The sequence below is a fragment of the Mycobacteroides sp. CBMA 271 genome (assembly GCF_009729205.1).
In the GTDB taxonomy this organism is placed as follows: Bacteria; Actinomycetota; Actinomycetes; order Mycobacteriales; family Mycobacteriaceae; genus Mycobacterium.
In genome coordinates this window covers 57,672-510,269 of sequence record NZ_VTHB01000001.1, presented here as the reverse complement: position 1 = coordinate 510,269, position 452,598 = coordinate 57,672, and the positions used below count along the sequence as shown (strand labels likewise).

452 protein-coding genes, 4 tRNA genes, 1 other RNA gene and 2 pseudogenes (1 of these 459 cut by a window edge) are annotated in these 452,598 nt (G+C 64.1%); 273 read left to right on the top strand and 186 right to left on the bottom strand.

All coding sequences use genetic code 11. The features are described 5' to 3' along the window. Positions 1-185: 185 nt before the first annotated feature. The 6 genes from FZI91_RS02530 to FZI91_RS02505 all read left to right on the top strand — a co-directional run bounded on the left by FZI91_RS02530 (position 186) and on the right by FZI91_RS02505 (position 4,795). Positions 186-1,418 (top strand): alkane 1-monooxygenase, encoded by a 1,233-nt coding sequence (locus FZI91_RS02530; protein ID WP_155937077.1) that lies wholly within the window; start codon positions 186-188, stop codon positions 1,416-1,418. Position 1,419: 1 nt separating this feature from the next. After that, positions 1,420-1,596: a rubredoxin gene (locus FZI91_RS02525; protein ID WP_155937076.1), complete on the top strand. Its 177-nt coding sequence runs from the start codon at positions 1,420-1,422 to the stop codon at positions 1,594-1,596. Next, positions 1,593-1,778 carry a rubredoxin gene (locus FZI91_RS02520; RefSeq protein ID WP_155937075.1) on the top strand — a complete coding sequence of 62 codons (186 nt, stop codon included), beginning with the start codon at positions 1,593-1,595 and terminating at the stop codon, positions 1,776-1,778. The genes FZI91_RS02525 and FZI91_RS02520 overlap by 4 nt, the downstream gene beginning before the upstream one ends. Before the next feature lie 122 nt (positions 1,779-1,900). Continuing rightward, positions 1,901-2,494: a TetR family transcriptional regulator gene (locus FZI91_RS02515; RefSeq protein ID WP_162525770.1), complete on the top strand. Its 594-nt coding sequence runs from the start codon at positions 1,901-1,903 to the stop codon at positions 2,492-2,494. Between the two features lie 136 nt (positions 2,495-2,630). Continuing rightward, positions 2,631-4,091: an adenosylhomocysteinase gene (ahcY, locus tag FZI91_RS02510; protein ID WP_155937074.1), complete on the top strand. Its 1,461-nt coding sequence runs from the start codon at positions 2,631-2,633 to the stop codon at positions 4,089-4,091. 65 nt (positions 4,092-4,156) lie between these two features. Beyond that, positions 4,157-4,795, top strand: a complete 639-nt coding sequence (locus FZI91_RS02505) for a dTMP kinase (protein ID WP_162525735.1) — start codon at positions 4,157-4,159, stop codon at positions 4,793-4,795. A 57-nt stretch (positions 4,796-4,852) separates the two neighbouring features. Here FZI91_RS02505 and FZI91_RS02500 read toward each other — a convergent pair whose 3' ends face one another. Together FZI91_RS02500 and FZI91_RS02495 are read right to left on the bottom strand one after the other, a co-directional pair. Further along, complete coding sequence (locus tag FZI91_RS02500) at positions 4,853-5,929, bottom strand: magnesium and cobalt transport protein CorA (RefSeq protein ID WP_239001677.1); 1,077 nt, start codon at positions 5,927-5,929, stop codon at positions 4,853-4,855. A 72-nt stretch (positions 5,930-6,001) separates the two neighbouring features. Continuing rightward, a complete protein-coding gene (locus FZI91_RS02495; RefSeq protein WP_155937072.1) occupies positions 6,002-6,724 on the bottom strand; it encodes an MgtC/SapB family protein in 723 nt (240 codons plus the stop codon). A gap of 281 nt (positions 6,725-7,005) precedes the next feature. Between FZI91_RS02495 and FZI91_RS02490 the strand changes: the two genes are divergently transcribed. The 4 genes from FZI91_RS02490 (at position 7,006) to lpqB (ending at position 12,805) form a co-directional block, all read left to right on the top strand. Continuing rightward, positions 7,006-8,523, top strand: coding sequence for an AMP-binding protein (locus FZI91_RS02490; protein WP_162525736.1), 1,518 nt, complete (start codon positions 7,006-7,008; stop codon positions 8,521-8,523). Positions 8,524-8,652: 129 nt separating this feature from the next. Beyond that, positions 8,653-9,342 (top strand): two-component system response regulator MtrA, encoded by a 690-nt coding sequence (gene mtrA, locus FZI91_RS02485; RefSeq protein WP_155937070.1) that lies wholly within the window; start codon positions 8,653-8,655, stop codon positions 9,340-9,342. Next, positions 9,339-11,054, top strand: coding sequence for an MtrAB system histidine kinase MtrB (gene mtrB / locus FZI91_RS02480; RefSeq protein WP_162525737.1), 1,716 nt, complete (start codon positions 9,339-9,341; stop codon positions 11,052-11,054). The genes mtrA and mtrB overlap by 4 nt, the downstream gene beginning before the upstream one ends. Then, positions 11,051-12,805 (top strand): MtrAB system accessory lipoprotein LpqB, encoded by a 1,755-nt coding sequence (gene lpqB / locus FZI91_RS02475; protein WP_155937069.1) that lies wholly within the window; start codon positions 11,051-11,053, stop codon positions 12,803-12,805. Before mtrB ends, lpqB begins: the two co-directional genes overlap by 4 nt. A gap of 61 nt (positions 12,806-12,866) precedes the next feature. Here lpqB and FZI91_RS02470 read toward each other — a convergent pair whose 3' ends face one another. Then, the gene (locus FZI91_RS02470) at positions 12,867-14,831 is read right to left on the bottom strand and encodes an acyl-CoA dehydrogenase (RefSeq protein WP_155937068.1); all 1,965 of its coding nucleotides are present in this window, start codon (positions 14,829-14,831) and stop codon (positions 12,867-12,869) included. A gap of 127 nt (positions 14,832-14,958) precedes the next feature. Between FZI91_RS02470 and FZI91_RS02465 the strand changes: the two genes are divergently transcribed. From FZI91_RS02465 to secA, 6 genes are all read left to right on the top strand, one after another. Beyond that, positions 14,959-15,393 carry a hypothetical protein gene (locus FZI91_RS02465; RefSeq protein WP_155937067.1) on the top strand — a complete coding sequence of 145 codons (435 nt, stop codon included), beginning with the start codon at positions 14,959-14,961 and terminating at the stop codon, positions 15,391-15,393. After that, positions 15,393-16,097 carry a TetR/AcrR family transcriptional regulator gene (locus FZI91_RS02460; protein ID WP_162525738.1) on the top strand — a complete coding sequence of 235 codons (705 nt, stop codon included), beginning with the start codon at positions 15,393-15,395 and terminating at the stop codon, positions 16,095-16,097. Before FZI91_RS02465 ends, FZI91_RS02460 begins: the two co-directional genes overlap by 1 nt. A 31-nt stretch (positions 16,098-16,128) precedes the next feature. Further along, positions 16,129-16,479, top strand: a complete 351-nt coding sequence (locus FZI91_RS02455; protein ID WP_155937066.1) for a hypothetical protein — start codon at positions 16,129-16,131, stop codon at positions 16,477-16,479. A 170-nt stretch (positions 16,480-16,649) separates the two neighbouring features. Beyond that, positions 16,650-17,273 carry a ComF family protein gene (locus tag FZI91_RS02450; RefSeq protein WP_155937065.1) on the top strand — a complete coding sequence of 208 codons (624 nt, stop codon included), beginning with the start codon at positions 16,650-16,652 and terminating at the stop codon, positions 17,271-17,273. Positions 17,274-17,587: 314 nt separating this feature from the next. Continuing rightward, a complete protein-coding gene (hpf, locus tag FZI91_RS02445; protein WP_155937064.1) occupies positions 17,588-18,268 on the top strand; it encodes a ribosome hibernation-promoting factor, HPF/YfiA family in 681 nt (226 codons plus the stop codon). Between the two features lie 154 nt (positions 18,269-18,422). Continuing rightward, positions 18,423-21,224, top strand: coding sequence for a preprotein translocase subunit SecA (secA, locus tag FZI91_RS02440; RefSeq protein ID WP_162525739.1), 2,802 nt, complete (start codon positions 18,423-18,425; stop codon positions 21,222-21,224). Between the two features lie 15 nt (positions 21,225-21,239). On the opposite strand, the gene FZI91_RS02435 is transcribed toward secA, so the two are convergent. After that, positions 21,240-21,710, bottom strand: coding sequence for an Rv3235 family protein (locus FZI91_RS02435; protein ID WP_155937063.1), 471 nt, complete (start codon positions 21,708-21,710; stop codon positions 21,240-21,242). Positions 21,711-21,873: 163 nt separating this feature from the next. Here FZI91_RS02435 and FZI91_RS02430 point away from each other — a divergent pair, with 163 nt between their 5' ends. From FZI91_RS02430 to FZI91_RS02390, 9 genes are all read left to right on the top strand, one after another. Next, positions 21,874-23,283 (top strand): wax ester/triacylglycerol synthase family O-acyltransferase, encoded by a 1,410-nt coding sequence (locus FZI91_RS02430; protein WP_162525740.1) that lies wholly within the window; start codon positions 21,874-21,876, stop codon positions 23,281-23,283. Continuing rightward, complete coding sequence (locus tag FZI91_RS02425) at positions 23,283-23,780, top strand: DUF6912 family protein (RefSeq protein ID WP_155937062.1); 498 nt, start codon at positions 23,283-23,285, stop codon at positions 23,778-23,780. Before FZI91_RS02430 ends, FZI91_RS02425 begins: the two co-directional genes overlap by 1 nt. A gap of 13 nt (positions 23,781-23,793) precedes the next feature. Beyond that, complete coding sequence (locus tag FZI91_RS02420; protein WP_155937061.1) at positions 23,794-24,012, top strand: hypothetical protein; 219 nt, start codon at positions 23,794-23,796, stop codon at positions 24,010-24,012. 60 nt (positions 24,013-24,072) lie between these two features. After that, entirely contained in the window at positions 24,073-24,387 is a 315-nt protein-coding gene (locus FZI91_RS02415; protein WP_155937060.1) for a hypothetical protein, read from the top strand. 9 nt (positions 24,388-24,396) lie between these two features. After that, a complete protein-coding gene (locus tag FZI91_RS23885) occupies positions 24,397-25,764 on the top strand; it encodes a hypothetical protein (RefSeq protein ID WP_239001664.1) in 1,368 nt (455 codons plus the stop codon). A gap of 347 nt (positions 25,765-26,111) precedes the next feature. Then, on the top strand, positions 26,112-26,321 hold the full coding sequence (locus tag FZI91_RS02405) for a hypothetical protein (RefSeq protein WP_155937059.1): 210 nt from the start codon (positions 26,112-26,114) through the stop codon (positions 26,319-26,321). 122 nt (positions 26,322-26,443) lie between these two features. Continuing rightward, positions 26,444-26,860: a hypothetical protein gene (locus FZI91_RS02400; protein WP_155937058.1), complete on the top strand. Its 417-nt coding sequence runs from the start codon at positions 26,444-26,446 to the stop codon at positions 26,858-26,860. A 167-nt stretch (positions 26,861-27,027) separates the two neighbouring features. After that, on the top strand, positions 27,028-28,167 hold the full coding sequence (locus FZI91_RS02395; protein ID WP_162525741.1) for a ferredoxin reductase: 1,140 nt from the start codon (positions 27,028-27,030) through the stop codon (positions 28,165-28,167). Between the two features lie 74 nt (positions 28,168-28,241). After that, entirely contained in the window at positions 28,242-29,471 is a 1,230-nt protein-coding gene (locus FZI91_RS02390) for a fatty acid desaturase (RefSeq protein ID WP_155937057.1), read from the top strand. A 280-nt stretch (positions 29,472-29,751) separates the two neighbouring features. Here the strand turns inward: FZI91_RS02390 and rsgA are convergent, their stop codons facing one another. Next, positions 29,752-30,732 (bottom strand): ribosome small subunit-dependent GTPase A, encoded by a 981-nt coding sequence (gene rsgA, locus FZI91_RS02385; protein ID WP_155937056.1) that lies wholly within the window; start codon positions 30,730-30,732, stop codon positions 29,752-29,754. Further along, positions 30,729-32,024: a 3-phosphoshikimate 1-carboxyvinyltransferase gene (gene aroA / locus FZI91_RS02380; protein WP_162525742.1), complete on the bottom strand. Its 1,296-nt coding sequence runs from the start codon at positions 32,022-32,024 to the stop codon at positions 30,729-30,731. The genes rsgA and aroA overlap by 4 nt, the downstream gene beginning before the upstream one ends. Before the next feature lie 58 nt (positions 32,025-32,082). On the opposite strand from aroA, the gene FZI91_RS02375 reads away from it, so the two are divergent. Further along, complete coding sequence (locus FZI91_RS02375; protein WP_155937055.1) at positions 32,083-32,853, top strand: SOS response-associated peptidase; 771 nt, start codon at positions 32,083-32,085, stop codon at positions 32,851-32,853. On the opposite strand, the gene ybaK is transcribed toward FZI91_RS02375, so the two are convergent. Further along, a complete protein-coding gene (ybaK, locus tag FZI91_RS02370; RefSeq protein WP_162525743.1) occupies positions 32,840-33,346 on the bottom strand; it encodes a Cys-tRNA(Pro) deacylase in 507 nt (168 codons plus the stop codon). The genes FZI91_RS02375 and ybaK overlap by 14 nt on opposite strands. 186 nt (positions 33,347-33,532) lie before the next feature. On the opposite strand from ybaK, the gene FZI91_RS02365 reads away from it, so the two are divergent. Together FZI91_RS02365 and rsrA are read left to right on the top strand one after the other, a co-directional pair. Beyond that, entirely contained in the window at positions 33,533-34,240 is a 708-nt protein-coding gene (locus FZI91_RS02365) for a sigma-70 family RNA polymerase sigma factor (RefSeq protein ID WP_155937724.1), read from the top strand. After that, a complete protein-coding gene (gene rsrA / locus FZI91_RS02360) occupies positions 34,237-34,545 on the top strand; it encodes a mycothiol system anti-sigma-R factor (RefSeq protein WP_155937053.1) in 309 nt (102 codons plus the stop codon). The genes FZI91_RS02365 and rsrA overlap by 4 nt, the downstream gene beginning before the upstream one ends. Before the next feature lie 2 nt (positions 34,546-34,547). On the opposite strand, the gene FZI91_RS24285 is transcribed toward rsrA, so the two are convergent. Then, positions 34,548-34,622 carry a 50S ribosomal protein bL37 gene (locus tag FZI91_RS24285; RefSeq protein WP_085988129.1) on the bottom strand — a complete coding sequence of 25 codons (75 nt, stop codon included), beginning with the start codon at positions 34,620-34,622 and terminating at the stop codon, positions 34,548-34,550. 192 nt (positions 34,623-34,814) lie between these two features. On the opposite strand from FZI91_RS24285, the gene FZI91_RS02350 reads away from it, so the two are divergent. Both FZI91_RS02350 and FZI91_RS02345 read left to right on the top strand, forming a co-directional pair. Beyond that, complete coding sequence (locus FZI91_RS02350; protein WP_162525744.1) at positions 34,815-35,033, top strand: biotin/lipoyl-binding carrier protein; 219 nt, start codon at positions 34,815-34,817, stop codon at positions 35,031-35,033. Positions 35,034-35,099: 66 nt separating this feature from the next. Beyond that, positions 35,100-36,590 (top strand): sensor histidine kinase, encoded by a 1,491-nt coding sequence (locus FZI91_RS02345; protein ID WP_155937052.1) that lies wholly within the window; start codon positions 35,100-35,102, stop codon positions 36,588-36,590. Between the two features lie 86 nt (positions 36,591-36,676). On the opposite strand, the gene FZI91_RS02340 is transcribed toward FZI91_RS02345, so the two are convergent. Next, positions 36,677-36,931, bottom strand: a complete 255-nt coding sequence (locus tag FZI91_RS02340) for a WhiB family transcriptional regulator (protein ID WP_155937051.1) — start codon at positions 36,929-36,931, stop codon at positions 36,677-36,679. Positions 36,932-37,347: 416 nt separating this feature from the next. Then, positions 37,348-38,325 carry a diacylglycerol kinase family protein gene (locus tag FZI91_RS02335; RefSeq protein ID WP_162525745.1) on the bottom strand — a complete coding sequence of 326 codons (978 nt, stop codon included), beginning with the start codon at positions 38,323-38,325 and terminating at the stop codon, positions 37,348-37,350. Between the two features lie 43 nt (positions 38,326-38,368). Here FZI91_RS02335 and FZI91_RS02330 point away from each other — a divergent pair, with 43 nt between their 5' ends. Next, entirely contained in the window at positions 38,369-38,776 is a 408-nt protein-coding gene (locus FZI91_RS02330; protein WP_162525746.1) for a hypothetical protein, read from the top strand. Here the strand turns inward: FZI91_RS02330 and FZI91_RS02325 are convergent. The 3 genes from FZI91_RS02325 to FZI91_RS02310 form a co-directional block, all read right to left on the bottom strand. After that, positions 38,773-39,258, bottom strand: a complete 486-nt coding sequence (locus FZI91_RS02325) for a GNAT family N-acetyltransferase (protein WP_162525747.1) — start codon at positions 39,256-39,258, stop codon at positions 38,773-38,775. The two genes, FZI91_RS02330 and FZI91_RS02325, sit on opposite strands and share 4 nt — an antisense overlap. A 70-nt stretch (positions 39,259-39,328) precedes the next feature. Further along, positions 39,329-40,462, bottom strand: coding sequence for an isochorismate synthase MenF (locus FZI91_RS02315; protein WP_155937050.1), 1,134 nt, complete (start codon positions 40,460-40,462; stop codon positions 39,329-39,331). A 1-nt stretch (position 40,463) separates the two neighbouring features. Then, complete coding sequence (locus FZI91_RS02310) at positions 40,464-41,075, bottom strand: acid phosphatase (RefSeq protein WP_162525748.1); 612 nt, start codon at positions 41,073-41,075, stop codon at positions 40,464-40,466. 61 nt (positions 41,076-41,136) lie between these two features. On the opposite strand from FZI91_RS02310, the gene FZI91_RS02305 reads away from it, so the two are divergent. Then, complete coding sequence (locus tag FZI91_RS02305; protein ID WP_162525749.1) at positions 41,137-41,934, top strand: ParA family protein; 798 nt, start codon at positions 41,137-41,139, stop codon at positions 41,932-41,934. A gap of 21 nt (positions 41,935-41,955) precedes the next feature. Here FZI91_RS02305 and FZI91_RS02300 read toward each other — a convergent pair whose 3' ends face one another. From FZI91_RS02300 to FZI91_RS02290, 3 genes are read right to left on the bottom strand one after another with little or no spacing between them, the layout of a single operon-like run. Next, positions 41,956-42,723 (bottom strand): SseB family protein, encoded by a 768-nt coding sequence (locus FZI91_RS02300; RefSeq protein WP_162525750.1) that lies wholly within the window; start codon positions 42,721-42,723, stop codon positions 41,956-41,958. A 27-nt stretch (positions 42,724-42,750) separates the two neighbouring features. Beyond that, positions 42,751-43,971, bottom strand: a complete 1,221-nt coding sequence (locus FZI91_RS02295) for a hypothetical protein (RefSeq protein WP_162525751.1) — start codon at positions 43,969-43,971, stop codon at positions 42,751-42,753. Then, on the bottom strand, positions 43,968-45,428 hold the full coding sequence (locus FZI91_RS02290; RefSeq protein WP_155937049.1) for a DEAD/DEAH box helicase: 1,461 nt from the start codon (positions 45,426-45,428) through the stop codon (positions 43,968-43,970). The genes FZI91_RS02295 and FZI91_RS02290 overlap by 4 nt, the downstream gene beginning before the upstream one ends. 231 nt (positions 45,429-45,659) lie before the next feature. On the opposite strand from FZI91_RS02290, the gene FZI91_RS02285 reads away from it, so the two are divergent. Beyond that, entirely contained in the window at positions 45,660-46,343 is a 684-nt protein-coding gene (locus FZI91_RS02285) for a ferritin-like fold-containing protein (RefSeq protein ID WP_155937717.1), read from the top strand. A gap of 17 nt (positions 46,344-46,360) precedes the next feature. On the opposite strand, the gene FZI91_RS02280 is transcribed toward FZI91_RS02285, so the two are convergent. From FZI91_RS02280 to FZI91_RS02225, 12 genes are all read right to left on the bottom strand, one after another. After that, on the bottom strand, positions 46,361-47,401 hold the full coding sequence (locus tag FZI91_RS02280) for a hypothetical protein (RefSeq protein ID WP_155937048.1): 1,041 nt from the start codon (positions 47,399-47,401) through the stop codon (positions 46,361-46,363). Beyond that, a complete protein-coding gene (locus FZI91_RS02275; RefSeq protein WP_155937047.1) occupies positions 47,401-48,480 on the bottom strand; it encodes a hypothetical protein in 1,080 nt (359 codons plus the stop codon). The genes FZI91_RS02280 and FZI91_RS02275 overlap by 1 nt, the downstream gene beginning before the upstream one ends. A 102-nt stretch (positions 48,481-48,582) precedes the next feature. Further along, the gene (locus FZI91_RS02270; RefSeq protein ID WP_155937046.1) at positions 48,583-49,206 is read right to left on the bottom strand and encodes a DUF3558 family protein; all 624 of its coding nucleotides are present in this window, start codon (positions 49,204-49,206) and stop codon (positions 48,583-48,585) included. 15 nt (positions 49,207-49,221) lie between these two features. Continuing rightward, positions 49,222-49,836: a DUF3558 family protein gene (locus FZI91_RS02265; RefSeq protein ID WP_155937045.1), complete on the bottom strand. Its 615-nt coding sequence runs from the start codon at positions 49,834-49,836 to the stop codon at positions 49,222-49,224. A gap of 10 nt (positions 49,837-49,846) precedes the next feature. Continuing rightward, a complete protein-coding gene (locus FZI91_RS02260) occupies positions 49,847-51,073 on the bottom strand; it encodes a hypothetical protein (protein ID WP_155937044.1) in 1,227 nt (408 codons plus the stop codon). A 29-nt stretch (positions 51,074-51,102) separates the two neighbouring features. Next, positions 51,103-51,726 (bottom strand): DUF3558 domain-containing protein, encoded by a 624-nt coding sequence (locus tag FZI91_RS02255; RefSeq protein WP_155937716.1) that lies wholly within the window; start codon positions 51,724-51,726, stop codon positions 51,103-51,105. Next, on the bottom strand, positions 51,726-52,160 hold the full coding sequence (locus FZI91_RS02250) for a hypothetical protein (protein WP_155937043.1): 435 nt from the start codon (positions 52,158-52,160) through the stop codon (positions 51,726-51,728). Before FZI91_RS02250 ends, FZI91_RS02255 begins: the two co-directional genes overlap by 1 nt. 144 nt (positions 52,161-52,304) lie before the next feature. After that, complete coding sequence (locus FZI91_RS02245; RefSeq protein WP_155937042.1) at positions 52,305-53,273, bottom strand: hypothetical protein; 969 nt, start codon at positions 53,271-53,273, stop codon at positions 52,305-52,307. A gap of 8 nt (positions 53,274-53,281) precedes the next feature. Further along, positions 53,282-55,393, bottom strand: a complete 2,112-nt coding sequence (locus FZI91_RS02240) for a WXG100 family type VII secretion target (protein WP_155942075.1) — start codon at positions 55,391-55,393, stop codon at positions 53,282-53,284. A gap of 22 nt (positions 55,394-55,415) precedes the next feature. Then, on the bottom strand, positions 55,416-55,745 hold the full coding sequence (locus FZI91_RS02235) for a WXG100 family type VII secretion target (protein ID WP_243733934.1): 330 nt from the start codon (positions 55,743-55,745) through the stop codon (positions 55,416-55,418). 178 nt (positions 55,746-55,923) lie between these two features. After that, positions 55,924-56,580: a DUF3558 domain-containing protein gene (locus tag FZI91_RS02230; protein ID WP_155937039.1), complete on the bottom strand. Its 657-nt coding sequence runs from the start codon at positions 56,578-56,580 to the stop codon at positions 55,924-55,926. 168 nt (positions 56,581-56,748) lie between these two features. Further along, on the bottom strand, positions 56,749-57,477 hold the full coding sequence (locus tag FZI91_RS02225) for an MmpS family transport accessory protein (RefSeq protein WP_155937038.1): 729 nt from the start codon (positions 57,475-57,477) through the stop codon (positions 56,749-56,751). Between the two features lie 143 nt (positions 57,478-57,620). On the opposite strand from FZI91_RS02225, the gene FZI91_RS02220 reads away from it, so the two are divergent. After that, the gene (locus FZI91_RS02220; RefSeq protein ID WP_162525752.1) at positions 57,621-57,845 is read left to right on the top strand and encodes a DUF3107 domain-containing protein; all 225 of its coding nucleotides are present in this window, start codon (positions 57,621-57,623) and stop codon (positions 57,843-57,845) included. A gap of 33 nt (positions 57,846-57,878) precedes the next feature. Here FZI91_RS02220 and FZI91_RS02215 read toward each other — a convergent pair whose 3' ends face one another. After that, on the bottom strand, positions 57,879-58,565 hold the full coding sequence (locus FZI91_RS02215) for a TetR/AcrR family transcriptional regulator (protein WP_155937037.1): 687 nt from the start codon (positions 58,563-58,565) through the stop codon (positions 57,879-57,881). Positions 58,566-58,775: 210 nt separating this feature from the next. On the opposite strand from FZI91_RS02215, the gene FZI91_RS02210 reads away from it, so the two are divergent. The 9 genes from FZI91_RS02210 to FZI91_RS02170 all read left to right on the top strand — a co-directional run bounded on the left by FZI91_RS02210 (position 58,776) and on the right by FZI91_RS02170 (position 69,533). Beyond that, the gene (locus FZI91_RS02210) at positions 58,776-59,822 is read left to right on the top strand and encodes a DUF3152 domain-containing protein (RefSeq protein ID WP_162525772.1); all 1,047 of its coding nucleotides are present in this window, start codon (positions 58,776-58,778) and stop codon (positions 59,820-59,822) included. Between the two features lie 30 nt (positions 59,823-59,852). Then, positions 59,853-60,905 carry a hypothetical protein gene (locus tag FZI91_RS02205; RefSeq protein WP_155937036.1) on the top strand — a complete coding sequence of 351 codons (1,053 nt, stop codon included), beginning with the start codon at positions 59,853-59,855 and terminating at the stop codon, positions 60,903-60,905. 69 nt (positions 60,906-60,974) lie between these two features. Continuing rightward, positions 60,975-62,147 carry an adenylyltransferase/sulfurtransferase MoeZ gene (gene moeZ, locus FZI91_RS02200; RefSeq protein WP_162525753.1) on the top strand — a complete coding sequence of 391 codons (1,173 nt, stop codon included), beginning with the start codon at positions 60,975-60,977 and terminating at the stop codon, positions 62,145-62,147. Positions 62,148-62,256: 109 nt separating this feature from the next. After that, a complete protein-coding gene (locus tag FZI91_RS02195; protein WP_162525754.1) occupies positions 62,257-63,111 on the top strand; it encodes a TIGR02569 family protein in 855 nt (284 codons plus the stop codon). A gap of 147 nt (positions 63,112-63,258) precedes the next feature. Continuing rightward, a complete protein-coding gene (locus FZI91_RS02190) occupies positions 63,259-64,704 on the top strand; it encodes a NarK/NasA family nitrate transporter (RefSeq protein WP_155937035.1) in 1,446 nt (481 codons plus the stop codon). A gap of 5 nt (positions 64,705-64,709) precedes the next feature. Next, a complete protein-coding gene (gene nirB, locus FZI91_RS02185; RefSeq protein WP_155937034.1) occupies positions 64,710-67,223 on the top strand; it encodes a nitrite reductase large subunit NirB in 2,514 nt (837 codons plus the stop codon). Positions 67,224-67,344: 121 nt separating this feature from the next. Continuing rightward, entirely contained in the window at positions 67,345-67,698 is a 354-nt protein-coding gene (gene nirD, locus FZI91_RS02180) for a nitrite reductase small subunit NirD (protein ID WP_162525773.1), read from the top strand. Continuing rightward, complete coding sequence (locus FZI91_RS02175) at positions 67,688-68,842, top strand: uroporphyrinogen-III synthase (protein ID WP_155937033.1); 1,155 nt, start codon at positions 67,688-67,690, stop codon at positions 68,840-68,842. The genes nirD and FZI91_RS02175 overlap by 11 nt, the downstream gene beginning before the upstream one ends. Continuing rightward, positions 68,835-69,533, top strand: a complete 699-nt coding sequence (locus FZI91_RS02170; protein ID WP_155937032.1) for a sirohydrochlorin chelatase — start codon at positions 68,835-68,837, stop codon at positions 69,531-69,533. The genes FZI91_RS02175 and FZI91_RS02170 overlap by 8 nt, the downstream gene beginning before the upstream one ends. Here the strand turns inward: FZI91_RS02170 and FZI91_RS02165 are convergent. Beyond that, positions 69,507-69,803 carry an MGMT family protein gene (locus FZI91_RS02165; RefSeq protein WP_155937031.1) on the bottom strand — a complete coding sequence of 99 codons (297 nt, stop codon included), beginning with the start codon at positions 69,801-69,803 and terminating at the stop codon, positions 69,507-69,509. The genes FZI91_RS02170 and FZI91_RS02165 overlap by 27 nt on opposite strands. 2 nt (positions 69,804-69,805) lie before the next feature. Beyond that, entirely contained in the window at positions 69,806-70,588 is a 783-nt protein-coding gene (locus tag FZI91_RS02160) for an alpha/beta fold hydrolase (protein WP_162525755.1), read from the bottom strand. A gap of 85 nt (positions 70,589-70,673) precedes the next feature. Between FZI91_RS02160 and FZI91_RS02155 the strand changes: the two genes are divergently transcribed. The 4 genes from FZI91_RS02155 (at position 70,674) to nudC (ending at position 79,264) form a co-directional block, all read left to right on the top strand. Continuing rightward, complete coding sequence (locus tag FZI91_RS02155) at positions 70,674-73,844, top strand: ATP-dependent DNA helicase (RefSeq protein ID WP_162525756.1); 3,171 nt, start codon at positions 70,674-70,676, stop codon at positions 73,842-73,844. Further along, entirely contained in the window at positions 73,841-77,071 is a 3,231-nt protein-coding gene (locus FZI91_RS02150; RefSeq protein ID WP_162525757.1) for an ATP-dependent DNA helicase, read from the top strand. The genes FZI91_RS02155 and FZI91_RS02150 overlap by 4 nt, the downstream gene beginning before the upstream one ends. A 170-nt stretch (positions 77,072-77,241) precedes the next feature. Continuing rightward, positions 77,242-78,327, top strand: coding sequence for a TrkA family potassium uptake protein (locus FZI91_RS02145; RefSeq protein WP_155937029.1), 1,086 nt, complete (start codon positions 77,242-77,244; stop codon positions 78,325-78,327). 1 nt (position 78,328) lies between these two features. Continuing rightward, the gene (nudC, locus tag FZI91_RS02140) at positions 78,329-79,264 is read left to right on the top strand and encodes an NAD(+) diphosphatase (RefSeq protein ID WP_155937028.1); all 936 of its coding nucleotides are present in this window, start codon (positions 78,329-78,331) and stop codon (positions 79,262-79,264) included. Positions 79,265-79,279: 15 nt separating this feature from the next. On the opposite strand, the gene FZI91_RS02135 is transcribed toward nudC, so the two are convergent. Further along, entirely contained in the window at positions 79,280-79,552 is a 273-nt protein-coding gene (locus tag FZI91_RS02135) for a mycoredoxin (protein WP_155937027.1), read from the bottom strand. A gap of 146 nt (positions 79,553-79,698) precedes the next feature. On the opposite strand from FZI91_RS02135, the gene FZI91_RS02130 reads away from it, so the two are divergent. From FZI91_RS02130 to FZI91_RS02115, 4 genes are all read left to right on the top strand, one after another. Further along, the gene (locus FZI91_RS02130; RefSeq protein ID WP_162526133.1) at positions 79,699-81,768 is read left to right on the top strand and encodes an ATP-dependent DNA helicase UvrD2; all 2,070 of its coding nucleotides are present in this window, start codon (positions 79,699-79,701) and stop codon (positions 81,766-81,768) included. A 55-nt stretch (positions 81,769-81,823) separates the two neighbouring features. Next, entirely contained in the window at positions 81,824-82,648 is an 825-nt protein-coding gene (locus FZI91_RS02125) for a dienelactone hydrolase family protein (protein WP_155937026.1), read from the top strand. Between the two features lie 256 nt (positions 82,649-82,904). Beyond that, complete coding sequence (locus FZI91_RS02120; RefSeq protein ID WP_155937025.1) at positions 82,905-83,114, top strand: hypothetical protein; 210 nt, start codon at positions 82,905-82,907, stop codon at positions 83,112-83,114. A gap of 170 nt (positions 83,115-83,284) precedes the next feature. Continuing rightward, a complete protein-coding gene (locus tag FZI91_RS02115; RefSeq protein ID WP_155937708.1) occupies positions 83,285-83,569 on the top strand; it encodes a WhiB family transcriptional regulator in 285 nt (94 codons plus the stop codon). Positions 83,570-83,644: 75 nt separating this feature from the next. On the opposite strand, the gene FZI91_RS02110 is transcribed toward FZI91_RS02115, so the two are convergent. The 6 genes from FZI91_RS02110 to FZI91_RS02085 all read right to left on the bottom strand — a co-directional run bounded on the left by FZI91_RS02110 (position 83,645) and on the right by FZI91_RS02085 (position 90,647). Beyond that, the gene (locus FZI91_RS02110; protein ID WP_155937024.1) at positions 83,645-84,994 is read right to left on the bottom strand and encodes an AarF/ABC1/UbiB kinase family protein; all 1,350 of its coding nucleotides are present in this window, start codon (positions 84,992-84,994) and stop codon (positions 83,645-83,647) included. A gap of 44 nt (positions 84,995-85,038) precedes the next feature. Then, on the bottom strand, positions 85,039-86,376 hold the full coding sequence (locus FZI91_RS02105) for an AarF/ABC1/UbiB kinase family protein (RefSeq protein ID WP_155937023.1): 1,338 nt from the start codon (positions 86,374-86,376) through the stop codon (positions 85,039-85,041). Between the two features lie 48 nt (positions 86,377-86,424). After that, the gene (locus FZI91_RS02100; RefSeq protein ID WP_155937022.1) at positions 86,425-87,768 is read right to left on the bottom strand and encodes an AarF/ABC1/UbiB kinase family protein; all 1,344 of its coding nucleotides are present in this window, start codon (positions 87,766-87,768) and stop codon (positions 86,425-86,427) included. 50 nt (positions 87,769-87,818) lie between these two features. After that, complete coding sequence (locus FZI91_RS02095) at positions 87,819-88,697, bottom strand: hypothetical protein (protein WP_155937021.1); 879 nt, start codon at positions 88,695-88,697, stop codon at positions 87,819-87,821. 89 nt (positions 88,698-88,786) lie between these two features. After that, the gene (locus tag FZI91_RS02090; protein ID WP_155937020.1) at positions 88,787-90,163 is read right to left on the bottom strand and encodes a zinc-dependent metalloprotease; all 1,377 of its coding nucleotides are present in this window, start codon (positions 90,161-90,163) and stop codon (positions 88,787-88,789) included. A gap of 67 nt (positions 90,164-90,230) precedes the next feature. Beyond that, the gene (locus FZI91_RS02085) at positions 90,231-90,647 is read right to left on the bottom strand and encodes a thiol-disulfide oxidoreductase DCC family protein (protein WP_155937707.1); all 417 of its coding nucleotides are present in this window, start codon (positions 90,645-90,647) and stop codon (positions 90,231-90,233) included. 49 nt (positions 90,648-90,696) lie between these two features. On the opposite strand from FZI91_RS02085, the gene FZI91_RS02080 reads away from it, so the two are divergent. The 3 genes from FZI91_RS02080 to FZI91_RS02070 all read left to right on the top strand — a co-directional run bounded on the left by FZI91_RS02080 (position 90,697) and on the right by FZI91_RS02070 (position 95,014). Further along, complete coding sequence (locus FZI91_RS02080; protein ID WP_155937019.1) at positions 90,697-91,719, top strand: PDZ domain-containing protein; 1,023 nt, start codon at positions 90,697-90,699, stop codon at positions 91,717-91,719. Positions 91,720-91,845: 126 nt separating this feature from the next. Further along, on the top strand, positions 91,846-94,791 hold the full coding sequence (locus FZI91_RS02075) for a UPF0182 family protein (RefSeq protein ID WP_162526132.1): 2,946 nt from the start codon (positions 91,846-91,848) through the stop codon (positions 94,789-94,791). Positions 94,792-94,940: 149 nt separating this feature from the next. Next, positions 94,941-95,014 (top strand) — tRNA-Met (locus FZI91_RS02070). A 99-nt stretch (positions 95,015-95,113) separates the two neighbouring features. Here FZI91_RS02070 and FZI91_RS02065 read toward each other — a convergent pair. Next, on the bottom strand, positions 95,114-95,476 hold the full coding sequence (locus tag FZI91_RS02065; protein WP_155937018.1) for an MmpS family transport accessory protein: 363 nt from the start codon (positions 95,474-95,476) through the stop codon (positions 95,114-95,116). Between the two features lie 210 nt (positions 95,477-95,686). Between FZI91_RS02065 and FZI91_RS02060 the strand changes: the two genes are divergently transcribed. From FZI91_RS02060 to FZI91_RS02050, 3 genes and pseudogenes are all read left to right on the top strand, one after another. Further along, complete coding sequence (locus FZI91_RS02060) at positions 95,687-96,226, top strand: hypothetical protein (RefSeq protein ID WP_162526131.1); 540 nt, start codon at positions 95,687-95,689, stop codon at positions 96,224-96,226. A gap of 56 nt (positions 96,227-96,282) precedes the next feature. Beyond that, positions 96,283-96,609 carry a cupin domain-containing protein gene (locus FZI91_RS02055; RefSeq protein WP_155937704.1) on the top strand — a complete coding sequence of 109 codons (327 nt, stop codon included), beginning with the start codon at positions 96,283-96,285 and terminating at the stop codon, positions 96,607-96,609. 35 nt (positions 96,610-96,644) lie between these two features. After that, positions 96,645-97,412: pseudogene (locus tag FZI91_RS02050) on the top strand (hypothetical protein); the annotation flags it as partial. Here FZI91_RS02050 and FZI91_RS02045 read toward each other — a convergent pair. Next, positions 97,409-97,885 carry a Clp protease N-terminal domain-containing protein gene (locus FZI91_RS02045; RefSeq protein WP_162526144.1) on the bottom strand — a complete coding sequence of 159 codons (477 nt, stop codon included), beginning with the start codon at positions 97,883-97,885 and terminating at the stop codon, positions 97,409-97,411. The pseudogene FZI91_RS02050 and the gene FZI91_RS02045 sit on opposite strands and share 4 nt — an antisense overlap. A gap of 21 nt (positions 97,886-97,906) precedes the next feature. Between FZI91_RS02045 and FZI91_RS02040 the strand changes: the two genes are divergently transcribed. Further along, positions 97,907-98,203 (top strand): hypothetical protein, encoded by a 297-nt coding sequence (locus FZI91_RS02040; protein WP_162526130.1) that lies wholly within the window; start codon positions 97,907-97,909, stop codon positions 98,201-98,203. Positions 98,204-98,618: 415 nt separating this feature from the next. After that, complete coding sequence (locus FZI91_RS02035) at positions 98,619-100,691, top strand: AMP-binding protein (protein WP_162526129.1); 2,073 nt, start codon at positions 98,619-98,621, stop codon at positions 100,689-100,691. Here FZI91_RS02035 and FZI91_RS02030 read toward each other — a convergent pair. Together FZI91_RS02030 and FZI91_RS02025 are read right to left on the bottom strand one after the other, a co-directional pair. After that, the gene (locus FZI91_RS02030) at positions 100,678-101,100 is read right to left on the bottom strand and encodes a TIGR03668 family PPOX class F420-dependent oxidoreductase (RefSeq protein ID WP_162526128.1); all 423 of its coding nucleotides are present in this window, start codon (positions 101,098-101,100) and stop codon (positions 100,678-100,680) included. The genes FZI91_RS02035 and FZI91_RS02030 overlap by 14 nt on opposite strands. 2 nt (positions 101,101-101,102) lie before the next feature. Then, entirely contained in the window at positions 101,103-101,615 is a 513-nt protein-coding gene (locus FZI91_RS02025; RefSeq protein ID WP_155937013.1) for a hypothetical protein, read from the bottom strand. A 117-nt stretch (positions 101,616-101,732) separates the two neighbouring features. On the opposite strand from FZI91_RS02025, the gene FZI91_RS02020 reads away from it, so the two are divergent. Both FZI91_RS02020 and FZI91_RS02015 read left to right on the top strand, forming a co-directional pair. Further along, positions 101,733-102,572: an ABC transporter ATP-binding protein gene (locus FZI91_RS02020; RefSeq protein ID WP_155937012.1), complete on the top strand. Its 840-nt coding sequence runs from the start codon at positions 101,733-101,735 to the stop codon at positions 102,570-102,572. Next, positions 102,569-103,654, top strand: coding sequence for an ABC transporter permease (locus FZI91_RS02015; RefSeq protein WP_155937011.1), 1,086 nt, complete (start codon positions 102,569-102,571; stop codon positions 103,652-103,654). Before FZI91_RS02020 ends, FZI91_RS02015 begins: the two co-directional genes overlap by 4 nt. A gap of 66 nt (positions 103,655-103,720) precedes the next feature. Here FZI91_RS02015 and FZI91_RS02010 read toward each other — a convergent pair whose 3' ends face one another. From FZI91_RS02010 to hisN, 3 genes are all read right to left on the bottom strand, one after another. Beyond that, complete coding sequence (locus tag FZI91_RS02010) at positions 103,721-104,932, bottom strand: acyl-CoA dehydrogenase family protein (protein ID WP_155937010.1); 1,212 nt, start codon at positions 104,930-104,932, stop codon at positions 103,721-103,723. Between the two features lie 45 nt (positions 104,933-104,977). Continuing rightward, the gene (locus tag FZI91_RS02005; protein ID WP_155937009.1) at positions 104,978-106,378 is read right to left on the bottom strand and encodes an acyl-CoA dehydrogenase family protein; all 1,401 of its coding nucleotides are present in this window, start codon (positions 106,376-106,378) and stop codon (positions 104,978-104,980) included. Positions 106,379-106,598: 220 nt separating this feature from the next. Next, entirely contained in the window at positions 106,599-107,399 is an 801-nt protein-coding gene (hisN, locus tag FZI91_RS02000; RefSeq protein WP_155937008.1) for a histidinol-phosphatase, read from the bottom strand. Between the two features lie 23 nt (positions 107,400-107,422). On the opposite strand from hisN, the gene FZI91_RS01995 reads away from it, so the two are divergent. Further along, the gene (locus tag FZI91_RS01995) at positions 107,423-107,941 is read left to right on the top strand and encodes a hypothetical protein (RefSeq protein WP_166548225.1); all 519 of its coding nucleotides are present in this window, start codon (positions 107,423-107,425) and stop codon (positions 107,939-107,941) included. A 92-nt stretch (positions 107,942-108,033) separates the two neighbouring features. Here FZI91_RS01995 and FZI91_RS01990 read toward each other — a convergent pair whose 3' ends face one another. The 4 genes from FZI91_RS01990 to FZI91_RS01975 all read right to left on the bottom strand — a co-directional run bounded on the left by FZI91_RS01990 (position 108,034) and on the right by FZI91_RS01975 (position 112,486). Beyond that, complete coding sequence (locus FZI91_RS01990) at positions 108,034-108,513, bottom strand: SRPBCC family protein (protein ID WP_155937007.1); 480 nt, start codon at positions 108,511-108,513, stop codon at positions 108,034-108,036. Then, the gene (locus tag FZI91_RS01985) at positions 108,510-109,859 is read right to left on the bottom strand and encodes an FAD-dependent oxidoreductase (RefSeq protein WP_162526126.1); all 1,350 of its coding nucleotides are present in this window, start codon (positions 109,857-109,859) and stop codon (positions 108,510-108,512) included. Before FZI91_RS01985 ends, FZI91_RS01990 begins: the two co-directional genes overlap by 4 nt. Before the next feature lie 145 nt (positions 109,860-110,004). After that, positions 110,005-111,744 carry an acyl-CoA dehydrogenase gene (locus tag FZI91_RS01980; RefSeq protein WP_162526125.1) on the bottom strand — a complete coding sequence of 580 codons (1,740 nt, stop codon included), beginning with the start codon at positions 111,742-111,744 and terminating at the stop codon, positions 110,005-110,007. 76 nt (positions 111,745-111,820) lie between these two features. After that, entirely contained in the window at positions 111,821-112,486 is a 666-nt protein-coding gene (locus tag FZI91_RS01975) for a short-chain dehydrogenase (RefSeq protein ID WP_155937005.1), read from the bottom strand. A gap of 112 nt (positions 112,487-112,598) precedes the next feature. Here FZI91_RS01975 and FZI91_RS01970 point away from each other — a divergent pair, with 112 nt between their 5' ends. The 3 genes from FZI91_RS01970 to FZI91_RS01960 are packed head-to-tail and all read left to right on the top strand — an operon-like array spanning position 112,599 to position 115,669. Then, complete coding sequence (locus FZI91_RS01970; RefSeq protein WP_155937004.1) at positions 112,599-113,489, top strand: IclR family transcriptional regulator; 891 nt, start codon at positions 112,599-112,601, stop codon at positions 113,487-113,489. Positions 113,490-113,538: 49 nt separating this feature from the next. After that, positions 113,539-114,642 carry a peptide chain release factor 2 gene (gene prfB / locus FZI91_RS01965; RefSeq protein WP_162526124.1) on the top strand — a complete coding sequence of 368 codons (1,104 nt, stop codon included), beginning with the start codon at positions 113,539-113,541 and terminating at the stop codon, positions 114,640-114,642. Next, positions 114,635-115,669, top strand: coding sequence for a mechanosensitive ion channel family protein (locus FZI91_RS01960; protein WP_155937701.1), 1,035 nt, complete (start codon positions 114,635-114,637; stop codon positions 115,667-115,669). Before prfB ends, FZI91_RS01960 begins: the two co-directional genes overlap by 8 nt. A 124-nt stretch (positions 115,670-115,793) precedes the next feature. Here FZI91_RS01960 and FZI91_RS23620 read toward each other — a convergent pair whose 3' ends face one another. Beyond that, complete coding sequence (locus tag FZI91_RS23620) at positions 115,794-115,973, bottom strand: hypothetical protein (RefSeq protein WP_203448828.1); 180 nt, start codon at positions 115,971-115,973, stop codon at positions 115,794-115,796. Positions 115,974-116,174: 201 nt separating this feature from the next. Between FZI91_RS23620 and ftsE the strand changes: the two genes are divergently transcribed. From ftsE to smpB, 3 genes are read left to right on the top strand one after another with little or no spacing between them, the layout of a single operon-like run. Next, positions 116,175-116,864: a cell division ATP-binding protein FtsE gene (ftsE, locus tag FZI91_RS01950; protein WP_162526123.1), complete on the top strand. Its 690-nt coding sequence runs from the start codon at positions 116,175-116,177 to the stop codon at positions 116,862-116,864. Continuing rightward, positions 116,865-117,767 carry a permease-like cell division protein FtsX gene (gene ftsX, locus FZI91_RS01945; protein ID WP_155937002.1) on the top strand — a complete coding sequence of 301 codons (903 nt, stop codon included), beginning with the start codon at positions 116,865-116,867 and terminating at the stop codon, positions 117,765-117,767. Then, entirely contained in the window at positions 117,764-118,243 is a 480-nt protein-coding gene (gene smpB, locus FZI91_RS01940; RefSeq protein WP_155937001.1) for an SsrA-binding protein SmpB, read from the top strand. Before ftsX ends, smpB begins: the two co-directional genes overlap by 4 nt. Positions 118,244-118,261: 18 nt before the next feature. On the opposite strand, the gene FZI91_RS01935 is transcribed toward smpB, so the two are convergent. Next, positions 118,262-119,899, bottom strand: coding sequence for an FAD-dependent oxidoreductase (locus FZI91_RS01935; protein ID WP_155937000.1), 1,638 nt, complete (start codon positions 119,897-119,899; stop codon positions 118,262-118,264). Between the two features lie 44 nt (positions 119,900-119,943). Next, a complete protein-coding gene (locus tag FZI91_RS01930; protein WP_155936999.1) occupies positions 119,944-120,513 on the bottom strand; it encodes a hypothetical protein in 570 nt (189 codons plus the stop codon). Between the two features lie 123 nt (positions 120,514-120,636). Between FZI91_RS01930 and ssrA the strand changes: the two genes are divergently transcribed. Then, positions 120,637-121,005: a transfer-messenger RNA gene (gene ssrA / locus FZI91_RS01925) on the top strand. A gap of 184 nt (positions 121,006-121,189) precedes the next feature. Here the strand turns inward: ssrA and FZI91_RS01920 are convergent. The 3 genes from FZI91_RS01920 to FZI91_RS01910 all read right to left on the bottom strand — a co-directional run bounded on the left by FZI91_RS01920 (position 121,190) and on the right by FZI91_RS01910 (position 123,221). Then, positions 121,190-121,504 (bottom strand): hypothetical protein, encoded by a 315-nt coding sequence (locus tag FZI91_RS01920; protein WP_155936998.1) that lies wholly within the window; start codon positions 121,502-121,504, stop codon positions 121,190-121,192. A 74-nt stretch (positions 121,505-121,578) separates the two neighbouring features. Beyond that, the gene (locus tag FZI91_RS01915) at positions 121,579-122,736 is read right to left on the bottom strand and encodes a hypothetical protein (RefSeq protein WP_155936997.1); all 1,158 of its coding nucleotides are present in this window, start codon (positions 122,734-122,736) and stop codon (positions 121,579-121,581) included. After that, positions 122,733-123,221 (bottom strand): DUF4365 domain-containing protein, encoded by a 489-nt coding sequence (locus tag FZI91_RS01910; RefSeq protein ID WP_162526122.1) that lies wholly within the window; start codon positions 123,219-123,221, stop codon positions 122,733-122,735. The genes FZI91_RS01915 and FZI91_RS01910 overlap by 4 nt, the downstream gene beginning before the upstream one ends. Before the next feature lie 349 nt (positions 123,222-123,570). Between FZI91_RS01910 and FZI91_RS01905 the strand changes: the two genes are divergently transcribed. Both FZI91_RS01905 and FZI91_RS01900 read left to right on the top strand, forming a co-directional pair. Next, the gene (locus FZI91_RS01905; protein ID WP_162526121.1) at positions 123,571-124,818 is read left to right on the top strand and encodes a helix-turn-helix domain-containing protein; all 1,248 of its coding nucleotides are present in this window, start codon (positions 123,571-123,573) and stop codon (positions 124,816-124,818) included. Positions 124,819-124,901: 83 nt separating this feature from the next. Further along, positions 124,902-125,846 carry a hypothetical protein gene (locus FZI91_RS01900; protein WP_155936994.1) on the top strand — a complete coding sequence of 315 codons (945 nt, stop codon included), beginning with the start codon at positions 124,902-124,904 and terminating at the stop codon, positions 125,844-125,846. A 251-nt stretch (positions 125,847-126,097) separates the two neighbouring features. On the opposite strand, the gene FZI91_RS01895 is transcribed toward FZI91_RS01900, so the two are convergent. Then, positions 126,098-127,201, bottom strand: a complete 1,104-nt coding sequence (locus FZI91_RS01895; protein ID WP_155936993.1) for an alkene reductase — start codon at positions 127,199-127,201, stop codon at positions 126,098-126,100. Positions 127,202-127,369: 168 nt separating this feature from the next. Then, positions 127,370-128,107, bottom strand: coding sequence for an SDR family NAD(P)-dependent oxidoreductase (locus FZI91_RS01890; protein ID WP_155936992.1), 738 nt, complete (start codon positions 128,105-128,107; stop codon positions 127,370-127,372). A gap of 452 nt (positions 128,108-128,559) precedes the next feature. Here FZI91_RS01890 and FZI91_RS01885 point away from each other — a divergent pair, with 452 nt between their 5' ends. After that, entirely contained in the window at positions 128,560-129,084 is a 525-nt protein-coding gene (locus FZI91_RS01885) for a MarR family winged helix-turn-helix transcriptional regulator (RefSeq protein WP_155936991.1), read from the top strand. 94 nt (positions 129,085-129,178) lie between these two features. On the opposite strand, the gene FZI91_RS01880 is transcribed toward FZI91_RS01885, so the two are convergent. From FZI91_RS01880 to FZI91_RS01870, 3 genes are all read right to left on the bottom strand, one after another. Further along, complete coding sequence (locus FZI91_RS01880) at positions 129,179-129,583, bottom strand: NUDIX domain-containing protein (RefSeq protein WP_155936990.1); 405 nt, start codon at positions 129,581-129,583, stop codon at positions 129,179-129,181. Positions 129,584-129,595: 12 nt separating this feature from the next. After that, positions 129,596-129,781, bottom strand: coding sequence for a hypothetical protein (locus tag FZI91_RS23615; RefSeq protein WP_162526143.1), 186 nt, complete (start codon positions 129,779-129,781; stop codon positions 129,596-129,598). A gap of 395 nt (positions 129,782-130,176) precedes the next feature. Continuing rightward, positions 130,177-130,818 carry an O-methyltransferase gene (locus FZI91_RS01870; protein WP_155936988.1) on the bottom strand — a complete coding sequence of 214 codons (642 nt, stop codon included), beginning with the start codon at positions 130,816-130,818 and terminating at the stop codon, positions 130,177-130,179. A gap of 49 nt (positions 130,819-130,867) precedes the next feature. Between FZI91_RS01870 and FZI91_RS01865 the strand changes: the two genes are divergently transcribed. From FZI91_RS01865 to FZI91_RS01855, 3 genes are all read left to right on the top strand, one after another. Then, a complete protein-coding gene (locus tag FZI91_RS01865) occupies positions 130,868-131,506 on the top strand; it encodes a TetR/AcrR family transcriptional regulator (RefSeq protein ID WP_155936987.1) in 639 nt (212 codons plus the stop codon). A 17-nt stretch (positions 131,507-131,523) separates the two neighbouring features. Next, positions 131,524-131,952, top strand: coding sequence for a nitroreductase family deazaflavin-dependent oxidoreductase (locus FZI91_RS01860; RefSeq protein WP_155936986.1), 429 nt, complete (start codon positions 131,524-131,526; stop codon positions 131,950-131,952). Positions 131,953-132,063: 111 nt separating this feature from the next. Continuing rightward, positions 132,064-133,644: an LCP family protein gene (locus tag FZI91_RS01855; protein ID WP_162526120.1), complete on the top strand. Its 1,581-nt coding sequence runs from the start codon at positions 132,064-132,066 to the stop codon at positions 133,642-133,644. 12 nt (positions 133,645-133,656) lie between these two features. On the opposite strand, the gene FZI91_RS01850 is transcribed toward FZI91_RS01855, so the two are convergent. Continuing rightward, positions 133,657-134,133: a nucleoside deaminase gene (locus FZI91_RS01850; RefSeq protein WP_155936985.1), complete on the bottom strand. Its 477-nt coding sequence runs from the start codon at positions 134,131-134,133 to the stop codon at positions 133,657-133,659. A 63-nt stretch (positions 134,134-134,196) separates the two neighbouring features. Here FZI91_RS01850 and FZI91_RS01845 point away from each other — a divergent pair, with 63 nt between their 5' ends. After that, the gene (locus FZI91_RS01845) at positions 134,197-135,105 is read left to right on the top strand and encodes a LysR family transcriptional regulator (RefSeq protein ID WP_155936984.1); all 909 of its coding nucleotides are present in this window, start codon (positions 134,197-134,199) and stop codon (positions 135,103-135,105) included. Here FZI91_RS01845 and FZI91_RS01840 read toward each other — a convergent pair. Together FZI91_RS01840 and FZI91_RS01835 are read right to left on the bottom strand one after the other, a co-directional pair. Further along, entirely contained in the window at positions 135,102-135,617 is a 516-nt protein-coding gene (locus tag FZI91_RS01840) for a DUF1990 family protein (protein WP_155936983.1), read from the bottom strand. The two genes, FZI91_RS01845 and FZI91_RS01840, sit on opposite strands and share 4 nt — an antisense overlap. A gap of 61 nt (positions 135,618-135,678) precedes the next feature. Further along, positions 135,679-137,148 (bottom strand): DUF4185 domain-containing protein, encoded by a 1,470-nt coding sequence (locus tag FZI91_RS01835; RefSeq protein ID WP_155936982.1) that lies wholly within the window; start codon positions 137,146-137,148, stop codon positions 135,679-135,681. A gap of 261 nt (positions 137,149-137,409) precedes the next feature. Here FZI91_RS01835 and FZI91_RS01830 point away from each other — a divergent pair, with 261 nt between their 5' ends. The 5 genes from FZI91_RS01830 (at position 137,410) to FZI91_RS01810 (ending at position 143,726) form a co-directional block, all read left to right on the top strand. Beyond that, entirely contained in the window at positions 137,410-138,930 is a 1,521-nt protein-coding gene (locus FZI91_RS01830) for a carboxylesterase/lipase family protein (protein ID WP_155936981.1), read from the top strand. 44 nt (positions 138,931-138,974) lie between these two features. Further along, the gene (locus tag FZI91_RS01825; RefSeq protein ID WP_155936980.1) at positions 138,975-140,513 is read left to right on the top strand and encodes a carboxylesterase/lipase family protein; all 1,539 of its coding nucleotides are present in this window, start codon (positions 138,975-138,977) and stop codon (positions 140,511-140,513) included. Between the two features lie 159 nt (positions 140,514-140,672). Then, positions 140,673-142,307: a phosphoglucomutase (alpha-D-glucose-1,6-bisphosphate-dependent) gene (pgm, locus tag FZI91_RS01820; RefSeq protein WP_162526119.1), complete on the top strand. Its 1,635-nt coding sequence runs from the start codon at positions 140,673-140,675 to the stop codon at positions 142,305-142,307. Between the two features lie 67 nt (positions 142,308-142,374). After that, positions 142,375-143,598 carry an MFS transporter gene (locus tag FZI91_RS01815; protein ID WP_162526142.1) on the top strand — a complete coding sequence of 408 codons (1,224 nt, stop codon included), beginning with the start codon at positions 142,375-142,377 and terminating at the stop codon, positions 143,596-143,598. 55 nt (positions 143,599-143,653) lie between these two features. Beyond that, positions 143,654-143,726: transfer RNA gene (locus FZI91_RS01810), tRNA-Ala, on the top strand. Between the two features lie 66 nt (positions 143,727-143,792). On the opposite strand, the gene FZI91_RS01805 is transcribed toward FZI91_RS01810, so the two are convergent. Next, on the bottom strand, positions 143,793-144,059 hold the full coding sequence (locus tag FZI91_RS01805) for a GIY-YIG nuclease family protein (RefSeq protein WP_155936978.1): 267 nt from the start codon (positions 144,057-144,059) through the stop codon (positions 143,793-143,795). Positions 144,060-144,238: 179 nt separating this feature from the next. Here FZI91_RS01805 and FZI91_RS01800 point away from each other — a divergent pair, with 179 nt between their 5' ends. Next, the gene (locus tag FZI91_RS01800) at positions 144,239-144,493 is read left to right on the top strand and encodes a hypothetical protein (protein WP_155936977.1); all 255 of its coding nucleotides are present in this window, start codon (positions 144,239-144,241) and stop codon (positions 144,491-144,493) included. A 124-nt stretch (positions 144,494-144,617) separates the two neighbouring features. Next, a complete protein-coding gene (locus FZI91_RS01795) occupies positions 144,618-145,538 on the top strand; it encodes a DUF4436 family protein (RefSeq protein ID WP_239001776.1) in 921 nt (306 codons plus the stop codon). An 85-nt stretch (positions 145,539-145,623) separates the two neighbouring features. Here FZI91_RS01795 and FZI91_RS01790 read toward each other — a convergent pair whose 3' ends face one another. From FZI91_RS01790 to FZI91_RS01780, 3 genes are all read right to left on the bottom strand, one after another. Beyond that, entirely contained in the window at positions 145,624-146,754 is a 1,131-nt protein-coding gene (locus FZI91_RS01790) for a PDR/VanB family oxidoreductase (protein ID WP_155936976.1), read from the bottom strand. Beyond that, entirely contained in the window at positions 146,751-147,641 is an 891-nt protein-coding gene (locus FZI91_RS01785; RefSeq protein WP_162526118.1) for a metal-dependent hydrolase, read from the bottom strand. Before FZI91_RS01785 ends, FZI91_RS01790 begins: the two co-directional genes overlap by 4 nt. A gap of 67 nt (positions 147,642-147,708) precedes the next feature. Beyond that, on the bottom strand, positions 147,709-148,290 hold the full coding sequence (locus FZI91_RS01780; RefSeq protein ID WP_155936974.1) for a nitroreductase family deazaflavin-dependent oxidoreductase: 582 nt from the start codon (positions 148,288-148,290) through the stop codon (positions 147,709-147,711). A 513-nt stretch (positions 148,291-148,803) separates the two neighbouring features. On the opposite strand from FZI91_RS01780, the gene FZI91_RS01775 reads away from it, so the two are divergent. The 3 genes from FZI91_RS01775 to FZI91_RS01765 all read left to right on the top strand — a co-directional run bounded on the left by FZI91_RS01775 (position 148,804) and on the right by FZI91_RS01765 (position 151,446). Next, positions 148,804-149,172 (top strand): DUF2834 domain-containing protein, encoded by a 369-nt coding sequence (locus tag FZI91_RS01775; protein ID WP_155936973.1) that lies wholly within the window; start codon positions 148,804-148,806, stop codon positions 149,170-149,172. Positions 149,173-149,302: 130 nt separating this feature from the next. Beyond that, positions 149,303-150,583 (top strand): trans-acting enoyl reductase family protein, encoded by a 1,281-nt coding sequence (locus tag FZI91_RS01770; RefSeq protein ID WP_155936972.1) that lies wholly within the window; start codon positions 149,303-149,305, stop codon positions 150,581-150,583. A 161-nt stretch (positions 150,584-150,744) separates the two neighbouring features. After that, positions 150,745-151,446: an alpha/beta hydrolase gene (locus FZI91_RS01765; RefSeq protein ID WP_155936971.1), complete on the top strand. Its 702-nt coding sequence runs from the start codon at positions 150,745-150,747 to the stop codon at positions 151,444-151,446. 690 nt (positions 151,447-152,136) lie between these two features. Here FZI91_RS01765 and FZI91_RS01760 read toward each other — a convergent pair. Continuing rightward, the gene (locus tag FZI91_RS01760) at positions 152,137-152,592 is read right to left on the bottom strand and encodes a nitroreductase/quinone reductase family protein (protein WP_155936970.1); all 456 of its coding nucleotides are present in this window, start codon (positions 152,590-152,592) and stop codon (positions 152,137-152,139) included. Further along, complete coding sequence (locus FZI91_RS01755; protein WP_155936969.1) at positions 152,585-153,634, bottom strand: diiron oxygenase; 1,050 nt, start codon at positions 153,632-153,634, stop codon at positions 152,585-152,587. The genes FZI91_RS01760 and FZI91_RS01755 overlap by 8 nt, the downstream gene beginning before the upstream one ends. A gap of 159 nt (positions 153,635-153,793) precedes the next feature. Between FZI91_RS01755 and FZI91_RS01750 the strand changes: the two genes are divergently transcribed. The 5 genes from FZI91_RS01750 (at position 153,794) to FZI91_RS01730 (ending at position 158,620) form a co-directional block, all read left to right on the top strand. Then, positions 153,794-154,123, top strand: a complete 330-nt coding sequence (locus tag FZI91_RS01750) for a DUF4873 domain-containing protein (RefSeq protein WP_155936968.1) — start codon at positions 153,794-153,796, stop codon at positions 154,121-154,123. 434 nt (positions 154,124-154,557) lie between these two features. Continuing rightward, a complete protein-coding gene (locus FZI91_RS01745; RefSeq protein WP_155936967.1) occupies positions 154,558-155,472 on the top strand; it encodes a metal-dependent hydrolase in 915 nt (304 codons plus the stop codon). Positions 155,473-155,794: 322 nt separating this feature from the next. Further along, positions 155,795-156,544 carry an SDR family NAD(P)-dependent oxidoreductase gene (locus tag FZI91_RS01740; RefSeq protein ID WP_155936966.1) on the top strand — a complete coding sequence of 250 codons (750 nt, stop codon included), beginning with the start codon at positions 155,795-155,797 and terminating at the stop codon, positions 156,542-156,544. 20 nt (positions 156,545-156,564) lie between these two features. Further along, positions 156,565-157,575, top strand: a complete 1,011-nt coding sequence (locus tag FZI91_RS01735; protein WP_155936965.1) for an alcohol dehydrogenase catalytic domain-containing protein — start codon at positions 156,565-156,567, stop codon at positions 157,573-157,575. Between the two features lie 22 nt (positions 157,576-157,597). Continuing rightward, positions 157,598-158,620 carry a cyclopropane mycolic acid synthase family methyltransferase gene (locus FZI91_RS01730; RefSeq protein WP_155936964.1) on the top strand — a complete coding sequence of 341 codons (1,023 nt, stop codon included), beginning with the start codon at positions 157,598-157,600 and terminating at the stop codon, positions 158,618-158,620. A 108-nt stretch (positions 158,621-158,728) separates the two neighbouring features. Here the strand turns inward: FZI91_RS01730 and FZI91_RS01725 are convergent, their stop codons facing one another. The 3 genes from FZI91_RS01725 to FZI91_RS01715 form a co-directional block, all read right to left on the bottom strand. Continuing rightward, positions 158,729-159,523: an RsiV family protein gene (locus FZI91_RS01725; RefSeq protein WP_166548223.1), complete on the bottom strand. Its 795-nt coding sequence runs from the start codon at positions 159,521-159,523 to the stop codon at positions 158,729-158,731. A gap of 112 nt (positions 159,524-159,635) precedes the next feature. After that, positions 159,636-160,706, bottom strand: coding sequence for an acyltransferase (locus FZI91_RS01720; protein WP_155936962.1), 1,071 nt, complete (start codon positions 160,704-160,706; stop codon positions 159,636-159,638). 312 nt (positions 160,707-161,018) lie between these two features. Next, positions 161,019-161,615 (bottom strand): TetR/AcrR family transcriptional regulator, encoded by a 597-nt coding sequence (locus FZI91_RS01715; RefSeq protein WP_155936961.1) that lies wholly within the window; start codon positions 161,613-161,615, stop codon positions 161,019-161,021. Positions 161,616-161,684: 69 nt separating this feature from the next. Between FZI91_RS01715 and FZI91_RS01710 the strand changes: the two genes are divergently transcribed. Beyond that, a complete protein-coding gene (locus FZI91_RS01710) occupies positions 161,685-162,839 on the top strand; it encodes a serine hydrolase (protein WP_155936960.1) in 1,155 nt (384 codons plus the stop codon). Between the two features lie 39 nt (positions 162,840-162,878). Here FZI91_RS01710 and FZI91_RS01705 read toward each other — a convergent pair whose 3' ends face one another. Then, entirely contained in the window at positions 162,879-163,403 is a 525-nt protein-coding gene (locus FZI91_RS01705; protein ID WP_155936959.1) for a hypothetical protein, read from the bottom strand. Between the two features lie 146 nt (positions 163,404-163,549). After that, a pseudogene (locus FZI91_RS01700) lies at positions 163,550-163,639 on the bottom strand (STAS/SEC14 domain-containing protein); the annotation flags it as partial. Between the two features lie 144 nt (positions 163,640-163,783). Between FZI91_RS01700 and FZI91_RS01695 the strand changes: the two are divergent. The 5 genes from FZI91_RS01695 (at position 163,784) to FZI91_RS01675 (ending at position 167,984) form a co-directional block, all read left to right on the top strand. Then, entirely contained in the window at positions 163,784-164,530 is a 747-nt protein-coding gene (locus FZI91_RS01695; RefSeq protein ID WP_162526117.1) for an NAD-dependent deacylase, read from the top strand. 94 nt (positions 164,531-164,624) lie between these two features. Then, positions 164,625-164,801: a hypothetical protein gene (locus FZI91_RS01690; RefSeq protein WP_203448827.1), complete on the top strand. Its 177-nt coding sequence runs from the start codon at positions 164,625-164,627 to the stop codon at positions 164,799-164,801. A 228-nt stretch (positions 164,802-165,029) separates the two neighbouring features. After that, the gene (locus tag FZI91_RS01685) at positions 165,030-166,163 is read left to right on the top strand and encodes a phosphotransferase (protein WP_162526116.1); all 1,134 of its coding nucleotides are present in this window, start codon (positions 165,030-165,032) and stop codon (positions 166,161-166,163) included. An 11-nt stretch (positions 166,164-166,174) separates the two neighbouring features. Further along, the gene (locus FZI91_RS01680) at positions 166,175-167,074 is read left to right on the top strand and encodes a TIGR03619 family F420-dependent LLM class oxidoreductase (RefSeq protein ID WP_155936956.1); all 900 of its coding nucleotides are present in this window, start codon (positions 166,175-166,177) and stop codon (positions 167,072-167,074) included. Continuing rightward, positions 167,067-167,984 (top strand): SDR family NAD(P)-dependent oxidoreductase, encoded by a 918-nt coding sequence (locus FZI91_RS01675; RefSeq protein WP_155936955.1) that lies wholly within the window; start codon positions 167,067-167,069, stop codon positions 167,982-167,984. The genes FZI91_RS01680 and FZI91_RS01675 overlap by 8 nt, the downstream gene beginning before the upstream one ends. Positions 167,985-167,993: 9 nt before the next feature. On the opposite strand, the gene FZI91_RS01670 is transcribed toward FZI91_RS01675, so the two are convergent. The 4 genes from FZI91_RS01670 to FZI91_RS01655 form a co-directional block, all read right to left on the bottom strand. Next, positions 167,994-168,440, bottom strand: a complete 447-nt coding sequence (locus tag FZI91_RS01670) for a pyrimidine dimer DNA glycosylase/endonuclease V (RefSeq protein ID WP_155936954.1) — start codon at positions 168,438-168,440, stop codon at positions 167,994-167,996. A gap of 10 nt (positions 168,441-168,450) precedes the next feature. Continuing rightward, on the bottom strand, positions 168,451-168,642 hold the full coding sequence (locus FZI91_RS01665) for a PASTA domain-containing protein (RefSeq protein WP_155937697.1): 192 nt from the start codon (positions 168,640-168,642) through the stop codon (positions 168,451-168,453). A gap of 110 nt (positions 168,643-168,752) precedes the next feature. After that, positions 168,753-170,291, bottom strand: coding sequence for an acyl-CoA synthetase (locus FZI91_RS01660; protein ID WP_162526115.1), 1,539 nt, complete (start codon positions 170,289-170,291; stop codon positions 168,753-168,755). Between the two features lie 90 nt (positions 170,292-170,381). Then, positions 170,382-171,254, bottom strand: a complete 873-nt coding sequence (locus FZI91_RS01655; RefSeq protein ID WP_155936953.1) for an SPFH domain-containing protein — start codon at positions 171,252-171,254, stop codon at positions 170,382-170,384. Between the two features lie 130 nt (positions 171,255-171,384). On the opposite strand from FZI91_RS01655, the gene FZI91_RS01650 reads away from it, so the two are divergent. From FZI91_RS01650 to FZI91_RS01640, 3 genes are read left to right on the top strand one after another with little or no spacing between them, the layout of a single operon-like run. Then, on the top strand, positions 171,385-171,531 hold the full coding sequence (locus FZI91_RS01650) for a hypothetical protein (RefSeq protein ID WP_162526102.1): 147 nt from the start codon (positions 171,385-171,387) through the stop codon (positions 171,529-171,531). A 4-nt stretch (positions 171,532-171,535) separates the two neighbouring features. Further along, positions 171,536-172,651 (top strand): YeiH family protein, encoded by a 1,116-nt coding sequence (locus tag FZI91_RS01645; protein ID WP_155936952.1) that lies wholly within the window; start codon positions 171,536-171,538, stop codon positions 172,649-172,651. Between the two features lie 27 nt (positions 172,652-172,678). Continuing rightward, entirely contained in the window at positions 172,679-173,398 is a 720-nt protein-coding gene (locus FZI91_RS01640) for a DUF2275 domain-containing protein (RefSeq protein WP_162526114.1), read from the top strand. Here FZI91_RS01640 and FZI91_RS01635 read toward each other — a convergent pair. Beyond that, positions 173,387-174,784: a PepSY domain-containing protein gene (locus FZI91_RS01635; protein ID WP_162526113.1), complete on the bottom strand. Its 1,398-nt coding sequence runs from the start codon at positions 174,782-174,784 to the stop codon at positions 173,387-173,389. The genes FZI91_RS01640 and FZI91_RS01635 overlap by 12 nt on opposite strands. Before the next feature lie 76 nt (positions 174,785-174,860). Here FZI91_RS01635 and sigC point away from each other — a divergent pair, with 76 nt between their 5' ends. After that, a complete protein-coding gene (gene sigC, locus FZI91_RS01630) occupies positions 174,861-175,412 on the top strand; it encodes an RNA polymerase sigma factor SigC (RefSeq protein ID WP_162526112.1) in 552 nt (183 codons plus the stop codon). Here the strand turns inward: sigC and FZI91_RS01625 are convergent. Next, on the bottom strand, positions 175,409-175,900 hold the full coding sequence (locus FZI91_RS01625; RefSeq protein WP_155936951.1) for an SRPBCC family protein: 492 nt from the start codon (positions 175,898-175,900) through the stop codon (positions 175,409-175,411). The genes sigC and FZI91_RS01625 overlap by 4 nt on opposite strands. Before the next feature lie 32 nt (positions 175,901-175,932). Here FZI91_RS01625 and FZI91_RS01620 point away from each other — a divergent pair, with 32 nt between their 5' ends. Continuing rightward, a complete protein-coding gene (locus FZI91_RS01620; protein WP_155936950.1) occupies positions 175,933-176,949 on the top strand; it encodes an LLM class flavin-dependent oxidoreductase in 1,017 nt (338 codons plus the stop codon). Here the strand turns inward: FZI91_RS01620 and FZI91_RS01615 are convergent. Further along, on the bottom strand, positions 176,946-177,608 hold the full coding sequence (locus tag FZI91_RS01615) for an NAD(P)H-binding protein (protein WP_155936949.1): 663 nt from the start codon (positions 177,606-177,608) through the stop codon (positions 176,946-176,948). The two genes, FZI91_RS01620 and FZI91_RS01615, sit on opposite strands and share 4 nt — an antisense overlap. Before the next feature lie 85 nt (positions 177,609-177,693). Here FZI91_RS01615 and FZI91_RS24080 point away from each other — a divergent pair, with 85 nt between their 5' ends. The 3 genes from FZI91_RS24080 to FZI91_RS01605 all read left to right on the top strand — a co-directional run bounded on the left by FZI91_RS24080 (position 177,694) and on the right by FZI91_RS01605 (position 179,485). Continuing rightward, positions 177,694-177,822, top strand: coding sequence for a hypothetical protein (locus tag FZI91_RS24080; RefSeq protein WP_279538381.1), 129 nt, complete (start codon positions 177,694-177,696; stop codon positions 177,820-177,822). A gap of 76 nt (positions 177,823-177,898) precedes the next feature. Then, on the top strand, positions 177,899-178,891 hold the full coding sequence (locus FZI91_RS01610) for a GTP-binding protein (RefSeq protein WP_155936948.1): 993 nt from the start codon (positions 177,899-177,901) through the stop codon (positions 178,889-178,891). 144 nt (positions 178,892-179,035) lie between these two features. Beyond that, the gene (locus tag FZI91_RS01605; RefSeq protein WP_155936947.1) at positions 179,036-179,485 is read left to right on the top strand and encodes a hypothetical protein; all 450 of its coding nucleotides are present in this window, start codon (positions 179,036-179,038) and stop codon (positions 179,483-179,485) included. 3 nt (positions 179,486-179,488) lie between these two features. Here the strand turns inward: FZI91_RS01605 and FZI91_RS01600 are convergent, their stop codons facing one another. Then, the gene (locus tag FZI91_RS01600) at positions 179,489-180,967 is read right to left on the bottom strand and encodes a cytochrome P450 (protein ID WP_155936946.1); all 1,479 of its coding nucleotides are present in this window, start codon (positions 180,965-180,967) and stop codon (positions 179,489-179,491) included. Positions 180,968-181,083: 116 nt separating this feature from the next. On the opposite strand from FZI91_RS01600, the gene FZI91_RS01595 reads away from it, so the two are divergent. After that, the gene (locus FZI91_RS01595) at positions 181,084-181,704 is read left to right on the top strand and encodes a TetR/AcrR family transcriptional regulator (protein ID WP_162526138.1); all 621 of its coding nucleotides are present in this window, start codon (positions 181,084-181,086) and stop codon (positions 181,702-181,704) included. Here the strand turns inward: FZI91_RS01595 and FZI91_RS01590 are convergent. Next, positions 181,675-182,547, bottom strand: a complete 873-nt coding sequence (locus FZI91_RS01590) for a DUF4349 domain-containing protein (RefSeq protein WP_162526139.1) — start codon at positions 182,545-182,547, stop codon at positions 181,675-181,677. The genes FZI91_RS01595 and FZI91_RS01590 overlap by 30 nt on opposite strands. A 137-nt stretch (positions 182,548-182,684) precedes the next feature. On the opposite strand from FZI91_RS01590, the gene FZI91_RS01585 reads away from it, so the two are divergent. Next, positions 182,685-183,557 carry an SDR family oxidoreductase gene (locus tag FZI91_RS01585; protein WP_155936945.1) on the top strand — a complete coding sequence of 291 codons (873 nt, stop codon included), beginning with the start codon at positions 182,685-182,687 and terminating at the stop codon, positions 183,555-183,557. Here FZI91_RS01585 and nadE read toward each other — a convergent pair. Further along, a complete protein-coding gene (gene nadE / locus FZI91_RS01580; protein WP_155936944.1) occupies positions 183,554-184,375 on the bottom strand; it encodes an ammonia-dependent NAD(+) synthetase in 822 nt (273 codons plus the stop codon). The two genes, FZI91_RS01585 and nadE, sit on opposite strands and share 4 nt — an antisense overlap. 22 nt (positions 184,376-184,397) lie before the next feature. Further along, positions 184,398-185,012 carry a TetR/AcrR family transcriptional regulator gene (locus FZI91_RS01575; protein WP_155936943.1) on the bottom strand — a complete coding sequence of 205 codons (615 nt, stop codon included), beginning with the start codon at positions 185,010-185,012 and terminating at the stop codon, positions 184,398-184,400. A 132-nt stretch (positions 185,013-185,144) separates the two neighbouring features. Here FZI91_RS01575 and FZI91_RS01570 point away from each other — a divergent pair, with 132 nt between their 5' ends. Continuing rightward, on the top strand, positions 185,145-185,675 hold the full coding sequence (locus FZI91_RS01570; RefSeq protein WP_162526137.1) for an NAD(P)H-dependent oxidoreductase: 531 nt from the start codon (positions 185,145-185,147) through the stop codon (positions 185,673-185,675). Here FZI91_RS01570 and FZI91_RS01565 read toward each other — a convergent pair. Continuing rightward, complete coding sequence (locus FZI91_RS01565) at positions 185,672-187,000, bottom strand: MFS transporter (protein ID WP_155936941.1); 1,329 nt, start codon at positions 186,998-187,000, stop codon at positions 185,672-185,674. The two genes, FZI91_RS01570 and FZI91_RS01565, sit on opposite strands and share 4 nt — an antisense overlap. 592 nt (positions 187,001-187,592) lie before the next feature. Between FZI91_RS01565 and FZI91_RS01560 the strand changes: the two genes are divergently transcribed. The 3 genes from FZI91_RS01560 (at position 187,593) to nrdE (ending at position 190,463) form a co-directional block, all read left to right on the top strand. Beyond that, positions 187,593-187,835, top strand: a complete 243-nt coding sequence (locus FZI91_RS01560; RefSeq protein WP_155936940.1) for a redoxin NrdH — start codon at positions 187,593-187,595, stop codon at positions 187,833-187,835. Between the two features lie 31 nt (positions 187,836-187,866). Next, positions 187,867-188,316, top strand: a complete 450-nt coding sequence (gene nrdI / locus FZI91_RS01555; protein ID WP_155936939.1) for a class Ib ribonucleoside-diphosphate reductase assembly flavoprotein NrdI — start codon at positions 187,867-187,869, stop codon at positions 188,314-188,316. A 65-nt stretch (positions 188,317-188,381) separates the two neighbouring features. Further along, a complete protein-coding gene (gene nrdE, locus FZI91_RS01550) occupies positions 188,382-190,463 on the top strand; it encodes a class 1b ribonucleoside-diphosphate reductase subunit alpha (protein ID WP_239001780.1) in 2,082 nt (693 codons plus the stop codon). Positions 190,464-190,768: 305 nt separating this feature from the next. On the opposite strand, the gene FZI91_RS01545 is transcribed toward nrdE, so the two are convergent. Together FZI91_RS01545 and FZI91_RS01540 are read right to left on the bottom strand one after the other, a co-directional pair. Next, complete coding sequence (locus FZI91_RS01545; RefSeq protein ID WP_078296271.1) at positions 190,769-190,972, bottom strand: cold-shock protein; 204 nt, start codon at positions 190,970-190,972, stop codon at positions 190,769-190,771. Positions 190,973-191,160: 188 nt separating this feature from the next. Beyond that, on the bottom strand, positions 191,161-191,553 hold the full coding sequence (locus FZI91_RS01540) for a DUF5997 family protein (RefSeq protein WP_155936937.1): 393 nt from the start codon (positions 191,551-191,553) through the stop codon (positions 191,161-191,163). Positions 191,554-191,581: 28 nt separating this feature from the next. On the opposite strand from FZI91_RS01540, the gene FZI91_RS01535 reads away from it, so the two are divergent. After that, positions 191,582-192,295 carry a LysR family substrate-binding domain-containing protein gene (locus FZI91_RS01535; protein WP_162526110.1) on the top strand — a complete coding sequence of 238 codons (714 nt, stop codon included), beginning with the start codon at positions 191,582-191,584 and terminating at the stop codon, positions 192,293-192,295. 171 nt (positions 192,296-192,466) lie between these two features. Continuing rightward, on the top strand, positions 192,467-193,444 hold the full coding sequence (locus FZI91_RS01530; RefSeq protein WP_155936936.1) for an oxygenase MpaB family protein: 978 nt from the start codon (positions 192,467-192,469) through the stop codon (positions 193,442-193,444). Positions 193,445-193,547: 103 nt separating this feature from the next. On the opposite strand, the gene FZI91_RS01525 is transcribed toward FZI91_RS01530, so the two are convergent. Then, complete coding sequence (locus FZI91_RS01525; RefSeq protein ID WP_162526109.1) at positions 193,548-194,492, bottom strand: alpha/beta fold hydrolase; 945 nt, start codon at positions 194,490-194,492, stop codon at positions 193,548-193,550. A gap of 256 nt (positions 194,493-194,748) precedes the next feature. On the opposite strand from FZI91_RS01525, the gene FZI91_RS01520 reads away from it, so the two are divergent. Continuing rightward, the gene (locus FZI91_RS01520) at positions 194,749-195,477 is read left to right on the top strand and encodes a maleylpyruvate isomerase family mycothiol-dependent enzyme (protein ID WP_162526108.1); all 729 of its coding nucleotides are present in this window, start codon (positions 194,749-194,751) and stop codon (positions 195,475-195,477) included. Here the strand turns inward: FZI91_RS01520 and FZI91_RS01515 are convergent. From FZI91_RS01515 to FZI91_RS01505, 3 genes are all read right to left on the bottom strand, one after another. Beyond that, a complete protein-coding gene (locus FZI91_RS01515; protein ID WP_309224134.1) occupies positions 195,474-196,112 on the bottom strand; it encodes a YoaK family protein in 639 nt (212 codons plus the stop codon). The two genes, FZI91_RS01520 and FZI91_RS01515, sit on opposite strands and share 4 nt — an antisense overlap. Before the next feature lie 88 nt (positions 196,113-196,200). Next, entirely contained in the window at positions 196,201-197,394 is a 1,194-nt protein-coding gene (locus tag FZI91_RS01510) for an NAD(P)/FAD-dependent oxidoreductase (RefSeq protein WP_162526107.1), read from the bottom strand. 28 nt (positions 197,395-197,422) lie between these two features. Then, a complete protein-coding gene (locus FZI91_RS01505; RefSeq protein ID WP_155936934.1) occupies positions 197,423-198,289 on the bottom strand; it encodes an SDR family oxidoreductase in 867 nt (288 codons plus the stop codon). Positions 198,290-198,463: 174 nt separating this feature from the next. Here FZI91_RS01505 and nrdF point away from each other — a divergent pair, with 174 nt between their 5' ends. Next, positions 198,464-199,438, top strand: coding sequence for a class 1b ribonucleoside-diphosphate reductase subunit beta (nrdF, locus tag FZI91_RS01500; RefSeq protein ID WP_162526106.1), 975 nt, complete (start codon positions 198,464-198,466; stop codon positions 199,436-199,438). A gap of 81 nt (positions 199,439-199,519) precedes the next feature. Continuing rightward, positions 199,520-199,849 (top strand): DUF3349 domain-containing protein, encoded by a 330-nt coding sequence (locus FZI91_RS01495; protein WP_162526105.1) that lies wholly within the window; start codon positions 199,520-199,522, stop codon positions 199,847-199,849. On the opposite strand, the gene FZI91_RS01490 is transcribed toward FZI91_RS01495, so the two are convergent. From FZI91_RS01490 to FZI91_RS01460, 7 genes are all read right to left on the bottom strand, one after another. Further along, positions 199,850-200,389: a hypothetical protein gene (locus FZI91_RS01490; RefSeq protein ID WP_155936931.1), complete on the bottom strand. Its 540-nt coding sequence runs from the start codon at positions 200,387-200,389 to the stop codon at positions 199,850-199,852. Positions 200,390-200,398: 9 nt separating this feature from the next. Further along, the gene (locus FZI91_RS01485; RefSeq protein ID WP_155936930.1) at positions 200,399-201,850 is read right to left on the bottom strand and encodes an LLM class flavin-dependent oxidoreductase; all 1,452 of its coding nucleotides are present in this window, start codon (positions 201,848-201,850) and stop codon (positions 200,399-200,401) included. Positions 201,851-201,989: 139 nt separating this feature from the next. Then, positions 201,990-203,033 carry an NAD(P)-dependent alcohol dehydrogenase gene (locus FZI91_RS01480; RefSeq protein WP_155936929.1) on the bottom strand — a complete coding sequence of 348 codons (1,044 nt, stop codon included), beginning with the start codon at positions 203,031-203,033 and terminating at the stop codon, positions 201,990-201,992. 71 nt (positions 203,034-203,104) lie between these two features. Next, positions 203,105-204,976 carry an ABC transporter ATP-binding protein/permease gene (locus FZI91_RS01475; protein ID WP_162526136.1) on the bottom strand — a complete coding sequence of 624 codons (1,872 nt, stop codon included), beginning with the start codon at positions 204,974-204,976 and terminating at the stop codon, positions 203,105-203,107. An 81-nt stretch (positions 204,977-205,057) separates the two neighbouring features. After that, positions 205,058-205,531, bottom strand: a complete 474-nt coding sequence (locus FZI91_RS01470) for a nitroreductase family deazaflavin-dependent oxidoreductase (protein ID WP_155936928.1) — start codon at positions 205,529-205,531, stop codon at positions 205,058-205,060. Next, positions 205,528-206,394 (bottom strand): DMT family transporter, encoded by an 867-nt coding sequence (locus tag FZI91_RS01465; protein WP_155936927.1) that lies wholly within the window; start codon positions 206,392-206,394, stop codon positions 205,528-205,530. The genes FZI91_RS01470 and FZI91_RS01465 overlap by 4 nt, the downstream gene beginning before the upstream one ends. Beyond that, entirely contained in the window at positions 206,391-206,960 is a 570-nt protein-coding gene (locus tag FZI91_RS01460; protein ID WP_155936926.1) for a TetR/AcrR family transcriptional regulator, read from the bottom strand. The genes FZI91_RS01465 and FZI91_RS01460 overlap by 4 nt, the downstream gene beginning before the upstream one ends. A gap of 37 nt (positions 206,961-206,997) precedes the next feature. Between FZI91_RS01460 and FZI91_RS01455 the strand changes: the two genes are divergently transcribed. Next, positions 206,998-207,408: a hypothetical protein gene (locus tag FZI91_RS01455; protein WP_155936925.1), complete on the top strand. Its 411-nt coding sequence runs from the start codon at positions 206,998-207,000 to the stop codon at positions 207,406-207,408. A 36-nt stretch (positions 207,409-207,444) separates the two neighbouring features. Here the strand turns inward: FZI91_RS01455 and FZI91_RS01450 are convergent, their stop codons facing one another. The 3 genes from FZI91_RS01450 to FZI91_RS01440 are packed head-to-tail and all read right to left on the bottom strand — an operon-like array spanning position 207,445 to position 209,229. Beyond that, the gene (locus tag FZI91_RS01450; protein WP_162526104.1) at positions 207,445-207,957 is read right to left on the bottom strand and encodes a nitroreductase/quinone reductase family protein; all 513 of its coding nucleotides are present in this window, start codon (positions 207,955-207,957) and stop codon (positions 207,445-207,447) included. Next, positions 207,954-208,232: a YciI family protein gene (locus FZI91_RS01445; RefSeq protein ID WP_155936924.1), complete on the bottom strand. Its 279-nt coding sequence runs from the start codon at positions 208,230-208,232 to the stop codon at positions 207,954-207,956. Before FZI91_RS01445 ends, FZI91_RS01450 begins: the two co-directional genes overlap by 4 nt. Before the next feature lie 16 nt (positions 208,233-208,248). Continuing rightward, entirely contained in the window at positions 208,249-209,229 is a 981-nt protein-coding gene (locus FZI91_RS01440) for an ABC transporter substrate-binding protein (protein WP_155937685.1), read from the bottom strand. Between the two features lie 251 nt (positions 209,230-209,480). On the opposite strand from FZI91_RS01440, the gene ctaD reads away from it, so the two are divergent. Together ctaD and serB are read left to right on the top strand one after the other, a co-directional pair. Beyond that, the gene (gene ctaD, locus FZI91_RS01435; protein ID WP_162526103.1) at positions 209,481-211,178 is read left to right on the top strand and encodes a cytochrome c oxidase subunit I; all 1,698 of its coding nucleotides are present in this window, start codon (positions 209,481-209,483) and stop codon (positions 211,176-211,178) included. Between the two features lie 3 nt (positions 211,179-211,181). Then, entirely contained in the window at positions 211,182-212,420 is a 1,239-nt protein-coding gene (gene serB / locus FZI91_RS01430) for a phosphoserine phosphatase SerB (protein ID WP_166548222.1), read from the top strand. Positions 212,421-212,422: 2 nt separating this feature from the next. Here serB and FZI91_RS01425 read toward each other — a convergent pair whose 3' ends face one another. Beyond that, complete coding sequence (locus tag FZI91_RS01425; RefSeq protein WP_155936923.1) at positions 212,423-213,904, bottom strand: PLP-dependent aminotransferase family protein; 1,482 nt, start codon at positions 213,902-213,904, stop codon at positions 212,423-212,425. 62 nt (positions 213,905-213,966) lie between these two features. On the opposite strand from FZI91_RS01425, the gene FZI91_RS01420 reads away from it, so the two are divergent. Further along, positions 213,967-214,656, top strand: coding sequence for a YitT family protein (locus FZI91_RS01420; protein WP_162526595.1), 690 nt, complete (start codon positions 213,967-213,969; stop codon positions 214,654-214,656). Here the strand turns inward: FZI91_RS01420 and FZI91_RS01415 are convergent. Continuing rightward, positions 214,638-215,384: an XRE family transcriptional regulator gene (locus tag FZI91_RS01415; protein ID WP_155936922.1), complete on the bottom strand. Its 747-nt coding sequence runs from the start codon at positions 215,382-215,384 to the stop codon at positions 214,638-214,640. The two genes, FZI91_RS01420 and FZI91_RS01415, sit on opposite strands and share 19 nt — an antisense overlap. Before the next feature lie 132 nt (positions 215,385-215,516). Between FZI91_RS01415 and FZI91_RS01410 the strand changes: the two genes are divergently transcribed. The 5 genes from FZI91_RS01410 to FZI91_RS01390 are packed head-to-tail and all read left to right on the top strand — an operon-like array spanning position 215,517 to position 220,225. Beyond that, a complete protein-coding gene (locus FZI91_RS01410) occupies positions 215,517-216,392 on the top strand; it encodes an ABC transporter ATP-binding protein (protein WP_155937681.1) in 876 nt (291 codons plus the stop codon). Beyond that, positions 216,392-217,225 (top strand): NUDIX hydrolase, encoded by an 834-nt coding sequence (locus FZI91_RS01405; protein WP_162526596.1) that lies wholly within the window; start codon positions 216,392-216,394, stop codon positions 217,223-217,225. The genes FZI91_RS01410 and FZI91_RS01405 overlap by 1 nt, the downstream gene beginning before the upstream one ends. Continuing rightward, entirely contained in the window at positions 217,222-218,016 is a 795-nt protein-coding gene (locus FZI91_RS01400; protein ID WP_155936921.1) for an enoyl-CoA hydratase, read from the top strand. Before FZI91_RS01405 ends, FZI91_RS01400 begins: the two co-directional genes overlap by 4 nt. Before the next feature lie 21 nt (positions 218,017-218,037). Beyond that, complete coding sequence (locus FZI91_RS01395) at positions 218,038-219,015, top strand: class I SAM-dependent methyltransferase (RefSeq protein WP_155936920.1); 978 nt, start codon at positions 218,038-218,040, stop codon at positions 219,013-219,015. 16 nt (positions 219,016-219,031) lie between these two features. Beyond that, a complete protein-coding gene (locus FZI91_RS01390) occupies positions 219,032-220,225 on the top strand; it encodes a THUMP-like domain-containing protein (protein WP_162526597.1) in 1,194 nt (397 codons plus the stop codon). Here the strand turns inward: FZI91_RS01390 and FZI91_RS01385 are convergent. After that, complete coding sequence (locus tag FZI91_RS01385; protein WP_162526598.1) at positions 220,179-221,471, bottom strand: PQQ-binding-like beta-propeller repeat protein; 1,293 nt, start codon at positions 221,469-221,471, stop codon at positions 220,179-220,181. The two genes, FZI91_RS01390 and FZI91_RS01385, sit on opposite strands and share 47 nt — an antisense overlap. 86 nt (positions 221,472-221,557) lie before the next feature. Here FZI91_RS01385 and FZI91_RS01380 point away from each other — a divergent pair, with 86 nt between their 5' ends. Then, on the top strand, positions 221,558-222,307 hold the full coding sequence (locus FZI91_RS01380) for an acyltransferase (RefSeq protein WP_155936918.1): 750 nt from the start codon (positions 221,558-221,560) through the stop codon (positions 222,305-222,307). On the opposite strand, the gene FZI91_RS01375 is transcribed toward FZI91_RS01380, so the two are convergent. The 3 genes from FZI91_RS01375 to FZI91_RS01365 form a co-directional block, all read right to left on the bottom strand. Further along, positions 222,291-222,737 (bottom strand): nitroreductase family deazaflavin-dependent oxidoreductase, encoded by a 447-nt coding sequence (locus FZI91_RS01375; protein ID WP_155936917.1) that lies wholly within the window; start codon positions 222,735-222,737, stop codon positions 222,291-222,293. The two genes, FZI91_RS01380 and FZI91_RS01375, sit on opposite strands and share 17 nt — an antisense overlap. Before the next feature lie 116 nt (positions 222,738-222,853). Next, complete coding sequence (locus FZI91_RS01370) at positions 222,854-223,333, bottom strand: SRPBCC family protein (protein WP_162526612.1); 480 nt, start codon at positions 223,331-223,333, stop codon at positions 222,854-222,856. A 5-nt stretch (positions 223,334-223,338) separates the two neighbouring features. Beyond that, complete coding sequence (locus FZI91_RS01365; protein WP_155936915.1) at positions 223,339-223,674, bottom strand: helix-turn-helix transcriptional regulator; 336 nt, start codon at positions 223,672-223,674, stop codon at positions 223,339-223,341. A 154-nt stretch (positions 223,675-223,828) separates the two neighbouring features. Here FZI91_RS01365 and FZI91_RS01360 point away from each other — a divergent pair, with 154 nt between their 5' ends. Together FZI91_RS01360 and FZI91_RS01355 are read left to right on the top strand one after the other, a co-directional pair. Beyond that, on the top strand, positions 223,829-224,665 hold the full coding sequence (locus tag FZI91_RS01360; RefSeq protein ID WP_155936914.1) for a metal-dependent hydrolase: 837 nt from the start codon (positions 223,829-223,831) through the stop codon (positions 224,663-224,665). A gap of 18 nt (positions 224,666-224,683) precedes the next feature. Further along, positions 224,684-225,520 (top strand): metal-dependent hydrolase, encoded by an 837-nt coding sequence (locus FZI91_RS01355; protein ID WP_155937679.1) that lies wholly within the window; start codon positions 224,684-224,686, stop codon positions 225,518-225,520. Positions 225,521-225,523: 3 nt separating this feature from the next. Here the strand turns inward: FZI91_RS01355 and FZI91_RS01350 are convergent, their stop codons facing one another. Next, positions 225,524-226,135, bottom strand: coding sequence for a TetR family transcriptional regulator (locus FZI91_RS01350; RefSeq protein WP_162526599.1), 612 nt, complete (start codon positions 226,133-226,135; stop codon positions 225,524-225,526). Positions 226,136-226,197: 62 nt separating this feature from the next. On the opposite strand from FZI91_RS01350, the gene FZI91_RS01345 reads away from it, so the two are divergent. Together FZI91_RS01345 and FZI91_RS01340 are read left to right on the top strand one after the other, a co-directional pair. Continuing rightward, positions 226,198-226,674 (top strand): hypothetical protein, encoded by a 477-nt coding sequence (locus FZI91_RS01345; protein ID WP_155936912.1) that lies wholly within the window; start codon positions 226,198-226,200, stop codon positions 226,672-226,674. A 119-nt stretch (positions 226,675-226,793) separates the two neighbouring features. Next, a complete protein-coding gene (locus FZI91_RS01340) occupies positions 226,794-227,699 on the top strand; it encodes an NAD(P)-binding domain-containing protein (RefSeq protein ID WP_162526600.1) in 906 nt (301 codons plus the stop codon). Here the strand turns inward: FZI91_RS01340 and car are convergent. From car to FZI91_RS01320, 4 genes are all read right to left on the bottom strand, one after another. After that, complete coding sequence (gene car / locus FZI91_RS01335) at positions 227,676-231,098, bottom strand: carboxylic acid reductase (RefSeq protein ID WP_155937677.1); 3,423 nt, start codon at positions 231,096-231,098, stop codon at positions 227,676-227,678. The two genes, FZI91_RS01340 and car, sit on opposite strands and share 24 nt — an antisense overlap. Positions 231,099-231,173: 75 nt before the next feature. Continuing rightward, on the bottom strand, positions 231,174-232,418 hold the full coding sequence (locus FZI91_RS01330; protein ID WP_155937676.1) for a glycosyltransferase family 4 protein: 1,245 nt from the start codon (positions 232,416-232,418) through the stop codon (positions 231,174-231,176). A 97-nt stretch (positions 232,419-232,515) separates the two neighbouring features. Further along, a complete protein-coding gene (locus FZI91_RS01325; RefSeq protein ID WP_155937675.1) occupies positions 232,516-234,039 on the bottom strand; it encodes a glycoside hydrolase family 57 protein in 1,524 nt (507 codons plus the stop codon). A 32-nt stretch (positions 234,040-234,071) separates the two neighbouring features. Continuing rightward, entirely contained in the window at positions 234,072-234,893 is an 822-nt protein-coding gene (locus tag FZI91_RS01320; protein ID WP_155936911.1) for a bifunctional 2-polyprenyl-6-hydroxyphenol methylase/3-demethylubiquinol 3-O-methyltransferase UbiG, read from the bottom strand. Positions 234,894-235,144: 251 nt separating this feature from the next. Between FZI91_RS01320 and FZI91_RS01315 the strand changes: the two genes are divergently transcribed. The 8 genes from FZI91_RS01315 (at position 235,145) to FZI91_RS24170 (ending at position 242,143) form a co-directional block, all read left to right on the top strand. Next, on the top strand, positions 235,145-235,936 hold the full coding sequence (locus FZI91_RS01315; protein WP_155936910.1) for an electron transfer flavoprotein subunit beta/FixA family protein: 792 nt from the start codon (positions 235,145-235,147) through the stop codon (positions 235,934-235,936). A 33-nt stretch (positions 235,937-235,969) separates the two neighbouring features. Next, on the top strand, positions 235,970-236,926 hold the full coding sequence (locus FZI91_RS01310; protein ID WP_155936909.1) for an electron transfer flavoprotein subunit alpha/FixB family protein: 957 nt from the start codon (positions 235,970-235,972) through the stop codon (positions 236,924-236,926). Positions 236,927-237,007: 81 nt separating this feature from the next. Further along, positions 237,008-237,685, top strand: a complete 678-nt coding sequence (locus FZI91_RS01305; protein ID WP_162526601.1) for a hypothetical protein — start codon at positions 237,008-237,010, stop codon at positions 237,683-237,685. Positions 237,686-237,986: 301 nt separating this feature from the next. Next, the gene (locus tag FZI91_RS01300) at positions 237,987-238,841 is read left to right on the top strand and encodes a GNAT family N-acetyltransferase (protein ID WP_155936907.1); all 855 of its coding nucleotides are present in this window, start codon (positions 237,987-237,989) and stop codon (positions 238,839-238,841) included. 2 nt (positions 238,842-238,843) lie between these two features. Then, positions 238,844-239,698 carry a 1-acyl-sn-glycerol-3-phosphate acyltransferase gene (locus tag FZI91_RS01295; RefSeq protein ID WP_155936906.1) on the top strand — a complete coding sequence of 285 codons (855 nt, stop codon included), beginning with the start codon at positions 238,844-238,846 and terminating at the stop codon, positions 239,696-239,698. A gap of 94 nt (positions 239,699-239,792) precedes the next feature. Further along, complete coding sequence (locus FZI91_RS01290; RefSeq protein ID WP_155936905.1) at positions 239,793-240,983, top strand: cysteine desulfurase family protein; 1,191 nt, start codon at positions 239,793-239,795, stop codon at positions 240,981-240,983. Further along, positions 240,980-242,047 carry a tRNA 2-thiouridine(34) synthase MnmA gene (gene mnmA, locus FZI91_RS01285; RefSeq protein WP_155936904.1) on the top strand — a complete coding sequence of 356 codons (1,068 nt, stop codon included), beginning with the start codon at positions 240,980-240,982 and terminating at the stop codon, positions 242,045-242,047. Before FZI91_RS01290 ends, mnmA begins: the two co-directional genes overlap by 4 nt. 15 nt (positions 242,048-242,062) lie before the next feature. After that, positions 242,063-242,143: a limonene-1,2-epoxide hydrolase family protein gene (locus FZI91_RS24170; RefSeq protein WP_309224191.1), complete on the top strand. Its 81-nt coding sequence runs from the start codon at positions 242,063-242,065 to the stop codon at positions 242,141-242,143. On the opposite strand, the gene FZI91_RS01275 is transcribed toward FZI91_RS24170, so the two are convergent. Then, positions 242,140-243,003: an SGNH/GDSL hydrolase family protein gene (locus FZI91_RS01275; RefSeq protein WP_155936903.1), complete on the bottom strand. Its 864-nt coding sequence runs from the start codon at positions 243,001-243,003 to the stop codon at positions 242,140-242,142. The genes FZI91_RS24170 and FZI91_RS01275 overlap by 4 nt on opposite strands. Positions 243,004-243,131: 128 nt before the next feature. Between FZI91_RS01275 and FZI91_RS01270 the strand changes: the two genes are divergently transcribed. The 4 genes from FZI91_RS01270 (at position 243,132) to FZI91_RS24165 (ending at position 248,965) form a co-directional block, all read left to right on the top strand. After that, positions 243,132-244,589: an NCS2 family permease gene (locus tag FZI91_RS01270; protein WP_155936902.1), complete on the top strand. Its 1,458-nt coding sequence runs from the start codon at positions 243,132-243,134 to the stop codon at positions 244,587-244,589. 17 nt (positions 244,590-244,606) lie between these two features. Continuing rightward, positions 244,607-245,611, top strand: coding sequence for a methionine synthase (locus tag FZI91_RS01265; protein WP_155937674.1), 1,005 nt, complete (start codon positions 244,607-244,609; stop codon positions 245,609-245,611). After that, the gene (gene bluB / locus FZI91_RS01260) at positions 245,611-246,234 is read left to right on the top strand and encodes a 5,6-dimethylbenzimidazole synthase (RefSeq protein WP_155936901.1); all 624 of its coding nucleotides are present in this window, start codon (positions 245,611-245,613) and stop codon (positions 246,232-246,234) included. Before FZI91_RS01265 ends, bluB begins: the two co-directional genes overlap by 1 nt. A gap of 241 nt (positions 246,235-246,475) precedes the next feature. Beyond that, a complete protein-coding gene (locus FZI91_RS24165) occupies positions 246,476-248,965 on the top strand; it encodes an alpha/beta fold hydrolase (protein WP_155936900.1) in 2,490 nt (829 codons plus the stop codon). Positions 248,966-248,980: 15 nt separating this feature from the next. Here the strand turns inward: FZI91_RS24165 and FZI91_RS01250 are convergent, their stop codons facing one another. The 5 genes from FZI91_RS01250 to FZI91_RS01230 form a co-directional block, all read right to left on the bottom strand. Next, positions 248,981-249,802 carry a crotonase/enoyl-CoA hydratase family protein gene (locus FZI91_RS01250; RefSeq protein WP_155936899.1) on the bottom strand — a complete coding sequence of 274 codons (822 nt, stop codon included), beginning with the start codon at positions 249,800-249,802 and terminating at the stop codon, positions 248,981-248,983. A 17-nt stretch (positions 249,803-249,819) separates the two neighbouring features. Continuing rightward, positions 249,820-250,500: a hypothetical protein gene (locus tag FZI91_RS01245; RefSeq protein ID WP_155936898.1), complete on the bottom strand. Its 681-nt coding sequence runs from the start codon at positions 250,498-250,500 to the stop codon at positions 249,820-249,822. A gap of 5 nt (positions 250,501-250,505) precedes the next feature. Then, entirely contained in the window at positions 250,506-251,357 is an 852-nt protein-coding gene (locus tag FZI91_RS01240; protein ID WP_162526602.1) for a hypothetical protein, read from the bottom strand. 101 nt (positions 251,358-251,458) lie between these two features. Further along, entirely contained in the window at positions 251,459-252,169 is a 711-nt protein-coding gene (locus tag FZI91_RS01235) for a hypothetical protein (protein WP_309224188.1), read from the bottom strand. A gap of 163 nt (positions 252,170-252,332) precedes the next feature. Then, complete coding sequence (locus FZI91_RS01230) at positions 252,333-252,731, bottom strand: MmcQ/YjbR family DNA-binding protein (protein WP_155937673.1); 399 nt, start codon at positions 252,729-252,731, stop codon at positions 252,333-252,335. Between the two features lie 103 nt (positions 252,732-252,834). Here FZI91_RS01230 and ligA point away from each other — a divergent pair, with 103 nt between their 5' ends. From ligA to FZI91_RS01215, 3 genes are read left to right on the top strand one after another with little or no spacing between them, the layout of a single operon-like run. Then, positions 252,835-254,880: an NAD-dependent DNA ligase LigA gene (ligA, locus tag FZI91_RS01225; RefSeq protein ID WP_162526603.1), complete on the top strand. Its 2,046-nt coding sequence runs from the start codon at positions 252,835-252,837 to the stop codon at positions 254,878-254,880. Positions 254,881-254,889: 9 nt separating this feature from the next. Then, positions 254,890-255,411, top strand: coding sequence for a VanZ family protein (locus FZI91_RS01220; protein ID WP_155936897.1), 522 nt, complete (start codon positions 254,890-254,892; stop codon positions 255,409-255,411). Between the two features lie 9 nt (positions 255,412-255,420). Next, on the top strand, positions 255,421-256,329 hold the full coding sequence (locus tag FZI91_RS01215; RefSeq protein ID WP_155936896.1) for a hypothetical protein: 909 nt from the start codon (positions 255,421-255,423) through the stop codon (positions 256,327-256,329). Here the strand turns inward: FZI91_RS01215 and FZI91_RS01210 are convergent. The 3 genes from FZI91_RS01210 to FZI91_RS01200 form a co-directional block, all read right to left on the bottom strand. Continuing rightward, on the bottom strand, positions 256,326-258,134 hold the full coding sequence (locus tag FZI91_RS01210; RefSeq protein ID WP_155937672.1) for a glycosyltransferase family 39 protein: 1,809 nt from the start codon (positions 258,132-258,134) through the stop codon (positions 256,326-256,328). The two genes, FZI91_RS01215 and FZI91_RS01210, sit on opposite strands and share 4 nt — an antisense overlap. A gap of 122 nt (positions 258,135-258,256) precedes the next feature. Beyond that, positions 258,257-258,769 carry a hypothetical protein gene (locus FZI91_RS23875; protein WP_243733932.1) on the bottom strand — a complete coding sequence of 171 codons (513 nt, stop codon included), beginning with the start codon at positions 258,767-258,769 and terminating at the stop codon, positions 258,257-258,259. A 22-nt stretch (positions 258,770-258,791) separates the two neighbouring features. After that, positions 258,792-259,457 carry an amino acid-binding protein gene (locus tag FZI91_RS01200; protein WP_162526604.1) on the bottom strand — a complete coding sequence of 222 codons (666 nt, stop codon included), beginning with the start codon at positions 259,455-259,457 and terminating at the stop codon, positions 258,792-258,794. Positions 259,458-259,500: 43 nt separating this feature from the next. Here FZI91_RS01200 and gatC point away from each other — a divergent pair, with 43 nt between their 5' ends. From gatC to FZI91_RS01170, 6 genes are all read left to right on the top strand, one after another. Further along, positions 259,501-259,809: an Asp-tRNA(Asn)/Glu-tRNA(Gln) amidotransferase subunit GatC gene (gatC, locus tag FZI91_RS01195; RefSeq protein WP_162526605.1), complete on the top strand. Its 309-nt coding sequence runs from the start codon at positions 259,501-259,503 to the stop codon at positions 259,807-259,809. Further along, positions 259,806-261,287 carry an Asp-tRNA(Asn)/Glu-tRNA(Gln) amidotransferase subunit GatA gene (gatA, locus tag FZI91_RS01190; RefSeq protein ID WP_162526606.1) on the top strand — a complete coding sequence of 494 codons (1,482 nt, stop codon included), beginning with the start codon at positions 259,806-259,808 and terminating at the stop codon, positions 261,285-261,287. The genes gatC and gatA overlap by 4 nt, the downstream gene beginning before the upstream one ends. 67 nt (positions 261,288-261,354) lie before the next feature. After that, positions 261,355-261,609: a hypothetical protein gene (locus FZI91_RS01185; RefSeq protein ID WP_155936895.1), complete on the top strand. Its 255-nt coding sequence runs from the start codon at positions 261,355-261,357 to the stop codon at positions 261,607-261,609. Positions 261,610-261,902: 293 nt separating this feature from the next. Then, on the top strand, positions 261,903-263,399 hold the full coding sequence (locus tag FZI91_RS01180; RefSeq protein ID WP_162526607.1) for a carboxylesterase/lipase family protein: 1,497 nt from the start codon (positions 261,903-261,905) through the stop codon (positions 263,397-263,399). Between the two features lie 37 nt (positions 263,400-263,436). Beyond that, on the top strand, positions 263,437-264,468 hold the full coding sequence (locus FZI91_RS01175; RefSeq protein ID WP_155936893.1) for an ATP-dependent 6-phosphofructokinase: 1,032 nt from the start codon (positions 263,437-263,439) through the stop codon (positions 264,466-264,468). An 80-nt stretch (positions 264,469-264,548) separates the two neighbouring features. After that, on the top strand, positions 264,549-264,917 hold the full coding sequence (locus tag FZI91_RS01170; protein ID WP_155936892.1) for an MmpS family transport accessory protein: 369 nt from the start codon (positions 264,549-264,551) through the stop codon (positions 264,915-264,917). Position 264,918: 1 nt separating this feature from the next. Here the strand turns inward: FZI91_RS01170 and FZI91_RS01165 are convergent, their stop codons facing one another. Then, positions 264,919-265,302, bottom strand: coding sequence for a hypothetical protein (locus FZI91_RS01165; protein WP_203448875.1), 384 nt, complete (start codon positions 265,300-265,302; stop codon positions 264,919-264,921). A gap of 58 nt (positions 265,303-265,360) precedes the next feature. Between FZI91_RS01165 and gatB the strand changes: the two genes are divergently transcribed. Beyond that, positions 265,361-266,860 (top strand): Asp-tRNA(Asn)/Glu-tRNA(Gln) amidotransferase subunit GatB, encoded by a 1,500-nt coding sequence (gatB, locus tag FZI91_RS01160; protein WP_155936890.1) that lies wholly within the window; start codon positions 265,361-265,363, stop codon positions 266,858-266,860. Here the strand turns inward: gatB and FZI91_RS01155 are convergent, their stop codons facing one another. Further along, on the bottom strand, positions 266,861-268,054 hold the full coding sequence (locus FZI91_RS01155; protein WP_155936889.1) for a sorbosone dehydrogenase family protein: 1,194 nt from the start codon (positions 268,052-268,054) through the stop codon (positions 266,861-266,863). It abuts the gene before it with no gap. Between the two features lie 70 nt (positions 268,055-268,124). Between FZI91_RS01155 and FZI91_RS01150 the strand changes: the two genes are divergently transcribed. Both FZI91_RS01150 and FZI91_RS01145 read left to right on the top strand, forming a co-directional pair. Continuing rightward, entirely contained in the window at positions 268,125-268,931 is an 807-nt protein-coding gene (locus tag FZI91_RS01150) for a DoxX family protein (protein ID WP_162526608.1), read from the top strand. A 119-nt stretch (positions 268,932-269,050) separates the two neighbouring features. Then, the gene (locus FZI91_RS01145) at positions 269,051-270,745 is read left to right on the top strand and encodes an APC family permease (RefSeq protein WP_155936888.1); all 1,695 of its coding nucleotides are present in this window, start codon (positions 269,051-269,053) and stop codon (positions 270,743-270,745) included. 80 nt (positions 270,746-270,825) lie between these two features. On the opposite strand, the gene FZI91_RS01140 is transcribed toward FZI91_RS01145, so the two are convergent. Further along, positions 270,826-271,998 (bottom strand): FAD-dependent monooxygenase, encoded by a 1,173-nt coding sequence (locus FZI91_RS01140; protein WP_155937666.1) that lies wholly within the window; start codon positions 271,996-271,998, stop codon positions 270,826-270,828. Between the two features lie 110 nt (positions 271,999-272,108). Here FZI91_RS01140 and FZI91_RS01135 point away from each other — a divergent pair, with 110 nt between their 5' ends. Continuing rightward, complete coding sequence (locus FZI91_RS01135) at positions 272,109-272,579, top strand: MarR family winged helix-turn-helix transcriptional regulator (RefSeq protein WP_162526609.1); 471 nt, start codon at positions 272,109-272,111, stop codon at positions 272,577-272,579. On the opposite strand, the gene FZI91_RS01130 is transcribed toward FZI91_RS01135, so the two are convergent. Continuing rightward, entirely contained in the window at positions 272,576-274,051 is a 1,476-nt protein-coding gene (locus FZI91_RS01130; RefSeq protein WP_309224190.1) for a gamma-aminobutyraldehyde dehydrogenase, read from the bottom strand. The genes FZI91_RS01135 and FZI91_RS01130 overlap by 4 nt on opposite strands. A 110-nt stretch (positions 274,052-274,161) precedes the next feature. Here FZI91_RS01130 and FZI91_RS01125 point away from each other — a divergent pair, with 110 nt between their 5' ends. The 3 genes from FZI91_RS01125 to FZI91_RS01115 are packed head-to-tail and all read left to right on the top strand — an operon-like array spanning position 274,162 to position 277,240. Next, positions 274,162-274,668 (top strand): Lrp/AsnC family transcriptional regulator, encoded by a 507-nt coding sequence (locus FZI91_RS01125; RefSeq protein WP_162526610.1) that lies wholly within the window; start codon positions 274,162-274,164, stop codon positions 274,666-274,668. Beyond that, complete coding sequence (locus FZI91_RS01120) at positions 274,665-276,023, top strand: aspartate aminotransferase family protein (protein ID WP_375234392.1); 1,359 nt, start codon at positions 274,665-274,667, stop codon at positions 276,021-276,023. Before FZI91_RS01125 ends, FZI91_RS01120 begins: the two co-directional genes overlap by 4 nt. A gap of 2 nt (positions 276,024-276,025) precedes the next feature. Then, positions 276,026-277,240: a saccharopine dehydrogenase family protein gene (locus tag FZI91_RS01115; RefSeq protein WP_162526611.1), complete on the top strand. Its 1,215-nt coding sequence runs from the start codon at positions 276,026-276,028 to the stop codon at positions 277,238-277,240. Here FZI91_RS01115 and FZI91_RS01110 read toward each other — a convergent pair. Then, on the bottom strand, positions 277,237-277,629 hold the full coding sequence (locus FZI91_RS01110) for a PH domain-containing protein (protein WP_155936884.1): 393 nt from the start codon (positions 277,627-277,629) through the stop codon (positions 277,237-277,239). The genes FZI91_RS01115 and FZI91_RS01110 overlap by 4 nt on opposite strands. Before the next feature lie 256 nt (positions 277,630-277,885). Here FZI91_RS01110 and FZI91_RS01105 point away from each other — a divergent pair, with 256 nt between their 5' ends. The 4 genes from FZI91_RS01105 to FZI91_RS01090 all read left to right on the top strand — a co-directional run bounded on the left by FZI91_RS01105 (position 277,886) and on the right by FZI91_RS01090 (position 281,794). Next, positions 277,886-279,730: an acetolactate synthase large subunit gene (locus tag FZI91_RS01105; RefSeq protein ID WP_155936883.1), complete on the top strand. Its 1,845-nt coding sequence runs from the start codon at positions 277,886-277,888 to the stop codon at positions 279,728-279,730. Beyond that, positions 279,727-280,230: an acetolactate synthase small subunit gene (gene ilvN, locus FZI91_RS01100; protein WP_155936882.1), complete on the top strand. Its 504-nt coding sequence runs from the start codon at positions 279,727-279,729 to the stop codon at positions 280,228-280,230. The genes FZI91_RS01105 and ilvN overlap by 4 nt, the downstream gene beginning before the upstream one ends. Further along, positions 280,217-281,287, top strand: coding sequence for a ketol-acid reductoisomerase (gene ilvC / locus FZI91_RS01095; RefSeq protein ID WP_155936881.1), 1,071 nt, complete (start codon positions 280,217-280,219; stop codon positions 281,285-281,287). Before ilvN ends, ilvC begins: the two co-directional genes overlap by 14 nt. Before the next feature lie 87 nt (positions 281,288-281,374). After that, on the top strand, positions 281,375-281,794 hold the full coding sequence (locus FZI91_RS01090; RefSeq protein WP_155936880.1) for a DUF2752 domain-containing protein: 420 nt from the start codon (positions 281,375-281,377) through the stop codon (positions 281,792-281,794). Positions 281,795-281,798: 4 nt separating this feature from the next. On the opposite strand, the gene FZI91_RS01085 is transcribed toward FZI91_RS01090, so the two are convergent. Beyond that, entirely contained in the window at positions 281,799-282,845 is a 1,047-nt protein-coding gene (locus tag FZI91_RS01085; RefSeq protein ID WP_155936879.1) for an oxygenase MpaB family protein, read from the bottom strand. A gap of 104 nt (positions 282,846-282,949) precedes the next feature. After that, positions 282,950-283,915, bottom strand: coding sequence for a helix-turn-helix domain-containing protein (locus tag FZI91_RS01080; protein WP_162525426.1), 966 nt, complete (start codon positions 283,913-283,915; stop codon positions 282,950-282,952). Positions 283,916-284,151: 236 nt separating this feature from the next. Between FZI91_RS01080 and FZI91_RS01075 the strand changes: the two genes are divergently transcribed. The 5 genes from FZI91_RS01075 to FZI91_RS01055 all read left to right on the top strand — a co-directional run bounded on the left by FZI91_RS01075 (position 284,152) and on the right by FZI91_RS01055 (position 297,359). After that, positions 284,152-291,810 (top strand): non-ribosomal peptide synthetase, encoded by a 7,659-nt coding sequence (locus FZI91_RS01075; protein ID WP_155936877.1) that lies wholly within the window; start codon positions 284,152-284,154, stop codon positions 291,808-291,810. Between the two features lie 62 nt (positions 291,811-291,872). Next, positions 291,873-293,231 (top strand): MFS transporter, encoded by a 1,359-nt coding sequence (locus FZI91_RS01070; RefSeq protein WP_162525869.1) that lies wholly within the window; start codon positions 291,873-291,875, stop codon positions 293,229-293,231. Between the two features lie 173 nt (positions 293,232-293,404). Continuing rightward, on the top strand, positions 293,405-294,721 hold the full coding sequence (locus tag FZI91_RS01065; protein ID WP_155936876.1) for an HNH endonuclease signature motif containing protein: 1,317 nt from the start codon (positions 293,405-293,407) through the stop codon (positions 294,719-294,721). Between the two features lie 56 nt (positions 294,722-294,777). Then, entirely contained in the window at positions 294,778-296,349 is a 1,572-nt protein-coding gene (gene serA / locus FZI91_RS01060) for a phosphoglycerate dehydrogenase (protein WP_309224093.1), read from the top strand. Continuing rightward, a complete protein-coding gene (locus FZI91_RS01055; RefSeq protein WP_162525868.1) occupies positions 296,346-297,359 on the top strand; it encodes a 3-isopropylmalate dehydrogenase in 1,014 nt (337 codons plus the stop codon). The genes serA and FZI91_RS01055 overlap by 4 nt, the downstream gene beginning before the upstream one ends. A 16-nt stretch (positions 297,360-297,375) precedes the next feature. Here FZI91_RS01055 and FZI91_RS01050 read toward each other — a convergent pair whose 3' ends face one another. Beyond that, a complete protein-coding gene (locus FZI91_RS01050; protein ID WP_155936874.1) occupies positions 297,376-298,569 on the bottom strand; it encodes an MFS transporter in 1,194 nt (397 codons plus the stop codon). 105 nt (positions 298,570-298,674) lie between these two features. Here FZI91_RS01050 and FZI91_RS01045 point away from each other — a divergent pair, with 105 nt between their 5' ends. Next, positions 298,675-299,451: an IclR family transcriptional regulator gene (locus FZI91_RS01045; protein ID WP_155936873.1), complete on the top strand. Its 777-nt coding sequence runs from the start codon at positions 298,675-298,677 to the stop codon at positions 299,449-299,451. A 6-nt stretch (positions 299,452-299,457) separates the two neighbouring features. On the opposite strand, the gene FZI91_RS01040 is transcribed toward FZI91_RS01045, so the two are convergent. The 5 genes from FZI91_RS01040 to FZI91_RS01020 are packed head-to-tail and all read right to left on the bottom strand — an operon-like array spanning position 299,458 to position 303,191. Beyond that, complete coding sequence (locus FZI91_RS01040) at positions 299,458-300,180, bottom strand: class II aldolase/adducin family protein (RefSeq protein WP_155936872.1); 723 nt, start codon at positions 300,178-300,180, stop codon at positions 299,458-299,460. After that, a complete protein-coding gene (hcaB, locus tag FZI91_RS01035; RefSeq protein ID WP_162525867.1) occupies positions 300,177-300,977 on the bottom strand; it encodes a 3-(cis-5,6-dihydroxycyclohexa-1,3-dien-1-yl)propanoate dehydrogenase in 801 nt (266 codons plus the stop codon). The genes FZI91_RS01040 and hcaB overlap by 4 nt, the downstream gene beginning before the upstream one ends. Next, entirely contained in the window at positions 300,974-301,243 is a 270-nt protein-coding gene (locus tag FZI91_RS01030; protein ID WP_155936871.1) for a dihydrodiol dehydrogenase, read from the bottom strand. Before FZI91_RS01030 ends, hcaB begins: the two co-directional genes overlap by 4 nt. Continuing rightward, a complete protein-coding gene (locus tag FZI91_RS01025) occupies positions 301,240-301,851 on the bottom strand; it encodes a 3-phenylpropionate/cinnamic acid dioxygenase subunit beta (protein WP_155936870.1) in 612 nt (203 codons plus the stop codon). Before FZI91_RS01025 ends, FZI91_RS01030 begins: the two co-directional genes overlap by 4 nt. Next, entirely contained in the window at positions 301,848-303,191 is a 1,344-nt protein-coding gene (locus tag FZI91_RS01020; protein ID WP_155936869.1) for an aromatic ring-hydroxylating dioxygenase subunit alpha, read from the bottom strand. Before FZI91_RS01020 ends, FZI91_RS01025 begins: the two co-directional genes overlap by 4 nt. Before the next feature lie 158 nt (positions 303,192-303,349). On the opposite strand from FZI91_RS01020, the gene pcaH reads away from it, so the two are divergent. Genes pcaH through FZI91_RS00985 form a run of 7 tightly spaced genes read left to right on the top strand, consistent with a single transcriptional unit; the run spans position 303,350 to position 308,301 of the window. Next, positions 303,350-304,111, top strand: coding sequence for a protocatechuate 3,4-dioxygenase subunit beta (gene pcaH, locus FZI91_RS01015; RefSeq protein ID WP_155936868.1), 762 nt, complete (start codon positions 303,350-303,352; stop codon positions 304,109-304,111). Further along, on the top strand, positions 304,104-304,646 hold the full coding sequence (gene pcaG, locus FZI91_RS01010; RefSeq protein WP_155936867.1) for a protocatechuate 3,4-dioxygenase subunit alpha: 543 nt from the start codon (positions 304,104-304,106) through the stop codon (positions 304,644-304,646). The genes pcaH and pcaG overlap by 8 nt, the downstream gene beginning before the upstream one ends. Next, positions 304,643-305,869, top strand: a complete 1,227-nt coding sequence (locus FZI91_RS01005) for a lyase family protein (protein WP_155936866.1) — start codon at positions 304,643-304,645, stop codon at positions 305,867-305,869. The genes pcaG and FZI91_RS01005 overlap by 4 nt, the downstream gene beginning before the upstream one ends. Further along, positions 305,866-306,651: an alpha/beta fold hydrolase gene (locus tag FZI91_RS01000; RefSeq protein WP_155936865.1), complete on the top strand. Its 786-nt coding sequence runs from the start codon at positions 305,866-305,868 to the stop codon at positions 306,649-306,651. The genes FZI91_RS01005 and FZI91_RS01000 overlap by 4 nt, the downstream gene beginning before the upstream one ends. After that, the gene (pcaC, locus tag FZI91_RS00995) at positions 306,648-307,025 is read left to right on the top strand and encodes a 4-carboxymuconolactone decarboxylase (RefSeq protein WP_155936864.1); all 378 of its coding nucleotides are present in this window, start codon (positions 306,648-306,650) and stop codon (positions 307,023-307,025) included. The genes FZI91_RS01000 and pcaC overlap by 4 nt, the downstream gene beginning before the upstream one ends. After that, the gene (locus FZI91_RS00990) at positions 307,022-307,678 is read left to right on the top strand and encodes a 3-oxoacid CoA-transferase subunit A (protein WP_155936863.1); all 657 of its coding nucleotides are present in this window, start codon (positions 307,022-307,024) and stop codon (positions 307,676-307,678) included. The genes pcaC and FZI91_RS00990 overlap by 4 nt, the downstream gene beginning before the upstream one ends. Next, on the top strand, positions 307,675-308,301 hold the full coding sequence (locus tag FZI91_RS00985) for a CoA-transferase (protein WP_155936862.1): 627 nt from the start codon (positions 307,675-307,677) through the stop codon (positions 308,299-308,301). The genes FZI91_RS00990 and FZI91_RS00985 overlap by 4 nt, the downstream gene beginning before the upstream one ends. Here the strand turns inward: FZI91_RS00985 and FZI91_RS00980 are convergent. Then, positions 308,298-309,515: an oxygenase MpaB family protein gene (locus FZI91_RS00980; protein WP_155936861.1), complete on the bottom strand. Its 1,218-nt coding sequence runs from the start codon at positions 309,513-309,515 to the stop codon at positions 308,298-308,300. The genes FZI91_RS00985 and FZI91_RS00980 overlap by 4 nt on opposite strands. Before the next feature lie 123 nt (positions 309,516-309,638). On the opposite strand from FZI91_RS00980, the gene FZI91_RS00975 reads away from it, so the two are divergent. From FZI91_RS00975 to FZI91_RS00955, 5 genes are all read left to right on the top strand, one after another. Then, positions 309,639-310,280, top strand: coding sequence for a TetR/AcrR family transcriptional regulator (locus FZI91_RS00975; protein ID WP_155936860.1), 642 nt, complete (start codon positions 309,639-309,641; stop codon positions 310,278-310,280). Continuing rightward, entirely contained in the window at positions 310,281-311,057 is a 777-nt protein-coding gene (locus tag FZI91_RS00970; protein ID WP_155936859.1) for a fumarylacetoacetate hydrolase family protein, read from the top strand. 2 nt (positions 311,058-311,059) lie between these two features. After that, positions 311,060-312,535 (top strand): glutamate--tRNA ligase, encoded by a 1,476-nt coding sequence (gene gltX, locus FZI91_RS00965; protein ID WP_155936858.1) that lies wholly within the window; start codon positions 311,060-311,062, stop codon positions 312,533-312,535. A 93-nt stretch (positions 312,536-312,628) separates the two neighbouring features. Continuing rightward, positions 312,629-312,700 (top strand) — tRNA-Gln (locus FZI91_RS00960). A 129-nt stretch (positions 312,701-312,829) separates the two neighbouring features. Beyond that, a tRNA-Glu gene (locus FZI91_RS00955) sits at positions 312,830-312,902 on the top strand. Positions 312,903-312,910: 8 nt separating this feature from the next. Here the strand turns inward: FZI91_RS00955 and FZI91_RS00950 are convergent. From FZI91_RS00950 to FZI91_RS00940, 3 genes are read right to left on the bottom strand one after another with little or no spacing between them, the layout of a single operon-like run. Beyond that, positions 312,911-313,213, bottom strand: a complete 303-nt coding sequence (locus tag FZI91_RS00950; RefSeq protein WP_162525866.1) for a hypothetical protein — start codon at positions 313,211-313,213, stop codon at positions 312,911-312,913. Between the two features lie 11 nt (positions 313,214-313,224). Then, positions 313,225-313,722: a pyridoxamine 5'-phosphate oxidase family protein gene (locus FZI91_RS00945; RefSeq protein ID WP_155936857.1), complete on the bottom strand. Its 498-nt coding sequence runs from the start codon at positions 313,720-313,722 to the stop codon at positions 313,225-313,227. A gap of 9 nt (positions 313,723-313,731) precedes the next feature. Then, positions 313,732-314,433: an IclR family transcriptional regulator gene (locus tag FZI91_RS00940; RefSeq protein ID WP_162525865.1), complete on the bottom strand. Its 702-nt coding sequence runs from the start codon at positions 314,431-314,433 to the stop codon at positions 313,732-313,734. Between the two features lie 52 nt (positions 314,434-314,485). Here FZI91_RS00940 and leuC point away from each other — a divergent pair, with 52 nt between their 5' ends. The 3 genes from leuC (at position 314,486) to FZI91_RS00925 (ending at position 317,350) form a co-directional block, all read left to right on the top strand. Then, complete coding sequence (gene leuC / locus FZI91_RS00935; protein WP_155936856.1) at positions 314,486-315,928, top strand: 3-isopropylmalate dehydratase large subunit; 1,443 nt, start codon at positions 314,486-314,488, stop codon at positions 315,926-315,928. Between the two features lie 29 nt (positions 315,929-315,957). Beyond that, on the top strand, positions 315,958-316,557 hold the full coding sequence (leuD, locus tag FZI91_RS00930) for a 3-isopropylmalate dehydratase small subunit (protein WP_162525864.1): 600 nt from the start codon (positions 315,958-315,960) through the stop codon (positions 316,555-316,557). A 172-nt stretch (positions 316,558-316,729) separates the two neighbouring features. After that, complete coding sequence (locus tag FZI91_RS00925) at positions 316,730-317,350, top strand: HU family DNA-binding protein (protein ID WP_155936855.1); 621 nt, start codon at positions 316,730-316,732, stop codon at positions 317,348-317,350. A gap of 115 nt (positions 317,351-317,465) precedes the next feature. Here the strand turns inward: FZI91_RS00925 and FZI91_RS00920 are convergent, their stop codons facing one another. The 3 genes from FZI91_RS00920 to cofC are packed head-to-tail and all read right to left on the bottom strand — an operon-like array spanning position 317,466 to position 321,186. Further along, a complete protein-coding gene (locus tag FZI91_RS00920) occupies positions 317,466-318,401 on the bottom strand; it encodes an NUDIX hydrolase (RefSeq protein WP_162525863.1) in 936 nt (311 codons plus the stop codon). A 51-nt stretch (positions 318,402-318,452) separates the two neighbouring features. Next, positions 318,453-320,579, bottom strand: coding sequence for an RNA degradosome polyphosphate kinase (locus FZI91_RS00915; protein WP_155936853.1), 2,127 nt, complete (start codon positions 320,577-320,579; stop codon positions 318,453-318,455). A gap of 4 nt (positions 320,580-320,583) precedes the next feature. Next, positions 320,584-321,186, bottom strand: a complete 603-nt coding sequence (gene cofC / locus FZI91_RS00910) for a 2-phospho-L-lactate guanylyltransferase (protein ID WP_309224088.1) — start codon at positions 321,184-321,186, stop codon at positions 320,584-320,586. Between the two features lie 54 nt (positions 321,187-321,240). Between cofC and FZI91_RS00905 the strand changes: the two genes are divergently transcribed. Genes FZI91_RS00905 through FZI91_RS00895 form a run of 3 tightly spaced genes read left to right on the top strand, consistent with a single transcriptional unit; the run spans position 321,241 to position 324,472 of the window. Next, a complete protein-coding gene (locus FZI91_RS00905) occupies positions 321,241-322,221 on the top strand; it encodes an NAD(P)H-dependent glycerol-3-phosphate dehydrogenase (protein ID WP_239001707.1) in 981 nt (326 codons plus the stop codon). Between the two features lie 4 nt (positions 322,222-322,225). Continuing rightward, positions 322,226-323,335, top strand: a complete 1,110-nt coding sequence (locus tag FZI91_RS00900; protein WP_155936851.1) for a cystathionine gamma-lyase — start codon at positions 322,226-322,228, stop codon at positions 323,333-323,335. Between the two features lie 18 nt (positions 323,336-323,353). Next, positions 323,354-324,472, top strand: coding sequence for a D-alanine--D-alanine ligase family protein (locus FZI91_RS00895; protein WP_162525861.1), 1,119 nt, complete (start codon positions 323,354-323,356; stop codon positions 324,470-324,472). A gap of 63 nt (positions 324,473-324,535) precedes the next feature. On the opposite strand, the gene FZI91_RS00890 is transcribed toward FZI91_RS00895, so the two are convergent. Then, positions 324,536-325,078, bottom strand: coding sequence for a DUF3515 domain-containing protein (locus tag FZI91_RS00890; RefSeq protein WP_162525860.1), 543 nt, complete (start codon positions 325,076-325,078; stop codon positions 324,536-324,538). A gap of 17 nt (positions 325,079-325,095) precedes the next feature. Here FZI91_RS00890 and FZI91_RS00885 point away from each other — a divergent pair, with 17 nt between their 5' ends. From FZI91_RS00885 to FZI91_RS00875, 3 genes are all read left to right on the top strand, one after another. Continuing rightward, on the top strand, positions 325,096-326,046 hold the full coding sequence (locus FZI91_RS00885; protein ID WP_162525859.1) for a thiamine-phosphate kinase: 951 nt from the start codon (positions 325,096-325,098) through the stop codon (positions 326,044-326,046). Between the two features lie 75 nt (positions 326,047-326,121). Beyond that, on the top strand, positions 326,122-326,802 hold the full coding sequence (locus FZI91_RS00880; protein WP_162525858.1) for a uracil-DNA glycosylase: 681 nt from the start codon (positions 326,122-326,124) through the stop codon (positions 326,800-326,802). After that, a complete protein-coding gene (locus FZI91_RS00875) occupies positions 326,802-328,052 on the top strand; it encodes a lipase family protein (protein ID WP_155936850.1) in 1,251 nt (416 codons plus the stop codon). The genes FZI91_RS00880 and FZI91_RS00875 overlap by 1 nt, the downstream gene beginning before the upstream one ends. A gap of 124 nt (positions 328,053-328,176) precedes the next feature. On the opposite strand, the gene FZI91_RS00870 is transcribed toward FZI91_RS00875, so the two are convergent. After that, positions 328,177-328,944: an enoyl-CoA hydratase/isomerase family protein gene (locus tag FZI91_RS00870; protein ID WP_162525857.1), complete on the bottom strand. Its 768-nt coding sequence runs from the start codon at positions 328,942-328,944 to the stop codon at positions 328,177-328,179. 14 nt (positions 328,945-328,958) lie between these two features. Beyond that, on the bottom strand, positions 328,959-329,156 hold the full coding sequence (gene rpmB, locus FZI91_RS00865; protein WP_155936848.1) for a 50S ribosomal protein L28: 198 nt from the start codon (positions 329,154-329,156) through the stop codon (positions 328,959-328,961). Between the two features lie 130 nt (positions 329,157-329,286). Here rpmB and FZI91_RS00860 point away from each other — a divergent pair, with 130 nt between their 5' ends. Genes FZI91_RS00860 through FZI91_RS00850 form a run of 3 tightly spaced genes read left to right on the top strand, consistent with a single transcriptional unit; the run spans position 329,287 to position 333,903 of the window. Beyond that, a complete protein-coding gene (locus FZI91_RS00860) occupies positions 329,287-330,945 on the top strand; it encodes a DAK2 domain-containing protein (RefSeq protein ID WP_155936847.1) in 1,659 nt (552 codons plus the stop codon). 10 nt (positions 330,946-330,955) lie between these two features. Continuing rightward, positions 330,956-333,196 carry an ATP-dependent DNA helicase RecG gene (recG, locus tag FZI91_RS00855; protein WP_155936846.1) on the top strand — a complete coding sequence of 747 codons (2,241 nt, stop codon included), beginning with the start codon at positions 330,956-330,958 and terminating at the stop codon, positions 333,194-333,196. Further along, positions 333,193-333,903, top strand: a complete 711-nt coding sequence (locus tag FZI91_RS00850; protein ID WP_162525856.1) for an HNH endonuclease family protein — start codon at positions 333,193-333,195, stop codon at positions 333,901-333,903. The genes recG and FZI91_RS00850 overlap by 4 nt, the downstream gene beginning before the upstream one ends. A gap of 33 nt (positions 333,904-333,936) precedes the next feature. On the opposite strand, the gene FZI91_RS00845 is transcribed toward FZI91_RS00850, so the two are convergent. The 3 genes from FZI91_RS00845 to FZI91_RS00835 form a co-directional block, all read right to left on the bottom strand. Then, positions 333,937-334,698, bottom strand: coding sequence for a nuclear transport factor 2 family protein (locus FZI91_RS00845; protein ID WP_155936845.1), 762 nt, complete (start codon positions 334,696-334,698; stop codon positions 333,937-333,939). 38 nt (positions 334,699-334,736) lie between these two features. Continuing rightward, a complete protein-coding gene (locus FZI91_RS00840) occupies positions 334,737-336,068 on the bottom strand; it encodes a cytochrome P450 (protein ID WP_309224092.1) in 1,332 nt (443 codons plus the stop codon). A 197-nt stretch (positions 336,069-336,265) separates the two neighbouring features. Next, positions 336,266-336,478 (bottom strand): ferredoxin, encoded by a 213-nt coding sequence (locus FZI91_RS00835; RefSeq protein ID WP_155936844.1) that lies wholly within the window; start codon positions 336,476-336,478, stop codon positions 336,266-336,268. A 58-nt stretch (positions 336,479-336,536) separates the two neighbouring features. Between FZI91_RS00835 and FZI91_RS00830 the strand changes: the two genes are divergently transcribed. Continuing rightward, entirely contained in the window at positions 336,537-337,163 is a 627-nt protein-coding gene (locus tag FZI91_RS00830) for a TetR/AcrR family transcriptional regulator (protein ID WP_162525855.1), read from the top strand. A 234-nt stretch (positions 337,164-337,397) separates the two neighbouring features. Further along, the gene (locus FZI91_RS00825) at positions 337,398-338,090 is read left to right on the top strand and encodes a cutinase family protein (protein WP_155936843.1); all 693 of its coding nucleotides are present in this window, start codon (positions 337,398-337,400) and stop codon (positions 338,088-338,090) included. On the opposite strand, the gene FZI91_RS00820 is transcribed toward FZI91_RS00825, so the two are convergent. After that, positions 338,079-338,651, bottom strand: a complete 573-nt coding sequence (locus FZI91_RS00820) for a TetR/AcrR family transcriptional regulator (protein WP_162525854.1) — start codon at positions 338,649-338,651, stop codon at positions 338,079-338,081. The genes FZI91_RS00825 and FZI91_RS00820 overlap by 12 nt on opposite strands. Positions 338,652-338,722: 71 nt before the next feature. On the opposite strand from FZI91_RS00820, the gene FZI91_RS00815 reads away from it, so the two are divergent. Further along, on the top strand, positions 338,723-339,733 hold the full coding sequence (locus FZI91_RS00815; protein ID WP_203448800.1) for an LLM class oxidoreductase: 1,011 nt from the start codon (positions 338,723-338,725) through the stop codon (positions 339,731-339,733). Here FZI91_RS00815 and FZI91_RS00810 read toward each other — a convergent pair. Next, positions 339,717-340,616, bottom strand: a complete 900-nt coding sequence (locus tag FZI91_RS00810) for an LLM class flavin-dependent oxidoreductase (protein ID WP_155936842.1) — start codon at positions 340,614-340,616, stop codon at positions 339,717-339,719. The genes FZI91_RS00815 and FZI91_RS00810 overlap by 17 nt on opposite strands. 93 nt (positions 340,617-340,709) lie before the next feature. Between FZI91_RS00810 and FZI91_RS00805 the strand changes: the two genes are divergently transcribed. From FZI91_RS00805 to FZI91_RS00710, 20 genes are all read left to right on the top strand, one after another. Further along, on the top strand, positions 340,710-341,756 hold the full coding sequence (locus FZI91_RS00805; protein WP_162525853.1) for an alpha/beta hydrolase: 1,047 nt from the start codon (positions 340,710-340,712) through the stop codon (positions 341,754-341,756). A 23-nt stretch (positions 341,757-341,779) separates the two neighbouring features. Further along, the gene (locus tag FZI91_RS00800; RefSeq protein ID WP_162525852.1) at positions 341,780-342,502 is read left to right on the top strand and encodes a thioredoxin domain-containing protein; all 723 of its coding nucleotides are present in this window, start codon (positions 341,780-341,782) and stop codon (positions 342,500-342,502) included. Continuing rightward, complete coding sequence (locus tag FZI91_RS00795) at positions 342,499-343,074, top strand: vitamin K epoxide reductase family protein (protein WP_155936840.1); 576 nt, start codon at positions 342,499-342,501, stop codon at positions 343,072-343,074. The genes FZI91_RS00800 and FZI91_RS00795 overlap by 4 nt, the downstream gene beginning before the upstream one ends. Before the next feature lie 92 nt (positions 343,075-343,166). Then, positions 343,167-346,550: a pyruvate carboxylase gene (locus tag FZI91_RS00790; protein WP_155936839.1), complete on the top strand. Its 3,384-nt coding sequence runs from the start codon at positions 343,167-343,169 to the stop codon at positions 346,548-346,550. Then, positions 346,547-347,092 (top strand): 16S rRNA (guanine(966)-N(2))-methyltransferase RsmD, encoded by a 546-nt coding sequence (gene rsmD, locus FZI91_RS00785; protein WP_155936838.1) that lies wholly within the window; start codon positions 346,547-346,549, stop codon positions 347,090-347,092. Before FZI91_RS00790 ends, rsmD begins: the two co-directional genes overlap by 4 nt. 53 nt (positions 347,093-347,145) lie before the next feature. Then, on the top strand, positions 347,146-348,036 hold the full coding sequence (locus tag FZI91_RS00780; RefSeq protein ID WP_155936837.1) for a dienelactone hydrolase family protein: 891 nt from the start codon (positions 347,146-347,148) through the stop codon (positions 348,034-348,036). Positions 348,037-348,076: 40 nt separating this feature from the next. Continuing rightward, on the top strand, positions 348,077-348,592 hold the full coding sequence (locus FZI91_RS00775) for a hypothetical protein (protein WP_155937649.1): 516 nt from the start codon (positions 348,077-348,079) through the stop codon (positions 348,590-348,592). 362 nt (positions 348,593-348,954) lie between these two features. Beyond that, entirely contained in the window at positions 348,955-350,064 is a 1,110-nt protein-coding gene (locus FZI91_RS00770; RefSeq protein ID WP_155936836.1) for an oxygenase MpaB family protein, read from the top strand. Between the two features lie 225 nt (positions 350,065-350,289). Continuing rightward, positions 350,290-350,850 (top strand): HdeD family acid-resistance protein, encoded by a 561-nt coding sequence (locus FZI91_RS00765; RefSeq protein WP_155936835.1) that lies wholly within the window; start codon positions 350,290-350,292, stop codon positions 350,848-350,850. Then, a complete protein-coding gene (gene coaD, locus FZI91_RS00760) occupies positions 350,847-351,326 on the top strand; it encodes a pantetheine-phosphate adenylyltransferase (RefSeq protein WP_155936834.1) in 480 nt (159 codons plus the stop codon). Before FZI91_RS00765 ends, coaD begins: the two co-directional genes overlap by 4 nt. A gap of 123 nt (positions 351,327-351,449) precedes the next feature. Further along, a complete protein-coding gene (gene sepIVA, locus FZI91_RS00755) occupies positions 351,450-352,187 on the top strand; it encodes a cell division protein SepIVA (protein ID WP_162525851.1) in 738 nt (245 codons plus the stop codon). Positions 352,188-352,197: 10 nt separating this feature from the next. Next, complete coding sequence (locus tag FZI91_RS00750) at positions 352,198-352,740, top strand: DUF177 domain-containing protein (RefSeq protein WP_203448799.1); 543 nt, start codon at positions 352,198-352,200, stop codon at positions 352,738-352,740. Beyond that, positions 352,737-353,471 carry a ribonuclease III gene (gene rnc / locus FZI91_RS00745; RefSeq protein WP_162525850.1) on the top strand — a complete coding sequence of 245 codons (735 nt, stop codon included), beginning with the start codon at positions 352,737-352,739 and terminating at the stop codon, positions 353,469-353,471. The genes FZI91_RS00750 and rnc overlap by 4 nt, the downstream gene beginning before the upstream one ends. After that, positions 353,472-354,323, top strand: a complete 852-nt coding sequence (gene mutM, locus FZI91_RS00740) for a bifunctional DNA-formamidopyrimidine glycosylase/DNA-(apurinic or apyrimidinic site) lyase (RefSeq protein WP_162525849.1) — start codon at positions 353,472-353,474, stop codon at positions 354,321-354,323. A 163-nt stretch (positions 354,324-354,486) separates the two neighbouring features. Next, a complete protein-coding gene (gene kdpF / locus FZI91_RS00735; protein WP_155937645.1) occupies positions 354,487-354,579 on the top strand; it encodes a K(+)-transporting ATPase subunit F in 93 nt (30 codons plus the stop codon). 2 nt (positions 354,580-354,581) lie between these two features. Next, the gene (kdpA, locus tag FZI91_RS00730) at positions 354,582-356,231 is read left to right on the top strand and encodes a potassium-transporting ATPase subunit KdpA (RefSeq protein WP_162525848.1); all 1,650 of its coding nucleotides are present in this window, start codon (positions 354,582-354,584) and stop codon (positions 356,229-356,231) included. Continuing rightward, positions 356,228-358,309: a potassium-transporting ATPase subunit KdpB gene (gene kdpB, locus FZI91_RS00725; protein WP_162525847.1), complete on the top strand. Its 2,082-nt coding sequence runs from the start codon at positions 356,228-356,230 to the stop codon at positions 358,307-358,309. Before kdpA ends, kdpB begins: the two co-directional genes overlap by 4 nt. 7 nt (positions 358,310-358,316) lie before the next feature. Then, positions 358,317-358,913 (top strand): potassium-transporting ATPase subunit C, encoded by a 597-nt coding sequence (locus FZI91_RS00720; protein WP_155936832.1) that lies wholly within the window; start codon positions 358,317-358,319, stop codon positions 358,911-358,913. 10 nt (positions 358,914-358,923) lie between these two features. Next, positions 358,924-361,404 (top strand): sensor histidine kinase KdpD, encoded by a 2,481-nt coding sequence (locus FZI91_RS00715; RefSeq protein ID WP_162525846.1) that lies wholly within the window; start codon positions 358,924-358,926, stop codon positions 361,402-361,404. Beyond that, entirely contained in the window at positions 361,401-362,075 is a 675-nt protein-coding gene (locus FZI91_RS00710; protein WP_162525845.1) for a response regulator, read from the top strand. Before FZI91_RS00715 ends, FZI91_RS00710 begins: the two co-directional genes overlap by 4 nt. Before the next feature lie 36 nt (positions 362,076-362,111). Here the strand turns inward: FZI91_RS00710 and FZI91_RS00705 are convergent, their stop codons facing one another. Continuing rightward, positions 362,112-362,555: a hypothetical protein gene (locus FZI91_RS00705; RefSeq protein ID WP_155936831.1), complete on the bottom strand. Its 444-nt coding sequence runs from the start codon at positions 362,553-362,555 to the stop codon at positions 362,112-362,114. Here FZI91_RS00705 and FZI91_RS00700 point away from each other — a divergent pair. The 3 genes from FZI91_RS00700 to smc are packed head-to-tail and all read left to right on the top strand — an operon-like array spanning position 362,546 to position 366,908. After that, positions 362,546-362,968 (top strand): OsmC family protein, encoded by a 423-nt coding sequence (locus FZI91_RS00700; RefSeq protein WP_162525844.1) that lies wholly within the window; start codon positions 362,546-362,548, stop codon positions 362,966-362,968. The genes FZI91_RS00705 and FZI91_RS00700 overlap by 10 nt on opposite strands. Continuing rightward, positions 362,953-363,249, top strand: a complete 297-nt coding sequence (locus FZI91_RS00695) for an acylphosphatase (protein ID WP_162525843.1) — start codon at positions 362,953-362,955, stop codon at positions 363,247-363,249. The genes FZI91_RS00700 and FZI91_RS00695 overlap by 16 nt, the downstream gene beginning before the upstream one ends. A 59-nt stretch (positions 363,250-363,308) precedes the next feature. After that, positions 363,309-366,908, top strand: coding sequence for a chromosome segregation protein SMC (gene smc, locus FZI91_RS00690; protein ID WP_162525842.1), 3,600 nt, complete (start codon positions 363,309-363,311; stop codon positions 366,906-366,908). Between the two features lie 18 nt (positions 366,909-366,926). Here smc and FZI91_RS00685 read toward each other — a convergent pair whose 3' ends face one another. The 5 genes from FZI91_RS00685 to fni all read right to left on the bottom strand — a co-directional run bounded on the left by FZI91_RS00685 (position 366,927) and on the right by fni (position 371,138). Then, positions 366,927-367,355, bottom strand: a complete 429-nt coding sequence (locus FZI91_RS00685; RefSeq protein ID WP_155936830.1) for a hypothetical protein — start codon at positions 367,353-367,355, stop codon at positions 366,927-366,929. Between the two features lie 359 nt (positions 367,356-367,714). After that, positions 367,715-368,551: a TIGR03620 family F420-dependent LLM class oxidoreductase gene (locus FZI91_RS00680; protein WP_162525841.1), complete on the bottom strand. Its 837-nt coding sequence runs from the start codon at positions 368,549-368,551 to the stop codon at positions 367,715-367,717. A 192-nt stretch (positions 368,552-368,743) separates the two neighbouring features. Beyond that, complete coding sequence (locus FZI91_RS00675; protein ID WP_203448802.1) at positions 368,744-369,580, bottom strand: cytochrome c biogenesis CcdA family protein; 837 nt, start codon at positions 369,578-369,580, stop codon at positions 368,744-368,746. Continuing rightward, a complete protein-coding gene (locus FZI91_RS00670) occupies positions 369,577-370,113 on the bottom strand; it encodes a protein disulfide oxidoreductase (RefSeq protein WP_155936828.1) in 537 nt (178 codons plus the stop codon). Before FZI91_RS00670 ends, FZI91_RS00675 begins: the two co-directional genes overlap by 4 nt. A gap of 56 nt (positions 370,114-370,169) precedes the next feature. Further along, entirely contained in the window at positions 370,170-371,138 is a 969-nt protein-coding gene (fni, locus tag FZI91_RS00665) for a type 2 isopentenyl-diphosphate Delta-isomerase (RefSeq protein WP_309224087.1), read from the bottom strand. A 22-nt stretch (positions 371,139-371,160) separates the two neighbouring features. Between fni and ftsY the strand changes: the two genes are divergently transcribed. From ftsY to FZI91_RS00625, 8 genes are all read left to right on the top strand, one after another. After that, positions 371,161-372,564, top strand: coding sequence for a signal recognition particle-docking protein FtsY (ftsY, locus tag FZI91_RS00660; protein ID WP_155936827.1), 1,404 nt, complete (start codon positions 371,161-371,163; stop codon positions 372,562-372,564). Between the two features lie 114 nt (positions 372,565-372,678). Next, entirely contained in the window at positions 372,679-374,061 is a 1,383-nt protein-coding gene (locus FZI91_RS00655) for an ammonium transporter (RefSeq protein WP_155937637.1), read from the top strand. Between the two features lie 5 nt (positions 374,062-374,066). After that, a complete protein-coding gene (locus tag FZI91_RS00650; protein WP_005056967.1) occupies positions 374,067-374,405 on the top strand; it encodes a P-II family nitrogen regulator in 339 nt (112 codons plus the stop codon). 32 nt (positions 374,406-374,437) lie between these two features. Then, the gene (locus FZI91_RS00645; RefSeq protein WP_155936826.1) at positions 374,438-376,816 is read left to right on the top strand and encodes a [protein-PII] uridylyltransferase; all 2,379 of its coding nucleotides are present in this window, start codon (positions 374,438-374,440) and stop codon (positions 376,814-376,816) included. 547 nt (positions 376,817-377,363) lie between these two features. Then, positions 377,364-377,498: a DUF4926 domain-containing protein gene (locus FZI91_RS23870; protein ID WP_309224086.1), complete on the top strand. Its 135-nt coding sequence runs from the start codon at positions 377,364-377,366 to the stop codon at positions 377,496-377,498. Positions 377,499-377,639: 141 nt separating this feature from the next. Continuing rightward, a complete protein-coding gene (gene ffh / locus FZI91_RS00635; protein WP_162525840.1) occupies positions 377,640-379,211 on the top strand; it encodes a signal recognition particle protein in 1,572 nt (523 codons plus the stop codon). A gap of 4 nt (positions 379,212-379,215) precedes the next feature. Then, positions 379,216-380,277, top strand: a complete 1,062-nt coding sequence (locus tag FZI91_RS00630; RefSeq protein WP_166548221.1) for an amidohydrolase family protein — start codon at positions 379,216-379,218, stop codon at positions 380,275-380,277. A 10-nt stretch (positions 380,278-380,287) separates the two neighbouring features. Next, positions 380,288-380,557 carry a hypothetical protein gene (locus FZI91_RS00625; RefSeq protein WP_155936825.1) on the top strand — a complete coding sequence of 90 codons (270 nt, stop codon included), beginning with the start codon at positions 380,288-380,290 and terminating at the stop codon, positions 380,555-380,557. On the opposite strand, the gene FZI91_RS00620 is transcribed toward FZI91_RS00625, so the two are convergent. Then, positions 380,554-381,417 (bottom strand): D-alanyl-D-alanine carboxypeptidase family protein, encoded by an 864-nt coding sequence (locus tag FZI91_RS00620; RefSeq protein ID WP_375234350.1) that lies wholly within the window; start codon positions 381,415-381,417, stop codon positions 380,554-380,556. The two genes, FZI91_RS00625 and FZI91_RS00620, sit on opposite strands and share 4 nt — an antisense overlap. Then, the gene (locus FZI91_RS00615) at positions 381,417-383,567 is read right to left on the bottom strand and encodes a hypothetical protein (RefSeq protein WP_155936823.1); all 2,151 of its coding nucleotides are present in this window, start codon (positions 383,565-383,567) and stop codon (positions 381,417-381,419) included. The genes FZI91_RS00620 and FZI91_RS00615 overlap by 1 nt, the downstream gene beginning before the upstream one ends. Before the next feature lie 130 nt (positions 383,568-383,697). Here FZI91_RS00615 and FZI91_RS00610 point away from each other — a divergent pair, with 130 nt between their 5' ends. After that, on the top strand, positions 383,698-384,717 hold the full coding sequence (locus FZI91_RS00610) for an LLM class flavin-dependent oxidoreductase (RefSeq protein WP_162525870.1): 1,020 nt from the start codon (positions 383,698-383,700) through the stop codon (positions 384,715-384,717). On the opposite strand, the gene FZI91_RS00605 is transcribed toward FZI91_RS00610, so the two are convergent. Continuing rightward, positions 384,714-385,121: a PaaI family thioesterase gene (locus FZI91_RS00605; protein ID WP_155936821.1), complete on the bottom strand. Its 408-nt coding sequence runs from the start codon at positions 385,119-385,121 to the stop codon at positions 384,714-384,716. The two genes, FZI91_RS00610 and FZI91_RS00605, sit on opposite strands and share 4 nt — an antisense overlap. Positions 385,122-385,132: 11 nt before the next feature. On the opposite strand from FZI91_RS00605, the gene FZI91_RS00600 reads away from it, so the two are divergent. Continuing rightward, complete coding sequence (locus tag FZI91_RS00600; protein WP_155936820.1) at positions 385,133-385,570, top strand: nuclear transport factor 2 family protein; 438 nt, start codon at positions 385,133-385,135, stop codon at positions 385,568-385,570. Between the two features lie 36 nt (positions 385,571-385,606). Continuing rightward, entirely contained in the window at positions 385,607-387,931 is a 2,325-nt protein-coding gene (locus tag FZI91_RS00595; RefSeq protein WP_155936819.1) for a hypothetical protein, read from the top strand. On the opposite strand, the gene FZI91_RS00590 is transcribed toward FZI91_RS00595, so the two are convergent. The 3 genes from FZI91_RS00590 to FZI91_RS00580 are packed head-to-tail and all read right to left on the bottom strand — an operon-like array spanning position 387,932 to position 393,766. Continuing rightward, complete coding sequence (locus tag FZI91_RS00590; protein ID WP_155936818.1) at positions 387,932-389,686, bottom strand: WD40 repeat domain-containing protein; 1,755 nt, start codon at positions 389,684-389,686, stop codon at positions 387,932-387,934. Positions 389,687-389,717: 31 nt separating this feature from the next. Beyond that, positions 389,718-390,824: a toll/interleukin-1 receptor domain-containing protein gene (locus FZI91_RS00585; protein WP_162525838.1), complete on the bottom strand. Its 1,107-nt coding sequence runs from the start codon at positions 390,822-390,824 to the stop codon at positions 389,718-389,720. Between the two features lie 2 nt (positions 390,825-390,826). After that, positions 390,827-393,766 (bottom strand): TIR domain-containing protein, encoded by a 2,940-nt coding sequence (locus FZI91_RS00580; RefSeq protein ID WP_162525837.1) that lies wholly within the window; start codon positions 393,764-393,766, stop codon positions 390,827-390,829. A 216-nt stretch (positions 393,767-393,982) separates the two neighbouring features. Here FZI91_RS00580 and rpsP point away from each other — a divergent pair, with 216 nt between their 5' ends. From rpsP to trmD, 4 genes are read left to right on the top strand one after another with little or no spacing between them, the layout of a single operon-like run. After that, positions 393,983-394,459, top strand: a complete 477-nt coding sequence (gene rpsP, locus FZI91_RS00575) for a 30S ribosomal protein S16 (RefSeq protein WP_155936815.1) — start codon at positions 393,983-393,985, stop codon at positions 394,457-394,459. Positions 394,460-394,467: 8 nt separating this feature from the next. Continuing rightward, positions 394,468-394,710, top strand: coding sequence for an RNA-binding protein (locus tag FZI91_RS00570; protein WP_005081564.1), 243 nt, complete (start codon positions 394,468-394,470; stop codon positions 394,708-394,710). A 36-nt stretch (positions 394,711-394,746) separates the two neighbouring features. Continuing rightward, positions 394,747-395,268, top strand: coding sequence for a ribosome maturation factor RimM (gene rimM, locus FZI91_RS00565; protein ID WP_155936814.1), 522 nt, complete (start codon positions 394,747-394,749; stop codon positions 395,266-395,268). Between the two features lie 10 nt (positions 395,269-395,278). After that, positions 395,279-395,998, top strand: coding sequence for a tRNA (guanosine(37)-N1)-methyltransferase TrmD (gene trmD, locus FZI91_RS00560; protein ID WP_155936813.1), 720 nt, complete (start codon positions 395,279-395,281; stop codon positions 395,996-395,998). On the opposite strand, the gene FZI91_RS00555 is transcribed toward trmD, so the two are convergent. Next, positions 395,945-396,850, bottom strand: a complete 906-nt coding sequence (locus FZI91_RS00555; RefSeq protein WP_155936812.1) for a hypothetical protein — start codon at positions 396,848-396,850, stop codon at positions 395,945-395,947. The two genes, trmD and FZI91_RS00555, sit on opposite strands and share 54 nt — an antisense overlap. Before the next feature lie 294 nt (positions 396,851-397,144). Between FZI91_RS00555 and rplS the strand changes: the two genes are divergently transcribed. From rplS to FZI91_RS00535, 4 genes are read left to right on the top strand one after another with little or no spacing between them, the layout of a single operon-like run. After that, entirely contained in the window at positions 397,145-397,486 is a 342-nt protein-coding gene (rplS, locus tag FZI91_RS00550) for a 50S ribosomal protein L19 (RefSeq protein ID WP_155936811.1), read from the top strand. Positions 397,487-397,502: 16 nt separating this feature from the next. Then, positions 397,503-398,336, top strand: coding sequence for a signal peptidase I (lepB, locus tag FZI91_RS00545; RefSeq protein WP_162525836.1), 834 nt, complete (start codon positions 397,503-397,505; stop codon positions 398,334-398,336). A 10-nt stretch (positions 398,337-398,346) separates the two neighbouring features. After that, complete coding sequence (locus FZI91_RS00540; protein WP_155936810.1) at positions 398,347-399,003, top strand: ribonuclease HII; 657 nt, start codon at positions 398,347-398,349, stop codon at positions 399,001-399,003. A 10-nt stretch (positions 399,004-399,013) separates the two neighbouring features. After that, positions 399,014-399,319 (top strand): DUF2469 domain-containing protein, encoded by a 306-nt coding sequence (locus tag FZI91_RS00535; protein ID WP_005056986.1) that lies wholly within the window; start codon positions 399,014-399,016, stop codon positions 399,317-399,319. Here FZI91_RS00535 and FZI91_RS00530 read toward each other — a convergent pair. From FZI91_RS00530 to FZI91_RS00515, 4 genes are all read right to left on the bottom strand, one after another. Continuing rightward, positions 399,308-400,528 (bottom strand): sodium:proton exchanger, encoded by a 1,221-nt coding sequence (locus FZI91_RS00530; protein WP_155937634.1) that lies wholly within the window; start codon positions 400,526-400,528, stop codon positions 399,308-399,310. The genes FZI91_RS00535 and FZI91_RS00530 overlap by 12 nt on opposite strands. Positions 400,529-400,708: 180 nt before the next feature. Continuing rightward, positions 400,709-400,996, bottom strand: a complete 288-nt coding sequence (locus FZI91_RS00525; RefSeq protein ID WP_162525835.1) for a hypothetical protein — start codon at positions 400,994-400,996, stop codon at positions 400,709-400,711. Between the two features lie 41 nt (positions 400,997-401,037). After that, positions 401,038-401,343, bottom strand: a complete 306-nt coding sequence (locus tag FZI91_RS00520; protein ID WP_155936808.1) for a GlsB/YeaQ/YmgE family stress response membrane protein — start codon at positions 401,341-401,343, stop codon at positions 401,038-401,040. Positions 401,344-401,397: 54 nt separating this feature from the next. Continuing rightward, positions 401,398-401,640, bottom strand: a complete 243-nt coding sequence (locus FZI91_RS00515) for a CsbD family protein (protein ID WP_155936807.1) — start codon at positions 401,638-401,640, stop codon at positions 401,398-401,400. Between the two features lie 224 nt (positions 401,641-401,864). Here FZI91_RS00515 and FZI91_RS00510 point away from each other — a divergent pair, with 224 nt between their 5' ends. Continuing rightward, entirely contained in the window at positions 401,865-402,578 is a 714-nt protein-coding gene (locus FZI91_RS00510; RefSeq protein ID WP_155936806.1) for a TetR/AcrR family transcriptional regulator, read from the top strand. On the opposite strand, the gene FZI91_RS00505 is transcribed toward FZI91_RS00510, so the two are convergent. After that, entirely contained in the window at positions 402,575-403,216 is a 642-nt protein-coding gene (locus FZI91_RS00505; RefSeq protein ID WP_155936805.1) for a TetR/AcrR family transcriptional regulator, read from the bottom strand. The genes FZI91_RS00510 and FZI91_RS00505 overlap by 4 nt on opposite strands. A 97-nt stretch (positions 403,217-403,313) precedes the next feature. Between FZI91_RS00505 and FZI91_RS00500 the strand changes: the two genes are divergently transcribed. The 5 genes from FZI91_RS00500 to dprA all read left to right on the top strand — a co-directional run bounded on the left by FZI91_RS00500 (position 403,314) and on the right by dprA (position 408,880). Next, positions 403,314-404,183, top strand: a complete 870-nt coding sequence (locus FZI91_RS00500) for a hypothetical protein (protein ID WP_239001701.1) — start codon at positions 403,314-403,316, stop codon at positions 404,181-404,183. Then, entirely contained in the window at positions 404,180-405,562 is a 1,383-nt protein-coding gene (locus FZI91_RS00495; RefSeq protein WP_155936803.1) for a cytochrome P450, read from the top strand. The genes FZI91_RS00500 and FZI91_RS00495 overlap by 4 nt, the downstream gene beginning before the upstream one ends. Before the next feature lie 324 nt (positions 405,563-405,886). Then, positions 405,887-406,246, top strand: coding sequence for a YraN family protein (locus FZI91_RS00490; protein WP_155936802.1), 360 nt, complete (start codon positions 405,887-405,889; stop codon positions 406,244-406,246). Position 406,247: 1 nt separating this feature from the next. After that, a complete protein-coding gene (locus FZI91_RS00485) occupies positions 406,248-407,750 on the top strand; it encodes a YifB family Mg chelatase-like AAA ATPase (RefSeq protein WP_155936801.1) in 1,503 nt (500 codons plus the stop codon). Further along, positions 407,747-408,880, top strand: coding sequence for a DNA-processing protein DprA (gene dprA / locus FZI91_RS00480; protein ID WP_155936800.1), 1,134 nt, complete (start codon positions 407,747-407,749; stop codon positions 408,878-408,880). Before FZI91_RS00485 ends, dprA begins: the two co-directional genes overlap by 4 nt. A 29-nt stretch (positions 408,881-408,909) precedes the next feature. Here dprA and FZI91_RS00475 read toward each other — a convergent pair whose 3' ends face one another. Genes FZI91_RS00475 through FZI91_RS00460 form a run of 4 tightly spaced genes read right to left on the bottom strand, consistent with a single transcriptional unit; the run spans position 408,910 to position 412,056 of the window. Next, positions 408,910-409,743 (bottom strand): dTDP-4-dehydrorhamnose reductase, encoded by an 834-nt coding sequence (locus FZI91_RS00475; protein ID WP_155936799.1) that lies wholly within the window; start codon positions 409,741-409,743, stop codon positions 408,910-408,912. Continuing rightward, on the bottom strand, positions 409,740-410,687 hold the full coding sequence (locus FZI91_RS00470; RefSeq protein WP_162526747.1) for an amidohydrolase family protein: 948 nt from the start codon (positions 410,685-410,687) through the stop codon (positions 409,740-409,742). The genes FZI91_RS00475 and FZI91_RS00470 overlap by 4 nt, the downstream gene beginning before the upstream one ends. Further along, entirely contained in the window at positions 410,684-411,076 is a 393-nt protein-coding gene (locus FZI91_RS00465; protein ID WP_155936797.1) for a RidA family protein, read from the bottom strand. Before FZI91_RS00465 ends, FZI91_RS00470 begins: the two co-directional genes overlap by 4 nt. A gap of 59 nt (positions 411,077-411,135) precedes the next feature. Continuing rightward, positions 411,136-412,056 carry an SAM-dependent methyltransferase gene (locus FZI91_RS00460; protein WP_155936796.1) on the bottom strand — a complete coding sequence of 307 codons (921 nt, stop codon included), beginning with the start codon at positions 412,054-412,056 and terminating at the stop codon, positions 411,136-411,138. Positions 412,057-412,599: 543 nt separating this feature from the next. On the opposite strand from FZI91_RS00460, the gene FZI91_RS00455 reads away from it, so the two are divergent. The 3 genes from FZI91_RS00455 to FZI91_RS00445 all read left to right on the top strand — a co-directional run bounded on the left by FZI91_RS00455 (position 412,600) and on the right by FZI91_RS00445 (position 415,226). Beyond that, complete coding sequence (locus FZI91_RS00455; protein ID WP_155936795.1) at positions 412,600-413,217, top strand: carbonic anhydrase; 618 nt, start codon at positions 412,600-412,602, stop codon at positions 413,215-413,217. A 10-nt stretch (positions 413,218-413,227) separates the two neighbouring features. Further along, entirely contained in the window at positions 413,228-414,010 is a 783-nt protein-coding gene (locus FZI91_RS00450) for a YoaK family protein (RefSeq protein WP_155937633.1), read from the top strand. A 316-nt stretch (positions 414,011-414,326) separates the two neighbouring features. Next, on the top strand, positions 414,327-415,226 hold the full coding sequence (locus tag FZI91_RS00445; RefSeq protein WP_155936794.1) for a LysR family transcriptional regulator: 900 nt from the start codon (positions 414,327-414,329) through the stop codon (positions 415,224-415,226). A 19-nt stretch (positions 415,227-415,245) separates the two neighbouring features. Here the strand turns inward: FZI91_RS00445 and FZI91_RS00440 are convergent, their stop codons facing one another. Beyond that, entirely contained in the window at positions 415,246-415,611 is a 366-nt protein-coding gene (locus tag FZI91_RS00440; protein ID WP_155937632.1) for a DoxX family protein, read from the bottom strand. 182 nt (positions 415,612-415,793) lie between these two features. Here FZI91_RS00440 and FZI91_RS00435 point away from each other — a divergent pair, with 182 nt between their 5' ends. The 3 genes from FZI91_RS00435 to FZI91_RS00425 all read left to right on the top strand — a co-directional run bounded on the left by FZI91_RS00435 (position 415,794) and on the right by FZI91_RS00425 (position 418,322). Further along, positions 415,794-416,456 carry a TetR/AcrR family transcriptional regulator gene (locus tag FZI91_RS00435; protein WP_309224221.1) on the top strand — a complete coding sequence of 221 codons (663 nt, stop codon included), beginning with the start codon at positions 415,794-415,796 and terminating at the stop codon, positions 416,454-416,456. Between the two features lie 87 nt (positions 416,457-416,543). Further along, positions 416,544-417,371, top strand: a complete 828-nt coding sequence (locus FZI91_RS00430; protein WP_155936792.1) for a siderophore-interacting protein — start codon at positions 416,544-416,546, stop codon at positions 417,369-417,371. Between the two features lie 36 nt (positions 417,372-417,407). Then, positions 417,408-418,322 carry a tyrosine recombinase XerC gene (locus FZI91_RS00425; RefSeq protein WP_162526745.1) on the top strand — a complete coding sequence of 305 codons (915 nt, stop codon included), beginning with the start codon at positions 417,408-417,410 and terminating at the stop codon, positions 418,320-418,322. Here the strand turns inward: FZI91_RS00425 and FZI91_RS00420 are convergent. Then, positions 418,270-421,152 carry an RND family transporter gene (locus tag FZI91_RS00420; RefSeq protein WP_155936791.1) on the bottom strand — a complete coding sequence of 961 codons (2,883 nt, stop codon included), beginning with the start codon at positions 421,150-421,152 and terminating at the stop codon, positions 418,270-418,272. The genes FZI91_RS00425 and FZI91_RS00420 overlap by 53 nt on opposite strands. After that, positions 421,149-421,556: an MmpS family transport accessory protein gene (locus FZI91_RS00415; RefSeq protein WP_155936790.1), complete on the bottom strand. Its 408-nt coding sequence runs from the start codon at positions 421,554-421,556 to the stop codon at positions 421,149-421,151. Before FZI91_RS00415 ends, FZI91_RS00420 begins: the two co-directional genes overlap by 4 nt. 157 nt (positions 421,557-421,713) lie before the next feature. On the opposite strand from FZI91_RS00415, the gene FZI91_RS00410 reads away from it, so the two are divergent. Both FZI91_RS00410 and FZI91_RS00405 read left to right on the top strand, forming a co-directional pair. Continuing rightward, the gene (locus FZI91_RS00410) at positions 421,714-422,661 is read left to right on the top strand and encodes a winged helix-turn-helix transcriptional regulator (RefSeq protein WP_155936789.1); all 948 of its coding nucleotides are present in this window, start codon (positions 421,714-421,716) and stop codon (positions 422,659-422,661) included. A gap of 14 nt (positions 422,662-422,675) precedes the next feature. Next, positions 422,676-422,921: a hypothetical protein gene (locus FZI91_RS00405; RefSeq protein WP_155936788.1), complete on the top strand. Its 246-nt coding sequence runs from the start codon at positions 422,676-422,678 to the stop codon at positions 422,919-422,921. 5 nt (positions 422,922-422,926) lie between these two features. On the opposite strand, the gene FZI91_RS00400 is transcribed toward FZI91_RS00405, so the two are convergent. Continuing rightward, on the bottom strand, positions 422,927-423,337 hold the full coding sequence (locus tag FZI91_RS00400) for a M23 family metallopeptidase (protein ID WP_155937631.1): 411 nt from the start codon (positions 423,335-423,337) through the stop codon (positions 422,927-422,929). Positions 423,338-423,737: 400 nt separating this feature from the next. Here FZI91_RS00400 and rpsB point away from each other — a divergent pair, with 400 nt between their 5' ends. The 4 genes from rpsB (at position 423,738) to FZI91_RS00380 (ending at position 427,525) form a co-directional block, all read left to right on the top strand. Further along, complete coding sequence (rpsB, locus tag FZI91_RS00395; protein ID WP_155936787.1) at positions 423,738-424,625, top strand: 30S ribosomal protein S2; 888 nt, start codon at positions 423,738-423,740, stop codon at positions 424,623-424,625. Beyond that, entirely contained in the window at positions 424,626-425,444 is an 819-nt protein-coding gene (tsf, locus tag FZI91_RS00390; protein ID WP_155936786.1) for a translation elongation factor Ts, read from the top strand. Between the two features lie 75 nt (positions 425,445-425,519). Next, positions 425,520-426,113: a TetR/AcrR family transcriptional regulator gene (locus tag FZI91_RS00385; protein ID WP_155936785.1), complete on the top strand. Its 594-nt coding sequence runs from the start codon at positions 425,520-425,522 to the stop codon at positions 426,111-426,113. 26 nt (positions 426,114-426,139) lie between these two features. Then, positions 426,140-427,525 (top strand): family 1 glycosylhydrolase, encoded by a 1,386-nt coding sequence (locus tag FZI91_RS00380; protein WP_155936784.1) that lies wholly within the window; start codon positions 426,140-426,142, stop codon positions 427,523-427,525. On the opposite strand, the gene FZI91_RS00375 is transcribed toward FZI91_RS00380, so the two are convergent. Beyond that, positions 427,522-428,157: a uridine kinase gene (locus FZI91_RS00375; protein ID WP_155936783.1), complete on the bottom strand. Its 636-nt coding sequence runs from the start codon at positions 428,155-428,157 to the stop codon at positions 427,522-427,524. The two genes, FZI91_RS00380 and FZI91_RS00375, sit on opposite strands and share 4 nt — an antisense overlap. Positions 428,158-428,193: 36 nt before the next feature. Here FZI91_RS00375 and pnuC point away from each other — a divergent pair, with 36 nt between their 5' ends. Continuing rightward, positions 428,194-428,766: a nicotinamide riboside transporter PnuC gene (gene pnuC / locus FZI91_RS00370; RefSeq protein WP_162526744.1), complete on the top strand. Its 573-nt coding sequence runs from the start codon at positions 428,194-428,196 to the stop codon at positions 428,764-428,766. A 72-nt stretch (positions 428,767-428,838) separates the two neighbouring features. Further along, positions 428,839-431,073, top strand: a complete 2,235-nt coding sequence (gene helR / locus FZI91_RS00365) for an RNA polymerase recycling motor ATPase HelR (protein WP_155936782.1) — start codon at positions 428,839-428,841, stop codon at positions 431,071-431,073. Here the strand turns inward: helR and FZI91_RS00360 are convergent. Next, positions 431,062-432,423: an HNH endonuclease signature motif containing protein gene (locus FZI91_RS00360; protein ID WP_155936781.1), complete on the bottom strand. Its 1,362-nt coding sequence runs from the start codon at positions 432,421-432,423 to the stop codon at positions 431,062-431,064. The genes helR and FZI91_RS00360 overlap by 12 nt on opposite strands. 254 nt (positions 432,424-432,677) lie before the next feature. Here FZI91_RS00360 and pyrH point away from each other — a divergent pair, with 254 nt between their 5' ends. Genes pyrH through FZI91_RS00345 form a run of 3 tightly spaced genes read left to right on the top strand, consistent with a single transcriptional unit; the run spans position 432,678 to position 434,887 of the window. Then, complete coding sequence (pyrH, locus tag FZI91_RS00355; RefSeq protein WP_030094003.1) at positions 432,678-433,403, top strand: UMP kinase; 726 nt, start codon at positions 432,678-432,680, stop codon at positions 433,401-433,403. A 27-nt stretch (positions 433,404-433,430) separates the two neighbouring features. Continuing rightward, the gene (gene frr / locus FZI91_RS00350; RefSeq protein WP_162526743.1) at positions 433,431-433,988 is read left to right on the top strand and encodes a ribosome recycling factor; all 558 of its coding nucleotides are present in this window, start codon (positions 433,431-433,433) and stop codon (positions 433,986-433,988) included. Positions 433,989-434,008: 20 nt separating this feature from the next. Continuing rightward, a complete protein-coding gene (locus FZI91_RS00345) occupies positions 434,009-434,887 on the top strand; it encodes a phosphatidate cytidylyltransferase (protein ID WP_155937628.1) in 879 nt (292 codons plus the stop codon). Here FZI91_RS00345 and FZI91_RS00340 read toward each other — a convergent pair. Further along, entirely contained in the window at positions 434,884-435,624 is a 741-nt protein-coding gene (locus FZI91_RS00340; RefSeq protein ID WP_155936780.1) for a hypothetical protein, read from the bottom strand. The genes FZI91_RS00345 and FZI91_RS00340 overlap by 4 nt on opposite strands. Before the next feature lie 2 nt (positions 435,625-435,626). Further along, the gene (locus FZI91_RS00335; RefSeq protein ID WP_155936779.1) at positions 435,627-436,451 is read right to left on the bottom strand and encodes a DUF6159 family protein; all 825 of its coding nucleotides are present in this window, start codon (positions 436,449-436,451) and stop codon (positions 435,627-435,629) included. A gap of 86 nt (positions 436,452-436,537) precedes the next feature. Here FZI91_RS00335 and FZI91_RS00330 point away from each other — a divergent pair, with 86 nt between their 5' ends. Together FZI91_RS00330 and FZI91_RS00325 are read left to right on the top strand one after the other, a co-directional pair. Then, positions 436,538-437,275, top strand: a complete 738-nt coding sequence (locus FZI91_RS00330) for a dienelactone hydrolase family protein (RefSeq protein ID WP_155936778.1) — start codon at positions 436,538-436,540, stop codon at positions 437,273-437,275. Next, positions 437,275-437,886, top strand: coding sequence for a hypothetical protein (locus tag FZI91_RS00325; protein ID WP_155936777.1), 612 nt, complete (start codon positions 437,275-437,277; stop codon positions 437,884-437,886). The genes FZI91_RS00330 and FZI91_RS00325 overlap by 1 nt, the downstream gene beginning before the upstream one ends. Here FZI91_RS00325 and FZI91_RS00320 read toward each other — a convergent pair. Continuing rightward, positions 437,876-438,589 carry a hypothetical protein gene (locus FZI91_RS00320; protein ID WP_155936776.1) on the bottom strand — a complete coding sequence of 238 codons (714 nt, stop codon included), beginning with the start codon at positions 438,587-438,589 and terminating at the stop codon, positions 437,876-437,878. The two genes, FZI91_RS00325 and FZI91_RS00320, sit on opposite strands and share 11 nt — an antisense overlap. A 9-nt stretch (positions 438,590-438,598) precedes the next feature. Next, entirely contained in the window at positions 438,599-439,576 is a 978-nt protein-coding gene (locus FZI91_RS00315) for a DMT family transporter (protein ID WP_155936775.1), read from the bottom strand. Between the two features lie 166 nt (positions 439,577-439,742). Between FZI91_RS00315 and FZI91_RS00310 the strand changes: the two genes are divergently transcribed. After that, on the top strand, positions 439,743-440,609 hold the full coding sequence (locus FZI91_RS00310; RefSeq protein ID WP_155936774.1) for a LysR family transcriptional regulator: 867 nt from the start codon (positions 439,743-439,745) through the stop codon (positions 440,607-440,609). Here the strand turns inward: FZI91_RS00310 and FZI91_RS00305 are convergent. Together FZI91_RS00305 and FZI91_RS00300 are read right to left on the bottom strand one after the other, a co-directional pair. After that, the gene (locus tag FZI91_RS00305; RefSeq protein WP_155936773.1) at positions 440,606-441,253 is read right to left on the bottom strand and encodes a bifunctional 2-polyprenyl-6-hydroxyphenol methylase/3-demethylubiquinol 3-O-methyltransferase UbiG; all 648 of its coding nucleotides are present in this window, start codon (positions 441,251-441,253) and stop codon (positions 440,606-440,608) included. The two genes, FZI91_RS00310 and FZI91_RS00305, sit on opposite strands and share 4 nt — an antisense overlap. Further along, positions 441,246-442,184: an NAD(P)/FAD-dependent oxidoreductase gene (locus tag FZI91_RS00300; protein WP_155936772.1), complete on the bottom strand. Its 939-nt coding sequence runs from the start codon at positions 442,182-442,184 to the stop codon at positions 441,246-441,248. Before FZI91_RS00300 ends, FZI91_RS00305 begins: the two co-directional genes overlap by 8 nt. 100 nt (positions 442,185-442,284) lie before the next feature. On the opposite strand from FZI91_RS00300, the gene FZI91_RS00295 reads away from it, so the two are divergent. Together FZI91_RS00295 and rlmN are read left to right on the top strand one after the other, a co-directional pair. Then, entirely contained in the window at positions 442,285-442,860 is a 576-nt protein-coding gene (locus FZI91_RS00295) for a helix-turn-helix domain-containing protein (RefSeq protein ID WP_162526755.1), read from the top strand. 26 nt (positions 442,861-442,886) lie between these two features. Further along, entirely contained in the window at positions 442,887-444,041 is a 1,155-nt protein-coding gene (rlmN, locus tag FZI91_RS00290) for a 23S rRNA (adenine(2503)-C(2))-methyltransferase RlmN (RefSeq protein WP_155936770.1), read from the top strand. A gap of 58 nt (positions 444,042-444,099) precedes the next feature. Here the strand turns inward: rlmN and FZI91_RS00285 are convergent, their stop codons facing one another. Continuing rightward, on the bottom strand, positions 444,100-444,360 hold the full coding sequence (locus FZI91_RS00285) for a DUF2631 domain-containing protein (RefSeq protein WP_162526742.1): 261 nt from the start codon (positions 444,358-444,360) through the stop codon (positions 444,100-444,102). A 156-nt stretch (positions 444,361-444,516) separates the two neighbouring features. Between FZI91_RS00285 and FZI91_RS00280 the strand changes: the two genes are divergently transcribed. The 8 genes from FZI91_RS00280 to FZI91_RS00245 all read left to right on the top strand — a co-directional run bounded on the left by FZI91_RS00280 (position 444,517) and on the right by FZI91_RS00245 (position 452,435). Beyond that, complete coding sequence (locus tag FZI91_RS00280) at positions 444,517-444,987, top strand: toxin-antitoxin system HicB family antitoxin (RefSeq protein ID WP_155936768.1); 471 nt, start codon at positions 444,517-444,519, stop codon at positions 444,985-444,987. 22 nt (positions 444,988-445,009) lie between these two features. Beyond that, positions 445,010-445,762, top strand: a complete 753-nt coding sequence (locus FZI91_RS00275) for a DUF4097 family beta strand repeat-containing protein (protein ID WP_155936767.1) — start codon at positions 445,010-445,012, stop codon at positions 445,760-445,762. A 21-nt stretch (positions 445,763-445,783) separates the two neighbouring features. Further along, entirely contained in the window at positions 445,784-446,935 is a 1,152-nt protein-coding gene (gene dxr / locus FZI91_RS00270) for a 1-deoxy-D-xylulose-5-phosphate reductoisomerase (RefSeq protein ID WP_162526741.1), read from the top strand. A 25-nt stretch (positions 446,936-446,960) separates the two neighbouring features. Next, a complete protein-coding gene (locus FZI91_RS00265; protein ID WP_155936766.1) occupies positions 446,961-448,196 on the top strand; it encodes an RIP metalloprotease in 1,236 nt (411 codons plus the stop codon). 9 nt (positions 448,197-448,205) lie between these two features. Then, on the top strand, positions 448,206-449,378 hold the full coding sequence (gene ispG, locus FZI91_RS00260) for a flavodoxin-dependent (E)-4-hydroxy-3-methylbut-2-enyl-diphosphate synthase (RefSeq protein ID WP_155936765.1): 1,173 nt from the start codon (positions 448,206-448,208) through the stop codon (positions 449,376-449,378). A gap of 100 nt (positions 449,379-449,478) precedes the next feature. Next, on the top strand, positions 449,479-450,291 hold the full coding sequence (locus FZI91_RS00255; RefSeq protein ID WP_162526754.1) for a GNAT family N-acetyltransferase: 813 nt from the start codon (positions 449,479-449,481) through the stop codon (positions 450,289-450,291). A gap of 60 nt (positions 450,292-450,351) precedes the next feature. Continuing rightward, on the top strand, positions 450,352-452,169 hold the full coding sequence (locus FZI91_RS00250; protein ID WP_155936763.1) for a penicillin-binding transpeptidase domain-containing protein: 1,818 nt from the start codon (positions 450,352-450,354) through the stop codon (positions 452,167-452,169). A gap of 11 nt (positions 452,170-452,180) precedes the next feature. Further along, positions 452,181-452,435 (top strand): hypothetical protein, encoded by a 255-nt coding sequence (locus FZI91_RS00245; protein WP_155936762.1) that lies wholly within the window; start codon positions 452,181-452,183, stop codon positions 452,433-452,435. 8 nt (positions 452,436-452,443) lie between these two features. On the opposite strand, the gene FZI91_RS00240 is transcribed toward FZI91_RS00245, so the two are convergent. After that, on the bottom strand, positions 452,444-452,598 hold the 3' portion of the coding sequence (locus tag FZI91_RS00240; RefSeq protein WP_155936761.1) for a VOC family protein. It continues 211 nt past the right edge of the window; 155 of the gene's 366 nt are visible here — the last part of the coding sequence; its start codon lies beyond the right edge, outside the window; its stop codon occupies positions 452,444-452,446.

Sequence of the window (452,598 nt, the reverse complement as noted above, 5' to 3'; positions counted from 1 at the left end):
GCGTCTCACGCACCCGTCTCGGCAGATAAGTCGAAAACCGTAGCCTCGGCGACCGCTGAGTGACGCGTGCCACCAGTCACTTTACAAATCATGGTTATTTGTCTAGACCGCAGACGAAATATGGTCTATCGTCAAGTCTGTTCGGTGACGCACCTCACGCATATTTCAACCGAGGAGAAGTGACGATGACGTCCAACCTGGAAACTGGCCCAGCGCAGCCCACCTCGCAGTGGCGCGACCGCAAGCGCTACATGTGGCTCTACGGGATGATCCCGCCCACCGCGATCCTCATCGCGACAGCGCTGGTCTACGTGATGAACCAGCTCGGCTGGCAGCAGTTCTCGCCAATTTTTTTCTGGATTGGCCCGCTGCTGGTGTACTTGATCCTGCCGCTCCTGGACCTGAACTTCGGCGCCGATGGTGAGAACGCGCCCGATGAGGTGATGGAGGCGCTGGAGAACGACAAGTACTACCGGTACTGCACCTACATCTTCATCCCGTTCCAGTATGCGAGCTTCTTCCTGGGCGCCTACTACTTCACCGCCACCGACCTGAGTTGGATCGGGTTCGACAATGGCATCAGCTGGATCTCCAAGCTGGGTATCGCGTTGTCGATCGGGGTACTTGGCGGCGTCGGTATCAACACCGCCCACGAAATGGGGCACAAGAAGGACGAATTGGAGCGTTGGCTCTCGAAAATCACGCTGGCGCAGACGTTCTACGGACACTTCTACATCGAGCACAACCGTGGACACCACGTGCGCGTCGCGACTCCCGAAGATCCGGCCAGCTCGAGATTCGGTGAGACGTTCTGGGGCTTCTGGCCGCGCAGCGTGTGGGGCTCTTTGAAGTCCTCGTGGAATTTGGAGGCCACCCGCATGAAGCGGCTGAATCGCTTTGTGCTGCACCCGAGTAACGATGTAGTCAACGCCTGGCTGATGACGGTGGTGCTGTTTGGGGTCACTATCGCGATCTTCGGAACCGCGGTCATTCCGTACCTCATCATTCAAGCGATCTACGGCTTCACCTTCCTGGAGACGGTGAACTATCTGGAGCACTACGGTCTGATGCGGCAGAAGGTGGCAGGTGGGCGCTACGAACGGTGCAGCCCGGCACACAGCTGGAACTCCGATCACCTGGTGACCAACATCTTCCTGTACCACCTGCAGCGGCACAGCGATCACCATGCCAACCCCACGCGGCGCTACCAAACCCTGCGCAGCATGGACGGAGCGCCGAACCTGCCCAGTGGGTACGCGACGATGCTGACACTGGCCTACTTCCCACCGCTGTGGCGCAAGATCATGGACCAGCGCGTGCTGGATCACTACGACGGTGACATCACCAAGGTGAACATTCAGCCGAGCAAGCGCACAAAGATCCTGGCCAAGTACGGCGTGACGGAAGGTGCGGCCTGACATGTCCCAGTACCGTTGCCCCGTATGTCAGTACGTGTACGACGAGAGCACGGGAGCGCCTCGCGAGGGGTTCCCGGCCGGGACGGCGTGGTCGGAGATTCCCGATGACTGGTGCTGCCCCGATTGTGGCGTACGTGAGAAGTTGGACTTCGAAGCCTTACAAGGAGCGGATTCATGAGCGACGACTACAAGCTGTTCGAATGTATGCAGTGCGGATTCCAGTACGACGAAGCGGTGGGCTGGCCCGAGGACGGTTTCGGTCCCGGCACGCGCTGGGATGACATTCCCGACGACTGGAGCTGCCCCGACTGCGGCGCCGCCAAGGCCGATTTCGTGATGGTGGAGATCGCGCGGCCATGACAGCTGGTCTTCGCGCGAGCGGCTCATCCGCGACAGCCGGTCTTCGCGCAAGCGCCTCATCCGCGACTGCCACGTTGACGGGGCCGGTGACGGCTGCGAGGCTCCCCGGTGTGACGTCACGAGTGCCGTATGCCGAGGCCGCGCGGGCGCTGCTCCGCGAGTCGGTGCTCGATGCGCTGGGGGACCTTCTGCGACAACAGGACTGGTCGGCGGTGACGATGTCCGCGGTGGCCCGCCGGGCGGGAGTCAGCCGTCAGACGCTGTACAACGAGTTCGGTTCCAGGCAGGGGCTGGCTCAGGGGTATGCCCTGCGGCTGGCCCTGCGGCTGGCCGGTTCCGTCAACGATGCGATCTACGCGAACGTCGGTGATATCCATGGTGCGTTGCATCAGGGCTTCGCTGCCTTCTTCGCCGAGAGCGCCGCGGACCCCATGGTCGTTTCGCTGATTACCGGTGAGGCCAAGCCCGAGCTCATGCGCCTCGTGACGGTGGATAGCGCATTGATCGTGCTGCCGGCCTCGGCCCGGCTCACCGAGTCGTTCATGAACAGCTGGGTCGCGGCCAGTCAGGAGGACGCCGCGATCCTGGCGAGGTCGATTGTCCGGCTGGCGATCAGCTATGTGTCGATGCCGCCGGAGTCGGATCATGATGTGGCGCTCGATATGGCACGGCTACTGTCCCCATTTGTGGTGGCCAACGCCAATCTCGCTACCTGATCTCACTACGGTTGTTGGTCTTCGCCCGGGCGGCTCATCCATGAGTCCCTCGCACGCGCTAACCTGGTGGCGGACCCGTATGTGTCAGTTTCATTGACATTCGGGAAATACTCAAAAAGACGCGAATGAGGTGGCGATGACCGAGCTGGTGGCCGACGTACGCAACGGCATTGATTTCAAGGTGGCCGATCTTTCCGAGGCCGAGTTCGGCCGCAAGGAGATCCGGCTTGCCGAGCACGAGATGCCGGGCCTCATGGCGCTGCGCCGCGAGTACGCGGATGTGTTGCCGCTCAAGGGCGCTCGCATCTCCGGCTCGCTGCACATGACGATCCAGACCGCGGTGTTGATCGAGACCCTCGTGGCGCTCGGCGCCGAGGTGCGCTGGGCGTCGTGCAACATCTTCTCCACCCAGGACCACGCGGCTGCTGCCATCGTCGTCGGCCCCCACGGGACCCCCGAGGAGCCGCAGGGCACTCCCGTCTTCGCCTGGAAGGGCGAGACGCTGGAGGAGTACTGGTGGGCCGCTGAGCAGATGCTCACCTGGCCGAACGAACCCGCCAACATGATCCTCGACGACGGCGGCGACGCCACCACGCTGGTGCTGCGCGGTGCACAGTACGAGAAGGCCGGCGTGGTGCCGCCCGAGGACGAGAACGACTCGGCGGAATGGAAGGTCTTCCTGAGCCTCTGCCGTAAGCGGTTCGAGACCGACAAAGACAAGTGGACCAAGATCGCCGCATCGGTCCAGGGCGTCACCGAGGAGACCACCACTGGTGTGCTGCGTCTGTACCAGTTCGCTGCCGCGGGTGAGCTGGTGTTCCCGGCCATCAACGTCAACGACTCGGTGACCAAGAGCAAGTTCGACAACAAGTACGGCACCCGGCACTCGCTGGTCGACGGCATCAACCGTGGCACCGATGTGTTGATCGGTGGCAAGAAGGTGCTGATCTGCGGCTACGGCGATGTCGGCAAGGGTTGCGCCGAGTCGCTCGCCGGGCAGGGAGCCCGCGTGCAAGTCACCGAGATCGATCCCATCAACGCGCTGCAGGCGTTGATGGACGGGTTTGACGTCGTGACCGTCGAGCAGGCGATCGGCAATGCCGACATCGTGGTTACCGCAACCGGCAACTTCGACATCATCCTGCTCGACCACATGAAGGCCATGAAGGACCAGGCGATCCTGGGCAACATCGGCCACTTCGACAACGAGATCGATATGGCCGCCTTAGAGAAGTCGGGCGCTACCCGCCTGAACATCAAGCCGCAGGTGGACCTGTGGACCTTCGGTGACTCAGGCAAGTCGATCATCGTGCTGTCCGAGGGGCGTCTGCTCAACCTGGGTAACGCCACGGGTCACCCGTCGTTCGTGATGAGCAACAGCTTCTCCAACCAGGTGATCGCGCAGATCGAGCTGTGGACCAAGAACGACGAGTACGACAACGAGGTCTACCGCCTCGCCAAGCACCTGGACGAGAAGGTGGCCAAGATCCACGTCGAGGCTCTCGGCGGAACGCTGACCAAGCTCAGCAAGGACCAGGCCGAGTACATCGGTGTGGACGTGGACGGCCCGTTCAAGCCGGAGCACTACCGCTACTGATTCTCCACACGTCACAAGGCCCTCGGCACTCCGGTGTCGGGGGCCTTTGCGTAGGCTGACCAGCCGTGGGCCAGCTGATTGCGATCGAGGGTGTCGACGGCGCGGGCAAGCGCACGCTTACCGAGGCGCTGATGAAGCGGTGCGCCGCCCAGGGATTATCGGTTGCGACGCTGGCCTTCCCGCGCTACGGACGCTCGGTGCACGCTGATCTTGCGGCCGAATCGCTCAAAGGCGGGCACGGCGATGTGGTGTCCTCCGCGTACGCGATGGGGCTGCTGTTCGCGTTGGATCGCCGTGACGCCGTTGATGAGCTCGGCGAGCTGTCCGCCTCCCGCGACCTGGTGATCCTGGATCGTTGGGTGGCCTCCAATGCCGCATACGGTGCGGCGCGGCTGCATCAGGACGCTGACGGCGACATGGCCCAGTGGGTGTACGCGCTCGAATACGAACGCTTCGAATTGCCGCACCCCGATTGGCAAGTGTTCCTGAATGTTTCGCCGGAGGTCGCCCAGCAGCGGGCCCGCCGGCGTGAGCAGCAGGAGAGTGACCGCACCCGCGATACGTATGAGCGCGACGGAGATCTGCAGGCCCGGGTGTCCGCGGCATACGCCGATTTGGCGCAACGGAACTGGGGTGGACCGTGGGTGGTCACCGACGGCAGCGATCCAGAGGCGCTCGCCTCGTCACTTCTTCGTCGAGAGTGAAGCTGTTGCGGGAAATCGGCTGAAAGTCCGCAACAGCTTCACTCTCGGCGAAGAAGGTCACAGCCAGTTGCGGCCCTTGAAGATCGTGTACAAGCCGACGCAGGTCAGCACCATCAGCCCGAGCGCGAACGGGTACCCGTAGTTCCACACCAACTCCGGCATGTTGTTGAAGTTCATGCCGTAGACGGTGCCGATCAGCGTGGGGGCGAACAGGATCGCCGCCCACGCCGACACCTTCTTGATCTCCTCATTCTGCTGATACGCCGTCTCGGCAAGCTTGCGCATCGCCACGTTCTGTTCCTGAGTCACCAGGGTGGAATGCACCGTCAGGATGTTGTCCAACAGCTGCCGGAAACCGTCGGCCCGCTCCACCACAATGGTGGCGTGGTCGGTGACGTCGCGCAGATAGCTGCGCAGCTCCTCGTTCGAGTTGTACTTCGAGAAGCCCGTCGACAGGCTGTTGAGCATGGCCAACAACGGTTTGGTGGCGCGCTGAAACTCGATCACCTCGCGCGACAGGTTGTAGATACGCTGCGACACATTGGGATCGCCGCTGAATACCTCGGTCTCGATTTCGTCGATATCGTTCTGCAGGCCGGCGATGACGGGTGCATACCCGTCCACTACGGCATCGCAGATGGCATACAGCACCGCTTCGGGCCCGAGTCGGAGCAGCTCGGGGTGGCTTTCCATGCGGGCCCGCACCGCCGACAGGTCAGGGGACTCGGCGTGGCGGACAGTGAGAACGAAGTTCCTGCCGCAGAACACGTGCAGCTCACCGAAATCGACACGCTCGGTGCGGTCCACGTAGCGCGCCGCGCGCAACACCACGAATAGCGTGTTGCCGTAGCGCTCAAGCTTCGGGCGCTGGTGCGCGTCGATAGCATCCTCGACAGCTAGCGGATGCAGGCCGAATTCATCTGCAGCTGCAAGCAATTGGTCGTCATTGGGGCGGTACAGGCCTATCCACGCCATCGACGAGTCGTCGGGCAGGCTGTTGAGCGCATCGGCCAGGGTTTTGGTGGTGCTGATCTTGACGCCGTCGCGGTACACCGAGCTGTTGACGATGCTCGCCTCAACCGAGCAGGCGGGGAGGCCGTGGCCGTGTTCATTCACGTCACGGTGCACCGCCATGAATTCCTCGGGTGACGGCGTCCGTTTGAGGGCACTCCTGCGAATTGAAATCATCGGATCTCCTTTGGGCCCTTACCATTCACTGGCTTCCGCCCCTTCCTCGCGGTCGACGTGCCAGCGCACCGATGAGACGGCGGGCTCCATGCTCAGCCGGCTCACCGCGGACTCCAAGAGGGAGTCGTTGCGCTCCGCCGTGCTCAGCTTCGCCACCACCCGCACGTGCTTGCCGTCCTCGACGTCATAGGACCGCACCGATTGCAGCGCGAACTCGGGCCTGCTCACGGCCTGCACGGTGAGCGCCCGGATATGTGCCTCGGTCTCGTCGGTGGTGGTGACCTCGAACAGGTACTCCGCGGGGTTAGTTTCGCGACCGATGGCCGGTTGACGATCGAGCAGGTGGCCAAGCGGTCGCAACAGCACGTTGGCCAGCACGATTGCCGCCGTGCCAATGATGGCCACGTCATACATCCCTCCGCCCGCCAGGGCGCCGACTGCGGCGGTCGCCCACATGGTGGCGGCGGTGTTCAGCCCGGTGATGTTGGCGCCCTGCTTCATGATCACGCCGGCGCCCAGGAAGCCGATACCTGAAACAATTTGCGCGGCAACGCGAGTTGGATCAGCGCCGGGACCATGAAAGCTGTAGGCGCCCATGATGACGAACAGCGTCGCGCCCAGGCACACCAGTGCGTTGGTGCGCAAGCCCGCATTTTTGGCGCGCCACTGCCGCTCGATTCCGATGGCGCAGCCTAGGGCAAATCCCAGGGCTACGCGGATGATGACATCCCAATGACTCATGACGGGGCCTGTTCTCTCGCAGTGACTTCGAGGTACACACAAATCGGTGCAACAAGAGCGCCTTCGAGCGCGACCCGGGTCTGCGTTAGAAGGCGCTGTGGATACTCGGAGGTTGACTATCGGACATAGTCGCGTCACCTCCTAGTCGTGGGCGCAAAGCGCACATGAACCACTGCTGAACAAGCGTCACCATTAAACACCCGTCACCAGCGACCGGCAAGACGCGCCGTTGCTTGGCGGATATCCACACCGCACCCCGCGCGGGGCGGCAGGATTGGTGCGTGTTCTTCGATCTGGGTGTTCGTGACTTTCTGGACCGGGCAGAGCTGGTGTACCCCGACCGGGTCGGCGTGGTCGACGAGCCGATTCAGCCGGCGCCATCCTGGGGGCCATTGACCTACCGGCAGCTCGCTGCGCGGGCGCGCGGGCAGGCGGCGGCGCTGGACGGCCTCGGGGTGGGGCCGGGGGAGCGGGTGGCGATCGTCTCGCACAACGGCTCGCGGTTGCTCACATCTTTCTTCGGGGTGTCCGGGTGGGGACGCATCCTGGTGCCCATCAATTTTCGGCTGGCTCCGGCCGAGATCGAGTACATCGTCGAACATTCGGGCGCTTCGGTGCTGATGGTGGATCCCGAGGTGCGGGGGCTGCTGGACACCGTGCGCGCCACTCACAACTTCGTGCTGGGCGAGGATGACGCCGCGATCTTCGGAACGGAAACAGATCCAAATCCGTGGGCTGGCGATGAATCGACCACCGCCACACTGAATTACACCTCGGGTACCACCAGTCGTCCCAAGGGCGTTCAGCTCACTCATCGCAACATCTGGATCAACGCCGTCGTGTTTGGATTGCATGCCACCCTGCGCGATGACGATGTGGTGTTGCATACCTTGCCGATGTTCCATTGCAACGGATGGGGCTGGCCGTACGCGGCCACCGGCATGGGTGCACGGCACATCGTGCTGCGCAAAATTGACGGCGACGAGATCCTGAGGCGCGTCGCCGAGCGCGGAGTGACCGTAATGTGCGCGGCGCCAACGGTCGTCGATTCCGTGCTCGATGCCGCCGCGCACTGGCCGGGGCCGACCCCTGGCCGGGACCGGGTGCGGATCATCGTCGCGGGGGCGCCACCACCGACGCGCACTATCGCGCGGGTGCGCGCCGAACTCGGCTGGGAGTTCATTCAGATCTATGGGCTCACCGAGACGGCTCCGCTCATCACCATGAACCGCTTTCGGTCCGAATGGGCCGATCTCGACGAGCAGCAGCAGGCCGGCATGCTGGGCCGGGCGGGTGCTCCGGCGATCGGCGTCCGGGTGTCGATTGCCGAGGACGGTGAGGTGCTCACCCAGTCCAACACGAATCTCGACGGATATTGGGACCAGCCGGAGGCAACGGCAGACGCATTGGCGGGTAATTGGTTTCATACCGGCGACCGCGGATCCATGTCCGACGGATACCTGTCCATTTCGGATCGCAAGAAGGACGTCATCATCACCGGCGGCGAGAACGTGACCTCCATCGAGGTGGAAGACGCGTTGATATCGCATCCGGGCGTCCGCGAGGCCGCCGTCGTCGGGATGCCCGACGAAAAATGGGGTGAGTTGGTCACCGCGGTGGTCGTGGTTTCCCAGACAGCCCCAGACACAGACCCGCCGACGGGGGCGGACCTTGTCGCGCATTGCCGGGAGCGTCTGGCCGGATACAAGTGCCCCAAGCGCGTCGAGTTCGTCGACGCGCTGCCCAGAACCGCCACGGGGAAGGTTCAGAAGTTCAAGATCCGTCAGCAGCCCACCTAAATCCTGTGCCGACACGCCCGTTCGTGGCGAGGATGTGCGATACGAACCCGCCAGCGGACGGCGTGTCGGCGGGAATACACGGCAACTCACCCCCTCGGTACCCCGGTTTTGTCACGATCTAGTGACACGATGGGATCTATGAGGCAAAGGATCCTTGTTGTCGACGATGACGCGTCATTGGCCGAGATGCTCACCATCGTGTTGCGCGGGGAGGGTTTCGAGACGGCGGTAGTCAGCGACGGCACACAGGCGCTCACCGCAGTTCGTGAGTTGCGTCCCGATCTGGTGCTGCTGGACCTCATGCTGCCCGGGATGAACGGTATCGATGTGTGCAGAGTGCTGCGCTCCGATTCCGGTGTGCCGATCATCATGCTCACTGCCAAGACCGACACTGTCGACGTGGTGCTGGGTCTGGAGTCCGGCGCCGACGACTACATCATGAAGCCGTTCAAACCCAAGGAGCTTGTCGCCCGCATCCGTGCCCGGTTGCGCCGCAACGACGACGAGCCCGCCGAGATGCTGAACATCGCGGGCATCGAGATCGATGTGCCCGCGCACAAGGTGACGCGTGAGGGCGGCGAGCAGATCTCGCTGACCCCGCTGGAATTCGACCTGCTGGTGGCGCTGGCACGCAAACCGCGCCAGGTGTTTACTCGTGATGTGCTGCTCGAACAGGTGTGGGGTTACCGTCACCCGGCCGATACCCGGCTGGTGAATGTCCACGTGCAGCGTCTGCGGGCGAAGGTCGAGAAGGACCCGGAGAATCCGACCGTGGTGTTGACCGTTCGAGGAGTGGGATATAAGGCCGGACCCCCGTGATCTTCAGCTCGAAACGGCGCATTCAGCGGCGATCAGCACCACTGCTTCGCGGACTGAAGGCACTGAGTCGAGCGGTCGGGTTCACCTGGCGCCGTTCCCTGCAGGTGCGGGTGGTGGTGTCCAATCTGGCGCTGTCTTCCCTGGTCATCCTGATTCTGGGTTTTGTGCTCACCAGCCAGGTGACTGACCGCATCCTGGAATCAAAGATCCGGGTCGCGACGGAAGAGATGGAACGTGCGCGTGTCATCGTCAGTGATGATGTCGGCGGCGAGGAATCTCGATCGCTGCAGAGCAGCCTGGAGCTGGCCCGTAACCAACTGCTGAACCGCAACAAGGGTTCCGAGGGCGGCGGCGCTGGGGCGTTCGACGCAGTACTGCTCGTTCCCGGCGACGGGCCGCGCGCGGCCACCTCGGCGGGACCCGCCAGCCAGATCCCGGGCCCGCTGCGTGAATTCGTCAAGGCCGGTCAGGTCAGTTATCAGTATTCGACCGTGCACACCGAGGGTTTCTCGGGGAAGGCGTTGGTCATCGGCTCGCCGACGACGTCGAAAGTCACTGCGCTCGAACTCTATTTGGTCTTTCCGCTCTCGAATGAGGAAAGCACCATCTCCCTGGTGCGCGGCACCATTGTCACCGGTGGCGTGGTGTTACTGGTGTTGCTTGCCGCGGTCGCGCTGTTGGTCGCCCGCCAGGTGGTGCTTCCGGTGCGATCGGCCTCGCGGATCGCCGAACGATTCGCCGAAGGACATCTGTCCGAACGCATGCCGGTGCGCGGTGTCGACGATATGGCGCGCCTTGCCGTGTCCTTCAATGACATGGCCGAAAGCCTGTCGCGCGAAATCACACAACTGGAAGAGTTTGGAAACCTGCAGCGCCGCTTCACCTCTGACGTCAGCCACGAACTGCGCACCCCGCTGACCACCGTGCGGATGGCCGCCGACCTCATCTACGACAACCGGGAAGAGCTCGATCCGTCACTGCAGCGTTCCGCCGAGCTGATGACCAATGAGCTGGATCGCTTCGAGACGTTGTTGGCCGACCTGCTGGAGATCTCGCGGCACGACGCCGGTGTTGCCGAGCTGTCCGCCGAGCAGGTGGATCTGCGCGACACCGTCAAGACCGTCGTGGCCTCGGTTCAGCATCTCGCCGATGAGTTGGACACCACGGTGGAGCTCGACCTGCCCGACAGCGCAATCATCGCCGAGGTGGATCCGCGTCGCGTGGAACGGATTTTGCGCAACCTTGTCGCCAACGCGATCGACCACAGCGAGCACAAGCCCGTCACCATCAGGATGGCCGCCGATATCGACAGCGTCGCCGTCACCGTGCGGGACCTCGGGGTTGGCCTGCGTCCCGGCGAGGAGAAGCTGGTGTTCAACCGGTTCTGGCGCGCCGACCCGTCGCGCAAGCGCCACTCCGGCGGTACCGGACTGGGATTGGCGATCAGCGTCGAGGACGCCCGGCTGCACCAGGGGCGCTTGGAGGCATGGGGTGAGCCGGGTAAGGGGGCGTTGTTCCGCCTGACGGTGCCGTTGGTGCGCGGGCATAAAGTGACGACGAGCCCCCTTCCGTTGAATCCGGTCAGTCGTCCGAGTTCTGCTGTGCGCCGGCCGGTTCCGCGGGGAACACACCCGGGGGAGCAGGAGACGACGCCCATGCGCACCTCGGGCGCGGCGGGAGATGCGACCGAGCGGGTGGGGGACTCGTCATGATGCGCCGGAAGATGATGGCGATTCTGACCGCGCTGGCGGTTGTGCTGACCGGATGTGCAGGAGTGCCATCCTCATCCTCGCCGCAGGCCATCGGCACGGTGCAGCGCCCGGCGCCGCCGGGGATTCCGGCTCCGACCCCGGGCATGGAGCCCGAGACGGTGCTGCGCGAATTCCTGAAGGCCACGGCCGACCCGTCGAACAGGCACCGCGCCGCACGCCAGTTCCTCACCGAATCCGCCTCGCGGTCTTGGGACGATGCGGGTGACGCGGTGCTCATCGAGTCCCCGGTGTTCGCCGACCAGCGCGGGGTCGACCGGTGGACGATCAACGTACGCGCCAACAAACTGGGCACCCTGTCCGATATCGGGGTCTTCGAAACCGCCCAGGGCGATACCCAGGCTCCGCAGTTCGCGTTGATAAAGGCCAACGGCGAGTGGCGAATTGACTCGTTACCTAACGGTGTTTTCCTGGACTGGGCGCAGTTTCAGGCCGTCTACCGTCGGTACACCGTCTACTTCGCAGACCCCGCCGGCCGCACGGTGGTACCCGACCCTAGGTACGTGGCGGTCGCCGATCCAGACATGTTGGCCACCGAGCTCGTCTACAAGTTGCTATCCGGTCCGCGCCCAGAACTCGCAGGAGCAGTGCGTAATCACCTCAACGGCCTGCGGTTGCGTGGCCCGGTGACACGCGCCGACGGCGGCAGGGTGGATGTCGGGCGCGGGTACGGCGGCGTACGAGTAGAGCTGGAAGGCGATCTGACGGCCGATCAGCGGACCAGGCAGTTCCTTGCCGCGCAAGTGATTTGGACGCTTTCGCGTGCGGGTATCGCGGGACCGTACATCCTGCAGGTCAACGGTGCTCCGCTCGATGAGCAGTTCGCGCAGGGTTGGAGCACGCAGAACGTCGCGTCCACCGACCCTGGCGCGTCGGAGGGCGGGGGCGTGGGTCTCTACGGATTGTTGAACGGGTCGATGGTCACGGTGGACCGCGATGCCGCGACACCGCTGCGCGGATCATTTGGTCAAGTGGGGAACCAAGTTTCCGCCGCGCTGTCCCGCAGCGGGCGTCAGGTGGCTTCCGTGGTGCGGGTGCAGGACGGGGATGATCCGCAGATGTCGCTGTGGGTCGGTGCCAACGGCGCCAATGGCAGCGAGGCGGTTGGCGGCAAGACGCTGACCCGGCCCACCTGGGCGCTCGATGATGCGGTGTGGACGGTCATCGACGGCGGCAGAGTGGTCCGCATCATCCAGGAATCCACCACTTCGATGGTGGCGGTGCTGCCTGTCGAGGTGTCGGCGGTGGCGCAGAAATACAAGGGGCCGATCAGCGAATTGGCGTTGTCGCGGGATGGAACTCGGGCCGCGATGCTCATCGAGGGACAGGTCATCCTGGCGACCGTCGTGCAGACCGATAGCGGCGACTACGCCCTGGTGCATCCGCGCCGACTCGGCTACGGCCTTGGGAATTCGGCGGTATCGCTGGCCTGGCGGACCGGTGATGACATCGCGGTCGCCCGCAACGATGGGTCGCATCTGGTGGCCAGCGTGAACCTGGACGGGGTGAACTCCGATCTGGACGACCGGAACCTGCTGACCCCCGTATCGACAATCGTTGCGTCGCCGTCTGCGATCTACATCGCCGACGCGCGCGGTGTGCTGCAGCTGACGGGATTGGGCACGCCCGAGGAGAGATGGGTGGAAGTGCGTCCGCTCATGGTGCCGCAGGCGATTCCGGTGCTGACGGGCTAGGTCCGTTCTTGCGCCGAGACCGAGGTTATGGCGACATTGCGCGAGACGAAACCGCCACAACCTAGGTTTCGGTGCCCGGGTTTTCGCCGATCATCTCCGTGGCTAGCAGCGCCTCGGGAATTCCGAAAGCGTCCACCAGGGTTCGCAGATGTGGGCGCAGCTCGGAGCACAGCTGGTTGACGCCGCGCCGGATGGCCTTGGCTCGCTCGGTCGAGACGTGGCGGTGCATGAGGAACCACGACAGGTCGGCTTCGAGCGCGCTGTAGACGAACAGATCGCACAGCTTCTCCAACAGTTCCTGTGCGGATCGGCTGTCGCAACTGTCGATTGCGGCGATGAACGCCTCCAGTACCACTCGCTCGGTGTGGGCGGAGCCCACCTTGAGGATGTGGTCCTGCGCCGAATTGAAGACCTCGAAGGCGTCCTCGTCCTCGGACTGGGCGCGTTGCATCCGGGTCGCCGCGGTGCGCAGCAGGTGGTCCTCGCGGTTGCGTAGCAGGCGAAGTTGCGTGCCGCGGTTGCTGAGATCGGACTCTTCGACATTCTCGTCGGAGGAGTCCAGGATCGTCTGGATGACCTGGCGTGCCGCGGAGCGTTCCAGGATGACGTCCCGAGCCATCCCGGCGATAAACCTGGTCCAGCCAACGGCATTGAGGCCGCGAACGTCCTCGCCGTAGGCCGAGAGCAGTTCCTTGGCCACTAACTGGGTGAGCACGGTGTTATCGCCCTCGAAGGTGGTGAACACATCGATATCGCGGCGCAGGATGGTGAGCTGGTTGGCGTCGAGATAGCCGGCCCCGCCGCACGCCTCCCGGCAGACGGTGATGGCGTGCTGGGCGTGCCAGCTGGTCATCGCCTTCAAACCCGCTGCAGCGCTTTCCAGCTGGCGTTGACGATTGCCGTCCACCTCGGTGGCGGTCTGGACTTCGTGCAGCTCCTCGGTGAGCTCGTTCTGCGCGAACGCCAGCGCATAGGACCGCGCGATCAGCGGCAGCAGCTTGCGTTGGTGCACCAGGTAGTCGGCGATGATCACCTCGTCGGTGCTGTCCGGCGCATCGAACTGCTTGCGCACCAAGGCATACCGCGAGGCGATGGTCAGCGCCTTGCGAGCTGCGGCTCCCGAGGTCGCCGCCACACTGACCCGCCCGCGGATGAGGGTGCCCAGCATGGTGAAGAACCGCTTGTTCTCGTTCTCGATGGGCGAGCTGTAAGTGCCGTCCTCGGCGACGTCGGCATATTTGTTGAGCAGGTTGACGCGCGGCACCCGCACGTTGTCGAACACGATGCGTCCGTTGTCGACTCCGGCCAAGCCGCCCTTGTATCCACAGTCGCTGGTGGTGATTCCGGGCAGATCGTTGCCGTCGTCATCGCGGATCGGCACCACGAAGCAATGCACGCCGCGGCCGGTGGCCTCCTCGCCGGGGGAGCCGGTGACGAGCTGCGCGAAAACCGCTGCCACTGTGGCGTGCTGCGCGGCGCCGCCGATGTAGTCCTTGCGTGCAAGATCTCCCACAGAGCTGAGAATGAAGTCGCCGCTTGCGCTGTCGTAGGTGGCGATGGTCTGCAAGGCCTGGACGTTGGAACCATGGCCGGTCTCGGTCATCGCGAAACAGCCGAGCACGTCGAGATTGATCAGCGGGAGCACGTATCGCTCGTGATGTGAAGCGGTGCCAAGGTTTTCGATCGCACCGCCGAATAGCCCCCATTGCACGCCGGCCTTGACCATCAGCGACAGATCCGCGTAGCCGAGCATCTCGATGCCGACGATCGCGGCTCCGACGTCGCCCGTGCCGCCGTGCTCCTTTCGGAATCCAGCCTGCGGCAAGCCATGTGGAACGAGCTCGCGCATGATCCGCAGGGATCGTGCCCGCGCCTCGTCCAGGGTCAGCGAGGGATCGGGGAGCAGGTCGGCGCGGTTCAGGTACTCGCGAGCGGCATCGCGTATCGGGCCGAATCGCCCGTCGAGCGCCACGCGCAGGTGTGAGGTCAAGACTTCGGCATCGGCGGGTGCTGTCCGGGTCTCCATGTGTTCGAGCCTAGTCAGATGCGGCGGGCCAGTTGGCGTTCTGCGGCGCTCTGCATACATTAACCGACCAGTGGTCTAACATACCGACCAGTGGTCTAATTGGGGCATTTCGGAAGGAGCTAATGACATGACTACGACGTCTGCCGCGGTCGACCCGGCCCAGCGCACCCGCACTTTCGCGCGGGTTATCGGTCCATTCGTTGCCACGGTCACCACGATCATTGCCGCGCGTGCGGGGGACCTGAGTTTCCTGGGCGACAGCTTCTTCAAGGACCCGATGTGGGCGTGGCTGTTCGGGGCCCTGCTGCTGTTCTGCGGGCTGATGATCATCGCCTTTCATCAGTTCTGGCGAGGGGTGGCGCCGGTGATCATCTCGCTGTTCGGCTGGTTCCTGGCGCTGCGGGGATTCGTCCTGCTGGCATTTCCTCAGATGATGCAGAAGGGGGTGGATGCGTCAGTGCCGGCAGTCGGGCTGATCCGGGCCTTCTTCCTGTTCATGGCGGTCGGCGGTCTGTACCTGACCTATGTCGGCTGGATCAAGAAGCCCGGCACGAGGGCATAGTGCCGCGCGTCGTCAAACATCCGGAGCTCCGTCGGATCGAGTTGCTCGATCTGGCGATGGCGCTGTTCCTGGAACGTGGCTACGAAAGGGTCAGCCTCAACGATCTCATCGCCACCTCCGGAATGTCGAAAGGTGCCTTCTACCACTACTTTCCCTCTAAGGAAGCCCTGGTGGCGGCGCTGGCCGAGCGTAGTGCGGACCAAGCGTTCGAGGCGTTGAGCGCGGTCTTTACGGAGCAGGGCAAGGGCGCGTTGGACCGATTGAATGCCGGTCTGCGCGCGAGCTACGAGGTCAAGATGGCGCTTGGCGCGCCGGAGAGCATTGCGGCCATGGCCTCGATGCTGCGGCCGGAGAACCAGGCGCTGCTGCGCAGGATTTCGGCGATCTGGGAGGACAAGTTTCGGCCGGTGCTCACCGACGTCATCACACAGGGGGTCGCCGAGGGGGCTTTCGAGACGTTCGATCCCGAGGGCGTCGGCGACATGATCCAGGGCTTCGCGGCCAACATGGGTGCCACCGTCCAACGAATCATGGCGGCACCGGATGCGCGGACCCAGGCGTCGGCGATCGACGCGGCGGTCCTGCGTCAGCGCCTCTTCGGCGTGGCCACCGACAGAGTTCTTGGGCTACCCGACGGGACGGTGGAGGTCCTGGACCGTCAGCAGATCGAAGCCTTGATCGCTGCGTTACCGCGCGCCTTCTAGCGGATCGAGATTTGCGGCCCACAATGTCGCAATGAAGTTTGGCGCTGTTATCGCTGCTTTAGGTGTCTCCGCCTCTGTTGCGGGGGCGGCGCCCGTCTGGGCCGCACCCCCGTCGTGCTTTCCGAACAAGGCGACAGTCGCCTTCGAAACCTCCGACGCTGCGGTCGCTATCTGCACGACGGATAGCGGGTTCCGATACAAGGGTCACGCGCTCAATAAAGACACCGACATCGAGGTGCCCGCGACCGCCGAGAATCGTGACGGCGGAGGCGTCAACTACGTGGCCAAGAACCAGGGGTATACCTACACCGTCTGGGATTCAAAGCGATTGGTGATCATCGGACCCCACGATGAGATGGTGTCCGACGAAACCGGAACCTAGGGAGTTCAACCTAGGCGGATCAGCGCGAGCAGGCGTGAAGATTTTTCCATCCGCTATGGATACCGCAGTCGAGATGACATTGGCGGGCACATCGCCCGAGCGAGGCCGTTCGTAGATGTCGTCTCGGCGGGTATGCCGGAAATGTCGGACCCTGCGCGCACACTGCCCGCATGCTCGACCTGGTGCTGCCACTGGCCTGCGGCGGCTGTGGGGCGCTCTCCACGCGGTGGTGCGAGGCGTGTGCCGGTGCTTTCCTGGCAGAGCCGGTGGTGGTGACGACGCGGGTCGACCCGGGTGTTCCCGTCCTGTCGCTTGGGCGGTACGCCGCCGTCCGACGTCAGGCGATCGTGACCATGAAGGACCGAGGTCGGCGCGACCTCAGTGTTCCGCTGGGGCTGGCGCTGACGCGGGGAGTGGATCAACTCCTGCGATGGCGCCTCATTGAGCGCCCCGTGACGCTGGTTCCGGCGCCCACACGGTGGACCTCGGCGCGCGCACGCGGGGGAGATCCCGTGACCGCGGTCGCGGGTATCGCCACCCGGATCCCGGGCGTGCACGTCGCATCGCTGCTGCGTATGAAGTTGGGTGCACGGGATTCGGTGGGACTGTCCGTTTCTGCGCGCCAGCGCAATGTCGCGGGGCGCATCGCGGTGCGTCGGGGCCCGCGACCGGACACCGAGCTTGTGCTGGTCGACGATGTCGTAACCACGGGGGCCACCGCCGCCGAATCAGTAAGGGTATTGAGAACCGCCGGTTTTCGCGTCGCGGCCGTGCTCACGCTGACGTACTCCTGATGCGCAGACAAAAATCGTGTGACGATCTCGAAACGACTCTCACGAATCGGTGGCAAGGACCGTGAACACGGACTACCGTCGGGGCCAACAAGCTATGAACGTTCCGCGTTCAGGCGGTCCGACCGCTACCGACACGGAACGCCTGCTTCCCATTCGGCGGAGGAGGTGGTCACCAACCCCAGCGCCGGCGGGCTGCCGCCTCGGTATTTCAGGCGACTCCGGCGTACTTCACACACAAAACATGCGCACCGCCAACATTTTTGGCCCATTGGGCATGTTGATTGCGAGCGCACTCTCAGTACCGGAGGTATGAGTTGTCAAGCACATCAAAGGCATCCGTTGCACTCGAAGACGGGGAGCGGACAGCCCAAACAGCCCAAGCCGACATTGTGGTCAAGGGGCGAAACGTCGAAATCCCCGATCACTTCCGAATCTTTGTGAACGACAAACTGTCCCGTCTGGAACGTTACGACAAATCCCTTTATCTCTTCGATGTAGAACTCGAGCACGAACGTAACCGTCGCCAGAAGAAAGCCTGTCAGCGCGTGGAGATCACCGCGCGGGGCCGAGGGCCGGTTGTCCGCGGCGAGGCATGTGCCGACACTTTCCACAGTGCCCTGGAAGCTGCGGTCGCCAAGTTGGAGAGCCGGTTGCGTCGAGGTCGCGACCGCCGCAAGGTTCACTACGGAGACAAGACGCCGGTATCGCTCGCCGAGGCCACCAAGGTTCTCCCTGCGGACGCCTTCACTCCTCCTGCCGCGGTGAACGGTGCGCACAGTCACAACGGTGCCGAGGCCGATGACGAACACGGTCCCGGCCAGATCGTGCGGACCAAGGAGCACGCGGCGAAGCCGATGACGGTCGATGATGCGCTCTATGAGATGGAATTGGTCGGTCACGACTTCTTCCTGTTCCACGACGAATCCACCGGGTGCCCGTCCGTGGTGTACCGCAGACACGCGTACGACTACGGCCTGATACGCCTCGGGGAGTAAGGGCGCGCAGACACCGCGCCGAGAGTCCCCGCACTGGTTTCACGACCGGTGCGGGGACTTCTCATATCGGGGTTTTGCGGTGCCCGCGCGGGCGGCGCCTACGATGGGACTCGCTGTGATCTGACAAGTCCTAACAAGTACAGGGGTTATTGACGTGCTGTCGAAGTTGCTGCGCCTTGGTGAAGGTCGCATGGTCAAGCGTCTTAAGGGCATGGCCGAATACGTCAACACCCTGTCCGACGACGTCGAGAAACTGTCCGATGACGAGCTCCGGGGTAAGACTGCCGAGTTCAAGGGCCGCCTGGAGAAGGGCGCGACCCTCGATGATCTGATGCCCGAAGCGTTCGCGGTTGCCCGTGAAGCCTCCTGGCGGGTGCTGAGCCAGCGGCACTTCGATGTGCAGGTCATGGGTGGTGCCGCGCTGCATGCCGGGAATGTCGCCGAGATGAAGACCGGTGAAGGCAAGACCCTCACCTGTGTGCTCCCCGCGTATCTCAATGCCCTGGCAGGTAAGGGCACGCACGTCGTCACCGTCAACGACTACCTGGCCAAACGCGACTCCGAATGGATGGGCCGCGTGCACCGCTTCCTGGGCCTGAACGTCGACGTGATCCTGTCGCAGATGAACCCGCAGGAACGTCGGGAGGCGTACAACGCCGACATCACCTACGGCACCAACAACGAGTTCGGCTTCGACTACCTGCGTGACAACATGACCCACTCGCTCGACGAGCTGGTGCAGCGCGGTCACGCCTACGCCATCGTCGACGAGGTGGACTCGATCCTCATCGACGAGGCTCGGACCCCGCTGATCATCTCCGGCCCGGCAGATGGCGCCTCCAACTGGTACCCGGAGTTCGCGCGGATCGTGCCGCTGATGGACAAGGACACCCACTACGAGGTGGACATCCGCAAGCGCACGATCGGTATCCATGAAGTCGGCGTGGAGTTCGTCGAGGATCAGCTGGGTATCGACAACCTGTATGAGGCGGCCAACTCGCCGTTGGTGAGCTACCTGAACAACGCCATCAAGGCCAAGGAGCTGTTCAACCGGGACAAGGACTACATCGTTCGCGACGGCGAGGTGCTAATCGTCGATGAGTTCACCGGACGTGTGCTGCTGGGCCGCCGCTACAACGAGGGCATGCACCAGGCCATCGAGGCCAAGGAGCGGGTGGAGATCAAGGCGGAAAACCAGACGCTGGCCACCATCACCCTGCAGAACTACTTCCGGCTCTACGAGAAGCTCTCCGGCATGACCGGTACCGCGCAGACAGAAGCGGCCGAGCTCCACGAGATCTACAAACTCGGTGTCGTGTCCATCCCGACGAACCGGCCGATGGTCCGCAAGGACCAATCCGACCTCATCTACAAGACCGAGGAAGCCAAGTACATCGCGGTCGTCGACGATGTGGTCGAGCGGTATGAGAACGGCCAGCCCGTCCTTATCGGCACCACGAGTGTGGAACGCTCCGAATACCTTTCGCGGCAGTTCACCAAGCGGCGAATCCCGCATAACGTGCTCAACGCCAAGTACCACGAGCAGGAAGCCCGCATCATCGCTGAGGCCGGGCGCCGGGGGGCCATCACGGTGGCCACCAACATGGCTGGTCGCGGTACCGACATCGTGCTGGGCGGTAACCCGGACTTCTTGGCAGATACGCATCTTCGTGAACAGGGCCTGGACCCGGTGGAGACCCCGGACGAGTACCAGGACGCCTGGGACGCGACGCTGCAGAAGTTCAAGGATGCTGCCGAGACCGAGGCCAAGGAGGTTCAGGAGGCCGGCGGCCTGTACGTGCTGGGCACCGAACGCCACGAGTCGCGACGTATCGACAACCAGCTGCGTGGTCGTTCCGGACGGCAGGGCGACCCGGGCGAGTCCCGTTTCTATCTGTCGCTGGGCGACGAGTTGATGCGACGGTTCAATGGCGCTGCGCTGGAAACGATTCTGACGCGCATGAACGTTCCCGACGATGTGCCAATCGAGGCCAAGATGGTCACCAGTGCCATCAAGAGCGCTCAGACCCAGGTTGAGCAGCAGAACTTCGAGGTCCGCAAGAACGTCCTCAAATACGACGAGGTGATGAACCTGCAACGCAAGGTCATCTACGCCGAGCGCCGTCGCATCCTCGACGGCGAGGATCTGCAGCCGCAAATCCAGGAGATGATCACCGACACCATTGCCGCCTACGTCGACGGCGCGACCGCCGAGGGCTATCACGAGGACTGGGACTTCGATGCGTTGTGGACCGCGCTCAAGACGCTCTATCCGGTGGGCGTGACCCCCGAAGAACTGATCGCGTCTGAAAAATATGGTGACGCAGACGAATTGAGTCCGGACGATCTCAAGGCGGCTTTGCTCGACGACGCCAAGAATGCCTACAAGGTCAGGGAAGCCGAGATCGACGGGCTGGCCGGCGAGGGCTCGATGCGCCAGCTGGAGCGCAACATCCTGCTGAGCGTGATCGACCGCAAGTGGCGCGAGCACCTGTACGAGATGGACTACCTCAAGGAAGGCATCGGCCTGCGGGCGATGGCTCAGCGCGATCCGTTGGTCGAGTACCAGCGCGAGGGCTACGACATGTTCCGGGCCATGCTGGACGGTCTCAAGGAGGAGTCGGTCGGCTTCCTGTTCAACATCAACGTCGAGGTCCAGCAGCCTGCCGAGGGAACAGTTGCCCCTCAGGCCGCGCCCGAAGGCCTGGCTGAGTTCGCTTCTGCTGCAGCGCAAGCCGCGAGCGGTCTCTCAGCCGCGCAGGGGGAGCTGCGGGCGAAGGGACTCGAGGAGTCCACCCCGGAGCTGACCTACTCGGGCCCGTCGGAGGACGGCTCGGCGCAGTCGCGGCATGAAGGCGGCGATGATGCTGCTAGTGGCACCCGGCGTGAGCGTCGGGAAGCGGCGCGCAACGCGGGCCGCACCTCCAAGCCGACGCGGTCACGCCGCAAGCGCTGATCGAACCGAGTCGCGTCACCCCAGTTGCAATGCGACCACCAGCCAGGTGCCTTTGACGGACGCAATCCGCCCGGCGAAGGCCCTGACGCGTCCGCCGCGCTGGAACGTCCCGAAGATCTCCGCGGTGTCCTCCGCGCAGCTGCGCACCCGGATTTTGTTGAGCCGCGCCGCGGAAGCGGCCGGGGTGCGAGCCGACCGCGCCATCACCGCGCTCAGTGGTCCGTCGGCTAGCAGCGGACGCAATTGGACGATGGGCCGACGCCGGTCCATGACCTCAAGGACACGGCGCATTGCGGCGTCCGCGAACGCGACAGCCTCGGGCGAAGGAGATTGTTCGCGCAGATGCGATTGCCGTGCAATACCCGCCGGCCGAGTCCGTGATTGGTGCCATCTTCCGGGCCGAGGCGACGGGCAGGCAGCAGGCATGCTGGCCAGCACGGGCGCTGGTTCGTAATCGGCAACCCGGGTGATATAGCGATGAGACATTTCCCCCTCCAATGAATGAGCCCCCACATTTGCTCTGTTGGAGAGAGACAGATCGTTGCCGATCATGATCGCACAGCCGGTATGCAGGGCGCCAGGGTAGGGTTTGGCGCAGCGGAGCTGCTGGTGAAGTGGCGAGATTGTTGAGCGGAAGGCGGCGCGGGTCGTGGTGAGCAGGTTGTCCGCGCTTGACGCATCGTTCTACTCGAGCGAGGACAGCTCCACCCCGATGCATGTCGGCTCGTTGGCGATTATTCGTAAGCCCCGCGGCGGTTTCACCTATGAGGAGCTTCTCGCGTTGGTGGAGAGCCGGCTCCCGCAGGTACCGCGCTACCGGCAGAAGGTCAAGGAGATCGGATTTGGGCTGGCCCGTCCGGTCTGGCTCGACGACGTCGACTTCGATATCACCTATCACATTCGCCGGTCGGCGTTGCCGTCCCCGGGGAGCGACGGGCAGCTGCAAGATCTGGTGGCCCGCTTGACATCTCGCCCGCTAGATCGGTCCCGGCCGCTGTGGGAGATGTACTTGGTGGAGGGGCTGTCGAAGAACCGGATGGCGATCTACACGAAAACGCATCAGGCGTTGGTGGATGGCAATTCCGCGCTTGAGCTCGGGCAGGTCATGTTCAACCGGACCGCTCGGACCCCAGAGTTCGAGGAAGATATTTGGGTTCCGGAGCATGAACCGAGCTCCAATGAGCTCATTGCGGGCGCCGTCGCCGAGTGGCTGGCGCGTCCCGGCGCGCGACTTGAGGCAGTCCGCACCGCGGTTGCCGACGTCGCTTCGCTCACGGGTGAGATCGGCGAATTGGGTGACCGCATGGTGAAGGTGGTCCGTACCGCGGCGCGCGGCGCCGCCCCGCGCGGGCCGCTCAATCAGCCCGTATCGCGCAGCAGGCGGTTCACGGTGGTGACCACGAAACTGGCGGACTACAGACGGGTGCGCGCCAAGTACGATTGCGATGTCAACGATGTGGTGCTGGCGGTAATCGCTGCGGCGCTGCGCAATTGGTTGTTGAGCAGGGGAGAGCCAGTTACTCCAACGTCCACCATCCGGGCGATGGTGCCGATGTCGGTGTACCGGGATGGCGACCTGGACGTCGCCGCGGAAGGGGCCGTGACCACCGAGGTGTCACCGTTCCTTGTCGACCTTCCGGTTGGAGAGGGCAACACAGTGGTGCGCCTCTCGCAGATCGCGCATGCCACCGAATCACATTCCGCGGCTTTCAGTTTGGTGGATGTGCCGAACATGGCTGAACTCTCGGGGTTTGTTCCGCCCACCCTGCATGCGCTGGCGGCGCGGGTCGCGACCACACTGCCCAACCGGCTATTCAACCTGCTGGTCACCAATGTGCCTGGGCCGCAATCCCCGATGTACTTGGGCGGTGCCCGCCTGGCAGAGATCTACCCGGTGCCTCCGCTGCTGCGTAATCAGGTGCTGTCGATCGGGCTGACGTCCTACAACGGCGTCGTCTACTACGGGATCAATGCCGACCGTGATGCGATGCCCGATGCCGACATGATTCCGGTACTCATCACCGAGGCGCTCGACGAATTGTTGGAGGCGGCACAGTAATGCAGGTCTACATCCCGGTGACGCTGTTGATGTTGCGTGGACTGGTTGCCGACGGCGAGCTATGGCCGGTGAACGGCACCGCGTTCGCGGTGACCCCGGCCCTGCGCGAGGCCTACTCCGCGGGGGACGAGGACGAGCTGTCGGAGGTCGCGATGCGTGAGGCCGCGATGGCCTCGTTGCGGCTGCTGGCCAACCATGACGGCGACGACTTGCCTGCCCGGCGGGCGGTGTTGGTCGCCGATGCCGATGATGCGAAGCTGCGCCCCGACCTGGACGACGCCGTCGTGCGGTTGGCGGGTCCGGTGCCGATCTCCTCGGTGGTGGCCGCGCATGTGGACCTGGCGCAGGCGGAACCGGATGTGGTGCGGGCGGCCGAGGTGATCGACGCTGCAGATCTTGGCGACGAGGACGCCGAGCTGGTGGTCGGCGATGCACAGGACCACGATTTGGCCTGGTACGCGACCCAAGAATTACCGTTCCTGCTCGACCTCCTGTGAGATATTTGGGCTGATGGGTGAGCTGGAACGCGCAATCGATCAGATTCGCAATGAGGTGGACAGCGGCGTTGCGGCGATAGAAGCCGCGCGTCTCACGGCCGAATCGGAGTTGAACCAGCAACAGCGGGCGGAATCTGCAGATACTGACCCGCCGCGGCAGCCGACGATTCCCTTGCCGCCGTCATCGGACCTGGAAGAGGATGACGCGTTCCAGTTCCATAAGTGGAAGTGAATTCTCCACAGGATTTGCTGTGACCTGGGGTTTGGCTGCTGTTCGACGTAGCATGGAGCCATGGGTGGGAAAGCTGTAACGGGTGGTGATGCGCTGCGAGTGGACATCCCGGCGCTGCAGGATGTGGCGAACAAATTGATCGGGCTTGCTGATCAGCTGAGGCCGTCGGCGTCGGCCGCGAATGCTGGTGCCGCACACGAGTTGTCGGTGTCGTCCGTCGAGGCGGTGACCGGTAGCGCCGATCATGTCGCGACGGTGTGCGCGGATCAACTGAACAAGTACTCGACCCGCGTGACCCAGACGGTAAAGGCGTTCACCGAGATGGATGTTGCCAACGCGGGTGCAATTTCGGCTGTCGATCCGCGGGATATGTAGGGGCCGGCGATGGTGGGGGTACCGACGCGGTCGCAGGTCGAACGTTGGCGCACAGATCATCTGGATGCTGCCGCCAAGACGTGGGGTGATCAGGCGAACCTCATTGATGTGGTTTTCGGTACGGCGCTGCGCTACATCGAGCAGGTTCCCTGGGATGGGAAGACCGGAGACGCCGCCGCCAAGAAGGCATACGAGGATCTGCAGAAGGTCGGCGAGTCGATGAAGAAACTGCGTGCCGGCGAGCAGATGGCTCGAAACAGTGCGCAGCAGTTGAAGGACGCGAAGGCCAAGGCGGTCGTTGCGATCAACGCGGCGGAAGGCGAGGATTACGACGTCAACGAACCCCTCACCGTCGTGGACAACAGTGGGCTGAAGGTCGCCTTCGGGGGGATGCGCGAAATCCGTCGTCAGTCCCATGAGTCCACGATCCGCACGGAGGCGCTGGGGCTCGCGGCGATCGATGAACAGATCGCGTTGGCACTCAATCCCATCGCGCAAGAGCTGCGCGCCTTCACCCTGAACGATCCGGGCGACGACGGCTCGATGAAGGGTGAGCCCGGGGCGTCGAACACCGCGGCGTACGAGGATGCCCTACGGAATGCGGGACTGCTTCAGGGTGAGCCGACCGGCTACTACAAGAAATGGCTGGAAAACGCCGCGCGGCAAGGTGTCTCACCCGAAACGATTGTCGATATCGCACGCCGGCACAAGATCACTCCCGAGAGTTTCAAGGTGCTCGAAGGCATGGAGGAGATCAAGGACCCAGATGGCAAGTCGTTCTTCCTGCTGCCGGTAGGAGTCAGTGGAGACGATGCCCGGAAGGCGACCTTGATGACTTATATCCTCAACTGCGGTACTGACTATGGCAAAGGCGGTGAGAAGACCGACTTTGAGCCGACGCCGTACTCGGCCAATGAGGTGCAGCGAATCATCGACCGGCAGGCGAAGAACTCATGGACTTACGACGATGAGGTGGCGGGCATGACTTACGGCGGCGGTCGGGTGGTGACGGCGCCCAACGGAATGCTGATGGCACTCGGTGGAGGCTGGCAACAGGACGCGTTTACCCAAGGTGGTGGTACGACCTACGGAGATATGTTCAAGGTCAACATCGATCACTCTTCGGACCCGTCCGAGCAATTGCGCAGAATAATCCGTGGCGGCGTCATGTGGTACGGCAACGATGGCAACCCGCACCCGGGCCAACTCGACCTGGATCGCATACTCCACCACGAAGAGCGGCATTCGCAACAGTGGGCGGCGAATGGCAGGGCGAGCATGGTTGCGCAGCAGGCGTGGGAACTGGCCAATGGCAGAGACCAAGAGACCAATAAATTCGAGAAAGACGCTGGTCTCTCCGATGGGGGCTACCCTTAATGAACCGAATGATCGCCGGGTTTCTCGTTGTGGTTTCCATTGCTGTCGCGACAGGATGTAGGAACGACGGTTGGGATCCCGAGGCGCCGTTTGCGCCTTCGTTGCGCCCTGCCTTCGGCGCACGCATCACTGATGGACAACTCCGCATCTGGACGGGGTCACCGTGCGCAAATGCCGTTCGAGTCTCCGTGTATTTCGAACCAAGCCGTGCCGAATTGGTATTGACATCGAACGCGAAAACCGGGACTGACCTCGAACACATCACGATAGGTGGTCAATACCCGGGCTTCAGCATTATAGAGTCTCTAGCAACGGGTTTCGATTGGCGCGACGAAACGAGAGTCAGCTTGTCTGTAGGCGGGTCCACCGAACAGGGCAATGGCTGGGGATCATCTACAGATACTGCGGAGTTCATCGACGAATCCCCTCAGCATCCCGACGACACGTACTGGTTTCAGGACGTCGGTTGGTTGAATCCCTCCGAGGTCGCGGCCAAGGACGGCAAGGACTTCCTGGCCACCTGCACGCCGGATCCCGCGAAGACCAAGAAGAAGTGAGCGTTCGAAGGCTTAGAGCCTCGATTGTCGTGGTGATGATGGTGTTGCTGTCAGGGTGCGAGATTGACGAGTACGGAGAGGCCCCGTGGGCGCCATCATTGCGACCAGCGTTCGGCGCCCGAGTGACTGACGGTCGGCTACTTGTCTGGACCGGATCGCCGTGTGTTTCAGTTGGCCCGCTGCATGTTTCGCTGTTCTTTGAGCCCAGCCCAGTGGAGTTGGAACTGACTGGTCCGGAGGGTGCGAAGGCTGAATACCTGACGGTTGGCGGACCATATTTGGGACTGCACGTGGCCAAGCCAATTCCTGACGGATTCAATTGGCGGGACAGCAAGACGATGCGGATCTCCGTGTATCCCAATGGTTGGGGATCAACTACTCAGCTCGCGACGGTCCTCAACGAATCGGCCCAGCACCCCGATGACACCTACTGGTTCCAGAATGTGGGTTGGCTGAATCCCGCGGAGGTGGCGGCCAAGGACGGCAAGGAATTCCTGGCCACCTGCACGCCGGATCCCGCAAAGACCAAGAAGAAGTAGCCGCGCATCCATGGCACGGTTGGAGAACGTTCACCCGGGCGTTGGGTACCCGACTAGCGCGAGCAGCATGATCGGGCTTCGAATTGCCCTGTTTCCGGCCAGTAACCTACGGTAGCGTAGGTTACGCCTTGCTGGGCATCTCCTTCATCAATGGAAGGTCATCGGCTGTGAAACTGGCTTCCTGGCTCGGCGCGTCCTCTTCGGGCGCGCCCACTTCACGCCACGCGGCGGTAAACGTCTTGCGTGGCTTGGCTTCTCGCGTCACGACGCCGCTGCTGCCGGACGACTATCTGAGCCTTGCCAACCCGCTGTGGTCGGCACGGGAGTTGCGCGGTCGTGTGGTGAGCGTGCGCAAAGAAGCACGGGACGCGGCGACTATTGAGATCAAGCCGGGCTGGGGTTTCCGCTACGACTACCACCCTGGGCAATACGTCGGGATCGGCGTGCTCATCGACGGCCGGTGGCGTTGGCGGTCGTACTCACTGACCTCGGCACCCGTGCACGCCGGTGGTTCGGGACGCACCATCACGATCACCGTGAAGGCAATGCCCGAGGGGTTTTTGTCGGCGCACCTGGTTAACGGACTGGAACCCGGCACAATCGTGCGGCTGGCCGCCCCTCAGGGAAACTTCGTGCTGGATGACCCCGCGCCACCCGCGATCTTGTTCCTCACCGCAGGCAGTGGCATTACCCCGGTGATGTCGATGTTGCGTACGTTGGTGCGACGGTCGGCCGCGGCAGGCCTGGCACTGCCGGATGTGGTGCACCTGCACTCAGCTCCGACTGAGGGCGACGTGATGTTCGCGAGCGAGCTCGCGGCGCTCTCTAATGCGCATCCGTCGTATCACTTCCGGTTGCGGACGACGAAAACACAAGGTCGTCTGGATCTTTCATCACTGGCCTCCGAGGTGTCGGATTGGTCGCAACGCCAGACCTGGGCGTGTGGCCCGGAAGGCATGCTCGACGATGCGCAGCGGGTGTGGTCGGATGCCGGGATCGTTGAGCTGCTGCACCTGGAAAGGTTCGCGGTCTCGCGGGCCGCTCCGCACGGGCAGGGCGGTCTGGTCACCTTCAAGCGCAGCGGTAAGCAGCGTCAGGCCGACGCTGCCACCTCATTGATGGAGGCGGGGGAGGACGCCGGGGTGCAGATGCCCTTCGGTTGCCGGATGGGTATCTGTCAGACCTGCGTGGTGCCGCTCCTGGAAGGGCACGCTCGTGACCTGCGAAACGGCGCCGAGCATGAGCCCGGATCGCGCATACAAACCTGCGTTTCCGCAGCGTCGGGCGATTGCGTACTGGACGTATGAGTTTAACGGGCTAGTAACCTACGGTGCCGTAGGTTACGCTATCGTAGCCATGAACCGGCGAAGGGAGCTCACGGATGGCGATCGCTGATATTCAGGAATTCGCGCACCTCACCGAGGCTGATGTCGAGGCTCTCGGGCATGAGTTAGATGCGATCCGCCGTGATGTCGAGTCATCACTGGGTGCTGCCGATGCGCGCTATATCCGTCGCACCATTGCGGCGCAGCGGGCGCTGGAACTGAGCGGCCGGGTGATGCTGGCGGCGAGCAAGAAGCGGTCCGCCTGGTGGGCCGGCGCGCTCACCCTCGGCGTGGCCAAGATCGTCGAGAACATGGAGATCGGCCACAACGTCATGCACGGCCAGTGGGATTGGATGAACGATCCCGAGATCCACTCCTCCAGCTGGGAGTGGGACATGGTGGATCCCTCCGAGCACTGGAAGCAGACCCACAACTACATCCACCACAAGTACACGAACGTGCTGGGCATGGATGACGATGTGGGCTACGGACTGCTGCGCATTACCCGTGACAAGAAGTGGACGCCGTTCAACCTGGGCAACCTCGTCTACAACACACTGCTGATGCTGCTCTTCGAATGGGGTGTTGGTGCACAGCATTTGGAGCTGGGCAAGGTGGCGCAGGGGCGAGCTGACAAGGCGGAATTCAAGACCAAACGTGACCAGGTGCTGGCCAAGATCGGCAAGCAGGTGGCCAAGGACTACGTGGCGTTCCCGGCGCTGAGCGCACTCTCGCCGGTGGGTAGTTACCGCAAGACTGTCACCGCCAATGCGCTGGCCAACGTGATTCGCAACATCTGGTCCAACGCGGTCATCTTCTGCGGCCACTTCCCGGATGGTGCCGAGAAATTCACTAAGCAGGACTTGAAGAACGAGACGCAGGGCCAGTGGTATCTGCGACAGATGTTGGGCAGCGCTAACTTTGACGCCGGCCCGGGGTTGGCCTTCATGAGCGGAAACCTGTGCCATCAGATCGAGCATCACCTATTTCCGGATCTGCCGAGCAACCGGCTGCCCGCGGTCGCGGTACGGGTACGGGAGCTGTGCGACAAGTACGACCTCCCGTACACCTCCGGGCCGTTCCTAGTGCAGTACGCGAAGGCATGGCGGACCATCGCCAAGCTGTCGTTGCCCGACAAGTACCTGACCTACACCGCGGACAATGCGCCGGAAACGCGCAGTGTCAAGATGTTTGACGATCTGGAGCCGCGCGAGCGTCGCGGGCTGAAGTCAGCATTCGCCGCCGTGCGCGAGCGGAGGAAGGCCCGGCGCAGCGTCAACGCCTGATCATTTCGACGTAAAAGATGCCCCCGCCGAACCCGGCGGGGGCATCTTTTACGTTCGGTTGGCGGCTGGAATCTATCCCAGGCCGGACACGGAGAGCCACATGGTGGCCCACGCGGCAACGCCACAGGAGAGAACTGCTGTCACACTGGCGATTCTGCGGACATAGCTTGTCATCTCGTAACCCCTGACCGTCGGTTGGCTGATCCATCGCAGCCACTAATGGGAACGCTAGTCGGAGTGTGCTGTTCACGCGATCCGAGAAGGGCTTCGCAACCAAGAGTTAGGATGTTGTTAACGCAGACAGCAGCTGTCGCACGGCGATCACCCGCCGAGCAGAGTCGCCGGTCAGCTCGTCTAGGGCGCACTCGGGGTCCGCGGGCGGGCCCAGGTGCTGACAGCCGCGCGGACATTCTTCGATGGCCTCGGACAGATCGCTGAACGCGGCCAGCACATCGGCGGGCTGAATATGGGCCAGCCCGAACGACCTGATACCGGGGGTGTCGATGACCCATCCCGACGGATCCAGCGGCAGCGCCACCGACTGCGTGGATGTGTGACGACCCTTGCCCACGCCGGTGACCTCGCCCGTTGCCCGATGGGCCTCGGGGACAAGACGATTCACCAATGTGGATTTGCCTACTCCGGAGTGTCCGAGCAGGGCGGTGAGACGGCCCGTCAACATGTCCTGGACCGGCCCCAGCGGATCGTTGCGCCCTACCCTGATGACCTGCAGGTCGAGGTCTGCAAACTGTGCGGCGAATGAATCCGGATCGGCGAGATCGGTTTTGGTGAGTCCCAGGATCGGGGTGAGCCCACCGGCATAGGCCGAGATCAGCGTGCGCTCCACCAGCCCGGTGCGCGGTGGCGGATCGGCGACCGCCACTACGATGAGCAGTTGGTCGGCATTGGCCACGAAAATACGCTCAAACGGGTCTGTGTCATCGGCGGTGCGGCGCAACACCGTTCGCCGGTCTTCGAGTCGCACGATCCGCGCCAGCGTGTCGGGGCGGCCAGAAAGATCGCCCACCAGGCTGACGGTATCGCCCACCACGATCGGGGTCCGGCCGAGCTCGCGTGCCCGCATCGCAACCACCCGCTGGGTCGGGTCATCGTGCGGTACGCAACCCCACCGGCCGCGGTCCACGGTGGCCACCATGGCGGTCACCGCGTCGGCGTGATCTGGGCGGTTCTTGGTGCGAGGCCGCGAGCGTCGACCCGGCCGGATGCGGGCGTCGGACTCGTCGTACTCGCGTGGACTCAAGAGGCGCGCTCTGACTGCTTCAGCATGTCGGCCCACATGCCGGGGAAGTCGGGCAATGTCTTGCCGGTCGTGGCGATGTCGTCGACGGAGACTCCGGGCACCTTGAGTCCGATGAGGGCTCCGGCGGTCGCCATCCGGTGATCGGCGTATGCGCCCCACACCCCACCGTGCAGGCCGGTGGCGATGATGCGCAGGCCGTCTGCCGTCTCCTCGCATTGTCCACCGAGAGCATTGATTTCGTGAGCCAGCGCCTTGAGCCGATCTGTTTCGTGCCCGCGCAGGTGTGCGATCCCGCGTAGCGTGGAGATGCTCCCGGGTTCCGCCAGGGCGGCCAGCGCCGCCACGGTGGGCGTCAACTCGCCTACCTCGCCGAGGTTCAGATCGACACCGCCGTAACCGGTCTGGCCGATAACCTCCAGGTGCGCATCGGTCAGCGAGATACCCTGCGCGAACTGGCGGACCACGTCCTCGATTTGTCGCGCGGGCTGGGTGGACTGCCGTGGCCAGCTGTTGATCCGCACGGTGCCCCCGGTAGCCAATGCCGGCGCGATGAACGCCAGCGCGTTCGACAGATCCGGCTCAATCATCCAGTGGTGCGCGGGAATTGGTTGCGGATCGATATGCCAACGGCCTGGGGTGGAGTCATCCACCGCGATACCGGCTTCGCGCAGCATCGTCACCGTCATCACCACGTGCGGGCCCGAGGGCAGCACGTCGGCGGTGTTCACCGCGGTCAGTCCATCGGTGAAAGCGGCACCGGAAAGCAGTAAGCCCGAGACGAATTGGGATGATCCCGAGGCGTCGACGCCAACCTCGCCGCCCCGTACTCGCCCGGTCCCGGCCACTGTGAAGGGCAGATGCTGTCCCTCGATACCGACACCGATCGATCGCAGCGCGTCCAGTAGGGGGGCGATGGGGCGGGTCCGCGCCTGCTCATCACCGTCAAAGACGGTGGGGGCGTGGCGAAGTGCGGCAACCGGCGGCAAGAACCGCAGCACCGTTCCGGCGAGCCCGCAATCGACCGTCGACGTGGCATCGCCATCGGACCCGGGAGAGACCGTCAGGTCGGTGCTCTCGCCGGTTACGTCACAACCGAGAGCGCGCAGTGCGCCGATCATCAGGTCGGTGTCGCGGCTGCGCAGCGCGCCGGACACCGTCGAGGTGCCGCCCTCGCGTGCCGCCAGCGCCGCAAGGACGAACGCCCGATTGGTCTGAGACTTCGAGCCGGGCATGGTGATGGTCGCGTTGACGGCGCCGTCGATGGTCGGTGCCTGCCAGTGTCCGCTCGTCACGGCCTCATTCTCCCGGACGACCACCTGCAGTGTCGGTAGCGGGTGGCACCATGGCGATATGTGCGGACGGTACGCGGTCACGATCGACCCGGCGCTCCTCGCCGTTGAGATCGACGCGGTGGACGAGACGGCCGCCGCCACTGAGGCCACTGCCCTAAAGCTTCCCGCGATCCCGAACTACAACGTCGCGCCCACCGATCCCGTGCTCACGGTCGTGACGCGGCATGGCGAGCCCGGAGACGTGCCCTCGCGCCGTATCCGCGCCATGCGGTGGGGACTGGTGCCCACGTGGACCAAGGCGCGCGAGGATGGCCGTCCGGCGTCCAAGGGTGCGCCGCTGATCAACGCCCGTTCGGAAAGCCTCACCACGACGGCGACCTTCCGGACGGCTGCGCAGTCCAAGCGCTGCTTGGTCCCGATGGATGGCTGGTATGAGTGGCGCAAACAGGAAGGTGCCAAGAGGGCGTTCTACATGAGCGCCGGCGATGGACGGCACCTGTTCGCGGCCGGATTGTGGTCCGTGTGGAAGCCCGCCAAGGACGCGGCGCCGCTGCTGAGCTGCACCATCGTCACCACCGACGCGCGCGGTCCGCTGCAGGAGATCCATGACCGGATGCCCGTGATGCTCGGTGCGGAGTTGTGGGATCGCTGGCTGGATCCGGACCAGGATCTGGATCCGCGTCTGTTGCAGGGCGCCGGTGTGTCCGGCATCGATACCCGCCAGGTGTCCTCGTTGGTCAACAGCGTCGCCAACAACGGTCCGGAACTGCTCAACGCCGATGACGGGACACCCACACAGGCCGTGGGGGAGCAGATCACCCTGCTGTGACGGGCGCCGTCACCGCGTTGGTGAGCCGGATCAGATCGGCGGGTGCCAGTGCCATCTGCAGCCCGCGCTTTCCGGCGCTGCACAGGATCCGATCCCATTCCAACGCCGACGAGTCGATGACGGTGGGTAGCTGCTTGCGCTGGCCGAGCGGAGAGATTCCACCCACGACATAGCCCGAACTCCGCTCGGCCGCCGCCGGATCGGCCATCGTGGCCTTGCCCCGGCCGAGAGCGGCCGCCGCGGCCTTGAGTGACAACGTCGCGGGCACCGGGATGACTGCTACCGCGAGATCCGGCCCGCGATCCAGCGAGATCAGCAGCGTCTTAAAGATCTGATCGGGAACCAATCCGGAGCCCGACAGCGCGCGCACTGCCTCGTCACCGAATGCGTTCTCGCCGGGGCGGTGCTCATACGGCAGCAGTTGATAGTCGACTCCGGCAGCGACGAGCACGGCGACTGCTGGCGTGGCAGCTTTGGCGGCCTTGGAACCCACGTTTGGCACATTAGTGCCCGGCGATGAGCCGCTTGCGCGAAGAGCATCAGGCTGAGTCCGGTGAATTTCCAATTGACAGTGGCGATACGTTGGGAAATACCCCGGCATGCGTCGGTGTTGATGAGACTGTCCGCAAGGCGTGCGGACCATAGTCCTCAACACGGGAAAGGGGTATTGCAGGTGACAATGGCGTGCCTCGAACGTCCGATGTCGGTGCCGATCCGTATGGTCGGTGTCGTTACCGAAAGGACCGCCGTGACAAGTTTGGACAGCGCTGCAGAACGACCGGATCCGGTTCACGTCGAGACCGAGGCCGAGCGGGCCACACGGTTCGAACGTGACGCGTTGCCGCTGTTGGACCAGCTCTACGGCGCGGCTCTACGGATGACCAGAAATCCCGCGGATGCCGAGGACCTGGTCCAAGAGACGATGGTGAAGGCATACGCCGGGTTCAAGACCTTCAAAGAAGGCACCAACCTCAAGGCGTGGCTGTACCGGATCCTGACGAACACATACATAAACATTTATCGCAAGAAGCAGCGTCAGCCGGCGGAGTATCCGACCGAGGAGATCACCGATTGGCAGCTGGCCGCGAACGCCGAACACACCTCCACGGGGCTGCGGTCGGCGGAGATCGAGGCACTCGATGGGCTGCCTGACGACGAAATCAAAGAGGCGTTGAATAAGCTGCCGGAAGAATTCCGGATGGCCGTGTACTACGCGGACGTCGAAGGCTTCCCGTACAAGGAGATCGCCGAGATCATGGACACCCCGATCGGCACGGTTATGTCGCGGCTGCACCGCGGTCGCCGCCAGCTGCGCGAAATGCTGGCTGAAGTGGCCAAAGAACGCGGCTTCCTGCGCAACAATGAGCTTGCGGAGGATCGGGCATGACCGACGGTGAACTCAAGAAGAGTGTCGATAAAGGTGGCAACTGCGAAGTGTCGGGTTGCGCCGAGGTGATCGCGGAGGTGTGGACCCTCCTCGACGGCGAATGCAGCCTGGAGAACAGCGCGCGGCTGCGGCATCATCTCGAAGAGTGCCCCGGCTGCCTCAAGCATTACGGGATTGAAGAGCAGATCAAAACACTCGTAGCCCGCAAGTGCGGTGGAGAAAAGGCACCTGACGGGCTACGTGAGCGTCTTAAGTTGAAGATCACTCAGACCACTCTCATCGAGCAGCGGGCTGAGAACTCCTAGCGCTAGCTGTTAGGACGCTTGCCGTGGTTGGCGGCGTTGTGCTTACGGCTGCGCTTCTTGCGGCCACGCTTGGCCATGGGATTCTCCTTCACGATCGGATGGGGCCGGGGTGCGAACCCCGATAACATGCCGGCGGCGCATCGCGCGCGCCGGTGTGTGTATCCAGTCTCTCATGCCGGTGTGGGTGGTTGAACGCGTGGATGCCGTACGTGTGGTTCGATACTGAGGATCACTGACTGGATTTTTGACGAGAGCGAGGTGGCGCGCAGGTGGCCGAGGAAGTACACGCCGAGATCGTGGCCAGCGTGCTGGAAGTGCTCGTCAAGAAGGGTGACGCAATCACCGAAGGTGACACCATTGTCCTGCTGGAATCCATGAAGATGGAGATCCCGGTGCTGGCTGAGGTGGCAGGAACCATCGGCGACGTCAGCGTCTCGGTGGGCGATGTGATCCAGGCTGGCGATCTGATCGCCGTCATCGACGACTGATACTTCGTCCGCGAGCAGTCCGCACGTGCGGCGCGCGTAAGCGTCCTTTCTGCGTGAGGAGCATGCATGTCCACTCTTGGTGATCTGCTGGCCGAGCACACCATGCTGCCCGGCGAAGCGGTCGATCACTTGCATGCCGTGGTTGCCGAGTGGCAGCTGCTGGCCGACCTCTCCTTCGCCGACTACCTGATGTGGGTGCACCGCGATGACGGTGCCTTCGTCTGCGTTGCGCAATGCCGGCCGAATACCGCGCCGACCATCATCGACAACGATGCCGTCGGCACCGTCGCCAAGGATGCGGACGTCCCTTTGGTGGATGCCGCGTTCACCACCGGTTCTATTGAGCGTGAAAGCGATTCGGACCTTACCGAGCACGCCTCCGAACTGAATGTGCAGGCGGTGCCGGTGCGATGCGGCGACCGGACGGTGGCCGTGCTGACGCATCAGACCGCATTGGCGTCCCGGCTCAGAAAGGGCACGCTGGAGCGTGCCTATCTGGAATGCGCGGGGGACCTACTGCTGATGCTCACCGAGGGCACCTTCCCGAATGTGGCCGATCAGGCCATGTCGCGCTCGAGCCCCCGTGTGGGTGATGGCTTCATCCGGCTGGATGTGTCCGGTGCGGTTCGATACGCCAGTCCCAATGCACTATCGGCCTATCACCGGATGGGATTGGCCAGCGACCTGCAGGGCCACGACCTTATGGACGTCACCAAACCGCTAATCTCCGACCCGTTCGAGGGACAGGAGTTGGCGGCGCACATCCGCGATGTGCTCGCCGGGGGCCCCAGCATGCGCATGGAGGTCGATGCCGGTGGCGCTGCGGTGTTGATCCGGACGCTGCCGTTGGTCGCGCGCGGTGCGTCGGAGGGGGCACTGCTGCTGACCCGCGATGTGACCGAGGTCAAGCGGCGCGACCGCGCACTGCTGTCCAAGGACGCGACCATCCGCGAGATCCACCATCGCGTGAAGAACAACCTGCAGACGGTGGCGGCATTGCTGCGTCTGCAGGCCAGGCGCACACCCAATGACGAAGCCCGCGAAGCACTTTTCGAATCGGTCCGGCGGGTGTCGTCCATCGCGTTGGTGCACGACGCGCTGTCGATGTCGGTGGACGAGGAAGTCAACCTCGATGAGGTGATCGACCGGATCATGCCGATCATGACCGATGTCGCCACAGTCGACACGAAGGTGCGGGTATCCCGTGAGGGCGCGCTCGGGGTGCTTGACTCGGATCGCGCGACGCCGCTGATCATGGTGATCACCGAGCTGGTGCAGAACGCCATTGAACACGCCTTCGATGAGGGCGCATACGGTCAGGTGATCATCAGGGCCGAGCGTTCGGCACGCTGGCTCGATGTGGTGGTGCACGATGACGGGCGGGGATTACCCGACGGATTCAGCGTGGAGACATCGGATCGTTTGGGATTGCAGATCGTCAGGACGCTGGTGTCGGCGGAGATCGACGGGTCGCTGGATATGCGCACCGATCCCGAGGGCGGCACGAATGCGGTGTTGCGGGTTCCGCTGGGCCGACGTGCCCGTTTGATGGCCTGACGAAGCCTTTGCGCAGGATGAGATCCGGCTCAGCGCAGCAAAGAACCCGGCACTAAACTTGTGCCGGGTTCTGATTGCTACGACGTTTAGACGGTACTGCGGGCGCGAGCGCGGGCGTTGCGACGCTTGAGGGCGCGACGTTCGTCCTCACTGAGGCCGCCCCACACACCGGCGTCCTGGCCTGACTCGAGCGCCCAGGTGAGGCAATCGGTCGTCACCGGACAGCGGTTACACACGAGCTTTGCGTCAGCGATCTGGGCAAGGGCCGGTCCGCTGTTTCCCACGGGAAAGAACAGCTCAGGATCCTCGTCGCGACAGACCGCCTTATGGCGCCAATCCATAGTTGTGCACTCCTTTTTCATCGCGCGCGCCAGAAGCGCGCGAGATTAGTGTTTTTCGGCTGTTAACGCGTGCGTACCAAATGTTTCTGCACTGTTGCTTCCGATCGTTTCACAAGCTCAGCAGATGTCAATAGCGTTAGTTAACACGTGGTCAATCTCACTGGGGGGTGGCGTTGTCAGCCGCCATATTCGTTTGTACTACACTCGACTGATCTCCGCCTTGAATCTGGCGATATTTCCCTATTTTCGCAGGTCGCGCACCCCTGCTCGTGAACAAGATCACGGTCTGGCGCAACACAACTACGAAAAGTAGTACACGCGATCGAGCCTCAGTGTGACGTGGATCGCGTCAGGGCTGTGAATCGGCTGTGGCCGGAACGAACTGGCGCCCAACGCTATTGCGTGTGACGTCGACCTCAGGAAGACGCTTCGGAGGGTTTTGCCGGGGCGACGACGTCCAGAACGTCGGGTACGGCGGTGAAGGTGAGGTCGCTGCGCATTCCCAGGAAATCGCCGTCGACCTGCGTGGCAATCGGCGCCGACGCGTGCACCCGCACCCATGGGACATCGTCCTTGCGCAGCAAGTGACGGCCTGCTGGACGGTCTGCGCGCGGTGCTCCCACCATGTGGCGGACCAGGCGCAGATTCGCGAGCACGTTCATGCTCCTCGATGCGAACACGCCCAGACCGCTTTCGAAGCCGGTGCCGGGGTTTGTCCACACGGCCCGGGTGTTCGCATACGTCCACGGGTTGGAATTGCAGATGAAGGCAAAATGGATGCCTGCTTGTGGCTCGTGCTCGGGGAGTTCGACCGTGAGGGTCGGATTGCGCCGTGCGGCACGGAAGAAGCTCAGCACCGCCCGCGTGACGTAGCGTCCCGCGGTGACCTGCTTGCCCTTGTTGCGGTGCGCTTCCATCGCGGCCACCACTTCACCGTCAAGGCCCATACCCGCGTTGAAGATGAACCAGCGCTCGCCGCAATGTCCGAGACTGATCCGGCGCCATCGCCGCTGGTCGTGACGGTGCGCGTCCAGGATGTCGACGAGTTGATTGGTGGCCTGCACGGGGTCGGCGGACATGCCCAGCGAACGGGCGAACACATTGGCCGAACCACCCGGCACCACCGCGATCGCGGGCAGCGGACCCGGCGCGGGGTGTCCCGGTTGTCCCAGTAGACCGTTTACCACCTCACTGACCGTGCCGTCGCCGCCGTGCACGACGATCACGGCCGCGCCCTCGTCGGCGGCGCGGCGAGCCAGCTCGCTGGCATGGCCGCGGTGATCGGTGTGCAGAACCTGCAGGTGCACACGGCTTTCCAGCGCATGAGCCAGCAGGTCACGCCCTGCCGCCGTAGTTGACGTGGCATTGGGATTCACGATGAGGACCGCACGCACGGGGCATGAGCCTATCGGTGCGGCGCCCACATAGGCTTGTCGCGTGACCACAGCCGTTCCGAACACCGTCCGTCGCGCCGGGATGATCGTCGCCGGTGAAGGCGCCGTCGGGTTGGTGATCGCGGTCGTTCTGGTGGTGCGCGCGGCGGGCGGCGCCGATCAGCACCTGGTGAACGGTTACGGCACTGCGGCCTGGTTCGCGATCTTCGGCACCGCGGTGTTGGCGGGAGGTCTCGCGCTCGCCACAGGGAAGCGTTGGGGCAGAGGGATCGCCGTGATGATGCAACTGCTGCTCCTGCCCGTCGCGTGGTACGCGGGCGTCGGGTCGCACCAACTTGCACTCGGGGTACCGATCGCGATCGTCGCCGTCGTCGCGCTGGTGTTGCTGTTCAGCCCCACCGCGCAGTTGTGGGCGGCCGGTGACGACGTCGGCGCCGACGAGTCCGACTAGCGGTCCGAGGCCAGCCTCGCTAATGCGGGGCCCGAGAGCCGGTAGGTGATCCAATCCGATTGCGGGTTGGCGCCGAGCGAGTCGTAGAACTTGATGGACGGTGTATTCCAGTCCAGCACGGCCCAGTCCAGTCGGGTGTACCCGTTCGCCACGCATTCGGCGGCCAGTGCCGACAGGAGCGCCTTGCCTAGACCAGTACCGCGCTGCTCGGGAGCGACGTACAGGTCCTCAAGGTAGATGCCGTGGTATCCGGTCCAGGTGGAGTAGTTCAGGAACCACACCGCAGTGCCGCACACCACTCCGTCCGACTCGGCGACATGCGCGAAAAGAGCTGGCGCCGAGCCGAATAACGCCTTGTGGAGCTGCTCCTCGGTGATGAGACATTCATCGCGTGCTTTCTCGTACTCCGCGAGGTCCTGAATGAGTCCGACGATGGCCGGAACGTCCGTCTCGGTGGCGCGGCGAATCTGGGTGCTACTCACTGCTGGATTCCCTTCGCGCATGCGGCTCATCGGTTCCTGATCCTCTTCGCGCAAGCGGCTCATCGATTCCCTATTCTCTTCGCGCAAGCGGCTCATCGATCTCAGCTCCTAACCCTGCCAACACTGTCCTGAACTTCACCGTGGTTTCCGAAAGTTCCTCCTGGGGGTCTGATTCGGCAACCAGGCCACCTCCCGCATAGGCGCGAATGAAGGTGCCGTTGTCCGAGAGCTCGGCGCAGCGGATCGACACGGCCCAGCGGCCATCCCCGGAGCTGTCACACCAGCCGACGGCACCGGCGTAGAACCCGCGCTCGCCCTCGATGCGTGCAATGAGGGCGGCTGCCGCGTCGGTGGGGGTACCGCACACCGCCGGGGTAGGATGTAGCGCCAGCGCTAAATCGAGTGCAGTGGTTGAGCTTTGGCGCAATCTGGCGCTAATGGACGTGCTGAGATGCCAGAGTGCTGCGGTCCGGCTGAGGGTCGGTTCCGGCGGGACATGGACGTCGACGCACAAGGATGCGAGATCCTCGCGCAGCTGATCGATCACCACGGAGTGTTCGTGCCGGTTCTTGTGCGAGCGGGCGAGATCCTCGCCGGTGCGCCGATCCTGCGACGGGTCGTTGGACCGTGGGGCCGATCCGGCGAACGGGTGACAGATCACCATGTCGCCGCGTCGCTCCACCAAAAGTTCGGGACTGCACCCCACCATGGTGCGGCCGCGAAAGCCCTCACCGGCAGGGGAGAGGTCGACACAAAAGCTGTTGGCGTCGGGGTCGTTTCGGATCAGCCGATGGGTGAGCACCAATGCGTCCACGGGTGCGTCGGCCTGCAGTTCCAGTACCCGTGCAAGGACGACCTTGGACAGTCCACTGCCGGTATCGCGGAGCGCCTCGATGGCCTCACCGACGCGTCGCATATGCTCGGACGGTTCCGGAACCTGCTGTGTCACATGGATATTTGGCATGGTGCCGTAGAACTCTTGAGGTTGCCCACGTTGAACGGTCACCGGAACCGTGAGCGCTGCCGGTTTCGAGGTGTCAAAAGGCAGTGCGCCCACCAGCATGTGGTGACGTCCGGCACGCAGCGCCTCGGCGGCGGTCGCGATGTTGTCATAGGCGGCCTCGCTGCCGTACGCATACAGCGCCTCGGCGGCCCGCGACATCACGAAATGCGGGTGCGCGGGGGAATCAGCAGTGGCCGTCATATCAGGTTGACGGTACCGGGTGCCGGTATCCGGTCAGCCCGAGCGCAGCCACCTGGCGTTGTCCATGCTCATGCCCACCGATCGCGACCGATGCTGTGGCCATACCGAGCCTGGTGCCCTGCTCGAGCGGTAGGTCGATCCACCGGGTCATGAGGGCGCGTGAGAAGTGCCCGTGGCCCACCAGAAGTACGTCGCGCTGGAAGAGGTCGGGGGCGATTGTGGAAATCACCCGGTCGGCGCGGGCCTGTACCTGGGCCACGGACTCGCCGCCGGGGCAGCCGTGCGTCCACACCAACCAGCCCGGGTCGTTCTCACGGATCTGGGGTGTGGTGAGGCCCTCGTAGTCGCCGTAGTCCCATTCGGCGAGGTCCTCGTCAATGGCGCTGACCGTCAGACCGGCGAGCTCGGCCGTCCGGATCGCGCGTCGGCGCGGACTACATAGGACCAACGGATCAACCAAATCAAGATTGTCGAGCACGTCGCGGGCCGCCACCGCCTGCGCGAGGCCGGTTTCGGTGAGGTCCAGGTCGGTGCGGCCGGTATGTCTGCCGATCTTTGACCACTCCGTTTCCCCGTGACGTAACAACAACATTCGGTGGTGGGGAGTGGACACGCAGTTGATTGTGCCGTACCGACTTCCGTCGCGATCATCTTCGGCATGCCAGTATGTGGGCGTGACTCGGGTGCTGGCGGTAGCCAATCAAAAGGGCGGGGTGGCGAAAACCACCACTGTGGCGTCGTTGGGTGCGGCGTTGGCGCAGGCCGGCAAGAAGGTTCTGCTGGTTGACCTGGATCCGCAGGGCTGCCTGACGTTCTCGCTGGGGCAGGACCCGGACCGCCTCGGGGTCTCGGTGCACGAGGTGCTGCTGGGGCAGGCCGACATCAAGGATGCGCTGGTCACCACCGCCGAGGATCTGACGCTGCTGCCCGCGAACATCGACCTGGCAGGTGCGGAAGCGATGCTGCTGATGCGGGCCGGACGTGAGTACGCGTTGAAGCGGGCGCTGGAATCGTTGGGTGACGGGTTCGACGTGGTGATCATCGACTGCCCCCCGTCGCTGGGCGTGCTCACGCTCAACGGCTTGACCGCGGCCGACTCGGTGATGGTGCCGCTGCAGTGCGAGACGTTGGCGCACCGGGGTGTCGGTCAATTCCTGCGGACGGTCACCGACGTCCAGCAGATCACCAACCCGGGGTTGACGCTGTTGGGCGCGCTGCCCACGTTGTATGACTCGCGGACCACGCACAGTCGCGATGTTCTGCTCGATGTCGCCGATCGCTACGAGCTCCCGGTGCTGGCACCGCCGATCCCGAGGACAGTGCGGTTCGCCGAGGCCAGCGCCTCGGGCGCGTCGGTGTTGGCCGGACGCAAGAACAAGGGTGCGATGGCCTACCGCGAGCTGGCGCAAAGTTTGGTGAAGCACTGGAAGAGCGGCAAGGCCATGCCGACGTACGCTCCACCCGTCGACTGAGCTCTTGTCCTCGTCGCGGCGTCATCCCGGCGCGGCGATCTCCGCCGCCGGTAGGAAGACTGACGGCCCGGCCGGATTGATGACGAGCCCGGAGTAGCCGCCTTCAATGGTCATCTCCAGCACCTGGCGTGTGGTCATGGAGGCGACCGCGTCGGACGGGACGTATCCGATGACCTCGGGGGCGCTGGTGAAGGCGACGAGCGCGAATGATCCATCGGGCAGCTGTGTTCTGCGTGTGGCGGCCTGTCCCGGAACTGTGCGCTCATCTGCGCCCAGCAGCATCGGGCCGTCTCGACGGAGCAGCTGCAGAACAGATTGCCGGTCAGTTTGTCCCGAAGCGACCAGTTCGATCGCCGCTCGCATGGGGTCATTGCGGGGATTCCGTAACGCGAAGTCGATCTCGTTGGCCGCCAGCGCACACGTCGGGCCGGCGGGGTCGATGTATAGCCAGGGATCGGCCTGGCTTCGGACGAATTCCAGGACGGAGACCGCGGACTGCGCCATTGATTGCGTATGGGTGCCGGGTGGGTGGTGTCGCGCGATTTCCTCGTTGCGCGTGTACGCGAACAACGCGCGGCCACCGTCGGGTCCGGTACCGCCTCGGATCTGCATCTGCGTGCCAGCGGGGAAGGGGACGGGGCCTTCGGCCGGCATGTCCGACCCCGTGACATCGAGGAGAAGCTCGCCCTGCATGCAGTTCCGGAGCACGTCGAATGCCCGCTGCTGTCCGGGTTGGGCCGCGAACGCGACCACCGCGCTTCGAAGTCTTGCGTTGTCGACCAGCTTCACCGTTCCCCCTGTGCCAAGGTCGCGCGTCTATCCCAGCGCGAAGATTCGTGACCCGCGCTGTTCGACGATGGTGTTGCCGACGACGGCGCTGATGATGGGGCCCTTCTCGTCGGCCGGATCACGTTGTACTGCAATGAACTTCCGGAATTCGCCGGTGGTCATGTTGTAGGCGTCGATGCCGCCCTCGACGGGGACCAGCAGTTCGCCGGCCATGGCGGTGCCCGGCCCCAAGGGCTTTCGGCTGCTGGGCAGGACGAATCGGTAACCGAGGTCGGTGGCACTCAGTACGAGTACCTGATTGCCCGTCCACCAGGTGACGACGTCGCCGGCCTGGGTGGCGGCATTCGACTGGCTCACCTCACCCGGAAGCGCCGTCGCGCCGACACGCATCCCGTGATCGTCGAAGACCACCAGCTCGTTGTGGGTCCCCGGCAGGTACACGGCAGTCCGGGTGTCGGCCACCGCGAGAACCTTGGCGGCAGAGCCGCGTTCGACCCCCGGTAGCACCGCCGAGTAGAGCTCCTCGGGCTTGTCGTTTTCCTTCGGGGTCGGTTTCTGCAGCGTCAGGCGCAGGGTGGGATCCTGCGGGCAGGTCTCCAGTACCGCGAGCACGCTCGCTCCGACGGCTCCCGACTTCAGCGTGCAGTCCACACGGGGCTGGCCACTCGGGTTCAGCGGAGCCTCGACTCGCCCGTATTCGAGGGTGCGCACCATATCGGAGCGCCACAGCTCAAGGCGGGTGCTGCCGAGTGCCAGCACGTAGGTGCCGTCGGTCGATAGCGACACCTTCGGATCATCTGGACTGCTGCGCAAGGCACCTCGGCGGCCTGTCTGCCCGTCGATCATGGTCACCTGGCCGCAGCCGCGTCCATCGCGATAGACCGCCACCGTGTCGTCGACGAACCCGATGGCACCACACAGATCGAGATTGCGTCGGGCATAGGACCACAGCTGAGCACCGGTCGTCGGATCGTGGCCTGCCACATCGTGCCCGTCGGCGCTGACAACGGCGCCGCCCGCGATGACCGGGGCCTTGGTCGCTGCACTCGCGCCAGACCACAGCTCGCGTACCGAGTCGGGAACCCTGACGGCCGTCATTGGCCGCTTGATGTTTCCGGCCGCGGGATGGCTGACAGTGGCGCGGGCATCACTGGTCCACCAAATGGTGGCGCCGGTGACGGCGACCACGACGACGATCACCGCCGCGGCAATGATGTCGGCCCGGGTGCGCCGCTCCGGTGCGATCACGCCGAGGCGGTGGTCTCTGCCGGGCGACGGCGCCGACGGCGGCGGCGAGCGGGAGCGGCCTCGTCACCTTCTGCGGTGGAGACGGCGGCAGGCGCTTCGGCAGCCGATCCCTCGCCGGTCTGGCCCGCGCGCGTGCGCTGACGGGTGCGGGTGCGCTTGGGCTTGTCGCCCTCCGGACGCTCGGCGCGGGGCTCGCGGCGCTTCTTCGGACCGTCAGTGAACTTGGGCCCGATCGAGCCGCTGACGTCTGCGGGGATCTTCATCTCGCTGAACAAATGCGTTGAGGTGGAATAGGTCTCGTCGGGGTCTGGTACGCCGAGGGCGAGCGCCTTGTCGATCAGCTGCCAACGCGCGACGTCATCCCAGTCGACGAGGGTGACCGCGATGCCGGTTCGCCCGGCGCGGCCGGTGCGACCGATGCGGTGCACGTATGTCTTATCGTCCTCGGGGCACTGGTAGTTGATGACGTGAGTGACATCGTCGATGTCGATACCGCGCGCGGCGACGTCGGTGGCGACCAACACGTTGATCTCACCGGAACGGAACGCGGCCAATGCCTTTTCGCGGGCGATCTGACCAAGATCGCCGTGCACCGCGCCGACGGAGAAGCCGCGCTCGGCCAGCTCGTCGGAGACCTTCTGTGCGGTCCGCTTGGTCCGCGTGAAGATCATGGTGGCGCCGCGGCCCTCGGCCTGCAGGATGCGGCTGACGAGCTCGATCTTGTCCAGAGCATGCGCCCGGTATACGAACTGCTCGGTCGAGTCGTGCACCGAGGAGGCGTGCGGGTCCTCGGCGCGGATGTGCGTCGGACGGTTCATGAAGGTGCGGGCCAGGGTGATGATCGGGTCCGGCATGGTTGCCGAGAACAGCATCGACTGGCGCACCTCGGCAGCGGGTGCCAGCGCCAGGATGCGTTCGATGTCGGGCAGGAAGCCCAGATCCAGCATCTCGTCGGCCTCGTCGAGCACCAGCATCGCCAGACCGCCGAGCTGCAGGTGCCCCTGCTGGGCCAGATCCAGCAGACGCCCGGGTGTGCCGATGACGACGTCGACACCGGCGCGCAGCGCCTCGATCTGCGGCTCGTAGGGGCGACCGCCGTAGATGGAGGTGACGGTGAAGTCGCGATCGCCGGCCGACAGGTACTTAGCCGCCTTGGTGAGGTCTTCGTAGACCTGGATGCACAGCTCACGGGTGGGGACGACGACCAGGGCACGGGGGGTGCCGTTGAGCGGCCGATCCTCGACGCCGGTTGCGATGCGATGCAGCAGCGGGACGCCGAAGGCATAGGTCTTGCCCATGCCGGTGCGGGCCTGACCGATGAGGTCGGCGCCGCCGAGAGCGAGGGGAAGGGTGAGCTCCTGGATGGCAAAGGGATGCTCGATGCCAATGTCGTGGAGGGCCCGGACGATCTCGTCCCGGACACCCAACTGGGCAAAGGTGTGCTCGATATGGCTCATGGTTTGTTGTACGTACCTTTCGTGTTTCGCTCAGCGCGCACGATCGGTAGGTCGGATTTCGACGGGGCCGAGCTCGCGTCTAGCGGCGAGGGGCGGCACGTGCACGCACATATCTGTTGGGAGAAACTCCCCGACCTCCTGAAAAACAGAGCGATCAGGGCCTTCCTCCCGCGTCCATGGTAGCGGGTGAGCTGCGATTTTCCGATTCGCCGTGGTTTGCCGCGCGGATCGATGTCCTCGCGTGGGCGCCCGGCTAGAGTTCGAGCCATGACGGAGCCTGATCCTCCCGGTGTCAATCAGCTGTTCGCGGTGATCGCGTACGGCGAGGTGGCGGCCTTCTACCGGCTGACCGACGAGGCGAAGATGGCGCCCGATCTGGCGAGCAAGATCGCGATCGCCAGTATGGCTGCCTCGCAGATGCGCCATTACGAGTCGCTGCGGGACGCCATGGAGGCCAGGGGAATTGACGTGCTCAAGGCCATGGAGCCGTACGTCAAGACGCTGGAGAACTACCACTCGTTGACGCTGCCGCGCACCTGGTTGGAGGCGATGGTCAAGGCGTACATCGGCGACTCGCTGGCGGCCGATTTCTATGGCGAGGTCGTCGCCGAGCTACCGGGTGAGTCGGTGGCGGTGCTCAAATCGGTGTTGGGCACGACGGGGCATTCGGAGTTCGTCGTCGCGCAGGTGCGCGAGGCAGTGAAGGACAACCCGCAGCAGCGCAACCGCCTCACCCTGTGGGGGCGACGGCTGCTGGGTGAGGCCATCACGCAGGCACAGCATGTGCTGGCGCAGCACGACGAGCTCGCGGAGCTGGTGATGTCCGGCGAGGCCGGCCTGGGGAATCTCAACGAGTTCTTCGAGCGGCTGCAGGGTGCGCACGCCGAGCGGATGGGCGTCCTCGGACTGGGGTAGTCGGTCCAGCCAGTTTGTTAGGCCTGCTGGTAGAGGCGGACTGCCTCGGCGGTGAGTTTCTCGACCTCCGAACAGCTGGTGCCGGCGGGCGGACCCTGGACTTCGATGGTGCCGATCCATTGCTTCGACTGGCTCAGCGGATCGGAGCCTGTCAGGGGCTCGTTCAGGCCCACGTACACCGTGAAGTCACAGATCGGGGCGCCCTTGGAGGACTTGGTGATCGCTTTGGTCAACTCACCCCCGATGTCGATGAGATCTGGGCCCTTCTGTTTTGGCCTGGGCGCCTGCGCGAGGTCCAGGTAATTGATGTAGATACTGCGCCCCCGCTCCCTCTTTGTGTCCGCACGTTCGTAGAAGAAGCAGTTGAAGATCTGCGAGTGCGGACGAATCACAAAGTCTTGTTGTGCGCCAAGGGTATTCATCGGTCCACACGGATCAACACGCATCAGCTTGTCCTGAGGCACCCACCGCGAACCTTCCCGCGGTGGTGGAGACGCGAGGGTAGTGCCCGACGCTTTGGCCAAGCTTTCGGCGATACCGCACAACTTCGCGCCGTTGTCACCCGGGACGTCATATCCCTGATCGAGACCGAAGGTCAACAACGTCTGGAGCCCCGCCACTTCGAACCGGTAGTAGCAGCGGTCCTTGTTCGGTTCCGCACCAGTGGGTTGGCCGAGACTTGTCGCCGACCCAACGGTGATCTCATGGACCGAGTTCTGCGCTTTGGGCACGTCAAAGATGATGCGGCACTGGCTCGGGAAGATATCGACCCCGAAGTAGGAGACCTTCCCGAGCGCCAACACCGCATCGGGTGACAGCCGACCGCACGGGTCGCCGGCTCGAACACGATCCTGCGCGGCGAGCTGCTGCTGGACTTCCGGGGTCTGGCGAGACCGATACGTCGTGTCGGGCGGTTTCCGTGATGGCGACCCTGTGGTTGTCGTCGTGCCACCGGGGGTCGACGCGCCGGGTGGATCCATCTTGTGGAGACGCGGATCGGGATTGCATCCGGCGAGGGCGAGCACTGCTATTGCAAGCACTGCGGACCAAGGTTTCATCACTGCTCCTGATACCTGCGCACGGCTTCATCGGTCACCGCGAGCAGCGAGCTGCAATCGGAGTTGGTGTCATCGCCTTGGACTAGAAGTGTGCCAACCCATTGCGGGAATTGGCTTTTCGGGTCTGATCCGGTCAGTGGGTCATTGAGATCGACATAAGCCGTGTACGTGCATTGGGCGCCGCTCTTGGACAGTCTCGTTTTCACGCCCCTGACGTCCCGCAGGTCAGGGCCGGTCCGCTTGGGGTGTGGTAAGTCTTTGTAATTCCAGAACTCATGTCGGATACTGCGTTTGGATTGACCGGTTGAGTCGCCCGCGTTCTTGTACTCGCATTCGAACACCTCCTGCGGCTTCAATAATTCGACCTTTTGAGTCGCCCCGATGGAATCGAGTGGCGCGCACGGATCGACCGTCATCAGCTTCGAATGTGGCAAGTATCTGGAATCCGCACGCGCCGTGGGATTGTGCCGCTGAGCCGAGGAGGCGTCCGCTACATGCACCATGTCGTCGCACCCGTCACGCGGATCATCAACGCCAAGATCTGATCCGCTCATGGAGACGTGGTAGCTCACCGTTTCGGGCTTACCCGTGGCCGCCTCGACATAGCCGGAGATTCGGTAGACGTTGCAACTTCCTCCAAGCGACATGACTGAGTCGCCTCGCCCGAAGCTGTCAATCAGCCTGGAACCAAACGATATTGACGACACCAGGCCGGGGACGTGCTTGGGAAGCATCTCGCCCTCCTGGCCGGGCAGCAGCGGCACGTCGTATTCAATCCTGCAGTCGCTCGCCTGCTTGTCGGTTCCGATGTACTTGATCGGTCCGAGTGTCGCTGCCGCGTCGATGTTGATTAGCGAGCACGGGTCGACCTTGCGTACCTCGTCATTGCGTTTCAGCTGGGCTTGGACGGCCGAATCGAGCGGCTCACGGTACGACGGAAACGAAGGGGCAGAAGCAGAGTTGGACCGGGTGGCCATCGCTGGGTCACCGCCCTTCAGCGCCTCGCCCTCGGTGGCCTGCGTGCACCCGGCCAACAGCAACACGGTCGCCGTGATCGCCGCACCCCCGCGATTCCCCACCACTGCCCCCTTAGCGCTCTATGCAGTGAGGGCAGCGTACCTGGGCTGCGCGTACAAAATCGTGGCTTGGGCCATACCGCTTGGCCGCGCAACAGTGAATTGCTAGGGGATTCTCGGTTCGATTGTTGTCATCATCTGGATGGCAGCCGGGCAGTTGTCAGTGCCTTGATCTGACAGGTCGAACCCGGGAATTACGGCGACACCAACGAGTCCTTGCTGCGCGGGGACCAGGACGATGCATCCCAAAAGGGGCGCGGGCTGATGGGCTACGACGCCATCGCGGGTGCCGAACGTTCGGTGATCGATCCGGTCGTACCGGGCTCCGTATCGTTCAGTCCATTGGGGGACAGTGCCATTGAATGCATACACGCGTATCTGCCATTTCTTGGCATCCCAGTAACATCCCCGTGCACCGTCCGAGCCGCCAGGACCGTCGTCGCTGAGATCACGTTTTCTTACCGGGACTAGTTCCCATGCCATCTCGTCAGATTTTGTCACGGCCGCGCATCCGTCAAAAGTTGTTCCGGTCACGCGCGGATTTGGTACGGCGGTGGTGGGTGGCGACACATCGGGTGCGGGCGCCTCCGTGGTGGACGGCGTGGTGGTTGACATGATGGATCTGCTCTGGGCTGGAACAGATTTGGGTGCTGGGATGGGTTGTCCCTCAATGCCGCCGCCGCACCCGGCGAGCAGCAGGCAGATCCCCAGGATGCTGCAACGTGTCATCGTGGTACTTCCTTGTTATCGCGGCAATCGTGGTGCGACGTGTCTGGCGATGTCGGTGGCTTTCTGGCACGGATCGGGGATGAGCGCCTCCGCCTCTTGGTCGATCACCAGGACCCCAGTGCTTACGACTGCTTGTTGTGAAGGCAATACCACCCGGCAACCCATTCGGGTCAGGGGTGGGCTCCAGTAGACGGCCCCATGCAGACCGTCGATCTCGATGGGCTGCGATCCGGGGTAGACATTCGTGTCGAGGTATTCGCTGACTGGGCGATTGACGACCAGTTGGGAGGTACTCCAGCCGTTGCCGTTCCATTCGCAGCCGCGCAGTTGTTTTCCCTTTGTACCTATGTCGGTCACGTCAGACGGCGAGACGCCCCAGGACCGAATTTCGTCCGCGGTGTATGCCAGGCACGGGTCGAACGAGGTGCCGTCATTGCCCGGATTTGGCGGAGGGTGTGGACCCGGCAGTGTGTTGGTCGCCGTAGTGGAGGTGGGCGTTGCCGTGGTGGACGACGTAGTCGATTTACTATGTGCTGGAACGGATTTAGGTGCTGCCGTTGGAGTTCCTTCCGTGGCAGTCGCGCATCCGGTCAGCAGTAGGCAGCACGCCAGGACTTTGAATCGTGTCATCGCGAGTCTGCTAGTCGAACTTCACGTCCCAGCCCATCGACTTGTAGCGCTTGATTTCTGCTTCTCTTCGTCGCTTCTCGGCATCCTCATGTTCGGTCCAATCGCCAATGACGCCAGGAGACGCCTTCGGGAGGTCGCCAAACAGTTCATTGCCGTTGTTGAGATCGATGAGGTAGTCCGGGGTCTCGTGCTCGTCGTCGTTGCCCTCACTCTGGCCACCGCGGCCATGAGCGCCGCCCGCGCCACCCATCATGCCCATCGGCATCGTGCCTCCGCGCATTCCGGCACCACCTGCGCCGGTGCCGGTGCTTCCGGTTCCCCCGCTGGCGCCCGGTGGGAGACCGCCGCCGCGAAGTGCGCCGGGCCCCATGCCGGTGCCGGTTCCAGCGGTGGATGTCGGGCTGTAGCCGGCAGCGGTGGTGTTGCCAAGGGGGGAGTACCCAGAGCCGCTCCTTGAGTCCGGACCAAGGCCGGTGCCGGTTCCGCCGGTACCGGCTGGGTTGCCACCACCCTGGCCGCCACCTTGGCCGCCGCCCTGTCCACCTCCTTGGCCACCGCCCTGGCCTTGACCTGAACCCTCGTTGAACGCGGGTTTCGTCTTGCCGTCGGCATCAGGATTTTTCAGCTTGCTATCGGCGCCGCCGCCATTCTGATTGCCGCCGCCAGTCCCGCCGCCACTGGTGCCGCCGCCGGGGTCGGTACCGAGCGGATACTTCGGCTGCTCGCCGTTGAGTTGGTCCAACATGCTGGTTCGGGGCCCGCCGAGCGCATCGGTGTAGTGCGCCTGAGCGTCGTCGCGAATCTTCGTCAGGGCTTTTTGACGGGCAATCTCTTCTTGAAAGCGGATCACCTGTTGTGTTGCTGGCGGCAGGCTTGCGGGTATCTGAGGGAATACGGGTTCGGGATTGGTTTCGGCGACTCTTTTAGCGCTGGCCAGCGTGCCTGCGTCCTGGTAAAGATTGGCGCTAACCTCCTTGGCGAGCTTTGGAGGTTCGATGGTCTTTTTATAGACGGCGTCGAGACCCTCGTACGCGGCGTGAGGGCCTTCACCGGTCCAAAAGTCGTTACCGTCGGTGAGGTTTCCTCTGGCCTTGACGAGATACTTGTTCGCCTCCGTAGCAAACTCACTCACATCGTTCCACGCGTCCCCGGCTTTGCGCGCATCGTCTGGGACAATTTTCTCAAGGTCGTCGATGATCGTCCGATGTTCCTTGCTGTTCCATCCGTCGTCCCCCATGGTCCCTCCTGATTGTCTGAGTAGTCGTGTTATCGAGGTAGTCGCGGTGCCGTCCGCGTCGCGATGTCGATGGCCTTTTGACATGGATCCGGGATCAATTTCTCCGCTGTGGGGCCAATAGCGATTATCCCGGTGATCACCACGGCTCGCTGTGACGGCAGGGCGACGTTGCAGCTACCAACCCCGATGATGTCTCCGAAGACTGCTCCGTGCAGCCCATCGATCTCGACCGGATGCGCTCCGGGGTACCGCTGCGCGTTGAGATAGTCGCTGACGGGCCGATTAATGACAGTCTGAGTAGCACTCCAACCGTCCGCACGCCACAGGCATCCTCGGGCGATTTCGTCTGGCCCCCCTTGGTCTTCCACGTATTCAGGATCCACTCCCCACGACTTGATTTCCTCCGCCGAGTAGGCCAGGCACGGGTCGAACGATGTTCCGTCGTTGCGGTTGTTCGGGGGTGCGTGCGGGCCGCGCAGAGTATTGGTGACGGTAGGGCTGGTGGTCGTCGCTGAGCTTGACCGGCCGGTGGACGTTGCGTGCATTCCGTCTGGAGTGGGCTGGCCATCGACTGTCGTGCCGCACCCCGCAATGACCAGCACGGCAACCACCCCGATGAGTGCGGTGCCGCTGCAGTGCCGGAGGTGGAACATCAAACCTCGATCCAGGTGCTGTCCTGGCCGTCCTGGCCCTTCCACTTGTCGAACTTGGTTGAATTGTTGGCCTCGGTGTTCAGATACGCGTACTCCATGGCAAGAAACTGGTCGGCCATGTGCGCGCAACCCGCCTTCGCGGCCGTGAGCTCGGCCAACGCGAGCTTCGTTTCACGGCCATAATGCTGCGTCACGTCATTCCCGGTACTGAGCTGCGGGTTGAAGCCTTCATGCACATCGCAGCTCCTTGCCTTCTCGATTGCCTGATCGATCTGGTGCTCGGCGTCGAGCATGAGCTTGGCCATAGTTTGCCCTGCCTCAGGCTCCATATGCAGGGTGGTGCGCGCTTGGGCCTCTAGACGTTTTCTGTCGGCCTCGGGTAGCGAGTTGTAATCGAACTTGTGTGGTTCCCGCGGTACTTCCGGCGGTGCCATAGTCGTCCCTCCCAGCTCAAAACTCTGCTCTCACTGGGATACGACGTCATCCGCCCCAGGTTTGGTTCCATCTTTGTCCAAGAATCTTGAAACCGCAGGCACCTTATCGATTGCCAAACTCGCCGTGCCACGCCTGCTGCCGCGTTATTGCGGCCAGCCGGGCTGTGCGGGTTCGACCGGTGGCGGGGCATCCAAGATGGTGGTGGCGAGCTTGGTGCGTTGTGCCCGATCGAGTGGGTAGTGGTCGATGCACTGCTGCCGCCTCGTCTTTACGGCTTCCTGCGCCTCCTGCCGACGCTGTGCTGCTTCCGGGCTATCTGGTTCCAACCCGGGGTAGTCGACGTCGGACCAGAACTGTGCAAACTCTGCGCCAGTGACGAACCAGGGGCCGAACACGTCGTCGCGTGGCGTCGGCGACGGACCGCGCTGCGGTGTCGTGGGCGCTGGCGGGGTGGTCCCAGCGCGCGGATCACGGTCGCTGAACTCGATCCGCCACACCTGCGTGTTGACTAAATCGGGATCGAAGGGTCCATCGTTCGCTTCGTAAAAAACCGGGAGGAACTGGGAAGTGTTGGAGGTCTTTTTGTACACCCGGTAGGTGGCGTCGCAGACAAAGGCCCGGAACCCGCTTGATAGGGGCTCGATCCGCAGGACGTGCAGGTCCTCGTTGCCCGCCACACCCTGTACCGGACCGCCAGATCCAGTGACGTATCCGGGTGTGCCGGTGTCGGCCCGGATATCTCGCTGCGGGCTCGGAGTTTCCTTCCATTCGGGCGACCGATACACCAGCGGCTCGGGTGTGGCGCGCAGGTATCCGGGGTAGGCGGCGTCCAGGTTCGGGGTGTAGTTGGCCGTTGGTGTGTAGTAGGTGCGGCGCCGCGATTCCAGGTAGGCGCGCAGTGGGACGGCCCACCCGGTGTCCAGTGACATTCCCGCCTCGGCGGTCCACCGGAAGCGGAAATCGGCCAGCTTGTCGGCCCAGGCGGGCCGCTGTGGGCTCGTTGGCGCCGGTGTTGGCACTGGATCGGGCCGGCAGCCGCCAGTGAACACCAGCACCACCGCGGCCACGCACTGCAGCGCACGACGCATCAGCAGGCTTCCTCTCGCGTCCATCGGCCGGCTCACTTCTCGGGAAGTGTGATCTTGTTGAACTCGCCGGGCGAGACCTTGGTCGCGTTCCCGTAGGCCTCCAACCAGTGAATGTACGGGAACTCGTTGCCCCCGCCGACCGTCGAAAGGTACGCCTCGACCGCGTTCTGCGTGCCGGACTGCGTCCAATCCAGCTTGCCGTCTTTGATGTAGCCGTCGAGTTTGCTCAGGTCCCCAACCTTCTCGTGGACGAGGTATTCGGCGATGGGTTTCGTGATGTCGTTCAACTGTCGCAGCGGCATGGGGTCGGTGGTCCCCGGTGTTGGGGCCTCACCCACGAACATGTCACGCAACGGATCGCCCGGCAGTTTCCCGTACACCTCGGCCGCAGGCGCGGTGTACGGGAACAGTTCTGCGAATGATTTGCCTGCGTCGTACCACTGGCCGTGCTTGTTGTAGGTCTCCAACTTGGCCTGGTATTCGTCCTTGCCGGAGTCGAGCTGGTGAATGTACTCACCCATGTCCATGGCCCCCTGCAGCTTCCCGACGGATTCAAGCAGCGCCCCGTCAGGAAGACCGCCGGTCGCCAGGCCTTGCGAGTACTGGCCCATGAAGCTCTGCCACACGCCGGCTGCGCGCCCGTTGAACTCTTTGCCTGCCGTCTCGTCCGAGTCTATGACGGCGAACAGGCCTCGCATGTTGTTGGCGTTGCCGCCGGAGTCCAGCTTTCCGAATCCCTGAGTGCCGTCGATGTTCTGGCCCACCATGTCGTCGATGTAGGGGGCAGTGGCGCGGCCGAGCGCACGGACGAATTCCGGGTTCACTTGCCCGAGTGAATCCTTCCCCGACATGTTGAGCAGCTCTTGGTAGTGCTCACCGGTGTAGGCGGCAAACGCATGGACTGTCTCACCTGCCTGCTTGCTGTGGTCTCCGGCGTTGGGGAACAACGTGGCAGCCGCCGCACCTTTGTCGGCCCACGCGTGATGCTCGATGTCGTGGATGAAGTCGTTGCCCTTTTCGCCTGTGACAAGGTCGTGCACCGCGATATCGTCGCGCCCCGCGGAGTTGAGGATGGCCTCCAGGCATGGCTCAACTAGGTAGCCCTGCCCGGGATGGTCGAATGGCTGCGTGTCCATGATGCGGTCGGCTTTGTTGAGAAGCTCGCGGTCCAGTTGGGTGCCGGTCTGCAGCTCCACTCTGCCATCGCGCACAATGTTCGCGATGTCCTTGACCTGGTCGATCCACATATTGTCGCCCGATTTGATGGCGTTCTGTACCGATCTGGGTAGTTGATCGAATCCGCCCTTCACGCGGTTGTTCGGGTCATCCAGGTCTCCGGGGGTGAGCCCCGTCTTGGGGAAGGTGACCTTGTCGTTGCTCATCAGTTGCCACGAGTCGGCGATGATGTGTTTCTGGTCGCCCAACCGTTCTTCGGCGGTCTTAAGCTCCTCGACGGTCATGCCGTTTTGTTGGGCCTGCATCTGACTCAGGTATGAGCCCTGTTCAGGGGTCAGCTCCTGCCCAGGCTTGATGCTGTTGAGAACCTTTTCGACACGTTTGGCGGCCTCGCGATCACCGGCCAGTGCGTCGTTGACGTCCTGCTTAGCGTGCCGCCGGATATCTTCGTCGCCAATGATGGTCTGGGGTCCGGTGTCTGCGCCGGTACCTTCGTCGAGGATGCGAGCTAGTTCGTCATCGAGCATGTCGCCGCGTGCGACCAGACCTGTGACGCGGGTTTGGAGATCCTTGAGCTTGTTGATGACCTTCTCGAGCTGGTCTTTGTTCAGCCCGGTGATATCGGGGGGTGTCACGCCGTTGGTTTTGGGATCAATGATGACGGCGGGAGGCTCTGCGGCATACGTCAAGAAGGAGCCGATATCGGAGGCCAAGCTTTGGGATTCTCCGTAGGCCTTAGCGGCGTGCATCGCGACTGTGGTCGCCTCCGATCCCGCGGTCTGGAAACGGGTGGCCGAGCGTGCCATGGCGTCCCTAGCGGCGTCGCCGGCGTCGCCCTTCCAGGTCGAGGCATCGACGATGGCCTGCACATTATCGCCGGCCTGCTGGCTGGCATCCCCATATTTGGTGGCCGCATCGGCTAGTGCCTTGATATGCGGCGGCCAGTTCTGCAACTCGTCCAGTGTCATCCCCACAACGAACTCCCCCTTGTTAGACCGTGCCGCCGGGCCCGGCGTTCTCGATGCTGAACCGATTGAGCTGTTCACGTGTCGCAAACTTTTCAGACGACCGTGTGTGGTTGAAGCCGTGGTCGGTGAGCTCTCGGTGATGGTCTGCGGTTTCCGTCGCCCAGGCGGCAATCTTGCCGCGCAGCGCCTGAGCGGCCCGCCCGGACCCGAAACCGGCCTGGGCGTCGGTCAATGTGCGCGCGGCCGCATCGTGTGCCTGCTTGAGGTCGTCGGCATGGGCATGCAGACGGTTGGCGTGCAGTTGCAACTCGGCTAGATCCACATGCAAGAAAACCCCAGACGAACCCGACATGCTGGACATCTCCGCCCTCCTCGTCTTCGTATGTGCTGACGGGCGAGCGCGCACACCGTTATGTAATAGTCCGACGGCCCATACCCCGAATCGGTTCCACAAATTTCTACGATCTTCAGTGCGGAACAAACTTCAACGGATCGGCCTGGATCGTTGGGTGATCTTGCCGCCCCGTCTGTCATCTGCCATGGTCGCCTCCCAGATCCATTTGGGGTAGCACTGGTGCAACTCGTGTCGCGACTTCGATTGCCTTCGCACATGGGTCGGGAATCAACTTCTGCGCGTCGATGCCAAACGTCATGACGCCTACGGACACGACCGCGTGCTGCGAGGGCAGCGCCACTTCGCAGGAAATGTCATGACCGCCGGGGAGGGGGTAGTACACCGCCCCAGCGAGCCCACCGAGCTCGATGGGGCGCGATCCGCGGTAAGCCCGTTGGTCGAGATATTCGCTGACCTGCCTGTTGATGACCAGCTGCGAAACGGTCCAATGATCTGCGCCTCCCGAGCTCCATATGCATCCCCGCAGGTCCGGATCCTTGGTGCCTAGGTCTTCGACTTTGGTGGGGTTTACTCCCCAGGCTCGGATCTCTTCTGCCGAGTAAGCCAGGCAGGGGTCGAAGGTGGTGCCGTCGTTAGATGAGTTGGGCGGTGGGTGAGGACCGGGCAGGGTATTCGTGACCACGGGCGTGTTGGTTGTGGTCGCGATGGGCTGGCCTGTGGAAATTGCCCGGATTTCGCCTGTGGCTGGTTGTCCGTCGATGGTGGTGGCACATCCGGCAACGAGGGCGGCAGTCGCGAGGGCGACGCATCGACCGATCAGAGGCCAGAACATCAGATTCCGACCCGGGTGGTGTTGTTAGCCAAGGATGTGGCCAGTGGCGCCATATCGTCCCTCCCCGGTCGAACTCGGGGTACGACATCGTCCACCCCCGATTGCTTCTATCTTTCGTTAAAAGTCTCGAAATCGCAGGCGGATGCCCATTCGTCTGCGGAAGCGGATCTACTTCGCGCAGCGGGCGATGATGCTGTTGTTGCTCTGCACCGCGAGCATCTGGTTCTCGCTGTTGCTGATCGAGCAGTTGACCTGGCTCGCGAAGCTCGTCGCCGTGATCGAGCCGCCGACGATGCCGGGTGAGGGATTCACGATCATCGTCCACGGCAGCGAGGCCCCAAGAACGGTGCGCGCCTGGCCATATCCGTCGGTGTAGGTGATCGTCAGCAGGTCGCCGGGCGTCTGATTGCCCGTCACGTAGTACACGAACGCCGCGGGTGAAATGGGCCGCTGGCCTTCCGGCGGCAGCATCGGATTGGACGGTGGCGGCTCGGGCGGAGGCGCCTCCGTGGACGGGGCCGTGCTGGGCGTCTCGGCGGCAGGGGTCGAGGTCACTGTCGTTGTCGACGGCTTCACCGACGTGGCAGACGGCTGCGGCGGAGGGGGAGTGGTGGTCACCGGTGTCAGCGAGGACACCGGTGTGGTGACGGCGACCGCCGCACCCCTGTCGTTGCCGCCGCTCAGTACAACCGCCGTCGCGATCACGGCGATGGTGAACACCGCCGCGGCAATCGACGCGACCCATTTCCAGTTCTCGTTGGAACCCGGCGGCCGGTACTCGTAGTCCTCGTCCAGACCCGAGTAACCGGCGTACTGGGGCGTGGTCTCGGAGTCGTACGGGTCGTCGTAGGGCTCGTAGTCGCTTGAGCGCCGAGAATCTCCGCGATAACCGACCATGAGCAGCGCCTCTTCTCAATGTGAAACCTGATGCTGATGTTACTGCTGTGATTGATGGGCGGCGGCGCTCATCCGAGGTGTGTCGGCTACAACCGCGTCGGCTAATCTCTGCAGTACACGCTCGATGACTTGGAAGGTGCCCTGTGGAGATCAAGATCGGTGTCACAGATAGCCCGCGCGAGCTGGTCATTTCCAGTGATCAGGCCCCGGCTGACGTCGAAAAGGTCGTATCCGCGGCGCTGGCCAAGGAATCCGATGTGTTGAGCCTCACTGACGAGAAGGGCCGGAAGTACCTGGTCGCGGCCGCCAGGATTGCGTACGTGGAGATCGGCGTTGCCGACGCGCGACGCGTTGGTTTCTCGGGCTGATTTTCCCGGGTATCGACACCGGCTCGCCGCAGCTTAGGCGAACGGCTGCAGCGGGACGTGTGAGAGTCCGCCCCACGCGAAGCCGACGGTGGCATTGACCGCGTCGTCCTTGGAGATCGGCTTCTCGTTGTCCAGCCAGTAGCGGGCGCTCACCTGGCTGATACCGACTAGGCCGACCGCCACCATGCGCGCATGGTGCGGGTCCAGCCCTGAATCGTGGCTGACAAGGTCGAATACCGCGTCGGTGCAGGCGCTGATGGCACCCTCGACGCGCTCGGTGACCTGCGGAACGCCCACCAGATCGTTCTCGAAGATCAGCCGGTATCCCTGGCTGTCGTGCTCGACGAAGTCGAAGAACGCCATGATGGCGGCGCGCAGCCGCTGCCGGTTGTCGGTGGTGGTGCGCAGTGCCTGCCGCACGCTCGACACCAGGGTCTCGGCGTGATTGTGCAGTACCGCTAAGTACAGCTCCAGCTTGCTTGGGAAGTGTTGGTACAGAACGGGTTTACTTACCCCGGCGCGATCGGCGATCTCATCCATGCCGGCGGCGTGGTAGCCGCGGTCGACGAATATCTCACTGGCGGAACCGACCAGCTGGCCGCGACGCTCATCGCGGGGCAACCGCCCACCGCGACGTGTGTTTCCCTGAGTCGAATCCTGCGCTGCCACCGTCGAGTTCACCCTTCCTCGACGTCCGGGCACATTCGCAAGATCACTCATGTCCTAATCCTCTACACGCACGCGCCTCAGTGGGCGCCTGCGCCATCTCACTCAAGCGGCCATCCAATCCGCTTGGACCCGAACTACAGACAGTACTCCTGACCCCCGGCGGCGTGCCCGAGGCGTGTTGGCCTGTCGCTATGCCATTCTTGCTCGGTGACCTACGACCGGCACCAATGGGCGCATAATCGTAGGTCCATGCCAGAAACCATGACCGAAGAAGGTCCTCGCGCCAGCGGCTTATCCATGAGTCGGCTACCCGTGCAGGAGTCCTCTCAACGCTATGAGCCATTGCGCGCCCAGCGAGATCCGCTCGCCGAGGGAAGCGGACGCGTCCGCTCCGATCGTCGTGATCGTGACCGCTGGCGTAAGCAGACCTGGCTCGGCCGTTTCATCTCCACCTATGGATGGCGCGCGTACGCCATCCCGCTGCTGGTGGCCTTGACGGTCTTCGTCGGATATCAGACCGTCACGCAGAGTGAACACACTCACGGTGGTGCTGACGGCCCCAATGAGCCCGTCGCCGATCCGCCCTCGATCGGGGCTCTCGGCGACACCATTATTGGCGCCCCGCCCAAGGGGCTGACCCAGTTCGACGCGAGCCTGCCCGACGGTGTGCTGCCCGAGGGGGAGCCCTTCACCGCCCAGGGTGCCAAGTCCTGGCACATCGTGCCGGGTACGACTCCCCAGATCGGTACGGGTGCCGCGAAGGTGTTCACGTACACCATCGAGGTCGAGGACGGCATGGACACCATGGGTTTCGGCGGCGACGAGGCGTTTGCGCGCATGGCGACGCAGACCTTGGCCAGCCAGAAGAGCTGGACGCACAATCCGCAATTCGGATTCATCCGGACCGATTCGGGCAAGCCCGATTTCCGGATCTCCCTGACCTCGCCCGACACGGTGCGCGAGGGGTGTGGATACGAGATTCAACTCGAATCCTCCTGCTACAACCCACGATACGGTGAGAACGGCGAGCAGCGCGTTTTCATCAATGAGGCGCGGTGGGTGCGCGGCGCCGTCCCATTCCAGGGTGACATCACGTCTTATCGGCAGTACGTGATCAACCACGAAGTGGGACACGCCATCGGCTATCGGAGCCATGAGCCCTGTGAGCAGGACCAACAGTTGGCGCCGGTGATGATGCAGCAGACATTCAGCACCAGCAATGACGTTGCGGCAAAGTTCGATCCCGATTCGATCAAGCCCGACGGCAAGACCTGCCGCACCAATCCCTGGCCGTATCCCATTCCGTAGCGGCAGAAGTCATCGCTCAAGGGGGGCGTCATGAAGTGGCTGTGGGTGCCGGCCGTCATGTGTGTGGCCATCGCCATGCTCGCCGGCTGCACCGAGGTTGTCGACGGCGATTCTCGATCGGTGAAACCGGGGGCACAGTCCACGGCGACGGATATGACGTCGACCCCGCCGCGGCCCTCGTACCGAGACAAACTGGACCCGACCACACGGCAGTATCTGGCGCACTTTGACGAGGTGCGCGGCATCGACTCCTGCGCGCTCATCGATCCCGCCATCGTCGGCCGGTTCGGTGAGATCAAGTCCTTCGGGGGGTTCGGCGACAGGTGTGCTGTGGCCTATCGGGATCCCTCGCTTGATCTGCCGCCGCCCGGTCAGCCGAAACCTCCCACGCCGACGTTCGGCTCCATCGGGTTCGGGGCACGTGAGGTGGCCGTACCGTCGGAACGTGAGAAAGCGGCGTTGTCCATGTGCGACTTCTGGGTTGAGTCCGGCTGGGTCGACCCAAACGGGCGTCCCGAATACGTCAAGTACACCTTCTCGCAGCCGGGACTCAGCGGTCCCGGCGGTGGTGCGGCCCTGTGCCCGTTGGCGCGCCCGGTGATCGATGCGTCACGGGAGTTCGCAAAGTCCAAGGCGCCGTTGGCCTCGTCAACGCGGAGCACGCTGACCAAGCTGATGACATTGGATCCGTGCGCGGCTCTCAACGAGGTGGGCAGAGATCGAAGCATCGAGGTCCTCGTCGGCGGCAAGTCGCCGTTCGGAGCGGACGACCCGACGAGGTGCCTGTTCCGTGATCTTGGGGAGACCACGACGGACGACATCGAGTCGATCGCATTCAGGATGCTCGGTACGCGGGACATGGCCTACGACGGGCAGCCCAACGCAAACATCCTGGGAGTTCCGACGTACTTCAAGGCGAAGGCCTGCAGCTACATCGCGCTGGTGGGTAACGACAAGCCTGTCCCCGGCCCGTTCGAGCAGACCTGGGTGGCGGCGATAACGACGGATATGGCCCGTGGGAAGAACTGCGCTGTCGCGGAGAAGAACATCACCGCGGCGGTGCGTGCCTACCAGCAGTCCTGACTCGGGGAAGGGTTGGCATCCCGATACTGTTGATGCTGCTGTAGCCCTCCCACCACCTCAGGAGTCACGGTGCCCACATTGCCGCCGTTGGTAAGTCCCGCCGCGGATCTGACCCGCGAAGAAGTCGCCCGGTACAGCCGGCATCTGATCATCCCCGACCTCGGCGTCGACGGGCAGAAACGCCTCAAAAACGCCAAGGTGCTGGTCGTTGGCGCCGGTGGACTCGGCTCGCCGACGTTGCTGTACTTGGCTGCCGCGGGAGTCGGCACCATCGGCATCGTCGAGTTCGACGTGGTCGACGAATCCAACCTGCAGCGCCAGATCATCCACGGTCAGTCCGATATCGGCAGGTCCAAGGCGCAGAGCGCACGTGATTCGGTCTTGGAGATCAATCCGCTCGTCGAGGTGCGCCTCCATGAGCTGCGGCTGGACCCGGACAACGCGGTCAATCTGTTCAAGCAGTACGACCTGATCCTGGACGGCACCGACAACTTCGCGACGCGTTATCTCGTCAACGACGCCGCAGTGTTGGCGCACAAGCCCTACGTGTGGGGTTCCATCTACCGCTTTGAGGGCCAGGTATCGGTTTTCTGGGAAGACGCGCCCGACGGGCTTGGCCTGAATTACCGCGATCTGTACCCCGAGCCGCCGCCCCCGGGCATGGTGCCGTCCTGCGCCGAGGGCGGTGTGTTGGGCATTCTGTGCGCCTCCATCGCGTCGGTGATGGGGACCGAGGCCATCAAGCTGATCACCGGCATCGGTGACACGCTGCTCGGCCGACTCATGGTGTACGACGCGCTCGATATGACCTACCGCACTATCAAGATCCGCAAGGATCCGGCCACGCCGAAGATCACCGAGCTCATCGACTATGACGCGTTCTGCGGCGTCATTAGCGACGAAGCCTCCGCTGCGGTCGCCGATTCCACCATCACCCCGCGTGAGCTGCGAGAACTGCTGGCCGACAAGAAGGTGGCGCTCATCGACGTGCGCGAACCCGTCGAGTGGGACATCGTCCATATCGACGGTGCCGAGCTGGTGCCCAAGTCGGTTCTGGAGTCCGGAGAGGGCCTGGCCAAGCTGCCACAGGACCGTCAGGCGGTGCTGTACTGCAAGACGGGAATCCGGTCGGCCGAGGCGCTGGTGGCCGTCAAGAAGGCGGGATTCGCCGACGCGGTGCACCTGCAGGGTGGCATCGCCGCGTGGGCCAAACAGGTCGACCCCGACATGGTCATGTACTGATCATTGGCAATCAGCAACAGCCAGATGTGACGGACGTGCCACCTGTGACCGCCGACACGAACACCGAGCGAACACAACGCAGTTCATTGCAGGCGGTAACGTATCCCGCGTGACTGTGGACCGCCCACCCGAGCACGTGCTCGCGACTTACGGGCTCAGTGGCGTCAAACCAGTCCAGCTCGGCCCGACCTGGGAGGGCGGCTGGCGCTGCGGTGAAGTGGTGTTGTCACTGGTAGCCGACCATGCGCGCGCCGCCTGGTCGGCCAAGGTGCGAGACACGTTGTTCATCGATGGGGTGCGGTTGGCTCGGCCGGTGCGCTCCACCGATGGCCGGTACGTCGTATCGGGTTGGCGTGCGGACACATTCGTCCCGGGCGCGCCCGAGCCGCGGCACGACGAGGTCGTGTCGCTGTCGGTGCGGCTGCATGAGGCCACCTCGAAGCTGGAACGTCCCCGCTTTCTGACGCAGCCTCCGGTGGCGCCGTGGGCCGATGTCGACGTATTCATCGCGGCCGACAGGGCGGCCTGGGAAGACCGGCCGCTGCAGTCCTGGCCGTCCGCGGCCCGGGTGTCACCCGGTTCTCCGGATGGCCAGCGATCCATCGACCTGATCAACCAATTGGCGAGTCTGCGCCGGCCCACCAAGAGCCCGCCGCAGCTTGTGCACGGAGATCTGTATGGCACCGTGCTTTTCGCGGGTGCCGCTGCGCCCGGAATCACCGACATCACGCCGTACTGGCGGCCCGCTTCCTGGGCGGCCGGTGTCGCCGTCGTGGACGCCCTGTCCTGGGGTGATGCTGACGACGGTCTCATCGAGCGGTGGGCGACGCTGCCGGAGTGGCCACAGATGCTGTTGCGGGCCTTGATTTTCCGGTTGGCCGTGCATGCGCTGCATCCGCGGTCCTCGTCGCAGTCCTTCCCGGGGCTGGCGCGCACCGCGGCACTGGTGCGGCTGACCCTGTAACGCACGTCACTTCGGCGCATCATTGTGACGTCCGCGCCGGAAATCTTGCTTTGCTCACCGTCACATGACGGAGTCGTGTGAGCGAGTTGTGATGGCTCGGTCATCGCCAGCAGCGCCGCCGCAACAAGAATTTCCTACCGTGCTCTCATGGCGAACAACACCGCAGCGGCCCCAATTGCACGGCGCGAACGCTGGATTGAGAACTGGGATCCCGAGGACGTCGTCGCATGGGAGAACGGCGGCGCGAAAGTCGCGCGGCGCAACCTGATCTGGTCGGTCATTGCCGAACACGTCGGGTTCTCGGTGTGGTCCATCTGGTCGGTGATGGTCCTGTTCATGCCGCAGAACGTCTATCACATTGACGCGGCCGGGAAGTTCTTCCTGGTGGCCATGCCGACCCTGGTGGGTGCGGTGCTGCGGCTGCCCTACACCTTCGCCACCGCATGGTTCGGTGGGCGCAACTGGACCATCTTCAGTGCCTTGGTGCTGGCGGTTCCGACTGCGCTGACGCTGTACTTCATGGGGCACCCGGAGACGTCCTATACGACCTTCATGATCGTGGCCGCCGTCGCCGGATTCGGCGGTGGAAACTTCGCCTCCTCGATGACCAACATCAATGCCTTCTACCCGCAACGGTTCAAGGGCTGGGCGCTCGGGCTTAACGCCGGCGGCGGAAACATTGGTGTTCCGGTGATTCAGGTGATCGGCCTGCTCGTCATCTCTACGGCAGGGAACCGGTCGCCGCACTGGGTGGCAGCGATCTACCTGGTGCTGATTGCCTTCGCCGCCGTGGGGGCGGCGCTGTTCATGGATAACCTGGCGGACCAGAAGACCGACGGCCGATCGCTCATCGACGTGATGAAGCACCGGGATTCCTGGATCATTGCCTTCCTCTACATCGGCACTTTCGGGTCGTTCATCGGATTCAGTTTCGCGTTCGGTCAGGTGCTGCAGTTGAACTTCCTTGCCGGACTGACCCACAGCGGCCTCACTCCGGCCCAGGCAGCGGCGCAGGCGTCATTGCATGCGGCCCAGATCGCATTCATCGGGCCGCTGCTCGGCTCGATCACCCGGCCGGTGGGCGGGTGGCTCGCGGACCGGGTCGGCGGCGGCACGATCACCCTCTACGCGTTTGTCGCGATGATCTTCGGCGCAGGGATTTTGGTGGCCGCCGGCACGATCGACGACCGCGCGACCGGTGCGCCATCCGGGGCCACCATGACCGCGTTCGTGGTCGGGTTCATCATCCTGTTCGTGGTGTCCGGGCTGGGCAACGGCTCGGTATACAAGATGATTCCGTCGATCTTCGCGGCCAAGGCGCGTAGCGCCGGTCACGACGAGGCCTGGTCGCGGACCATGTCGGGCGCGTTGATCGGTGTGGCCGGGTCTATCGGTGCACTCGGTGGTGTCGCCATCAACCTGGTGCTGCGCGCCTCGTATCTCAGTGCCGCCAAGTCGGCCACCATGGCGTTCTGGGTGTTCCTGGCCTTCTACGTCATCTGCGCCGCGGTCACCTGGTATGCCTACGTGCGGCGCCCCGTCGGTGCAGCGGTTCCGGCCGTTTCCAGCTCCAAAAATGAAGTGGCGGTGTGAAAGTCATGAACAAGAAAGTCGTCGTCATTGGCCACGGAATGGTGGGCCACCGGTTCGTCCAGGTGCTGCGCGAGCGGGACGCCACTGACCAGTGGCAGGTCACCGTCCTCGGCGAAGAAACCGATGCCGCATACGACCGCGTGGGGTTGTCCTCGTACATCGATGGCTGGGATCGGGAATCGTTGGCGCTCACCGGCAACGACTACGCCGAGGATCCCATGGTTGCGCTTCACCTGGGGGACCGGGTGGTCAGCATCGACCGGGTGGAGCAGACGGTCACCACCGTATCCGGTTCCGTGCTGGCGTATGACGCCCTCGTCATGGCAACCGGTTCCTATCCGTTCGTGCCTCCGGTGCCGGGCGGCGACGCCGATGGCTGCTTCGTCTACCGCACCATGGACGATCTGGATGCGATCAAGGCCGCCGCCGACAGAACACCCGGTGCCCCCGGCGTGGTCATTGGGGGTGGACTGCTCGGGCTGGAGGCGGCGAATGCGTTGCGCCTCATGGGATTGACACCGCACATCGTGGAGGTCAACCCGCGGCTCATGCACCTGCAGGTGGATGAGGGTGGTGGCGCACTGCTGACTCGCTTGGTGACCGATCTGGGGTTGACGGTGCACACCAGCGTCTCCACGCAGGCCATCGAGACCTCGCCGGATGGCGGACTCTCCGTACAGTTGTCGGACGGATCGTCGATCGACGCCTCGGTGCTGGTGTTCTCCGCCGGGATCCGGCCGCGTGACGAGCTGGCCCGCGAATGTGGGCTGGAGCTGGCTGAACGCGGCGGCATCTTTACCGACCTCGGCTGCCAGACAAGCGATCTGCATATCTATGCGATCGGCGAAGTGGCCGCCATCGAGGGCCGCTGCTATGGCCTGGTTGCCCCCGGGTACACCACCGCCGAGATCGTCGCGGACCGGCTGCTGGGTGGCGAGACGGAGTTTCCGGGTGCTGATCTGTCCACCAAGCTCAAACTGCTCGGGGTGGACGTCGCCAGTTTCGGTGACGCCCACGCCAGCTCTGACGGTGCGTTGGAGGTCGTCTTCAACGACGCCACCAAGGGCACCTACGCCAAGCTGGTGGTGTCCGATGACGCACGAACCCTGTTGGGCGGCATCCTTGTCGGGGATGCCAGCGCGTACGGCACCCTGCGGCCGATGCTCGGCCGGGAGCTGCCCACCGATCCCGCCTCACTGATCACACCGGCGGGCGCCGAGATCGGGGTGGGTGCGCTGCCGGACGACGCGCAGATCTGCTCGTGCAACGCGGTCACTAAGGGCGCCATCTGCGGCGCGATCTGTGCGGGCGCGACCGACGTGCCCGCCATCAAGGCGGCAACCTGCGCCGGAACATCCTGCGGTAGCTGCATTCCCATGCTCAAGCAGATCCTTGCCGCGCAGGGCGTCGAGCAGTCCAAGGCGCTGTGCGAGCACTTCGCCCAGTCGCGTGCCGAGCTCTTCCAGGTAGTGCAGGTGACCGGCATCCGGACCTTCTCGGAACTGATCGCCAAGCACGGCACCGGAACCGGCTGCGACATCTGCAAGCCCACCGTCGCATCCATCCTGGCCTCGACGTCCAGCGATCACATCCTGGAGGGAGAGCAGGCCGCGCTGCAGGACACCAACGACCATTTCCTGGCCAACATTCAGAAAAACGGCACCTATTCGGTAGTGCCGCGGATGCCAGGTGGGGAGGTGACCCCCGAGAAACTCATCGTAATCGGCGAGGTGGCTCTGGAGTTCGGGCTGTACACCAAGGTCACCGGTGGCCAGCGCATCGATCTGTTCGGTGCACGCGTCGAACAACTCCCACTGATCTGGAAAAGGCTCATCGACGCCGGGATGGAATCCGGGCAGGCCTATGGCAAGTCATTGCGCACCGTGAAGAGCTGTGTGGGATCGACCTGGTGCCGATACGGGGTCCAGGATTCGGTGGGTATGGCCGTCGAGCTCGAATTGCGTTACCGGGGGCTGCGTTCTCCGCACAAGCTCAAGATGGGCGTGTCCGGGTGCGCGCGAGAATGCGCCGAGGCCCGCGGCAAGGACGTCGGTGTGATCGCCACCGAGAACGGCTGGAATCTGTACGTCGGAGGAAACGGGGGCGCCACCCCCGCGCATGCCAAATTGCTTGCCGGTGATCTGGATTCAGAGACGCTCATCAAATACATCGATCGATACCTGATGTTCTACATTCGCACCGCGGATCGGCTGCAGCGCACCGCCCCGTGGCAGGAGGCGATCGAGGGCGGCCTGGATCACATCCGGGCAGTGGTGTGCGAGGACTCGCTCGGCATCGCCGACGAGCTCGAAGCGGCAATGGCCAGTCACGTAGAGGGATACGCCGATGAATGGGCGGCGGTACTTGCTGACGAGGACAAACTGCGTCGTTTCGTGTCGTTCGTGAACGCGCCCGACCAGGCCGATCCGACTATCGCGTTCGATGACAGCGGCCCGCGGAAGGTGCCGGTCCTGCTGGGTACGCCCGGAATTAGGCCGGCGCCCGATCCCGCAACATAGCGCGCCTGCGTCGGTAATACCCGGGTAACACAACGCCGGTACACATGACTCAACAGAACGAGAAGAAAGGCCGGAGATGACAATCCTGGACGCTCGCCCCCGACTGAGGCGGTACCAGTACGTGTGGTCGACGGTCTGCGCGGTGGATTCGCTCACCCCCGGGCGGGGTGTGGCAGTGCTGCTATCGGACGATGTGCAGGCCGCACTGTTTCTGCTTCCGAGCGGAGATCTGTATGCGGTCGGTAACATGGATCCATACGGTCAGGCCGCCGTCATGTCGCGCGGTTTGACCGGTGACCGGGGTGGCGAGCCGACGGTGGCGTCGCCACTTCTCAAGCAGGTCTTCTCGCTTATAGACGGGCGTTGCCTCGATGATGCGTCGCGCCGGTTGCCAGTCTTCGAGGTGCGGGTGAGCAATGGAAACATCGAAATCGGAATGCTTAGGAGCCGACACCGGGACGCGATTGCCGCGTAACGGGGAGGACCGTCCGCTGGACGGGTTCACCATCGGCATCACGGCCGCACGCCGGTCGGAGGAATTTATCGCGCTCCTGGAGCGTCGGGGCGGTGCCATCGTGCACGCCGCGGCGATTCGGATCATCCCGTTGGCCGATGATGCCGAGCTGCGGCGCGCCACCGAACTCGTCATCGACAATCCTCCCGATGTCACTGTGGCCACCACCGGGATTGGCTTCCGCGGCTGGATCGAGGCCGCCGACGAGTGGGGTGTCGCCGCCGACCTCAAGTCGGCGCTCGAGTCCGGACGTCTGGTTGCCCGCGGACCCAAGGCCACCGGGGCGATTCGTCAAGCGGGGCTGCGCGAAGAGTGGTCGCCCGAATCGGAGTCGTCCGCGGAAGTCTTGGACCGGCTGCTCGAAGAGGGCGTCGAGGGACGCCGTATCGCGGTGCAGCTTCACGGTGCCGCTACCGAATGGGAGCCCATCGCCGATCTGTGTGAGGCGCTGACCATTGCTGGTGCACAGGTGATCCGGGTTCCGGTGTATCGCTGGGAGCCGCCGGAGGATCAGCGGCCGATGGACCGGATGATCTCCATGGCCATCAATGCCGAGCTGGACGGGATCAGCTTCACCAGTGCGCCGGCAGTGGCGTCAATGCTTGGACGTGCCAAGGCAACTGGGCGACTGGATGAGCTGCTGTCCGCGCTGCGGGGCAGGGTGGCGCCGCTGTGCGTCGGCCCGGTGACCGCCGCCCCGTTGGAGGTGCTGGGCGTGCCGACTACGCAGCCGGAGCGTGCTCGACTGGGTGCATTGGCCCGACACATTGCCGACGAACTAACCAGGCGTGCACCACGTTTCCATGCAGGCGGACACGTCGTCAGTGTGCGCAGCCGAGGGATCGCTGTCGATGGCGAGACGCGACAGATCTCCCCGGCGGGTATGGCATTGATGAAACGGCTCATGGTGCGCCCGGGTCAGGTGGTATCTCGCGAGGACCTGTTGGCCGCGCTGCCCGGCGGCGGGGATGACACCCACGCCGTCGAGACGGCGATGACGCGGCTGCGTTCGGCGCTCGGTGCGCCGAAAGTGATTCAGACAGTGGTGAAGCGGGGTTATCGGCTGGCCATCGATCCGACGACGATCGGAGAGTGTCATGCCTGAGCTAGTCCTGGTTGCACACGGCACCCGGTCGGTCGCCGGTGTGGAGAACATCGCCGCGCTCGCGGAGGCGGTATCGCGGCACGTGGGTTCGGTACGCACCGCGTTTGTCGATGTGCTGGGCCCGTCGCCGTCGGAGGTGCTTTCGACGATTGATGGTCCCGCGGTGTTGCTTCCGGCCTTTCTGGCATCGGGATATCATGTGCACCGAGATATTCCGCAACACATCGAATTGAGCGGACATCCCGAGGTCGCCGTCACTCAGACGCTTGGGCCAGATCCCGCGCTAGCCAGGGCTATGGTCGAACGGTTGCGTGAGGCCGGGTGGCGTCGCGGCGATGCCGTGGTACTTGCCGCCGCGGGTTCCTCGGATCCTCGTGCCCGCCATGAGGTTCACACCGCCGCAAGCATGTTGGCGCGGCACACCGGTCCCGTCCGGGTGGGGTATATCGCGACCGGTGCGCCGCGGGTTCGCGACGTGGTCGCGCAGGCGCGCACCTCGGGCCGTCGCGTCTTCATCGCGTCATACCTTTTGGCACATGGACTGTTCCAGGAGCGCCTCGCGGACTGCGGCGCCGACGGCGTTGCACAACCGCTGGGTGTGCATCCGGAGATCGTCAACCTGATGGTGTGCCGGTTCGCATCAGCCGTGGCATTGCCGGGAGCCCTAGAAGACGTGGCGGACTTCGCGTAACGCGATACGGCCGTCCACCGCCAGTACGCCTTCGGCCCTGAGCAGTTCCAATTGGCGCGTCCGAATGTGCGGCGCGGGGCGACCGCTCGAGCCGATGACGCGATGCCAGGGCAGGTCGGCCGAGTCGGTGCGCATGATCCACCCAACGATTCGCGCGCTGGAAAGACCTGCCGCATCGGCGATGTCGCCGTAGGTGGCTACCCGCCCGGCCGGTATGGACGCGACCAGCGAGCGCACCAGCTCGACTTTTTCTTCGGTGACCGCTGCCATGACTACGTCAGGTGCGACCGTATTGCCGCGGCCGTCTCCGCGGGTCGGGATTGGGACACCATGTGATCGCAGTCGACGTCGATCAGTTCGAACCGGTCTCCGAGGCGCACCCGGAGTGCATCGATAAGTTCGGTGGTCACATAGGGCGGACTGGTGCGGGTTGCCCTCAGCAATGTGACGCGAATGCTGTTGGCAGGTAAGGCGATATCGCGTGCCAGTTCGCTCCAGGCGGTGACTACCGCCGGTAGATTCATCCGCCAGCCCCACCGGCCATTCGGCAGGGGGATCAGATGTTCATCCAATTCGGTCTCGACGACCTGATCGGGTACATCGGACCAAGACCCGGCGACCTTGTCCGACTTCGCCTCGGCGCGATCGGTGTAATCCGGGTAGGCCACCATCTGTTCGGCGATCTGACGCATCCAGTCACCGTCCAGCCCGATGGCCGGATCGAGGAGCACAAGCGAGGTGACGAGGTCCGGTCGGCGCGCCGCCAGGTGCAGCGCAATGGCTCCACCGAAGGAGTGCGCCACCACCACGAGGGGCCCGGTGGCCGCCTCATCCAGCACCGCGGCGACCGCATCGGCATGTGCCTCCAACGACCACGGAGCGGGCGCGGGGGAGCGTCCATGGCCCAGAAGATCCGGTGCCAGGGCGGACACCTCTGGCAGGTGCTCGTCGAGCAGCGGTGGCCAACGCTTGCCGTGTCCGGTCAGTCCGTGCAGCGCCAGCAGGCGTACGGGTTCATCGGGGCCGTAACGGTAGGTCGTCAGCGTTGGTGTCACTTGCGAAATACTGCCACGATCCTCGCTCGATCCCTCGGCAAGCAGGTCAGCTCCACTTGTCGGACCCTCGTGCTGTGATCTGCATATGCCGCCGACGTCCGACTCCCGACTATGGGACGGTGCCGCGGCCGAGCTGCTGGCTCCGGACCGACAAGGCCGGTACGTGGTGGTCGGCGGCAGCGGAACCGGCAAGACGAGCCTGCTGGTCGACATCGTGGCGGCACGGATCGCCGCGGGTGCGAGCACGGAATCTGTTCTCGTGCTCACCGGTTCCGCCCGGGCGAGTGCCGACCTGCGCAGCCGAATCTCGGCCGCGGTGTTCGAGCGACGTGCCGGCGTCGCCATCCGCGAACCCATGGTGCGCACCGTCCACTCGTACGCCTTCGCGGTTCTCGCCGCTCGGGCCGCCCAGCAGGGCAATCCGTTGCCGCGCTTGATCACCGCCGCCGAGCAGGACAGCATCGTGCGGGAGTTGTTGTGCGGCAATGCCGAAGATAGTTCGGGCTCGTGGCCGGAGTCACTGCGGCCGGCATTGACGACGGCCGGGTTCGCGACCGGTGTTCGGGACCTGATGGCGCGCTGCACCGAGCGCGGTGTAGATCCGGCGGCACTCCGTGCCCTCGGTCGACGCCACAACCGCCCGGAATGGGTCGCCGTCGCGGATCTGGCACGGCAATACGAGGAGGTCATGCTGTTGCGATCCGCGGTAGGGATGGCGGCTCCGCAGGCGACCGTGCCCGCGCTCGGGGCCGCCGAGCTCGTCGGATCCGCGTTGGAGGCCTTCGCGGTCGAGCCGGGAATTCTTGCCGCAGAGCAGGATCGAATCGACATTCTCCTCGTCGACGATTCCCAGCATCTCGACCCGCAGGCCGCGCTGTTGGCTCGGCTGCTCGCGCAAAGGGCCGGTATCTGTGTCATTGCGGGTGACCCCAATCAATCCGTATTCGGGTTCCGTGGCGCCGACGTGCAGCTGCTGCAACCCGAATCCAGTACGGCCACGACGATCGAGCTCAGCCGTTCGCACCGATGCGCCGCCCCGGTCGCGGCCCTTGCGAACGCAGTGGCGCGGCGGCTGCCCGGGTCTTCCACTGCCCGTGAAATCGTCGGAGCCGAGAACGCGGCGGCCGCCGTTCGATTAGCCGCCGTACCCACCGAAACCGCCGAAGTGTCGCTGGTGGTGGATCTGCTGCGGCGATCCCATCTGATCGATGGGGTGCCGTGGTCTCAGATGGCGGTCATCGTCAGGTCGGTATCCCGCAGTGGTGCGGCGCTGCGCCGAGCCCTGCAATCTGCGGGTGTTCCCGTGCATGCGGAGGCGTACGACGGTGCCGTGGCGTCCGTTCCGGCTGTGCACGCGCTGCTGCTGGCGGTATCCGCTGCGCAGGGCAGTGTGGGTGATGAGGAGGCAGTGGCGCTTGCGACCGGGCCGATCGGGCGCGTTGATCCGGTGGCGCTCAGGCGTTTACGGCGCCAATTGCTGCGCGCAGAAGAGACCCGGGGAGGCGACAGGAGCAGTGCCGCGCTGCTGCGTGCGGTGATCGTCGAGGCCGATGACACGCACCTTTCGGCGCTCACCGATATCCAGGCCGCTCCGCTACGACGCGTGCGGGCGGTCATCGCATCCGCTCGTGACGCGATCGCTGCCGGTGCCAGCGTTCTCGACGTGCTGTGGGCCGCCTGGTCGAGGTCGGGTCTGCAACGACGCTGGGATGGTTTGTCCCAGCGTGGGGGGCCGCTGGGTGCGCAGGCCGACAGAGACCTTGATGCGATGTCGGCGCTGTTCGACCTGGCGTCCGAGCATGTCTCACGCACACCGGGTATCGGGGTGACGGGATTGATTGACCACATCCGATCACTGGCGCTTGCGGGTAGGCGAGCGACGCTGATAGAGCCCGATGCCGTGACCATTGTCAGCGCGCACTCCGCGGTGGGGCGTCAGTGGGATGTGGTCGCGATACCCGGTGTACAGGAAGGGCTATGGCCCAACACGTCGGTGCGGGGAGGTGTGCTGCGTACCCAGGAGCTGATGGACGTGCTGGCGGGTATCGATCATGCGGAGCATGTCGACGGATCTGCAGTGGCGCTCGCCGAGGAACGCCGCCTACTGCTACTTGCCGTTGGCCGCGCAGGGCGCCGCGTTCTCCTCACCGCGGTAGACAACGAGAATGCCGACATGGGCGGTGGCCCCGCGATGGCATCCCGCTTCCTCACCGAACTCATGGTCGCGCACCCGGATTGGGTGATGCCCGAACGCCGGCCAGGAACGGCGGAGTCCCGGACACTGACCGCCGCCAACCTCGTCGGCGAGCTGCGTGCCGTCGTCACTGCCGCGCCCGGTTCGGTGAGCGATGGGCGCCGCCGCGCCGCCGCCCGGCAATTGGCCCGGCTTGCGGACGCCGGTGTCTCGGGCGCGGATCCCGAATCCTGGTATGGACTAGCCGATGTCAGCAGCCAACACCCGCTGTGGCATGCCGAGGACGGTCCCGTCCGCTTGTCGCCCTCCAATGTTGAGACGCTCATGGCGTGCCCACTGCGTTGGCTGCTGGAACGCCACGGCGGCACCGACCTCACTGATCCGCGCCGGGCGCTCGGGACGCTGGTACATGCCCTTGTCGGCGAGTATTCCGGAGATGCGGATGCGATGCGTCGGGAGCTCGACAAGGCCTGGGAAACAATGCCATTCGAGTCGAAATGGTATGCGCGTAACGAGCTGCTCCGGCATCAGGACCTGTTGCAGACCTTCAGTGCTTGGCGGGCCGCAACGCGGGGCGAACTCACCGAGGTTGGACGAGAGATCGGCGTTGACGGGGTGCTGACGCGCGCGGATCACCCGCAGGTACGCCTGGTCGGCCGCATCGACCGGTTGGAACGGGATGCAGCGGGGCGTCCCGTCATCATCGACATCAAGACGGGAAAGAGCCCCGCCACCAAGGACGATGCGCAACAACACGCCCAGCTCGCCACGTATCAGGTTGCCGCTGCCGACGGGCTGATCGACGGGCAACCGGCGGGTGAACCGGGCGGCGGCCGGTTGGTGTACGTCGCCAAATCCAACCTCGACGACGGTGCCACCCAGCGTCATCAAGATCCGCTGACGCCCGCTGCCCAGGACACCTGGCGCGAGACCATCCATACCGCCGCTGCCAACACGCAGGGGCCCGTGTTCATCGCGCGTATCAATGACGGTTGCGGGCATTGCCCGCTGCGGGCGTGCTGCCCCGCGCAGGCCGAAGGGCAGGCGGTGTGCCAGTCGTGAGCGCATACACTCCGGCCGAACTATCCAGGGCTCTAGGGATTTTCGAGCCTACCGAGGAGCAGGCCGCCGTTATTGGGGCGCGGCCGGGACCCATGGTGGTGATCGCGGGCGCCGGCGCCGGTAAGACTGAGACGATGGCGGCCCGGGTCGTGTGGTTGGTTGCCAACGGCTACGCCACGCCGGGTCAGGTGCTCGGATTGACCTTCACCCGTAAGGCCGCCGGACAGTTGTTGCGCCGTGTCAGGTCACGGCTCGCGCGACTCGCCGGCAGCGGGATCCTGCCTCCCGTCAGCACCGACGAGCCCGACCCCGTCATCGGCACGTATCACGCGTACGCCGGAACCTTGTTGCGTGAACACGGGCTGCTGTTGCCCATGGAACCCAACGCGCGGCTGCTGACGGAAACACAGTTGTGGCAGTTGGCCTTCCGCTTGGTCTGCGATTTCGACGGCGACCTGGATACCGAGAAGACTCCCGGGGCTGTCACCGCGCAGGTGCTCGCCTTGGCCGGCCAGCTGTCCGAACATCTGGTGGACACCGCCGACCTGCTGTCCTCGCACGATGAGCTCGAACAGCTGATCCACACACTGCCGCCCGGCCCGTATCAGCGGGAGGGACGGCCGAGCGCCTGGCTGTTGCGGCTTGTCGAAACGCAGTGTGAAAGAACGCAGCTCGTCGCGATCGTGGACCGGCTGCTGCGCGAGATGCGTACCCGCGGTGTACTCGATTTCGGGACGCAGATGTCGTTGGCGGCTCGCCTGGCTGCCGAGCACTCCGTGGTCGGACAAACCCAGCGGGAACGCTACCGGGTGGTCCTTCTCGATGAGTATCAGGACACCGGGCACGCGCAACGCATCTTGTTGTCGTCGTTGTTCGGGCGAGGTGTTGATCCCGAGTTGGCGTTGACCGCAGTGGGCGATCCGATCCAGTCCATTTACGGTTGGCGTGGCGCATCGGCAACCAACCTGCCCCGGTTCACCACCGACTTCCCGCTGGCCGACGGATCGCCGGCGCCGACGCGGGAACTGCGCACCAGCTGGCGCAACCCGCCGGAGGCTTTGCATCTGGCCAACGCCGTCTCGGAGGAAGCGCGGCGGCGTTCGGTGGCGGTACGGCCGCTGCGGCCCCGTCCGGACGCCCCTTCCGGTCACATCGCGTGCGCACTGCTCGGCGACATCGCCGCCGAACGAGAATGGGTTGCAACGCAAATGGCCTCGGTATACGAGGAGGCGCGACGGGAACAGAACCGCCCGCCATCGTCGGCGGTCCTGGTCAGGCGCAACAGCGATGCCGCGCCCATGGCGGAGGTCCTTGCCGCACACGGTGTGCCGGTCGAGGTGGTGGGACTGACGGGTCTGCTGGGGCTTCCGGAAGTGGCCGATACCGTCGCGATGTTGCGCCTTGTCGCCGACCCGACCGCCGGTCCGGCCGCGTTGCGCGTGCTGACCGGTCCGAGGTGGCGTCTCGGAGCCCACGATCTGGCGGTGCTGTGGCGACGCGCGACGGCATTCGGCCGCGGCGTCGCTGATGTGTCGGGGGAAGAAGCCGACATTCCGTGTCTGGCCGACGCCGTCAGTGATCCCGGTGCTGCAGAACAGTATTCACCGGAGGGCTGGACTCGCCTGACGGCGCTGCGCCGTGAGCTGTCCGCACTGCGTACCCGGCTCGGCATGCCGCTCACCGACCTGATCGCCGAGGTGCAACGGGTGCTGGCGCTCGACGTCGAGCTCGTGGCGGGGCAACGCGCCGGCGGCTTGGACCAGTTGCGTGCCTTCACGGACGTCGCGGCGGGATTCGCCGAGGCCGCTGACCAGAGCGACCCGGTGGGGGTGATCGCCGCGTTCCTGCAGTACCTCGACGCGGCCTGGGAGATCGAAAAGGGTTTCACTCCAGCAGAAGTTGCCGCCAGTCCGGGACGGGTACAGATCCTGACCGTGCACTCGGCCAAGGGGCTGGAATGGGATGTGGTCGCGGTACCGCATGTGAGCGCCGGGGTGTTTCCGTCGGGCGTGGCCGCACCGACCTGGCTGACAAGTGCCACCGAGCTGCCTCCGCTGCTGCGCGGCGATCGCGCCACCGATGGGGATCGCTTCGGGGTTCCGCAACTGAATACCGAGGGGATCACGAACCGCAAGCAGCTCTCCGATGCCATCGCGCGGCACAAGGACAGCCTGGCCACTCGCCGTATCGACGAGGAACGTCGGCTGCTGTATGTCGCGGTTACCCGCTCGGCCGAACAGCTTTTCGTCTCCGGACACCACTGGGGACAGACCGGTCTCAAGCCAAAGGGGCCGTCCGACTTTCTGAATGAGCTGCGCGATGTCATCGAAGATGCAGCCGCCGAAGTCATTCCGTGCGGCATCGTCGAACAGTGGGCCCCCGAGCCCGCGGCCGGCGAGCGCAATCCCATGCTTGATCAGTCGGTTGAAGCGCAGTGGCCCGCCGATCCGCTCGCGGACAGGCGCAGCGAGGTCGAAGCCGGCGCGCGGCTGGTGCGGGAGGCGCGCGCCGGTGTAACCGCCGGACCCGATGACGAAGACGATGACGATATGGACGGGTGGACCGCCGATGTCGATGCGCTGCTACGCGAACGAGAGCAGGCCCATCGGCGGCCGGAACTGGCGCTTCCTCAGCATCTTTCGGTGACTAGTTTGGTCGAGCTGCGCCACGATCCGCAGGCACTCGCGCGTCGTCTAGCCCGACCGCGGCCCTCCCGGCCGGACCTCGAAGCGCGCCGCGGCACCGCCTTCCACTCCTGGGTGCAGCGCCACTATGGGTCGGTGCGCCTCATCGACTTTGAGGATCTCCCGAGCGACGGCTACGGAGATTTCGAGGATGCCGAGGATCTGGCGGCGCTGCAGTCGGCATTCCTGGATTCGGACTGGGCGGACCGGACCCCGGCCGACGTCGAGGTGCCGTTTGAGATCTCCGTGTCTGGGACCGTCCTGCGCGGGCGGATCGACGCCGTGTTCGGACCCGACAGCGGCACGGCCGGCACCTGGACGGTCGTCGACTGGAAGACCGGACACGAGCCGTCCGGCGCCGAGATGGAGGCCGCGGCCCTGCAGTTGGCGGTGTACCGGCAGGCATGGGCGGCCCTACAGGGGATCGATCCTGCGCGGGTGAACGCGGTGTTTCACTACGTGCGTACGGGGCGAACGGTCGCACCCGCCGAACTGCCTGAGCTGCCGCGTGAGGCGGAGCTCTCCGCGCTGGGCCGGGAATGAGATCGGCGCGCACTTTCTGGCTATCTCCCCAGCCAACGCGAATCACGGGTGTGGTGTGAGTAGATTGACACTCGTGCAACCGGCGAATCGGACGCGATCGGAGCAGGGTCGTTGGTCTTCGCGTAAGCGGCTCATCCTGGGTCTAATGTCTTCGCGCAAGCGGCTCATCCATGGCCGGTAGGCTCCGCCAGCGGTTTCGCGGACTTGACGAAACGCTGACCGCACAGCCAGATCACGCGTTGGTCGGTGTTCTGCGTATTCCGCAGAATGCGGCGAGCCCGTGGCGGGCTATCGGAAAGCGCATCCTCATCGCGGTGGGCACGCTCTTCGCTGCCGTGCTCGTCGTATACGCGGACCGCAGTGGTTACCGCGACGTCGCCTCGACGCCGGAGGAGAGCGATCCGCTCAGCTTCCTGGATTGCTTCTACTACGCCACCGTCTCGCTCTCGACCACCGGTTATGGCGATATCACCCCGTACACCGAAGGTGCCCGGCTGGTGAACATCCTCGTGATCACCCCGCTGCGGCTGCTGTTTCTGATCGTCCTGGTCGGCACCACGGTCGAGGCGCTCACCGAACGTTCTCGTCAAGCTTTGAAGATCCAGCGATGGAGGTCCCGCGTGCGCAACCACACCGTTGTCGTCGGATACGGCACTAAAGGCAAGACCGCCGTGCAGGCGATGCTGTCCGATGGCGCCGTCCCGTCCGAGATCGTGGTCGTCGACGAAGACCAATTGGCCTTGGATGCCGCGGCAGCCTCGGATCTGGTGACAGTGAGAGGCAGCGCCACCAAATCAGATGTGTTGCGGCTTGCGGGTGTTCAAAACGCGAAGTCGATCATCGTGGCCGCCAATCGGGATGACACCTCGGTTCTCGTCACGCTCACCGCCCGTGAACTCGCGCCCAACGCCAAGATCGTTGCCGCGATCCGCGAGGCCGAGAACGTGCACCTGCTGCGTCAGTCGGGCGCGGACTCGGTGGTGGTGTCCTCGGAGACGGCGGGTCGGCTGCTTGGTATCGCCACCTCGACACCCCGGGTTGTCGAGATGATCGAGGACCTGTTGACGCCGGAGGCCGGATTCGCCATCGCTGAACGCGAGGTGGAGCGCAGCGAGGTCGGCGGCTCACCTCGCCACCTCTCGGACATCGTCCTCGGGGTGGTGCGCGACGGCACCCTGCATCGCGTTGATGCGCCCGAAGTAGATTCCATCGAGCCGACCGACCGCCTGCTCTACGTCCGCAACGCCGGTGCCTGACATGACGTTTCGTCTTCGCAACGTTCCCCTGTTGTCACGCGTCGGGCTTGACCGGGCGGACGAGCTACGTTCCAATCCTGAGGAATTGGCGAAAGGCTGGGCCGAGGCCGGGCTGATTACGCTGGACGTCCGCGGGCGAGTGAACATCGTCGACGGGCAGGTGGTCCTCGACGACGCGGCGGGTGTCGGCGACCAACCGCCTGCGCATGCCGTGTTTTTGGGGCGAATCCCGGGCGGTCGCCACGTCTGGGCCGTGCGCGCTGAACTCGATGAGGGCAGTACACCGCTGTTGGACATTCGCCGCTCGGGTCAATTGTTCGATGACACCAGCGCGGCCCTACTGGCCACGGCCATGGCGATGCTCACGTGGCACGACAACGCCGGCTACAGCCCTGTCGATGGATCGCGCACCACGCCCGCCAAGGGCGGTTGGGTTCGGGTGAATTCGAATACTGGGCAGGAAGAATTTCCACGCACCGATCCCGCCGTCATCTGCTTGGTGCACGACGGCGGCGACAGGGCGGTGCTGGGTCGTCAGAAATTCTGGCCGGAACGCATGTTCTCGCTGTTGGCCGGATTCGTCGAGGCGGGCGAATCGCTGGAAGCATGTGTCGCCCGCGAGATCGCCGAGGAAGTCGGCCTCACCGTCACCGACGTTGAGTATCTGGGCAGCCAGCCGTGGCCGTTCCCTCGGTCGATCATGTTGGGTTTTCACGCCCTCGGCGATCCGTCTCAGCCGTTCTCGTTCAACGACGGCGAAATCGTCGAGGCCGACTGGTTCACCCGTGACGAGGTTCGCGCCGCGCTGGAGCTGGGGGACTGGACCACCGAGCCGCAGAGTCGGCGAGATCCCGCCTCCGAGTCCGACTCACGGCTGATGCTGCCCGGGTCGATCTCCATCGCCCGGGAAATCGTCGAATCCTGGGCCTACGCCTGACTTTGGCGGGCAGAATTACGCGCCGAGCTTGGCCTTGACCTCGGCCAGCGACGGATTGGTGAGCGCGCTGCCGTCCGGGAACTTCACGGTCGGCACCGTCTGGTTTCCGCCATTGACATTCGCGACGTAGTCGGCCGCTGCCGGATCCTGCTCGATATCGACCTTGGTGTAGCCGATACCCGCGGACTTGAGCTGCGTCTCAAGTCGACGGCAGTAGCCGCACCAGGTGGTGGAGTACATGATGAGGCCGGAATCGCTTGCTGTGGTCACATCGGCATTCAACGTCATACCCCTCCCGGGTGTTCCGCCGGGGTATGTGAGCTGCCTCAACGCCGAGCGTGAAGCTATGGCGGGAAAATCGCGAAAATCCCGCTATAGCTTCACACTCGGCGGGTGGGAGGCGGGCTGTCGGCGGTTGCTGCGAAGATGGCCGGGTGACGCGCAATCTGCTGGACGGTCTCGACGACGAGCAGCGTGCCGCCGTCACGGCGCCGCGCGGGCCCGTCTGCGTGCTCGCCGGCGCCGGAACAGGTAAGACGCGGACCATCACCCACCGCATCGCGCACCTGGTCGAGTCGGGCCATGTCGCACCCGGTCAGATCCTTGCGGTCACCTTCACTCAGCGCGCGGCGGGGGAGATGCGCGGACGGCTTCGCGATTTGGGCGTCGGCTCGGCGCAGGCCGTCACCTTCCACGCCGCCGGCCTGCGTCAGCTGCGATACTTCTGGCCGCAACTCGTCGGCGATACCCAGTGGGAGCTGATCGACAGCAAGTTCACTCTCGTGGCCCAGGCGGCCAACCGGGCCAAGCTGAGCACCACCACTGACACGGTGCGTGACCTTGCCGGTGAAATCGAGTGGGCCAAGGCGTCTTTGATCAGTCCGGAGACCTACCCCGCGGCGGCAGCCAAGTTCGGCCGGGATGTGCCGGTGCCGGCCGAGCAGGTCGCCAAGGTGTACGCGGGCTACGAGAAGCTCAAGGCCCGGCCCGACGGCTCGACCCTGCTCGATTTCGATGATCTGCTGCTGCACACCGCCGCTGCCATCGAGAACTCGGCCTCGGTCGCCGACGAATTCCGGGACCGCTACCGGTGTTTCGTGGTCGACGAATACCAGGACGTTACGCCGTTGCAGCAGCGGGTGCTCGACGCCTGGCTTGGTTCTCGCGACGACCTCACGGTGGTTGGCGACGCCAACCAGACCATCTACTCGTTCACCGGGGCCACCCCGCAGTATCTACTCGGCTTCTCCCGTAGATTTCCCGACGCCACCGTGGTCCGGTTGGAACGTGACTATCGCTCGACGCCGCAGGTGGTGTCGCTGGCCAACCGGGTGATCGCAGCCGCGCAGGGACGAGTGGCGGGCAGCAAGTTGCAACTCATAGGTCAACGGCCAGAGGGGCCGATCCCCAGATTCTCCGAACACGATGACGAGGTCGCCGAGGCGAAGGCCGCTGCGAAATCGATTGCGGCGCTGATGAAATCCGGCACTGAGCCATCTCAGATTGCGGTGCTGTACCGGATCAACGCACAGTCGGAGGTCTACGAGGAGGCGCTCACCGAGGCGGGCATACCCTTTCAGGTGCGTGGTGGTGAAGGCTTCTTCACGCGTCAGGAGGTGCGCCAGGCGCTGGTGGCGCTGCAACGCGCAGCAGGTCGATCCGATACAGATACCCCTGTACCACAACAGGTTCGGGAGATTCTTGAGCCGCTGGGGTTGACTGCCGAGGAGCCGCACGGCACCCAGGCGCGCGAACGGTGGGAATCGCTGCGCGCTCTCGGCGTGCTCGCTGATGAGGAATGCGCACGTCTGCCGGAGCTGGATCTGCCGGGCCTGGTCCGCGAGCTGCGAGTCCGGGCCGATTCGCGTCATCCGCCGACGGTGCAGGGCGTGACGCTGGCCTCGCTGCACGCGGCGAAGGGGCTGGAATGGGATGCGGTGTTCCTGGTAGGGCTGGCCGACGGCACCTTGCCGATCTCGCACGCGTTGTCGCGGGCCGGTGATATTGAACCGGTCGAGGAGGAACGCCGCCTGCTCTACGTCGGAATCACCCGCGCGCGTGTGCATCTGAACCTGAGTTGGGCGCTCGCGCGGGCCGCGGGGGGGCGCAAGTCGCGCAAGCATTCCCGGTTCCTCAACGGCATCGCGCCTACCGCGCAACTTCCCGCCGCGGCCACGCCGAGGCGTCGGGGCGGCGGCTCGCGCTGCCGGATCTGCAACGCGGCATTGAGCAGTCCGGCGTCGGTACTGCTGCGGCGCTGCGAAAGCTGTCCTTCCGATATCGACGAGGAACTCCTTGTCGCACTGAAGGATTGGCGGCTCACGACGGCTAAGGAGATGAAGGTGCCGGCGTTCGTGGTGTTCACCGACAACACCTTGATTGCCATCGCCGAACTGCTGCCCGGTGATGACGCCGCGCTGGTCGCCATTCCGGGGATCGGCGCGCGCAAGCTGGAGCAGTACGGCCCCGATGTGCTTCGTTTGGTGCGCGCCAGATCCTCGTAACCGCTTGTTCAACACGTGTCTAGCGCGGATGCCCAACTGGTTCTAGGCTCGGCGCATGGCCGACGATGACCTCCGCGATTTCGAAGCAGGCACCTTCACCCATGAGGGTGAGACCAAGATCGTGTTGAGAAAGGGCAGTGGACCGGCAGTGATCGTTATTGCCGAGATGCCCGGGATCAGCCCCAAGGTGGCCAACTTCGCGCGCAAGGTGGCCGATATCGGCTGCACCGCGGTCATGCCGCACCTCTTCGGCAATCCGGGCCAAAGTGTCGACCCGAAGGCCGACGGCTGGCTGCGCACCGCCACCTATGGGCTGTCTTCGATATTCCGCGGCTGTGTGAGCAGGGAATTCACGGTTCTGGCCACCGGAAAGAGCTCGCCGGCAGTGGCGTGGCTCCGGGCTCTGGCCCAGAACGAGCATGAGCGCAACGGCGGCCCCGGGGTGGGGGCCATCGGCATGTGCTTCACGGGTGGATACGCGCTGGCCATGGCGGCCGATGATCGCCTACTGGCGCCGGTGCTGTCCCAGCCGTCGCTGCCGTTCGGTCTCACCAAGAACGCGCGGCACAACATCGATATCTCGCCGGCAGACCTGGAGAAGGTCAAGCATCGCTGCCAGCACGACGGACTCAAGGTGCTCGGCATGCGCTTCACCTCGGACAAGCTGGTGCCCGCCGAGCGGTTCGAGTTCCTCAAGGAGGAGCTGGGTGATGGATTCATCGCCATCGAACTACCGGGAGAGACCGCGAACCCCGATTCGCTGATGCCGGCGCATTCGGTGGTCACCGAACATCTCATTGACGAGCCCGGTCAACCCACGCGGGAAGCGCTCGATCAGGTGCTGGAGCTGTTTCGTTCGCGGCTACTCGCCACGACCTAGCGAGCGTTCGCTCTGCGGCGACATACGCATGCCGAACTGCGCTTCACACGCGAAGCTTCGCCGCCGAACCGAAGTTCGGCATGCGACCCCCGGAGTGCCCCGGAAAGATGCCAGTTCGGCAAAACTGGTTTAGAAACATATCCGCAGGTCAAAAATAACTTGTCAACCGACAGATGAGCTTTTACCCTGGGCTTCAGGAATTCGCGAGAGTTTCTCACCAGACCTGTTCATGTACGAGTAGACGGAAGGAGGAGCGATGAACACACTCACCAATTACGGCGACACCTTGTGGCGTGATGCCCATGGTGTCTTTGTCGTATCGCCGATCGCTCCGCCGTCGCTCCAGATGCATGCTGCCGCCAAGCCGGCGGTTGCCATGTCGCCGGCCGGCTCGGTTTCCACGATTAAGCACCGCGCCGTCGCCGCCGCCGCGAATGTCGCGTCCGTGAGTAGGGGATACATCTAGGTAGCCCCTCAACCGCCTCCCAGGCCACGGACCCGACAACACCGGGATCCGTGGCCACATTTGTTTGAGCCTCAAACCTCAGACGTGGTTCCGGATCTCGATCGATAGACACCGATACGAGATCAGAAGTTTTTCAAGGAACCGAAGAGGAAGAGGTGAACGGACACATGATGACCGTCGTCGAAACGGAGGCCCGAAGGCGGGACCTGCCCTGCCATGTGGCGGACGCGGATCTGTGGTTCGCGGAGAGCCCCGCCGACCTGGAGCAGGCCAAGGTGCTGTGCGCGGACTGCCCGATCCGGTCGCAATGCCTGGCTGCTGCACTGGACCGTGCGGAGCCCTGGGGTGTGTGGGGCGGCGAGATCCTGGAGCAGGGTGCCGTCGTGGCGCGCAAGCGTCCGCGGGGACGTCCGCGCAAGGATGCGCTGCCTACCGCTGATCCGGCCGCCGCGTGACGCGGCCCGCCGCGAACATCGTTGGGCCCGACAACCAATGCTCCCCATCGCCGCTGGCGGTGGGGAGCATTGTTGTTAGGCCGATTTCGCGTTGGGCTCGAAGAAGCCCGGCATCCATTCTTGGGCGATTGCCGCGTAGTCCACATGAGCATCGAGCTGCACAAGAACTCCCACCATGCCTCCGAGAGTGCGCAGCAGCATGACGTATCCGGGCGGCACCGTCATCTGCCGGGCCAGCTTGAATCGTTCGGCGAAGCCCTCATCGAGAAGGTCAGTAGACGCCACCGCGGCCTGCTGGAACCACTCGCGTGTGAAATGAAACTCGCCGGAGCGCAGCGGGTCTACATACGGCCACAACGGCCGGATGTAGTCCATGACCTGATCGCCCTGCAGCTGCACATCATGTGGCATGAACCCGAGCTGCTTGATGAGCCGGACGACCTCGGCCCATTGTTCGTCGCGCGCCCAACATAGGACCTCGCCGAATTCGGGCGGAACACCGTTCGGATGCTCGGAGACGGCACCGAAATCGATGACGCCGAAACGGCCGTCGGGAAGCAGCATGAAATTCCCCGGATGTGGATCGGCGTGGACCAGCCCGACCCGTACCGATGAGCTCACCGTGAATTCGAGCATCAATGCACCGGCGGAGTCGCGCTCCTCCCGCGTGCCCTCGGCGATGATCTTGGAGAGTCGCCGTCCCTCCATCCATTCCGCGATGAGGACCTTAGGCGCGCTAGCCACCACCGCCGGGACGAAGAATTTCGGATCGTCGGCGAAGGCCTTCGCGAAGGCGCGCTGATTGGAGGCCTCCAGCCGGTAGTCCAGCTCGGCTTCGATGCGATCGCTGATCTCGGCCACGAGCCTGTCGATATCCGCCTTGGGCGCAATCTGTTTGGCCAGTGGCGTCATCCGCTGGATCAGCTTCAGATCAGCGCGCAGTGCATCGTCGGCACCGGGATATTGGATTTTGACGGCGACCTCGCGGCCGTCTTTCCACACGCCCCTGTGCACCTGGCCGATGCTGGCCGAGGCGACGGGTGTGTCGTCGAAGGACTGGAACCGATCGCGCCATTTGGTGCCCAGCTGCGCGTCAAGCACCCGATGCACCTTCGCGGCGGGTAGCGGTGGGGCCTCGCTCTGCAGCTTGACCAATGCCTCGCGGAACGGATCGGCGAACTGCGGAGGGATCGCGGCCTCCATGACCGAGAGGGCTTGCCCGACCTTCATGGCGCCGCCCTTGAGCTCGCCCAGCACCTTGAAGAGCTCATCGGCGGTCTTGTCTAAAAGGTCGGCATTGACTTCATCCCAGGATGCCCCGGTCAGTCGCTTGCCCACGCCTAGGGCCGCACGTCCGGCCATGCCCGCCGGAAGGCTCGCAAGCTTGGCCATACGTCCTAGCCCGCCGCGGCGAATATCTGCCATCTCAAGCCATACCTTTCCGTCCGGCAGCGTTGCCGTGACGTTCTTCAGGGAAGAGTAGCGGCGACGGTTTCGTCCTCGCGAAAGCCGGGAATCCAGTCGCCGATGATCCGGCCGTAGGGGACGGTGGCATCGAGCTGGGCCAAGATGCCCGACAGGCTTCCCAGGACTCGGAACATCATGAGGTAGTTGGGTGGCAGGTCCAGATGCCGGCCGGTTTGGAACTGGGCGCCGCGCACGTCGCTGGATTTGGCGGCGATGCGCTGCAACCACTTTCGGGTGAAATGGAACTCGTCAGACTTCAGCGGATCGATGAACGGTTTCAGGTATTCGTCGATCTCTTCGGGTGTCACGTCGGTGCGCGATGGAATGAATCCTTCATCGCGCATGAGGGGGATGAGTTCATCCCATTCTCCGTCGCGCTCCAGCCGCCAGATGGGCCCGAGGTTAGGAGGGAACCCGCCTTCGTGGGTGGCGACGGCGCCGAAGTCCATGACGCCGAACCGTCCGTCCTGCAGCAGCATGAAGTTGCCCGGATGGGTGTCGGCATGCAGCAGTCCGCAGCGGTAGGGGGAGCTGACGGTGAACTCGACCAGGCGCCTGCCGCATTCGTTGCGCTCGTCCTTGGTGCCGCCCGCGATGATTTCGGAGAGCCTGCGGCCTTCCATCCACTCGGTGATGATGACCTTGGGGGCCGAGGCGACCACGGAGGGAACCAAGAACTGCGGATCGCCGGCGAAAGCCTTGGCGAACCTGCGCTGATTGGCGGCTTCGATGCGGTAGTCGAGTTCTTCTTCGGTGCGTTCGATCAGTTCGTCAATGATGCCCTTGACGTCCGCACCAGGAACGATCTGCTTGAAGAGCGTGGCCAACCGCTGCATGGTCTTGAGGTCGGAACGTACGGCCTCATCGGCGCCGGGGTACTGCACCTTGACGGCGACGGCGCGTCCATCGCTCCACACCGCCCGATGAACCTGTCCGATGCTGGCCGAGGCGACGGGTGTGTCATCGAAGGATTGGAAGCGCTCGCGCCATTTGGTGCCCAGCTGGGCATCCAGAACCCGGTGCACCTTGTTGGCCGGCAATGGCGGGGCATCACTTTGCAGCTTGGTCAGTGCCTCGCGGAAGGGTTCGGCAAAAGCTGGCGGGATCGCAGCCTCGAACACCGATAGGGCTTGCCCGAGTTTCATGGCCGCGCCCTTGAGCTCGCCCAGCACCTGGAACAGCTGCTCGGCCGCCTTTTCCATCATCTCGGCGTTGACTTCGTCCTTGGACTTGCCGGTCAGGCGTTTACCGACGCCGAGTGCAGCCCGTCCTGCGATCCCTGCGGGAAGGGACGCGAGCTTGGCGGCACGTGCGGCGCGGCCGCGGCGGATCTCAGCCATGCGCTACATCATGCCGGGCCGCACACAATTCTGACAACGCGCGTTTTTCTACTGGGCCGGAGTCGTTGCGTCCTCGTGGAAGCCCGGAACCCATTTGTCGACGATGGCCGCGTAGTCCACCGTTGCGTCGAGCTGGGCGGCAATGCCCACTAGTCCGCCGAGTACCCGGAACAACATCACGTAGTTGGGCGGCAGATTCAGTTGCCGGCCGGTCTTGAACGATTCGGCGAACTGTTCACTGCGGAAATCCGTAGAGGCGGCGGCGATTCCCTGCAGCCACTTGCGGCTGAAGTGGAACCGGTCGTAGTTGAGCGGTTCGATGTAGGGCTTCAGGTAGGAATCGATCTCCGCGTGCGACACCTTGGCGCCCGGCGGCACGAACCCTTCGGTGCGCAGCTGAGCGGTCAGTTCCTCCCATTTCTCGTCGCGAGCCAGCCGCAGGATCGGTCCGGTGGCTGCGGGTAGCCCGCCCTCATGGGTCGCGACAGCGCCGAAGTCCATGACGCCGAAGCGTCCGTCATCGAGCAGCATGAAATTGCCGGGGTGGGTGTCGGCGTGCAGCAGACCACACCGGTAGGGGGAGCTGATGGTGAACTCCAGCAGTAGGTGGGCGCAGTTGTTGCGCTCTTCTTCGCTGCCGTTGGCGATGACGTCCGAGAGCTTGCGGCCCTGCATCCATTCGGTGATGACGACTTTGGGGGAGGAGGCTACGACTGGTGGCACATAGAACTCGGGATCGCCGGAGAAGGCCTTGACGAATGCGCGTTGGTTGGTGGCCTCGATGCGGTAGTCAAGTTCTTCTTCGGTGCGTTCGATGAGCTCGTCGATGATGCTCTTGACGTCGGCGCCCGGCACCACCTGCTTGAACAGCGATGCCAGCCGCTGCATGGTCTTGAGGTCGGAGCGCACGGCCTCGTCGGCACCCGGGTACTGCACCTTGACGGCCACTCGCCGGCCGTCGCCCCATACCGCGCTGTGTACCTGGCCGATGCTGGCGGAGGCGACGGGTGTGTCCTCAAAGGACTGGAACCGATCGCGCCACCTGGTGCCCAGCTGGGCATCGAGCACCCGGTGCACCTTGTCTGCGGGCAGCGGAGGAGCGTCACTTTGCAGTTTGGTCAGCGCCTCGCGATAGGGCCCGGCGAATTCCGGCGGGATGGCGGCCTCCATGACCGAAAGTGCCTGGCCCAGTTTCATGGCGGCGCCCTTGAGCTCGCCGAGCACCTGGAACAGTTGTTCGGCAGCCTTCTCGACCAGCTCCGCGTTCACTTCGTCCTTGGACTTGCCGGCAATGCGCTTGCCGACGCCGAGGGCGGCACGCCCCGCGATACCGGCGGGGAGGGATGCGAGCTTGGCGGCGCGTGCTGCACGGCCGCGGCGGATATCTGCCATGCCAATATCATGCCCGGTGCACGCAATAGTTGACAAAGTGCCCTATTACGTCAATCAGGGGTGAAGTAGGCGCCGCAGTCGCACAACGGGTGCGCGGTCCAGTGCCGGGCGGTCAGCGCGTGGGTGGCCAGATCGAGTTCCAGTGTCGCATTGAGTGTCACCAGCGGGCCCGGCGTCTGCCCCCGGATGGCCGATAGCACCCGGTCAATCTGCGCCAGCGCCACTGCGACGGTGCCCAACACGGTGGCCGGGGCGGCCATGCCCACGGTGCCGGCGAGCTGGGCAGCGACCGCCGGCCACTGTTCGTCACGATCGCGGCGGTGCCGATCGGCGCACTCCAGACAGCTGGTGATCCCGGGGAGGACCATGGGCCCAATGAGGCCAGAGCCGTCGCGTGCCCGGACGGCGAGATGGGGCACCTTGGCATCGGTGAGCGTGCGCAGGAGTCGGGTGTCGGCGATCAGGTCGTCGGCGAGTATTGCCAAATCCACATACTGCCAAGACTTTCCGTGTGCCGACTGGGTGCAGCGCTGGATTCGCGCCGAGGTATGCCGTAGCGCTTCGGCGAGAGTGTCGGACAGCGGTCCGCGGCCGACGAGGCGGATCACCGGAGATGCGATGGCGACCGGGCGGGTACGGCGGATCACGGCACCGGCGTCGACCAACTCGCCCAGCAGGACGCGTACGTCCTCGGTGTCGTGAAAGTCCTTGATGCACTGAAGGTTCAGAATCTGATCCCAGGTGAGTTCATCGGCAAGTGAGTTCAACAGCTGCCGCACCGCCAGGGCGGGGGTGGCAGCTGACGGGCGCACGATCACCGCGCGACATGGCGTCCAGCCGATCTGTACTCCGCTGTCCGGTCGCGGCAGCACGGGGCGCGCCGGGTCGAGGGTGAACGTCGGCTCGCTGGACATGACCCACTGTGGCATGGCCGGAGTGCGCGGTGAACGGGGGAAAGCCGTTTATCCACAGCCCGATTCGGTCGTTGACCAGCGCCGAACGGTTCCGCGTGAGATTTTCAGTCTTCCCGGTTTTCTCGGTGTTCTTCGGAGGTACCCGGATCCAGCTTCTCGATTTGTGCGATCGGGTCATCCAGGGCATTAGGGCCGTCGGTGCCCTCATCCACAATCCGGTCAATGAACGCAGCCGGGTTGTCCAGATCGCTGGCGTCGGGGATCAGGTCGGGGTGTTCCCAGACAGCGTCGCGCTTGTCCACGCCGACAGCGTCGGTGAGGCGCCGCCACAGGTCCGCGGCCTCACGCAGCTTGCGGGGTCGCAGCTCCAGACCCACCAGGGTGCTGAAGGTCTGTTCGGCGGGGCCGCCCGTCGCACGGCGGCGGCGCAGTGTCTCGCTGAGCGCGGCCGTCGCTGGGATGCGTTCCCCGAGTGCGTCGGTCACCACGGTCTGCACCCAGCCCTCGACCAGAGCGAGCAGTGTTTCTAGGCGCTCCAGCGCCTGCTCCTGCTGAGGTGTGGTCTTCGGCTCGAAGATGCCTTGGGACAGGATCTGTTCCATGCCGGACGGGTCATTGAGCGAGGCGGGGTTGAAGCCGCGGGCGGCCTCCTCGATGGCGCTCATGTCGATCGAGATGCCCTTGGCGTACTGCTCGACGGTGTCCAGTAGCCGGATGGTCAGCCAGCCCACACCACTGAACAGGCGGTGGTGTGCGGCCTCCCGGGCGGCCAGGAAGGTCATGATCTCGCTCTTGGACTGTTCGAGTCCTTCCGAGAAGGTTTCGATGGCCCCTGGCAAGAGCGCAGCAGTTCCTCGCGGGCCCAACGGCAGACCGATATCGGTGGAGGTCAACACCTCTCGTGAGAGCTGCCCAAGCGCCTGGCCCAGTTGAGATCCGAAGGCCATGCCGCCCATCTGGGTCATCATGCCCAGCAACGGACCGGCCATGCTCTGAGCCTCTTCTGGGAGGTTCGCCGCCCACATACCCGAAATCTGTTCGGCGACAGGATCGACCAGCCGCTTCCAGGTCTCCAGGGTGTTGTCCACCCAATCGGTCGCGGTCCAGGCCGCGGTCCGGGTGGCACCGGCAGGCAATGCGGTGGCGCCGTCGAGCCAGGTATCGGCCAGATGCACCGCGTCGGCGATGGCCGAGGTGGTGCCCTCGGTGATTGGGGCGACGAAACCGATTGAACTTGAGGCAAGTTGACGGGCGATGTCGTAGTTGACGGGGCCGGCGGGATTACCGCTGGCCGCGCTGGCTGCTGCACCGCTGAACATCTGGCCTAGCTGAGTGAAGATCTGACCGAGGTCGGCGGGATTGAATCCGCCAGATCCGAAACCGAAGGGGTCGTTCCCGCCCGGCCCCTGGCCGCGTCCGCCATCGCCCCGCTCGCGGTCGGGGTCGTCGCCAGCAGCGAATCCAAAGGGGAGGTCGGCCATATCTCCACGGTACCGCCGGTGGGCGCAGCCCGATCACGCTGTCAGTGAAACCCTTCTCAGTGGTGAGTTAGGCGAGGAAACGTGCGCGAACCTCGGGCGGCGGCACCGGGCAGGTGTCGTACTGGCCGAACACTCGGTATCGGATGCGCGCGACCAGCCGATACAGACCGTCGCGGATCGGACGGGGAACCAGCCGCCGGATGAGCGAGGCTCGTCTGGTGTCGCCCAGATAGTCCATGACGCGGAGCACAGCGTCGGAGCGGATGTGAATTCGCTCCGCGGGCTCACCTGGGTGGTCGACGATCACGAAGGAATCGACGCCGACGAGTTCTGGGTGTCGCTCGATCACCTGCTTGGCGTACTCGCTCTCGAGCGACCCGAATCGCATGGTCCCGACCGTGTCGAAGCTAAGGATCTTCTTCACCGCGCCGTTGCATAGCGCGCACACGCCGTCGTACAGCAGCACGGGGGCCTGGTCAGTCATCGTTCCTCCGCCGCCGAGAGTACCGGTGGCCTTGCCATAGGGTGGCGGCATGAATCGCCGCGTAGCGACGTTGCTGGTCGCTCTGATCCCTATCGTCGCCTTCGGGTTGTTGATGGCGGTGATCACCGTGCCGTTCGTATCGCTCGGTCCGGGGCCGACGTTCAACACCCTCGGACAGGTCGAGGGCAAGGAGGTCGTCGATATCAAGGGCACCCCGGTCGATCCGGTGTCCGGTCACCTCAACATGACAACGGTCTCGCAGCGCGACGGGCTGACCCTGGCCGACGCGCTGCGGCTGTGGGCCAGTGGTCGTGAGCAGCTGGTCCCGCGCGACGTCGTGTACCCGCCCGATCGTTCCAAGGATCAGGTGGACAAGGACAACGACCTCGAGTTCAAGAAGTCGGAGGAGAGCGCCGAATTCGCCGCGTTGGGCTACCTCAAATACCCGACCGCGGTGACCGTACTGACCATCGCCGAGGACGGACCCTCCAAGGGAAAGCTGCACGAAAACGACGCCATCACCGCAGTGAACGGGCATCCGGTCGCGACACTCGACGAGTTCACCGGTCAGCTCAAGTTGACCAAGCCGGGCGACGTGGTGACCCTCGATTACAAGCGCAAGAACGCCCCGAATGGAACGGTAAAGGTCACCCTCGGCAAGAACGGCGATCGTGACTACGGGTTCCTGGGGGTCGGCGTGGTGCAGGCGCCGTGGGCGCCGTTCACCATCGATTTCAACCTGGCCAATATCGGCGGGCCATCGGCCGGACTGATGTTCAGCCTCGCGGTGATCGACAAGTTGACGCCCGAGGAGCTCGATGGCGGAAAGTTCGTCGCCGGAACGGGAACCATCGACGCCGAGGGCAAGGTAGGTCCCATCGGCGGGATCACCCACAAGATGCTGGCAGCCAAAGATGCTGGCGCGACGGTGTTCCTGGTACCCGCGGCCAATTGCGCGGAGGCGAAGACGGATGGCGGGCAGGGCCTGACCCTTGTCAAGGTCGGCACCTTGACCGAAGCTGTCGACGGACTCAATGCGCTCAACCACGGTGGTCAAGCCCCGAGTTGTTAGCGAGCCTCACCACGTTCGATGCAGGACTGCGTCCACTGTTCTGCGGCTACAGTGGGCTGGGTTACAAGAAGCGGTTAGTGAGCGGTTCCGACAAGCTCAGAAACACTCGACGAGGAGCGTAGCGACGTGGGAATGCGGCCAAATGGGGCTCTGCCACGATTGACCCGACGGAGCCGGCGACTGGTCGCCGCGGCGTTGGTGATTGTGGTGCTGTTGTTGATCGGGCCGCGCCTGGTCGATACCTATATCAACTGGCTGTGGTTCGGTGAGCTCGGCTTCCGCGGCGTCTTCACCACCGCGCTGCTGACACGCCTGACGTTGTTCCTCATCGTCGGAACCCTCGTCGGTGCAGTGGTTTTCGCGGGCCTCGGACTGGCATATCGGTCGCGGCCGGTGTTTGTGCCCGCCAAAGGGCCCGGCGACGCTCTCGCGCAATACCGCGCCCTGATCTTGTCGCGGGTGCGGCTCTTCGTCATCGGCGTTCCGGTTCTCGTCGGGATACTGACCGGTGTTGTGGCTCAAAGCTATTGGATGCCCGTGCAGCTGTTCCTGGAGGGTGGCGAGTTCGGGATCAAGGATCCGCAGTTCGGGTTGGATCTCGGTTTCTTCGCGTTCGATCTGCCGTTCTACCGATTTGTATTGACGTACCTGTTCATCGCGGTCTTTGTCGCGCTGTTCGTCAACGCGCTGGTGCACTACATCTTTGGTGGTATCCGGCTCTCCGGACGCACCGGCACACTGTCGCGCCCGGCACGCATCCAACTGGTGGCGCTCGTCGGAATCCTGGTTCTGCTGAAGGTCGCCGCGTATTGGCTGGATCGCTATGAGCTGCTCTCGCATACCCGGGCCGGCAAGCCGTTCACCGGTGCCGGCTACACAGACATCAATGCAGTGCTGCCGGCCAAGCTCATCCTGCTGGCCATCGCCGTGATCTGCGCGGTGGCGGTGTTCTCGGCACTCGTGTTGAAGGATCTGCGGATTCCCGCGATCGGCCTGGCGCTGTTGCTGTTCTCCTCGGTGGTAATCGGTGCCGGGTGGCCGTTGATCGTCGAGCAATTCAGCGTCAAACCCAATGCCGCACAGAAGGAAAGCGACTACATCGCGCGCAGCATCAAGGCGACCCGTGAGGCGTACGGTCTGACCAGCGATGTGGTGACCTACAAGCCGTACAGCGGTATGGATCCGGTGACGGCCACCGACGTGCGGACCGACCACGCCACCACTTCGAACATCCGCCTGCTGGATCCGAACATCGTGGGACGCGCCTTCAAGCAGCTGCAGCAGGGCCGGAACTTCTATAACTTCCCCGAGCAGTTGGCGATCGATCGCTACAAGGACGCGACGGGCAACCTGCGTGACTTTGTGGTCGCCGCGCGCGAGCTCGATCCGTCTGCATTGCAGGACAATCAGCAGGATTGGATCAATAGGCACACCGTCTACACCCACGGCGACGGATTTGTCGCGGCGCCTGCCAACACCACCCGGGGCGTCGCCGACGACCCCGGCGCCAATGGCGGATACCCCGATTTCCAGGTGTCCGCGGTGGGCGTTCCCCCGCAGGGGCCGGCGCCGCTGGATCAGCCCCGGGTGTACTTCGGGCCGATTATCGCCAGTGCTCCCAAGGATTACGCGATTGTCGGTCCGGGTGACCGCGAATACGACACTGAGTCGAAGAACTACTCGTACGCGGGCACCGGTGGTGTGCGGGTCGGCGGGTTCTTGGCGCGCACCGTGTTCGGCCTCAAATACGCCGAGCGGAACTTCTTGTTCTCCAACGTGATCGGCGACAACAGCCGCATCTTGTTCAACCGTGATCCGGTTGAGCGGGTAGAGGCGGTCGCCCCGTGGCTCACCACGGACAGCAAGGTATATCCGGCGGTTGTCGACCGACGGTTGGTGTGGGTCGTGGATGGCTACACCACCTTGGACAACTACCCGTACTCGCAAGAGGTGGCGTTGTCGGACGCCACGATTGACGCGAACGTCGTCAAGGCCAGGGGGGCCCTGCAGGACAAGCAGGTGTCCTACATCCGCAACTCGGTCAAGGCCACTGTCGACGCCTACGACGGCACCGTGGACTTGTACCAGTTCGATGAGAAGGATCCGGTGCTCAAGGCCTGGATGAAGGTCTTCCCGGGTTCGGTGAAACCCAAAACCGATATCTCGCCGGATCTCGCAAACCACCTGCGTTACCCAGAGGATCTGTTCAAGGTCCAGCGCCGTCTGTTGGCGAGCTATCACGTCGACAACCCGGTGAAATTCTTCAACACCAGTGAGTTCTGGGAGGTTCCGGCCGATCCGAACGAGGATCCGCAACTGCGCCCACCGCCGCAGCCGCCGTACTACATCATTGCGAAAGACCCTCAGGCCAAGGATGATTCGCCGTCGTTCCAGCTCACCAGTCCGCTGGACCGGTTCCGGCGCGACAACGTGCTCGCGGCGTTCGTAACGGCCAGTTCCGATCCCGCGACGTACGGAAAGCTGACCGTGCTGACCATGGAGGGGGAGGCGGGAAGCCCCCGGGTGGCGCGCAATGCGATGGATACGGACACCAGGCTCAGTGAGGAGCTGGGCCGCATCAGGGGCCAGAACAACGTCGAGCTGGGTAACTTGCTGACGTTGCCCATCGGGAACGGCGCGATCATGTACGTGCAGCCGATCTACGCCTCGCCCAAGGCTGCCACGTCATCGGCGTATCCGCGCCTGATCCGTGTGGTGATGAACTACAAGACCGCGACCGAGACCAAGGTGGCGTACGCGCCGAGGGTCCAGGACGCGCTGGATGCGCTGGCCGGCGGCGGCGGAAGTGTCGCCACCGCGCCCAAGCCTGTCGCCGGGCAGGTGCCGCCGCCTCCAGGAGCCCCGCCGACCCCGACACAGGGTGTTCAGGTGCCACCTGTGCCCACCGGGGCCACGGAGCAGCTGTCCCCGGCGAAGGCTGCCGCACTGCAAGACGTGCAGCGGTCCATCGTCGAGGTGAAGGAGGCTCAGAAGAGCGGCGACTTCGCGCGGTACGGCCAGGCGCTCAAGGGCCTCGACGATGCCATGACGAAGTACACACAGGCCAAGTGATGTCGGCCGAGTGTCGACTTTTCGGGAGAAATGCGAGCCAGCTGCCCGGAAAGTCGACACTCGCTCGACACGTTCGTGGCGGTGTAACCGCAGGCCAGGTAATCGATTTGGTGACAACGCACCGCGCCCGGTAACCTTGTGTTCACCACCGCGGGGTGGAGCAGCTCGGTAGCTCGCTGGGCTCATAACCCAGAGGTCGCAGGTTCAAATCCTGTCCCCGCTACTAGGTACGCAGGCCAGAGACATCACGTCTCTGGCCTGCGTTATTTCTAGAGCGTGAAATCTGGCGGGATCGCCGCCGCGCCAGCGCGTTTCGCGCCGATTATCCCTGGCAGGTAGCGGTTGAATTCGGGCCCGCGCCGTTGTTTTCGACTTTGACCTTGTCGTTGACTATCAGGCGGCAGGTCACTGAGCCGCCGCCTGACTGGGCGCTGACGAAGTAGTGCGGGTTGGCGTCTGTACTCGTGAATGTCCAGTACCACGTGCTCTGTGTATTGGCGTCGTGCTGTTCTCGCAGGATTCCGCGGCTGTCTCGCCAGCTGACCTGCGATACGGGCCGCTCACTGGTAACGACGTACAGAACCCTCTCCGGCGGCTGAGGAGTGATGGTCAGGGAGGCGCCGAATGCGGTCGCCCCGACTGCCGTGGCGAGGCCGGTAATCAGAGATGCTGCTGCGAGGGCCATGGGTCAGCCTTCGCAGTCGGTGGATGTAGAGCTGACCGTGAGCGTCATTGCCCGCGTCCTCCTGGAGAGATCAGATGGTGATGAAAGGAATGTACGTCCAACCAGGATCGCCCACTGCCCTTTTGCGGCAACATGTTTTGCCTATCGTGCGCCTCAATTTCTGCAGTCAGCGTCTACTGTTGGGGCAATTGCAGGGGGAGGCGTAGCGGTATGGGTGGGAGTCATGACTATGTGCCGATTCAGCTGACGCGGGCGTTTCGTAAGGCACAGAGCAACAAGCTGTTTCGGTCGTGGATCGAGATGCAGCAGGCGATCATGGCGATCGAGTTTCCGATTCATGATTGCCCCGAGGTTCGCGACATCATGTACACCGAGGAGAGTCTGCGCGTCATTGAGGACAAGCTGCTCTCGCTGTACGACAACCACGACGTCTGGCGCGACGAGCAGAACGTACACACGGTGATGCGATACGTGTTCTACGTCGGCGAGACCTACCGGACCGCGTTCGAAGGCACGTGGGCCGCACTCCCGAAGTACGAAGGCGGCGAGAATGACAACACCCCGGTGGTCGACCTTCCGTTCCGGGAAACGCCATTAAAGCCGGTGGAATCGGTGCGGGCCGTCCTACTGAGACGGACCGGCATCGAGCTGACTGATCAGTATCCGTATGCCCAGCGGGAATATGCGGAATGGGTGGAAGGGGGACGGCCCGCGCGCACCTACCGCGGGACGCTGCGCGAAGACGACTAGTTAGGGCCACCAGGAGGGGTTGACGGGCGCACTAGCAGGGGCATGGAATGGCAGGTATGCAAAAGCGCTCGATAGACGCGTTGATACGTCAGCTGTTCGAGCGGGTTCACGACAGTCGTACCGCCGCGGAGACCGTCGTGGGTGGCCACGAGCGAGTACTGCGCCAAACGGTGATTGCACTGCGTGAGGGTGCCGAACTCGGCGAGCACGAGAACCCGGGGGAGGCCACCATCTACGTCATCCAGGGGTCGGTCCGGTTGGTGGTCGGCGATGAGCATTGGGACGGTCGTGCCGGTGATCTGATCGAAATCCCCGACGCCCGGCATTCGCTGCAGGCCCTGGCGGACTCGGCCGTCATGCTCACCGTCGCCAAGCGGCGCTGACGACCCGACTGGCCCGCCGGGTCTGCTCACGCCATGATTACCCCATGGGTCTTATCGCGCTCCCGAATGCTGTGCTTACCGATGCCGATATTGCCGATGCGCTGAGTCGCGCGGTTCGGGTTATCAACCCGGTACTCACCGTGCTCGCCGAGTCCGACCCGTTCGGCCTCAAGGAACGCACGTACAGCCTCGGGGACGGCGAGGGGGTTGTCGACAAAGCACTCGACGCGCTCGCCTGCGCGCTGAACACCGCCACCACCCCGGGCACCCAGGCGTGGGAGGAACTGGATACTCACGGGAAAGCGCACTGGTGGGTGCAGCGCGTCGGAGCCGTCAACACCGTATTCGTCGCTTTCCCAGGGATTTTCGGTGCACTAGCGGCACGCCTGCCGGTGCAGGATCTGCTGGGGTTTTCCAACCAGGCCATCGTGCTCTGCGCCGTCGCCCGCGAGCTCGGAATCGACAACGACCAAGACCAGGTCCGCCTCCTTGCCACGGTGCTGTGCAATCGCACCCTCAGCGATGACGTGCTGGCCGGTGCCGACGATCAGGAGCCGGAGGCGTCGCGGAATTGGTCGCCCTTCGCGCTAGCCCGCACCATGTGGCATCTCGCCGGCATCCTGCGGGCAATCGGCAACGAGCTGGAGAAGCGGCCACAACCTAAGCCGATCTTCCGTTATCTCGGAATGCTGCCCGCGATAGGAAGTATCGCCGGCTATATCGGGGAGTATGGGGCATTGCGGCGGGCCGCGAGCGCCGGCGAGCAGAGCATCGCCGCGCAATCGCAACCCGTGTACGCCTAGTCGCCGAGGTTCTCGTCGAGATGGGCTCGGACGCTATCCCAGAGGTCTAGTACGTCGACGTCGAGCTTCTCCCAGATCTGGATGACGGTGGGGTCCGCCGCGTCGATCAGACCCAGCAGCATGTGTCCGGTGCAGATTTCCTTGTGCCGACGGCTCGTTGAGGCGGCCATCGCCAGCTCGAGTGTCCGCTGAGCGCCGGGAGTGAACGGCATCTTCTCCGTTGGCGGCTCCTGGCTGGCCGGTGCGACCTGCTGAACCACCCGCGCCGCGTTGTCGGGCCTAATTCCGGCTGCCGCCAGGGTTCGAGCACCCAGCCCGGCCCCCTCGCCGAGCAGGCCCAGTAAGAGGTGTTCGGCGCCGAGGTAGTTGTGTTTCCGTTCACCCGCTTCTTCCTGCGCGATCACGATGACCTGCCGGGTGCCTTCGTTGAATAGATGGAACATGACCCTCCCTATCTCCGACTCAACGTACATCCTGCCGGAGCCGGCTCGCCCATGAGCTACTGTCACGACATGACTGCTCTGAAGGTGTTGGCCGGAACCGGTTTCGTGGCAGTCGCCCTGCTCACGGGCTGCTCGGGTGTCATCAATCAGGGCGGCGACACGAAATGCAAGGACTTCCTCGCCGCCGAGGAGCAGAAGCAGAATGACGCGGTGAGCAAGATGCTCAAGGATCAACGGGGACGTGACGCGTCGAACCTGGAGATCTCCGCGACCCGCACCTCGGCCACGATGTACTGCAAGACCCTCGGGAACGACAGCAGCAAGATTCGCGAGGCTCCGCACATCTAGGGACAGACCCGCTGGCGCAATCGCGTTGGGCCACTTGGTTGTTGTGGCCGGCGACGATGTCTATGTTCGGAAACTCCTTGTGTCGCAACATTTCACGAAGTAACTCGCATCCCCTGTCGGCTTCATCGGAATCGGACGTCCTTCGTCGCGAGTCGGCACCGCCTTGTACCTAGCAGTAGCTAGTAGTGCGATACCGGATGCGGGTGAGTGAATCCTGCGGTACCGCCGCGGTTCGCTGTCGATGGTTTGCCGGTCGGGGAGAGCCTCGTCGTCGTTGCCCGCGACGCGCTCGATGCGGCCTTCAGCAATCTGGTCACGTCTGTGACAAGAGCAACAACAGTTATTGGGCAGTGATTCGCGTCATCGGGTACGCTCTCGCGGTGCATGGCCGAAAACCGCAGGTAGGACGATGGATATGGTCGCTGATGTAATTAGTTGCGACAAGTTGCTCAGGCACCCACGCGGGCTCGTGTGGGAGCTGATCAGCTCACCCGACATGTACCCCATGTTCTTTACTGGGGTCGGTTCCTGTGAGACCTTGATCGAGAGCACCGAGGCGGGGCCGGACCCCGAGTACCTGGTGCTGTCCGCGAAGGTGAAGGCCCGCGTTCGGCTCATCCTCAGCAACTCCAAAGAGAGCCTCGCCATCGAGGGTGTCGACAACGACGGCCTGATTTCTGTCCGACTCTTCGAGGAGCGATCTGCGCAGACCCGGGTTCGTATCACGGTGTTGCGGGCCGGATCGGTTCTGCCGGGCGGCATCAAGAAGCCAAGCGTCGCCGTCAACCAATGGTTGATGGACGGTCTGGACAAAATTGATGACTATCTGTCCGGCGCGCCTACTTCCACCGTCTCCAGCATGGGTGATAAAGGAAATCTTCAAGTCAGCATCGCGCGTCTGATGGTCGGCGTCGGCGTGGTACGTATTCCGCGCCCCGATCGCGGACTTCGCCAGCTCGGTTCACTGGCGCGGTGGGGATTCACTCTTCAGGGCGGATATGCGGCCGCCGCCGCGCGCGCCCCCAAGCAGCTCGCGGTCGCGGATGACGCCGGCCAGCTGACCTTCGAGCAACTCGATCGGCGCGCCGAGGGACTGGCCACCGGCCTCATGCGTGATGGCATCAATGAGACGTCCAAGATTGGCCTGCTGGCTCGCAACAACATTGCCATGGTCGAGTGCCTGATTGCCTTGGGCATGCTCGGGGTGGACGTGATGCTGCTCAACAACGCGCTGGCAGCCACTCAGATACAGATTGCTGTAGCGCGTAACAATCTCGCCAAGGTGCTCGTCGACGACGATCTTGACGAGCTCGTGAGGTATGTGCCGTGGGAGGTTGAACTCATCAGCACCGGTCGGCGCAGTGCCATCAACGGGCGTCGCGGGCTGGATGACTTCTTGGTATCCGACAATCCGGGAGTGTTGCCGCCGACCCGCTCCGGCCATCAGGTGGTGCAAACCTCCGGCACCTCCGGGACACCCAAGGGAGCGTTGCGGCCGACACCGCGCGGGTTCGCCGTCATCGCGGCGATGCTGTCGCGGATGCCGATGAAGATGGACGAGACAATGCTCATCTCCGCGCCGATCTTCCACTCGTGGGGCCTGGGCTGTCTGCAGATCAGCACACCGCTGCGCGCGACGGTGATTCTGCAGGAGAAGTTTGATCCGGAGGAATGCCTGCGTGCGATAGCCACCCGCAAAGTGACCACGCTGATCGCCGTCCCGGTCATGTTGCAGCGCATTGCGGATCTGCCGCTCACGGTGCGGCAGAAGTACGACACATCCAGCTTGCGCCTGGTGGCATGCAGTGGTTCGCCGCTGAATGCCTCACTGGTGCAACGTTTTACCGAAGCATTTGGCGAGGTTCTCTACAACTTCTACGGATCAACCGAAGTGTCTTGGGCCACCATCGCCGATCCCGAGGATCTCAAGATCGCCCCGACCACCGTGGGGCGCCCCCCGCTGGGCACCACCATTGCGATCCTCGACGCCGACAGGCGTCCGGTGCCGCGCGGCGTGACGGGGCGGATCTTCGTCGGCAATGAAATGTTGTTCGACGGGTATGTGGCCGACCCGTCGCCGGCGTCGGTGAACGGTCTGCTCGATACCGGCGACCTGGGCCATTTGGATGCCGACGGACGCCTGTACATCGATGGCCGAGATGACGAGATGATCATTTCCGGCGGAGAGAATGTGTTCCCGCGACCAGTGGAGGATGCGTTGTCCTTCCTGCCGCAGGTTGCGGACGTTGCCGTTGTCGGGGCGTCCGACGACAATTTCGGTCAGCGGCTGACCGCATTCGTGGTGTTGCACTCCGGCGCCACTCTCGACGGAGACATGGTGCGCGCCTTCATCAAGAATCGGCTCAGCAAGTTCCATGTGCCCCGCGACGTGTACTTCGTGGACACCTTGCCGCGCACGTCCACGGGCAAGGTCATCAAACGGCTGCTGCTCGCGGACTGCGAACGCGACGGCATCAAGCCCGAGTAGGGGAGGCCGCCCATCCGCTCCAGCGGGTGATCTCGGTCACGACCATCGGGCCGGTGGGCGGTGTCTGCCGGTATTGCCGATACTTGTTGGCCAGCAGGGTTATCCACGCGGCGTCGGGGGTGTCCAGCACATGTGCCGTGCCGTCGGCGCGGGCCCACCACAGGGTGGCCCAGTCGTCGTCATAGTGGTCCGCCAGGAAGCTGACTGTCGGATTCGCGGTGATGTTGCGTAGGCGCTGTAAGTCGTTGCTCGACTTCGGCTTGTGATCAACCGCCCAGCAGATCACGTCGTCCGCGATGGCGAAGGTCACCGGAACCAGATGCGGCACACCGGATTCATCCACCGTCGCCAACCGCGCGACCGCCGCCGCCAGGAAGCGGCTGCGCGCATCGGCGGGGTCGAGGCGCACGCTTAGCGCGCGCCCCCGTTGCAGATGTTGGCCAGGACGTGGAAGTTGTTGACTCCGTCAAACAGCAGGCCACCGACAGCGGCGCCGCGATCGACGATCTCGGGGGAGGCGCGGACCTCGGGGGAGGCCGCCAACCAGGTACCCGCGAGGTCGTAGGCGCCGCTGAGTCCGTCGGCGTACGCGGTGAGCTGCGCCCGGGCGCCGGGCTCGGTGACACCGTCAAGGTGGGCGCGCACGCCGTCGTTGGCGCGGCCCCACATGTCGCGGGCTTGGCCGATGGCCTCATATTGGCGGTCCAGGCCGGAGTAGGCGGGATTGTCGGCGCGCAGGTACATCAGCGCCTCGGTGACGATGGGGCCGTTGTTGGCCGGATCGTCGACAGCCTTGGACATCTGGTCGATCGCAGCGCAGGTCGACTCGTCCGCGCTGGCAACGGGAGCGCCGATCCCAAGTGTCGTGAGGGCACAGCTCGCCAGGGCAAGCCGAGCGAGCAGACCTGACCGAACCCACGCCATAAAGTCCTCCAGAAGTGAAGCAAAGCTATTTGTCCTGATTGGATCAGCGCAGCCTATCCGAAGCTGAGCATTCCAGATACCTGAGCGGTGGACGGCCATCAGCTAACATCGGCGAGCATGACTCTGGTTGCGGAAGGGCTCACGCGGACTTTCAAGCGCCACGTTGCGGTGGCGGGGGCCGACATCACCCTCTCGCCAGGGCAAATCACCGGCCTGGTGGGCCCGAATGGCGCCGGGAAGACAACCTTGTTGCTCATGCTGGCGGGTCTGCTACAGCCCTCTGGCGGCACCATCCGAATGGATGGTGAGGCGGTGGACCCCGTGCGGCTCCGCGAACAGGTGGGGTGGATGCCCGATGCCTTCGGCACGTGGGAATCCCTGACCGCTGCGGAGATCTTGATTGCTTTCGCGCGCCTCTATGGCAGCGGGGTGGCTGAGGCGCGGCAACGTGCGGCGAAGCTGCTTGCCGGTGTGCACCTGTCAGAGTTCGCCGATCGTCCCGCTCAGGAGCTATCGCGAGGACAGAAGCAGCGGCTGGGTTTCGCGCGTGCTTTGGTGCACGAGCCGCGCGTGCTGCTGCTCGATGAGCCCGCTTCGGGCATGGACCCCCGGTCCCGTTTTGAACTCCGGGATTCGCTTCGGGCGCTGGCAGATTCGGGTTGTGCGGTGCTGGTGTCGTCACACATCCTCACCGAGTTGGGGGAGATGGTGGACGAAGTCGTGATGATGAGTGCGGGTCATACCGCACCGCCGCCGGCCGCGGCCGGGACCACCTGGCGGGTCCGTCTTCTCGGTCAGGCGGCGGGCGGCTCGACCTATCTGACCTTCGCCGATGACGACGAGGCCGCCGGATACCTGGCGCGCACAGTGGGTTCCGGGACACGAGTGCTCGAGTTCACGCGGGCGACGAACGCGTTAGAAGATTCCTACTTTGCGCTTGAGGCGGACCGCACATGATGACGTGGTGGCGGCCCGTCGGAGTCATTGTCGGATTGGAACTGCGCCAACGCATCCGGACCACGCGGTGGCGACTAACTCTCGGTGCCGCCTTCCTCGTCATCACGCTGTTGGTCTTCGGTTCGCGATATGTCGCAGCAGCGGCAGGTGACGGATCGATTGCCGGTTGGGAACGGGACTTCTACGCGATTGTCGGCGGATTCGTGTTGCTGCTCGGGCTCGTGGTCGCACCGAGCATGACGGCGACATCGATCAATGGCGATCGCAAGGATGCGACCTTGGCGGTGGTGCAGGCGACGCCGATCACCGCCATGCAATTGGCCATGGGGAAGCTGCTAGGGGGCTGGGTTGCCTCACTGGCCCTTCTCGGAGTGTCGGCGCCCTATCTCCTCTGGGCGGCCGCAGTTGCGCCCTACTCGATCGGCACCTCACTGCTGGGGATCGCCGTCTCGGCGCTGCTCTTCCTGTGCTATTGCGGTATCGGACTAGGGTTTTCGGCATTGTCCGCCCGCCCGGTGAGTTCCGCGGTCATGACGCAGCTGACGGTGTTCTTCTTGATCCTCGGTCTGCCGGCGATCATGGGCATGCTTACCCCGTTCGTCCTGGAGACGCCTACGGTCTTGCGACCGAATTGGGATCACTACGGGGAGGTACGGGGCAACTGTACGGAGAAGCTCCGCGAGATCGAAGTCACTCACACCGAACGCATCTGGTGGCTGACGGCGCCAAACCCCTTCGTCATCACCGCCGATGCGGTATCGCAGACAGACCCGGCGCTCACCGCCAAACCGATAGCGCACGATGACGTCATCGTGTACGGCGCGTACGACACCGTGTTGCTGTCCCTGGCCCGGACAGTCTCCGAGTTGCGTTCAGGACCCGATGAGGCCAGGGACATCATGTGTTCCGAGCCTCGTCGCGACTGGGATGAAGAGCGTGCCGAGCAGAGCCGCTTCGTGGGCCACACCTGGTATTTCGGTCTCGCCGTCAACGTCGTCCTCGGCACGATCGGGCTGGCGGTGGCCATCCGCCGATTGCGTGTGCCGGTCGACGCATTGCCCCGCGGGGTCCGCATCGCCTGAGGCACAAAACATTGCGGCCCCTCCGGGGTAGTCCCGGAAGGGCCGCAATAGAACTTGATTACCGCATCACTTGAGTTCTGCGGAGCTTAGCCCCAGCAGGCGGCGGGCCACCACCAGTTGCTGGATCTGCTGTGTGCCCTCGAAGATGTCCAGGATCTTCGAATCGCGGCCCCACTTCTCCAGCAGAGTGCGCTCGGAATAGCCGGTGGTGCCGGCCATTTCGACGGCCTTGAGGGTGATATCGCTACCCACCCGGCCGGCCTTGGCCTTGGCCATCGACGCTTCCATCGAGTTGGGCACGTTGTTATCGGCCTGCCAGGCGCTGCGCAGCGTCAGCAGGTACGACGCCTCCCAGTCGGCTTCCATGCGGATGAACTCGGCGGCCGCGGCGTGCTGAGCGTGCGCAGGCTTGTCATAGGAGATCTCGATGCCCGCGTCTTCGAGGATCTTGCGCAGCTCCTCCAGCGAGGCGCGCGAGACACCCACGGCCATGGCGGCCACGATCGGACGGGTGTTGTCGAAGGTGCTCATCACACCGCCGAAGCCCTTTTCGGTGTTGATCTCCGGATCGCTGAGGATGTAATCCTTGGGGATGCGGCAGTTTTCGAACCGAATGACCGCGGTGTCGGAAGCCTTGATGCCGAGCTTCTCTTCCAAGCGCTCGACCGTCACGCCCGGGTGCTCACGCGGCACCAGGAAGGACTTGATGGCGGGGCGGCCCTTGGTCTTGTCCAGCGTCGCCCACACCACGATGTGGGTGGCACGGGAACCGGCGGTGACGAAGATCTTCTCGCCGTTGATGACGTACTCGTCACCGTCGAGCTTGGCGGTGGTGGTCACGGCGGCCGAGTCCGAACCGAAACCGGGCTCGGTAATGGCCATGGCGGCCCACACCTTGCCGAACTTGTCGGCATCCTCCTTGCTGGTGACGCTCGATACGGCGGCGTTGCCCAGGCCCTGGTAAGGAATCGTCAGCAGCAGGCCGCAGTCGCCCCAGCTCATTTCGAGGGCATTCAGCAGCGCGGACATGTTGGCGCCGTTGACGTTCTGCTTCTGGGAGTTCTCCTCGGCGCGGAAGGCCTCGGCGCCGGCGAAGGCGAAGGTGCCGGCCGCGCTGACGCCGGCGAACAGCGTCTCCAGCGTTTCCAGCTCGACGGGGTAGGCGTGCTCGGCCAGGTCGTACTTGCGGGAAATGGGTCGCACCAGCTCGGCAGCGCCCTGATGCCCCTTCTCCTGAACGGCTTGCAACTTCTTGGGGAGTTCCAAATTGATTGCCATGAAAAGACTTTCGGTTAGTAGAGGAAGACTAGAGGAAGGGCTGCGCTACAGAATCACGACGCCTTCGGCGACACCGATCGCGCGCAGGTTCCGGTACCAGCGCTCCACCGGGTGCTCCTTGGTGAAGCCGTGGCCACCGAGCAGCTGCACGCCGTCGAGGCCGATCTGCATGCCCTTGTCGGAGGCGAGCTTGCGGGCCAGTGCGGCTTCGCGGATGAACGGCAGGCCCTGCTCGGCACGCGAGGCGCCGCGCAGGGTGACCAGGCGCAGACCGTCGAGCTCGATAGCGATGTTGGCGCACATGAAGGCAACGGCCTGGCGGCGGGCGATGGGCTCACCGAATGCCTCGCGCTGCTTCACGTAGGGGATCACGTAGTCGAGCACGGCCTGGCCGGTGCCGACCGCCAGCGATGCCCAACCCAGGCGGGCCAGTGCGACAGCCTCGGAGTAGTCGGACTCCGCGGCGCCGTCCTCACCGAGCAGGTTGCCGGCAGGAACCGCGACGTTGGTCAGGTTCAGCCGGCCCAGGGCCGCGCCGCGGATGCCCATGCTCGGGTCTTCCTCGACGGTGATGCCTTCGGTGCCGGACTCGACGATGAACAGCGAGGGGCGACCGTTGTAGTTGGCGGCCACGATGAACAGCTCGGCCTGTGCGGCGGCCGGGACCAGCGACTTGGTGCCGTTGAGCCGGAAACCGCTGGGGGTGCGAGTGGCGGTGGTCTTGAGGCTGAACGGATCGAACAGCGCCTGCGGCTCGGCGATGACTACCGACGCCTGCGGCACATTCTCGCCCGCGAACTCCTTGAGGTACGTGGCCTGCTGGCCTGCGCTGCCCCAGTTGGTCAACGCCGAAGCAACGCCCGAGGGCGCCAGGATCGGCAGCGCCAGACCCATGTCACCGTACGAAAGTGCCTCGGCAACAAGGGAGTTGGTGACAGTCGAGCGCTGCGAGGCGATGCCGTCGAAGTCCTCGGGAATGTTGATGGCGGTGACGCCCAGCTCGGCAACCTTGCTCAGCAGGTCGGCGGGGTAGGTCTTGTTCTTGTCCGATTCGTAGGCGACCGGGCGGATGACCTCAACGGCGAACTCCATCACGGTGTCCGCGATCATCTTCTGCTCGTCCTCGGGGGTGAGGTCGAAGAAGTCTGCGTTCGCCTTGTCTAGACGCTTCGGGCCGCTCTTGTTGCCGCTGACCTTCTTGAAGGTGCGGTTGGCAACGCCGAGGGTGGCGAACAGGCCCTTGGTGCTCTCGAACAGGCCCTTGTTGAACGCTCCGCGCAGGTTGTACTTGTCCAGCAGCTCCGAGCCCGCGATGGGGGTCAGTACCGCGATCAAGATGTCGATCGCGCCGCGCTTGTGCTTCTGCAGACCGACACCGGTCTCGTGCTTGGCCAGGCTCTTGCTCTTGGCCTTGTGTTCGTGACTCGGGGTCAACGTGTTGGTCATGTCACCAGCCGTTTCTGGGGTCTGAGGGTTCTCCAAAGGGGAGTTCAGCGATACCTTACTCCCAAGTAAGAAACCGTATCTTACTAAGCGGTAAGATCCGCATAAAACGAGGTGTACGTCACATCCTCAACCCGCCGCCGAGTGTGAACGCTGCTGCGCACACTCGGCGAAATGGGCGCACTGGCGCTCACACTCGGCACGGAAGCGCCGGGGGCAGTGCTTAAGAAAGGGCCTTCAGCACCTCATCGTGTAGCAACCCGTTGGTTGCGACGGCGCTGCCGCCGTGCGGGCCGGGCTCGCCAGCCAGACTCGTGAACCGTCCGCCGGCCTCGCGGATCAGGATGTCCAGTGGCGCCAGGTCCCATAGCGAGACCTCGGGTTCGGCGGCGATATCGACCGCGCCCTCGGCCACCAAGCAGTACGAATAGAAGTCGCCGAAACCGCGGACCCGCCACACCTCGTCCGTCAGATCAATGAACTGGTCGCGCATGCCGCGGTCGGCCCAGCCCGACAGGCTGGAGAACGACAGACTCGCCGACGTCAACTGGTCGACGCCAGAGACGTGTATCTCGCGATCTTCACCAGACCCGACCCGGCTGTACGCGCCGAGTCCCTCGGCCGCCCACCAGCGCCGGGACAGCCCCGGAGCGCTGATCACGCCGACGACGGGGACGCCGTCCACCAGCAGCGCGATGAGGGTGGCCCAGATCGGGACGCCGCGCGCGAAGTTCTTGGTGCCGTCAATGGGGTCGATCACCCAGCTTCGGCCCCGGCGACTGTGTCCTTCAAAATCCCCGCCGTACTCCTCGCCGAGCACCGAGTCCTCCGGACGGGATCGGTGCAACAACGAGCGCAGCACGGTCTCCACCGAGGTATCCGCATCGGTGACTGGCGTCAGGTCGGGTTTGGTGTCCACTCGAAGGTCGAGCGCGCCGAACCGTGACATGGTGATTTCATCGGCTGCATCAGCCAATTCGAGTGCCAGTCGACGATCTTCGCGCAAGGACACGGTGGGCGTCATGTGTGCAGTCCTACCATGGCAGTGTGTGGGAATTCTTGGCGCTACTGCTCATCGGCGGCTCGGTCGCTCTCGTCATCATGCAGATGCGACGCGGTCGACGGCCGCAGCCCGGCATGAATGCGGTGGAAGGAACCCTGTTGGTGACCGGGGTCAGTCCGCGTCCTGAAGGTGTGGCCGGCGGTCAGCTGGTGACGATCACCGGGGCACTCACCGGACCAACGGTCGCCGAATACATCACCTATCGGCAGATCGTGCGTGATGTCAACGACTGGCCGCGCGTCGGCGACCTTATTCCGGTGCTGTACCCGCCGAAGAATCCCGACCGCTGGGACATCTTGCTGGCGCCGCCGCCCGGCCCCGTCCCGCAGCAGTACCCGAGCGGGCCGCCGTCGATCGAGAACATTGATCCGGCGCCGCCGCCTCCGCCGCCTTCAATGCCGCCTGCTCCACCGCCGGGTCCGGTTGAGGGTCCGTCGGTGACCGAGGATCAGGTCAAGAAGCACGAGCCGCCGCCGCGGTACTACGAGCCTCCGCCGCTGTAGGCGGCGAGCTTTCGCCGAGTGTGCGCTCAGGCAGAGGAACCGCACGAAATGTCTGCGTGGACGCACTTTCGGCGAGGGCGTCTCGGATGCCGCTACCCATTCTCGCGCTGCAGGAAATCCGCCAGCGCTCTGAGTCGACTCTGGGTCTCGCGCTTGAACATTCGCTCGGCGAGCGGTTCGATGAACGCCGGCCGACACGTGAACGTCATGGTGTATGTCGCCAGCGACATGTCTTCGCGGTGCTCGGCCGTGACGTCGGTGTCATCGCTGTCGATCGGTTCATGACGCAGCGATGCCGCCCACTTGGTGAAGAAGGGCGGTGCCGATTCCAGCTTGATCGCGGCGAGATGCGGCGGCTTGAAGGTGACGTACCGGGTGCGGAAGGAGTACCCGCCCAGGATCCAGCGCGCGGTGCAGACGGCGACTGTGCCCACTTCGACGTCCCCGCCTTCCACGTATGCGCGGCGCAGCAGGGTGTCCCACTGCAGCCGTCGGTCGTAATCGTGGAGCAGGTCGAACGTCCGCTGACAGTTGGCGGGCATGACCTGTGACACCACGATGTGGACGGTCATGCCTCGCCGTGCCTCCCGGTCGCGGCAAGCAGCTCGGGCACCGTCTCAAGCTTCACGCGGGGGCGGCCCTGCGGTTCACCGTTGGCGCGCTCGTGTGAATCGATGGTCAGCCAATCGGATTGCGACACGATGTGTGGTTCATGGCCCAACAGCCACACCTCGAGTGCTGCGACATCGGGTGCGGCGCCCAGCTCGGCGGTCGCCAGGTCGGCGAGCAGGGTGTCGACGGTCTCCTGCGAGTCGCTCTTGTTGGTTCCGATGACGCCGACGGGGCCTCGCTTGATCCAGCCAACCACGTACTCGTTGTTGCGGTCCTCGATGCGGCCGGCGCCGTTGACGATGACGCCGCGCCGGGAGTCGAAGGGCAGCCCGGGCACGGGAACCCCGCGATAGCCGATCGCGCGCACGACCAGGTGGGTGGGCAGCGTTTCACGCTCACCGGTGTCGCGGGCGACGGTGTATCCGTCCTCGTCGACCAACTCGTTGCGGCCCACCGTGATTGATTCCACTTCACCATCGCCGTGCAGCTCGATGGGGGAGGTGCGGAACCGGAACACCACGCGACGATTCCCCGCTGTGGGCTCTCGCTGGGCGTACTTGCGCAGTGTGTCGATGTTAGTGCGGGTGGCCTTGGGTGCTGCCGCAAGCTGCTCATCGGTGATGCCCTCTAGATCTGAAGGGTCGACGATGACGTCCACGCCGGGCAGCTCACCCATCTCGCGCAGTTCCAGCGGCGTGAAGGTGGCCTGCAGCGGACCGCGCCGCCCGATGATCACCACCTCGCGTATGGCGTTGTGGTCCAAGGAATCCAGCGCACGATCGGCGATATCGGTGGTGTGCAGCGATTCCGGGTCCATGCCTAGGATGCGCGCCACGTCCAGCGCCACGTTCCCGTTTCCGACCACCACGGCGCGTTCCCCCGAGAGGTCCACCGTCACGCTCTGATACGTCGGATTGGCGTTGTACCAGCCCACCACGTCGACGGCGGCCACGCAGCCGGGCAGCTGATCTCCCGGGATGCCCAGCGGCTTGTCGGACTGAGCGCCCACCGCGTAGATCACCGCGTCGTAGCGGGCGGCCAACTCCTCGGCGGTGATCTGCACGCCCACTTCGATGTTGCCGAAGAACCGGAAGCGTGGGTGCGTCGCCGTCTTCTCGAACACCGCGCTGACCGACTTGATCTTGGGGTGATCGGGTGCCACTCCTGACCGAACCAATCCCCAAGGGGTGGGCAGCATTTCGAGCATGTCCACGTGGACGTCGAAATCGGCGTGCTTGAGCAGTGATCCGGCGGCAAAGAACCCCGAGGGGCCCGCACCGACGATGGCGACGTGAACGGCGCGCACCCTCGTACATCCTTATCTGCCCGCCAGGGCAGCGGCTGTCGTCGGCTATGGGCTGGCCGACAGGGGGCTGGCCGCGGTCCTGTCCGGACGGGTTACCCCACCGATGCTAGCGATGAGGCCGAGGGTGCGCCGGTAGACGTGCGGACTAGGCCTGCATTTCGTACGCGCCAGACAGCGCTTCGACCCGATTCCAAATCTCGTCGAACCGTTCGGAATTGAATACCGGTTCTGAAATCACGTCCTTGGCCCACTGCCGCTGCGTCGCGGTGGCTTCCCGCTTACCCAGCAGATCGACCGCGTACGTCGAGAAGTCCCGGTTGAGGAACTCGAAGATCTGGTCGATCAGCGCGGAGTCGGTGCCACGCAGCTGCGCCTGCTCCAAGATCAGACCGCCGTAGACCACCAGGGTGAACAGCTCGCCGATGCTCAGTTGCAGGTCCAGCCCAGCGCTCTTGATCGCGTCCCGCTCGTTCGCGACTAGGGTCGCCAACGCCTCGGCGCGCTGGGTGAAGGCCGCGACGTTCGGGATGTCGGCGTTGGCTGCGAACGGCTTGCGCCAATCATGGAACCGGATCTTGCCCAGCCCGCTGGCCGGTCCCTGGCGGAACAGGAACTCGTCGTCGGCGGCCTGAAGCTGAACTGCGGGTACCGGAAGGTCCTGCGCGTCGTGCAGATAGGCGGGCATGAACTTGAGGATCAGCGCCAGGTTGACGGCCACGGTGCCTTCGAGCTTGGGCAGTCCGGCCACGTCCACGCGGGCGGCGGTTGTGTAGCTCTCGGCCTCGAAGGCCTTGGCGGACATGACGTCCGCCAACAGTGCCAAGACCTTTTCGGCCTCGGTGGTGGCCTTCATCTTGGTGACGGGATTGAACAGCAGATAGCGGCGATCCTCGGGGCTGGCGGTGCGGAAGTAGTCCACGGCGCGCTCGCTGAACAGTTTCATTGCCAACAGTCGGGCGTACGCGTCGACAAACTCGCGGCGTACGTGATCGAACTTGGTCACTGGGCTGCCATACAGAATTCTGTTGTGGGCGTGAGTGATTGATTCGTAGAAGGCGTGGGTGGACAGGCCGATCCCGCCGAAGCACAGGTTGAACTTGCCGATGTTGACGGTGTTGAGTGCCGCGCTGAAGGCATCGGCACCAACGTGCAGGATGTCATCCTCGCTCACCGGGTACTCGTTGAGCTCGAACTCGGCGACGTACATCTGCGAGGGCACCACGTTCTTGATCACCCGGTAGGTGGGGTGCTCGCAGTCGGCGAGGAAAAAGACATATTGATCCAGCCCGTCACGGCCCTGGACGCGGCCGAAGACCGAGACGATGCGGGCGCAGTTGCCGTTGCCGATGTAGTACTTGCTGCCGGATGCCTTGTATCCGCCACCCTCGAGAGGGGTGAGCACCATGTCGCTGGAGTAGATGTCGGCGCCGTGGGCCTGCTCGGATAGGCCGAATGCCGCGACGGCACCGCCGTCGAGTAGGTCGGCGGCGCGCTTGCGTGGGTCGGTGTTGGCGCTCTGCCACACCGGGCCGAGGCCGAGCACGGTCACCTGCCACGGGTACCAGTAGTTCAGGCCGTAGAAGCCGAGGATCTCCGAGAGCTTGGCCACCCGGGCGGTGTCCCAGCGCTTATCGGCGTGCCCGGCACCGTCGGCGGCGGGAGTCAGAAACGTCGCGAACAGCTTCTCGCGCGCCGCGAAGTCAAGAAAGTCCTGATAGAAGACCTTGTCGACATAGTCCTGGAGCAGCCGCGTCTTTCCGCGGTCCTCGAACCAGGCGACAGTCGTCTTGAGGAGTCGACGGGTTTCGCCGTCGAATTCGGCGAAGTCGTCCTGGGTGGGGTGAAGCAGTTCGGTCTTGGGGGCGGCGTTCGTATCCTGACTCACGGTCAGGAACTTACCAGTGCGTCAGTTTGGATAGGGAGGGAAGGGAAACTGAACGCCAGGTGCACATCAGCGCGCGTTAGTTGACTCGTCGCGCCGAGCGGAAGTCCGTCTCGTCAACGTCATGGACGCAATGACGATGTTGTCGGCGGCCGAGGCGGGCCAGCGCCATCAGGGCGAGGTCGTCGGCATCCATCGCGGGCCGATGCAGTGCGTACTCGTCGAGCAGGGCCACCTCGACGCCCTGTCGACGCAGGTCATCGCGGATACCCGTCGTCACCATCGAATCGGCGCTGCGCGGTTGGGCGTGAAGGGAGACGCCTTGTGTCGCCAGTGATTTCACCAGGACGACGCCCCCCTTGCCGCGGTCGGCGATGCGCTGGCCGAATCGGTGGGCGAGGTACAACGTCCGCATTCGGTTCAAGTCTGATTTGCCGAAGCGGCTGCTGGCCGCGTCCTCGTCGGTGATGCAGACCAACAGGCCCACATCGATATCGTCGGTGGCCGCGGCGAGCTCGCCGTTGAAGACGTCGGCGGATGTGGTGCGGACACTGATCCCGGCGGTCATGGTCAGTGTGTAGGCGTCAGCTCTTCCGCCGTGCGCGGCAAGGACGATGTTGATGCCATTCGCCGCGATATGTCGGGCGAATGCGGCCGCCGTTTCGGTCTCGCCGGCGGCGATGACGGCCCATGGCCCGTATCGTGAATTTGGTATGACGGCTAGCTGTTTACCAAAGGAGTGCATGTGAGAATCACCTCCCCGGGTAGCTAGTTGACCGGTATCGTATTTCTTGTTTGAATTCGATATATCGAATTCAAGCGCATATTAGCAGCCAGCCGGTCGGATTGGGGCGAAAATGACGAAGCCGGCACCCGCCGTTGTGCGTGCCACCGAGATCCTCGATTATCTGGCCGGGCGGCCGACTCTGCCGTTGTCGATGACGGAGATCGCCGAGGCGGTCGGGGTGAATCCTGCGTCGACGCTCGCGATCCTTCAGGCGTTAACTGAGGCGGGGTACGTCGTGCGACATCCGCGGCACAAGACCTATTCGATTGGTCCGTCCATGCTGATCACCGGGCATGCGGCACGCGTGCGGTATGAGATCGCCGACGCGGTGGATACCGAGGTGAGAAACCTGGCGACGCAGTTCGGTACCGCGTGCACCGCATCGATGATCGCCGGCGAGGACGTTGCGGTGATCGCATCGCATGGCCGATCGCCGGCCGGCGCCAGTTATCAGGTGGGGCAACGGATTCGGCATAGTGCGCCGGCCGGTCTGGTGTTCATGGCCTGGGCGTCCGATGGTGAGGTACGGCGCTGGCTGCTACGGGCGACGCCGATGATCACCGACGAACTGTGGGACGCGATGCAGGCCATGCTGGCGGGCATTCGCGAGCAAGGCTATTTCGCATCGGTACAAAGCGACCGCGTCGACAAGTTTTACCTGCAACTCGGCGAGACGGCGCGGCGCGGCACTGTCGACGAGAGGCTCGACACCATCCAATCGATGCTCGCCTCACTGTTGGCGCGGATGGGCGAGCCGATCGATTTCAGTGCGCCGCGACGGATCGGGTTTCTGGGTGCGCCCGTCTTCGGCAGCGATGGCGAGGTCGCGGTGATGCTGAGCGTGTTGGGAACACCCGCTCGCCTCACCGAAGCCCAGGTCGCAGATGCCGGCAATCGGCTGAGATTCAGCGCAGACCACATCACGTCCATTACCCACGGCAGGCAGGGCGCCAACGCGTAGGCGTCGGGTGGGAAAGCTTCGCTCAATCAGCCCGGTAGCCTGAACTGTTGTGGATCTGGACTGCCAAGCTGACATCACCGACCTCGACACGACTCTCACCACAGTAGAGCGGGTGCTCGACGTCGACGGTCTGCGTGCTCGGATTGCGAAGCTCGGAGAGGACGCTGCCGATCCCAATCTTTGGGACGACCAGGCGCGTGCCCAGCAGGTGACGAGCCAGCTCTCCCATGCGCAGGGCGAGCTGCGGCGTGTCGAAGCGCTTCGGCAGCGCCTGGATGACCTGCCCGTGCTGTACGAGCTTGCGGAGGAATCCGAAGACGCTTCCGTTGTCGCTGAGGCCGACGCCGACCGCGTCAAGCTGCGCGAGGACATCGAGGCCATGGAGGTCCGCACACTGCTGTCCGGCGAGTACGACGAGCGCGAGGCCGTGGTCACCATCCGGTCCGGTGCGGGTGGCGTCGACGCCGCGGACTGGGCCGAGATGCTCATGCGCATGTACATCCGCTGGGCCGAGGCGCATAAGTATGCGGTCGAGGTCTTCGATACCTCCTACGCCGAAGAAGCGGGCATCAAGAGCGCCACCTTCGCCGTGCACGCGCCCTTCGCCTACGGCACGTTGTCGGTGGAGCAGGGCACGCACCGGTTGGTGCGGATCAGCCCGTTTGACAACCAGAGCCGGCGCCAAACCTCGTTCGCCGATGTCGAGGTGCTCCCGGTGGTGGAAACGACCGATCACATCGAGATCCCGGAAGGTGATCTGCGCGTTGACGTTTACCGGTCGAGTGGGCCGGGCGGGCAGTCGGTGAACACCACCGACTCGGCGGTACGGCTCACGCACATTCCGACGGGAATCGTCGTCACCTGCCAGAACGAGAAGTCGCAGCTGCAGAACAAGGTCGCCGCGATGCGCGTGCTTCAGGCACGGCTGTTGGAGCGCAAGCGACAGGAGGAGCGCGCCGAAATGGATGCGCTCAAGGGCGACGGCGGAAGCTCGTGGGGAACCCAGATGCGCTCCTATGTGCTGCAGCCCTATCAGATGGTCAAGGACCTGCGTACCGAATACGAGGTGGGTAATCCCGCGGCGGTGCTCGACGGGGATATCGATGGATTCCTCGAAGCGGGGATCCGGTGGCGCAACAGGCGCGATGATTAGAGCCGCCGAGTTCAGTGCGGAGGGTCTCCGCCTAGCCGATCGCTGGGACACATTGTGGGCCAGTCAGATTGGGCATTGGCTGCTCGACAACGGCCTGCGGATCGTCATCGCCATCCTCGGTGCGATTCTGATCGTTCGCTTCATCAATTGGGGTGCCCAGAAAGTCACCCGCCGGCTGGACCGCTCTTTCACGCAAAGCGACGCGCTGGTGCGCTCCGAGGCCAGCAAGCACCGGCAGGCACTCGCTTCGGTGGTGTCCTGGTTCGTCGTGGTGCTGGTCGTTGTCATCACCACCGTGCACATCGTCGGGCTGTTGGGCATCTCGATTGGCGGGCTGGCGGGTCCGGCCGCGGTGCTGGGTGGTGCACTCGGTTTCGGCGCGCAGCGCGTGGTCCAGGACCTGTTGAGCGGGTTCTTTCTCATCACCGAAAAGCAATACGGTTTCGGTGATCTGGTGGAGCTCTATGTGCAGGGGCAGACCACCGAGTCGCGGGGGACCGTCGAGGAGGTCACCTTGCGGGTCACCAAGTTGCGTTCCGGCGATGGTGAGGTGATCACCATTCCCAACGGGTTGATCGTCAAGGCTGTGAACCTCTCCAAGGACTGGGCGCGCGCGGTCGTGGACATTCCGGTGCCGACGAGTGTCGACCTGGCCCGGGTCAACGATGTGCTGTACGACGTCTGTCAGCAGGCGCTGGTGGACCGCGATCTCTCGCAGCTGCTGCTCGATGCCCCGTCGCTGATGGGTGTGGAGAGCATCGAGGTGGACCGAGTTAACGTGCGCATGGTGGCACGGTCCTTGCCCGGCAAGCAGTTCGAGGTGGGACGGCGGCTACGCGCCAAGGTGATCGCGGCCCTGGCTAAGGCCGGTGTCCCGCTGGTGGGGGACAGCCGCCCGGTGGTCCGCACGATGTCGTCGTCGAGCTCTGGTGAACTGAAACGTGACGGCAAGCGCGACGAAGCCAAACGTCAAGAAGGTGTTGACACCAAGCCTCAACAGGTCATTACGGCGGAGGAGCTCAGATGAGTGAGTCCCGCCAGGAGCCGTTCTGGGGAAAGGTTCTGTCCCGCGCCAAGAAACTCCGCGACAAGATTCGCATCAGGACGTCGACGGTGGTGCTGATCCTCGCCTTGTTCGGGGCCAGTTGGCTCTACGACGTCACGCGGCCGGAACCTGCGCCGCCGCAGCCGCCCCCCGGATACACCTGGGCACCCAAGCCCACCGTCACCACGACGACCGTGCCCCGGCCTGTGCAGACCACTACGAGGCGCCCGACGACGACCACAGCGCCCACGACGACGGCACCGACGACGGAGCCGACCAACACCATCGTCACAACGTTCCCGACATTGACGACTCAGGCGCCCGGTCCGTCGCCGTCCCCGGCCACCACGCCGCCTCCGCCTCCGGGCGTGTTGCCGCCGTGGTTGGTTCCGCCGCAGCTTCCCCAACTACCGCCGCCGCCCCCCGCTCCCGCGCCCTAACTGCAGCATCCCGGTCATCACGGCATTCCCGGCTAGACTGGCGTGCCGTGATCAGCCTCGACAAGGTAACCAAGCTCTACAAATCGTCGGCTCGGCCCGCATTGGACAATGTGAGCCTCGAGATCGACAAGGGTGAGTTTGTGTTCCTCATCGGGCCATCGGGCTCCGGCAAGTCCACATTCATGCGGCTGCTGCTGGGCGAGGAGCTGCCCACCAAGGGCGAAATCCAGGTTTCCAAGTTCCATGTCAACAAGCTGCGAGGTCGCGAGATCCCGCATCTGCGCCAGACCATCGGCTGCGTGTTCCAGGACTTTCGCTTGCTGCAGCAGAAGACGGTGTACGAGAACGTCGCGTTCGCGCTCGAGGTGATCGGTAAGCAGACCGACATCATCAACCGGATCGTGCCCGAGGTACTGGAGATGGTGGGCCTGACCGGTAAGGCCAGCCGGTTGCCCTCCGAGCTCTCCGGTGGTGAGCAGCAGCGTGTCGGTATCGCGCGTGCCTTCGTTAACCGGCCGCTGGTGCTGCTGGCCGACGAGCCGACGGGAAACCTGGACCCCGAGACCAGTGAGGACATCATGGCGCTGCTGGAGCGGATCAACCGCACCGGCACCACCGTGCTGATGGCAACACACGACCATCACATCGTCGACTCGATGCGTCAGCGTGTGATCGAGTTGGAGCTGGGCAAGCTGATCCGCGACGAGCAGCGCGGTGTCTACGGAGTGGATCGATAAATGCGTTTTGGATTTCTGTTCAACGAAGTCATCACCGGGCTGCGTCGCAATGTGACCATGACGGTGGCGATGATCATCACCACCGCCATCGCGATCGGGCTGTTCGGCGGTGGTCTGCTGGTGATATCGCTGGCCAAGAACTCGAAGCAGATCTATCTCGACCGGGTGGAGACGCAGATCTACCTCACCGAGGATCTGTCTGCCAGCGACCCCGACTGCAGCGGCGATATCTGCAAAGGCTTGCGCGACGAGATCGAGAAGCGCTCCGACATCAAGTCGGTGCGCTTCATGAACCGCGCGGATGCATACGCCGATGCCGAAAAGCGGCTGCCGCAATTCCGGGAAGCAATGGAGGGCATGAACAAGGATGCGTTCCCTGCCTCGTTCATCGTCAAGCTCAAAGATCCCGAGGATCACTCCGAATTCGACAAAGCGTTCCTCGGTAAGCCAGGAGTCAGGGGCCTGCTCAATCAGAAGGACCTCATCGACCGGCTGTTCGCGGTCCTTGACAGCCTTCGCGATGCTGCGTTCATGATTGCGCTGATTCAGGCCGTGGGCGCGGTCCTGTTGATTGCCAACATGGTTCAGGTCGCTGCCTACACCCGGCGCACCGAGGTGGGAATCATGCGTCTGGTGGGCGCCACCCGTTGGTACACCCAGCTGCCATTCCTGCTGGAGGCGGTGATCGCGGCACTCGCCGGTGTGGTGCTGGCAATCATCGGCCTTATCGTGGCGCGGGTGACCATCCTCAATGGCGCACTGCAACAGTTCACTTCGGCCGCCCTGATCGCCGATATAACACCTGGCGACGTGTTCCTCGCATCCATCCAGATGGCGGCGTTGGGCATTCTGCTCGCGGGTGTGACCGCCTACGTGACGCTGCGTCTTTATGTACGTCGATGAGTAAGAAACCGACCGACGGGCGTCAGATTATCGCGTCCAATCGCAAAGCGCGACACAACTACTCGATCATCGACGTGTACGAGGCCGGGGTGCAGCTAGTCGGCACCGAGGTCAAGTCCCTGCGCGAGGGCAAGGCCTCACTGGTGGACGCCTTCGCCACCATCGACGACGACGAGGTGTGGCTGCGCGCGATGCATATCCCGCAGTACGACCACGGCACCTGGACCAACCACGCGCCGCTGCGTAACCGGAAGTTGTTGTTGCACAGGGCGCAGATCGACATGTTGGTAGGCAAGCTCCGCGATGGCAACCTGACGCTGGTGCCGCTGTCGCTGTACTTCCTCGACGGCAAGGTCAAGGTGGAGCTGGCCCTCGGACGCGGCAAGCAGGCCCACGACAAGCGTCAGGACATCGCCAAGCGGGACGCCTCGCGCGAGATCACCCGCGAACTGGGTCGGCGCGCCAAGGGCATGTAGCTCACACTCCTGCGTGACTCAACCAGCGCGGTACGGCGCCACGACATCGAAGATGTTGGGCTTGCCGGCACGATAGCGACGGTCATCCCATCGCCGCAGCCATCCGGTGCCAGGCAGGTGTTTGAATTCGTTGATGTGAATGGGTTCGGCATGAACTCCCGACTTGCGCAGAATCGATGCCGCTGCGCGCTTTCCGGACTCGTTGGCGGCGTCCATGCTCTCGCCGCTGAGGATGGCGCGTGTGTAGGCACCGGCCAGCAGCAGGTTGTCGATGGCGGTTTCTTGGTTGGGTTGGTTCTGCCAGCTTGATGGCGACGAGGCCAGCAGCGGCTCGTCGATGATCCATTCACCGTCTCGGTATGACATGCCGGGGTAGGGGTGCCAGGAATGGATCGCCTCGTCGGCGATCAGACGTTGCCCGTCGGGTAGTTGAGTGCGCAGCAGGTGCAGGATCTCATCGATAAGTTCTTGTGGCGAGCAATATTTCGCGGGCTTTCCGTAGAGTTCTCCGGGAAGCTCGGTGAACGTTCGGTCGGTGAGTTGCATTGAAATGACGGCCCGCACAGTCCCATCGCCGTATTCGGCAATATCACGGTTCCAGAATGACGAAAGTACTTCGTTGGCCGTCTCCCACCCGTTGATGGTGAAGATCATCGAACGAAGCTCGGGTACACGATGCTTGAGGAAGATCTGCACACCACCCATCTCGGCGTGACGGATGTTCTGGATGCGGCCGAGCTGGGGGTCCGTCTGAACGATGTCCTGGGACATGAGAGTTGCGGCCTTATCGGCCGGCACCGCCAGGACGTACCAGTCGGCGGATACTCCGCCGCGATCGGTTTCAGCGCCGTTGGCCCGGCCTCCGGCGATGTCCAGTCGAGTCACAGTGCGGCCGAAGTGAAATCGCACGCCTAGCGACCGTAGGTGCTCAACCCAGGGGTCAAAGAGCGCTTCGTTCTCTGGCGCTGCGGCGACCCGCATGATGGTGCGTTCCCCACGCGGGCGGCGTTGAAGAACAGCGTTGACCACGCACGCAGCTCCCGTTGCCAGCAGTCGGGTATGACAGCCATCTACCTTGCTGATACCGGCCCATCCGCTGAAGTCCGCGTGTTTGCGGGCGTTGGGGGAGAGTCGATCTGAGCGGAAATAGTCGGGCATGCTGGTGTGCTCGAACTCGTCCCAGGTCCGGCGGTCGCCGCTGGTGGTCAGGGCCAGGGCCTTGCTGCCGAAGACTGCGATATCGGACAGGGTGAAATGGCGCAGCAGGCGGGCGCCAAACATGGCGTAGGAAAACCAGTTTCGGAGCACTCCGGAGTCCCGTGGGATGTCGGCTGTCACGATTGCGTCGTCGAGCACCCACACGAAACCGTTCTTGGGTGAGAGGTTGTCGGGCACGGTGCCGCCACCGCGCAGGGGGATTCGCCGCAGTGTTTCGTCCAGGTTTTGGTAACCCAGGATGAAGAAATGCCCGCCCATCGTGCGGGGTAGGTCTGAGCGCCCGTCGGTTCCGGTGCCTGGCTCGCCGAAGCTGCGTGCCTTGCCTCCGGGGACAGCATGGCGTTCGTAGACATCGACTGAGAAGCCGCGTAGGGCGAGTTCGTGTGCCGCGGTAAGGCCGGCGACGCCCGCGCCAAAGATGGCAACAGTCGATTCCATCAATGTATGTTAGCCAGAATCTTCTGGCCCGGCTAGAGCAGGTGTCAAAAGGCCCGGCTGCCCGACGGCGACAACACAAATCCGTGCGGGCCTTCGCCGGTGAAGTTGTTGGGCAGTACGCAGATCGTCTCGCGCTGATCATTCACGCCACAGGTGATCACCTTGTCGGTGCTCTTGAGGCCGTAGGTGATCTTCTGTCCCGGGGCCAGCGGACGATAGGCGCCCGGGTCAATGGCCGCGGGGCCAGCCGCTGACGCGTCGGGTCGGTCGACAACTTCGAGCTGGCTCAGGTCGTCCCGGCGGGTGATGCTCGCTGTCGGGGTGTTCAACGAGACGGTAGCGATGTTCTCGTCGCGGGTGACCCCGGGCAGCTTGCCCCAGCATGCGCCGTCGACGCCGGTGGCGCGAGAGTTGGCGGTGATGCGGCAGCGCAGGCCGTCCGGGGTGAGGAACTGCACTCCCGATGTCGCGTATGCCGAGTAGGTCTCGAAGGCGCTGGCCTCGACCGGTGAGTAGGCGTCGAGGCTGGGCATCGACGGGTCCGCGGATGCTTGACCAGGGAAGACGATTGCGGAGGCCGCAACGAGGACGACGGCGCTGGGAAGCGTGCGCATGGTGCTACTCCTGAAATTTGACGATGTCCGGCAACGCTACGTGGCGCGGGCCGGTAATTATGTGGCTTTGTGCAAGCGCAGCGGTAGGATGGAGTGTCCCCCCGAAAGTCGGAGGGGATGCGAGGGGCTGAACGGTTTCGACTTCGCGCAGTGAATTAAGGGAAGCGTGCCGGTGCAGGCAAGAGACCACCGTAAGCGTCATTGCAACCAATTAAGCGCCGACTCAAATCAGCGCGACTACGCCCTCGCTGCCTAAGCGATTGCGTGTCTGTCAGACCGGGAGCTCCCGCGGCCCGGACCCTGGCATCAGCTAGCGGGATCAACCGGTGGTTTCGGCCGCGGAAACCACCGGGACACCAAACAGCGGCTGGGATCGTCATCTCGGCTTGTTCGCGTGACTGAGAGATCCGAGTAGAGACAGAGCGAACTGCGCACGGAGAAGCCTTAAGGAAATGCCGTAGGACCCGGGTTCGATTCCCGGCAGCTCCACTTTTGAAGTACAGATAACTTCATATCGAGAACCTCCTTGCCGACGAGCAGAAGTGTCATACCCGTGGAGTACCACTGGATGCACAGTCGGCAAGGAGGTTTCTTCATGCGGATAGTCGTCGTCCAGAGAAGCGCCCATGCGGGCGAAACACTGCGTGCTCCCCATGGCGCGGCATCGCTCCCGTGGTCATCGGTTGTGAAGACGCTCGACCGACACGATGTCCCCGACGGACGGCCGTTCATCGTCGATGACGATGGCTCGCTGAACGGCTGCGACCGACTCAACCCCTACCTGCTGACCGCGTGGCGTCAACGCGCCTATGAGCCGGACGCGACGGTCGAGCGAATGCCGCCCAGTAACCCCGGCTACGACATCGAGGTCACCGGACCCGTGCTTCTTCATCACAGCCCGCGAGGTGCAGAACTCGGGGAAGCACCCGGAGCGGTACTCGATCTGGATCTTCCACGGGATGGACCTGGACGCCCGAATTGCGACGCTCACCGTGCACGACGGGCCGGTCGGCGAGCCGCACTTCGACCTGCAACCTATCCAGTACCGGGGACGGTTCACAGGGGTTAGCTGTTGAGGTCCATCTGAGCCGGCAGGTGGACGAGTGCCGACACCTTTGCTTTCGGGATGTACAGACCGCTACCGCTGCGTCGCACCGACCCTTGCAACTGGACCGTGGTGCCGTCACGCATCCACTGGGTGACCTCCGCGACCGAGATCGTCGTCAGCGCTTCGATGCGGCAGAGACGTCCTCCCCGGAACGTCCGGATCGCGAAGTTGGTCGTGCTGTCCTCCGGCTCATGGGTTACACGAACGACAGGGCCGGTGAACACCTCCGTCCGCGGAACCTTGCCCGACCGGAGTTCCACGCCGGTGCGACGGATCTTGTCCTTCGCCGCGGACGGAATCGCCACCGTGTCCCTGACGTCACGCGGCGCGGACTGAGCTTGCGCCCACTGGAACGTTGTGTCCAGCTGCGCCACGGCGCTGTGGTCCAGCACCCGCGCGACGGCGTCGACGAACTCGGCGGTGACTCCCTGGGAGACCAGCCGCAGGAGCGCGTCTCCCTGCGGCAGCTTCTCCCGCTGCACGATCTCCTCATGCACCGCGGCCATCGCCTGGGCGAACGTGCGGGTCATGCGACGCTCCAGCGACTCGACCGTGGTCGCAGTCTCCAGACCCGGTAACTGCTCTTGGTCAGGGTCTCGGCCCGGATCGTCGGCCGGCACGGCGTCTCCGACGCGCACCTCCACAGGGATGATGTACGAGCCCTTGATCGTATGACCCATCCGAACCGAGTCGGCCACGGCGTCTCCGGCCTTGGAGTACCCGCCCTTGATGACCGGCCTCAGCCGAAGCGCTGCCGACGCCGCGGACCGGAACATCAGACGAGCGGACTCCGTCATCGCGGCGCCGGCGTTGAGCGGGATTGTGTCGGCGATGACCGCATCGTTCGCAGCGCGGACGTAGGTGACGTCGACGCCCCAGAACTGGAGCTCACGCTCGACATCCGCAACTTCCCGGTTGTGCGCGGCGGCGAGCCGACTGACGAGCCCGGCCTGGGCCTGCTCATCACTGCCGAGATTCCGGACGACACCGACCTGACGATCCAGGGCAGCGTTGAGCCACATCCACCCGCCGCGGCCCTCCGACTCCTGATGCCAGCCGTTCGCGGTAAGCCAGGCGTTCGTATCGTCGAGGCGTACCCCGCCGAAGTCGCTCATGGGGCCCCTCCCGCGAAGACATCGTTCAACTGCGTCTCCCAGGTCGTGAGAGTCGACGCTTGGAAGCGTTGACTCTTCGGCAGCACGATTGACTTCTTGTGCGTCTTTGGATTGAACCTCTCCCAGTACGCGTGAGTCCGGTGCACCGTCTGGGCGTCGGACTGCTCGATCCACTCATCTTGCAGCGGGGGTACGACAACCAACATCACGTAGACTGGCACCATCTTGACCGTCCAGCTGTCCACCCAGTGCTGTTTCAACTGGATCCGGTAGTCGCCCTTTCGCGTCGCCGTCGGAGACGACGTGCACTTGAGTTGGACTAGAACGGGCGCGGCGGACAGGTCAACGGTGGTGTCCACCGCCCAGCAGTCCTCATCCTGCCGGCCCTCCTGCAGTGTGTGCCCCGACTGGGAGCAGATCGCCGAGAGGTAGGCCTGGCTGTAGCGCGACTTCGCGCCGTCGACACCGAGTCCGAGCCGGCTCACGCGGCCTCCCATGGGCCCAGCGGCGCGCGGATACGCCGCGGATGACCAACTCCCATCCGGGCAGACTAACCACCGGACGCATCAATTCCAGGGACATCGATGGTGGCGCCCCATGGATCAGACCCCCGCACGCCGCAACAGCAGCGGTGTTCGGCGTCCCAGACGCGATCAATCAGTACCGTCACGCAGGTGAGAATGGGCCGTCGGCGAGGTCCGCGACGGTACCCCGTCGAAGACGAGGCCCGTCTACTGGTCTTCGTCCATGTTGGTGGCGGCGGCCTGCCAAACGATTCCAGACTCGCCCTCGGTTGCGCCGAAGATGTGGTCGACGAGTGCCTACCCTTGTCCGGTGAGTTTCACCGCCCTGCACCGTAGCCTCGGTCTCGCTCCGAGTGCACTGACCGATGAGATCCTCGATGGCGCAATCACAGCGGGCGTCGTCGAGACGGACGACCTCGACTGGAAGTCCGAGCTCCCACCCGCGAAGGGCCTCCCACAGACCGACTTCCCCAAGGACATCGCGGCGATGGCGAACAGCGGCGGCGGCATGATCGTGTACGGAGTCGAAGAGGACCAGAAGGTGGCGACCGGCCGCAAAGACACCGGGATCCTGAACGAAGTCCATGAGCGCGCCCTCCACAGCGCTGCGATCACGGCGATCACACCGCCGGTGTTCGGACTCGAGATCCACCAGCTGGGCGCCAATCCCCGTGCGGTTGCGGTCATCGTTCCCCCCAGTGTGGACGGCCCGCACCTGATCTACCGGGGCGAGTACTTCGGCGCCCCGGTCCGGAACAACGCCGACACAGTGTGGATGAAGGAACGGCAGATCCAAGCCACGTATCGGGCGCGCTTCGATGAGCAGCGCCGATCCAACGAGGCGATCGACTCGCTGTACGCCGAGGCCACTGCGGGTCGTGACACCGCGAACCGCGCCTGGCTGATCGCCGTCGCGCACCCGCGTATACCTGGGGCGCTCGTTCGCTCTACGCGTGAAGAGGCGCAAGCGATCTTCAAGCAAGGGGAGAAGATCACGCTCACGTACTCGAACCGCAACGCCGTACATCCTCTCGAGAACATCGACCGCCTCAACCCGCGGCCGGGCCTGCGGCGGTGGGTCGCACCCAACAACGCCACCGGTGAAAGTTCGCGGTGGAGGGAGGCGTGGGCTTCTGTGCACCACGATGGCTCGGTCACACTGGCGGCGGCAGTCGGCGGGCACCGGAAGAGCAGTGGCGAGAATTTTGATGGCCGGGAGGTCGAGGCTCCGGGGATCGAAGCCGCCATCGCGGACTTCACCGCCCTTACCCGTGCAACAGCTGCGGCACTGCACCACGGGGAGTACGACGTATGCGTGGGAGTCGTATGGACAGGTGAGCAGCCGCTCACGATATTGACCATCGACGGGCACGGATTCATCTACGACGGAGTCTCGACACCGCTATCGAGTTACACGCGAGTGCGGTCGACGATTTATGCGGCTGCCTCTGACACGGAGTTCCATCAACAGGTGCATGAGCTCGCGCAGGACTGCGTCAACCAGGGCGGGATAAGCCATCTGCACGTGATCACGGATCCCGATCCGACGGAGGCATAGGGGCGTGACGCTGCTCCGGTATTGGCCATCACATCAAGTCGAGTGAACCGTTCCGTGCACTCCCGATGCGTACGTTCCGGCACATGACTCAGAACACGATGAACCACACGCCCGGCGTCCCGCTCGATCCGTACACGAAGCTCGCCGACACAGTCCTCCGTTTTGCCTCGGCGGTGGAGGATCTACTCAAGGACGAACTCGCGTATCCCTTCTCGATCGGGAGTGAGGCGCTACGCGACCACGCAGCCAACGAACAGCACCCCGGCACCAAGACCAGGGACGCGCTGACGGGCCTATCCGGGAATCAGATCCGCGCGGTCGGTGTGCAGTGCGACCTTCTCCGCGGGATCGCCGCGCTCTTGCCGGTACCGAAGGTTTTCTTCGCGCCGTTCCCCTTGGCACGGACCTGCGCCGTGGCCGCCGCGAAGGCGTGGTTCATCCTCGGCGGCGCGACACTGGAGGAACGACTGCAGCGCTACCTGAACGAGGAATTGGACGCCCTCTACCGAACCCCTTGGGACTTCGGCGACCCGGGTTCGCAGGCCGACATCGCCACGCGGACGGCTGATTACGTGGCGATCGGTGCGACTGCCGGCCTGCGACCCGCGCGCAAGAAGAACGCGAAGGACTGGGACGCGCCATATCTGGTCCGCTCGGGTCAGGGCCGCCGGGACGGGCCACCATCGGAGACCGAAGTCGTTCGGGACATGTTCGCGGCAGCCGGTCTTGGACAGCAGTCGGGTCTGCCGTACACGTTGCTCTCTGCGGCGACGCACAGCCGATTCGGCCACGCAGGTGTCTCGGAAGCCATTCCCACCGGTCGATCCGTGAACGGTGTGCCGACGAGAGCCATGCACTCATCACCAGGCACCACGGCCAAGGTGACGGTGCTCGCCGCGATTGCGACGCGGACCCACCTCCGCAGGCTGGCTTGGTACGCGAACGTGCCGGAATTGTGGGTGCAGGACCGACTAGGAGGCGCGCTCGCGGAGTGGTGCGCGATCGGCGGAGTCCCGGTGCCCGAGTGATCTACCGAGGTCGGAAAGTGGTCGAGATAAGGAAGACACTCCTCGTCTCAAATGCGGATGAAACGGCGTACAGATAACAAGGAAGACAGTCTGAATATGACAGTTAGCTCCACAACAAAGAAGGCCCCCGAGTACTCGGGGGCCTTCTCGTGTTAGGGGAGTCCTACTCGAACCGGCGTTCGACAGGATGTCGGTGAGGGCAAGAGCTAGTCCAGAGTGAGAATGATGATCATGATGCGAGGCCAACCTGATCACGCTTGTTCGAAGGTGGCGTAATCGGTGTATCCCCTGTGGTCGCCGTGGTAGTGGGTGGAGTGATCGTCGGGGGCTAGCGGGGCGCCAACCCGTAAGCGGTGTACGAGGTCTGGGTTCGAAATAAACATTGAGCCGTAGGACACCATGTCTGCAAGCCCGTCGCTGACGATTTTTATCGCGGCGGGCCCGGCGGGCCAATCGGCGGACGTTTCATGTGGGTTCAGGACAAGTAGTCCGGGCCAAATGCGGCGAATGTTTTCTGTCACTGATCGATAGCCGGGCCATTCGAAAATATGTAGATAAGAAAGATCGGCGGGCAGCCCGCGCACGAGTGTCAAGTACAATTTATCGATTTCTGACTCGATGATTCCCATGTCAGACATTCCCGGACTGATGCGCAATGCCAAGTTATTGGCGCCGATGCGCTCTGCCACTGCGTTAACTAGTTCGAGAGCGAACCGTACCTGACCGTCGATTGATCCGCCGTACTGGTCGGTGCGCATATTTGTGCTGTTGGCAAGGAATTGTTGGATCAGGTAGCCGTATGCACCGTGCAGTTCCACCCCGTCGAAGCCGATCGCCATGGCGTTCTCGGCGGCCGTCGCGAAATCGTTGATGGTAGCTCCGATGTCAGCGACGGTCATCTCCCGCGGCTGTGGAAGTGGCACCCGCAGGGCCGGCTCGGGAATCGTGATGCGGATTTGGCCCGGTCCGGCGATAGGCGAGGGGGCCAGCGGGTGCAGACCGTGTTCACGCAACTCCGGCAACTCTGGGTGACTGTGCCTGCCGCCGTGCATGAATTGCGCGTAGATTCTGCCGCCGGCGTTGTGCACCCGGTCAATGACCGGTTGCCATGATTCGATCTGCTGCTGGCTGTGAAAGCCCGGCTCGTTGGTGTAGGCCTGTCCATGGCGGTTCGGGTGTAGTGCCTCCGAGACGATGAGGCCCGCGCTGACGCGTTGCTCGTAGTAGTCCGCCATCAGCGGCGTCGCCGAGAGTCCCGGGCCGTATGCTCGGCGCCGCGTCAGTGGAGCCATCACAATCCGGTTGGGAAGCTCTAGCCCGTTGGTAAGGGTGATCGGGTCGAATGCGGTGGACATGGCTATTGTTCCGCCCTTCGTGTCGTTACTGATTTGGTCGGGTAAATGTTTTGCATCGGGCTTGGGCCGAGACCTGCCAATGGCGTCTTAGGTGGGCGGGTTGACGAGAAAGTCACCGTCCACGGGCAGCCCCATTCCACCAGCGCGTTGGTGGAATGGGCTGGGTGGTCATGCGTTGACGCCGCCGTCCACGGTGACCGCCGAACCGGTGATGAATTCCCCTGAGGGTCCAGCCAGAAAGGCAACCACATCGGCGATGTGGTCTGGATCGGCGAACTTGCCGATCGCGGTGAGAGCGCGGACATCATCGGCCCACGGGCTGTCGCCGGGATTGAGTTCCGTGTCCGTCGGACCGGGCTGTACGACCACTGAGGTAATGCCACGCGGCCCGAGTTCGCGCGCCAGGGCACGGTTAAGGCCTAGCAGCGCAGCCTTGCTCGAGGCGTACAACGTCTGTCCGGGATATGACGCCCGCTCGGCCGATACGCTGCCGATCGTAATGATCCGGCCGCCGCTGCCCATGTAGTTCAGCGCCGCTTGCACCGCAACGAACACGGCCCGCACGTGCAGCGCAAAGATCGAATCGATTTCAGCCACTTCGAAATCTTCGATCCTCCCACCCGGGTATCGGCCGGCGTTACTCACCAAAATGTCCAGCCCGCCGAGCAGCTGAGCTGCCTCGTCCACCGCTGCGGCCAACGCGGCGGCGTCGGCACTATCGGCATTGATTGCCACCGCGGTACGGCCGAGTCCCGTGATCTGGTCAACCACGGCCTCGGCGCGGGCCGCGTTACTTGCATAGGTAATCGCTACATCCGCGCCCTCCCGAGCCAGGCGAACTGCCGTAGCAGCCCCCATACCGCGCCCGCCGCCGGTAACCAACGCCTTCTTGCCTGCTAACTGCATCGTCCGCTCCTTCTGACTTGCGCAGGCCGCCGGCCACGTCTACAAGCCTCGGTAGGCTCCGCAACCTCATCCTGCGCTAACAAGTTGATACGTCAACCATATTGACATAGAACCGGCCTGCTGTCGAACGGACGCCCGGCACAGGCGTGCTTGTCGCTGCCGGGCCCTACACGTTCGGCGGGCCAGCTACGCGGTGCCCCCTCAGGACTGCCGGGCAGCGCAGGATTAGCCTTTCGACGGCCGAGAGATGAACATCCGGCCAGCGGCGCAGCAATGGGCCAAGTCTTGCGGCTGTCATCATTTCTCGCGTTTTTCATTACCTGGCTAGACCTAATTTTGAGATAAATCGTCGGCTTTTCTCTACGCCAATGCGAATGCTCATATGAAAGAGGTGTCGAACTGGCAAACACCGATCCTTTGGCAGGCACTCGGGACCCAGTAAGCTAAGAGCTATGCGCGACCGCGAATGGGCAACAGATCTTGAGCATGTGAACTGGCTAAATGAGGCCGAAGACAGGGCCTGGCAGGGGCAAGTGAAAGTAACGAGTCTGCTATTTGCCCAGATAGAACGAGAACTTACTCAAGAGTCGGGGCTTTCGCTCGTGGACTACTACGTCTTAATCACGCTGGCGGACGCCGAAGACGCGAGGCTGTCGATGGGCGGCCTCGCTGCATCGCTGGGTTGGTCGCGAAGCCGTATTTCACATCAAGTGAGGCGAATGGAGGCACGCGGTCTGGTCGAGCGCACGGGAAATGTCACCGATCGACGCGGCGCCTTCGCGCACCTCACCGACGACGGGCTGTCAGCCTTAAAGCGTGCGGTCCCCGGACAAGTCGATCGCGTGCGAAGACACTTCATCGACCAGCTCACCCCCGACCAGGCCGGGACTTTGGCATCGGCCTATCAATCTCTGCTAAATCACCTGGCAACTCTCGCCGACTTCCCCACTCCCTCCCGATTCGAGCCCGACAGCTGACAGGGAAGGGCGTGATCATCGGAGCTCAGGAGGCGCTTCGCGCAGATCAGCGAATTTCTGTTCAGGCGAACACTTTTCGAGTGCGCTGAGCGGCTCAGTTCCGTTGGGACAGGGCCGGGAGGACATGCTCCGTCAGCAGCGGTGCCAGGTCTTTGGGATAAGGCTCGCCGAGTACCTGCCATCGCAGTTCTTCGATCTCGGCCGCGGGGCGGCTGACGCGCACCGGTGGATGCTCGAAAACCGTTGACTCAATATGGAAACCGGGCTCGTTCGCGGCGACGGCCCGGAAAACGCCGAGGAGGCGCAGCTGAGTGGGGTCCAGATCGATCGAGAGCTCTTCGCGTACCTCACGCAGTGCGGTGTCCTCGGCGCTCTCGTTCGCGTCGGGTTTCCCGCCGGGCAGCATGAACCGAGAAGTGTCTCGTTTCCGAACGGTCAGCACCGCGCCCTGATCGTCCCGGAGGACGACGCCGCTGACCCGGAAAACCTTCGTAGACATGCTGTCAGTGTTTCACTTCGCCGCGCGCTTGCACGCCACCGTGATGTAGGCAATCTGGTGATCGATGTCATGGCTCCAGGTGACGCCGCCGCGAGTGCCCGCACCGTCCCCGGCGCCCCCGCCAGCTTTGGACTGCGTGGTGGTATCTGCCCAGACTGCGGGTCCGATCCGGGTGCCGACAACCGATCCGGAGTCCAAGGCGCAGTTACCGATTCGTTCGTACTGAACCTTGTAGCCCTGTGACCGCAGTTCGGCGCCGAGCTCGCTGGGCTTTTGGGGAGATTTCGGACCTGCCATCGTGGCAGGGGCAAAGAGCAACGTGAGCGCAATACAGCCAACGACCGACTGGCTAAAGGTAGATTTGGACATGCCACACCTTTCGTGGAGTGGTTCAGAAGGCGTTGACGGCGGGAGGCTTTGGCGAGACGACCGCCGTCAACGCTTGTGTTGCAGATTCGTGAGACTGCGCCGGTACCCACAACGGCTGCTGGGCTCTCCGCATTCCCGACGACTGTGATGAACGCCGAGTGCATACCAGGCGCACGCGATCGGAGCGAAACATGTGCGTGCGGTATGCACTCGGCGCGTTGCGATTAGCCGCAGCGACTGCTGAGTTCCATGCCCTCGCCGACGGGGGAAGGCACGCTGACGTAGCCGTTTTCTGGGTTGCGCACGTACTCCAAATACGGCTTGCTGCTTTCGAATGCGACGTTGTCGGCAATCACGAGCGCGCCCGGGGAGAGCTTGTCCTCAAGGAGTGTGAGGACGGGCAGGTCCAGGTCGGGCCAGCCGTCCAGCAGCAGGAAATCGATGGGGCCGTCGATGGTCTTGAGCGTCTCGCGGGCATCGCCTTCCAGGATCGTGATCAGGTCGGCCACCCCGGCCTCGGCGAACGTCGCGCTGGCGACCGCGATCTTGGTGGTGTTCAGCTCGGTGGTGATGATCCGGCCGAACCCGTTGTCGCGGACCGCCGCCGATAGATGGAGGGTCGAGATCCCGTACGACAGCCCGTATTCGACGATGGTCTTCGGTTTGGCGGCGCGCACAAGGCTGTAGAGGAGCCGGCCAGCCTCGGGCGCGACGGGGACGTAGGTGTTCGTGAACAGCTCGACGCGTTCTTCGACGGACTTCGTGTGGAAGGTGTCTCGGTCGACGGGGGGTGCGTCGTGCGAGGCGTTCTCGAAGAGCCGGTCCACGATGGTGGCGAATGCAGGTTCATGAAGTGTTGTTGTCATGCGCCCTAGAGTAGACGCAACGTATCGTCTAGTCTAGGGTTGTGATTCGATGAACACTGTGAGCCCGACTGAGGTACCGCCGACGGAAGCGACTCCGCGCCGGCACACCGGAAACCGGCATGGTCGCAGTGAGCTCGCGCGCGATGCCGTTCTGCGCGCGGTGGACGATCTTTTGGTGGCCAAGGGATATGCCGGGGTCACCATGGAGGGCATCGCCAAGGCTGCGGGCGTCGCGAAACAGACGGTCTACCGCTGGTGGGGGTCAAAGACCGACGTGTTGATGGATGCGTTCCTTGAAGACGCCGCGTCCAAGCTCGAACCCGCCGATACGGGAGCACTCGAATCGGATCTGCGACACCACCTGAATGCGACCACGCGATTCCTCCTCGCTGATGACGCGGGGGCCGTGTTTCGTGCGTTGATCGGCCAATCGCAGCACGATCCGCAACTCGCCGATTCCTTTCGGGCGCGCTATCTGCGTGAGCAGCAGGCTCGCGACCAGATTCCCATCAGCCGTGCGGTGGAGCGGGGGGAGCTGCCCGACGGGGTCGATGCCGCTCGGCTCGCCGAACAGCTCGTTGGGCCGCTGTACTACCGCGTGATCGTGACGGGCGAGACGGTGGATGACACATTTCTGGACGGGCTCGTCGAAGATTTTCTGAAACGCTGGGGAATAATGTCAGTTTAGTTGACATTACCGATGTCATGACCGAGACAAATCCCAATGATTTCCACGCCAATGTCATGGCAGAGATCCGCGAAACGGGCAGTGCTGGTGGGTTCCTTGCTCAGTTCGACATGCTGATCCTGCATACCGTCGGTGCCAAGTCCGGTGAACCGCGCCAGAACCCGATGGCTTACCAGCCGGGACTCGATGGCGGCGAAGTCTATGTTTTCGCCTCCAACAACGGGGGCGAGCACAGTTCCGGCTGGTACTACAACGCGCTGGCGAACCCGGAACAGGTATGGGTCGAGATCGGTGACGACCACTATCCGGTGAGGGTGCGTGACCTGCTGGGTGAAGAACGTGACCGGATCTATGCGCGCCAGGCGGAGCGCTTCGAGAACTTCGCCGAGTACGCGCGCAAGACCACCCGGATAATTCCGGTGCTGGAGCTTGCGCGCGCGGATTAGCTGGCGGCTGTAGCGGATCCACAAGCAACTCACAGCTGGAGGACTCGCCGGAGGGTAGGACGCGCGGATACCGCATTTTGGACGGGTCGTCCAGAACAATGGTCAATTGTTATGGGCAAAACAGAGTCTGGTCAGTCGCGAGGCTGGGTGGTGTCGAAGGCGCGTTTGATCGCCGGACTCGTGTCGGCATTTGTCATGGCCATCACGGGCTTTGGCTGGGCCGGGTACAACACGACAGTGGGGCAGATCATCACCTCACATGTGCTCCCTGGAGTGCTGACTCCCGTCGGTCAGGATCAGAACATCCTGCTGATGGGGCTGGATAGTCGGCTGGACCAGAACGGACAACCGCTGCCGCAGGATATGTACGACGCGCTACACGCCGGTGATGAGACATCGGGTGGGTACAACGCGAATGTGTTGATCGTGGTGCACATCCCGGGCAATGATGGGCCCATCACCGCGGTGTCGATCCCGCGCGACGACTATGTTGACCTGGCGGGCTGCCCTGGATCGGTATGCAAGGGCAAGGTCAAACAGGCCTATGGATTTGCCTACCAGCAGGCATTGGACGCGCAAGCGAACGGCGGTTCTGACGGTGCGGGCGCCAATAATCTGACCGCGCGTGAGCAGGTCGCCCGCGAGGCGGGGCGTAAGGCTCAGATCGATACGGTGCGTGACTTCTTGGGCGTGCCGATCGACCATTTTGTCGAAGTGACCCTCGCCGCGTTCTTCCAGATTGCCAAAGCCGTGCAGCCGATCACGGTATGCCTCAACCACGACACCGTCGATGAGTTCTCCGGGGCCAACTTCCGCGAAGGCGTCCAACAGATCGATGCATCCCAGGCGATGGCGTTCGTTAGGCAGCGGCGTGACGAAAACGACGGGTCGTTCACCGACATGGACCGCACCCGGCGCCAGCAGGCCTTCCTGGTCTCGTTGTTGACCGCGGTTCGCAAGGGTGGGGCGATGTCGAATCCCGTTGCGATGCGCGACATCCTGAATGTCACACATGAGAATGTGGCCATCGACTCCGGGCTCAATATTGTCGACTTCGCCGCGCGCGCCTCACAATTGACCAAGAGGCCAATGTCTTTCTACACGCTGCCGATCTCCGACTTCGGTCAGGATTCGAACGGCTCGGACGTCAACATCGTCGACCTCCCAACAATCCGGCAGATCGTCCGCGAGCGATTCTCCGCCGATATCGCCCCCGCGCCGCCCACCGCGTCTGCGGTATCCCCGGCGGCGCCCCTTTCGACACCCGTGGTGCTCAACGTCGTCAATGCGACAGCGCGTGACGGGCTGGGTGCGGCACTCGAAGATGGCTTTACCGCCCGGGGATTCACGCGCGGTCGTGCGTCTACGGCAGAAACCCAATCAACCGAGAGCTCAATTGTCTACGGCTCGGACGCCCAAGAGGGTGCGCAGGCGCTCGCCGATCAACTGCACCTGCCCATGACGCAATCCGGTGCGGTCGCACCCGGAACCGTTCAATTGACCGTCGGCTCGCAACTCTCCGTGGACGACTACATCGCACATCACAGCGCGGGTAAGAAAGGCGACACGTCAGGGGATGCCGGTTCCACCGACGTGATGAACGCGGTCGCTGCAACAGGAACAGGTGTTCAGGCGCCGACGCCCACCGACTTGACTCAGATGGGTGCGGACGGCGTCGCGTGCGTTAAGTAATTCGGTAGCAGGCTATACGCCCGCGCGAAAGCGGACGTGCAACGCACGCACATCCTCGGCGAGGTCCGGTGCGGGGCCATCGGTTTCGATCCCGGGTGCTACCTGGTTGATGGACAGAGCCGCGACAGGGCTCGGTGGCGCGTTGAGCTCGGTGAGCCACTGCGTCAGCTGGGCTGAGGAGCTCGCGTAGATGATCCGGCCCAGGCCGACCCACGCGTGCGCCGCTGAGCACATCGGGCAGTGTTCTCCAGAGGTGTACACCGTCGAGGATGTGCGGTCGGCAGGTGACAGGTTGTCAGCCGCCCACCGTGCCAGCTCGAATTCGGGGTGGCGTGTCGAGTCGCCTCCGCTGACGCGATTGCGGTCTTCTATGAGGACGGTGCCATCCGGGCCGGTGAGCAGCGATCCGAAGGGCTCATCGCCGGCATCGAGAGCTTCGCGGGCAAGCTCGACGCACCGGCGCAGATGGCGGATATCGTTGTCGTCCATAATCTCTCATCGTAGCCGGGGCCACATCCCAGCCGTTTCTGCCGGACGCCATAAACTGTGCTTATGCCTCTTCCTCCGGGCACGCCCGACCTCGACGTGCTGGACCTGCTGGTGTCCGTTGCCGAGACGGGCAGCTTGGGCGCCGCGGCACGTCTACACGGCATTTCGCAACCTGCCGCCAGCATGCGTATCCGGGCGCTGGAGCGCCGCCTGCGACTGGTGCTGTTGGAGCGCGGGCCCACCGGGTCACGGCTGACCGACGCCGGACTGTCGGTTATCGGCTACGCCACGCCGGTGCTCGCGGCGGCTCGAGAACTCGTGACGGGGGTGGCCGCCCTGCATTCCGAGCATGTGCCACGCCTGGTCGTTGCCGCCTCGCGCACCATTGCCGACCATCGGATGCCATTGTGGCTCACGGCGCTTCGTTCACGACACGCGGACGTCACGGTGTCGCTCGAAGTCGGTAACACGCAGCAGGTCTGTGAGCTGGTGCGGGACGGCGGTGCCACGTTGGGTTTCATCGAAGGGCCGCACGCGCCCGCCGGTTTGGGTGGGGAAGTATTGGGCGCCGACGAGCTGGTGATCGTGGTGGGGCCGACGCATGCATGGGCCAGGCGGCGTAAACCCGTGACGCTGCGCGAGCTTGCGACCACACCGCTACTCATGCGAGAGCCGGGATCCGGCACCCGCGACACCGTATGGGAAGTGTTGAGCCAGGTGTGTCAGCCTGCGGCACCGGCCGCCGAGCTCGGTTCCGCAGTCGCGATCAAGGCGGCGGTGGCAACGGGTTTGGCACCCGCGGTGATCAGTCGACTCATTGCGGCACCGGAATTGTCGGCGGGAACCCTCTGTGAGGTCACGCTCGCGGACGCGGCGGTGTTCACCCGTCAATTCCGCGCGATATGGAAACCGGGCGCACCGCCAACGGGACCGGCCCGGGCACTGGTGGATCTGGCGTCCTCCCTCGACTAGGGCGACAGTGCGCGCAGGTAGCGGCGACGGAAAATCCGCTGTGCCACCAGGAGTATCGGGAACACCGGCCGCCAGAATCCGGACGGTGCGGCCTGGGTCAAGGAGCGCAGCGTGAGAAACACTGTGCCGTCGGCGTTCCTGTGCACAATGAACGCTTCCTCGCCCGACACAGGATGCCCGGGCAGCGTGCCGTAGGCGAACCCGGATCGGTCATTGGTGTCCGCGACGGCCACGATGCGTACCGGCTCGTGAATGGCTATCGGGCCCCACTCGTAGCTGATCCGGAACTCGGCGCCCTCGGTCACGGCTACCGGCGGGGCCACCCGGAAACCACTGCGCCGCTTGACTCCCCAGTTCAGGACGGCGGTAGCTGCCTCCCGCCATGCGACCTCGCCGTGTCCGATAACGACGGTCTGCTCGAATCGTCGCAATTCCGGCAGGGTGACGGGCCAGGCCGCTTCGTCGGGGCGCGTCGCCCCCGCGTGCTCGTATGTCAATGACTCGGCAGTCATCTGGTGTCCTTCCGCTGCGCATCCGTGCCCACCAGAGGCGGGAAATCGTCGACGCTGAAGGTCAGGGCAGAGTCGTGCGCATCAGCATCACGTTGTACGCCGACCACAGCGACAAGTTGAAGTACAGCTCCTTGCCGGTGGTCCACGGATGCAGGTATGGCGCGTAGGGCCCGCCAGGCATCTGTGCTTCGGTGATGATGACTTGTGGAGGGCTCCAAGGGCCTTGCGGCGCAGGGGACGTCGAGAGCAAGACATCCCCGGACTTGTCGCCGTACATCACCAGGTACTTCTTGAGGTAGGTGTTGTACTGCGCCGACATTTCACCGACCGGGCCCGAAATGATCGGCGATGCGGCGCCGGGATCGCCGGGAACCCAGGTACCGCTGTCGGTGTTCCAGAATTCGTGCTTGCTTGCGTCGGGAAGGTTCGCGGGAAGGGCGCGTGCGACGTGGGCGGATCCGCTTCGGCCAGAAGGTGTTCCGAAGATGTAGATGAATCCGTCGACGCCCTTGACGTAGGCGGCCTGTTGGAACTTCTCATTTCCCGCGGTGAAGGGGACCTGGCTGATGGCGTCGGGTGAAGCCGGACGGACGCTCTGCGGGAACGTCTTCCAATTCTGCCCGTTGTCGTTCGACACCGCGGTGGCCGAGTAGTTGGTGGTCCATTCGCCGGCGCTGTCCCAGCTCTTGATGGACATGTAGTTCATGTACTGGGTGCGTCCCACGGAGACGGCGGCGGTCGGGATGATGCCGCGTTCCTGGGCCGCCCACTTGATGGGCGGAATGATCTGCTTGGAGTATCCCGGGCGAGACTGCGGGGAGCCGGCATACGGGTTGGACGTCGATCCGTCCGCGACCTGGAGCCCACGCGAGAGCGCCTTGTCCTGCGTGCGCAGCAGGGTGTTGTAGCGCCACTGCTGGCTCTTCATTCCGCAGTAACCGTACGTATCGCCGAAGGCCATCAACACCTGACGGCCACCGGAATCACCGTTATCCCACATGATTCCGAGGTCGGTCCCGGAGATGCTGAAGCGTTGCAGCGTGTTGGCGCCGGTGTCCACGCCGGTGACCCAGCCGACGACGGACGTCGTGGGGGAGACGGCGGCCTCGGCGGCCGGGCCGACCGCGGGCGCCGGGGCGGGGGCCGGAGCTACCGCAGCGGCCTGCTGGTCTTGAAGATTGTTCGGCGAGCCCGGCTCGGGCGGATTCGGCAGCGCGGGCCGGGTCATCTCTTGGGCCCAGCCCGGCTTCTTCTTTGCGCTCTGTTGAGGCAGGACCTGCTTGAGGATGGCCAAGGGCAGCTTGCCCAGTTCTGGCAGCGGCGCTTTGTCGTTGGCGTTGACGGGCCTGCGGCCGATGGGCGGCGCCTGGCCGGGCATGCCGTCGTCGGGGACCGGGGTCGGTGGCTGAAGCCCCGCTGCGGGGCCCGCGCAGGGATCGGCGTAGGCCAAGGGTGCAACGTCGACCGCAATGCTTGATCCGAGAATGGCGGAGGTCACCAAGACCACGGAGATTCGGCGACGCGGCGACATGTCAGACCTTCCCGGAGCAGGACGCCATATCGACGTCAGCAATAGACTTCCGTGACGATAGTGGCAGGTGAGGCCAATGTGGCTATTGGTGCATCGATAGGTATGTTCCCGTGACCACGTCGAAACCGAGGCGCCCGGTGGTGACGGATTTCTGAAGACCGCGATCAGTTATCTGTCGCCGGCAGCGTTGCTGCCCTCGAATTACCTGGATTTCACTCACCAACGACTCCCTTGATCGCCTGGGCAGCTATCTTGACTGCCATGGCTTCAGGGTCGAAGACGCCCACTGTCCGCGTGACCACCCCCAACGGAATTGTCGAAGGCTTCGTGCGGGGCGGTGTGCGCCGCTTCCGGTCCATTCCCTACGCCCGCCCCCCGATCGGACTGCTGCGTCTGCGCGCACCACAGCCGGCTTTGCCCTGGGACGGAGTGCGCGACTGCACAGAGTTCGGCGCCGCGGCACCCCAGCAGCGCCGCTACCGGGTGATGGGGCCGGGGCGCGTCCAGCGGGCCAGCGAGGACTGCCTCACCGTCAATGTCGTCACGCCCGATCGTCCATCCAACGAACCGCTGCCGGTCATGTTCTTCATCTACGGCGGCGGCTACCTGTTGGGCAGCTCGGCCACCCCGCTCTACGACGGCGGCTCGCTGGCCCGGCGCGGGTGCGTCTATGTCTCGGTCAACTACCGCGTGGGTGCGCTGGGCGCGATGGATCTGTCCTCGCTGTCCGATCGTGATCACACCATCGACGGCAACCTGTTTCTGCGCGATGTGGTGCTCGCATTGCAGTGGGTGCGCGACAACATCACCACCTTCGGCGGCGACCCGGGCAACGTGACGATCTTCGGGGAAAGCGCTGGGGCGCACTGCGTCGAGACGCTCATGGCCACGCCCGCCGCCGCTGGTCTCTTCCACCGCGCGATCTGCCAGAGCACCGCCAGCGGCATGGCGGTGCCCGCCGAGTCCGCGGCCATGTATGCGCAGAAATTCGCGCAGGTCCTAGGGGCCACACCGGAAACGGCCGCGCAAACCGTGCTGCAGGCGACACCCGCCGAGCTGGGCGCGGCACTCAATGCGCTTATCGCCGACATCGTGGAAAACATGCCCGGCGGATCGTTCGCGATCGGGCCGTGCATCGACGGGCACTACCTGCCCCGGCATCCCATCGAAGCGATGGAACAGGGTGAGGCACATTGTGTTCCGCTGATTGTCGGACACAATGCCGATGAGGCCAAGCTGTTCACCCGGGTTCTCAAGATGATGCCGCTGTCCGAGCACGCGCTCGAGGGGATGCTGATGCGGGGCGGCCCGGCCCACCGCGATCGCATTGTGGCGGCCTATCCGGGGTATCCGGCGCATCCCGCGCGGGTGAAGCTCGCCGGCGATATGAACTTTTCGACGGCGGCCTGGCAGATGGCCGAGGCCCACCATCGGTACGCGCCGGTGTATTTCTACCGCTACGACTACGCACCCGGAGCGCTGCGGATGGCGGGGATGGGCGCCACGCACGCCACGGAACTGCTTGCCGTGTTCGATAGTTACCGTGGCGCGATGGGCACCGTGATGGCCGGGGCCATCGGCCGACGCGACGCCGTACGCGTCAGCAATGACGTGCAAAGACGCTGGCTTGCGTTCGCGCGCAGTGGAATTCCTGGCGACGGCTGGCCAACCTATGAGCCGCCCGATCGCGCGGTGATGGTCTTCGACCACGCGACCCGAGTGGAGCTGGACCCGGAGGCCACTCGGCGTTCGGCGTGGGAGGGCTTCAGTCTCACCCTCTGAATCGGGCATTGTGGCCCAACCGGTTGGTTACCTAGGATGTGCCGATGGCAACGACGCCCCGCTCGCCCCTAGGGGCAGCACTGAGGAAGCCCATCCGCATCAACACCGTTAACGGCACCGTCGAAGGATTCACCCGGGGTGGCGTGCACCGCTTCCGCGGGATCCCCTACGCGGAGCCGCCGGTAGGTCCCTTGCGGCTGCGCGCGCCTCGCCCGGCGATGCCGTGGACGGGGGTGCGCAAGTGCCGCACCTGGGGCGCGGCCTCCATCCAGCAGCATCGCTTCGCAATCATCCTGCCCGGCAAGCCGCAGAAGCTCAGCGAGGACTGCCTGACGCTCAACGTCGTGGCTCCGGAGGGGCCGATCACCGGGCCGCTGCCGGTCATGTTCTTTATCCACGGCGGTGGCTACTTCCTGGGGAGCTCGGCGACCCCGCTGTACGACGGGGCGAGCCTGGCGCGGCAGGGATGTGTGTACGTCTCGGTCAACTACCGTCTGGGTGGGCTTGGCTGCGTCGACCTTTCGTCGTTGTCGGATGAGAAGCACACCATTGACACCAATCTGTACCTGCGTGACCTAGTGCTTGCCCTGCAATGGGTGCGCGACAACATCGGCGCGTTCGGCGGCGACCCCAACAACGTGACGATCTTCGGGGAGAGCGCCGGATCGCATGCGGTGAACACGCTGCTGGCGGTGCCGTCGGCCGCGGGGCTGTTCCACCAAGCGATCTGCCAAAGCACCGCCAGCGGGCTGGTGGTCAGTGCCGAGGACGCGGCCGTGAACGCGCGCCAGTTCGCGAAGTACCTGGGTGCAAACGAATCGAATGCGGCAGAGACCGTGCTCACCGCCTCGCCGCGGAATCTGGTCAAGGCGTTGTTCCGTCTCGTCGGGTCGGCCAAACACGTACCGGGCCTATCGCTGCGCATCGGACCCAGCGTTGATGGCGACGTGCTGCCGCTGGACCCGGTCGAGGCAATGGAACGCGGTGAGTCGCACCGTGTTCCGCTGATCATCGGGTACAACGCCGAAGAGGCGACCCTGTTCACCAAGGTACTCAAGATCCTGCCGATTACGCCGGACGCGCTGGAGCACGCATTGTCCAAAGCCGGTCCGGAGTACGTACAACGCATCGTCGCCAGCTACGAGGGATACCCGTCGGAGAAGGCGATTCTGCAGTTGGCCGGTGATTTGGCATTCGGATCGGCGGCATGGCGGGTTGCGGAGGCACACGGCCGGTACGCACCGGTGTACTTCTACCGGTACGACTACGCCACGCGCGCACTGCGCCGCTACGGGCTCGGACCCACCCATGCCATCGAACTGCTCGCGGTCTTTGGCACCTACCGGACCGTGGCCGCACCATTCCTGGCGGGGCGCAGGGATCGCGCCGCCGCCCGTGCCGTCAGCGACGAAATGCAGAGGCGCTGGCTCTCATTTGCGCGTACCGGTGGCCCTGGTGGCGGCTGGCCCGCCTACACGGTGCCCGACCGGCAGGTGTTGATCATCGACAGTCCGTCCCGGGTCGAGAGCGATCCCGATGGGGATCGACGTCCGTTGTGGCAGGACGTCGCATCCATCGTCTAGCCCCCCCATCGGCCGTCGCCGACGAAAACGCATGCCGAGCTGCCACACGGCGCCGAAGCTTCGCGTGCGTATCGACAATCGGCATGCGTATGCAAACGGGACGCCACTAGCGGCCATTCGGTAAGACACGGTTCACCTGATCCAGGCAGAATCAGGTGCGTGAGTAGCGTGCGCGCCGGACAGCCGGCCCAGCCGGAAGACCTCATCGACATCGCCCACGTGGTGACCGCGTATTACGCGCTTGAACCGGACCCAGAGAATGTCGCGCAACAGGTGGCATTCGGGACCTCGGGTCATCGTGGGTCGAGCCTCGACGGCGCTTTCAACGAGGCGCACATCGTCGCCACTACCGCGGCGATCGTCGAATACCGCACCGCGCAAGGCGTCACCGGTCCGCTGTTCATCGGACGCGACACCCACGCGCTCTCCGAGCCGGCGTGGACCAGTGCGCTGGAGGTTCTGGTGGCCAACGGCGTTGTGGTGGCGGTAGATTCTCGGGACCGATACACGCCGACGCCGGCGGTGAGTCACGCCATACTGAGGCACAACCACGGAACTTCGACTGACCGTGCCGACGGAATCGTCGTCACCCCATCGCATAACCCGCCCCGGGATGGGGGATTCAAGTACAACCCGCCGCACGGCGGACCTGCCGACACCGATGCCACCGGAGCGATCGCCACACGCGCCAACGAGATTCTGCGTAGCGGCTGGCGCTCGGTGAAACGGGTACCACTAGTGCGGGCGCTGAAATCCGTGCAGCGGTACGATTTTCAGCAGACCTACGTCGACGATCTGACCAATGTCATCGACCTCGACGTCATCAAGAACGCCGGAATACGGATCGGCGCCGACCCATTGGGCGGGGCCAGCGTCGACTACTGGGCCGCCATCGCCGACCGGTGGTCACTGGATCTGACCGTGGTGAACCCGCTGGTCGATGCCACCTGGCGATTCATGACGCTCGATCACGACGGCAAGATCCGGATGGACTGCTCCTCGCCGGATGCCATGGCCTCGCTGGTCGCGTCGCGGGACAAATACCAGATAGCCACCGGGAATGACGCCGACTCCGATCGACACGGCATCGTGACCCCTGACGCGGGGCTGATGAATCCCAACCACTACCTGGCGGTGGCCATCGACTATCTGTTCAGCCATCGCGACGGCTGGGCGCAGGGGACTGCGGTGGGCAAGACGCTGGTGAGCTCGTCGATCATCGACCGGGTGGTGGCGGGATTGGGTCGGACCTTGCTTGAGGTGCCGGTTGGGTTCAAGTGGTTTGTCGACGGGTTGATCGGTGGGACAATCGGTTTCGGCGGCGAGGAAAGCGCCGGGGCGTCCTTCTTGCGCCGTGACGGGTCGGTGTGGACCACCGACAAGGACGGCATCATCGCCGCGCTGCTGGCCTCGGAGATCTTGGCGGTCACCGGGGTGACACCCTCGCAGCGGTACGCGCAGCTGACCGAAAAATACGGCGCCCCAACGTATGCCCGCGTCGATGCGCCCGCCAGCCGCGAACAGAAGGCCGTGCTGAGCAAGCTCTCGCCGGAACAGGTGAGCGCAACGGAACTCGCCGGTGAGCCCATCGTCGCCAAGCTGACCAATGCCCCCGGGAACGGGGCGCCGATCGGCGGGCTGAAGGTTGTCACCGAAAATGCCTGGTTTGCGGCGCGTCCGTCCGGAACCGAGGATGTATACAAGATCTATGCCGAATCGTTTAAGGGTGCCGAGCACTTGAGGCAGGTACAGGATGCCGCGCGCGAGGTGGTGTCCGCGGTGATCGGGCAATGAGCCGCTTGCGCGAAGAGCATCGTCTTTGAGTGGCTGTACCGACAACGTCGCAGCCGCCAAACCACGCCTGCCGTGGGAGATCTGGGTTCTCGTCGTCGCGAGCCTGGTTATCGCGCTCGGATTCGGTGTGGTGGCTCCGGCGCTGCCGCAGTATGCCCGTAGCTTCGGGGTGAGCGTCACCGCGGCGACCGCGGTGGTGAGCTCGTTCGCGGCGTTCCGGCTGATGTTCGCGCCTGCCGCCGGGGCATTGGTGCAGCGGCTGGGGGAGCGCTGGGTCTACATGTCCGGCTTGTTGATCGTGGCCGTGTCCACCGGGATCTGCGCGTTCGTGCACACCTATTGGCAGCTATTGGTGTTCCGGTCGCTCGGTGGTGTCGGTTCCACCATGTTCACCGTCTCGGCGGCGGCGCTCCTGGTGCGCATCGCGCCCGACGAGATTCGAGGACGCGCTCAGGGGCTGTACGGGTCGAGCTTCCTGCTCGGGATGGTGGCCGGGCCTGCATTGGGTAGTGCTGTTGTGGGACTGAGTCTTTCGGCGCCGTTCATCATCTACTCGGCGGCGTTGGTGGTGGTCGTCGTGCTGGTCTACTTCGGATTGCGGAACTCCCCACTGCTGGAGGTCGCCGACGAGCATCACGGCACGCCGGTGATGTTGAAGTCCGCATTGCACCATCGGACGTTCATTGCCGCACTGATGTCGAATTTCAGTGCGGGATGGGCGATTTTCGGGATCCGCGGTGCGCTGCTACCGCTGTTTGTGATCGAGGCGTTGCATCAGCGGCCGGGCGCCGCCGGGCTGGTGTTCGCGGCGTTCGCGGCCGGGGACGTGTCGACGGCCTTCCTGGCAGGGTCGTGGTCGGACGATATCGGCCGCAAGCCGCTCGTGGTCGCCGGGCTGGTGGTGTGCGGGTCCACGGTGATGGCGATGGGGTTTGCATCATCGCTGCCGGTACTCATCGTGCTGTCGCTCATCGGCGGGATCGGCGCGGGGCTGTACGCGTCCCCGCAGCAGGCCGCGGTGGCAGATGTGGTGGGCAGCCGGGGGAGGGCGGGAACCGCGCTGGCCACCTTCCAGATGACCTCGGATGTCGGCCTGGTGATCGGACCGGTCGTGGCGGGGGTGATCGCCGAGCAAGCGTCCTACGGGTGGGCCTTCGTGGTGGGCGGTGCGCTACCGCTGGTGGCGGCGGTGGCCTGGATTTTCGCACCCGAGACCCTGGGGAGACTTGCGTCACCGCAGGTTAGGAGTATGCAGGAAGTAGCAGAAGATGTCGGTGGCCCTGAGCGCTGAGATTTTGAGAGCCCGTCGCCGTGGTGTAACTTCGTGCGAGCACACAACTAAACATGGGGCTATGGCGCAGCTGGTAGCGCACCACACTGGCAGTGTGGGGGTCAGGGGTTCGAATCCCCTTAGCTCCACAATAATCCCAGGTCAACGACCTGGGATTTTTTGTCTCCGAGGCAAGAAACGACCCGAAGTGGACACTAATTGGCCACTAATTCGCGCGGCGCGCATATGAGCCGTACCGACCCCTTGGGGTTAAGGGTGCCAGCGTCCCGGATCGGTTGGTGCTCCACGCGCACGGTGTCAACGGGCTTGACTTTTTCGCCTCCTCGCACCTGCTGCTTGACATGGGCCTCGATGTCGGTGGCTTTGCCCGCGTACACGTCCTGACCCTTGGGGTTCGTGACGACGTAGATGCCGCCCTTGGGTTCGCCCGGTGCCGCCTTGGAGATGGTGCAGTTGTGCACCAGGAGGTTGCCCGCGCGGGTGGACAGGTGGACACGGGCGAGTGTGCCGGCGCTAGCTACCTGCGGGCGCCGCCGCTGGCGTTTTCAGACAGTTCCGTGAGGATTTCGAAGGCGTGGAGGTAAGCGGTTTCGTAGATTACTCACCTAACGTTCAGCGAACTTGCAGGAAGGTCACAGTGATGGCTTCAAAGACATGGTTGGGTGCCGGTGTGATGGCATTGGGATTTGCACTACTTCCTACCGGTGTCGCTCACGCCGATGACGTTGTAGTGGAAGGGAAATACTCGACAGAGAAGGCCTGCATGGTTGACGGGCCCGACACGCATCTGGAGAGCAATGACGAAGCCTATCGATATTGGTACTGCGACCAGGGTGACGATGGATTCTGGTACCTACATAACACCGATGCTCCGTATCACGTTGTCGGACACTGATAATGCCGGGCTGGGGGCAGCGGTGCTGAAGCACAAGGGCGGGCGATGGGCCGCTGCCCTGGCCGTCGCACCGGCCCACGCGCTAAGCCGACCACCCTGGTAGGGCAGAGAGTGGGGGAGATGCATGGTTAGTGGACCGATGCGGGCCCGGCTGGGTGTACGCGGGGTGCTCACAGTCTGTGTGGTGCTGTTCCTTGTCATCGGGTGCAGTCTGGGCATTTACCTCTCGCATCGCCGTACGGGCGGAACACCTCAGGTGTTTGGCTCCGCCGACAGCGAGGACCATGTCGAAGTCTCTGTATGGATCAGCCATCTCGACACCGGCTCTCAAACGATGCTTGTAGAGATCACCGAGGTAGCGGCCACGGGGGCACTTGCAGATACGGCGGGAGACCTTCGTCGTGCTGCGCAACTAGAAGTCCCCACCGCCCTCGGCGAAAACCGGGTCATTCAGCTTGATCCTGGAAAAGACACCCCCGACACTGAATGGCGATTCGCCATCACGGGCACTGTGACCGATTACCCGTTCGATGTCTACCGGTCCGCCTTGGTATTTCGCGCCGCCACCGCCGACGGTACCCCGCTGCCGATAGCGATCAGTATCACCAGCGCCGATCCATTTTTCAGAGTCGACGCCGCAATGGACACCCAAAACGCAGGCACGGCCGGCGGTGTGGAAATCGACGTAACCTCTGAACGTGCCACGCCCACAATGGTTTTTGCGTTCTTCGTAATGCTCCTGATGCTCGGACTCGCTGCGGCGGCAGCTACGGCCGCCTACTATCTGCTGCGTTGGCGGCGCGGTTTGAACTTCCCGGCATGCTCCATGATGGCGGCGATACTGTTCGCACTGATCCCGCTGCGCAATGCGGTCCCCGGCAACCCGCCGATCGGGTCGGTCATCGACTTCGTTTCATTCTTCGTGGCAGAGATCATCATCTCGATATCCCTGGTGGCTTCAGTGCTCATCGGATACCGAACCGCGATGGCTCAGGAGCTCTCTGCTCTCACGCCATCGTCTTCCGGAGCGCCCGTGAAACAGTAAACACAGCACACCTGAACTAGCCGACCGGGAGTATCGCACTCACCGGAGGGGCAGAACTCGTCGTTGGCGATCGTGCCACGGGACGTTAGAGGTCGAGGATGAGCCGGTCGCCGGTCGCTCTGGACACACAGATCAGCATTTCGCCGTGTTGGCGCTGTGCAGGAGTTAAGCGGTGGTCGCGGTGCTCGACGTTGCCGACGAGTGTGCGCGTGAGACAGGTTCCGCAGAAGCCCTGTTTGCAGGCGTAACGGACGTTGGGGCGGGCCTCGCGCACTACGTCGAGAACACTGCGATGGGCAGGGATGTGGAGTACTTCTCCGCCACGGAACAGTTCCACGTCGAATGCCTTGCCGTCGATTATGGGCGGAGTGCCGAATCGTTCGAAGTGGAATTCGATTGTGGGATAGTCGGTTAGCAACTCGGCCATGGTGTGGATCATGGACGGCGGTCCGCAGCAGTACAGTGCGTCGGCCTCTTCGATTTCTCCCGCGAGCTGCGCTGGTGTGGGCGGGCCGTCCACGTCGTCGCAGTGGATGGTTACTCGGTCACCGAAGCGTTCTAGTTCGTTGAGGAATGGCATCGATTCTCGGCTGCGGCCGGCGTAGATGAGTGACCATCTGATTTCCCGTTGTTCGGCGTAATCGAGCATCGGCAGGATGGGGGTGATGCCGATGCCTCCGGCGACAAAACGAATGCTTCTGGATTGTGTAGATCCACCGTTACTACCATGGGCTGCAGGGTGATTGGCGGCAATCAGAGGAAATGCATTGCGGGGTCCCGCGACAGTGATTGTGGCGCCCGGTGCCAACCTCTCGTGGATTTCGGCTGACCCGGCCCCGCCGGGAACCCGCCGAACTGCGATTCGGTAGCTACGCGTGTCGGCGGGGTCCCCGCACAGCGAGTAGTGGCGAAGCAGTCCAGACGGCAGCTGCACCTGCAGGTGGGCCCCTGGCCACCAGCGGGGAAGCGGGGTGTTGTCGGGCGCCCTCAAATGGAGACTGACCACGTCGTCATCGACGGCGACCAAGGCCATGGCGCGCACTATAAGTTGCTGGGCGTCGACGGTAGGGCTGCCGAGCTCGCGGCCACGAACCCCTAGGCCGGCCAACCACGGCAAGCGGGGAGCCACGGCGGCCATCAGAGTCAGGGCGCGTTCGTGTTTTCGTTTGCCGTAGAGATCTGCCGGGACGTCCTTCAAGCCGAGTGGTGTGCTCATATCGCGCCGGCCCGCACTGCGGGTGACTTCGCAAGGTAGGCGACGGCTTGGGCGGTGTTTCCTTCACCCTCAGGGGTGTATGAGGGTTTCGTGTACCGGGCGACCGTACTGGCGAGCATGCGCAGCGGGGGCAAGGCGCCGCGCTGGGAAGCCTTGGCGTATTCGCGTAGTAAACCGAAGTACCCGAGGTTGGGCAGCGTGGGATCTGAGTGGACCAGGAACTTGGTCCCGCGGGCGAGTAGGTAAAAGATACCTATGGCCGTGCTCACGCCCAGCACGACACGGGTCAGGTACCCTACCCCGAGATAGCGCGCAACATCGAAGACCACTCGCCGGTGTTCGACCTCTTCGGCCGCGTGCCAGCGCATCATGTCCAGCGTCACGGGGTCCGCGCCGAACTTCTCGAGGTCGGCGTCCAAGTGCCACTGCCCCATAGTGGTCGCGAGCATCTCCACGCCACTGTATATGGCCAAACTGAGGGCCAGGACGCGTCGGTGAGCCGCACCGCTCGTCGAGTCGAGGATGCGCTGGGTAAGAGCAGCCGCGAAGTCCGCCTGCCGGGTGAATGGTCGCGCATCAATTCCGTTGGGGCCAAGAAATTCCCATAGCGCCGCATCATGAGACTGGGCATGCATCATCTCCTGGGCGGCGAAACCGAAAGCGACTTCACGTAACTCGGGATCTGTCATCAGCTCACCCGCTCTTCGGACAGCATCGGCCATGAGTGGCTCACCTGCCGGAAAGACGAAGTGCACTGAGGATTGCCAATGCGACGCATACGGCTCGCCAGGTATCCAGTGCAGCGGTGCATCGGACAATTCGAAATGCACGTTGCGCGGGCGCAGTGCCAATTGTCCGATCTCGTCATCGGTGTGGGTTGTGCTCATTGCGACTCCTCCTCGAGATTCACGTGTGCTGTGACGTATCGGGCGATGCGCCACTGCAGAGGCACTTTCAGACAACATCGGATTCTTCGACGGCCGGGGGTGTGGCCGTTCCGTTCTCGCGCAGTGCGATTCGGGCCGCGGGCTCCAGCGCGAACACGCGGACCTCTCGCTCGCGTCCCGCACGCTCGGCATAGGCGGCGTAGTTTTCGCCGATCTCGGCGAACGCGTGCAGGAATCGTCGCTGCTCTTCTCCGTGTAGCTCAGTGGCTACCGCAGGTACCGTGTGGCCTCCGATTGTCACGTCGGCGCGGTGATCGGCGAGCAGGTTCGATGTCCACGCCGGATGGTGATTCTGACCAAAATTGGTGCCCACGACAACCAGGCGATCGCCATCGCGGACGTAGGTCAACGGCTGCTGGCGCGGCTGTCCGCTCTTGCGTCCAGTCGTGGTCAGTACTAGCAGTGGCATGCCTATCGGACCCATCGCTGTGTATCGGCCCTTGGTGCGCGCCAGGACGAAGCGGTCAAACGGGACCGACAGTCGGGCGAGCGCCGCAGCGAGAGGGGAAGATGCCAACTTCATCACGCGTTTACGGGTGCTGTCTCGTCCTGCGCCCCAGACGGATTCAGGAAATGAAACCTCGGACATGGACCCCTCCTTCGTGCCGGCCTCCGCGCCTTCCGGTCATCTCCGGCACAACGCCTTGTGTGATCAGAACCTGCGACTGCCACCCAATCTCGCCGGTGCGAGATATTTATCCATAACTACTAGTATTAGGTATACACCGTCTGGTCTACTCTGTATAGGACTTCGACAGAACCGTCGAGGCTCTTGGCCCTCGAGCCATGAAAGGGCAAGCGTGTCATGCGAGGAGCGGGAAGAAACAAGCACGGATTCAGTCTTCTGCAGGGTTCATCGTGGACGTGACCGGAAGGGGCGGGCGGGTAGTGCTATGGGTGCGTCCACTGGCAGGGGCCCTGCTCACGATTCGGCATGTTCACCCCGAGCTGTTCACCGCGTGCGCGGGCTTCGTGTCCCATTACCTGGACTTGCCCCCAGGGATACCTATGTCTCTCGCGGGTCTCACTGCGTTGGCTGCTAGCCGATGTGCCAGGCCGGCGACCGAAAACCATCTCGAAAACGGAAAATGAAAGGAAACGTATGTCCGACAACAGTTCCGCAGAAGGTCTCGACAAGGTTAAACGCGCCGGCCTCGCAGCGCTGGCGGTCACCGGATTTTTCGCTCAGAACGCCATCGCTCTACCGTATGCGTGGAAACACGGGCCAATTGCCGCGATCCGGGCCTTCTTCCTCTTCGGTGATATCCGGAACAACCCACAAGGCAAGTTTGCGGTACTTGATCTTTATCTGCTTGGCCTCGCATTTGCGTTATGGTCTCTTCGAGAGTCCGTGAGGTTGAGGATCTTTCACTGGTGGTTGGTGACCATGGCACTGACGGTCTCGGTGGGAGTAGGTACGGCTGCGCCGTTCTTCTACCTGGTTCGTGACCGCACGCTAGAGAACGCGTGAACGGCGCCACTCGCCTGGGCGCGCATGTGGCCGCGAAGACGCAACCGCATGGCTCAGATATGCGTGGCGGTGATTACAGATTCGGCCACAGTGTGGCCGCGACTAGTGTTGCAGGAGTGGGAGGTTAATCATGTCGGAGAGTCTTCGGGTAGGCGGTTCATCGACGTCCCGCGAGCATGACATTGTTCTGTACGGCGCGACGGGGTATGTCGGGAAACTAACGGCTCAATACCTGGCGGGTCGCGTCCAAGCCACTGGCGCCCGCATCGCGCTGGCCGGGCGCAGCACGGAAAAGCTTGCGGCGGTGCGCGATGCGTGCGGCCCGGCGGCGCGGGAGTGGCCGCTTGTCGAGGCCGACACCACCAGGCCGTCGACACTTGAGGCCATGGCGATCTCTACGCAAGTTGTCGTCACTACCGTGGGCCCGTACACCAAGTACGGGCTGCCGCTGGTCGCCGCATGTGCCAAGGCCGGTACCGACTACGCGGACCTGACTGGGGAGCTGAACTTCACCCGAGAGAGCATCGACGTCTACGGCAAACAGGCCGCGGATACCGGAGCGAGGATTGTTCACTCCTGCGGTTTCGATTCCATTCCCTCGGATCTGGGCGTATACGCGCTTTACGAGCAGGCCCGCGCGGATGGGGCCGGTGGCCTACTGGACACCACCTTGGCGATGCGCAGGTTCCGTGGTGGTGTCAGCGGTGGCACCGCTGCCTCCGGGCTAGAGATGATGAAGGCCGCCGCCGGGGACCCCGAGGTGCGGCGCAACATGCAGGACCCCTACTCGTTGAGTCCGGACCGCCCGGCCGAACCGGAAGTAGGGCGTCAGCGCGAATTCGAAATAGTCCGTGGGGATTCCGTGGCCCCGGAACTTGACGGCTACTGGTTGGGCGCCTTCCTCATGGGTCCGTACAACACCCGCATCGTGCGGCGCAGCAATGCGCTGCTGGACTGGGCGTACGGGACCCAAATGCGTTACCGAGAGGTGATGAGTCTCGGGCATTCTGTTGTGGCCCCTGCCGCGGCCGCCGTGGTGACCGGCGCGCTGGCGGCAGGCTTCGGCTTGGGTACCAGGGTTCCGTTTCCGAAAGTCATTGTCGAACGGGCGCTTCCGAAGGCGGGTAGCGGTCCCAGCGAACGTGCGCGGGACGCCGGGTTCTACCGGACCGAGACCTACACCGCCACGGCCGAGGGCATTCGGTACCGAGCGATCGTGGAGCAGGAAGGCGACCCGGGCTACAAAGCCACTGCGGTGCTGCTTGGTGAGAGCGGCCTGACGCTGGCGCTTGATCGCGCCGAACTGCCGGACCGTCGGGGTGTGCTGACGCCTGCTACCGCCATGGGTGGCCCGTTGCTGAGGCGGTTGCGGGCGACCCCCGGGGTGACGATCGAAGTCGAGCGGCTCTAGATCGAGCCGCCCACGACGGAAGGAGGGGCTGCGTCACAGTCGATGGGCCGGCGCGCAGATTGTGAGGTCGTGAACTCCCTAGGTCTGCGGCCACCTGGGGCATCAAACTCCGATACCCTGGTCGATACCTGTATGTAGGAACCTAATTCAGGAGCAAATCGATGCCGCAGACCTATGGAGGCCATCCGAGCCAGTACGTAGACATTCTTGAGCCCGATGAGCCTGCCACCGCCTTGGCCTTTGTCATCCATGGCGGTTTCTGGCGAGAAGGTCTGGGGGTGGAACTGACGGCACCGATAGCTGAGGACCTGCGCGCCGAGGGCCTTCTCGTGGCGAACATCGAGTATCGCAGGGTCGATGGAGGCGGGGGATGGCCCGAAACATTCGAAGACGTGAAGGCGGCGGCTGACGAGGTCCGACGCATCTACCCGGATCCCGCTAAGTCATTTGTGGTCGGGCACTCCGCCGGTGGACACCTTTCGCTTCTGGCCCTTGCTGCAGGAGCGGCGGACTTCGCCGTAGCGTTGGCCCCTGCTAGCGATATCGCGCGCGCATTGCGGGAGAATCTCGGGGACGGTGCTGCGGCAGAATTCCTTGGGGCCGAGCGGTTCTCGCCGGACGCGGTTCGGAACGCATCGCCGATTGACCAACTTGGCCACCGTCGACGGCATGTCCTCATACATGGCGTGCGTGATGTCAATGTCCCTGTCGAGTATTCCCAGGACTACGCATCCACCGCGAGAGCATTAGGGAGCTCTGTCGACTACTTCGAGTTCTCAGACCTGGACCACTTCGATCTGATCGATCCGTCCTCGTCTGCATGGTATGTGGCTAAACAGTGGATTCAGTGCCAGCTGTATTAACACAGGTGGATGCCCCCACCGGTTTCGTGGCGCCGTCAATATGTAGCGGTTCCCGTACGAATTATGAATACCGTTGCAATCAAGTGCATTCCAGGAAGTAGCTTCCTTTGGGCTTTATTCTATTCCGGTGCGCCCGGCGGTGCTGGTTGGCCGATATGTCCGTTCAAGCTGTAGTGGTTGTGCGTGTTTGGTCCCGATAGTTGTTGCACGTCTTGACCTTTCGGTCGTTTCTGAGGTGATTCGATTCCGATTCTTGTTCTGGCCGGGCACCAGATGAGGGCAACCAGTATGGACCCGAAGGCGGTCAATACTGGTTGGCCGATCCACCGCCCGTGATATGCGGGTGCCCACATCTGTAACGTGATGACGGACAGTGCACACAACACCTGGCACAGTAGGAACATGTCGACGGTGTGGCGGTACCTGGCTGGGTTAGTGCTGGCGAATATGAGATACAAGCCCATGCCTGCGTTGAGTCCGGCGAACATGACGATGCCGTCGAGAGCGACCGCTCCCGGGGCGTAGCGCTCAGGCAGGCCGGCAGGCGATGTAGCCAGAGATACGGCTGACCAGATCGTGACAGAAGAAACAGCCAACCACAGCACTCCGCAGATGCGCAGTAAATGCCTTACGGACATCGATTTGCCGCCCCTTCGCGTCGGAGACGCAATAGCTCAGATTCGCAGGGAATCAACCTGATGTGGATTCGCAGATCACTACGGGGATGTCCCTATCGGTGTTCCGCTGGTATCCCTCGTAGCCAGGAAACGCTTCGAGGATTCTGGGCCACAAGTCCGACTTCTCCTGTGCTGAAGCGGTCCGGGCATGGTAGGCGTTGGTGACGCCCTTGACTGTTATTTCTATGTCGGGATTGGCCGCCAGGTTTTTGTACCAATCGGGGTGATCCGAGGATCCGCCTTTGGAAGCAACCAGAACCAACCGCGCAGGCGCGTAGACGGGTGACGTCAGTAGCGTGGTGTGCCGGTTTCCCGTCTTCCGGCCGATGGTGTGCAGTTCCACGGACTGATTGCGACCGAAACGCTGCCCCAACCGGCCCTCCGTCGCGTCCATGAGCACTCGGTGCGCCGTCTCCATCGCCCACGCACCCATTCCCAACACCCAATCAGGTGTGCGTGGGCTAGTCATCGGTGTCCTCCGGAGTAACCGCGCGCACGAGCCGCAGACGCGGGGTCCCGTTTTGCCGTTTTCCCTTGCGGCCCAATGCTGCCTTCACGTCATCGGGGAGAGCCCGCGACAGCCGCCAGATCAGCACGGCGGGAAAGCCTTTCATGATGCCGGCGTCGTGGAAGAAACGCGCCATATGGCCCAGTACAAATTGCGCGTTTACCCCGAACTGCTCGCCGAAAAGTGAGGCGCGTATGCCGCGCATCGGGTTGATACCCACTGCGCGGTACATCTGCGGGTTGAGCAGGGCAGGCAGCGTAAAGAACAATGCGGTCATGGCGGCGGTCATGCGGGTTGCGAACCTACCGACAGGCCCGGCCTGCCGGTAGCCGCGGAGGATTTCTTCCTTGGCGAATGCGACATGGCGTGCTTCTTCGATGACGTGAATGCGCATCGCTGTGCGGGCATGCGGCTGCAATCCGGGGTCGTTCATTCCTTCCCGCTGCAGACGGTCCAGCACCTCTTCGGCCATCAAGATAGCGGTGTACATCATCGGGCCCACCGGAAGCAGCGCGCTGAGGAGCGGAAGCAGTCCCCTTGCGGTGCGCGGCAATCGGTAGGTGATGGGGGATGAGCCCTCGCCCATTTTTTCCACGACGCGCGCGAACATGGAGGAATGCCTTGCCTCCTCGCCGATTTCAGTGAGCAGGTACCTCGTTCGGCTACTTTCCACCGGGCTCAGCATGAGATCGTGGTACAGGAAGACCCCTAGTGCCGCCTCGAACCAGATACCGGCGATCAAGATGCTCCCGAACTGCTGCCGGCCGAATTCGAGTCGTTGCTCAGCAGTCAGCCCCTCCCACAGTTCGGTACCGAGCAAGCTGACGCGGTGCTCACTGAACCATGGCATGCCGGGCACCGGAGGGGCGTTCCAATCGATATCGATTTCCGGGTCGTAGCACTTCTCGGCGGACGCCTTGAGACGCCGCACTGCCGCTAGCTCGATGTTGGTCTCGGCACGCCTACCGACGTGACCGCGTTCGCTACTGATGTCGACATTCATTGTCTGGCTCCTCTCAGCGCGGACCGGTATCCCCCCGTCGATATACCGGTACTTCAAAGTACTAGATACACACTGTTCGGTGTATTAGTGTGAACGGTACGCCTTCCCGGCCGAGAAGCAAGACCTGAAATATGGGTCGGGAGAAGGGATGCATGGCGAATGGGTGACCGTACTGCTGACCGGCACGATGAGTTGGACTATTGTGGGACAGCAACTTTGGTGATCGACGGCGCAGGGGCTGACACGCACGTCGAGCTTCGTGGCTTGTTTCAACCCATCGACGGCACCTTCCGTTGGTATGGCCGGACAACGTCGGCGAGCGCCGGGTTGGCAGAGCTGGTCGGCGCTCGCGCCGAAGGCCTTATTTGCACCCAGCACGGGCGCGCCCCAGTGACTGTCGACGAGGTTGATCTGTGGGGTCGGTATCGAATGCGCGGTACCGGCAGGCCGCCCTTCCCGATCGCTATGACGTTGGATGACCTGGAATAGGCTGCGCCGCCATGTTTTTGATACCCAGTATCGGTCGTGCCTGCGGTGCCGATCGATGGGTCGGCGGCCTCCGGCGGACATCGCATCGGGATCTTCGGGATGCTGCGGCAGAATCTGTTGGGCCTGAGCAGCGCTCACCGCCTGACTCTGGCTGTGAGCCGGGTCGTGCCGCCCTTCGCGTCGCAGTTTTCACCGCCGAAGGGTCGCTCTGTACGAATCCAGCGGAGCCGATTCTGCTCGGGCGCTCGGCCCCTTCCTGAATCGCTTCCGTCGTCTTCGGCAGTCAGTCGTATTTCAGTTAACGAATGGCAACCAAAAATGACATTTGGTTTGATGCATCGCTGATGCATCAAATCTAAATTCCCATGTCAAACCAGTAAAAAGTACTGAACTATGGGTTTACAGATGTCTCTGCTGTGGGGTAGATTTCGCGCATGACAACTCGTACTGAAAGTATCGGTAACGTACAGTTACCCGTATCAACGGCGGTGCCGAACGTGCGGCGGATCAGCTTCCCGTTTGGGCGGCGAACTCCGCTGTACAAATACTTCGTCGAGGGCGACATGGCCCACAGCCATTTCATCGCGTTCATATCCGGAGTGTTTCCCGCTGGGGAAGAGTTCTTCATTCGCTCCGTGCGCGCCTTCTCTGACGAGATCATCGATCAGGGACTTCGAGAGCGGGTGGCGGGATTCATCGGTCAGGAAGCCAAGCACGGCAACCAACATCGCGAGCTGAACAGGAAGCTGATCGACTTGGGGTACCTGATCGGATACTTCGACCCTGGCGATCAGTTGCTAGGACGGATCATCGCCGTCGAATCTCGAGTGCCCGGGTATATCAGGCTCGCCGCGACCGCCGCATTCGAGCACTACACCGCGGTTCTTGCCGAGCGTGTACTCGAAAGTCCTTGGGTGCAGCAAGTTCCGCACGACCCAGAGGTCATCAACTTGCTGAACTGGCACGCTTTGGAAGAACTCGAACACAAGTCGGTCGCGTTCGATGTCTACCGCGCTGTTGGCGGACCTGAATGGCTTCGAATTGTCACGATGGCAGTAATTCTCGCTATCACGGGGCCGGTGGTGACGCTGGCGCTGTTTGTTGGCATGCTCGTGGATCCATACGCGCGACGACATCCCATCGCATTCGCCCGCCAAACGTGGGCGCTGAACCGTAGTCCGTTGTTGCGCGGGCTTTTTGGGAAATCTGCGCTGTACTTGCGGCCGGGTTTTCACCCTGACGATATCGATACAGGACCACTGCTCGCGCAGTGGCAAGAGGAGCTTTTCGGCGCGCACGGCACCCTCAATGACATCACAAAAAACTCCAGGACCAGCGGGTCTTTGTAATGGCCTGCTGAGCCTGTGCGCCAGGTGCGGTCCCACCCGACGGCGCCGCACCTGGTGTGCCCGAAACCGGAATCGCAAGAAAGACAACAGAGTGAAATGGTTAATCAAGATATTTCAAAGTTTCACCCATATTTCATATTCACGGCTTTTGGTTACATGTTCGGTTTAAGGCCGTCAACATTGACAAATCTCGCTTGTGGCACAACAAATGCTATTTGTTGGACGCGAGTGCACCTTGCGCATATACATATTTGATGATGCATACGCTGTGCAGTCTCGTGATCAAACACGGCGCAGTGAAGAATTAGGTTAGGGGCTGTCGATGAATTTCGAAGGTAAAGTCGTTGTTGTCACCGGCTCCTCTAAGGGGTTGGGCAGGGCTATTTTACTGCGCCTGGCGTCGCTGGGGGCCGATGTAGTGGTGAACTATTCCAAGGACAAATCGGCCGCTGATGAGGTGGTTTCCGCGGTCGAACAGCTAGGAGTCAGGGCGCTGCTGGTTCAGGCGGATGTCTCGAAGGTCGAGGAGATCAACCGCCTGTTCTCCGAGACCCTCGATGCTTTCGGGAAAGTCGATATCGTCGTCGCCAACGCCGGCGTCGAGAAGGTGAATGTTCCAGTCGTCGAGGTGACGGAGGAAGATTTCGACCTGCTGTTCCGCGTTAACACCAAGGGGCCATATTTTGTGATGCAGGCCGCCGCGCGCCACATTTCCAACGGTGGCCGAATCATCAACATCGCATCGAGTTCGACATCGCGACCGCAGCCGGGGCTCGGTCTGTATGGCACCAGTAAGACCGCACCGAAATATCTGGTGCGAGTGCTGGCCCTGGAATTGGGGTCCCGGCAGGTCACAGTCAACTCGCTCGTCCCCGGCCCTATTGACGGGTCGGGGATCTTCACCGGTGTCAGCGATGAGGATCCATACAAGAAGAGCCTGCTGGACACCATCCCGATCGGCCACATGGCCACCGCCGACGATGTCGCCGGCTTTGTGGAGTTCCTGGCCAGCGAGCAAGCGCTGTTCATCACCGGCGAGGAAATCCTTATGAACGGCGGATCCAGCAACTAGTCCATTTAGGGAGAGTTCGAATGAGTGAATCGGTGATGCGTGCAGTCCAAGCGGTGGCTGCCGGTGCGCCATTCGTGGTCGGGAAGATCCCGGTTCCCGAGCCCGGCCCGGGTCAAGTCCGGATCCGTGTGCGTGCCTGCGGCGTATGCGGCGGGGAGAACATCGCCCGCAATGGCCTACTCGGCGTGATCTTCCCGCGTGTTCCTGGACATGAGATCGCTGGCGTGATTGACGCCGTCGGCGACAGGCTCACTGGGTGGCGACAAGGCGAGAGGGTTGGTGTCGGCTGGCAGGGAGGCTACTGCCGGCAATGTCAGTGGTGCCGAGCCGGTGACTTCGCCAATTGCGCCCACGCGCAGGTAGTCGGCGCGTCCTACGACGGCGGCTACGCCGAATACCTTGTGGCCCCGCAAGAAGCGGTTGCACGCATCCCCGATGAACTGTCATTCGAAGAGGCCGCACCCCTCATGTGTGCGGGAATCACAACATTCAACGCGCTGCGGCACAGCGGAGCCGGCCCCGGCGACACTGTTGCGATTCAGGGGATCGGCGGGCTGGGGCATCTGGCCGTGCAGTTCGCCGACAAAATGGGTTTCAGAACCGTAGCTATCAACCGCGGCCACAACAAAGCTCGGCTGGCCCGGCAATTGGGTGCCGACGAATACATCGACAGCACCGATGGAAGCGCGGGGGAAGCCCTGTCACGTCTCGGCGGTGCGGCCACTATTCTGTCCACCGCGGGGGTCGCCGATGCACAGGTCGATCTTATTCAGGGCCTGCGGCCCAATGGCCGCCTCATGGTAATCGCCACCGATCATGCGCCCCTGCAGTTTTCGGCCGACCAACTGGTTTTCGGTCGACGATCGGTGATCGGCTGGTACAGCGGACACGCCAAGGACAGCGAAGACACTCTCGATTTTGCGGTCCTCAAAGGCATCCGTCCCCTTATCGAAACCCACCCCCTGGAAACTGCAGAAACTACCTTCCAGGACATGAGCAACGCTCGCTACCGCGCCGTCCTGACGCCCTGAGCGCCGACGGGAGGAAATACGCATGCAGAAGGAATTCCCCGGCTCAGAGGATTTCGAAGGCGCCAAGACCAAACCCCCAGAGCGTCAACCCAAACGCGCCGAACCTCAAGCCGTCAATGCCTCCGGGGAAGTGGTCAGCAATGACAAGAAGCTCAGGCCACGGAACATCGGCGCCGGCACATCTACAGGGAAATGGGAGCCGAAGTACGAAGAACTGCAGTCGATTTACGATATCTCGAACGAGTTCTTCGAGTTGTTCCTAGGCCCGACAATGGGGTACACCTGCGGCTACTTCGAACGTGACGAGATGACCATCGATGAGGCTCAGCTAGCCAAGTTTGATCTCGCGCTGGGCAAGTTGCAGCTTGAGCCCGGCATGACATTGCTCGACATCGGCTGCGGGTGGGGCGCGGGTATGCAACGGGCAATCGAAAACTACGATGTCAACGTCATCGGGCTGACGCTGTCGGATGAACAGCGCAAATACGCTCTCGACAAGCTGGGCAGGATCCCTACCCGCCGAACAATCGACGTCCGGCTACAGGGCTGGGAGGAATTTCACGGCAAAGCCGACCGCATCGTGTCGATTGGTGCCTTCGAACACTTCGGACATGAGCGCTACCGGGCCTTCTTCCAGATGGCCTACCGCGCACTGCCTGCTGACGGAATCATGTTGCTGCACACGATCACTGCCGTGCACTACGACGAAGCGAAAGCCCGCGGTGTGCCCATGACTTTCGAGCTGGCCCGTTTTGCCAAATTCATCATGACCGAGATTTTCCCCGGGGGCAGACTGCCCTCGGTGTCAATGGTGGCCGAAAATGCCACTGGCGCTGGATTTGATATCGCCCGCATCCATGAGATTGGCCCTCACTACGTACGCACTCTCCAACTATGGGCGACTGCGCTACAACGGCACCGGGATCAAGCCATCGCTACGCAATCCGAAGAGGTCTACCAGCGCTACGTGAAGTACCTAACAGGCTGCCAGCGACTCTTCCGCGAAGGACAGACCAGCGTCCATCAATTCACACTCCACAAGTAGCGTCCTTGCCGGGCCTGGCGTGTGTGTCCGCGGGTATGAAATCCCGCGGCGAGGACGCAGTTTGGTTTGCCTCAGGGTTCGACATCCCAAAACCAGAGCTTGAAAGTGTTAAGCGATCATGGGGTCGATTGCCGACCGGGGTACCAGTACCTGCAGCGCTCCGAATGAGTCGGGCAACAATGCGCCCTGGTCGAAATAGAAGGCCACTCCGTCGTTGAGGATCGCGAAGTTCTGGTAGTTGGCAGGGTTGTACAGCGACGCGGGTGAGAACGGTAACGGCGGGGGCGGTGGTGGCGTCGTAGTCGTCGACGACGTGGTGGTAGTCGGCTGTCCCGAGGTTGTAGTCGGTGTGGGAGGTGCGACCGGCGGTGCCAGCTGCTGCTGCAGCAGGGCCTGGACGATCGGCGCGACGGTCTTCAGCGGATCGTCCACCCGCCACAGCGGCACATTTTCTTTGTCGTCAGGTGCGGCCGTGTAAGTGATCGCTTTGCGATAGCTCTGGTCCCAGTTGTAGGCCTTGTACGTCGTCTGCGGCGTGCCAGTGTTTTGGTACACCTTGAACACCACGGTCTGCGTGCCGCGTGGGGGGATCGCCGAGGTGTATTCCGTCGGCTTGATGCTCAACTGATACGGCGTGCTGCGGGCGGTACCGGACTTGGCCGAATTGAGGAACGCGTCTCGCGTCTTGGCAATGTATTCGGCCATCGACTTCTGCTCGGGGTGGTTCAGCGGCATGGTGATGTCGACGCTGTACCCAGGGTCGGACAGATGGATCTCGCAGGTGGTGCCGGTATTGCTGCCCTTGAGGTCGGCGCAGTAGTCGTGCGGCGCTGCCGCCGCCACGCCAGTAGAACCGAAGATGGCGGCAACCGTTACGAGCAGGGCCACGCTGAACGAGCGCATGGGTAGTACCTCCAAGCAGATGCGGCACCCCGGCCCTCGGACGAAGATACCGTAGTCCGCGGGGGAGGTCCGCTGCAGTGTTCCGGTATTGCGCCCATCGAACAGAGAGCGCCTATACGGGTTGGTCCGCGGGCCCGCCGGCCCCCGGTCTCACTGTCCGGGTGAGCCGGGACTTCAGCGACATCGCATGCTTTTCGACCACGAACCAACTCAGTGCCGCCATCGGCAGAGTTGCCGTCGTTGCTATCGCGAAGAACAGGAACGGGTTCAGGTCGGCAAATCCCAAGACGGCCAAGAACTGTTGGATAGGGAACGCATAGATGTACACGCCGTAGGACAGGTCGTTGCGTAGGTTGAGTCGCTTGTCATGGATGAGTGCGCCCGACGCGATGACTATGTACGCCAACGGAAGAGCGCCGATTACCCGGTAGTTGGATAACAGTCCGGAAAGAACCAGAGCGCCAAGGCATATCGTGATGAGCGACCATCGGGCAGGTATGACGTCTCGAAACTGGAACAGCAGTGCGCCGGCCGCGAACATCACGGCAAATCGCGCCACCATCTGCGGAATGGTTTCCAAGGCGAAGGCCGGATATGAGAAATATGCTGTGGCACAAAGGAATAACACGAAAGCTGACGGAATGGTCCAGCTCCGCTTCAGCAGGCCCATGGCACCCAAGGCGGCCACCGCGAGGTAGCAGATGACTTCGAAGACGAGGGTCCAGATCGATCCGTTCCACACGCCCGGCCAGGGAATGTCTTTGGGAGTTCCGTCAATGCCGACGTAGTAGACGTTCAGTAGGCCATTGTTGAGGACGTACTCGATGGGTTTCAGTGATGTGAGCAGGCTTGTGGCCGAACCGCCCTGGATGGTGACGCTGAGGGGTGCGATCACGAATGCGGTGACCATTAGGCAAACCCACAATCCGGGGAAGATGCGTAAGGCCCGTGCGCTGAAGTACTCGCGAGGCCTCGGATTGCGCATCCAGCTCGACGTGATGAGGAACCCGGAGAGCGCAAAAAAGCCGTCTACCCCCACCTGTGCAAGCAGGGGTCCCATCGGATACGGCAGCTTGTGGCCGGTGAGCGGCCAGGAGTGCGCGAGAATGACGGAGGCGGCCAGCACAATCCGCCATGCGTTGAGTGCATTGTTTCGAGGATCGAATGTCTGCCCGAGAGTCATGAGACCCCTTGACGCGCTATGCGACCGTCCGACAGGGCGGCGATGTGAACTATGCAGGGACTGCCTGCAACTACTTTTCCGTGCCCGGGCGCCTGTGCACTGCGGCCGACCGTGGGCCCGGCTTTGCGTGACTAACGCCTGGCGTGGATCGCTACCGACATGCCTGGCGGACCGTAGTACCAACCTGGTGCAGCCACAATGGGCCCCCTTTGATCTTGATGGGCGCACCCTACGCCCGATCAAGATCACACACAGCTGTTTCACAGCTGATTATCGGGAAACGTCCATTTCCTGGTGACTCTCGGCCACCGGCTACCCCGTTGGGGGCAGGAGGGCGGCGACGGTGGCGGAAAACGCGTCGTTGATGCGGCGATGGTCCCCTGTCGCGGCAAGGTCGAGCTGAAGACCACGGATCTGGGCGAGCAGCGCTGTGGCGATCGCTATCGCACGATCGGGTGAGCGCCCGTCGCGGATGAGCAGGGCTTCGATTGGGCGGCGGAAGTCTTCCGCTGAGGACCTGAGAACGGCGGCATAGCGATCCCTGTCGCGTTGGGCGAGGGCGTAGATCTCGGTGAGCAGCGCGAACTGTCGGCGTTCCCTGGGGTCATCGAGTAGACGCCAAAAGGCGTGCAGCAGTTCAGCGGTGGATTGGGCCCCGTCGAGCTCGGCGACCTGGGAGAGAAGTCGGTTGCGGATGTATTCGACGACCTCGGCCAGGAGCGCTTCCTTGGAAGCGAACTGGCGGATCAGGGTTGAGTGAGTGACGCCGAGTGCGAGGGCCATTGGGCGCAGAGACAACTCCCCGAACCCATGGTCGAGGACGTACTCGGCGGCCGCCGCCAAGAGCTCTGGTCGACGGTTCTGATATCTCAGCGCGCGGCCGTCGACGCGCACAGGCCCCTGTTCCATGAGTGCACTATACAAAGTAGGCGAACCATTTGGTTGACAAACCGATCGGTTCGTCTATCGTCCTTGGATATGGACGGACAGACCATCACCTCGACTCTCGACCTCGCCCTCTTCACCGGTGCGCCGCAGCACGAAAGGTTCTCTCGCCTTGCCGATCTGCTGCCGGTGCGGAAAATGGCGCCATCTTCGGCGCCGATGCCATTTCCCCATGGCGAGCAGGCCCAGCTACCGCAGACCTACGACATGGACGGGTCCGCACGGTCGGTACACAGTTTTCTGATCGACACCGATACCGCGGCATTGATCGTGCTGAAGAACGGGGCGGTGCGATCGGAGTACTACGCCCTCACCGGTGGCCGAGACACGCACTGGATCTCGTTCTCGGTGGCCAAAAGCTTCGTATCCACGCTGGTCGGCATTGCGCTCGGGGAGGGCGCCATCGGCAGTGTGGATGAACCGATCAGTGACTACATCGATGTCACACCCGGCTCGGCATATGACGGTGTCGCCATCCGTCACGTGCTGCAAATGTCTTCGGGTGCCCGATGGAACGAAGACTATGCGGATCCGAATTCCGACATCTTCCGTCTCGGCGCAGTCATGGGTGGCGCCAGCACATTGGATGCCTTTGTCGCCGATATGGTCCGCGAGAACGAGCCGGGCACCGTGTGCCGTTACAACTCGGCCGATACGCAGGCGTTGGGTGCTTTGGTTGCCCGCGCGACGAAATGTTCGCTAGCGGACTACATGCAAGAAAAACTTGCCGAACCGCTCGGGTTCACCGCGCCCGGCTACTGGCTCATCGACAGTGCCGGTACGGAAATGGCTTTCGCCGGAGTCAATCTCATCCCTCTCGACTTCGCCCGGCTCGGTGAGTTGTTCCGCAATCGGGGTATCTGGCAGGGCCAGCAGGTCATCCCGGCCGAGTGGGTCGAGGCCTCACTGACGGCCTCCGCTGCGCATCTGCAACCCGGCCGTGTCATTTTGAATGACCACACTCTTCCCATCGGGTACGGCTATCAGTGGTGGTTGCCCGACGGCGACCACGGCGAGTTCGCCGCCATGGGTGTGTACAACCAGTACGTGTACGTCGACCCGTCCCGTGACACTGTCGTCGTCAAACTTTCCGCAAATCGCAACTACGGCACCACAAGTGGGGAATCGACCAATCGCGATATGGAGAGCATCGAGTTCCTGCGAGCGATCGCAGTGCATTGCGGCTGACCGGGTTCTGCTGGCTTGGCTGGTCAGATGGGACGGCCGTCACGTAAGACCGGTGACGAACCGCAGTCTGCCCTGCACCGTGATGTGGTAGCTGATTCGGTGGATCACCGCGTCGCTGTCACGTACGGCCAGATCGACGAGTAGACCGTCGAACAGGCTTTGGAACGTTTGACCGGGTAGCGATCCGATGCCGGTCCGCGTCCTAAAACGCCAACGGTCAACCGCAAACCCCGCATCGATCGCCTGATGCCGATCGAAGATCGAGCTCAGGGTGGCGAAGGGGATGGCGCTGTCCACCTGGAACCACGGGAAGGTCCCGGCGGGTATTGGGATGTTATGCCGCGTCGTGATCGCTTTGAAAGCATCGCTCATGTTCGGGGAGATCAACGCTTGATCTCGTGACCAATCGACGGTGGTCTGTCCGGGCATGTTGACGAGGGCAACGCCATTTGTTTGGAAGACGAAACGCTGATCGGCAATCGAGGCCGGTTGTTGCTCGTTGACCGCCAATGCGGCCGGAGTGAAGAAGTGCGACTGACTTTCGAAACTCGGAACGAGGACCATGGTGCACGCGCCTTTCGTGGCCGGATGAATACCATTCCAGCGCAGGGCCATTGACTTTCGCACAGCCGAAACGTTGGTGGTGTGACGGTATGGGCGAACGGAGCTATGGGCGCGAGTAGTGCACTACCCGACTTCTGGGTACAGCCTCAGCTTGCGGCCCAGACCTTCGCGCGGTCTAGCTCGTCAAGTCCGAACAACGCGCGTTCGCCGGGAACCATCCACGCGAACGCGTGCAGGAGCCTCGGGTCTTCGGTGAGTCCACCGGGATCGAAGTTCGGGCTGCGATTCCTATCAAGATCAGCCTGGCGGCCCGGAACGCGATGCGAACTCTCGGTAATTCGTAGTCCGTTGTAAGAAGGACTCCGTAGTAAGAAAGAGATGTGACACAGGTACCCGACGAGTTGATCGTCGCCGCATCGACGGCGGGCACCGTCACGGTGCTCACCGGCGCCGGGATGTCTGCGGAGAGCGGGCTGCCCACTTTCCGTGATGCCCAAACCGGTCTGTGGTCGAAGTATGACCCGATGACCCTGGCGACGCCGGAGGCGTGGCACGAGGACCCGGGGCTCGTCTGGGCGTGGTATCAGAATCGGCGCATCCAGCTCATGGCGGTGCAGCCGAACGACGGTCATCGGTCGTTGGCCCAGTGGGGATCTGGCCGCGACATCCGGATAGTCACCCAGAATGTCGATGACCTTCACGAACGTGCGGGCAGCGTGGACGTCACCCATGTTCACGGCAGTCTGCTCAAATCGCATTGCGACACGTGCCAGACCGGCTACGACGTGACGGTCGCTGCTCCGGATTCTGAGCGCGTCGCGCCACCGGCGTGTGGCTGCGGCGGCAAGGTGCGTCCGAGCATCGTGTGGTTCGGCGAGATGCTTCCCGAGGTCGAGTTCGGTCACGCCGTCGCGCACGCACAGAACTGTGAGCTGATGCTGCTCATCGGAACCTCCGGCATCGTCTATCCGGCCGCGGGGCTCCCGCAGCTGGCATCGAGTCGCGGCGCAACCGTTGTCGAAATCAACCCACACGAGACGGACCTTTCCGATCGTGCGGATCTGGTCTGGCGGGCCACCGCGGCCACGGCGCTGCCGGCACTGGTCGATGCACTCGCGCTTTCGTGAGTACCGTTGGGCCGTATGGAAAACACGCGAAGTGTCGGCATTCCTGGGGTAGGTGTGGGGCATTGGACCGACCAGGCCGCCGAGACCGGGTGCAGTGCCGACTCCCGGCGGCCTCGTTCCGGTGATTCCCACTCTCGCGCTCTTCGATCTGGCGGTGGGAGACGCGTCGGTCCGGCCCACGGCAGACGACGGGTACGCCGCGGCACGAGCGTCGGTGGGCGGGCCGTACTTCGAGGTCGGACGGGTCGGGGCAGGTACCGGCTCATGTTGACGTGGTGCGGTTGATGGCCCTCGATGCAGTGGTGCGCGCGATTCGTTCGGTTGCCTGACGCGTCCGCCGGCGTGTATGTCGCCCAGCGGCGGGCACCAGAGAGTGTGTTTCTCGAACGCGCGTGCCTGACCTGAATCCACTCTTGCGCCGGATGCGTTATTTCGGATAACGTATCTCGTGAGGCGAGGATTCAACTCAGCGTCGAGATGAATTCGGATGGAGGCGTGCGTGTTTGAGGCCGTCCGTGCTGCGGGTTCCCTGGTCGACCAGACCGCCCGGTACGTCGTGGACCGCACGCTTCCCGCCCGCTCGATGCCCAAGGCGGCGCGTGATGTCCGCCCCGAATGGGTGGCCACGGCGCTGGGACTGCGGCCCGCAGACGTGGAACGCGTCACCGTCGCCGATGAGCACCATGGCACTGCAAGTCGCGCGCTGCTGTCCATCGAGTACCGCGAGCCCGGCATGGGCCCGGCGACGGTATTTCTCAAGTTCGCACCCACGGCCTTCGTCGGTCGTTTGTTCATGAACGCCCTCGGGCTTGGCGAGCGTGAAGTTGATGTGTACCGGACGATTCCGGGCGAGCTACCTGGAATTGCCCCGAAAAGTTATGTTGCACAGTGGGATCGCCGACGCGGGCGCGGGATCCTTCTGATCGAAGATTTGGCCGCCCGGGGATGTCGCCTCGACGATGTCCGTGCCGGTTGCGCACCGGCGGATGCGAGCAGAGTCCTCGCCACCCTCGCCGCATTGCATGCGCATTACTGGAACAGCCCGCGCTTCCACGGAGACCTGCGGGGCCTCGTCAACTCCAGCGCCCATCACGCGATCGCCCACCAGGTGAAGGTCGCCGGACTCAAACGCGCCATTGACATTGTGCCCCAGGATGTTCAGCGGGCGGCTCGGCTGCTCGTCGAACACGGCGACGCGGTCGATGCCTTCTGGGGCAGTCTTGCCTCGACACTTACGCACGGCGATACCCACCTGGGCAATGCCTATTTCAATCCGGATGGCAGCGCCGGATTCTTCGACTGGCAGGTGGCATCGGAGGGGCCCGCTATACGGGATGTTGCCTACTTTCTCAACTCCTCGCTGCCGCCGGACGTCGCGCGGGCACATGAACGCGATCTACTCGACGAGTACCGGCGCCAGCTGGCCCAGTGCGGCGGCCCGGACCTCGGCAGTGGAGAGCTATGGGACCTGTACCGCGCGACCGCCACGCATTTCTATGTTGGCGCCGTTGTCACCGCCGCCTTCGGAGATCGACTGCAGGCCGGCGATATTGCCCGCGTCGGTGTTGAGCGGGCCGTTGCCGCGGTCACCTCGCTCGACTCCTTCGATGTCCTACGCCGTTTCATCAACTGATCGGAGAATTCATGCGTTTCGGTGTAGCACTGCCGCATTTCTCACACCTGGCCGCGCCCGGACCCATCACCGAGATCACCCGCGCCGCCGAGGACAACGGCTACCACTCGGTGTGGGCGAGTGACCACGTCATCGTCCCCGCGGAAACACCTTTTCTGCCCGACGAGCTCACCGAAATCCTGGCCACTCTGGCATATCTCGCGGGCAAGACCACGCGGGTGACCCTGGGCACCAGCGTCTTGGTCGCGCCATACCGCCCCGCGCTGTTCACCGCGAAGTACCTGTCCACGCTCGACGTCCTGGCCGAGGGCCGCCTTGCTGTCGCGGTTGGGGTGGGGCGGCTGGAGGCCGAATTCGAAGCGCTGGGAGTGACTTTCGACGACAAATGGTCACGTACCGACGAAGACCTGAAAGTTTGGCGGGACCTGTGGACCACCGACTCCTCAAGTTTCGACGGTCAATGGTCGAGCTATCGCGACGTCCGGATGTTCCCCAAGGGGCATGAGGGACGCAGCGGGCCACCCGTCTACTTCGGCGGGGGCGGTCCGCGCGCCATCCGCCGCGCCGCGCTTGCCGATGGCTGGCATCCCATTGTCCTCGGCACACCCGAACCGCCCCAGGAGATTTCCCATTACGAGCAGGCGTGCCGGGATGCCGGACGCCCGCGCGGACAGGTTCAGGTCCGGTACATGGCGGGATACCCGACCGTCGACGTCGAGGCCTGGCCGTTCAGCGGTGACTCCGACGAACGGCTCCAGCAGGCGCAGCGGTTCGCCGACGCCGGAGTAGACGAGCTGATCATCGACGCCACCATGCTCGCGTTGTCAAACCTCTCGGCAGCGCAAATAGTCTCGCTCCTCGAGCGATTCGCACGTGAAGTCATCGAACCGATGGGAGCAGTCAATGAGTGATATCCGATTCGACGGACGGGTAGCGATCGTCACCGGTGCGGGTGGCGGGCTTGGGCGCGAGTATGCGCTGCTGCTTGCCAGTCGCGGCGCCAAGGTCGTCGTCAATGACATTGGCACTCCCGATGAGCTTCTTGGCACCGGAGGCTCCGAATCTCCGGCCAATTCGGTGGTTACCGAAATCAACGACCTCGGTGGTGAGGCGACCGCCGACACGCATACGGTCGCCACCGGGGACGGTGGACGGGCCATCGTCGGAACGGCACTGGACGCCTGGGGTCGGGTCGACATCGTCATCAACAACGCCGGGATCGTCGGGCCGATCAAGACCTTCGGTGAACTCACCGACGAGGACGTCGACACCGTGCTCGGGGTGCAGATGCTCGGGCCGTTCAATGTGTTGCGCCCGGCATGGAGGGCGATGGTCGAGCAGGGGTATGGGCGGATTCTGAACATCTCCTCCGGCAGCATGTTCGGACAGGGCGAGGCCTGTACCTATCCGACCGCCAAGGCCGGAATGATTGGCATGACAACCAACTTGGGTCTTGCCGGGCCGGCGCACGGAATCAAGGTGAACGCACTGCTTCCCGTCGGCTTCACACGGATGGTGGAGAACATGCCCGAGCCCGCGCTCAGCTGGCTACGTGAGACCTTCCCGGCCGCCGCGGTGGCACCCGTCGCGGCTTTCCTGGTCTCCGAGGATGTGCCGTGTTCCGGTGTCAGCTTCAGCGCCGGGGGCGGTCGATTCGCGCGGGTCTTCCTCAGCGAGGCGCAAGGAGTGACCTCACCGGAGCTCACCATCGAGGACGTACGCGACAACCTCGACGACGCCATGGAAACCGTTGGCGCCGAAACGATCGCTAACGTCGGCGACGAGCTGGCGCTCTACGCGGCCAGGCTGGCAGCGCGCTGATATTCGGGTCTACGGATACCCTGGCACTACTTTTTCCCAGACCTCGATCTCACCGGGTATCACCTGGAAGATTGGGTGTGGTCGCAACCTGAACGGACTGGCCGACATCTGGCCGGCGGAATTCCTGAGCGTCAGCTTGGCATCGAGGAGCCAGCGTTCGTAGGTCAGCTGTCCGTAATGAACATCTATGAGAGGCTTGCGGGCGGAAATTGGCACCCTGATCAGCTCGCGGTTAAACCGGTACCCGCGATGGTCGGCCTCGTCGGCCAGACCCGCCAGGTATGCGCCGATTGCGTCCAACGGCTGCCCGATTTCCTTGAATCGGTCCAGCTGCGGATGATTTCGGTATCCGCGGGTGCGCCCTTCCAGCACCTTCTGGGCCAAGAGCGTTTCTCGCCAGCACGCGACGAGTCCTTTGGCGTCGAGGTTTCGCGGATGCAGTGACCACAGTCGCATCGCGACGCGCTTAGATCCCGAAGGTCAGCGTGATCTTTGCACCCGGTTCCAGATGCGCCCCGGCAGCCGGATCCTGCGAGATGACTCGTGACTTCTGATATGGATCGTCCACCGAAACCTCTTTCGTCGTAACGCTGACTCTGCCCAACTTGCGCAGAATCGCGTTCGCGTCGGTCCATTGCATGCCGGCAAGGTTGGGCATGGTGCCCGGTTGCACCGTCGGGGCGGTCGTGCTCGACGGCCCGTCCTGTGCTGCGGGCGCCGAACATGCTGACAACAATCCCGCGGCAACGCAGATCGCGGCCATCGTCTTCATCGAGCCCCTTCCCAATACTTCTGGCGCAGCAGTCCTTTGGCCAGCTTACCGGTGGGGGTGCGCGGAAGGGTATCGGTGAAGTCGATGCTGCGAGGCACCTTGTACCGGGCGATTCGCTCGCGCAGGTACTCGGTGAGCTCAATGGCGAGTGCTTCCTGGTCCGCCGACGGGTCCGCGGGCTGCACTACCGCCCTGACCGATTCACCCATCTCGGCGTCGGGCACCCCGATGACGGCGACATCCAGTACCCCGGGGTGTAGCGCCAAGGCGTTCTCGATCTCCTGGGGGTAGATGTTGACGCCCCCGGAGATGATCATGAACGCCTTGCGGTCAGTGAGGAACAGGAAGCCCTCGTCGTCGGCGTAGCCGATATCTCCCGTCGTCGTCCACGTCTCATGAACGGGATGGCAAGCACTACGGGTCTTTTCGTCGTCGTTGTGATACGCGAACGGCAGCTCGTCGCGCTCGAAGTAGACCAGTCCGGCCTCGCCCGCCGGCAGTTCCGCGCCCTCGTCGTCGCAGATGTGAAGCACCCCGAGCGCGGGATATCCCACCGAACCCGGACGCTTGAGCCAGGTCGCGCTGTCGATGAAGGTGACGCCGTTGCCCTCGGTGGACGAGTAGTACTCGTATAGGACCGGCCCCCACCAATCGATCATCGAATGCTTGACCTCGATCGAGCACGGTGCGGCGGCGTGAACCGCGACCTTGAGGGTGGACACATCGTAGCGGTCACGGATTTCCTTGGGCAGCTTAAGCATTCGCACGAACATCGTCGGTACCCACTGGCTGTGGGTGATCCGGTACTTCTCGATGGCGGCCAGGGACCCCTCGGCGTCGAAGCGGTCCATCACCACGACCGTTCCGCCCATCGACTGCACGACGCCGGAGAAACGCAGCGGCGCCGCGTGATACGTCGGCGCAGGGGACAGGTACACCGTGTCGGTGTCGAAGCCGTACAGGTGGGCGAACACCGCCAGCGGGCTACCCGGTTCGTCGATCTGCCGATCGGGTAGCGGAGTCTTGATTCCCTTGGGGCGCCCCGTGGTTCCGGACGAGTACAGCATGTCGGACCCGGCGGGCTGGGAGGAGAGCGGCGCGGCCGAGGTTCCGGCGAGCGCCTCCTCATACGAGTCGAACCCGGGCACGGCGCCGCCGAGGGCCAGACGCACTGTGACCGAGGGGATGTCGTGCAGGATCGCCTCGGCCTGTTCGCGCACGCCGGCGGAGACCACGAGCGAGGTCGAGCCGGAGTCGTTGATGATGTAACTGATCTCGGCCGGCGCGAGATGGTGGTTGACCATCGTGATGTACAGCCCCGAACGCAGGGCCGCCCAGTACACAACGAACACCTCGGGAACGTTGTCGCTCAGCATCGCGACGTGATCGCCCTTGCGCAGCCCAGCGTCATGCCAAAAGCGGGCCAGCCGACGGGACTGCTCGTCCAGTTCGCCGTAGGTGAGCGTGATCCCGGAGGCCGCCATCACGACGGCGGGCTTGTTGGGGAACTGAGACGCGTGGGTACCTGGATACACGGGCGAGGACCTTCCGACTGCGTTGTCTGCGGGCGTCGTCGACTGTACTTGACAGTGTGTCAAGTTTAATGCCGACCCCCAGAGTGACGCCTACGGAGACTTGACCGGGACGGTGGGCATCGCTGCGCCTCCCGGCCAGCAGCCCAGCGGGCTGGTCTTGGTCTCCTTGACCGCGTCTAAACACTTAGACACCAACACATTTGGGTCGCGGCTCACCGAATCGGCCAGGATTCGGTTGGCTTCCGCTTCGGCCTGCGCCGTCTTGGCGCGCTGTTCGGCGACCCGAGTGTTGGCCTTCTCCACATTCAGCGCGTTGATGCGGTCTTGCGTCGCGTCGTCGTAGCGCACGATCGGCACAATGACGTTGAGGACCTCGATCTGCTGACCGACCTTCTTGCGCAGTATGTCGGCGACCTGGTTGGACATTTGTTCCAGGTTGGCGCCATCGCTGAACTGTGGTGACAGGGGATCGAACTTCGAGAACACCTCGTTCAGCGCCGCATTCAGCTCACGGGTGACCAGGTTGTCGCGGATATTGTCGAATGTCCGGTAGTCCAAGAACAGCTCGTCCGCGGCGGCGGGCGCCATCCGCCAACGGATCGACGTGTCGGTACGCGCCGTCGAGTTGTTTCCGAGGCGAACGGTGCTGGCGTGGTCCCCAGTGTGGTTGTCGATCTGAATCGCTCCGTCGAGTTCTGTGACGTTCTGCCACGGCGCCTTGAGATGCAAGCCGTTCGAGAGCGTCCCCGACGGACGCCCGAATGTCGTCGTGACGCCGATGTTGCGGGTGGACACCACGGTGAAGCAGGCCAACACCAGGAAGACCAGCGCGGCGAGTGCCGCCACGATGGACGTGACTTTCGCGCCGGTCTTGATGGCGCCGTCCTTGGTGGCCCAGTAAACCGCGAACGTCAGCGCTGCGACCACGAATAGAAAGATCGCAAAACCGGTTTCACCTGGCATGTCCGTCACCCTCCCGATCGGCCGAAATTGGCCTGATAGCAAACATTGAAGGCGTCAGCATAGCGGCGTCCTCGACTCAACGCGAGTGGATGTCTTGCGAGGCCGGGGTGGCCGGAAGATCATCTGGCACGTGACCGACGAACAGTCAGCGGCCTCTCGGGACGAGTCCCGCCCGCCGCTCATAACGCGCATCGGCGTCGACTGGTGGGCGACCATCATCGCCGGCGTGATCGCCGTCCTAGCGGTTGCCGACGTGCTGCCGAAGATTGCGTGGTGACCAGATGACGACAACAGACACCGTCGAGGAGGCGTATGAAGACTCGAGCTTCACCTCGCGCCGTCCGCTGGATTACGTGCCCGGCATCCTGTTGCTCATCGGCGTGGGCCTGCTGGCCAAATACGCGCAGATCTGGTGGAAGGACCTGGCCAAGGCGCAGCACTGGACCGTCCCTGACATCGAATATGTGTTGTGGGCCATCGTGATCGGGCTGTTGATCACCAACACCGTCGGGCTGCACCGCATCTTCCGGCCAGGGGTGCAGACGTACGAATTCTGGCTCAAGATCGGCATCGTCGCGCTGGGCGCCCGATTCGTGCTGGGCGACGTTCTCAAGCTGGGTGCCACCAGCCTCGTGCAGATCGTGATCGACATGACGGTGGCGGGCACCATAATCCTGCTGGCGGCCAAATGGTTTGGCCTCGGCGGAAAGCTGGGGTCGCTGCTGGCGATCGGCACCTCGATCTGCGGGGTGTCGGCCATCATCGCGGCCAAGGGCGCCATCCGCGCGCGCAATTCCGATGTCAGCTACGCCATCGCGTCCATCCTCGCGCTTGGTGCGGTGGCGCTGTTCACCCTGCCGGCGATCGGCCACGGACTCGGACTGACCGATTACGAGTTCGGTCTGTGGGCGGGTCTGGCCGTCGACAACACCGCCGAGACGGTCGCCACCGGACGTCTGTACTCCGAGCACGCAGGTGACATCGCTACGGTCGTCAAATCCACCCGCAACGCGCTCATCGGCTTCGTAGTGCTCGGGTTCGCGTTGTACTGGGCGGCGCGCGGCGAGGCCGACACCCTCGCGCCGGGGATCAAGGCCAAGGCCGCGTTCGTATGGGACAAATTCCCCAAGTTCGTGCTCGGCTTCCTGGCGGTGTCCGCCGTCGTCACCCTTGGATGGCTTACCAAGGGGCAGGTGAACAACCTCGTGAACGTGTCCAAGTGGGCGTTCCTACTGACCTTCGCGGGGGTGGGGCTGAACACCAACTTCCGGGAGATTGCCCGTAGCGGATGGCGCCCCCTCGTGGTCGCGGTGATCGGTCTGGTGGTGGTGGCGGCGGTGTCTCTGGGCCTGGTGCTGCTGACGTCAAGGGTCTTTGGCTGGGGTCTTCACACGTAGCTTCACGCGATAGGCGACGATGGAGGGGTGAACTGTCAGGAGGTGCGCGAGCAGCTGTCGGCGTGGGTTGACGGCGAGCAGGCGAGCGTCGCGCGCAAGCGTCTAGACGAGCACGTGCTGTCCTGCGCTTCCTGCCGGGAATGGCTGGGGCGGGCGCGTGGGCTGGAACGCCAGTTCGCCTACGCACGTTCCGCGCCGACCCGCGACCTGACCGGGCAGATCCTGGCCGCCGCCGCTGTCGAACCCCTCACCCGCACCGCCCGCTATGTGCACTGGGCGCGTCAGAATGTCAACCGATGTGCGCTGGTGTTGATCGGACTGCTGCAGTTGGGGGTCGCCGGTATGCAGGTCGCCGGAATCAACTTCGGCATGGTGTCCTCGCAGCACCATGGCGCGATGACCGGTGAGCACCTCATGAATGAATCCACCGCCTGGGTGGTGGCACTCGGTGTCGCCATGGTGATTGCAGGCGTCCGGCCCGCCGCAGCGGCCGGAATGGCAACGGTGTTGGGCGCATTCGCGCTCGTACTGTCCGGGTACGTCATCAACGACGCCGTCAACGGGCAGGTCACGGCGTCGCGCATCGTCAGCCATGCACCGGTGCTGCTCGGGTTGATCTTCGCGCTGCTGGTGCTGCGCGACTACCGCGCCGGGCGTAACCCGCCCAACCAGCATCGCGCTGTCTTCCTGGACGAAGTGAGTTCGGGGGAGCGGCATTTGCGCTCTGCCGATAATTCAGCTGCGTAGGCGGCCCGCCACCAACGTCCACGCGAGGTCGATCGCGAGGAACGCGGCCAGCGAGATGCCCAGCAGCGGTGTGAACCACCCGATCCCGATAGTCACCACCGCGAGCACGACCAGCTCCACCGGTTTGAGGGCGAGCAGGCCGCCACGTCTCGGCGCTGCCGGCAACCGGCCGCGCTGGGTGGGCCGCCGCTTCCACCACATCAGGTAGCCGCGCGTGATCACGGTGATGAGCCCAATCACGATGAGCGCCACCAGAATCTGATTCGGGATTCCGAACAGGATGCCCATGTGGCCGTCGATCGCCCACTCGGTCGACTTCTGCAGCAGCGACCAGTCTGCGAAGTTGCTGCGCCCGGTGATCTCCCCGTTGGCCGGGTTCACCGTGACGGCGTCCAAGCGTGTCGGGATGTCTCGCTTGCGCTCGGAGACCAGCCACGCGGTGTTGGCGTCCGGCGGTGGTGTCATCCACAGGGGCCCCCGCAGCCCGGCGTCGCGCACACTCTGCATGACGGTGTTGACGCCGCCGAGTGGGTCGCCGCCTGATGTCGCGGCGGTGCCATGGTGCTCGTGTCCGGTCATCGGTTTGGCCAAGGCCGGATCGAGTTCGGTGGACAGCGCCGGCCGGATCGCCTGGGTGATGTTGCCGATGTTGGTGCCGGCATAGCGCGACCAGGTGAGGCCGGTGACAGAAAGACCCAGCAGCCCAATGGCTATCCAGACTCCCACGGCGCCGTGCCAGGTCAGTCTGCGTCGGCGCGGGGTGGCGTCGCGATCGGGCAGCGCGAGCCTGCGCAGCCGGGCGGTGCGTTGCCGATATCCGACCCACAGGATCAGGCCGCCGAGGGCCACCACCCACAGCCAGCTGGCCGCCAGTTCGCTGTAGTTGCGTCCGAACGCACCCAGATGCAGATTCCGGTGCAGCTCGTCGAACCAGGCACGAACCGGCAGCCACTCGCCGTATGTCGTCAAGGTGCCGCGGACCTGCCCGCTGTACGGGTCGACGAACACCGTCCGCGAGTAGTCGGCGGGTACATCCGGGTCTTCTGGGACGGACAGCACCACCCGGGTGGTGTCCTCGGGGAGTGCCGGCGGACGGATTGAGGTCACCGTGCCGTCGGGCTGAGCGGCAGTGGCTGCCGCGATCTGATCGGACAATGGCACCTGCTGGGTACCCACGGAGTCGACCTTGAGCTCCTGTCGGTACACGGCGGCGTCAACCTGCCCCACCAGTGCGTACGCCAGTCCGGTGAGTGCCGCGACCAAGAGAAAAGGGCCGACGAGAAGCCCGGCATAGAAGTGCAGACGCAGCACGATTGGAGCGAATCGTCCCCACCCGGTGTCGGGGCTGGACTCACGAGTATCGGGCTGGTCCTCGGTATATGTCACGGGAGATTGGTCGGATGGGGCGACCAAAGAGTTCCCGCCGTCCACCACTCAACATCTACGACATAGAGTAGGACTCGTGGCCACCGGCACCGACGACGAGCAGCTGCTCGAGCTAGCGCTGTCCGCCGGCCGTGGCGACCAATCCGCACTGGAATCGTTGGTGAAAGCGACCCAGGCTGACGTGTGGCGATTCGTCGCCTACCTGGCCGATGCCGGAGTTGCCGACGATCTCACCCAGGAGACCTTCCTGCGGGCACTGGGCGCACTGCCACGGTTCGCGGGACGGTCCACGGTCCGCACCTGGCTGCTGTCGATCGCGCGCCGCGTGGTTGCCGACCATATTCGTCATTTGAAATCCCGGCCGCGTATCGCCCACGGAGCAGACCTGGAAGAGGCGTCGCTGCGTCGTCCCACGCACCGGTTCGAGGAACTGGTGGAGCTCAAGGCACTTCTCGCCGGGCTCGACGAGGACCGCCGGGAGGCATTGGTCCTCACCCAGGTGGTTGGTCTTTCCTATGCCGAGACCGCCGACGTGTGTGGCTGCGCGATCGGCACCATCCGTTCGCGGGTGGCGCGTGCCCGTGACGAACTGATCAGCTGGGCCGAGCCCGAGAATTTGACAGGCTAGCGCGAGAGTCGTTCGGCGATCTCCCGAAGGTTCGCCTCCATCCCGGCACGCCAGTCTTGCAGGCGGCGCGACACGATCCGGGCCTCCTTCTCCGGCATTTCCTCGATGGCCGGTGTCAGTCCCGACGGTCCGGGACCCAGGCGGCCCCACTGCCGCACGATTACTCCATTGCTTGCCGGTTCGACTTCGAAACCCCAACTGGCCGCGAAGGTATCACCCTCGGACAGCACGTTCCAGACCCAGCGGGACTCCGGCTCTACCTCCGTGATTACCGATACGGTGCTCCATTCGGAACCGTCGCCGCTATTGGTGCCCTTGAACCGTGCACCGACCGCAACCTTGTCGGCGCCGTCGAGCCACTCGGTGGTGATGAGCTCGCCCGTACAGCGGGTGGGCAGCGTGATATCGGTGACGAGTGTCCATGCCTCGGCGACGCTTCCCGACATCCGTTGGGACACTTCAATAGTGGGACAGTCGCGGTATCGCATACGCTGATCCTACGTCTGCGATGGAGGGCCTGATGCGAATTGGTGTACTGATCGAGCCGCGGCTGCCGGGCGCCGTCGACTTCGCGCGACGCGCGGAGGAGTTGGGCGTCGCGTCGCTGTGGGTCCCCGAGGTGTGGGGCTATGACGCATTGACGGGCCTTGCCTATTTGGCTGCCCGCACCGAGGCCATCGGGCTCGGCACCTTCGTAGTTCAGCTCGGGTCGCGGTCTCCCGCACTGTTGGCGACGTCGGCGCTGTCTCTGCAGCAGCTCTCCGGCGGGCGATTCATCCTCGGCGTCGGTACGTCCGGCCCGCAGGTGATGGAGGGATGGCACGGTGTGCGCTTCGCCAAGCCGGTGCAGACCACGCGCGAGACGATCGACATCGTCCGCATGGTGGCCCGCGGAGAGCGGTTGGAGTACTCGGGCCAGGTGTACACGCTGCCGCTGTCGGGTAGCCCCGGAAAACCCATACGGCCCTTGGTGGCGCCGCGGAGCCTGCCCATCTATAACGCGGCCATGGGCCCGGCGAACCTCGCGCTCACGGGGGAGCTCGCGGACGGGTGGCTCGGCAATACCTTCATCCCCGAGCTGTCCGAGGTATTTCTCGGTCCCATCCGTGACGGGGCCGTGGCGGCCGGTCGAGAGCTGGCCGATATCGACCTGGTGGCTCCGGTAGCCCTCGAATTCGCTGACACCGCAACCGATGCTGCCGCCGCGGTCAGGCGTCATGCCGCGGGGTACGCGTTCACGATCGGTGCGATGGGTGCCTCCGGGCGCAACTTCTACAACGAGGCGTTCACCCGGCTCGGCTACGGCGACGGTGTGCGCAGGGTCGAATCGTTGTGGCACACAGGTGATCGGGATGCTGCCCGCGAGGCCGTGCCCGATGACCTGGGCCGGCTCACCAACCTGGTGGGCACCGACGAGATGATCGGTGAACGGCTGGAACGCTATCGCGCCGCTGGTATTTCGACACTGCTGGTCAAACTCGACACCCCGTTCGACGAGCAGATGCGGGCGCTGGAACGCCTGTTCGCGCTGCTTTAGAGCGAGTGCACCGCGCTGGCGACGGGCGTGTTGCCCTCGGTGAGGAACAGGATTTGGTGCACCGCATTCGACACGGTCAGTAGTTCGGCGACCACCGCCGCAACGTCGGCGCGCGGAACCGATCCGCGTTCGATTCGGCTGGCCGACAACGTGACTGAACCCGTCGGATCTTCATCGGTGAGTAGGCCGGGGCGCAGGATGGTCCAACCCAACGCATCGCGTACCCGCAGGTCCTCTTCGGCGGCGGTCTTGGCGATCACATAGGCGATCCACGATTCGTCACCCTCGGTCGGTGTCGGCCCGCCAGCCCCGAACGCGCTGATCTGAATGAACCGGCGGACCTCCGCGTACCCGGCAGCCTCTGCCAGCAGAACAGCCGCCGCACGGTCTACGGTGTCCTTGCGTGCGGGCCCGCTGCCTGGACCCGCGCCCGCGGCGAAGACGGCGCCGTCGGCACCGCGGAGAGCCTCCGCAACATCGCGAATGTCGGCCGTCTCGAGGTCCAGAACTAGCGGTTGCCCACCCCATGCCTCGACATCGGCGGCATGGTCGGGATTGCGAATCAGTGCGACGGCGGTATCGCCGCGCTGCGCGAGGATTCGGATCAGGTGTGCGGCGATCTTGCCGTGACCACCGGCGATGACGACCTTCTGGGACATTGTGTGCCTTCCTCGATGATGAGCGACAACTTCAACGGTAGTTCGGTCATTCCCGTCGCAACGATGCGCAGATACGCTCGCCGTCATGGGGGAGAACTTGGAGTACCTCGGCGAGCGGCTCGTCCACATGTCCCGCGGGACATACATGTGGTGCAACATCAAGACATTCGCATATGGCGAAGGCCAGCAGGCGGACCATGGGCCACTACCATGAGCTGGTGACCGTCGACCGTGCCGCGGGGACACTGACGTGGATTGCCGCCAGCGATGACTAGCGCCGTGACAACGCGATGATCCCGGTCACCATTGTCTCGGGTTTCCTGGGCGCCGGGAAGACAACGCTGCTCAACAACCTGTTGCGCAACACCCTGGGTGTGCGAATCGGCGTGGTGGTCAACGACTTCGGCGCCATCAATATCGACGCCATGCTGGTCGCCGGTCAGGTTGACTCGACCATGACGATGTCCAACGGATGTTTGTGCTGCACTGCCGATGACGACGAATTGGGCGGCATGCTGACCGTGCTCGCCGGCCGCGATATCGATGCCATCGTCATCGAGGCAAGCGGGCTGGCCGAGCCGTTGCCGTTGGTGCGCATGGTGCTCGCCGCGGCCGCCGACGACAACCGGATCGGCTACGGGGGACTTATCACCGTCGTCGACACCGCCCAGTACGAAGACATCGCGACCCGGCACCCGGAGATCGCTCAGCACCTGTCGTTGGCAGATCTCGTGGTCCTCAACAAGATTGACCTGGCCGACGCCGGAGACCGCACTCACCTGCGTGCTGTCGTCAAGGAACGCAACCCGCGAGCGTCGATCGTGGAGACCACCGGAGCCGACGTCGACCCCCGGCTACTGTTCGACAAAAAGGAGCGCCCGGCGCCCATCGGCCAGCTCTCGCTGGAGGACCTCATCCGTGAGGACCACAGCCATGAGCACCACGCACACCACCACTACGAGACGGTGGAGTTCGCTACCGAGCAATCGCTGCACCCGCGACGGTTGGTCGAGTTCCTCGACAGTCAGCCCGCCGGTGTGTACCGGATCAAGGGCGTGGTGCGACTCGGCGACAAGACGCTTGCCGTGCACACCGTGGGTGATCACATCAGCATCGATAAGGCACCCAAGCGGACGGGGCTGTCTTCGGGGGCACGTCTCGTGCTCATCGGCACTCACCTGGACGGCGACACCATCACCGACCGCCTGCACACCCTCGTCAATGATCCGCCGGACCCCGAGCCGGAACGATCGATGCTGGCCCTGGGAAAGTATTTGCGCTAATCAGACGTCGCGTCTAATCTGGCATCCGTGTTGAGTCTTCTCGTAGTAGCAACCCGCAGCGGGGTCTGATCCAGGCCGACCCCTCGCTGTGGGTCGAAGCTACTACCAGTCGGTCGCCTTCCCATTCGGATGAAAGACCGGCACATGCACTCCCACACAACAATCCCCTCGGATCCCTTCGCGGCGCGCTTTGGCGTTCCGCTGCCGCGCGGCCTCCGTGACGAGGCCGGCGACATGTCCTGGACCTCGTTCTGTCAGACCTACGAGCGAAGCGCGGGCCCGCTGCGACTGGGCCAGTGGTCCGAGGCCGACGGCACCTACCAGGCGACGCTCGCGATCGGTGAGCGAATCGAATCATCAACTGCTGCCGCCTGCGGTCCCATGGCGGCGCTCACCGTGATGCTGTCCGAGCGTGGGATCCGCATGGAGACGCTCAACTTCCACCAGCTGCACGACGGCGATCAGACCTTCACGTTCGTCCGCGGCACCGACGGCACCGCGACCGCATGGGCCATGGGCCGTGCGCACGACGCCACCGCGTCATCGCTCAAGGCGGTGACCGCCTGCGTCAACCGCCTCTGTTCGCAGAGGTGAGTGTCAGCGCAGCGGCCGCAAGGTGATGGGCATGCCGTCGATCGGCAGCGGCATACCGGCGTAGTCCCACTTGGCCTCGTAGCTAGGGTGCGCCAGCTCAAACCGGTAGCGACGCAGCAGCCGGTGCATGATGGCCTTGATCTCCAGCTGGCCGAACACCATGCCAATGCACTTGTGTGCGCCACCGCCGAATGGCGCGAAAGCGTAGCGGTGACGTTTGTGTTCGTTGCGCGGCTCGGCGAACCGATCGGGGTCGAACTTCTCAGGGTCGGTCCATAACTCAGGTAGGCGATGATTCATGCCCGGCCAGATGTTGATCATGGTGTTGGCGGGCACGTGGAATCCGAGCAGGTCGGTGTCTTGGATCGTCGAGCGGACGTTGAACGGCAGCGGGGTGACCAGGCGCAGCGCCTCGTTCATCACCAGATCCAGGCTTTCCAGCTTCTCCAGTGCGTCGATGTCCAACGGTCCGTCGCCAAGGCGATCCGATTCGTCCCGAACTCGTTCTTGCCATTCGGGATTCGCGGCCAGGTAGTAAGCCATCGTGGTGGTCGTCGACGTCGTCGTGTCGTGCGCGGCCATCATCAGGAAGATCATGTGGTTGACGATGTCGGTGTCGGTGAAGGCGTCGCCCTCATCGGTTTCCGCGTGGCACAGCGCCGTCAGCATGTCGGCGCCAGAATCCTTCTGGCGCGCGATGGCAACCCGTTCGATGAAGTACTCCTCGAGGACCTTGCGGCCCTCCAGCCCGCGCCACCACTTGAAGGGGGGCAGGCCGAACCGGAAGATGGCGCCGCCGGCCCGGGTGGTCGCAACGAATGCCTTGTTCACCTTCTCGAGCCGGTCGTGGTCCGCGCCGGGCTCGTTACCCATGAACACCACGGACGCCACGTCGAGAGTCAGCTCCTTGATGGCCGGATAGAACAGGAAGCGACTGTCATTGGTCGGCCACTGCGCGACGATATCGTCTGCGACAGCATCGATTTGCTGCACGTATCCGGCCAGGCGACTGCGCAAGAAGGCTTGCTGCATGATGAGTCGGTGTTCGTGGTGCTCGCCGAAGTTCAGGAGCATCAGGCCGCGGTTGAAGAATGGGCCGATGACAACTTTCCAGCCGTCCTGAGAGAAGTCCTTGGTCCTGTTGCTGAAGACCGCTTGGGTGGCATCGGGGCCCAGCGCCGTGACGACGGGGCCGATAGGCGTTTGGGTCCAGCTCACCGGTCCGCGCTTGTTGTAGGTGTCCAACACCCAATCGATGCCCCCGCGGAACATCTCGACCATGTGCCCAAGCATGGGCAGCCCCTGATCACCCATCACGGGCTTCAATCCGCTTCCGGGTGGCGGCGCGGCTAGCTCGCTCATTGGCCACTCGCGGTTGTTGAGGTACTCCTCGATGTATCCCATCCCCGGCAGGGTGTTCATGGTCGGGAGACGGCGTTTGGCCTGGTCAATAAGGTAGTCGGTGCTACTGATCGTCGCCATGTGGCGCGGCTCCTTCGCTCGCGGCGAACACGTCGATGTGCTCCAGATCATCTTCGCCGGAGAACTTGACGGGTGTCAAGTTCTGTTCGTACGGTATTTCGGTGCAAACTGTGCAGGTGGTCAGTCCAGCTCGCACCGGCACGCAGTCTCGCGGTGATCGGCAGCGCGACGCGATCATGACGGCAGTTGCCGAGCTGATCGCGGAAAACCACAGCTTCGCCGACCTCTCGGTGAGCGCTATCAGCGAGCGGGCCGGGGTCGGCCGGTCAGGGTTCTATTTCTATTTCGACAGCAAGTATTCGGTGCTTGCTCAGATGGTGGGCGAGGCCTTCGCCGAGCTCGACGAGCTGACCCACTACTTCGCGCCGCGTGGCGACGATGAGACGCCCGAGCAGTTCGCGCACCGGATGGTCGGCAGCGCCGCCTCGATTGCGTACAGCGACCCATTGATGAAGGCCTGTTTGGAGGCGCGGATCACCGATCCCACGATCGCCGGGCTGCTCGACGATCTCACCGATGTTGTCATCGAGAAGATCATCAAGATCGCCGAAGTTGAGGTGAAAGAGCGTGGTGCGCAGCCGGTTACGGAAGACCTGCCCGCGTTGGTGCGATCGCTGGCGGCGCTGACCGCATCGACTGTTTCGGGTGACAGCGCATTCGTAGGTCGTGACGCCGATCCCGCTCGGGCTCTCGCGGTCGTCGAGACTCTATGGCGCGTCAGTCTTTTGGGGTGCTAGCTTCGATTCGCCGGACTGGCGCAGTTTGATCACCCGGAGAGCGCCGTAGCCGATCCCGCCGAGGACGGCGAATGCGCCGAGCCAGGGGAGCAGTAATCCAAACAGCATTAGCAGGCTATTGCCCACCGCGACGAGCCCATCCCACCCGCGCTCGATCTGTCCGGAGAAGCCTTGGTACTTGGGCGGTTTCGGTGGGAGGCCGACTTCTTCGGCCAGGAAGGTGATGTTGACGGAGCTGTAGGCGATCTGGTCGCCGAGCTGGCTGCGCTGTGCCCGCAGACTGTCGAGGTCGGCCTGCCGCTTGGACAACTCGTTCTCGGCCTTGATCAAGGCGTCGGTGTCTTTGGAATCACGCATGATCCCCAGCAGCCGGTCTACGGAGGTCTGCAAGGCCGCGATCCGGGCATCCAGGTCGACCCGTTGCGAGGTCACATCGTCGCTCTTGGAGTCGGCCGAGTTGACCTTCCCCAGCTTCTTGAGATCGCGAACGACGTCATCGAGCGAGGCGGACGGGACCCGCAACACGATGGAAGTACGTGCGTGACCGGAGCTCGACCCCGCGTCCTCTGAGCGGCTCTCTACCCGGCCCTTGGCAGATTCCGCGAGATCTGCCGCCTTGTCGGCGGCCTCAGACGGGTTGGGGACGGTGATCGTCATGGACCCGGTCTTGACGATGTCCCGGCTGGCCTCGGTCGGCGGGCCATGCTGCGGGGCCTGCTGGACGGAATCCTTCATCGGGGACGCCTGCTGTGGGTAGGCCGGCGCGGGCGTGGCGGTATAGCCGCCGACCTGAGGTGCTTCGCTGCGCGAATGCGTCCCGCCGGAGCATGCCATGGAGACCATCAGCACTACTGCAATTGTAGTTGCCAAAGGTAACCACCTTCGGCGAGATTGCGTGCTATCAATCGACATGTCTCGAAGGTACCGTTTGCTATCGGACCGCGCAGAAATTCAAGATTACGGGCCGGTACGGTTCAGTCATGGCGTACGAATTCACCGGTAAGCGATGCTTCGTCACGGGAGCCGCCAGCGGTATTGGACGGGCCACCGCGTTGCGTCTAGCGCGCGAGGGCGCCGAGCTGTTTTTGACCGATCGCCTTGCCGACGGTTTGGAGTCCGTCGTCGAGGAGATCACGGCGGCGGGAGGGGTGGTGAGCGCGCACCGTGCGCTTGACATCTCCGACTATGACGCGGTGGCGGCTTTCGCGGCCGACATCCTCGCGACGCACCCGAGCATGGATGTCCTGCTGAATATCGCGGGGATATCCGTGTGGGGGTCGGTGGACAGGCTTACTCATCAGCAGTGGCGCTCGGTCGTCGATATCAACCTGATGGGGCCGATCCACGTGATCGAGAGTTTCGTGCCCGCCATGATCAAGGCGCGCAGCGGCGGCCAGGTCGTCAACGTGTCGTCGGCGGCCGGGCTGGTGGCGCTGCCGTGGCACGCCGCCTACAGCGCCAGTAAGTACGGACTGCGCGGCGTCTCGGAGGTGCTCCGCTTCGATCTCGCGCGCTACAAGATCGGCGTCACCGTGGTGGTGCCGGGGGCGGTCAATACGCCGCTGGTGCGCACCGTCGAGATCGCCGGGGTGGACCGGAACAACGAGAGCGTGAACAAGTGGATGAACCGGTTTGTCGGGCACGCGGTCACCCCGGAGAAGGTGGCCGACCGCATCGTCGAGGGCATCCGGCACAACCGCTATCTGGTGTACACCTCGGCGGACATCCGTGCGCTGTATCTGTTTAAGCGCACCCTGTGGTGGCCGTACAGCGTCGCAATGCGCTTGGTCAACCTTGCCTTCACCAATGCGCTGCGGCCCGGGTTTCAGCAGTCCGGGTCGAAGAACTCCTAACGCCACCAGCTGTCGTATGGCGTGACAGGCACCGCGCGCTTGTGCCGCGTCCGCAGGTACCACCGCTCGATCGTTTCGGCGGCCTCGACGGTCACGGCCTTGCCTTCCAGATAGTCGTCGATCTGCGCGTAGGTGACGCCGAGAGCTACCTCATCGGGGAGCGCGGGCCGGTCGTCCTCCAGGTCGGCGGTGGGCACCTTGTGCGAGATGCTCTGCGGGGCGCGTAGGTGGGAAAGAAGCTGTGCACCTTGACGTTTGGTGAGTCCCGTCAGTGGTGTGACGTCGACACCGCCGTCGCCGAACTTGGTGAAGAATCCCGTGACGGCCTCGGCGGCGTGGTCGGTTCCGACGACCACGAGTCGATGTTGACCGGCAACCGCGTACTGCACCACCATCCGCTCCCGGGCCTTGATGTTGCCGCGCACGAAGTCCCGAGGCGCCTCGCCGAGGGCCTCGGTGACGGCGGTTGCGGCAGCGTCCGCGGCGTCCTTGATGTTGATGGTGATCGTCTGGTCAGGGTCGATGAATTGAAGGGCCACTTGGGCATCGGATTCGTCGGCCTGCACGCCGTAGGGCAACCGCACCGCGATGAACTCGGCCTCGACGCCCTCCAGTCGTGATTCCTGGACCGCCAGTTGGCATAGGCGTCCGGCCAAGGCGCTGTCCTGTCCGCCAGAGATGCCGAGCACGAATCCCGCTGTCCCGCTGACCCTTAGATAGTCCTTGAGGAACCCCACCCGCCGCGACACTTCGGCGGCCGGATCGATCGTGGGGGAAACGTCGAGGGCTGATCGGATTTCTTCGCGAAGCGTGGTCATTGCCCGACTGTAGAACGCGCCGTCACGCCGCGCACAGCTTGCGCGTCAGGCCCTCCCACGCGTCCCCGAGCTGATCCAGAGACTGACTGTTGGCGTTGGTGGCGAAGTGCACGTAGCCGGGCTCGATGATCGACATGAGGGCGTGGGTCTGCGCGTCGAGGTCTCCGGTGCATTCGAGCTGAGTCAACAGTGCCCGGATGTGGGTGCGAACAAGCATGGTCGCCGGTGCTCGATGCCAGGCGTCGGTGTCGGTGGTAGTGGCGCGCGCCAGGTCGAGGTGGCGTTCCAGGAAGGAAAGCCGAGCTCGTCCGAACGCGATGAGCCGCGTCAGCGGGGGAGCGTCGGGGCCAAGTGGCGGCGGTCCGAACATGAATGCCTGCTGCTCGATGTGCTCTTCGTGGTCGAGCAGCGCCAGCAGCAGTCCGGTGCGGCTGCCGAAACGGCGGAAGAGCGTTCCCTTGCCGACGCCCGCCGCGTTGGCCACCGCATCCATGGACATGTTCTCCGGGCCCACGTCGTCGAGGATCTGGCGCGCGGCGTCGAGGAGCAGCGCACGGTTGCGGGTGGCGACGGCGCGTTCTCGAATCGGATTTTGCGCACGGTCGACAGAAAGCAGGGGTATTTCTTGACCAGGCATAACACCCCGATAGTAGCGCCGGAAGAATAAACGGACCGCAGTCCGTATTGTAGAACGTGACAAAGGTCCTCGATAGGGGTGCGACATCGCACCTCGCTGATGGAAGGGTGAGCAACCATGGCGGATAAGAACGTGCTGGCAATCGTCGGAAGCCTCAGGAAGGCATCGCTCAATCGGCAGCTCGCAGAGGTCGCGGTCGAGAACGCGCCGGCCGGGTTGAGCGTGAGCATCTTTGAAGGGCTGGCCGATCTGCCGCACTACAACGAGGACATCGATGGCGACAACGCCCCCGCGTCGGTGCAGTCGCTGCGCGCGGCGGTCGCCGATGCCGATGCCGTGCTGTTGGTCAGCCCCGAGAACAACGGCACCGTGTCCAGTGCATTGAAGAATGCGCTCGATTGGTTGTCCCGTCCGTTCGGCAGCAGCGTGTTCAAGGACAAGCCGACCGTGGTGATCGGGACGTCCGCCGGCCGCTACGGCGGCATCTGGGCTATCGACGACACCCGCAAGGTCGCGGCCATCGCGACCGCCAATGTGCTGGACGACGTCAAATTGGCGGTGCCGGTCTCCGCGTTCGACGGCAAGCATCCCCGTGAGCACGCCGAGACGGTGGCCGAGCTGGCCAAGACGCTGGAAGCACTGGCGTCTGCTTCTAACGGCTAATTTGTAGCGGCCGATCGTCGGTCCGGGTTCCAGGTCTCTTTCATCGCGGATACCGAGACGACGCTCACCGTGCAGATCGCCAGCAGCATCAATCCGACGGCCCAGCTGCCCAGGGTGTTCTGCAGCGGTCCGGCGATCAGTGGCGGAATGGCACCGCCGAACACGCCGGCCACGTTGAAGGCCACGCCGGTACCGCTGTAGCGGGTGCCCACGGGATAGGACTCCGGGAGGAAACTCGCCATGGGCCCGAAAGCGAGCCCGAACAGCACGTAGGTGAGCGTTAGCGCTGCAAGGTAGGCCCAGAGTGGACCGCTGGCGAGCAAGGGAGTCATCAGCAGCGTCCACGGGAGTGTCAGGGCCATGCTGGTCAATATCACCCGTCGGCGGCCTATCCGGTCGCTGAGGATTCCACCGACTGTCGCCGACGCCATGAGGACGATGGCGCCGAGCACCCCGGTAGTCAGGATGGCTGCGCGCGAGAAGTGCAATTCGGATCGCGCGAATCCGGGGAAGTACGTGTTGGTCATGAAGGACAGCGTGAAAATGATCAGCATCGTCCCGCAGGTCAGCGCCAGCGTGCGCGGGTGCTCGGTAATCACTTGTCTCAGCGGCGATGTGACGAGCTTGTCGTGAGCTTTCGCATAGGCGAACTCCGGTGTCTCCGCGATATGAAGCCGGATGTAGAGACCGACTGCCACCAAGAGCCCACTGGCGAGGAAAGGTATTCGCCATCCCCATGACATGAACGCGGAGCTTTCCTCCCCGACGGTCACGTTGACGATCAGGAAGACCAGGCTGCTGAGCAGTAGCCCGGTTGAGCTTCCGATGGGCACCGCGGTCGCGGCGCGGCCGCGTGCATGGCTTGGGGAGTACTCGGAGGAGAGCAACGCTGCCCCGCTCCACTCCCCGCCGACCGCGAGGCCCTGCAGGAGCCGCAGCACGACAATGGCCGCCGGTGCTGCCGCGCCGATCGATGCGGCGCTGGGAACCATGCCGACCGCCATGGTGGCGATTCCCATGGTGATCAGGGTGACTACCAGGGTGCCCTTGCGGCTGAAGCGGTCTCCGTAATGGCCGAACAGGGCAGCGCCGACGGGCCGTGCCAGAAATGCGGTGCTGAAGGTCGCGATGGAGGCGAAGGAGGCCAGGGAATCGCTCAGGTTCGGGAAAAAGACGGTGGGGAAGACGAGCGCGGCGGCCGTGCCATAGATATAGAAGTCATAGAACTCGATGGCCGAGCCGACGGCGCTGGCCGTGAATACGTTCCGGGGGTTGGCGTGCCCGTAGGCCACGGGGTGCTGTGGCTCGGTGGGGGATGACGTCATCGCCGGAGAACATAACCTGTGCGGCCGACCGCTGTCAGGCCTTGTGTACGCGGAGCCGGCGAACACTTGGGTCACCGACCCCACTGGGTACCCGGGTACCACATGCGTGCGGTGGGTGGTCGACAACGTGGGACTCTTCCGCTAGATCCGGATCTGTCCCCAGATTCATCCACAGAACTCCACAGTTTCCACAGACTCGCTAGGTGAAAAGGTTTGCCCGGTGGTCGGTGATCTGCTAGCCGGTGTCGGTGCCCGGTGGTAGACACCACATATGGTCCAGCCACTGCCGGATGCGCGGACACGCCTCGAATACGACACGCCGAAATTTCAGGGGTGTCAGGTCTCACGACCAGGGAATTTCATGAATGTTGTTCAGAACATCTTGTATGAGTTCCGATTGTCAGACACCAGGTGTAGTGTCTGGAACACCGAAAGGCCGGGAACGAATCCGGGCCGCCCGGCCCGGATTCCCGGCAGATCTTCTGGTCGATTCCGGCGCTCAGCCACTACGGGCGGTGCGGAATTTTCCCGGGTACTGGACTGCTGAAAACTTTGTTGAGATATACACGATCCATTCGCTGAGGAGCTACGCATGAGCATCACCGTCTACACCAAGCCCGCCTGCGTACAGTGCAACGCGACGTACAAGGCCCTCGACAAGCAGGGCATCGAGTACAACGTCGTGGACATCAGCGAGGTCCCCGAGGCGCGTGACTATGTCATGGCGCTCGGCTACCTGCAGGCGCCCGTGGTTGTGGCCGGTGACGATCACTGGTCCGGTTTCCGTCCGGACCGCATCAAGGCGCTCGCGGGCGCCGTCGCAGTCTCTGCGTAGCAATCGGTAGTAAGTAGTACGGGAGCCGGGCATGGCCCATCTGGTCTATTTCTCTAGCGTGTCGGAGAACACCCACCGCTTCGTTCAGAAGCTGGGTGTTCCCGCCACCCGGATCCCCCTGCGTGGCGATATCCAGGTTGGCTTGATTCGGGACCCGTATGTGCTGCTGGTTCCGACATATGGCGGTGGACATCCGGTGCCCGGTCAGGCCGGGGGATACGTCCCCAAGCAGGTCGTCAAATTTCTCAACAACGAACACAACCGGTCATTGATCCGCGGGGTCATCGCGGCCGGGAACACCAATTTCGGCGCGGAATACTGCTACGCGGGCAAGGTCATTTCGGCCAAGTGTGACGTGCCATATCTGTACCGCTTTGAACTCATGGGCACCACGGAGGATGTTGAAGCCGTCCGCTCGGGCCTTACGAACTTCTGGAAGGAAACACCGTGGCGCCAACCGCGACAACTGCAGAACCTGTGACCTCTGGATCATCAAGCGGGCACGGCTCGGCTCATGGCGAGCTGGACTACCACGCGCTCAACGCCATGCTCAACCTGTATGACGCCGAGGGCAAGATCCAGTTCGAGGCGGATGTCGCGGCGGCGCGGCAGTACTTTCTGCAGCACGTCAACCAAAACACGGTCTTCTTCCACAACCAGGACGAGAAGCTCGACTACCTGATCGAGAAGGAGTACTACGAGCGCGAGGTGCTCGACCAGTACTCTCGGAACTTCGTCAAGTCACTGCTGGATCGCGCGTATGCCAAGAAGTTCCGGTTCCCGACGTTCCTGGGCGCGTTCAAGTACTACACCTCGTACACGCTGAAGACGTTCGACGGAAAGCGTTATCTGGAGCGTTTCGAGGATCGCGTCGTCATGGTGGCGCTCACCCTGGCATCGGGCGACATCGCGCTGGCCGAGAAGTTGGTCGACGAGATCATCGACGGGCGTTTCCAGCCGGCCACCCCAACCTTCCTCAACTCGGGCAAGAAGCAGCGCGGCGAGCCGGTGTCTTGCTTCCTGCTGCGCATCGAGGACAACATGGAGTCCATCGGGCGCTCCATCAACTCGGCCCTGCAGCTGTCTAAGCGCGGTGGCGGTGTTGCCTTGCTGCTCACCAACATTCGCGAGCATGGCGCGCCGATCAAGAACATCGAGAACCAGAGTTCGGGTGTCATCCCGATCATGAAGCTGCTGGAAGACTCGTTCTCCTACGCCAATCAGCTCGGTGCCCGCCAGGGGGCCGGGGCGGTGTACCTGCATGCGCACCACCCGGACATCTTCCGGTTTTTGGACACCAAGCGGGAGAACGCCGACGAGAAGATCCGCATCAAGACGCTGTCGCTAGGTGTGGTGATCCCGGACATCACCTTCGAGTTGGCCAAGAAGAACGAGGACATGTACCTGTTCTCGCCGTACGACGTCGAGCGCATCTATGGGGTGCCGTTCGCCGATATCAACGTCACCGAAAAGTATTACGAGATGGTCGATAACGGCCAGATCCGGAAGACGAAGATCAAGGCGCGCGAGTTCTTCCAGACCCTGGCCGAGCTGCAGTTCGAGTCGGGTTACCCGTACATCATGTACGAGGACACCGTGAATCGGGCCAATCCGATCGAGGGCAAGATCACCCACTCGAACCTGTGCTCGGAGATCCTGCAGGTATCGACGCCTTCGCTGTTCAACGATGATCTGTCGTATGCCAAGGTGGGCAAGGACATTTCGTGCAACCTGGGCTCGCTCAATATCGCTAAGACGATGGACTCGCCGGATTTCGCGCAGACCATCGAGGTGTCGATCCGCGCGCTGACCGCGGTGTCGGACCAGACGCATATCTGGTCGGTGCCGTCGATCGAGCAGGGTAACAACGATTCTCACGCCATCGGCCTGGGACAGATGAACCTGCACGGGTATCTGGCCCGTGAGCGGATCTTCTACGGTTCCGAAGAGGGTATCGACTTCACCAACATTTACTTCTACACCGTGCTGTACCACGCGTTGAAGGCATCGAACCGCATCTCCATCGAGCGGGGTACGAAGTTCGGTGGGTTCGAGAAGTCGAAGTACGCCAGTGGTGAGTTCTTCGACAAGTACACCGAGCAGGTGTGGGAGCCGAAGACCGAGCGGGTGCGCCAGCTCTTCGCCGATGCGGGGATTCGTATTCCGGCACAAGAGGATTGGCAGCGGCTGAAGGAGTCGGTGCAAGAGCACGGCATCTACAACCAGAACCTGCAGGCGGTACCGCCGACCGGATCGATCTCCTACATCAATTACTCGACGTCCTCGATTCACCCGGTAGCCTCGAAGATCGAAATCCGCAAGGAAGGCAAGATCGGCCGGGCGTACTACCCGGCGCCGTACCTGACCAACGACAACCTGGAGTACTACCAGGACGCGTACGAGATCGGCTACGAGAAGATCATCGACACCTATGCCGCGGCTACGCAGCATGTGGATCAGGGATTGTCGCTGACGCTGTTCTTCAAGGACACCGCGTCTACGCGCGACGTCAACAAGGCGCAGATCTACGCCTGGCGCAAGGGAATCAAGACGCTGTACTACATCCGGCTGCGGCAGATGGCGCTGGAAGGCACCGAAGTCGAGGGCTGCGTCAGCTGCATGCTGTAGGAGATTTCGAGGTGGAAGTGGGCCAGGGGAAACTTTCTCCTGGCCTGCTTCTTATCTAGGAGGAGAGATCTAGCCTCGTTTTGTGCTCGGTCGGCAGATTCTGGGCACACAGTTGGGTGAGAGTTGTTTTGTGCCATGACAGTTCGGAGACATCCAGACTGGAGCTACCACCGCATTCTGAATGCCTCTATAGCGGCATGAACCTATTTGTCTCCACCGGACGTAACCGGGAGATTTTAACCGGGCCTAACGATCTATGGGCCGACAAAAGATAGTCTTTTGCCGGCCCATAGATTTCGTCAAGATCAGATTGCGGTCACTCCGGTGGCCTGGGGGCCCTTGGCGCCCTGTCCTACCTCGAACTGAACGCGCTGGTTCTCCTCTAGCGAGCGAAAACCACCGCCCTGGATCTCGGAGTAGTGGACGAAGACGTCCGCACTGCCGTCATCGGGAGAGATGAAGCCGAAGCCCTTTTCCCCGTTGAACCATTTCACGGTTCCTTGCGTCATATTTCTTGTACTTCTTTCGTTTACTTTCGCGAATGCAGAACACATTCGCGGTACAGCCTACCTGGCCAATCCGTCGGATGATACTCATTGGCGCTAGTTCAGTGGACATCGCTGACTATGGGCTGTCTACCTGTGCAAACCCGGGGCGAGGGCTGCGCCCGCTGCATGCTGTTAGGGCGCGGGGCGCCTCAGGGGCGGTTCCCGCGAGCCTTTTCCGCATGTAGTGCCTTCAGGCGTCGCTGCTCGCTCAGCACCGCCTGGTAGCTCTCGCGTTCAGCGACCAGCCATTCCGGCTTGTCCTCGAGTAGCTGCTCGATCTGCTCGGTGGACAGCGGACCGTCAACGCCGCCGCGCGCGAGACCGGCGATCGAGACGCCTAGCTTGGCCGCCACGAGGTTCTTCGGGTGCGGCCCGGCCTTGCGCAAGTCCTTGAGCCACTGCGGCGGGTCTGCCTGCAGGGCGGCGAGCTCGGTGCGGGTGATCGGGTTCTCCTGGAACTCCGCAGGTGTCGCTTGCAAGTACACGTCCAGCTTCTTGGCCGCCGTGGCGGGTTTCATGGACTGCGCGTTCGGCCTGCTCATGGCACTAGCGTATCGGTAGCCTGAGGCGGTGACCCCGCTCTCCCTGACCCTCGGGTACGTCCCCGGCGGGACACCGGCGAAGTGGGCCCGGGTCTGGGCGGAGCGTCACCGCGAGATTCAACTGCAGTTGCACGCCGTCGCCGCGGCAGACGCGGTTGCCGCAGTGCGGGCGGGCACCGTCGATATGGCACTGCTCCGGCCACCGGCCGATACTTCTGGGCTGGCCGTCATTCCTCTCTACAACGAGACGACGGTGGCGGTGGTGCCGACCGATCACATTCTGAGTGCCGTCGACGCGATCGCCGCCGCGGACCTTGACGGCGAGTCGGTGCTGCTCCCACTCGATGATGTGCTCGGCTGGGCGGGCGCTCCCGGTGTTCCTGTCGATCACCGGCCCGAGACCACTGAGGATGCAATAGAACTGGTCGCCGCAGGGATCGGTGTGCTCATCGTTCCGCAGTCACTGGCGCGGCTGTATCACCGCAAGGACCTCACCTACCGCCCGATCACCGACGCGCCCACCTGTCCCGTCGCGCTCGCCTTCGCGGAAGGGCCGCAGCCGGAACTGGTCGAGGAGTTCATCGGTATTGTGCGGGGCCGCAAGGCCGACTCGTCGCGGGGACAGACCGAGCCGGTACCCAAACGCACCGCACGGGAGAAGACCCTCGCGAAGCAGGCCGCCCGCGCCGCGGCGGGCAAGGTCGCCCGCGAGCCGGGCCGGGCCAAGCGCGGCCGACGCTGACGTTCTCACGGACACCGCCTCTGCGCACGATGACAACAAGGCGCAGATCTGCTGCTGGGCAAGAGAATCAAGATGCTGTGTGCTAAACCTCTTGTAGTAAACCGATCGGTGTACTACGGTACTTGAAGGGAGGCCGGTTGATAGGTCTCATCGCTACGTGAGGACACGTCAATGGATGACGCCGAGCTGAATTCGCTATTGGGGCGGGGGAGTGCGACCCGCGAGATGCTGTCCGACCTGAGCACCGTGTACGCAGCGTTCCCTGCGTTCATCTATCCGGTCCTCAGTGCAAAGGGCGGCAAGGGCATCGATGACCACGATCGGATCGCCAAAGTCGCTGTGCGTGAACAGGTCAGGTTGGAGGATGTCATTGGACGTGCCCGGGACACTGTCGATCTAGCCCTTGGTGTGGTGTTTGCGGACGACGAGCGGGTGAAGGTGTCCGAGACCATCCGCGAGCTTCATCGCTTTATCCAGGGAGAGCTGGACGACGGTACCCGGTATCACGCGTGGGAGCGGGACCTCTGGAATTGGACCTGGGCGGCAATCGTGTTGCCGCTGATGGAGGTTCATGGTCAGCTCCGCGGCTGGCCGTCGCCCGTGGTGCGGCAGAAGGCCTACGAGGGGCTCTTGGCGATCGGGCACTTGTTCGGAGCTGACGATCTTCCGCGGAAGTACGACGATCTCCTCACGTATCGCGACGGCGCTTGGATGGAGAGCGTCGACCCGCATGCCTCACAAGCCACCCGCTTCCTGCTTGCCGAACTACGGGCACCCTCGTCATTTCGGGCAATGCCTTGGTTGCCGAATCCTGTACTGCGCGCGCTGAGTTGGCCGATCCGCCACCTCCTACGTGTCGGGCTTCTGATAGCCGCCACCGACGCCCTCAGTGACGCCATGGATATCCGACCGAGCTGGAAGGACAAGCTGGCCATCGCGATTCACCGAGGCGTCTGGAAGATACTTCCTGCAGCCATCACGCGCGGATGGATCGGCTGGTACATGGCTGCCCGAATTCGTTTCGGAAAGGTGCCGTGGCGCACCCACTACTCGCAAGATTCGCTCCAGCACTATCGAGACCAAATGCGCGATGCTCGCCAGTCAGGCGCGCCTGAACCAGCTCGGCCATCAGCCTTGTCCTTGCACTAATCAACAGGGCCAATGGCTTGCCTCGCTCCATCGGGACACTGCGCTTCCGCTATGGACACGCGCCCCGCATGCGCTGAGTCGTGTTCCGATGCGGGTGAAGGTGTTAGCCCTGTGCGGCTTGGATCGCTTCAGAAACCACCTGCGCGATCTCGCTGGGCGACTCGAGCATCGCAAGGTGACCGGCGCCGGCAAGTACCACATTGCGTTCGGGGCGCAGCCCTGTAGCGAGGCCGGCGCCTGCTCGAGGCGACAGGGCCCAGTTTGCGCTTCCCCAGATCATCGCTGTCCACGGCCACACCGCTGGACGCTGGAACTGATCCAGCTCGCTGTACCCCCGAATGTCGTGGAACAAGGCGAGTATCGGCCGCAGCCGGCCCGAGTCGGACCACTGTTTGGAGATCTCGCGATTGCGCCACGCGCTGCGGCGCATACCGATGATGCCCAACTGGGGGACCAGACTGAGCCATCCGAGAAAACGGGGCAGCTTCAATGGACCGAGGAGACGGCCCAAGTCGAAGCGATAGGCGAGTGGAACAAGCCGTCCCCAGGTGCCGCGGCGCGCGGTCTGCTCGGTAAGAGGGTTGACCAGCACCAGCGCGCCGATCCTGTCTGGACGCCGCATCGTTAGCGTCCACGAGAACGCCGCACCCATGCAGTTTCCTACGAGAATCACCTTGTTGTCGTCCGGGACTCGCTCGTCCAGAAGCGCCTCGAGGATATCGGTGTAGTCAATTCGCCGGAATCCGCTGCGCGGCGCGTCCGACTCCCCGTATCCGGGGAGGTCGACAGCAACGGTTCGGATGTTTGGTGGCAGCAGCTCGATGACCGCGTTCCATACCAGACGATTCGAGCCGCCGTTATGCAAAAACACAACGGTCGGGTCCGATGGTCTTGGCGTGCGTCGGTCGGAAACACTGACGACTAGTGGAGTGTCTCGCGGCTGCGGCGCTCCCGCTGCACGACCCCATTTAGGGAGATCGGGCTGGTCGGCGCGGAGATCCACGAATCGGATGTACCGAGTTTCGGTGACTGTTGGGCTCTCGGTCATTATTGGGCTCCTGGTAGTGCGTTGCGTCCGACCCGTCAGCTCGTGGTCAGACATTTTGCCGGTTCTTTATCGCGAGGCGGAGTCGACACAGCAGGCCTGGACGGTCCGAGCGGGCACTTACTAGCAACTCATTATTTATATCAACTGACATATCAGTCGGTCAATGATTGTGAGATGTATAAACCCGATCATCTGTCGCCGCAGACTCTGATCTCCGAACGTGGGTTCAGTGACTTCCGCATGCTGTAATAGCCGTGTGACACCCGATCAGTGGTTAGCGGCACTCCGTAGCGGGATGGCGTCCGTCGCCGCGACATCGCCAGAGCATCTGGACCGCGATGTGCCGCCGTGTCCGGGGTGGACGGTGCGCAGCGCTATCGCGCATGTCGGCAACGTGCATCGTTGGGCGGTCGGAGTCCTTGTCGGAGAAAAGGTTCCGTACGACGACAAGGACGCCCCGACGGGGAAGGCGGTCATCGATTGGTACTCGGGGCTCGCCGACAAGCTGGTCGCAGCGCTGGAGTCAGCCGACCTCGATGCACCCACCAAGTCGCCGTTCGGTGAGCGCCCGGTGCGGTTCTGGTATCGCCGCCAGGCTCAAGAAGTGGCGGTGCACCGCTGGGATATCGAGAGTGCCTACCGCGGCTGGGACTCCGACCCCATCGATACGGTTCTTGCGGCCGACGGCATCGCGGAGTGGTCCGAAGTCTTCGCGCCGAGGCGCATCGGCGCCGGGGGCACGCCGGAGTACCTTCGAGGAACGCGAATACTCCTGAACGCCAACGACAGTGGAGACTCGTGGCTACTGCGCGCGGATGCGGATGGCATCGGCATCGTGGAGGAAGACGCCGCGCCGGACGCGACCATCACAGCGTCCACTTCCGATCTGCTGCTCGCCGTGTGGCACCGCGTTCCCTTGTCCCGCGTGGCGGTCGACGGGAACGTTGACCGTGCCCAGCAGGTGTTCAATTTGGTGAAGATCTAGCCGCGGCTTTCGCTGAGCCACGCCAGCCCGGTGATGGCCAGCAGCACCCCGGCCGCCACCCACAGCGCGCTCAGCTGAAGCTGTTGGTAGACAAGGGCTCCGGTCGCGCCGCCGAGAGGCAAGGCCGCCCACAGCCGAAGATCGCGCAGCCACAGCCAGCGGGGCCCGCCGCACAGCGCATCGGCCAGCTGCTGGCCAACCCTGACCAGGATGCCCGTCACGAAGGTGATGCCAACCTTGACCTCGCTGACGCGCTGCAGCACCGCGTTGATGACCCCCGTGGCCAGCGCCGTCACCAGCAGCGGAGCCACACCGTCGGCCAATGCGTGAATCAGCCCGGCTGCGAACACAAGTGCCGACGCCGTGCAGAGTATCGCGAGCCGCCCGTCGCCGCGGCCGACCCGGCCGACGAGCGACCCGATGGTGACCCCGACCACGAACAGGCCGATGAGCCCGGCGGCCTTACCTGCGCTGGCCCACTGCTGCCCGGCCGCGGTGGCGGCCATCTGGGTCGTGTTGCCGCTCATGAATGAGACGAAGTACCCACCGAGGTAAAGGAATGCGATGGCATCGATGAACCCCGCCATCATGAGGATGGCGGTGGCCAACGCGGTGTCATACCGAGTGGAGTTCACGGCATCTCCTTAGTCGCCGACGCGCCCGTTTGTGGCGGACATCTGCGATACGAAACCGCCATGAGACGGCGTGTCGGCACAGAAGGGCCTAGTGCTTGTGGCTCGGCCCCTGCGCCTGCTTATAGAGCACCTTGAGTAGGTTCTCGCGGAATGTCGAGTTGTCCATCAGCTTGATGCCCTTATCGCACAGCCATGGATTGCCCAGCGCTTTATGCATCATCCGCCCGCGCCGATACTCGCGACCCCAGGCGTCGTACATGCGCTGCTCGAAGTTGGAGAAGTCCTCGGGGCCGTCGTTCTGCAAGGCGGCAACAGCGCATTCGCCTGCCACCAAACCGGATTCGAGCGCCTTGGAGATTCCCGCGCCGCTAACCGGCTTGCCCGCGCCTAGCGCGTCACCGACGAACAGCACCCCCGGGCGCCACGGCGGCCAGGACACGAAGCCCATTGGCAGCCGCCACGCGCGCACGCTCTTGTTTTTGCGCAGCTCGGCGACGTCGGGTAATTCCCATTGCGCCGGAAGCTTTTTCATGTACGCATCCAGCACGTCGGCGGCGTTGACGTCCTGCCAGTGCCGGTAGCTGTTCATGTAGCCGATGCCGACGTTGATCCGCCCGCCGCCGAGCGGGAACACCCAGCCGTAGCCGGGCAGGGCGTCCTGCTTGTGAAACAGCCGCAGGTCGATGTCGAGCATGTTTGAGTCTTCGCGATTGGCCGCCATCTCGGCACGGATGGCAATCGCGGTGTACCCCTTGACTTCCGAATCGATTTTCATCGCCCGTTTAAAGGGGGAGTAGGCGCCGTCGGCGACGATCACCGCGTCGGCGGAGATCTTCTCGCGAGATCCACTGGCGGTCTTGACCTCGACGCCCTTCACCAGGTCGCCGTCGCCGATCGGGCCTACCGCCTCCGTGGACTGGCGCACTTCGACGCCCGCCGATTCGGCGTGCTTGAGCAGCAGGGTGTCTAACTCCGGCCGGCGCACCACATGCCCGTGGTTGGGCATCCCGGGGCGACGGGGGAAAGTCAGCTCCCAGACGTTGCCGCTATCAACACGCACACCGTCGACCCGATGGAACTGCGCGACCTCATCGGCCAGGCCCATCTTCTGCAGGTAGCTCACCGCGCGTGCGGTCAGCCCGTCACCGCACGGCTTGTCCCGCGGGAACTCGGCCTTGTCGACGAGAACCACGCGGGCACCCGTGCGGGCGGCCTGCCAGGCCGCAGATGACCCCGCCGGGCCCCCGCCGACTACCGCGATGTCGTAGTGGTTCTCGCTCACAGGTCAAATAGTAGGGCCAGCCAGCGCTCTATTCCTGGTCGGGCTTAGTCACGCCGAGGCTTGACCCGGCGCGATTCTCGTATGCGCTGCGTGCACTGGTATCGAACTCGAGGAAGACACGATCGGTTCCGGTCTTTTTGCTCATGAACCGGCGGATGCCGGTAGGTAGGGAGTTGACGATCGTGGTGACGGCGCCGAGGGGCTTAGGGACGGTCAGCTGAACACGTGGCTTCTCGATGATGCGCACTACCGCATCGGCGATGTCCTCGGGTTCGACAGGCTTGTTGGCGCCGGTGGAATCGGTGCCCGCAATCAGCTCGGTGTTGGTGAAGGTCGGCAGCACCGCGCTGACCTGGACTCCCTGCGGTGCGAACTCGTCGCTCAGCGCGCGTGACAGGCCCACCACCCCGAACTTCGAGGCGTTGTAGACCGCCATGCCCGGTACCGCCATGAGTCCCGCGACGGAGGCGATGTTGATGATCTGGCCGCTGCGGCGGGCCACCATTTCGGGGAGGGCGAGCTGGCAACCGTTGATGACGCCGTACAGGTTGACCTCGAGCATCGATCGGATCGCACGGTCGCTGGTGGACAGGAAGGGGCCGATCGGCATGACGCCCGCGTTGTTGACGAGCACGTCGACCGGCCCGCCGGCGCTGGCGGCTTCGAGGAATCGCTTGAACGATGCGGGGTCGGTGACGTCGACCGGGTGGGCGTCGACGTTTCCTTCTTCCTTGAGTCCTTCGACCGCGGCCCCGAGCGCCTCGACATCACGGTCGCCGATCACCACGCGCGCCCCGCGGCGCAGCAGCGCGGTGGCGGTGGCGTAGCCGATACCGCGCGCGGCACCGGTGATGGCGATTGTTTTCCCGTTGATTTTGTCCCTGGATGAGCCCATGACCACGGACTTTACACGTGTCAAGTTTGTGTCACTAGGGATTCTCGCGAATCGGCTCGACACGCTTAACCACAACACGTTGTGTTGCGCTTTGTTGTCGTACCCCAGGGGTAGTGTCTCTGGAACAGTCAGCGAATCCCGCGAATCTGTTTGACGTTCTCCAGGAGTGATCTCGTGAGTGAAAAACTTAAGCTGGTCAGCCGCGTCTCGGCGATCAACTGGAACCGGGTTCCCGATGAGAAGGATGCCGAGGTCTGGGATCGGCTCACCGGTAACTTCTGGCTACCTGAAAAGGTGCCGGTATCCAACGACATCCCGTCGTGGAACACTCTCACCGATCACGAAAAGCAGTTGACCATGCGGGTTTTCACGGGCCTGACGCTGCTGGACACCATTCAGGGCACCGTCGGCGCGGTCAGCCTGATCCCCGATGCGATCACTCCGCACGAGGAAGCGGTGTACACCAACATCGCATTTATGGAGTCGGTGCACGCCAAGAGTTACAGCTCGATCTTCTCGACGCTGTGCTCCACGCGCGAGATCGACGATGCGTTCCGCTGGTCGGAGGAGAACTCGAACCTGCAACGCAAGGCCGAGATCGTCATGGAGTACTACCGGGGCGATGAGCCGCTCAAGCGCAAGGTTGCCTCGACCTTGCTGGAGAGCTTCCTGTTCTACTCGGGCTTCTATCTTCCGATGTACTGGTCGAGCCGGGCCAAACTCACCAACACTGCCGACATGATCAGGCTCATCATTCGCGACGAGGCGGTGCACGGGTACTACATCGGGTACAAGTACCAGCGAGGTCTGGAGCGGGTCGATGAGGCCAAGCGCGCCGAGCTCAAGGAATACACCTACGACCTGCTCTACGAGCTGTACGAGAACGAAACCGATTACACCGAAGATCTTTACGACGAGGTCGGGCTCACCGAGGACGTCAAGAAGTTCCTGCGATACAACGCCAACAAGGCCCTGATGAATCTGGGCTATGAGGCACTGTTCCCGCGCGAGGAGACCGACGTGAATCCGGCGATCCTGTCGGCGCTCTCGCCGAACGCCGACGAGAATCACGACTTCTTCTCGGGGTCGGGCTCCTCGTACGTCATCGGTAAGGCCGTCAACACCGAAGACGAGGACTGGGACTTCTAGCTCGTTCTCTACAAATGAACGGCCGGTGAACTGTGCTCGTGCCGTCTCGCGCCCGGCGCCCGGGCCGGGGACACTATGACCGTGACGAGCACATCGATTATCGGTTCGATCCTGTCCTGGCTGTCCGCGGGATACCCGGAGGGCGTTCCCCCCACGGATCGGTTCCCGCTGCTGGCGCTGCTGCGCCGCACGCTGACTGAAGACCAGGTCAAGGAAGTGGTCGCCAAGCTGACCGACCCCGCGTCACCCGCTCAGGTCGACGGTGTGGTGAGCCAGGACGAGATCGAGAAGTTCATCACCGATGTGACGAAGGATGATCCCACCGCTCAAGACATTTCGCGTGTGGCCTCGCGCCTGGCCGCGGGCGGCTGGCCACTTGCCGGTGTGGACTCCACCGCGCTCGACGCGTAATTAGAACGCCCAGTTGCGTTCTGGGCTCAGCACAAATCCGTGGGTCCCGACGACCTCTTCGTCAATGATGCACGCGGTGGTCGCGGAGTCGACCACCGCGCATCCGAGGGTGGCACCGGCGCATGGCGATTGCTGGCCGTCGTAGCAGATGTTCGGTCGTAGCGTGATGATGTGGTTGGTCGGCAGCGCGTGGATGCCCGCTGGATTCGTATGAACTGAGCTGGTCGATATCGTGGCCGGCGAATCATTGTGCCGCGCATGCCGACTCATGTCGAGCGCCGCGGATGTTGACCCGACCGCTGCGCCGGAACAGCTCACGCCAAAGTAGGGGTTTCGTCCGGCTGCCGTGCAGATCAATCCGCTTGGCGTGGTGAACTGGGTCGACGGGTAAATCAGGTACTGGCTCGCGTCGACGGTCGGGAGACCGCTGATATCGGGGAATCCCGGCGGTGGATCCGCAGCAACCGGTTGAGCGCCGATCAGGCCGGCGCACAAGGCGGCGACAGCGGCGCTAGCAACAAGACCCACCCCGTTTGTCATGCACGGAATCTACCTCCCGCGGGTGGGAACGGGCGCAGCAGAGCCCGAAGACGACGGCACGGTGGATGGTCGGTCGATGATTGTCGACAGCGGTCCACCGACCCGGTACTTGGCGCCGCGATGCTCGGTGGGCAGCCGATCACCGTTACCCAGCAGCTTGTGGCGCAATGTTCCTGGTGTGTAAGCATTTTGGTAGGCACCGCGCTCGGTCAGCACTGGGACCACGTGCTCGATGAAGTCCTCAAAGGTGCCGGGTGTGATCGCGTAGGCCAGGTTGAAGCCGTCGACATCGGTTTCCTCCACCCACTCCTGCAGAGTGTCGGCCACCTCGGTGCCCGAGCCGACGACGCGTGGCCCCATCCCGCCGATCTCACCCCACTCGGCGATATCGCGCACCGTCCATTCCCGACCGTCATCGGTGGCTGCTTGAAACGCCGCGACCGCCGACAGGATCGCGTTGGAGTCGACGTTTCCGATTGGCTCGTTCAGGCCGTAGCGGGCCAGGTCGATACCCATCCAGCCGGACATGAACACCAGCGCACCCTCGGCACTGCCGTAGCTCAGCAGTTCGGCGTGTTTGGCATGCGCCGCTTCCGAGTTCTCTCCGGTGATGACGGTGGTGAGGTTGAAGATCTTGGCGGAGTAGGGATCTCTCCCTGCCAACTCCAACTCGCGACGGATGGTGGTGACGGTCTGGCGTAGCAGCTCCTTGGTGGGGGCCGCGGTGAACACCGCCTCGGCGTTTTCCGCGGCGAAGCGCACCCCGCGCGGCGAGGACCCCGCCTGATAGATCACCGGAGTCCGCTGCGGTGACGGCTCCACCAGGTGCACGCCGGGCACACTGAAATGCGTTCCCTCATGGCCGATGTGGTGCACCTTGTCGGGATCGGTGAAGACACCGCGTGCGGTATCGCGGATAACGGCGTCGTCTTCCCAGGAGCCTTCCCACAGTTTGTAGAGCACCTCAAGGTACTCGTCGGCGTGGTCATACCGGGCGTCATGCGCGGGCTGGTCGGTCTGGCCCATGTTGCGTGCCGCGGCGGGCAGGTATCCGGTGACGACGTTCCAGCCGACGCGCCCGCCGGTGAGGTGATCGAGGGTAGATAGCCTGCGCGCGAATGGATATGGATGTTCGAATCCGGTGCCGGTGGTTACTCCGAAGCCGAGGTGCTCGGTCACTAGCGCCATCGCCGAGACCAGCAGCAGGGGATCGGCGACGGGGATCTGTGCGGCCTGGCGGATGGCTGCCTCGTCGCTGGCACCGTAGATGTCATAGGTGCCAAGCACATCGGCGATGAACAGGCCATCGAAGCGACCGCGTTCGAGAAGCTGGGCGAGATTGGTCCAGTAGGACAAATCCTTGTACCGCCAGGACTGGTCGTCGGGGTGCCGCCACAGGCCGGGGGATTGGTGCGCAACGCAATTCATATCGAATGCGTTGAAACGGATGACACGGCTCATCCCCTCAGCATTGGCGCCCTGGCGACATAAGTCACCGGTTGCACTCGGGATGAAACTTAGAGCGCCGTCAGCCTGCGGTGAGTGGGAATCTCACGAGGGATTCGAGCATATGTCTCGTGAGATTCCCACTCGACCGAAACTAAAGCGTCGCGGTGTCGATGACGAAGCGGTACCGCACATCGCTGGCGATCACACGCTCGTACGCCTCATTGATGTAGTTGGCGTCGATGACCTCGATCTCCGAGCCGATGTTGTGCTCGGCGCAGAAGTCAAGCATCTCTTGGGTTTCCGGAATCCCGCCGATGCCGGAACCGGACAGGCTGCGGCGACCGAACAACAGTGGGAACGCCGGAACCTCGATCGGGTTCTCCGGTGCACCCAGCTCCACCAGCGTCCCATCCACGTTGAGTAGACCCAAGTACTTGCCCATATCGAGATTGGCGGAGACGGTGTTGAGGATGAGATCGAAGCCGTAGCGCAGGGTCTTGAAGGTGGCCGGATCGGATGTGGCGTAGTAGTGGCTGGCGCCCAGGCTCATTCCGTCTTCGAGCTTCTTCAGCGACTGGCTGAGCACTGTGATCTCGGCGCCCATCGCTGCGCCCAGCTTGACAGCCATATGCCCGAGCCCGCCGAGACCGATGACGGCGACACGCTTGCCCGGACCGGCACCCCAGTGCCGCAGCGGGGAGTAGGTGGTGATGCCCGCACACAGCAGCGGCGCCGCCTTGTCCAGCGGCAGGCTGTCGGGGATGCGCAGCACGAAGTCCTCGTTGACGACGACGGCCTGGCTGTATCCACCCTGCGTCTGGGTGCCGTCACGGTCCTTGGCGCCGTAGGTGCCGACCATGCCGCCCCCGCTGCAGTACTGCTGCAGCCCGGCGAGGCACTGGGGACAGGTGCGGCACGACTCGACCATGCAGCCGACACCGGCGTGATCGCCGGGCTTGAACTTGGTGACTTCCGACCCGACCGCGGTGACCACGCCAGCGATCTCGTGACCTGGGACGATCGGGTAGTTGGCGCGTCCCCACTCGTCGCGGACGGTGTGGATGTCGGAGTGGCAGATGCCGGCGAACTTGATGTCGATGAAGACATCGTGCGGTCCGACTTCACGCCGCTCGATGGTGGTGGGGACTAGTGGTTCCTTGCCGGACGTGGCGGCATAGGCCGAGACGGTGACCATATATGCGTCCTTTTGAGATAGTTAACGAAGCTACCGATCTCAGGGTACTCGCCGTCCACGGCCTAGGCAGCTCAGACCTGCGACAGCGACCATTGCCCACCGCCGAGGAGCTCTAGTTTCTGTGTGTGATGCTGGTCGACCGTGCTGCGGTGGCTGACGCTGACGACGGTGCAGTCGGGCACCTCGGTGCGAATCAGGCGGTACAGCGCGAACTCCAGGCCCTCGTCGAGCGCCGAGGTGGATTCGTCCATGAAGACCACCTTGGGCTTGATCAGGACGATGCGCGCGAAGGCAACACGCTGCTGTTCGCCTGGCGAGAGCACCTTGATCCAGTCAGACTCCTCGGTGAGACGGTCCACGAGGTGCGCCAGGGAAACCTTCTCCAGGGTCTCGCGCAGTTCCTCGTCGGAGAAGGTGCCCGGCTCGGCGGGGTAAGTCAGCGCGTCGCGCAGATTCCCTAGGGGGATGTAGGGCAGCTGCGAGATGAACATGGTCTCGTGTTCGCCGCCGGGCCGGCTCCAATGCCCGTCCGCGTACGGCCATAGCTGTCCAAGCGAGCGCAGCAACGTGGTCTTACCGCTACCGGAAGAGCCCTTGATGACGAGGGCATCACCGGCACCTAGCTCCAGATTGACGTCATCGATGAGATTGTCGCCGTTGGGCTTTCGGACATAGATGTTTTCCAGTGAGATGCCGTGGTCTTGGTTGCCGGGGTCGAGCGACGGCAACTCCCGGGACTGGTCGTTCGCCTGGAGGAGCCCATCGAGACGATTTACTGTCGCTCGGTACGCAGCGAATCTGTCGTACGCGTTCCGGAAGAAGGACAGTTTGTCGTGGACTTGGCCGAAAGCGTTTGAGCTCTGACTGACGTCACCATACGTAATCTGGCCCGCGATAAGACGTGGGGCCTGGATCACGAGGCTGAAAATAGCGGCGGACTGAGAGACTGCGAAGTTCCAGCCAGTAAGTCCCATGGTGCGGTAGGTGATCTGCCAGAAGTTGGCGATGATGGCGTCAAATCGCCCCTTGAGCTGATGTGATTCCGCGCGTTCGCCGCGGTAGAGCGCGACACTCTCGGCAGTATCCCGCAACCGCACCAGCGCATAGCGGAACATGGCATTGAGCCGTTCGTTGAGGAAGAACCGGCGGATCAGCGGGCGTCCAACTCGGAAGGCAATGACCGATGCGACGATCACATAGATATACGTCAGAAAGACCAGCGCCCTGGGTATTTCGACGCCCAGCACTGTCAATGGTCCGGACAGGCCCCACAGGATGATGGTGAACGAGGGCAACGTGATGCACGCGTTCACCGCGCCGAATGCGAGATGCGTCGAGGTCTGTTGCAGGCTTTCCGGTGCTGTGGACATGGCGACAAAGTTGTTGATATCGGCCTGGATTCGCTGATCCGGGTTGTCGATGGTGTTGTCGATGAATCGCGACCGGTAGAACGCGCGATCGGACAGCCAATTGTGGGTTACCCGCTCGGTGAGCCAGACTCGCCACGGAATAATGAAGAGCTGCAACAGATAGAGGTCCAGGACCACTAGCCCGATGTTGATCGCGGCGAGGACACAGAACCTGATGACGTTGCTCCAGAAGAACGCCTTGGCGTCCGCCATGCCCTGTCCGTCGCGCGCCAGAGCTTGCACGATGAACTGGATTCCTTTGGACATGTCGTTGTAGTAGTAGGAGAACACCACTGTCAGCCGGACATCGGCGACCACGGCCAAAACGACGATTGCCAACCTGAGCCACGGGCTCAGGTGGTTGCGATCGGTGAAGTATTCGCCGGTGATACGCCAGAACTGCCGACCCCATTGGGTAAGCCTGGTGAGTGCGATCGCGATCAGGATGAAGCAGACCATGGTGAGTGGCCACACCCAGCTGATCCATACCAGCGAGCGCCAGATTTCGGTGCTCCAGTTCGTCGCAGTCGTGATCACGCATACCCTCCCGAGTTGTCACTATCCAGTTGCTCGCGGAGTGTACGGGTACGGGCTGAGCACGTCCTGGCAGCACTGCTACGAGGCGGGCGTGAACCTCACGAAAGGGATCATCCGGCCAACCTCGCGGAAGTCGGCGGCGGTGCCGTCGACCTCGAAGCCCATGATCTTGCACAGCCGCCGTGCCGCCTTGGGATGCCGCATGGCATACCGCTCCATGAGCGCCGCTCCCTCGTCGGAGGACAGCACGGTGGCGTGGGCGTCCAGACGCCGGTTGCCAATCTGAATGACGGCCTCGGGTGCCTTGCGGATGTTCTTGAACCAGTCGGCGGCGGTGCCGAATCCGGACGCCGCGAGGTAGTCGCCCTGCTCGCGGCCGACGACTTCCAGGACGGTTTGGCGCGGTTGGCCCGATATCCGCCCGGTATGCGTGAGCAGCATGAGCCGTTGGCCCACCAGGAATCCGAGGCCAGCGTGGTAGAGCTGGATGGGTAGGCGCCACAGCGTGCGCCGGAATCCACTGGGGGGATTGGGTTTCTGCAGGATTCTCATCGTTGTTCTCCACTCGGCGGGGAGTCGCGGCGAGAAGCCACTGCTACCACGATCGCAAGGATGCCGAAAAGCTCCGGTGTGCTGGGAATCTGGTGCATGACGAGGACGCCGATAGCGGTCGCGGTGAGCGGCAGCAGCGCCAAGAGCACCGCGAAGTAGCTGCGTCCGGCCCGCCGCAGGATCACCTGGTCGAGCCCGTAGGGGATGACGTTGGATAGCACGCCCATCAGCAGTCCCAGAATGAGGATGTGGGCCATGGGCACGTCGCCATGGATACCGGCCAGTCCGAGCACCAAGACCGGAGCGGTCACGATCGTGGCGACGGTAAATCCGACCGCCAGCGAGTCCGCCGGGTTTCCTTGTAGTGCAACGCGTTTTCCGAGGACGATGTATCCAGCCCAGAAGAGCGCGGCCAGCAGCGCGAAGGCCAGGCCGATCGGCTCGGCCGAGAGCTGCACATCGGCGATCAGAATCACCCCGATGAGCGCGGCCACTACTGAGAAGCCCTCGCGCGCGGAGCGAGAACCGATGGCGGCGATGGCGATAGGTCCTAGGAACTCGATGGCCACCGCGGTCCCCAGCGGCAATCGGTCGATGGCCAGGTAGAAGGACATGTTCATCAGCGCGGTGACCACCCCGAAGCCGCCCGCCCACCACAGCGCCCGGCCCCGCCACGCCGAACGTCCGGGACGCACAATGGCCAGGAGCACCACGGCGGCCCCGCATATCCGCAGCCAGGCCACGCTCGCCGGGTCGAGCCACCGGAACAAGCTGACACCCGCAGCGGCACCGATGTACAGCGAGGTCCCGCTGATCAGCATGAGCACCGGTGCGAGGAGCCTGTGGCGTGCGGGTTCAGTCATGGTGCCAGCAGTCGGTGAACCGCCTCCGCGAGCTCCTCGTCGAGCCAGCTCGGCAGGGACGGCATGTGTCGGCGTACCGCGGCATACGGCAAGTCCACCACGGCACGCGTCAACCGGTCGCGCGAGCGCGCGTCCGCGCGGCCGTAGATCGCCTTGGTGAGATTCCGCATCGCGGCGAACAGTGGCTCGTTCATCGCCTCCAGTCGTGAAGCGGCGTCGGCGCCCAGAACATCGGCGCTGCGTAGCGACAGCAGCAGCCGGGCATCGTCCGGATACGCGCGCGCGAACGCGGGCACCGAAAGCGCCAGTGCCACTGCTGTTTCAACAGGGTCGGCGGCGCAGCGTAGGGCGCCGAACGCATGCGCGTGGAATCGCTCGACCGCTCGCAGCCACGTCGCCGACAGGATGGCCTCGCGATTGCCAAAGCGGTGATTCAGCGTCCCCGGCGGGGCGCCGGAGGCGGTAGCGATGGCCGCGATGGTTGCGGCACGGGGGCCGCCGTCGAGCAGCAGGGACAGCACCGCATCAAGGATGTTATCGCTGGTGTGTTTGCGTCCGGGCGCCATCTGGAATATTCGTCCTAATTCTGGTAAACCTGGAGATATGGAACATTTATCCTATATTGATGAGCACGCAATCCGGATCGACGCGCCGCGTGCGCAGGTGTGGGAGAACCTGCGGCGCTACGCCGACGCGATGTTGCGATCCGCCGAGCGCAGTCCTCTCGGCGCCCTGTTGGGTACTCGGCCGCGCGCGGGATTCGCGGTCAACGAGGTCGAGCCCGGGCAGCACCTGAGCTTGGTCGGGAGGCACCGCTTCTCGCGTTACGAACTGGTCTTCGAGCTCGGCGAAACCAAGGACGGCGGTACGCAATTGCGTGCGCAAACGTACGCGGACTTTCCCGGATTGCGCGGTCGGATCTACCGAGCGCTGGTGATCGGAACCCGCGGACATGTGTTGGCCACCAATCACATTTTGCGTTCGGTGAAACGGCTGACCGTCGGGGTGGGTTAGTGCGCGGAGCGTGCATCGGCACCGGCGGCCCGAAATCTAGTCCGCGCGTTGCAGCGTGAAGACCCGGATCTCGCGGTCGGTACGACCCTTATAGGCCGCGTAGACGTGCAGCATCGCCTCGAAACGGCGGTAGTAGTCGTCGCGCTCGGGGCCCTGCACCAGGGTCGCGACCACGTCGATCTTCTGCCCGGCCAATGTCACCTTCGCGCGCGGATCGGCCAGCAGATTGGCAGTCCACGCCGGGTGCTTTTCCTGGCCGAAGTTGCTGCCCACCAGTGCGATTCGGTCACCATCGTGCAGGTACAGCAGCGGTGAAACTCGAGGCTGCCCCGACTTGCAGCCCGTGGTGGTGAGCAGCAGCGTCGACAGGCCCAAGGGGCCCAGCACGGTGTACCGGCTTCCCGTGCGCTCCATGACGGCCCGGTCCAGGGGCGTCAGCTTGCGGATGGTCCACGAACCCGGCTTCGTCGCGGCGAATTTGGCGGCGACCCGGGACAGTGCGCTGTCGGGATCGCCCCAACGATTATCGGGAAAACCTTTGTCGGTCACGGTATTCCCGCTGCTTTGAAGCTGACGTTGAACCCGGTGCGCGTGTACTCGGCGACACCGGCCGTGGTGTACGGGTCGACGGCAATCAAGGCCTCCGCCTCCTCGACACTGATGTCTCCGCTGATGAGAACGCCGCCGGTGGCGTGCTCGTTGCGACCCGCCAGGATCAGGCGTCCCGCTTCGATTTCGTCGGCGATCCAGGCGGCATGATCCGGTCGGACCTCATTGACGACGTCGAGCGGCTGGGTGTACGTGAGGCTCAGCACGTGGTGCATGCCGGGAGCGTAACTGTTAGTTGATCGGTGCGTTGACCCAGTGCAGATCGTCGAGGATACCGCGTCCCGCGACGATTCCGTCCCCGGTCTGCCACACCTCGTTGTTGACCGCGAACACCCGGTTGTCGCGGCTGGCGCCGAGCGCCATCCAGGGCTTGGTGCCGAAGATCCGGGCGGCGCGGTCCCGTGCCGACGGGCTCGAGAATGAGACGTAGACGATGTCGCCCTCGACAGCCGAGAAGTCCTCCGTGCTGACCTCGATGAACGGAGTGTCGGTAAACCGTTGGGTAGCAGGCCGATCCAGTCCGACTGTGGCGAACACCGATGCCGGGAAGTTGCTGGCGCCGTACACCCGCACCGTCTGATCGGTGAACTGAACGATCGAGGCCTGGAAATGTGCGGCGTCGTTTTCGCGGCCCACCTTCTTGGCGGCGTCCACGAAACCGGTCCACAGCTTGTCGGTGTCCGCGGTTCGCCGGGTGGCCTTGCCCACCAAGCGGACGTGCTCGGCCAGGTCGCGTCCGGACACGATCACGGTCGGCGCGATGGCGCTCAGGTCCAGATAGGAGTTCTGTTCGCCGGCCGAGCTCAGGATGAGATCGGGCTTGGCGGCACCGATCTTGGCCAGGTCTGGGGAGGCCATCGAACCGATAGACGGCAGGTTGTGCACCACGGTGCCCAGGTATGACGGGGGAGCCGTCGCGTTATCGGCCAGCGCCACGCCCACGATGCGGTCCTGAATCCCCAGCGCACACAGGGTGTCGATCGCGCCGGCGTCGAGGACCACGATGCGTTTGGCATCCTCGGGTACCTCGGTCTCGCCTTGGGCATGGCGCACTTCGCGGGAAGCCTCCGGGTCGAGCGCCGCGGCATCCTTGGCGCAGGATTCGTCGGGCTTGCGTGCGTTGCCCAGCACTCCGGCGCCGGCGATCTTGGTGGGACTGGTGACCAGGGTGCTCGGGGTCTCGTCGGTGGGCTTCTCCGTACAACCGGACATCGTCACCGCGATCGCCGCTGCCAACGTGGCTGCGGCACCCCTGAGCCTCACTGTCTGCACCCGGTTGAACTTACCGCGCGGGGCGGTGAACACGCGGGTAGGACGCCCTGACCACGCCCGCACGGATCGGAAACAACCCTAAGTACGACTCTCTGTAGGACCCGCTCCGCGATCGGCGGTGGCGCGGGCTAGGATTCACCGAAGATGCGGCCAGTAGAACGGGCCGCGCATGACGAGGAATCGGAGGAGTCGTGACCGCCGAAGCACCCCCCATTGGTGGATTGCAGGCCAGCCGCCCCTTCCCGGCCCGTATGGGAGCCCGGGGCACTCTGATCTATCGCATGATCACGACCACCGATCACAAGTTGATCGGCATCATGTACCTGGTCGCGTGCTTCGCGTTCTTCCTCATCGGTGGCCTGATGGCGCTGTTCATGCGCGCCGAGCTGGCCGTGCCGGGACTGCAGTTCCTGTCCAACGAGCAGTTCAACCAGCTGTTCACCATGCACGGCACGGTGATGCTGCTGTTCTATGCGACACCCATCGTGTTCGGCTTTGCGAACGTGGTGCTGCCGCTGCAGATCGGCGCCCCTGACGTTGCCTTCCCGCGTCTTAACGCCTTCTCCTTCTGGCTCTTCCTGTTCGGCGCCATGATCGCTATCGCCGGCTTCATCACCCCCGGTGGCGCCGCCGACTTCGGCTGGACCGCCTACACCCCGCTGACCGACGCCATTCACTCACCGGGTGCCGGTGCCGACCTGTGGATCATGGGTCTGGCCGTCGGTGGTCTGGGCACCATCCTCGGCGCGGTCAACATGATCACCACCGTCGTGTGTATGCGCGCCCCCGGCATGACCATGTTCCGGATGCCGATCTTCACCTGGAACATCCTGGTGACCAGCGTGCTGGTGCTGCTGGCGTTCCCGCTGCTGACCGCCGCACTGTTCGGTTTGGCCGCCGACCGTCACCTCGGTGCCCACATCTTCGACCCCGCCAACGGCGGAGTTCTGCTGTGGCAGCACCTGTTCTGGTTCTTCGGACACCCCGAGGTCTACATCATTGCGCTGCCGTTCTTCGGCATCGTCTCGGAGATCTTCCCGGTGTTCAGCCGCAAGCCGATCTTCGGTTACACGACGCTGATCTACGCCACCCTGGGTATCGCAGCGCTGTCCATCGCGGTGTGGGCGCACCACATGTACGCCACCGGCGCCGTGCTGCTGCCGTTCTTCTCCTTCATGACGTTCCTGATCGCGGTTCCGACCGGTATCAAGTTCTTCAACTGGATCGGCACCATGTGGAAGGGGCAGTTGACCTTCGAGACGCCGATGCTGTTCTCGGTCGGCTTCCTGGTCACCTTCCTGTTTGGTGGTCTGACCGGTGTGCTGCTGGCCATGCCGCCGGTCGACTTCCACGTCACCGACTCGTACTTCGTGATCGCGCACTTCCACTACGTGCTCTTCGGCACCATCGTGTTCGCGACCTACGCCGGTATCTACTTCTGGTTCCCGAAGATGACGGGCCGTCTGCTCGACGAGCGCCTGGGCAAGTTCCACTTTTGGCTTACCTTCATCGGGTTCCACTCCACCTTCCTGGTGCAGCACTGGCTGGGCAACCAGGGCATGCCGCGCCGCTACGCCGACTACCTGCCGACCGACGGCTTCACCTTCCTGAACTCTTTCTCGACGGTCGGCGCCTTCATCCTGGGCGCCTCGACGCTGCCGTTCCTGTGGAACGTCTTCAAGAGCTACCGCTACGGCGAGGTCGTCACCGTCGACGATCCGTGGGGTTACGGTAACTCCCTGGAGTGGGCCACCAGCTGCCCGCCGCCGCGGCACAACTTCTCCGAGCTGCCCCGAATCCGTTCGGAGCGCCCGGCATTCGAGCTGCACTACCCGCACATGTCCGAACGCATGCGCGCTGAGGCGCACGTGGGTGGCGGCCACAAGTAACCGGTGACGACAGCTAGCGTCACGGTTCTTGTCACCGTCACCGGGGCCGACAAACCCGGTGTCACATCGGTGCTCATGGCGGTGCTATCCCGCCACAGCGTCGAGCTGCTGAATGTCGAACAGGTCGTCATCCGCGGCAAGCTCACGCTTGGTGTACTCGTCAAGGCGCAGGGCCCCAGCGATGCGATCGAGGCGCTGCAGGACGAGCTTGAAGAGGCCATGCACACGCTCGGCTTCGACGTGGACGTCGAATTCGGCGGGGACAGTTCGGTTATCAAGGATCCGTCGACCCACACCATCGTGGTCCTGGGGCGCCCGGTTACGGCGCGTGCGTTCGGCGCGGTGGCCCGCGAATTGGCGGGTCTCGGTATCAACATCGACCTCATTCGGGGTATTGCCGACTACCCGGTGACGGGACTTGAGCTGCGGGTCACGGTCCCGCAGGACCGGCTCACCGATATCGATCTGCACACCGCGATGGCCCAGGTAGCCGTCAACGAGCCGGTGGATATCGCCGTCGAGCACAGCAGCCTGGACCGTCGTGCCAAGCGGCTCATCGTCTTTGACGTGGACTCCACCCTGATCCAGGGCGAGGTCATCGAGATGTTGGCCGAGCGGGCCGGGGCGCGTGAACAGGTCGCGGTGATCACCGAGGCCGCGATGCGCGGGGAACTGGACTTCGCCGAGTCGCTGCACCAGCGGGTGGCCACGCTTGCCGGCCTGCCCGAGTCCGTGCTGGACGATGTCGCCGACGAACTGGTGCTCACCCCGGGCGCTCGCACCACTATCCGGACATTGCGCCGACTCGGGTACTCGTGCGGTGTGGTGTCCGGTGGTTTCCGGCAAGTGATCGAGCCGCTGGCCCACGAACTGGCCCTCGATTTCGTGGCGGCCAATGTGCTGGAGATCGTGGACGGCAAGCTCACCGGCCGGGTGATCGGGGAGATCGTGGACCGGCCCGGAAAGGCCAAGGCGCTGAGGCAATTTGCCTACGAGGCGGGTGTTCCGCTGGCGCAGACCGTCGCCGTCGGAGACGGCGCGAACGATATCGACATGCTTTCGGCGGCCGGGCTCGGGGTGGCGTTCAATGCCAAACCGGCGCTGCGCGAGGTGGCCGATGCGTCGGTGAGTCAGCCGTATCTGGATGTGGTGCTGTTCATCCTGGGCGTGACCCGCGCCGAGATCGAGGCTGCCGATGCGGTTGACGGCGGCGTGCGCCGCGTCGAGATCCTCGACGACTAGCGCTAACCCACCATCGCCGAATCGGCAAGTGGTGCAGCACCTGTCACGGTGTGCCAGGCCTGGGCGAGCAGTTCCACTCCGCGCAGCAGCTGTTCATCCTGCTGAGTGAACGGCACCCGCACGAACCGCTCCAGCGAGCCGCCGACACCGAACCGCGGACCCGCGGCGATACGCACCCCCAGCCGCGCCGCGGCCGCTGCGAGGGCGGTACTCATCGGCGCCGGCAGCCGGGCCCAGATGCACAGGCCGCCGTCGGCTTCCTGAAGCTCCCAGTCGGGGAGCCGGCGGCGCAGCTCGGACACCACGAGCGCGCGTCGCCCACGCAAGATCTGTCGCTGCGCGGCCTCGACCTCGGCCGCATGTTCCAGTAGCTCGGCGGCGGCCAGCTGTTCGAGGATGGGCGTGCCGGTGTCCATGGCCGAGCGCACCGCGGCCAGGCGGGCGATGGTGGTGCGGTCGGCGCGGATCCAGCCAACGCGCATTCCGCCCCAGAATGACTTGGACATCGACCCGATGGTGATCACCAGATCGGGACGCGCCACCAGAGACGCCATGGGCGCGGGCCCGGGTGTTTCGTGCCAGGCACCGACGAGCGACTCGTCCACGACCGTGCGGGTGCGAGTTTGGGAGATGATGTCTGCCAGTAGCTTTCGCTGTGTCAGCGGCATGGTGAGGCCGGTGGGGTTGTGGTTGTCCAGCACCAGGTAGGCCAGGTTGGGGGCCGTCTGGCGGATGGTGGTCTCCATCCCGGTCATATCCCAACCCGACATCCGCTCGTGGGTGTGCATCGGCACGGGTACCGGACGTCCACCACGCTGAGCGATCGCATCGAGGGCTCCGTGATATCCCGGCTGCTCCACGAGCACCCGGTCACCGGGTTCCACGAAGGCGCCGAGCAGCAGCGCGATGGCCTGCTGGGCACCGCAGGTCACCATGATCTGGTCCTCGGTGGTGGGCAGGCCGCGTCGTGAGAAGTGCTCGGCGATGCGGGGTCGCAGCTCGGGTATGCCCACCAACTCGTGACCGATGCCTCGCAGATGGCTGGGCAGCTTGCTCAGCGCCACCTGATACGCGTCGAGCACCGCGGCGGCCGGGGCGGCGGTCGCGGCATTCTGCAAATCGATCATCGAGCTCGCCACTGCCGTGGTGGCCGAATCGGATCGGTCGGGCCCCGGCAGTGCGGTGGTGCTGCGCGCGCCCTGACGTCCGCGCAGGTATCCACTGTCACGTAGCTCCGCGTAGGCGGCGGTCACGGTGGTTCGGCTCACGCGCAACGCCGTGGCCAGTGCTCGTTCACTGGGGATGCGGGCGCCCAAGGGGAGTCGCCCGTCGATGATGAGCAGCCTGATCGCGTCGGCTAGCGCTCCGTAGGCGGGTCCTGCGGAGCCCGCGGTACGCCAGTGGCCGAGGTGACCGGCCAGTGTGTCGGCAGGGATGAGCCGCTCGCGCGAAGACAATCCGGTAGCGACCACGCGATCAGACATAAGAGCCAGTGTGGCTCAACTGGCTATTGAAAAACAAGCCAGTTGGTCGAGAAAATCGTCTGGTGACCGGGAAATGGATTGGTTGGAGCGCGCGGGGTTCCTCGCTGCTGGTGGGGTTGTGGCTTTATGGGGTGTCGATGGCACTCATGGTGCGGGCGGGGCTCGGATTGGACCCGTGGGATGTGTTCCATCAGGGGCTCTCGATGAGAACTGGAATGAGCATCGGGCTCGCGTCGGCGGTGACCGGGGTCGTCGTGCTTCTTATGTGGATCCCGTTGCGTAACAAGCCCGGTGTAGGGACCATCGCCAACATCATTGTGCTCGCGATCTCCGTCGACACCACCCTTGCCTGGTTGCCGGACTCGCCGGCGATGTCAATCCGGGTGGCGTTCCTTGTCGGTGGCGTGCTGTTGAACGCGATCGCCACGGTGCTCTACGTCGGCGCGGGGCTTGGCCCGGGGCCGCGTGACGGAATGACAACTGGACTGGTTCATCGCACCGGTCGATCTGTGCGGTTGACCAGGACCGCTATCGAGGTCATCGTGGTGGCGACGGGCTGGCTGCTCGGGGGGAGTGTCGGCGTGGGCACCCTGCTCTACGCGCTCGGGATCGGGCCACTTATCCAGTTGGTGCTCCGGCTGGTGCCGCGAAGGCTGTTGGCGATCAGTGGTTGGGGCTCGGTGCTGAGCACGCAACGGGATAGCACGTCGTCGCCCGAGCCCGCGAGATCAGCTCAGGACGTGGCTGTCTGATCGCGTCGGTCGCGTAACTCCGCGTCGGTCAGCAGCTGTTCCCGAAGCGCCGCCGGGAGGTCGAGCAGCTTGGATGTCAGATTGGCCACCACCGGGTTCCGGGCGAGTTCCAGTGCAGTCAAATCCGGATCCAGCTCGTCGGCGTAGCCACTATCTGTGAAGTAACGGACGTCGATTCGAAAGGCGTGCGCGATGCTCTCCAGCGCCTGCATGGACGGCCGACCGCGCTGAGCGTTCCGCAACTGCGACAGGTACGGTGCCGACACCACCGTGCCCCCGGTTCGCATGAACACAAGAAATTCGCTGTTGGAGTAGGGGCCGCGACCGGGAGTGTGCAGGACCCCGAAGACCCGGTTGAGTCTGCCGACGAATTCCTCTTGCGATCGGTGATCCTTGAAGGGGTATAGGCCGTCGCGGTTGCTCTCGGACGAAGGTTCTGGTCGCGATGTGCTGTTATCTTCGCTCTTTCCCTGCCCATTGATTCGCCGATTGGCATCAATCAGGCGCCCGATGGCCGTGGTGTCACGGCGCAGCTGAGACTGGAAGGCATCCACCCGGCGGCGCCATACCTTGAGATCGGCCCACACCCAGGACCGATCATCACCCTGAGCTGCACGTTGCTGGATTTGACTTGCCTGTTCGTCGAGCTGCGTGAGAAGCCGATGGTTGGCAACCCCGATGTCATGCACGATGCCGAGGTAAGGATCCGAATCAAGATCGTTTGTCATGTCGTTGCCTAGAATTCCTTCCGAGCTTGCTGACGTACGAATTAGGATACTCGATAAGGGTCCAGATGCATGGCGAAGATGGCTCCCTGTCGACGCGCTGAGCTGACGCCCGCCCACCTCCCCGCGCCACCCATGCGGCACGATGGCCTAGTGGCCGATGAACGCTTGCGTGAAGAGCATGAGCCCGAAATTGATCCGGATCTTCTGCTCGATTTCCGCGATGTCCTGCTGCGCCGCAATAGCAAGGTGCTGGTGGGCCCGGTCACCTGGTCGGTAGAGCTCGATGAACGGTGGGTCGTCGTCGGTCCCAATGGCGCGGGGAAGACGTCATTGCTGCGCATTGCCGCCGCCATGGAACATCCCACATCCGGTGACGCCGCCATTCTCGGTGAACGGTTGGGCCGCGTCGATGTCTCCGAGCTCAAGGCCAGGATCGGCCTGAGCTCGGCCGCGCTTGCTCAGCGGATACCCGATAACGAGGTGGTCCGCGACCTGGTGGTCTCGGCCGGATACGCCGTGCTGGGTCGCTGGCGTGAGGAGTACGAGGAGGTCGACACGGCGCGGGCCGTGGACATGCTCGAGACCCTCGGCGCCGAACACCTGGCCGAACGCACGTACGGAACGCTGTCCGAGGGTGAACGCAAGCGTGTGCTGATTGCGCGCGCGCTGATGACCGACCCCGAATTGCTGCTGCTCGACGAGCCGGCCGCCGGTCTGGATCTGGGCGGGCGTGAGGAACTGGTGGGGCGGTTGGGTGAGCTGGCTGCGGACCCGGATGCGCCCGCGATGGTTCTGGTGACACACCATGTGGAGGAGATTCCACCTGGTTTCAGCCACGCGCTGTTGCTGTCGGAGGGCGCCGTCGTCGCTCAAGGTCTGCTGGCGGATGTGATGACGAGTGAAAATCTGTCCCGCGCGTTCGGTCAGTCGATCCTGGTTGAGATGATCGATGGGCGCTATTTCGCGCGACGTGCCCGGCCCCGTGCCGCACACTCCAGGAGGCAGTAGTGACACCACCCCAGAAGGATTCAACACAGCCGAAGCCCGCTGCCACGGTCGTGTTGATCCGCGACGGCGCGGTCGGTGTCGAGGCGTTTCTGATGCGTCGCGATAACGCCATGGCCTTCGCCGGCGGGATGACGGTCTTCCCCGGCGGTGGGGTGGATTCCCGTGATCTGCGTGCCGATCTGCCGTGGGTCGGTCCCGACGTGGACTGGTGGGCGGGGAAGTTGGGTGTGACCCCCGAGCTGGCCTCGGCCCTGGTATGCGCCGCCGCGCGTGAGACCTTCGAGGAATGTGGGGTGCTGTTCGCCGGTACCTCGGACACCGCGATCGTGGGGAACGCCGCGGCCTATCGACAGGCGCGCCATGACCTGTCCGATAAGACGTTGTCCTTTGGCGAGTTCCTGCAGCGTGAGGGCCTGCTGCTGCGAGCGGATCTGCTGCGGCCGTGGGCTAACTGGATTACCCCGGAGGCAGAGCCGCGGCGCTACGACACCTTCTTCTTCGTCGCGGCATTGCCGGCAGGACAGGACGCCGATGGTGACACCACCGAGGCGGTCGCGTCGGGGTGGCAGACCCCGGAGGCGGCCATCACGGCGTTCACCGAACGTCGCAGCTTCCTGCTTCCTCCCACCTGGTCCCAGCTGGATGCGGTGTCCTCCTCCGGCGCGACGGTCGCCGAGGTTCTGGGCGCATCGCGGGAGATCGCGCCGATCATGCCGATTCTGAAGCAAGAAGAGGGACGGTGGTTCGTCCAGTTCGATGATGTCGATCGGTATGAGACTGCCCGCCAGGGCGCCATGGAAATACCCGAAGTGAGCGGACCGGAGCTGGTATGACGGAGCCTGAGTTCGTCTCGGTGCGCACCGCGCCCGAGCATCCCGGCATCGGCACGATCGCGCTGTCGCGACCGCCCACCAACACCTTCACCCGGCAGATGTACCGCGAACTCGCCCAGGCCGCCGCGGAGGCGAACGCTCGCGAGGACATCAGAGTCGTGATTGTTTACGGCGGTCACGAAATCTTTTGCGCCGGTGATGATTTGGCTGAACTTGGTGAGCTTACCGGTGACGAGATGGCGCGCAGTGCCGTAGACCGCCAGGCCGCGATCACCGCGGTGGCGGAGCTGGCTAAGCCCACGGTCGCGGCGATCACGGGATACGCGTTGGGCAGCGGCCTGGAGCTGGCGCTGGCGGCCGACTGGCGGATCGCTGGAGACAACGTCAAGGTCGGGTCGCCAGAGATTCTGGTCGGCATGATCCCCGGCGGCGGCGGGACCGCCCGGTTGGCGCGGGTCGTTGGGTTGAGCCGGGCCAAGGAGATGGTGTTCAGCGGTCGCTTCGTCGGGGCGGAGGAAGCGCGTGGCGCTGGTCTCATCGATCAGATGGTGGCCCCCGACGACGTCTACACCGAGGCCGCCGCCTGGGCCCGACGCTTCGTCGACGGACCGCCCCGGGCCCTCGCTGCCGCCAAGCAGGCCATGGACTATGGCTTCGATAGCCCTTTGGTCAAGGCTTTGGACAGGGAACGCGAGCTGTTTTGCCAGGTGTTCGCGACGCAGGACCGAGTGGACGGGGTGGCCGCTCACCTGGAGATCGGCCCGGGGACGGCCCGGTTCAGGGGAGCCTAACCAGGAGTTAGGCTGACGGCCATGACGGAGATTACGGGGCTGGACGGCCAGCCGACCACGAAGGCCACCGCCGAGCAGGTCGCTGCCGCTTTCGAGGACAACAAGCTGGCGCAGATCCTGTATCACGACTGGGAAGCGGAGACCTACGACGAGAAGTGGTCGATCTCCTACGATCAGCGCTGCATCGACTATGCCCGCGGCCGGTTCGACGCCATCGTGCCCGCCGAGGACCAGCGTGAGCTGCCCTACGAGCGCGCCCTCGAGCTGGGCTGCGGCACCGGTTTCTTCCTGCTGAACCTCATGCAATCGGGTGTTGCGCGCCGTGGTTCGGTCACCGACCTGTCTCCCGGCATGGTCAAGGTCGCCACGCGGACCGGCAAGGAACTCGGGCTGGATGTCGACGGCCGGGTGGCTGACGCCGAGCGGATTCCCTACGACGACAACACCTTCGATCTCGTGGTGGGTCACGCCGTGCTGCACCACATCCCCGATGTCGAGCTGTCCCTGCGCGAGGTGTTGCGGGTGCTCAAGCCGGGCGGGCGGTTCATCTTCGCCGGCGAACCCACCACCGTTGGAAATCTGTACGCCCGCGCGCTCGCGAATCTGACGTGGAAGGCCACGGTCCAGGCGATGAAGCTGCCCGGATTGGAGAGCTGGCGGCGTCCGCAGGAGGAACTCGACGAGAATTCGCGTGCCGCGGCTCTGGAATGGGTTGTTGACCTGCACACCTTTGATCCGGCCGACCTCGAGAAGATGGCCGCCAATGCCGGTGCCGTTGCCGTGCGGACCGCCAGCGAGGAATTCACCGCCGCGATGCTCGGCTGGCCGGTGCGCACGTTTGAGTCGACGGTGCCGGCCGGCAAGTTGGGCTGGGGTTGGGCGAAGTTCGCGTTCGGCGGCTGGAAGACACTCAGCTGGGTGGACGAGAACATCTGGCGTCACGTGGTGCCGAAGGGCTGGTACTACAACGTGATGATCACCGGGCTCAAGTCCTCGTAGTTCTCGACGACCGCTGGTGATAGACGTCGCCGACGTCGACTATCTGTCGTCCCCAGTGGGCAGGACGGCCCTAACACGGGCATCCGTGTACGGGCTCTCCCCGAGCACCCTGGTGGCCGATACCGCGGCCCTGCGTGCCGAGTTTGGCGAACGTGCTGCGGTATTGGCGCAGACGGTGCTGTTGCGCCGCAAGGCAGTGAACAAGCTCGGTGCCGTGCAGGACTGGTTGTTCACCGATGATGCACTGCAACAGGCGACTCCGGCAGTAGTCGCTCGGCATCGCGCCGCCCGCCTTGCGGGCCGGGTGGTGCACGACGTCACCTGCTCGGTGGGCACCGAACTTGCCGCCCTCGACGGCGTCGCGGCGACGGTGCTCGGCAGCGATATCGATCCGGTTCGAACGGCGATGGCGCGTCACAACATTGGCGACCGTGTCCTGATCTGCCGGGCCGATGCGCTGGCACCGTCCAGCCGCGCCGAGGTGGTCATCGCCGATCCGGGCCGTCGTTCCGGCGGTCGGCGGCGATTCGATCCATCGGCCTACACCCCGCCCCTGGATGCGGTGCTGGCGACATACGCTGATCGCGAACTGGTCGTCAAATGCGCTCCGGGACTGGACTTCGCCGAGCTGTGCGAGCAGACGGGGTTCGGCGGCGAGATCGAGGTGGTCTCACTCGACGGAGGCGTCCGCGAGGCGTGTCTATGGTCGGCCGGGCTGGCGCAGGCACACCGGAGCGCCACCGTGCTCTCGACGGCCGGAGACGGCTTCCGGCTGACCGACGCCGACCCCGATGACTGCGCGGTCGCCGAGGCGGGGGAGTGGATCGTTGACCCCGATGGTGCCGTGGTGCGGTCAGGTCTGGTGCGCCACTACGCAGCGCGACATGGGTTGTGGCAGTTGGACCCCCGCATTGCCTACCTGTCCGGAGATTCCGTGCCTGACGGTGTGCAGGGCTATCGGGTGTTGGAGGCGTTGGCGTACGGCGAGAAGCGACTACGACAGTCGCTCACCGCGCGTGATTGTGGGTCGGTCGAAATCACCGTGCGCGGCGTCGACATTGATCCGGCGGTGTTACGTACCAGGATGCGGCTCCGCGGCAGTGTGCCATTGTCGGTCGTCATCACTCGGATAGGTAGTGATGCACGGGCATTTGTGTGCGCGGCTAGGTCCCCGGGCGGAACCCGTACACCATGCCTTCGCTCAGGGTGACGATCACGCGCTGATCGGGTCCGATCGAGATTCCCGCCGGGAAGCCGGCCGCTTCGGGCAGTGGGTAGCGGTTGACGGTGGTCCCGTCGGCGGTGTTGAACACCGTCAGGGCCAGGCCCTTGTCGCCGTCCTTGACCACCGCGTAGCCGACCTGGCCGGCGGCCTGGCTCGACGTCGAAAGCGGGACGAGATCGTCGCGGCGCCAAGCGATCTCACCCTTGCTCCCGGAGTCCTTGATCGCCACCAGGGTGGCCTTGTCGCCGGTTCCCGCGATGATGGTCCCGTCCGGGGCGACCGACGGCGGCGTCGTGGCGTTGAATCCCAGGGGCACCGACCATTTCTGGCTGCCGTCGAAGGTGTGCATGGCATGTAGTGAGCCCTTGCGGTCGTTGATGTAGACCGTCTCGCCGTCATTCGACATCACGGGGGAGCCGATGACGCCCTCGTCGATGATCTTGTTGGCCCACTTGTGTTTCAGGATGACGTTGCCGTCGGCGTCGTAGGTGATTCCAAGCAGCACCGGTACCGGTTTGCCGGGCTGCCACAGGGTGGTGACGATGGTGCCGGTCGCCGGGTCATAGGCCGGGGACGCTGATACCGGGCACTTGGGTCGCGCCGCTTCGCAATCGTCTAGACCGCGTCGCGGATCGGCCGGATCGATACCTTCCAGCAGATCCATCGGGGTACCGACCACGTCGCCGCGTTGGGCGCCGAAGATCACGATCTGTCCCAGATGGGTGACGATCAGGAGCCTTCCGGGCTCGACGATCTTGGGCGTGGTGGGCGCGCCGATGACGGGCTTACGCCACCGGATCCACTGGGTCGGAGGAAACGACACCACCGCACCCGGCTGGCCGAGGTAGAGGTTGTTGTATCCGTCGGTCAGCGGCCCGGACCACGGGCTCCCGGTCACCATGCGGGTGCACCACCGCTGGCGTGCGGCCTTGTTGTTCTCCCACTCCATGAGGGTGCAGCCGCCCGGGGTGTCGGCACTCACCGCGATGATGTTGTCGATGCCGATGGCCGCGGCGCTGCGTATCTGGCCCTTGGTGTTCCGGCTCCACTCCAGGGTCAGCTCGCGTGCACCCTCGGTGGACGTGTAGCTGCTGTTATGCGCGTCGGCGTAGGTGGCCGACCAACCGGGTGCCGCCTTGATGTCGATCCACGAATCGTCGCCGGAGCAGGCGGTGACAGTGAGGAGTGCCGCGAAGGCAATGCTCGCGAGTACTCGTGCCCGGGAAAGCACGGTAAGGCACTCCTTTGGTCGACCGGGACAATGGCTCCTCGCAGGGTAGTCGGTCGGTCTTCGGTGGTCCCGTAGGCTGTGCGGCCATGACGACGATGTGGGGTGCTCCGCTGCACAAGCGGTGGCGCGGCCAGCGCCTGCGGGACCCGCTGCAGGCCAAATTCCTGACCATGGCCTCGCTGCGCTGGGTCATCGCCAACAAGGCGTATTCGCCGTGGTACCTGGTGCGGTACTGGCGGTTGCTCAAGTTCAAGCTCACCAACCCGCACATCGTCACGCGCGGCATGCTGTTCCTCGGCAAGAACGTCGAGATTCACTGCACACCCGAACTGGCGCGGATGGAGATCGGCCGGTGGGTGCACATCGGCGACGGAAACTCGCTGCGTGCCCACGAAGGGTCCCTGCGGCTCGGCGACAAAGTGGTGTTCGGCAAGGACAACGTCGTCAACGCGTACATCGACATCGAGTTCGGCGACTCCGCGCTCATGGCCGATTGGTGCTACGTCTGCGATTTTGACCACATCATGGATGACATCACCGTGCCGATCAAAGACCAGGGGATCATCAAAACCCCGGTGCGGATCGGGCCGGACACCTGGATCGCCACCAAGGTGACAATTCTGCGCGACACCATCATTGGGCGCGGCTGCGTGCTGGGCGCCCATGCCGTGGTCAAGGGCGTCATCCCGGACTACTCGATTGCCGTGGGCGCACCCGCGCGGGTCGTCAAGAACCGCAAGGTGGCCTGGGACGCCTCGGCCGCGCAACGTGCGCAACTGGCCGAGGCGCTGGCCGACATCGAACGTAAGAAGGCAGCCGCTAGCTCACCGGAGTGAGCGTGAACAGCGGGAACACCCGATCGGTTCGCGTCGTGTACTCGGCATAGGGCGGGAAGGCCGCCACCGCACGTTCCCACCACGCTGCGCGCTCGGTCTCGTCGGCGATCTCCGCGGCACTGACGGTCTGCACGTTTTCGCCGTCACGTAGTTCGAACACCGGATTGGCCCGCAGATTCGCCACCCACGCAGGGTTCTTAGGTGCTCCACCGATCGAGCCAACCGCTAGGTACACGCCCCCATGCTCAACGCGCATGAGCGGGGCCTTGCGGATCTGTCCCGACTTCGCACCGACGGTGTAGAGGATCACCACAGGCATGCCCTCTACCGTGGTGCCTTCGGCGCCGCCGCTGGATTCGTAGACGTCGATTTGCTCGCCGACCCATTGCGGGTTCTTGCTGATGTATTCGAAGGTGAATTGGTTGGTCATCGATGAGCCTCTCGGGCGAAGAGTGTGTTCACCGTGGCTGCAACGCGGACGGAGCGGCGGGTATTTCGCACGGACCCCTGCCGAGTGCGCAGTACGCACTCGGCAGGGGGAGTAAGTCAGGCGAGGTCGCGCAGCAGATCCTCGATGCGGTTGTAGCTGACCTGCATGCCGCCTTCCATGCCTGAGTCGATGTGGCCGTCGCGGTGTTCCTTGGAGCTGTGCTCGACGAGTACCCGCATGGTGGTCACGCCTCCGACCTCGTCGAGGATGGTGGACACGAGGGCCGACGCATCGGGCATGCCCTCGTATGTCTCGGTGTTGACCAGGCGGTGCGGCGTGTCGATCTCGCGATATTCACCATGGAACCCGACCTCCATGCCGCCGTCGGTGATCACATACCGATAGGTGCCGCCGACCCGCAGATCGATTTCGCACACCTGCCACTGGGAGGTCTCAAAGCCCCACCAGCGCTTGACCAGATCCGGTTCGGTGAGCGTCCTGAACACCAATGCCGCGGGGGCGTCGAACGAGCGCGTGATGAGAATTGTGGTATCCGAGGGCAATTCGACGGTGGCACTGCCGTAGCGGTTGGCGATTTCGGTCATTGGTCTTCCTCCTTGAGTTCGGTGAGTAGATCGTCGAGCCGGTCCAGGCGCTCGTTCCAGGTGCGTTCGAACGCGGCCACCCAGTCGTGGACGGGCCGCAGGGCAGCGCCGTTCACGCGGTAGAAGCGGTGTCGTCCATGTGAGCGCACCCGCACTAGATCGACGGCGCGGAGCACGCTCAGGTGCTTGGACACCTGTGGTTGACCCATGTGGGTCCGTGCCACCAGTTCGTTGACCGTGACCTCGCCGGTACCGATGGCACCGAGAAGCTCACGTCGGCCCGCCTCCGCTATCGCGTTGAACGCGTCAGCTGTTGTGGGGGTGCGAGCCATGGATACAACATATACCTATATAGGTATATGTCAACCCTGAAACATCGAGATACCCCCGGATTGCGGTACCCTGAGCGGCGTTGGCAGTGTCAGATGGGAAGCCAATTGGAAAGCCAACCGAGATCAGTCGTAGCGGGGTAGTGGGAAGCTGAGTATGGACAGGCCGATCAAAACCCGCCGTATCAGGTTCCGCTACCACCCGGGTTCGCTGGATCGCCATTTTGTGCAGGGTGACCTGGTCTCAAGCCACATGATGGCGATGCTGTCGGCGGTTTTCCCGGAGGGTGAGGAGTTCTTCATCCGGTCGGTCCGACGCTATTCGGACCAGATCACCGATCCCGAGCTCAAGAAGCAGGTGGCCGGGTTCATCGGCCAGGAGATGACGCACGGGCGTGAACATCGCGAGCTGAACGAGCGCCTGCAGGAGATGGGCTATCCCACCGCGTTCGTGGAGCGGCTCGCACGCCGGATCTTCAATTTCCAGACCCGGAATTACCCGCCGATCTACACGCTAGCGGTCACGGCGGCGCTGGAGCATTACACCGCGGTGCTGGCCGAGACGCTGCTCACCGATCAGCGTGCCCTGGACATGCTGGGTGAGGGCGAGGTGCGTTCGATGCTGCTGTGGCATGCCTTCGAAGAAGCCGAGCACCGCTGCGTCACCTTCGATGTCTACCGGGCTGTCGGTGGTAGTGAGCGGCTGCGTGTCTGGGCGATGCGTCGCACCACCCTTGCCTTCATGTACACCACATTCTTCGAGACGGTGATCTCGCTGCTCCGCGACAAGGCTGCCTACAACCCCATCCGGTTGGTGAAAAGCATTGTGGCGCTGCGGCACTTGCCTTTCCTGAGCCGCGAGGTGCGGCGCCGTATCGGCGAATACAACCGTCCCGGTTTCCATCCCAATGACTCCGACAACACCGAGCTCATCGAGAAATGGCATGCCGAGCTGTTCGGGGACGGCGGGCACCTGGTGGGTCATCTGCATTAGGGGAGGGGTGGGGTGACGATGGATCGGGATATCAAGACACGGCGGATCAGGTTTCGCTATCCGGCCGGCGCCATGCACCATCACTATGTTCAGGGCGACTTGGGGATGAGTCACATGGTGGCGGTGCTCTCGGCGGCCTTCCCCGAGGGTGAGGCGTTCATGATCCGCTCGGTGCGGGCGGTCGCCGATCAGATCACCGATCCGGAGCTCACGAGGCAGGTGGCCGGATTCATCGGTCAGGAAGCCACGCACAGCCGTGAACACCGCGTGCTCAACGAGCGCCTGCAAGAGATGGGTTACCCGACCGCGTTGATCGATCGGGTAATCCGCAAGACGCTGGAAGCGCGGACACGCCACCTCTCGCCGGTGTACTGCCTCGCGATGACGGCGGCCTTGGAGCATTACACCGCGATCCTGGCCGAGACTGTCCTGACCGACGAACGCGCTCAGGATATGTTGGGGGAGGGTGAGATTCGCTCCATGCTGCTGTGGCATGCGCTGGAGGAATCCGAGCATCGCGCGGTTGCTTTCGATGTGTACCAGGCCGTCGGCGGAACCCATCGGATGCGGGTTTTCGTCATGTGGCTCACCACGCTGATGTTCGTTGCCGCGGTAGGATGTGCGACGTACATGTCCATGTTCCGGGACCGAGACTTCTACAATCCCAGGGTCCATTATCGGAGTGCCGTCCGATTATTCGGCTCCCCCTTCTTCTCGCGCACGGTCTTCCGGCGGCTACTGTCCTATCGCCGCAAAGACTTTCACCCCAATGAGGTCGACAACACCGAGCTCATCGCAAAGTGGAACGCCGAGTTGTTTGGCGAACACGGGCAGATCGCCGACCACCTGCTGTAACCGTCAGCCGGTGAGGTAGCGGGTCAGCATGCCGACCAGCTCGTCCTCGAACGACTGCGGATTGACCGGCCGAGGGCCAGCCACCAGACGGTGCGTCAACGACTCGATGGTGGCTACCACCATCCTTGCGGCCATGGCTGTTTCGGAGACCCGGACATCGGGATGTGCCGCCAGAATCGCTTCGGCTTGAGCGACGACGATATCTTCGGACCGGTGCAGCATCTCCAGGAACTCGGGTGGTCGCGGCGCCTCCTCGAACAGCACCCGGTGCAGCCTCGGGTTGTCGCGATGGTTGTCGATGGCAGCTCTGACGAAGATGTGCAGCATGTCTTCGATCGACTCCGGTAGGCCGGCGGTGAGATGCCGCTGGACGTGCGCAAAACCTTCCTGGGTGTGGGCGGTCATGAGCTCGACGAGGATGGAGTCCTTGTTGGGGAAGTACTGATACAGCGAGCCGATCGATACGTCAGCTCGTTCGGCGATGCGGTTCGTGGTGCCTGCGGCATAGCCGAAGTCGGCGAAAACGTGAGCAGCGGCATCCAGGATGCGACGGCGGGTGGCCTCCGCACGGTCCTGTCGTGGCTGCTTGCGTGGTTGTAGGCGAGGGCCGGACACGTGTCGATCGTCTCCCTCGAATGCGAGTACCAAATATATGAGTAATTACTCATAATTGTGACATGAAGACGGTCTACCTGGAAACCGAGTTGCCCACCGACGCCGACCGGGTGTGGGGCGCCATGCAATATGCCGGCACGTTTCTGTACGTGTGCCGTGGAGTCTTTGGGGCACCGGCGCTGTCCGGGCGCACCGAACCCATGCGGGTGGGTGAACGTGGAACCGCCCGGTTGTGGGGGCTACATCTGATCCCGTTGTACCGGCACACGATTCATGTGGTGGAGGTCGATGAAGAGACGCGCACCGTGCGGACCAACGAACACGGGGGAGTCCTGCGCACCTGGAACCACACCCTGCATGTGGAGCCGGCCGGTGATCGTCGTTGCCGGTACAGCGACCGGATCGAAGTCGACGCGGGTTTCCTTACTCCGGTCATAGCCAAGGGAGTGAAGGTGCTCTTCCGTTATCGACAACGACGTTGGCACACGCTGGTAGACAAGCACCTACTGCCCGAGGGGCCTGCGTATACGCGGGGATAGTTCTGCGTCACAACCACTCTCGATGTCGCCTGGTCTACCAGGATGCTTACCTCGGAGTGCGTAGGGCACGTGAAAGTGCGTACTTGCTCCCGGTGTGACACCACACCGACGATGGGTGGGTGACTTCAGAGCCAGCGGACAAGACATCTGTGACATTCCTCGGTCTCGGCGAGATGGGGCGCGCTCTTGCCGCCTCGGTGGCCGCAACGGGCACCCCTGTTGTCGTGTGGAACCGGACCCCGGGTAAGGGCGCGGTGGTGCCCAATGCGGTTGTTGCGGAGACGGTTGAGGAGGCAGTTACCGCGTCGCCGGTGATCGTGGTGTGCCTGTTCGATCACGCCTCAGTGCACGAGACCCTTGACCCAGTGGCGGCCCAGTTGCGCGGGCGCGCGTTGGTCAATCTCACCACCACCAACCAGGATCAGGCTCGTGAGCTCGGAGCGTGGGCGGAGGCCGCCGGTATCGACTACCTCGACGGCGGAATCATGGCTGTGCCGAACATGATCGGCGGTGCAGGATCGGAGATCCTGTACAGCGGCTCGCATGAGGTCTTCGACAGTTATCGCAAGATCCTCGATACCTGGGGCGCCAGTTCATATTTCGGATCAGATGCGGGGCTCGCCTCGCTGTACGATTTAGCGCAGCTGGCCGGGATGTACGTGATGTTCGTCGGGTTCCTGCAGGGAGCTGCCATGGTGGGTACGGCGGGCGTCTCGGCGAGCGATTTTGCGAAGCGGTCCGCTGCCTGGCTGTCCGCGATGACGTCCGAGTTCGCCGGATATGCCGCAGTGGTGGACGGTGGCGACTACTCGGTGCCCGGCCAGCAGAGCCTGGAGTTCTCCGACCTCACCAAGATGGTGGCGGCCACCGCGGCCCTGGGCATCGGTGGGCAACCACTGGCCATGGTGCAAGGGCTAATACGTCAGCAGATCGATGCCGGGCACGGCGCCGACGGTCTCGCCCGGATCTACGAGAGCATCAAACACCCGGGCACACCAGCCTCAGAGCAGTCGGTGCGCCCGTAGGTCCGACATGTACTTGGTGATGAGCGCGCGGTCGATCTGAGGTATATCGTTGCAGTGACCAATTTCGTGTTCCTGCACGGCTTTCCGAAAGGTGTCGTTGGGGATGGACGCTCCGCGGCGTGGGGGGGCCGGCGCTCGGTAGGCATCGAGCAGCGGAAGCACCGAGGCGCGCCGCTGTTCGTCGGGCAGACCTCGCAATGCAGTCTCGAATCGCGACAGCCACTCGTCGTAGTCGTCGATGATGTCGATGTAATGCCCGTCTTCGATCAGCCAGTCGACAAAGGTATCCACCGAGATGCCGTCGTCATGCGGATTCATGACGTCGTATGACCGGAAACCCTCGGTGGCAGCCAGGCCCAGGGTTGTTATCGCTTCGGTCACGAAATCGACTGGGAGGCCCTCGTAATGGGCTCGGGGCCGAGAGCCGTTGCCGTCGCCCTGATAGAAGCTGCGCGGCGCGATACCGGTGAGGACCAGGCTCAGCAGCATCCGCGTGAACGCGTCGGTGACGTTCAGCTGGCCGCTGTACCGGCGGTGGGTGAGAATCATGTCGGAGCGAAAGACGCTGGCCGGGAGGCCACACAGATCATGTGCCTCGCGCAGCAGCACCTCGCCGGCCCACTTGCTGTTCGCGTAGCCGTTGGCATAGCCCGCCCCGACGGGCCGCGTGGGGCTCACCGCGCGGATGTCCCCGTCCTCGTCGAAATCGGGAACCGTCATCGCGACCGCCATGGTCGACAAGTACGTCACCGGCTTCATCCGCCCGGTCAACGCCAAACGGATAACTTCGGCGGTGCCAAAGACGTTGGGTTGGAACAACTGGTTGTACGGCAGGACGTGATTTACCAACGCTGCCGGATGGACGATCTTGTCGACCTCGCGGGCCAGTTGCTCCCAGGTCGCGTCGTCTACGCCGAAACGGGGCTGGGCTATGTCGGCCGCAATCACCCGCAGGTGCCGCTGCGCCAACGTGCGGAACTGGTCGAGCAGCGCCGGGTCGGTATCGCCGTACGCAGCCTCAAGCCGTGCCAGGGCTTCGGCATCACTATCGCCGCGGACCAGGCAGATCAGCTGGCCATCGGACTGTGCCGACCGTTGCAGCCACTCCAGGCACAGGAACCGGCCGAGATAGCCGTTGGCGCCGGTGAGTAGGACGGTGTCGACCGCGCCGGAGGGCGGTTCCAACAACGCTGCGGCGTCTAATGTCTCGGCATCGATGAACTTGTCGAGCGTGAGATCGGCGGCATGGATGACCGAGACATCCGGCCCGTGCACACTGGCAGCCGTCGCGGTGCTGCTTTCGCGTTCAGTTGCGATGTATTCGGCAAGTTTCCGAAGATCCGCAGCGGGGCCGGTGATCACGCCGACCGGCACCTCGACATCGAACAGATCGCGCAGCAGATTGGAAAAGGTCAACGCCGACAGCGAGTCTCCACCGAGATCGATGAAGTGATCCTCGGGGCGTACCGCGTCCGAGGACATGCCTAGTAACGCCTGCGCGGCCTCGGTAACGGTTTCGATGACGGGGCGCTGCTGCGCGGTGTCGCGCAACAGCCGCAGCTCCGCGACGCGCGCCTCCGCGAGGTCGACATACAGCCGTTCGAGGCGATCCCCATAGTGTTCGATCATCTTGGGCCGTATGGGTTTACCGACGGCCGCGAGCATCCCGCTCTCGATGGTGAATGGCGTAGTCTCGATGACGAAATCGGCCGGAAGCTCGTACGAGTGCAGGTGGTTGGCGCGGGCTGTCCGCTGCAGCGATTCCCGGATCGTGTTCTTCAGGTCGACAGGATCGGGATGCGTGCGCAGTGCCTCGTCGGTGGGCACGACCACCGCCAGCAGATACGCGCGTTCGCTGTTGCCGTAGACGAAGATCTGGCGAACCAGCGGCGCGCCGACGTACACAGTCTCCAGGTTGGCCACCGCGACGAACTCGCCCTGCGACAGCTTGATCACGTTGTTGCGCCGGTCCACGTACACCAGTTCGTCGGGAGCGATCTCTGCCATGACATCGCCGGTCCGGTAGTAGCCGTCGACGTCGAAGACCTCGGCGGTGACGTCGGGACGTTTGTAGTACCCCGGCGTCGCGGTGGCACTCTTGACGAGCAATTCGCCACGCGGGTGCGGTTTGTCGGTGGTGTAGTACCCGAGCTCGGGCACATCGACAAGCTTGTAGTCGAGCACCGGTGGGCGGGAGATCTTGCCGTCCCGGAACACGCCGCCAACCTCGGTCAGTCCGTACAGATCGAGCAGATGGAAGCTCAGCGAGGATTCCAGGAACGTCTTCATCTCGGGGGACAATGGCGCCGTGGCGAGCATGCCCGCGACCACGCGTCCGCCGAGAACCTCTTCGCGCAGTTCGGCTTTGGCGGTGCGGTCCGCCGACTCGGTATCGGCTCCCTCGGCAGTCAGCGCGTCCATGCGGGTTTGGTAATGCTGGAACAGCATGTCGACCACCCGGGGGACCACGCCCATGTGGGTGGGGCGCACCAACTGCCAGTCCTCGAACAACGTGGACAGATCACTCTCGGGAACGAAATAACATGTGCCGCCGGGTATGAAGGCGGTCAACAGCCCTACTCGGCCCGCAAGATGGTTGAGCGGCAGGAAGTTGACGTTGATGATCGGGGTGTCCCGATTCGGCGCGGCACCCGAGGACCAGAAGCGGGTCACCGTCCACTCCGTGAACATCGCGCCCTTGGGCGCGCCGGTACTGCCCGAGGTGTACATGATGAGCGCGGTGCGTTGTTCGTCGCCGTCGGTGTAAAACGTGGGCTCGGGCAGCTGACGTCCCCTCGCGATGACCTCCGCGAGGGGCTCGACGATGACGTCCATGCCGGCCGTGTGTAGACGATCTCTTGCTGCAGCGAGCTTCTCGCGATGATCATCGGTGTCGGGACGGTAGTCGAACACCATCACCCGTCGCAGATCAGGTAATCCGAGTACCGCTTCTATGGCGAGTTCGAGGCTGTCGGCGCTCGCGGCGACCAACCGCGGGCTGGTCTCCTCTAGCATCATGCGCAGTAGTGCCGCGGAGGTGTTGTGTTGTAACGGAATCGATACGGACCCATTCATCAGGGCGGCGAGGTCGACGGTGACGTAATCGGGGCTGGAGAAGCCGATGGTGGCGATGAAATCGCCGGGGGCAATCGCATTGGCGCCGTGCTGCCACTCCGCGAGAATCGCCGAGATGTCATCGAGAAGCTGGCCGTAGGTGATGGTCTGGAATGCGGGCAGGAGTCGGTCGACCGTGCGACCGGTCGCGGGGTCAACAACCGACTCGCGGGACCGGAACCCCATCACCGGCCGGTCGGCGTATCCGGAAAGCAGGGCGTGCAGGACCTGGGACAATCGCAGGCCGGGCGCCAGCAGGGAATCCATCACATCCACGTCGGGCATGGCCGACCGGAACTGGGGGTCGGACTCGAACAGCTTCGCTGCCAGGTCCGTCGCATCTACCACGGTGCGGCCTCTCTACCGATCCGGCAGCGGACGTTCGACGATGACGCTGCGGCCCAAGGGTTCCCGTTCGCGGCGCTTCGCCGCGAGGTACACCTGCGCTGTTTCGTCGGCAACGGTGGCCCAATCGAAGTCCGAGGTGAGTCGCGCGCGGGCCGCTACGGCGCGCTCGGCGGCGGCCTGCGGGTCGTCGAGAGTGCGCTTGACCGCATCCGCGATACCCGCGACATCGCGTGGGTCGAAGGACAATCCGGTCTCGCCATCGATGACGGCCTCGCCCAGTCCGCCCACGGTGGATGTCACCAGGGGAGTGCCCGCGGCCGCGGCTTCCAGCGCCACGATCCCGAACGGCTCATAGTGACTGGGTAGCAAGATGGCGTTGGCATGATGTAGCCAGTGGAGCAATTCCTCGTGGTCCAGGTTGCCCAGGAATTGGACGGACTTGACGACCTTATGCTTACGCGCCTGTTCGAGGAGCCAATCCTGTTGTGTTCCATCACCGGCGACCGCCAGCACGGTGCCGGGGTGAGCGCGGCGGATCTTGGGCAGTGCCGCGATGGCGTCGTGGATACCCTTCTCGTATTCGAGCCGTCCCACGAAGAGCAGGACGGGTGGGGACCCATCGGGGGTCTGCCTTGGTGCGAATACCCAACGGGTGACGTCGATTCCGTTGCGGATGACGTGAATCTGCGGCAGTTCGGAACCGAACAGCTCCGACACTTCATCGAGCATGGAGGCCGAGCAGGTGATCAACGAGTCCGACTCGCGGGCCAGCCACCACTCCACCGAGTGCACCTGGCGGCTGATGCGGCCTGATACCCAGCCGCTGTGCCGGCCTGCCTCGGTGGCGTGCAATGTCGAAACCAGCGGTACGTCGAAGTGCTCGGCCAATGTGATCGCCGGATGTGCCACCAGCCAGTCGTGGGCGTGGACCACGTCGGGGCGCCAATCGCCGGATCCCTTGAGGCCCAAGGCCAATCCGGCGCGTACCATCGCATGGCCCATGGCCAGTGTCCACGCCATCATGTCGGTGCCGAAGTCGAAGTCGTGCGGATCCTCGGCGGCGGCAACCACGCGGACGCCTTCGGAAATCTCGTCGGAGGTGGGGTGGCTCGCCGGGTCGGTACCGGACGGGCGCCGCGTGAGCACCACGACGTCGTGCCCAGCCGCCGCCAGCTCGGTGGACAGATGATGCACATGCCGACCGAGCCCGCCGATCACCACCGGTGGGTACTCCCACGAGACCATCAGAATTCTCATCGGGTCGTCATCTCCTTGGCCGACACGCTGTGTCGTGGTGAGTTCGTATCGCACAAGTTTGCCGTCGGGCGGCGTGTCGGCGATGAAGGCATGTTCCTCATCGCGGAAGCCTCCTGGCATCCAGTGCGCCGAACAGTCCATCCGCGCGATTCCAACCGTCCGCCAACCGTACTGCCGCGTCGTCGCGCCCGCTGGCCAGCGCTGCGGCGATCTCTCGGGTGGCGTGGGCATGCAGATGCGCGCGGTAGCGTGCATAGTCGGCAGCCGAATCCTTGCTGACCATGAACGGCCAGTCACTCGACACGGTCAACAGTGCCTCGCGCAGGATCTGATCGGCCACCCGATTGCGGGTGTGCGGCGCGGGCTGTTCATCCAGCGCCTTGTCTACGGCGGTCAGTGCCGTGTCGACCACCTCGTTGTTCAGCTGGACGAGGTCGGCAACTTTCTCGCCGTTCCAGACATGCCAATCCTTGCCCGAACCCCATGAGCTGGCGGGTAGGTCGAAGGGCTTGCCCACAAAACCCTGTTCGCGGGCCTGCTCCAGGGTGCCCACCTGGATGCCGGCCTCGGGCAACGCGCGCAGTACGCGTTCAAGCCACGTGGGCCCCTCGTACCACCAGTGCCCGAATAGCTCGGTATCGAATGCGGCGATGACATGCGCGGGGCGCCCTATGCGATCGGACTCGGCGATGAGGCGCTGGCGGACGGTATCCACGAAATCGCGGACGTGGACGTCGATGGCCGCATCGGCACGCTCGGGTTCGTACGGCGCCTTGGCTTCTGACGACACGTTGCGCCCGGTGACACGGGCCGGCTTGAGGCCGGTGTCGTGGTCGTAGGTGTGGAAGTCGCGGTATGCGGCATGGCCCGGATATCCCGACTTCGGCGACCACACGCGATAACTCACCGACAGGTCGCGGCCGAACGCGACCACATCGGTGTCGCCCACCGGGCGGCCCAGAGACGTGTCGCCCTGCAGTGACGGGCCGTCCACCATGAAGTGATTGACCCCGGCCGCCGCGTAGCCTTCTTCCATGCCTGGGGCATAGGCACATTCGGGTGCCCAGATGCCGGTGGGGGCATGTCCGAACCGCTGTGCGGCATCGGCCAGTCCCTCACGCAAGGCGAACTCACGCAGGCGGGGGTGTAGCAGCGGCTGGAACGGATGCGCCAGCGGGCCGCCTAGTAGTTCAATGGCTTTCGCGTCGATTAGGCCGCGCAGAGGACCGCTGCCGCCGTGGCGCCAATACGTATCGAATTCGTAGAGGGCAGTGGTGGCAGTGCGATACTCATGAACACCGAAGGCCCGCAACATTTCCGGGCTGGATGCGGTGCCCGGCTCGGCATCAGTACTGCCGATGGTCGAGGCCTCGAAGGCGCGTAGCTGCCAGTTGGCCAGCCAGCTGTGCAGCCCGGTCAGGCAGTGCGGATCGTCCAGCTGTGCAGCCACCACGGGAGTGATGCCCAGGGTGATCAGGTTTTCCCGGCCCTCGGCCGCCAGTGTCCGCAGCACCTTGAACAGTGGCAGATACGCCGCCGACCAGGATTGGTACAGCCATTCTTCGCCGACGGGCCAGCGCCCGTGGTTGGCAAGCCACGGTAGGTGCGTATGCAGCACCATCGTGAAAAGCCCAGGAACAGCACGACTTTCCGTCACGGAATCACCGCAATGGCAACCAGATCCAGACTCTGGTCAATGTCGCGTTCCCCCGCGTCGACGATCTCGAAATCCTCGGTGGTCAACCCCGCGATGTCCGCGAGCAGGTCTTCCGGCCAAGGTGCGTTGGCGACCGCGCGCTCGATCTGAGCGTCGATGATCGAGCCGCCGTACTTGGCGTCGAGCTCCCGCAGCCGCGGCCCATGAAAGACACCGTAAACGCCGTCGACATTGAACCCGTTCTCGACGAGGAGTTCGGTGAGTTCGGCGGCATTCAGCTCGCGGGTGTGGAATGGATTCAGGGGGGTGTCGCGCCCGGGGGAGAAGGTGATCCGGTTCGGCGTGCTGATCAGCAGTGAGCCTCCGGGGCTGAGCACGCGGGCGCACTCGCGAATGAACTGGCCCTGATCCCACAGGTGCTCGATTACCTGGAAGTTCACCACCACGTCCACCGACCCCTCGGTAAGTGGCAGGTCCGCGAGATTGCCGGCACGCATGTCCACCCGCGGATAGCGGGCCTTCACATGGTTGATTGCCGACTCGTCGTAGTCGAGCCCGATGACGTGTTCGGCGACCTCGGCCAGCATGTTCGCGCCGTAGCCCTCGCCACTGCCGGCCTCCAGGACCTTGTGGCCGGCGCAAAGGCCGCGGAGACGCTCGTACACCACCTCGTGCCGGCGGAACCAGTAGTTCTCCTCGGCGATTCCGGGCACGGTCCGCTCCCCGGTTAGCGCCAGGGCGGCGTCCGGGTCTTCGGCCGATGAGTCGCTTGCGCGAAGAGGATCAGCCGGGTGCGGGTCGGTCAGGTGCGAGTTCATCGTTTGGCAGGCTATCGGGTGAACGCCGTGTCTTAATACTGGTGGCCCAGATCACAGACCGGAAACCAGGGGTGAACCGGCTATGGTGAACGGGCGAACTCCGTATGTTACCCGTAAGTAATATCGTTGGCCGGGTTCGTCACGATAAACGTGACTATTGCGTCTGGCCGCGACGTACACCGCGTGGGTGCGGACAGAAGCGTCAAGCTAGCAGTTAATAGACAGCGAAGAGGAAGGACGATCGGAGACTCATGACGAATATCGCGGTCCTGATCAAGCAGGTCCCAGACACCTGGTCAGAGCGCAAGCTCACCGACGGTGACTTCACGCTCGACCGGGAGGCCGCCGATGCGGTGCTCGACGAGATCAACGAGCGTGCCGTCGAGGAAGCGCTGCTCATCAAGGAGCGTGAGGGTGGCGACTCTGTCGTGACCGTCGTGACGGCCGGCCCAGAGAAGGCCGCCGAGGCCATCCGCAAGGCGCTGTCCATGGGTGCCGACAAGGCAGTGCACCTGCTGGACCCGAATCTGCACGGATCCGACGCCATCCAGACCGGTTGGGCACTGGCCCGCGCGCTGGGACAGGTTGAGGGTGTCGAACTGGTCATCGCCGGTAACGAGGCCACCGACGGTCGTTCGGGTGCCATCCCCGCGATCATCGCCGAGTACCTGGGCCTGCCGCAGCTGACGCATCTGCGCAAGCTGACCGTCGAGGGCGGCGTTGTCAAGGGCGAGCGCGAGACCGACGAGGGCGTGTTCGAGGTCGAGGCCACCCTGCCGGCCATCGTCAGCGTCACCGAGAAGATCAACGAGCCCCGATTCCCCTCCTTCAAGGGCATCATGGCCGCCAAGAAGAAGGAAGTCGCCGTGCTGACCCTCGCCGAGATCGGCGTGGACGCTGAAGAGGTGGGTGTCGCGAACGCTGGTTCGACCGTCCTGTCCTCGACCCCCAAGGCTGCTAAGACCGCGGGCGAGAAGATCACCGACGAGGGCGAGGCCGGCACCAAGGTCGCCGAGTTCCTGGTTGGCCAAAAAATCATCTAAGACCCTTTAATACAGAAACGAGAAAGCAAAGTTATGGCTGAAGTACTTGTGCTCGTTGAGCATTCAGAGGGTGCGCTGAAGAAGGTGAGCGCCGAGCTCATCACCGCCGCCCGTGTCCTGGGTGAGCCCTCGGCCGTGGTGGCCGGCCCGGCCGGTACCGCTGCGCCGCTGATCGACGGTCTCAAAGAGGCCGGCGCCTCCAAGATCTACGTCGCCGAGTCCGATGTCGTCGATAGCTACTTAGTCACCCCCAAGGTCGACATCCTGGCTGCGTTGACTGAGACCGCCAGCCCCGCCGGCATCCTGATTGCCGCGACCACCGAGGGCAAGGAGGTGGCCGGACGCTTGGCCGCGCGCCTGGGCTCAGGTCTGCTGACCGATGTGGTCGAGGTACGTGAGGGTGGCAAGGGTCTGCATTCAATCTTCGGTGGCGCGTTCAGCGTCGAGGCCCAGGCCAACGGCGATGCCCCGGTCATCACCGTTCGGCCGGGTGCCGTAGAGGCCGCCCCCGCCGCGGGTGCGGGCGAGCAGGTCGCCGTCGAGGTGCCCGCTCCTGCCGAGAACGCCACCAAGGTCACCTCGCGCCAGCCGATCGTCGGAGGTGACCGTCCGGAACTGACCGAGGCCAACATCGTCGTGTCCGGCGGTCGCGGTGTCGGTAGTGCCGAGAAGTTCAGCGTTGTCGAGGAGCTCGCCGATTCGCTCGGTGCCGCCGTCGGTGCCTCGCGTGCCGCGGTCGACTCGGGTTACTACCCGGGTCAGTTCCAGGTGGGCCAGACGGGTAAGACCGTGTCGCCGCAGCTGTACGTTGCCCTGGGCATCTCCGGTGCCATCCAGCACCGGGCCGGCATGCAGACCTCGAAGACCATCGTTGCGGTCAACAAGGACGAGGAAGCCCCCATTTTCGAGATCGCCGACTTCGGCGTCGTGGGCGACCTGTTCAATGTCGCACCGCAGCTCACCGAGGCCGTGAAGGCTCGCAAGGGCTAAGACTCCATGCAAACCTGGGGTGGTTCGCCTGAGGGCTATCCCGCACCGCAGGACTATCCAGCGCCTCGACCACCGAGTCGAGTGCCCTGGATAGTCCTTTCGGTGTTTATGGGGCTGCTCATCGTCGGGTTGGTGGCGACCGTCATCATCGTCGGATCCAGTCGCAGCATCACCGGCATGCCCGTCATGCCGTCGGGCGAGACCCCGAGGACGTCGAGCCAGACGTCAGCGACCACACCGACGACGCCGGTCGTCCGACCTCCCAACGGGGCTCAGGGGCCGCTCGGCGGACCCACCTTTGGACCGGGCGATAAGGCTCGACAGATCTCGATGCCCAAATACGTTCCGTTCGCCTTCACCGTGCCCGCGCAGTGGGACTGCGTACACGCCGAAGACCAGCCGCTGGATTCACGGGTCATCTGCGCGGACAGCGCCGACAAGAACGGTCCCGCTGGCTCGTTCGGCACGAGCAGGTGTTCCGATGGGTGTGCGCAGCCTGCGCAGGATGCGGTGCGGTCAAAACTGCCGGTCGACGCAAAGTTCTGGAGACCCGTCGACGACGTCACGTTCTACGCTCGGGTCACCGGCACCCTCGGCAACGGGCAGCGAGTGGTCCGTATCGCGATGACGTGCGCCTTCGCCTCCGTGCCCGGCGGCGGACGCGACACATTGGCGGTGGCGATGATCACCGGTCCACCCGAGATGGGGGACACGCTGCAGAAGGTCGCGAACGACGTGCGATCGCGCGTGCCCGCCTAGTGCCGGTTGCGCAGGTGCCATTCGACGGTGTGCCGATGAACAACTGGGCTGCGATCTCCCGATTGGGTCACCATGATGTGCAGGCCGGCGAGCCGATGCTGACGTGGTTGACGGGAGCGAGCTTGCACAGCGGGCCAGCCAGCGGGTGCACGCGTAGCTTGCGTTAGCGCTGCGTTTGCTTTTCTGATCCCGTTCCGCAAGCACGTATTTGGCGTACTGAACGCCGTAATTAACGGATCGTGCATGGACACGACACGCTTCCGATGCCGTTCCGCCGCATAACTCCGCGAATCTCGCAGTCATGAGTACCGCATCAGTTCTCATCGCCGCAGATCAATCCACGCCAGAGACAACGGGTGACGTAAGTGCGCCCAGGTACACCCTGTTGCTGTCAAACGATCCCGCCGATATCGATGCCGTGCAGCGGCTTCGATATGACGTGTTCAGCAGCGAGCCGGGATTCCAGCTTGCCAGCACGCCGGCCGCGTTCGAGGGACGCGACGCCGACCGTTTCGACGAGCACTGCGATCACCTGTTGGTGCGCGAGGACACCTCCGGTGATGTGGTGGGCTGCTACCGGATGCTGCCCCCGCCCGGCGCAATTGCTGCCGGAGGGCTTTACAGCGCAACGGAATTCGAGATCAGCGGACTTGATTCGTTGCGTCCTCAGCTGGTGGAGATGGGCCGCGCGGTGGTGCGAAACGATCACCGCAACGGTGCGGTGGTGCTGCTGATGTGGGCAGGAATCCTGGCCTACCTTGACCGCTGCGACTACCAGTACGTCACCGGATGCGTCTCGGTGCCTATGCAGGACAACCCCGAACAGGCCCCGGGCAGCCAGGTGCGTGCGGTGCGCGACTTCGTCATGAAGCGGCACGCCGCGGCCCCGGAGTACACCGTGCGCCCCTACAACCCCGTGTTCGTCGACGGAATGGGGTTGGACGACATCGAGCCGCCCGTAAGGGTGGAGGTGCCCGCTTTGATGCGGGGATACCTGCGACTGGGCGCCAAGATCCTCGGAGAGCCGGCACATGACCCGGATTTCGGTGTCGCCGACTTCATGGCGTTGCTGAGCAAGGACCAGGCAGACGTGCGCTACCTCAAGCGGCTGAGATCCGTCGGGGCGGCAACCAACGCGGTGGCCGGCCAGGAGTAGCGATGGCACCCGAATACGCTCACGCCTGGTTGCCGAAGGCAACCTGTGACGACAGCTGCATGCGGGCCAACCCCATCGACGAGCCCGGCCGGGTGACGCGAACGCTGCGCACCACGGCCCGGATTGTCATGGCGATCACGATGTTGACGCTTGCGCCACTGCTGGGAATACCGCTTCCCGGGCGGGTGCGGTGGCAGCGCGGGTACTGCCGGCTGATGCTGCGCTGCCTCGGCGTGCGGATCTCGGTCTCGGGTGGCCCGATCCGCGATATCCGCGGTTCCTTGGTGGTGGCGGGCCACGTGTCCTGGGTCGACGTCTTCGTGATCGGCGCCGTGCTTCCGGGTTCGTTCGTTGCCCGGGCGGATCTCATCGACTGGCCCGGGCTTGGCGTCATCGCCCGCATGATGCGCGTCATCCCCATCGAGCGCGGGAATCTGCGCACGCTGCCGCGGGTGGTGGACACCGTCGCTTCTCGGCTGGCGGCCGGTCAGACGGTGGTGGCGTTCCCCGAAGGCACCACCTGGTGTGGCCGCGCCTACGGGTCATTTCGTCCCGCGATGTTCCAGGCCGCGATCGATGCCCAGCGCCCGGTCCAACCGTTGCGGCTGACCTACCTGGACCGGAACGGCGCGCTGTCGACCGTTCCGGCCTATGTCGGCGAGGACACCCTGATGGCGTCGATCCGCCGGCTCACTGCCACCAGGATGACCGTCGCACATGTCCAGGTCGCCGGGCTGCAGTTGCCCGGAGAGAGCCGCCGCGAACTGGCCAGTCGCTGCGAGGCTGCTGTGCGGGCCGGTGAGCGCACTCCGCACCTACACAGCCACCCTGAGCGCCCGGAACCCATCGCTGCTTAGCAAACTTTGTGGTTCGGTGCATTGGCGAAGGACAGCGCGCGGTGTCCCCCCTAAATTGCACCGAAATCGCATCAGAGGGCATGCTAGATGCGATATGACCCGACCGGTCTACCTGGACCACGCCGCCACCACCCCGATGCGCCCCGCTGCCATCGAGGCGATGGCCGCCACCATGGCACTGACCGGTAACGCCGCCTCGCTGCACGGGTCAGGGCGGGACGCGCGGCGGCGGGTGGAGGAATCGCGCGAGTCCATCGCCGCGGCCCTGGGCGCCCGGCCCTCGGAGGTGATCTTCACCGCCGGCGGCACCGAGAGCGATAACCTCGCCATCAAGGGCATCTACTGGGCACGTCGCGACGCGGACGCACGGCGTAGACGCGTCATCTCCAGTGCCGTCGAACATCACGCCGTGCTTGACGCCGTGCAGTGGCTCGTCGACCACGAGGGGGCCGAGGTGACGTGGCTGCCGGTAGACGACAACGGCACCGTCACGCCCGCGGCACTGCGCGCGGCCCTCACAGAGCATGACGACGTAGCGCTCATCACGGTGATGTGGGCCAACAACGAGGTCGGCACCATTAACCCGATCTGTGAATTGGCCGCCATTGCAGCCGAGTTCGATATTCCCATGCACAGCGATGCCATTGGGGCGGTCGGTCAACTCGAAATCAGTTTTGCCGTCAGTGGAGTCTCCGCGATGAGCGTCGCCGCACACAAGTTCGGTGGCCCCATGGGCGTCGGCGCACTGCTGCTTCGCCGCGAAACCGCTTGTGTCCCACTACTGCACGGTGGTGGACACGAGCGTGATATCCGTTCTGGGACGCCGGATACCGCTGCGATTGTGGCCATGGCGACCGCACTTGCCGGGGCCGTCGCGAATCGGTGCGAGCGTTCCGCCGAGCTGGCGATGCTGCGAGACCTTTTGATTGACCGGGTGCTGTCCGAAATAGAGGGTTCCACTCTCAACGGTGCGCCGGGTAGCGGCAGATTGCCCGGGAACGCGCATTTCACCTTCGCGGGCTGCGAGGGCGACTCGCTGCTGATGTTGTTGGACGCCAACGGTATCGAGTGCTCCACGGGCTCGGCCTGCACGGCGGGCGTCGCGCGGCCTTCGCACGTGCTCATCGAAATGGGCATCGCCCCCGAAGTGGCGCGCGGATCGCTGCGTTTCACCTTCGGTCACACCTCCGTGTCCTCGGATGTGGAGCGTGCGGTCGAGGCCCTGCACGCCGCGGTGCCCCGTGCGCGGGCCGCCGCGCTCGCCAGTGCCGGGAGCCGGTCATGAGAGTGCTTGCCGCCATGAGCGGGGGAGTGGACTCCTCGGTGGCCGCCGCGCGCATGGTGGATGCGGGGCACGACGTGGTCGGTGTACACCTGGCGTTGTCGGCCGCGCCCGGCACGCTGCGCACGGGATCCCGGGGCTGCTGTTCTAAGGAGGATGCCGCCGATGCGCGCCGCGTCGCCGACATGCTCGAAATCCCGTTCTACGTCTGGGATTTCGCCGATCGATTCAAGGAAGAGGTCATCGACGACTTCGTCGAGGCCTACGCCGAGGGGCGCACCCCCAATCCGTGCGTGAAGTGCAACGAGACGATCAAGTTCTCTGCGCTGGCCGACCGCGCTATTGCCCTGGGCTTTGATGCGGTGGCCACCGGCCACTACGCGCGCCTTCAGGGCGGCAGGCTGCGCCGCGCGGTCGACGAGGACAAGGACCAGTCCTACGTGCTCGGAGTGCTGACGTCGGATCAGTTGAGCCGGGCGCTGTTTCCCATCGGAGATAGCCCTAAGCCCGACATTCGGGCCGAGGCCGAGCAGCGCGGTCTGCTCGTTGCGAACAAGCCCGACAGCCATGACATCTGCTTCATCCCCTCGGGAGACACCCAGGCCTTCCTCGGGGCGCGCATCGGGGTGCGTCGCGGGAACGTGGTGGACACCGACGGCAGTGTGCTGGCCACCCATGCGGGTGTGCACGAGTTCACCATCGGCCAGCGCAAGGGGCTCGGACTGGTGGGGCCCGCCGCGGACGGTCGCCCTCGGTACGTCACGTCGATCGATGCCGAGACGGCCACCGTGCGGGTGGGAACCGTTGAGGATCTTGAGGTTTGGGAATTCGGGGGTGAGCCGGTGGTGTGGACCTCCGGTGAGACTCCAATCGGGCCCGTCGAATGTCAGGTTCAGGTGCGCGCCCACGGATCGGTGGTCGACGCGGTGGTGGAGCCCGGGGCCGACCGGATTCAGGTCCGGCTGCGCACCGCCTTGCGCGGTGTGGCCCCCGGGCAGACCGTGGTGCTGTACCGGCCCGATGCCGAGGGCGACGAGGTGCTCGGCAGTGCGATCATCACGCGGTAGTTCTGAACCTTCGAGATCGTCGACGGCAAGATTCGTGCGTGGCGTGACTACTTCGACATGAACCAGATGACGAAGGCGTTCTCGGTGTCCGCCTAGACCCCGGCGGAGCGCATGGCAATCGCGACCCGCTCGGCCACGTACTGACGTCCCGGCGCGGTCGGATGCATCGGAATGCCCTCATCGCCGGCTCCGGTACCGGTCATCGACACGTACCGCTGAAAGTCGGCCGCACACACGCTGTGGTCGCTGCTGGTATCCGGGATGACCGGGGTGAATCCCGCTCTGTTGGATTCGGAGATGATGGTGCTGTTCAGCTGGCGCTGCAGGCCGTTGAGGAAGGTGATCGTTTCCTGGCTGTTGATCAACCCCACCAAACATCCGGTTGCGTTGGCCGGCAGGATCGGCAGATAGCCGACGGTGAACACGCGCGCATTGGGTGCCGCCTGGCGGATCGCCGCATATGCGCCGGTCAGCTTCGCGCCCACCGAGGCCACATTGGCGCTGAATTGCGCCTTCTTCTCCGGCGGGCAGCTCAGCGCGAACAGGCAGTCGGTCGCCATCTGTTCGAATCCAGCGTCGTTACCGCCGATGGACACGACCGCCACCTTGGTGGCGGGGGACAGACCCGCGGTCTGCGGACCGCGGGTAGACGGCGTGAAGACGTCAGTGGAGAGCGCGCCCACGCACGAGTAGTCGGCGAACGTCATCTGCGGGAACGAGGAGGCCACCAGGTGTGCGACGTCGTCGGTGGCTTGATTACACGCGGTGCCGACGGGCCCCGTGATGCCGGCGGCCGTTGACCCAGCGGCCATGAATGAATCTCCGATGGCGACCAGCTGCGCACCCGAGCTCGGTTCGGCGGACGCCATCGCCGAGCCGACCACTGCGGCCGTCGCCATCGTGGCGAGGCCGACGACCGTCGCTAGTGCCTTCGTGGCGGTCGCAAAGACCTGCATGTGATCCTCTTCTCCCCGGTCGCCGTGATGAGGCTTGATCAATGGTACTGAACGGCGTATCGCTGTTTGCCCACGTTGCCGTTACGGCGGCGCGCGACCGGCGTTCAGGGCCTGTACGTTCAACGGCTATGAATGGCCTCCTGGAGCGGATGTTCCGGATCTCCGAGCGGCAGTCGACGCTGGGGCAGGAGGTTCGCGGCGGGATCGTCACGTTCTTCGCGATGGCCTACATCGTGGTGCTCAATCCGCTCATCATCGGTGGGGAGCCAGGACGGACGCACAACGCAGACGTGTTGGGCCACGTGCTGCCGGTGGGGCAGGTAGCGGCGGTTACCGCCCTGGCCGCCGGGGTGATGTCGATCCTGTTCGGACTGATCGCGAATTATCCGTTCGCGCTCGCCGCGGGTCTGGGCATCAACAGTCTGCTCGCGGTGTCGTTCGCGTCCCAGATGAGCTGGCCCGAGGCCATGGGATTGGTGATCGTCGACGGTCTGATCATCGTGGCGCTGGGTATCTCGGGGTTCCGCACGGCGGTGTTCCATGCCATTCCCGACGAGCTAAAAGCGGCGATCGCCGCGGGCATCGGCTGCTTCATCGCGTTCATCGGCTTCGTCGACGCCGGGTTCGTGCGGCGGATCCCCGACGCCGCGAACACCACGGTGCCGGTGGGGTTGGGCATCGACAATTCGGTGGCCACCATTCCGACGTTGATTTTCGCGACCGGCGTGCTGCTGATGGGAATCCTGGTGGTGCGCAAGGTTCGTGGCGGACTGCTTATCGGAATTGTCGTGATGACTGGGATTTCCATGATCGCGCAGGCGCTGACCGAACGTGGCGCGCAACCCGTCGATACCAAGGGATGGAATCTCACTGTGCCCGACTGGCCGTCGTCGGCGGGGGGACTGCCGGATCTGAGCCTGCTCGGGCAGGTGGATCTGTTCGGCGCGTTCACCCGGGTGGGTGTGCTCTCGGCGACGGTCCTGGTGTTTGCGTTGGTGCTGTCGAACTTCTTCGACGCGATGGGGACCATGACCGGTCTGGGTAAGGAGGCCGGTCTGGCCGACGCACACGGCACGCTGCCGGGCATCGGCCGAGCACTGACGGTGGAAGGAGTCGGCGCAATCGTCGGCGGTGCGTCGTCATCCTCCTCTAACACGGTGTTCGTCGAGTCGGCCTCGGGTATCGCCGAGGGTGCTCGCACCGGACTGGCCAATGTGGTCACCGGTGTGCTGTTCCTGGCGGCCATGTTCTTCACCCCGCTGTGTTCGGTGGTCCCGCTGGAGGCCGCGGCGCCGGCGCTGGTGGTGGTGGGCGCCATGATGATCGGCCAGCTCCGCAGCATCGATCTGACCCGGTTCGACTACGCGTTGCCCAGCTTCCTGACGGTGGTGACCATGCCGTTTACCTACTCGATCGCCAATGGCATCGGTGTTGGATTCATCAGCTGGGTGGTTTTGGCGATCGCATCGGGGGAGCGCGGGGCGCGACTTCGTTCCGTGCATCCGCTGCTGTATGTGGTGGCGGCACTGTTCGTCCTCTACTTCGCCAAGGGGCCGATCGAAGATCTGCTGGCACACACCGCCTAACGTTCTTGTTCGTGAGCATGTGGTCTAAAGGAACGGGCGTCGGGTCGTGGCCGGGCGTGCAGGTGCGTGCCGCGACCGAGATTGTGGCTGCGGAGCTTCCACTGCCGCATATCGTCGAATTGCCCGCGCGCGGGGTGGGCGCCGATCTGATCGGGCGGGCCGCTGCGTTGCTGATTGATATCGCCGTCGACGTGGCACCCACCGGATACCGGACCACAGCCCGTCCCGGCATGGTGGTCCGGCGGGCACGCGGATTCCTGGACGAGGACATTGATGCTCTCGAAGAAGAATGGGAACGCGGCGGGCATCGAGGCAGCGATCGCACGGTGAAGGTGCAGGGCCCCGGCCCGATAACGCTTGCGGCACAGCTGGAACTGCCCAACGGCCATCGCGCAATCACCGACCCCGGCGCGGTGCGGGACCTGGCGTCCTCATTGGCCGAGGGCCTCGCCCTGCATCGGGCCACGCTGTCTCGCCGGCTAGGCGTTCCCGTGGTGGTGCAGCTCGATGAACCGTCCCTGCCCGCCGCGCTGGACGGCAGGCTGTCCGGAACCAGCATGTTCTCACCGGTACACCCGGTCGACATCGCTACGGCCATCAGCCTTCTGGATCTCTGTGCCGCCGCGGTGGGCGGTGAACTGCTGGTGCATTGCTGCGCCGCCGATCTGCCCTGGGAAGTGTTGCGCAGGGCCAACATCAGCGGGATTGCGGTGGATGCCGAGTACCTGACAGACGCGCAGGCCCTTGACGGTTTGGCCTCGGTGTTGGATACCGGTAAGGCCGCGGTGCTCGGGATGATTCCCGCTACCGCACCGTCCGTGCCGATGTCTGCCGATGTGCTGGCGACCCGGACCGCCGGACTTGCCGACAAGCTCGGCTTTTCGCGCGCGGTGCTGCGCGAGAAGATCGGCGTCAGCGCCGGGTGTGGGCTCGCCGGGGCAACTCCCGAATGGGCGCGTACGGCAACCGAATTGACGCGCAAGGTCAGCGACCTCATCGATGCTGACGCGGATGCGCTGTGATGGATATCTACGAGGCCATTGCCACCCGCCGAGATGTGCGCGCCGAGTTCACCGGGCAGGTGGTCGACGACACGACGTTGATGAAGCTGCTACAGGCCGCGCATCGCGCGCCCAGCGTCGGGAACAGTCAGCCCTGGGACTTCGTGGTGGTGCGCGAGACTCAAACTCTGGATCGCTTCGCGACACATGTCTCCGAGCAGCGCCAAAGATTCGCCGACAGCCTCCCGGTGGAGCGCCGAAACACTTTCGACCCCATCAAGATTGAAGGCATTCGCGAGAGCGGCACCGGTGTGGTGGTCACCTACGATCACGGGCGGGGTGGCCCGCATATTCTGGGCCGGCACACCGTCGCCGACGCGGGCCTGTTCTCGGCGGTGCTGGCGATCCAGAACCTGTGGCTCGCCGCGGTCGCCGAGGGGATCGGTGTCGGCTGGGTGTCCTTCTACGAGGAGCAGTTCCTCGCCGAATTGATCGACGCGCCAACGTATATCCGGCCGATCGCCTGGCTGTGCGTTGGGCCGGTGCGTGAATTCGCCGAGCGGCCCGATCTGGAGCGGTTCGGCTGGCGCAGCGGGCGCCCCCTGGAGGACGCCGTGCATTGGGGCCGTTACCGGGAGATTTAGCGTTCATTAGTGGCCGCGCGTGTCAACGGCTAAATAATGTGTTTGTTCCGAGATTTGGTAAGTACGCATCCATGAATGCCTGGCCAATTCTGTGAATTTGTCGCCAATTCGCTGTGGGAATTCTTCACGCGCTCTCCATGGCGGTGTGCATCGATAAAATTCCGTAAGACTATTTATTCTCCTTGGATGTTTGGAATATCTGTGGGAATCGTGTAAGTTTCGTGCCGAGTGCAGCGGCCCAGTGCCATTAAGTACGGGCCGTCTTTTATTAATAGAAACGGCGGCTCTGAATCGTTTCCGAAAGATGAATTCGGAGAAACTCAGAGATGTCTTCACTGGCGAATGCAAGAAGGGTTTCCTCATGCTGGTTCGTGCGCTGATATTGCGGATGTGGGCGGTATTGGTCTTCGTCGCGGCCCTCGGGTTCTTCGGAGTCGGTATTGCGGAGGCAAGCCCGGAAGGCGGTAGCGATCATGGCTCGAATAAGTCTTCTGATCCCGGTGGAAGCCATGCAGCAGCGGAATCTCGTAGAAGCACTGAGAATGCGGGTGCGTCGGGTGTAGGCCACGCCCATTCTTCTGGTGTGTCGTCTTCGAATAGTGGTCAGAGTGGCGATAAAGATGGAAATCGCCAAGCGAGCGGTGTGCGAGGTGCTGATTTACCTGGTTCATCGGCGCGGGCACGGTCCGGTGAGACGAAGAAGGACATCGGTTTAAATGCCGCGCAAAAGCCCCCAACGGTGAAATCCAGTCAAGCTCCGGACAAGTCAGGTCAACCATCGGAACAGGTCAAATCGACGACTACTGATGCTTTACCGGTTGCTGTGCCGTCGAAGGGTGTAAAGGGTACGGCAACATCTGGTATTGGAGACGGCTCAGCTAAGGCGCATGGTGGCCAGGCAGAGATCAATAGGCGGGCTGACCTCGCGCCGAGTGGAACGAATGCACGGCAACAGTCGATCTCGGTCAAGGATCAACCGAAAAGTACGCTGTCGGCCCAGGTAAACACATCGTTGGAACCGGCCCACAGCGATGTTTCTGCGACTGCCGTGGCAACGCTCGCCGGCCCGCCGACACACGCCATCCCGGCCGCGCCTCCGGCTAGCATCCTAAACACCCCGAAGGCAGCGGTTGTCCTGCACGGTCAACCTATCGCGCCTGTCGCGCCGGCTGTTCCTGCTGCCCCGTTGAGTCCGCTGGTTCCTGCGGTCCCGGTCGCTCCGGCAGCGCCGGCAAGCGTATCTGAAGCAACGGCGCGCGCTGAGTACGGCGGCCGTCGTTCCAGTCAGATCGGGGCTGGACAGCTTCCGAAGGATCCGCCGCAGGTCGGAGTGTCTGAGATTCCGTTGGGCGCGGCCACAACGAAAAGCGGGGCGGCCAGTGTCGTCGCCACGCCCACTGCCTTGCGAACACGGAGTCTGGTCGCGTCGTCCGTGGCAAGTCAATCAAGTACTGCCAGTGCAGCGGGCACGGCTGGGGTGGTTGGTACGCATGTGTCTGGTGGCACCGTCGGTATCGGCTACGTAACCAATCAGGCGATAAACGCTGTTGAAGCGGCTGCCAGGCAGTTAGTCTCGGGACCCGCGATGGCCTTGGCTCAAATGGTTGGGGGCCCTGTCGGTAATGCTGCCACTCAATTCAGCAAGGGGGCAGTCGCATTTGTGGCCGAAGTTGCGCAGTTCTCTAGGCAAATGGCTGGACTTGCATTTGATGCGGGTGCGATAGCTGCCTCGGCTGTGAGCAATGTGGCGAGCAACGTGGAGGCGGCATTTGGTCCCAACGCATTCTGGGGGGTACCTGCATCGATAGCCGCTGCGGTCGCTGACACATCAGCAAACATTAGTAAAATGTTGACCGATACGCCCCTTAATGCCGCCAGCCAGGGACGCTTCGCAGTGCATTATGGGGTGTATGACGCGTTGTCCTATCTCAATCCGGCTCAGGTTCCCGCAGGAGCCAATGATCCGTCCATCACTGTTACCGCAGAGCACCCGCTCCCGGTTATCTTGGTGAATGGAACTATCGAGACTCAGGGGTTCAACTGGAGTGTTGGAGCACCGGCGCTGGCCAACGCGGGATACAAGGTTTACACCTTTAACTACGGAAACACGACTGGCATTGCGGCCAATCCATTCCAAGCCATCGGCGATGTTCGGCAGTCCGCGCAGGAACTCTCCGCTGAGATCGATAAGGTCCTTGCTGAGACTGGCGCGCCAAAGGTGATCCTGGTCGGACATTCCCAAGGAGGCGGCCTCCTCCCGGAGTACTACATGAATCAGATGGGTGGCGCAGACAAGGTGTCACAGCTCATTGGTATCGCGCCCAGTAACCACGGAACCGACCTCGATGGCATCGTCTACCTACGGTCGATACCGATCGTTGGGCCCTTGGTTTATGACACCATCGCGGCCGTCGCTCCGGCCGCTATTCAACAGGCATTTACCTCGCCTTTCCAGAAGGTTGTCTATGGAAATGGAGATACGCAGCCCGGAGTGCAGTACACCACGATTGCGTCGACAAACGACGAGGTAGTCACGCCATACACACAGCAAGCGCTAAACGGCCCCGATGTCACCAACATCGTTATACAGAACCAAGATCCAGGATTCGCTGGCGGGCATATGAACTTGTTGACCAGCCCGCAGCTGTGGGATGACGTACTGACTGCCCTGGCGAACAACCCCGAGGCTAACCCGTCTCCAAACGCAGCTGCACCAACCGCTGCCGCTTGAGTTCTGGGGTCAGGCCTAGCGCCCCTTGAACTTAGGGGCGCGCTTCTCGAAGACGGCGCCGATGGCCTCCTGTAGGTCCTCCGACGGCAGGAACGCGGCATTCCACGTCGAGACGTACTTCAGTCCGTCGGCAACGACACTCTCGCGTTCGCGGCCCAGCACGTCCTTGACGCCCTGCACCACGAGTGGGGGGTTGTCGGCGATCTCGGCGGCGGTGGCGTGTGCGGCCGCCAGGGTCGCTTCGGGGGTATCGAATACGTCGTTAACGAGTCCGATCTTCTCGGCCCGCGCGGCGTCGATGTCCTTGCCGGTGAACGCCAGTTCACGCAGGTGGCCCTCGCCGATGATGGGTGGAAGTCGGTGCAGCGAACCGATATCCGCGACGATAGCGACCTTGGCCTCCCGAACGCTGAACTTCGCGTCGGCGCTGGCGTAGCGGATGTCGACGGCGGCGATGAGGTCCACACCGCCGCCGATGCACCAGCCTTGCACCGCGGCGATCACCGGCTTGCGGCAATCGGCGACGGCGGTCACCGAGGCCTGCAGCCTGCGTACCTCGTAGAGGAAGTCGGTGCGCGGCTTGGCCAGCGCTTTATCTGCCATTAGCGGCATGAAGGTACCGGCCATGGCTGGCAGGTCCAATCCGTAGCTGAAGTTGGAGCCGGCGGCCGCCAGCACGATCGCCCGCACCTCCGGGTCGGCGTCGAGCTCGGCGAAGATCAACGGCAGTTCCCGCCAGAAGTCGGGTCCCATCGCATTGCCCTTGCCGGGGCCGATGAGGGTGACCTGGGCGATCTGCCCGGTGGTTTCGACGGTGAAGGCCTTCCAATCACTCATGACCAGAGCCTACGGGCTCATCCCGGCAACAAGCCCTTGCGGTCCTCGCGGAGCTGTTTGATCACCGACGGCCATGACATCGCCCAGGACTGCACGTCATCGCCGGATTGGCTGGTCATGAATCCCCGAATGATTCCGACGAGCACGGTGCGGTCGCCGATGTGCGTGTACACCGGGCCTCCGGAATCGCCCTTGGCGATCACCGGACCGTTAAATCTGAACCAGCCGTTGCCAAGTCGTGTCACCGATCCGCACTCGTCACCGGTGGTGACGCCGGTGCGGCAGACCGGCATCCCGATATCGGGGATCACCGTGTCGTCACGCTCGAGCCGTTGACCGTTGGCCAGGACGTCGTTGAGGGGCAGGCCGTCGTCGATCGCGATGGCCTCGTAGTCGATGGTGTATTCGTCCTCGTACACCGGGCCTTCGGGGGGCCGGTTGTCGTGGGCCAAAATCTTGTGGCCGACCGCGGCGCCCTCGCCGTTGCGGACGACGCCGTCGCCGTTGAAGCAGTGCCCGGCGGTGATGCCCACCCGGAGCCGGGGATCGATGTAGCCGAGGGTGCAGCTGAGCGTGCCCTGGTAGATGAGCATGCCGGGATACACCAGCGGTGGGTCGGCCTGTGCCGGTGCCGGATTCACGGCGGGGAGCACGCACAGCACGGCAATAACGGTCGTTATCCAGAGAAACGGGCGCATAGTGGCTAGGGGACAACCATTCTCGCGGGACCGGAGGGACGGTCATCAGAGGGTGCCGGCGGAAGGACCATCGACGGTGCCGCGGGATTGATCGCCACCGGGCTGGCGACCTCGGGGGGGCGCCGGGTGGCCGCGATGTCATCTCGGATCTGCTGCTGCACCGTCGGCCAGGACAGTGCCACGGTGGACTCGCGGCGGGTCTGGTTGGCGGTGAAACGGGCGCTGACGATGCCGACGATGGCGGCGTTGCCGGGCGAGGTGACGGTGTACACGGCGCTACCCGAGTCCCCGTGGTCGACGGGGAGGCCGCTCACCAGGAACCAGCCGTTGCCTATTCCGTCAATCGAACCGCACGCCTCGCCGGTGGTGATGCCGATTCGGCACACCGGCAGGCCGTCCCGGGGAACAATCGTGGGGTCGACCCCGAGTCGCAGCCCGTTGGGCAGCACGTTGTTGATCGGCACACCCTCGTCGAACGCGATGCCTTCGTAGTCGATCCGATAGTCGTCACGAGCCAGTGGGCCCTCGGGCTTGATATTGGACTGGGCCACGGCGAGCTGGCCGATGCGGACCCCGTCGCTGGTGAACACCGGCCCGTTGCCGCCGCAGTGCCCCGCGGTGACGCCGACGCGCGCTGCGGGATCCACGAAGCCGAGTGTGCAGCTCAGCGATTCCCTGCCCGGTGGGCGCTGGATGATTTCCATGCCCGGGTAGATCAACGGATCAGCATGTGCCGCAATCGGGTTCACAAGGCCGAGGCCGGTCAGTAGGCCGACCGGCAAGGCGAGCGCGGCAACCTGTGCCGTCACGCGTCTCCACCGGCGGGTACGTCGAGCGTTGTCGCCGACAGTGGTCACGCCGTAGCTCTCCGTCTGCCACGTTCACCGTCAACTGGGCCCCGACCAGCGCGAGGAGAGCACGCGGCACGACTCTCCGTGTCGCTACGAGCCTATGCGAATCAGGCGTCCAATGCTGGCACTAATGCCTCGGATAGGGCCGGATCGCCTGGTGGCAGGGGTGGAGCGGCGCTTGGCGCGGGGGTATTGGGAGCCTGATTCGGCTTCTTTTCGATGTCTACGCGCAGTTGATCGACCACGGTTGACCACGAGATTCCCGTGGTCCGGACCACGCCGGTCTTCACGTCCTGAGTGGTCCCGCGAGCGATTCCCACGATGGCTCCGTGCCCTGGGGAGGTGATCGAGTAGACGGCGCTGCCGGAGTCGCCGTGATCGGCGGGCATGCCGTCGATCTCGAACCAGCCGTTGTAGACGTCGGTCACGGTCCCGCAGGCCTCGCCGGTGGTGACGCCGTTCCGGCATACCGGGAGACCTGGATGCGGCTGGATTCCACCGCGCTCAAGCCGAATCCCGTTGGGGAGCACGTCGTTGATCCCTACGTCGTCACGGAACTTGATGGCCTCGTAGTCGATCATGTACTTGGAGCTGTCGATTCGGTCGCCGTCCTGCATGTTCGAGGACGCGATGATGAGGACGCCGATGACGTTGCCCGCCGAGTCATACACCGGTCCATCGCTATCCATGGCGCAGTGCCCCGCGGTGACGCCGAGGCGTGCCTCTGGATCGACGAATCCCAGCGTGCAGCTCTGAGTCCCCTGAATGATTTCCATCCCGGGGAAGACGAGTGGTGCGGCGAGGGCGGGGGCCGCCATGGCAATCGCGGCGGCTGATAAGACTGCTGTCGTACCTGCAACAGCGAGGCTGCGTAGCAACTTAGCAACTATCAATTTACGGCCCAACTCGCCTCTCACCTGGATAGATGAATTCTGAGGCAAAGTTTGAAACAGGGACGCCGCTTTGTCAATGCGGGCCGGTCTAGGAGTCCAGCAGTGTGATCAGCCGCTTCGTGGCGATCAGTCGGTAGGAGGCGTCGAGGAGTTCGGCGACCTCGTCCCAGTCCACCTCGGCGGCGTCGAAGTCCAGGCCGAGCCAGCCGAAGGGGCCCATGTAGGCCGGGTAGAAGAACCGTTCGTCCTGCAGCAGTGCCTGACGCTCGGAATCGTCCACCTTGATGAGCACCGAATAGGGGTAGGCAATCATGTCGCCCTTCGTGGCACCCTTTGCGTTCCCGCCGAACATCGCGAAGATCTTGCCGGCCTTGGCGGTGCCCGCCTTAAACACGGGACGGCCCCAGGAGATCTGTTCGGCCGCTTCGGGTAGAGCGAGCGCCAGCTTGCGCAGTTCTGCCAGTCCCGGATCACTCTCGGAAAACATCACGGGGTGGCCGATGAGCCGCTTGCGCGAAGAGGAACTGGCAGAGCCCATGGGCACAGCTTAGGGTTCCGGAGCTGTCGGGTGGGTGGGTTAGCCTGCCGATGTGGATCCTGACGTGCAGCGCCAATGGCGTGAGCTTGCCGACGAGGTGCGTGGTCACCAGTTTCGCTACTACGTCAAGGACGCCCCGGTCATCTCCGATGGCCAGTTCGATGAGCTCCTCAAGCAGCTGACGGCGCTCGAAGAGCAGTACCCGGAACTGCGGACCCCGGATTCGCCGACGCAGCTCGTGGGTGGCGCGGGCTTTGTCACCGAGTTTCGGTCGGCCGATCACCTTGAGCGAATGCTCAGCCTGGACAATGCATTCAGCTCCGACGAGCTGACGGCCTGGGATGCCCGGGTCCGCGGCGATATCGGTGCGGACCCGGAGTACCTGTGCGAGCTGAAGATCGACGGGGTGGCGCTAGCGCTGATCTACGAGAACGGGGTGCTGGTCCGCGGGGCCACCCGCGGCGACGGGCGCAGTGGCGAGGACGTGACCCTGAACGCGCGGACCATCGAAGATGTGCCGGAAAGACTCACGGCGTCAAAGAAGTACCCGATACCGAGCCTGCTGGAGGTCCGCGGTGAGGTGTTCTTCCGGCTGGAGGATTTCGAGGCCCTGAATGCTGCGCTGGTAGAGGAGAGCAAGCCGCCATTCGCCAACCCCCGCAACAGCGCCGCGGGCAGCCTTCGACAGAAGAATCCGGCCATCACGGCCAGACGTCGGCTGCGGATGATCTGTCACGGGCTCGGTCGAGTCGAAGGTTTCGCGCCGGAGAGCTTGCATGACGCCTATTTGGCGTTGGGGCAGTGGGGATTACCAGTCTCCACCCACACCACGAAGGTGCGGGGCATCGCAGAGGTTCAGGAACGCGTCAACTACTGGGCTGAGCATCGTCACGACGTAGAACATGAGATCGACGGTCTGGTCGTCAAGGTCGACACCGTGGCGCTGCAGCGTCGCCTGGGCAGCACCTCGCGGGCACCTCGCTGGGCCATCGCCTACAAGTACCCGCCCGAGGAGGCGACCACCGAGCTGCTCGACATCCGGGTGAGCGTGGGCCGCACCGGGCGGGTCACCCCGTTCGCGTACATGACTCCGGTGAAAGTGGCCGGATCCACGGTGTCCCTGGCGACGCTGCACAACGCGTCCGAGGTCAAGCGCAAGGGTGTGTTCATCGGCGACACTGTCGTGATCCGCAAGGCCGGCGATGTGATCCCCGAGGTGCTGGGTCCGGTCGCCGAGTTGCGAGACGGATCCGAGCGCGAATTCATCATGCCCACAACATGTCCCGAATGTGGCACCACCCTGGCTCACGCGAAGGAGGGGGACGTCGACATTCGGTGCCCGAACTCGCGCAGCTGCCCGGCGCAACTGCGTGAGCGGGTTTTCCATGTGTCCGGGCGCGGGGCGTTCGATATCGAGGTACTGGGCTACGAGGCGGCGATTGCGCTGCTCGCGGCCGGGGTCATTGAGGACGAGGGCGATCTGTTCTCGCTGACCGATGATGCGCTGCTGCGCACCGACCTGTTCAAGACCAAGGACGGTGCGCTGTCCGCCAACGGAGTCCGCCTGCTGGATAACCTGGACAAGGCGAAGCAGCAGCCGCTCTGGCGGGTATTGGTGGCGCTGTCAATCCGCCATGTCGGACCTACCGCGGCACGGGCGTTGGCCACCGAATTCGGCGAACTGCGGGCCATTGAGGAGGCGTCCGTCGAGCAGCTTGCGGCGGTCGAAGGGGTGGGCGCCACCATCGCTGCGGCAGTGGTGGATTGGTTCACCGTCGACTGGCATCGCGCCATCGTGGACAAGTGGCGCGCCGCCGGAGTGCGGATGGCCGATGAGCGCGACGAATCTATACCGCGCAACCTGGACGGGTTGTCGATTGTGGTGACCGGTTCGCTGCCCGGCTTTTCGCGGGATGAGGCCAAGGAGGCCATCATCGCGCGCGGTGGCAAGTCTGCGAGCTCGGTATCCAAGAAGACGGCGTTTGTCGTCGCGGGCGATTCGCCGGGGTCCAAGTACGACAAGGCCGTTGAGCTCGGCCTCACGATCCTCGACGAGGACGGCTTTCGCGCACTGCTGGCCGACGGACCGCCCGCGTAGCGCCGACCGATGTGGGGGACGTGGGAGCGTTGGGGTTCCGTGTGGATCGGTGCGGCGGCAACGATTCCCGTCGTGGTTCTGCTCGTGGTGGCATGTGCGTTGTGGCGCACACGATCCGGGTGGGAACGGCGGTGGGCATGGGTATCGAGCGCGACCGAGATCGGTGCGGTGGCCGGGACGGTGCCATGGGTGTGGATGATTCTGACGCCCGCCGGAGGGACGCGAAGCGTGCAGTGGATGCCGTTCGCCGACCTGGCTGCGCTGCGTACGGCGGATGTGGCCACCGTCGTGGAGCAGGTGGGCGGCAATCTGCTGGTGTTCGCGGCTGCTGGTTTCTTCTTGCCCATCCGGTTCCGGATCGGCTTGTGGGCGGTCGTCGGGCTTGCTGCATGTAGTTCGGTCCTCGTCGAGGTGCTGCAGTTCATTCTCGATATTGGTCGGGTGTCCTCGGTCGATGATGTGCTGCTCAACGCGGCGGGAGCAGGGTTGGCGGCACTGTGTTCTAGGCCGTGGTGGCGCTGCCGTTGGTAGCCTGGCGCCATGAATACGGGGGTGGAGTCGCTGGGGTGGCCGTCGGTATGGCCGCGCAAATCGGCCGCGGTGTGGGCCGTCAGAGTCATCTTGGGATTGCTTCTGCTTGCTGAAGTTGCGATGGTCGTGGCGGTGCCGATTGCGTTCAATAGCTTCGGCAAGCTCGGCATGGGCCTGATGGTGGCCGGGTCGTCATTCGTGTTGGTCCCGGTATTCGTGATGCAGTTGTTCTTGCTGCGGACACGGTTCCGGAAACTCCCGAGGACATTGCGAGCGGATGGCGACCGCATTTTCCTACCCGACATCAGCGAGATTGTGGGTGTCATGGCGATAGCGATCATGGCTATCGTGTTCGTCCCGTACGTCTCCATACAGACCACCCAAAGCGCGGATGTGGCCAACGAATTCCCGCTGCTGTGGGTGATGCTGGTGACGGAGTGGGTGCTGGTCGGCTTCTTGGTGATTTTCCTCGGGTGCCTTGTCTGGAACCTGCGGACCGTGCGTCCAGGTCTGGAGATCACTGCCACGGGCGTGCGGCGCCAAACCTTGTTGACCGAACGCAGCATTGCCTGGGATCAGCTCTTCAGGGTTGATCCCGAGCAGGGCGTGCGGTTCGCGACCTGGCTGGTGGGATCCGCGCGTTTCCAGATGCGCCGCACCGGCCTGTTCTCCTCACAGCCACGCGAAAGGGCATGGGCCGAACCGCTTATCGCTGCCAAGTATCGGATCGACCCACCGCTGCTGCTGGCGATCTTGCGGTACTACCACCTGCATCCTGAGCATCGCGGTGAGCTCGAATCCGCGGGTGCCCGAGACCGGATACGTCGCGTCGACTTCCCCGGGATCGACCTGTCGCTCGATCCGGGCGTTCCGCGATCCGTGGCACAGCGGTACTCCCTGCGGGGCCCCGGCTCCTAGGCCTTCGGCGGCGCGGACAGGTCAAACACCCGCAGGTCTCCGTAATCCGTTGACGCGTAGTGGTGTTCAACCCACTGCTGGATCTCGTCGGCCACCCGCTTGGTGTCGGTATCCTTCTGCGGCTGTTCCTTCTGCTTGTCCTTATCCTTGACCGATTCGGCGTAGAACTGGACGGTGCCATCGCGCGTGTAGTCGATGAACTGTTGCAGGGTGATGGGGTTGTCACGCCCGGAGAATCCGCCGATCGCCATCACCGGCGCGTTGGTTTCCAGCTGAATGGGTGCTGCGGTGCGGGTGTTGGTGGTCGCCACCGGCCACCTGGCGTCGGAATCCTTGATCAGCGACGCCAGTGCCGGATCGAGCGGTTTCGGTTCCCGGCCGCCGAACTTGTCGTCGTCGGGTACGGCCGGGCCCGAGGTGGACAGGCCGCCGACCTTGGGCGTGGTGACGTTCGCAACGGTGAAGGCGATCGAACCGCCCAGCGAAACGGCAAGTGCCAGTGTGGCGATGCCAACCCGCAGCCGTTCGGAGCGCTGCAACCCGCCGAGGGCCAACGCCAGCGCAGCGGTGATTCCTCCGATGAGCAGCACCCAGCGCAGCCACGGCAGCCACGTCGGATCGCGCCGCAGGAGCACCCATCCCATGACCGCCGCGGCCAGCGTGATCGCTGCCAGTCCATACCGCGCGATGGTTTCGGATCGCTTCTGCCACAAGATGACCGCACCGACCGCGACCGTACCCGCGATACCGGGTGCCATGGCTGAGGTGTAGTACGGATGGAACTGCTGCTTCATGTACGCCAGGATCACGTACGTCGAGACCAGCCAGCCACCCCACAGGATCAGTGCCACCCCAGCGGGATTGGCGATCAGTGCCCGATACCGTGCCACCAGGCCCGCCGTGTTCGCGCGGCTCGCGACGACGAGTCCCAACATTAGCGCGATGAGCGCCGCCGGAATGAGCCATGCCACGTGGAAGGCCTGGTCATCCTCGAAGATGCGAAACAGGCCGGGAGTGCCCGAGAAGCTGGGTCCTTCAAACTCTCGGGGCATGCCGGAGTCCTTGCCTAGCAGCCGATCCAATCCGTTGTATCCGATCGCCAGCGTCCACTCGCTGTTGTCCGTCGAGTTGTCGACGTACGGTCGGCTGGCGGCGGGAGTCAGGGCGACCGCCAGCATCCACCAGCCGGAGGACACGATGAGTGCCGCGGTGGCCGCCAACAGGTGCGCCAGCTTGGTCCTCCAACCGAACTTGGCCGCGACCACGAACACCAATAACAGCGCCGGAGCGACCAGCAGCGCCTCCAACGTCTTGCACAGGAATGCGAATCCGATACCGGTACCGGCCAGCGCCATCCAGCCCGCCGCTGCGCGTGCCCGTTCGGTATCGACCGCGCGGGTGATGAAGTAGGCGGCAACCACCATGCCGAACACCATGGGGGCGTCGGGATTTGAGTGGCGGAACATCACTGAAACAACCGGAATCAATGCGAACACGGCGGCGGCAAGGAGCCCGGCCGCCGGTCCGGCGAGACGCCGCACAGAGGCGCGGATCAGTAGTGCGCTCAGTATCGCCAGTACTGCCTGCGGGATCAGCATGCTCGCGCTGGAGAAGCCAAAGATCCTGGCGGACAGGCCCATCAGCCACAGGCCACCGGCGGGTTTGTCGACCGTCACATAGTTTTGCGGATCGAAGCTGCCGAAGAACCATGCCTTCCAACTTTGGCTACCGGACTGCACGGCCGCCGCGTAGAAGGCATTGGACCAGCCGTTCTGGCTGATATTCCATAGGTAGACGACCGTCATGACGGCGATGAGCGCGGCAAGAGCCAACTGCTCGCGGCGCGGGTAGACCCAACTTCTCAATTCAGGCACGCCGGCGAGTGTGCCTGGTGAAACCGGCAATTCGCTGTGAGGCCGCTGCGAAGTCAGAAGACGAATGAACCCGACGGCTGCAACACGAATCCGCGCTTGTGGGCGATTCTCTCGACGCAGGCAACGACGGGTCCCCGCCCCACGGCGCAGGTGATGTTTCCGTAGGACAGTTTGTGGCCAGGGCTGAGGATCTTCCAGTTGGGCCTTGCGTCTTCGCAGGCACCTTGGGTGTGGCTTATGCCAAAGGAATTGACGCTACCGATGTCGCATGGACCGGAACCTCTCGCCGGAACGTTCTGCAGGCCAGGAAGCGGGCCGTCACAGAAGGCGAACTGGTTGTCCTCGTTCGGCGTTTCCGGGGCGCCGAAACCGCAGTTGATCCCTTCTTCCGTCGAGAAGCTCACGGTGGGTGCGCTCCGAGGCCATTTCTGGATGTACGCCTGCGCGGGGACGTCTGCGAATGTGTTGAGGTCGGGAAAACCCGCGGGCTCGGCGGTCGCGACATTGGGTGGCAGGACTACGAGTGCGCTCAATGCAATCGACACACAGGCAACCTGCAGTCGCATGAGTCCTCCCCGGTATGCGTGGTTATCGCACCAGGGTAGCAACAATCCCGGCCAGATAGCCCAGACGTGCCACCTCCGACGGGCGGAACTCCGGGCCGCCGGGGCGGCCCAATACCACCGCGGTGTCACCCGCACCCAGCGGCGCAGCAGCCAAGGTGGTGTCCATGTCCTTCCAGAGCTGCGGCACCCATTCGGCCGCGGTGTCCAGAACCTGCGCGCGCTCCAGCGGTAGCCAGGGGGCCGAGGTGGCCTGGGTTTCCGGGGCTCCCGCGCTTCCGGCCACCCGGGTGAAGCCACCGCTGTCCTGCCGAACCACCGTGCACCAGTTGGCGCGCAGTACATGGGGGGCTTCCTCGGCGAGCACCGCAAGGCGAGTCGATGCTGACGCGACGGCCACTTTGTCGATGAGCTCGAGCTCGCGGTGGGCCTCCAGCAGGCCGGTATGGGGACGAATGGAATGCACGTGCACTCCGCTCAACGCCTCCGCGGCGGTGAGCAACGCGTCGGGCAGCGCTCCCGGCGCGAGGTCGATGACCAGATCGTCGATGGCGTAGCCCGGGCCACGCTCGACAACGTCGAGGGACAGGATGTCGGCGCCCACCGTGCCGAGCGCGACAGCGACCGACCCCAGACTCCCGGGGCGGTCAGCGAGCTGTAGGCGCAACAGGTAAGACGGCACGTCGAACACTGTGGCACAGACCGCTGCGCGCCGCCCTCTAGGCTATCTAGCCGTGAGCTCCATATCCCGTGACGAAGTGGCGCACCTCGCCAAGCTGGCTCGCCTCGCACTGACCGACGCTGAGCTGGATGGGCTCGCCGGTCAGCTCGATGCGATCCTTGGCCACGTCAGCCAGATCAGCGAGGTTTCCACCGATGAACTCGACGAAGTCGAGGCCACCAGCTCACCGCTGGATGCGGTAAATATCACCCGGCCGGACGTGATCGCCGACTGCCTTACTCCTGAGGAGGCGCTCGCGGCGGCTCCGCGGGTGGCCGAGGGACGTTTTGCAGTGCCGCAGATCCTGGGAGAAGAACAGTGACGGATCTCATCAAGCAGGACGCCGCCGCGCTGGCGACGTTGATTCATTCGCGCGAGGTGTCCTCGGTCGAGGTGACGCGCGCCCACCTGGACCAGATCGCCAGCACCGACGAGACCTACCGCGCCTTCCTCCACGTGGCGGGGGAGCAGGCGCTTGCCGCCGCTGCCTCCACCGATGACGCCATCGCACGCGGTGACCAGCCGTCGTCTGCGCTCGCCGGTGTGCCGCTGGCACTCAAGGACGTCTTCACCACCCGGGACATGCCAACCACCTGTGGGTCGAAGATTCTCGAGAACTGGGTGCCGCCGTATGACGCGACCGTGACCGCGCGGCTGCGCGCGGCCGGAATCCCGATCCTGGGCAAGACGAACATGGACGAGTTCGCGATGGGCTCGTCCACCGAGAACTCCGCCTACGGACCTACCCGCAATCCCTGGGATATCGAACGGGTGCCGGGTGGTTCCGGTGGCGGTAGCGCGGCCGCGCTCGCCGCCTTCCAGGCGCCGCTGGCAATCGGAACCGACACCGGCGGCTCTATCCGACAGCCCGCCGCGCTCACCGCAACCGTCGGCGTCAAGCCCACCTACGGAACGGTGTCCCGTTACGGTCTGGTCGCCTGCGCTTCCTCCCTGGATCAGGGCGGACCGTGTGCGCGCACGGTTTTGGACACCGCATTGCTGCACCAGGTGATCGCTGGACACGACCCGCGCGACTCCACCTCGGTGGACGAGCCGGTGCCCGATGTGGTGGCCGCCGCCCGGGCCGGTGCCACCGGTGACCTCAAGGGTGTTCGCGTCGGGGTGGTCTCGCAGTTGCGTGGCGACGGGTATCAGCCGGGCGTCATGGCCTCGTTCAACGCCGCGGTCGAACAGCTCACCGCGCTCGGCGCCGACGTGGTGGAGGTGTCTTGCCCCCACTTCGAATTCGCCCTCCCGGCCTATTACCTGATCCTGCCGTCGGAGGTGTCCTCCAACCTGGCTCGCTTCGATGCCATGCGATATGGCATGCGGGTCGGCGACGACGGAACGCACAGCGCCGAGGAAGTCATGGCCCTGACTCGGGCCGCCGGTTTTGGTCCAGAGGTCAAGCGGCGCATCATGATCGGTACCTATGCGCTGTCGGCTGGGTACTACGACGCGTACTACGGACGGGCGCAGAAGGTGCGCACCTTGATCAAGCGTGATCTGGAGCGGGTCTACGAGCAGGTGGATGTGCTGGTTACTCCGGCCACGCCCGCGACCGCATTCCGGTTGGGGGAGAAGGTCGATGATCCGCTGGCCATGTACCAGTTCGATCTGTGCACCTTGCCGCTGAACCTGGCGGGACACTGCGGAATGTCGGTGCCCTCAGGGCTTTCGGCCGATGACGGGCTGCCGGTGGGTCTGCAGATCATGGCTCCCGCACTGGCCGACGATCGGCTGTATCGGGTGGGTGCGGCCTACGAGGTGGCGCGCGGCGCGCTACCGTCCGCGCTCTAGGGGATTCACAGCCAACTATTACCTACGGGGCAGTGGGGCGGCGGTAACGGCTGTCATATTTGCATATATGCATATGAAAACTGGATGTGGGGCCGTGGTGATCGCCGCCGGTGCCGCGGCGGCGATAGCGGGTGTGGCGATTTCACAGCCCGTCCCGGCCGCGCAGCAGGTAACGATCCAATGCTCGGTGCAGACCGACACCACGTGCGATTATTCCGGCGATCCGCATCTGACCGCGCGACCGAACCCCGACAATGTGGTGCCGCGGGCGACTATTCCGCAGACGAAAACCCGTCCCAGCACAGTCGTGGCGCGACCGTGACGTGCATGCAGGTGGCGTCGGGCAGGTTAGCCGTTGTCGTTGCGTGCGCGGTGATTCTGGCCGGTGTTGTGTTGACCATTCGCACCGCCGCTGCCGAGGTGGTGCTACAGAAACCTGCGGGTTGCGAGAATTCGATGGAGCCCGGCTGTCTGCCTCCCGATGAACATCACTTGTCATCGACGCCTGATCCCCGGAATGCTCCGCCGCCTGCCACCGTCGTGACGACCAGGCCTGGACCCACGTCGGTGCGCCCCGGACGCTGACTACTCGCCGGGCGGGCTAGGTTGGCATCCGTGGCAGTGGGGCCGAACCGAGTAAAAGTCAACAGTGGCGTCGTCGAAGGATTTGTCCGGCGCGGTATGCGTCGTTTTCGGGGAATTCCGTACGCCGAACCGCCTGTCGGGCCGCTGCGGCTCCGGGCGCCGCGTCCGGTGCAGCCGTGGCAGGGCGTGCGTACGTGTCGCAGGTTCGGCGCGGCCCCGATTCAGCCCAAGGTGTTCACGCCGCAGAAGATGCGCAGCGAGGATTGTTTGACACTCAATGTGGTTGCGCCGCAAGAGCTGCCCGACGGCCCGCTGCCGGTGATGTTCTACATCTACGGCGGCGGCTACTTCCTTGGCAGTTCTAGCAGCCCACCGTACGAAGGATCGATCCTGGCACGTCGGGGCTGCGTCTACGTGTCGGCGAACTATCGCGTGGGTGCATTGGGTGCCTTCGATCTGTCGTCGTTGTCCGATGGCGATCACGTCATTGAAAGCAACCTGTACCTGCGTGATCTCGTGCTGGCATTGCAGTGGGTTCGCGACAACATCGGTGCCTTCGGCGGCGATCCGGACAACGTCACCATCTTCGGCGAGAGTGCGGGCGCCAGCGGCGTCGAGACGCTGATGGCCACCCCGGCCGCCGCGGGTCTGTTCCATCGCGCGATCATCCAAAGCACCGCCAGCGGCCTCGCCGCCACCGCCGATTCCATCGCGCATGACGCCGGGCGATTCGCTGAACTCCTCGGCGCCACCCCCGACAATGCGGCTGCCACCGTCATGAATGCCTCGCCGAGGCAGCTCCTGCGTGCGCAACACAAGTTGATCGCCGAAGGTGGATTCCCGTTCGGGCCCTCGGTCGATGGTGATTACCTACCGAGGTCCCCCGTGGAAGCCATCGAACGCGGTGAAGCACAAAGAGTTCCACTGATCATCGGCAGTAATGCCGACGAGGCGCGACTGTTTACGAAGGCGATCAAGGTGATGCCGCTATCCGAGGCCGAGCAGCTGGAGATTCTCGCGCGCGGAGGCGATGGGTATCAGGAACGGATCGTCGCCGTCTACCCGGGATTTCCCTCGAAGGACGCACGATTGCTGCTGGCGGGAGACATGTTCTTCACATCCTCGGTGTGGCGGATCGCCCAGGCGCATCAACAATTCGCGCCGGTCTACGTCTACCAATTCGATTACGCGCCTTGGACGGTGCGCGCCGTCGGCTTGAAGGGATCGCACGCCACCGAGCTGCCTGCGGTGTTCGGCAACTACCGCGGACCTGCCGGAGCGCTACTGGCCGGCAGCATCACCCATCGGGATGCCTCGCGGGTGGTCGATGATGTGCAACAGCGCTGGGTAGCGTTCGCGCGGAACGGAATTCCGGACGGCGATTGGCCGCAGTATTGCGGGCCGGACTGGCCGGTCATCGTCTTCGACCGCGAGCCGCGCGTCGTGGACAATCTCGGCGCTGACCGTCGTGAAGCGTGGGCGGGGTTCACGCTAAGTGCGCCGGGCCGGCCGCGGAAGGCCTCGTAGCGCTGCCATCCGACGGGCTCGCGGGCATGATGGGGCTATGCGAATCGGAGTGCTCACCGGCGGGGGAGACTGCCCCGGCCTGAATGCCGTCATCCGCGCGGTGGTTCGGACCTGTGCCAACCGCTACGACTCGCAGGTCGTCGGTTTCCAGGACGGTTGGCGGGGTCTGTTGGAGAACCGGCGCATCCAGCTGGCCAACGACGACCGCAACGATCGGCTGCTCACCAAGGGTGGCACCGTGCTGGGCACCGCGCGCACCAATCCAGACGTGTTGCGCGCCGGGCTGAGTCAGATCAAGCAGACCCTCGACGACAACGGAATCGACGTGCTTATCCCGATCGGCGGGGAGGGCACGCTTACGGCCGCCAGTTGGCTTGCCGACGAGAACGTGCCGGTGGTGGGCGTGCCCAAGACAATCGACAACGATATCGATTGCACCGACGTCACTTTCGGGTTCGACACCGCGTTGACCATCGCCACCGAGGCCATCGACCGGCTACACAGCACGGCCGAATCCCACCAGCGCGTCATGCTGGTCGAGGTGATGGGCAGGCACGCGGGATGGATCGCCCTGCACTCCGGGCTGGCCTCGGGCGCGCATATGACGCTGATCCCGGAGGTGCCGTATGACGTGGACGAGGTGTGTCGCCTGATCAAAGGTCGTTTCCAGCGTGGGGATTCGCATTTCATCTGTGTTGTCGCCGAGGGCGCCAAACCTGCCGAGGGATCGATGGAGTTGCGCGACGGGGGAATTGACGAGTTCGGGCATCAGCGATTCACCGGGGTGGCCCAGCAGTTGGGGGTGGAGATCGAGAAGCGCATCAACAAAGAGGTGCGCACCACCGTGCTTGGGCACGTGCAGCGCGGCGGCACCCCAACGGCGTTCGACAGGGTGCTCGCGACCCGATTCGGGGTGAACGCCGCCGACGCCGCACACGCCGGGGAGTACGGGGTGATGGTGTCGCTGCGAGGGCAGGGCATCGGGCGGGTACCGCTGTCGGAGGCGACCCGGCAGCTCAAAGTGGTCCCCAAGAATCGCTACGAGGACGCCGCCGCGTTCTTTGGCTGAAATTCCCCGTTGACCACCGCAAATGGTGGTCTAATTCACGCGTGAAATCGTCAATTGTGCGTTTAATTGGGAGGGTGACGATGGGGGCCGCGCTGTGCGTCGGTCTGCAGTTGTTGGCACCGGGCACCGCCTTCGCTGCCACGTCTATCGAGTTCGAGCTGTCCGGCACGTTCGGTGAGGGCGTGATGGTGAGCTATAACGGGCCAGACGGTAGTTTCCCGGTCGACACGGTGGGTCTGCCGTGGTCCACGGCATTCGACTACGACGGAGACGCGCAATCATTGGTGTTCTCCGGTTCGCACCCGGGCGGCGACGCAGGCTCGGTGACATGCCGAGTGAAGGTCAACGGCCGGGTGGCGGTGTCTCGTACTAACAACTCACCGAAAATCGCCGGAACCGGCGCCGTATGCCACCTGCTTCGTAGCGGCTCGACGTACGTGGGCAACTAGGTCAGATCCACCGCTCGACGGCGGCCACCGTGTCGGTGGGCACGGTGTTGAAGCAGATCTTCGCCTGAGACGCGTGCGTGTGCACCACGTTGAGAACGATCTCGAAGAGCTCAAGGTTCGACGGCATGGCACGTATCCCCGCGCCGATGACGACGCAATCCCACTGCCGCGCGTCCAGAGCCCTCTTCAGCTGTGCGGTGACCTCGTCGGGCGTGAGGCCGATCAGGCACAGTTCGGCCGTGTAGCCCTCGGCATTCAGGATGTCTGCCGACTGCTCCAGTCCCGCTTGAATGCCGTCCGCGGTCAGGCCCGTGCTGGCGAACTCGGGATTGCTGAAATCGATCAAGTACGGATCGATCCCGATGACCACCACACTGCCGCTCACAAGATCACGGTACCCAGCACGTGTCACCTGCTCGCGGCGGGTGTCTACGATTCGTACCATGACTGGACTGCTGGACTACGACGATGTGCTGACCCGTTACGAGCCGGTGCTCGGCATGGAGGTCCACGTCGAGCTGTCCACGGCCACCAAGATGTTCTGCGGCTGCCCCACCACCTTCGGCGCGGAGCCCAACACCCAGATCTGCCCCGTCTGCCTGGGCCTGCCGGGCTCGCTGCCGGTCGTGAACGAGATCGCCATCGAGTCGGCCATCCGGATCGGGCTGGCGCTGAATTGCGAGATCGCCCCGTGGGGCCGGTTCGCTCGCAAGAACTACTTTTACCCGGACCAGCCGAAGAACTACCAGATCTCTCAGTACGACGAGCCGATCGCGTTCAACGGCTACCTCGACATTCCGCTCGACGACGGCACCACCTTCCGGGTGCAGATCGAGCGTGCCCACATGGAGGAAGACACCGGCAAGCTGACGCATATCGGCAGTGAGACGGGTCGCATCTCCGGGGCCACCGAATCGCTGCTCGACTACAACCGGGCCGGCGTGCCCCTTGTCGAGATTGTCACCAAACCCATTGAAAACACGGGGGAGCGGGCCCCGGAGATCGCTCGTGCCTATGTGACGGCTTTGCGAGACCTGTTGCGGGCCTTGGATGTTTCCGATGTTCGTATGGACCACGGGTCCATGCGATGCGATGCGAATGTGTCGCTCATGCCCGCCGGGGCCGAGGAGTTCGGTACCCGTACCGAGACCAAGAACGTCAACTCGCTCAAGAGCGTCGAGGTGGCGGTGCGCTACGAAATGCGGCGCCAGGGAGCGGTTCTCGACGCAGGCGACACCGTCATCCAGGAGACGCGCCACTTCCTGGAGCAGGACGGCAGCACCAGTGCCGGCCGTCGCAAGGAGACCGCGGAGGACTACCGATACTTCCCCGAGCCCGATCTGGAACCCGTCGCACCTAGCGCTGAGCTCGTTGAAAGGCTGCGCGGCACCCTTCCGGAGCTGCCGTGGTTGCGCCTGGGCCGCATTCAGCAGGACTGGGGCGTCTCCGACGAGGTGATGCGCGACCTGGTGAACAACGGCGCCGTCGAACTGGTGCAGGCCACCGTCGCCGAGGGAGCCAGCAGCGAGGAGGCGCGCTCATGGTGGGGAAATTACTTGGTGCAGCAAGCCAATACGCGTGAGGTCGCGCTTGCCGATCTACCTATCACGCCGGCGCAGGTGGCGGCCGTGGTCGCGTTGATCAAGGACGGCAAGCTGTCCAACAAGCTGGCGCGGCAGGTGGTCGACGGGGTACTCGCCGGCGAGGGTGAGCCCGAGCAGGTGATGACCGCCCGCGGACTGGTCGTGGTGCGCGACGATTCGGTGATCCAGGCCGCCGTAGATGAGGCATTAGCCGCCAACCCCGATGTGGCGCAAAAGATCCGCGACGGCAAGGTGGCGGCCGCCGGTGCCATCGTGGGTGCCGTGATGAAGGCCACCAAAGGTCAGGCCGACGCGGCGCTGGTCAAGGACCTGGTGCTCAAGGCCTGCGGCCAGGGCTAGCTAGTCCAGGTCGTCGTTAGCGCGGGGGAATCCGCCGCCCTTCGGGAACAGCGGGAACACCACGTCCTCGGTCGCGGTCGCCGTACCGAAGTCCTTGTTGATGGAGCCTCCCCAGACGTTGCCGTCGGCGGAGAGCTTCAGCGCCCGCACGTGACCGTGCTGCTCCTTTTGGCGGAGCACCTCGGGATCGCCGGTGACGGCACCGGTTTCGGGGTTCTGGCGGACCACCACGGTGGTCTGGTTGAACACCAGGTTGACCATCACCGAGCTGTCCAGCGCGGCGCATCCGGCCACGCCCGGCTTGTCCGGCCAGGTCCACACCGTCGAGATCTTGCCGTCCTTGGTGAGCTTTTGCAGCCGGTCGCCGCCGGGGGAGCGATCGGTGACGTAGAGCGCGCCGTTGGCGGCGTCCACGCACATGGCGCCGCCGTCACCGATGCCGCTCATCGCCGTCGTCGGCGCGGCCTGGTCCACGGTGGTGGGCTGTTCGATACGGATCACCTTGCCGGCCAAAGAATTCGGGTCGTTGGCCGCCCCAGGATTCCCGCCGGTGCCGGTCTGTACCACCAGGGTGGTGGGGCTGGTGAAGGCCAGTGACCCGGCATTACCGTTAGGACCCTTAGGAATTCCGGTGAGGATGGGCTTGGGAACGTCGCCGTCGGCGACGCGGATTACCCGGTTGTCGGTGGGTGTGCTGATGTAGGCGTACATCAGCCGGTCCTGTTGGTAGGAGGGGGAGAGCACGATATCGGAGAGTCCGCCGTCTCCGGACGGGTCGACGGGGATGACCGTCTTCACCTTCGGCTCGGCGCTCGTCGCGATCTCTTTGATGGCACCGGTCGCGCGCTCGGCGACCAACGCGGTCTTGCCATCGCTGCCCATGATGAGCCCGCTGGTCGCCTCCAGGCATCCCTGCATCACGCCGTCGGCGGGGCACTGCTTGGGAAACGGCTTACCGGGTAGCGGCGCCGGCGGGGTGGTGGTGGTCTGTGCAATGCCGCGCTTGGGAACCTCGGTAAACGGCTGATCCTGGGTGGGATCGAACCGCACGCAGCCCGAGAGCAGCGTCGCCGCTGAGGCCAACGCCACCATTGAACCGACAACAAGTCTTTTCCCCGATGGCTCATTGGTCGGTCCCGTCGTGGGATTTGTCCGGATGTCGCCGGCTCTGCGGCTCCGGGAGCGAATGAGCATGCCCGCAAGATTACGGACCTTACGGCGTTGCTCGCCACATTCGGGCCTCCAATGGACTTACTCTTGGGCCGTGACCGGTCATTCGGACGATCCGCAGGTGTGGCGTAAGCCGCCTGAACTGGTCGACCCTGAAGACGATGTGCCGTCCGCCACCTATGGCGGCGACTTCGAGACCACGGCAATCCCGCAATATCAGGCGGAAAAGCTGACGAGCTCCCACGACGTGAAAGAGGTTGGACCGTTGTACGATCCAGCGCCGCTGCCTTATGCCGAACCTGCCACCACCCAGATATCTTCTGAGGCGGTGCAGGCGCGACACGCCGCACCGTGGGGCACCCAGGATCCGACGGGTGACCGTCGCGGTACCCAAGATCTAGGACTGTTGTTACTGCGTGTCGCGGTGGGCGCGGTGCTCATCGCGCACGGGCTGCGCAAGGTTTTCGGCTGGTGGGGTGGCAGCGGGCTCAATGGCTTCGAAACCACTCTCGGTGACCGTGGCTTCAAATACGCCGACATCCTCACCTATGTCGGTGTGACGGCCGAGCTGGGCGCCGGGGTGCTGCTGGTCCTGGGCCTGCTCACGCCGCTGGCGGGTGCGGCCGCGCTGGCCTTCATGGTGAACGTGCTGCTCTCGGACATGGTGTCCGATAAGGCGAATCGGTACGCGATCTTCTGGCCAGATGGGCATGAGTTCGAGTTGCTGATGATCGTCGCGATCATCGCGGTGATCCTGGTCGGCCCTGGTCGGTACGGGTTTGACGCCGGACGGGGATGGGCCCGCCGACCGTTTGTCGGCTCCTTCGCCGCGGTGCTGCTCGGACTGGGTGCCGCCGCCGCTATCTGGGTGTTCCTCAACGGGACAAATCCGCTGGCCTAGTCCGTAAATCCGCCGAATCCGGGGCTAAACCCGTTTTTGGTGACGAATTCCGCTCATGTTGGGCGAAGTTTCAACGGAAACCGTATTCTGCTCGCATTCCGCCGAGCAGGGAGATGCCGATGAGCGCAGACGGTGCAGTGGAGAGCAAGGGGCTCAAGGGCGGCGCGATGGGGCTGCTGTCCAGCGTCGTCGTTGGGCTCGCCTCGACGGCACCGGCCTACAGCCTGGCCGCCACCCTGGGTTTGATCGTCGCCAGCGGCGGTGCCCTGCTCGCCGGGGTCAAGGCGCCCGCCATCGTGCTGATCTCGTTTATCCCGATTTATCTCATCGCGGTGGCCTATCAGGAGCTGAACAAGGCCGAGCCGGACTGCGGCACCACCTTTACCTGGGCGTCCCGCACCTTCGGACCGATTGTCGGATGGCTCGGCGGCTGGGGGATCATCGCCGCCGACGTCATCGTGATGGCCAACCTGGCCCAGATCGCGGGCGCCTATTCGTTCACATTTGTCGGTGATCTGGGGTGGACGGCGGCGGCGAGTCTGGCCGACAGCACCCTGTGGTCGACAGGGGCAGGCGTTCTTTGGATCGTGATCATGACGTACATCTGTTACCGCGGTATCGAAGTCTCCGTGCGCCTGCAGTACGCGCTCTTGCTGGTCGAGATGGTTGTCCTGGTCGCCGTGTCCATCATCGCGTTGATCAAGGTCTACACCCATAACGCCGAGGCCTACTCACTGCTGCCGTCGTTGTCCTGGTTCTGGCCCGGGGGTATGGATTTCGGCACCGTCATCGCACCCGCGGTGCTGACGACGATCTTTATCTACTGGGGTTGGGATACCGCAGTGGCCTGTAATGAGGAGTCCGATGACCCGGGGCGCACGCCCGGGCGGGCTGCGGTGCTGTCCACGTTCCTGCTGCTGGCCACCTATGCGTTGGTGAGCGTGGCCGCGGTCGCCTTCGCCGGGGTGGGCACCGAAGGTATCGGGCTGGGCAATCAGGAGAATGCCGCCGATGTGTTCAAGGCCATCGGTCCTGAACTGTTCGGCGATAGCTTCCTTGGGCATGTGGGGATGCTGCTGTTGTCCGCCTCCATCCTGACGTCGGCCTCGGCCTGCACCCAGACCACGATCCTGCCGACGGCCCGCACCACCCTGTCGATGGGTGTCTACAAGGCGCTGCCCGATTCGTTCGCATCGATCCACCGCACTTATCTGACGCCCACCACCTCTACCGTGGCGATGGGTGCGGTATCGATCGCGTGCTACGTGTTGTTTACGATCATCAGCACGAACCTGCTGACCGCGCTGATCGGATCGGTCGGCCTGATGATCGCCTTCTACTACGGGCTCACCGGCTTCGCGTGTGTGTGGTTTTACCGCCGGACACTCACGCAGAGTGCGCGCAATTTCATGATGCGTGGTGCGATCCCCTTGCTCGGCGGAATCGCGCTGACGGTCATCTTTGCCTACGGGCTGATTCAGTACGCCAAGCCCGACTGGCTCATCGATGACGCCGGTAACAACGTCACGGTCTTCGGAGTCGGGGCCGTGGCGGTGGTCGGTATCGGCGCGCTGGTGCTCGGCGTCGTGCTGATGCTGCTGTGGCGGGTGGCGGCGCCGCCGTTTTTCCAGGGGACGACGCTGCCACGGCGCAGCGCCGATCTGGTGCTGTCTCCTGCGGCCGCGGCAACGCATTTCGGGCTACCCGATGCCGTGGAGGCGCAGCAGACCGTCATCGCGACCGATTTGTCCAACCTTCCAGACGGCGAGGTCGCGGTAAATCCACAGACGGGTGAGGAATTCACGCGCGACTAGGCTTCGCTCCCGCGAGCGCGACGTTATGCATCGCGACACGCCGCAAGTAGCGCGCATAACGTCGCCTTCGGCGCGGAGGTCTACAGGGTCGCGAGCGCCTCGGCCGCTGCCGCGGCGGCGTCGTAGTCGGGAATCCAGTCGTCGGCGAGAATCCCGGTGAGCCGGGCGGCCTGCTGCTGCGCTGTCAGGTCAGTGGCGCGATAGACGGCGCCCGATTGGCGCGCGTTCCCTTGAACTCGGGTGGTGCGATCGCGCCGAAGCGATTCGTAGAGGGCCAGTCGCCGGGGGACGTCGGCGATCGAAGCGCCCGCGAGCATCTTGGCGAGCACGACCGCATCCTCGATCGACATGTTTGCGCCCTGACCGAGGTGCGGGGTCATCGGGTGAGCGGCATCGCCCAGAAGCGTAATGCGCTCGGTTGACCAGCGCTGCAGTTGCTTTCGGTCGTAGAGGCCCCAACGGAAGGTCTCCGGAATCGCGTCGATGATGCCCGGAATCGGCTGTGCCCAGTCGGCAAACTCGGCAGCCAGCTCCCGGATATCACCCGGCGCCGTCCAGGATTCCTCGGCATCGAGGGTGCTCGCGGTGAATGCCACGATATTGAGCAACCTGCCGTGGGAGACGGGATAGATAAGGAAGCTGCGGCCGGGCCCGAGCCACATCTGCATGTAATCCAAATTGACTGTGCTGTCGAGACGTTCGGCGGGGATCAGGGCGCGGTAGGCCATGATCCCCTCGCTGGACAGTTCGACCGGACCGGCCACGGCGCGCTGCACCACCGAGTGGATGCCGTCGGCTCCCACGACGACGTCGGCGTGCTCCTCGGAACCGTCGGCGAACACAATGCGCACTCCGTCAGAAGTCTCGACCACATCGTGGCAAGGGCGTCCGAGGTGAACTGTGCCCGCAGGTAATGCCCCGAACAGCGCCTGCTGCAGTTCGCCGCGGTGCATGGGGAGGGCGGTCACGGGGCGGTCGGCGCTGACCGATGGCCACGCCGGCGGTATCGGAACGCTTTCTCCGTGCCAGGTATGCCATACCGTGCGCTCGATAGGGGTGCCGACGGCACGTATCCGCTCGCCAAGACCCACCGCGTCGAGGGCGCGAAGACCATTGCTCGCCATCACCACACCCGCACCCACCTCGCGCAGCTCGTGTGCCTTCTCGTAGACGACGACATCAGTACCATTCGCGCGCAATGCCGCTGCCGCGGTAAGCCCGCCAATTCCAGCGCCGATGATCGCTACGCGCAGGCCATCGCGGGTAGTCCCTGTCTCCGACATATCGCCGTCCTTTCGTTCGTCTCCGTTATCAATAACATTAGCATGCTAATAATTGTTATGCTAACCGGTAGACTGTGGATGTGCCAGGACAACCGAGTGAAAGCAGTGCGCGCGAGATTGAAGAACTTGTCGCCGCCACGGACGCGCTGTATTTCGCGATGCGCAGAGGGCGCACCTCCTCCGCGGGCACACAGGCGGGAATGAGCCGATCCCAGCTGGAGCTGCTGGCGCCGCTGCTTGATCGGCAGTCGATGTCGGTAAGTCAGCTCGCCGGTACAGCCGGAGTGGCGGTGCCGACAGCCACCCGCGCACTCAAGCAGTTAGAGGAGCGAGGCGTGGTTCAGCGCTCCCGCTCAGCATCGGATGATCGGCTAGTCCTGGTCGCACTGACATCGGCCGGGCGCACGCAAGTTGTCAAGGCGCAGTCTGCCTTTCGGGCTCGGCAACACGAGGTGTTCGCCGAGCTGCCCGGCGTCGATCGTCAGGCCTTGACCGCCAGCCTGACTAGGCTCGCGGGCCTCATCAACGATCACGTGGGTGTGCGGACCTAGCGCTTCGCGAAGATTATTCGGTGCCAGTCCTTTTCGGCAGTGCCGGTGATATCGCTCATCACGTGCTTGATGGTGAGGTACTCCTCAACGGAGTACTGCGACATGTCTTTGCCGAACCCGGACGCGCCGAACCCGCCATGCGGCATCTCGCTGACGATGGGGATGTGGTCGTTGATCCACACACATCCCGCCTTGATTTCCCGCGACGCCCGCTGCGCGCGATAGACGTCGCGTGTCCACGCCGAGGCGGCCAGACCGTAGGCGGTGTCATTGGCCTGCCGCAGCGCGTCGTCGTCATCGGTGAACGGCCGCACCGTGAGTACCGGGCCGAAAATCTCATCGCGGTAGACCTCGGAAGACTCCGCGACATCGGCGATCAGCGTGGGCGGGTAGAAGGATCCGGGCAGATCGGGCACGGTGCCACCGGTGACAACCCGCCCGCCCTGCCCAGGGGCGCGGTCGACCATGCTCGACACCCGGGCACGGTGTGCGGCCGAAATCAGGGGCCCGATATCGGTATTCGGATCCAAGGGGTCGCCGACGACGACCTGGTTCATCACCTCGCCGACTCCGGCCACGAAGTCGTCGTACAGGTCTTGGGCGACGATGGCCCGAGTCGCGGCCGTGCAATCTTGCCCGGAGTTGATGATCGCCCCGGCGACCGCGCCCTGTATCGCGGCATCGAGATTGGCATCGTCGAACACCACAAAGGGTGCCTTGCCGCCGAGTTCCAGCTGGGTACGGTGACCATGAATTGCTGCTGCCGTCATCACTTTTCGACCGACGGCGGTGGACCCGGTGAAGGTCACCAGGTCCACATCGGGATGCCCCGCCAGCGCGGCACCCACGTCATCGCCACGTCCGGTGACGACGTTGAGCACGCCGTCGGGCAGCCCGGCCTCGGCGGCCAGGCGCGCCAACGTCAGCGTGGTCAGCGGTGTCAGCTCGCTCGGCTTGATCACCACCGTGCATCCCGCGGCCAGCGCGGGCAGCACCTTCCAGACCGCCATTTGCAGCGGGTAGTTCCACGGGGTGATGGTGGCGACCACCCCGGCCGCCTCTCGGCGGATGCTGGAGGTGTGGTCGGTCGAGTATTCGGCGGTCGCCTTGCCTTCCAGATGTCTTGCGGCGCCTGCGAAGAACTCGACGTTGTCGATGCTGCCGGGGATATCGAACTCGGTGGCCAGTCGTATTGGCTTTCCGGTCTGGGCGACTTCCTCGGCCGCGAGGGCGTCCGTGTTGGCGGCCATGGCGGCGGCCAGCTTGGCCAGAACCGTAGCGCGGTCGACGGGTGTCGCGCCCGACCAGCCGGGTGCCGCGGCACGTGCCGCCGTCACTGCAGCATCCACATCGGCGGGGGTGGCGAGCCGCAGTTCCGCTACGGCTGCGCCCGACGCTGGGTTGATCACACGATGCGTATCTCCGCTGGTCGTGACGGGGCGGCCATTGATCCAACTGCTTGGAGCGCTCACCCCGTTACGGTATCGAATTTCCACGGATTCCATCGTCTATCACCCATCCTCAGTGCTAATTCGTCGTAAATCATTGCAAGAAGCGATGGAATCCGTGCACAATCGACCCCGTGGCCAACACAACACGACGCCTGCTCCGGGTCGCCGACCCGGGTAGCGGCTCCCCGGCATTCCAGCTCGACGACGTTTCCAAGGCGATCGTCGAGGAGCTTCAGCAGGACGGGCGGCGCCCGTACGCGACCATCGGTAAGTCGGTGGGCCTCTCGGAGGCTGCGGTGCGCCAACGCGTGCAACGGATGATCGACGCCGGCGTCATGCAGATCGTGGCGGTCACCGATCCCATGCAACTCGGGTTCGCGCGCCAGGCCATGATCGGCATCAAATGTTCCGGTGACACGACCGAGGTCGCCGATCGGTTGGCGGAACTGGACGCCGTCGACTACGTCGTGCTGACCGCCGGGACTTTCGACGCGATCGTCGAGGTCGTCTGCGAGGACGACGACGACCTGTTGAGCCTGCTGAACAAGCAGATCCGCGCGGTGCCGGGGGTCACCTCCACGGAGACCCTGGTCTATCTGAAATTAGTTAAACAGCAATATAATTGGGGTACGCGGTGAGCGTCGAACTGGAAACTAAGGCCTCCCGCCACCTGTGGGGACACTTCGCGCGACACGGCGAGGGCGTCGTGCCGCCGATCATCACCCGTGGTGAGGGTGTCACCATTTGGGACTCGAACGGCAAGAGCTATCTCGACGGTCTATCCGGCCTGTTTGTGGTGCAGGTCGGTCATGGCCGCGCCGAACTTGCGCAGGCCGCGGCGCGGCAGGCCGAGACGCTTGCTTTCTTCCCGCTGTGGTCCTACGCCACCCCGCCGGCGATCGAGCTGGCCGAGCGTATCGCCGGGTACGCACCCGGCGACCTTAACCGGGTCTTCTTCACCACGGGCGGGGGCGAAGCCGTGGAAAGCGCCTGGAAACTGGCCAAGCAGTTCTTCAAGCTGACCGGGAAACCCGGCAAGCACAAGGTGGTTTCACGTGCGATCGCCTATCACGGCACCCCGCAGGGGGCGCTGGCCATCACCGGCTTACCCGCGTTCAAGGCGCCGTTCGAACCATTGACACCGGGCGGTTTCCGCGCGCCGAATACCAACTTCTATCGTGCACCGGAGCCATATGCGCACGACGCCAAGGTATTTGGGCGCTACTGCGCCGACCGTATTGCCGAGGCCATCGAGTTCGAGGGGCCGGAGACGGTGTGCGCTGTCTTTCTTGAGCCCGTGCAGAATGCGGGTGGCTGTTTCCCGCCACCGCCCGGCTACTTCGAGCGGGTGCGCGAAATCTGTGACGAGTACGACGTGCTGCTGGTGTCCGACGAGGTGATCTGCGCGTTCGGTCGCATCGGTTCGATGTTCGCCTGTGACGATTTCGGGTACGTGCCGGACATCATCACCTGTGCCAAGGGTATGACATCCGGATACTCGCCGATCGGCGCGATGATCGCCAGCGACAGGCTCTTCGAGCCGTTCAACGACGGCAAGACCACGTTCCCTCATGGCTATACCTTTGGTGGACACCCCGTTTCGGCGGCGGTGGCGCTGGCCAATCTCGACATCTTCGAACGGGAAGGGCTGAACGATCGGGTGCGTGAGAACGCCCCGGTGTTCCGCGCGACCCTGGAAAAGCTCCGCGACCTACCGATCGTCGGTGACGTGCGCGGTGAGGGGTACTTCTACGGAATTGAGCTGGTCAAAGATAAGAAGACCAAGGAGACGTTCGGCGGCGAAGAAAGCGAAAGATTACTGCGTGGCTTCTTATCCGGCGCACTGTGGGAGGCCGGTCTGTACTGCCGGGCCGACGACCGTGGCGATCCGGTGATTCAGCTTGCGCCACCGCTGATTTCCGGTCCCCGTGAGTTCGACGCGATCGAGGAGATCCTGCGCGGGGTACTCACCGAGGCCTGGAACCGGTTGTAGCCGTGCGGATTCTCATCGTTGGTGCCGGGGGAGTGGGCAGCGCGGCTGCGCTCATCGCGGCGCGCCGGGAATTCTTCGAGGCGCTCGTGATCGCTGATTACGACATTGCCCGGGCGCAGACCGTGGTGGATCGCCTCGGCGACCCCCGTTTCGCCGCGGCGCGAATCGATGCATCCTCGGCGCAGGACATCACGGCTCTGTGCGGAGAACACCGAATCACCCACGTGCTCAACGCTGTTGATCCCAGATTCGTCATGAGCGTCTTCGAGGGATGCTTCACGGCCGGGGTCACGTACCTGGACATGGCGATGAGCCTGTCGCATCGCCATCCGGACAAGCCCCACGAGCTGCCGGGTGTGATGCTCGGTGATGAACAATTCGCCGCCACCGAAAAGTGGGAGTCTGCAGGTTTGTTGGCGCTGGTGGGCATCGGGGTCGAGCCCGGTCTCAGCGACGTGTTCGCACGGTACGCCGCCGATCATCTGTTCTCCGAGATCGACGAGCTGGGCACCCGTGACGGATCCAACCTGGAGGTGCAGGGATATCGGTTCGCCCCGTCGTTCTCCATCTGGACCACTATCGAGGAGTGCCTGAATCCGCCGCTGATCTGGGAACGCGGTAAGGGCTTCTTCACCACCGAACCCTTCAGCGAACCAGAGGTTTTCGACTTTCCGGGCGGCATCGGCCCCGTCGAATGCGTCAACGTCGAACACGAGGAAGTGGTGCTCATGCCGCGCTGGGTGAACGCCCGGCGGGTGACGTTCAAATACGGCCTCGGCGCGGAGTTCATCAACGTCCTGCGCACACTGCATCTGCTGGGCCTGGACAGCACAGATCCGGTATCGGTTGGTAATGCCTCGGTCAGTCCGCGCGACGTGTTGGCGGCATGTCTGCCGGATCCCGCCGGCCTGGGACATCTCATGCGCGGGGCCACCTGTGCGGGTTTGTGGGTCACCGGCACCGGTAAGGACGGCAGGCCCCGTGAGGTCTATCTGCACCACGTTGTCGACAACGAATGGACGATGGCCCGCGACGGTGCCCAATGTGTGGTGTGGCAGACCGCGGTCAACCCGGTTGTCGCGCTGGAACTGCTCGCCGAGGGCGCGTGGAGCGGCTCCGGGGTGCTGGGGCCCGAAGCCTTCGACAGCCTGCCGTTCCTCGAACGTCTCAATACGTTCGGCGCCCCGTGGGGCATGCAGGAGCGTGCGGTCGCCTAGTCGCGGATGACGCCCTCATACGGATTTGGTACCCGGCCATTGCTGGCCGCCGAGAGGATGGGCAGCGTCGAAAAGGTGACGGCGGGCAGCCGTAGCGAGCTGCCGTCGGTGAGCTTCGCTTCGGCCCAGGCGTGCTTGTCGAAGCCGAGCCCGTCGATCTCCGTCCATGGCAGCGTCCGGGTGGATGTCAGCGTGCGGACCTGCACCGACTCGGTATCGACCGCGGTGAGGTACCGGACGATGGCATAGGAGATGAGGATCGGGATGGCCAGTAGCGGCGCCAAGACCGGCAGGTACAGGACGAAACTCAAGATGCCGAGGGCCAGAAACGCGGAGACGAAATGCGCCATCGGGGATGTGCGGATCACGGTGCGTTTGGTTTCGGCCATACCGCCATTCTCGCTGACGTCTTACTCGCCGAACCCGGGGGTGGGAAGGGATTTGACTCGGACCTCCAGAAACGACTACCGTGCGCGGTGTGAACAACCAAGCCTTGCTCGTAGTAATCGGTATGCGCGTCGACGCGTAGCCCGAGTCCAAGGCAACTCGCGCACACTCGACGCGCAACCCTCGTACAGCTGACGCTGGCGGGGGTTTTTTGTTGCCATAGGTTTCAGTACAGCCACAACAAGAGGACAGACCACCATGAGCGCACCGACTACCCGGCCGGATCCTCGGTCGGCGCCAACTGCAGGTAATCCAGCGGAGCAACGACCCGGCGTCGTCGCACCTCAGCGCGTTAGCGGCGCGCAGTCGGTAGTGCGGTCGCTCGAGGAGCTCGGCGTCGAGGTCATCTTCGGTATTCCTGGCGGTGCGGTCCTGCCCGTGTACGACCCGCTCTACGACTCGACGAAGGTCCGCCACGTGCTGGTGCGCCACGAGCAGGGTGCGGGGCATGCGGCCAGCGGCTACGCGCACGCCACCGGCAAGGTCGGCGTCATGATGGCCACTTCGGGCCCGGGTGCGACGAACCTGGTTACGCCGCTGGCCGACGCGCAGATGGACTCCATCCCCGTGGTCGCGATCACCGGCCAGGTGGGCCGGAGCATGATCGGCACGGACGCCTTCCAGGAAGCCGATATCTCCGGCATCACCATGCCGATCACGAAGCACAACTTCCTGGTCTACAACGCCGAGGACATCCCGCGGGTCATCGCCGAGGCGTTCTACATCGCGCAGAGCGGTCGGCCCGGTGCGGTTCTCGTCGACATCCCCAAGGACGTCTTGCAGGCGCAGACCACCTTTAGCTGGCCGCCGCAGATCTACCTGCCCGGCTACAAGCCCGTCACCAAACCGCACGGTAAGCAGGTGCGTGAGGCGGTCCGGCTCATTGCCGCCGCCAAGCGTCCGGTGCTGTATGTCGGTGGCGGAGTTATCCGCGCCGACGCATCCCCGGAGCTCAAGGAGCTCGCAGAACTGACCGGCATCCCCGTCGTCACCACCCTTATGGCGCGCGGCGCATTCCCCGACAGCCACGAGCTGCACATGGGCATGCCCGGGATGCACGGCACCGTCGGTGCCGTGGCGGCACTGCAGCGCAGCGATCTGCTGATCACGCTGGGTGCCCGGTTCGACGATCGAGTGACGGGGCAGCTGGACTCGTTTGCCCCGGGCGCCAAGGTGATTCACGCCGACATCGACCCAGCCGAGATCGGTAAGAACCGCCACGCCGATGTGCCGATCGTCGGTGACGTGAAGAACGTCATCAGCGAGCTGATCGAAGCCATCCGGAACGACCGGGCCACCGGCACCACGACCGATCTGTCCGAGTGGTGGACCTACCTGGGCGGCCTCCGCGACACGTACCCGCTGGGATACGACGCGCAGCACGACGGCAGCCTGGGCCCGGAGTTCGTCATCGAAACCCTGGGCAAGATCGCCGGACCCGACGCGGTGTACGTGGCGGGCGTTGGGCAGCACCAGATGTGGGCCGCGCAGTTCATCAAGTACGAGAACCCGCGGACCTGGCTCAACTCCGGTGGTCTGGGCACCATGGGCTTCGCGGTTCCCGCCGCCATGGGCGCCAAGATGGCGCGGCCCGAGGCCGAGGTGTGGGCCGTCGACGGTGATGGTTGCTTCCAGATGACCAACCAGGAGCTGGCCACCTGCGCCATCGAGGGTGTGCCCATCAAGGTGGCGCTGATCAATAACGGCAACCTCGGCATGGTCCGCCAGTGGCAGACGCTGTTCTACGAGCAGCGCTACTCGCAGACGGACCTGGCGACGCACAGCCGGCGTATCCCCGATTTCGTGAAGCTCGCCGAGGCGCTCGGCTGCGTCGGATTGCGTTGCGAGCGTGAGGAAGACGTGGCCAAGGTGATCGAAGAGGCGCGTGCCATCAACGATCGCCCGGTGGTCATCGACTTCATCGTCGGTGCGGACGCCCAGGTGTGGCCGATGGTCGCCGCGGGCACAAGCAATGACGAGATCATGGCGGCGCGGGGCATCCGGCCGCTGTTCGACGACGATGATTTGGTGGCAGACGAATGACAAGCACCCACACGCTGAGCGTTCTGGTTGAGGACCGTCCCGGTGTGCTCGCCCGCGTCGCCGCACTGTTTTCCCGTCGTGGCTTCAACATCGCCTCGCTGGCGGTGGGCCCGACGGAGCTCAAAGATATTTCGCGCATGACGATCGTCGTCACCGTCGACGATTTTCCGCTCGAACAGGTCACTAAGCAGCTCAACAAGCTCATCAACGTGATCAAGATCGTCGAACAAGAAGAGGAAAATTCGGTCGCTCGCGAGCTGATGCTCGTCAAGGTGCGCGCCGACGCGGCGGTGCGGGCACAGGTCATCGAAGTGGTGAACCTGTTCCGCGCCAAGGTTGTCGACGTATCGCCGGAGTCGGTGACCATCGAGGCGACGGGCACCCAGTCCAAGCTGGATGCCCTGCTACGGATGCTCGACCCGTACGGTATTCGGGAGATCGTGCAATCCGGTGTGGTCGCGTTGTCGCGCGGCCCGCGGTCGATAGCTGCGGCTAAGTAGTCATAAAGACGTCAAAAGAAGAAGTAAGAAGGGAATTAAGCAAGTGGCAGTTGAGATGTTCTACGACGACGATGCGGATCTGACCCTGATTCAGGGGCGCAAGGTCGGCGTCATCGGGTACGGCAGCCAGGGGCACGCGCACTCGCTGAGCCTGCGCGACTCCGGCGTTCAGGTGAAGGTCGGGCTGCGTGAGGGCTCCAAGTCTCGCGACAAGGTCACCGAGCAGGGCCTCGAGGTCGACACCCCCGAAGAGGTCGCCAAGTGGGCCGACGTGATCATGGTGCTCGCACCTGACACCGCGCAGGCCGCGATCTTCACGAACGAGATTGAGCCGCACCTCAAGGATGGCGACGCGCTGTTCTTCGGGCACGGCCTGAACATCCACTTCGGTCTGATCAAGCCCCCGGCCAACGTCACCGTCGCCATGGTCGCCCCGAAGGGCCCCGGCCACCTGGTGCGGCGTCAGTTCGTCGACGGCAAGGGTGTGCCCGCGCTCATCGCGGTGCACCAGGATCCCAAGGGCGAAGGCCAGGCGCTCGCGCTGTCCTACGCCAAGGGCATCGGTGGCACCCGCGCCGGCGTCATCAAGACCGACTTCAAGGAAGAGACCGAGACCGACCTGTTCGGTGAGCAGGCCGTGCTCTGCGGTGGTACCGAGGAGCTCGTCAAGACCGGATTCGACGTCATGGTCGAGGCCGGGTACGCCCCCGAGATGGCGTACTTCGAGGTGCTGCACGAGCTCAAGCTGATCGTCGACCTCATGTACGAGGGTGGCATCGCCCGCATGAACTACTCGGTGTCCGACACCGCCGAATTCGGTGGGTACCTGTCGGGTCCGCGCGTCATCGACGCCGGCACCAAGCAGCGCATGAAGGACATCCTCAAGGACATCCAGGACGGCACCTTCGTCAAGCGCCTCGTCGCGAACGTCGAGGGCGGCAACAAGGAGCTTGAAGGTCTGCGCAAGGAGAACGCCGAGCACCCCATCGAGGTCACCGGCAAGAAGCTGCGCGACCTGATGAGCTGGGTCGACCGGCCGATCACCGAGACCGCTTAGTCTCAGTCGTCACAAAGCCCCCGACATGCCACCGCGTGTCGGGGGCTTTTGCGTGGACAACCCAGCCGAGGGCGATACTGGACCTCGATGACCACCACCGTCGCCTCTCGAATGGCCGCCCCCGCCGCTATAGCTGGCGTGGCGGCAGCGGGTTGTGCGGCCATCTGGTTTGCCGACCCGACGACGCCCGGCGGAGTGTTTCCCGTCTGCCCGTTTAAGGCGGCCACCGGACTTGACTGTCCCGGCTGCGGCGGCCTGCGCATGGTCTATTCGCTGATGCACGGCAACCTGCTGGGCGCACTGCACTACAACGCGGTGGCGTTGGTGGCCTTGGGGTTTCTCGCGGTCTGCTTCGTCGCGTGGACCCGCACCCGTTGGCGTGGAGAAGCCGATTGGGATCCGCCCTGGATGCGAACATGGGTGCCGGCGGTCACCCTGGTGGTGTTCGTGGCGTGGTTCATTGTCAGGATGATTCCGGTTGCACCGTTCACCGCGCTGCGCGTGTGATGTCTTAGGCGGATCGCTCCATCAGCTCGCGCGCGTTCTCGCCCAACGTAATTCCGTCGTCGCCGATGAACAGGCGAGAGATGTGCCGGGCAATCGGCTCGACGGTGAAGGGGAGGAACGCGGGCTGCGTCAGCCGCAGCAGCATGGCCAGCACAGGGTCGGCGATTCGCGGAATTCCCAAATGGCGGCGAACCTTTGGCGGCACCACCGCAACGGAAGGTACGGCGGTGACGAGGGTGATGGCGGCCACCGCGGCGGCCGTCAGCCCGCCGAACCCGCGCGCGTTTCTGATGACCGATAGCGCGAATCGTGCACCGCCAGGGACGAATCCTTGCACCATCCGGTATTCGGATTCGATCGAGTCGTAGTACGCCGCCACCTCATCGGAGGTGACGGGCACCGTGTCGGGATCTGCGCCCATGAGTTCGGCGAATGCCTTGACCTCCGAAAAGAACTGGTCACGTTGGGCTTCGGGAAGGCGGCGGGGGATGAGACGTCCTGGTGCAGGCGTGTTCTCGTAGATCCGCAGCGCCGCATGCATGATCGTCACGTGTGCGAAGAGGATCAGCGCGGGGCCCTGTGCGTCGTAGGGCCGGTCGGTGCCCGGGATCATGCCCTTCATGTTGCGGTGATAGTGGCGCAGGTGCGCGGCCAGGGCGTCGGCACTTGCGGTGTCGCCGAAGATCATCGGTATCGGGACCCCAGCGGTGCGTTGAATGCGTTTGACGGTGTCATCGAAGTCGATCTGATTGCGCTTGCTCTTGGTGAAGACCGGATCGTGATTGATCTCCACGGCCTGCAGCCCCTCGTGGCTGCCCTCCAGGAGCGCCGTCACCAGGACGATCATCGGCGCGACCGAGGGATGCAGGAACACCTTCCAGGTCACCGAGCCCGGACCGAAGTAGCCGTAATCCGGATGCCCGTCGGGGCCGGTGCTTTGCCCCGCGGGGGTGGCGCCGTCTCCGCGTCGCCAAATCCGGGCTTGGGAATCGCCTCGTGGCGGCAGGCCCGCCGAGCGCGATGTGACGGTGTGTGCGGCTGTGCTTGGCATCGTTGCCTCCCGGGGAGCGGTTCGCGTCATACCATTGGAACGTTAACAACCGTCGTTGTCAACGATGACGTGCGCAACCGTTGCCGAGGCGGCTTCTGTGGCAGCTACCAGCGGTTCGCGTCGATGAGGTCCAGGCCCAGCGCGGTGGCGTCGTGAATGACGGCTTTCCCGTCGCGGCGGCTGCGTACCAACCGCGCGCGCCGCAGTGCAGAGGTGTGTTCGGACGCAGATGCGGGGCTGATACCGAGTTCGCGGGCGATGTTGCTGGTGGTGCGCTCCTCGGATAGCACGCGCAGCACAGCCGCTCGGGTCGATCCGAGTATGGCCGCGAGCGGGTCGGATTCTTCGCCGACACGGAGGAGCAAATCGATGGGGGTGGGATACGCCAGGATGACCGGCTGGTCGTCAAGTTCGCCGACTAGCGGTGGTCCCGCCCAGAAGACGCTGGGTGTCAACACCATGCCTCGGCCGCGCAACGCGATGGTGCGGCGTTGTGGACTGTCGATCTCAAGGCAGTGGCCATTCCATCGTGCGCCGGGGATCAGCTCGCTCAGTGCGGCTCGCACACCGTGGCGCGCCATCAAGCGGCCCTGCCTGGCAAGTTCAATCTGATGGTTGGCCTGGATGTCGGGCCAGTATGGTTCCAGTACCGCTCGGTATGCGCTAGTTGTCATGCGCCCCAACGCCATATTTGCCGCGTGATCGCCGGCGAGGGCGTGCCGGAGATAGTGCGGCGCACCGGAACCTTCGGTCGGGCCGCGCCCGAAGACGGTTAGCTCCGCGTTCGCTTGTTGCCGGCTCAGTTCGTGGATGGACTGCATACCCTCATCGAAATTGTCGCCCAGCACAGTTGGTGACAATGACCACGAAAAGTGGTTCACCAGTGCTCGTCTCGGTGCCGTCGATATCGGGAAGGCGGCCAGCGCGTGAGAACGCCATCGTTCGCCCCACGGTGTGCAAATGCCTTGCCGCAGCGCGCGGCTGGCGAACTTCATCTCTAACAAGGGAGCTGGCATGGGCAGAAACCGCGTCAATGCGAGGTCATTCGCGGTGAATTCGAGTCGCAACACAGTGCCCTACAACCCTCTGGCCTACAACCCGCTGGGAGGTGCTTCGGCGAGCATTTCAACACAATATGCCCTTACCTTTCGGCACACCCACGAAATCGTCGCAGTGCGTAGAACCGTCGAAAGCTCGTCCGATGCGGTGAACGTTTCGGTGTCGGTCGAAAGGCTGTACCGCTCGCATACGCGGCGGTTCAATCGAGCAATCGGGTACAGGCGGGCGACAGAGAATCGGGGCAATCATGAGCGTCGATCCTGGCCGAACGTTGTTGTCCCTAGATCTGCTCGACGACGATGAGCACGCCCAGCTTGCTGCATGGGGCAACCAGGCGGTGCTGCGAGTGCGATCGGAGACGGCGCTGTCGATTCCGGCGGTGTTTGTCCGGCAGGTGGAGCGTGCTCCGGACGCGGTAGCGCTGACCTTCGAGGGCCGGTCCATGTCGTACCGCGAGCTCGACGAGGCTGCTAATCGGCTGGCACACTTCCTTGCCGGAAAGGGCGTGGGGCCGGGACAGTTTGTGGCGCTGCTCTTTTCGCGGTCGTCCGAGGCCATCGTGGCACTTCTGGCGGTGCTTAAATCGGGGGCGGCATACCTGCCGATCGACCCGGCCCTCCCATCGGCCCGGATCGACTTCATGCTCACCGATGCTGCCCCAGTTGCCGCGATCACCACTGCTTCGCTTGCGCACAAGTTGGACGGATTCAGGGTGCCAGTGGTTCATGTCGACGATCCCGCCATCCGCGGCCAACCCTGCACGGCGCCACCGGTGCCGGCCCCCGGAGACCTCGCCCACCTCATCTACACCTCGGGCACCACCGGTGTTCCCAAGGGTGTTGCCGTGACGCAGCACAACGTTGTCCAGTTATTCGACGAGTTGGACATCGGCGTGGAACTGGCGCCGGACCAGGTGTGGACGCAGTTCCATTCCTACGCGTTCGATTTCTCGGTGTGGGAGATCTGGGGAGCACTACTGCACGGTGGCCGGCTGGTCGTGGTGCCGGACGCGGTGGCGCGTTCGCCGGAGGACTTCCACGCACTCCTGGTCAGCGAGGGCGTCACGGTGTTGACCCAAACCCCCTCGGCAGTCGGGATGCTCTCACCGGACGCGCTGGAGTCGACGGCGTTGGTGATCGGTGCCGAGCCGTGCCCGCCCGAGCTGGTTGACCGGTGGGCCCCGGGGCGGGTCATGGTCAACGTCTACGGGCCGACCGAAACGACGATGTGGGCGTCCAAGAGTGCGCCGCTGAAGGCAGGGGCGGCGGGCCAGCCGGTGCCGATCGGTTCGCCGGTCGCACGGGCGGCCTTCTTTGTGCTTGACGGATGGTTGCGGCCGGTGTCGGACGGTGTGGTTGGCGAGTTGTATCTGGCGGGTGCAGGGGTCGGGTCCGGCTATTGGCGCCGAACGGCGTTGACGGGGTTGCGGTTTGTGGCCTGCCCGTTCGGTATGCCGGGCGATCGAATGTATCGGACCGGGGATCTGGTGTGTTGGGGTGCGGACGGGCAGCTGCAGTATCTGGGCCGGGCTGATGAGCAGGTCAAGATACGCGGATATCGGATCGAGCTCGGCGAAATTCAGGCAGCGCTAGTGCGGCTGGATGGGGTGGACCAGGCGGTGGTGATCGCCCGCGAGGACCGCCCCGGTGACAAGCGCCTCGTCGGCTACATCACCGGAACTGCCGATCCGATTGGCGTTCGTACTGCCCTGGCCAAGCGGCTTCCGGGGTACATGGTTCCGGCGGCGGTGGTGGTGTTGAAGACACTGCCGTTGACGGTGAACGGCAAATTGGACAAGCGCGCCTTGCCGGCACCCGAATACCACAGCGGTGGAGCGGATTACCGGGCGCCGTCCACTCCGGTGGAGAAGGTTCTGGCCGACATCTACGCCCAGGTGCTCGGTATCGATCAGGTCGGCACCGACGACTCGTTCTTCGACCTGGGTGGCGACAGCATCTTGTCGATGCAGGTAGCCGCTCGTGCGCGGGCCGCTGGTGTCTTGTGCCGGCCGCGCGACATCTTTGTCGAGCAGACCGTGGCCCGGCTGGCCCACGTGCTGACGCGAGCCGACAGCGAGTCCACGGATGTCGATGAGGGAATCGGGCCGGTCTCGGCCACCCCGATCATGTGCTGGCTGCGTGGCGTGCGGGATCCCGTTGGGGCAGTGGCGCAGTTCAATCAGACGGTGGTGCTGCGGGCGCCCGCCGGTACCGCCGAGGCCGACGTAGCCGCTCTGTTGCAGGCGCTGCTGGATCGGCACGCAACCCTGCGATTGCGTGCCAAGAACAGTGACCGCGGGTGGCTACTGGAGGTGCCCGACAAGGGTTCTGTCGATGCTCAAGCGTGTCTTCGCACCGTCGAGGCGTTGTCCGATGAGGCGTTGGTGGCGGCGCGTTCGCGGTTGGATCCGGCGGCCGGAACGATGCTCAGCGCCTTGTGGGCGCCCGGCTCGGGCGAGTTGGCGCTGATGATCCACCACCTTGCCGTGGATGGGGTGTCATGGCGAATACTGTTGGAAGACTTGAATATTGCCTGGGCGCAGCATCGCAACGGTCAGGAGGCGGTTCTGCCGGCCGGTGGGACATCGTTCACTCGGTGGGCATCGCTGTTACAAGAGCACGCACGAACCGCGGATGTGATGCAGTTGGCCGATGTCTGGCGAGGGGTATCCGCGGTTCGGGCGGCGGTATCGGCGGTGCAACCCGGCCTGGACACCTATGCCACCGCCGGCTCCCTGTCGGTATCGTTGGATGCCGAGACCACCGCGCTGCTGCTTGGTGAGGTACCGGCGGCGTTTCATGCTGGGGTGCAAGACATTCTGCTGATCGCCTACGGATTGGCATGGAATGAATTCCTATCCGCCGCGCACGGTGCCAGCACAGCACCCATCGGCATCGACGTCGAAGGTCACGGCCGTGCCGAAGAACTGTTCGCCGACGTTGATCTATCACGCACGGTGGGATGGTTCACCGCCAAGTACCCGGTGGCACTGTCCGTGGGAGAGCTGCCGTGGACACAGGTGATCGACGGCGGCTCTGCCCTGGGCGCCGTCGTGAAGGCCGCCAAGGAACAACTTCGCGCACTCCCGGATCCCTTGACCTATGGCATGCTGCGCTATCTGAATCCGGATATTGACCTGACGGCTCCGGACCCAGCCATCGGGTTCAACTATCTTGGGCGCCTCGGTGCCGGGGCGACCGACATTTCCGACGAACTGTGGCAGATCAGTCAGGAGAATTTGTCGTCGGCCGACGCATCTTCGGCGGTTGCGATGCCCGTGATGCACACCGTGGAAGTCAACGCCGGCATCCTGGAAACGAGCGCAGCGACCGGCCCACGTCTGCAGGCGGGGTGGACGTGGGCGCCTTCGGCGATTGACGCGCCCGCGGTCCAGCGGTTGAGCCGACTGTGGTTTGAGGCCCTCACGGGGATTTGCGCTCATGTCCGTGACGGCGGCGGCGGGCTGACTCCGTCCGACATCGTTCCGGCCCGACTGACTCAAGACCAGATCGACGAATTGGCGCACCGACACCGCATCGCCGACGTGCTGCCGCTTACTCCGGTGCAGCAGGGCCTGCTGTTCCACTCGACTGTCGCCGCGCTCGGTGATGTGTATGCGGTGCAACTGGACATCACCCTCGTCGGCGCCATCGATCCGCACCGCCTGCGTGATGCGGTGCATACCGTGGTGAAACGGCATCCGAACCTGGTGGCTCATTTCTGTACGCACTTCGGTGAGCCGGTGCAGGTCATTCCGACGAACCCCGAGATTTGTTGGCAGTATGCCGAACTCGACTCCGAGGGGGAGATAGATCGGCTGTGTGCTGGCGAGCGTATTGCGGTGTGCGACCTGGTAGACAAGCCGACCTTTCGGGCGGCGTTGATCCGTGCGGAGGGAAGCAAGCACCGGTTTGTTCTGACGTTTCATCACGCCGTGATCGACGGGTGGTCGCTGCCGATTCTGTTGCAGGAGATCTTCGCAAGTTACTTCGGACAGCGCCTTTCAGCCCCGCCGTCGTACCGCAGCTTCGTCAGCTGGTTGGCTGACCGGGATCGTGATGCCGCACGCGCCGCATGGAGCAGGGCGCTAACGGGTTTCGACACTCCCACCCTCGTCGCTCCGCTTGCCGCCCCGGGACCGCGCGGTGTCGAGTCGTATCTCCTGCCGGCCGAGATCACCCGCTCCGTAGGCGATCTGGCGCGGTTGCAGCACACCACAGTCAGTACGGTCTTGCAGGCTGCGTGGGCGCAGCTGCTTATGGTGCTGACCGGTCAGGACGACGTCACCTTCGGCACGGCGGTGTCGGGTCGCCCGGCAGAGTTGGCCGGGTCCGACTCGATGGTCGGCCTGTTGATCAACACCGTCCCGGTGCGGGCGCGCGCCACGGCGACCACCAAGGTAGCCGAACTACTGGGGCAGATGCAGAGCCGCCACAACGACACCCTTGAGCACGAACATTTGGCGCTCAACGAGATTCATCGTCTCGCTGGCCATGAGCGCTTGTTCGACACCCTGTTTCTGTACGAAAACTATCCGGTGGACGCCAGTGCCTTCGTGGGTGTGGAGGGCTTGGCTATTACAGATTTCACCAGCCGCGAGTACAACCACTACCCGCTGTCGGTGATGGCACTACCGGGCAACGAGCTGGGCTTGCGCGTCGAATTCGACACTGCATCCTTCGATGTGGCCAGCATCGGAGCTTTGGTGCGGCGATTCCGGCGGATCCTGGTTGCCATGACCGCCAACCCCGCGCGGCGGGTCCCGTCGATTGATGTGCTTGACGACGATGAGCGTGCTCGACTCGACAACTGGGGCAATCGGGAGGTGTTGGCCCGGTCCCCGTCTGCGGCGGGTTCGATTCCGGGGATGTTCGCCCGCCAGGTCGACCGTGCGCCGGAGGCGGCGGCGCTCACCTTCGACGGTCGGTCGATGACCTACCGTGAGCTCGACAATGCGGCCAATCGATTGGCGAACCGGTTGGCCTCGTACGGTGCCGGACCGGGAGAGTCTGTGGCGCTGTTGATTCCACGTTCCGATCACGCGATCGTCGCGATCCTGGCAGTGCTCAAGACGGGCGCGGCCTACCTGCCGATCGACCCGGCGGTGCCGATGGCCCGGCTCGAATTCATGCTTGCCGATGCCGCACCCATCGTCGCCGTCACGACGGCCGAGCTTCGCGTTCGCTTGGTCGGATCGAATGTGCCCGTTATCGAAATCGACGATCCTCGAGTCGATGACCGGGACACTTATTCGTCGCAGGCACCGGAGCCGGACGATATCGCGTACATGATCTATACCTCCGGTACCACGGGCGTCCCTAAGGGCGTGGCCATTACACACGGCAACGTCACCCAATTGATCGCGAGCACCCTGCCTTCTGAGGAAGGGCAGGTGTGGTCGCAGTGGCACTCGCTGGTCTTTGACGTGTCGGTGTGGGAAATCTGGGGTGCACTGCTCCATGGTGGCCGGCTGGTGATCGTGCCGGATTCGGTGGCGGGCTCGCCGGAGGATCTGCACAACCTGCTAGTCGCTGAGAAGGTCAGCATCGTGCATCAAACCCCTTCTGCGGTAGCCATGTTGGACCCGGAAGGCTTGGACAATGTGGTGTTGGTGGTGGCAGGGGAGGCGTGCCCCACCGACATAGTGGACCGGTGGGCGCGTGATCGGCTGATGCTCAACGCCTACGGCCCGACTGAGGCGACAATCTACGCCGCGATCAGCGCGCCGTTGGTGCCCGAAACCGGCATGGTGCCCATCGGTGCTTCGGTCCACGGCGGCGCGATATTCGTACTCGATGGCTGGTTGCGCCCGGTGCCGCCGGGCATCGTCGGCGAGCTGTATCTAGCCGGGCGGGGACTCGGGGTCGGCTATGTCCATCGGTCCGGATTGACCGGATCACGTTTTGTGGCATGCCCGTTCGGTGCTGGTGGAGCTCGGATGTACCGCACCGGAGACCTGGTGCGGTACCGAGAAGACGGTCAGCTGCAGTACTTGGGCCGCACCGACGAGCAGGTAAAGATCCGCGGATATCGCATCGAGCTCGGTGAGATTCAGGCGGCGCTCGCTGAGCTGGACGGCGTGGGTCAAGCGGCGGTGATCGCCCGGGAGGACCGACCCGGTGACAAGCGTCTCGTTGGGTACTTCACGGGCGGCGCCGATCCGGCCATGCTGAGAGCCGCACTGGCGGAGCGACTTCCGTCGTACATGGTCCCTGTCGCGGTGATCGCGGTCGAGGCAATGCCGCTGACGGTCAACGGCAAGCTCGATAAGCGCGCGCTGCCCGCACCCGTGTATCACGACGCCGCTCGTTACCGGGCGCCAGAGAACGCGGCCGAGCAGACCATCGCGGACGTCTACGCGCACGTGCTCGGTATTGAGCGGGTCGGAACCGACGACTCCTTTTTCGATCTCGGCGGGGACTCGATCTCGGCCATGAGAGTCATCGCGGCGATCAACACCGCTTTGGGCGCCGACATTGCCGTGTGGACGTTGTTCGAGGCGCCGTCGGTGAGAAGCCTGAGCGCGCATCTGACCGGTGGAGCCTCCGTGGCTGTCACTGAAACCACCGGACCGAGCTTTGCGTCCGTCCACGGCCAAGGGGTCACGGAGGTGCGCGCAAGCGATCTCACGCTGGACAAATTCATCGACGCGGCAACATTGGTCGCTACTCCCACGCGGCCACATGCGGGCGGCGATCCGCGCCGGGTGCTGCTCACCGGAGCCACCGGCTTCCTCGGCCGTCACCTTCTCTTGCATTGGTTGCAGGAGATGGAGCGTGTCGGCGGTGCGCTGATCTGCTTGGTGCGCGCCTCCTCCGACGAAGATGCGCGGCGGCGTCTCGACATGGCATTCGACAGCGGCGATCCCGAGCTGGTGGCGCACTTCGAGAAATTGGCGGCAGACCGGCTGGAAGTTATCGCCGGCGATAAGGGCGAACCCAATCTGGGGCTTGACGTGCAGACGTGGCAGCGGCTGACCGACTCCGTTGACCTGATCGTCGACTCGGCGGCCTTCGTCAACAGCGTCCTGCCCTACGGTGAGCTTTTCGCGCCGAACGTCGTCGGCACCGCCGAGTTGATCCGATTCGCCCTCACCACGAAGCTCAAGCCTTACACATTCGTGTCAACATCGGATGTTGGCCGCCAGATTGACCCGTCGAGATTCACCGAGGCCGCCGACATTCGAGATATCAGTCCCACCCGCGCCGTCGACGGCAGCTACGCGAACGGCTACGCCAACAGTAAGTGGGCCGGTGAGGTGCTCCTGCGGGAGGCACATGACATGTGCGGACTGCCTGTCGCCGTGTTCCGCTCCAGCATGGTCATGGCCGACACCCGCTACGCGGGCCAACTGAATGTGGCCGACACGGTCAGCCGGATGGTGCTGAGCATCATGGCGACCGGTGTCGCGCCCGAATCGTTCTACCAGCTCGACGCTCACGGCAATCGGCAGCGCGCGCATTTCGACGGTCTGCCAGTGGAATTCGTCGCCGAGGCGATCGCCACCTTGGGGGCTCAAGCGGTCGACGGGTTCCAGACCTATCACGTGATGAACCCGCATGACGACGGCATCGGGATCGACCAGTACATCGACTGGTTGATCGAGGCCGGTCATCCGATCGAGCGCGTCGGCGACTTCGGAAACTGGTTGGTGCAGTTCGAAGCCGGTCTGCACGCGTTGCCGGATCGGCAGCGTCAGAGCTCTGTACTGCAGATGCTGATGATGTTGAAGCAGCACGGACATCTGCGGGCCTCCGAGCCGACACACGGGTCCTATGCTCCGGCCGACCGTTTTCAGGCTGCCGTGAGGCGGGCGAAAATCGGTACATGCCAAGATATCCCGCACGTTTCGGCGCCGGTCATCGTCAAGTACGTCGCCGATCTGCAGTTACTCGGATTGTTGTAGCCGCGTGGACGAAATCGCGACGGTCTCGGCACGGACCGAACCGCTGCGCTAGTGTCCGCCGGGTGGCCGTAGCACCGGAGACCTCACCCGCCGCCGTGAACGTTCCGCGGAGCCGGATCGTCATTGCGTCCATGGTGGGCACCAGCATCGAGTTCTTCGATTTCTACATCTATGCCACCGCGGCCGTGTTGGTGTTCCCAACGTTGTTCTTTCCCAAAGGAGATGACACCGCGGCGCTGCTGTCCTCGTTCGCGACCTTCGGGTTGGCCTTCGTTGCGCGCCCGGTCGGATCGATGCTGTTCGGGCATTTCGGTGACCGGATCGGTCGCAAGGCCACCCTGGTCGGGTCGCTGATGACGATGGGCATCGCAACGTTCGCCATCGGACTGCTGCCCACCTTCGACACTGTTGGCTACTGGGCTCCGGCACTGCTCGCGTTGATGCGCTTCTGCCAGGGGCTCGGTTTGGGCGGCGAATGGTCCGGGGCGGCGCTGCTGGCCACCGAAACCGCGGAGGAGGGTAAGCGCGGCTGGGCGGCGATGTGGCCGCAGCTCGGCGCACCGATCGGCTTCTTCTTCGCCAACGCGACGTTCCTGCTGCTGATGCTGCTGCTGAAATTCGACGCCAAGACAGCCGCGACCAATCCCACATTCTTGTCCTGGGGCTGGCGGGTTCCGTTTCTGGCCAGTGCGGTCATCGTGATCGTGGGTTTGTATGTGCGCCTCAAGCTCACCGAGACACCCGTCTTCACCCAGGCCGTCGCCGAGGGCAAGAAGGTGCGTGCGCCGCTGGCCGAGGTGGTCAGGAATTCGCGGCGCCAGCTGGTGATCGGCACCTTCGTCATGCTGGCCACGTACACAATCTTCTACGTGGTCACCACGTGGGCCGCGTCATATGGAACGGGGAAGGTGCTCGACAAATCCGGGATCAAGCTTTCGATCAGTTACGTCGATTTCCTGCAGATGCAGCTGGTTTCGGTGCTCCTGTTCGCCGCATGTGTGCCGATATCCGGGTGCCTGGCCGACCGGTACGGTCGCAGGCCCGTGCTGCTGACGTTCACCGCCGCAATCATCGCGTTCGGGCTGTCGTTCGGCTGGTTCCTCGACCCGGCGACGGTAGACAAGCCCACCATGCTGGTCTTCCTGAGTCTTGGAATGGCGTTGATGGGCTTGTCCTTTGGGCCGATGAGTGCGCTGCTGCCCGAGCTTTTCCCGACGAACGTGCGCTACACGGGATCGGGGATCGCCTACAACTTCGCCTCCATCATCGGCGCCGCCGTCGCGCCGTTCATCGCGACGTGGCTGGTGCATGACTACGGCGTCGGCTGGGTGGGCGTGTACCTGTCGGTCGCCGGTGTGCTGACTTTTGTGGCGCTGCTCGTTGCGCGGGAGACGCGGGGAGTGGATTTGGCTGCCGTGTGACAACTCCCGTCGTCGGTCGACGACGGCTCACTGCGGTGCGGTCAGTACCGTCCCGACTCCGGGAGGCGCGGGGGAAGCTGTTGGTCCCACGGACATGAAATCACTTCTGCCTCAATAACTTCATTGGTAACAATCAGCGGCTAGTTGTCGGTGGGTGTCTTTACGATTCGCATATGAGTTCGATTGGGGTGTTAGAGGCGGCGGTTGACGCTTTCTGCGCTGGGTCGATCGAGGAACTCACCGCTGCCGAAGCGTTGACGGTCTTGGCGCGGTTGGAGGTGGTGCGGTGTCGGTTGTCTTCTCGGGGTTTGGGTTTGATCTCCAAGGTGACGGTCCACGCCTCTCCTGTGGAGTTGGGCGGCACGTCATTCCCGGATGTGATGTCGCGGCGGTTGCATATCAGTAAGGGTGCGGCCGGGCGCCGGATCGCCGATGCCCAGCAGCTGGCACCTAGGCGTGCGTTGACGGGTGAATTCTTGGCGCCCGTATTGCCGAATGTGGCTGCGGCCCATGGGCGGGGCGATACCGGCGAGGAACATGTGCGGATTGTCCGACAGTTCTTTGACCGCCTCCCGATGGTGGTGGATGCCCCGACACGCGAAGCGGCCGAACAACAGCTGGCTGTGATGGCAGCGCAGTTTCGACCCGAACAACTGCGCGCCGGTGCCGAACGCATGATGGCCCTGCTCAACCCCGACGGCGAATTCTCCGATGTGGATCGGGCCCGGCGCCGGGGTGTGAGCATCGGGCAGCAAGGGTTCGATGGCATGTCCCCAATTTCAGGACTACTCGACCCCGAAACCCGCGCCTACCTGGATGCGGTGTTCGCGAAACTGGCCGCCCCCGGCATGTGCAACCCGGCCGATCAATCACCGCTCGTGGATGGCGAACCGTCACCTGAGGCCGCCGAACACGACACCCGCACCAACGCCCAACGCAACCACGATGCGCTACAGGCGTGCTTGCGCTCGACCGTCGCCTCCGGCGAGCTGGGTTCCCATCACGGCCTGCCGGTCACGGTCGTGGTCACCACTACCCTGCAGGAGTTGGAGAACGCCGCCGGGATCGCCATCACTGCCGGCAGCACGAGGTTGCCGATGCGTGATCTGGTCCGCATGGCCGCTCACGCCCACCACTACCTGTCGGTCTTCGATGATGACAGCCGACCGCTATACCTGGGACGTTCGAAACGCATTGCGTCGGTTGATCAGCGGATCGTGTTGCACGCCAAAGACCGCGGCTGCACCCATCCGGGATGTACGGTGCCCGGCTACCTGTGTGAAGTGCACCACGTGGATGAATGGGCCCACGGCGGTCTTACCGACATCGATAACCTGACCTTCGCCTGCGGCCCCCACCACCGCCTCCTAGGCCAGGGCTGGACCACCCGAAAACACGCCGACGGCACAACTGAATGGATACCCCCGCCACGCCTCGACATGGGAGTCGTTGACCGAGGTGGTGCGGATCGGGTGTTAGAGCAGGTGTGATGCAAGCCTCGTCACGGTCCGCACTAGGCTATGACGACGTGAGCGAACGTCCAGTCGTGTTGATTGCCGACAAACTTGCCCAGTCGACCGTCGAAGCACTTGGCGACGGTGTGGAAGTGCGCTGGGTCGATGGCCCCGACCGCCCCGCGCTGCTGGCGGCGGTGCCCGACGCCGACGCGCTGTTGGTCCGCTCGGCGACCACCGTTGACGCCGAGGTGCTGGCCGCCGGCACCAAGCTCAAGATCGTCGCGCGTGCCGGCGTCGGACTCGACAACGTCGACGTCAAGGCCGCGACCGCCCGCGGCGTGCTGGTGGTCAACGCGCCCACCTCCAACATCCACAGCGCCGCCGAGCACGCCGTCACGCTGCTGCTGGCCACGGCGCGGCAGATCCCTGCGGCCGACGCCTCACTCAAGGCGCACACCTGGAAGCGCTCGTCCTTCAACGGCGTCGAGGTGTTCGGCAAGACCGTCGGCGTGGTGGGTCTGGGCCGCATCGGCCAGCTCGTCGCGCAGCGGCTCGCCGCGTTCGGGACGCACATCGTCGCCTACGACCCCTACGTCTCGGCGGCGCGTGCCGCCCAGCTCGGCATCGAGCTGCTGACCCTCGACGAACTTTTGGGTCGGGCAGATTTCATCTCGGTGCACTTGCCCAAGACCCCGGAGACCGCGGGCCTCATCGGCAAGGACGCGCTCGCCAAGACCAAGCCGGGCGTCGTCATCGTCAACGCCGCGCGTGGTGGCCTGATAGACGAGGCCGCGCTGGCCGACGCCATCCGCAGCGGACACGTCCGCGGCGCCGGCCTCGACGTGTTCTCCACCGAGCCGTGCACCGACAGCCCGCTCTTCGAGCTCGACCAGGTCGTGGTGACCCCGCACCTGGGTGCGTCCACCAGTGAGGCGCAGGATCGCGCCGGCACCGATGTCGCCGCCAGCGTGCAGCTGGCCCTGGCAGGCGAATTCGTGCCCGATGCCGTGAACGTGGGCGGGGGAGTCGTCAGCGAAGAGGTCGCGCCGTGGCTCGAGGTCGTGCGCAAGCTTGGCGTGCTGATCGGCGCCGTCTCCGAGCAGCTGCCGACCTCGCTGTCGGTCGACGTGCGCGGTGAGCTGGCTTCCGATGATGTTGCGGTGCTGAAGCTTTCCGCGCTGCGCGGACTGTTCTCGTCCGTCATCGAAGACCAGGTGACCTTCGTCAACGCGCCCTCGATCGCCGACGAGCGCGGCGTGAGCGCCGACATCACCACCGCCACCGAGAGCCCGAACCACCGCAGCGTCGTTGACGTGCGCGCCGTCTACGCCGACGGTTCGGTGATCAACGTGGCCGGCACCCTGTCCGGTCCGCAGCAGGTGCAGAAGATCGTCCAGATCAACGGGCGCAACTTCGACCTGCGTGCCGAGGGTCTGAACCTCGTCATCAACTACGCCGACGTGCCCGGCGCCCTCGGCAAGATCGGCACCGTGTTGGGCGCCGCCGGCGCCAACATCCAGGCCGCACAGCTGAGCCAAGACGCCGCGGGTGAGGCGGCCACCATCATCCTGCGCCTGGACCGCACTGCCCCGGATGCCGCACTCGACGAAATCCGCGCCGCCGTCGGTGCGACAACTCTTGAACTGGTGGATCTTTCGTGACAAGACTTGCAGTCATTGCCGGTGACGGCATCGGCCCCGAGGTCATCGGCGAGGCCGTCAAGATTCTCGACGCCGTCCTGCCCGGTGTGGAGAAGACCGCATACGACCTCGGCGCTCGCCGGTACCTGGCCACGGGCGAGCTGATGCCGGCGTCGGTGCTTGAGGAGATCCGCGGACACGACGCCATTCTGCTTGGCGCCATTGGTGATCCGGCCGTGCCCAGCGGCGTGCTGGAACGTGGTCTGCTGCTCGATACCCGCTTCGCGCTGGACCACCACATCAACCTGCGTCCGGCCAAGCTGTACCCCGGAGTGGTGGGACCGCTGGCCGGGAATCCCGCCATCGACCTAGTGGTGGTGCGCGAGGGCACCGAGGGGCCCTACACCGGAAACGGTGGAGCTATCCGCGTCGGAACCCCGCACGAGGTGGCCACCGAGGTCAGCCTGAACACCCGGTTCGGGGTAGAGCGGGTGGTGCGCAACGCATTCGAGCGTGCCGAGGCCCGCAGCAAGAACCTGACGCTGGTGCACAAGAACAATGTGCTCAAGTACGCGGGCACGCTGTGGACGCGCACGGTCAACGAGGTCGCCGTCGAGCACCCGGATGTGCAGGTTTCCTACCAGCACATCGACGCCGCCACCATTCACATGGTGACCGATCCAGGCCGGTTCGACGTCATCGTCACCGACAACCTTTTCGGCGACATCATCACCGACCTGACGGCCGCCGTCACCGGTGGAATCGGTTTGGCCGCAAGCGGGAACATCGACGGCTCGGGTAAGAACCCGTCCATGTTCGAGCCTGTGCACGGCAGCGCGCCGGATATCGCTGGGCAGGGGATCGCGGATCCGACGGCCGCCGTGGTGTCGGTCTCGCTACTGCTGACCCACCTCGGCGAGACCGAGGCCGCCGCGCGCGTGGAGAAGGCCGTGGAACAGCACCTGGCCACCCGCGGTGACGAGAAGCTGTCGACCTCGGCCACCGGCGATCGGATCGCCAGCTTCCTGTAGTGCGTTATCGGCGTACTTAGACCGGTTCGCGTTCCAACTTGACCGGGACCAAACCGACTGCCACCAACGGAAACACCGCGCATACCGCGAACACCGCCGAGAACCCGGCCACCGAGGCGAGCGCCCCGAAAACCGGAGGAGCGACGGCAGCAGTCAGCAGCTGACTGGTGTTCTGCGTGCCAAGCGCGCGTCCGCTCCAGAACGGCCCGGCAATCTCGGCGATGGAGGTGAATGCCAACCCGTTGTCGGACACCGTGATCACCGATGCCGCGACCATCACCAGCACGCTGATCGACCAGTCCAGCTGATTGGTGACGGCCAGCAGTGCCATGGTCACCGACGCTGCGGCCGCGATCACCCGGATCGGCCGCATACGTGAACCCCAACGGTCAGACCACATTCCGGCCGCGACCCGGCCGAGGGCGCCCGCCAGCTGGGCCACGGTCACCATGATGCTGGCGGCGCCGATGCTCCACCCCCGATCGGTGACCAGCCACACCAGGGTGAACGTCCACACCACCACCTGTGGAACTACCAGCAGCACCGACACTCCGTGGATGAGCCACAGCAGCCGCGACCGCCGATACGGATTGGCCAGATGCTCCTCGGGCGCCTCGGAACGAGGTGGCCGCGGCGGATCGATGATCCCCACCAGACATATGACCGATGACACCGCGCATACGATCGCCGGGAAAATCAAAGCCGTTGCGATGCCGTGTCCTTCGGCGATCCGTGGAATCACCAGCGCGCCCACCGCGACACCCAGCGGCTGCGCCATCTGCCGGATGCCCATGACCGTCCCGCGCTGATGCGGCGGGAACCAGCCGACCACCACGCGTCCACTCGCCGAATTGCAGGCGGCGGCGGATGCCCCACCCAGCAGCAGGAACACGCCCGTCAGCACCAGGGACGGCGATTCGGCGGCGGCAAGGGCGGCCAATGCGGTCAACGCCAGACCACTCACCAAGGCGATTCGCTCGCCGAACTTGTCGATGAGGGCGCCCCATGCGATGAGCGTCAACACCATGCCGAAACTGGGCATCGCGGAGAGCAGCCCGGCGTTGGCGAGGTTGAGCCCGCGCTCGGTGTGCAGGGTCGGTATGAGGAAAGCGGCACCGTTGATGAAGACATTGGCGCCGGCAGTGGACCCCAGGGCTATGGCCAGCATCGCCCAACGACGTGCTGTACCAACCTCGTCGACTGAAACCATGCCTCTATGGTTCCACATTGATCCCAATATGTTGAACTGTATTCCCAGTATATGAGACTCCCAGTAGGTCTTGCCCATTCTCTGCTATGAGGTACGTTCTCTGTTATGCAGAAAGGGGACGAGGCGTCGGTGCCGCAGTATCCGATCGAGTCTGTCGATAAGGCCCTGCGGCTACTGCTTCTGCTAGGTGAGCAACCGGAGATTCGGTTGAGCGAGGCGGCGAAGTTTCTCGGAGTGGCGACCTCAACGGCGCACCGCCTGCTCGCGATGTTGCAATACCGCGGGTTCGCTCGGCAGGACCCCGTATCCAAGGCCTACCTGCCGGGCCCGGCACTGACGGGCGTGGCATTCGCGATCTTCGGACGTATCGACATCCCCGGCGCGGCCACCCCGATCATGCGCACCCTCAGTGAAGGTCTGCGTGAGTCGGTGCACCTGGGCCTCTTGGACGGAGCCACGGTGCGATTCGTCGCCGCAGTGGAGGGGCCGACGGCTGTTCGGGTGGCCTCGCGGCTCGGCCGGATCATGCCGGCGCACTGCACCTCGACGGGCAAGGTCATGCTGGCCGAGTTGACCGAAGGTGAACTCGTTCAGCTATACCCAGAAGAAGACCTCCAACGCGTTACCCCGCACTCGATCGGCAGCCGTCGTGAACTCGAGCTAGAACTGCTGCGGATCCGCAAGCAGGGCTATGCGGTGAATCGTGAGGAGAGCGAGGAAGGCGTTGCTTCCCTTGCGGTTACGGTGCCCACCCGGGCTCCCGGGCTGCGTCTCGCGCTCAATGCGGCCGCCCCCGTCCACCGGGTGAGTGCTTCTCAATACGCCGAGATCACCCATGCGTTGCATGAAGCGGCGCGTCACATCGGTGACCAGCTGGGCTGAAAGGCCCTAGTGGGAGGGGAGACTCGCGATCTCGTAGCGCCACGCCGCCTCGGCCGTGAATGCGGGACCGAGGTCGGGTAGGTCGTCCCAGTCCTCATCGGCGAGGGCGCGAGGCCTGCCACCCGCGGAGACCACCCGCAATGACATCTCCGACAACCGCTCCAGGCTGAGGGCCTGCAGCACCGCCTCCGCCACGGTGGATGCCGCGCTGACGATGCCATGGCCGCGGCAGATGACAAGGGGGCGTTCACCCAATGCGGCAACCATCTCCCGTGCCAACAGGGTGGTTCGGATGAGGACGGCGCGCTCGTACACCGGCACACCACCCCTCGCCAGCCATGCGCCCGGAATGTCATAGGCCCCGTAGATCGGAAGCACAGGTACGCCGGCCAGATCGGCGGCCACCGTGGCGGGCGGATGCACGTGCACCACTGCGCGTCGATGGGCGTTGGCGAGCAGTGTTTCGGTGTGGATGGGAAGTTCGTTGGGCACCCGGTATCCATCGAGTTCACCTGTAGCCGCCGCGCTTCCGTCGAAACACACCAGCCGGATGTCCGTCGCTGTGGTGAAGGCGACGCCGGTATCCGCCTCGCTGCGGCAGCGCACGAGCAGACGGTCCTCGTCCACACGCAGGCTGATATGCCCGAGGATTCCATCCACCAAACCGCGATGCGCAGCGACCCGGCAGCCTTCTGCAACCAGCGCACGTTCGGCGGCGTAGGACGTCATGACGGCAACCCCTTTGTTCCCATGCCGAAACCACCGTCGGAATGGGTGCTGGTTCCGGTGATACCACGGGCCCGGTCACTGGCCAGAAACACGTAGCTCCACGCGTGATCGGCGCCCGTCAATGCCACCTGCAATGGGGTGCGGGCGGCCAGGCTACGGGCCCGGTCGGCAGTGTCATCGAGCCGGTCTTCCCGCTGTCCAAGGCTTTCCAGCCCGCGCAGATCGGTGTGCAAGGTCCCGCCGGGCGCCACACCGTTGACCCGGATGCCGGGTGCCAGCTCATGGGCCAGGGTTGTCACCAGCCCGCGCACCGCGAACTTGGATGCCACGTACAGAGTTCCGCCCCGCCCCGGGTAGTACGCCGATGTCGATTCGGTCAGCACGATGGACGCGCCCTGGGCCGCACGCAGCGCGGGTAGGGCGGCTTTCACGGAGTGCAGGTGGCTCAACACATTGGTCCGGAACATCTCGTCGAACGCTTGCTGCAGATCTGGCGCGTCGAGGTCGGAGATGCCGCGATAGAAGTCGAAGACACCCACGCAATTCACCAGGGTATCCAGCCCGCCGTACGCATCCACTGTCTCGGTCACCGCGCGATCGTTGGCATCCTGGGTGACCGCGTCTCCTTCGATGACCGTGATCTGGGGCAACTCCTCGCGCAGCGCATGGCATTTCGACTCGTCTCGCTCCAGTACCGCGACCGCCGCGCCCTCGGAGAGGAAGGCGTCGACCACGGCACGGCCGATACCCGATCCGGCGCCGACGACCAGTGCCCGCTTCCCGTCGAGCCACGTCACGGCAGGTTCTCCTCATCGGAGAGCAAGGGTGCGTTGACGTTTCCGACCATTGCGGCCAGCGTGCGGGTGTTCTGCCAGGTGATTGCCTCCACCTCCAACGCGTCGAGGCTGATCCACTGACCAGACTTGGGAGAGAGGATCAGTAGTCGAGAACCGTTGCGCGTCTGGACCTTGCGTACCTGGACCTCGGTGAATTCGTTGCCGATGACCAGTGTTTCACCGGTGGCCCCGTCCAGTAGCGCGGCGAGCTGGTCGGCGTGGCTCATAGGAACACCGCGAGGTTCTGCATCCTGATCACCGATTCGTCGACGGAGATGATCCGGCGGGCGAGTTGCCACTCGTCGCCGGTGCGGCGCAGCAGATCCTCGCGACCACACGACAACAGCGCATGCTCGTTCACGTCGCCGCGACTGCGGAACAGCAGTACCGCCGACTCGACGACGAGGTGAGCCTCGTCTTGGGTGGCGAATGCCCGGATGTTGGTGACGAAGTGCCGAAGACGGGACGGCGGATCCTCGGTCCAGGCGTGTTCGGTCAGGAAGCGGGCGACCCGGCGATCGAGGGAGTACTTGTTCTCGTCGAAGTGCGCCATCCCGGGTGAGGTGTCGAATCCCGCCCCGAGGGCGGTGGTGACGCGCACCGGCATCACGTAGTGGATGTCCTCGGTCAAGGTGGCGAGCCACTGCTCGTACTCCTGCGCATCGAACAGGTACGCCTCGTCCACCAGGAACTGATGTGCCTGTAGATGCCGGATATCGTTGAAGGGAAGCGGTTTTCCCACCCGCGTATGGCGCGAAGCATGCGCACCGAGCACCGACTGCTCGGAATAGCTGCCCGCTCCGGGAGCGCGATGGTACCGACCGACGGTTCTCATACCGGACGCACCTGCTCGCAAGGCGACTGCAGATAGTCGGCCCACAGATTGAGTAGTTGGCGCTGATTGTGTTCGTTGTATCCGACCTGTGCGCGGCCCGGCCCATGAAAAAGATTGGGCGGCAACGGCTCAACTACGGCCCGGTCGTCTTCAAGCAGGCCCATGCGGCTGTTCAGCAGCAGGCGCCGGGCCATCGTCCCGGCGGCGGTGTTGGTCAATGACACCCAGTTCTCGACGTCATCCTGTTCGAACATCCCTGTCGACCCGAAGCACATGAGATAGGCCTTGTACGACTTCTGCTTGTACTCCTCGGGCGCCGCCGAATCCACGGCGAACCACGAGTAGACCTCGGTCTCGTTCTCGCTCACCGGCTGCCACATCCGGATGGAGATGAAGGGCAGAACCTCATCTCCATCGCCCACTTTCGGCCAGTTGTGCACGAAGCTGACGTTGGGGAAGCAGGTCGCCGCCGAGAACATGAAACCGTCCTCGGCGACCACTTGTTGTTGCACGGGGGTCCAGGCGTCTTTGATCCGCCAGATCATGTCGTCGGTGTAGCCGACGTACCGCATGCGCTCGTCGAAATCACCGGGAGGCAACTTGTAGGTGGTGCCGCCACCGGGGCCTGCCCAGTACGTGGCGCCATCCTTGCGTTTTTCGGCCTTGGGCTCGCGGAACAGTCCGATTTCGACGACGGAGGAATGGGTTTGGGGGGTGTGGTACATGTCGCCGGCGAAGTTCTCCGCCCCGATCTTCCAGTTGGCCTTGACGCGCCAGCGCTGCGGGCCATGCACCTCGAGACCTTCGCGGCTTTGGCGGGTGTAGAAGTCTAGATAGAACCGGAAGTCGCCGAGAAACTCTTCTAGGGGCGGCGCCTGGGGGTCAAGGCTGATGAAGATGAGCCCGTTGTACAGCCCGAGATTCGGTGCGGGTACCAGTGTTTGGCCCTGCCTGCGGAACCCGTCCTCGCCGCCGTAGGCGTCATTATGGAAGGGTAGCCCGATGATGCGACCGTCGTTGCGGTACGTCCAACCGTGGTACGGGCACCTGAAGTTCGACGCATTTCCCATCTCGGCGCGGCACACCTGCATGCCTCGGTGCAGGCACATATTGAACAGTGCGCGCACCTGACCATCGGATCCTCTGGTCACGATGAACGAATCGTCCAGAATCCGCCGCACCACATAGTCGCCGTTATGTGGAACCTCCGACTCGTGCCCGACGAACATCCATGTCCGGCCGAACAGATGCTGCTTCTCTAGCTCGAAAATCTCGCGGTCGTTGTAGATGTGGGCGGGGATCAGGCCGCGGCGAACGCTGTCGAACACCGTGTCGGACATCCGACCCTCCCACCATTAATTCTGAATAGCAGAAATGCATTCTGTAAAGACAGCATGCACCACGGCGGCCAACTAGGTCAACGGGGGTCGCCGGGTCTCATTTTCTGCACAACGGTCTGATCTTCCGTTCAGCAGAGAAAACGGCTACGGTCGATTTCATGGAGGCACGCATGGCGCCCACCCAGCGTGAGATCGATGAGCAGATCGCTCGTATTACCGTCATCGGCGCGGGCGTGGGAATGACGCAGCCCCTCCTGGACTACCCGCCCTACCGCAGCAGCGTGTTGAGGCATCCGCAGGCGGCACCGGTGTGGGTGGACCCAGAGGCGCTGGAGCTCACCGCGCCCTGTTTTGGCGAGCGAGATATCGATCCGGTCGATGCCGATCTGACCGCCGGGGCGCCGGGAGAGCCTCTCGGAGAGCGCATTGTCGTCACCGGGAGGGTGGTCGATGGCCGCGGCAAGCCTGTCGGAGGACAACTGATCGAGGTGTGGCAGGCGAACTCCAGTGGACGCTATATCCATGCGGGGGACCAGCATCCCGCGCCGCTGGACCCGAATTTCACGGGAAAGGGTCGATGCCTAACTGTCGCCGACGGCACGTATCGGTTCGTCACGATAAGGCCGGGACCGTACCCGTGGCGCAATCACGTGAATGCGTGGCGCCCCGCGCATATCCACTTCTCGCTGTTCGGAACGGCGTTCACGCAACGCCTCGTGACGCAGATGTACTTCCCGGGAGACCCGCTGTTCGGCCTTGACCCGATCTTCCAGTCGATCGTGGATCCCTCCGCGCGGCAAGGCCTGATCGCGCACTATGACCACGACGTGTCCGAGCCCGAGTACGCCACCGGATATCGCTGGGACATCGTGCTGTCGGGAACGCGGCGCACCTGGGCCGAGACGGACAGCGATGGGTGAAGCAGCACGAACGGCCGGACAGACGGTCGGGCCGTTCTTCGCCCCCGCCTTGACATTTCCCGACGACTGCCGACTCGTTCCCCGCGATAGTCCAGCTTCCGTCACGCTGCACGGATTCGTCTACGACGGAGAGGGTAACGGCATACCGGACGCTGTCGTGGAGGTGTGGCAGCCCGATTCCGCGGGAAACGTCTCACGGCACCCGGGCTCGCTGCGACGCAACGCCGATGTGTTCACCGGATGGGGGCGTTGTGCCACCGACGGCGATGGGCACTACGAGTTCACCACAGTGACACCGGGTTCCGTCGCTGGCGCCCAGCCCTTCTTTGCGCTCGTCATTTTCGCGAGGGGCCTGTTGAACCGGCTGTTCACTCGTGCCTATCTTCCCGCGGAGTCCGACCGGTTCCTGGATACACTCGATCCGGCGCGCAGGAACACGTTGATATGCACACCCGAACCCTCCGGATACCGCTTCGACATCCGTATTCAAGGGCCGGGTGAGACGGTGTTCCTTGAGTATCGAGGTATCGAATGACCAACCTGTTGTGGCCCGGTGATCACCGGGCAGGCGCCCTTATGTCGGATGAGACGCTGCTCGACAACATGATTCGTGTCGAGACGGCGTGGCTGGGCGTGCTTGCCCGCGCGGGAATCGCGCCCGCACCGTGCGCCGGTATCGATCTGCACCGATGGGTCCACGCAGAGGACCGAGCGGCGCTGGCGCTGGCGGCCGAGGACACCGGTAACCCGGTGCCGGCGCTGGTCGCGCTGCTGCGGCAGCGCGCAGGTGGTGAGCACGGCAGGTGGATCCATCGCGGACTTACCAGCCAGGACGTCCTCGACACCGCACTGATGCTGGCCTTCCGCTCCGCGACCGAGGTGATTAAGTCGCAGCTGTCGCGCCAAGCCTCGGCCCTCATCACGCTCGCCGAGCGTTACCGGGAAACACCTACGTTGGCAAGGACTTTGACACAGCCCGCGGTACCGACCACCTTCGGCGTCAAGGCGGCGGTGTGGCTTGATGGCGTGGTTGACGCCTACGAACGAATCATGGTTGTCACGACGCCGATTCAGATCGGCAGTGCAGGTGGAACGCGCTCCGCGATCGCGGAGCTGCTTGCGCTTAGGAGCACCCCTGCGGCGCAACCCTCCAATCCCGAGGAACTGGTCGAGACCGCCGCCGCCGAACTGGACCTGGACGCTTGGCGGCCATGGCACACGGCGCGGGCCCCGGTCACAAACGCTGGGGACGCGCTCGTTGGATGCGTCGACGTGTGGGGGCGCATCGCCTCCGATGTGGTGACCATGGTGCGTCCGGAAATCGGTGAGCTCACCGAGCCCGGCCCAGTAGGGCGCGGTGGTTCTTCGACCATGCCGCAGAAGCGAAACCCCATCCTGTCCATATTGATCCGGCGGGCAGCCATCTCGGCCCCACAGCTTTCCGCGACTCTGCACGTCGCCGCGGCCTTCGCCAACGACGAGCGCCCGGACGGTGCCTGGCACGCCGAGTGGGAACCGTTACGGACGTTGACGCGCCAGGTGATCATCGCCGGCGATCAATGTGCCGAGCTGCTGAGTGGACTGCAGGTGCACGCGGAGCAGATGGCGGCAAACCTCGCGCGCTTCGACGTCCTTGCCGAACAACGGGTCATCGCCGAGCTTTCCGGGAAGCCTGCCAGCGAGACCTACCTCGGCGAATGCGCTCGGCTGGTGGATGGGACGGTTGAGCGTGCCCGCCGGACGATCGCGGATCTATGACCATCCCCGTCGTCACCATGACGCATTTGGGCGGGACGGATGGACTGCCCGTACTGCTGGTCGGACCGTCCCTCGGGATCTCCGTTACCACGTTGTGGGGTGACGTCGTGCCCGCGCTTGACGGCACTTATCACGTGGTGGGATGGGATCTTCCGGGCCACGGGGCAAGTAGGCCGACGACATCTGCCTTTTCCATGGAAGATCTCGCGCGGGGGGTACTTGGTGCCGTGAACATCGCCGTGGGAGCTGCTCCGCTGTACTACGCGGGAGTGTCTGTGGCGGGGGCTGTCGGCCTGCAGCTGCTGTTGGACCATCCCGGCAGGGTGCGCGCGGCGGCGTTGGTGTGTACGGGTGCGCAGATCGGCGAGCCGGCCGGCTGGCTGGAGCGGGCGCAGCAGGTGCGGGCCCAGGGGACAGCCGCCGTGGCCAAGCAATCCGAAGAACGCTGGTTTGCACCGGGATTCACCGACGGAAACCGCCAAGCGGCTCGACGGTGTGTCGATGACCTGTCGGGTACCGACCCCGAGTCCTACGCACAGGTCTGTGGTGCACTCGCGGAATTCGATGTGCGAGCACGGTTGCCGCAGATCGTCACGCCGGTGGTGGCGGTGGCCGGAGGGCATGACGTGGCCACCCCGCCTGCGTCACTGCGTCTCATCGCCGCGAATGTTCAACACGGGTCCTACCTGGAGATACCGAGCTGTGGCCATCTGCCTCCGGTGGAGGACCCGCGCGCCATGGCACAAACGTTGACGGACATGTGGAATGGGGAAAGTCGATGACCGACGAAGATTCTGCTCGCTATGAATCGGGAATGGTGGTCCGCCGTGAGGTGCTCGGTGACGAACACGTCGATCAGGCCACCGCGAGGATCACCGATGTCACCCGGGATTACCAACGATTCATCACCGAATACGCCTGGGGCTCGGTATGGACCCGAGGGGGTCTGGACCGGCGCAGCCGCTCCATCGTGACCCTGACGGCCCTGGTGGCCGGTGGCCATGACAGCGAGCTGGCCATGCATCTTCGTGCCGCGCTGCGAAACGGGCTGTCGCGTCAGGAGATCGTGGAGGTTCTGTTGCAGACCGCGATCTACTGCGGGGTCCCGCACGCGAACAGGGCGTTCCGGATCGCACAGGAAGTCCTCGACGAATGAGCCTGTTCGTCACCGATCGGCCTGCGGATGCGGTGGCCGGAATCGAGGACGAATCCACAATTTTGGTGAGCGGGTTCGGTATGGCAGGTATGCCGGTGCGGCTGGTCGATGCGCTCATCGCCCAAGGCGCGACGGGGTTGACGGTGGTGAGCAACAACGCGGGAAACGGCGATACCGGACTGGCTGCACTACTGGCCGCGGGGCGTGTCCGGAAGGTGCTGTGCTCCTTTCCCCGTCAACATGACTCGTGGATTTTCGACGAGCTCTATCGCTCCGGGAGAGTGGAGCTCGAACTCGTGCCGCAGGGCAATCTCGCCGAGCGGTTGCGGGCGGCCGGAGCGGGTATCGGCGCGTTCTTCACCCCGACGGGGGCCGGCACATCGCTGGCGGAGGGAAAGGAGACTCGAATGATCAGTGGCCGCGAACATGTTCTGGAATTCCCCATTCACGGTGACTACGCGCTGATCCGTGCGCATCGCGCGGACCGGCTGGGGAACCTGGTGTACCGGAAGACCGCACGCAATTTCGGGCCGGTGATGGCGACGGCTGCCCGGACCACTATTGCCGAAGTCGCGGAAATCGTGGATACCGGTGCGATTGATCCGGAAGTAGTTGTCACACCGAGTATCTACGTCGACCGGCTGCTGGCATGACGGGGCCACTTACGCGCGAACAGTTGGCCGCTGCGGTGGCGCGAGATGTCCCAGCGGGTGCCATCGTCAATCTCGGCATCGGACAGCCGACCATGGTGGCCGAGTATCTCGACCCCAGCGCGGGAGTCCTCCTGCATACCGAGAACGGGATGCTCGGTATGGGGCCTGAGGCGCGGGGAGACGACATCGATACGGACCTGACGAATGCCGGGAAGATCCCGGTGACTGAGCTACCGGGCGCCGCCTACTTCCATCACGCCGATTCCTTCGCGATGATGCGCGGTGGCCACCTCGATGTATGTGTCATGGGCGCGTACCAGGTGTCCTTCGAGGGAGACCTGGCCAACTGGAGCACCGGTGACCCAGAGGCTATCCCGGCGGTGGGCGGGGCGATGGACCTTGCCGTTGGTGCCCGATCGGTATTCGTCATGATGGCGCTGTTCGGCAAGGACGGCGCCCCCAAGTTGGTGCCCACCTGCAGCTATCCGCTGACCGCGATGCGCTGCGTGACCCGTCTCTATACCGATTACGCGATATTCCATCGTGATTCGCGCAACAGACTGTCCATCGTCGAGACATTCGGCATTGCCGCACCGGATCTGGCGCGGAGGTTAGGCCTTTAGCTGGCGGTCGCCAGCTTGTCATGCTGGCGGTAGGTGCGGTCGCCGCCGGTCTGCGCCATGCCACGTGAAACGATCTGGCGCCGTGCGAAGTGCCCGAATTCCTCACTGATGCGCGTCATCCCGGGAAGCACGTTGCGACGTTCGAAGAACCAGTTGACCATTGATGTCCCGAGGACCGCGGCCTGCATCGGCTTGCTGTCGATAAGCCCCAAATGGTCTGCGTGGGTCTTGCCGAGGATGAGCCGGCTGTAGGAGGACAGGTATGCCCGAGATAGCCGCATGTAAGCGGGTTCGCCGGGAGCCGCCTGATGCAGCGCCTGGGTGAGGGTGAAGGAATCTTCGTCGGGCAGGAATTCGGTATCGGCCTCCAGCCAGAACAACCGCCACGTGTCCTCTTCGCTGGTGGGCACCAGCTCGGGGTGAATACCCATGAGCTGCCCCACATATCGCCAGAAGTGGAATACGGCCTCGCGCTCGGTGTCGGTGAAGCTCATGCCCATTGCCTGGCACCCGGCCAGATTGGCCAGCGAGAACAACATGAGCGTTCCGGCCAACTGGATTTGGTTGATCGGAGTGTCCCAGTTCTTGTAGTCCCAGTCATCCCGCCGGTGCATGGCGCCGCGTACCAGCGCATGCATGAGACGGACGCGATGAATTCCCTTGAAACCGGCGGAGAATCGCTCGAGGCCGCCGGGGGAGGTGACGTCGATGAGCCATTGAGCGGTCTCGTGCAGTCGGCGTGGTGCCGCGGCTTGCAGGTTCAGGTTGCCCGTGCCGACGAGGGGCTTGTCGGCACGGGACGAGAGGTATCCGCCGGTGAGCGCCAGCCCGGGCAGTGCCAGGCCCAGCCCCACCACTCCGGTGCGCATACTGACCCGCGCGGCCAGCTCAAGTTTTTGGTCGTCGAGCCAGTACGGCCGCGCGTCCACCTGGGCGAAGAAGGCAATGAGCTCTTCGGGAGGATTCTCGACAGAGTCGATACCCGACTCGAGCGCCACCTCAAACATCCGGCGTCCCTGACCCGCGGGGAAACGCGCGAACATCGTGACTACCGCATCGGCGACCGGGTCGCCGATCTGCGCGTACTGACGGAAGGTCTCTCGCTGTTCGGCAGTCGCGCGGATATCGCGCCCGGCCAGGAAGCGGGTGAACACATTGAACGGGAACTCGCGAAGCTGAGGCGGGTTGGGCAGCTTCTGCCAGCTCGAAGTCATTGACCGGGTCCTTTCGTCATGGACAGCAGTGCGGAGATCTTCTGGTGACGCGTTTCACCATCTGGTGAGAGTCTTCACCAAAAAATGCCGCGAGGTCAAGCACCAAAATGCGACAATGGGCCGATGGCCTCCCGTAACTACGGTGGCGTCACGCCCATTGAGCGACGCGCGCGTCGTCGCGCTGTGCTGCTCGACGCCGCACTGAACTTGGTCGCGGCCTCCGGGGTAAGCGGTCTCACGGTGCGCGGTGTGTGCACCGAGGCCAGGCTCAACGATCGTTATTTCTATGAGAGCTTCCGCAGCACCGATGAGCTGTTGCTCGCCATGCTTGACGAACAAATGATCGCTGGATCCAACGCGATCTTCGAGGCGATCGCCGAAAGCTCGCAATCCAACGATCCGGTGGTCCGCACGCGCGCGGCCGTTGGCACGGGCCTGAAGTTCCTCACCGACGACCCGCGCCGGGGCAGGCTGTTGGTCGAATCGCAGGCCACCGAGGGCCTCGCGGTACGACGGCGGGACCTGGTCAAGACACTGGCGCAGGTGATGGCAGACCAGGGCCGCGTGTTGCTTCCCGCCGACGATGCGCTGGATCCCGACCTGGATCTGGCGACGTTCACGCTGGTATCGGGCGGACTGGACTTGGTCACCAGCTGGTTTCGCGGCGAGCTGGATATCACCCGCGACCGGCTAGAGGATTTCCTCGTCGCGCTGGTCACCCGGGCGAACATCAAGGCCGAAGAGGAGGAAACTAGGCTCATGTAAATGCGCCTAGGACGTATTGCCAGCCCAGACGGTGTCGCCTTCGTCAGTATCGAGGGAGAAGACGGCACTGAGACCGCCCGGGAGATTGCCGAACACCCCTTCGGCAACCCCACCTTTACCGGCCGACAGTGGCCGCTCGCCGATGTCAGGCTGCTGGCGCCGATTCTGGCCAGCAAGGTGGTGGCCATGGGCAAGAACTACGCCGCCCACGCCGCCGAGATGGGTGGCGCCCCACCGGAGTCGCCGGTGATCTTCATCAAACCCAATACCTCGATCATCGGGCCTGGTCTGCCGATTCAACTGCCGGCCAGTGCATCCGAGGTGCACCACGAGGGCGAGCTCGCCATCGTGATCGGTCGGCCATGTAAGGACGTGCCCGCTTCTCGCGCGGCCGAGAACATCCTGGGATACACGATCGGCAATGACGTGTCCGCACGCGATCATCAGCGGGCCGACGGCCAGTGGACCCGGGCCAAGGGGCACGACACCTTCTGCCCGCTGGGGCCGTGGATCGTCACCGATTTGGATCCCTCGGACCTGGAGATCCGCACCGAGGTCAACGGCGAGGTCAGGCAGCGCAGCCGCACGTCGCTGCTGCTGCACGATGTCGGGGCGATCGTGGAGTGGGTTTCGGCCGTGATGACCCTGCTGCCCGGTGACGTGATTCTCACCGGAACCCCCGAAGGTGTGGGGCCGATCGTCGATGGCGACACGGTAAGCGTTTCCATCGAGGGCATCGGTACCTTATCTAATCCTGTTGTGCGGAAGGCGAAGTAGGAATGAGCGACGATAAAGTCCGGGTACGTTTCTGTCCGTCACCGACGGGCACTCCGCATGTCGGTTTGATTCGGACCGCGTTGTTCAACTGGGCGTACGCGCGACACTGTGGTGGCGACTTTGTATTCCGCATCGAGGACACCGACGCGGGGCGCGACAGTGAGGAAAGCTATCTGGCGATCCTGGATGCCCTGCGGTGGTTGGGTCTGGACTGGGACGAGGGCCCCGAGATCGGCGGTCCGTACGCGCCGTACCGGCAGTCGCAACGCAAGGAGATGCACCTCGATGTGGTGCACAAGCTTCTCGAGGCCGGGGAAGCCTATGAGGCGTTTTCGACACCCGAGGAGGTGGAGGCCCGCCACCTCGCCGCTGGGCGCAATCCCAAACTGGGGTACGACAATTACGACCGCGAACTTACCGACGATCAGCGCGCAGCTTTCCGAGCGGAGGGGCGCAACCCCGTCATCCGTCTGCGCATGCCGGATCACGACATCACCTGGAATGACCTGGTGCGCGGAGAGACCACCTTCGCGGCGGGGGTGGTGCCAGATTTCGCGCTGACCCGTGGCAACGGAGACCCGTTGTACACCTTGGTGAACCCGGTCGACGACGCCTTGATGAAGATTACCCACGTGTTGCGTGGCGAGGACTTGCTGCCGTCGACGCCCCGCCAGATTGCGTTGTACGAGGCCATGATCCGGGTGGGGGTGGCCGACTCGATACCCGAGTTCGCGCACCTGCCCACCGTGCTCGGGGAGGGCACCAAGAAGCTCTCGAAGCGCGACCCCCAGTCCGATCTGTTCCTGCATCGCGACCGCGGGTTCATCCCCGAGGGGCTGCTCAATTACCTTGCGCTGCTGGGATGGTCGATCGCCGACGATCACGACATCTTCAGCCTGCAGGAGATGGTGGCAGCCTTTGACGTCACGGACGTCAATTCGAATCCGGCACGCTTCGACCAGAAGAAGGCCGATGCCATCAATGCCGAACACATTCGGTTGCTGTCTCCGGAGGAGTTCGTGGCGCGGCTGCGGACCTTCTTCGTGGCGCACGGACACGAGCTCGGACTCGACGACCACGCTTTCGCGGTGGCGGCCGATTTGGTGCAGACGCGGATCGTGGTGCTGGGGGATGCCTGGGGCCTGCTGAAGTTCCTCAACGACGATGTCTACGCCATCGACCCGGCTTCGGCGCGCAAGGAGCTGGGGGAGGCGTCCGGGCCGGTACTGGATGCCGCGATCGGGGCGCTGGAGTCGATTGACGCCTGGACCACCCCGGCGATCGAGGAGGCGCTCAAGAGCGCGCTCATCGAGGGGCTCGAACTCAAACCGCGGAAGGCGTTCGGGCCGCTGCGCGTCGCGGTCACCGGTGCGACGGTGAGCCCGCCGCTGTTCGAATCGATGGAACTGCTGGGCTCCGGGCGCACCCTCGATCGGCTCAGAGCTGCCCGGACCTGGGAAAACGAGGTGCAGACCTAAACCGATTCGGGTTAATCGCCCTTGGTTTGGTAGTCTGCTCGTCGGCCTTGAAGTCCGCAGTCAGAGCGTTGACCTGCGGTTCTTCGAAGCCAATGGGGTATGGTGTAATTGGCAACACTAGGGATTCTGATTCCCTCATTCTAGGTTCGAGTCCTGGTACCCCAGCGATGAGCCGCTTGCGCGAAGAGCAAATAGCGGCGTCAAATCATTTGCACCGCAAGTGATTTGGTGGATGTGCGGTGGTGAGCTAGACTGTCAAGTCTGCGCGCCTCGTGCGTCGCACAAAATGTTCTAGCCCCCGTCGTCTAGCGGCCTAGGACGCCGCCCTCTCACGGCGGTAGCGTGGGTTCGAATCCCATCGGGGGTACAAGTTCTCTAGCGCCATCTCTCGGCGCAATGTCTTCCCAGCGCACGTAGCGCCTCCTCGGTCAATTCCGGATGACTGTTCCGCACTGTCCAGACCACGAACTTGCGTGCTTGGTTCACACCGACCTTCTCGGCATCAACCTCGATCGCCGTGACCTCCTCGCAGAGCGCACGGATTCGGGCCGCATGCTCGCCGACCGCCTCACCGGTGTGGAGGTGGTGGACCAGCGCGTCGCTGAGCGGTCGCTTGATCTTCTTGGCCCGCAGACCCTCGCGGAAGGAGTCGAGCGCTTCGCGTGCGAGCTGGCCCACCGTCGCCCTACCTATTCCTTGGGTGCCGTCGTACCGCCGAGGGGCATGGCGGGCAAGCCGAGCTTGCGGTGGTCCCAGGACCGGATGCGGGTAGGACGCACCCGGACCGCGATGCGCTTGTTGAGCATCTGCTCGACGAAGGGCTTCATCTCTTCGGTATACGGCGCGGTGTAGCGCTCGAAGACGCTGATGCCGACCTGAAACAGGACGTCCGGGTCCTCGACGATCTCGGCGTTGCCCTCGATCGAAATCCCCCGCAGGGTGTCGTAGGTCAGACCGTCCTCGATGAGGCAGGTGATCGTGGGGTTGCGCTTGATGTTGACGACCTTCTGGGACTTGGCCTTGGTCTCGAACCACAGCTCGCCGTCGAGCACCGCGTACCACATGGCCACCAGATGCGGCTGCCCGTCGGCGCCGAGGGTGGCCATGGTCGTGGTGCGTGAGTTGTTAATGAACTCGGTGATCTCGTCGTCGGACATGACGATCTGCGAGCGTTGATTGCTTCCCATATTCGGAGCTTAAAGCCGGGCCGTTATCGCCTCGGAGGCGGCAACGAGATCGGCCGCCCAGCGTGCTCCCGGGCGCCGTCCCATCCTGTCGATCGGACCGGAAACTGATATTGCTGCAACGACATTGCCGTGACGGTCCCGGACGGGCGCCGAGACACTCGCAACGCCGGCCTCACGTTCGGCCGCGCTTTGGGCCCAGCCCCGCTTGCGTGCATCGGCGAGGGTGCGCTCGGTGAACGTCGCACCGGGCAGCACCGCGGTCTGAGTTGCTGGATCACTGTGCGCCAGTAAGACTTTGGCGCCAGAACCGGCGGACATGGGTAGGCGGGAACCGATCGGCACGGTATCGCGAAGGCCGGCGGGCGGTTCGAGTGCCGCGATGCACACCCGCACGGTGCCTTCCCGGCGGTAGAGCTGCACGCTCTCACCGGTGATCTCGCGCAGCTTCGGCAGCACCTGCGCGCTGGCGCTCAGCAGCGGGTCATCGACATGCGCGGCGAGCTCGGCTAATCCGGCACCGAGCTGCCACTGCCCATTGCCGTCACGGGATAGGAATCGGTGGACTTCCAACCCGGCCGCGAGCCGGTGCGCGGTAGCGCGGGGGAGGCCCGTGCGCTCGCACAATTCCGCTAGCCCACAGGGGGAGTCGCCTATGGCGGTCAGGACCAGCACCGCTTTGTCGAGAACACCGATGCCGCTATGCTGTCTCACAGGACGATACTAACGTTCCAAATATTGAGACGCAATGAGTACGGAGCCCATCATGAGTACGGTCCAACAGCCCCGGACCCTGGCAGAGAAGGTCTGGGACTCCCACGTAGTGGTACGCGGCACGGGTGAGGGTGCGGCCCGCGAACCCGATCTCATCTACATCGATCTGCATTTGGTCCACGAGGTGACCAGTCCTCAGGCGTTCGATGGTCTGCGCCTTGCCGGGCGCCCGGTGCGTCGCCCGGACCTGACGATCGCGACCGAGGACCACAACGTCCCGACGGTCGACATTGACAAGCCCATCGCCGATCCGGTGTCGCGCACCCAGGTGGAAACCCTGCGACGGAACTGCGCGGAATTCGGCATCCGTCTGCACTCGATGGGTGATGTGGAACAGGGCATCGTGCACGTGGTCGGTCCGCAGCTGGGTCTGACCCAGCCGGGCACCACCGTCGTGTGCGGCGACAGTCACACTTCCACCCACGGAGCGTTCGGGGCGCTGGCGATGGGGATCGGGACCTCTGAGGTTGAGCATGTGATGGCCACGCAGACCTTGCCGCTAAGGCCATTTCGGACCATGGCCATCAATATCGACGGTCCGCTGCCGGAGGGTGTCACCAGCAAGGACGTCATTTTGGCGGTCATCGCGAAGATCGGTACCGGCGGCGGCCAGGGGTATGTTCTGGAGTATCGCGGGCAGGCCGTCGAGGAGATGTCGATGGAAGCCCGAATGACTATGTGCAATATGTCTATTGAGGCAGGGGCCCGGGCGGGCATGGTGGCGCCCGATGAGACGACATATACCTATCTCAAGGGCCGTGCGCATGCTCCCAAGGGTGAACTGTGGGATGCGGCTGTGGCCGAATGGGACTCGCTGCGCACCGACGAGGGCGCCCGGTTCGACGCCGAAGTGCACATCGATGCCACGACTTTGACGCCCTTTGTCACCTGGGGGACCAATCCTGGACAGGGCATACCGCTGGGTGCGGTGGTTCCCGATCCCGAGCAGATGGCCGACGAGGAGGAGCGGCTGGCGGCCGAGAAGGCGCTGACTTACATGGATCTCACACCGGGCACCCCGATGCGTGAGATCCCGGTGGACACCGTGTTCGTCGGGTCCTGCACCAACGGGCGAATCGAGGATCTGCGCGCGGTGGCGGAGGTGCTGCGTGGCCAGAAGGTCGCCGAGGGCGTCACCATGCTGGTGGTCCCCGGATCGATGCGGGTGCGGGCACAGGCCGAATCCGAGGGCCTGGGCGAGATTTTCACCGCCGCCGGCGCGCAGTGGCGTCAGGCAGGCTGCTCGATGTGCCTAGGCATGAACCCCGACCAGCTGTCCCCAGGGCAGCGGTGCGCCTCGACGTCCAACCGGAACTTCGAGGGGCGTCAGGGCAAGGGGGGCCGCACCCACCTGGTGTCACCCGCGGTCGCCGCGGCGACCGCGGTGCGGGGAAAGCTCTCATCGCCAGCTGATTTGGCAAAATCCGTAAAATAGGTACCCGCGAAAAGGCACAGGAGGAAATAGTGGAGGAATTCGACACTCACACCGGAATTGGTGTGCCGCTGCGTCGTTCCAACGTGGACACCGACCAGATCATCCCGGCGGTGTACCTCAAGCGCGTCACCCGAACGGGTTTCGAGGACGGTCTCTTCGCGGGCTGGCGTACCGATCCTTCGTTCATTCTTAATCTGGAACCGTTCAACCGGGGCAGCGTTCTTGTCGCCGGGCCCGATTTCGGCACCGGATCATCCCGGGAGCACGCCGTTTGGGCCTTGATGGACTACGGATTTCGAGTAGTACTGTCGTCCCGTTTCGGAGATATCTTCCGGGGCAACGCCGGTAAGGCCGGTCTGCTCGCTGGATTGGTGGAACATTCCGACATCGAGCTGCTGTGGAAACTTATTGAGCAGAATCCAGGCCTGGAACTCACTGTGAATCTTGAGGATCGGACGGTGACCGCCGGAACGGCGGTGGTGCCGTTTGCGATTGACGACTACACCCGGTGGCGGCTGCTCGAAGGATTGGACGATATAGGCCTTACGCTGCGAAAAGTTGATGAAATTGCGGCTTTTGAAGCCTCGCGGCCGGAGTTCAAACCCCGGACTTTGGAGCCTGCCGAGTAGCTGATTGGGCGCCCTTGGGGGGCAAGGGCATTGCTTTTGGTCGCGATATGGCTTGGCAAAAAGCGCAGAGAATTTTGCCGAAATTACGCGTGGCACTTGGAAATCAGGTGGTGTTGGGTTTACCGTGTTCGAAGTCGGTTCAAAGTGGACCACTGGCTTCGGAGGGTTTTACATGAACAAAGCAGAGCTCATCGACGTTCTGACACAGAAGTTGGGCTCGGATCGCCGGCAAGCCACCGCTGCGGTGGAGCACGTCGTCGACACCATCGTTCGCACCGTGCACAAGGGTGAGAGCGTGACTATCACCGGATTTGGCGTTTTCGAGCAGCGCCGCCGCGCCGCTCGTGTCGCCCGCAATCCGCGCACCGGTGAGACTGTCAAGGTGAAGCCGACGTCGGTTCCGACGTTCCGACCGGGTGCACAGTTCAAGGCGGTTGTCTCTGGCGCACAGAAGCTTGCGGCCAGTGGCCCCGCTGTGAAGCGTGGTTCGACCGCTGCTCCTGCCAAGAAGGCCGCCCCGGCCAAGAAGGCTGCAGTCAAGAAGGCCGCACCCGCCAAGAAGGCAGTAGTCAAGAAGGCTGCGCCTGCTAAGAAGGCTCCGGTGAAGAAGGCAGTAGTAGTCAAGAAGGCTGCGCCTGTTAAGAAGGCTCCGGTCAAGAAGGCAGTAGTCAAGAAGGCTGCGCCCGCTAAGAAGGCTCCGGCTAAGAAGGCTCCGGTCAAGAAGGCCGTGACCAAGGCTCCCGCCAAGAAGGCTCCGGCCAAGAAGGCTCCGGCCAAGAAGGGCCGCAAGTAGTTTCACGCCAACATCGGGTCCCACCTCAGGGTGGGGCCCGATGTTGCATTTCCAGGTAGTAGGTCCGCTGGCCTGTTCCACGTCGGAGGCCAGCCTCGTCACGGATTTCCGTGAGCTAGACCCCGGCGGGGAGCGGGCTGTCCAGATGATCTGCGGCCAGCAGCTTCTGGCCGCGCATCGAGAGCACCCACATGCTGCCCTTACGGTTACGCGACTTGTCGGGGCGGACGCCGTCGCGATGAGCCCACCATTCGACGAGATCCGGAATCACCCGGCCCTGTGTGCATATCACCCGCACACCGTCCAATCCGGCAATTTCAAGAATTCGGTGATGCGCGCGCTTTCGGTCGGCCCAATAGGCCTCTTCATTGAGTGCGGGCTCGCTGTAGATCACCGTGTTCAGCTCCTCGGCAAGCGGTTCCACGGTCTGCCGGCAGCGCAGTCGATCGGCGGCGTGAATGGCACTGGCGCCGAATGCAAGTAGTTGGCCGGTAAGTGCCTCGGCCTGGGCGCGGCCTTTCCTGTCCAATGGCCGTAGGGTGTCGTCGCCCGAAAAGCGTTCCTTTCGTCCCGCTTTTGCGTGCCGCACAACAATTACTGTCCGGGTGTCAATTTCGTGTTTTGCGAAATTTCGCAGCACTTTCCGGTCGACGGCGTAGCTGACTGTCTTGATCGCGCGCGCAACGGAGACCCATTGGATCTCGTCGACTTCATGACCAGCTTCGAACTGGCCATCCAAAGCTTGTGCCGCCCAGTATTTGACGCGCTTAGTTCCCTGGGCCACCGGATAGCTCACCGACGGTAATCGTCTGCCGAGGCGCGCGGTGAAGCCGGTTTCTTCGGCAATCTCACGGACCGCTGCGATGGCCGCCGTCTCACCCGGGTCGAGTTTCCCTTTGGGCAATGACCAATCGTCATACCGCGGCCGGTGTACCAGCGCTACTTCGATATCACCGGCCGTGTTTTCCTGGTCAGGGTTTTCCTTGTACCGCCAGAGCGCGGCTCCGGCGGCCAGGACCGCTGCACCGGTCCGGGTGGTCGGATCGGGCACGAAAGCTCCTTCGGGGGAGAGTTGTTCAAGCCGATTCAGGTATGGACAAGCTTAAGTCTGCGAGCGGTGTCGTCTCATCATCTCGACCTGATGATCGCGTACTTCCTCGCCGTCGGCGGGCGAAGCCAACCACTGACCGTCGGGCTGCAGTTCCCAGCACCGGGTTCGGGAGTCCAAGGCCGAGGTGAACATGTCGTCGAGCTGTGCCGTGAGCTTCGGGTCGGTGACTCGCGCGAGAACCTCGACACGTCGATCCAGGTTGCGGTGCATCATGTCCGCGCTACCGATCCAGAATTCGTCGCTGGCGCGGAAATGAATGATGCGCGAATGTTCAAGGAACCTACCCAGAATGGACCGTACCGTCACGCTGCCGGAGTACTCCGGAATCCCGGGGCGCAGCGCACAGATTCCGCGCACCACCACCTCGACGGGGACCCCGGCCTGCGAGGCCCGGTACAACGCGTCGATCACCTGCTCATCAACCAGTGCGTTCATCTTCATCCGGATCCGGGCATCCTGTCCGGCGCGGTGTGCGGCGATTTCACGGTCGATGCGGTCGATGATCCCGGCCCGAATTCCGTGCGGAGCCACCAATAGGTTGCGGTAGGAAACCTTTCGTGAATATCCGGTGAGGGAGTTGAACAGGTCGGTGAGATCCGCGCCGATCTCTGGCGCGCTGGTCAGCAGGCCCACATCCTCGTAGAGCCGCGCAGTCTTCGGGTTGTAGTTTCCGGTGCCGATATGGCAGTACCGACGGATCGCTGAACCCTCACGCCGCACCACCAGCGCCGTCTTGCAATGCGTCTTCAGGCCGATCAAGCCGTAGACCACGTGCACACCAGCATCTTCCAGTGCACGGGCCCACTTGATGTTGGCCTGCTCGTCGAAGCGCGCCTTGATTTCGACGAGGGCCACCACCTGCTTGCCGGCCTCGGCGGCATCGATCAGGGAGTTGACGATGGGGGAGTCGCCGGAGGTGCGGTACAGCGTCTGCTTGATGGCCAACACCTGGGGATCCGCCGCCGCCTGCTCGATAAACCGTTGCACGCTGGTGGAAAACGAGTCGTACGGGTGATGAACAAGTACGTCCCCATCCCGGAGCGTCGAAAAGATGCTCTTAGGGGTCTCGCCCTGTCCGAATGCGGGATGCGTCGCCGGCACGAACGTCGGATCCTTGAGCCCCGGACGATCTACGCCGTAGACCTGCCATAAGCAAGACAGGTCGAGCAGCCCGGGAACCTGCACCACATCACCCGGATGCACGTCCAGCTCACGCAGGAGCAGCTCGAGCATGTGCTCGGTCATATCGTCGGCGACCTCGAGCCGAACCGGCGAGCCGAACCGGCGACGCGCCAATTCTCGTTCGAGGGCCTGTAGCAGATCCTCGTCTCGATCCTCCTCGACCTCGAAGTCGGCGTTCCGGGTGATGCGGAAGGCGTGGTGCTCGACGATCTCCAGGCCGGGGAACAACGCCGACAGGTGCGCGGCGATAAGTTCCTCCATGGGCAGGAAGCGAGCGCTGTGATTCGTCTCTGCACCGTCCGGGCTGCGCAACCTGACGAATCGATCGACGTTGTCGGGGACCTTGATTCGGGCGAAATGCTGACCGCCCGTGTCGGGAACCTGGACGGTGATAGCCAGGTTCAGGCTCAGCCCAGATATATAGGGAAAGGGGTGCGCCGGGTCGACGGCCAGCGGCGTCAGTACCGGGAATACCTGGTCGGTGAAGTACGACGAGAGGTAACTCCGCTCGCTGTCGGAAAGGTCGGCCCAGGTGACGACGAAAATGCCATTCTCGGCGAGCTCGGGACGCACCGATTCGCTGAACACCCGAGCGTGCTGGATCGAGATCTCCTGTGTGCGCTCGCCGATCAGCTTCAGCTGCTCGCGCGGCGACAGCCCGTCGGCCGAACGCACCGACAACCCGGTCTCGTCGCGCCGTTTCAGGCCAGCGACCCGCACCATGTAGAACTCATCCAGGTTGGAGGCGAAGATCGCCAGGAACTTGGCGCGCTCCAGGATGGGCAGGGACGCGTCGGCTGCCAGCGCCAGGACGCGTGTGTTGAAATCGAGCCAGGAGAGTTCCCGGTTGAGATACCGGTCTTCGGGCAGTTCCTCGCCCGACACGGTCGTTGTTGCCGCCGGGGGAACGCTCGGTGTGGTCACCCTTGTGATCATAGGGTCAGCGGAGCAGGGATGCGCCCAGCTCGCGAGCAGCGGCCAGATCTTCCGGGGTATCTACGTCACAACGCAGCCCGGGCCAGTTCCCGGTTAGCTCGATGGCCCCCGAATCTTGGTGGCGCTGTGCCGAATTGACACCGAACAGCGGATTGAGATCTCCATCGGTGCTGAACAGAGCCGCGGTGCCACTGCCATGCCGGTCGGCCACGTAGCTGCGGGAATGGGCGCGCGCGGCCTGCATGGCCGCCGCGAATTCCTCGGGCGTCACCGCGGGAAGGTCGGCTTGCAACACAACGAGATTCGGTGACGAGGCGCGCAGTTGCGACGCGGCGTTACGCAGCGCATTGTTCAGGGGATCGGGGTGCTCCTCGGGGGTGTCGTCGAAGATGAACAGGGCCCCGGCCTCACCTGCGACCGCCTTGGCAGCGGGGTCCGGGCTGACCACGGCGACTGTCTGGGCCGCCGTGAACGCCACGGAGATGACGTGCGTCAACATGCCCAACACCAGCCGTTGCCGCTCGGGTGCGGGAAGCGACGGTGCCAGGCGGCTCTTCGCGGTCGACAAGTTCTTGACCGCGATGATCACGCTGAAGTCTGCGCCCACACCTCCATGGTGCCAGCTCCCAGTAGGGTGTCTGCCATGGCCACGGCGGCGGTGATGGGTGCTGGTTCCTGGGGGACCGCGTTGGGCAAGGTACTTGCCGACGCCGGTCACGATGTCCGTTTGTGGGCACGCCGATCCGAATTGGCCGACGAGATCAATGCGACGCACCGGAACTCGGTGTACCTCAGCGACGTGGATCTGCCTTCCTCGATCGTCGCCACCGGGGTGGCCGCCGACGCCCTCACGGGTGCCGACCTGGTGCTGCTGGCGGTGCCCTCTCAGTCGCTGCGCGCCAACCTGACCCCCTGGGCCGATCTCATCGAACCCGGGTCCTCGGTGGTCAGCGTGGCCAAGGGCATCGAGGTGGGCACCCTCATGCGGATGAGCCAGGTCATCACCCAGGTATTGGGCGCCGATTCCAGCCGGGTGGCCGTGCTCACCGGTCCGAACCTGGCCAGTGAGATCGCCGCCAGCCAGCCGGCCGCCACCGTCATCGGCTGCACCGACTCGACCAGGGCCGTGGCCCTGCAACGCGCGTTCTCGACGCGCTACTTCCGCCCTTACACCAACTCCGACGTGGTCGGCTGCGAGGTGGGCGGCGCATGCAAGAACGTGATCGCCCTGAGCTGCGGCATGGCTGCCGGAGTCGGGCTGGGCGAGAACACGATTGCCACCATCATTACCCGCGGGCTGGCCGAGATCACGCGTTTGGGTCTGGCGCTGGGTGCTAGTCACACCACCCTGGCGGGACTGGCGGGGGTGGGGGACCTGGTGGCCACCTGCACCTCGTCGCATTCTCGGAACCGAACCTTCGGCATGCGGTTGGGCCGCGGTGAGACGCTGCAAGAGGCGCGTAACGCCGCCGGCGGTAGGGTCGCCGAGGGAGTCACCTCCTGTGAGTCCATTCTGGCGCTGGCGTCCAGCTATGACGTCGAGATGCCGCTCACGGAGGCTGTTCATGGCGTCTGTCATCGCGGACTGAGCGTCACCGATGCCGTCGCCCAGCTGCTGGGGCGCAGTACCAAACCGGAGTAAGCACATGCTTGAGCCAGGGATCTCGACCCGGGCCGTTGTGGCCGCCACCGCCGAACCCGTTGCGGGGCAACCATTTCTCGCGGGACCGGTGTTCGCATCCGCGTACCATCTGCCCGTGCCCGAGGACGACACTCTCGACACCTACGGGCGGGCCTCCAATCCCAGTTGGCGACAATGGGAATCGGGTTTGGCGACACTGGAGCACGCCGACAGCGCGCTGGTGTTCGGCTCGGGGATGGGGGCGATTGCCTCGACGCTGCGGGCCTTGGTGCGGCCCGGGCAGACGCTGGTGGTCCCGGCCGACGGTTACTACCAGACTGCGCGCTATGCAACGGAAAACCTTGCAGCGCTAGGAATCAATGTGATCGCGGCAAGCTCGAGAGACATAGTCGAGATCGCAAGCCAGGCCGATGTGGTGTTGGCGGAGACGCCCTCGAATCCGCGCCTGGACGTCGTCGACCTAGCGCTGCTGGCGCGGAAGACACACGCGGGTGGTGGCGTCCTGGTGGTGGACAACACCACCGCCACCCCGATGGGACAGCTCCCGCTGGAGTTGGGTGCCGATCTGGTGGTGGCCAGCGCGACGAAGGCACTGTCGGGCCACAGCGATCTCATCGCCGGATATGTCGCGGGAACGCGTGAGGACCTCGTATCGGCCGTCGCGCAGGAACGGTCCCGGGCGGGAGCGATCCTGGGGCCATTCGAAGCCTGGCTGGGAGCGCGCAGTCTCGCCACCGCCGGGCTGCGCTTCGAGCGCCAATGCCAGAACGCACTCGCATTGGCAACAATGCTGCGCGAACATCCGACGGTGTCCGCGGTGCGCTATCCGGGGCTCGCGAGCGACCCATCCCATCGGGTGGCGACCGCCCAAATGAGCCGGTTCGGCTCCTTGGTGTCGATCGAGCTGTCCGACGCCGACGCCGTGCACGCGTTGGTACAGGGGAGTGAGCTGTTGGCGGCATCGACGAGTTTCGGTGGTGTGCACACCTCGGTGGATCGCCGGGCGCGCTGGGGAGACGCAGTACCGGAGGGGTTCGCACGCATCTCGCTGGGCATCGAGGACACCGACGATCTGCTGGCCGACGTCGAGGCCGCGCTCGCCGGGATCCGATAGCCGGTACGGTCTTAAGCCGTGAACGCCTCCCGGATCAAGGTCGCGCTCGTCTTCGGCGGGCGCAGTAGCGAGCACGCGATCTCCTGCGTGTCCGCCGGCAGCATTCTGCGCAATCTCGATCAGGACACCTATGAGGTGGTCGCGGTCGGGGTAACCCCCGAGGGCGGCTGGGTCTTGACCGACGGCGACCCGGCGCAGTTGTCGATCAGTGATCGCACTCTTCCGCAGGTCAGTGACGCCTCCGGGACCGAACTGGTGCTCGCCACCGACCCGCGGCGCGCGGGGCAACTGGTGAACGTCGATTCGAACGCAGCCGGTCAGGTGCTGGCATCGGTGGACGTGGTGTTCCCCGTTCTGCACGGGCCTTACGGCGAGGACGGCACTATTCAGGGGCTGCTGGAACTCGCCGGGGTGCCCTATGTGGGCGCCGGTGTGCTCGCGAGCGCGGCCGGCATGGACAAAGAGTTCACCAAGAAACTGCTGGCCGCCGAGGGACTTCCGATCGGCAAGTACGCCGTGATTCGTCCCCGTGACGCCACGCTGACGCTGGATCAGCGAGAGGACCTGGGGCTGCCGGTGTTCGTCAAGCCGGCCCGTGGCGGGTCGTCGATCGGGGTGTCTCGCGTGCTGACGTGGGAGGCGTTACCGGCGGCCATTGAGCACGCGCGCCAGTTCGATCCGAAGGTGATCATCGAGGCCGCGATCGTCGGGCGTGAGGTGGAGTGCGGGGTGCTGGAGTTCCCGGACGGGGACGTCCGGGCCAGCGTGCTCGGCGAGATTCGGGTCGAGGGAGTGCATGAGGGTGAGACGGGTGCGCCCGCCTTTTATGACTTCGAGACCAAGTATTTGGATAACACCGCCGAACTGGACGTGCCGGCCAAGGTCGACGACGCGGCGAGCGACCAGATCCGCGAACTCGCGGTGGCGGCGTTCCGGGCGATCGACTGCCAGGGGCTGGCGCGGGTGGACTTCTTCCTCACTGAGGACGGTCCGTTGATCAACGAGATCAACACGATGCCCGGATTCACCACGATTTCGATGTATCCCCGGATGTGGGCGGCCAGCGGCGTGGATTACCCGGCACTGCTGGATGCGATGGTGCGCACCGCGCTAGCGCGCGGCACGGGGCTGCGATGAGTGCTTGCGCGAAGAGCGTTGGTTTGATGAGTGCTTGCGCGAAGAGCGTTGGAGCGAGGTAGTTCAGCGCGGTAGTGGCGCCGGATCGGGTGTTACGGCGGGCAGCACCTTGGTGATCGCGTTGGACATCTCCGTCAACGGCTCTGAACCCGAACTGTCCGGTGTCGTCAGCGCGATGTAGACGCCACGGTCGACCGCGAACCAGGTGGTCACCCCGATTGCCGCATCGGTGACCCGGAACCACTGCACCCCGTTGACCTGCGCCACCGAGGTGCCGACGGCGAACTCGGCCGGCCGGTCGACTCCGCAGCGCGCGACCACCGAATCGTTGCCCCGGCGCCATGCGGCGACCGAAGCAGGTGCGGGTTGCACGATCTCGACCCGTTTCCAGTCGCCCGCCATACCAACGGGGTAGGCCTTGCTCATGTCTATGCATTTTGGTGAATTCGCTTGTGGTGATGGGATGTCTGGCACCACGATTGGTCGCGAGTCATCGCGCAAGTGCGCGTATTTCAGAACCCCGAAGAGGACCGCCAGGACTGCGATCGCGCCGAAAACCGCGATCCCGATGAGGAGCTTGCGTGGCGGGCCGTCTTCGGATTGCACGGGCCTACACTAACCGAGTGCCAAATCTGGGCGATACCGGCGAGTTCGGCGTGATCAGCCGCCTTACCGCGGGACGTGCGCTCGGCCCCGAGATCCACCTCGGTCCGGGAGATGACGCCGCAGTGGTCGCCGCGTCGGACGGCCGTGTTGTGGTCTCCACGGATATGTTGGTGCAGGACAGACATTTCCGGCTCGATTGGTCATTGCCGGTGGATATCGGCCGAAAGGCGGTGGCGCAGAACGCCGCAGATATCGAGGCCATGGGTGGACGGGTCACGGCCTTGGTGGTGGCGGTGGGTGCGCCCGTCGAGACCGATGTCGCGTTCCTTGAGCAGCTCAACGAAGGAATGTGGGCCGAGGCGGCGGCGATCCAGGCCTCGATCGCGGGCGGTGATCTGGTTGCCTCCCGCGAACTGGTGATCTCGGTGACGGCGCTCGGCAACCTGCAGGGCCGCGCACCGGTGACCCGCAGTACGGCGGCAGCGGGGGATACGGTCGCCGTGTGCGGTGCGCTGGGTACCTCGGCGGCGGGTTTCCGGTTGTGGCAGGAAGAGATTGACGAGTTCCCCGAGCTGCGACGGGTGCACCTGGTACCGGCCCCGCCGTACGGACAGGGACCCGTGGCCGCGCTGGCCGGAGCCACCGCGATGACCGATGTCTCCGACGGGCTGTTGGCCGATCTGAGGCACATTGCGGAATCGAGTGCGGTTCACATCGACCTGAGGTCGCCGAACCTGGAGGTGTACCTGCCGCCGCTGGCCGGCGCGGCGGGCCTGCTGGGCGCCGATCCGTGGGAGTGGATCTTGACCGGCGGAGAGAATCACGCACTGGTCGCGACATTTCCGGGAACCGTCCCGGCGGGCTGGACCGTCGTCGGCGGGGTGCGGGCGGGCATTCCCGGGGAGAGCACAGTGACGGTGGACGGCAGACCCTGGACAAAACAGGCTGGATGGGACTCGTTCGCCTGATGTCTTCGCGCAAGCGGCTCATCCAAGCCGAGGTCTTCGCGCAAGCGGCTCATCCGTCCGCTAAGTTGACTCTCCGTGACCGCCCGACCTCTTGCCGAGCTGCTCGATCCCGGTTGGGCCGATGCGCTGGGACCCGTTGCCGATCAGGTGACGGCGATGGGGGACTTCCTGCGCGACGAGAATTCCTCGGGACGCGGATATCTGCCCGCGGGGGCAAATGTGCTGCGCGCCTTCTCCTATCCGTTGGCCGATGTGAAGGTGCTCATTGTTGGGCAAGATCCCTACCCGACGCCCGGGCATGCCATGGGACTGAGCTTTTCGGTGGCCGCCGATGTGCGGCCGGTGCCGCGCAGCCTGGCCAACATCTTCCAGGAGTATCAGAGCGATCTTGGTCTGCCCAAGCCCGCCAACGGCGATCTGACGCCGTGGTCCCAGCAGGGCGTCATGCTGCTGAACAGGGTGCTGACGGTGCGACCCGGGGAGCCGGCGTCGCATCGCGGCAAGGGGTGGGAGATCGTGACCGAACGCGCGATCCGCGCGCTTGTCGCACGCGACACCCCGCTGGTCGCGATCCTGTGGGGCCGAGACGCCTCGACACTCAAGCCGATGCTGGGACCCGGTGTGCCCACCATCGAATCGGTGCATCCATCGCCGTTGTCCGCCTCGCGCGGGTTCTTCGGCTCCAAGCCCTTTAGCCGGGCCAACGAACTGTTGGCCCGGCTGGGCGCGCAGCCGATCGACTGGCGGCTGCCGTAATGCGTTGGTCAACGGGGGCATTGGCCGCTCTAGGTGGCGCGACGGCCGCGTTGGTGACCGGCGGAACGGCATTGCGCACTCCGGCCGTAGTGGACCGGCTCAACGACTGGGCAGCCCGTCGGCTCACCGAGGAAGAGCGCGGCGACCCGTATTCGGCGATTCTGCCGACCCCGATTACCGGTGACGATTTCTACAGTGACCCAGGCGATCTGAGCCTGCTGCAGCCGGGCGAAGTCGTCCGCACCGATGAGGTTTCGCCGCGACTTCCGCTGCGCAAGGCCACCATGCAACGGATCATGGTGCGCTCTACCGATACCGCGGGCAATGCTGTCCCAGTGACCGCGGCATTGATCGAGCCGGAGCGCCCGTGGCATGGCCCCGGCCCACGCCCGGTGGTGGTGCGCAACCAGGCCATCAATTCATTGGGTCTCAAATTCACGCCCTCATATCGATTGGCGAACTTGTGGTATCGGGATAACCCGCCGATGTTCCCATTTCTGTCCGCGCAGAACTACGCCGTGCTGTTCCCCGACCACGAGGGTCCCCGGATGTCGTACGCGGCCGGGAAGATGGCGGGGCACGCGGTGCTGGATTCGGTGCGCGGAATGCATTCGGTGCGTCCGGATCTCGCCGATTCGCCCATCGTCATGCACGGGTATAGCGGTGGCGCCATCGCCACGGTATGGGCGGCACAGCTGCAGCCGACCTATGCGCCAGAGCTGCGGTTCGCGGCGGCGGCGGCCGGAGGCACGCCCACCGACTACGCTCTGCTGCACGGCAGCATGAACCGCGGTCTGGGTGCGGGGCTCTTCGCGGCGGCCACCATCGGCCAGGCCCGCGAATTCCCGGAACTGGTACAGATTTTCGGTGACTTTGCGCTGTACTGCGCGATCCGCGCGAAGAACATGCCGCAGCCCCCGCTGGCCGCGGCGGGTCTGCTGCGATTCGACCTGGACCTACTGTCTGCCATCGAGGCACCGTTCGAATCAGAGCTGGGTCGGCACGTCATCACGGCGAACCGACCGGGCGATCTCACGCCGACCATGCCGGTGCTGCTGTATCACGGTTCGCGGAGCAAGGCGGTCGGCGACCTGTTCATTCCCGAGGAGGGTGTGTTGGCGTTGCGAGACACCTGGCGTGCCAACGGTGCCGATGTCGACTACTGGGCGTTGCCCGGAGAACACATCACCGCGGACATGGTCGCGATCCCGTGGGTGATGAACTGGATTCGCAAGAAGCTGTTGGGATGAGCGCCCGCGCGAAGACCGTCGAACGGAGATGAGCGCCCGCGCGAAGACCGTCGAACGGAGATGAGCGCCCGCGCGAAGACCGTCGAACGGAGATGAGCGCCCGCGCGAAGGCTACCGAACGAGGCTAGGGCCAGACAGGCTTGCGCTTGCCGACGAAGGCGTCGACACCCTCGATACCCGTCGGGCTGACCGAGGCTTCGGCGATGCTGGCCTGCTCCAGATCCAGCTGGGCGTCGAGTGTGTTGGTGGCGCTCAGGCGCAGCAGACGACGGATGCGGTTCTGCGCCTCGCGAGGACCGGCAGCCAGCTTCTCGGCGGTGGCCACGGCGGTAGACTGCACCTCGGCGTCGGCAACCACGCGGCTCAGCAGCCCGATGGATAGAGCCTCCGGCGCCTCCACGATCCGATCGGTAAGCAGGATGTCCGCGGCACGGGCCTTGCCGACGACCCGGGGCAGCGCCCAGGACATGCCGCCGTCAGAGGAGTACCCGATACCCGGATAAGCGGCGCGCAGTTTGGTGGACTCGCCACCGATCGCGATATCGGCCAGCAGCACCAGACTCAGACCGCCACCGGCGGCCCACCCGTGCACCGAGGCGACAACCGGACGATCGGCGGCTTCCACCGCGCGGACGAAGTCATGGAGACGGCCGGCGAGCTCATCGAGCTTGGCTTGGCGATCCTCAGCGGAGGCGAAGTCGCGTACATTGCCACCCGCGCAGAAGTTGGGTCCGCTACTGGTCAACAGGATGGCACCGACGTCGGCAGGCAGGTCTTTGAGGACCGGAACTGCGGCGTCGACACCCGCGAAATCCAGCGAGGTACCGGCCGCCGCAGTGGCGATGGTGATGTGCAGTACGCCGCCACGAACGGCGACGTAATCAGAAGACACGGAGGTCACGCCGCTTACGCGCCGCGGACGACCTTGCCGGCCTTGATGCAGGAGGTGCAGGCGTTAACGCGCTGCTTGTTGCCACCGGGGGAGCTGACGGCGTGCACCGTCTGGATGTTCGGGTTCCAACGACGGTTGGTACGCCGATGCGAGTGCGAAACCGACTTACCGAAGCCGGGTCCCTTGCCGCACACGTCGCAGACGGCAGCCATAGTGAACTCCTCAAACTCTCGATTCTGGCCAACGACCTGTTCAGGGTGGCCCACAACCCTGCAAGAATAGCCCGACCGGCCTGTGAACACCAAAATCGGTCGTGTCAGCTCCCGCAGATAGGCTTCTCACATGCAGCTCTCGGTTCTGGACAGCGCTGCGCTGCTCGAATGGGCGCGTGCCTCCGTCGAGGGGTTGATCGCACGTAGCGACGAAATCAACCGGCTGAACGTGTTCCCGGTCGCCGACGCCGATACCGGTACCAACATGCTGTTCACCATGCGATCGGCGGTCAACGCCGCCGAGGCGCTGGATGACGGCTCGACCATCGCGCAGGTCGCCGCAGCCCTGGCCCGTGGGGCCGTGCACGGTGCCCGGGGGAATTCGGGAGTCATTCTGTCGCAGATCGTGCGGGGGATTGCCGATGCCGCCGCCGACCACGACGCCATCGGGGCTGTGGTGGTGCGTCGCGGGCTGCATCAGGCATCACAGTTCGTCATCGCCTCGATGAGCACGCCCGTCGAGGGCACCATCGTCTCGGTGCTGCAGGCCGCCGCCGATGCCGCCGACGGTGTGCACGCCGACGGCGGTGACGACGAGCTCGGTCGGATCGTTAACACCGCGGCGGAAGCTGCAGTGGCCGCCCTGGAGAAGACGCCCAAGCAACTCGATGTGCTTGCCGACAACGGTGTGGTGGACGCCGGGGCCCGGGGTCTGGTGGTCATCCTCGATGCCTTGGTGTCGGTGGTGGCCGGGGAGCTGCCGAATCGCCGCGAGTACAGCCCGTCGCCCCCGAAGAGCGCGGCCTCGCAGGTATGGGTGGCCGGACCCGGTGGCGGGTCACGCGGTCTGAACCTCGACCCGCCACGCGAGCTGCCACCGGAGTTTGAGGTGATGTATCTGCTGTGCGGGTGCGACGAGCTGCAGATCGCCGACCTGCGTACCCAGCTCGACGAGATGGGCGACTCGGTGGCCATCGCCGGCGACGGCGAGATGGGCCACTCGGTGCACGCCCACGTCAACGACGCCGGCGCGGCCATTGAGGCGGGCATAAAATTTGGTGTCCCGCAGTCGATTCAGATTTCCTCCCTGCGCGGTGATGTCGGCGGCGGCCATCATGACGGACGGCATCGGCACCGCCGGGTACTGGCGCTAGCCGAAGGCGATGGAGCGGCGGCGCTGTTCTCCAGCGAGGGGGCTCAGGTGCTGCGGGTCGACGAGCCCCCGGCAAGCGCGAAACGTCTACTGGACGCGGTGGTTGACAGCGGCGCGCACCAAATCATGGTGTTGCCCAACGGTTTGATGCCACCCGAGGAGCTGGTGGCGGTCTGCGCGGCGGCGCGTGGGTGGGGAATCACGGTAATTCCGCTGCCCGCGGCGTCCATGGCGCAGGGGTTGGCGGCGCTGGCGGTGCATGATCCGGAACGGATGGCCGTCGACGACAGCTACACCATGGCGCGTGCGGCGGGTGCTACTCGGTTCGGGTTGGTGCGGGTGGCCACCGAGCGTGCGCTCACCTGGTCCGGGACCTGCGAGCCCGGGGATGCGATGGGCATCATCGGTGACGAGGTTTTGGTTCTGAACCACGATATTGCCAATGCCACAAAGGCTTTGGTGAGCATAATGTTGTCTTCCGGCGGGGAGTTGGTGACGGTCTTGTTGTCCGAAGGTGTGGATGATTCGCTTGCCGAGGCACTGGTCGAGCACATCCGATCGCACCACGGCGGTGTCGAGGTGATGATCTACGGCACCGGTCAACACACCGACGTCGTACACATCGGTGTGGAGTAACTGAGCGTAGATGGTTACTCTCGCCGATCGCCTGGATCACGTATTGGGTCACAAGGCCTCCGACGTTCTCGACGCAGAATTCGGTCTGCTGACCGTCGAGGATCTTCTGCACCACTACCCGCGCCGGTACAGCACCGACTTCAGCCTGCGCGACGAACAGGACGGAAACCGGGCCAAACCCGGTGAGCACACCACCCTGGTGGGATTCATCACCTCGGCGGAACTGCGATCCATGAAGAACCGCAAGGGTCAGTTCCTCTCCGTCATGTTGGGCAGCGCCCCCCATGGTGTGCAGGCCACGTTCTTCCACCCGCACAAGGTGAAACGCGACCTCGAGGTGGGCAATCGGGTGATGCTCTCGGGCGCCGTCGGGGAGTTTCGGGGCAAGTCCCAGCTGACGCATCCCGATTATCTGGTGCTGGAGACCGCACTCGGCGAGAGCACAGAGACGCGGGGGAGTACCGCGCTGCGAGGCATCGCCGGAACGGCGCGCGACGCCTCCACGGCCATTTCGGCCTTCCAGCGCAACGTGTTTCCCATCTATCCCGCAACCAAGAATCTGGAAAGCTGGGATATCTATCGGTGCATCGACCAGGTACTTGCGCAGCTGGATCCGGTGCCCGAGGCGCTGCCGGAAGCCGTATTGGCAGAACACAATCTGATGTCCCTGGACGAGGCATTGCGCACGATCCACATGTCGGAGGACAAAGACGACCAGAAGCGGGCTCGTCGCCGTCTGGCCTTCGACGAGGCGTTAGGTCTGCAGCTGGCGTTGGCGATGCGGCGCGGCAGCGATATCGGGTCGGCAGGCCCGCCGATGTCGCTCGCCGAAGGACGGCTACGTGAGGATCTGTTGGGCCAGTTGCCCTTCGAGCTCACCGAGGGGCAGCAGCAGGTGGTCGCCGAGATCGGTGCCGATCTTGTCGGGGTGAAGCCGATGAACAGGCTGCTGCAGGGTGAGGTCGGCTCCGGTAAGACGATCGTGGCGCTGCTGGCGATGATGCAAGCCATCGACGCCGGATATCAGTGCGCGCTGTTGGCGCCCACCGAGGTGCTGGCGGTTCAGCATGCGCGCTCCCTCCGGGCCATGCTCGGACCGTTGGCTACCGCAGGGGAATTGGGGGCTCCCGACGACGCAACGAGCATTGCGCTGCTCACCGGATCGATGTCGCCGGCGGTCAAGAAACAGATCAAGGCAGATGTGGCGACCGGGCTTGCGGGCATCGTCATCGGAACCCATGCGCTGCTGCAGGATTCGGTCGATTTCCACAATCTGGGCTTGGTGGTCGTTGACGAGCAACACCGCTTCGGTGTTGAGCAGCGGGATCGGCTGCGGGCCAAGGCTCCGGAGGGCATCGTGCCGCATCTGCTGGTGATGACGGCTACCCCCATACCGCGCACGGTGGCGCTCACGGTGTTCGGCGACCTGGAGACCTCGACGCTGCGGGAGCTGCCCCGCGGACGTCAGCCCATAACCACCACCGCGGTGTTCACCCGCGAGAAGCCGGGCTGGTTGGCGCGCGGCTGGGAACGGATCGCCGAGGAGGTGAACGCCGGTAGGCAAGCCTACGTGGTTGCATCGCGAATCGACGCCGACGACAAAGATAGTGCTCCAGAGGATTCAGGGGAGAAGCGCCCACCGCCGGTCCCCGTGACCGAGTTGTACGAGACCATTCGCGGCTCGCTGCTGCCGGGCCTGCGTGTAGGTCTGCTGCACGGGCGGCTGCCCTCGGAGCAGAAGGATGCCGTCATGACGGCGTTCGGCGCGGGCGAGATCGACGTGCTGGTGTGCACCACGGTGATCGAGGTCGGTGTGGATGTACCGAACGCGACGGTCATGCTGATCATGGATGCGGATCGGTTCGGCATCAGTCAGCTGCACCAGCTGCGCGGTCGCGTCGGCCGCGGGGGCAACAAGGGCCTGTGCCTGCTGGTAAGTCCGTGCAGCCCAGCGGGTTCGGCGGGCCGGCGGTTGCGCGCGGTGCAGGACACCCTCGACGGGTTCAGCCTGGCCGATCTGGACCTGGCGGAGCGGCGCGAGGGCGATGTACTGGGTCGCGACCAGTCGGGTCGGGCGGTGAACCTACGGCTGCTCTCACTCATGGATCACCGCGACATGATCGAGACGGCGCGGGACATGGCGGTGCGGGCCTGTGCAGATGACCCCGAGCTGACGGGGCGTCCGGAGCTGGCCAGGATGGCGCAGCGGTTCCTGATCGCCGACCAGATCGAGTATCTGGACAAGTCGTGAGGAATCGCACCCTCCTGATCGTCGCCATCGCTACGGCGATCGCGGTGGTGGTGGCCTACCAGGTGTCGGCCCGCTACCGGCTGCAGCGTGCCAATGCGGTTGCCGCCCAGACAAACATCCCGACACTCGCACCGGGGCGCGACCCCCTCGCCGGGGTGACGGTGGTGCCCAAGCGGGTGCGGAGCAAGGATTACGAGCGCGACCAGTTCGGCGACTCCTGGTCCGATGACACCGATGCCCCGGGTGGGCGCAACGGCTGCGACACCCGTAACGACATCCTCAACCGTGATCTCACCGAGAAGAGCTTTGTGTACACCAGGCGGTGCCCCAACGCGGTGCGCACCGGCGCCCTGCATGATCCGTACACGGGAGCGCAGATCGGCTTCACTCGCGGCCCGAAAAGCGGTGAAGCCGTCCAGATCGACCACATCGTGCCGTTGGCGTACGCCTGGGACATGGGCGCGCGAGAATGGCAACCGTCCATGCGCTGGCGCTTCGCCAATGACCCAGCCAATCTGATCGCGGTGCAAGGGCAGCCGAACATGGACAAGGGCGATCAGGCTCCGTCCAGTTGGATGCCGCCCAACAAGGCATTCTGGTGTCAGTACGCCATGCAGTTCGCGGAAGTGGTTCGTGGATACCATCTTTCGATCGACGAGCGTTCAGCGAAGGCCGTCAGAGAGGCCGCGCAGACCTGCCCGAATTGACTCCCGTAGGGGTAACCAATACTTGAAATTTGGTCATCGCATCCTGCGCGGTAGACCCCTGGCGCGCCGACTTGCTGCATACTCCCGGCTGTAGAGAGCTTCCCTCTCATAGAGACCCAGCCTGCGTCCCACGGTCGGGAGGGTGCGCGTAAGCCAGGCTATGAACCGCGTCGTTCCATCGGCAAATGGCAGCATCTGCATGAGCGCGGCCAAGAAGTCTTGGTCGGTATCGATCCGCGCGATCCGCCATTCCCCGCTCTCCTTACGGAGGATGTAGCGGTCGACGCCGCAGCCGCGAACTGGCCTGCGTGGCCATGGGATTGCGCTGTTCCAGAAAAATCGTGTGGATCCCGAATATGGGAAGGCCGCCCGTACCTGACCGTTGAAGAAGTCGTAGTAAGGCAAGTGAGTGTCTGTTCCGTCCCACGGATAGAAGCCGAGTTCGCGCGTGAACAGGTACCCGAGCCGCGCGAAGTCGCCGGTATGGCTGCGACCGTGAAATTCCAGTTGGCCCGTATTGGACATCGTCCATACGAGGTCCTCGGCCCAGCAGTCCTCGAGTGCTTCTGGCGAATCGTCGTTCCAGGCTGCGAACCACTGACGCCAGAACTCGGTGATCCCGTCCAGCGGGAAGCCGGCCGCGACGTACATGTCTTCCTGTTCCTTGCAACGTCGCAAGAAGGGCTCGATCAGTGCGTCGGATTCGGCGACCGGCGCGTGTACGCGTCCAGCGGGAGCCTTTATATTCCAATCCGGCGCATGCGAATTCTGGCTCCTGGCCTCGGTGTTGGTCATGTCTTTCCTTTCTCGTGATGGCTTGTGTGAGAGGCGTTTCAAGCCTTGGTGATTGTCGCGGGCACGCCACCCTTGACCAATGTCGATAGGCTGAAGAATTGTTGGGGTTGCCACCCTGGCCGCAAATGCAGGCGATACCGCTGGAAGATGATCGCCAGTAGATATTGAGCCATCATGTAGGCCATGCCGGTGCCCATGCAGTGGTGCGGTCCAGCGCCGAAGGCCTGGAATGCCAAGCGCGGACGCGCATTGACCCTGTCCTGATCGAAGAACTGCATCGGGTCGTACACGTCGGCATTTTCGCCCCACCACCGTGGGTCTCGGTGTACCACGTACAGCGAACTCGCAACCAGGGTGTATTTGGGGATGGGGTATCCACCGAGCTCGGTGTCTTCCATCGCGTATCTCGGGTTGATTGGCGCGCCTTGGAGCCGCTGACCCTCGTCGAAACATGCTCGTGCCCATGGCAAATTGGGCAGATCGTCGGGGGTGGGCGTGTCGCCATCGAGAACGGCGATCTCGTCATATAGACGCTCTAGATGTTCCGGATGCTGCAGGAGCAGTGCGAGAGTCCATGACATCGAAGCGACGATCGTTTCGTAACCACCGCCGATAGCCGACATGATCTCCGAGTACACATCGACCTCGGTGAGCGGGTTACTGAGGTCGTTACGCGCGGTGAGCAGGATGTTGAGCAGATCCGCATCGTCGGTCGGATTCGCCCGCCGTTCCTGGACTATCCGACGAATGGTTCGTATCAGGTGCGCACCCGAGACCGGCAGATTCTCCTTGCCCCGCAGCGGGAAGATGTTCGGCGGTGTTGCCAGAAAGAGCCCAGAAGCGATGGCGCGCATCACGGATCGAGTCGCCGTGTCTGCATGCAGAATTTCGTCGTCGGACAGTTTCGTCGAGAACATGGCGTACATGAACGCCGGGAGCACGATCTTCGGCAGCTCCGCTTGGAGGTTTACCTCCCGGCCAGTGCCGGTGACTGCGAGCCAGCGATCGATGCGATCAGTGAACACCTCGACGAACTTGTCTGAAACCACCGCGAGGTGCTTCTTACCGAACATGGGCATGAGCCTCTTGCGTCTGTCGCGAAGGGCCTGGCCCTCGAGTACCTGCACTGGGCAGCCCACACTCGTGATTGCCCTCTGGATTCGACGGCCTTGGATCGGCGCAGACATGCTGTATTTGAGTTCGGTGTTCTCCATGAACTCGCTCACCAGATCAGGGTGATTGGCTAGGACCAATGGATGTATCGGCAGCGGAACCCGATAGATATCCCCGTATTTGCGATGGCAGTCCTGCAGGAACTTATATGGGTTGCGCGCCATGGGGATCGCTGAGCCAACAAAGGGCAGCCCGATGGGCCCCGGCGGTATCGGGCGATCACGTCCCCAACCCGTTGCCAAGCTGAATGCTGCGCGCAATGGCTTGCGAGTGGGCCAGAACGGATCCTCCTTGAGGGAAGCGATCGCCGCGCGACGGCCGGTGGTCCACCGCGGTAGATCTGTGGTCGGAAGCTGACCATGCGCCGGACATTGAGCGGCTGCAGTAGTCAATGTCAGTCCTCTCGTTGATGGATTTCGATCGCCCCGGACGGGCAGATCTGGCTGGCTTTGTTTGCGTCATCAAGTAATTCGGGATCACCCGTCCCCTTCACGGCACTGGTGCCGTTGGGGTTTTCCTGAAATAGCCGTGGGTAGGAGCCGTAGCAGTACCCGGCCCCCATGCAGACGTCGTCGTCGACTCGGATCGAGAAAATTCCATCATCCATGAGACATTGGACTGTAGATGTAACAGTGTCCCAGCGTCAAGAGGTAGCATGACTATCCGTGGATCTGGGTGCGATCTGGGCGCAATGGCCATCTGGGCACGCTGACGCCGAGGATGATGAACGGGAGCGGCTTCTTGATGCCGCGCGCGCGGAGTTTGTTGCGCACGGTTTCCGCCGCGCTGCGGTCGCCGATATTGCGAAGCGCGCCAAGGTTTCTCGGCAGACTTTGAACCGACGATGCGGCGACAAGGACGACATGGTGACGGCAGTGGTCACTCGTGAGGTAATTCAGTTCTTTCTCAGGTTGGCACCACTGCTGGATGCCGATATGAAGGTCGAGGACCAGGTTGTCGAGTTATTCGTCGCGGGAATGCGTGAATGCCGGACGAATCCGGTGGTGACGGCTCTCAAGGAGTACGAAGCTGATTCGATATCGACAAGCCTGTTTGAGACCGAAGACGGTAACTACCAGTTGGTGCTTTCCGCTCTAGCCGCGCGGTTGATGGGGGACTCGTTCCCCGAGGCCGGCGCCAAGCAGGCGGCGGAGCTCATCATGCGGATTACCGGGACGCTCCTGCTTACGCCTTCGAAGGTACTTTCCACTGACACCGACGACGAAGCCAGAAGATTCGCCGGCGCCTACTTCATCCCCATATTGAACGCGGCACGCGAAATTACCGCGTAAGTATCTGGGCCTCTTCGTCGCGGGTCGGCGCATTCCGGAGTTGACGGAGTGATCCCCGCAGTTGCAGGGTGGAGAGGCGGTCGCTCGTCAAGCACTTTTGGAAGTGTTTGGTGGATAACGGCTTTCATGGAAAATGGAATTGTGCTCGTTCGGCGGGTGCGCAGCTCGGAGCTGTCCACACCTGTTGAATCTGTGGTAGACAAAGGGGAAAGCCCAAACAGGTGGTGGTCGTAAATGAAGAGAATTCGGTGGGCCTGGTTACTTGCCGTGGCGGTGGTTGTTGCGCTGTTGAGTTCGCCGGTCGGCATTCCTTCGGCGGTTGCCGCGGCATGTCCCGATGTCGAGGTCGTGTTCGCGCGGGGGACATTTGAGCCACCCGGTGTCGGTGGGACCGGAGAGGCGTTTGTTAACGCGCTGCGAGCGCGGACCAAGGGCAAGTCCGTTGAGGTCTATCCCGTCGAGTACCCCGCGTCGCTGGCCTTTGCCACCGCGGCCGATGGGGTCATCGATGCGAGTAACCGCGTCAAGGAAATCTCGGCTCGGTGCCCCGATACGAAGATCGTTCTCGGTGGTTTCTCTCAGGGCGCGGCCGTTGTCGCGTACACCACCGCAGACTCGGTACCCGTGGGCTTCGATCTGCCGGAGGGGCTCACCGGGCCGATGCCTCCCGATGTGGCCGACCATGTTGCGGCGGTGGCATTGTTCGGCAAGCCATCCAGCGGGTTTTTGCAACGCGTCGACAACATGGCCCCTCCGATCACTATCGGGCACCTGTACGCGGGCAAGACCGTCGATATGTGCGTCCCCGAGGATCCGATCTGCTCCCCGGACGGCAGTGACAACACCGCGCACGGCTCGTACGGAGACAACGGAATGACCAACCAGGCCGCGGATTTCGCTGCTCGGCAGCTCGCCTCAGCGGATTGACTCGATAAGGATCTTGAGGTGACGTGACGCCGCGCGCAGCGGCTCGTCGTCACTGGACACCCGCGCGATGAGCTCGGCGCCTTCCAGAATTGAAACCGTCGTGCAGGCCAGGTCGTCGGCTACCGCCGTGGTGAACCCTCCTTCGCGGAGCTTGTTGGCGATCAATTGTCGCCACAGTCGCAGGGAATCGTCGGCCGCCTGCTGGATGGATGGCGAGCGGCCTATGATTTCCAGCGCAGTCGCGGCGACGGGGCAACCGTCCGACCAGTCAGACCCGCGGAGGTCATCGGCAAGGAGTGTCGCGCATTGCGCGATGGCCGTGGCCGGATCACGTGAGCTGCTCAGTCCGCGGCGCAGCAGATCTGCGAATTCCTCTGCGCCGAAACGCAATGCCTCGGCCGCGAGTTCCTCTTTTCCATTGGGGAAGAAGTGATAGAGGGAGCCGTATGTCGCGCCGGCCTCGGCGATGATGCGCTTGACGCTCGTCGCCTCGTACCCCTGTCGTTGAAGTAACGCGGCCGTCGCGGTGACGAGCCGCGTGCGTGTATCGGGTGCGTCCACGTCCCCGAGACTACCTCTCCTAGAGCGTTCACTCTAGTTTCTGTTACGGTGACACTAGAGCGTTCGATCTAATGGAGGTTTTGGTGCGCGATCTACTCACTGGCCATCCCGGGTACACAAGAATGTTCGCGCCGGGCGCGTTGACGGTTGGGCTGTTCTTGCCGCTGTGGCCGTATAGCCAGTCGATGCAATCGATGGCGGGCCAGGGCCAGATCATCAGGGCGGCCGACGATTCGGAGTTCGCCGCCGTATGGGTTCGGGATGTTCCGCTCTACGACCCCGGCTTCCGGGATGTGGGGCAGGTATTCGACCCCTGGACCTACCTCGCCTGGCTTGCTGCCCAGACCAGCAGAATCTCGCTCGCCGCGGGCAGCATCGTCTTCTCGCTGCGTCACCCGATCGATATCGCCAAACAATCGGCCTCTATCGATCAACTCTCTGGTGGACGTCTGATCATCGGCGCCGCATCGGGGGATCGGGCCACCGAATACCCGGCATATGGCATCGATCATGCGACACGGGGACAGCGGTACCGAGAGGCGGTGAGGTGGTTTCGGGCACTGACGGAGGAAAATGCTCCGTGTATTACCGGTCACCGCAGCACCTTTGGCGGCGGACTGGATCTCCTGCCGAAGCCGGCGGCTCGCCGGGTCCCGTTGCTCGTGACGGGCTCCTCGCAACAGGAGCCGACGTGGATTGCCGAGAACGCCGATGGGTGGTTGGTCTATCCGGGTCCCGCGGACCGGGTGGGGACTGACGAGCTCGGCCGGAAGATCACGACGTGGCGCGAACTCGTTCCGGGACAAGAGTTCCGGCCGGTGGTTACCAACGAGTGGATCGATCTCGCGGAGAACCCCAAGACGCCGCCAACGCCACTACGCGGCGGATTCGTGCTGCACACCGGTACCGAGGGGCTGCTCGATTTACTGGGCCGGTGGCGTGAGGCCGGCATCAATCACGGTGCGCTCGGCGTGCAGCACGGCTCACGTCCGGCTGTCGAAGCAGTTCAGCAGTTGATTGAAGAAGTCGTTCCCGAATTCCCGGCGCTCGCCGGGCCTGAACCACTTACGACGCGGTGGTAAGCCGCGCCTGGATGAGCTCGATCGTTGCCTCGATCACCGCGATATCGGATGCCGCTGGCACCAGGATGAATTCGTCGAGCCCGGCCTCTTCGGCTCCGTCGAGAGTGCGGCCCAGGGCGTCGGCGTCGAAGTTGGTCAATGTCTTCGGGACGTTCTCGGCGATCTGAGATCCGAAGATGGCGAGGTAGTCGGCGGTGAACTGCTTGAGTTCGGCTTCCGCGTCGGGGATGCCCAACGCGTAGAAGCAGCCGCTGGACAGGACTGGGGGATCGGCATGCCCGGCCTCTTGCCATGCCGCGCGCGCGGCGCCGGCGGAGTACGCGAGCTCCGCGGGCGCCCCGGAAACGCTGAAGCCCGTGATGCCGTCGGCCCATCGTGCGGCACGGGCCAGGGATTTGGGGCCGATCGCGGCAGCGACGATGGGGGGACCACCGGCCTGCACGGGTGTGGGTCCCACCGGGTCGGCGCCCTCGAACGGGGGCTCGCCGCGCCACAGCCGTCGCAGCTCGGCCACCTGGTCATCGAGGCGCTGATGGCGCCGGTCGAAGGATGCGTCCAGTGAGCGATAGTCGTGTTCGCGGCCACCGACGCCGACCCCTAGGGTGAATCGGCCCTCGGACAGCACATCCAGCGTCGCCGCCTGCTTGGCGACCAACGGCACCGGATGGGCCGGCAGCACAGAGACATTCGCGAGTAATCGGATCCGTTTGGTGACAGCCGCCGCTCCCGCGAGCGTTATCCACATGTCCTGGTTGTGATAGGAGATGCGCTCGCCGGACGAGAGCGTGGAGAACGGTCCCTCGTCGGCCAGGCGCGCCCAGGCGATCGTCGATTCGCGGGTGTATTCCCGGCACATAAAGGGCAGGGCGATGCCGATATCCATTCGGGCACCCTATAGGGGCGTGGAATCCACTGCGCCGCATTGCCTTCGACGGTTCAGTTTCTAGACGCGGGTGCCGAAAGCTACCGTAAGCACGTGAGCCCCGTACAAGATCTCGCCCTGCGTGTCAGTACCGCCGCGGCACCGCACATTCCGATTCCGCTGCGACGCGCCATGGCCGGGCGTCAGGTGATCATCGATGGCAACATCCTCGACCCGTCGACCCAGCTGCTGCTGCGCGGTATGGCGCTTACGGGTGAGGGTGAAATGACCAGTAGTGACGATGTCGCCTTGGACCGTGCCACCATGCGCAAACAGGCCGGATTGCTGCAGTTCAGCACCCCGGTGGGGCAGGTACGTAACTTCTCCATCCCCGGTCCCGCCGGACCCATTGGCGTCCGTCACTACAAGCCTGTCGTCGACCGCACCGGTGTATTACTGGTGTTCTTTCACGGCGGCGGCTGGGTGATCGGCGACCTGGAGACGCACGATCAGCCGTGCCGGCAGACCTGTCGTGACGCTGGCGTCTCGGTGCTGTCGGTCGATTACCGGCTGGCTCCCGAACACAAGGCTCCCGTCCCTGCCCAGGACTGCCTGGCCGCCTACCTGTGGGCCGTCGAACATGCGGCCGAGCTCGGCGTCGCACCGGACCGGATCGCGGTGGGCGGCGACAGCGCGGGCGGCAACCTGGCTGCCGTGGTCGCGCAGCAGGCGCGCGATACCGGTGCGCAGCCGCCCCTGCTGCAGTTCCTGATTTATCCGGCCGTCGACTTCACCGTCCGCAGGCCGTCACGCGATCTGTTCGCCGAGGGCTTCTTCCTGACGAAGGCCGCCATGGACGGGTTCGAAAGCCACTATCTCGACGGGTCGGAGATCGACAAGGCCGATCCTCAGGTGTCACCGATTCTGGCCGACAACCTCGCGGGATTGCCGCCCGCCCTCATCACGACGGCCGGCTTCGATCCGCTGCGCGACGAGGGCAATGAGTACGCGGAAAAGCTGCGCGCGGCGGGAGTGCCGGTGGACCTGCGGGTACAGGGCCCACTGATTCACGGGTTCTACAACATGGCCCGGCTGGGTGGTGCGCCATCGGCCGCCGTGGACGAGCTGACATCGGCGCTGCGCGCGCACCTATCTCGCTAATTTCTGCCCGGTAGGCTGTGCGGGTGGCCAAACCGAAGCAACCCCCCAGCTACGACCTCAAGAAGGCGGAGCAGCGCCGAAGCCAGCTGATCCAAATCGCGCTCACGGCCATCGTCGTGCTGTTCGCCGCCGGGCTGGTGGGCTTCATCGTCGTCAAGAACAAGAAGGATCCGGGTCCACCCGCGCCGCCGGCGGGTGAGGTCAAGGCCGTGAGTGTGGTTGCCCCCGGCAAGGATCCCAAGGTGGTCCTGACGCTGATCGAGGACCCGATCTGCCCGGCCTGTGCCATGTTCGAGCAGGAGTTCGGCCCGACGGTGGAGAAGCTCATCGACAGCGGCGCGGTCAAGGCCGAGTACAACCTGGTGGCGATTCTGGACGCGCCGAAGTTCAAGCGTGACTACTCGTCCCGCGCGTCGGCGGCGGCCTACTGTGTGGCCGACCAGTCCGATGAGCTGTTCCGCAAGTATCACAAAGCGCTCTACGAAAATCAGCCCAGTGAGGTCGGCCCGACCTGGCCAGATGACAAGAAGCTGATCGAGCTCGCCAAGAGTGTCGGGGCGTCCGACGCGGTCTCCAAGTGCGTCAAGGACAAGAAGTACATCAACATGGTCAAGGAGCTCGGTCCGAAGCTCAACATCCAGGCCACACCCACCATCCGGATCAACGGCAAGGACTGGGACTTCGGGAAGGCAACCAGCCCGGCCGACCTGGAGAAAGCGGTCGCGGCGGCTGCTGCTGCTAAATGACCGTCACCGTCCGCCCCGCGACCGCCTGGTATGTGCTCGTCGCGGGCGTAGCGGGGCTGGCCGCCGCGCTTGCCCTCACCATCGAGAAGATCGAGATTCTGCTCGACCCGACGTACGTTCCGTCCTGCAGCCTCAATCCGGTCATTTCCTGCGGTTCGGTGATGACGACCGAGCAGGCGTCGGCCTTCGGGTTCCCCAATTCCCTCATCGGCATCGTCGCCTTCACTGTGGTACTTGTCACCGGCGTCCTCAGCGTCGCGAAGGTGGAGTTGCCGCGCTGGTATTGGGGTGGCCTGGCCATCGGGACCCTGTTGGGGACGATCTTCGTCCACTGGTTGATCTTCCAGAGCCTGTACCGGATCAACGCGTTATGCCCATATTGCATGGTGGTGTGGTCGGTGACGATTCCTTTGCTCGTCGTGAGCACTTCGGTTGCCTTGCGGCCATTGGGATCTCACCGCTGGGCCAGAATTCTGTACCAGTGGCGATGGTCGCTGGTGGCGTTCTGGTTCGCTGCGGTGATCCTGATGATCCTCGAACGATTCTGGGATTACTGGTCAACGCTGCTCTGACATTTGCGCAGGTGTCCTCACCGTGGCGGCAGCGTTTTTGTGAATCCAAGCGGACGCGCATCCACTGAATCCTCACGGTAGCGTCTCTGTTCATGTTCTCGAAGGTTCTTGTCGCCAACCGCGGTGAGATCGCGATCCGAGCGTTTCGTGCCGCCTACGAACTAGGTGCCGAGACCGTCGCTGTCTACCCGTATGAAGACCGCAACTCGGGCCATCGGCTCAAAGCCGACGAGGCGTACCAGATTGGGGAGAAGGGACACCCGGTCCGGGCGTACCTGTCTGTCTCCGCGGTCGTCGACGCGGCGAAGAATGCCGGCGCCGACGCGATCTACCCCGGGTACGGGTTCCTGTCCGAGAATCCCGATCTTGCCGCGGCGTGCGCGAAGGCGGGGATCACCTTTGTGGGACCCCCTGCCGACGTCCTGGAGCTGACGGGTAACAAGGCCAGGGCCATCGCCGCCGCGCGCGAGGCCGGGCTGCCGGTGCTGACGTCCTCGCAGCCCTCGGCCTCGGTCGAGGAACTGCTGACGGCCGCCGAGTCGATGGAGTTCCCGGTGTTCGTCAAGGCAGTCGCCGGTGGCGGTGGCCGCGGCATGCGCCGCGTTGCCGAGCGCGAGCAGCTGCGTGAGGCGATCGAGGCGGCGAGCCGCGAGGCGGAGTCGGCGTTCGGAGACCCCACCGTCTTCCTGGAGCAGGCCGTCATCAACCCGCGGCATATCGAGGTGCAGATCCTCGCCGATACCGCAGGCAACGTCATCCACCTCTACGAGCGTGACTGTAGCGTGCAGCGGCGGCATCAGAAGGTCATCGAGCTGGCCCCCGCGCCCAACCTGTCCGCCGAGCTGCGTGCACAGATCTGTTCAGACGCCGTGGCTTTCGCCCGCCATATCGGGTACAGCTGCGCCGGTACCGTCGAGTTCCTGCTCGACGAGCGCGGCCGTCACGTCTTCATCGAGATGAATCCCCGGATTCAGGTGGAACACACGGTGACCGAGGAGATCACCGATGTGGACCTGGTGGCGAGCCAGCTGCGCATCGCCGCCGGTGAGACGCTCGACGATCTTGGACTGGACCAGAATTCGATCAAACCGCGGGGTTTTGCCCTGCAATGCCGGATCACCACGGAGGATCCGGCCAACGGATTCCGTCCCGATACTGGGCGCATCACCGCCTACCGCAGCCCCGGTGGCGCGGGCATCCGTCTGGACGGCGGGACGACGCTCGGCGCCGAGGTAGGCGCGCACTTCGACTCGATGCTGGTGAAGCTGACCTGCCGCGGGCGGGACTTCCAGACCGCGGTGTCTCGTGCCCGACGAGCCGTGGCCGAGTTCCGCATTCGCGGTGTCGCGACCAATATCCCCTTCCTGCAAGCGGTTCTAGACGATCCCGACTTCCAGGCCGGCCACGTCACGACCTCGTTCATCGAGGAGCGTCCCCAGCTGCTGACGGCGCGATCCTCGGCCGACCGCGGCACGAAGATCCTGAACTACCTGGCCGATGTGACCGTCAACAAGCCACACGGTGCCAAGCCTTCGAAGGTGTACCCGGCCGACAAGCTGCCCGCCATCGACCTCTCGGTACCGCCGCCCGATGGGTCGCGCCAGCGGCTGTTGGCCTTGGGGCCTGAGGGTTTCGCGAAGGCACTGCGCGATCAGAAGGCTGTTGGCCTGACCGACACCACCTTCCGCGATGCGCATCAGTCGCTGCTGGCCACCCGGGTACGCACCACCGGCCTATTGGCGGTCGCGCCCTATGTGGCGCGGCTGACGCCCGAGCTGTTGTCGATCGAGGCCTGGGGTGGCGCGACCTACGATGTGGGGCTGCGCTTCCTGAAGGAAGATCCGTGGGAGCGGCTTGCCGACCTGCGGGAGGCAGTTCCCAACATCTGCCTGCAGATGTTGCTACGTGGTCGGAATACGGTGGGGTACACGCCGTATCCGGAGACGGTGACCAAGGCGTTCATTCGCGAGGCGAGCGCCACCGGCGTGGATATCTATCGAATCTTCGATGCGCTCAACAATATTGAGGCCATGCGTCCGGCGATTGACGCGGTGCGTGAGGTCGGGACCTCGGTGGCCGAGGTGGCCATGTGCTACACCGGCGATCTGTCCAACCCCGCTGAGAACCTGTACACGCTGGACTACTACCTGAAGCTTGCGGAGCAGATCGTCGATGCGGGTGCGCATGTTTTGGCGATCAAGGACATGGCCGGCCTGCTGCGCCCGCCGGCGGCCGCGACATTGGTCTCTGCGCTGCGGTCGCGGTTCGACCTACCCGTGCACGTGCATACGCATGACACGGCAGGCGGACAACTGGCCACATATCTGGCGGCCTGGCAGGCGGGAGCCGATGCGGTGGACGGCGCCGCCGCACCCATGGCCGGCACCACCAGCCAGCCTTCGTTATCGGCGATCGTGGCGGCGGCCGCGCACAGCGAGTACGACTCCGGCGTGTCGCTCACCGCGGTGTGCGATCTGGAGCCGTACTGGGAGGCGCTGCGAAAGGTCTACGCTCCCTTCGAATCCGGGCTGCCGTCACCCACCGGCCGGGTGTACACGCATGAGATCCCGGGTGGACAGCTCTCGAATCTGCGCCAGCAGGCGATCGCGCTGGGGCTGGGGGACCGGTTCGAGGAAATCGAGGCACGGTATGCCGCCGCCGACCGGATGCTCGGCCGCCTGGTTAAGGTGACCCCGTCCTCGAAGGTAGTGGGCGACCTGGCGCTGGCATTGGTGGGCACCGGAGTAGGTGCCGACGAATTCGCCTCGGATCCAGGACGTTTCGATATCCCGGAGTCGGTGATCGGATTCCTGCGCGGTGAACTGGGTGATCCACCTGGCGGCTGGCCCGAGCCGTTCCGGACCCGCGCGCTCGAGGGCCGCGGTCCGGCCCGTGCCGAGGTGGCGCTGACGGCCGATGACGAGAACCAGCTCGACGGCGATAGCGCGACCCGACGGGCCGCGTTGAACCGGCTGCTGTTCCCCGGCCCCACCAAGGAGTTCCTGGCACACCGCGAGCAGTACGGTGACACCTCGCGGCTGTCGGCAAACCAGTTCTTCTACGGCCTGCGGTACGGCGAGGAACACCGCGTCAAACTGGAGAGGGGCGTCGAGCTGCTCATCGGGATCGAGGCGATCTCCGATGCCGACGAGCGCGGTATGCGCACCGTTATGTGCATCCTCAATGGCCAGCTGCGTCCCGTGCAGGTGCGAGATCGGAGCATCGACAGCGCGGTGGCCAGCGCCGAGAAGGCCGACCGGACAAATGCGGATCACGTGCCCGCGCCGTTTGCGGGTGTGGTGACGCTCAATGTGGTGTCCGGTCAAGAAATTTCGGCCGGGGAGACCATCGGCACGATTGAGGCCATGAAGATGGAAGCCTCCATCACCGCGCCCAAGGCGGGCACCGTTTCACGGGTGGCGTTGACCGAGACCGCACAGGTTGAGGGCGGGGATCTGCTGGTGGTGATCAGCTGACCCGGATCATCGCCGGCGCGGCAGGCGGGCGCCGGATCGCGGTGCCGCCGAAGGGAACCCGGCCCACCACGGATCGGGTGCGGGAAGCGCTGTTCAGCATGCTGGAGGCGCGCCTGGATTTTGATGCGATCGCGGTGCTCGATTTGTTCGCGGGTTCCGGCGCGCTGGGGTTGGAGGCGCTGTCGCGCGGCGCGGATCACGTGATGTTCGTGGAATCGAACGCCGGTGCATCGAAGGTGATCTCGGCCAATATTGCGACGGTGGGGCTCCCGGGTACCGAGCTGCGACAGTTGCCGGTGTCGGCGTTTCTGTCGACATCACCCAACCGTGCGTACGATCTTGTCCTCGCGGATCCACCGTATTCGGTGTCGGCCGAGGAGGTTTCGGCCCTGCTGGGGCGCCTCACCGACCATTGGGTGAATGACGACGCTCTGGTTGTGCTGGAGCGCGATGCGTCGGGCCCCGAGGCGGTGTGGCCGGATGGTTGGGAGGTGACGTCCCGCAAGTATGGCGGGACCCGTCTAGAGCTCGGGTCCCTGTAACCGTCCAGGCGATCCACAGCCACCGTTTACCTGTTGGGCGCACACTTCTCGGTATGACCCCGCTGCAGCGGTACATCGCCGAGGAGATCGCCACGGACCATGTTGAGGGACTGCTGTCCCGGCGTGAGGCCATCCGCCGGCTTGCACTCCTGGGTGTCGGTACCGCCGCCGCCAGCGCACTCATCGCGGCCTGCGGCAGTGACAACAAGCCCGCGGCGACCCCCGCGTCAGCTTCCACGTCGCCGCCTCCGGGCATGGACAAATCCGTCGCCACCGAGCCGATCACGTGGAGCGGACCGAACGGCACGCTGCAGGGGGCATGGGCGACAGCATCGCAACCGCGCGGCTCGGTGTTGGTGATCCACGAGAACAAGGGCCTTACTGAATGGGTACGTTCCGTCTCGGGACGGCTTGCGGGCGTGGGATATTCGTCGCTGGCCATCGACCTGCTCTCGGAGGAGGGCGGTACCTCAACGTTCACAGACCCTGCCGGGGCGACGGCGGCACTGGGAAAGGTCTCCTCCGATCGCTTCGTCGCGGACCTGAAGTCCGGCGTCGACGAGATTCTGCGACGGGCGCCCGGAAAGCCCGCAGGTGTGGTGGGCTTCTGCTTCGGTGGTGGTTTGGTGTGGCAGCTCTTGGCGTCGGGGGAGCCGAGACTCGGAGCGGCGGTGCCGTTTTATGGGCCGCTCCCGGATAACCCTGACTTCTCGCGGTCAAAGGCCGCTGTCCTCGCGTTCTACGGTGAGCTCGACAAGCGCGTGACCGCATCGAAGGACCACGCCGCCGAGGCGCTGCAGAAGGCGGGACTGATTCACGAGATCGTCATCGAACCCGGTGCCGACCATGCCTTCTTCAACGACAGCGGTCCGCGATACGGCCCCGGCGCGGCGGCCGATGCCTGGCAGCGTCTCACCGCCTGGCTCGGCCAGCACGTCGGGTGAATGACGCTTACGCTCATTGACCATGTGGTGTAGAGCGGTATTGGTGGCCGTCGCTTCTGGTGCGGTATCGGTCGCTGCTGCTGGCATTGCGCTTGCCGATGATGGCGAGCCGACGGCTCCGCCCGCGCCCCCGTCGCCAGTGGCGAACCTCTTGCCGGGAGGTGCAAAGGCTCCGGGAAGTCCATCGCTTACCAGTGACGCTCTCTCCGCGGGATTGCCGGCACCGGTTGCGGGCCTGGGAGCGCCCGGTGGTCCGCTGTCGGCGGAGGGTCCGTTGTTATCACCCAACGGCCCGCTGTCGGCCAACGGCCCACTGACCGCACCTGGCGGACCGCTCGCGACCGATGGGCCCGTGCTGTCACCGACCAGTCCGGTATCACCCGCCAACGAGATCTGTAGATCCGGCGCTCTGCTGAAGTCCGTGGGCGATAGGTTCGCCGGAGTAATTCCCGACAGCACGCTGGCGTCGATGCAAAACCAGGCGCCTGTTAACTCCAGTAAATGCCCGCACCCGCCCGATGATCAGGCCTCGGCCGCCGATCAACCGGGAAGCTAGTCGCTCAGCTAATCCGCAAGGGTGGGGTAAAAAGAGTGGATATCGCGGAGCGTAATTGTTGCCGTCCTGGTGCTCGGACTGACGTATCTGTTCTAGACGTAGTGGAGTAAGCACGTGATGGCGGGAAACCCAGTTATGGACCGTCTTCGTACTTGATTCGGTCTGCTCCGAACTATCCGTATCGACACTTGATTTTGGGTGGTACCGGGAGCATCATCACTTTCTGATGTGAAATTGGTCATAGTCAAAATGGCGATGGTCATGTGGTGAGGGGGTCGACCAGCTACGGAAGGCTGGGCGTGTGAACGGTCGGGTACCGAAGCTAACCAAGTAACGGGTATCGGCAACGCAAGGAGTTTGACATGGTGGTCCGGGGCATCAAGGCATTCAAGAAAATCATGCAGACGACATTTGATCCAGAGCTAGTGATTCCCGAAGAAGCCAGGGTGACAGAATTCACCGGCGACAACAGTTTGTCGCGGAAAGATCTTTTTCAGCATCCGATTCCTGCTAATTCCCTGATATGGAAGTATTGGGGGCGTCTTGACGTGATGTATTTCGGCAGCGGGGTGCTGAATCCCATTGCGGGGGCGTGGCCGCAGATGGGGAGAGCGACCGCGGGTTCTGTTCTTTTCAGTGGCGACAGTTCATTCCGCGCACGCGCTAAGATATACAAGCAACGGCGTCAGAGATCCCGCGATTACATTTATGGTTCGGTGTACGACGCTCCGGAAGATGCGAAGAAGTACGGACTTAAGACTCGAAATATGCACAAGTCCGTCAAGGGCACGCTGCATGACGGCACGTTTCATGCTTTGAATGCGGAAACCTTCTACTTCGCGCATGTCACCTTCTTTTATTACCTGATGACAATGGTGACCGAGCGGCTGTATTTCGACGGGTCCATGCCACGGGCGGTGAAAGCGCAGATATTTGAGGAATCAAAGGAGTGGTACAGCATGTGGGGGGTGGACGATAGTTCTCAGCCGGATACATTCGAAGATTTCGAGCGGTATCTGGAAAACATTGAGCGTAACCATTTGGTGAGTTCACAGGTAACTCAGGTCATGCTGGACCAATTTATGGAGCGTCGCCCGGCGCCGCGATGGTGGCCGCCGGTCATGAAGAAATTTGTGTGGCCCTGGCTGGTGGCGCGGCGACAAGTCGTTGTCAATAGTTATCCGCCCCATGTACAGGAGCTGTTCAATTTAGAGTGGACCCCCGAGGACGACGATATCTTGCGTCGCTTTATGGGTATGTATCGGCGGTTCCACGCGGTTCTCGAGCGTCTCCTCCCGCTAAAGTTTTTCTACTTGCCGATTGCAGTGAGCGGCTTTGAGCGGGAAGGGATCGATCCACGCAAGATCACCCTGGAGTCCGCGCAGCAAGCACTCCGGGAAAACCGCGCTCGCCGCGCGGCGCGAGAAGATGCGCCAATAGTTGAGACGGAGGGGATGGTGGCTTCCAGCTAACAAGGTTGCTGGCCGCCGGTTTCACCCCAGCCCCACTGTGTGTCCCGCGCGCCCTCTCGGGCAGTTCGGCCGGGACCTACGTGAGCGCCTTTCGGTCGTGCGTGGAATGCGCTGCCGAGCGGAACCCCAACCGAGGCGAGCGGGTTCGGCGTAATACGCAATGGGCCGCGCGAATCGCCGCCGATAACTCCCCGTCACCGTTCTAGAAGAAATACGCTAGGCGGCATGACTACAAGTGTCGGGCAGGATCTCGTCAAGCATCTCTGGAAATCTGCGGTGGTATCAGGAGTTTTGGCCGTAATCGTTGGCGCTGTGGTCCTGATATGGCCTCAAGTCACTGTGCTCGTCGCCGCATACGCTTTCGGCGCATATCTCGTGATATCCGGTATCGCCCAGGTCGTCTTCGCCTTCACGCTGCCGGTGTCCTCCGCTGGCATGCGGGTGCTGTTGTTCCTCACCGGCGCGATTTCGTTCGTCCTCGGTGTGCTGTGCTTCAAAGATGAGCTGAATTCGATTCTGCTGCTGGCCATCTGGATCGGCGTCGGCTGGATCGCTCAGGGCATCGCGGGCACCATCACGGCGGTAGGTGACAAGGACCTCCCAGGGCGTGGCTGGCAGATCTTCAGCGGGATCATCTCGACGATCGCGGGCATCGTGCTCATCGTCTACCCGATCAGCTCGATCGTCACCCTCACCCTCGTGGTCGGCATCTGGCTCATCGTGATCGGTGTGCTGCAAATCGGAAGCGGCATCGGCATTCGCTCGGCCACCAAATCGTCCGCATGACGGGAGCTGTCTGCCCCGGCTCGTTCGATCCGGTGACCCTCGGGCATCTGGATGTGTTCGAGCGTGCCGCGGCGCAGTTCGACGAGGTGGTCGTCGCGGTGTTGATCAACCCCAACAAAGCGGGCATGTTCACCATCGACGAGCGCATCGAGATGATCCGCGAGTCCACCGCCGACCTGCCCAACCTGCGCGTCGAATCCGGGCAGGGGCTGCTGGTCAACTTCGTGCGCGAACGGGGGCTGGGCGCGATCGTCAAGGGGCTGCGCACTGGCACCGATTTCGAATACGAGCTCCAGATGGCTCAGATGAACAAACACATCGCCGGGGTTGACACTTTCTTTGTCGCCACCGCACCGGCGTACTCGTTTGTCTCGTCCTCGCTTGCCAAGGAGGTGGCGACGTACGGGGGAGACGTCTCGGCGTTGCTACCTCCGTCGGTTCATGAACGACTTCTCGCGAGAATTTCACGGCAGTGAAGGACACTGAACAATAGAAATGTGACCGTGCAGAAATAGCCGACACACCGGTCAGCTAGCGGCGTCACAGCTGTCACACCAGGCACACTGGTAACAGTGGAAACTCGCGTGAAGGGTGTAGCCGTGTACCGAGTATTTGAAGCGCTCGACGAGCTGGGCGCCATCGTGGAAGAAGCGCGCGGCGTTCCGATGACCGCTGGATGCGTCGTGCCCCGCGGCGATGTCCTCGAACTGATCGACGACATCAAGGACGCCATCCCCGGCGAACTCGATGACGCCCAAGACGTCCTCGACGCCCGCGACTCATTGCTGCGCGAGGCCAAGGAGCATCACGAGACGGTGATCGGCAAGTCGAACGCCGATGCCGAACAGACCCTCAGCCACGCCCGCGGCGAGGCCGACAGGCTGCTGGCCGACGCCAAGGCGCAGGCTGACCGCATGGTCGCCGAGGCGCGCAACCACGCCGACCAGACCGTCGGTGAGGCGCGCGAAGAGGCGGCCCGCACCCTCGCCAACGCGAAGCGGGACCAGGAGAGCACCGTCGCGCGCGCCAAGGCAGAGGCCGATCGCCTGGTCGATTCCGGCAACGCCTCCTATGACAAGGCCGTGCAGGAAGGCATCAAGGAGCAGCAGCGCCTGGTGGCGCAGACCGAGGTCGTGCAGGCGGCAACATCAGAATCCACCCGGCTGATCGACACGGCGCACGCCGAGGCCGACCGTCTGCGCGGTGAATGCGATATCTACGTCGACAACAAGCTGGCCGAGTTCGAGGACTACCTCAACGGCACGTTGCGCTCGGTGGGCCGTGGACGTCACCAGCTGCGTACCGGCGCTGGTACCCACGACTACGTGCAGCGTTAACATTAGGTTTATGCCAGGACCTGGACCTTTCGTTCTCGACGTCCTGGCCCTCGGGCTTGGACGACGCCCTGGGTCGATGCTGCCGGTGCAGCGGTCGTTCCCCAGCCCCGTGCGGATCGGTGTCGATCTGATCGCCATTCCCGAGGGCACCGACGTCGACTTGGATTTGCGCCTTGAATCGGTCTCGGAAGGTGTCCTCGTTACCGGGGATGTCGCCGCTGACCTCGAGGGGCAGTGTTCGCGCTGCCTCGAGCCGATCACCGGCCACGCGGATGCCACCATCACCGAGCTCTTCGCGTATCCGGACAGCGAGACCGAGGCGACCACTGAGGAAGACGAGGTGCATCGGGTTGATGATGGTCTGATCGATCTCGAACAGACCATTGTGGATGCCATCGTGCCCGATCTGTCACTGGCTCCGCTGTGCCGGCCCGATTGCCCGGGACTGTGCCCCGAGTGCGGAATCGCCTTGGCGACAGCCGAACCCGGCCACCAGCATGACCGGATCGACCCGCGGTGGGCCAAGCTCGCCAATTTCGGTGACGATCAGTGAGTCCTGCGCCAGAGAATCGGTACGAAGACCTGCGTGCCGCGATTGGTGTGCACATCGGTGACGATCTGCTCACGCTGGCGCTGACGCATCGCAGCTATGCCTACGAGAACGGCGGCCTGCCCACCAACGAGAGACTTGAGTTTCTCGGGGATGCTGTTCTCGGGCTGACGATTACCGAAACGTTGTACCAGGACCATCCCGACCGCTCGGAGGGTGATCTGGCGAAGCTGCGTGCCAGCATCGTCAACACCCAGGCGCTGGCGGGGGTGGCGCGCGGCCTGACTGGCGACGGCCTGGGGGCACACCTGCTCCTCGGTAAGGGCGAGGAAAACACCGGCGGTCGCAACAAGTCCAGCATCCTTGCCGACGGCATGGAGTCGATTCTTGGCGCGGTCTATCTGGAATACGGCCTGGAGACTGCCCGGACGGCGGTGTTGCGGTTGTTCGGCGAGCTGTTGGAAATCGCGCCCAAGCTCGGTGCCGGTCTGGACTGGAAGACCAGCCTGCAGGAGCTCACCGCGGAAAAGGGTTGGGGTGCGCCGTCGTATGCGGTCACCTCGACCGGGCCGGATCATGACAAGGAGTTCACTGCCACCGTGATGGTCAACGACGCCGCGCACGGAGTCGGGGTTGGCCGGTCCAAGAAGGAGGCCGAACAACGGGCGGCCTCCGAGGCATGGAACGGCATCAACGGCGATGAGCCCCTGGGCGCAGAGCCAAGGGCGCGGTGAGTGCCTGAGCTTCCCGAGGTGGAGGTGGTCCGTCGCGGACTGCAGCACCACCTCGTCGGCAAGAGCATTGCCTCGGTGTCGGTACACCACGAGAGGGCCGTGCGCAGGCAGGCTGGAGGTGCCGTCGAAATGGCGGGACTGCTTGCCGGACAACAGATCAGCGGAACCGGTCGGCGTGGAAAGTACCTGTGGCTCATCCTGGGTGAGGATCAGGCGCTGGTCGTCCACCTCGGGATGAGCGGCCAGATGCTCATCGGGCCGATCTCCAGACCCCAGCATTTGCGTATCGCCGCCACACTGGACGACGGGTCGATACTGAGCTTCGTCGATCAGCGCACCTTCGGCGGCTGGATGGTGACCGATCTCGTTACCGTGGACGGAAGCGAACTGCCCGAGCCGGTGGCGCATATCGCGCGGGATCCGCTCGACGACAGGTTCGACGCCTCAGCTGTGGTGACCCGGCTGCGCGGTAAGCACACCGAGATCAAGCGCGCGCTGCTCGATCAGACTGTGGTTTCGGGCATCGGGAACATCTACGCCGACGAGGCACTGTGGCTGGCGCGGGTGCATGGCCGCCGCCTCACCGACGGCATGAGCCGCGCGAAACTCACCGAGGTGCTGGGCAGCGCCGCCGATGTGATGCGCCTGGCGCTCGCTCAGGGTGGTACCTCATTCGACGATTTGTATGTGAACGTGAACGGTGAATCCGGTTACTTCGAGCGCTCTTTGGAGGCGTACGGGCGGGAAGGTGAGCCGTGCCGCCGGTGCGGACGTGCCATGCGCCGGGAGGCTTTCATGAACCGCTCCTCGTACTTTTGTCCGGGCTGTCAACGGCTGGTTGAAGCCCGTTAAGGACGTATCAAGAGCCCCGATACCCGCGTCAAGGGGTCGTAAAGAACGCAGGTGAGGCACCTGCCGGGGACCATGATCCCTGCGTGGCTGATTTCTGGTACCTGGTTCTGACGGTCGTGGGCTTCGCGTCATGCGTCGCCGTCGTACGCGGATTGCAGGCGCGATGACCGCGGCAATAAGCATTGTTCTTGTCGTCCTGTCGGTCGCTCTCGTCGTGTATCTGGTGGTCGCTCTGCTCGACCCGGAAAGGTTCTAACGGTGAATTCCGCGCTGGCGGCCGGTCTTCAGATCGGCTTCGTCATATTCGTGCTCGCCATCGCTTACGTCCCCCTGGGGGACTACATGGCGCGCGTCTTCACGATCGTCAAACATTCGCTTGTGGAGCGCGTCATCTACCGCGTCGGCAGGGTGAATCCCGATACCGAGCAGACGTGGGTGGGCTACGCCCTGTCGCTGCTGGGCTTTTCGTTCGCGAGCGTGATCTTCCTTTATCTGCTGCAACGCATTCAGGGCGTGTTGCCGCTCTCGGGTGACCTCGGTGCGGTGAGTCCGGCGGTGGCGTTCAACACCGCGGTGTCCTTCGTGACGAACACCAACTGGCAGTCCTATACCCCGGAAACCACCATGACCAACCTGACCGAGATGGTCGGGTTGGCGGTGCAGAACTTCGTATCTGCCGCGGTAGGCCTGGCGGTGGCCGTTGCGCTCATCCGCGGCATCGTGCGGACCTCGTCCGGAGGCGAGCTGGGCAATTTCTGGGTTGACCTGGTGCGGGCGAGCTTGAGGATTCTCCTGCCCATCTCATTCTTGGTCGCACTGATCCTGTTGTCGCAGGGCACCATTCAGTCTCTTTACACCCACTTCGATGCGACCGCGCTCGACGGGACGGCACAACACATCGCCTTGGCTCCGGTCGCCTCACAGGAAGCCATCAAGGAAGTCGGCACCAACGGGGGCGGTATCCTGGGTGCCAACTCGGCGCATCCCTTTGAGAACCCGACACCGCTGTCCAACATCACCGAGATCCTCGCCATCCTGATCATTCCGGTCTGCCTGACCCGCACCTACTCGACAATGGTCGGTGACAAGCGTCAGGGCTTGACCGTTCTGGCGGTGATGGCGACACTGTTCGCCGGCGTGCTGGCCGTCGTCAGCTGGGCCGAGTTCTCGATGGAGGGCAAGGAAGTTCGGTTCGGTATTCCCGGATCGGTGCTGTTCGCGGTGAGCACCACCGGAACATCCACGGGTGCAGTGAATTCCGCACATGATAGTTTCTCGGCCGCCGGAGGCGGGGCATTGATCCTGAACATGCTGTTCGGCGAGATCGCGCCCGGTGGTGTCGGCACGGGCCTGTACGGCATCCTGGTGTTGGCCATCATTGCCGTGTTCGTCGGCGGTCTGTTGGTGGGTCGCACCCCGGAGTTCCTGGGAAAGAAGATCGGCCGACGCCAGATCACCATGGCCGCACTGTCTGTACTCGTCATGCCGGCTCTCGTGCTGATCGGCACCGGCATCTCGGTGGCGCTGCCGTCGACTCCCGGATACCAAGGCAACAGCGGCGACCCTGGCACACCACAGTCCATCCATGGCTTCTCGGAGGTGTTGTACGCCTATGCCTCGGCCGCCAATAACAACGGCAGCGCCTTCGGTGGACTCACCGTGACCAGTCACTGGTTCCAGGCGTCCCTCGGGGTGGCCATGCTGTTGGGCCGCTTCCTGCCCATCATCTTCACCCTGGCGCTGGCCGGATCGCTCGCCACTCAGCAGAAGACTCCGGTATCGGCCGGAACTCTGCACACCCACGGCCCCATGTTCGCCGGACTACACACTGGCACAGTGCTGTTGGTGGCCGCTCTTACCTTCTTCCCGGCGCTGGCGCTGGGACCGATCGCCGAGGCAGTCCTGTGAGCAAGACCAGTAAAACCCCAGTCGGCGCCGGCGTCTTCGACCCCACGCAACTGGTCAAGGCGCTTCCGCTTGCCGTGCGCAAGCTCGATCCCCGGCACATGGCCCGTAATCCGGTGATGTTCGTGGTGACCGTGGGGTCGGTGGCCACCACCGTGCTCGCGGTCCTGCATCCGTCGATCTTCGCGTGGGCCATCACGGCCTGGCTGTGGTTCACGGTGGTGTTCGCGAACCTGGCCGAAGCCGTCGCCGAGGGGCGCGGTAAGGCGCAGGCGGCGAGCCTGCGAGAGGTCAAGCGTGACACCGTCGCCCGCAAGTTGGTGGGAGATTCTGAGGAACAGGTCCCCGGCAGTTCACTGCGTCCGGGGGACCGGGTGGTGGTGGAAGCCGGGCAGGTCATTCCCGGAGACGGTGACGTGGTGGACGGCATTGCCACTGTCGACGAGTCGGCCATCACCGGTGAATCAGCGCCCGTGGTGCGGGAATCCGGTGGCGACCGTTGTGCCGTCACCGGCGGCACCACCGTGCTGTCGGACCGGATCATCGTGCAGATCACCGCGGCGCCGGGCGAGTCCTTCGTCGATCGGATGATTGCCCTCGTCGAGGGCGCGTCGCGGCAGAAGACACCCAACGAGATCGCGCTGAACATCCTGCTGGCCTCGCTCACCATCATCTTCCTGCTGGCCGTCGTGGCCCTCGGACCGATGGGCAACTACGGTGGTGAGCAACAGGATCCGATTAAGCTCATCGCGCTGTTGGTGTGTTTGATTCCCACCACAATCGGCGCGCTGATGTCGGCGATCGGCATCGCTGGCATGGACCGGCTGGTGCAGCACAACGTGCTGGCCAAGTCCGGACGCGCCGTCGAGGCCGCCGGCGATATCGACACCCTGCTGATGGACAAGACGGGCACCATTACCTTTGGTAACCGGCAAGCCACCGAATTCATTGCGGCGCCCGGTATCACGTACGAGACCATCGCGGCGGCGGCACGGGCATCGAGCCTCGCCGACGAAACCCCCGAGGGTCGCAGCATTGTGGAACTCGCGGCCGGGGCGAGCGAAGCGACAGGGGCAGGCAGTGGCGAGGGAGACGTAAAGGGTGACTTCGTCGCCTTTACTGCGGCGACGAGGATGAGCGGGTTGGACACCCCTGACGGCAGGCAGATCCGCAAGGGTGCCTCCGACTCGGTGTTCACTTGGGTGGCAAGCCTTTCCGGTGTTCAGGAGGACGACCCGGCAGTGGTCGCGGTCCGCAAGATCGCCGATCAGGTGGCGAGTGAAGGTGGCACGCCGCTGGTGGTCGCCGACCATAGCCAGACAGGGGGAGCTACCGAAACCCGGCTACTCGGCGTGATCCGGCTCTCCGATGTGGTGAAACCGGGTATGGCCGAACGGTTCGCCCAGCTGCGGGCCATGGGTATTCGCACCGTCATGGTCACCGGCGACAATCCGTTGACTGCCAAGCAGATCGCCGCCGAGGCGGGTGTCGACGACTTCGTCGCCGAGGCCACTCCGGAGGACAAGCTGGAGCTGTTGCGCAACGAACAGAAGGCCGGTCGTCTGGTCGCGATGACCGGAGACGGCACCAACGACGCCCCGGCACTGGCACAGGCCGACGTGGGTGTGGCGATGAACACCGGCACCTCGGCGGCCAAGGAAGCCGGGAACATGGTGGACCTGGACTCCGATCCGACCAAGCTCATCGACGTGGTGGCCATCGGTAAGCAGCTGTTGATCACCCGGGGTGCGTTGACCACGTTCTCGCTGGCCAACGACCTCGCGAAATACTTCGCGATTTTGCCCGCACTGTTCAGCGGTATCTATCCGCAGTTGAATAACCTCAACGTCATGCGGCTGGCCACTCCGCAGTCGGCGATCCTGTCGGCGGTCATCTTCAATGCCCTCGTGATTATCGCGCTGGTGCCGTTGGCGCTCAAGGGTGTTCGCTACCGCCCGGTCGGAGCCGGGGAGCTGCTGCGGCGAAACCTGTTGATCTACGGACTCGGTGGCGTGATCGTCCCCTTCGTGGGGATCTGGCTGATCGATCTGGTTGTGCGTTTCTTACCGGGAATTGGGTGATTTGGAGATGAGTAAGGTTGTCATCGCATGGCTGCGCCAGTGTGTGGCCGGTCTGGTGGTGCTGCTGTCCCTGACGGTGGTGCTCGGCATCGCTTACCCGGCCACGGTGTGGCTGTTCGGGCGTATCGACTCGGCCTCGGCCGAGGGCTCACCGCTCACCGATAAGAACGGTTGCGTGGTCGGCTCGGCGATCATCGGGGTGGACCCGCAGGCCTCCGGTTCTGATCCCTACTTCCACACGCGTGCCAGCGGCGATCCCGCCGCGGGCGCGCCCTCCAATCAGGGGCCCAATAGCGAGAAGCTCAAGGCGGATATCGACAAGAGGCGCGCCACCATCGCCCAGCGCGAGAGCGTCGATCCCGCACGGATTACCGCCGACGCGGTGACCGGTTCCGGCTCTAGCTTGGATCCCGACATCACTCCCGAATATGCCGCACTGCAGATCCCGCGGGTCGCCGCCACCGTCGGCCTGAGCCAGGCCAGGGTGAAACAGCTCGTGGATGCGCACACGTCGTCCCGGCAATGGGGCATCCTGGGGGAGCCGCGGGTCAACGTGCCAACGCTGAACGTGGCGCTGGGCCTCACCGGCCCGCCCTGCCGATGAAGGAGAGTGCGTGCGCGGGACGTTGCGGATCTATCTCGGGGCCGCACCCGGGGTAGGTAAGACCTACGCCATGCTCAACGAGGCACACCGTCGGGCCGGACGCGGTACCGACGTGGTCGCCGCCACCGTGGAGACCCACGGCCGCAACAAGACGGCCGAACTGCTTGACGGGCTTGAACTCATCCCTCCGCGCGAGGTGACGTACCGCGGGACCGTCATGTATGAGCTCGATGTGGACGCGGTGTTGACACGTAAGCCGGCGCTGGTGCTCATCGACGAGATGGCCCATACCAACGTGCCGGGCAGCCGGAATGCCAAGCGCTGGCAGGACATCGACGAGATTCTCGATGCCGGGATCGACGTACTGACCACCATCAACGTGCAGCACCTCGAAAGCCTGAACGACGTCGTCGAACAGATCACCGGGATCGTGCAGCGTGAGACAGTGCCCGACGCCGTGGTGCGCCGCGCCGAGCAGGTCGAGCTCGTCGACATCACGCCGGAGGCCTTGCGGCGCAGGATGGTTCACGGAAACGTTTACGCGCCCGAGAGAGTAGGTTCGGCGCTGAGTAACTATTTTCGAACCGGCAACCTGACCGCATTGCGGGAGCTGGCGCTGCTGTGGCTCGCCGATCAGGTGGATGCCGCGCTCGCCAAATATCGCTCCGATAACAGGATCACCAAGACCTGGGAGGCGCGCGAGCGGGTGGTCGTCGCGGTCACCGGTGGACCCGAATCGGAAACCCTGGTGCGTAGGGCAAGCCGGATCGCTGCCAAGTCCAGCGCCGAACTGCTGGTGGTACATGTGGTGCGCGGCGATGGCTTGGTCGGGGCCTCCACGGAGGTCATGGCCCGGGTACGTCGATTGGCCAACGACATCGGCGCCTCGGTGCAGGCCGTCACCGGAGACGACGTGCCGCAGACCCTGCTGGACTTTGCGCGAGGGGTCAATGCCACCCAGTTGGTGCTCGGTACCTCCCGGCGGTCCCGGTGGGCCCGGATCTTCGACGAGGGTGTGGCCGCAGCCGTCATCCGCGACTCCGGCGCCATCGATGTGCACATGGTGACGCACGGCCACACCCGGCCCGCAACGTTGCGCAGTTGGTCGACGCCCCAGGAGGGGCGTAAGCGGCTCATCATCAACTGGTTGGCCGCAATCCTGGTGCCGTTGGCGACCGCTTTGTTCATTCACTTCTTCGACGCCGCACTCGGTGTGGGCAGCAAGAGCGCCCTGTTTCTTGTTGCCGTACTGACGGTTTCATTGCTCGGAGGCGTGTCGACCGCGCTGGTATCGGCGGTCATCTCAGGTCTGCTGCTCAACTTTCTGTTCGTCGCGCCGCGATACAGCTTCACCATTGGCGAGACCGACAACGCCCTAACCATCCTGATGATGATGGTCACCGCGGTCGCGGTCGCGGCCCTGGTGGATGCGGCGGCCACCCGGGCGCGACAGGCCCGGCGCGCCTCCCGCGAGGCGGAACTATTGGCGCTCTTCGCCGGTGGGGTCCTGGTCAACTCGGACCTCTCGGCCCTGCTGGAACGGGTGCGCGCCACCTATAACCAAGAGGCGGTGAGCCTGCTGTGTGCAGAGGGTCCCGCCATCGCCTCCGTGGGAGCGCACCCACCCACGAGGGAATCGGAGGCTGACTCGGTGTTCCGGGTGGACGACGGCGCGTACGCACTGGCGCTGAATGGACCGCCCGTGCCGTCTTCGGACGCACGCGTACTCCAGGTGGTCGCGGGTACGGCTGTCGGCCTGGTTCGTTCGGCACGACTGGCCGAAGAGGCGTCGCAGGCCTCGGCGCTCGCTGAGGCGGACCGGCTGCGGCGCGCGCTGCTGTCGGCGGTCAGTCACGACCTGCGCACCCCGCTGGCGGCGGTTAAGGCCGCCGTATCGAGCCTGCGCAGCCCCGATATCGAGTTCTCTCCGGAGGACACCGCGGAACTGCTTGCCACCGTGGAAGAGTCGACCGATCAACTCACGGCGTTGGTGGGTAATCTGCTGGACTCGTCGCGCCTGGCTGCGGGGGTCGTCAAGCCTCGTGCGGTGCCGGTGTACGTCGAGGAGATCGCGCAGCGGGCGCTGCTCGGTGCCACCGAGAATGACCGCAAGCGCGTACAGCTGGAGCTGAACGGCGCAGTGGTGCTAGCGGATCCTGGCCTGCTCGAGCGCGTCTTAGCCAACATCGTCGACAATGCACTGCGATACTCACAGGCGCAGGTGCTGGTCAGCTATGAGGAGGTGGAGGACCGCACCCTGGTGATCGTCGCCGACCACGGCAAGGGATTGGACGCATCAAGACGCGGTGCGGCGTTCGAGGCCTTCCAACGGCTTGGTGACCGTGACAACACGGTTGGTGTGGGACTTGGTCTTTCGGTGGTGAAGGGTTTTGTAGAAGCGATGGAGGGCACGGTGAACGCGACCGACACGGCAGGCGGCGGTCTGACCATGATCGTTGATCTACCCAGTGCTGGTGGAGGGATCCGGTGACGCGAGTGCTGGTGGTGGACGACGAGCCGCAGATCCTGCGCGCCCTTCGGATCAACCTGTCGGCGCGCGGATATGACGTGGTGACGGCCTCGTCCGGGGCCGGTGCGCTGCGCGCTGCGGCGGAGACCCAGCCCGAGGTGGTGATCCTGGATCTCGGTCTGCCGGATATGGACGGCACCGAGGTACTGGCCGGGCTGCGCGGTTGGACGGATGTGCCCGTGATCGTGCTGTCGGCGCGGACCGATTCGGCCGACAAGGTAGAGGCGCTCGATGCTGGTGCCGACGACTACGTGACCAAACCCTTTGGCATGGACGAGTTTCTGGCTCGGCTGCGAGCCGCGGTGCGCCGTGGCACACCCGATAGCACCGAACCGGTGGTGCACACCGAGACCTTCGATGTGGATCTGTCCTCGCACAAGGTGATCCGCAACGGGACGGAGGTGCACCTGACGCCCACCGAATGGTCGATGCTGGCCGTGCTGGTGCGCAATCGCGGAAAGCTGGTGGGACAGAAGGAACTGCTGCACGAGGTCTGGGGGCCGGCATACAGCTCCGAAACCCATTACCTGCGTGTGTATCTCGCGCAGCTGCGGCGCAAACTAGAAATCGATCCGGCCCACCCCAAACATCTACTCACCGAGGCGGGCATGGGGTACCGCTTCCAGGAGTGATGAGCGCTCGCGCGAAGGGCCGACAACCCCGTGGTGTCAGAAGGGTGGCCGACCGAGGTCGATCTGTTGGATATCGGGATCGCATCCGGGCCGGTAGGTGGGTACCAGCTTGCCGTAGCTCGCTTTGAACTGGTCGGCGCCGATTCTTTCCACGGTTTCGGGCTTGGCGAGCAGCAGGTAGATGCCCATCGGGGTGATCCGTTTGGTGAAACACGTGTCCACCACCGTGTACGACTGCCGCTCCGCGGAAGTGGGCACGATTTTCGGCTCCCCCGGGGGGACGTACACCAGCTCTTCGATGCGCGGGCCCCACGAGCCAGATAACAACTGCGCCCGCACCTCGCTGTACGGACGCAGCAGTAGTGACTCTAGCGTCACGACCGGCTCGGCGGCTGCAGTTGGCGCAAACAGGTTTGACACGCAGAGCGTCGCCACCGCTGTGATAGCGGCGGTTACATAGCATTGCGTGCGTGACGTCATTATGGGTAGAGCGTACGGGCAATCGGCGCTACACGGGATACAGCTCCCGAGGTGCCGAAGTGCTGATCGGTTCGGAGACCATCGACGGGGTGTTCACCCCCGGCGAGCTCCTCAAGATCGCCTTGGCGGCCTGCAGCGGAATGTCCAGTGACCAGCCCCTGGCGCGTCGTCTCGGCGAGGACTACCAGGTGCGCATCGAGGTCGACGGCCCGGCCGACCGGGAACAGGAGCGCTACCCCGTCCTCGCCGAAAAGATGGTTATCGACCTGAGCGAGCTGAGCCCGGAGGAGCGTGAGCGGGTCCTCACCGTCGTGGAACGCGCCGTCGATCAGGTATGCACCGTGGGGCGCACCTTGAAGGCGGGAGCCGAGGTGAATTTCGTGGTGGATGAGCGCTTGTGCGAAGACCGGTAGCAGATGCCGGGGATACCCGTCTCGACGCTTGGGTACACGGCCACGTTCAGGGGGTCGGGTTCCGCTGGTGGGTGCGGTCCCGCGCCCTCGAATTCGGCCTGACCGGCTACGCCGCGAACACGCGCGACGGCCGGGTACATGTGGTCGCGCGGGGGGAGAAATCAGCGTGTGAACAACTGCTTGCCAAGTTGAACAGCGGCGAAACACCAGGTCGGGTAGATCTCGTGGTGGACAGCTGGCACGAGCCCGGCGAGCCCATCTCCGGGTTTAGCGAACGTTAGCTTCGCGAGGGCTGTTTCTCTTCGCCCAAGCGGTTCATCAGCAGGTACTCTGGCCCGCTGTGCACCTCAAGAGTCTGACGCTGAAGGGCTTCAAGTCCTTTGCTTCGCCGACGACTCTGCGCTTGGAACCGGGTATTACCTGCGTGGTGGGCCCCAACGGCTCCGGGAAATCCAACGTCGTGGACGCCCTGTCCTGGGTGATGGGTGAGCAGGGAGCCAAGGCCCTGCGCGGCGGCAAGATGGAAGACGTCATCTTCGCGGGCACGTCGACCCGAGCCCCGCTGGGCCGCGCCGAGGTCACCTTGACGATCGACAACTCAGATCACGCGCTGCCCATCGAATACTCCGAGGTGTCCATCACCCGCCGGATGTTCCGGGACGGTGCCGGGGAGTACGAGATCAACGGCCAGAGCTGCCGCCTGATGGACGTTCAGGAACTGCTGTCCGACTCGGGCATCGGCCGGGAAATGCACGTCATCGTCGGGCAGGGACGGTTGTCACAGATTCTGGAGTCGCGTCCGGAAGATCGCCGCGCCTTCATCGAGGAGGCGGCCGGGGTCCTCAAGCACCGCAGGCGCAAGGAAAAGGCGGTCCGCAAGCTGGAGTCGATGGCCGCCAACCTGGCCCGGCTCACCGACCTCACTACTGAGCTTCGGCGCCAGCTCAAACCCCTTGGACGCCAAGCAGAAGTCGCGCGCCGTGCCGCCACCGTGCAGGCCGATCTACGGGATTCGCGGCTGCGTTTGGCCGCCGATGACCTGGTGGCGCGCCGGGCGGATTTCGATGGCACCAACGACGCCGAGACGACACTGCGCAAGGAACACGCGGAGATCACCGACAAGCTCGATGTGGCCACCGCGCTGCTGGCCGAGCACGAGACGGCGCTGGGTGAATTGATGCCCCAGGCAGAGCTGGCCCAGCAGACCTGGTTCCGGCTGTCGGCTCTCGCCGAGCGGGTGAGCGCCACCGTCCGGATCGCCGGGGAGCGGGCCAGCCATCTCGACGAGGTGACGGCCACGCCGACCGGACCCGATCCGGAGGAGCTGGAGGCGCAGGCCGAGCGCGTCGCCGAGCAGGAGCGTCTGCTTATCGCGCAGCTGGAGACGGTCACCGAGCAGCTCGCCGCGGCGAAGGCCGAGCTCTCCGCCAGAGAAGCCGCCGTCGCCCAGGCACAGCGACAGCACTTGGCGGCCGTCGCCGCGGAGGCCGATCGTCGTGAAGGTCTGGCCCGGCTCACCGGCCAGGTCGACACCATGCGCACCCGGTTGGAATCCATTGACAGCCAGGCGGACCGGCTCACCGAGACGATCGGGGAGGCGACCGTGCGCGGTGAGGTGGCGCAGACCGAGTTCGACACCGTGCGGGCGCGCGTCACCGAGCTCGACCAAGGCGAGGTCGGACTCGACGAGCACCACGAGCGCTCGGTCTCGGCGCTGTCGATCGCCAATGAGCGGGTCGCCGAGCTGCAGTCGGCCGAACGGCAGGCCGAAAGGCAGATCGCCTCGCTCAAGGCGCGCATCGATGCGCTGGCCATCGGTCTCGAGCGCAAGGACGGGTCGGCATGGCTCACCGAGAACCGCCGCGGCGCAGGAATCTTCGGGTCCATCGCACAGCTGGTGAAGGTGCGGACGGGATACCAGGGCGCCATCGCGGCGGCGATGGGACCGGCCGCCGACGCGGTAGCCGCCGAGAATCCCGCGGCGGCGCAGGCTGCGGTAGCCGCCCTAAAAGCCTCCGACGGCGGCCGGGCGGCGATCGTCTTCGGCGAGTGGCCCGCTCATGCGCATACACGACCGCAGGTCACACTGCCGCAGGGCGCGCATTGGGCCACCGACCTGGTTGACGCGCCGGACCGATTGGTGGGCGCCATCTCGGCGATGCTGGCCTCGGTGGTGGTGGTCGACGAGCTCGGCGCGGCCATCGAGGTGGTGCTGGGTAACCCGTTGCTGCGCGCGGTGACCGTCGACGGCGACCGGGTGGGCTCCGGGTGGGTCGCCGGCGGATCGGACAAGAAGCAGAGCACCCTAGAGGTCCAGGCGGCGATCGAAGCGGCGCAGAAAGAATTGCGGGCCACCGAAACTCAGGTGGGCGAGATTTCCGCAGCGCTGGCCGGCGCCCTCGCCGAGCAGACCGCGCGTCAGGACACCGCCGAGCAGGCGCTGGCCGCGCTCAACGAATCCGATGCGGCGATCTCGGCGGTGTATGAGCAGCTGGGCCGCGTGGGTCAAGACGCACGCGCTGCCGAAAATGAGGTGAAAAAGCTGACGCAGCAACGCGATCAGCTGGAAGTTGGTCGAGCCAAGACCATGGAAGAGCTGGCCGAGGTCGAGAGCCGGCTGCGCAACGCCGAAGAGGCTCCCAACCTGTTCGATGACGAGCCCGTGGATCGCGACGACATGGCCATCGAGCTCGAAGAGGCTCGTTCTGTGGAGATCGAGGCGCGCCTGGCTGTACGCACCTCCGAGGAGCGGGTGAATTCCGTTCGGGGTAAAGCCGACTCGTTGCGCCGGGCCGCAACAGCGGAGCGCGAGGCACGTGTCCGGTCCGAGCGAGCCGCGGCCGCCCGGATGCGCGCGGCCGCTATGGCGAGCACAGTCGCTGCCGTTGGCAACGAGGTAGCGGCCCGTCTCGAACATGTGGTGGCCGCCGCGTCGGCGCGTCGTGACCAACTTGGTGCGACTCGTGCGCAGCACACGGCGGCCCTGAGTGCCGTGCGTGAGGAAGTCCGCGAACATGCCCAGAGTCAAGCTCGATTGACGGACGCGCTGCACCGCGATGAGGTCGCGAAAGCTCAAGCGGCGATGCGCATCGAGCAGCTCTCGGAGCATGTGCTCGAACAGTTCGGCATGGCCGCTGATGATCTCATCGCCGAATACGGTCCGCATGTGGAACTGCCGCCCACTCAGCAAGAGATCGACGAGTTCGAGCAGGCTCGCGAACGCGGCGAGCAGGTGAGCGCACCCCAGCCGATGCCGTTCGACAGGGACACCCAGGAGCGCCGAGCCAAGCGTGCCGAGAAGGATCTACGCGAGCTGGGCAAGGTGAATCCCCTTGCCCTGGAAGAGTTTGCGGCGCTGGAGGAGCGATACAACTTCTTGTCCACGCAGCTTGAGGACGTCAAGGCCGCCCGCAAGGATCTGCTTGAGGTCGTGGCCGATGTGGACGAGCGCATTCTGCAGGTGTTCACCGAGGCCTATGCCGACGTAGAGCATGAGTTCAAGGGTGTGTTCGCGTCGCTATTCCCTGGAGGTGAGGGGCGGCTGGTGCTCACCGACCCCAACGACATGCTCACCACGGGCATCGAGGTGGAGGCGCGACCGCCCGGCAAGAAGGTCAAGCGCCTGTCGCTGCTCTCCGGTGGTGAGAAGTCGCTGACCGCCGTGGCCATGTTGGTGGCGATCTTCCGGGCCAGGCCCTCGCCCTTCTACGTCATGGACGAGGTCGAGGCCGCGCTCGATGATGTCAACCTGCAGCGCCTGATCGGTCTGTTCGAGCAGTTACGCGAGAAGTCGCAGCTCATCGTCATCACCCACCAGAAGCCGACCATGGAGGTCGCCGACGCGCTCTACGGCGTCAGCATGCGTGATGACGGCATCACACAGGTGGTTTCGCAGCGCATGCGCGGACTAGAGACCCAGCTCTCGGGCCAAAACGCCTAGCGCCTTGCCTCCCGGTGATCAATGCGGCATAACTGAGGACAGTGTGGTCGCTACAGCGATGAGCCGAGAGCATGCTGGCGTCGCGCCTTTGGTGCGGGTATGTGCCGTCATGACGACAATCTTCCCGCTTGGTACATGAAATTCCAGGCGGCAGTCGTGATCGCTGTCGTGTGACTCGGCAGCCGATCGTCCGTCGATGGTGACTGTTGTGGCGTTGCTATAGGCGGGCGAACCCGGTCCGTGCTTCTGGGCGTACGCTGTCTCGCTCCAGGTCGAGAACATCAAACTGAGATCGTTGGTCATCCGGTCACACATATTCGGATCGGCCCCCGCCGCCCCGTTGGGTTCATAGCCCTTGTCCAGGTCCTCAGCGCTCGGACTAACGAATCCGGCTTTATGTTCGATTTCTGCCGAGAAGCTGCCGCACATGTCCCACTGACCGCTCACGGGTAATGTCGTTGGCCCCGTGATTGGTTCGGACGCGCAGCTGCTTACCGCCATACAAATGGCGAAGATTGCCGCGCTGATTCCAGCGTTGTGTCGGACTGCTTGTTCATTCTGCATAGATCTGCCACCGCACCTAACGCGTAGACATAGCTCGTATCGTTGGTCGTGCCTCGAACTCTTCCGGGCCGAAAGACGCTGGAATGGTCTTGTCGTGCCCAGAAGAACCCCGAAAGAGAATACAAACACGGACGCGCGGAACGGTACTGCGATTGTCCGACAAACTGGCGGCTAGAAGTCGCAGCTCGTTCTCAGTCCGTCGTCGACGGCATCACGAGGTGGTTTCGCAGAGTATGCGCGGACTAGAGACCCAGCTCTCGGGCCAAAACGCCTAGCGTTTCAGCACGTTTGGCGGGATCGCCCAGCACCTGAATGGCCACTTGGGTGGCCCCGGCGTCCCGATGCTCCTGCAGGCGCGCCGCGATCTGCTCCGGAGTGCCGTATGCGACAAGGGAATCCACCAGCTTGTCGCTGCCGGGCTTGACCAGGTCCTCCTTGCTGCCGGCGAAACGCTCCAGCATCGTCAGGTAGTTGGTCAGTCCGAGATACATGTCGAGAGCTTGGCGGCCGAGCGTGCGGGCCTCGTCGATATCGGTGGTTAGCACCACCTTCTGCTCGGGCACGATGATCGCGTCAGGCCCTAGAAGATCACGCGCCCAACGGGTATGCGATGGTGGCGTGAGGTAAGGATGAGCCAGCGCCGAGCGCTCCGCGGCGAGCTTGAGCGATTTCTCGGCCAGCGCGGCGAGCCCTCGACCCTCCTTCGGGACACCGACCTCGTCGAGCACATTGAGGTACTCGACCAACCCGGTGTACGGCTTGTAGGAGACGCCGCTGTCGATTTCGGGGTGGCCGGCGCCGATGCCGAGGATGAAGCGCCCGGGATGAGCGGCCTCGATGCGCTGCCACGAAGCACCCACCTCGCGGGCGGGCGCGGACCAGATGTTCACGATCGCGGTCACGATTCTGATCCGCTCGGTGGCGGAGAGGAGCGGGTCCACCCACGGCAGATCGGCGGGGGGAGAACCGCCTAGCCATGCAGTGTCGAAGCCAAAGTTCTCGACGGCGCGCAGGAGCTCTGCGTCCACCGCCGAGTAGAGGGTGAAGAATCCGTAAGGCGCGAGAGCGGGTGTCGTCACGAACCTAGTTAACGCCGATTGTCTTCGGCGATATTCCTTTAACCCAAGCGGGGTTACTTATCGGCACCACAGCTGCAATTGGCCCCACACTGACAATCGGTGCAGGTGCAGTTCGGGTTGTCGCAGGTCCCTGCTTTTTCGGGTGCAGCAGTCTCATTGCTAGTCATGCATATGATGCTACGCCCGGATGGGCTATTCCTTGACCGTATTGCGCCACCAGATGGCCGCGCCGACCGCCACCAGCCCGAGGACCAACAACCACGGCCAGGCGCCGTGCAGGTACACCCAGCCGGAGATGGTGCGCTGAATCTTGCCTGCCGCGTTGATGATCGGGTCGTCAGGGTTGCCATTGGCGTGGAACAGCCTGACCTCGTAGCTGCCGTAATAGCCCACGTAGGCGCCGACCACCAAGAGGATGGCGCCGCTGATCCGGTTCAGGTACGGCAGCATCCGCCGCATGCCGTTCAGCAGCACGGTGCTGGCCAGGGCTGTGGACATGGCCAGCGTCCCCACCACCAGGGTGATGCCAGCCGCGTAGGACAGATAGACCATCACGCCGTCGACAAAGGAGCCACTCTCGAACGTCGTGCTGGTGACGGCGAGAAAAGGGCCGATCGTGCAGGACAGTGAGGCCACCGCATAGCCCACGCCATAACCGAACATCGAGCCCAACCGGGTGGTCGGCGCGTTCGCGTCCAGCACCTTGGGCATGAGCGCGATGATGTCGCGGCCCGACAGCAGCCACAAGCCCAGGATCACGAGACCGATTCCGAAAACCACGGTCACGAACGGCAGATAGCGCTGCACCACGGACGCGACCGACACCGTCAACAGCCCGAAAACGGTGAACACCGCGACGAATCCGCCCGCCATCACCACGGTGGCCACCACGGCGCGAGCCACCGCCCGCGACTTACCGATCTCGGCGCCAGGGCCCCGCACCACGAGCGCGAGATAGACCGGGAGTAGCGCGAAACCGCACGGGTTGAGCGCGGCAATCAGCCCGGCCGCGAAGGCCAGTGATGTCAGGTGAGTGCCTTCACCCGGTCACTCAGCTCCTGCTCGGACATCGACGACGTCGGGTTGTTCACAAAATCCGAGGTGCCGTTGGAATTGATGAACAGATACGCCGGCTGCCAGGGCACTCCGAACTGCCGCCACAGCGATCCGTCGGCATCGTTGAGATTGGTGAAGTGGAGGTTGTACCGCGAGATGAAGCCCTCCATCTCACCGACGGAACCCCGGCCGGAGATCCCGAGGAAGGTGACCCGGGGATTAGCCGCGGATACCGCGCTCACGTGCGGTCCCTCGCCATTGCAGAACGGGCAGTACGCCGCCCAGAACCACAAGACCACCGGCTTACCCTTGAGGCTGGCGCCGTTGAACGGGGCACCCGAGACGGTGGTGCCGGTGAAATCGAGCAGGCTATCGGCGCGCGCGCTGGGCGCCCGCACCATGCTCGTCGACAGCAACAACGCAGCGAACACGACCGCTAGGGATCGCGTCAGTGCCTGAACCTTTTGAGCCCGAAACTTCTTACGTCCCCCGAGTCGGATATTCATGTCAAGAACCTCCTGGGACGATGTGACTCCCGAAGTGTATGACGGTTGTCTTCGGTTTAGCGGGGGCTTGAACGGGGACGCAGTGAAATTCGCCGCAGACCTGCGATGGTGCTGACGTCGGCGCAGTGCATGACGATGCGCAGCTCGTCGAGGAACTGTTCGAGCCAGGCGATCACCGCCTGCGGGGATTGCACCGCGGGTGCCAGGAGCGGAAGTGCGACCGCGACGACACTGGCTCCCAGCGCGATGGCCTTCGCGGCGTCCATGCCGGTGCGTATCCCACCCGAACCGATGAGCGGCACATGCGGCAGTTCGGCGTGTACCTCGACGAGTGCATCCGCCGTCGGGATGCCCCATTCGGCCAGCTCGGGTGAGGTGATGGCGCCGGAGCGGACGAACTGCTCGACGCGGGCCCATGAGGTGCCGCCCGCGCCCGCGACGTCGATCGCGGCTAGTCGGCACCCGCCGAGCCGGCGCGCGGAGGCGCCGCCGATCCCGTGGCCGACCTCCTTGAGTAGCACGGGGAACTCGACGGCATGGGTGAGTTCTGCGAGGCGATGCACCTGGCCGGTGAAATCGGTGTCGCCCCCGGCTTGCACGGCTTCCTGCAGGGGGTTGGTGTGCACCGCCAGCGCGTCCGCTCCCACCGTCCCCACCAGGGCATTCAGGCGGTCGGTATCGGCGATGTTGCCGATCTGCGCCAGCCCGATATTGCCGATGAGAAGAATGTCGGGCGCCACCTCGCGTACCGAGAAGGTGTTGGCGCTTTCCGGGTTTACCAACATCACCCGCTGCGAGCCCAGCATCATGCCGATGCCCAGTTCCTGGGCGGCCGCCGCCAGGTTGCGGTTGATGGAGGCCGAGAGTTTTGCGCCGCCCGTCATCGCCCCGATGAGCACGGGTGCGGCCAGCTTCTTGCCGAGGAATTCGGTGGACAGGTCAACGTCGGCGAGGCTGGAGTTCGGCAGCGCCATGTAGGGCAGGTCGAATCGGTCTAGGCCGGTGGTGCGGGTGACGTACTGCACTGGATCGCTCAGGCAGGCGTCAATGTGGCGCTTCTTGCGTTCCTGTAACAATGCCCTGGTGCCTCTTGAAGTGTGGATCGCCATTGCGATCGTCGCCGTCGTGGTTATTGCTGCATTGGTCTTCGGACTGGTGCGCTACCGCTCCCGCCGGATCAGCCTCTCCCGTTCCGTCAAGAACACAGAGGTAACCGAGGGTGCCACACCGAGCGACCGATCTGGTGGATACACCGCCGGTTCCACCATCACCTTTAGCGAAGGCGGTGCGCAAGCAGTCCCGCTACCCACCGTAGGTGATGACGCGGAAGTTCCACGGGATGCGCCGCGTCGCACTATCTCCAATGTCCAGCTACCGGAACCCGTTGCAGAGCCCGTCGAGCCCCTCATTGAGCGTGAGCCCGTCGAGCCCGAGCCCATCATCGAGCCTGAAACGGAACCCGAACCCGAACCTGCGCCGGAACCAGCGCCCGAACCAGCGCCCGAACCTATCCCCGTGCTGGACGAGATCGCGCCGGTGGCGGGACGGCTCGACCGGTTGCGAGGCCGGCTGGCCAGCTCGCAGAACGCCGTGGGCAGGGGCCTGCTCGGCCTGCTGGGCGCCGGGGATCTCGACGAGGAATCGTGGGAGGAGGTCGAGGACACCCTGCTGATTGCCGACCTCGGCACCGCGGTGACCACCTCGATCGTGGACCGGCTGCGCAGCGAGATGGCGGCCCGTAGCGTGCGGACCGAGGTTCAGGCCCGGGCACTGCTACGCGAGGTGCTGATAGACGAGCTGCAGCCCGACTTGGACCGTTCCATCAAGGCGCTGCCGCACGGCGATAAGCCGTCGGTGCTGCTTGTCGTCGGGGTGAATGGCACCGGTAAGACCACCACTGTCGGCAAGCTGGCTCGGGTGCTGGTGGCCGACGGGCGCCGGGTGGTGCTCGGTGCTGCCGACACGTTCCGGGCGGCCGCCGCCGATCAGCTGCAGGCCTGGGGCCAGCGAGTGGGTGCGCAGGTGGTGCGGGGTGCCGAGTCGGCAGATCCCGCGTCGGTCGCCTTTGATGCCGTTGACGCCGGTATCCGTGAGGGCGCCGATGTGGTGGTGATCGACACCGCCGGACGACTGCACACGAAGACCGGTCTGATGGACGAGCTCGGCAAGATCAAACGTGTGGTGGAGCGGCGCGCCGAGGTGGACGAGGTGCTCTTGGTACTCGATGCCACCATCGGGCAGAACGGTTTGGCGCAGGCCCGAGTGTTCGCCGATGTCGTGAACATCACTGGCCTGGCGCTCACCAAGCTAGATGGAACAGCCAAGGGCGGCATCGTCTTTCATGTACAACGCGAGCTTGGTGTGCCGGTGAAACTGGTTGGTCTGGGGGAGGGGCCGGATGACCTGGCCCCGTTTGAGCCGCCCGCCTTCGTTGACGCCCTGTTGGGCTAGTAACAGACGCGAAACACACGCGCGCCTTCTCGGAAACATCTGCTGAGCATTCTTCACAGCGCAACGTGCAGAAATTTCCTGAGAGGAATGCCGCTAGTGGATGGTTTCCCATTGATGGGTGTCCCGAATACCGGAGATACCGCGTGGATGCTGGCCAGCGCCGCGCTGGTGTTACTGATGACGCCCGGCCTGGCCTTCTTCTACGGCGGCATGGTCCGCGCGAAGAACGTGCTCAACATGATCATGATGAGCATCAGCGCGATGGGTCTGGTGACCGTGCTGTGGGTGCTTTATGGGTACTCGATGGCATTCGGGAACGACACGGCGGGCCTGTTCGGTGACCCGATGCAGTTCTTCGGACTCAAGGGCCTCATCAGCGCCAACGGTGCCGATGCGGTGGTGGCCGACCCGGCCAATAACATCGCGGCGGCCGACGTGGTCAATATTCCGCTAGTGGGGTCCATCCCGGCCACCGTGTTCGTGGCCTTTCAGCTGATGTTCGCGATCATCACCGTTGCCCTCATCTCGGGTGCGGTGGCGGACCGGCTGAAGTTCGGTTCCTGGCTGCTGTTCGCGGGCTTGTGGGTGAGCGTTGTCTACTTCCCGGTCGCGCACTGGGTTTTCGCGTTCGACAAGGCTTCTGCGGCGCACGGCGGGTGGATTGCGAACAAGCTTTTGGCGGTCGACTTCGCCGGTGGCACCGCCGTACATATCAACGCCGGTACCGCGGGCCTGGTGTTGGCGCTGATCCTCGGTAAGCGTAAGGGCTGGCCCGGAACGCCGATGCGCCCGCACAATCTGCCGTTCGTGATGCTGGGTGCTGGGCTGCTGTGGTTTGGCTGGTACGGCTTCAATGCCGGATCGGCCACCAGCGCCAACGGTTTGGCGGGCGCGACGTTTGTCACTACCACGGTGGCCACCGCCGCCGCCATGCTCGGCTGGCTACTTACCGAACGTATCCGTGACGGGCACGCCACCTCGCTAGGCGCGGCTTCCGGAATTGTCGCCGGTCTGGTGGCCATCACCCCGTCCTGCTCTTCGGTGAATGTCGTTGGCGCCCTGGCGATTGGTACTATCGCGGGTATCCTGTGCGCACTTGCCGTCGGGCTGAAGTACAGACTGGGATTTGACGACTCGCTGGACGTCGTCGGTGTGCACCTGGTCGGAGGGATCGTCGGCACGTTGCTTATCGGGTTCTTCCTTGCCCCAGGCACCGGTGCCGCAGCCACGGCGGGCGTCAAACTCGGTCTCCTTTACGGCGGCGGACTAGAACAGTTGTGGCGCCAAGCCGTTGGTGCCGGGGCGGTTCTACTCTATTCGGCGATAGGCACCGCTATCGTTGCCTTCATCGTGAAGTACACCATTGGCCTGCGCATCAGCGACGAGGGAGAGGCGGCGGGAGCCGACGAATCCCAACATGCTGAGGGTGCATACGACTTTGTCGCACTGGGAAGTGGTTCGGTTATCGGCCGCCACACCAGCGGCAGGGAGGAATGAGGGACATGAAGCTGGTCACCGCGATCGTCAAACCGTTCACGCTGGAAGATGTCAAGACTGGCCTGGAGCAGGCGGGCATCCTCGGCATGACGGTCAGCGAGGTGCAGGGCTACGGCCGGCAGAAGGGTCACACCGAGGTGTACCGCGGCGCCGAATACTCGGTGGACTTCGTGCCGAAGGTTCGTGTCGAGGTTGTGGTGGATGACAGTGCCGTCGACAAGGTGGTGGAGGTCATCGTGACCGCCGCGCGCACCGGAAAGATCGGCGACGGCAAGGTATGGGTGAGCCCCGTCGACTCGGTGGTGCGCGTGCGCACCGGCGAGCGGGGCGCCGATGCCCTCTAACCGCTCAGTACTACAAGCGGAACGGTAATCACATGGGCGCCGCAACGGACCTCGTGGCCGCCAGGGCGCAGTTGCTTAGTGATAGTGGCAGGCTCAGCGCGGGTGCGATTCGCGAGGCGATGACCGATCTGAGTGAGCTCTGGCTGACGTCGAAGGCCACCGAGGTCGGTATCACCGACACCAGTGGATTCGCCATTGTGGCGCTGGGTGGCCTCGGCAGGCGTGAGATGCTGCCGCACTCGGATCTTGACCTGGTGCTGCTGCACGACGAGTCACTCAGCACAGAGGCCGTCAGCGCGGCCGCAGATGGATTGTGGTACCCGCTGTGGGACGCCAACATTCGGCTCGATCACAGTGTTCGTACGGTCGCGGGTACGTTGCAGGTTGCCGGTCAGGAGATGTCAGCGGCGCTGGCACTGTTGGACGCCCGACATATTGCGGGCGACGCCCAGCTGTCGAGTTTGTTGATCGGTGGTGTGCGCCAGCAGTGGCGCTCGCAGATCCGGATGCGCCTTGACGAACTGGTGGACTATACCCAGGCGCGCTGGAGGCGGAGCGGGGAGATCGCGCACCGCGCCGAGCCCGATCTCAAATCGGGCCGTGGTGGCCTGCGTGACGTACAGCTGTTGCGTGCGTTGGCCATTGCCCAGCTCACCGACAGTGGGCTGGCGAAGTCCTTTGATGGCGCCCATACCGTTCTTATGGATGTGCGCACCGAACTGCATCGTGTTGCAGGGCGGGACCGCGACCAACTGCTGGCCCAATTCGCCGACGAGATAGGCGCAGCATTGCGCATCGGCGATCGGTTCGACTTGGCCCGGCTACTGTCGGACGCCGCGCGCACCATCAGCTACTCGGTGGATGTGGGACTGCGCACCGCCACCAACTCGATTCCCCGACGCGGTATTTCGATGTTGCGCCGCACCGTTCGCCGTCCGATTGACGAAGGCGTGGTAGAGCACGCCGGCGAGGTGGTACTGGCCCGCGATGCCCGGCCCGAGCGCGACCCGTCGCTGATACTGCGGGTGGCGGCGGCGTCGGCGACTACAGGCCTGCCGATCTCGGCATCCACGTTAGGTCGTCTTGCCGAATCGGCTCCCGAGCTTCGGACTCCGTGGCCGCGGGAGGCGCTCAAGGATCTGCTGGTGGTCCTGGAGGCGGGACATTCCGCGGTGGCCACCATCGAGGCGCTAGATCGAACCGGATTGTGGGGCAGGCTTTTTCCTGAATGGGGTGCGGTACGAGACCTGCCACCACGCGATATTGTGCATATTTGGACCGTCGACCGACATCTGGTTGAGACAGTGGCTCAGGCCAGTGCCTTTACCACCCGGGTCTCCCGGCCCGATTTGTTGGTACTGGGCGCGTTGGTGCACGACATCGGTAAGGGGCGCGGTGGCGACCACAGCGTTGTCGGCGCTGAATTGGCCGTCCAGATCGGAACCCGGCTGGGGTTGTGGCCCTCCGATGTGGAGCTGCTGTCGAAGATCGTGCGGTACCACCTGCTGCTACCCAACACGGCGACGCGGCGTGATCTTGCGGACCCGGAAACCATTGATGCCGTAGTCAATACGCTGGGTGGAGACCTGCTGCTCTTGGAGCTTCTGCAGCAGCTCGCCGAGGCAGACTCGTTGGCCACTGGTCCGGGCGTGTGGGGGGACTGGAAGGCGTCGCTTATCGGGGAACTGGTGCGTAAATGCCGGATGGTGATGCGCGGCGAGCAGCTGCCCGAGCCCGATCCCATTGACCCGGAACTGCTTTCACTGGCTGCAGACGGCGGCGTCCAAGTACGGTTGGTGCCCGCGGGGTCGCCCCACATGTATGCCGTGAGCATGATCGCGCCAGATCAGCGCGGCCTGCTCTCCAAGGCCGCCGGGGTGCTGTCGCTGAATTCGTTGCGTGTGTTCTCGGCGGCGGTGTCCAGCCACGCCGGATCGGCGATCAATACCTTCGAGGTATCGCCACGGTTCGGGACACCGCCGGCCGCAGGGCTGCTTCGTCAACAGTTGATCTCGGCGCTCGACGGGGATTCCGACATCATCGCGATGCTCGATGAACGTGAACGCGAGGCCGCGCAATTCGGCACTGGTCTGGTGGGCGAGCCGGCCCCGGCGGTACCTACCAATTACGCCCCCGCGCCACCACGCATTCGATGGTTCGAGCCTGCCGGGGACACCGAGCAGCAGATCGTGGAGATCCGCACTTCCGATGCGCCGGGGCTGCTGGCGCGCATCACCGCGACGCTGGAGCGTCATGGGGTGGATATTGCGTGGGCCAAGGTCAACACCCTCGGTTCGTCGGTGGTCGATACCTTCTGCCTCAGTACCGGACCGGAGCAGGCCGTGCTGGAGGCCGCCATCGCCTCGGTGCTCCCGGCAGCGGCACCCGGGCCGAAGAAGGCTGCTAGCTAGGGGAAACTCCAGCCTCAAATTCTCAATGGATCCTTAGGATCCAGAAACCGCGTCGGCTGACGTACGCATGCGTCTGCATGTGGTCGCTAGTATCTGCGGATTCTAGCAAATTACGTTGTTGTGCAATGCATTTCGTGACCCTAGGGTCAAAGCACTATGAACGACGTGACAGAGAGCGCCAGGGAGCTGGCTCTTGCCGCCGATCCGCATTGGCGTAGTTCGAACCTGGCACCACTGTGGGGGTGGAGTTTGTCGGCACGGGGATAGCGACGTGTTCGTTCATGATTAGGGCCGAGTTTGACAAGTTCGCACTCGGAGGCGAATGCGATGGCTACACCCATGCAATGAGCGTCGGCAAGGTACTGCTGCCGATTCTAAATCCCGGTTTCTGGTATGTGGCCATCGTCGGTACCGGGGAGGCCGAAGTGACGGTTGTTCCCGCGGGCCTGCTAGGAAATGAGACATATGAACCCAAAAGAGCTCGATATAGTCAGGCTGATTCACCCTATTCCCGAGCACAATCTGCCGGAGGGGGGCTGAAGGAACGGTGGTACTAGATCACTTTAGTGAGCCCTCGGCCTATGAAGTGGAATTTCTCGATGCCGACGGATTCACAATAGCTCTGCTAACCATTCTGGCCACCAACCTAGAAGTTATTGGCCAAGGCGGGTCTTCTCGGTGATTCGCGGTGGGGTGGGGCCTGGATAACCTGCTGCCGACAGTCATAGGTAATCGTGTCATTGCTTGATGGACACTCGTGGCGGTATCGGTTGTATGTAGGCCGACGCAGCCGTCGTCCTACATGGCCCGATAGGCTGGTCGCGTGTTTGAATCGCTGTCTGACCGGTTGACTGATGCCCTTGCCGGCCTACGGGGCAAGGGACGTCTGTCCGACGCCGATATTGACGCGGCCTGCCGGACCATCCGGCTGGCGCTCCTGGAAGCCGACGTCGCGCTGCCGGTGGTGCGCACCTTCATCGGGCGCATCAAGGAACGCGCCAAGGGCGCCGAGGTCTCTGGGGCGTTGAATCCCGCGCAGCAGGTCGTCAAGATCGTCAATGAGGAGCTCATTGGCATCCTTGGCGGCCAGACTCGCCAGCTGTCATTCGCCAAGACCCCGCCGACCGTCATCATGCTCGCCGGCCTGCAAGGTGCCGGTAAGACGACGCTCGCCGGAAAGCTCGCTAAATGGCTTAAGGGACAAGGGCATACGCCGCTGTTGGTGGCGTGTGATCTGCAACGCCCAGGTGCGGTTAACCAGCTGCAGGTGGTGGGTGAGCGCGCCGGGGTCTCTGTCTTCGCGCCACACCCGGGCACCGCGGACGGAGGCCTGGAGGTCGGCTCGCTCGTCGGCGACCCGGTCTCGGTGGCCCGTGACGGTCTGGCCCACGCCAAGGCCCAGCACTTCGATGTGGTCCTCGTTGACACCGCAGGTCGCCTCGGCATCGACGCCGACTTGATGGACCAGGCCGGGCGTATCCGCGACGCCGTTGATCCCGACGAGGTCCTGTTCGTCCTGGACGCGATGATCGGTCAGGACGCGGTGAGCACCGCGGAAGCCTTCCGTGCGGGCGTCGGGTTCACCGGGGTGGTCCTCACCAAGCTCGACGGTGACGCCCGTGGTGGCGCCGCGCTCTCTGTACGTGAGATCACCGGCACCCCGATCCTGTTCGCGTCCACCGGCGAAAAGCTCGAGGACTTCGATGTCTTCCACCCCGACCGGATGGCATCTCGCATCCTGGGCATGGGCGACCTACTGTCCCTCATCGAGCAGGCAGAGCAGCATTTCGATGCCGAGCAATCCCTGGCCGCGGCCGAGAAGATCACCTCGGGGGAGCTGACGCTCGAGGACTTCCTGGAGCAGATGCTGGCGATCCGCAAAATGGGGCCCATCGGCAACTTGCTAGGCATGCTGCCCGGTGCCGGTCAGATGAAGGACGCGCTCGCTGCCGTCGACGACAAGCAGCTCGATCGGGTGCAGGCCATCATCCGCGGCATGACCCCCGCCGAACGGACCGACCCGAAGATGATTAATGCCTCCCGACGGCTGCGGATCGCCAACGGTTCCGGTGTCACGGTCTCTGAGGTCAATCAGCTCGTCGACCGCTTCTTCGAGGCACGCAAGATGATGTCCTCGATGGCAGGGCGCATGGGCATGGGCGCGATCAACCGCAAGAGCAACCGCAAGGGCGGCAAAAACGCCAAAAAGGGCAAGAAGGGTTCGAAGGGCCCGACGCAGCCGAAGATCCGGGGCGGATTCCCCGGTATGCCCCCGGGTATGGCTGGGATGCCTGCCGGGTTCCCGGATCTCTCCGGGATGCCAGAGGGACTGGGCGAGCTGCCCCCGGGTCTGGCCGATATCGACATCTCGAAGCTGAAATTCCCCAAGAGTTGAGCTTGTGCATTTACGGGGACTGACGCTTCCGTCGGAAGAGCCTGTCGATCTGTGGGTGCATGACGGCGTCATCAGCCTGGAACCGATTGCGAACGCCGACACCATCTTCGACGGCGGGTGGCTGCTTCCGGGACTTGTTGACGCGCACTGCCACGTCGGCATCGGGCCGCACGGGCCGACCACGCTTGCGGAGGCCGTCGCGCAGGCCGAGACCGAGCGCAGTGTGGGCGCACTGTTGCTGCGTGACGCCGGATCCCCGGTGGACACCCGCAGTTTCGACGAACGCGAGGACCTGCCGCGGATCATCCGCGCGGGTCGACATCTGGCCAAGCCCAAGCGGTACATCCCCGGGCTGCCCATCGACATCGAGGATGACTCGCAGCTGCCCGAAGCGGTTGCGGAACAGGCGCGTTGGGGCGACGGCTGGGTGAAGCTGGTGGGGGATTGGATCGACCGTTCCGTCGGCGATCTGGCCCCGCTGTGGTCCGACGAGATCCTTAAAGAGGCAATCGACGCCGCGCACGCCAACGGTGCGCGCGTGACCGCCCACGTCTTCGGTGAGGACGCGCTGCCGGGCCTGATTCGCGCGGGTATCGACTGCATCGAGCACGGCACCGGCCTTACCGACGACACCATCGCGCTGATGGTCGAGTACGGCACCGCGCTGGTTCCAACCGTCATAAATATCGAGAATTTCCCCGGAATCGCGGATTCCGCAACGAAGTACCCGCGCTACGCCCAGCACATGCGCGACCTGTACGCGGGCCTGCACACGACCTTCGGGAATGCGTACGACGCTGGCGTCCCGATCTATGCAGGCACCGATGCCGGCGGCTCCATTGCCCACGGACGCATCTCCGATGAAGTAGCGGCCCTGTCGCGCATCGGCATGAGCCGCACCGATGCACTGGGCGCTGCGTGCTGGCGGGCCCGCGAATGGCTGGACCGCCCGGGCCTGGAGCACGGCGCCCCCGCCGATATCGTTGGATACCGCGAGGATCCCAGATCAGGCCCGCAAGTGTTGTCGCGGCCGGATCTCATCGTGCTGCGAGGCCAGGTTCGGTAGAGTCGCTGACATGCGATTTGCTGTGGCATTGATGGCGGGCTTGGGTTTGGTGATCTGGATGCCCGCCGTGCCCGCTCATGCCGATGCACTCTGTTCGGAGTACATGGCGATGGACGACGGCGCGAAGATGGATGTGATCCACGATGTTGCGGCGATGGGCAGCCCGGTCGCCGCGATTTCGCCTAAGGACGCACGGGACTTGGCCACCGCGATCTGCCGGATGCACGGCTCGGCGAACGTTAGTGACGTGATGCTGCATCCGGCGAATTACTCGAGTTAGAGCGAGCCGACGCTGACCTGACCGTCGTTGGCGAATCCCCAATCGAACAGGCTCGACGCCTGATCCCAGTAGGTGGGGCCGCCCTCGCGCACCAGGCCGTACATCATCGTGACGACCAGCCGCTTGCCGTCGCGTTCGGCGGCCACGACATAGGTCTTGCGGGCCATATCGGTAAATCCGGTCTTACCGCCTATCACGCCCGGATACCGGTACATCAGCTCGTTTTGATTGTGCAGCACGCGGCCGGGGAAATCGGCGGCCGGCTGCCGGGTGATGTCCGCGAACACCGGATTAGCCAGTGCCGCACGGAAAATCACGGCGAGATCGCGCGGCGTGGAGCGCATATCCATCCCCGGCGCGTCCAATCCGGAAGGGGAGGCGGTGTGTGTTGCGGTCGCGCCCAGCGCCGCTGCCTTCGCGTTCATCTTCTCGACGGTCGCCTCGCGACCGCCCAGCATGTGTGCCAGCGTATTGGCGGCGTCGTTGCCCGATTCCAGCAGTGCGCCTTCGAGGAGGTCGTGCGTGGTGTAGGTCTGTCCGGCCTTGATGCCGACGCAGTTGCATTCGGCCTTCGCGTCGGCGGGGTCTGCGACCACGGTCGCGTCCATAGACAGCTCATCGAGCGCCACCAGGGCCAGCAGCACCTTGATGGTGCTGGCAGGGGGGTGCACGGCATAGGGCTCGCGAGCGGCGAGGATCTGACCGGAGTCCAGATCGGCCACCAACCACGCCTGAGCAGGACCCTCGGGTGGGGGAGCGGCCATGTCAGCGTGGGCGACGCCTGCGGGCGTCAGGGACAGGAGCAGGACGCTGAGCACCGCCAGGGCACGGTTTCGCAGAGTGGACATTGGGTCCGACACTAGCGCAGGGCCGACTCCACGTGATCCAGGTCCAACGATTCCACGAATTGTGACTGCTGGTACAACTCCCGCAACTGGTCCTGCGGAATAGCTTGCAGTGCAGACTTTTTGATCTTGTCTCCGCCGCCGGCCGCCCAGGCACTGTCCCAGATCATGGCCAGCGTGCGCGCACTGTCGGCCATCAGCTGGACTGTTTGTTCGCCGAACTGTCGCCACAGGCCGTCCTGGGTGGCCACCACTGGTTTGCCGCCCAGCGCGATGTATGCGTCGATCAGTTCTTTCGGTGCTATCCGCTTGGCCGATCGGTCCATCAGCTCGACGGTGGCCAGCGCCGCATGGAGCCCGTCCGCGACGGTGTCGAGTTGACCGAGTGTCGAAACGGCATCGGGTATCTCGGCCACCAGGTCGCCAGCATGCCGGTCGATCATCTTGGATTCGTAGCAGCTGTGCACCCCGGCGCCGGATCCGTCCGGATATCCGTCGGCGAGGTAGCTTCCGTGCAGCGGTTGGGAGGCGTCGCCCACATAGTGGGCCAATAGTCCTGCAGCGCAGACGAACTGGTCGATCTTCTTGTTCTTCAGGAAGTCGACCATGGCGTCGTAAAACTGCCAGACGCGGAAGGGCAGCAGGCCGCGCTTGTCCTGGGTGGTGTGGCCGCGTTCGTCGTAGAACTGCTGCCACTTGGCCACCGACAGGTTGGCGATGTCCTGCAGGCACAGGTCCCGCACGATCGACCCGTCAGGTCCCGGCTCGTCGATGTCGGCGTAGTGGCACGGATGTTCGGGGCCTTGCGATCGATACCCGACCATGTGGTCGTCGCGACCGCCCACCACCTTGCTTGGCAGGTTCTTCCAGACCAGGTCTGCCACGTCGGCGAGCGGGATGATGCCGTCCGGGTTGCTGCGGGCCTCCTTGAGCCGCTGCGCGATGGTCTTCGGGTCCAGCTCGGACAGCGCGAAGCTGATCGATTCCAGGTTGGCTTGCATCAGCGTCTTGAGGTTCGGCGAGCGGATCGTGTCGGGGGTGAAGGTGGCGATGCTGTAGTGACCGGTCTGCCCCCAGAACGGTCGGGCACCATCCTGTTGCCCGATCACGGGCTCGACATCGAGGAGATTGCAGACCGTGCTCAGGCTGGTGGCGAGGGCGAAGTTCAGCGTGCACCGCGTGGCCCCGTCCAGGAACGCCTGCCCGCCCCACTCCACGGCAAGCGGTGCGGGTCGCGCCCGGTCGGCGGTGAGGTGCCAGACCATGCCGGAATCGCCTGGAACCGTTTGCGGCCCCTGCGGATCCGGGGCGATGAGAAAGTCTGATACATATTCGGAGCCACCCAGCGACTTGTATCGGTAGAACAGCGCCGCGATCTTGCCGGCCACCAGGCCCGAACCCGCGCCGTGCGCCACGACGGGTTGGTCGATCAGGTCCAGTGCGTTGGTCATGTCGCCGGTGTCGACCATGGGGCCTGTATCGCCGATTCCGTAGGCCGTCGAGGTCCATTCCCCGGCGTCGTCGACGTCGACGAGCCCGATATCCAGGGTCAGGTAGGTGTTGGTCATGGGGTAGGGGTATACCTCGTCGAATGGCAGCCGGGTGAGCTGCTGTCCGCTGGACACCCCGACGCGTGCTCGGGCGAGGCCGCGGATCATCTCGATCTCTTGGCCTGCCGGTCCACACACGTGCCGATTGGTCAGCGCATAAAGGGTGTGCCCGTCGGAAACCAGACAGCCGGCGGTGGCGGTATGGGACTGGTTCTGCACGTCCACCACGATCGGCATGCCTCCGCCCAGCAGTGTGGTGGGCCATCGCACCTGGGAAGGGCGCTGGGCGATGGTGGTGACCGGGGCCGGAACGACCTGCACCTTGCACACCGGGACCACGCGACCATCGGGCATGTACAGCTGCTTGGGCACGTAGTCGTACGGGGTGAGGGACTTGGGTGCGGCCCAGTCGCTGATGAAGACCAGCACGCACGGCCAGGAAAACCCTTGTTCCACTCGGGAATTGACAAGGGTCCGAGCGCCCCCGGGTTTTTCCCGGATCAGGTAGCGGCCGACTGCGGTGCCCACCACGTTGGGCTTGCTGGTGAGGTGGTGGTGATAAAGCTCGCGTGCTGCGAGCAGATCGGTGACCGACAGAGCTTGCAGGTTGTCCATCTAACGATTGGTAGTGCCCGCGAACCAGACGCCGGTGCGCATCAGGTGAACATGGGATGAATCGCGGCTGGGAGTTTCCCGAAGGAACAAAAGCGGACTACGGTCCGTTTGGGAGAGTATGACGAGCAACGTGCAGTTTGGTTTGGATACCTTCGCCGATGTCCCCGAGGGGATGACCAATCCGGAAGCAATTCGTGCCGTGGTCGAGGAGGGCGTGCGCGCCGATCAGGTGGGCGTCGACATCTTCGCGATCGGGGAGCATCACCGCAAGGAGTTCGTGGGGGAGTCTCCGGAGATGATGCTGGCCGCCATCGCTGCTCGTACCGAGAGGATCACGCTCGCCACCGCCGTCACCGTGCTCAGCACCGACGACCCGGTGCGGGTGTACCAACGGTTCGCGACTCTCGACGGAATCTCGGGCGGCCGTGCCGAGGTGGTGCTCGGTCGAGGATCGTTCACGGATTCGTTTCCGCTGTTCGGATACGACCTGGGCGATTACAACGAGCTTTTCGAGGAGAAATTCGACCTGATGGCCAAGCTGCTGCCGGGAGATCCGGTGACCTGGTCGGGGCAACTGCGCTCGTCGCTGGACGGCGTGGACGTCTTCCCGAAGACGGCAGACGGTCTGCGGGCCTGGGTCGGGGTGGGCGGATCGCCGGACTCGGTGGTGCGCAGCGTGCGGCACCGTATTCCGATGATCTTGGCGATCATCGGTGGCGATCCGATGCGGTTTGCGCCCTATGCGGACCTGTACCGGCGTGCCCAAGACCAGCTCGGTGTCACCGAGGCGATGCCGCTGGGCATCCACAGTCCGGGCCACATTGCCGAGACGGACGAGGAGGCAATCGCCCAGTACTGGCCGGGGTTCCGGGAGCTGCGCACCACGATCGGTGGTGAGCGCGGTTGGCCGGCCCCGCGGTACGAGGAGTACCTGTCCGAGGTGAAAGCCGGATCCCTGTACGTCGGCTCGCCCGACACCGTGGCAGCCAAGATGGCCAAGACCATCCGCGGTCTTGGCGCCGACAGGTTCAGCATGGTCTATCAGGCCGCGCAACCGGGGCTGGGCATGCAGAACGTCGAGTTGTACGGCACCGAGGTCATCCCGCGGGTGCGCGAGCTGCTGGCCCTCGATGAGGCTGGAGCCGCCTAGGCGAAGTTGTAGGTGGCCAACGCCTTTGCCACCACGGCGCCGGCGGTGTCGGACACGGTGACCTCGATGTTGGAGAGTCGCTTACCGCGGCGGACCACCTGGCCCACCGCGGTGAGGTCGGCTGCATCGGCAGCGGACACATAGTTGACGGTCAGGGAAGCCGTCGAGCCGCCGACCCTTTCGGGGACCACGTCGTCGGCCCAGGCGGCGGCCATGGCCGCGGTATCGGCGAGTGTGGCGATCGCTCCGCCGTGCACCGTCTGACCCATCGTCGCCAGCTCGGGCTTGAACGGCATCGTGAGCACCGCCCGGTCATTGCCGATTTCGGTCAGGGCAATTCCCAGGTGCTGACACAACGGAGAATTCGGGACGAATTGCGCGATGATTTCGGTCCGAGTGGGCATGCTCACAAGCTATGACATCCACGTGGACCCTCGAGGAAGTATCCGACCGCCTGCAGATCCAGCAGCTGCTGGTCGACTATGCGACCGCCATCGATACCCGCCAGTTCGACGATCTGGACGACGTGTTCTTGAATGAGGCATACATCGATTACACGGCGATGGGCGGCATCGAGGGGGAGTATCCCGAGGTCAAGGAGTGGCTGGGGAAGGTGCTGCCGGCCTTCCCGATGTATTCACACATGCTCGGCAACATCTCGATCACCTTCGACGACGAGGCTCGCAGCGCGGCGATAGTGCGCAGCCTGTGCTTCAACCCGATGGTGCCGCCGGGAGACACCGAACAGGTCCTCTTTCTTGGACTTTGGTACGACGATGCGGTGGTGCGCACCCGCCATGGGTGGCGCCTGACGCGGCGTGTGGAGACGAAATGCTTCAACAGGCTGGTGTGAGTTTGGCCTGGTAGGCCCCCTGAGTAGACTCCGACAGTGGCATTGAGAACCGCCCGTGTAGCGTTGGCGACCTTTGCCGTCACAACGTTGGGATACCTGACGGCGTTGGCTGGGTGGCCCGGGATACGTGATTCGGTACCGGCGTCGTTGCGCTGGTTCGGCGCACCGGATTCGGCGTCCACCATCGCCGTCGTGGTCGTGACTCTGGCGGCATTGGGTCTGGTGATGACGCGCCGCCGCACGGGTGCCACCGGGGTTCCGGTGGCAATTGCCGCGATCCTGGCGGTGCTCACGCTGATCCTCGGATTCGCCTCGTACGTACGGTGTCACGACGACAGCCATCCGGCGTTCTTCACCCCACTGCTGTGGGCCGTCGAACTGGTCAAGGGCGGGGACCCCACCCGCTCTCTCGACGGCGGCCCGTGCCCCGTTCCTATGCCGGCCGCACTGCACCTCGCGCAGGTGTCGGCCATGACGGTCGTGGTGATGTCGGTGACCGGAGTTGCGGTGGCGCTGTTCCAGGCGCGACTGCATCGGCTGCGCGTCTATCTCGCTCGATCGGTCACGGTGATCGTGGGACTCGACGACGATGCCGAACCAATGGTCGCTGCCATCAAACGCTCCATGCGGCAACATAGTTCGCTCGTCGTCATCACCGACAATCCGGATCGAGACTGCGTGCGCCGCGCCCGCACCGCGGGAGCGGCCATCCTGAGCCTGGACCTCACCCAAACCGCGCCGCTTGCCGCACTGGACATCTGGAACAAGCTCGACCGCCTCTACCTGCTGGCGGCCGACCCGTCCACCAATCTGTGGCGGCTCAGCGCCATCAGCGCGCGCGGAGGCGACCGCCTGCGCATCCCGCTCATTGTGCGCATCGACGACCCGTGGCAGGCGTCCGCTTGGCGCGCGCAGCATTTCGGCGGTGTCCACCATCGGTGGGCCGCCGATACCGTCGGAATCTATGAGGTGACGGCGCGGCGGCTGCTCGATCGGGTGATGGCCGCACGCACGGTCCGAGAGGTGCTGGTATGTGGGTCATCCCAACTCACCACCGCACTGTGCAGCGACATGCTGCAGCGACGGCTCGAACAACGCTACAGCGGACGTGGTGAACCGACGACGTGCACCGTTATCGCCCCGAACGCATCAGAATACCTGCGCGACAACGAGTTTGCCGCGACACAGCTTGGGCATCCGGCGCAGGCCGGCGGCCTGGTCGCTGTCGACGAAGAGCCCACCGTGGACGCACTGCTGCAGCGCCTACAGGCGAGTGATCCAGGATCGACCGCGGTGGTTCTCGTCGACTCCAGCCTGGACGTCAGCGCCGCCACCCGGATCGCGGCACGCTTCCCCGACACCATCGTTCATGCCTGGGACCCGCGAGCCGATGCCAGTGGGGAACGCACCGCACTGGTGGGTCGCCTCTACACGTACCGGCTGAGCCTGGATCTGCCGGGCGGGCAGGCGCACGACGCGTGGGAACGCGCCGCCGAGCTCATCCATAACCGGTACGTCCGCGACAACGAGCGGACCGGCCCCACCGCGCGTCCGTGGGGACAGCTCGACGAGTTCTATCGCGAGTCCAACCGGCGGCAGGTGCGCAACGCGCTATGGATAGTGGAAAAAATCGGCGGGCATACCTGGAATACCTGGGGCGGCCCGCCCGATGACGCATCGACCTCGGAGCTGTATCGGCTGGAACCCGCAGAATGTTTGCGCCGCATGGGTTTCGATTTGCCCACTGCCATCGCAATGGCACACTCCGAGCACCAGGATTGGTGCCGCTACTACCGCAAGCATGGGTGGCGGGCCGGACCCCGTGACGACGCGGGGAAGGTTCACGACAAGCTCGTCGACTGGGCGCAGATCGAGGCGGACCCGGCACGGCTCGACGCCGCGCTGGGCAGCCTGGCGGCCACCCTGACCAAGCTGCGCGAGCTGGGCTACCGGTCAGCGCCCGCGACTGGGGACAGCGGCTGGGCGGAGTTTCGCCGCGCCGGTGAGGTGCTGGCGCGGCAGCGTCCCACCGCGTGGACATGGACCGCGCAGGATGGCTCAACCATGCGTGCCGAGGCGGGTGACTGGTCCGTTCGTGAGAAGCATCCCAGCACCGACGCCACGGAATGGTCTGTGCGTGATGACATTTTCCGCGCTACCCACGAGCACGTCGCGGGCCGCAGGTGGCGTCGGCGCGGTTCGGTACTCGCACGGCCGGCGCGCGCCGGTGAGACAGTCGAGTCGCTGGAGGGTTGCGTCACCGCAACCGAGGGCGCGTGGATAGTGCAGGGCGATCACGGAGACATCTGGGTGGTTCCCGGCAACGAGTTCGCCCGGCGATATGTACGAATCTCTGGCTAGCTACTCCGGCACCGGCAGGTCCGGGCAGCCGACAACGTAGTCGATGTCGGGGGAGACCCACCGGTTCCACTGCTCGCGACTCATGTTCGAGGAAAGCTTGTCGCACAACATATCTGGCCATTGCATCGGGCCGGGCCAGCGCAGGACGGACTTCCGCATGCCGGCGAAAATGCTGGCGCCGTCGGCAGAGAATGCGACGGTGAAATAGCTGCTGTTCCTGCTGTTGTCAAAGTTCAGTGGCTCACCGACCTGCTGACGGCTGGCCACATCCCAGATCCGTATCTCGGCGACCTTGGAAAAATAGCCAGAGCCGGAGGCGAGCAGCCGTCCGTCAGAGCTGAACGCCAAGGTCTTAACGGACGCATTTTGGCCAGTGAGTGGCTCTCCCACCAGCTGGTGAGTCTGCGCATCCCAGATCGAGATTGTTTCCTGAAAAACTCCGGAGTTTTTGTTGAGACCACCGGAGGCCAGCAGGCGGCCATCCGGACTAAAAGCAAGTGTATAGATGTTGGAGCCGCCCCAAGGATCACCGATCTGTTTCCCGGTCGTAGCATCCCACCCCTGCATCTGGTCTCCGTTAGCGGCAACGAGCTGGCGACTATCTGGGCTGAATCGAAGCACTTCAATCGTTGCTTTCAGGCCGCCGAACTCGGCGTCGATTCGTTTCCCGGTGTCCGCGTCATACATGGTGATCGGGCGGTCGCCGTACTTCTTGACGGCCAGGCTCGATGCGCCGATAGCGACCCTGGTCCCGTCCGGGCTGATCGCAATCGTGCTGGCGTTCGTCTGGTCGGTGTTGGAGACAAGCCGGCCGGTTCGCAGATCCCAGACCTGTACCCGATAGCGGGCCGTGCGCGTCGCTGCCACATAGTCGACTTTGAACGTCGCCGCTCGGCGACCGTCGGGTGTCATGGTCAACTTGTAGGCCACCACGGAATCGTCGAGCTTGGTCACCTGGTTGTTCTCAAGGTTCCAGATGGCGCCCAAAGTGTCGGAGAAGTCTGGCAGGTCGTGACCGGGCGCCAGCCCCGCCACCTTCGCATCCGTCGGCAGATTGACGGCGGGGGCGGTAAGGGGGCCGCCGAGGCTGCTGTCCGCATCGGCGCGCCAAACCCGGATGGCCCGGTCGAAGAAGACGATCGAGACGATCTGTAGTCCGTTGGGAGTGAACGTGAGTTCATCAGGGCTAGCTTGATTCAGCGGCGTACCGATCGGGGCACCTGTTTCGGCATCCCAGACTCGGGTGCCGTCATTGCCACCCGAGGCGATGCGAGTTCCGTCCCGGCTGTAGGCCACGTGCGATACCTGGCTGGTGTGGCCGGTGATCGGGGCACCGACAGGGGCACCGGTGAAGGCGTCCCACTGTCGGACGGTCCTATCGCCAACACCCGCTGCGAACCTGCGGCCATCCGGGCTGAATACAGGCTGCCAAATGCGGAGGTTTTGGTCGCTGGGGCCGCGAGGACCGACGATGGCGATCGGTTCGCCGATTTGCTCGCCTGTGTCGACATCCCACAGATGGGTCATTCTGTCCGCGCCGAGCGTAACGGCGTGGCGCCCATCCGGGCTCAGTGCCAGATCGAACTGGCCGTAGGGTTGCTCGGGAAACGTGCGGATCACGTCCCCGGTGTCGGTGTTCCAGACCTCGACTCGAAGGGTCGGCTGACGACCGGCGCGCTTATCTAAGCGGATCGCGGCGATCCGAGTTCCGTCGCCGCTCATCACCGCGTCCCGCCCCTCAAACTGCCGGATCATCGTGCCGGCGTCGAGGTCCCAGAGCCCAATCTTAAAAGCATCCCAGTCGTAGGTGAGTAGACGCTTTCCGTCGTTGGTGAGCCCCCCCCACTATCCGTGCCGTCTGGCCGGTCAGTTCCGATAGTTGCTGGCCGGTGGCGATATCCCAGATGCGGATGACCGACTCTTCGTTACTCCCGGTGATGATGCGTTTGCCGTCCGGGGTAACCCGCAGCCCCTGGGGCGTTCGGGGGGTTCGGATGATTTTCTGTAAGGGTGCGGTGGATTGGAGTCCGCCCAGTATTCCGCCGCGGGCGGCCACCGGCGACAGACGTGCCGCCACGGTCAGCTCCTGCAACGCTCGGTCATCGGTTCCGCCGCGCGCCCGTTTGAAGATGGCGTCCGCGTCGGTGGCGAGGCGCAGCGCGACCGCCTCGTTGCGCTGTCGGATCGCCTCGCGGCGTTGGATGAATGCGATTCCAGCCGTAGTGACCGACAGGATGGTCAAGATTGCGAGTGCGGTGATGGCGAGGCGTCGGAAGCGGCGGAAGCGTTGTTGTTCGCGTAGGTCTTCGGAGGCGAGTTCGTATTTGGGTTTGCCGTGTATCGGGGCGGCGATGTCGGTGAGTTTGTCTCGGAAGACTGGGTTTTGGATGTCCCAGGGGTTGTCTTGGGAGACATCGATGTAAACCGGTTCGGTACCCAGGGCGTCGGTGGCGGCTAGGGCTGGGGGTGCTGCGGTGGAGCCTTGGGGGTCGAAGGCTCCGTGGGTGTCGTCCCAGAGCAGGGTTCCGTCGGCCATGACCAGCACCAGGTTGTTGCGGCCGCGATGTTTGAGCCAGTAGTCGATTTCTTTGTTGACCCATTCCGAGCCCGCGGAGTTGGGGGAGAGCACCACCACCAGATACCGCGATTTATCCAGCGCTTCAGTCAGTTTGGCCCACAGGCTCGGGCTGGCGGCGAGGTCGGTTTTGTCTCGAAACACGCGAAGCGCGTGCAAGCGTCCTAGTTTTCGGCCGATGCTGTGTAGGCCTTTTTGGATGCCTTCGGCCACGGCGGCATCAGCGCGGCTGTAGGACAGGAACGCGTCATAGTCGTATCCGCCGGGCTCAGCTATCGGCAGCTCCGCAGCGTACGCAGGATCGTCCGGTTCGGTCATGGTTACTCCGGCACCGGCAGATCGGGGCAGCCCGGCACGTACTCGATGTCCGGCGAAACCCACTGTTTCCATTGGGTGCGGCTCATATTCGCGGTCAGCTTGTCGCACAACAGATCCGGCCACCGCGCCGGGCCTGGCCACTGCCAGACCCCGCTCCCTTTACTAGCTGCGCCACTGGCGAAGATTTTGGTGGTGTCGGAGGAAAATGCCACCTGGAACGCCGCCTTACTGGCGACGACGGGCAGCGGTTCACCGATCTGCTGACCGCTCTTCACATCCCAGATCCGCATCTCGCCCTTTTTATAGTCTTTACTGTCGGAGGCGCCGGAGACGAGGAGCCGTCCATCGGAGCTGAACGCCAGGCTCGACGGTGGATCGTTGTGGCCGGTGAGCGGCTTTCCTGCTAACCGGTGAGTTTGCGTATCCCAGATCCAGATCGTTCCGCGGCCTGCCGAGGCGAGTAGCTGACCGTCCGGACTGAACGCCAGCGCCCCTTGGGCGTTGAGGTCGCCGCTCCAGGGATCGCCGATCTGTTGTCCGGTCGCGGCATCCCACTCCCGGAGTGCCCCTTTCGAATTTACGGCGACGAGCTGGCGACCGTCGGGGCTGAACCGAAGTGCGGTGATCGTTCCATCTAGGCCGTCGAACTTGGTGTCGATCTGTTTTCCGGTGTCGGCGTCATACAGGGTAATGAGGCGACCGCCGCGCTTTTCGACAGACGAGCTGGACGCGCCGGTGACGACGCGGGACCCGTCCGGGCTGATGGCAATTGCGGCGAGGGTATTCGTATCGACATCGATACTGGAGATCGTTTTGCCGGTGTGCAGATCCCAGACCTGCATTTTCGTGGACCGCACCGCGGCCCGGCGGCCGTCGGGCGTCACGGCCAATTCCAGAAGCGAGGTGTACTGCCAGTAGGGCACGTTTTCGCGGAAGTCGGTCACGCGGCCGTCCCCGAGGTTCCAGATCGCAGCCGACCGCGAGACGTCTGTTGTCTCGCCGCCGGGTACCACGCCGACCACTGGAGTGCCTTCCGGCAGGTTGCCGGCCGGGGCGGATATGGGGCCGCCGAGCCGAGTATCCGAATCTGCGCGCCAGATCTGAATCGTCTTATCGCTGCTGATCGAGACGATCTGTTTGCCGTCGGGGGTGAAGGTGAGTCCCTCGATCGCATCCAGGTGACCTGCGAACGGCACGCCAACCGGTGCACCGGTTTCGGCATCCCATACCCGTACCGTGGTGTCGCCTGTCCCGCCCGACGCGATGCGGGTTCCGTCCGGGCTGTAGGTCACGTGGAATACCAGGCCTGTGTGGCCGGCCATCGGGGTACTGATGGGGGCGCCGGTGAATGCGTCCCACTGTCGCACGGTGCCATCGCTGAGGCCCATGACAAACCTTCGGCCGTCCGGGCTGAATTCCGGGCTGTGCACGCCGATGGTGCTGCCGTCTGAGCTGCTGGGACGGGGGATTGCGATCGTTTCACCGATCTGCTCGCGGCTGTCGACATCAAAGATCCGGGCCGCGCCATCCCCGTCAACAATGACAACGCGGCGACCATCTGGGCTCAGTGCCAGCTCGCGCATGGAGTCGGATTGCTCGGGAAACATGCTGACCGGCTCCCCGGTGGCGGCGTCCCACACTCCGAGTCGATAGATCAGCTTCTTTTTGTCTGGCCCCCACCGTGCGTCGACGGCGGCCATCCGGGCGCCGTCGGCACTCGTAACCGCGTCCCCTGCCAGTTCGGCCTTGAGCTGCCGAATTATGGTGCTGGTGTCGAGATCCCACAGCCTGACCACGCCAGCCGAGTCCTCGGAGATCAGGCTCTTTCCGTCGGGGCTGAGCCCAACGACCCACAAACCCGTCTTGGGCGTGCCGGTCAGTTCGGATACTTGCTGTCCGGTGGCACCATCCCAGATGCGGATAACCGGCTCCTCTTTGCTGCCGGTGATGATGCGTTTGCCATCCGGGGTGACTTTCGGCGTGACGAGGCCGCGGGAGGTGCGGATGATTTTCTGCAGGATGGCAGTGTTTTGGAGCCCGGTGAGCATTCCGCCGAGTGCGGCCACCGGTCCCAGGCGTGCGGCCACGGTCAGTTCCTGTAGTGCTTGGTCATAGGTTCCGCCGCGCACCCGTTTGAAGATGGCATCGGCGTCGGCTACCAGGCCCCGCGCGACCGCATCATTGCGTTGATGGATGGCTTCGTTTCGTTGTTGTTGGGCTTCGCGGCGTTGGATGAAGGCTACTGATGCGGCGGCAATGGCGATGACGAGCAGGAGGGCCAGTGCTGTGATGGCGAGGCGTCGGAAGCGGCGGAAGCGTTGTTGTTCGCGTAGGTCGTCGGAGGCCAGTTCGTATTTGGGTTTGCCGTGGATGGGGGCGGCGATGTCGGTGAGTTTGTCGCGGAAGGTGGGGTTTTGGATGTCCCAGGGGTTGTCGTGGGAGACATCGATATAGACCGGTTCGGTACCCAGCGAGTCGGGCGTGGCCAACGCTGGTGGTGCGGCGGTGGAGTTGTCGGGGTCGAAGCGGCCATTGCTGTCGTCCCAGAGCAGGGTGCCGTCGGCCATGACGAGTACGAGGTTGTTGCGACCGCGATGTTTGAGCCAGTAGTCGATTTCTTTGTTGACCCATTCCGAGCCCGCCGAGTTGGGAGACAACACCACCACCAGGTAGCGGGATTTGTCGAGTGCTTCGCTGAGTTTGGCCCACAGGCTCGGACTCGCTGCTAGATCGGTCTTATCCCGGAATACTCGCAGGGCGTGTAGTCGGCCCAGTTTTCGGCCGATGGTGTGCAGGCCTTTTTGGATGCCTTCGGCCACGGCAGCATCAGCGCGGCTGTAGGACAGGAACGCGTCGTAGTCATATCCGCCGGGCTCGGCCAACGGCAACTCCGCCGCATACGCAGGATCGTCCGGTTCAGCCGTGTCGGCACGGTTATCCATGGTCTGTCCCCCCATTAGATGTATCTGACGTAATCGTAGGCGCGGGTGACCTGGGAGTGGAGGATTTGAGCTGGTAGTCCCCGGTCTGGCACAATGGCCCGGTCCGCGAATTGGCTAAGGCCAACAGTGGTCAGACCCACGCGAGGCAAAACCGGATCGTGCACGTCCGCACGTATCGCCGAATTGCCGCGTGATACTCAAGGAGAAGTTGTAGTCATGGCTGTCAAGATCAAGCTCGCCCGCCTCGGGAAGATCCGCAACCCGCAGTACCGCATCACGATCGCCGATGCCCGCACCCGCCGTGAAGGCCGTGCCATCGAGGTGATCGGCCGGTACCACCCCAAGGAAGAGCCCAGCCTGATCCAGATCGATTCCGAGCGCGCGCAGTACTGGCTGTCCGTCGGTGCGCAGCCGACCGATCCGGTGCTTGCCCTGCTGAAGATCACCGGTGATTGGCAGAAGTTCAAGGGCCTGCCGGGCGCCGAGGGCACTCTGAAGGTCAAGGAGCCCAAGCCCAGCAAGCTGGACCTGTTCAACGCCGCACTGGCCGCCGCCGACGGTGCGCCGACCGGTGAGGCCATTCAGCAGAAAAAGAAGAAGGCCAAGAAGGCCGAGTCCGCTGAGGCCGCGGCTCCGGCCGAGGACGCCGCTGAGGCTCCTGCCGTCGAATCTGCCGACGCCGCAAGCGAATAGGGCAACAGATGAGCTCCGTCGTAGTCGATGCCGTTGAGCATCTGGTACGAGGAATCGTCGACAACCCCGACGATGTCCGCGTTGACCTGGTGACGAACCGTCGCGGTCGCACCGTAGAGGTTCACGTCCACCCCGACGATCTCGGAAAGGTGATCGGCCGGGGCGGGCGTACCGCCACCGCGCTGCGCACCCTGGTCGCGGGCGTGGGCGGTCGCGGTATCCGGGTCGACGTAGTGGACACCGACCGGTAGCTGCCGCATCATGGTCTTCGCGCAGACGGCTCATCCATGGAGCTAGTCATCGGGCGTATTGCCAAGTCGCACGGCGTCACCGGCGAGTTGTCGGTCGAGATCCGCACCGACGATCCAGACGAGCGTTTTGCTGTCGGTTCAGCGCTCCGTGGCCGGCTGCCTCGGGGCGGTGGCACCCGTGAATTCACGGTTGAGTCGGTGCGCGAGCACACCGGACGGCTACTGATCAGGTTGGTCGGTGTATCCGGTCGGGATGCCGCAGATGCGTTGCGGGGCACCCTGTTCACGATGGACACCACCGATCTGCCGCCCATCGAGGCACCCGACGAGTACTACGACCATCAGTTGGAGGGGCTGGTGGTGCGCACCGTCGAGGGCGCCGAGGTGGGGAAGGTCTCCGAGGTGCTGCACACCCCGGGCGGTGAACTGCTCTCGGTGCGAGGTGCCGACCGGAGGGAAATTCTGGTGCCGTTCGTTGCCGCGATCGTCACGTCAATCTCGCTGGCGGATAACGTGATTGAGATCGATCCGCCCGAGGGACTGCTGGACTTGACGTGAAGATCCGCCCATGAAAATCGATGTCGTCACCATCTTCCCCGACTATCTACAGCCCGTCCGCCAGTCCTTGCCCGGCAGGGCCATTGACGCTGGACTGGTCGATGTCGCGGTGCACGATTTGCGGCGCTGGACACGCGATGTGCACAAGTCGGTGGATGATTCGCCCTACGGCGGTGGGCCGGGCATGGTGATGAAGCCGACGGTATGGGGCGAAGCCCTCGATGAGATCTGCACGCCGGAAACGCTTTTGGTGGTGCCGACGCCGGCCGGGTATCCGTTCACCCAGGAGACAGCCCGTCAGTGGTCGACAGAGGATCATCTGGTGATCGCCTGCGGCCGGTACGAGGGGATCGACCAGCGCGTCGCCGACGACGCCGCCACTCGCATGCGGGTGCGCGAGGTGTCGATCGGCGATTACGTGCTCAACGGCGGCGAGGTCGCCGCGCTGGTGATCATCGAATCGGTGTTGCGGCTGGTTCCGGGTGTGCTCGGCAACGAGCTTTCCGCCGTTGATGATTCACATTCTGACGGCCTGCTGGAAGGTCCGTCGTACACCAGGCCGCCGAGCTGGCGGGGGTTAGATGTGCCGCCGGTGCTGTTGTCGGGAGACCACGCCAAGGTTGCGGCGTGGCGGACTCAGCAGTCGCATGAGCGGACAGCCGAGCGGCGTCCGGACCTACTCGCCTTCGACCCGCCCGCCGGGGAACATGGTCGTGACGGCCTGAGTTAGCGTGTTGCGCGCCGTCACGTCGTTGGCGACCTGCAGTGACGACACCACCACGATGAATCGCCGGTCGGGACCCACCACGCCGGTTGACAGATGCATCCAGGACGCGCCGATGCAGCACATCCAACCCTGTTTCACCGCAACGGGTTCGCCGGGAATGCCGTCCGGGATGCCGAAACGCTGGGGGTAGCCGTCAATGCCGTTGGGTGTGGAGCGGGCCAGGTCGTCGACGATGATGTTCGCGCGCTCGGGAGGAAGTCCGCCCGCGCCGGAGAGCAGCATGTCGTAGTACTGCACCAGGTCGTTAGCGGTGCTGATGGTGTTCCACCACATCCCGTCGGACGGCACGTTGGTGGAGGCGAGCCCGTACCGCGCAGCGACGCGCGTGATGATCGCGTTACCGCCTCCGCGCTGCCAAAAGATCTCGGCGGCGCTGTCGTCGGAGGATTGCAGCATCCTGTCGAAGGAGGCGCGGTCTGCGGGGGTGAGCGTGACGTCGCCGGTCGATTCCCGCATGAGCAGGTCGTCGGCGATGAACAGCTTGGCTACAGAGGCGATGGCGATGGTGCTGTTGTTGCCGTTGGACACGACGGCGCCGGAGGCGCGGTCCTTGATCACCGCGGTCAGCGTCGCGCCGGCGCTCTTGGCCTGGGTGGTTGCCGTCGCGGTGCGCTCGGGTAGCGCCGCGAACGAGGTCGGGCTTTCCACTTCGAAGGCGGGCGGGGGTTCGGCGGGAGCGCTCACGACGGCCAGCGCCGGGGTGGCCGGATCGCTGCGAACCGATGCCATACATCCAGAGGTCAGCGCGGTTGCTGCGGTGAGCGTGAGGCCCACTAACAGGTGCTGGCCGCGCATGATGAAGACCCCCTATGCGGTCAGTCTGTGGATTTGTTACCTATGTGGCAGGTGTGCCGGTCACGGTAGCTTACTAGTACCGCCGCATAGCCGCTGCCCACGGGGCGGTGAGGTGGTCGATTTCGCTGAAAGGGCCTGTGTCTGGCACAATTGGCGAGTTGTCTGGCGCCGTATTGGCAGAACCCAGGCAGGACCAAGCAATTAATGATCGGTCGAGGTGCATATCCGTATGCCACCCGGCCGCGCGACTGGGTCGAGAGACTCGAGTTCGAAAGACGTGGAGGAAGAGCACCGATGAACACACTGGACTTTATCGACCAGGCGTCGTTGCGCCAGGACGTGCCTGACTTCCGTCCCGGTGACACCGTCAATGTGCACGTTAAGGTGATCGAGGGCTCCAAGGAGCGCGTCCAGGTCTTCAAGGGCGTTGTGCTGCGGCGCACCGGTGGCGGCATCGGTGCCACCTTCACCGTGCGCAAGGAGAGCTACGGCGTGGGCGTCGAGCGCACCTTCCCGGTGCACTCGCCGAACATCGACCACGTCGAGATCGTCACCCGCGGTGCCGTCCGTCGCGCCAAGCTGTACTACCTGCGTGAGCTGCGCGGTAAGAAGGCCAAGATCAAGGAGAAGCGCTGACCGAGTCGGCGCTTTCGTGACAGCACCGGTGTCGGGCGAATCAGAGTCTTCCGAGACATCTACAGAGACGTCCGCCGATATCACCGAGGCCGAGCCCGCCGCTGAGTCGACCGGTTCCGGCATGCTCAAAGAGGTCGGCGTTCTACTGTTGATCGCCCTGGTGCTGTACTGCATCACGCAGAACTTCATCGCCCGGCCCTATCTGATTCCGTCGGAATCGATGGAGCCCACCCTGCACGGCTGCCGCGGCTGCACCGGCGACCGAATCATGGTCGACAAGGTGGTGTTCCGGTTCTCCGATCCGGAACCCGGTGACGTGGTGGTGTTCAAGGGCCCGCCCGAGTGGAACGGCAATTACCGGTCCATTCGATCGTCCAACACCGCAGTTCGCTACGTGCAGAACGCATTGTCTTTCATCGGCGTGGTGCCCCCAGACGAGAACGACCTGGTCAAACGCGTCATCGCGACCGGCGGGCAGACCGTGGAGTGTCGAGCGGGCACCGGGCTGACCGTCGACGGAAAGAAGCTGAACGAGCCCTACCTCGATCCGGAGACCATCGGACCGAACGAGGATGGATGCTGGGAATTCCCGTTTGGGCCGGTCAAGGTGCCCGACGGCAAGCTGTGGATGATGGGGGACAACCGCACGCATAGCGGTGACTCCCGCGCACACTGCCAGAGCCGGGACCGTGACGCAGGACCCGATATCGAGTACAAGCTCAGGGTCTACTGCACAGGCAACCCGAACATCGGAACCGTGCCGGTGGACAACGTCATCGGCAAGGCGCGTTTCATCGCATGGCCACCGGCGCGGTGGGGCGGCGTCGCGTCGGTGAACCCGCAGACATAGCCGTTGCGGCATGACTACCAGCTGGCCGCCGCGCACGGTGATACGCAAGGCATCCGGATTGCGAACCCTCGAATTGGCCCTCGACAGAATGGGTTTGGGGCCTGTCGCGGGAGTAGACGAGGCCGGACGCGGAGCCTGCGCGGGTCCGCTGGTGATCGCGGCCTGTGTACTCGGCTCGAATCAGCGGAAGAGCCTTGCCGCGCTCAATGATTCGAAGAAGCTCACCGAGAAGATGCGTGAGACGCTGTTTCCACTGATATGCCGATATGCCGACGCATACCACGTGGTGTCGGTGCCTGCCGAGGAGGTGGACCGTATCGGTGTGCATGTGGCCAACATCGAGGGGATGCGTCGGGCTGTGGCTGGTCTGGGCGTCAAACCCGGATACGTGCTGACGGACGGATTCCGAGTGCCGGGATTGCCGGTGCCGTCGCTGCCGGTGATCGGTGGTGACGCTTCGGCGGCGTGTATCGCGGCGGCCAGTGTGCTGGCCAAGGTGAGCCGGGACAGGGTGATGGTGGCCATGGACTCGGAGCACCCCGGGTACGGATTTGCGGTGCATAAGGGGTACAGCACGGCTGTCCATACCGAGGCGATGCATCGGTTGGGACCGTCCGCGCAACACCGACAATCGTTCGTCAACGTGCGCAACGCAAACAGGGGATAATGGAAAGCCTATGAGTGCTGAAGACCTCGAAAAGTACGAAACCGAGATGGAACTCTCGCTGTATCGCGAGTACAAGGACATCGTCGGACAGTTCAGCTACGTGGTAGAGACGGAGCGACGGTTCTACCTGGCCAACAGCGTCGAAGTGATTCCGCGGAACACCGATTCTGAGGTGTACTTCGAGCTGCGACTCTCCGATGCGTGGGTGTGGGACCTGTTCCGTCCGGCGCGTTTCGTGAAACACGTGCGGGTGATCACGTTCAAGGACGTCAACATCGAGGAAGTCGACAAGCCTGAGCTGCGGCTACCGGAGTGATTCGGTCGCCGGATCCTGACGTGCCCCACGGAATGGCGCGGTAATGGTGGCGGCGAGGTGGCGGCGGTTGATGATCACACCGGCGACAGCGAGCACCGCGTAGATCCCGCACAGGATGAGCCGTCCCTCCGTCGACGTGAGCGGGAACTGAACCGCGAAGAGCGCCAACAGCGCCCAGGCGGTGGCACGGCGGAAACGCAGCGCCAGGATCAACGCGACGCCCATCATGGTTTGCGTCGCGGTAAGCAGTACTTCCTCAATCTGTCGGCCATCCAGCACCAGCGAGTACCCGCCGCCGCCGAGCAGATGTGCGATGGGGAGCGAGCCGATGAGAAGTGTCCACTGATTGACCTTCGACGAAATCAACGTTGCTATGGCCGCGGTGCCCTTGCCGCGTGCGGCGAAGATGATGGCGATGATGAATTCGGGGGCTTCGGAGGCCAGCGGAGCCAGCCATTGCACCAGGAGGAACTGATCGATGCCTAGCTGAGCCCCGGCGGCCACCAGGTTGTTGGCGAATGGTTCGGCGCACAGCAGGATCACCGATGCGGCCAACACGAACATCGCGATGACGGTGCTACGCCTGAGCTGGGCAGGCAGCTGCCCGATGGCGGCTGCAGTACCGACCAGGTCGGGTTCTTCGGCCTCGCCGCGGCTGATCGTGTACAGGTAGAACCCGAACCAGGCCAATAGTGACAATCCCAGCACCAGGTGGATGCGACCGCTGGCGGGGATGATGAAGGCCACCACGCCGGCGATGAGGAGGAATCCCAGCTCCACCCGGTTAGAGCGTGCCAGGGGCAACATTGAGGTGCGCTGTCCGGTGGCCTTGCGCATCACGGCTAGGGCCACGAGGACGACGACGGGCCAGCCCAAACCCATGAGCAGGCGGTTGGACCCGGTCATGTTCGCCGCCGCGTACTGGGTGTACTCGGGCACTCGGCCGGAGATGTAGGCGTAGTAGAGATCGACCGCATACTCGGGCAGGACCGCGATGAGAGCTAGTACCGCGATCGCCAATCCGCCCGAAACGTCGATCTGAGCTGCCTCAGCCGCCCACGCCAGCAGGAAGCTGGCCGCTACCACGGCGCCGCCGTAAATCAATAGCGCCACAACGGGATTCACATGGAATCCAGCGATTCGGGTAACCAGGGCGGGCACGATGAATGCTGAGGTGATCAACACCGACCGCAGCAGCTGCGCGCGCAGGCGGCGGGTGGCCGCCTGCTGGACGAGGCCGCTGCTGTTCACGGCGCAGAATCTACCAGCATCGAGTCAGCCCAGCAACGTATCGCCTGCACGGCTACGATCGTCTAACACCGCCAAAATAGCTGTAAATAGTGCACATATCGGAATCTTCGGGTTGGCTAAATTTGATTTGCGGCAAACCTACAGATGTGGTGCCTCGCGGATCTCGCTGTTCTCATTGCCCAGCGTTTTGCAGTACGCGGTGGAGGAGTTGCGTGCAGCCATCAGCTGTAGGCCGCTGGGATCTTGTTGGTTCTCGTCCTTCAGCATCTTGCTGACGGCTTCGTTTTGTGTGTTCTCGTCCTGAGTGAGGAATTCTTTGCAGGTGGTGTCGCCACCCTGGTTGATCACGCTGGAGCATCCCGCAAGTGATATCGCTGCGACTGTGCCGGCGACAAGTGCGAGCTTCTTCGATATGGACGAAATCACTACGGCCCCTTCTGTAATGGACTGCTGATAGGTGGGATTGATCAACGTCTGCCGCTGACGAGGCGCAGGAGGAACAAAAGAATGCAGGCGCCTGCCAGCGCGGTGATGAATGTCAGGATCCAGCCGAAGCCATATGTGCTGACATCGAGCAGACTCAATAGGAATCCGCCGAGCAGCCCGCCCACGATCCCGACCACGATGTTGAGCAGGAGCCCTTGCTGCGCGTCGGTACCCATCAGCTTGCTGGCGACCCATCCGGCGATTCCGCCGATCACGATCCATCCGATCCAGCCGATGCCAAAGCCTAGGCGGGCTGCTGCCATATCAGTGGCGAGGGTTGAAATCATCTGTCAATTCCTGACTTTCGTGGATTGAGGGCGGGCTGCTACGGGCGGTGTGTGCTACTTCTCGGCCTGTTCCCGGGCCTCGTGCACGGCCGCCTCGGCGCGTGCCTTCTCGGCTGCTGCTTCCTTGATCGCTACTTCGCGCTGAGATTCGGCCTTGTCCTGCTGTGCCTGGCCCTCGCGTTGCAGCGATTCATCGTGAGTCAGCTTGCCTGCGACTTCCTTGACCTTGCCCTTGACGTCCTCGACGATGCCCTTGAGTCCGGTCTCGATTCCGCTGTCCCTCTTGTCGTCGGTCATTGGTCGCCCCTTTCACAGTGCGTGCGCGGTGCAATCGCTTCTGTCGGTGTCGCCTCCTTGTGAGGTAACGAATCCACCGTAGCAAGTGTTGTGTACTACGTAAACTACTTTGTAAACAAATCCGCACTGGCCAGGGGATTGACCGATGGAGGTAACTTCTTGTAGACGGCGAAGCCGACCGGGCGCGCCCGGATATATGCACGGTGGGAGTGACGGAACGCAGCATGGATGAGCCGGACAGCCTGGCCGACGTGGGCAACACGCCTGATGGGCGGCGGCCACGCTCGCTGACCCGCGCCGAGATCCTCGATACCGCGATCGCGCTGGTGGACCGGGACGGGTTGGAGCAGCTGACGATGCGCCGCCTCGGTTCCGCGTGCGGTGTCGAAGCGATGGCCCTCTACCGCCACGTTCATGGCCGTCAGGATTTGCTCGGCGGCATCGTCGATCATCTCGTCGAGAAGCTCTATGACGACCAGCTCGCTGCCCGCAGTCAGGAAGACGGTTGGCAGGATTACCTCGTGCGGCTCGCGCATGGAGTGCGCGTGATTGCCATTGAGCATCCGCATCTGTTCCCGACATTGGCTACCCGTCCCCCGGAAGCGCCGTGGGTTCGACCGCCGCTGCGGAGCATGAAGTGGATGGAGACATTCCTGGACACGCTGATCGGCTACGGCTTTGACGATCGGGCGGCAGTCTCCGCTTATCGTGCGTACACGACGTTCCTGCTCGGACAGCTGCTACTGGAGGTATCCGCGCGCGGGGCCTCGCTGAGCTCGGTCGAGGACGAGCTGCCTGACAAGACCCTGCGGAGCTTGTCGAGTTATCCCAACTTAAAGCGGATGCAGAAGGAACTCAGCGAGGATCACAGTGCGACCGAGTTCGAGGAAGCGCTGGAGTCCCTCCTCGATCGCCTCGAGGGTGGCGCGCCGCGCTAACGCTGCCCCAGTAGGCGCTGGACGACTCGCTCGATGTATTGCTCTAGCTCGCTGAGGCCTGCCTTGAGGTACGCGGGGTCTGGCACAAGAATCAGTGACATCACGGTCCGGATGAGGACGTCTGCCACGAACTCCGCGTCCAGCGTCGGCAAAGGATCTTGTAGCTGTGAATCCTGGAGCTGTGTGGAAATGTATGCGCGGCCGAGTGCTTGTCCCCGCGGCTCCAAGTCGCGCCACATCCGAACGACTTCCTCGGGCTCAGCGCGAATAATCCACTGTAATGCGGGAATTCGCGCCGCGTTGTCGACCATGCGGGTCGCGACCGCAGTGGCGCGACCCAAGGCGGTGTCTGTCTGCCCAGCGTAGTCGGTGATATCCCGGAGTGCCTTGCTGATCTCGCGTCGATACGCGCTGTCGATGAGATTCTGTTTGGAGCCGAAACGGCGGAACACCGTCATCCGGGACATGCGTGCTCGGTCGGCAACCATGTCGACCGTCAGGTGTTGCTCTCCGCAGACCCCGAGGACTTCGACGGTTGCGTCGAGGATCCGAACGTCGGAAGCCGGCAGGTTCGTCGGGTCCTCTGCCGTCGCGGCAAGGACGACATCTGGCCAGTTCATCGCGCCGGTGTCTGGCATGCCTTCGATGATCCCACCTCGTTTCCCTTGGCCGCGGCAGGCCTGAACGGCGTCGAGTATTGACTAATGTGACTTAAGTCGTAACTATAGTAACATGATGATAGTAGAACGAGCCTCGACCTGGGCTTTTGACGCTTCTGGTGTACTGCTTCCCGGCCAGGGCGGTGTGCCGGTCGCTCCTGAACTGCATGCGAACCAGGTGGTTGCCTGGGTATCGATCGCGCTGGCGTACGGAGGTGCGGCAGCGGCATTGGTATGGGCGCTATGGAAGCTGACCAAGCACAGGGAAGTGCTTCCGTTGGTGCTCCTGGTGGCTGGCCTGGTCGCGGCCAATATCGAGCCGCTTGGAGATTTGGTGGGTTCGATCGTGTATGCCAATGACACCCCGTGGTTCGGCTACACGGTGATGGGCCGGCGGATGCCCGCCTGGATTCTCGTCGGTGCGTCCTCGTACGTGGCGATCGGCGGTTACATCGCCTATCGATACATTTCCCGGGGCAGATCCCTGCGCGACATCTTCATACTGTCGGCGGTATACGTCGGCATCCCCGAGATCGTGATTGAAATGGTCTGGCATTTCACGGGAGTCATCTCGTACTACGGCGACAACCCAACACGGGTCGGTGGGATTCCGCTGTACTCGATCGTGCAGAACACGACTCTGTTGCCGGTGTACGGCATCGTGATCTTCTACGCTGCGAAGTACCTCAAGGGCTCGCGGATCTGGCTGCTGCTTCTCCTCATCCCGGCAACCACCATCGGATACATCGTCGGCGTGAGTTGGCCTGCGTACCAAGCAGTTCAGTCCTCAGCGCCCGCGTTCGTGACATGGATCGCCGCAGTCGCTGTGATCGCTACATCCATTCTTTCGACGTACCTCCTTTTGCAGATACCGGAACTGCGTCAGATCCGCGACGCGGCCGAGGTTGGCCAGCGGCGTCCTCGGCACGAGGTGGTGGTAGCATGAATTCGCCCACCATCAGCCATGCCACCGTGGATAGTCTGCCGACTCCACCGGGTCCATCAGGAGTCGGCAGGGCGGGCAGCCTCGTCCGGCTGATCCGCGACCCGTGGCGCTATCCGCTGGAGCTGACCAAGAAGTACGGGGACATAGTCTCGGTCCCAACGCCATTCGTGAAGACCGTATACCTCGGCCATCCGGACTGGGTTGACCATGTGCTGGTGAAGAATCCCGACCGCTACCGACGGTCGGACATGGTGTCCCAGCAGATGGTGCCGCCAAAACTCGGACACAACTTCTTCGCGTTCGCCGATAACGAGGAGTGGCAACGGGGACGATCTCTCTACCGGCCGAGTTTCACCCAGAAGAATCTGGCAGAGCTGGGGGACCTGTTCACCGAATCGATAACGGAGCAGGTGGACGGTTGGGCGGAAACATCCGGTAGCACAGATGGTTACGTCGATATCGAGGAGAAGACGCGCAAACTGGCACTGATCGTGTTGTTCAACGCCATGTTCGACGAATACTTGTCTCCACGCATGTTGGAAGCGACCGTCACCAAGGAGGCGATCAGTTTCGGGATGTTGGCGACTACGGCGCGGGTTGCCATGTATTCATTCCCCGCGTGGATTCCCCGGCCATTCCAGCATCGCATGGATGGCATGCTCGAAATGATTATGGGTGGCGCTGATCAACTCATCGAGATGAGGCGGCGTCACCCCACGGAGCGTACCGACATTCTGAATCTGCTCATCAACGCGAAATATGACGACGGCAGGCCATTGGAGAACGACAAGATCGCCGTCGAAATCGCCGGAATGATCGTCGGCGGACACGAAACCACAGCGGCGGCGCTGGCGTGGACCTTCGCTCTAGTGTCCGGCGACCCCGAGATCGAACGGCGGCTCATCGACGAGGTCGACGCACTGGGCGGGAAACCCGTGACGGTCGCGGACATGGCGAATCTGCCGCTGAGCCGCGCCTGTTTCGACGAGGCCCAACGCCTCCAAGGGGGATTGGTCATCAATCCCAAGACCGCGCTCGTCGACGACGAGATGGGGGGCTACCGCATCGCCGCGGGGACCACGATTCTGTATTCCTCGCTTGCGATGCAACGCGATCCACGATTCTGGCCCGAGCCCAATCGATACAACCCGGACAGGTTTCTCAACAACGAAGCCGACCTACGCGCATTCGTTCCGTTTGGACGCGGGCAGCGGCTGTGTCTGGGCATGCGGATGGCCTACATCGAGGCGATTCTTACCATCGCAACGGCGTACCAGCGCTACCGATTCGAACCTCCGGCCGGGTACAAGCCTCGGCACCAATACCGAATGTCCATGGGATTGAAGGGCGGGCTGCCCGCCAGGATCATTCGGCGGTAGTGGGTCGCCACTGGTCGGCCACCGAGATTGCGTTCGTCACCGAAGGGGCGCTGGCCGACGATGATATCGCCGGTAGAACGGGTAGATCCATCCGAGCGGTGGCGGCCCAACGCAGGCGTCTTCATCAGAAACGAGCGATCCGCCTTGGGTTGTACCCGCACGTTCGTAGAACCCCGGATCCCGTGAAGTCCTTGTTCTCTGTGTTGGGGTGCTTGCCGGAGCCTCGGTAGGCGTGCCTGTGGATCGATATCGGAATGTGGATAGCCGCTATTCCTGAGGCGTATTCGCTGACGCTGTGTCGGCACTCACGCGGATGGTCACCGCATGACAACCACGACGCGTGCACAGATCGGTACCCGCGGGGAGGATCTCGCCGCCGACCATCTCAGGACAGACGGATTCGCGATTCTCGATCGCAATTGGCGGTGCCGGTATGGAGAAATCGACATCATCGCGGCCGACGGAGAGGTACTGATCTTCGTCGAGGTGAAGACGCGTACCGGCCAACGATTCGGAACACCCGCTGAGGCGGTGACGCACGCCAAACTACGCAGACTGCGGCGGCTCGCGGGTATCTGGCTGGCCGCGCAGAAGAATTCCTGGCCCTCGTTGCGCATCGATGTGATCGAGGTTCGACTGACCGGACCCGTGGCCGAGATAACTCACATCGTCGGGGTGAGCTGAGATGGCTTTGGGGAGGGCATATTCGGTGGCCGTGAAGGCGGTGACCGGGCAGACCGTCGAGATCGAGGCCGACATCAGCGCCGGGCTGCCCGGTGTGCATCTTGTCGGGCTGCCGGACGCCGCATTGCAGGAGTCTCGCGACCGGGTGCGGGCGGCGGTGACCAACTGCGGATTCAGTTGGCCGGCCGCACGTCTCACGCTTGCTTTGTCCCCGGCTACATTGCCGAAGATGGGCTCTGTCTACGACCTGGCCCTGGCCTCCGCGGTGTTGTCGGCCAATAAGGCGATTCCACCGGCGCGACTGGAAAAGACGGTCCTCCTCGGGGAATTGGCGCTGGACGGTCGCGTCCGCCCCATCCGCGGGGTACTGCCGGCCGTGCTGGCCGCGAAACGAGATGGTTGGCCCGCCGTGGTGGTTCCGGCCGCCAATTTGGGTGAGGCGGGACTCGTCGATGGGATCGAGGTGTTGGGTGCCCACACGCTGCGGCAGGTCACCGCGTGGCTATCGGGCGATGCTGACCTCGAGCCGGTATCGCCGAGGCCGGTGTCCGAGCCCGCGGAGGTGCCCGACCTTATTGACGTGGTGGGGCATCCCGACGCCCGATTCGCACTCGAGGTGGCGGCGGCGGGTGCCCACCACCTGATGTTGACGGGGCCGCCAGGCATCGGGAAGACAATGCTCGCACAACGGCTTCCGGGTCTGCTGCCGGCGCTGACCGATGACGAGGCGCTGGAGGTAACCGCCATTCATTCGGTGGCGGGCCTGCTCACGGCGCAGCAGCCACTGATCACTCAGCCGCAGTTCGTGGCGCCGCACCACACGTCGAGTGTGGCGGCACTGGTCGGCGGCGGTTCGGGTACCGCCAAACCCGGTGCGGTGAGCCGAGCCCATCGCGGCGTGCTCTTTCTCGACGAGTGTGCTGAGCTATCCACGTCCGCGCTGGAAGCATTGCGCACTCCGTTGGAGGACGGTGAAATCAGGCTTGCGCGCCGCGACGGCGTGGTGACGTACCCGGCCCGTTTCCAGCTGGTGCTCGCCGCAAATCCGTGCCCGTGTGCCCCCGCCGACCCTAAGGACTGCACCTGTCCGGCACCGCTGCGCCGGCGTTATCTGGGCAAGCTTTCCGGGCCGCTGCTGGATCGGGTGGATATCCGAATGCGGATGCATCCGGTTCGCCAGCACGCGTTGAGTTCGGACCTGGCCGAGAGCACCGACATCGTTCGCGAACGCGTGTTGCTTGCCCGTGAACGCGCCGCGGGGCGTTGGTCTGAATATGGTTTTCGCACTAACGCGGAGGTGCCGGGTCCCCTGCTGCGCAGGCATTTTCGCCCACCGAAACCGGCGATGGAACCGCTGCGGTACGCCATGGAGCGAGGACTCATCAGTGTCCGTGCGTTAGATCGGTGTCTGCGGGTCGCGTGGACGCTCAGTGATCTCGACGGCCGGGGTATCCCGGGCCTCGATGACGTTAAACGTGCATTGACCTTCCGGGATAAGCGATGAGCGATGATCTGGCCGATTGGGCCTACCTGTCGCGGGTCGCCGAGGGTCCGTGCCCGGAATTGGCGGCGATGGTGACGGTGTATGGACCGCGAGAGACCGCCGCGCGGGTGCGCCGACTGGATGTGCCGGACCGCCTGCTGTCCAGCGTTGCAGCCCGGCACATGATCGACCGGGGGAGCGAGGACCTGGAGATCGTCTCTCGCCTCGGTGGACGGCTGGTGACGCCCGATGATGAGGACTGGCCGGCCTGGCAGCTGCAGGCGTTCACCATGGTGGACACGAAACAGCAGCCGAACGGGCGAGAGCCTTTGGCGCTCTGGGTGTTAGGGGAGCACTCTCTGCCAGAGGCGACGTCTCGGGCTGTGGCCCTGGTGGGCACCAGGGCATGCACCGGGTACGGCGAGCACGTTGCCGGCGAGCTGGCGGCTGGTCTGGCGGCACGGGATATGGCCGTGGTATCCGGCGCCGCGTTTGGTATCGATGGGGTGGCACACCGTGCGGCATTGGCCAGTGACGGGCTGACCGTGGCGGTGCTCGCCGGAGGTGTCGACATCCCGTATCCGGCGAGCCATTCCGCGCTGCTGTACCGGATCGCTAAACACGGCCTGGTGGTCAGCGAATACCCGCCGGGTGTGCGCCCGGCCCGTCACCGGTTTCTCACGAGAAATCGTTTGGTGGCAGCACTTTCCGGTGCGACGGTCGTAGTGGAAGCCGGGATTCGCAGCGGTGCCGCCAACACGGCCGCGTGGGCGCGAGCGCTCGGGCGGCCGGTCGGGGCCGTGCCCGGGCCGGTCACCTCTACCGCGTCGATGGGCACCAACCTCGAGATCGCGCGGCGCGGTGCGCATCTGGTCGGATCCGCACTGGATGTGATCGAGCTTGCCGGTAGCTTGGGTGAGCTTGCGCCCGATCCGCAGCGACCCGAGACGGTCATCGATTTCCTCGGCGAGGACGAGAAGCGGGTCTACGAGGCACTTCCCGGCCGTGGGCGCGCTTCGGTGCATCAACTCGTCGTCGAATCGGGTCTGTCCGCCGAGCGCGTGCAGGGTGCCCTGGCGCTCCTGGAACTCGAACAGCTGGTGGCCGACGTGGAGGGTGACTGGAAGATCACGCGCACCAGCCGAAGGTAGCGGATCTGCGGCCACTGTCGGGACCCGTCTCACGACGTTTCTGGGGCCAACGTGTCTGCGATGGTCTGGCGGAATGAACGTGCTGGGCGCCCGGTGTAGCCCATGACGCCGGATGAGAGATACTCATCGCGATGCTCGGCGATTGCCCGGAAGAGGTTGGCTAGGGTGTCGACAAATGGCTCGGGGACCTTTGTGTGCAGCGCTTCTCGCCGCCATTCGTCGAGGCTTATTGGTACATAGACCAATTCGCGGCCGGTGACCTCACCCACTATGGAGACCGCCTCGTCGAAGCCGAGTAATTCCGGGCCGGATACTTCAATGCTTTGCGTTCCAGAGTCATTGGCTAGTAAGGCTTGGGCGGCAACGGCAGAGATATCCCGATAGTCGATGAAGGGTTCCTTACCGTCCCCGACGGGGAGACGCAGTTCGCCTGTCGCGTCGAGCTGCCGCGAGAACAACCCCGCTATGAAATTCTGACTGAACCAGGACGGACGGATAAACGCCGAATCGATCGATGATCCGGTGAAGGCTTCTTCGGCGCCGTCGGCGATGCCGTCACCGCTGACGCCTGGGTTGCGTGCAGTGAGTACTGCGGCACGCTCAATGCCCGAAGATGACAACGCCACAAGGAACCGTGCCCAGTCGAATCGGCGTTCGGGTAGCACGACATAAATGCGACGAGCACCGGTGAGGACGGGTGACCAGGTCGTCTCGTCGTCCCAATCAAATGCCCACTCAGACCGGCGGGAAGCCCGTCGCACGGTGTACCCACTCGTTTCAAGCATGTCGGCGACCCCGCGCCCGGTCTGCCCCGAACCGCCCAGCACCACGATCGGTCCAACAGCCGCCTCGTCAACGATCATGCTGGGCCGCCCGGATGGCGGGTGAAGAGGCGTTGCGCATTGGTGGTGGTCTGTCGTGCAAGGTCCGTAGAGTAGACGGTGTCGGCATTCTCGCCTGCGTATGACGTGTCCTGTAAGGGAAAGTCGCTGCCGAACAGGAGACGGTCGGTCGAGATTAGGGAGCGCAGGGCTTCTAAGTTTCCCGGCGCCGCTGACATTGCCAAGTCGAAGTAGAGACGACGGAAACTAGCCATCAGATCTCTTGGGGGCCTTAGTGCCAGGCCTGGGTCCACACTGGATCTCAGGGTCAAGCGGTGCAGGAGTGTCGGCAGCGCGCCTCCCGCATGTGTGAATATCAGCTTGAGGTTACTGAACCGGTCGAGTCTGCCGCTGAACAGGAAGCTCGCGACTGCCCTTGCTGTTTCGATTGGGAATTCAAGAATCGAAGCCGGAAGACCGAAGTCGGGCACCGCGCTTGGTCCCACCACTGGGTGAATGAACACCGGAACCTGTTGTATTTCAAGGTAATCCCAGAGTGGATCTAGATCTGCTGAACCGAGATACTGCCCGACGGTACTGGTATAGAGGCCCACGCCGTCAAGCTGCATTTCCTCGATCGCGGCAACCGCGGTTGCGCGTGCTGTGCGGGCCGAATCGATCGGGACCATCGCGAACGCTCCGAATCGACCGGCCGAATCGCGAGACAAGTTGGCCAGCCACGAATTGACATCCTGTGCCAAATCGATTGCATCGGAACCGGATAGGCCCGCGAATCCAGGAGCGGTGATAGAGAGGTATGCCTTGTGGATGTGATGAGCGTCCATGAATTGCAGGCTTAGGTCAGGAGTCCAGGAGGGAAAATCCTGCCCAGGTATCGCCTCGGTGATACCGCGTTGCGCGAGCGCGGTGGTGTACACCTCGGGCAGGGCGTGATGGTGAACATCGATGAGCGGCAGCTGACTCACCTGACTGCGACCGCTTCGATTTCGCAGAGCATGTCGGCTGATGCCAGCCTGCAGACTTCCGTCATGACCGATGTCGGGGTTGCCTGCCACTGTTCGAGGCATAGGGTCACCTCGTCGTATGCCTCCAGTGCGCGCTCCATGTCGGTGACATAGATGTGAATTTTGATCACCTGGCTGGTGGGGTACTTGGCTTCTCCCAAAAGCCTGGCGATGTTGTCGAATGTGTTGCGGATTTGAGTACGCATGTCGTCTGGGAGTTCACCCAGTGGTGTGAACCCGGCCTGTCCTGCCACGTGGAGCGTGCCCTCCACGGCGCCCACCTCTACGTACTCCGCGTATCCGGTCTTTCCTTCGTACTTCCATAGTGGCCCGTACTGAATGTTGACCATTGAGTCCTCCGAGGTTTTGATGGTTGGTACCGACCGTGGGTCAGGTGTGTAGGCGGTGCCTAGGAATTGAGTGCAGGGGACTCCGCCGTGAACAGCAGATTGTCGAATAGCCCCATCTCATCTGGCGCCGGCACCGAGCGGTTCACTGCGGAAGCCATTTCTCGGACTGTGCGGCTCGACACCGGCCAGCCGTGTGTGACGAACCACTCGGAAGCAGGGCGGCGGGATTCATCCAGGTACATCAATCCCGCTACACCCGAAGCTGACTTGCCGATATCGACACCGTAGCGAGATCGTTCAAGGTCTCCTGTCGATGTGGTGGCTCTGCGGAACCACGGGATGTCGGTGTTGCCGAAGTCATCTACGGCTACCCGGCTCCCAGGGGCGGATAGCCCGACGATCGTTTCGAAGAGTGCATCTTGGTCACGCGGATCGAGGTAGGGCAGGAGCCCTTCGACCAACCACGCCGTTGGGCGCTCTGCGTCAAAGCCATTGGCCAGGAGCGCGTTTGCCCAGTCGAATCGAAGATCCTTCCCGACCTTCCGGTAGTCCGCCATCGAGTGGACTCCGTGATGGAGCAAGGTTGTCTCTTTGAAATCCAGAACCTGGGGTTGATCGACTTCGAAAAGCACCGTATCGGCGGGCCAGGCCAAGCGTTGCGGCCGACTGTCCAGTCCTGCAGCGAGGGTTACGATCTGGCGGAGGCCATAGGAATCGACACTGCTCATGAAGTAGTCGTCGAAGTACTTGGTTCGCGCCACGACGTAGGCGGCGAGGCCTGCCCCGCCGGCCGAGATTCCGGCTTGTGCCATCGTGTTCCACGATGCCGAGTTGGCGGCGTCGAAAAGCACCCTGGCATACGGGTCGACGAACACTGCATCGGGTCGGGTGCTTTCAACGGCCCTGATGTGGGCAATACCGAGAGCCGTTTCCCCGACGCCCGCAGATATGTCCCATGTGTCATCTTGTGCGCGTGCCATTTTCACTCGTCTCCAGTCTCGGCCGGCTGTCTATATCCCGCCGTCCCTTCCATGGTGCAGTGAAATGGCATGTGAGTGCCATCATCTAGTTTGTCTGGTAACTAGATCGATTTGGTCTGAAACCGTGACTGCGTCCTTGCGGCGGTCTGTCTGTCGGATACGCCTGCGCAGTTGATCCCCATTGCGTCGCTTATTCGCCGAAATGGGTTCTGCGGTAGTCGCTTTCGGTGAGATTTGTAACGGCCGCGCAGTGAAGCCAAGGGGTCTCGGAGCTCCTTGTAGGAGTGGATGATTCCCGGTTGATCGCGGATTCTGCGTTTGCGGCATCCGTAGATTCCGGGCATATTGGAATTGATTACTTCATTATCTGCGGCACACGTCGGGGTGTGCCCGTAGTCCGATAGTGCGGCCCGCATAGACATCTGCGTCGGGGAGTTCGCTTTCGGCAGTGTGTGTTTGGACGGGGCGCGGAATGCTGTTCCATACGCGGTGGTGTGTCGAGCCTCACATGCATACGATACCCCGGTAGGGTATGAAGGAAATATGGGATCTGATCCGAAGTCCGCCTGGATGGCACTCAAAGAGGGTAACCAGCGTTTTGTCGGTGGGGCGCCGCACCATCCGAGCCAGGGCGTTGCTCGCCGTGTGGAGCTCGCCAGTGGCCAGAGCCCGGATGTGATGTTGTTCGGGTGTTCTGACAGCCGGGTCGCCGCGGAGATCATCTTCGACCAGGGCTTGGGTGACATGTTCATCGTCCGCACCGCGGGCCAGGTGATCGACTCGGCCGTGCTCGGTTCCATCGAGTACGCGGTGGCGGTGCTGGGGGTGCCGCTGATCGCCATTCTGGGGCACGACTCGTGCGGTGCGGTGGGTGCGACATTGGAGGCTCTCGACACGGGCGAGGTGCCGGGTGGGTACATCCGCGACCTGGTGGTGCGGGTGATCCCGTCCATCCTGAGTGGTCGCAAGGACGGATTGACCCGGGTCGACGAGTTCGAGGCCCGTCATGTGCAAGAGACCGGGACCAAGCTGCTGCAACGCTCCCAAGTGGTCGCCGATGCGGTTCGCGCCAAGAAGTTGGCCATCGTGTACCTGACGTACAAGCTTGCCGACGGGCGTGTGGTGTTACACGGTCACGTCGGCGATATCGGGGAGCTCTGAATTGGCCGCCATGAAGCAGGAGAGTGCTCTCCGGACTACGACTTTAGAGAAGCCCGTGGCGCCTAAATCTGCCGATGCCGTCGTGACCCGCGACGCTGCAATCGGCTCAGAGGCCCGGCTTTCTTGGTTGCTTGCCGGGCTTGCCGGAATGGTTGGAGCGGTCGCCTTCCTGCATAGCGCGGGATACTTTGTCACGTTCATGACTGGGAATACAGAGCGGTCTGTTCTGGCGTGGTTCAGGGTTACTGATAAGCAACAAGTAGCGGGAGCCGGTCCCATCGCAGCTATCTCTATGATCGGGGCCTTTCTATTCGGGGTCATCGTCGCGTCATATTGCAGGCGCAAATTCTGGAAAAATCATCCGCATGGTGCCACTGTGCTCACGACATTTGGGCTTCTTGCCGCCGCGGCGGTCGATTTCGCCCAAGATCGGGGTTTCAGCTCGAATGTGGATGTGCATTTTACGCCCATCCTCTTACTGGCCTTCTCGATCGGGGCTCTGAACACATCATTTGTCAAGCGGGGTGAAGTCGCGATTCCGTTGAGCTACGTGACGGGGACAGTCGTCAAGCTGGGGCAAGGGATCGAGAGGCACCTTTTCGGAAAGGGTTCTGTCTACGAATGGCTTGGGTACGCATTGCTATACATATCTTTCGCTTTAGGCGCCGCGAGCGGTGGGGTCATAGCCTCCGTCTATAACGGATCTAAGGTGATCCTCACCGCCGGATTGATCTGCGGCGCGACGACACTGGTTACGTTTTTCTACTCCGACAGGAAGACCATTCTCGGATGAACGGGAGTGGTTAGTGGATTGAGGATCTGCGCCCGGGGTCTGCGCATGGCCCGATCATATTGAAATCTACTGAAAGGAATATATTGTGGAACCCGGATTTCAGATATACGAAGCCCGGAAGAGCGGCGGCCCGTTTCTCTTCGAGCGTATGAATGACCTCGTCATAGCGATGGTGATATCGATTCTGTTTATTGCACTAGGAATAACGAAGTTCGGGGCCTTCTGGTCTATCAACTACTGATGGTTCCCGGCGGGTAGTGTCGGAGGCGACCGTCATCAAGCTTCCTGCCAGGTTCGTCGGGTAAAGGTGATCTGTATGGAACTCAGGCAGCTTGAGTACTTCCTCGCGGTGGCCGATCATGCGAACTTCACGCGGGCAGCCGAAGCGCTCCATGTTGCGCAACCGTGGGTAAGCGCACAGGTTCGGCGACTGGAACGAGAACTCGGCCACGAGCTGTTCGATCGATCGAGCAGAGTGCTCAGGCTGACCGAATTCGGCAAGGCGCTGCTCCCGCTCGCCGGAATGGCGCTGCAGACCGTTGGCGAAATACGGACGACGGCCGATTCGATGGCGGGAGTGCTCTGCGGGAACCTGGCGATAGGAACGGTGTCTCATCCGCTGCCGCTGCTTGCGGATGCGTTGGCCGCGTTCCATGAGGCTCACCCTGCAGTGTCCATTACCTTGACCGAGGCGAGGTCGGATCAGCTCACTGCGGCGGTGCTCGAACGCCAACTGGATGTGGCGATAGTCGGGCGGGCCGCGCCACCTCCGCCCCAACTGTGTGAGCAGATTCTTGCCAAACAGAACATCGTGGCGATAGTTCGTCGGGACGATCCGTTGGCAGGTCGCGTTTCGGTAACCCTCGCGGAACTGCGGAATCGTGCGCTGATCAGTCACCCGGAAGGGTCTGGGATTCGGGCAATTCTTGATCAGGCCTGCCTGGCAACAGGTTTCGCGCCGCACATCGCCTTTGAAACGAGCTCAGTCGACATGATGAGCTATCTGGTCGCCCGCGATCTCGGCGTTGCAGTCACACCGGAGCTTCCCGGTGACCGGCTGGACACGCTTCGGCAGATCGAACTATCTGACCAGGCGATGAGTGGGCGCCTCACCCTCGTATGGAAAGGAAAAGGCGTCTCACCGGAAACGGTGGCGTTCGCGGCCTGTGTCAGCGAACTGTGCCGCAAGGAGACCGATCTCGTCGGCGCGCCCTAGTGCCTGCTCGTGCGTTCGGCTACTGGTACCAGCCGAACGTGACGTACACCGCCAACGCGATGAGAACCATGTTGACCGGCAACAGCTTCCATTCGTTTCGGCGCAAGTGCACGCCAAATGCCCCGGCTTGCATCACGGCGAGCCCGGCGGCTGCCAGAGCGCTGAGTATCGGGGCGATGCCGGTCCACTGCGGGAGCACCACGCCGACAGCGCCGAGCGCCTCCAGCCCGCCGATCGCCTTGACGACGTTGGGCGAAAAGTCGTTTGCCCACGCCAGACTCGGGTTTCCGGCGATCTTCTCGTATGGGGTGATCAGCTTGAACACGCCGGCACCGAGGCTGACGACGGCGAGCGTGATCGCACAGATCCACAGCCAGGAGTCCATCGCGACAGTATTCACCTCGTAACGCCATGTCGCGGCAAACCCGATGAAGATCTTGACCGCTCCGCGGACTTTGTCGGTGTGGCGTTCGTCGATATGGCGGGATGATGGCGGAATCTGGAGGTGCGGTATTGCCGTCAAGGGCACGCCGTGACTCTGGGATGGAGATCTATACCGGAGAGGAAGTGACGTCAGTAGTGGTCGATGGCAGTGACCCTTTGCGGCGCCCCCGTGGCAGGCCCCGCAAGGGTGGAGAAGGGGTCTCCGCGGATTCGATTTTCACCGCAGCGTTGCGGGCCTTCGCTACGCATGGCTATCAGGGCATGTCGATGCGCACCCTCAACCGTGAGCTCGGTGTGAGCCACAATCTGCTACATCAGCGGTTCTCCTCCAAGGAACAACTTTGGTACGCCGCCGTCGACTGGGGTTACGGGTCACTCGTCGAGAAGATCCTCGCCAGCGACGACGAGACGCTTGCGCCGTCGGCGCGGATTACGCGGTTCATCAAGACCTTCACGATGTTCTCGGCCGAGCATCCCGAACTGGTCCGCATCATGGACATCGAGTCAGGGCAGGACAGTGAGCGGCTGCAACACATCTGTCAGAACTATGCACTGCCGATGCAGGAACGGTTGGGTCCCGTGTACGACGAGGCGGTTGCGGCGGGGGAGCTACGCGAGATTCCGCAACAGACGATCTTTTTCCTCATCACCTCCGGGGCGGCGGCGCTCTGCAGCAGCAGCGCGATGGCGCGAACCCTGTTTGGCGCCGACATACTCACTCCCGAGCAGATCGAGCGCCATGCCGAAGCGGTCGCGGAGTTGATAGTCAGAGGCCTGCTGCCATAGCGGAGGCGCCCACCGCCGAACAATCCTCCGTATAGTCAAGACAATTGACATTGGGGTTTCAACGGAGGATCCGACGCAGGAGGCGATATGGCGCGCCCGCTCCATGAGTTGCAGGTAGTTCGCACCGAGCAGGTGACCCCGCATATCACTCGGGTGATCCTCGGCGGAAACGGATTTGACGGATTCCAAGCGAGTTCATCCACCGACAGTTACGCGAAGCTGATTTTTCTCCCGGAGGAGCACGAAGGGCCGGGACCGCGGGATATCGATGAGGCGCGCGAGATGCGGGCCACGGTGCGTACGTACACCATCCGCTCCGTCGACGCCGTACGTCGAGAGATCTCCATCGACTTCGTGGTGCACGGCGACACCGGCGTGGCCGGCCCCTGGGCGGGGCGGGCCCAATCGGGAGATCGGCTGTACGTCACCGACCCCAACGGCGCGTACTCGCCGGACCCCGCGGCCGACTGGCATCTGTTCGCCGGGGATGAGGCGGCGATCCCGGCGATCAGCGTCGCGCTGCAAGCACTTCCGGACAATGCCCGCGCCAAGGTTTTCATCGAGATCGCCGGTCCGCAGGATGAGATCGAATTCGATACCCGCGGCGATGTCGACATCGTCTGGGTGCATCGCGGCGGCGGTGCCGACGAGGTCGGGGAAGAGCAGTCGGGGGACAACGCCCCGCTGATCGAGGCGGTGCGTTCGGCCGAATGGCTGCCCGGGCAAGTCCAGGTGTTCATCCATGGCGAGGCGCAGACAGTCATGTACAACCTGCGGCCCTATGTCCGCAAGGAACGCGGTGTCGACGCCAAATGGGCATCCTCCATTTCGGGATATTGGCGCCGTGGCCGTACCGAGGAGTCCTTCCGGGTTTGGAAACAGGAATTGGCGGCTGCTGAGTCTCCGGCGAGTTAGCTTGCATCCAAGGGCCTCTGCACGCACCGTGGGGGAGTGACCGCACAGCTAGCCGCGATTCTTGACGAGTTCGCTGAGTATCTAGCGCTCGAACGTGGTCGGTCGGTACACACACAGCGCGCCTACCGCGGTGACCTCACCTCGCTGTTCGATCACCTGTGCGCTACCAATCCCGACGCCACGTTGGCCGACCTGTCGCTCCCGGTGTTGCGGTCGTGGCTCGGCGCTCAGGGGCGGCACGGCGCGGCGCGGTCGACGGTTGCGCGGCGCACCTCCGCGGTGAAGGTCTTCACCGCCTGGGCGACCCGACGCGGCCTGATGGAGACAGATCCCGCGATCCGCTTGCAACAACCCAAGTCTCGTCGAGTGCTTCCGGCAGTCTTGCGGCAGGACCAGGCTCTCGCCGCGATGGAGGCGGCGCATTCCGGCGCCGAACAAGACGATCCGATGGCGCTGCGTGACCTCCTGATCGTCGAAATGCTCTATGCCACCGGGATCCGTGTCAGTGAACTGTGCGGACTAGACGTCGATGATATCGACCGATCACGAAAGGTGTTGCGCGTCTTGGGTAAGGGCGACAAGGAGCGCACCGTGCCCTTCGGCGGTCCGGCCGCCGATGCGCTGACCGCCTGGCTCGACCGCGGTCGCCCGCAGCTGGCCGTTGCCGGATCGGGCGCCGCGCTGCTGCTGGGTGTCCGGGGCAATCGCGTCGACCCGCGTCAAGTTCGTACCGTGGTGCATCAGACGATGTCCGCCGTCCCCGGTGCGCCCGATATCGGACCACACGGATTACGGCACAGCGCCGCAACACATCTCTTGGAGGGCGGCGCCGACCTGCGTGTAGTTCAGGAGCTTCTGGGGCACTCCACGCTGGCCACCACTCAGCTCTACACTCACGTCACCGTGGCGCGTCTGCGAGCCGTCCACGATCAAGCTCATCCGCGGGCGTGACCGCGACAGGATCGGCGTTGCGGCTCTCGGCACGGTCGTGCACCACCACCGGCCACCAGAACCACCGGCCCAGCAGGGTGGCGATCGCCGGGATGACGAATGACCGCACTATCAGGGTGTCCAACAGCAAGCCCAGGCCCACGGTGGTACCCAGCTGCGCGATGTTGGGAGCGTAGGCGGCGATCATCGCGAACATGGTGAAGCCGAATACCAGGCCAGCTGTGGTGACGACGCCACCGGTGTTGGCCATCGCGCGGATGATCCCGGTTTTGATCCCGGCCCGCATCTCCTCCCGGAATCTGGCCACCAGCAGCATGTTGTAGTCGGCGCCCACCGCCACCAGGAAGACGAACGAAAGCGGGGCCACCGACCAGTGCAGCGGATTGCCGACGATGTTCTGCCAGACGAACACCGACAGCCCCAGCGCCGACAGATAGGACAGCGCCACCGTTCCGATGACGGCGACAGCAGCGACCAAGCTGCGTAACAGGATGAGCACCACACAGAACACGAAGGCGAATGCGGCCACCGCGCTGGTGATGAAGTCCTCCCGCGTGAATGCCTCGATGTTCAGCAGCGTGCCTCCTGGGCCGCCTATGCTCACCGTGCTGCCTGCCAGCGATGTGTTTTTGACGGCCTGCAGTGCAGTGGGAATGATCTTGGCGCTCAGGTCCATTGCCTCGCGGCTGAAGCCCTCCATATCCGGTGTGACGATCATCCGGGTCACCTTGCCGTCGGTGGAGAAGAAGAACGGCATCGCGCTTTTGAACAGCGGGTTGTCGAACGCCTGACTGGGCAGGAAGAACGATCCACCCGGATCGCCCGCCGCGAAACTCTTGCTGAGTTCGTCGGTGAACTGGGTGATCTCAGTGACCTGCGGCACCAGGACCTGCAGTGTGCTCTGTAGCGGAGTGGTGACCGCATTGATTTGGGCGACAAAGTCTTTGAGTCCCGAAAGTTGCGCGCCGAGCTGAGGCAATGTCTGTGCCAGAGCGCCGGTTCCGGTCACCAGGTTGCCGACGAGCCCGTCGAAACGGTGTAGATCATCGAACAGCGAGAAGCCGGTAAGCGCGGCCTGGCAGTACTCGTTGCCCTGGCAGTTCGGAATCGAGCCCACGAACTGTTCGGCGGGTTTGGCGGTGTCCCGCAGCGCGTCGACCTTCTGCACGACGGCGGCCAGATTGGTCCGCAGTTCTGCCGCGCCCGCATGGATCTGGGTTGCGCCGCGGGTGCCGTTCTGGAGTGCCTGTTCCAGGCCCTTGACCGTGAGCGACAGCTGACCCACCCGGCCGCTGAGCGTGGTGAGGTCGTTGATCCGCTGATTGAGCAGATTGGTCATCTGGGTCAGCCGCCCACCGACATAGCCCGCCTGGGAGGTGAGTGCACCCTGCTCCAGCGGTGCGCCCAGTGGGCGGGTAATGCCCTGCACATTGTTGATACCTGGGATAGTCAGCACCGCGTTGGACAGCTTGGCCAGTGCGATCATGTCCGCTGAGTTCCGCATGTCGTGATCGGACTCGATCAGAAATAGACTGGGTGACATGATATTTGGTGGTAGGTGGCGGTCCGCCGCGGCGAATCCCAGATTGGATGGTGAGTCGCTGGGCTGCGCGGATCGCTCGTTGTAGCTGGGTCGGAAACCCGGCAGCACCAACAGTGTGAGGGCGAGCGCAGCCATGCTGCTCGCCAGTACGGGCCCCGGCCAACGCACCACGTAGGTGGCGATGCGCCGCCACCGGCGCTGCGACTTTTCTTGGCGCGGTTCGAAGAATCCGAATCGACTGCCGAGTGCCAGCAGTGCGGGCCCCAGTGTCAGCGCGGCGGCAAGGGTGACGACGACGGCAATGGTGCAGGGCAACCCGGAGGTACTGAAGATCGCGAGCCGGGTGAAGACCATGCAGGCCGTCGCTCCGGCGACGGTGAGCCCCGAAGCGATGATGATGTGCTGCACTCCGGCTAACGCCGTGTAGTACGCGGACTCCGGGTCTTCACCCACCCTGCGCGCTTCCTGGTATCTGCCGAGAAGGAATATGCCGTAATCGATTCCGGCCCCCAGCACGATCACCGCCAGCAGTGCCGAGGCGAAGATCGACACCCCGATGACCTGATGCTCCCCGAGGAACGCGACGATGGGCCGCCCCACGCCGAGTCCGGCACCCGCGACGAGTAGTGGCATCGCAACAGTAATCGGTGAGCGGTACACGCAGAACAAGATGGTGCCGACCAAGAGGCCGCACGAGATTAGCAGCAGCAGGATCGAGTCATTGATCGAGACGAGCTCGTCGTTGACAACCGCGGACGGACCCGTCAGGTGTGCTGTGATCCCTTTGGGCGGTGGATATTCGGCGATGAGGTCGCGGATGGCCTGGGTAGATTCCATGGCCAGTGCGGTGCCCATGTTGCCAGCCAGATTGATCAGGACATACGCAACCTTGCCGTCCGAACTCTCGTTGGCGGGGGCGAACTGTGGGTTGGACCACAGGTCCATCGACGAGTTGACGTGCTTCTTGTCCTGGTTGATCCGATCGAGGATCGCAGCGTAGTACTGGTGCGCCTCGGCCCCTAGTGGCTTGTCTCCCTCAAGGAGCAGGTAGTCGAAGTTGTTGGTCCCGGCACCGCCGAAGTAGTTGCCCATCTTGACGATTGCCTGCACGGAGGCGGCGTCATCGGGGAGGAACGAGCGGGCGTGCCCCTTGATTACAGTCTCAAGTTGGGGGACGGCGAGATTGAGTGCCCCGGCGGCGGCCAGCCACGCCGCGATGATGGGTAGGGAGAACCGGTACAACAGCCGGGCGAACAGTGGGCGGTGTTTCTGTACCGGGTTGTTCATGCCACCACCACCTGGCAGGAAATGGCCGGCGAGTCGGAGGCCTTCTCGTCGCGGATCTGTCCGTTGATCGTGATGCGGCAGGACACCTGTCCCTTGTTGGACTGGGCGACCACGCCTGTGGGAATTGTCAGCTGACCGGTGCGCAGGGTGGTCTGCCAGGGGAGCGTGCCGGACACCTCTCGCACGGTGCCGTCGACATCGAGATATGACGCCGCGACGGTGGCGCCGGCGGGCCCGTCGAGGCGGTATTCGATGACCTTCTCCCTAGGTTTGCCGATCGTTGGGGGCTTCGCCGAATGACCGATCGCCGGGTCAGGGATCTCACTCAGACGTAAATGGGCGATGTATGCCCCGGCGATACAGAGAGTCACTATCGACACCAAATACACCCATGCGCCACGCATTCCAGCTCCTCGTTGATCCGGTTGGTGAGCGTTGACGTTAATTGTCTGATTGTTAATTTAACAGTCGGTCATATCAACATCACACCGATCGGTCTACTGTGATGCGTCCCACACCAAACTCCGGTGGTCGGGAACCCGGAGCTGGTAAAAGGGACTGATGACACGAGCAGGCACGAAGGGCATGCCCCGCGCCGAGCGGGAGCAGCAGATCCTCGACGCCGCGTGTCAGGAGTTTGGGCGCAGCGGATACGCGGGCATGTCCCTGGCCGACGTGTCATCGAGTGTGGGGATTTCCAAGCCCATGGTGCTGGCCTACTTCGGATCCAAGGAGCAGCTCTACATCGCGTGCGTGCAGCGCGCCGGCGCGATCGTCGGCGACCATATCGAGGCGGCAATGGAGGCTGCTCCGCCCACCCTCGCCTTGCCGCGGGCCGTGCTGCAGGCCATCTTTGAGGCCTTGGCGCCGCGCCCCTCCGATTGGCTGGTGATCTGGGACCAGACCTTGCCCGAGGGCAGTGAGGCGCTGGCCGCCGCGCGGACCGCGCGGACCCGGCTCGCAGGTCTGGCAGGGCAGGGCGTCGCCGCGGTGGGCGTCGCCGCTGCCCAACTGCGCGATCCCCAGGACGTCGCCGTGCTGGCCCAGGGCTGGATGGGAATGGTTGGCGCCATTATCAATTGGTGGATACGCCATCCCGAGCAGAGCGCCGAACAGATGGCCGAGCGGGCCACTCGGGTTGTCGCCGTCATCGCGAGCGCGGGGGCCGACGAAATCGATGAGGGTAGAAGTCCGCAGCCGGGAGTGCCGGTGCGTGGATCGGGTTCGGGCCGACCGCTCATGGCGGCCTTCGACCTCTTCGGCCGCCGCTGGGCCATCCTCGTGGTCTGGGAATTGCGTACGGGCACAAAGACGCTCTCGGAGTTGCGTGATGACATGGGAGACGTGTCGGCGAGCGTGCTCACCACTCGACTCAAGGAGCTGACCGCCGCGCACATCGTGCGCAGTCAGGACGGGCGGTATTCCTTGACGGCGGTGGGCAAGGGGCTGCTGGTCGCGGTGGCTCCGCTGGAATTGTGGGCAAGAGCCTGGTCGGTGTCCGTCCGGTGACTAGAGTGCCAAGCATGCGCGGCGGAATTCTGGTGGCGGCGGCGGTCGTAGCCCTGAGTGCCGGGGTTCTGCCCCCGGCAACGGCGAATGCGGATGTGTACCCGCCCTGGTGGGTGTGCATGGCCAACGGCGGTGAGATGCGCGCGTTCTACCAAGTGGTCACCGAGCAGGATGCCCTCGGCAGATTCCACGATGCGGTCACCCGGCTCTCGCAGGCGACTGGCAAGCCCGCACACGTGGACGTCTGTCAGCCCGCGTAGGCGGCTTAACGACGCGCCAGCGGTTTCAGCCGGATGGGCGTCGACGCCAGCAGTCCCAACGGATCCAGATAGTCCGCGGCCGATGCCGGCCCCCGCAGGGCACCCCAATGCAGGCACGCCGATGCCGGGCAGCCGGGATGTCCCGGCACCAGGGTGCCGATGGCCGATCCTTCTTCGACGCGCTGACCCGGCCTGACCAGTGGTGTGACGGGTTCGTAGGTAGTGCGCAGGCCGCCCTCGTGCTCGATCGAAATCAGTGTCCGTCCCGCGAGCGATCCGGCGAACACCACAACTCCGGGACCGGCTGCGAACACCCGCTGGTCGGCCGAACCTGCGAGGTCGACGCCGCGGTGTCCCCGGTTCCAGCGTTCCTGAGGCTGGTCGAAGTTCCGGGTCACTGCAGGTCGGGGTCGCATTGGCCAGTCGAAACGGTCCGAGGTGGCGGTCGCAGCGGGGGTCGCGACGGCCGCCAGGGTGAGGATCAGGACCGATGAGCCGCTTGCGCAACAGAGCCCTCTGAACCGCACGACATCATCGTGACGCCGAAGGTGGTTGCTCGGGAAGGAGCATTTCCGCAGCTGTGGATAACCGGCGGTGGCACTGACGTGTGCAGAAGCACTCGTGGCGAGCATGTAAACTCATCACCGCAACTCGCATTGCGGGTTGACTTCGCGCGTCTGCACACGAGTTCGTGATCAGCATGCCGGGCGGTCCCAAGACGGGGTTTTCTCCAGACAGGGTTCCGGCAGCAGTAGGCGCTAGGGCTCAGGATCACCCGATCCGGGGCGGCAACCGACAACATGAAGGAATGGCCGAATGGCTGTTGTAACAATGAAGCAGCTGCTTGACAGCGGCGCGCACTTCGGGCACCAGACCCGTCGTTGGAATCCCAAGATGAAGCGGTTCATCTTCACCGACCGCAACGGCATCTACATCATCGACTTGCAGCAGACGCTGACCTACATCGACAGCGCGTACGAGTTCGTCAAGGAGACCGTCGCCCACGGCGGTTCGGTCATGTTCGTCGGTACCAAGAAGCAGGCCCAGGAGTCCATCGCCGAAGAGGCGACTCGTGTCGGCATGCCCTATGTGAACCAGCGCTGGCTCGGCGGCATGCTCACCAACTTCTCCACCGTGCACAAGCGTCTGCAGCGCCTCAAGGAGCTGGAGTCGATGGAGCAGACCGGTGGCTTCGAGGGGCGCACCAAGAAGGAAATCCTCATGCTCACGCGTGAGAAGAACAAGCTTGAGCGCAGCCTCGGTGGTATTCGGGACATGGTCAAGGTGCCGTCGGCGGTGTTCGTGGTGGACACCAACAAGGAGCACCTCGCTATTGCCGAGGCCCGCAAGCTGAATATCCCGATCATCGCGATCCTGGACACCAACTGCGATCCGGATGTTGTCGACTACCCGATTCCGGGCAACGACGACGCGATCCGCAGTGCCGCGCTGATCACAAAGGTCGTTGCCTCGGCCATCGCCGAGGGCCTGCAGGCCCGTTCGGGTCTGTCCGGTGGCGACGAGAAGCCCGAGGCTGCCGAGCCGCTGGCCGAGTGGGAGCAGGAACTGCTCGCCTCCGCCGTCGCTGAGGCACCGGCCGAGGCCACTGAGGCGCCGGCCGAGGCCACTGAGGCGCCGGCCGAGTCGGCCGAGGCTCCTGCCGAGGCTGCTGAGAAGACCGAAACCGCAACTGAGGAAGGCTAAATGGCGACCATCACTGCTGCCGATGTGAAGCGGCTCCGGGAACTGACCGGTGCCGGAATGCTCGACTGCAAGAACGCCCTGGCCGAGTCCGACGGTGATTTCGACAAGGCCGTCGAGGTGCTGCGTATCAAGGGCGCCAAGGACGTCGGTAAGCGCGCTGAGCGTGCCACCGCCGAAGGCCTCGTGGCCGCGCGTGACGGTGTGCTCGTCGAGCTGAATTCCGAGACGGACTTCGTCGCCAAGAACGCCGAGTTCCAGGGTCTGGCCGATGCCATCATCGGTGCGGCCGCGGCCGGCAAGATCGGCGATCTGGATGCTCTTAAGGCCGCCAAGGTGGAGGACGGCCGGACCGTCGAGCAGGCGATTGCCGACCTGGCCGCCAAGATCGGCGAGAAGTTGGAGCTGCGCCGGGTGGCGTACTTTGACGGCACCGTCGAGGCCTACCTGCACAAGCGTGCCGCGGATCTGCCGCCGGCCGTGGGTGTGCTGGTGGAGTACACCGGCTCTGACGAGTCCGCCGCCCACGCGGTGGCCCTGCAGATCGCTGCGCTCAAGGCCAAGTACCTGACGCGCGAGGACGTTCCGGCCGATGTGGTCGAGAACGAGCGTCGCATCGCCGAGGAAACCGCCAAGGCCGAGGGCAAGCCCGAGCAGGCGTTGGCCAAGATCGTCGAGGGTCGCGTCACCGGTTACTACAAGGATGTCGTGCTGCTGGATCAGCCGTCGGTGTCCGATAACAAGAAGACCGTCAAGGCTCTGCTCGACGAGGCCGGTGTCACCGTGACTCGCTTCGCGCGGTTCGAGGTTGGACAAGCCTAGATATCTCAAAACAAGTCGGCCCCGCCAGGATTCGTCCTGTGCGGGGCCGACTTGTTTGTGCGCTAGCCTCGGGCAATGCCAGCTGCGGGGCGCGATGCCAACCGGTATCCCAAAGGTGTAGCCAAACGCCAGGAGATCCTCACGGCCGCGCTAAGGGTCTTGGAGCGCGAGGGGGAGGCCGGCGCCTCGATGCGCGTCGTTGCCAAGGAGGCGAACATCAGTCTTGCTGGGCTGATGCACTATTTCCCGACGCGGGACGTGCTGCTCACCGAGATCCAACGCGGTGCCGATGCCACATTTGAAGCGCGATACGGGGATTCGGACGCAGAGGTTGATCCCGGCGAGGTGCTGGCACAGGCCATGCTGGACAAGGCGAGTAAGCCCGGCTCGGGGACGGTGTATCTCTCGTTGGCGGCTGCGGCGGCCGTCGATCCGGGGCATCCGGCCGGTGCGTATCTACGTGACCGGTATGAGCGGATGCGTGCGCGCATCGCCGAGTACGTGCGGGGCCGCCAGGCCGCGGGCACGGTATCGGCTCATATCGATGCCGATTTCGTCGCCACCGCGTTGATAGCCGCCGCCGACGGCATTCAAATTCAATGGATGTCGGACCCGTCCATCGATATGGGCGATCACATGCGTCGGGCATGGGAGCAGCTGCTTCGGTAGAAACCCGTACGGTGTATGGTTTTTGTATGAAGTGGATGAGCGCCGTTCTGGCATCGGCAGTCGTGTTCGCGGTGGGGTTGACCGCATGCAGCTCTCGGCAGGAGCGCGCAGGGGAGGATTCTGCGTGGGATCGCGGCTTCTATTGGGGCACCGCCACCGCGGGCTACCAGGTGGAAGGCAGTGCCCCCGATAGCAATTGGCGCCGCTATGTCGACCGCACCGCGGGTAAGCCGGTGCAGGTCGATAAATCCAATCCGCTCGCCGACGGGCCCGTCGACCCGTACAAACAGGCCGATGATTTCCGGCACCGGTACGCAGAAGACATCGCCAACGCACATGCCATGGGCGTGAATACATTTCGGTTCGGACTGGAATGGTCGCGGGTCATGCCCGAGCCCGGCAAGTGGGACGAGAAGGAGCTTGCCTACTACGACTCCATCGTCTCCACCCTCCGTGAAAATGGCATGACGCCGATGATCACGCTCATGCACTGGGTGTACCCGGGCTGGGTGGCCGACAGCGGCGGGTTCATGAACAACGTCGCGGCATTCGAAGACTTCGCCAAGGCAATCACCAAACGTTATGCCGGGCAAGGGGTGCTGTGGGTCAGCATCAACGAACCGCTTGCCTTCGGGGCGATGGAGGTGCGCACCGGCGCGATCAAACCCGACCAGTTCGAGGGATTCCTGGATCGGGTCGCCGAGGCGCACCGCGCCGTGTACCGCGCCGCGCACGAGGCCGATCCGAAGGCGAAGGTGACGACCAACGAGGCATACATCCCTCCGGATGTGTTGGCGCAGTTCGCAGGTTTCGGGGTGAAGGGCATCGAAGGTTCGTTCTTCGACCGGGTCAAGGGCAGCCTGGATTACCTGGGGTTTGACTATTACACCGGTACTGCGGCGGACAATCCGGCCTCCGCGCAGAGCATGGCCGCGCGCTGGAACATCAGACTGCAGCCCGAAGACATCTACTACGTCTCGCGGCACTATGCGCAGCGATACCCCGGGCTGCCGATCTACATCGTAGAGAACGGAATGGTCACCGACAACGGCAAGCCAAGGGCGGACGGCGTGACCCGCGCGCAGTACTTGGGCGACACCGTCTTCTGGCTGCAGCGGGCCAAGGCCGACGGCATCCCGATCATCGGATACAACTACTGGTCCCTGGTCGACAACTATGAATGGGGAAGCTACCGGCCACGTTTCGGTCTCTACACCGTCGACGCGCTGGGCGATCCAGCGCTGAAGCGCGTGCCCACCGACGCCGTGGCGGCCTACACACAGATCACCCGGGGTGGGGGTACTGCGCCGGACTATCAGCCGGTGATCCCCGCGGCGAAATGTTCCACGACGGTAGGCCAGGACAGCTGCGCGCCGCTCGATCCGAAGGGACCGACGGTTCCGCTGCGCTAGCCGCTGAGCAGAAAGTAGCGATCGGGGTCGTCCACGAGCACTGTGCGGTTGTCGGGGTCGCCGTCGACGGTGATGTCGGCGCGGTCGGCGGTGGGATCGTGGCGGAAGTGTTGTTCCTCAGCGTCAATCCACAGCCGCCAGAATTCGCGGAGCGCCGCGCCATCGCGAAGCTCGGCACGGCGGCGACGGGTTACCTGGTCGGTCTGCACCCAGATCAGCGTGCTCAACAGGCCGGCGGCGGCACAGCGGCCCGACCCCACGCCCTCGAGAATCAGCACCGCCGGTGGTGCACAGTGCTCCCACGGACCGAACGTGCGGGTCTGCCAGTCGTAGCGTCGATACCGGGACTGCTCGCCGCGCGCCCAGGGTGCCAGTATTTGCTCCTCGAATCGGGGCCACCACCCGAAGAACGTGTCCCAGGACGCGAAGTCATCGGTGTGCAGGACCATTGCAGACGGGGCCGACGGCGTTGTCGCCGCTAGCGCGGAGTGCAATCGCGCAGCAAAGGTGCTCTTGCCGGCGGCGCCCCTGCCGTCGACGGCGACCACGCGCACGTCGCCGCATCGTGGTTCACTCTCGGTGACGAGCCCGGCCAGCCACGAGAAGCTCCGCTGCTGGGACGGTGTCGCCATGGCGCGAGCTTACTGTTGCTCGACTAGCCTGTTGCCGTGGACGTGACTGAGCTAATCGGCAGCCTTGCTGGTGTGCTGTTCGTCATCCTGGCGGTCCGTCAAAACATCTGGACCTTCCCGGTGGCGATCGTTAGCTCGCTGTTCTACATGGTGGTTTTCGGCCGGCAGACCCTGTACGCCGATGCCGCGCTGCAGATCATGTTCATCGCGCTGGCTGTGCAGGGTTGGTACCTGTGGCTACGGGGGAGCCCGGATCGCCATGGGGTAGCGGTGCGGCGGACGCCGAGCTGGGCGTGGCTGCCACTGGTGGTGGCCCTGGCTGCGTTGGTGGCAGGGCTCTACGCCTTCCTGATCACCTTCACCGATTCGAATGTGCCGCAGCTTGATTCGATGATCACCGGACTCAGCGTGGTGTCCCAATTCATGATGAACCGAAAATGGATCGAGAACTGGGCCCTGTGGATAGTCACCGACACGTTCTCCGTCGGTGTCTACCTCTTCAAGGGTCTGAACCTCACGGCGGCCTTTTACGCGTTTCTCAGCGTCATGGCTGTCGTCGGCCTGTGGAGTTGGCGAAAAGAGCTTCGCCCTGCCCCTTTAAACATATAGCGCACAGGGGGGCTTGCGGCAAGGCCCGGGGCATGCCGCACAATCGCTGACCGAGTATCAAAACCTGTGGGAATGAGGAAAATCCGGGTGTCGACCCACGAAGAGGAACTGCAGTCCGAGCGCGACTACATTGCCGTGCTTTATACGCGGCTGGACGCCGAACGTGCCCGTGTGAAGGGTCGCCACCGCTCCGCGTTGCGCGCGCCCGTCGACCTTCAGAACGGGGCGGCGATGGTCGAGCGCGACGACGAGGTGCGTGCATTGGCCCGGCAGGCGCAGCGTTTGGACGTCGCCGACGACGGGCTGTGCTTCGGCCGGCTCGATGCCATGACGGGGGAGCACTCCTACGTCGGCCGTATCGGCATTCTCGACGATGCGAACGAATACGAACCGCTGCTGATCGACTGGCGCGCGCCGGCGGCGCAGGCGTTCTACACCGCCACCGGAGCCAACCCGGAGAACACCCGGCGGCGGCGCCAATTCCGGACCCGGGGGCGGCACGTCGATGACTTCAGCGACGAGCTGCTGGGGCGCCCGGAGAGTGAAGAGCGTGACGGGGAACGCGGGACGATGAGCGACACCGCGCTGCTCGCGGCCGTCAACGCGCCGCGCGGCGACGGGATGCGCGACATCGTGGCGACCATCCAGGCCGAACAGGACCGCATCATCCGGCTCGACCATCCGGGCGTGCTGGTGATCGAGGGCGGCCCCGGCACCGGCAAGACGGTGGTGGCCTTGCACCGTGTCGCCTATCTGCTGTACACCCAGCGCAAACGGATGGAACGCCACGGTGTGCTCGTGGTCGGGCCCAATGCGGCCTTCCTCAGTCATATTTCGCGGGTGCTGCCCTCGCTGGGCGAGACGAATGTGGTGTTCACGACGGCGGGAGAGTTCCTGCCGGGAATGAAGGTCACCGCCGAGGACGACGCAGATGCGACGCGACTCAAAGGCTCGCTGCAGATTCTCGATGTGCTCGCGGCTGCCGTCGCGGATCGGCAGCGGACCCCCGAGTCGCCGCTGCCGATCCAGCTTGCCGATGTCGCGGTGCGCATCGATGCCGACATCGCTCAATGGGCCATCGACGAGGCGCGTGCAAGCAAGCTCCCGCACAACGAGGCCCGCGCGGTGTTCACCGACGTTCTCACCTGGGCGCTCACCGAGCGGGCGATCCCGCGCATCGGGAAGGGCTGGCTGACCCGTGAGGACCGCAAGGCCTGGGAGCATCTGCGCGCGGAACTGCTCGACGAACTGGGGGACCACGAAGGATTCGCCGCCGCACTCAACCAGCTGTGGCCGATGCTGACGCCCGAGGCCCTGTTGGCGGACCTGTACACCTCACCCGAGCGGCTGCGCGCGGCCGGCGCTGATCCGGTCCTGGCGCGGTCTGTCGGGGACGCGTGGACGGTTTCGGATGTCCCGCTGCTCGACGAGCTGGTTGACCTGGTGGGTCGCGATAAGGCGGCGGAAGAGGCCGCCGAACGGGAGCGCAGGGCCGAGGCCGAGTACGCCTCCGGGGTGCTCGACATGATGACGGGCCGCGAGGACATGATGGACGACGAGGACCACCTCTTCGCCACCGATCTACTCGGCGCCGAGGATCTCGCGGAACGATTCACCGAGCGCGACACCCGCGATCTCGTCGAGCGTGCCTCCGCGGACCGGGACTGGACGTACGGCCATATCGTGATCGACGAGGCCCAGGAGCTGTCCGACATGGATTGGCGGGTGCTGATGCGCCGCTGCCCAAGCCGCTCGTTCACCGTGGTCGGCGATTTGGCTCAGCGCCGATCGGTAGCCGGCGCTACGTCCTGGGACTCCGCGCTGCAGCCGTATGTGCCGGGCCGCTGGGTGTATCGACCGTTGTCGGTGAACTATCGCACCCCCGCCGAGATCATGGCCGTGGCCGCCGCGCTGCTGGCCGAATTCGCACCGGGCACCCAGCCGCCGGAGTCCGTTCGTTCGTGTGGAACACCGCCCTGGTCAAGGCAACTGACCGAGGATGAATTGTCCACAGCGATTGAGGAATTCGTGCGCGACGAGGCCGGACGGGAAGGCGCCAGTGTGGTGATCGGGCCGCCGGGGGTGCCGGGCACGGTTCCGGCGTCGGAGACCAAGGGGCTGGAGTTCGACGCCGTCCTGGTGGTGCAGCCGGAACGCATCCTGGCCGACGGACCACGGGGTGCGGCCGAGCTCTACGTCGCGCTCACTCGGGCCACCCAGCGTCTCGGCGTGCTGCATGTGGAGCCGTTGCCGAAGGTGCTGGCAGGGCTGACCGACGTGCGAGCGGGCGACGCATTACTCCAGTAAGTGGTCGTCGGGGTGGTGAAAGTGGTTGGTTCGTGGGATTTGCTCTGGATCAACATGTTTCGGTGGATGCCACTGGGTGCGTCCGTCGGGTCCCGCTCGTGTCTGCCAATCGTTCTCGCCGGTGCCGAGTAGTGCATGGTGGGGATCGCACACTGAGGTGAGGCCATCGATATCGGTGTGCCCGCCGTCGGCCCACTCGTGCATGTGGTGCACCTGCGCGTGAAACATCGGCCGATCGCAGCCCGGGTAGGTGCAGCCGCGATCGCGGGCCGCAAGCACGATCCGCTGATCGGCGGTGGCGATCCGCTTGGACCGGCCCAGCCACAGCGGGCGCCCGTCATCGTCGAAGATCGTCAAATAGTGGCGAGAGTGCGCGGCCATTCTGACCACATCGCACATGGGCAGCAATGATCCGCCACCGGTCACGGCTGTCCCGGATCCCGTTTCCAGCTCCCGCAGCGTGGTGGATACCACCGTAGTGACAGGCAGTCCGCGATGTGATCCCAAGTCACCGGACGCCAAGGCGATACGGCACAACGCCTTCAAGGCGTCGTGCTGACGTTGTGGCGCGGTACGTTGATCCCGGTTCACGGCGTCGCGGTCGGGTTCGGTGCCATCAACCGGATGTTCGTCGTCGGGGTTGCAGGCTCCGGGTGCTGCGTATTTCGCGAACACCGCGTCGAGATATGAGCGCAGTTCCGGGTCTAGCTTGAAGGTGCCAGAGGTCATCAAGTCGGTGCCTTGGCGCGCCATGGCGAATCCCCGGCATTTCGCGCGGTCGGCGTTCTTGAACTTGCCGTCGGCGTCCAGGTGCGCCAACAGCCGATCGGCGGCCTTGCGCAGCTCGTCGGGGCGTAAGTCGGTGGCCAACTGTGCGAGATGAGATTCGGCATGCGCCGCGGTATCGCTGTCGATGGCCGACGGCACCCGATCCCAGAACCCACGGATGACCGCCACATGCTGTCGGCCGATCGACCCGCTGCGATACATGGCCGCGGTCACCGGCAGTACCGGGTCCAACGGCTCGCCGGTCATCGCGAGGTGTGGAGTGAGATCCTGTGCCTCCGCTAGTCGATGTCGCGCTTCGGTGCGAGTGATCCGCAGCCCGTCGGCGAGGACATCGGTGGCGTTGGCTCCGCCGAACTGCCCTGAAACGTGGGTGGCGGCAATCTCGCTCACCAGCGGAACGGTCGCGGCCGACAGCCGTCGCGCCACGGTCTCCAGCCGCTGCAATACGGCGAAACGATCGAACTGGGTCAACATCGTCGGATCTACTGCGAAGACCGCGTTGACCGCAGAGTCGAGGGCGTCGAGCACCCGTTCGACGTCAGCCTCAACGATGGAACGCATGTTCGAATCGTAGCGACGCCCACCGACAATCTCGCTGAACTTGTGGCTATTGATTCACGTGTGGCACAAGCGGATTCGTGGGATCGAATACCCACACACTCCCGCGGCAATATCGGCCGGACCGTTGACAGTTCGCCGGGTCGTGCCAACGAGCGTCGCCCAATAGGGCAGGATAGTTAGGGCTGTCGCGGCGCCGGGGATTCTCGGAGGGCCCGATGGCTGTGCTTTGTGTGATCCCGTGACCAGGAGGCGTGATGACTCGCGATGTGAGCCGCACCGGATATAAGCGGGTGCTGCTCAAGCTCGGCGGCGAGATGTTCGGCGGGGGAGCGGTCGGCCTTGACCCCGATGTGGTCCACCGGGTGGCGAGCCAGATTGCTGAGGTCGTCCGCAGCGGCGCCGAGGTCGCGGTTGTGATCGGCGGCGGCAACTTCTTCCGCGGCGCACAGCTTCAGCAGCGCGGTATGGAACGGACCCGCTCGGACTACATGGGCATGCTCGGCACCGTCATGAACAGCCTTGCACTGCAAGACTTCCTGGAAAAGGAAGGCATCGTCACGCGCGTGCAGACCGCGATCACCATGGGGCAGGTTGCCGAGCCGTACATTCCGCTACGGGCCAGAAGGCATCTGGAGAAGGGCCGCGTCGTCATCTTTGGTGCCGGCATGGGGCTGCCCTACTTCTCCACCGACACCACCGCCGCACAGCGTGCCCTGGAGATCGGGGCCGAAGTCGTGCTGATGGCCAAGGCGGTCGACGGCATCTTCACCGATGACCCGCGCGCTAACCCGGATGCCGAGTTTCTGCCGGAGATCACTCATCGCGAGGTCATCGACCGGGGGCTGCAGGTCGCCGACGCGACCGCGTTCAGCCTGTGTATGGACAACCGAATGCCGATCCTGGTGTTCAACCTGCTGACCGAAGGGAATATCGCCAGGGCGGTCGCAGGTGAGAAGATCGGAACGCTGGTGACACCGTGATGGTCGCAAATATGGAGGTTCTGAGCCGTGATTGACGAGGTTCTTCTCGACGCCGAGGAGAAAATGGAAAAGGCAGTGACGGTCGCCCGCGACGACTTCGCGACCATTCGTACCGGGCGTGCCAACCCCGGCATGTTCCAGCGGGTCGTCTTCGACTACTACGGGACCACGACGCCGATTACGCAGGTGGCCGGTATCACCGTGCCCGAGGCGCGCATGGTGATCATCAAGCCTTACGAGGCAAATCAGCTCAAGGCCATCGAGGATGCCATCCGCAACTCCGAGCTGGGGCTGAACCCGAGCAACGACGGCAGCATCATCCGTGTCGCTATCCCGCAGCTCACCGAGGAACGCCGCCGTGAGCTCGTGAAGCAGGCTAAGGGGAAGGGTGAGGACGCCAAGGTGACCCTGCGCAATATCCGGCGCAAGGCCAATGACGAGCTCAACCGGATCAAGAAGGACGGCGATGCCGGCGAGGACGAGGTCGGCCGCGCGGAAAAGGATCTCGACAAAACCACCGCCCAGTATGTAACCCAGATCGACGAGCTGGTGAAGCACAAAGAAGGCGAGCTACTGGAGGTCTAGGGCCACCGGTAATGACGACCATGGGAGATACCGACGCGGCTCCGGCCCCCGGCAGCAGCCCCGCGCCCCCTTCGGGAGTGAAGTCCCGGGCCGGGCGTAACCTGCCCGCCGCCATTGGCGTCGGCGTATTGCTGGCGGCCCTGATCATTTTCTCGCTGCTGTACCAGAAGGAAATCTGGGTCGGCATCATCTCGTTTTTCATGGCGATTGCCATGTGGGAGGTGACCAAGCGGCTCCGGCAGGCGGACATCTCGGTGCCGTTCATTCCGCTGCTTGTCGGCGGGCAGGCGACGATCTGGCTGACCTGGCCGTGGGGGACCACTGGTGCTCTCGGCGCCTTCGGCGCAACCGTTGTGGTGTGCATGATCTGGCGTCTGGTCGGGCATGGCCTGAACCAGCAGCCGGTGAACTATCTTCGCGATGTCGCCATCACGGTGTTCGTCGCCGCATGGATCCCGTTGTTCGCATCCTTCGGCGCGCTGCTGGTCTATCCCGAAAACGGTGCGGAACAGGTGTTCTGCCTCATGTTGGGGGTGACATTCTCCGATATCGGCGGATACGCGGCGGGCGTCTTGTTCGGCAAGCACCCGATGGCGCCCGCGATCAGTCCCAAGAAATCCTGGGAGGGGTTGGCGGGCTCACTGCTGGTGGGAACGACAGCATCGACCCTTGCGGTGACGTTCTTGCTTGGACATCACTGGGCCGTGGGTATCGCCCTGGGAATCATGCTCGTCATCACCGGCACGCTCGGTGACCTGGTGGAATCTCAGGTCAAGCGCGACTTGGGCATCAAGGATATGGGCACGCTGCTGCCGGGCCACGGCGGCATTATGGATCGGCTCGATTCGCTGCTGCCCTCGGCCGTTGCTACCTGGATTGTCCTGACGCTGTTTATCTAGCCGACTGCGGTTCGGTACAGAATGGCCTGAAACAGCAGCGTCTGGTAGACGACGACCAGCGCCAACGAGATGATCACCGTCGGCAACAGCCACACCAGCGCCAGTGCACCGAACAGCAGCAGCAGTTCGGTGGACTCGGGCTCCAGTGTCAGCAGAACGAGACCCGGCGATACCAGGATGGCGGTTGCGGTCGTCACCAAGGCAGCCCCGATTACGCCCAGTGCCCAGTGCTTCCGTAAGAGGTTCAGCGCCTTAAGAATTGCCGTCCACCCGGCGGTGTCCGTAAGCATGATTGTGGGCAAGATCAGCATGGTGATCGCCAGCCACAAGCCGCCAGCCAGCGTGGTGGCCGCGGTTCCCTCGATATCGCTCACCGCGTACGTCTCGGCGGCGGTGATGAGCACCCAGGGCATGAGCTGTCGGCGCTTGCTGGCGGCCGCGACGGTGCCGGCTCGGAGAGACGGATCGGCTCCGCCGAGTGTCAGATGCGCCTGGGTGACCAATGCGGCCTCATAGACCACCGTGACATACGCGGCGAGCAGATAACCGACGCCCACCACCCCGGCGCGGGCCCACCCCGCGGTGTCCGGAATGGCGAGCGTGGCGAGGTAGATCAGTACCGCGACGACCATGCTCCACAGGATGGCTCGGCCCGCGAATCCGATCAGGACAGACCATGCGCGCAATATCTGCACGGAAGTCCGCAGCAGGCGCCACGATTCGGCGAATGCGCCCACCGTCAGCGGTTTTTGACCTTGAAGATCCGGTTCACATCGACGCCGGCGAACGGCCCGGGGAGGTGTCCATCAACGGTGGACCGGTACAACGCGGTCTGGTAAATGCCGGTGAGTGCCGAGCCGACAATGACGGCCAGCAGGATCCAGAGTAGTCCCGCAATGACGGCGACCCCGACGACGGCGTCGATTCCCGACATCGCGGCAAGGACTATCACGGCGACCGCGGGCAACATGAACAGGAATGTGAAGATGTTCAGCCCGGCGATCCCGACGACGTTCGAGCCCCAGGAGCGTTTGAGTGTCTCCTTGGTCTTTTTGACGGCGGCGACGGCTCCCAGATCCTCCAGCACGATCGCCGGCAGCACTTGGAACGAGACGACCTTCCATGCAACGTCGAGGAACCGGCCGATGAAGGGCACGCGCTCCTCGATCACGCTGATGACCCACGAGACGGTTCCGGTGATCAGTACCCAGGGTGCAAGACGTCCGCCGCGGGCGGCGGCCGTCGAAACGCCTGCGGCCACACTGGGGTCGCCGCCCTCCAGCGCGACATTCGCCTGAGAGACCAGTGCCGCCTGCCAGAACGTGGCGACATACAGCAGGACGAAGTACGCGACGGCCACCACCGGGTAGTACAGCGGCGGGACGTCATCGCCGGCGGGTGCGGGCAGCAACAGGATCGCTGGGATCACCATCGCGGCCGCGACGAGAATCGTGCTGAGCCCAGACAGAATGGGAAACAGGACGAGCTCCTTGCGCGAGTTCAGCACCCGCAGCGATGTCTTGAAGATTTGCCATGAAGTGGACAGCGTGTCGAAGAAGGCCATCAGATTCCCCCCGGGTCTTTAACGAATGTGTTCCACGCAACGGTACCAGCGCGGTAGCTACCCGGAGTGACTGGTTTGATGGAAACATGGCGCGCCGCGAGATCTTGATCACCACATCCAACGGGCGATGCCCCGCGACCCTGCATCTGCCGGACAGGCCCGGACCCGGTGTCATCCTCTATCCCGACGCGGGCGGCGCCCGCGAGGTCATGCGGGAGATGGGGGATCGGCTCGCCGCCCTCGGGTACGTGGCGTTGGTCCCCGATGTGTACTACCGGGAGGGTGATTGGGCGCCGTTCGATTTGTCCACCGCCTTTGGTGATCCGGAGGAACGCACCCGGCTGTTTGCGGTGATGGGGACGCTCACCCCCGATCGGATCGACGCCGATGCGGAAGCGTTTCTGGACGCACTGGCGCAGCAGCCCGAGGTGACAGGGGACACGGTGGGGCTGACCGGGTACTGCATGGGCGGCCGAATTGCGTTGCGGGTAGCGGCGACTCATGCTTCAAGAGTTGCCGCGGTCGCATCCTTTCATGGTGGCAACCTCGCCAACGCAGACGACCCGAACAGCCCGCACCACCTCGTCGGGCGAATCAGCGGCGTGGTGCTGGTGGCCGCCGCCGAGGGGGACGCCTCCTTCCCGGCCGAGCAGGCGCAGCTCTTGGAAGAGGTGTTGACCGACGGCGGGGTGCGGCACACCGTCGAGACGTATCCGGCCAAACATGGCTACGCCGTCCCCGATAACCCCACATACGACGAACTCGCCGCCGAGCGGCATTGGCAGGCCCTCGAAAGTCTTTACGGCGGGGCGCTGGCGATCTAATGCTCTTCGAGCCGAGGTTGCGTGCCGGAATTCATGACGGCACCATCTCGGTGGCCTATCGGCGCTGGAAGCGCCCGCAGGTGAAGGTGGGTGGGCGCTACCGTGTGGGATCCGACCGTATTCGCTCCATGACCGAGTTCGACTTTATCGAGGTCGATGCCGTCGACGAGATCATCGCATGCGATATCGACGACACCGACGCACACCTGGCCGGATACCCCTCGGCCGAGGCGGCGCGCAGTGATGTCGGTGCTACCGGCGCTGATCGGTTGTACCGCTTGGCATTCCGCAAGATAGAGATGGCCGATCCGCGTGCGGAGCTGGCCGCTGCGGTCGCACTATCGGTGCAGGACATTGCCGATATCGATGCGCGGCTGGACCGGATGGATCGCAGCGCCACGGTGGGTCCGTGGACCCGTGAGGTATTGCGGGAGATCGCCCGCCGCCCCGAGATACGGGCCAAGGACCTCGAAGCCTGCTCCCGGTGGCCCGATCTGGCGATGTTCAAGGTGCATGTGCGCAAGCTCAAGAACATGGGCCTGACGCTGAGCCTGCCGGTGGGTTACCGGCTCTCTCCCCGTGGCGAGGAGTACTTGCGCGCTAGCAGCTGAACTCACGACCGCTGCCGTCGGTGGGCGTGGCTTCTTTCAGGCAGCCGAAGGGTTCGATCCCGGCATCGCTGATCCGAACCGCGGATTTGGCCTTGGTGCTTGCACAGAAGAGGCCAGAAGTCTCACTGCGGCAACTGAAGTCGCCGAATGTCAGCCGGCCGCCGTAGTCGAGCGGGTTTCCGTCACCACTTTGGAAGGGGCCCGGGTCGCCGTGCAGCCCGCCGACCGTGACCTTGCTGCCGCTGAAATCTGTCCATCCGCCGACCCAATTGCCCTCCGTATCGGCGGGTCGTTTCGGGGGATTGGTCAGGCTGACAAGGCAGGACAGCGTGTCCGGTTCGATGTTGCTCGTCATGCAGCGGGTCTTGCCCGACGGCGTGGTGAAGGCCACGTTCTCGCCGAGATCGGTCTTCTGTCCATCCCTGCTGGTGGCGGAATGGAAGTTGGCGGCTTCCACCGGGGCGCCCTTGGAAATCCACTGGGCTACAGCGTCGTACGGTGCGCCCTTGGCGGGCTCGGGCAGATCGATCGGAGTCTTCGAGGTGGTCGTGGTGGTCGTCTTGCTGGTGGTGCTGGCGGGGCCGCTCGTGGACGGCAGGCTCGATGAGGGGGGAGTCGGAGACACCGATGCTCCCCGGGAACATCCGGGCACCAGGAGCAGTGCTCCGAGCAGGATCAAACCACCGAGTTTCAGGCCACGCATTCAGCCAGGCTAGCTGGCTGCCACCGGCGCACGGGTAGGCGCGGCGGTCGCCACCTCGATTGCGGGCTGCTCCTGGGCCTCGGAGCCGCGAAGCCGGCGACGTCCAACTTTGGCGAGCCGGCTTGCGCGGGCGTTGAGCCAGCACGCGAGTGCACCGATGACCAGGCCGATTCCCATGCCGACATCGACGCGCTGGCCGAGTAGTGCCCAGGACAACAGTCCGGCGACGGCCGGGATGACGCAGAACAGCATCGCGACCGCCGCCGCGCCGAACGTGCTTACCGATCGAACGTAGAGCGAGGTGCACAGGGTGGCGTTGAACAGCACGACTGCCGCAACTGCGCCCGCCGCCTTCCATGGATCGTGCACGGCACTGGGCGTCAGCAGGGCCAGTGCGCCGGCGGGCAACAGGCCGGCGAGGTTCTGGATGGCGCTGTTGACGCGGAAGTCGACATCGGCGCAGAAGCGCTGCTGGTAGACCCCACCGGCGGCCAGACCCAAGAGCGCGACCAGGAGTAGTACCAGCACGGTGTCGAGCCCGCCGGTGGCGAGCAGCCGGTTGGCGCATGCGGCCAGCACCGCCAGCACGCCAAGGCCGAGGGCGACAACCCGCCACCCGTTGAGGCGTTCACCCAGGAACAGTGCGGCGAGCATCGCGGTGACCACGGGATTCATTGAGATCACAACGGCGCCCAGCACGGCCGGCGCCCCGTGTTCAAGGGCCTCGTACAGCGCACAGAACTGGACGGCCTGCATCAGCAGTCCGGTGACGATGACATGTCCGAGCAGGCGGCCGGTCGGCCAGGCGGCCTTCGCTAGCAGCGCCCAGGCGGCCAGGATTGCTCCGGCGAGGGCGAAGCGCGCGACCAGCACCAGCATCGGCGTCATGGCCGACACCGACAGTGCGCCAATGGGGTACCCGAGCGCGTACAGGAACGTCAGTGCGACCGCCGAGGACTTGGTCATGGGCACCGGAGTCTTCTGCATAAGTGCCATGGTCGCCGGTCGCAAGGGGCGATGTCCAACGATAATTACTGATCAGAATCAATCAGTAATCGTTATCAATTGATTCTTGGGTCGCATGCAGAATCGATATTCTGCACGCGGGGGAGAAAATATTGATCAAGTATTGTGATCGGACTACGGTGGCGGCATGGCGAGTTCGACGCTCGATATCGCACCCTTGCGCTCGCTCGTCGCGGTCGCGGACTGTGGGGGCTTCCACCGAGCTGCCGCTGTGCTGCACCTGACCCAGTCCGCGGTGAGTCAGCATGTGCGCAAGCTTGAGACCGCGGTCGGGGAGCCGATGGTCCGGCGTTCCGGGCGTGGGGTGGTGTTCACCGATAAGGGCGCGCAGCTGCTGGCACACGCCCGCCGCATTCTCGCCGCGCACGACGCGGCGGTTGACGACCTGATTGTCGGTCAGGAACGGACGCTGGCTCTCGGGGTCACCGAGCACGGCGCGGACCTGATCCTGCCGAGCATCACCACGGCCTTACGCAACCACCTGTCGGACTGGTCGGTGCGGGTGCGTTTCGATCGCAATGTCTATCTCGCAGAATCCGTCGACCGGGGCAGTATGGATCTGGCGGTGATTCTCGACGGGTCGGGTCTAGATCGTGCCAACGCGGTGGGCACCGTACGCCTGCAGTGGGTGGCGGCCCGTGGGTACAAATTGAGTCCCGGTGAGTCGTTGCAGATCATGACCTTCACCGAACCGTGCACCCTGCGCGCGCCCATGTTCAGCGCGCTGTACACGCTGGGTCGTCAGTACCAGATCGTCGGGGAGTCGCCGGATCTGTCGGGGCTGTACGCGGGGCTGCGGTCGGGTCTGGGCATGGCGCTACTGCCGATCATCGGCTGGCTGCCCGACGGTATTGCCCCGGTGGAGTCCATGCCCGCGGCGAACCTGGCGACGCTGTCGGTCGTCGGCCGCCGCGGGCTGGATCCCGATGTGCTTACCGCGGTGGAAGAGGCTGCACGCGAGGCCCTTTCAGGAGAACCTGCAGCCATCCCCTAGGCCTCGGACGGCGTGCGCTCCGCTCGCAGCACGGTGTCGGCAATATCGAACTCCTCGCCATCGCGCGTGGACGTCCTATTGCGTGATTCGGCGACGAGGATGTTCCACCGGTCCGGGTCGAGGGTGTCGGCGATGTCCTCGGCGGTGAAGTACCAGTCGGGTAGGTCTGGTCGCCCGATCTCCGACTGCATATCCGAGGGATGGTGCCCGACGATGAGCAGCGTGCCACCCGGGGCCACGGCGGCGGCCAGCGATGAAAACAGGGGCTCGCGCAGCTTGGTCGGCAGGTGCATGAAATGCGATGTCACCAAATCGAAACGACGGCTTGGCTGCCACGTGGTTAGGTCCGCCTGCGCCCAGGTGATCCGGTTGGCTAGCTCGGGATCGGCCTTCGCGGCGTTATCGGCGGCGCGGCGCAGCGCGGTCTGTGCAAAGTCCATACCGGTGACCCGCCAGCCCTTCTGGGCTAGCCAGATGGCGTCACCGCCCTCACCGCAGCCGGCGTCCAGTGCGGTGCGTGGTGGCAGTGACGAAATCTCTTTTACCAATTGCGGATTGGCGTTCCCGCTCCACAGTGCTCCACACGACGAGTAGAACTCGTCCCACGACTTCTCGTCGGACGGCGGGTTGTGATGATCATGCATGTTGTAGCTCCTGTGCGTCGGCGACCACGAGGTCGGCGTTGATGAAAGTGGCGACCTCAGTTCCGGCCGCCGCCGACGTAATGACCTGTGCCTTGATGTCGGTGACGTTTCCGGCGGCGTAGATGCCCGGAACTGCCGTGACGCCCCGGGTAACTGGCAGATAGGTCCCCAGCAGATGCTCGCCAAACCGCATTTCCTGCGCCGTGAGGCGAACAGGCGCAAGCATCTCGATGCGCGCCGACACCACGGTCGCGACCACCAATGCATCGCATGCCACGGTGGTACCCGCTTCCAGCTCGATCCCGGTGAGCGCGTCATCGGCGATGTGCAGCCCGGTCACGGGTCCGTCGATGACGCCGATGTTCCGGCGGGCCAGCTGTGCCGCTTCCTCCGGCGACAGAGGAAAATCATTGTGCCGCACCAGGGTGACGTTCTCGCTGAGCTGGCGGAAGATCAAAGCATGGTGGACCGCGAGGGGGCCGGTGCCCAAGACCGCAATGGCGCGATCGCGCACTTCCCACCCGTGGCAGTAGGCGCAGTGCAGGACGTCGCGTCCCCAGCGCTGCGCCAGTCCCTCGATCTCGGGGAGTTCATCCACCGCGCCTGTGGCCACCAGTACTCGACGGGTGTGGACGGTGGCGCCGTCATTGACCGTCACATCGAAGTGGTTGTCCGCGTGGGAGACCGAGGTGACGCGGCCGTCGCGGAAGGTGGCGCCGTAGTGGGCCGCCTCGTCGCGACCGATGCCGAACAGCTCGGCCGGCGGCGTCGACTCACGCCCCAGGTAGTTATGGACCCGATCCGCCGGTGCGTTACGCGGCTGGTGATCGTCGATCACGACGACCGACCGGCGTGATCGCGCGAGAGTGATGGCCGCGGAGAGGCCCGCGGCGCCGCCACCCACGATGGCTACATCCCAGAGTTTGTTCATGACACCACTATTGGGCCGTTCCTGCGAAATGCACAAGTATTCTTGCCAAAGTGGCAACATCGGCCGCAGTATGGACGGTATGGACGATCAGAATCAGCGATTGGAGGCCGTGCTCGACGCACTGGGCCCGCGGCTGCGGGCGTTGCGCCTGCATCGCCAGGTCACCTTGGCGGAGTTGGCAGGATCCACTGGTATCTCAATGAGCACACTGTCTCGTCTGGAATCCGGTCAGCGGCGACCCACCCTGGAGCTGCTGCTGCTGCTGGCCGAGGCGCATCAGGTCCCGCTCGACGAGTTGGTGAACGCGCCGCCCACCGGTGATCCGCGCGTCCATCTCAAACCGTTCAAACGGCACGGATCGATCTATCTGCCGTTGTCGCGCCGGCCCGGCGGAGTGCAGTGTTACAAGCAGATCATCCCGCCGCACTCGCCGAAGGGGGAGCCGAACCTGAAGGTCCACGACGGCTACGAATGGATGTACGTGTTGTCGGGGAAGGTCCGCTTGCTGCTCGGCGAGCTCGACTTGGTGCTGCCCGCCGGTGAGGCTGCCGAATTCGACACCCATGTGCCGCATTGGTTCGGTAATCCGACCGACAAGCCCGTCGAAGTGCTGCACATATTCGGCCCGCAGGGGGAGCGGATGCACGTGCGCGCCCGCTCGGCTACCGGGGATTAGTGATCAGCTGGGATACTGGCACCACTATGTCTGCCGAGAACGCTCCGCCTGACGGTCTTCGCGCAAGCGGCTCATCCCAACTCCCCTTGGTCTTCGACGCGCCGCGTCGGGCCATGCCGCCGCGGCATCTGGCGGATATGACCGTCGCGGACTGCGGTGACGCGGTACAAGCCTTGGGGCTTCCTGCGTTTCGCGCCAAGCAGATCGCCAACCAGTACTACGGACGGTTGGTGGCCGATCCGGCAGCGATGACCGACCTGCCGGCAGGCTCCCGCGATGCGGTGGGGCGGGCACTGTTTCCCGACCTGTTACACCCGTTGCGCCAGGTTGCCTGCGATTCCGGCGACACACGAAAAACCTTGTGGCGCTTGCATGATGGCAGCACGGTCGAATCGGTTCTCATGCGCTATCCCGATCGCAACACGCTGTGCATCTCATCCCAGGCGGGGTGCGGGATGGCCTGCCCGTTCTGCGCCACCGGCCAGGGCGGACTCACGCGCAATCTGTCGGCCGCCGAGATTCTGGAACAGGTCCGCGACGCCGCGGCCTCCTTGCGTGACGGCCAGCTGCCCGGAGGGCCGGGCAGGTTGTCCAACATCGTGTTCATGGGCATGGGGGAACCGCTGGCCAACTACAACCGGGTGCTCACGGCGCTGCGCAAGATCACCGCACCGCCTCCCGACGGTTTCGGTATTTCGCAACGCGGTGTCACCGTCTCCACGGTGGGGCTGGCACCGGCCATCCGGAAACTTGCCGACGAGGGGCTCGGCGTGACCCTCGCGGTCTCGTTGCACTGCCCGGATGACGAGCTGCGCGACACCCTGGTGCCCGTCAACACCCGATGGGCCATCGGTGAGGTGCTCGATGCCGCGCGCTATTTCGCCGACGCCACCGGGCGCCGAGTGTCGATCGAGTACGCCCTCATCCGAGACGTCAACGATCAGCCGTGGCGTGCCGACATGCTCGCCAAGAAGTTACGAAAAGCGTTGGGGCAGTTGGTTCACGTGAACTTGATTCCACTGAACCCGACGCCGGGCAGCCAATGGGATGCCAGCCCGAAACCGGTCGAGCGCGAATTCGTGCGACGCGTCCGCGAGCACGGGGTGTCCTGCACGGTGCGCGATACCCGCGGTCGGGAGATCGCCGCCGCGTGCGGCCAATTGGCGGCTTCCGAGGGCTAGCCGTCAGGCGATACTTCGACGTAATCCGCACGCTCGGCGCCGGAGACGACTCCAAGCGCTAGCGGATGCGGCCTGAACGACGACCGAGGTAGTCGTTGACGGTGAACGCCAGCACTATCGCGGCGAACCCGATGAGGAAGATGTCCTCGACCTTGCCGACGTGATTTCCCTTGAGCATCAGCAGCAGGAAGCCCGCGATCGCGATGCCGAGGATGTGGAGGACCCGGGGGTTCTGTCCGGATAGACCGCGCCCGAATGCGGCGGAAGGCACATCTTCGGGATCGACACCGTCGTGCTTGACAACCTCGGTCGTGGCCACCGCCAGCCCTCCTCAGAATCTTGACCCGAACTCTTGATCTTCTTCGGTGGTCAGTCTGCCATGTCGTCCGGTGACTCTACGGATCCGGTAGTAGATGTTGGGGGTGTCGTCACAATGACACTTGCCATGACATCAAAATGATGTCACCATGACACCATGGATTTGCAACCGTATGTCGATTCGGTGCGCCAGGACCTCGCCATCGCCGCGAAGGCCGGTGGATCAGAGGCCGAGCAGCTCGGCGACCGACTGACCGCGCCGCTCGACTCGGCGATCCGTCTCGCACTGTTGGACGCCCTCTCGACAGCCGCAGAGGAGATCACCCGCGAGCTCGCCCCTACCTCGGTAGACGTACGACTGCGCGGTCGTGAGCCCGAGTTCGTGGTCACGCGGCCCATCGAACAAACGCCGTCGCAGCCCCCCGTCGTCTCCGATGACGGGGGTGGTACCTGGCGCGTCACGCTGCGGCTCCCGGAGAACCTGCGCGCCATCGTCGAGGCGGCCGCCGCACACGACGGGATCTCGCTGAACGGCTGGCTCGTGCGCGCCGCCACCGTCGCAGCAGGGAAGTCCACGACATCAGCAACATCCCACCGCGGAAACACCATCAGCGGCTGGGTCCGGTAACACCACCACAGAGAGGAACGTCATGACTGCTTCGCCGAGGTTCGACACGCCCCACCCCATCACCGCCAAGGTTGAAATGGCCTACGGCACCCTGCGGGTCATTGCCACCGATCGTGCGGACACAGTGGTGAGCGTCCGGCCGCACGACGAGTCCAAGGCGCTCGATATCAAGACCGCCGAGCGCACCCGCGTCACGCACGACAAGGGGCTACTTACTGTGCTGTCCGCGAGAGGCCTGACCTTCCGTACCGGCGCCATCGACATCGTCGTCGAGCTGCCCAGCCACTCGATAGTGGACATTGCGGTGGCCTCGGCAGAGGTCCGGGCCGAGGGCGACTTCGCCGACGTTCGCTTCCAATCCGCCAGCGGCGATCTGATCATCGACACCATCACCGGCGGGGCCAAGGTCGATACCGCCTCTGGTGGGATATCGATCAGGGAACTCAACGGCAACATCGGGTTCAACGCCGCCAGTGGCGAGCTCGCCATCAAGGCACTGCGAGGCCAGGTGAAGGCCGCCACCGCGTCGGGATCGATCTCCATCGGTTCGGCGGTCACCGGCGGGCTTATCTTCGATACCGCGAGCGGAAACACCTCGCTCGGAATTGCCGAGGGCACCGCGGCCCACCTGCAGATTGACACCCGCTCGGGTGTGGTGACGAACGCCCTGGAGTCCGCCGACGGCCCGGCCCAAGGGGACGAGACTTTCCAGTTGCGCATTCGATCGGCCAGCGGCGACGTCGACCTGCACCGACCAGTGGTGCTCGCGGGCTAGCCCAGGCCCCACAATGGGTAGGTGACACGCGCCCGCGTCCTCATCCTCGGCAGCACCGGGTCCATTGGTACCCAGGCCCTTGAAGTCATCGCCGCCAACCCCGACCGATTCGAGGTTGTCGGCTTGGCCGCCGGTGGCGGCAGCATCGATCTGCTCCGACAACAGGCCAAAGACACCGGGGTCACCAACATTGCGGTGGCCAATCCGGACGCTGCGGGGCACCTCGGCGTGCCCGCGCTGAGCGGGCCCGATGCCGTCACACAGCTGGTGGAAAACACCGAGGCCGATGTGGTGCTCAACGCCCTCGTGGGTGCACTTGGTCTGCGGCCCACCCTGGCTGCGCTCAAGACCGGGGCGCGGCTGGCCCTGGCCAACAAGGAATCGCTGGTTGCCGGGGGCCCGCTGGTCACCAAGGCCGCAGCCCCTGGGCAGATCGTGCCCGTCGACTCCGAACATTCGGCGCTTGCGCAATGTCTACGCGGAGGAACCCGCGGCGAGATCGCGCAGCTGATCCTCACCGCCTCCGGCGGCCCGTTCCGGGGCTGGGCCTCCGAACAGCTCCAGGACGTCACCCCTGAGCAGGCTGGCGCGCACCCCACCTGGTCGATGGGGCCGATGAACACCCTCAACTCGGCCTCGCTGGTCAACAAGGGCCTCGAACTCATCGAGACACATCTGCTGTTCGGTGTGCCCTACCGCCAGATCGGGGTGGTCGTGCACCCGCAGTCGATCGTGCACTCGATGGTCACCTTTACAGACGGGTCGACGCTGGCCCAGGCCAGCCCGCCCGATATGAAGCTGCCCATCGCGTTGGCGCTGGGATGGCCCGATCGGGTGCCCGGCGCGGCCCTGGCATGCGACTTCAGTACCGCGTCCACCTGGGAGTTCGAGCCGTTGGACACGCAGGTGTTTCCCGCCGTTGACCTGGCCCGGAGCGCCGGCGAGGCGGGTGGATGCATGACCGCCGTCTACAACGCCGCCAATGAGACGGCGGCGGCTGCCTTCCTGGCCGGACGTATCGGATTCCGGTCGATCGTGCGAACAATTGCCGATGTGCTGGCGGCTGCGGACCAGTGGGCGGGAACATCAGGAGAACCCGCTACCGTTGACGATGTACTTGACGCGCAGCGCTGGGCTGAGCAGCGGGCTGCGCAACTGATCACTCGCGACTGAAGTACCTGGAGGAAACTCGAACCTGATGACTGCGTATGTGATCGGAATTGTGTTGTTTGCCCTCTCGATCTTGGTATCGGTGGCGCTGCACGAGTGCGGGCACATGTGGGTGGCGCAGGCCACCGGCATGAAGGTGCGCCGCTACTTCGTCGGCTTCGGGCCGACCCTGTGGTCCACCAAGCGCAAGAGCAACCGCGGCGCCAACGACGTCATCGAGTACGGCATCAAGGCCGTCCCGCTGGGCGGCTTCTGCGATATCGCCGGTATGACCTCGGTGGAGGACCTCGCCCCCGAGGAATCCGACCGCGCGATGTACAAGCAGAAGGTCTGGAAGCGGGTGGCGGTGCTGGTCGCCGGGCCCGCCATGAACTTCCTCATAGGCATCGTGGTGTTCTACGGCGTCGTGCTGTTCTGGGGTCTGCCCGACAATGATGCGCCCACCCATCCGCTGATCAACGAAACCAGTTGTGTGGCACCGCAAAACAGTGCCAACCCCAAGGATATGGCCAAATGCACGGGGGATGGACCGGCGGCGCTCGGCGGCCTGCGCGCCGGAGATCAGGTCATCGCCGCGGACGGCAAGCCGGTGAGCACGTCGACCGACCTGGTCACCGCCATTCGCGGGCTGCGCGGGCCACAGGTCTTCGAGATCGTGCGTGACGGCAAGCCGCAATCGGTCACCGTGAACGTGGTTGAGACGCAGCGTTGGGACGAGAAGGCCGGCAAGCTTATTCCCGTGGGCGCCGTCGGTGCCTCGCTGGGAACCTTTGTGCCGCAGAAGCACTACAACCCGGTGACCGCCGTCCCCGCCACCGGGAACCTCATCGGAACCGTCGCCGTCGAAACCGTGAAGGCCATTGGGAAGATCCCCATGAAGGTGGGCGCGCTGTGGGATTCGATCACCGGCAGCGAGCGGGCGATGGACACCCCGATGAGCGTCATCGGCGCTAGCCGCATGGGCGGCGAGACGGTTGAGCATGACATGTGGATCATGTTCTGGATCTTGTTGGCGCAGCTCAACTTCGCGCTGGGTGCGATCAACCTGCTGCCCTTGTTGCCCTTTGATGGCGGGCACATCGCGGTGGCCACCTACGAGAAGATTCGCAACATGATTCGGTCGGCGCGAGGTCTGGCAGCGGGCGGGCCCGTCAACTACATGAAATTGATGCCGGCGACGTATGTCGTCCTGGTGGTGATTGTTGGTTACATGCTGCTGACGATCACCGCCGACATCGTCAACCCGATTAGACTCTTCCAGTAGGAGACACTTATGACGACCTTGGGTATGCCCAGTCTTCCTGGCGCGCCGCCGCCGACGCTGGCGCCGCGGCGCCAGACCCGTCAGCTCATGGTCGGAAATGTCGGGGTGGGTAGCGATTACCCGGTGTCGGTGCAGTCGATGTGCACCACCAAGACCCACGACGTCAATTCGACGCTGCAGCAGATCGCCGAGCTGACCGCTTCCGGGTGCGACATCGTGCGGGTGGCCTGCCCGCGCCAGGAGGACGCCGACGCGCTGGCCGAGATCGCCCGCAAGAGCCAGATCCCGGTGATTGCCGACATTCATTTCCAGCCCAAGTACATTTTCGCGGCGATCGACGCAGGCTGCGCCGCGGTGCGGGTGAACCCGGGCAACATCAAGGAGTTCGACGGTCGCGTCAAGGAGGTCGCCAAGGCGGCCGGCGACGCCGGAATCCCGATCCGTATCGGCGTCAACGCGGGCTCGCTGGACCCGCGCATTCTGGGTAAGTACGGCAAGGCCACCCCGGAGGCGCTCGTCGAATCGGCGCTGTGGGAGGCCGGGCTGTTCGAGGAATGCGGATTCGGCGACATCAAGATCAGCGTCAAGCACAACGACCCGGTGATCATGGTTGCCGCGTACGAACAGCTTGCCGCGCAATGCGATTACCCGCTGCACCTGGGTGTCACCGAGGCCGGGCCGGCATTCCAGGGCACCATCAAGTCGGCCGTCGCATTCGGTGCGCTGCTGTCCAGGGGCATCGGCGACACCATCCGGGTTTCCCTGTCAGCGCCGCCCGCCGAGGAGATCAAGGTGGGCAACCAGATCCTGGAATCGCTCAACCTGCGCCCGCGCAAGCTGGAGATTGTGTCCTGCCCGTCCTGCGGGCGCGCGCAGGTGGACGTCTACACCCTGGCCAACGCGGTCTCTGCCGGGCTGGAGGGCATGGAGGTGCCGCTGCGAGTGGCGGTCATGGGCTGCGTCGTCAACGGGCCGGGGGAGGCCCGCGAGGCCGACCTGGGGGTGGCGTCCGGTAACGGCAAGGGGCAGATCTTCGTGAAGGGCGAGGTCATCAAGACCGTGCCGGAGGCGCTGATCGTCGAAACGCTGATCGAGGAGGCCATGCGATTGGCCGAAGAGATGGAAGATGCGATGGGCTCCGGTGAATCTCCTACAGGCCAGCCGGTCGTCACCGTAAGCTAAAAGAACCTCGGCGCAACGGGACATACGGGAGCGATTGCCGATGACGACAACACTGCCGGCGCCTGGAGCGCCCGGAGCGTCGTCCTCCGATGCCGTCCGTGTGCTCGGGTTATCGGACACGGAAGCCGTTCGCGCCGTACTCGACGTCGATCCGGTGGCGTCCTGCATGCTGGCCGCCCGGGTGGAGGCCCGCGGTGCCGATCCCACCGCCATCGGCGGCGAAATCTGGTCGACGGGCGCGTTGGCGGATTCCCTGTGCTTCGTCGGGACCACGATCATTCCGTTGGCCGGTGGGCCCGAGGACACTCGGCTGTTCGCCGAACGGGCCATCGAACAGCACCGAATCTGCCCGTCCCTGGTGGGCCCGGCCGACGTGGTTCTCGACATGTGGTGCCACCTCGACCTGGTATGGGGTCCCGCGCGGGAGGTCCGTGCCTGCCAGCCACTGCTGGCAATGCTGGACGCCCCGGCATGCGCCATCGATCCCGCGGTCCGGCAGGTGCGTGCCGAGGAGCTGGACGAGTACCTGAAGGCCTCGATCCAAATGTTCATGGGTGAGATGGGCGTCGACCCGTGCAGCGGCGATGGGGGACGTGGATACCGGCGTCGGGTGGCCGGGCTCATCGAGGCGGGCCGGGCCTGGGCGCGTTTCGAGGATGGTCGGGTCATCTTCAAGGCTGAGGTCGGATCACAATCGCGCAGCGTCAGCCAGATTCAGGGTGTGTGGGTTGACCCGGAGTTTCGTGGCCGCGGTCTTGGGACCGCCGGGGTGGCCGCCATCGCGACCGCGGTTCACCACAGCGGACGGATCCCCAGCCTGTACGTGAACAGCTTCAACGAGGTGGCCCGTGCGTCCTATGCCAGGGCGGGATTCACCCGCATCGGCACCTTCGCGACGATTCTGGTCAGCTAATCCCGGTAACCCCCGTGTGCCTCCGGGGTTTTGGAGGCCCGCGGTCTTAGCATCGACCCGATGCTCAGACGTGTGTGGTCCCTGCCGTTGTTCGGCACCGCTCTGCTGGTGGCCGGAGCGGTCGCGTGCACCCCGCGCCCGGACGGGCCAGGCCCGGTGGCCGAGAAGTTTTTCGAGGCATTGGCCCGCGGCGACACCGCCTCGGCGGCACAGCTGACGGACGACCCGGCTGACGCGAAAGTGGGTCTGGACCAAGCATTTTCGGGCCTGCAGGCGACGTCTTTCAAGGCCGCGGTCAACGGTTCGCAATACACCCAGGACACGGGCAGCGCCGATGCGACGTATACCTGGCAACTGCCCAGGAAGCGCGCCTGGGCGTACAACGGACGCCTGGAGATGCTGCGTACGGCAGGTAGCTGGCAGGTGCGCTGGGCGCCGAGTGATCTGCATCCTAAACTTGGTGAGCGTCAAGCACTCTCGTTGCGCACCGATCCGGCGAAACGGGCCACGGTCAACGAGGCCGGCGGTACGACGGTGCTTGCGCCGGCCAACCTGTACCGGATCTCGTTCGACGCGTCGCAGGCCGGTAAGTCGCTGATGAGCACCGCCACGGCGCTGGCCGACGCCATTCGGCCCTATGACGATCAGATGAATGCCGCATCCCTGGCCGAGCAGGCGAGCGCGCAGACCACGCCGATGAACCTGATCACCCTGCGTAAGGACGACTGGGACAAGGTGTCCATCGCGTTGGAGACCCGCCCAGGAGCATTGCGGCCCGGTGTGGTGATGACGCCGATGGCGGATCTGCTGCCCACCGAGGACAGCTTCGCTCCCGATATCGTCGCGCAGGTCAAGAAGGCCGTGCTCGACGAACTGGATGGCGAGGCCGGCTGGCGCGTCGTCAGCGTCAACCAGAACGGCGTCGACACCGCCGTTCTCAACGAGGTGAAGCCCACCCCCGCACCGTCCAAGACGATCAGCCTGGACCGTGCCGTGCAAAACGCCGCACAGAACGCCGTCAACATGCGCGGCCAGAAGGCCATGATGGTGGTCATCAAGCCGTCGACGGGCGAGATCCTGGCGATCGCGCAGAACGCCGCCGCCAACGCGGACGGGCCGCTCGCCACCACCGGGTTGTTCCCCCCGGGGTCGACGTTCAAGATCATTACCGCGGGTGCCGCGCTCGAGCGGGGGATGGCCACCCCGGACACCATGCTGGGTTGCCCCAAGCGAATCACCATCGGCGACCGGAGCATTCCCAACTACAACGAGTTCGACCTCGGCACCGTGCCCATGTGGCGTGCGTTCGCCGACTCGTGCAACACCACCTTCGCCAAGCTCGCCAGCGAGATGCCACTGGACGGACTGACCATCGCCGCTTCGCAATTCGGCATCGGACCCGACTACAACGTCGCCGGCATCCCCACCATCTCCGGTGACGTGCCCCCCACCGTCAACCTGACCGAACGCACCGAGGACGGATTCGGGCAGGGCAAGGTGCTGGTCACGCCGTTCGGTATGGCACTGGCCGCGGCCACCGTTGCGAACGGAAAAACACCTGTCCCGCAGCTAATTTCGGGACAGACCACCGAGATCACCGGAGAGCGACCGCCGGTGACCTCGAAAATGATCGACGGCCTGCGCGGGATGATGCGCGAGACGGTGCTCAGTGGCAGTGCGAAGGACATCAAGAGCGAGGGCGACGTGCACGGGAAGACCGGTGAGGCGGAATTCCCTGGCGGATCGCATGCCTGGTTCGCCGGATATAGGGGAGACATGGCGTTCGCGACGCTAATCGTCGGCGGTGGCGGATCAGAGGCTGCGGTACGCGCCACCAAGGTCATGTTCCAGTCGCTGCCGTCGGATTACCTGGCCTAGTCGGCGAAGCCGTGTGGTATATCGAGGAATTTGACCGAACCACCGAGCAATTGGTGGCCGAGTATCTGATCCGAGGTCTCGAGGCCGACACCCTTCGACGGATCCTCAAAGTCGATGACGACCTTCCGATGGAACCCTTCGATTTCGAGATGCCCGGCCGCGAAGTGTTCGACGAATTGGTGCGCCATGTCGACCCGCCGGCCCCGGTGTACAACCCGGCAGGGCGCATTTACAACATCGGGTACGCACAGGAGGAGCTTCGGTGAATAGCTTCTTACCTGGCTTGCGACTCAAGCACGCAGAACTCGTTCCCCTCGGGGTCGGCGAGCACAATCCAGCTCGCGTCGCCTTGCCCGATATCGATTCTGCTAGCGCCACGCGCCAGAAACCGATCCACCGCGGCCTGCTGGTCGGCACCGCGAAAGTCCA

Excerpts from the sequence above, each read along its gene's own strand:
- FZI91_RS02530 (WP_155937077.1), top strand. The coding sequence starts at position 186 with ATGACGTCCAACCTGGAAACTGGCCCAGCGCAGCCCACCTCGCAGTGG.
- FZI91_RS02525 (WP_155937076.1), top strand. The coding sequence starts at position 1,420 with ATGTCCCAGTACCGTTGCCCCGTATGTCAGTACGTGTACGACGAGAGC.
- FZI91_RS02520 (WP_155937075.1), top strand. The coding sequence starts at position 1,593 with ATGAGCGACGACTACAAGCTGTTCGAATGTATGCAGTGCGGATTCCAG.
- ahcY (WP_155937074.1), top strand. The coding sequence starts at position 2,631 with ATGACCGAGCTGGTGGCCGACGTACGCAACGGCATTGATTTCAAGGTG.
- FZI91_RS02500 (WP_239001677.1), bottom strand. The coding sequence starts at position 5,929 with ATGGCGGTGCACCGTGACGTGAATGAACACGGCCACGGCCTCCCCGCC.
- FZI91_RS02495 (WP_155937072.1), bottom strand. The coding sequence starts at position 6,724 with ATGAGTCATTGGGATGTCATCATCCGCGTAGCCCTGGGATTTGCCCTA.
- mtrA (WP_155937070.1), top strand. The coding sequence starts at position 8,653 with ATGGGATCTATGAGGCAAAGGATCCTTGTTGTCGACGATGACGCGTCA.
- lpqB (WP_155937069.1), top strand. The coding sequence starts at position 11,051 with ATGATGCGCCGGAAGATGATGGCGATTCTGACCGCGCTGGCGGTTGTG.
- FZI91_RS02470 (WP_155937068.1), bottom strand. The coding sequence starts at position 14,831 with ATGGAGACCCGGACAGCACCCGCCGATGCCGAAGTCTTGACCTCACAC.
- FZI91_RS02465 (WP_155937067.1), top strand. The coding sequence starts at position 14,959 with ATGACTACGACGTCTGCCGCGGTCGACCCGGCCCAGCGCACCCGCACT.
- FZI91_RS02455 (WP_155937066.1), top strand. The coding sequence starts at position 16,129 with ATGAAGTTTGGCGCTGTTATCGCTGCTTTAGGTGTCTCCGCCTCTGTT.
- FZI91_RS02450 (WP_155937065.1), top strand. The coding sequence starts at position 16,650 with ATGCTCGACCTGGTGCTGCCACTGGCCTGCGGCGGCTGTGGGGCGCTC.
- FZI91_RS02435 (WP_155937063.1), bottom strand. The coding sequence starts at position 21,710 with ATGTCTCATCGCTATATCACCCGGGTTGCCGATTACGAACCAGCGCCC.
- FZI91_RS02425 (WP_155937062.1), top strand. The coding sequence starts at position 23,283 with ATGCAGGTCTACATCCCGGTGACGCTGTTGATGTTGCGTGGACTGGTT.
- FZI91_RS02420 (WP_155937061.1), top strand. The coding sequence starts at position 23,794 with ATGGGTGAGCTGGAACGCGCAATCGATCAGATTCGCAATGAGGTGGAC.
- FZI91_RS02415 (WP_155937060.1), top strand. The coding sequence starts at position 24,073 with ATGGGTGGGAAAGCTGTAACGGGTGGTGATGCGCTGCGAGTGGACATC.
- FZI91_RS23885 (WP_239001664.1), top strand. The coding sequence starts at position 24,397 with ATGGTGGGGGTACCGACGCGGTCGCAGGTCGAACGTTGGCGCACAGAT.
- FZI91_RS02390 (WP_155937057.1), top strand. The coding sequence starts at position 28,242 with ATGGCGATCGCTGATATTCAGGAATTCGCGCACCTCACCGAGGCTGAT.
- FZI91_RS02375 (WP_155937055.1), top strand. The coding sequence starts at position 32,083 with ATGTGCGGACGGTACGCGGTCACGATCGACCCGGCGCTCCTCGCCGTT.
- FZI91_RS02365 (WP_155937724.1), top strand. The coding sequence starts at position 33,533 with ATGGCGTGCCTCGAACGTCCGATGTCGGTGCCGATCCGTATGGTCGGT.
- rsrA (WP_155937053.1), top strand. The coding sequence starts at position 34,237 with ATGACCGACGGTGAACTCAAGAAGAGTGTCGATAAAGGTGGCAACTGC.
- FZI91_RS02345 (WP_155937052.1), top strand. The coding sequence starts at position 35,100 with ATGTCCACTCTTGGTGATCTGCTGGCCGAGCACACCATGCTGCCCGGC.
- FZI91_RS02340 (WP_155937051.1), bottom strand. The coding sequence starts at position 36,931 with ATGGATTGGCGCCATAAGGCGGTCTGTCGCGACGAGGATCCTGAGCTG.
- FZI91_RS02315 (WP_155937050.1), bottom strand. The coding sequence starts at position 40,462 with ATGACGGCCACTGCTGATTCCCCCGCGCACCCGCATTTCGTGATGTCG.
- FZI91_RS02290 (WP_155937049.1), bottom strand. The coding sequence starts at position 45,428 with ATGAGCCATATCGAGCACACCTTTGCCCAGTTGGGTGTCCGGGACGAG.
- FZI91_RS02285 (WP_155937717.1), top strand. The coding sequence starts at position 45,660 with ATGTCCTCGCGTGGGCGCCCGGCTAGAGTTCGAGCCATGACGGAGCCT.
- FZI91_RS02280 (WP_155937048.1), bottom strand. The coding sequence starts at position 47,401 with ATGAAACCTTGGTCCGCAGTGCTTGCAATAGCAGTGCTCGCCCTCGCC.
- FZI91_RS02270 (WP_155937046.1), bottom strand. The coding sequence starts at position 49,206 with ATGACACGTTGCAGCATCCTGGGGATCTGCCTGCTGCTCGCCGGGTGC.
- FZI91_RS02265 (WP_155937045.1), bottom strand. The coding sequence starts at position 49,836 with ATGACACGATTCAAAGTCCTGGCGTGCTGCCTACTGCTGACCGGATGC.
- FZI91_RS02260 (WP_155937044.1), bottom strand. The coding sequence starts at position 51,073 with ATGGGGGACGACGGATGGAACAGCAAGGAACATCGGACGATCATCGAC.
- FZI91_RS02255 (WP_155937716.1), bottom strand. The coding sequence starts at position 51,726 with ATGTTCCACCTCCGGCACTGCAGCGGCACCGCACTCATCGGGGTGGTT.
- FZI91_RS02250 (WP_155937043.1), bottom strand. The coding sequence starts at position 52,160 with ATGGCACCGCCGGAAGTACCGCGGGAACCACACAAGTTCGATTACAAC.
- FZI91_RS02245 (WP_155937042.1), bottom strand. The coding sequence starts at position 53,273 with ATGGACGCGAGAGGAAGCCTGCTGATGCGTCGTGCGCTGCAGTGCGTG.
- FZI91_RS02240 (WP_155942075.1), bottom strand. The coding sequence starts at position 55,393 with ATGACACTGGACGAGTTGCAGAACTGGCCGCCGCATATCAAGGCACTA.
- FZI91_RS02235 (WP_243733934.1), bottom strand. The coding sequence starts at position 55,745 with ATGTCGGGTTCGTCTGGGGTTTTCTTGCATGTGGATCTAGCCGAGTTG.
- FZI91_RS02230 (WP_155937039.1), bottom strand. The coding sequence starts at position 56,580 with ATGTTCTGGCCTCTGATCGGTCGATGCGTCGCCCTCGCGACTGCCGCC.
- FZI91_RS02225 (WP_155937038.1), bottom strand. The coding sequence starts at position 57,477 with ATGGTCGGTTATCGCGGAGATTCTCGGCGCTCAAGCGACTACGAGCCC.
- FZI91_RS02215 (WP_155937037.1), bottom strand. The coding sequence starts at position 58,565 with ATGAGTGATCTTGCGAATGTGCCCGGACGTCGAGGAAGGGTGAACTCG.
- FZI91_RS02210 (WP_162525772.1), top strand. The coding sequence starts at position 58,776 with ATGACCGAAGAAGGTCCTCGCGCCAGCGGCTTATCCATGAGTCGGCTA.
- FZI91_RS02205 (WP_155937036.1), top strand. The coding sequence starts at position 59,853 with ATGAAGTGGCTGTGGGTGCCGGCCGTCATGTGTGTGGCCATCGCCATG.
- FZI91_RS02190 (WP_155937035.1), top strand. The coding sequence starts at position 63,259 with ATGGCGAACAACACCGCAGCGGCCCCAATTGCACGGCGCGAACGCTGG.
- nirB (WP_155937034.1), top strand. The coding sequence starts at position 64,710 with ATGAACAAGAAAGTCGTCGTCATTGGCCACGGAATGGTGGGCCACCGG.
- FZI91_RS02170 (WP_155937032.1), top strand. The coding sequence starts at position 68,835 with ATGCCTGAGCTAGTCCTGGTTGCACACGGCACCCGGTCGGTCGCCGGT.
- FZI91_RS02165 (WP_155937031.1), bottom strand. The coding sequence starts at position 69,803 with ATGGCAGCGGTCACCGAAGAAAAAGTCGAGCTGGTGCGCTCGCTGGTC.
- FZI91_RS02155 (WP_162525756.1), top strand. The coding sequence starts at position 70,674 with ATGCCGCCGACGTCCGACTCCCGACTATGGGACGGTGCCGCGGCCGAG.
- FZI91_RS02145 (WP_155937029.1), top strand. The coding sequence starts at position 77,242 with ATGGCCGGTAGGCTCCGCCAGCGGTTTCGCGGACTTGACGAAACGCTG.
- nudC (WP_155937028.1), top strand. The coding sequence starts at position 78,329 with ATGACGTTTCGTCTTCGCAACGTTCCCCTGTTGTCACGCGTCGGGCTT.
- FZI91_RS02135 (WP_155937027.1), bottom strand. The coding sequence starts at position 79,552 with ATGACGTTGAATGCCGATGTGACCACAGCAAGCGATTCCGGCCTCATC.
- FZI91_RS02125 (WP_155937026.1), top strand. The coding sequence starts at position 81,824 with ATGGCCGACGATGACCTCCGCGATTTCGAAGCAGGCACCTTCACCCAT.
- FZI91_RS02120 (WP_155937025.1), top strand. The coding sequence starts at position 82,905 with ATGAACACACTCACCAATTACGGCGACACCTTGTGGCGTGATGCCCAT.
- FZI91_RS02115 (WP_155937708.1), top strand. The coding sequence starts at position 83,285 with ATGACCGTCGTCGAAACGGAGGCCCGAAGGCGGGACCTGCCCTGCCAT.
- FZI91_RS02110 (WP_155937024.1), bottom strand. The coding sequence starts at position 84,994 with ATGGCAGATATTCGCCGCGGCGGGCTAGGACGTATGGCCAAGCTTGCG.
- FZI91_RS02105 (WP_155937023.1), bottom strand. The coding sequence starts at position 86,376 with ATGGCTGAGATCCGCCGCGGCCGCGCCGCACGTGCCGCCAAGCTCGCG.
- FZI91_RS02100 (WP_155937022.1), bottom strand. The coding sequence starts at position 87,768 with ATGGCAGATATCCGCCGCGGCCGTGCAGCACGCGCCGCCAAGCTCGCA.
- FZI91_RS02095 (WP_155937021.1), bottom strand. The coding sequence starts at position 88,697 with ATGCCACAGTGGGTCATGTCCAGCGAGCCGACGTTCACCCTCGACCCG.
- FZI91_RS02090 (WP_155937020.1), bottom strand. The coding sequence starts at position 90,163 with ATGGCCGACCTCCCCTTTGGATTCGCTGCTGGCGACGACCCCGACCGC.
- FZI91_RS02085 (WP_155937707.1), bottom strand. The coding sequence starts at position 90,647 with ATGACTGACCAGGCCCCCGTGCTGCTGTACGACGGCGTGTGCGCGCTA.
- FZI91_RS02080 (WP_155937019.1), top strand. The coding sequence starts at position 90,697 with ATGAATCGCCGCGTAGCGACGTTGCTGGTCGCTCTGATCCCTATCGTC.
- FZI91_RS02065 (WP_155937018.1), bottom strand. The coding sequence starts at position 95,476 with ATGGCCCTCGCAGCAGCATCTCTGATTACCGGCCTCGCCACGGCAGTC.
- FZI91_RS02060 (WP_162526131.1), top strand. The coding sequence starts at position 95,687 with ATGGGTGGGAGTCATGACTATGTGCCGATTCAGCTGACGCGGGCGTTT.
- FZI91_RS02055 (WP_155937704.1), top strand. The coding sequence starts at position 96,283 with ATGCAAAAGCGCTCGATAGACGCGTTGATACGTCAGCTGTTCGAGCGG.
- FZI91_RS02045 (WP_162526144.1), bottom strand. The coding sequence starts at position 97,885 with ATGTACGTTGAGTCGGAGATAGGGAGGGTCATGTTCCATCTATTCAAC.
- FZI91_RS02040 (WP_162526130.1), top strand. The coding sequence starts at position 97,907 with ATGAGCTACTGTCACGACATGACTGCTCTGAAGGTGTTGGCCGGAACC.
- FZI91_RS02035 (WP_162526129.1), top strand. The coding sequence starts at position 98,619 with ATGGTCGCTGATGTAATTAGTTGCGACAAGTTGCTCAGGCACCCACGC.
- FZI91_RS02025 (WP_155937013.1), bottom strand. The coding sequence starts at position 101,615 with ATGGCGTGGGTTCGGTCAGGTCTGCTCGCTCGGCTTGCCCTGGCGAGC.
- FZI91_RS02020 (WP_155937012.1), top strand. The coding sequence starts at position 101,733 with ATGACTCTGGTTGCGGAAGGGCTCACGCGGACTTTCAAGCGCCACGTT.
- FZI91_RS02015 (WP_155937011.1), top strand. The coding sequence starts at position 102,569 with ATGATGACGTGGTGGCGGCCCGTCGGAGTCATTGTCGGATTGGAACTG.
- FZI91_RS02010 (WP_155937010.1), bottom strand. The coding sequence starts at position 104,932 with ATGGCAATCAATTTGGAACTCCCCAAGAAGTTGCAAGCCGTTCAGGAG.
- FZI91_RS02005 (WP_155937009.1), bottom strand. The coding sequence starts at position 106,378 with ATGACCAACACGTTGACCCCGAGTCACGAACACAAGGCCAAGAGCAAG.
- hisN (WP_155937008.1), bottom strand. The coding sequence starts at position 107,399 with ATGACGCCCACCGTGTCCTTGCGCGAAGATCGTCGACTGGCACTCGAA.
- FZI91_RS01990 (WP_155937007.1), bottom strand. The coding sequence starts at position 108,513 with ATGACCGTCCACATCGTGGTGTCACAGGTCATGCCCGCCAACTGTCAG.
- FZI91_RS01975 (WP_155937005.1), bottom strand. The coding sequence starts at position 112,486 with ATGCACTCCTTTGGTAAACAGCTAGCCGTCATACCAAATTCACGATAC.
- FZI91_RS01970 (WP_155937004.1), top strand. The coding sequence starts at position 112,599 with ATGACGAAGCCGGCACCCGCCGTTGTGCGTGCCACCGAGATCCTCGAT.
- FZI91_RS01960 (WP_155937701.1), top strand. The coding sequence starts at position 114,635 with ATGATTAGAGCCGCCGAGTTCAGTGCGGAGGGTCTCCGCCTAGCCGAT.
- FZI91_RS23620 (WP_203448828.1), bottom strand. The coding sequence starts at position 115,973 with ATGGTGTTGGTCGGCTCCGTCGTCGGTGCCGTCGTCGTGGGCGCTGTG.
- ftsX (WP_155937002.1), top strand. The coding sequence starts at position 116,865 with ATGCGTTTTGGATTTCTGTTCAACGAAGTCATCACCGGGCTGCGTCGC.
- smpB (WP_155937001.1), top strand. The coding sequence starts at position 117,764 with ATGAGTAAGAAACCGACCGACGGGCGTCAGATTATCGCGTCCAATCGC.
- FZI91_RS01935 (WP_155937000.1), bottom strand. The coding sequence starts at position 119,899 with ATGGAATCGACTGTTGCCATCTTTGGCGCGGGCGTCGCCGGCCTTACC.
- FZI91_RS01930 (WP_155936999.1), bottom strand. The coding sequence starts at position 120,513 with ATGCGCACGCTTCCCAGCGCCGTCGTCCTCGTTGCGGCCTCCGCAATC.
- FZI91_RS01915 (WP_155936997.1), bottom strand. The coding sequence starts at position 122,736 with ATGAGCGACTTCGGCGGGGTACGCCTCGACGATACGAACGCCTGGCTT.
- FZI91_RS01900 (WP_155936994.1), top strand. The coding sequence starts at position 124,902 with ATGACTCAGAACACGATGAACCACACGCCCGGCGTCCCGCTCGATCCG.
- FZI91_RS01895 (WP_155936993.1), bottom strand. The coding sequence starts at position 127,201 with ATGTCCACCGCATTCGACCCGATCACCCTTACCAACGGGCTAGAGCTT.
- FZI91_RS01890 (WP_155936992.1), bottom strand. The coding sequence starts at position 128,107 with ATGCAGTTAGCAGGCAAGAAGGCGTTGGTTACCGGCGGCGGGCGCGGT.
- FZI91_RS01885 (WP_155936991.1), top strand. The coding sequence starts at position 128,560 with ATGCGCGACCGCGAATGGGCAACAGATCTTGAGCATGTGAACTGGCTA.
- FZI91_RS01880 (WP_155936990.1), bottom strand. The coding sequence starts at position 129,583 with ATGTCTACGAAGGTTTTCCGGGTCAGCGGCGTCGTCCTCCGGGACGAT.
- FZI91_RS01870 (WP_155936988.1), bottom strand. The coding sequence starts at position 130,818 with ATGACAACAACACTTCATGAACCTGCATTCGCCACCATCGTGGACCGG.
- FZI91_RS01865 (WP_155936987.1), top strand. The coding sequence starts at position 130,868 with ATGAACACTGTGAGCCCGACTGAGGTACCGCCGACGGAAGCGACTCCG.
- FZI91_RS01860 (WP_155936986.1), top strand. The coding sequence starts at position 131,524 with ATGACCGAGACAAATCCCAATGATTTCCACGCCAATGTCATGGCAGAG.
- FZI91_RS01855 (WP_162526120.1), top strand. The coding sequence starts at position 132,064 with ATGGGCAAAACAGAGTCTGGTCAGTCGCGAGGCTGGGTGGTGTCGAAG.
- FZI91_RS01850 (WP_155936985.1), bottom strand. The coding sequence starts at position 134,133 with ATGGACGACAACGATATCCGCCATCTGCGCCGGTGCGTCGAGCTTGCC.
- FZI91_RS01845 (WP_155936984.1), top strand. The coding sequence starts at position 134,197 with ATGCCTCTTCCTCCGGGCACGCCCGACCTCGACGTGCTGGACCTGCTG.
- FZI91_RS01840 (WP_155936983.1), bottom strand. The coding sequence starts at position 135,617 with ATGACTGCCGAGTCATTGACATACGAGCACGCGGGGGCGACGCGCCCC.
- FZI91_RS01835 (WP_155936982.1), bottom strand. The coding sequence starts at position 137,148 with ATGTCGCCGCGTCGCCGAATCTCCGTGGTCTTGGTGACCTCCGCCATT.
- FZI91_RS01830 (WP_155936981.1), top strand. The coding sequence starts at position 137,410 with ATGGCTTCAGGGTCGAAGACGCCCACTGTCCGCGTGACCACCCCCAAC.
- FZI91_RS01825 (WP_155936980.1), top strand. The coding sequence starts at position 138,975 with ATGGCAACGACGCCCCGCTCGCCCCTAGGGGCAGCACTGAGGAAGCCC.
- FZI91_RS01800 (WP_155936977.1), top strand. The coding sequence starts at position 144,239 with ATGGCTTCAAAGACATGGTTGGGTGCCGGTGTGATGGCATTGGGATTT.
- FZI91_RS01795 (WP_239001776.1), top strand. The coding sequence starts at position 144,618 with ATGGTTAGTGGACCGATGCGGGCCCGGCTGGGTGTACGCGGGGTGCTC.
- FZI91_RS01790 (WP_155936976.1), bottom strand. The coding sequence starts at position 146,754 with ATGAGCACACCACTCGGCTTGAAGGACGTCCCGGCAGATCTCTACGGC.
- FZI91_RS01785 (WP_162526118.1), bottom strand. The coding sequence starts at position 147,641 with ATGAGCACAACCCACACCGATGACGAGATCGGACAATTGGCACTGCGC.
- FZI91_RS01780 (WP_155936974.1), bottom strand. The coding sequence starts at position 148,290 with ATGTCCGAGGTTTCATTTCCTGAATCCGTCTGGGGCGCAGGACGAGAC.
- FZI91_RS01775 (WP_155936973.1), top strand. The coding sequence starts at position 148,804 with ATGTCCGACAACAGTTCCGCAGAAGGTCTCGACAAGGTTAAACGCGCC.
- FZI91_RS01770 (WP_155936972.1), top strand. The coding sequence starts at position 149,303 with ATGTCGGAGAGTCTTCGGGTAGGCGGTTCATCGACGTCCCGCGAGCAT.
- FZI91_RS01765 (WP_155936971.1), top strand. The coding sequence starts at position 150,745 with ATGCCGCAGACCTATGGAGGCCATCCGAGCCAGTACGTAGACATTCTT.
- FZI91_RS01760 (WP_155936970.1), bottom strand. The coding sequence starts at position 152,592 with ATGACTAGCCCACGCACACCTGATTGGGTGTTGGGAATGGGTGCGTGG.
- FZI91_RS01755 (WP_155936969.1), bottom strand. The coding sequence starts at position 153,634 with ATGAATGTCGACATCAGTAGCGAACGCGGTCACGTCGGTAGGCGTGCC.
- FZI91_RS01750 (WP_155936968.1), top strand. The coding sequence starts at position 153,794 with ATGGGTGACCGTACTGCTGACCGGCACGATGAGTTGGACTATTGTGGG.
- FZI91_RS01745 (WP_155936967.1), top strand. The coding sequence starts at position 154,558 with ATGACAACTCGTACTGAAAGTATCGGTAACGTACAGTTACCCGTATCA.
- FZI91_RS01740 (WP_155936966.1), top strand. The coding sequence starts at position 155,795 with ATGAATTTCGAAGGTAAAGTCGTTGTTGTCACCGGCTCCTCTAAGGGG.
- FZI91_RS01735 (WP_155936965.1), top strand. The coding sequence starts at position 156,565 with ATGAGTGAATCGGTGATGCGTGCAGTCCAAGCGGTGGCTGCCGGTGCG.
- FZI91_RS01730 (WP_155936964.1), top strand. The coding sequence starts at position 157,598 with ATGCAGAAGGAATTCCCCGGCTCAGAGGATTTCGAAGGCGCCAAGACC.
- FZI91_RS01725 (WP_166548223.1), bottom strand. The coding sequence starts at position 159,523 with ATGCGCTCGTTCAGCGTGGCCCTGCTCGTAACGGTTGCCGCCATCTTC.
- FZI91_RS01720 (WP_155936962.1), bottom strand. The coding sequence starts at position 160,706 with ATGACTCTCGGGCAGACATTCGATCCTCGAAACAATGCACTCAACGCA.
- FZI91_RS01715 (WP_155936961.1), bottom strand. The coding sequence starts at position 161,615 with ATGGAACAGGGGCCTGTGCGCGTCGACGGCCGCGCGCTGAGATATCAG.
- FZI91_RS01710 (WP_155936960.1), top strand. The coding sequence starts at position 161,685 with ATGGACGGACAGACCATCACCTCGACTCTCGACCTCGCCCTCTTCACC.
- FZI91_RS01705 (WP_155936959.1), bottom strand. The coding sequence starts at position 163,403 with ATGGTCCTCGTTCCGAGTTTCGAAAGTCAGTCGCACTTCTTCACTCCG.
- FZI91_RS01680 (WP_155936956.1), top strand. The coding sequence starts at position 166,175 with ATGCGTTTCGGTGTAGCACTGCCGCATTTCTCACACCTGGCCGCGCCC.
- FZI91_RS01675 (WP_155936955.1), top strand. The coding sequence starts at position 167,067 with ATGAGTGATATCCGATTCGACGGACGGGTAGCGATCGTCACCGGTGCG.
- FZI91_RS01670 (WP_155936954.1), bottom strand. The coding sequence starts at position 168,440 with ATGCGACTGTGGTCACTGCATCCGCGAAACCTCGACGCCAAAGGACTC.
- FZI91_RS01665 (WP_155937697.1), bottom strand. The coding sequence starts at position 168,642 with ATGCCCAACCTTGCCGGCATGCAATGGACCGACGCGAACGCGATTCTG.
- FZI91_RS01655 (WP_155936953.1), bottom strand. The coding sequence starts at position 171,254 with ATGCCAGGTGAAACCGGTTTTGCGATCTTTCTATTCGTGGTCGCAGCG.
- FZI91_RS01645 (WP_155936952.1), top strand. The coding sequence starts at position 171,536 with ATGACGACAACAGACACCGTCGAGGAGGCGTATGAAGACTCGAGCTTC.
- FZI91_RS01625 (WP_155936951.1), bottom strand. The coding sequence starts at position 175,900 with ATGCGATACCGCGACTGTCCCACTATTGAAGTGTCCCAACGGATGTCG.
- FZI91_RS01620 (WP_155936950.1), top strand. The coding sequence starts at position 175,933 with ATGCGAATTGGTGTACTGATCGAGCCGCGGCTGCCGGGCGCCGTCGAC.
- FZI91_RS01615 (WP_155936949.1), bottom strand. The coding sequence starts at position 177,608 with ATGTCCCAGAAGGTCGTCATCGCCGGTGGTCACGGCAAGATCGCCGCA.
- FZI91_RS24080 (WP_279538381.1), top strand. The coding sequence starts at position 177,694 with ATGGGGGAGAACTTGGAGTACCTCGGCGAGCGGCTCGTCCACATGTCC.
- FZI91_RS01610 (WP_155936948.1), top strand. The coding sequence starts at position 177,899 with ATGATCCCGGTCACCATTGTCTCGGGTTTCCTGGGCGCCGGGAAGACA.
- FZI91_RS01605 (WP_155936947.1), top strand. The coding sequence starts at position 179,036 with ATGCACTCCCACACAACAATCCCCTCGGATCCCTTCGCGGCGCGCTTT.
- FZI91_RS01600 (WP_155936946.1), bottom strand. The coding sequence starts at position 180,967 with ATGGCGACGATCAGTAGCACCGACTACCTTATTGACCAGGCCAAACGC.
- FZI91_RS01590 (WP_162526139.1), bottom strand. The coding sequence starts at position 182,547 with ATGGTCTCCATGGCATGCTCCGGCGGGACGCATTCGCGCAGCGAAGCA.
- FZI91_RS01585 (WP_155936945.1), top strand. The coding sequence starts at position 182,685 with ATGGCGTACGAATTCACCGGTAAGCGATGCTTCGTCACGGGAGCCGCC.
- nadE (WP_155936944.1), bottom strand. The coding sequence starts at position 184,375 with ATGACCACGCTTCGCGAAGAAATCCGATCAGCCCTCGACGTTTCCCCC.
- FZI91_RS01575 (WP_155936943.1), bottom strand. The coding sequence starts at position 185,012 with ATGCCTGGTCAAGAAATACCCCTGCTTTCTGTCGACCGTGCGCAAAAT.
- FZI91_RS01565 (WP_155936941.1), bottom strand. The coding sequence starts at position 187,000 with ATGACGTCATCCCCCACCGAGCCACAGCACCCCGTGGCCTACGGGCAC.
- FZI91_RS01560 (WP_155936940.1), top strand. The coding sequence starts at position 187,593 with ATGAGCATCACCGTCTACACCAAGCCCGCCTGCGTACAGTGCAACGCG.
- nrdI (WP_155936939.1), top strand. The coding sequence starts at position 187,867 with ATGGCCCATCTGGTCTATTTCTCTAGCGTGTCGGAGAACACCCACCGC.
- nrdE (WP_239001780.1), top strand. The coding sequence starts at position 188,382 with ATGCTCAACCTGTATGACGCCGAGGGCAAGATCCAGTTCGAGGCGGAT.
- FZI91_RS01545 (WP_078296271.1), bottom strand. The coding sequence starts at position 190,972 with ATGACGCAAGGAACCGTGAAATGGTTCAACGGGGAAAAGGGCTTCGGC.
- FZI91_RS01540 (WP_155936937.1), bottom strand. The coding sequence starts at position 191,553 with ATGAGCAGGCCGAACGCGCAGTCCATGAAACCCGCCACGGCGGCCAAG.
- FZI91_RS01530 (WP_155936936.1), top strand. The coding sequence starts at position 192,467 with ATGGATGACGCCGAGCTGAATTCGCTATTGGGGCGGGGGAGTGCGACC.
- FZI91_RS01525 (WP_162526109.1), bottom strand. The coding sequence starts at position 194,492 with ATGACCGAGAGCCCAACAGTCACCGAAACTCGGTACATCCGATTCGTG.
- FZI91_RS01505 (WP_155936934.1), bottom strand. The coding sequence starts at position 198,289 with ATGGGCTCATCCAGGGACAAAATCAACGGGAAAACAATCGCCATCACC.
- FZI91_RS01490 (WP_155936931.1), bottom strand. The coding sequence starts at position 200,389 with ATGACAAACGGGGTGGGTCTTGTTGCTAGCGCCGCTGTCGCCGCCTTG.
- FZI91_RS01485 (WP_155936930.1), bottom strand. The coding sequence starts at position 201,850 with ATGAGCCGTGTCATCCGTTTCAACGCATTCGATATGAATTGCGTTGCG.
- FZI91_RS01480 (WP_155936929.1), bottom strand. The coding sequence starts at position 203,033 with ATGGTCACCGTCTCGGCCTATGCCGCCACGTCCGGCAAGGAACCACTA.
- FZI91_RS01470 (WP_155936928.1), bottom strand. The coding sequence starts at position 205,531 with ATGAGAATCCTGCAGAAACCCAATCCCCCCAGTGGATTCCGGCGCACG.
- FZI91_RS01465 (WP_155936927.1), bottom strand. The coding sequence starts at position 206,394 with ATGACTGAACCCGCACGCCACAGGCTCCTCGCACCGGTGCTCATGCTG.
- FZI91_RS01460 (WP_155936926.1), bottom strand. The coding sequence starts at position 206,960 with ATGGCGCCCGGACGCAAACACACCAGCGATAACATCCTTGATGCGGTG.
- FZI91_RS01455 (WP_155936925.1), top strand. The coding sequence starts at position 206,998 with ATGGAACATTTATCCTATATTGATGAGCACGCAATCCGGATCGACGCG.
- FZI91_RS01445 (WP_155936924.1), bottom strand. The coding sequence starts at position 208,232 with ATGCACCACGTGCTGAGCCTCACGTACACCCAGCCGCTCGACGTCGTC.
- FZI91_RS01440 (WP_155937685.1), bottom strand. The coding sequence starts at position 209,229 with ATGTCCGGTTGTACGGAGAAGCCCACCGACGAGACCCCGAGCACCCTG.
- FZI91_RS01425 (WP_155936923.1), bottom strand. The coding sequence starts at position 213,904 with ATGTCTGATCGCGTGGTCGCTACCGGATTGTCTTCGCGCGAGCGGCTC.
- FZI91_RS01415 (WP_155936922.1), bottom strand. The coding sequence starts at position 215,384 with ATGACAAACGATCTTGATTCGGATCCTTACCTCGGCATCGTGCATGAC.
- FZI91_RS01410 (WP_155937681.1), top strand. The coding sequence starts at position 215,517 with ATGCGGCACGATGGCCTAGTGGCCGATGAACGCTTGCGTGAAGAGCAT.
- FZI91_RS01400 (WP_155936921.1), top strand. The coding sequence starts at position 217,222 with ATGACGGAGCCTGAGTTCGTCTCGGTGCGCACCGCGCCCGAGCATCCC.
- FZI91_RS01395 (WP_155936920.1), top strand. The coding sequence starts at position 218,038 with ATGACGGAGATTACGGGGCTGGACGGCCAGCCGACCACGAAGGCCACC.
- FZI91_RS01380 (WP_155936918.1), top strand. The coding sequence starts at position 221,558 with ATGACGACGATGTGGGGTGCTCCGCTGCACAAGCGGTGGCGCGGCCAG.
- FZI91_RS01375 (WP_155936917.1), bottom strand. The coding sequence starts at position 222,737 with ATGACCAACCAATTCACCTTCGAATACATCAGCAAGAACCCGCAATGG.
- FZI91_RS01365 (WP_155936915.1), bottom strand. The coding sequence starts at position 223,674 with ATGGCTCGCACCCCCACAACAGCTGACGCGTTCAACGCGATAGCGGAG.
- FZI91_RS01360 (WP_155936914.1), top strand. The coding sequence starts at position 223,829 with ATGGACAGGCCGATCAAAACCCGCCGTATCAGGTTCCGCTACCACCCG.
- FZI91_RS01355 (WP_155937679.1), top strand. The coding sequence starts at position 224,684 with ATGGATCGGGATATCAAGACACGGCGGATCAGGTTTCGCTATCCGGCC.
- FZI91_RS01345 (WP_155936912.1), top strand. The coding sequence starts at position 226,198 with ATGAAGACGGTCTACCTGGAAACCGAGTTGCCCACCGACGCCGACCGG.
- car (WP_155937677.1), bottom strand. The coding sequence starts at position 231,098 with ATGCCCGACGTGGATGTGATGGATTCCCTGCTGGCGCCCGGCCTGCGA.
- FZI91_RS01330 (WP_155937676.1), bottom strand. The coding sequence starts at position 232,418 with ATGAGAATTCTGATGGTCTCGTGGGAGTACCCACCGGTGGTGATCGGC.
- FZI91_RS01325 (WP_155937675.1), bottom strand. The coding sequence starts at position 234,039 with ATGGTGCTGCATACGCACCTACCGTGGCTTGCCAACCACGGGCGCTGG.
- FZI91_RS01320 (WP_155936911.1), bottom strand. The coding sequence starts at position 234,893 with ATGAACTCGCACCTGACCGACCCGCACCCGGCTGATCCTCTTCGCGCA.
- FZI91_RS01315 (WP_155936910.1), top strand. The coding sequence starts at position 235,145 with ATGACGAATATCGCGGTCCTGATCAAGCAGGTCCCAGACACCTGGTCA.
- FZI91_RS01310 (WP_155936909.1), top strand. The coding sequence starts at position 235,970 with ATGGCTGAAGTACTTGTGCTCGTTGAGCATTCAGAGGGTGCGCTGAAG.
- FZI91_RS01300 (WP_155936907.1), top strand. The coding sequence starts at position 237,987 with ATGAGTACCGCATCAGTTCTCATCGCCGCAGATCAATCCACGCCAGAG.
- FZI91_RS01295 (WP_155936906.1), top strand. The coding sequence starts at position 238,844 with ATGGCACCCGAATACGCTCACGCCTGGTTGCCGAAGGCAACCTGTGAC.
- FZI91_RS01290 (WP_155936905.1), top strand. The coding sequence starts at position 239,793 with ATGACCCGACCGGTCTACCTGGACCACGCCGCCACCACCCCGATGCGC.
- mnmA (WP_155936904.1), top strand. The coding sequence starts at position 240,980 with ATGAGAGTGCTTGCCGCCATGAGCGGGGGAGTGGACTCCTCGGTGGCC.
- FZI91_RS01275 (WP_155936903.1), bottom strand. The coding sequence starts at position 243,003 with ATGCAGGTCTTTGCGACCGCCACGAAGGCACTAGCGACGGTCGTCGGC.
- FZI91_RS01270 (WP_155936902.1), top strand. The coding sequence starts at position 243,132 with ATGAATGGCCTCCTGGAGCGGATGTTCCGGATCTCCGAGCGGCAGTCG.
- FZI91_RS01265 (WP_155937674.1), top strand. The coding sequence starts at position 244,607 with ATGTGGTCTAAAGGAACGGGCGTCGGGTCGTGGCCGGGCGTGCAGGTG.
- bluB (WP_155936901.1), top strand. The coding sequence starts at position 245,611 with ATGGATATCTACGAGGCCATTGCCACCCGCCGAGATGTGCGCGCCGAG.
- FZI91_RS01250 (WP_155936899.1), bottom strand. The coding sequence starts at position 249,802 with ATGAGTGATTGGAAGGCCTTCACCGTCGAAACCACCGGGCAGATCGCC.
- FZI91_RS01245 (WP_155936898.1), bottom strand. The coding sequence starts at position 250,500 with ATGCGCCCGTTTCTCTGGATAACGACCGTTATTGCCGTGCTGTGCGTG.
- FZI91_RS01235 (WP_309224188.1), bottom strand. The coding sequence starts at position 252,169 with ATGGCGGCCCCCGCCCTCGCCGCACCACTCGTCTTCCCCGGGATGGAA.
- FZI91_RS01230 (WP_155937673.1), bottom strand. The coding sequence starts at position 252,731 with ATGTTTTCCGAGAGTGATCCGGGACTGGCAGAACTGCGCAAGCTGGCG.
- FZI91_RS01220 (WP_155936897.1), top strand. The coding sequence starts at position 254,890 with ATGTGGGGGACGTGGGAGCGTTGGGGTTCCGTGTGGATCGGTGCGGCG.
- FZI91_RS01215 (WP_155936896.1), top strand. The coding sequence starts at position 255,421 with ATGAATACGGGGGTGGAGTCGCTGGGGTGGCCGTCGGTATGGCCGCGC.
- FZI91_RS01210 (WP_155937672.1), bottom strand. The coding sequence starts at position 258,134 with ATGACGGTCGTCTACCTATGGAATATCAGCCAGAACGGCTGGTCCAAT.
- FZI91_RS23875 (WP_243733932.1), bottom strand. The coding sequence starts at position 258,769 with ATGCGACTGCAGGTTGCCTGTGTGTCGATTGCATTGAGCGCACTCGTA.
- FZI91_RS01185 (WP_155936895.1), top strand. The coding sequence starts at position 261,355 with ATGCATATGAAAACTGGATGTGGGGCCGTGGTGATCGCCGCCGGTGCC.
- FZI91_RS01175 (WP_155936893.1), top strand. The coding sequence starts at position 263,437 with ATGCGAATCGGAGTGCTCACCGGCGGGGGAGACTGCCCCGGCCTGAAT.
- FZI91_RS01170 (WP_155936892.1), top strand. The coding sequence starts at position 264,549 with ATGGGGGCCGCGCTGTGCGTCGGTCTGCAGTTGTTGGCACCGGGCACC.
- gatB (WP_155936890.1), top strand. The coding sequence starts at position 265,361 with ATGACTGGACTGCTGGACTACGACGATGTGCTGACCCGTTACGAGCCG.
- FZI91_RS01155 (WP_155936889.1), bottom strand. The coding sequence starts at position 268,054 with ATGCTCATTCGCTCCCGGAGCCGCAGAGCCGGCGACATCCGGACAAAT.
- FZI91_RS01145 (WP_155936888.1), top strand. The coding sequence starts at position 269,051 with ATGAGCGCAGACGGTGCAGTGGAGAGCAAGGGGCTCAAGGGCGGCGCG.
- FZI91_RS01110 (WP_155936884.1), bottom strand. The coding sequence starts at position 277,629 with ATGGCCGAAACCAAACGCACCGTGATCCGCACATCCCCGATGGCGCAT.
- FZI91_RS01105 (WP_155936883.1), top strand. The coding sequence starts at position 277,886 with ATGAGCGCACCGACTACCCGGCCGGATCCTCGGTCGGCGCCAACTGCA.
- ilvN (WP_155936882.1), top strand. The coding sequence starts at position 279,727 with ATGACAAGCACCCACACGCTGAGCGTTCTGGTTGAGGACCGTCCCGGT.
- FZI91_RS01090 (WP_155936880.1), top strand. The coding sequence starts at position 281,375 with ATGACCACCACCGTCGCCTCTCGAATGGCCGCCCCCGCCGCTATAGCT.
- FZI91_RS01085 (WP_155936879.1), bottom strand. The coding sequence starts at position 282,845 with ATGCCAAGCACAGCCGCACACACCGTCACATCGCGCTCGGCGGGCCTG.
- FZI91_RS01075 (WP_155936877.1), top strand. The coding sequence starts at position 284,152 with ATGAGCGTCGATCCTGGCCGAACGTTGTTGTCCCTAGATCTGCTCGAC.
- FZI91_RS01065 (WP_155936876.1), top strand. The coding sequence starts at position 293,405 with ATGAGTTCGATTGGGGTGTTAGAGGCGGCGGTTGACGCTTTCTGCGCT.
- FZI91_RS01050 (WP_155936874.1), bottom strand. The coding sequence starts at position 298,569 with ATGGTTTCAGTCGACGAGGTTGGTACAGCACGTCGTTGGGCGATGCTG.
- FZI91_RS01045 (WP_155936873.1), top strand. The coding sequence starts at position 298,675 with ATGCAGAAAGGGGACGAGGCGTCGGTGCCGCAGTATCCGATCGAGTCT.
- FZI91_RS01040 (WP_155936872.1), bottom strand. The coding sequence starts at position 300,180 with ATGACGTCCTACGCCGCCGAACGTGCGCTGGTTGCAGAAGGCTGCCGG.
- FZI91_RS01030 (WP_155936871.1), bottom strand. The coding sequence starts at position 301,243 with ATGAGCCACGCCGACCAGCTCGCCGCGCTACTGGACGGGGCCACCGGT.
- FZI91_RS01025 (WP_155936870.1), bottom strand. The coding sequence starts at position 301,851 with ATGAGAACCGTCGGTCGGTACCATCGCGCTCCCGGAGCGGGCAGCTAT.
- FZI91_RS01020 (WP_155936869.1), bottom strand. The coding sequence starts at position 303,191 with ATGTCCGACACGGTGTTCGACAGCGTTCGCCGCGGCCTGATCCCCGCC.
- pcaH (WP_155936868.1), top strand. The coding sequence starts at position 303,350 with ATGGAGGCACGCATGGCGCCCACCCAGCGTGAGATCGATGAGCAGATC.
- pcaG (WP_155936867.1), top strand. The coding sequence starts at position 304,104 with ATGGGTGAAGCAGCACGAACGGCCGGACAGACGGTCGGGCCGTTCTTC.
- FZI91_RS01005 (WP_155936866.1), top strand. The coding sequence starts at position 304,643 with ATGACCAACCTGTTGTGGCCCGGTGATCACCGGGCAGGCGCCCTTATG.
- FZI91_RS01000 (WP_155936865.1), top strand. The coding sequence starts at position 305,866 with ATGACCATCCCCGTCGTCACCATGACGCATTTGGGCGGGACGGATGGA.
- pcaC (WP_155936864.1), top strand. The coding sequence starts at position 306,648 with ATGACCGACGAAGATTCTGCTCGCTATGAATCGGGAATGGTGGTCCGC.
- FZI91_RS00990 (WP_155936863.1), top strand. The coding sequence starts at position 307,022 with ATGAGCCTGTTCGTCACCGATCGGCCTGCGGATGCGGTGGCCGGAATC.
- FZI91_RS00985 (WP_155936862.1), top strand. The coding sequence starts at position 307,675 with ATGACGGGGCCACTTACGCGCGAACAGTTGGCCGCTGCGGTGGCGCGA.
- FZI91_RS00980 (WP_155936861.1), bottom strand. The coding sequence starts at position 309,515 with ATGACTTCGAGCTGGCAGAAGCTGCCCAACCCGCCTCAGCTTCGCGAG.
- FZI91_RS00975 (WP_155936860.1), top strand. The coding sequence starts at position 309,639 with ATGGCCTCCCGTAACTACGGTGGCGTCACGCCCATTGAGCGACGCGCG.
- FZI91_RS00970 (WP_155936859.1), top strand. The coding sequence starts at position 310,281 with ATGCGCCTAGGACGTATTGCCAGCCCAGACGGTGTCGCCTTCGTCAGT.
- gltX (WP_155936858.1), top strand. The coding sequence starts at position 311,060 with ATGAGCGACGATAAAGTCCGGGTACGTTTCTGTCCGTCACCGACGGGC.
- FZI91_RS00945 (WP_155936857.1), bottom strand. The coding sequence starts at position 313,722 with ATGGGAAGCAATCAACGCTCGCAGATCGTCATGTCCGACGACGAGATC.
- leuC (WP_155936856.1), top strand. The coding sequence starts at position 314,486 with ATGAGTACGGTCCAACAGCCCCGGACCCTGGCAGAGAAGGTCTGGGAC.
- FZI91_RS00925 (WP_155936855.1), top strand. The coding sequence starts at position 316,730 with ATGAACAAAGCAGAGCTCATCGACGTTCTGACACAGAAGTTGGGCTCG.
- FZI91_RS00915 (WP_155936853.1), bottom strand. The coding sequence starts at position 320,579 with ATGATCACAAGGGTGACCACACCGAGCGTTCCCCCGGCGGCAACAACG.
- FZI91_RS00905 (WP_239001707.1), top strand. The coding sequence starts at position 321,241 with ATGGGTGCTGGTTCCTGGGGGACCGCGTTGGGCAAGGTACTTGCCGAC.
- FZI91_RS00900 (WP_155936851.1), top strand. The coding sequence starts at position 322,226 with ATGCTTGAGCCAGGGATCTCGACCCGGGCCGTTGTGGCCGCCACCGCC.
- FZI91_RS00875 (WP_155936850.1), top strand. The coding sequence starts at position 326,802 with ATGCGTTGGTCAACGGGGGCATTGGCCGCTCTAGGTGGCGCGACGGCC.
- rpmB (WP_155936848.1), bottom strand. The coding sequence starts at position 329,156 with ATGGCTGCCGTCTGCGACGTGTGCGGCAAGGGACCCGGCTTCGGTAAG.
- FZI91_RS00860 (WP_155936847.1), top strand. The coding sequence starts at position 329,287 with ATGCAGCTCTCGGTTCTGGACAGCGCTGCGCTGCTCGAATGGGCGCGT.
- recG (WP_155936846.1), top strand. The coding sequence starts at position 330,956 with ATGGTTACTCTCGCCGATCGCCTGGATCACGTATTGGGTCACAAGGCC.
- FZI91_RS00845 (WP_155936845.1), bottom strand. The coding sequence starts at position 334,698 with ATGACCAACACCGAGGCCAGGAGCCAGAATTCGCATGCGCCGGATTGG.
- FZI91_RS00835 (WP_155936844.1), bottom strand. The coding sequence starts at position 336,478 with ATGGATGATGGAATTTTCTCGATCCGAGTCGACGACGACGTCTGCATG.
- FZI91_RS00825 (WP_155936843.1), top strand. The coding sequence starts at position 337,398 with ATGAAGAGAATTCGGTGGGCCTGGTTACTTGCCGTGGCGGTGGTTGTT.
- FZI91_RS00815 (WP_203448800.1), top strand. The coding sequence starts at position 338,723 with ATGGAGGTTTTGGTGCGCGATCTACTCACTGGCCATCCCGGGTACACA.
- FZI91_RS00810 (WP_155936842.1), bottom strand. The coding sequence starts at position 340,616 with ATGGATATCGGCATCGCCCTGCCCTTTATGTGCCGGGAATACACCCGC.
- FZI91_RS00795 (WP_155936840.1), top strand. The coding sequence starts at position 342,499 with ATGACCGTCACCGTCCGCCCCGCGACCGCCTGGTATGTGCTCGTCGCG.
- FZI91_RS00790 (WP_155936839.1), top strand. The coding sequence starts at position 343,167 with ATGTTCTCGAAGGTTCTTGTCGCCAACCGCGGTGAGATCGCGATCCGA.
- FZI91_RS00780 (WP_155936837.1), top strand. The coding sequence starts at position 347,146 with ATGACCCCGCTGCAGCGGTACATCGCCGAGGAGATCGCCACGGACCAT.
- FZI91_RS00770 (WP_155936836.1), top strand. The coding sequence starts at position 348,955 with ATGGTGGTCCGGGGCATCAAGGCATTCAAGAAAATCATGCAGACGACA.
- FZI91_RS00765 (WP_155936835.1), top strand. The coding sequence starts at position 350,290 with ATGACTACAAGTGTCGGGCAGGATCTCGTCAAGCATCTCTGGAAATCT.
- coaD (WP_155936834.1), top strand. The coding sequence starts at position 350,847 with ATGACGGGAGCTGTCTGCCCCGGCTCGTTCGATCCGGTGACCCTCGGG.
- FZI91_RS00750 (WP_203448799.1), top strand. The coding sequence starts at position 352,198 with ATGCCAGGACCTGGACCTTTCGTTCTCGACGTCCTGGCCCTCGGGCTT.
- kdpF (WP_155937645.1), top strand. The coding sequence starts at position 354,487 with ATGACCGCGGCAATAAGCATTGTTCTTGTCGTCCTGTCGGTCGCTCTC.
- FZI91_RS00720 (WP_155936832.1), top strand. The coding sequence starts at position 358,317 with ATGAGTAAGGTTGTCATCGCATGGCTGCGCCAGTGTGTGGCCGGTCTG.
- FZI91_RS00705 (WP_155936831.1), bottom strand. The coding sequence starts at position 362,555 with ATGACGTCACGCACGCAATGCTATGTAACCGCCGCTATCACAGCGGTG.
- FZI91_RS00670 (WP_155936828.1), bottom strand. The coding sequence starts at position 370,113 with ATGAATATCCGACTCGGGGGACGTAAGAAGTTTCGGGCTCAAAAGGTT.
- ftsY (WP_155936827.1), top strand. The coding sequence starts at position 371,161 with ATGTGGCGCTTCTTGCGTTCCTGTAACAATGCCCTGGTGCCTCTTGAA.
- FZI91_RS00655 (WP_155937637.1), top strand. The coding sequence starts at position 372,679 with ATGGGTGTCCCGAATACCGGAGATACCGCGTGGATGCTGGCCAGCGCC.
- FZI91_RS00650 (WP_005056967.1), top strand. The coding sequence starts at position 374,067 with ATGAAGCTGGTCACCGCGATCGTCAAACCGTTCACGCTGGAAGATGTC.
- FZI91_RS00645 (WP_155936826.1), top strand. The coding sequence starts at position 374,438 with ATGGGCGCCGCAACGGACCTCGTGGCCGCCAGGGCGCAGTTGCTTAGT.
- FZI91_RS00625 (WP_155936825.1), top strand. The coding sequence starts at position 380,288 with ATGCGATTTGCTGTGGCATTGATGGCGGGCTTGGGTTTGGTGATCTGG.
- FZI91_RS00615 (WP_155936823.1), bottom strand. The coding sequence starts at position 383,567 with ATGGACAACCTGCAAGCTCTGTCGGTCACCGATCTGCTCGCAGCACGC.
- FZI91_RS00605 (WP_155936821.1), bottom strand. The coding sequence starts at position 385,121 with ATGCCCACTCGGACCGAAATCATCGCGCAATTCGTCCCGAATTCTCCG.
- FZI91_RS00600 (WP_155936820.1), top strand. The coding sequence starts at position 385,133 with ATGACATCCACGTGGACCCTCGAGGAAGTATCCGACCGCCTGCAGATC.
- FZI91_RS00590 (WP_155936818.1), bottom strand. The coding sequence starts at position 389,686 with ATGATCCGGCAGTTTGAGGGGCGGGACGCGGTGATGAGCGGCGACGGA.
- FZI91_RS00585 (WP_162525838.1), bottom strand. The coding sequence starts at position 390,824 with ATGACCGAACCGGACGATCCTGCGTACGCTGCGGAGCTGCCGATAGCT.
- FZI91_RS00580 (WP_162525837.1), bottom strand. The coding sequence starts at position 393,766 with ATGGATAACCGTGCCGACACGGCTGAACCGGACGATCCTGCGTATGCG.
- rpsP (WP_155936815.1), top strand. The coding sequence starts at position 393,983 with ATGGCTGTCAAGATCAAGCTCGCCCGCCTCGGGAAGATCCGCAACCCG.
- FZI91_RS00570 (WP_005081564.1), top strand. The coding sequence starts at position 394,468 with ATGAGCTCCGTCGTAGTCGATGCCGTTGAGCATCTGGTACGAGGAATC.
- rimM (WP_155936814.1), top strand. The coding sequence starts at position 394,747 with ATGGAGCTAGTCATCGGGCGTATTGCCAAGTCGCACGGCGTCACCGGC.
- trmD (WP_155936813.1), top strand. The coding sequence starts at position 395,279 with ATGAAAATCGATGTCGTCACCATCTTCCCCGACTATCTACAGCCCGTC.
- FZI91_RS00555 (WP_155936812.1), bottom strand. The coding sequence starts at position 396,850 with ATGCGCGGCCAGCACCTGTTAGTGGGCCTCACGCTCACCGCAGCAACC.
- rplS (WP_155936811.1), top strand. The coding sequence starts at position 397,145 with ATGAACACACTGGACTTTATCGACCAGGCGTCGTTGCGCCAGGACGTG.
- FZI91_RS00540 (WP_155936810.1), top strand. The coding sequence starts at position 398,347 with ATGACTACCAGCTGGCCGCCGCGCACGGTGATACGCAAGGCATCCGGA.
- FZI91_RS00535 (WP_005056986.1), top strand. The coding sequence starts at position 399,014 with ATGAGTGCTGAAGACCTCGAAAAGTACGAAACCGAGATGGAACTCTCG.
- FZI91_RS00520 (WP_155936808.1), bottom strand. The coding sequence starts at position 401,343 with ATGATTTCAACCCTCGCCACTGATATGGCAGCAGCCCGCCTAGGCTTT.
- FZI91_RS00515 (WP_155936807.1), bottom strand. The coding sequence starts at position 401,640 with ATGACCGACGACAAGAGGGACAGCGGAATCGAGACCGGACTCAAGGGC.
- FZI91_RS00510 (WP_155936806.1), top strand. The coding sequence starts at position 401,865 with ATGGATGAGCCGGACAGCCTGGCCGACGTGGGCAACACGCCTGATGGG.
- FZI91_RS00505 (WP_155936805.1), bottom strand. The coding sequence starts at position 403,216 with ATGCCAGACACCGGCGCGATGAACTGGCCAGATGTCGTCCTTGCCGCG.
- FZI91_RS00500 (WP_239001701.1), top strand. The coding sequence starts at position 403,314 with ATGATAGTAGAACGAGCCTCGACCTGGGCTTTTGACGCTTCTGGTGTA.
- FZI91_RS00495 (WP_155936803.1), top strand. The coding sequence starts at position 404,180 with ATGAATTCGCCCACCATCAGCCATGCCACCGTGGATAGTCTGCCGACT.
- FZI91_RS00490 (WP_155936802.1), top strand. The coding sequence starts at position 405,887 with ATGACAACCACGACGCGTGCACAGATCGGTACCCGCGGGGAGGATCTC.
- FZI91_RS00485 (WP_155936801.1), top strand. The coding sequence starts at position 406,248 with ATGGCTTTGGGGAGGGCATATTCGGTGGCCGTGAAGGCGGTGACCGGG.
- dprA (WP_155936800.1), top strand. The coding sequence starts at position 407,747 with ATGAGCGATGATCTGGCCGATTGGGCCTACCTGTCGCGGGTCGCCGAG.
- FZI91_RS00475 (WP_155936799.1), bottom strand. The coding sequence starts at position 409,743 with ATGATCGTTGACGAGGCGGCTGTTGGACCGATCGTGGTGCTGGGCGGT.
- FZI91_RS00465 (WP_155936797.1), bottom strand. The coding sequence starts at position 411,076 with ATGGTCAACATTCAGTACGGGCCACTATGGAAGTACGAAGGAAAGACC.
- FZI91_RS00460 (WP_155936796.1), bottom strand. The coding sequence starts at position 412,056 with ATGGCACGCGCACAAGATGACACATGGGACATATCTGCGGGCGTCGGG.
- FZI91_RS00455 (WP_155936795.1), top strand. The coding sequence starts at position 412,600 with ATGGGATCTGATCCGAAGTCCGCCTGGATGGCACTCAAAGAGGGTAAC.
- FZI91_RS00450 (WP_155937633.1), top strand. The coding sequence starts at position 413,228 with ATGAAGCAGGAGAGTGCTCTCCGGACTACGACTTTAGAGAAGCCCGTG.
- FZI91_RS00445 (WP_155936794.1), top strand. The coding sequence starts at position 414,327 with ATGGAACTCAGGCAGCTTGAGTACTTCCTCGCGGTGGCCGATCATGCG.
- FZI91_RS00440 (WP_155937632.1), bottom strand. The coding sequence starts at position 415,611 with ATGGACTCCTGGCTGTGGATCTGTGCGATCACGCTCGCCGTCGTCAGC.
- FZI91_RS00430 (WP_155936792.1), top strand. The coding sequence starts at position 416,544 with ATGGCGCGCCCGCTCCATGAGTTGCAGGTAGTTCGCACCGAGCAGGTG.
- FZI91_RS00420 (WP_155936791.1), bottom strand. The coding sequence starts at position 421,152 with ATGAACAACCCGGTACAGAAACACCGCCCACTGTTCGCCCGGCTGTTG.
- FZI91_RS00415 (WP_155936790.1), bottom strand. The coding sequence starts at position 421,556 with ATGCGTGGCGCATGGGTGTATTTGGTGTCGATAGTGACTCTCTGTATC.
- FZI91_RS00410 (WP_155936789.1), top strand. The coding sequence starts at position 421,714 with ATGACACGAGCAGGCACGAAGGGCATGCCCCGCGCCGAGCGGGAGCAG.
- FZI91_RS00405 (WP_155936788.1), top strand. The coding sequence starts at position 422,676 with ATGCGCGGCGGAATTCTGGTGGCGGCGGCGGTCGTAGCCCTGAGTGCC.
- FZI91_RS00400 (WP_155937631.1), bottom strand. The coding sequence starts at position 423,337 with ATGCGACCCCGACCTGCAGTGACCCGGAACTTCGACCAGCCTCAGGAA.
- rpsB (WP_155936787.1), top strand. The coding sequence starts at position 423,738 with ATGGCTGTTGTAACAATGAAGCAGCTGCTTGACAGCGGCGCGCACTTC.
- tsf (WP_155936786.1), top strand. The coding sequence starts at position 424,626 with ATGGCGACCATCACTGCTGCCGATGTGAAGCGGCTCCGGGAACTGACC.
- FZI91_RS00385 (WP_155936785.1), top strand. The coding sequence starts at position 425,520 with ATGCCAGCTGCGGGGCGCGATGCCAACCGGTATCCCAAAGGTGTAGCC.
- FZI91_RS00380 (WP_155936784.1), top strand. The coding sequence starts at position 426,140 with ATGAAGTGGATGAGCGCCGTTCTGGCATCGGCAGTCGTGTTCGCGGTG.
- FZI91_RS00375 (WP_155936783.1), bottom strand. The coding sequence starts at position 428,157 with ATGGCGACACCGTCCCAGCAGCGGAGCTTCTCGTGGCTGGCCGGGCTC.
- helR (WP_155936782.1), top strand. The coding sequence starts at position 428,839 with ATGAGGAAAATCCGGGTGTCGACCCACGAAGAGGAACTGCAGTCCGAG.
- FZI91_RS00360 (WP_155936781.1), bottom strand. The coding sequence starts at position 432,423 with ATGCGTTCCATCGTTGAGGCTGACGTCGAACGGGTGCTCGACGCCCTC.
- pyrH (WP_030094003.1), top strand. The coding sequence starts at position 432,678 with ATGACTCGCGATGTGAGCCGCACCGGATATAAGCGGGTGCTGCTCAAG.
- FZI91_RS00345 (WP_155937628.1), top strand. The coding sequence starts at position 434,009 with ATGGGAGATACCGACGCGGCTCCGGCCCCCGGCAGCAGCCCCGCGCCC.
- FZI91_RS00335 (WP_155936779.1), bottom strand. The coding sequence starts at position 436,451 with ATGGCCTTCTTCGACACGCTGTCCACTTCATGGCAAATCTTCAAGACA.
- FZI91_RS00330 (WP_155936778.1), top strand. The coding sequence starts at position 436,538 with ATGGCGCGCCGCGAGATCTTGATCACCACATCCAACGGGCGATGCCCC.
- FZI91_RS00325 (WP_155936777.1), top strand. The coding sequence starts at position 437,275 with ATGCTCTTCGAGCCGAGGTTGCGTGCCGGAATTCATGACGGCACCATC.
- FZI91_RS00320 (WP_155936776.1), bottom strand. The coding sequence starts at position 438,589 with ATGCGTGGCCTGAAACTCGGTGGTTTGATCCTGCTCGGAGCACTGCTC.
- FZI91_RS00315 (WP_155936775.1), bottom strand. The coding sequence starts at position 439,576 with ATGCAGAAGACTCCGGTGCCCATGACCAAGTCCTCGGCGGTCGCACTG.
- FZI91_RS00310 (WP_155936774.1), top strand. The coding sequence starts at position 439,743 with ATGGCGAGTTCGACGCTCGATATCGCACCCTTGCGCTCGCTCGTCGCG.
- FZI91_RS00305 (WP_155936773.1), bottom strand. The coding sequence starts at position 441,253 with ATGCATGATCATCACAACCCGCCGTCCGACGAGAAGTCGTGGGACGAG.
- FZI91_RS00300 (WP_155936772.1), bottom strand. The coding sequence starts at position 442,184 with ATGAACAAACTCTGGGATGTAGCCATCGTGGGTGGCGGCGCCGCGGGC.
- rlmN (WP_155936770.1), top strand. The coding sequence starts at position 442,887 with ATGTCTGCCGAGAACGCTCCGCCTGACGGTCTTCGCGCAAGCGGCTCA.
- FZI91_RS00280 (WP_155936768.1), top strand. The coding sequence starts at position 444,517 with ATGGATTTGCAACCGTATGTCGATTCGGTGCGCCAGGACCTCGCCATC.
- FZI91_RS00275 (WP_155936767.1), top strand. The coding sequence starts at position 445,010 with ATGACTGCTTCGCCGAGGTTCGACACGCCCCACCCCATCACCGCCAAG.
- FZI91_RS00265 (WP_155936766.1), top strand. The coding sequence starts at position 446,961 with ATGACTGCGTATGTGATCGGAATTGTGTTGTTTGCCCTCTCGATCTTG.
- ispG (WP_155936765.1), top strand. The coding sequence starts at position 448,206 with ATGACGACCTTGGGTATGCCCAGTCTTCCTGGCGCGCCGCCGCCGACG.
- FZI91_RS00250 (WP_155936763.1), top strand. The coding sequence starts at position 450,352 with ATGCTCAGACGTGTGTGGTCCCTGCCGTTGTTCGGCACCGCTCTGCTG.